The organism is Phyllobacterium sp. SL163 (assembly GCF_049896885.1).
Lineage (GTDB): Bacteria > Pseudomonadota > Alphaproteobacteria > Rhizobiales > Rhizobiaceae > Phyllobacterium > Phyllobacterium calauticae.
Genome location: NZ_JAFCVE010000003.1, coordinates 169,013 through 598,252, shown reverse-complemented (window position 1 = coordinate 598,252; position 429,240 = coordinate 169,013). Strand labels below are relative to the sequence as shown.

Annotated in this window: 431 protein-coding genes, 12 tRNA genes, 3 pseudogenes and 1 riboswitch (1 of these 447 running past the window's edge); of the genes and pseudogenes, 240 read left to right on the top strand and 206 right to left on the bottom strand. The window is 58.5% G+C overall.

Annotated elements, in window-relative coordinates; all coding sequences use genetic code 11:
* Positions 1-260 precede the first annotated feature (260 nt).
* A complete protein-coding gene (locus ACP7B1_RS09790) occupies positions 261-698 on the top strand; it encodes a VOC family protein (protein ID WP_346306582.1) in 438 nt (145 codons plus the stop codon).
* Here ACP7B1_RS09790 and ACP7B1_RS09785 read toward each other — a convergent pair.
* The 6 genes from ACP7B1_RS09785 to ACP7B1_RS09760 form a co-directional block, all read right to left on the bottom strand.
* Positions 691-1,143 carry a sigma factor gene (locus ACP7B1_RS09785; protein ID WP_426136889.1) on the bottom strand — a complete coding sequence of 151 codons (453 nt, stop codon included), beginning with the start codon at positions 1,141-1,143 and terminating at the stop codon, positions 691-693. The two genes, ACP7B1_RS09790 and ACP7B1_RS09785, sit on opposite strands and share 8 nt — an antisense overlap.
* Before the next feature lie 79 nt (positions 1,144-1,222).
* Positions 1,223-1,651, bottom strand: a complete 429-nt coding sequence (locus tag ACP7B1_RS09780) for a DoxX family protein (protein ID WP_346306588.1) — start codon at positions 1,649-1,651, stop codon at positions 1,223-1,225.
* 83 nt (positions 1,652-1,734) lie between these two features.
* The gene (locus ACP7B1_RS09775; RefSeq protein WP_346306583.1) at positions 1,735-2,538 is read right to left on the bottom strand and encodes a DNA-binding domain-containing protein; all 804 of its coding nucleotides are present in this window, start codon (positions 2,536-2,538) and stop codon (positions 1,735-1,737) included.
* On the bottom strand, positions 2,522-3,412 hold the full coding sequence (locus ACP7B1_RS09770; protein ID WP_346306584.1) for a DUF692 domain-containing protein: 891 nt from the start codon (positions 3,410-3,412) through the stop codon (positions 2,522-2,524). Before ACP7B1_RS09770 ends, ACP7B1_RS09775 begins: the two co-directional genes overlap by 17 nt.
* A gap of 64 nt (positions 3,413-3,476) precedes the next feature.
* Positions 3,477-3,821 carry a BufA1 family periplasmic bufferin-type metallophore gene (locus ACP7B1_RS09765; RefSeq protein WP_346306585.1) on the bottom strand — a complete coding sequence of 115 codons (345 nt, stop codon included), beginning with the start codon at positions 3,819-3,821 and terminating at the stop codon, positions 3,477-3,479.
* Positions 3,822-4,008: 187 nt separating this feature from the next.
* Positions 4,009-4,230, bottom strand: a complete 222-nt coding sequence (locus ACP7B1_RS09760) for a GDCCVxC domain-containing (seleno)protein (RefSeq protein ID WP_346306586.1) — start codon at positions 4,228-4,230, stop codon at positions 4,009-4,011.
* Positions 4,231-4,394: 164 nt separating this feature from the next.
* Here ACP7B1_RS09760 and ACP7B1_RS09755 point away from each other — a divergent pair, with 164 nt between their 5' ends.
* The 4 genes from ACP7B1_RS09755 (at position 4,395) to ACP7B1_RS09740 (ending at position 13,264) form a co-directional block, all read left to right on the top strand.
* Positions 4,395-4,796, top strand: a complete 402-nt coding sequence (locus ACP7B1_RS09755) for a helix-turn-helix domain-containing protein (protein WP_346306587.1) — start codon at positions 4,395-4,397, stop codon at positions 4,794-4,796.
* An 81-nt stretch (positions 4,797-4,877) separates the two neighbouring features.
* The gene (locus tag ACP7B1_RS09750) at positions 4,878-5,015 is read left to right on the top strand and encodes a Chromate resistance protein ChrB (RefSeq protein WP_426136888.1); all 138 of its coding nucleotides are present in this window, start codon (positions 4,878-4,880) and stop codon (positions 5,013-5,015) included.
* Between the two features lie 707 nt (positions 5,016-5,722).
* Entirely contained in the window at positions 5,723-9,223 is a 3,501-nt protein-coding gene (locus ACP7B1_RS09745; protein WP_426136887.1) for a hypothetical protein, read from the top strand.
* 12 nt (positions 9,224-9,235) lie between these two features.
* Positions 9,236-13,264 (top strand): hypothetical protein, encoded by a 4,029-nt coding sequence (locus tag ACP7B1_RS09740; protein WP_346306486.1) that lies wholly within the window; start codon positions 9,236-9,238, stop codon positions 13,262-13,264.
* A gap of 359 nt (positions 13,265-13,623) precedes the next feature.
* Here the strand turns inward: ACP7B1_RS09740 and ACP7B1_RS09735 are convergent, their stop codons facing one another.
* The 6 genes from ACP7B1_RS09735 to ACP7B1_RS09710 form a co-directional block, all read right to left on the bottom strand.
* On the bottom strand, positions 13,624-17,406 hold the full coding sequence (locus ACP7B1_RS09735; protein WP_346306485.1) for a vitamin B12-dependent ribonucleotide reductase: 3,783 nt from the start codon (positions 17,404-17,406) through the stop codon (positions 13,624-13,626).
* 597 nt (positions 17,407-18,003) lie between these two features.
* Positions 18,004-18,603 (bottom strand): tetratricopeptide repeat protein, encoded by a 600-nt coding sequence (locus ACP7B1_RS09730; RefSeq protein ID WP_346306484.1) that lies wholly within the window; start codon positions 18,601-18,603, stop codon positions 18,004-18,006.
* Between the two features lie 17 nt (positions 18,604-18,620).
* The gene (locus tag ACP7B1_RS09725) at positions 18,621-19,055 is read right to left on the bottom strand and encodes an NUDIX hydrolase (protein ID WP_346306488.1); all 435 of its coding nucleotides are present in this window, start codon (positions 19,053-19,055) and stop codon (positions 18,621-18,623) included.
* Positions 19,056-19,414: 359 nt separating this feature from the next.
* On the bottom strand, positions 19,415-19,912 hold the full coding sequence (gene gpt / locus ACP7B1_RS09720) for a xanthine phosphoribosyltransferase (RefSeq protein WP_346306483.1): 498 nt from the start codon (positions 19,910-19,912) through the stop codon (positions 19,415-19,417).
* A 162-nt stretch (positions 19,913-20,074) separates the two neighbouring features.
* Positions 20,075-20,917 (bottom strand): universal stress protein, encoded by an 843-nt coding sequence (locus ACP7B1_RS09715; RefSeq protein ID WP_223613102.1) that lies wholly within the window; start codon positions 20,915-20,917, stop codon positions 20,075-20,077.
* 126 nt (positions 20,918-21,043) lie between these two features.
* Positions 21,044-21,793: a competence/damage-inducible protein A gene (locus tag ACP7B1_RS09710; RefSeq protein ID WP_346306482.1), complete on the bottom strand. Its 750-nt coding sequence runs from the start codon at positions 21,791-21,793 to the stop codon at positions 21,044-21,046.
* A gap of 174 nt (positions 21,794-21,967) precedes the next feature.
* Here ACP7B1_RS09710 and wrbA point away from each other — a divergent pair, with 174 nt between their 5' ends.
* A complete protein-coding gene (gene wrbA, locus ACP7B1_RS09705; protein ID WP_223613104.1) occupies positions 21,968-22,567 on the top strand; it encodes an NAD(P)H:quinone oxidoreductase type IV in 600 nt (199 codons plus the stop codon).
* 5 nt (positions 22,568-22,572) lie between these two features.
* Here wrbA and map (ACP7B1_RS09700) read toward each other — a convergent pair whose 3' ends face one another.
* The 3 genes from map (ACP7B1_RS09700) to ACP7B1_RS09690 all read right to left on the bottom strand — a co-directional run bounded on the left by map (ACP7B1_RS09700) (position 22,573) and on the right by ACP7B1_RS09690 (position 23,768).
* Positions 22,573-23,367 (bottom strand): type I methionyl aminopeptidase, encoded by a 795-nt coding sequence (gene map, locus ACP7B1_RS09700; RefSeq protein WP_346306481.1) that lies wholly within the window; start codon positions 23,365-23,367, stop codon positions 22,573-22,575.
* Positions 23,364-23,576 carry a ParD-like family protein gene (locus tag ACP7B1_RS09695; RefSeq protein WP_346306480.1) on the bottom strand — a complete coding sequence of 71 codons (213 nt, stop codon included), beginning with the start codon at positions 23,574-23,576 and terminating at the stop codon, positions 23,364-23,366. Before ACP7B1_RS09695 ends, map (ACP7B1_RS09700) begins: the two co-directional genes overlap by 4 nt.
* Before the next feature lie 106 nt (positions 23,577-23,682).
* Positions 23,683-23,768: transfer RNA gene (locus ACP7B1_RS09690), tRNA-Leu, on the bottom strand.
* A 639-nt stretch (positions 23,769-24,407) separates the two neighbouring features.
* On the opposite strand from ACP7B1_RS09690, the gene ACP7B1_RS09685 reads away from it, so the two are divergent.
* The 6 genes from ACP7B1_RS09685 (at position 24,408) to ACP7B1_RS09660 (ending at position 30,541) form a co-directional block, all read left to right on the top strand.
* Positions 24,408-25,904, top strand: coding sequence for an ArnT family glycosyltransferase (locus ACP7B1_RS09685; protein ID WP_346305042.1), 1,497 nt, complete (start codon positions 24,408-24,410; stop codon positions 25,902-25,904).
* A gap of 151 nt (positions 25,905-26,055) precedes the next feature.
* The gene (gene ade / locus ACP7B1_RS09680; protein ID WP_346305043.1) at positions 26,056-27,870 is read left to right on the top strand and encodes an adenine deaminase; all 1,815 of its coding nucleotides are present in this window, start codon (positions 26,056-26,058) and stop codon (positions 27,868-27,870) included.
* The gene (ilvA, locus tag ACP7B1_RS09675) at positions 27,867-29,126 is read left to right on the top strand and encodes a threonine ammonia-lyase IlvA (protein WP_426136886.1); all 1,260 of its coding nucleotides are present in this window, start codon (positions 27,867-27,869) and stop codon (positions 29,124-29,126) included. Before ade ends, ilvA begins: the two co-directional genes overlap by 4 nt.
* Positions 29,127-29,204: 78 nt before the next feature.
* Positions 29,205-29,450 carry a hypothetical protein gene (locus ACP7B1_RS09670; RefSeq protein ID WP_223613110.1) on the top strand — a complete coding sequence of 82 codons (246 nt, stop codon included), beginning with the start codon at positions 29,205-29,207 and terminating at the stop codon, positions 29,448-29,450.
* A gap of 9 nt (positions 29,451-29,459) precedes the next feature.
* Positions 29,460-30,008 (top strand): DUF1697 domain-containing protein, encoded by a 549-nt coding sequence (locus ACP7B1_RS09665; protein WP_346308446.1) that lies wholly within the window; start codon positions 29,460-29,462, stop codon positions 30,006-30,008.
* Positions 30,005-30,541, top strand: a complete 537-nt coding sequence (locus ACP7B1_RS09660) for a DUF1697 domain-containing protein (RefSeq protein ID WP_346308447.1) — start codon at positions 30,005-30,007, stop codon at positions 30,539-30,541. Before ACP7B1_RS09665 ends, ACP7B1_RS09660 begins: the two co-directional genes overlap by 4 nt.
* Here ACP7B1_RS09660 and ACP7B1_RS09655 read toward each other — a convergent pair.
* Positions 30,509-31,933 (bottom strand): PLP-dependent aminotransferase family protein, encoded by a 1,425-nt coding sequence (locus ACP7B1_RS09655; protein ID WP_403175575.1) that lies wholly within the window; start codon positions 31,931-31,933, stop codon positions 30,509-30,511. The genes ACP7B1_RS09660 and ACP7B1_RS09655 overlap by 33 nt on opposite strands.
* Positions 31,934-32,085: 152 nt before the next feature.
* Between ACP7B1_RS09655 and ACP7B1_RS09650 the strand changes: the two genes are divergently transcribed.
* The 10 genes from ACP7B1_RS09650 (at position 32,086) to ACP7B1_RS09605 (ending at position 40,639) form a co-directional block, all read left to right on the top strand.
* Positions 32,086-32,949, top strand: a complete 864-nt coding sequence (locus ACP7B1_RS09650) for a DMT family transporter (protein WP_346308449.1) — start codon at positions 32,086-32,088, stop codon at positions 32,947-32,949.
* Positions 32,950-33,019: 70 nt separating this feature from the next.
* Positions 33,020-33,298, top strand: coding sequence for a type II toxin-antitoxin system RelE/ParE family toxin (locus ACP7B1_RS09645; RefSeq protein WP_223613115.1), 279 nt, complete (start codon positions 33,020-33,022; stop codon positions 33,296-33,298).
* 13 nt (positions 33,299-33,311) lie between these two features.
* Positions 33,312-33,602, top strand: coding sequence for a HigA family addiction module antitoxin (locus ACP7B1_RS09640; protein ID WP_223613116.1), 291 nt, complete (start codon positions 33,312-33,314; stop codon positions 33,600-33,602).
* A 141-nt stretch (positions 33,603-33,743) separates the two neighbouring features.
* Positions 33,744-34,940: an HPP family protein gene (locus tag ACP7B1_RS09635; RefSeq protein WP_426136896.1), complete on the top strand. Its 1,197-nt coding sequence runs from the start codon at positions 33,744-33,746 to the stop codon at positions 34,938-34,940.
* Positions 34,941-35,273: 333 nt separating this feature from the next.
* Complete coding sequence (locus tag ACP7B1_RS09630) at positions 35,274-36,608, top strand: DEAD/DEAH box helicase (protein ID WP_223613487.1); 1,335 nt, start codon at positions 35,274-35,276, stop codon at positions 36,606-36,608.
* Positions 36,609-36,798: 190 nt separating this feature from the next.
* Positions 36,799-37,833 (top strand): cysteine synthase A, encoded by a 1,035-nt coding sequence (locus tag ACP7B1_RS09625; protein WP_346308451.1) that lies wholly within the window; start codon positions 36,799-36,801, stop codon positions 37,831-37,833.
* A complete protein-coding gene (locus ACP7B1_RS09620; protein WP_346308452.1) occupies positions 37,833-38,579 on the top strand; it encodes an alanyl-tRNA editing protein in 747 nt (248 codons plus the stop codon). Before ACP7B1_RS09625 ends, ACP7B1_RS09620 begins: the two co-directional genes overlap by 1 nt.
* A 2-nt stretch (positions 38,580-38,581) precedes the next feature.
* Positions 38,582-39,439: a 3-mercaptopyruvate sulfurtransferase gene (gene sseA, locus ACP7B1_RS09615; RefSeq protein ID WP_346308453.1), complete on the top strand. Its 858-nt coding sequence runs from the start codon at positions 38,582-38,584 to the stop codon at positions 39,437-39,439.
* Entirely contained in the window at positions 39,436-39,972 is a 537-nt protein-coding gene (locus ACP7B1_RS09610; RefSeq protein WP_223613121.1) for a GNAT family N-acetyltransferase, read from the top strand. The genes sseA and ACP7B1_RS09610 overlap by 4 nt, the downstream gene beginning before the upstream one ends.
* Positions 39,973-40,081: 109 nt before the next feature.
* Complete coding sequence (locus ACP7B1_RS09605) at positions 40,082-40,639, top strand: OmpA family protein (protein WP_346308454.1); 558 nt, start codon at positions 40,082-40,084, stop codon at positions 40,637-40,639.
* Positions 40,640-40,726: 87 nt separating this feature from the next.
* On the opposite strand, the gene ACP7B1_RS09600 is transcribed toward ACP7B1_RS09605, so the two are convergent.
* The gene (locus ACP7B1_RS09600) at positions 40,727-41,626 is read right to left on the bottom strand and encodes an AraC family transcriptional regulator (protein WP_346308455.1); all 900 of its coding nucleotides are present in this window, start codon (positions 41,624-41,626) and stop codon (positions 40,727-40,729) included.
* Between the two features lie 150 nt (positions 41,627-41,776).
* Here ACP7B1_RS09600 and ACP7B1_RS09595 point away from each other — a divergent pair, with 150 nt between their 5' ends.
* The gene (locus tag ACP7B1_RS09595) at positions 41,777-42,625 is read left to right on the top strand and encodes an SDR family NAD(P)-dependent oxidoreductase (RefSeq protein ID WP_346308456.1); all 849 of its coding nucleotides are present in this window, start codon (positions 41,777-41,779) and stop codon (positions 42,623-42,625) included.
* Positions 42,626-42,701: 76 nt separating this feature from the next.
* Positions 42,702-43,193, top strand: a complete 492-nt coding sequence (locus ACP7B1_RS09590; protein WP_346308457.1) for a DUF1203 domain-containing protein — start codon at positions 42,702-42,704, stop codon at positions 43,191-43,193.
* A 59-nt stretch (positions 43,194-43,252) separates the two neighbouring features.
* Here ACP7B1_RS09590 and ald read toward each other — a convergent pair whose 3' ends face one another.
* Positions 43,253-44,368: an alanine dehydrogenase gene (ald, locus tag ACP7B1_RS09585; protein ID WP_223613123.1), complete on the bottom strand. Its 1,116-nt coding sequence runs from the start codon at positions 44,366-44,368 to the stop codon at positions 43,253-43,255.
* 156 nt (positions 44,369-44,524) lie between these two features.
* On the opposite strand from ald, the gene ACP7B1_RS09580 reads away from it, so the two are divergent.
* Positions 44,525-45,013: an Lrp/AsnC family transcriptional regulator gene (locus ACP7B1_RS09580; RefSeq protein WP_346308459.1), complete on the top strand. Its 489-nt coding sequence runs from the start codon at positions 44,525-44,527 to the stop codon at positions 45,011-45,013.
* 95 nt (positions 45,014-45,108) lie between these two features.
* Positions 45,109-47,085: a bifunctional 2',3'-cyclic-nucleotide 2'-phosphodiesterase/3'-nucleotidase gene (locus ACP7B1_RS09575; RefSeq protein ID WP_346308460.1), complete on the top strand. Its 1,977-nt coding sequence runs from the start codon at positions 45,109-45,111 to the stop codon at positions 47,083-47,085.
* On the opposite strand, the gene ACP7B1_RS09570 is transcribed toward ACP7B1_RS09575, so the two are convergent.
* Together ACP7B1_RS09570 and ACP7B1_RS09565 are read right to left on the bottom strand one after the other, a co-directional pair.
* A complete protein-coding gene (locus ACP7B1_RS09570) occupies positions 47,075-47,437 on the bottom strand; it encodes an MmcQ/YjbR family DNA-binding protein (RefSeq protein ID WP_223613126.1) in 363 nt (120 codons plus the stop codon). The genes ACP7B1_RS09575 and ACP7B1_RS09570 overlap by 11 nt on opposite strands.
* Complete coding sequence (locus ACP7B1_RS09565; protein WP_403175516.1) at positions 47,434-48,696, bottom strand: class I SAM-dependent methyltransferase; 1,263 nt, start codon at positions 48,694-48,696, stop codon at positions 47,434-47,436. The genes ACP7B1_RS09570 and ACP7B1_RS09565 overlap by 4 nt, the downstream gene beginning before the upstream one ends.
* Positions 48,697-49,347: 651 nt before the next feature.
* Here ACP7B1_RS09565 and ACP7B1_RS09560 point away from each other — a divergent pair.
* The 4 genes from ACP7B1_RS09560 to ACP7B1_RS09545 all read left to right on the top strand — a co-directional run bounded on the left by ACP7B1_RS09560 (position 49,348) and on the right by ACP7B1_RS09545 (position 53,961).
* Positions 49,348-49,854, top strand: coding sequence for a spore coat U domain-containing protein (locus ACP7B1_RS09560; protein WP_346308462.1), 507 nt, complete (start codon positions 49,348-49,350; stop codon positions 49,852-49,854).
* Between the two features lie 24 nt (positions 49,855-49,878).
* Positions 49,879-50,598 (top strand): molecular chaperone, encoded by a 720-nt coding sequence (locus ACP7B1_RS09555; RefSeq protein WP_346308463.1) that lies wholly within the window; start codon positions 49,879-49,881, stop codon positions 50,596-50,598.
* A gap of 73 nt (positions 50,599-50,671) precedes the next feature.
* Positions 50,672-52,996 carry a fimbria/pilus outer membrane usher protein gene (locus ACP7B1_RS09550; RefSeq protein WP_346308464.1) on the top strand — a complete coding sequence of 775 codons (2,325 nt, stop codon included), beginning with the start codon at positions 50,672-50,674 and terminating at the stop codon, positions 52,994-52,996.
* Positions 52,993-53,961, top strand: coding sequence for a spore coat protein U domain-containing protein (locus tag ACP7B1_RS09545; protein WP_346308465.1), 969 nt, complete (start codon positions 52,993-52,995; stop codon positions 53,959-53,961). The genes ACP7B1_RS09550 and ACP7B1_RS09545 overlap by 4 nt, the downstream gene beginning before the upstream one ends.
* Positions 53,962-54,322: 361 nt before the next feature.
* On the opposite strand, the gene ACP7B1_RS09540 is transcribed toward ACP7B1_RS09545, so the two are convergent.
* Positions 54,323-55,813 carry an NAD(P)H-hydrate dehydratase gene (locus tag ACP7B1_RS09540; RefSeq protein WP_346308466.1) on the bottom strand — a complete coding sequence of 497 codons (1,491 nt, stop codon included), beginning with the start codon at positions 55,811-55,813 and terminating at the stop codon, positions 54,323-54,325.
* A gap of 189 nt (positions 55,814-56,002) precedes the next feature.
* On the opposite strand from ACP7B1_RS09540, the gene ACP7B1_RS09535 reads away from it, so the two are divergent.
* On the top strand, positions 56,003-56,251 hold the full coding sequence (locus tag ACP7B1_RS09535) for a DUF2171 domain-containing protein (RefSeq protein ID WP_426136885.1): 249 nt from the start codon (positions 56,003-56,005) through the stop codon (positions 56,249-56,251).
* Between the two features lie 33 nt (positions 56,252-56,284).
* Here ACP7B1_RS09535 and ACP7B1_RS09530 read toward each other — a convergent pair whose 3' ends face one another.
* Together ACP7B1_RS09530 and ACP7B1_RS09525 are read right to left on the bottom strand one after the other, a co-directional pair.
* On the bottom strand, positions 56,285-56,590 hold the full coding sequence (locus tag ACP7B1_RS09530) for a DUF6665 family protein (RefSeq protein ID WP_346308467.1): 306 nt from the start codon (positions 56,588-56,590) through the stop codon (positions 56,285-56,287).
* Between the two features lie 63 nt (positions 56,591-56,653).
* Positions 56,654-56,908, bottom strand: a complete 255-nt coding sequence (locus tag ACP7B1_RS09525; RefSeq protein WP_346308468.1) for a hypothetical protein — start codon at positions 56,906-56,908, stop codon at positions 56,654-56,656.
* A 198-nt stretch (positions 56,909-57,106) separates the two neighbouring features.
* Between ACP7B1_RS09525 and bla the strand changes: the two genes are divergently transcribed.
* The gene (gene bla / locus ACP7B1_RS09520; protein ID WP_346308469.1) at positions 57,107-58,105 is read left to right on the top strand and encodes a class A beta-lactamase; all 999 of its coding nucleotides are present in this window, start codon (positions 57,107-57,109) and stop codon (positions 58,103-58,105) included.
* A 19-nt stretch (positions 58,106-58,124) separates the two neighbouring features.
* Here bla and ACP7B1_RS09515 read toward each other — a convergent pair whose 3' ends face one another.
* The gene (locus tag ACP7B1_RS09515; protein ID WP_346308470.1) at positions 58,125-59,003 is read right to left on the bottom strand and encodes a LysR substrate-binding domain-containing protein; all 879 of its coding nucleotides are present in this window, start codon (positions 59,001-59,003) and stop codon (positions 58,125-58,127) included.
* 115 nt (positions 59,004-59,118) lie between these two features.
* On the opposite strand from ACP7B1_RS09515, the gene ACP7B1_RS09510 reads away from it, so the two are divergent.
* Positions 59,119-59,319, top strand: a complete 201-nt coding sequence (locus ACP7B1_RS09510; protein ID WP_346308471.1) for a hypothetical protein — start codon at positions 59,119-59,121, stop codon at positions 59,317-59,319.
* Between the two features lie 118 nt (positions 59,320-59,437).
* Positions 59,438-59,698, top strand: a complete 261-nt coding sequence (locus ACP7B1_RS09505; protein ID WP_346308472.1) for a DUF982 domain-containing protein — start codon at positions 59,438-59,440, stop codon at positions 59,696-59,698.
* A gap of 246 nt (positions 59,699-59,944) precedes the next feature.
* Here the strand turns inward: ACP7B1_RS09505 and ACP7B1_RS09500 are convergent, their stop codons facing one another.
* Positions 59,945-60,562: a LysE family transporter gene (locus tag ACP7B1_RS09500; protein ID WP_346308473.1), complete on the bottom strand. Its 618-nt coding sequence runs from the start codon at positions 60,560-60,562 to the stop codon at positions 59,945-59,947.
* A 154-nt stretch (positions 60,563-60,716) separates the two neighbouring features.
* Positions 60,717-60,791, bottom strand: a tRNA-Asn gene (locus ACP7B1_RS09495).
* Positions 60,792-61,035: 244 nt separating this feature from the next.
* On the opposite strand from ACP7B1_RS09495, the gene ACP7B1_RS09490 reads away from it, so the two are divergent.
* The gene (locus ACP7B1_RS09490; protein ID WP_223613489.1) at positions 61,036-61,281 is read left to right on the top strand and encodes a hypothetical protein; all 246 of its coding nucleotides are present in this window, start codon (positions 61,036-61,038) and stop codon (positions 61,279-61,281) included.
* Positions 61,282-61,318: 37 nt separating this feature from the next.
* Here the strand turns inward: ACP7B1_RS09490 and ACP7B1_RS09485 are convergent, their stop codons facing one another.
* Positions 61,319-62,215: a LysR family transcriptional regulator gene (locus tag ACP7B1_RS09485; protein ID WP_223613140.1), complete on the bottom strand. Its 897-nt coding sequence runs from the start codon at positions 62,213-62,215 to the stop codon at positions 61,319-61,321.
* Between the two features lie 117 nt (positions 62,216-62,332).
* Between ACP7B1_RS09485 and ACP7B1_RS09480 the strand changes: the two genes are divergently transcribed.
* Positions 62,333-63,082, top strand: a complete 750-nt coding sequence (locus ACP7B1_RS09480; protein WP_426136884.1) for a GNAT family N-acetyltransferase — start codon at positions 62,333-62,335, stop codon at positions 63,080-63,082.
* Between the two features lie 191 nt (positions 63,083-63,273).
* Here ACP7B1_RS09480 and ACP7B1_RS09475 read toward each other — a convergent pair.
* Positions 63,274-63,347 (bottom strand) — tRNA-Cys (locus ACP7B1_RS09475).
* A gap of 171 nt (positions 63,348-63,518) precedes the next feature.
* Positions 63,519-64,064, bottom strand: coding sequence for a hypothetical protein (locus ACP7B1_RS09470; protein WP_346308475.1), 546 nt, complete (start codon positions 64,062-64,064; stop codon positions 63,519-63,521).
* A 116-nt stretch (positions 64,065-64,180) separates the two neighbouring features.
* Between ACP7B1_RS09470 and ACP7B1_RS09465 the strand changes: the two genes are divergently transcribed.
* The 4 genes from ACP7B1_RS09465 to ACP7B1_RS09450 all read left to right on the top strand — a co-directional run bounded on the left by ACP7B1_RS09465 (position 64,181) and on the right by ACP7B1_RS09450 (position 66,275).
* Positions 64,181-64,252: transfer RNA gene (locus ACP7B1_RS09465), tRNA-Gln, on the top strand.
* Positions 64,253-64,305: 53 nt separating this feature from the next.
* Positions 64,306-65,289, top strand: coding sequence for an Ldh family oxidoreductase (locus ACP7B1_RS09460; RefSeq protein ID WP_346308476.1), 984 nt, complete (start codon positions 64,306-64,308; stop codon positions 65,287-65,289).
* 159 nt (positions 65,290-65,448) lie between these two features.
* Positions 65,449-65,787 carry an ArsR/SmtB family transcription factor gene (locus tag ACP7B1_RS09455; protein WP_403177653.1) on the top strand — a complete coding sequence of 113 codons (339 nt, stop codon included), beginning with the start codon at positions 65,449-65,451 and terminating at the stop codon, positions 65,785-65,787.
* A complete protein-coding gene (locus ACP7B1_RS09450; RefSeq protein WP_346308478.1) occupies positions 65,784-66,275 on the top strand; it encodes an SRPBCC family protein in 492 nt (163 codons plus the stop codon). The genes ACP7B1_RS09455 and ACP7B1_RS09450 overlap by 4 nt, the downstream gene beginning before the upstream one ends.
* Before the next feature lie 99 nt (positions 66,276-66,374).
* Here ACP7B1_RS09450 and ACP7B1_RS09445 read toward each other — a convergent pair whose 3' ends face one another.
* From ACP7B1_RS09445 to ACP7B1_RS09430, 4 genes are all read right to left on the bottom strand, one after another.
* The gene (locus ACP7B1_RS09445) at positions 66,375-67,124 is read right to left on the bottom strand and encodes an SDR family oxidoreductase (protein WP_346308479.1); all 750 of its coding nucleotides are present in this window, start codon (positions 67,122-67,124) and stop codon (positions 66,375-66,377) included.
* A 498-nt stretch (positions 67,125-67,622) separates the two neighbouring features.
* The gene (locus tag ACP7B1_RS09440) at positions 67,623-67,784 is read right to left on the bottom strand and encodes a hypothetical protein (protein ID WP_223613144.1); all 162 of its coding nucleotides are present in this window, start codon (positions 67,782-67,784) and stop codon (positions 67,623-67,625) included.
* A gap of 223 nt (positions 67,785-68,007) precedes the next feature.
* Positions 68,008-68,439, bottom strand: coding sequence for a hypothetical protein (locus ACP7B1_RS09435; protein WP_346308480.1), 432 nt, complete (start codon positions 68,437-68,439; stop codon positions 68,008-68,010).
* A 43-nt stretch (positions 68,440-68,482) separates the two neighbouring features.
* Entirely contained in the window at positions 68,483-69,034 is a 552-nt protein-coding gene (locus tag ACP7B1_RS09430; protein WP_223613146.1) for a GGDEF domain-containing protein, read from the bottom strand.
* Between the two features lie 572 nt (positions 69,035-69,606).
* On the opposite strand from ACP7B1_RS09430, the gene ACP7B1_RS09425 reads away from it, so the two are divergent.
* The 3 genes from ACP7B1_RS09425 (at position 69,607) to ACP7B1_RS09415 (ending at position 72,865) form a co-directional block, all read left to right on the top strand.
* Positions 69,607-70,281 carry a protein-L-isoaspartate O-methyltransferase gene (locus ACP7B1_RS09425; protein ID WP_346308481.1) on the top strand — a complete coding sequence of 225 codons (675 nt, stop codon included), beginning with the start codon at positions 69,607-69,609 and terminating at the stop codon, positions 70,279-70,281.
* A gap of 160 nt (positions 70,282-70,441) precedes the next feature.
* Positions 70,442-71,821 (top strand): TolC family outer membrane protein, encoded by a 1,380-nt coding sequence (locus ACP7B1_RS09420; protein WP_346308482.1) that lies wholly within the window; start codon positions 70,442-70,444, stop codon positions 71,819-71,821.
* Positions 71,822-72,037: 216 nt separating this feature from the next.
* Entirely contained in the window at positions 72,038-72,865 is an 828-nt protein-coding gene (locus tag ACP7B1_RS09415; RefSeq protein WP_346308483.1) for a DUF2497 domain-containing protein, read from the top strand.
* Between the two features lie 14 nt (positions 72,866-72,879).
* Here the strand turns inward: ACP7B1_RS09415 and ACP7B1_RS09410 are convergent, their stop codons facing one another.
* Positions 72,880-73,221, bottom strand: coding sequence for a hypothetical protein (locus tag ACP7B1_RS09410; protein ID WP_346308484.1), 342 nt, complete (start codon positions 73,219-73,221; stop codon positions 72,880-72,882).
* A gap of 168 nt (positions 73,222-73,389) precedes the next feature.
* Between ACP7B1_RS09410 and ACP7B1_RS09405 the strand changes: the two genes are divergently transcribed.
* The 3 genes from ACP7B1_RS09405 (at position 73,390) to ACP7B1_RS09395 (ending at position 79,247) form a co-directional block, all read left to right on the top strand.
* Positions 73,390-76,176 carry a valine--tRNA ligase gene (locus tag ACP7B1_RS09405; RefSeq protein WP_223613151.1) on the top strand — a complete coding sequence of 929 codons (2,787 nt, stop codon included), beginning with the start codon at positions 73,390-73,392 and terminating at the stop codon, positions 76,174-76,176.
* Between the two features lie 397 nt (positions 76,177-76,573).
* On the top strand, positions 76,574-77,842 hold the full coding sequence (locus ACP7B1_RS09400; RefSeq protein ID WP_288194487.1) for an OmpP1/FadL family transporter: 1,269 nt from the start codon (positions 76,574-76,576) through the stop codon (positions 77,840-77,842).
* A 610-nt stretch (positions 77,843-78,452) separates the two neighbouring features.
* Positions 78,453-79,247, top strand: a complete 795-nt coding sequence (locus ACP7B1_RS09395; RefSeq protein WP_223613154.1) for a tetratricopeptide repeat protein — start codon at positions 78,453-78,455, stop codon at positions 79,245-79,247.
* A 48-nt stretch (positions 79,248-79,295) separates the two neighbouring features.
* Here ACP7B1_RS09395 and xth read toward each other — a convergent pair whose 3' ends face one another.
* The gene (gene xth / locus ACP7B1_RS09390) at positions 79,296-80,075 is read right to left on the bottom strand and encodes an exodeoxyribonuclease III (RefSeq protein WP_346308485.1); all 780 of its coding nucleotides are present in this window, start codon (positions 80,073-80,075) and stop codon (positions 79,296-79,298) included.
* A gap of 51 nt (positions 80,076-80,126) precedes the next feature.
* Positions 80,127-80,462, bottom strand: a complete 336-nt coding sequence (erpA, locus tag ACP7B1_RS09385) for an iron-sulfur cluster insertion protein ErpA (protein ID WP_162800193.1) — start codon at positions 80,460-80,462, stop codon at positions 80,127-80,129.
* Positions 80,463-80,621: 159 nt separating this feature from the next.
* Between erpA and ACP7B1_RS09380 the strand changes: the two genes are divergently transcribed.
* The 13 genes from ACP7B1_RS09380 (at position 80,622) to ACP7B1_RS09320 (ending at position 95,276) form a co-directional block, all read left to right on the top strand.
* Positions 80,622-81,830, top strand: coding sequence for a deoxyguanosinetriphosphate triphosphohydrolase (locus ACP7B1_RS09380; protein WP_346308486.1), 1,209 nt, complete (start codon positions 80,622-80,624; stop codon positions 81,828-81,830).
* A 63-nt stretch (positions 81,831-81,893) separates the two neighbouring features.
* The gene (argS, locus tag ACP7B1_RS09375) at positions 81,894-83,651 is read left to right on the top strand and encodes an arginine--tRNA ligase (protein ID WP_346308487.1); all 1,758 of its coding nucleotides are present in this window, start codon (positions 81,894-81,896) and stop codon (positions 83,649-83,651) included.
* A 168-nt stretch (positions 83,652-83,819) separates the two neighbouring features.
* Entirely contained in the window at positions 83,820-86,357 is a 2,538-nt protein-coding gene (locus tag ACP7B1_RS09370) for an SPOR domain-containing protein (RefSeq protein WP_426136883.1), read from the top strand.
* 75 nt (positions 86,358-86,432) lie between these two features.
* The gene (nagZ, locus tag ACP7B1_RS09365; RefSeq protein ID WP_346307359.1) at positions 86,433-87,452 is read left to right on the top strand and encodes a beta-N-acetylhexosaminidase; all 1,020 of its coding nucleotides are present in this window, start codon (positions 86,433-86,435) and stop codon (positions 87,450-87,452) included.
* 58 nt (positions 87,453-87,510) lie between these two features.
* A complete protein-coding gene (locus ACP7B1_RS09360; protein WP_223613491.1) occupies positions 87,511-88,341 on the top strand; it encodes a segregation and condensation protein A in 831 nt (276 codons plus the stop codon).
* Positions 88,334-89,065, top strand: a complete 732-nt coding sequence (gene scpB, locus ACP7B1_RS09355) for an SMC-Scp complex subunit ScpB (RefSeq protein ID WP_346307358.1) — start codon at positions 88,334-88,336, stop codon at positions 89,063-89,065. The genes ACP7B1_RS09360 and scpB overlap by 8 nt, the downstream gene beginning before the upstream one ends.
* A gap of 190 nt (positions 89,066-89,255) precedes the next feature.
* Positions 89,256-89,477 carry a twin-arginine translocase TatA/TatE family subunit gene (locus ACP7B1_RS09350; protein ID WP_223613161.1) on the top strand — a complete coding sequence of 74 codons (222 nt, stop codon included), beginning with the start codon at positions 89,256-89,258 and terminating at the stop codon, positions 89,475-89,477.
* A 64-nt stretch (positions 89,478-89,541) separates the two neighbouring features.
* Positions 89,542-90,192 (top strand): Sec-independent protein translocase protein TatB, encoded by a 651-nt coding sequence (gene tatB, locus ACP7B1_RS09345; RefSeq protein ID WP_346307357.1) that lies wholly within the window; start codon positions 89,542-89,544, stop codon positions 90,190-90,192.
* A complete protein-coding gene (gene tatC, locus ACP7B1_RS09340; protein ID WP_105732590.1) occupies positions 90,189-91,019 on the top strand; it encodes a twin-arginine translocase subunit TatC in 831 nt (276 codons plus the stop codon). Before tatB ends, tatC begins: the two co-directional genes overlap by 4 nt.
* Positions 91,020-91,088: 69 nt before the next feature.
* Positions 91,089-92,372 (top strand): serine--tRNA ligase, encoded by a 1,284-nt coding sequence (gene serS / locus ACP7B1_RS09335; RefSeq protein WP_223613163.1) that lies wholly within the window; start codon positions 91,089-91,091, stop codon positions 92,370-92,372.
* 9 nt (positions 92,373-92,381) lie between these two features.
* Positions 92,382-93,140, top strand: coding sequence for a 5'/3'-nucleotidase SurE (gene surE, locus ACP7B1_RS09330; RefSeq protein WP_223613164.1), 759 nt, complete (start codon positions 92,382-92,384; stop codon positions 93,138-93,140).
* A complete protein-coding gene (locus ACP7B1_RS09325) occupies positions 93,137-93,790 on the top strand; it encodes a protein-L-isoaspartate(D-aspartate) O-methyltransferase (protein ID WP_223613165.1) in 654 nt (217 codons plus the stop codon). The genes surE and ACP7B1_RS09325 overlap by 4 nt, the downstream gene beginning before the upstream one ends.
* Before the next feature lie 145 nt (positions 93,791-93,935).
* The gene (locus ACP7B1_RS09320) at positions 93,936-95,276 is read left to right on the top strand and encodes a peptidoglycan DD-metalloendopeptidase family protein (RefSeq protein ID WP_346307356.1); all 1,341 of its coding nucleotides are present in this window, start codon (positions 93,936-93,938) and stop codon (positions 95,274-95,276) included.
* A 56-nt stretch (positions 95,277-95,332) separates the two neighbouring features.
* Here ACP7B1_RS09320 and ACP7B1_RS09315 read toward each other — a convergent pair whose 3' ends face one another.
* The gene (locus tag ACP7B1_RS09315; RefSeq protein WP_346307355.1) at positions 95,333-96,196 is read right to left on the bottom strand and encodes an ATP-binding protein; all 864 of its coding nucleotides are present in this window, start codon (positions 96,194-96,196) and stop codon (positions 95,333-95,335) included.
* Between the two features lie 163 nt (positions 96,197-96,359).
* On the opposite strand from ACP7B1_RS09315, the gene yajC reads away from it, so the two are divergent.
* The 4 genes from yajC to ACP7B1_RS09295 are packed head-to-tail and all read left to right on the top strand — an operon-like array spanning position 96,360 to position 100,274.
* The gene (gene yajC / locus ACP7B1_RS09310) at positions 96,360-96,698 is read left to right on the top strand and encodes a preprotein translocase subunit YajC (RefSeq protein WP_346307354.1); all 339 of its coding nucleotides are present in this window, start codon (positions 96,360-96,362) and stop codon (positions 96,696-96,698) included.
* A 56-nt stretch (positions 96,699-96,754) separates the two neighbouring features.
* Complete coding sequence (gene secD / locus ACP7B1_RS09305) at positions 96,755-99,016, top strand: protein translocase subunit SecD (protein WP_346307353.1); 2,262 nt, start codon at positions 96,755-96,757, stop codon at positions 99,014-99,016.
* 4 nt (positions 99,017-99,020) lie between these two features.
* The gene (locus ACP7B1_RS09300) at positions 99,021-99,410 is read left to right on the top strand and encodes an Mth938-like domain-containing protein (RefSeq protein ID WP_223613492.1); all 390 of its coding nucleotides are present in this window, start codon (positions 99,021-99,023) and stop codon (positions 99,408-99,410) included.
* Positions 99,411-99,437: 27 nt separating this feature from the next.
* Positions 99,438-100,274 carry a phytoene/squalene synthase family protein gene (locus ACP7B1_RS09295; RefSeq protein ID WP_346307352.1) on the top strand — a complete coding sequence of 279 codons (837 nt, stop codon included), beginning with the start codon at positions 99,438-99,440 and terminating at the stop codon, positions 100,272-100,274.
* A 134-nt stretch (positions 100,275-100,408) separates the two neighbouring features.
* Here ACP7B1_RS09295 and trmFO read toward each other — a convergent pair whose 3' ends face one another.
* The 3 genes from trmFO to ACP7B1_RS09280 form a co-directional block, all read right to left on the bottom strand.
* Positions 100,409-101,818 (bottom strand): methylenetetrahydrofolate--tRNA-(uracil(54)-C(5))-methyltransferase (FADH(2)-oxidizing) TrmFO, encoded by a 1,410-nt coding sequence (trmFO, locus tag ACP7B1_RS09290; protein WP_426136882.1) that lies wholly within the window; start codon positions 101,816-101,818, stop codon positions 100,409-100,411.
* 81 nt (positions 101,819-101,899) lie between these two features.
* Positions 101,900-102,844: an aldo/keto reductase gene (locus ACP7B1_RS09285; protein ID WP_346308276.1), complete on the bottom strand. Its 945-nt coding sequence runs from the start codon at positions 102,842-102,844 to the stop codon at positions 101,900-101,902.
* Positions 102,845-103,141: 297 nt separating this feature from the next.
* Positions 103,142-103,288, bottom strand: a complete 147-nt coding sequence (locus ACP7B1_RS09280; RefSeq protein ID WP_091878374.1) for a DUF1127 domain-containing protein — start codon at positions 103,286-103,288, stop codon at positions 103,142-103,144.
* 269 nt (positions 103,289-103,557) lie between these two features.
* On the opposite strand from ACP7B1_RS09280, the gene ACP7B1_RS09275 reads away from it, so the two are divergent.
* Positions 103,558-104,670: a DUF2157 domain-containing protein gene (locus tag ACP7B1_RS09275; protein ID WP_346308277.1), complete on the top strand. Its 1,113-nt coding sequence runs from the start codon at positions 103,558-103,560 to the stop codon at positions 104,668-104,670.
* Positions 104,667-105,224, top strand: a complete 558-nt coding sequence (locus tag ACP7B1_RS09270; protein WP_346308278.1) for a GDYXXLXY domain-containing protein — start codon at positions 104,667-104,669, stop codon at positions 105,222-105,224. Before ACP7B1_RS09275 ends, ACP7B1_RS09270 begins: the two co-directional genes overlap by 4 nt.
* A 62-nt stretch (positions 105,225-105,286) precedes the next feature.
* Here ACP7B1_RS09270 and ACP7B1_RS09265 read toward each other — a convergent pair.
* The 4 genes from ACP7B1_RS09265 to ACP7B1_RS09250 form a co-directional block, all read right to left on the bottom strand.
* Positions 105,287-105,369, bottom strand: a tRNA-Leu gene (locus ACP7B1_RS09265).
* An 89-nt stretch (positions 105,370-105,458) separates the two neighbouring features.
* Complete coding sequence (locus tag ACP7B1_RS09260; protein ID WP_346308279.1) at positions 105,459-107,540, bottom strand: prolyl oligopeptidase family serine peptidase; 2,082 nt, start codon at positions 107,538-107,540, stop codon at positions 105,459-105,461.
* 142 nt (positions 107,541-107,682) lie between these two features.
* On the bottom strand, positions 107,683-110,856 hold the full coding sequence (locus ACP7B1_RS09255; RefSeq protein ID WP_403175244.1) for an efflux RND transporter permease subunit: 3,174 nt from the start codon (positions 110,854-110,856) through the stop codon (positions 107,683-107,685).
* Positions 110,853-111,959 carry an efflux RND transporter periplasmic adaptor subunit gene (locus tag ACP7B1_RS09250; protein WP_346308287.1) on the bottom strand — a complete coding sequence of 369 codons (1,107 nt, stop codon included), beginning with the start codon at positions 111,957-111,959 and terminating at the stop codon, positions 110,853-110,855. Before ACP7B1_RS09250 ends, ACP7B1_RS09255 begins: the two co-directional genes overlap by 4 nt.
* A gap of 696 nt (positions 111,960-112,655) precedes the next feature.
* On the opposite strand from ACP7B1_RS09250, the gene tig reads away from it, so the two are divergent.
* Positions 112,656-114,080 carry a trigger factor gene (gene tig, locus ACP7B1_RS09245; RefSeq protein WP_223613177.1) on the top strand — a complete coding sequence of 475 codons (1,425 nt, stop codon included), beginning with the start codon at positions 112,656-112,658 and terminating at the stop codon, positions 114,078-114,080.
* Positions 114,081-114,150: 70 nt separating this feature from the next.
* On the opposite strand, the gene ACP7B1_RS09240 is transcribed toward tig, so the two are convergent.
* From ACP7B1_RS09240 to phaC, 9 genes are all read right to left on the bottom strand, one after another.
* Complete coding sequence (locus ACP7B1_RS09240) at positions 114,151-114,867, bottom strand: 3-keto-5-aminohexanoate cleavage protein (RefSeq protein WP_346308281.1); 717 nt, start codon at positions 114,865-114,867, stop codon at positions 114,151-114,153.
* A gap of 80 nt (positions 114,868-114,947) precedes the next feature.
* A complete protein-coding gene (locus tag ACP7B1_RS09235) occupies positions 114,948-115,781 on the bottom strand; it encodes an AraC family transcriptional regulator (protein ID WP_346308282.1) in 834 nt (277 codons plus the stop codon).
* Between the two features lie 84 nt (positions 115,782-115,865).
* Positions 115,866-116,657: a RadC family protein gene (gene radC, locus ACP7B1_RS09230; protein ID WP_426136881.1), complete on the bottom strand. Its 792-nt coding sequence runs from the start codon at positions 116,655-116,657 to the stop codon at positions 115,866-115,868.
* A 14-nt stretch (positions 116,658-116,671) separates the two neighbouring features.
* The gene (map, locus tag ACP7B1_RS09225; protein WP_223613182.1) at positions 116,672-117,502 is read right to left on the bottom strand and encodes a type I methionyl aminopeptidase; all 831 of its coding nucleotides are present in this window, start codon (positions 117,500-117,502) and stop codon (positions 116,672-116,674) included.
* 18 nt (positions 117,503-117,520) lie between these two features.
* Positions 117,521-118,222: a DNA/RNA nuclease SfsA gene (gene sfsA / locus ACP7B1_RS09220; protein ID WP_346308283.1), complete on the bottom strand. Its 702-nt coding sequence runs from the start codon at positions 118,220-118,222 to the stop codon at positions 117,521-117,523.
* Positions 118,223-118,278: 56 nt separating this feature from the next.
* Positions 118,279-118,401, bottom strand: a complete 123-nt coding sequence (locus ACP7B1_RS09215; protein ID WP_346308284.1) for a hypothetical protein — start codon at positions 118,399-118,401, stop codon at positions 118,279-118,281.
* A gap of 685 nt (positions 118,402-119,086) precedes the next feature.
* Positions 119,087-119,161: transfer RNA gene (locus ACP7B1_RS09210), tRNA-Glu, on the bottom strand.
* Between the two features lie 145 nt (positions 119,162-119,306).
* Positions 119,307-120,533: a YcbK family protein gene (locus ACP7B1_RS09205; RefSeq protein WP_346308285.1), complete on the bottom strand. Its 1,227-nt coding sequence runs from the start codon at positions 120,531-120,533 to the stop codon at positions 119,307-119,309.
* Positions 120,534-120,855: 322 nt separating this feature from the next.
* Positions 120,856-122,676: a class I poly(R)-hydroxyalkanoic acid synthase gene (gene phaC, locus ACP7B1_RS09200; protein ID WP_346308286.1), complete on the bottom strand. Its 1,821-nt coding sequence runs from the start codon at positions 122,674-122,676 to the stop codon at positions 120,856-120,858.
* A 249-nt stretch (positions 122,677-122,925) separates the two neighbouring features.
* Between phaC and ACP7B1_RS09195 the strand changes: the two genes are divergently transcribed.
* From ACP7B1_RS09195 to ACP7B1_RS09165, 7 genes are all read left to right on the top strand, one after another.
* Positions 122,926-123,270: a hypothetical protein gene (locus tag ACP7B1_RS09195; RefSeq protein WP_288191648.1), complete on the top strand. Its 345-nt coding sequence runs from the start codon at positions 122,926-122,928 to the stop codon at positions 123,268-123,270.
* A 186-nt stretch (positions 123,271-123,456) separates the two neighbouring features.
* Positions 123,457-124,674, top strand: coding sequence for an LL-diaminopimelate aminotransferase (locus tag ACP7B1_RS09190; protein WP_105732616.1), 1,218 nt, complete (start codon positions 123,457-123,459; stop codon positions 124,672-124,674).
* Between the two features lie 74 nt (positions 124,675-124,748).
* A complete protein-coding gene (locus tag ACP7B1_RS09185) occupies positions 124,749-126,065 on the top strand; it encodes a homoserine dehydrogenase (protein WP_223613188.1) in 1,317 nt (438 codons plus the stop codon).
* Between the two features lie 214 nt (positions 126,066-126,279).
* Positions 126,280-127,269, top strand: coding sequence for a class II fructose-bisphosphatase (gene glpX / locus ACP7B1_RS09180; RefSeq protein WP_346306000.1), 990 nt, complete (start codon positions 126,280-126,282; stop codon positions 127,267-127,269).
* A 151-nt stretch (positions 127,270-127,420) separates the two neighbouring features.
* The gene (locus tag ACP7B1_RS09175) at positions 127,421-128,062 is read left to right on the top strand and encodes a hypothetical protein (protein WP_346305999.1); all 642 of its coding nucleotides are present in this window, start codon (positions 127,421-127,423) and stop codon (positions 128,060-128,062) included.
* Positions 128,063-128,133: 71 nt separating this feature from the next.
* The gene (recJ, locus tag ACP7B1_RS09170; protein WP_346305998.1) at positions 128,134-129,924 is read left to right on the top strand and encodes a single-stranded-DNA-specific exonuclease RecJ; all 1,791 of its coding nucleotides are present in this window, start codon (positions 128,134-128,136) and stop codon (positions 129,922-129,924) included.
* A gap of 98 nt (positions 129,925-130,022) precedes the next feature.
* Complete coding sequence (locus ACP7B1_RS09165; RefSeq protein WP_346305997.1) at positions 130,023-131,267, top strand: type VI secretion protein ImpB; 1,245 nt, start codon at positions 130,023-130,025, stop codon at positions 131,265-131,267.
* Between the two features lie 75 nt (positions 131,268-131,342).
* Here ACP7B1_RS09165 and ACP7B1_RS09160 read toward each other — a convergent pair whose 3' ends face one another.
* From ACP7B1_RS09160 to ACP7B1_RS09135, 6 genes are all read right to left on the bottom strand, one after another.
* On the bottom strand, positions 131,343-131,600 hold the full coding sequence (locus tag ACP7B1_RS09160) for a YjhX family toxin (protein ID WP_346305996.1): 258 nt from the start codon (positions 131,598-131,600) through the stop codon (positions 131,343-131,345).
* A gap of 211 nt (positions 131,601-131,811) precedes the next feature.
* Positions 131,812-132,435 carry an ATP-dependent Clp protease proteolytic subunit gene (locus ACP7B1_RS09155; RefSeq protein ID WP_346305995.1) on the bottom strand — a complete coding sequence of 208 codons (624 nt, stop codon included), beginning with the start codon at positions 132,433-132,435 and terminating at the stop codon, positions 131,812-131,814.
* 36 nt (positions 132,436-132,471) lie between these two features.
* Positions 132,472-132,852, bottom strand: coding sequence for an SRPBCC family protein (locus tag ACP7B1_RS09150; protein WP_346305994.1), 381 nt, complete (start codon positions 132,850-132,852; stop codon positions 132,472-132,474).
* Entirely contained in the window at positions 132,849-133,163 is a 315-nt protein-coding gene (locus tag ACP7B1_RS09145) for an ArsR/SmtB family transcription factor (protein ID WP_105732628.1), read from the bottom strand. Before ACP7B1_RS09145 ends, ACP7B1_RS09150 begins: the two co-directional genes overlap by 4 nt.
* A gap of 136 nt (positions 133,164-133,299) precedes the next feature.
* Positions 133,300-133,785 carry a DUF1772 domain-containing protein gene (locus ACP7B1_RS09140; protein WP_346305993.1) on the bottom strand — a complete coding sequence of 162 codons (486 nt, stop codon included), beginning with the start codon at positions 133,783-133,785 and terminating at the stop codon, positions 133,300-133,302.
* Position 133,786: 1 nt separating this feature from the next.
* Complete coding sequence (locus ACP7B1_RS09135) at positions 133,787-134,647, bottom strand: NAD(P)H-binding protein (RefSeq protein ID WP_346305992.1); 861 nt, start codon at positions 134,645-134,647, stop codon at positions 133,787-133,789.
* Between the two features lie 107 nt (positions 134,648-134,754).
* Between ACP7B1_RS09135 and ACP7B1_RS09130 the strand changes: the two genes are divergently transcribed.
* Positions 134,755-135,402, top strand: coding sequence for a TetR/AcrR family transcriptional regulator (locus tag ACP7B1_RS09130; protein WP_346305991.1), 648 nt, complete (start codon positions 134,755-134,757; stop codon positions 135,400-135,402).
* 667 nt (positions 135,403-136,069) lie between these two features.
* Here ACP7B1_RS09130 and ACP7B1_RS09125 read toward each other — a convergent pair.
* Positions 136,070-136,705, bottom strand: a complete 636-nt coding sequence (locus ACP7B1_RS09125; protein ID WP_346306272.1) for a cysteine hydrolase — start codon at positions 136,703-136,705, stop codon at positions 136,070-136,072.
* Between the two features lie 201 nt (positions 136,706-136,906).
* Here ACP7B1_RS09125 and gatB point away from each other — a divergent pair, with 201 nt between their 5' ends.
* The 5 genes from gatB (at position 136,907) to ACP7B1_RS09100 (ending at position 140,398) form a co-directional block, all read left to right on the top strand.
* Positions 136,907-138,409 carry an Asp-tRNA(Asn)/Glu-tRNA(Gln) amidotransferase subunit GatB gene (gene gatB / locus ACP7B1_RS09120; protein WP_346306273.1) on the top strand — a complete coding sequence of 501 codons (1,503 nt, stop codon included), beginning with the start codon at positions 136,907-136,909 and terminating at the stop codon, positions 138,407-138,409.
* Between the two features lie 3 nt (positions 138,410-138,412).
* A complete protein-coding gene (locus ACP7B1_RS09115; RefSeq protein ID WP_346306274.1) occupies positions 138,413-138,922 on the top strand; it encodes a GNAT family N-acetyltransferase in 510 nt (169 codons plus the stop codon).
* Positions 138,919-139,407: a GNAT family N-acetyltransferase gene (locus tag ACP7B1_RS09110; RefSeq protein WP_346306275.1), complete on the top strand. Its 489-nt coding sequence runs from the start codon at positions 138,919-138,921 to the stop codon at positions 139,405-139,407. The genes ACP7B1_RS09115 and ACP7B1_RS09110 overlap by 4 nt, the downstream gene beginning before the upstream one ends.
* Before the next feature lie 70 nt (positions 139,408-139,477).
* On the top strand, positions 139,478-139,876 hold the full coding sequence (locus ACP7B1_RS09105; protein ID WP_223613204.1) for an NADH:ubiquinone oxidoreductase subunit NDUFA12: 399 nt from the start codon (positions 139,478-139,480) through the stop codon (positions 139,874-139,876).
* 147 nt (positions 139,877-140,023) lie between these two features.
* Positions 140,024-140,398, top strand: coding sequence for a DUF2155 domain-containing protein (locus tag ACP7B1_RS09100; protein WP_346306276.1), 375 nt, complete (start codon positions 140,024-140,026; stop codon positions 140,396-140,398).
* Between the two features lie 220 nt (positions 140,399-140,618).
* Here ACP7B1_RS09100 and ACP7B1_RS09095 read toward each other — a convergent pair whose 3' ends face one another.
* From ACP7B1_RS09095 to ACP7B1_RS09060, 8 genes are all read right to left on the bottom strand, one after another.
* Complete coding sequence (locus ACP7B1_RS09095; protein WP_346306232.1) at positions 140,619-141,026, bottom strand: VOC family protein; 408 nt, start codon at positions 141,024-141,026, stop codon at positions 140,619-140,621.
* 159 nt (positions 141,027-141,185) lie between these two features.
* The gene (gene aat, locus ACP7B1_RS09090) at positions 141,186-141,800 is read right to left on the bottom strand and encodes a leucyl/phenylalanyl-tRNA--protein transferase (RefSeq protein ID WP_426136880.1); all 615 of its coding nucleotides are present in this window, start codon (positions 141,798-141,800) and stop codon (positions 141,186-141,188) included.
* Complete coding sequence (gene accC / locus ACP7B1_RS09085) at positions 141,797-143,161, bottom strand: acetyl-CoA carboxylase biotin carboxylase subunit (RefSeq protein ID WP_403175109.1); 1,365 nt, start codon at positions 143,159-143,161, stop codon at positions 141,797-141,799. The genes aat and accC overlap by 4 nt, the downstream gene beginning before the upstream one ends.
* A gap of 12 nt (positions 143,162-143,173) precedes the next feature.
* Positions 143,174-143,650 carry an acetyl-CoA carboxylase biotin carboxyl carrier protein gene (accB, locus tag ACP7B1_RS09080; protein ID WP_346306235.1) on the bottom strand — a complete coding sequence of 159 codons (477 nt, stop codon included), beginning with the start codon at positions 143,648-143,650 and terminating at the stop codon, positions 143,174-143,176.
* A 38-nt stretch (positions 143,651-143,688) separates the two neighbouring features.
* Positions 143,689-144,132, bottom strand: a complete 444-nt coding sequence (gene aroQ, locus ACP7B1_RS09075; protein ID WP_105732638.1) for a type II 3-dehydroquinate dehydratase — start codon at positions 144,130-144,132, stop codon at positions 143,689-143,691.
* A gap of 239 nt (positions 144,133-144,371) precedes the next feature.
* Entirely contained in the window at positions 144,372-145,160 is a 789-nt protein-coding gene (locus ACP7B1_RS09070) for a DsbA family protein (protein WP_223613208.1), read from the bottom strand.
* A gap of 52 nt (positions 145,161-145,212) precedes the next feature.
* Positions 145,213-146,607, bottom strand: a complete 1,395-nt coding sequence (locus ACP7B1_RS09065; RefSeq protein ID WP_403177643.1) for a M48 family metalloprotease — start codon at positions 146,605-146,607, stop codon at positions 145,213-145,215.
* Positions 146,608-146,792: 185 nt separating this feature from the next.
* Positions 146,793-149,720 (bottom strand): Rne/Rng family ribonuclease, encoded by a 2,928-nt coding sequence (locus ACP7B1_RS09060; protein WP_426136879.1) that lies wholly within the window; start codon positions 149,718-149,720, stop codon positions 146,793-146,795.
* 767 nt (positions 149,721-150,487) lie between these two features.
* On the opposite strand from ACP7B1_RS09060, the gene ACP7B1_RS09055 reads away from it, so the two are divergent.
* The 3 genes from ACP7B1_RS09055 to prfB all read left to right on the top strand — a co-directional run bounded on the left by ACP7B1_RS09055 (position 150,488) and on the right by prfB (position 155,747).
* Entirely contained in the window at positions 150,488-151,756 is a 1,269-nt protein-coding gene (locus ACP7B1_RS09055) for an N-acetylmuramoyl-L-alanine amidase (protein ID WP_346308018.1), read from the top strand.
* 289 nt (positions 151,757-152,045) lie between these two features.
* Positions 152,046-154,505, top strand: a complete 2,460-nt coding sequence (locus ACP7B1_RS09050) for a penicillin-binding protein 1A (RefSeq protein WP_403175088.1) — start codon at positions 152,046-152,048, stop codon at positions 154,503-154,505.
* A 113-nt stretch (positions 154,506-154,618) separates the two neighbouring features.
* Positions 154,619-155,747 (top strand): peptide chain release factor 2 gene (prfB, locus tag ACP7B1_RS09045; RefSeq protein ID WP_346308020.1). Its coding sequence is split into 2 segments (ribosomal slippage): positions 154,619-154,687 and positions 154,689-155,747, totalling 1,128 coding nucleotides; the frame shifts between segments, so codons are not numbered across the junction.
* Positions 155,748-155,837: 90 nt separating this feature from the next.
* Here the strand turns inward: prfB and ACP7B1_RS09040 are convergent.
* Positions 155,838-157,130 (bottom strand): M23 family metallopeptidase, encoded by a 1,293-nt coding sequence (locus tag ACP7B1_RS09040; protein WP_346308021.1) that lies wholly within the window; start codon positions 157,128-157,130, stop codon positions 155,838-155,840.
* A 106-nt stretch (positions 157,131-157,236) separates the two neighbouring features.
* On the bottom strand, positions 157,237-157,704 hold the full coding sequence (gene bcp, locus ACP7B1_RS09035; RefSeq protein ID WP_346308022.1) for a thioredoxin-dependent thiol peroxidase: 468 nt from the start codon (positions 157,702-157,704) through the stop codon (positions 157,237-157,239).
* Positions 157,705-157,912: 208 nt separating this feature from the next.
* On the opposite strand from bcp, the gene ACP7B1_RS09030 reads away from it, so the two are divergent.
* Positions 157,913-161,251 carry a DUF3971 domain-containing protein gene (locus tag ACP7B1_RS09030; protein ID WP_346308023.1) on the top strand — a complete coding sequence of 1,113 codons (3,339 nt, stop codon included), beginning with the start codon at positions 157,913-157,915 and terminating at the stop codon, positions 161,249-161,251.
* 163 nt (positions 161,252-161,414) lie between these two features.
* Here the strand turns inward: ACP7B1_RS09030 and tyrS are convergent, their stop codons facing one another.
* Positions 161,415-162,668, bottom strand: a complete 1,254-nt coding sequence (gene tyrS, locus ACP7B1_RS09025) for a tyrosine--tRNA ligase (RefSeq protein WP_346306705.1) — start codon at positions 162,666-162,668, stop codon at positions 161,415-161,417.
* Between the two features lie 109 nt (positions 162,669-162,777).
* Here tyrS and ACP7B1_RS09020 point away from each other — a divergent pair, with 109 nt between their 5' ends.
* The gene (locus ACP7B1_RS09020) at positions 162,778-163,956 is read left to right on the top strand and encodes an anhydro-N-acetylmuramic acid kinase (RefSeq protein ID WP_346306706.1); all 1,179 of its coding nucleotides are present in this window, start codon (positions 162,778-162,780) and stop codon (positions 163,954-163,956) included.
* Positions 163,957-164,073: 117 nt separating this feature from the next.
* Here ACP7B1_RS09020 and ACP7B1_RS09015 read toward each other — a convergent pair whose 3' ends face one another.
* The gene (locus ACP7B1_RS09015) at positions 164,074-164,817 is read right to left on the bottom strand and encodes an alpha/beta hydrolase (RefSeq protein WP_342588452.1); all 744 of its coding nucleotides are present in this window, start codon (positions 164,815-164,817) and stop codon (positions 164,074-164,076) included.
* Positions 164,818-164,955: 138 nt separating this feature from the next.
* Here ACP7B1_RS09015 and ACP7B1_RS09010 point away from each other — a divergent pair, with 138 nt between their 5' ends.
* The 7 genes from ACP7B1_RS09010 to ACP7B1_RS08980 all read left to right on the top strand — a co-directional run bounded on the left by ACP7B1_RS09010 (position 164,956) and on the right by ACP7B1_RS08980 (position 172,093).
* Entirely contained in the window at positions 164,956-166,131 is a 1,176-nt protein-coding gene (locus ACP7B1_RS09010; RefSeq protein WP_346305107.1) for a cysteine desulfurase family protein, read from the top strand.
* A 168-nt stretch (positions 166,132-166,299) separates the two neighbouring features.
* The gene (gene sufB, locus ACP7B1_RS09005) at positions 166,300-167,829 is read left to right on the top strand and encodes a Fe-S cluster assembly protein SufB (protein ID WP_223613223.1); all 1,530 of its coding nucleotides are present in this window, start codon (positions 166,300-166,302) and stop codon (positions 167,827-167,829) included.
* A gap of 93 nt (positions 167,830-167,922) precedes the next feature.
* Positions 167,923-168,678 (top strand): Fe-S cluster assembly ATPase SufC, encoded by a 756-nt coding sequence (gene sufC / locus ACP7B1_RS09000; RefSeq protein WP_105732651.1) that lies wholly within the window; start codon positions 167,923-167,925, stop codon positions 168,676-168,678.
* Between the two features lie 11 nt (positions 168,679-168,689).
* Positions 168,690-169,961, top strand: coding sequence for a Fe-S cluster assembly protein SufD (gene sufD, locus ACP7B1_RS08995; protein WP_346305006.1), 1,272 nt, complete (start codon positions 168,690-168,692; stop codon positions 169,959-169,961).
* A gap of 78 nt (positions 169,962-170,039) precedes the next feature.
* On the top strand, positions 170,040-171,281 hold the full coding sequence (locus tag ACP7B1_RS08990; protein WP_223613226.1) for a cysteine desulfurase: 1,242 nt from the start codon (positions 170,040-170,042) through the stop codon (positions 171,279-171,281).
* Positions 171,281-171,694, top strand: coding sequence for an SUF system Fe-S cluster assembly protein (locus ACP7B1_RS08985; protein WP_403175039.1), 414 nt, complete (start codon positions 171,281-171,283; stop codon positions 171,692-171,694). The genes ACP7B1_RS08990 and ACP7B1_RS08985 overlap by 1 nt, the downstream gene beginning before the upstream one ends.
* Positions 171,695-171,838: 144 nt before the next feature.
* Entirely contained in the window at positions 171,839-172,093 is a 255-nt protein-coding gene (locus ACP7B1_RS08980; protein ID WP_346305008.1) for a hypothetical protein, read from the top strand.
* Between the two features lie 7 nt (positions 172,094-172,100).
* Here the strand turns inward: ACP7B1_RS08980 and ACP7B1_RS08975 are convergent, their stop codons facing one another.
* A complete protein-coding gene (locus ACP7B1_RS08975; protein ID WP_346305009.1) occupies positions 172,101-172,709 on the bottom strand; it encodes a hypothetical protein in 609 nt (202 codons plus the stop codon).
* Positions 172,710-172,834: 125 nt separating this feature from the next.
* On the opposite strand from ACP7B1_RS08975, the gene sufA reads away from it, so the two are divergent.
* Both sufA and ACP7B1_RS08965 read left to right on the top strand, forming a co-directional pair.
* Positions 172,835-173,209 (top strand): Fe-S cluster assembly scaffold SufA, encoded by a 375-nt coding sequence (gene sufA / locus ACP7B1_RS08970; RefSeq protein WP_346305010.1) that lies wholly within the window; start codon positions 172,835-172,837, stop codon positions 173,207-173,209.
* A gap of 79 nt (positions 173,210-173,288) precedes the next feature.
* Positions 173,289-173,612, top strand: coding sequence for a TfoX/Sxy family protein (locus tag ACP7B1_RS08965; RefSeq protein ID WP_346305011.1), 324 nt, complete (start codon positions 173,289-173,291; stop codon positions 173,610-173,612).
* 36 nt (positions 173,613-173,648) lie between these two features.
* On the opposite strand, the gene ACP7B1_RS08960 is transcribed toward ACP7B1_RS08965, so the two are convergent.
* From ACP7B1_RS08960 to ACP7B1_RS08950, 3 genes are all read right to left on the bottom strand, one after another.
* Positions 173,649-174,050, bottom strand: coding sequence for an NUDIX domain-containing protein (locus ACP7B1_RS08960; RefSeq protein ID WP_346305012.1), 402 nt, complete (start codon positions 174,048-174,050; stop codon positions 173,649-173,651).
* Positions 174,051-174,061: 11 nt separating this feature from the next.
* A complete protein-coding gene (locus tag ACP7B1_RS08955) occupies positions 174,062-175,591 on the bottom strand; it encodes a DEAD/DEAH box helicase (RefSeq protein ID WP_346305013.1) in 1,530 nt (509 codons plus the stop codon).
* A gap of 189 nt (positions 175,592-175,780) precedes the next feature.
* A complete protein-coding gene (locus tag ACP7B1_RS08950; protein ID WP_346305014.1) occupies positions 175,781-176,554 on the bottom strand; it encodes an NAD kinase in 774 nt (257 codons plus the stop codon).
* 155 nt (positions 176,555-176,709) lie between these two features.
* On the opposite strand from ACP7B1_RS08950, the gene ACP7B1_RS08945 reads away from it, so the two are divergent.
* Positions 176,710-176,785, top strand: a tRNA-Thr gene (locus ACP7B1_RS08945).
* Positions 176,786-176,907: 122 nt separating this feature from the next.
* Here ACP7B1_RS08945 and ACP7B1_RS08940 read toward each other — a convergent pair.
* The 3 genes from ACP7B1_RS08940 to ACP7B1_RS08930 form a co-directional block, all read right to left on the bottom strand.
* Complete coding sequence (locus ACP7B1_RS08940) at positions 176,908-177,294, bottom strand: YkvA family protein (protein ID WP_346305015.1); 387 nt, start codon at positions 177,292-177,294, stop codon at positions 176,908-176,910.
* A 79-nt stretch (positions 177,295-177,373) separates the two neighbouring features.
* On the bottom strand, positions 177,374-177,580 hold the full coding sequence (locus ACP7B1_RS08935; protein ID WP_346305016.1) for a hypothetical protein: 207 nt from the start codon (positions 177,578-177,580) through the stop codon (positions 177,374-177,376).
* Positions 177,581-177,811: 231 nt separating this feature from the next.
* Entirely contained in the window at positions 177,812-179,074 is a 1,263-nt protein-coding gene (locus ACP7B1_RS08930) for an Nramp family divalent metal transporter (RefSeq protein ID WP_346305017.1), read from the bottom strand.
* Between the two features lie 205 nt (positions 179,075-179,279).
* On the opposite strand from ACP7B1_RS08930, the pseudogene ACP7B1_RS08925 reads away from it, so the two are divergent.
* Positions 179,280-180,092 (top strand): annotated as a pseudogene (locus tag ACP7B1_RS08925) (class I SAM-dependent methyltransferase).
* 284 nt (positions 180,093-180,376) lie between these two features.
* Here ACP7B1_RS08925 and ACP7B1_RS08920 read toward each other — a convergent pair.
* Complete coding sequence (locus ACP7B1_RS08920; RefSeq protein ID WP_426136878.1) at positions 180,377-180,871, bottom strand: class I SAM-dependent methyltransferase; 495 nt, start codon at positions 180,869-180,871, stop codon at positions 180,377-180,379.
* A 234-nt stretch (positions 180,872-181,105) separates the two neighbouring features.
* Positions 181,106-181,612, bottom strand: coding sequence for a cytochrome b (locus ACP7B1_RS08915; protein WP_426136877.1), 507 nt, complete (start codon positions 181,610-181,612; stop codon positions 181,106-181,108).
* 262 nt (positions 181,613-181,874) lie between these two features.
* On the opposite strand from ACP7B1_RS08915, the gene ACP7B1_RS08910 reads away from it, so the two are divergent.
* Entirely contained in the window at positions 181,875-182,396 is a 522-nt protein-coding gene (locus ACP7B1_RS08910; protein WP_346306735.1) for a cupin domain-containing protein, read from the top strand.
* 273 nt (positions 182,397-182,669) lie between these two features.
* Positions 182,670-183,773, top strand: coding sequence for an ABC transporter substrate-binding protein (locus ACP7B1_RS08905; protein WP_403174972.1), 1,104 nt, complete (start codon positions 182,670-182,672; stop codon positions 183,771-183,773).
* A 97-nt stretch (positions 183,774-183,870) separates the two neighbouring features.
* Here ACP7B1_RS08905 and ACP7B1_RS08900 read toward each other — a convergent pair whose 3' ends face one another.
* The gene (locus ACP7B1_RS08900; protein WP_346306733.1) at positions 183,871-184,446 is read right to left on the bottom strand and encodes a transglycosylase SLT domain-containing protein; all 576 of its coding nucleotides are present in this window, start codon (positions 184,444-184,446) and stop codon (positions 183,871-183,873) included.
* A 288-nt stretch (positions 184,447-184,734) separates the two neighbouring features.
* Between ACP7B1_RS08900 and ACP7B1_RS08895 the strand changes: the two genes are divergently transcribed.
* Positions 184,735-185,739 carry an alpha/beta hydrolase gene (locus ACP7B1_RS08895; protein ID WP_346306732.1) on the top strand — a complete coding sequence of 335 codons (1,005 nt, stop codon included), beginning with the start codon at positions 184,735-184,737 and terminating at the stop codon, positions 185,737-185,739.
* A 377-nt stretch (positions 185,740-186,116) separates the two neighbouring features.
* A complete protein-coding gene (locus tag ACP7B1_RS08890; RefSeq protein ID WP_346306731.1) occupies positions 186,117-187,091 on the top strand; it encodes a sterol desaturase family protein in 975 nt (324 codons plus the stop codon).
* A 16-nt stretch (positions 187,092-187,107) separates the two neighbouring features.
* Here the strand turns inward: ACP7B1_RS08890 and ACP7B1_RS08885 are convergent, their stop codons facing one another.
* The 3 genes from ACP7B1_RS08885 to rlmB form a co-directional block, all read right to left on the bottom strand.
* Positions 187,108-187,701 (bottom strand): YceI family protein, encoded by a 594-nt coding sequence (locus ACP7B1_RS08885; RefSeq protein ID WP_346306730.1) that lies wholly within the window; start codon positions 187,699-187,701, stop codon positions 187,108-187,110.
* Positions 187,698-188,312 carry a cytochrome b gene (locus tag ACP7B1_RS08880; protein ID WP_346306729.1) on the bottom strand — a complete coding sequence of 205 codons (615 nt, stop codon included), beginning with the start codon at positions 188,310-188,312 and terminating at the stop codon, positions 187,698-187,700. The genes ACP7B1_RS08885 and ACP7B1_RS08880 overlap by 4 nt, the downstream gene beginning before the upstream one ends.
* A 114-nt stretch (positions 188,313-188,426) precedes the next feature.
* The gene (rlmB, locus tag ACP7B1_RS08875) at positions 188,427-189,290 is read right to left on the bottom strand and encodes a 23S rRNA (guanosine(2251)-2'-O)-methyltransferase RlmB (RefSeq protein WP_346306728.1); all 864 of its coding nucleotides are present in this window, start codon (positions 189,288-189,290) and stop codon (positions 188,427-188,429) included.
* Positions 189,291-189,550: 260 nt separating this feature from the next.
* Here rlmB and ACP7B1_RS08870 point away from each other — a divergent pair.
* The 3 genes from ACP7B1_RS08870 to tuf (ACP7B1_RS08860) all read left to right on the top strand — a co-directional run bounded on the left by ACP7B1_RS08870 (position 189,551) and on the right by tuf (ACP7B1_RS08860) (position 191,246).
* Positions 189,551-189,635, top strand: a tRNA-Tyr gene (locus ACP7B1_RS08870).
* A 122-nt stretch (positions 189,636-189,757) separates the two neighbouring features.
* Positions 189,758-189,831: transfer RNA gene (locus ACP7B1_RS08865), tRNA-Gly, on the top strand.
* A 239-nt stretch (positions 189,832-190,070) separates the two neighbouring features.
* Positions 190,071-191,246, top strand: a complete 1,176-nt coding sequence (gene tuf, locus ACP7B1_RS08860; protein WP_105732669.1) for an elongation factor Tu — start codon at positions 190,071-190,073, stop codon at positions 191,244-191,246.
* Between the two features lie 171 nt (positions 191,247-191,417).
* Here tuf (ACP7B1_RS08860) and ACP7B1_RS08855 read toward each other — a convergent pair whose 3' ends face one another.
* On the bottom strand, positions 191,418-191,945 hold the full coding sequence (locus ACP7B1_RS08855; RefSeq protein WP_346306323.1) for an STM3941 family protein: 528 nt from the start codon (positions 191,943-191,945) through the stop codon (positions 191,418-191,420).
* 340 nt (positions 191,946-192,285) lie between these two features.
* Between ACP7B1_RS08855 and ACP7B1_RS08850 the strand changes: the two genes are divergently transcribed.
* The 11 genes from ACP7B1_RS08850 to rpoC all read left to right on the top strand — a co-directional run bounded on the left by ACP7B1_RS08850 (position 192,286) and on the right by rpoC (position 207,054).
* A complete protein-coding gene (locus ACP7B1_RS08850; RefSeq protein ID WP_346306322.1) occupies positions 192,286-193,233 on the top strand; it encodes a hypothetical protein in 948 nt (315 codons plus the stop codon).
* Positions 193,234-193,307: 74 nt separating this feature from the next.
* Positions 193,308-194,594: a hypothetical protein gene (locus tag ACP7B1_RS08845; protein WP_346306321.1), complete on the top strand. Its 1,287-nt coding sequence runs from the start codon at positions 193,308-193,310 to the stop codon at positions 194,592-194,594.
* A 144-nt stretch (positions 194,595-194,738) separates the two neighbouring features.
* Positions 194,739-194,814 (top strand) — tRNA-Trp (locus tag ACP7B1_RS08840).
* A 225-nt stretch (positions 194,815-195,039) separates the two neighbouring features.
* Positions 195,040-195,240, top strand: coding sequence for a preprotein translocase subunit SecE (secE, locus tag ACP7B1_RS08835; protein ID WP_091886799.1), 201 nt, complete (start codon positions 195,040-195,042; stop codon positions 195,238-195,240).
* 23 nt (positions 195,241-195,263) lie between these two features.
* Entirely contained in the window at positions 195,264-195,794 is a 531-nt protein-coding gene (gene nusG / locus ACP7B1_RS08830; protein ID WP_223613252.1) for a transcription termination/antitermination protein NusG, read from the top strand.
* Between the two features lie 138 nt (positions 195,795-195,932).
* Positions 195,933-196,361 carry a 50S ribosomal protein L11 gene (gene rplK / locus ACP7B1_RS08825; RefSeq protein ID WP_105732673.1) on the top strand — a complete coding sequence of 143 codons (429 nt, stop codon included), beginning with the start codon at positions 195,933-195,935 and terminating at the stop codon, positions 196,359-196,361.
* Between the two features lie 4 nt (positions 196,362-196,365).
* Positions 196,366-197,064: a 50S ribosomal protein L1 gene (rplA, locus tag ACP7B1_RS08820; protein WP_182552812.1), complete on the top strand. Its 699-nt coding sequence runs from the start codon at positions 196,366-196,368 to the stop codon at positions 197,062-197,064.
* A 348-nt stretch (positions 197,065-197,412) separates the two neighbouring features.
* Positions 197,413-197,931, top strand: coding sequence for a 50S ribosomal protein L10 (gene rplJ / locus ACP7B1_RS08815; protein WP_105732675.1), 519 nt, complete (start codon positions 197,413-197,415; stop codon positions 197,929-197,931).
* A 47-nt stretch (positions 197,932-197,978) separates the two neighbouring features.
* Positions 197,979-198,356, top strand: coding sequence for a 50S ribosomal protein L7/L12 (gene rplL, locus ACP7B1_RS08810; protein ID WP_105732676.1), 378 nt, complete (start codon positions 197,979-197,981; stop codon positions 198,354-198,356).
* A gap of 194 nt (positions 198,357-198,550) precedes the next feature.
* Complete coding sequence (rpoB, locus tag ACP7B1_RS08805) at positions 198,551-202,702, top strand: DNA-directed RNA polymerase subunit beta (RefSeq protein ID WP_223613255.1); 4,152 nt, start codon at positions 198,551-198,553, stop codon at positions 202,700-202,702.
* A 143-nt stretch (positions 202,703-202,845) separates the two neighbouring features.
* The gene (rpoC, locus tag ACP7B1_RS08800) at positions 202,846-207,054 is read left to right on the top strand and encodes a DNA-directed RNA polymerase subunit beta' (RefSeq protein ID WP_346306319.1); all 4,209 of its coding nucleotides are present in this window, start codon (positions 202,846-202,848) and stop codon (positions 207,052-207,054) included.
* Between the two features lie 59 nt (positions 207,055-207,113).
* Here rpoC and ACP7B1_RS08795 read toward each other — a convergent pair whose 3' ends face one another.
* Positions 207,114-207,914, bottom strand: a complete 801-nt coding sequence (locus ACP7B1_RS08795; RefSeq protein WP_346306318.1) for a CPBP family intramembrane glutamic endopeptidase — start codon at positions 207,912-207,914, stop codon at positions 207,114-207,116.
* A gap of 157 nt (positions 207,915-208,071) precedes the next feature.
* Positions 208,072-208,353: a hypothetical protein gene (locus tag ACP7B1_RS08790; protein ID WP_346306317.1), complete on the bottom strand. Its 282-nt coding sequence runs from the start codon at positions 208,351-208,353 to the stop codon at positions 208,072-208,074.
* A gap of 473 nt (positions 208,354-208,826) precedes the next feature.
* Here ACP7B1_RS08790 and rpsL point away from each other — a divergent pair, with 473 nt between their 5' ends.
* The 35 genes from rpsL to ACP7B1_RS08615 all read left to right on the top strand — a co-directional run bounded on the left by rpsL (position 208,827) and on the right by ACP7B1_RS08615 (position 231,323).
* Positions 208,827-209,198, top strand: coding sequence for a 30S ribosomal protein S12 (gene rpsL / locus ACP7B1_RS08785; protein WP_008121760.1), 372 nt, complete (start codon positions 208,827-208,829; stop codon positions 209,196-209,198).
* A 60-nt stretch (positions 209,199-209,258) separates the two neighbouring features.
* Positions 209,259-209,729, top strand: coding sequence for a 30S ribosomal protein S7 (gene rpsG, locus ACP7B1_RS08780; protein ID WP_105732683.1), 471 nt, complete (start codon positions 209,259-209,261; stop codon positions 209,727-209,729).
* A gap of 33 nt (positions 209,730-209,762) precedes the next feature.
* On the top strand, positions 209,763-211,850 hold the full coding sequence (fusA, locus tag ACP7B1_RS08775; protein WP_403174869.1) for an elongation factor G: 2,088 nt from the start codon (positions 209,763-209,765) through the stop codon (positions 211,848-211,850).
* A 65-nt stretch (positions 211,851-211,915) separates the two neighbouring features.
* A complete protein-coding gene (gene tuf / locus ACP7B1_RS08770; RefSeq protein WP_105732669.1) occupies positions 211,916-213,091 on the top strand; it encodes an elongation factor Tu in 1,176 nt (391 codons plus the stop codon).
* Positions 213,092-213,153: 62 nt separating this feature from the next.
* Positions 213,154-213,462 carry a 30S ribosomal protein S10 gene (gene rpsJ / locus ACP7B1_RS08765; protein WP_008124902.1) on the top strand — a complete coding sequence of 103 codons (309 nt, stop codon included), beginning with the start codon at positions 213,154-213,156 and terminating at the stop codon, positions 213,460-213,462.
* A gap of 25 nt (positions 213,463-213,487) precedes the next feature.
* Positions 213,488-214,225 (top strand): 50S ribosomal protein L3, encoded by a 738-nt coding sequence (rplC, locus tag ACP7B1_RS08760; protein WP_105732685.1) that lies wholly within the window; start codon positions 213,488-213,490, stop codon positions 214,223-214,225.
* On the top strand, positions 214,225-214,845 hold the full coding sequence (rplD, locus tag ACP7B1_RS08755) for a 50S ribosomal protein L4 (RefSeq protein WP_223613264.1): 621 nt from the start codon (positions 214,225-214,227) through the stop codon (positions 214,843-214,845). The genes rplC and rplD overlap by 1 nt, the downstream gene beginning before the upstream one ends.
* Complete coding sequence (locus ACP7B1_RS08750; protein WP_223613265.1) at positions 214,842-215,135, top strand: 50S ribosomal protein L23; 294 nt, start codon at positions 214,842-214,844, stop codon at positions 215,133-215,135. Before rplD ends, ACP7B1_RS08750 begins: the two co-directional genes overlap by 4 nt.
* A 20-nt stretch (positions 215,136-215,155) precedes the next feature.
* Positions 215,156-215,989, top strand: a complete 834-nt coding sequence (gene rplB, locus ACP7B1_RS08745) for a 50S ribosomal protein L2 (protein ID WP_112526650.1) — start codon at positions 215,156-215,158, stop codon at positions 215,987-215,989.
* 15 nt (positions 215,990-216,004) lie between these two features.
* The gene (gene rpsS, locus ACP7B1_RS08740; protein WP_008124912.1) at positions 216,005-216,283 is read left to right on the top strand and encodes a 30S ribosomal protein S19; all 279 of its coding nucleotides are present in this window, start codon (positions 216,005-216,007) and stop codon (positions 216,281-216,283) included.
* A 2-nt stretch (positions 216,284-216,285) separates the two neighbouring features.
* On the top strand, positions 216,286-216,675 hold the full coding sequence (gene rplV, locus ACP7B1_RS08735; RefSeq protein ID WP_008124914.1) for a 50S ribosomal protein L22: 390 nt from the start codon (positions 216,286-216,288) through the stop codon (positions 216,673-216,675).
* Positions 216,675-217,382 (top strand): 30S ribosomal protein S3, encoded by a 708-nt coding sequence (gene rpsC / locus ACP7B1_RS08730; RefSeq protein WP_105732689.1) that lies wholly within the window; start codon positions 216,675-216,677, stop codon positions 217,380-217,382. Before rplV ends, rpsC begins: the two co-directional genes overlap by 1 nt.
* A 41-nt stretch (positions 217,383-217,423) precedes the next feature.
* Positions 217,424-217,837: a 50S ribosomal protein L16 gene (gene rplP, locus ACP7B1_RS08725; protein ID WP_091877000.1), complete on the top strand. Its 414-nt coding sequence runs from the start codon at positions 217,424-217,426 to the stop codon at positions 217,835-217,837.
* Positions 217,838-217,848: 11 nt separating this feature from the next.
* Positions 217,849-218,049, top strand: coding sequence for a 50S ribosomal protein L29 (gene rpmC, locus ACP7B1_RS08720; protein ID WP_105732690.1), 201 nt, complete (start codon positions 217,849-217,851; stop codon positions 218,047-218,049).
* Between the two features lie 11 nt (positions 218,050-218,060).
* Positions 218,061-218,303, top strand: a complete 243-nt coding sequence (gene rpsQ / locus ACP7B1_RS08715) for a 30S ribosomal protein S17 (RefSeq protein WP_099999158.1) — start codon at positions 218,061-218,063, stop codon at positions 218,301-218,303.
* A gap of 85 nt (positions 218,304-218,388) precedes the next feature.
* Positions 218,389-218,757, top strand: a complete 369-nt coding sequence (gene rplN, locus ACP7B1_RS08710) for a 50S ribosomal protein L14 (RefSeq protein ID WP_008124924.1) — start codon at positions 218,389-218,391, stop codon at positions 218,755-218,757.
* 11 nt (positions 218,758-218,768) lie between these two features.
* Complete coding sequence (rplX, locus tag ACP7B1_RS08705; protein WP_105732691.1) at positions 218,769-219,083, top strand: 50S ribosomal protein L24; 315 nt, start codon at positions 218,769-218,771, stop codon at positions 219,081-219,083.
* Positions 219,076-219,639, top strand: a complete 564-nt coding sequence (gene rplE, locus ACP7B1_RS08700; RefSeq protein WP_223613267.1) for a 50S ribosomal protein L5 — start codon at positions 219,076-219,078, stop codon at positions 219,637-219,639. Before rplX ends, rplE begins: the two co-directional genes overlap by 8 nt.
* Before the next feature lie 25 nt (positions 219,640-219,664).
* Positions 219,665-219,970, top strand: coding sequence for a 30S ribosomal protein S14 (gene rpsN, locus ACP7B1_RS08695; RefSeq protein ID WP_223613268.1), 306 nt, complete (start codon positions 219,665-219,667; stop codon positions 219,968-219,970).
* 12 nt (positions 219,971-219,982) lie between these two features.
* A complete protein-coding gene (gene rpsH / locus ACP7B1_RS08690; RefSeq protein ID WP_091876988.1) occupies positions 219,983-220,381 on the top strand; it encodes a 30S ribosomal protein S8 in 399 nt (132 codons plus the stop codon).
* A gap of 25 nt (positions 220,382-220,406) precedes the next feature.
* Entirely contained in the window at positions 220,407-220,940 is a 534-nt protein-coding gene (gene rplF / locus ACP7B1_RS08685; protein ID WP_105732694.1) for a 50S ribosomal protein L6, read from the top strand.
* A gap of 12 nt (positions 220,941-220,952) precedes the next feature.
* Positions 220,953-221,315 carry a 50S ribosomal protein L18 gene (gene rplR / locus ACP7B1_RS08680; RefSeq protein ID WP_105732695.1) on the top strand — a complete coding sequence of 121 codons (363 nt, stop codon included), beginning with the start codon at positions 220,953-220,955 and terminating at the stop codon, positions 221,313-221,315.
* Positions 221,316-221,416: 101 nt separating this feature from the next.
* The gene (rpsE, locus tag ACP7B1_RS08675; protein WP_105732696.1) at positions 221,417-221,980 is read left to right on the top strand and encodes a 30S ribosomal protein S5; all 564 of its coding nucleotides are present in this window, start codon (positions 221,417-221,419) and stop codon (positions 221,978-221,980) included.
* A 66-nt stretch (positions 221,981-222,046) separates the two neighbouring features.
* Positions 222,047-222,247: a 50S ribosomal protein L30 gene (rpmD, locus tag ACP7B1_RS08670; protein ID WP_105732697.1), complete on the top strand. Its 201-nt coding sequence runs from the start codon at positions 222,047-222,049 to the stop codon at positions 222,245-222,247.
* 20 nt (positions 222,248-222,267) lie between these two features.
* On the top strand, positions 222,268-222,744 hold the full coding sequence (gene rplO, locus ACP7B1_RS08665) for a 50S ribosomal protein L15 (protein ID WP_105732698.1): 477 nt from the start codon (positions 222,268-222,270) through the stop codon (positions 222,742-222,744).
* Positions 222,745-222,961: 217 nt separating this feature from the next.
* A complete protein-coding gene (gene secY / locus ACP7B1_RS08660; protein ID WP_223613270.1) occupies positions 222,962-224,302 on the top strand; it encodes a preprotein translocase subunit SecY in 1,341 nt (446 codons plus the stop codon).
* Positions 224,299-224,949: an adenylate kinase gene (locus ACP7B1_RS08655; RefSeq protein WP_223613271.1), complete on the top strand. Its 651-nt coding sequence runs from the start codon at positions 224,299-224,301 to the stop codon at positions 224,947-224,949. Before secY ends, ACP7B1_RS08655 begins: the two co-directional genes overlap by 4 nt.
* A gap of 211 nt (positions 224,950-225,160) precedes the next feature.
* A complete protein-coding gene (gene rpsM / locus ACP7B1_RS08650; protein WP_008124949.1) occupies positions 225,161-225,529 on the top strand; it encodes a 30S ribosomal protein S13 in 369 nt (122 codons plus the stop codon).
* Positions 225,530-225,659: 130 nt separating this feature from the next.
* Complete coding sequence (gene rpsK, locus ACP7B1_RS08645; RefSeq protein WP_008124952.1) at positions 225,660-226,049, top strand: 30S ribosomal protein S11; 390 nt, start codon at positions 225,660-225,662, stop codon at positions 226,047-226,049.
* Between the two features lie 109 nt (positions 226,050-226,158).
* Positions 226,159-227,172, top strand: coding sequence for a DNA-directed RNA polymerase subunit alpha (locus ACP7B1_RS08640; RefSeq protein ID WP_112526662.1), 1,014 nt, complete (start codon positions 226,159-226,161; stop codon positions 227,170-227,172).
* Positions 227,173-227,239: 67 nt separating this feature from the next.
* Positions 227,240-227,668 (top strand): 50S ribosomal protein L17, encoded by a 429-nt coding sequence (gene rplQ, locus ACP7B1_RS08635; protein WP_223613272.1) that lies wholly within the window; start codon positions 227,240-227,242, stop codon positions 227,666-227,668.
* A 136-nt stretch (positions 227,669-227,804) separates the two neighbouring features.
* Positions 227,805-228,047 (top strand): type II toxin-antitoxin system prevent-host-death family antitoxin, encoded by a 243-nt coding sequence (locus ACP7B1_RS08630; RefSeq protein WP_346306204.1) that lies wholly within the window; start codon positions 227,805-227,807, stop codon positions 228,045-228,047.
* Positions 228,047-228,469: a type II toxin-antitoxin system VapC family toxin gene (locus ACP7B1_RS08625; RefSeq protein WP_346306203.1), complete on the top strand. Its 423-nt coding sequence runs from the start codon at positions 228,047-228,049 to the stop codon at positions 228,467-228,469. The genes ACP7B1_RS08630 and ACP7B1_RS08625 overlap by 1 nt, the downstream gene beginning before the upstream one ends.
* A 98-nt stretch (positions 228,470-228,567) precedes the next feature.
* On the top strand, positions 228,568-229,995 hold the full coding sequence (locus ACP7B1_RS08620) for a DegQ family serine endoprotease (protein WP_374042635.1): 1,428 nt from the start codon (positions 228,568-228,570) through the stop codon (positions 229,993-229,995).
* Between the two features lie 17 nt (positions 229,996-230,012).
* Complete coding sequence (locus ACP7B1_RS08615) at positions 230,013-231,323, top strand: replication-associated recombination protein A (RefSeq protein WP_426136876.1); 1,311 nt, start codon at positions 230,013-230,015, stop codon at positions 231,321-231,323.
* 91 nt (positions 231,324-231,414) lie between these two features.
* On the opposite strand, the gene ACP7B1_RS08610 is transcribed toward ACP7B1_RS08615, so the two are convergent.
* Entirely contained in the window at positions 231,415-233,193 is a 1,779-nt protein-coding gene (locus tag ACP7B1_RS08610) for a glucan ABC transporter ATP-binding protein/ permease (protein ID WP_223613274.1), read from the bottom strand.
* 205 nt (positions 233,194-233,398) lie between these two features.
* Between ACP7B1_RS08610 and crcB the strand changes: the two genes are divergently transcribed.
* The 3 genes from crcB to ACP7B1_RS08595 are packed head-to-tail and all read left to right on the top strand — an operon-like array spanning position 233,399 to position 235,632.
* The gene (gene crcB, locus ACP7B1_RS08605; protein ID WP_346306200.1) at positions 233,399-233,776 is read left to right on the top strand and encodes a fluoride efflux transporter CrcB; all 378 of its coding nucleotides are present in this window, start codon (positions 233,399-233,401) and stop codon (positions 233,774-233,776) included.
* Positions 233,777-233,812: 36 nt separating this feature from the next.
* Positions 233,813-234,802, top strand: a complete 990-nt coding sequence (locus ACP7B1_RS08600; RefSeq protein WP_403174733.1) for an RluA family pseudouridine synthase — start codon at positions 233,813-233,815, stop codon at positions 234,800-234,802.
* Positions 234,803-234,837: 35 nt separating this feature from the next.
* Positions 234,838-235,632: an ATP12 family chaperone protein gene (locus ACP7B1_RS08595; protein WP_346306198.1), complete on the top strand. Its 795-nt coding sequence runs from the start codon at positions 234,838-234,840 to the stop codon at positions 235,630-235,632.
* Positions 235,633-236,087: 455 nt separating this feature from the next.
* Here ACP7B1_RS08595 and glnA read toward each other — a convergent pair whose 3' ends face one another.
* The 4 genes from glnA to uvrA form a co-directional block, all read right to left on the bottom strand.
* The gene (gene glnA, locus ACP7B1_RS08590; RefSeq protein WP_223613278.1) at positions 236,088-237,497 is read right to left on the bottom strand and encodes a type I glutamate--ammonia ligase; all 1,410 of its coding nucleotides are present in this window, start codon (positions 237,495-237,497) and stop codon (positions 236,088-236,090) included.
* Positions 237,498-237,570: 73 nt separating this feature from the next.
* On the bottom strand, positions 237,571-237,909 hold the full coding sequence (locus tag ACP7B1_RS08585; RefSeq protein ID WP_008123000.1) for a P-II family nitrogen regulator: 339 nt from the start codon (positions 237,907-237,909) through the stop codon (positions 237,571-237,573).
* Positions 237,910-238,167: 258 nt separating this feature from the next.
* Complete coding sequence (locus ACP7B1_RS08580; protein ID WP_346306197.1) at positions 238,168-238,968, bottom strand: DUF72 domain-containing protein; 801 nt, start codon at positions 238,966-238,968, stop codon at positions 238,168-238,170.
* A gap of 78 nt (positions 238,969-239,046) precedes the next feature.
* On the bottom strand, positions 239,047-241,968 hold the full coding sequence (uvrA, locus tag ACP7B1_RS08575; protein WP_403174707.1) for an excinuclease ABC subunit UvrA: 2,922 nt from the start codon (positions 241,966-241,968) through the stop codon (positions 239,047-239,049).
* Between the two features lie 435 nt (positions 241,969-242,403).
* Between uvrA and ACP7B1_RS08570 the strand changes: the two genes are divergently transcribed.
* Entirely contained in the window at positions 242,404-242,931 is a 528-nt protein-coding gene (locus tag ACP7B1_RS08570; protein WP_223613281.1) for a single-stranded DNA-binding protein, read from the top strand.
* Positions 242,932-242,962: 31 nt separating this feature from the next.
* Positions 242,963-243,400 (top strand): YqaA family protein, encoded by a 438-nt coding sequence (locus ACP7B1_RS08565; protein ID WP_403174697.1) that lies wholly within the window; start codon positions 242,963-242,965, stop codon positions 243,398-243,400.
* Between the two features lie 8 nt (positions 243,401-243,408).
* On the opposite strand, the gene ACP7B1_RS08560 is transcribed toward ACP7B1_RS08565, so the two are convergent.
* Entirely contained in the window at positions 243,409-243,816 is a 408-nt protein-coding gene (locus ACP7B1_RS08560; RefSeq protein ID WP_403174693.1) for a DUF2000 family protein, read from the bottom strand.
* Positions 243,817-243,835: 19 nt separating this feature from the next.
* Here ACP7B1_RS08560 and ACP7B1_RS08555 point away from each other — a divergent pair, with 19 nt between their 5' ends.
* Positions 243,836-244,729: an AraC family transcriptional regulator gene (locus tag ACP7B1_RS08555; RefSeq protein WP_426136875.1), complete on the top strand. Its 894-nt coding sequence runs from the start codon at positions 243,836-243,838 to the stop codon at positions 244,727-244,729.
* Positions 244,730-244,781: 52 nt separating this feature from the next.
* Entirely contained in the window at positions 244,782-246,077 is a 1,296-nt protein-coding gene (locus tag ACP7B1_RS08550) for an NAD(P)/FAD-dependent oxidoreductase (protein WP_346305526.1), read from the top strand.
* Between the two features lies 1 nt (position 246,078).
* On the opposite strand, the gene ACP7B1_RS08545 is transcribed toward ACP7B1_RS08550, so the two are convergent.
* Positions 246,079-246,708, bottom strand: coding sequence for a MarC family protein (locus tag ACP7B1_RS08545; RefSeq protein WP_223613286.1), 630 nt, complete (start codon positions 246,706-246,708; stop codon positions 246,079-246,081).
* Positions 246,709-246,937: 229 nt separating this feature from the next.
* On the opposite strand from ACP7B1_RS08545, the gene gyrA reads away from it, so the two are divergent.
* Complete coding sequence (gyrA, locus tag ACP7B1_RS08540; RefSeq protein ID WP_426136874.1) at positions 246,938-249,745, top strand: DNA gyrase subunit A; 2,808 nt, start codon at positions 246,938-246,940, stop codon at positions 249,743-249,745.
* Here gyrA and ACP7B1_RS08535 read toward each other — a convergent pair.
* On the bottom strand, positions 249,742-249,897 hold the full coding sequence (locus tag ACP7B1_RS08535; protein WP_346305528.1) for a hypothetical protein: 156 nt from the start codon (positions 249,895-249,897) through the stop codon (positions 249,742-249,744). The two genes, gyrA and ACP7B1_RS08535, sit on opposite strands and share 4 nt — an antisense overlap.
* 197 nt (positions 249,898-250,094) lie before the next feature.
* Here ACP7B1_RS08535 and coaD point away from each other — a divergent pair, with 197 nt between their 5' ends.
* The 5 genes from coaD to tgt are packed head-to-tail and all read left to right on the top strand — an operon-like array spanning position 250,095 to position 253,968.
* On the top strand, positions 250,095-250,586 hold the full coding sequence (gene coaD, locus ACP7B1_RS08530; protein ID WP_288191578.1) for a pantetheine-phosphate adenylyltransferase: 492 nt from the start codon (positions 250,095-250,097) through the stop codon (positions 250,584-250,586).
* A 38-nt stretch (positions 250,587-250,624) separates the two neighbouring features.
* Complete coding sequence (locus tag ACP7B1_RS08525; RefSeq protein WP_223613290.1) at positions 250,625-251,209, top strand: peptidylprolyl isomerase; 585 nt, start codon at positions 250,625-250,627, stop codon at positions 251,207-251,209.
* Between the two features lie 22 nt (positions 251,210-251,231).
* The gene (locus tag ACP7B1_RS08520) at positions 251,232-251,741 is read left to right on the top strand and encodes a peptidylprolyl isomerase (protein ID WP_199537961.1); all 510 of its coding nucleotides are present in this window, start codon (positions 251,232-251,234) and stop codon (positions 251,739-251,741) included.
* Between the two features lie 17 nt (positions 251,742-251,758).
* On the top strand, positions 251,759-252,838 hold the full coding sequence (gene queA, locus ACP7B1_RS08515; RefSeq protein ID WP_346305529.1) for a tRNA preQ1(34) S-adenosylmethionine ribosyltransferase-isomerase QueA: 1,080 nt from the start codon (positions 251,759-251,761) through the stop codon (positions 252,836-252,838).
* On the top strand, positions 252,835-253,968 hold the full coding sequence (gene tgt / locus ACP7B1_RS08510) for a tRNA guanosine(34) transglycosylase Tgt (protein ID WP_346305530.1): 1,134 nt from the start codon (positions 252,835-252,837) through the stop codon (positions 253,966-253,968). The genes queA and tgt overlap by 4 nt, the downstream gene beginning before the upstream one ends.
* Here tgt and ACP7B1_RS08505 read toward each other — a convergent pair whose 3' ends face one another.
* Positions 253,969-254,547, bottom strand: a complete 579-nt coding sequence (locus ACP7B1_RS08505; RefSeq protein ID WP_346305531.1) for a TetR/AcrR family transcriptional regulator — start codon at positions 254,545-254,547, stop codon at positions 253,969-253,971. It abuts the gene before it with no gap.
* Between the two features lie 173 nt (positions 254,548-254,720).
* Between ACP7B1_RS08505 and ACP7B1_RS08500 the strand changes: the two genes are divergently transcribed.
* Both ACP7B1_RS08500 and ACP7B1_RS08495 read left to right on the top strand, forming a co-directional pair.
* A complete protein-coding gene (locus ACP7B1_RS08500; protein ID WP_426136873.1) occupies positions 254,721-255,944 on the top strand; it encodes an efflux RND transporter periplasmic adaptor subunit in 1,224 nt (407 codons plus the stop codon).
* Entirely contained in the window at positions 255,941-259,024 is a 3,084-nt protein-coding gene (locus ACP7B1_RS08495) for an efflux RND transporter permease subunit (RefSeq protein ID WP_403174647.1), read from the top strand. The genes ACP7B1_RS08500 and ACP7B1_RS08495 overlap by 4 nt, the downstream gene beginning before the upstream one ends.
* Positions 259,025-259,102: 78 nt before the next feature.
* Here ACP7B1_RS08495 and ACP7B1_RS08490 read toward each other — a convergent pair whose 3' ends face one another.
* From ACP7B1_RS08490 to ACP7B1_RS08480, 3 genes are all read right to left on the bottom strand, one after another.
* Positions 259,103-259,357, bottom strand: coding sequence for a GlsB/YeaQ/YmgE family stress response membrane protein (locus ACP7B1_RS08490; RefSeq protein WP_346305113.1), 255 nt, complete (start codon positions 259,355-259,357; stop codon positions 259,103-259,105).
* A gap of 347 nt (positions 259,358-259,704) precedes the next feature.
* The gene (locus tag ACP7B1_RS08485) at positions 259,705-259,932 is read right to left on the bottom strand and encodes a hypothetical protein (protein WP_346305114.1); all 228 of its coding nucleotides are present in this window, start codon (positions 259,930-259,932) and stop codon (positions 259,705-259,707) included.
* 42 nt (positions 259,933-259,974) lie between these two features.
* Positions 259,975-260,268, bottom strand: a complete 294-nt coding sequence (locus ACP7B1_RS08480) for a hypothetical protein (protein ID WP_346305115.1) — start codon at positions 260,266-260,268, stop codon at positions 259,975-259,977.
* Positions 260,269-260,681: 413 nt separating this feature from the next.
* Between ACP7B1_RS08480 and ACP7B1_RS08475 the strand changes: the two genes are divergently transcribed.
* On the top strand, positions 260,682-261,398 hold the full coding sequence (locus ACP7B1_RS08475; protein WP_346305116.1) for a response regulator transcription factor: 717 nt from the start codon (positions 260,682-260,684) through the stop codon (positions 261,396-261,398).
* Positions 261,395-262,807: a HAMP domain-containing sensor histidine kinase gene (locus tag ACP7B1_RS08470; protein WP_346305117.1), complete on the top strand. Its 1,413-nt coding sequence runs from the start codon at positions 261,395-261,397 to the stop codon at positions 262,805-262,807. Before ACP7B1_RS08475 ends, ACP7B1_RS08470 begins: the two co-directional genes overlap by 4 nt.
* 3 nt (positions 262,808-262,810) lie before the next feature.
* Here the strand turns inward: ACP7B1_RS08470 and ACP7B1_RS08465 are convergent, their stop codons facing one another.
* Positions 262,811-263,350 carry a TetR/AcrR family transcriptional regulator gene (locus tag ACP7B1_RS08465; RefSeq protein WP_288191571.1) on the bottom strand — a complete coding sequence of 180 codons (540 nt, stop codon included), beginning with the start codon at positions 263,348-263,350 and terminating at the stop codon, positions 262,811-262,813.
* A gap of 119 nt (positions 263,351-263,469) precedes the next feature.
* Between ACP7B1_RS08465 and ACP7B1_RS08460 the strand changes: the two genes are divergently transcribed.
* The gene (locus tag ACP7B1_RS08460) at positions 263,470-264,951 is read left to right on the top strand and encodes an MFS transporter (RefSeq protein ID WP_346305118.1); all 1,482 of its coding nucleotides are present in this window, start codon (positions 263,470-263,472) and stop codon (positions 264,949-264,951) included.
* Positions 264,952-264,960: 9 nt separating this feature from the next.
* On the opposite strand, the gene ACP7B1_RS08455 is transcribed toward ACP7B1_RS08460, so the two are convergent.
* The 3 genes from ACP7B1_RS08455 to ACP7B1_RS08445 form a co-directional block, all read right to left on the bottom strand.
* Positions 264,961-265,338, bottom strand: a complete 378-nt coding sequence (locus ACP7B1_RS08455) for a nuclear transport factor 2 family protein (protein ID WP_346305119.1) — start codon at positions 265,336-265,338, stop codon at positions 264,961-264,963.
* Between the two features lie 80 nt (positions 265,339-265,418).
* Positions 265,419-266,207 carry an SDR family oxidoreductase gene (locus ACP7B1_RS08450; RefSeq protein ID WP_346305120.1) on the bottom strand — a complete coding sequence of 263 codons (789 nt, stop codon included), beginning with the start codon at positions 266,205-266,207 and terminating at the stop codon, positions 265,419-265,421.
* Positions 266,208-266,233: 26 nt separating this feature from the next.
* Positions 266,234-266,698, bottom strand: a complete 465-nt coding sequence (locus ACP7B1_RS08445; protein ID WP_346305121.1) for a RidA family protein — start codon at positions 266,696-266,698, stop codon at positions 266,234-266,236.
* 90 nt (positions 266,699-266,788) lie between these two features.
* On the opposite strand from ACP7B1_RS08445, the gene ACP7B1_RS08440 reads away from it, so the two are divergent.
* Complete coding sequence (locus ACP7B1_RS08440) at positions 266,789-267,640, top strand: LysR family transcriptional regulator (protein ID WP_346305122.1); 852 nt, start codon at positions 266,789-266,791, stop codon at positions 267,638-267,640.
* Positions 267,641-267,675: 35 nt separating this feature from the next.
* Here the strand turns inward: ACP7B1_RS08440 and ACP7B1_RS08435 are convergent, their stop codons facing one another.
* The 4 genes from ACP7B1_RS08435 to ACP7B1_RS08420 all read right to left on the bottom strand — a co-directional run bounded on the left by ACP7B1_RS08435 (position 267,676) and on the right by ACP7B1_RS08420 (position 269,738).
* The gene (locus ACP7B1_RS08435; RefSeq protein WP_223613306.1) at positions 267,676-268,167 is read right to left on the bottom strand and encodes a histidine kinase; all 492 of its coding nucleotides are present in this window, start codon (positions 268,165-268,167) and stop codon (positions 267,676-267,678) included.
* 236 nt (positions 268,168-268,403) lie between these two features.
* Positions 268,404-268,865: a GNAT family N-acetyltransferase gene (locus ACP7B1_RS08430; RefSeq protein ID WP_223613307.1), complete on the bottom strand. Its 462-nt coding sequence runs from the start codon at positions 268,863-268,865 to the stop codon at positions 268,404-268,406.
* Positions 268,866-269,044: 179 nt separating this feature from the next.
* The gene (locus ACP7B1_RS08425; protein WP_223613308.1) at positions 269,045-269,515 is read right to left on the bottom strand and encodes a hypothetical protein; all 471 of its coding nucleotides are present in this window, start codon (positions 269,513-269,515) and stop codon (positions 269,045-269,047) included.
* A 147-nt stretch (positions 269,516-269,662) separates the two neighbouring features.
* Positions 269,663-269,738 (bottom strand) — tRNA-Lys (locus ACP7B1_RS08420).
* A 291-nt stretch (positions 269,739-270,029) separates the two neighbouring features.
* Between ACP7B1_RS08420 and ACP7B1_RS08415 the strand changes: the two genes are divergently transcribed.
* The 3 genes from ACP7B1_RS08415 to glmS all read left to right on the top strand — a co-directional run bounded on the left by ACP7B1_RS08415 (position 270,030) and on the right by glmS (position 274,164).
* Positions 270,030-270,776: a cytochrome c biogenesis CcdA family protein gene (locus ACP7B1_RS08415; RefSeq protein WP_403174586.1), complete on the top strand. Its 747-nt coding sequence runs from the start codon at positions 270,030-270,032 to the stop codon at positions 270,774-270,776.
* Between the two features lie 93 nt (positions 270,777-270,869).
* On the top strand, positions 270,870-272,234 hold the full coding sequence (glmU, locus tag ACP7B1_RS08410; protein WP_346305534.1) for a bifunctional UDP-N-acetylglucosamine diphosphorylase/glucosamine-1-phosphate N-acetyltransferase GlmU: 1,365 nt from the start codon (positions 270,870-270,872) through the stop codon (positions 272,232-272,234).
* A gap of 106 nt (positions 272,235-272,340) precedes the next feature.
* The gene (gene glmS, locus ACP7B1_RS08405) at positions 272,341-274,164 is read left to right on the top strand and encodes a glutamine--fructose-6-phosphate transaminase (isomerizing) (RefSeq protein WP_223613310.1); all 1,824 of its coding nucleotides are present in this window, start codon (positions 272,341-272,343) and stop codon (positions 274,162-274,164) included.
* Position 274,165: 1 nt separating this feature from the next.
* Here the strand turns inward: glmS and recG are convergent, their stop codons facing one another.
* Positions 274,166-276,274, bottom strand: a complete 2,109-nt coding sequence (gene recG, locus ACP7B1_RS08400) for an ATP-dependent DNA helicase RecG (RefSeq protein ID WP_426136872.1) — start codon at positions 276,272-276,274, stop codon at positions 274,166-274,168.
* A 130-nt stretch (positions 276,275-276,404) separates the two neighbouring features.
* On the opposite strand from recG, the gene ACP7B1_RS08395 reads away from it, so the two are divergent.
* Both ACP7B1_RS08395 and mfd read left to right on the top strand, forming a co-directional pair.
* Positions 276,405-276,692 (top strand): succinate dehydrogenase assembly factor 2, encoded by a 288-nt coding sequence (locus ACP7B1_RS08395; protein ID WP_346307017.1) that lies wholly within the window; start codon positions 276,405-276,407, stop codon positions 276,690-276,692.
* A 6-nt stretch (positions 276,693-276,698) separates the two neighbouring features.
* Positions 276,699-280,196 carry a transcription-repair coupling factor gene (gene mfd, locus ACP7B1_RS08390; protein ID WP_346307018.1) on the top strand — a complete coding sequence of 1,166 codons (3,498 nt, stop codon included), beginning with the start codon at positions 276,699-276,701 and terminating at the stop codon, positions 280,194-280,196.
* A 26-nt stretch (positions 280,197-280,222) separates the two neighbouring features.
* Here mfd and ACP7B1_RS08385 read toward each other — a convergent pair whose 3' ends face one another.
* Positions 280,223-280,888 carry a DsbA family oxidoreductase gene (locus ACP7B1_RS08385; protein WP_105733124.1) on the bottom strand — a complete coding sequence of 222 codons (666 nt, stop codon included), beginning with the start codon at positions 280,886-280,888 and terminating at the stop codon, positions 280,223-280,225.
* Positions 280,889-280,898: 10 nt separating this feature from the next.
* Complete coding sequence (locus ACP7B1_RS08380; RefSeq protein WP_346307047.1) at positions 280,899-282,677, bottom strand: extracellular solute-binding protein; 1,779 nt, start codon at positions 282,675-282,677, stop codon at positions 280,899-280,901.
* A gap of 595 nt (positions 282,678-283,272) precedes the next feature.
* On the opposite strand from ACP7B1_RS08380, the gene ACP7B1_RS08375 reads away from it, so the two are divergent.
* Positions 283,273-283,893 (top strand): invasion associated locus B family protein, encoded by a 621-nt coding sequence (locus tag ACP7B1_RS08375; RefSeq protein WP_223613314.1) that lies wholly within the window; start codon positions 283,273-283,275, stop codon positions 283,891-283,893.
* 58 nt (positions 283,894-283,951) lie between these two features.
* Here the strand turns inward: ACP7B1_RS08375 and hspQ are convergent, their stop codons facing one another.
* The gene (hspQ, locus tag ACP7B1_RS08370; protein ID WP_346307019.1) at positions 283,952-284,290 is read right to left on the bottom strand and encodes a heat shock protein HspQ; all 339 of its coding nucleotides are present in this window, start codon (positions 284,288-284,290) and stop codon (positions 283,952-283,954) included.
* A 103-nt stretch (positions 284,291-284,393) separates the two neighbouring features.
* Here hspQ and ACP7B1_RS08365 point away from each other — a divergent pair, with 103 nt between their 5' ends.
* From ACP7B1_RS08365 to ACP7B1_RS08355, 3 genes are all read left to right on the top strand, one after another.
* Positions 284,394-285,338 (top strand): AEC family transporter, encoded by a 945-nt coding sequence (locus tag ACP7B1_RS08365; protein ID WP_346307020.1) that lies wholly within the window; start codon positions 284,394-284,396, stop codon positions 285,336-285,338.
* 58 nt (positions 285,339-285,396) lie between these two features.
* Positions 285,397-286,038, top strand: coding sequence for a class I SAM-dependent methyltransferase (locus ACP7B1_RS08360; protein WP_346307021.1), 642 nt, complete (start codon positions 285,397-285,399; stop codon positions 286,036-286,038).
* Positions 286,039-286,379: 341 nt separating this feature from the next.
* The gene (locus tag ACP7B1_RS08355) at positions 286,380-287,726 is read left to right on the top strand and encodes an Nramp family divalent metal transporter (RefSeq protein WP_346307022.1); all 1,347 of its coding nucleotides are present in this window, start codon (positions 286,380-286,382) and stop codon (positions 287,724-287,726) included.
* On the opposite strand, the gene ACP7B1_RS08350 is transcribed toward ACP7B1_RS08355, so the two are convergent.
* On the bottom strand, positions 287,723-288,922 hold the full coding sequence (locus ACP7B1_RS08350; RefSeq protein WP_346307023.1) for a UbiH/UbiF family hydroxylase: 1,200 nt from the start codon (positions 288,920-288,922) through the stop codon (positions 287,723-287,725). The genes ACP7B1_RS08355 and ACP7B1_RS08350 overlap by 4 nt on opposite strands.
* A gap of 162 nt (positions 288,923-289,084) precedes the next feature.
* On the opposite strand from ACP7B1_RS08350, the gene pcsA reads away from it, so the two are divergent.
* The 6 genes from pcsA to ACP7B1_RS08320 all read left to right on the top strand — a co-directional run bounded on the left by pcsA (position 289,085) and on the right by ACP7B1_RS08320 (position 295,675).
* Positions 289,085-289,837, top strand: a complete 753-nt coding sequence (pcsA, locus tag ACP7B1_RS08345) for a phosphatidylcholine synthase (RefSeq protein ID WP_223613318.1) — start codon at positions 289,085-289,087, stop codon at positions 289,835-289,837.
* The gene (locus ACP7B1_RS08340; RefSeq protein ID WP_346307048.1) at positions 289,837-290,814 is read left to right on the top strand and encodes a quinone oxidoreductase; all 978 of its coding nucleotides are present in this window, start codon (positions 289,837-289,839) and stop codon (positions 290,812-290,814) included. Before pcsA ends, ACP7B1_RS08340 begins: the two co-directional genes overlap by 1 nt.
* Positions 290,815-290,954: 140 nt before the next feature.
* Positions 290,955-292,538, top strand: coding sequence for an ABC transporter ATP-binding protein (locus ACP7B1_RS08335; RefSeq protein WP_346307024.1), 1,584 nt, complete (start codon positions 290,955-290,957; stop codon positions 292,536-292,538).
* Positions 292,538-293,629 carry an ABC transporter permease gene (locus ACP7B1_RS08330; protein ID WP_346307025.1) on the top strand — a complete coding sequence of 364 codons (1,092 nt, stop codon included), beginning with the start codon at positions 292,538-292,540 and terminating at the stop codon, positions 293,627-293,629. The genes ACP7B1_RS08335 and ACP7B1_RS08330 overlap by 1 nt, the downstream gene beginning before the upstream one ends.
* A gap of 1 nt (position 293,630) precedes the next feature.
* A complete protein-coding gene (locus ACP7B1_RS08325) occupies positions 293,631-294,551 on the top strand; it encodes an ABC transporter permease (RefSeq protein WP_223613321.1) in 921 nt (306 codons plus the stop codon).
* Between the two features lie 56 nt (positions 294,552-294,607).
* Entirely contained in the window at positions 294,608-295,675 is a 1,068-nt protein-coding gene (locus tag ACP7B1_RS08320; protein ID WP_288191553.1) for a BMP family ABC transporter substrate-binding protein, read from the top strand.
* A gap of 66 nt (positions 295,676-295,741) precedes the next feature.
* Here the strand turns inward: ACP7B1_RS08320 and bfr are convergent, their stop codons facing one another.
* The 12 genes from bfr to ACP7B1_RS08260 all read right to left on the bottom strand — a co-directional run bounded on the left by bfr (position 295,742) and on the right by ACP7B1_RS08260 (position 301,799).
* Positions 295,742-296,227 (bottom strand): bacterioferritin, encoded by a 486-nt coding sequence (gene bfr, locus ACP7B1_RS08315; RefSeq protein ID WP_346307026.1) that lies wholly within the window; start codon positions 296,225-296,227, stop codon positions 295,742-295,744.
* Positions 296,193-296,504 (bottom strand): (2Fe-2S)-binding protein, encoded by a 312-nt coding sequence (locus ACP7B1_RS08310; RefSeq protein ID WP_223613323.1) that lies wholly within the window; start codon positions 296,502-296,504, stop codon positions 296,193-296,195. The genes bfr and ACP7B1_RS08310 overlap by 35 nt, the downstream gene beginning before the upstream one ends.
* A 423-nt stretch (positions 296,505-296,927) precedes the next feature.
* Positions 296,928-297,242 carry an antibiotic biosynthesis monooxygenase family protein gene (locus ACP7B1_RS08305; RefSeq protein WP_288191552.1) on the bottom strand — a complete coding sequence of 105 codons (315 nt, stop codon included), beginning with the start codon at positions 297,240-297,242 and terminating at the stop codon, positions 296,928-296,930.
* Between the two features lie 69 nt (positions 297,243-297,311).
* Entirely contained in the window at positions 297,312-297,773 is a 462-nt protein-coding gene (gene rirA / locus ACP7B1_RS08300) for an iron-responsive transcriptional regulator RirA (protein ID WP_223613325.1), read from the bottom strand.
* Between the two features lie 143 nt (positions 297,774-297,916).
* Positions 297,917-298,162, bottom strand: a complete 246-nt coding sequence (locus ACP7B1_RS08295; RefSeq protein WP_105732755.1) for a hypothetical protein — start codon at positions 298,160-298,162, stop codon at positions 297,917-297,919.
* Positions 298,163-298,474: 312 nt separating this feature from the next.
* Positions 298,475-298,783, bottom strand: a complete 309-nt coding sequence (locus tag ACP7B1_RS08290; protein WP_346307028.1) for a hypothetical protein — start codon at positions 298,781-298,783, stop codon at positions 298,475-298,477.
* Positions 298,784-298,875: 92 nt separating this feature from the next.
* On the bottom strand, positions 298,876-299,115 hold the full coding sequence (locus ACP7B1_RS08285; RefSeq protein ID WP_346307029.1) for a hypothetical protein: 240 nt from the start codon (positions 299,113-299,115) through the stop codon (positions 298,876-298,878).
* 105 nt (positions 299,116-299,220) lie between these two features.
* Entirely contained in the window at positions 299,221-299,583 is a 363-nt protein-coding gene (locus ACP7B1_RS08280; RefSeq protein ID WP_346307030.1) for a putative quinol monooxygenase, read from the bottom strand.
* A 134-nt stretch (positions 299,584-299,717) separates the two neighbouring features.
* Positions 299,718-299,900: a hypothetical protein gene (locus tag ACP7B1_RS08275; protein ID WP_223613329.1), complete on the bottom strand. Its 183-nt coding sequence runs from the start codon at positions 299,898-299,900 to the stop codon at positions 299,718-299,720.
* A gap of 203 nt (positions 299,901-300,103) precedes the next feature.
* Positions 300,104-300,262 (bottom strand): hypothetical protein, encoded by a 159-nt coding sequence (locus tag ACP7B1_RS08270; RefSeq protein ID WP_223613330.1) that lies wholly within the window; start codon positions 300,260-300,262, stop codon positions 300,104-300,106.
* 193 nt (positions 300,263-300,455) lie between these two features.
* The gene (locus ACP7B1_RS08265) at positions 300,456-301,538 is read right to left on the bottom strand and encodes an alkene reductase (protein WP_346307031.1); all 1,083 of its coding nucleotides are present in this window, start codon (positions 301,536-301,538) and stop codon (positions 300,456-300,458) included.
* Positions 301,539-301,610: 72 nt separating this feature from the next.
* Entirely contained in the window at positions 301,611-301,799 is a 189-nt protein-coding gene (locus ACP7B1_RS08260) for a hypothetical protein (RefSeq protein WP_346307032.1), read from the bottom strand.
* A gap of 507 nt (positions 301,800-302,306) precedes the next feature.
* On the opposite strand from ACP7B1_RS08260, the gene ACP7B1_RS08255 reads away from it, so the two are divergent.
* Positions 302,307-302,771: a flavin reductase family protein gene (locus tag ACP7B1_RS08255; RefSeq protein ID WP_403177599.1), complete on the top strand. Its 465-nt coding sequence runs from the start codon at positions 302,307-302,309 to the stop codon at positions 302,769-302,771.
* 4 nt (positions 302,772-302,775) lie between these two features.
* On the opposite strand, the gene ACP7B1_RS08250 is transcribed toward ACP7B1_RS08255, so the two are convergent.
* From ACP7B1_RS08250 to ACP7B1_RS08200, 11 genes are all read right to left on the bottom strand, one after another.
* A complete protein-coding gene (locus tag ACP7B1_RS08250) occupies positions 302,776-303,021 on the bottom strand; it encodes a hypothetical protein (protein WP_223613335.1) in 246 nt (81 codons plus the stop codon).
* Between the two features lie 81 nt (positions 303,022-303,102).
* Entirely contained in the window at positions 303,103-303,519 is a 417-nt protein-coding gene (locus tag ACP7B1_RS08245) for an EamA family transporter (RefSeq protein WP_346307033.1), read from the bottom strand.
* Positions 303,516-304,694, bottom strand: a complete 1,179-nt coding sequence (locus ACP7B1_RS08240) for a GNAT family N-acetyltransferase (RefSeq protein ID WP_346307034.1) — start codon at positions 304,692-304,694, stop codon at positions 303,516-303,518. Before ACP7B1_RS08240 ends, ACP7B1_RS08245 begins: the two co-directional genes overlap by 4 nt.
* A complete protein-coding gene (locus ACP7B1_RS08235) occupies positions 304,675-305,493 on the bottom strand; it encodes an alpha/beta hydrolase (protein WP_223613338.1) in 819 nt (272 codons plus the stop codon). Before ACP7B1_RS08235 ends, ACP7B1_RS08240 begins: the two co-directional genes overlap by 20 nt.
* Complete coding sequence (locus ACP7B1_RS08230; RefSeq protein ID WP_346307035.1) at positions 305,480-306,355, bottom strand: fatty acid desaturase family protein; 876 nt, start codon at positions 306,353-306,355, stop codon at positions 305,480-305,482. The genes ACP7B1_RS08235 and ACP7B1_RS08230 overlap by 14 nt, the downstream gene beginning before the upstream one ends.
* Positions 306,352-306,705, bottom strand: coding sequence for an EamA family transporter (locus tag ACP7B1_RS08225; protein WP_346307036.1), 354 nt, complete (start codon positions 306,703-306,705; stop codon positions 306,352-306,354). The genes ACP7B1_RS08230 and ACP7B1_RS08225 overlap by 4 nt, the downstream gene beginning before the upstream one ends.
* On the bottom strand, positions 306,702-307,655 hold the full coding sequence (locus ACP7B1_RS08220) for an arginase family protein (protein ID WP_346307037.1): 954 nt from the start codon (positions 307,653-307,655) through the stop codon (positions 306,702-306,704). The genes ACP7B1_RS08225 and ACP7B1_RS08220 overlap by 4 nt, the downstream gene beginning before the upstream one ends.
* 4 nt (positions 307,656-307,659) lie before the next feature.
* The gene (locus tag ACP7B1_RS08215) at positions 307,660-309,081 is read right to left on the bottom strand and encodes an aspartate aminotransferase family protein (RefSeq protein ID WP_346307038.1); all 1,422 of its coding nucleotides are present in this window, start codon (positions 309,079-309,081) and stop codon (positions 307,660-307,662) included.
* Between the two features lie 23 nt (positions 309,082-309,104).
* Positions 309,105-309,788 carry an MtnX-like HAD-IB family phosphatase gene (locus ACP7B1_RS08210; protein WP_223613344.1) on the bottom strand — a complete coding sequence of 228 codons (684 nt, stop codon included), beginning with the start codon at positions 309,786-309,788 and terminating at the stop codon, positions 309,105-309,107.
* Between the two features lie 123 nt (positions 309,789-309,911).
* Positions 309,912-311,288 (bottom strand): sensor histidine kinase, encoded by a 1,377-nt coding sequence (locus tag ACP7B1_RS08205; protein WP_346307039.1) that lies wholly within the window; start codon positions 311,286-311,288, stop codon positions 309,912-309,914.
* The gene (locus ACP7B1_RS08200; protein ID WP_346307040.1) at positions 311,285-311,941 is read right to left on the bottom strand and encodes a response regulator transcription factor; all 657 of its coding nucleotides are present in this window, start codon (positions 311,939-311,941) and stop codon (positions 311,285-311,287) included. The genes ACP7B1_RS08205 and ACP7B1_RS08200 overlap by 4 nt, the downstream gene beginning before the upstream one ends.
* Before the next feature lie 294 nt (positions 311,942-312,235).
* Here ACP7B1_RS08200 and ACP7B1_RS08195 point away from each other — a divergent pair, with 294 nt between their 5' ends.
* Positions 312,236-312,610, top strand: coding sequence for a COG4315 family predicted lipoprotein (locus tag ACP7B1_RS08195; RefSeq protein ID WP_346307041.1), 375 nt, complete (start codon positions 312,236-312,238; stop codon positions 312,608-312,610).
* An 83-nt stretch (positions 312,611-312,693) separates the two neighbouring features.
* Here the strand turns inward: ACP7B1_RS08195 and ACP7B1_RS08190 are convergent, their stop codons facing one another.
* Positions 312,694-313,707, bottom strand: coding sequence for a Tim44 domain-containing protein (locus tag ACP7B1_RS08190; RefSeq protein WP_426136871.1), 1,014 nt, complete (start codon positions 313,705-313,707; stop codon positions 312,694-312,696).
* Between the two features lie 221 nt (positions 313,708-313,928).
* Between ACP7B1_RS08190 and ACP7B1_RS08185 the strand changes: the two genes are divergently transcribed.
* The 7 genes from ACP7B1_RS08185 to ACP7B1_RS08155 all read left to right on the top strand — a co-directional run bounded on the left by ACP7B1_RS08185 (position 313,929) and on the right by ACP7B1_RS08155 (position 319,163).
* On the top strand, positions 313,929-314,492 hold the full coding sequence (locus ACP7B1_RS08185) for a tetratricopeptide repeat protein (protein WP_346307043.1): 564 nt from the start codon (positions 313,929-313,931) through the stop codon (positions 314,490-314,492).
* Between the two features lie 63 nt (positions 314,493-314,555).
* On the top strand, positions 314,556-315,167 hold the full coding sequence (locus ACP7B1_RS08180; protein WP_346307044.1) for an RNA polymerase sigma factor: 612 nt from the start codon (positions 314,556-314,558) through the stop codon (positions 315,165-315,167).
* Complete coding sequence (locus ACP7B1_RS08175) at positions 315,164-315,967, top strand: anti-sigma factor (protein WP_346307045.1); 804 nt, start codon at positions 315,164-315,166, stop codon at positions 315,965-315,967. The genes ACP7B1_RS08180 and ACP7B1_RS08175 overlap by 4 nt, the downstream gene beginning before the upstream one ends.
* Before the next feature lie 137 nt (positions 315,968-316,104).
* The gene (locus ACP7B1_RS08170; RefSeq protein ID WP_346307046.1) at positions 316,105-317,358 is read left to right on the top strand and encodes a cyclopropane-fatty-acyl-phospholipid synthase family protein; all 1,254 of its coding nucleotides are present in this window, start codon (positions 316,105-316,107) and stop codon (positions 317,356-317,358) included.
* 132 nt (positions 317,359-317,490) lie between these two features.
* Positions 317,491-318,468: a GAF domain-containing protein gene (locus ACP7B1_RS08165; RefSeq protein ID WP_426136870.1), complete on the top strand. Its 978-nt coding sequence runs from the start codon at positions 317,491-317,493 to the stop codon at positions 318,466-318,468.
* A 153-nt stretch (positions 318,469-318,621) separates the two neighbouring features.
* Positions 318,622-318,849, top strand: coding sequence for a hypothetical protein (locus tag ACP7B1_RS08160; RefSeq protein WP_346306370.1), 228 nt, complete (start codon positions 318,622-318,624; stop codon positions 318,847-318,849).
* A 224-nt stretch (positions 318,850-319,073) separates the two neighbouring features.
* Positions 319,074-319,163 (top strand) — tRNA-Ser (locus tag ACP7B1_RS08155).
* 12 nt (positions 319,164-319,175) lie between these two features.
* On the opposite strand, the gene ACP7B1_RS08150 is transcribed toward ACP7B1_RS08155, so the two are convergent.
* Entirely contained in the window at positions 319,176-319,766 is a 591-nt protein-coding gene (locus ACP7B1_RS08150; RefSeq protein WP_346306369.1) for a response regulator transcription factor, read from the bottom strand.
* A 266-nt stretch (positions 319,767-320,032) separates the two neighbouring features.
* Here ACP7B1_RS08150 and ACP7B1_RS08145 point away from each other — a divergent pair, with 266 nt between their 5' ends.
* Positions 320,033-321,685, top strand: a complete 1,653-nt coding sequence (locus ACP7B1_RS08145; protein ID WP_346306368.1) for a sensor histidine kinase — start codon at positions 320,033-320,035, stop codon at positions 321,683-321,685.
* On the opposite strand, the gene ACP7B1_RS08140 is transcribed toward ACP7B1_RS08145, so the two are convergent.
* Positions 321,627-322,427 (bottom strand): endonuclease/exonuclease/phosphatase family protein, encoded by an 801-nt coding sequence (locus tag ACP7B1_RS08140; RefSeq protein WP_346306367.1) that lies wholly within the window; start codon positions 322,425-322,427, stop codon positions 321,627-321,629. The genes ACP7B1_RS08145 and ACP7B1_RS08140 overlap by 59 nt on opposite strands.
* 142 nt (positions 322,428-322,569) lie before the next feature.
* On the opposite strand from ACP7B1_RS08140, the gene ACP7B1_RS08135 reads away from it, so the two are divergent.
* Positions 322,570-323,109, top strand: a complete 540-nt coding sequence (locus tag ACP7B1_RS08135) for a GNAT family N-acetyltransferase (RefSeq protein WP_346306366.1) — start codon at positions 322,570-322,572, stop codon at positions 323,107-323,109.
* On the opposite strand, the gene ACP7B1_RS08130 is transcribed toward ACP7B1_RS08135, so the two are convergent.
* The 3 genes from ACP7B1_RS08130 to ACP7B1_RS08120 form a co-directional block, all read right to left on the bottom strand.
* Positions 323,106-324,323, bottom strand: a complete 1,218-nt coding sequence (locus ACP7B1_RS08130) for an MFS transporter (RefSeq protein WP_346306365.1) — start codon at positions 324,321-324,323, stop codon at positions 323,106-323,108. The two genes, ACP7B1_RS08135 and ACP7B1_RS08130, sit on opposite strands and share 4 nt — an antisense overlap.
* Positions 324,324-324,400: 77 nt before the next feature.
* Positions 324,401-325,030 (bottom strand): DUF5074 domain-containing protein, encoded by a 630-nt coding sequence (locus tag ACP7B1_RS08125; RefSeq protein ID WP_346306364.1) that lies wholly within the window; start codon positions 325,028-325,030, stop codon positions 324,401-324,403.
* Positions 325,031-325,074: 44 nt separating this feature from the next.
* The gene (locus ACP7B1_RS08120; protein WP_346306363.1) at positions 325,075-326,295 is read right to left on the bottom strand and encodes a helix-turn-helix domain-containing protein; all 1,221 of its coding nucleotides are present in this window, start codon (positions 326,293-326,295) and stop codon (positions 325,075-325,077) included.
* A gap of 407 nt (positions 326,296-326,702) precedes the next feature.
* On the opposite strand from ACP7B1_RS08120, the gene ACP7B1_RS08115 reads away from it, so the two are divergent.
* A complete protein-coding gene (locus tag ACP7B1_RS08115) occupies positions 326,703-326,897 on the top strand; it encodes a hypothetical protein (protein WP_346306362.1) in 195 nt (64 codons plus the stop codon).
* Positions 326,898-326,972: 75 nt separating this feature from the next.
* On the opposite strand, the gene ACP7B1_RS08110 is transcribed toward ACP7B1_RS08115, so the two are convergent.
* The 6 genes from ACP7B1_RS08110 to ACP7B1_RS08085 all read right to left on the bottom strand — a co-directional run bounded on the left by ACP7B1_RS08110 (position 326,973) and on the right by ACP7B1_RS08085 (position 331,223).
* Positions 326,973-327,257 (bottom strand): hypothetical protein, encoded by a 285-nt coding sequence (locus ACP7B1_RS08110; protein WP_403174400.1) that lies wholly within the window; start codon positions 327,255-327,257, stop codon positions 326,973-326,975.
* A gap of 65 nt (positions 327,258-327,322) precedes the next feature.
* Positions 327,323-327,613 (bottom strand): hypothetical protein, encoded by a 291-nt coding sequence (locus ACP7B1_RS08105; RefSeq protein WP_346306360.1) that lies wholly within the window; start codon positions 327,611-327,613, stop codon positions 327,323-327,325.
* Positions 327,614-327,743: 130 nt separating this feature from the next.
* Entirely contained in the window at positions 327,744-328,511 is a 768-nt protein-coding gene (locus tag ACP7B1_RS08100; protein WP_346306359.1) for a TylF/MycF/NovP-related O-methyltransferase, read from the bottom strand.
* A complete protein-coding gene (locus tag ACP7B1_RS08095; protein ID WP_346306358.1) occupies positions 328,508-329,806 on the bottom strand; it encodes a sensor histidine kinase in 1,299 nt (432 codons plus the stop codon). The genes ACP7B1_RS08100 and ACP7B1_RS08095 overlap by 4 nt, the downstream gene beginning before the upstream one ends.
* Before the next feature lie 72 nt (positions 329,807-329,878).
* Positions 329,879-330,427 carry a hypothetical protein gene (locus ACP7B1_RS08090; RefSeq protein ID WP_346306357.1) on the bottom strand — a complete coding sequence of 183 codons (549 nt, stop codon included), beginning with the start codon at positions 330,425-330,427 and terminating at the stop codon, positions 329,879-329,881.
* 10 nt (positions 330,428-330,437) lie between these two features.
* A complete protein-coding gene (locus ACP7B1_RS08085) occupies positions 330,438-331,223 on the bottom strand; it encodes a response regulator (RefSeq protein ID WP_346306356.1) in 786 nt (261 codons plus the stop codon).
* 539 nt (positions 331,224-331,762) lie between these two features.
* Between ACP7B1_RS08085 and ACP7B1_RS08080 the strand changes: the two genes are divergently transcribed.
* From ACP7B1_RS08080 to mazG, 12 genes and pseudogenes are all read left to right on the top strand, one after another.
* Positions 331,763-331,897, top strand: a complete 135-nt coding sequence (locus tag ACP7B1_RS08080) for a hypothetical protein (RefSeq protein WP_346306355.1) — start codon at positions 331,763-331,765, stop codon at positions 331,895-331,897.
* A 286-nt stretch (positions 331,898-332,183) separates the two neighbouring features.
* Positions 332,184-332,858, top strand: a pseudogene (locus ACP7B1_RS08075) (septal ring lytic transglycosylase RlpA family protein); the annotation flags it as partial.
* 562 nt (positions 332,859-333,420) lie between these two features.
* On the top strand, positions 333,421-334,650 hold the full coding sequence (locus tag ACP7B1_RS08070) for a D-alanyl-D-alanine carboxypeptidase family protein (RefSeq protein ID WP_426136869.1): 1,230 nt from the start codon (positions 333,421-333,423) through the stop codon (positions 334,648-334,650).
* A gap of 89 nt (positions 334,651-334,739) precedes the next feature.
* Positions 334,740-335,414, top strand: a complete 675-nt coding sequence (gene tmk / locus ACP7B1_RS08065) for a dTMP kinase (protein ID WP_346306352.1) — start codon at positions 334,740-334,742, stop codon at positions 335,412-335,414.
* Positions 335,411-336,469 carry a DNA polymerase III subunit delta' gene (locus tag ACP7B1_RS08060; RefSeq protein WP_426136868.1) on the top strand — a complete coding sequence of 353 codons (1,059 nt, stop codon included), beginning with the start codon at positions 335,411-335,413 and terminating at the stop codon, positions 336,467-336,469. Before tmk ends, ACP7B1_RS08060 begins: the two co-directional genes overlap by 4 nt.
* 148 nt (positions 336,470-336,617) lie before the next feature.
* The gene (gene metG, locus ACP7B1_RS08055) at positions 336,618-338,168 is read left to right on the top strand and encodes a methionine--tRNA ligase (protein WP_346306350.1); all 1,551 of its coding nucleotides are present in this window, start codon (positions 336,618-336,620) and stop codon (positions 338,166-338,168) included.
* 21 nt (positions 338,169-338,189) lie between these two features.
* Entirely contained in the window at positions 338,190-338,978 is a 789-nt protein-coding gene (locus ACP7B1_RS08050) for a TatD family hydrolase (RefSeq protein WP_346306349.1), read from the top strand.
* On the top strand, positions 338,971-339,780 hold the full coding sequence (locus ACP7B1_RS08045; RefSeq protein ID WP_346306348.1) for an MBL fold metallo-hydrolase: 810 nt from the start codon (positions 338,971-338,973) through the stop codon (positions 339,778-339,780). Before ACP7B1_RS08050 ends, ACP7B1_RS08045 begins: the two co-directional genes overlap by 8 nt.
* Positions 339,777-340,247: a YbaK/EbsC family protein gene (locus tag ACP7B1_RS08040; RefSeq protein WP_346306347.1), complete on the top strand. Its 471-nt coding sequence runs from the start codon at positions 339,777-339,779 to the stop codon at positions 340,245-340,247. The genes ACP7B1_RS08045 and ACP7B1_RS08040 overlap by 4 nt, the downstream gene beginning before the upstream one ends.
* A gap of 216 nt (positions 340,248-340,463) precedes the next feature.
* Positions 340,464-341,486 carry a hypothetical protein gene (locus ACP7B1_RS08035; RefSeq protein ID WP_346306346.1) on the top strand — a complete coding sequence of 341 codons (1,023 nt, stop codon included), beginning with the start codon at positions 340,464-340,466 and terminating at the stop codon, positions 341,484-341,486.
* A gap of 38 nt (positions 341,487-341,524) precedes the next feature.
* The gene (locus ACP7B1_RS08030) at positions 341,525-341,761 is read left to right on the top strand and encodes a hypothetical protein (protein ID WP_346306345.1); all 237 of its coding nucleotides are present in this window, start codon (positions 341,525-341,527) and stop codon (positions 341,759-341,761) included.
* Positions 341,762-341,837: 76 nt separating this feature from the next.
* Positions 341,838-342,659 (top strand): nucleoside triphosphate pyrophosphohydrolase, encoded by an 822-nt coding sequence (mazG, locus tag ACP7B1_RS08025; protein WP_426136867.1) that lies wholly within the window; start codon positions 341,838-341,840, stop codon positions 342,657-342,659.
* 6 nt (positions 342,660-342,665) lie between these two features.
* Here mazG and hflX read toward each other — a convergent pair whose 3' ends face one another.
* From hflX to ACP7B1_RS07975, 10 genes are all read right to left on the bottom strand, one after another.
* Entirely contained in the window at positions 342,666-344,075 is a 1,410-nt protein-coding gene (hflX, locus tag ACP7B1_RS08020; RefSeq protein ID WP_346308289.1) for a GTPase HflX, read from the bottom strand.
* 8 nt (positions 344,076-344,083) lie between these two features.
* The gene (hfq, locus tag ACP7B1_RS08015; RefSeq protein WP_091885912.1) at positions 344,084-344,329 is read right to left on the bottom strand and encodes an RNA chaperone Hfq; all 246 of its coding nucleotides are present in this window, start codon (positions 344,327-344,329) and stop codon (positions 344,084-344,086) included.
* A gap of 119 nt (positions 344,330-344,448) precedes the next feature.
* The gene (locus ACP7B1_RS08010; protein WP_346308290.1) at positions 344,449-345,315 is read right to left on the bottom strand and encodes a D-amino-acid transaminase; all 867 of its coding nucleotides are present in this window, start codon (positions 345,313-345,315) and stop codon (positions 344,449-344,451) included.
* 12 nt (positions 345,316-345,327) lie between these two features.
* On the bottom strand, positions 345,328-346,431 hold the full coding sequence (locus tag ACP7B1_RS08005) for a lactonase family protein (RefSeq protein WP_346308291.1): 1,104 nt from the start codon (positions 346,429-346,431) through the stop codon (positions 345,328-345,330).
* An 8-nt stretch (positions 346,432-346,439) separates the two neighbouring features.
* Positions 346,440-347,204, bottom strand: coding sequence for an MBL fold metallo-hydrolase (locus ACP7B1_RS08000; RefSeq protein ID WP_346308292.1), 765 nt, complete (start codon positions 347,202-347,204; stop codon positions 346,440-346,442).
* Between the two features lie 21 nt (positions 347,205-347,225).
* Positions 347,226-348,602, bottom strand: coding sequence for a Trk system potassium transporter TrkA (gene trkA / locus ACP7B1_RS07995; RefSeq protein WP_346308293.1), 1,377 nt, complete (start codon positions 348,600-348,602; stop codon positions 347,226-347,228).
* On the bottom strand, positions 348,602-349,006 hold the full coding sequence (locus ACP7B1_RS07990) for a RidA family protein (RefSeq protein ID WP_346308294.1): 405 nt from the start codon (positions 349,004-349,006) through the stop codon (positions 348,602-348,604). The genes trkA and ACP7B1_RS07990 overlap by 1 nt, the downstream gene beginning before the upstream one ends.
* Positions 349,007-349,142: 136 nt before the next feature.
* Complete coding sequence (locus ACP7B1_RS07985) at positions 349,143-350,504, bottom strand: sigma-54-dependent transcriptional regulator (RefSeq protein ID WP_223614954.1); 1,362 nt, start codon at positions 350,502-350,504, stop codon at positions 349,143-349,145.
* Positions 350,494-352,770 (bottom strand): PAS domain-containing sensor histidine kinase, encoded by a 2,277-nt coding sequence (locus ACP7B1_RS07980; protein WP_346308295.1) that lies wholly within the window; start codon positions 352,768-352,770, stop codon positions 350,494-350,496. Before ACP7B1_RS07980 ends, ACP7B1_RS07985 begins: the two co-directional genes overlap by 11 nt.
* Before the next feature lie 194 nt (positions 352,771-352,964).
* Positions 352,965-353,864 (bottom strand): LysR family transcriptional regulator, encoded by a 900-nt coding sequence (locus ACP7B1_RS07975; RefSeq protein ID WP_346308296.1) that lies wholly within the window; start codon positions 353,862-353,864, stop codon positions 352,965-352,967.
* Between the two features lie 110 nt (positions 353,865-353,974).
* Here ACP7B1_RS07975 and ACP7B1_RS07970 point away from each other — a divergent pair, with 110 nt between their 5' ends.
* From ACP7B1_RS07970 to ACP7B1_RS07955, 4 genes are read left to right on the top strand one after another with little or no spacing between them, the layout of a single operon-like run.
* Entirely contained in the window at positions 353,975-355,057 is a 1,083-nt protein-coding gene (locus ACP7B1_RS07970) for a 4-oxalomesaconate tautomerase (RefSeq protein WP_426136866.1), read from the top strand.
* A 47-nt stretch (positions 355,058-355,104) separates the two neighbouring features.
* Entirely contained in the window at positions 355,105-356,106 is a 1,002-nt protein-coding gene (locus ACP7B1_RS07965) for an ABC transporter substrate-binding protein (RefSeq protein ID WP_346308298.1), read from the top strand.
* 11 nt (positions 356,107-356,117) lie between these two features.
* Complete coding sequence (locus tag ACP7B1_RS07960; protein ID WP_346308299.1) at positions 356,118-356,948, top strand: ABC transporter ATP-binding protein; 831 nt, start codon at positions 356,118-356,120, stop codon at positions 356,946-356,948.
* Complete coding sequence (locus tag ACP7B1_RS07955) at positions 356,932-357,708, top strand: ABC transporter permease (protein WP_346308300.1); 777 nt, start codon at positions 356,932-356,934, stop codon at positions 357,706-357,708. The genes ACP7B1_RS07960 and ACP7B1_RS07955 overlap by 17 nt, the downstream gene beginning before the upstream one ends.
* Positions 357,709-357,770: 62 nt before the next feature.
* On the opposite strand, the gene ACP7B1_RS07950 is transcribed toward ACP7B1_RS07955, so the two are convergent.
* On the bottom strand, positions 357,771-358,136 hold the full coding sequence (locus ACP7B1_RS07950; RefSeq protein ID WP_426136865.1) for a nuclear transport factor 2 family protein: 366 nt from the start codon (positions 358,134-358,136) through the stop codon (positions 357,771-357,773).
* Between the two features lie 204 nt (positions 358,137-358,340).
* On the opposite strand from ACP7B1_RS07950, the gene ACP7B1_RS07945 reads away from it, so the two are divergent.
* The gene (locus ACP7B1_RS07945) at positions 358,341-359,045 is read left to right on the top strand and encodes a hypothetical protein (protein WP_374042735.1); all 705 of its coding nucleotides are present in this window, start codon (positions 358,341-358,343) and stop codon (positions 359,043-359,045) included.
* Positions 359,046-359,065: 20 nt separating this feature from the next.
* Positions 359,066-359,539 (top strand): DUF2127 domain-containing protein, encoded by a 474-nt coding sequence (locus ACP7B1_RS07940; RefSeq protein WP_346308301.1) that lies wholly within the window; start codon positions 359,066-359,068, stop codon positions 359,537-359,539.
* A 36-nt stretch (positions 359,540-359,575) separates the two neighbouring features.
* On the opposite strand, the gene ACP7B1_RS07935 is transcribed toward ACP7B1_RS07940, so the two are convergent.
* From ACP7B1_RS07935 to ACP7B1_RS07910, 6 genes and pseudogenes are all read right to left on the bottom strand, one after another.
* Entirely contained in the window at positions 359,576-359,929 is a 354-nt protein-coding gene (locus tag ACP7B1_RS07935) for a DUF1428 domain-containing protein (RefSeq protein WP_346308302.1), read from the bottom strand.
* 83 nt (positions 359,930-360,012) lie between these two features.
* On the bottom strand, positions 360,013-360,474 hold the full coding sequence (locus tag ACP7B1_RS07930; protein WP_346308303.1) for an SRPBCC family protein: 462 nt from the start codon (positions 360,472-360,474) through the stop codon (positions 360,013-360,015).
* Positions 360,467-360,784, bottom strand: a complete 318-nt coding sequence (locus tag ACP7B1_RS07925) for an ArsR/SmtB family transcription factor (RefSeq protein WP_288193807.1) — start codon at positions 360,782-360,784, stop codon at positions 360,467-360,469. The genes ACP7B1_RS07930 and ACP7B1_RS07925 overlap by 8 nt, the downstream gene beginning before the upstream one ends.
* Positions 360,785-360,962: 178 nt before the next feature.
* A complete protein-coding gene (locus tag ACP7B1_RS07920; RefSeq protein ID WP_346308306.1) occupies positions 360,963-361,892 on the bottom strand; it encodes a substrate-binding domain-containing protein in 930 nt (309 codons plus the stop codon).
* Between the two features lie 67 nt (positions 361,893-361,959).
* Entirely contained in the window at positions 361,960-363,285 is a 1,326-nt protein-coding gene (locus tag ACP7B1_RS07915; RefSeq protein WP_426136864.1) for an ABC transporter permease, read from the bottom strand.
* A pseudogene (locus ACP7B1_RS07910) lies at positions 363,282-364,810 on the bottom strand (sugar ABC transporter ATP-binding protein). Before ACP7B1_RS07910 ends, ACP7B1_RS07915 begins: the two are co-directional and overlap by 4 nt.
* A gap of 163 nt (positions 364,811-364,973) precedes the next feature.
* Between ACP7B1_RS07910 and ACP7B1_RS07905 the strand changes: the two are divergent.
* Positions 364,974-365,678 carry a GntR family transcriptional regulator gene (locus tag ACP7B1_RS07905; protein WP_346306170.1) on the top strand — a complete coding sequence of 235 codons (705 nt, stop codon included), beginning with the start codon at positions 364,974-364,976 and terminating at the stop codon, positions 365,676-365,678.
* A 21-nt stretch (positions 365,679-365,699) separates the two neighbouring features.
* Here ACP7B1_RS07905 and ACP7B1_RS07900 read toward each other — a convergent pair whose 3' ends face one another.
* Positions 365,700-366,275 carry a DUF1349 domain-containing protein gene (locus ACP7B1_RS07900; protein ID WP_346306171.1) on the bottom strand — a complete coding sequence of 192 codons (576 nt, stop codon included), beginning with the start codon at positions 366,273-366,275 and terminating at the stop codon, positions 365,700-365,702.
* Positions 366,276-367,009: 734 nt separating this feature from the next.
* Here ACP7B1_RS07900 and ACP7B1_RS07895 point away from each other — a divergent pair.
* From ACP7B1_RS07895 to ACP7B1_RS07875, 5 genes are all read left to right on the top strand, one after another.
* Positions 367,010-367,489: a hypothetical protein gene (locus ACP7B1_RS07895; protein ID WP_346306172.1), complete on the top strand. Its 480-nt coding sequence runs from the start codon at positions 367,010-367,012 to the stop codon at positions 367,487-367,489.
* A gap of 219 nt (positions 367,490-367,708) precedes the next feature.
* Positions 367,709-368,095 (top strand): hypothetical protein, encoded by a 387-nt coding sequence (locus tag ACP7B1_RS07890; RefSeq protein ID WP_346306173.1) that lies wholly within the window; start codon positions 367,709-367,711, stop codon positions 368,093-368,095.
* A 49-nt stretch (positions 368,096-368,144) separates the two neighbouring features.
* Entirely contained in the window at positions 368,145-368,627 is a 483-nt protein-coding gene (locus ACP7B1_RS07885) for a hypothetical protein (RefSeq protein ID WP_346306174.1), read from the top strand.
* A gap of 115 nt (positions 368,628-368,742) precedes the next feature.
* Complete coding sequence (locus tag ACP7B1_RS07880; RefSeq protein WP_346306175.1) at positions 368,743-369,942, top strand: HlyD family secretion protein; 1,200 nt, start codon at positions 368,743-368,745, stop codon at positions 369,940-369,942.
* Entirely contained in the window at positions 369,923-372,040 is a 2,118-nt protein-coding gene (locus ACP7B1_RS07875) for a peptidase domain-containing ABC transporter (protein ID WP_346306176.1), read from the top strand. The genes ACP7B1_RS07880 and ACP7B1_RS07875 overlap by 20 nt, the downstream gene beginning before the upstream one ends.
* A gap of 24 nt (positions 372,041-372,064) precedes the next feature.
* Here ACP7B1_RS07875 and ACP7B1_RS07870 read toward each other — a convergent pair whose 3' ends face one another.
* Positions 372,065-372,358, bottom strand: a complete 294-nt coding sequence (locus ACP7B1_RS07870) for a hypothetical protein (protein ID WP_426136863.1) — start codon at positions 372,356-372,358, stop codon at positions 372,065-372,067.
* A gap of 285 nt (positions 372,359-372,643) precedes the next feature.
* Here ACP7B1_RS07870 and ACP7B1_RS07865 point away from each other — a divergent pair, with 285 nt between their 5' ends.
* From ACP7B1_RS07865 to ACP7B1_RS07850, 4 genes are all read left to right on the top strand, one after another.
* Entirely contained in the window at positions 372,644-373,654 is a 1,011-nt protein-coding gene (locus ACP7B1_RS07865) for an iron ABC transporter substrate-binding protein (protein WP_346306178.1), read from the top strand.
* Positions 373,655-373,864: 210 nt separating this feature from the next.
* On the top strand, positions 373,865-375,406 hold the full coding sequence (locus ACP7B1_RS07860) for an ABC transporter permease (RefSeq protein ID WP_426136862.1): 1,542 nt from the start codon (positions 373,865-373,867) through the stop codon (positions 375,404-375,406).
* Positions 375,403-376,485: an ABC transporter ATP-binding protein gene (locus ACP7B1_RS07855; protein WP_346306179.1), complete on the top strand. Its 1,083-nt coding sequence runs from the start codon at positions 375,403-375,405 to the stop codon at positions 376,483-376,485. Before ACP7B1_RS07860 ends, ACP7B1_RS07855 begins: the two co-directional genes overlap by 4 nt.
* A 67-nt stretch (positions 376,486-376,552) precedes the next feature.
* Positions 376,553-377,065, top strand: a complete 513-nt coding sequence (locus ACP7B1_RS07850) for a DUF1993 domain-containing protein (protein WP_346306180.1) — start codon at positions 376,553-376,555, stop codon at positions 377,063-377,065.
* A gap of 27 nt (positions 377,066-377,092) precedes the next feature.
* Here ACP7B1_RS07850 and ACP7B1_RS07845 read toward each other — a convergent pair whose 3' ends face one another.
* Positions 377,093-377,455, bottom strand: a complete 363-nt coding sequence (locus ACP7B1_RS07845; RefSeq protein WP_346306182.1) for a DUF6481 family protein — start codon at positions 377,453-377,455, stop codon at positions 377,093-377,095.
* A gap of 305 nt (positions 377,456-377,760) precedes the next feature.
* Between ACP7B1_RS07845 and ACP7B1_RS07840 the strand changes: the two genes are divergently transcribed.
* Positions 377,761-378,087 carry a hypothetical protein gene (locus ACP7B1_RS07840; protein ID WP_426136861.1) on the top strand — a complete coding sequence of 109 codons (327 nt, stop codon included), beginning with the start codon at positions 377,761-377,763 and terminating at the stop codon, positions 378,085-378,087.
* A gap of 12 nt (positions 378,088-378,099) precedes the next feature.
* On the opposite strand, the gene ACP7B1_RS07835 is transcribed toward ACP7B1_RS07840, so the two are convergent.
* The 9 genes from ACP7B1_RS07835 to ACP7B1_RS07795 form a co-directional block, all read right to left on the bottom strand.
* On the bottom strand, positions 378,100-379,035 hold the full coding sequence (locus ACP7B1_RS07835; RefSeq protein ID WP_346307402.1) for a helix-turn-helix domain-containing GNAT family N-acetyltransferase: 936 nt from the start codon (positions 379,033-379,035) through the stop codon (positions 378,100-378,102).
* Between the two features lie 126 nt (positions 379,036-379,161).
* On the bottom strand, positions 379,162-379,368 hold the full coding sequence (locus tag ACP7B1_RS07830; protein ID WP_223614977.1) for a TOBE domain-containing protein: 207 nt from the start codon (positions 379,366-379,368) through the stop codon (positions 379,162-379,164).
* A 109-nt stretch (positions 379,369-379,477) separates the two neighbouring features.
* On the bottom strand, positions 379,478-380,353 hold the full coding sequence (locus tag ACP7B1_RS07825; RefSeq protein WP_346307401.1) for an aldo/keto reductase: 876 nt from the start codon (positions 380,351-380,353) through the stop codon (positions 379,478-379,480).
* Positions 380,354-380,572: 219 nt separating this feature from the next.
* The gene (locus ACP7B1_RS07820) at positions 380,573-381,826 is read right to left on the bottom strand and encodes a hypothetical protein (RefSeq protein ID WP_346307400.1); all 1,254 of its coding nucleotides are present in this window, start codon (positions 381,824-381,826) and stop codon (positions 380,573-380,575) included.
* Between the two features lie 112 nt (positions 381,827-381,938).
* Entirely contained in the window at positions 381,939-382,346 is a 408-nt protein-coding gene (locus ACP7B1_RS07815) for a hypothetical protein (RefSeq protein ID WP_346307399.1), read from the bottom strand.
* 197 nt (positions 382,347-382,543) lie between these two features.
* Positions 382,544-383,284 carry an NAD(P)-dependent oxidoreductase gene (locus tag ACP7B1_RS07810; RefSeq protein WP_346307398.1) on the bottom strand — a complete coding sequence of 247 codons (741 nt, stop codon included), beginning with the start codon at positions 383,282-383,284 and terminating at the stop codon, positions 382,544-382,546.
* 92 nt (positions 383,285-383,376) lie between these two features.
* On the bottom strand, positions 383,377-384,261 hold the full coding sequence (gene copD, locus ACP7B1_RS07805; protein WP_346307397.1) for a copper homeostasis membrane protein CopD: 885 nt from the start codon (positions 384,259-384,261) through the stop codon (positions 383,377-383,379).
* Positions 384,261-384,632 (bottom strand): copper homeostasis periplasmic binding protein CopC, encoded by a 372-nt coding sequence (gene copC / locus ACP7B1_RS07800; protein ID WP_346307396.1) that lies wholly within the window; start codon positions 384,630-384,632, stop codon positions 384,261-384,263. The genes copD and copC overlap by 1 nt, the downstream gene beginning before the upstream one ends.
* A gap of 86 nt (positions 384,633-384,718) precedes the next feature.
* A complete protein-coding gene (locus tag ACP7B1_RS07795) occupies positions 384,719-385,315 on the bottom strand; it encodes a histidine phosphatase family protein (protein WP_346307395.1) in 597 nt (198 codons plus the stop codon).
* 47 nt (positions 385,316-385,362) lie between these two features.
* Positions 385,363-385,513: riboswitch (cobalamin riboswitch) on the top strand.
* 32 nt (positions 385,514-385,545) lie between these two features.
* Between ACP7B1_RS07795 and ACP7B1_RS07790 the strand changes: the two genes are divergently transcribed.
* The 6 genes from ACP7B1_RS07790 (at position 385,546) to ACP7B1_RS07765 (ending at position 389,372) form a co-directional block, all read left to right on the top strand.
* Positions 385,546-385,755: a CbtB domain-containing protein gene (locus tag ACP7B1_RS07790; RefSeq protein WP_130269314.1), complete on the top strand. Its 210-nt coding sequence runs from the start codon at positions 385,546-385,548 to the stop codon at positions 385,753-385,755.
* Between the two features lie 12 nt (positions 385,756-385,767).
* On the top strand, positions 385,768-386,508 hold the full coding sequence (locus tag ACP7B1_RS07785) for a CbtA family protein (protein WP_346305499.1): 741 nt from the start codon (positions 385,768-385,770) through the stop codon (positions 386,506-386,508).
* Between the two features lie 64 nt (positions 386,509-386,572).
* Positions 386,573-387,223: a hypothetical protein gene (locus ACP7B1_RS07780; RefSeq protein WP_346305500.1), complete on the top strand. Its 651-nt coding sequence runs from the start codon at positions 386,573-386,575 to the stop codon at positions 387,221-387,223.
* Positions 387,224-387,388: 165 nt separating this feature from the next.
* Positions 387,389-387,739 carry a DMT family protein gene (locus tag ACP7B1_RS07775; protein ID WP_105733139.1) on the top strand — a complete coding sequence of 117 codons (351 nt, stop codon included), beginning with the start codon at positions 387,389-387,391 and terminating at the stop codon, positions 387,737-387,739.
* A 425-nt stretch (positions 387,740-388,164) separates the two neighbouring features.
* Positions 388,165-389,007, top strand: a complete 843-nt coding sequence (locus ACP7B1_RS07770) for a lipid II-degrading bacteriocin (RefSeq protein ID WP_346305501.1) — start codon at positions 388,165-388,167, stop codon at positions 389,005-389,007.
* Positions 389,007-389,372: a hypothetical protein gene (locus tag ACP7B1_RS07765; protein ID WP_346305502.1), complete on the top strand. Its 366-nt coding sequence runs from the start codon at positions 389,007-389,009 to the stop codon at positions 389,370-389,372. Before ACP7B1_RS07770 ends, ACP7B1_RS07765 begins: the two co-directional genes overlap by 1 nt.
* Before the next feature lie 104 nt (positions 389,373-389,476).
* Here the strand turns inward: ACP7B1_RS07765 and ntrC are convergent, their stop codons facing one another.
* Genes ntrC through dusB form a run of 3 tightly spaced genes read right to left on the bottom strand, consistent with a single transcriptional unit; the run spans position 389,477 to position 393,098 of the window.
* On the bottom strand, positions 389,477-390,943 hold the full coding sequence (gene ntrC, locus ACP7B1_RS07760) for a nitrogen regulation protein NR(I) (protein ID WP_426136860.1): 1,467 nt from the start codon (positions 390,941-390,943) through the stop codon (positions 389,477-389,479).
* 2 nt (positions 390,944-390,945) lie between these two features.
* On the bottom strand, positions 390,946-392,103 hold the full coding sequence (locus ACP7B1_RS07755; protein ID WP_223614991.1) for a two-component system sensor histidine kinase NtrB: 1,158 nt from the start codon (positions 392,101-392,103) through the stop codon (positions 390,946-390,948).
* Positions 392,100-393,098, bottom strand: coding sequence for a tRNA dihydrouridine synthase DusB (gene dusB / locus ACP7B1_RS07750; RefSeq protein ID WP_346305426.1), 999 nt, complete (start codon positions 393,096-393,098; stop codon positions 392,100-392,102). Before dusB ends, ACP7B1_RS07755 begins: the two co-directional genes overlap by 4 nt.
* Before the next feature lie 192 nt (positions 393,099-393,290).
* Between dusB and ACP7B1_RS07745 the strand changes: the two genes are divergently transcribed.
* Positions 393,291-394,484 (top strand): bifunctional 2-C-methyl-D-erythritol 4-phosphate cytidylyltransferase/2-C-methyl-D-erythritol 2,4-cyclodiphosphate synthase, encoded by a 1,194-nt coding sequence (locus ACP7B1_RS07745; RefSeq protein WP_346305429.1) that lies wholly within the window; start codon positions 393,291-393,293, stop codon positions 394,482-394,484.
* Positions 394,481-394,972, top strand: a complete 492-nt coding sequence (locus ACP7B1_RS07740) for a CinA family protein (RefSeq protein WP_426136859.1) — start codon at positions 394,481-394,483, stop codon at positions 394,970-394,972. The genes ACP7B1_RS07745 and ACP7B1_RS07740 overlap by 4 nt, the downstream gene beginning before the upstream one ends.
* Before the next feature lie 2 nt (positions 394,973-394,974).
* Here the strand turns inward: ACP7B1_RS07740 and ACP7B1_RS07735 are convergent, their stop codons facing one another.
* Complete coding sequence (locus tag ACP7B1_RS07735; protein ID WP_346305425.1) at positions 394,975-395,403, bottom strand: GNAT family N-acetyltransferase; 429 nt, start codon at positions 395,401-395,403, stop codon at positions 394,975-394,977.
* A gap of 299 nt (positions 395,404-395,702) precedes the next feature.
* Here ACP7B1_RS07735 and ACP7B1_RS07730 point away from each other — a divergent pair, with 299 nt between their 5' ends.
* Positions 395,703-396,431, top strand: coding sequence for a class I SAM-dependent methyltransferase (locus ACP7B1_RS07730; protein ID WP_346305424.1), 729 nt, complete (start codon positions 395,703-395,705; stop codon positions 396,429-396,431).
* Positions 396,432-396,786: 355 nt separating this feature from the next.
* The gene (locus tag ACP7B1_RS07725) at positions 396,787-397,416 is read left to right on the top strand and encodes a DUF1062 domain-containing protein (protein WP_346305423.1); all 630 of its coding nucleotides are present in this window, start codon (positions 396,787-396,789) and stop codon (positions 397,414-397,416) included.
* 77 nt (positions 397,417-397,493) lie between these two features.
* On the opposite strand, the gene ACP7B1_RS07720 is transcribed toward ACP7B1_RS07725, so the two are convergent.
* The 17 genes from ACP7B1_RS07720 to tpiA form a co-directional block, all read right to left on the bottom strand.
* Positions 397,494-397,952, bottom strand: a complete 459-nt coding sequence (locus ACP7B1_RS07720) for a type II toxin-antitoxin system RatA family toxin (protein WP_346305422.1) — start codon at positions 397,950-397,952, stop codon at positions 397,494-397,496.
* Positions 397,953-397,956: 4 nt separating this feature from the next.
* Complete coding sequence (gene lipA, locus ACP7B1_RS07715; protein WP_130269307.1) at positions 397,957-398,922, bottom strand: lipoyl synthase; 966 nt, start codon at positions 398,920-398,922, stop codon at positions 397,957-397,959.
* Between the two features lie 14 nt (positions 398,923-398,936).
* Positions 398,937-399,215, bottom strand: a complete 279-nt coding sequence (locus tag ACP7B1_RS07710) for a GlsB/YeaQ/YmgE family stress response membrane protein (protein WP_223614997.1) — start codon at positions 399,213-399,215, stop codon at positions 398,937-398,939.
* 15 nt (positions 399,216-399,230) lie between these two features.
* The gene (locus ACP7B1_RS07705) at positions 399,231-399,494 is read right to left on the bottom strand and encodes a hypothetical protein (protein WP_403174018.1); all 264 of its coding nucleotides are present in this window, start codon (positions 399,492-399,494) and stop codon (positions 399,231-399,233) included.
* Positions 399,495-399,516: 22 nt separating this feature from the next.
* Positions 399,517-400,962 (bottom strand): dihydrolipoyl dehydrogenase, encoded by a 1,446-nt coding sequence (lpdA, locus tag ACP7B1_RS07700; protein WP_346305421.1) that lies wholly within the window; start codon positions 400,960-400,962, stop codon positions 399,517-399,519.
* Positions 400,963-400,985: 23 nt separating this feature from the next.
* Positions 400,986-401,624, bottom strand: coding sequence for an SGNH/GDSL hydrolase family protein (locus ACP7B1_RS07695; protein WP_346305420.1), 639 nt, complete (start codon positions 401,622-401,624; stop codon positions 400,986-400,988).
* Between the two features lie 8 nt (positions 401,625-401,632).
* Complete coding sequence (locus ACP7B1_RS07690) at positions 401,633-402,946, bottom strand: pyruvate dehydrogenase complex dihydrolipoamide acetyltransferase (protein ID WP_426136895.1); 1,314 nt, start codon at positions 402,944-402,946, stop codon at positions 401,633-401,635.
* Positions 402,947-402,980: 34 nt separating this feature from the next.
* Positions 402,981-404,369 (bottom strand): pyruvate dehydrogenase complex E1 component subunit beta, encoded by a 1,389-nt coding sequence (locus ACP7B1_RS07685; RefSeq protein WP_346305419.1) that lies wholly within the window; start codon positions 404,367-404,369, stop codon positions 402,981-402,983.
* Between the two features lie 13 nt (positions 404,370-404,382).
* The gene (gene pdhA / locus ACP7B1_RS07680) at positions 404,383-405,414 is read right to left on the bottom strand and encodes a pyruvate dehydrogenase (acetyl-transferring) E1 component subunit alpha (protein WP_346305418.1); all 1,032 of its coding nucleotides are present in this window, start codon (positions 405,412-405,414) and stop codon (positions 404,383-404,385) included.
* Positions 405,415-405,542: 128 nt separating this feature from the next.
* Positions 405,543-405,875 (bottom strand): FtsB family cell division protein, encoded by a 333-nt coding sequence (locus ACP7B1_RS07675; protein ID WP_223615003.1) that lies wholly within the window; start codon positions 405,873-405,875, stop codon positions 405,543-405,545.
* Between the two features lie 182 nt (positions 405,876-406,057).
* Complete coding sequence (gene eno, locus ACP7B1_RS07670) at positions 406,058-407,335, bottom strand: phosphopyruvate hydratase (protein WP_346305417.1); 1,278 nt, start codon at positions 407,333-407,335, stop codon at positions 406,058-406,060.
* Positions 407,336-407,477: 142 nt separating this feature from the next.
* The gene (gene kdsA / locus ACP7B1_RS07665) at positions 407,478-408,311 is read right to left on the bottom strand and encodes a 3-deoxy-8-phosphooctulonate synthase (RefSeq protein ID WP_426136894.1); all 834 of its coding nucleotides are present in this window, start codon (positions 408,309-408,311) and stop codon (positions 407,478-407,480) included.
* Positions 408,308-409,204 (bottom strand): VOC family protein, encoded by an 897-nt coding sequence (locus ACP7B1_RS07660; RefSeq protein WP_346306803.1) that lies wholly within the window; start codon positions 409,202-409,204, stop codon positions 408,308-408,310. The genes kdsA and ACP7B1_RS07660 overlap by 4 nt, the downstream gene beginning before the upstream one ends.
* Before the next feature lie 55 nt (positions 409,205-409,259).
* Positions 409,260-410,888 (bottom strand): CTP synthase, encoded by a 1,629-nt coding sequence (locus tag ACP7B1_RS07655; RefSeq protein WP_346306804.1) that lies wholly within the window; start codon positions 410,886-410,888, stop codon positions 409,260-409,262.
* Between the two features lie 145 nt (positions 410,889-411,033).
* On the bottom strand, positions 411,034-411,714 hold the full coding sequence (locus tag ACP7B1_RS07650) for a L,D-transpeptidase (RefSeq protein ID WP_346306805.1): 681 nt from the start codon (positions 411,712-411,714) through the stop codon (positions 411,034-411,036).
* Between the two features lie 208 nt (positions 411,715-411,922).
* Complete coding sequence (secG, locus tag ACP7B1_RS07645) at positions 411,923-412,393, bottom strand: preprotein translocase subunit SecG (RefSeq protein ID WP_346306806.1); 471 nt, start codon at positions 412,391-412,393, stop codon at positions 411,923-411,925.
* Between the two features lie 112 nt (positions 412,394-412,505).
* Positions 412,506-413,270: a triose-phosphate isomerase gene (gene tpiA / locus ACP7B1_RS07640; protein WP_346306807.1), complete on the bottom strand. Its 765-nt coding sequence runs from the start codon at positions 413,268-413,270 to the stop codon at positions 412,506-412,508.
* A gap of 154 nt (positions 413,271-413,424) precedes the next feature.
* Between tpiA and ACP7B1_RS07635 the strand changes: the two genes are divergently transcribed.
* From ACP7B1_RS07635 to glp, 5 genes are read left to right on the top strand one after another with little or no spacing between them, the layout of a single operon-like run.
* A complete protein-coding gene (locus tag ACP7B1_RS07635) occupies positions 413,425-415,317 on the top strand; it encodes a SurA N-terminal domain-containing protein (RefSeq protein ID WP_346306808.1) in 1,893 nt (630 codons plus the stop codon).
* A gap of 18 nt (positions 415,318-415,335) precedes the next feature.
* Positions 415,336-416,355, top strand: coding sequence for an anthranilate phosphoribosyltransferase (trpD, locus tag ACP7B1_RS07630; protein ID WP_426136858.1), 1,020 nt, complete (start codon positions 415,336-415,338; stop codon positions 416,353-416,355).
* A gap of 2 nt (positions 416,356-416,357) precedes the next feature.
* A complete protein-coding gene (trpC, locus tag ACP7B1_RS07625) occupies positions 416,358-417,176 on the top strand; it encodes an indole-3-glycerol phosphate synthase TrpC (protein WP_346306810.1) in 819 nt (272 codons plus the stop codon).
* On the top strand, positions 417,173-417,673 hold the full coding sequence (gene moaC, locus ACP7B1_RS07620; protein ID WP_346306811.1) for a cyclic pyranopterin monophosphate synthase MoaC: 501 nt from the start codon (positions 417,173-417,175) through the stop codon (positions 417,671-417,673). The genes trpC and moaC overlap by 4 nt, the downstream gene beginning before the upstream one ends.
* 3 nt (positions 417,674-417,676) lie before the next feature.
* Complete coding sequence (glp, locus tag ACP7B1_RS07615; protein WP_346306812.1) at positions 417,677-418,885, top strand: molybdopterin-binding protein; 1,209 nt, start codon at positions 417,677-417,679, stop codon at positions 418,883-418,885.
* A 91-nt stretch (positions 418,886-418,976) separates the two neighbouring features.
* On the opposite strand, the gene ACP7B1_RS07610 is transcribed toward glp, so the two are convergent.
* The 6 genes from ACP7B1_RS07610 to ACP7B1_RS07585 all read right to left on the bottom strand — a co-directional run bounded on the left by ACP7B1_RS07610 (position 418,977) and on the right by ACP7B1_RS07585 (position 425,135).
* Positions 418,977-420,026, bottom strand: coding sequence for a Gfo/Idh/MocA family protein (locus tag ACP7B1_RS07610; RefSeq protein WP_105732872.1), 1,050 nt, complete (start codon positions 420,024-420,026; stop codon positions 418,977-418,979).
* A gap of 107 nt (positions 420,027-420,133) precedes the next feature.
* Positions 420,134-420,916 (bottom strand): ThuA domain-containing protein, encoded by a 783-nt coding sequence (locus ACP7B1_RS07605; protein ID WP_346306813.1) that lies wholly within the window; start codon positions 420,914-420,916, stop codon positions 420,134-420,136.
* A 46-nt stretch (positions 420,917-420,962) separates the two neighbouring features.
* A complete protein-coding gene (locus tag ACP7B1_RS07600; RefSeq protein ID WP_346306814.1) occupies positions 420,963-421,973 on the bottom strand; it encodes a sn-glycerol-3-phosphate ABC transporter ATP-binding protein UgpC in 1,011 nt (336 codons plus the stop codon).
* A 5-nt stretch (positions 421,974-421,978) separates the two neighbouring features.
* Positions 421,979-422,809: a carbohydrate ABC transporter permease gene (locus ACP7B1_RS07595; RefSeq protein ID WP_223615017.1), complete on the bottom strand. Its 831-nt coding sequence runs from the start codon at positions 422,807-422,809 to the stop codon at positions 421,979-421,981.
* Entirely contained in the window at positions 422,809-423,756 is a 948-nt protein-coding gene (locus ACP7B1_RS07590) for a carbohydrate ABC transporter permease (protein ID WP_346306815.1), read from the bottom strand. The genes ACP7B1_RS07595 and ACP7B1_RS07590 overlap by 1 nt, the downstream gene beginning before the upstream one ends.
* Positions 423,757-423,872: 116 nt before the next feature.
* Positions 423,873-425,135, bottom strand: a complete 1,263-nt coding sequence (locus tag ACP7B1_RS07585) for an ABC transporter substrate-binding protein (protein ID WP_223615019.1) — start codon at positions 425,133-425,135, stop codon at positions 423,873-423,875.
* A 420-nt stretch (positions 425,136-425,555) separates the two neighbouring features.
* On the opposite strand from ACP7B1_RS07585, the gene ACP7B1_RS07580 reads away from it, so the two are divergent.
* The gene (locus ACP7B1_RS07580) at positions 425,556-426,584 is read left to right on the top strand and encodes a substrate-binding domain-containing protein (protein WP_223615020.1); all 1,029 of its coding nucleotides are present in this window, start codon (positions 425,556-425,558) and stop codon (positions 426,582-426,584) included.
* 4 nt (positions 426,585-426,588) lie between these two features.
* On the opposite strand, the gene ACP7B1_RS07575 is transcribed toward ACP7B1_RS07580, so the two are convergent.
* Positions 426,589-427,431 (bottom strand): GNAT family N-acetyltransferase, encoded by an 843-nt coding sequence (locus tag ACP7B1_RS07575; RefSeq protein WP_346306816.1) that lies wholly within the window; start codon positions 427,429-427,431, stop codon positions 426,589-426,591.
* A gap of 188 nt (positions 427,432-427,619) precedes the next feature.
* Between ACP7B1_RS07575 and lexA the strand changes: the two genes are divergently transcribed.
* The gene (gene lexA, locus ACP7B1_RS07570) at positions 427,620-428,339 is read left to right on the top strand and encodes a transcriptional repressor LexA (protein ID WP_105733144.1); all 720 of its coding nucleotides are present in this window, start codon (positions 427,620-427,622) and stop codon (positions 428,337-428,339) included.
* Here the strand turns inward: lexA and ACP7B1_RS07565 are convergent.
* On the bottom strand, positions 428,333-429,240 hold the 3' end of the coding sequence (locus ACP7B1_RS07565; RefSeq protein WP_346306817.1) for a ComEC/Rec2 family competence protein. Its footprint extends 1,414 nt past the window's final position; 908 of the gene's 2,322 nt are visible here — the last part of the coding sequence; the start codon falls outside the window, past its right edge; its stop codon occupies positions 428,333-428,335. The genes lexA and ACP7B1_RS07565 overlap by 7 nt on opposite strands.

Here is a 429,240-nt window from a genome sequence, read left to right as displayed (position 1 = left end):
CTGCCATATTTTGAAATCTGGGACCGCTGTTGCTGCCAAGCGGATCGGAATTGGGGGTGACGATCGGGGTCCGTTGCAGATACAAGAAGACAAAGCGAGGGGAAATCCAATCCAAATGCTGAATTCTGATCGTTCCTGTTGATTTCCACGCGGAACTGAGCCGTGCTGGATGCACGAGGTATGTTTCCGCATGAGCCACTGAGCCAGCATAACCCGGTGTGCGCTTGCAAAAGGGGTGCAGTTATCAGTAGATTGGGTGCATGGCACTCAAACGAATGGACAACATAGGAATCGTCGTCGAAGACCTTGAAGAGGCGATTGATTTCTTTCGCGAGCTTGGCCTCGACCTCGAAGGTCGGGCCACGATTGAAGGAGAATGGGCCGGACGTGTCACTGGACTGGGCGATCAGCGGGTCGAGATTGCCATGATGTGTACACCGGACGGCCACAGCCGCCTTGAGCTCTCCCGCTTCCTCACGCCGCCCGTCGTCGCGGATCACCGCAATGCTCCGGTCAACGTTCTAGGCTACCTCCGCGTCATGTTCACCGTGGACGATATCGACGACACGCTTGAAAGGCTCCGCAAGCGCGGCGCGCAGCTTGTAGGCGAAGTCGTCCAGTACAAAGACGCGTATCGGCTCTGCTACATCCGCGGGCCTGAAGGACTTCTCATCGGACTTGCTCAAGAACTCAACTGAGCGAGCGCGTTGCAATTGTGCACGCCAACCATGCCATCACACGAACATTGGCCTTTACGCGGCCCTGACGCCTGAGCCGATCGATAAAACGGCGATTGGCGATCGCGACCAGCCACGGTCCAAATGGCCGTCCGGGATCATAAGTGTGGCGAATGGAATGCACCGTGAGCAAAACATCCTGAACGGCGTCTTCAATGTCGCTTTGATCGCGATGTCGCCGGGCCGCAAGTGAGCGAAGATACGGTGTTATTGCCTCCAACAGCCGAAGATAGGCAGATGCGTCACCATCCTGGGCGCGCGCCATGAGGATCGTCCAATCGAGGTCCGGGATACTCGGCTCAGCGTGGCTGAAATCATGCATTCCGTTATCGCTGTTTCCTACATCGTGCTGTCGTCCGGCGACGATTTTCAATGGCTGAAAGTGGCTGCGCGGTTCCTCGGTCATCGCTGCGCTCCGCATGAAGACGCAACCATTGGAGTGGAACCAATGTGGTTGTCGGGGCTTCGCAGGCGGCGAGGAGACATTAACCGGCACCTCGCACTTTCCCTGCGTGATTGAACCTGTCGAGCAGATGATCGAGCGAAATCTTGCCCGGTCCAAGAGCAATGAGGGCGATCGCCAGGGCTGCCCATGGCAGATGGAAGGTTGCCCAGCCATCCGGTACAACGAGTTGGATCACGGCTGTCATCATCAGGAGGCAGAGGGCGCTGAATCGCGTTGCCAGGCCAAGCACAAGCAGGATCGGGAATGTGATCTCGGCGATCGCGACCAGATGTGCGATCAAGACCGGCGCTGGAAAACCATAGAGACCGCCGAAAATATGAAGTTGGAACTCTTCCTCGAAGAGATAGAGCGTACTTGGTGAAAGCGAAAGAAAGCCGTCCCATCGGGTAAGGCCGGACCGGAAGAAGGGCACGGCGAGCGCGATGCGAAGCATCGGCGGTGCTGTCATCAATGCTACCTGGACGAGCCGCCTGGTGATATTCCGGACGGTCCGCCCGATATCGAAACCGTGGAAGGACGTGCTGACCCCGGTCATGATCGTCCTGCCAGTTTTTGCAATGTCGTGTTGGTCGAGGGGCTGTAGCCGATAAAGACGCCGGTCCTCATAAGTTCTTCCAGGTTGACCGTCAGATCAAAGCCGTGGTCGGCAGCCATTGCGATCTTCAGCGCAGCCAGCACCGACATCCCATCAGCAAGTGCTTGCAGGAAGTCCAAGCCGCCGCTTGCCAGCAACCGGACTTCGACCTCGGCCGCCGGTCGAACGATGAGTACATCCTCACCAAGCGCAAAGTCGACAGGCGCTGGAACTCCGCCGGCAATGTTCATCCGCCAGATCGTAAAGGCCGGGAATTGCGAGCGGACCAAATGCACCGAAGGATGGGGAAGGAGACAGATTTCTGGAAGAGCCTCAGGTGCTATAGCCGCCAGAACCAAAGGATCGAGAGGCGGGGCTTCGGCTGCGTGATATGCCTGCGTCCAGAAATACTCGATGCGGGCGACGTCGCTTAGATAGGGAAGCGTCGCTGCTGGGGCAAAATCCCCTATAAAATCCGGGAAACTGGCGCCATAGTCGAGAAGGATTGGCGAGCCTGGCGGCTCGGCAACCACGTAAGTGCGCGCCATCGCCTGAAAGAATGCCTGACCAACGATGCGGCAAATGGCTGGGAATGTTGCCTGTAAAGTTTCGACCAGACCAGCCACGACATTGTTGCGATAGACCGCAAACCGCCGCGCACTGGGCTCGCCGTCTGGCCCGACAAGGCCGAACGGGGCTGGCCGCTCGGGATCGAGCAACGCGGCCGTGAATTCCTGTTGCCGTTCAGCCAGCCGCAGCATGGTAAAATCCCGTTGGCAGCCCGGCGAACATGATTGCCTCGGCGCGCTCAGCCTCTGCCTTGAGCATGGTCCATGCTGGAATATCCGCGTCCCATTCGATCAGCGTGGGTAAAGGACCGACACGTGTCACCGTATGTTCGAAAAGGCCCCAGACGATCTCGTCGACGGGACGGTCATGGGTATCGATGAGAAGCGGCCGCCCTTTGTCGTCAGCCTCCTTCGCATAGCCTGCCAGATGGATTTCCTGCACATGGGCGAGGGGATAGGCATTGATATAGGCGATGGGGTCCCATTCCTGATTGGTCGACGCGACGTGCACGTTGTTGACATCAAGGAGGAGACCGCAGCCTGTTCGCCGGACAATCTCGGCAATGAAGTCGATCTCGGAATAGGTGCTTTCGGCGAAAGCGAGATAGGTCGACGGGTTCTCCAGCAACATTTGTTGCTGAAGGTTCTCTTGAACCTCATCAATGTGTTCGCAAACGCGGGTGAGTGCCTCGAACGTGTAAGGCACCGGCAGCAGATCGCTCATAAAACCTGCATCGTGCGATGACCATGCCAGATGTTCAGAGAACAGCCCGGGTTGGTAACGTTGAATCAGCTCCCTAACGCGTTTGAGGTGATCTTGATCAAGTGGCCGGTCTGCCCCGATCGACAAACCGACGCCGTGGAGGGACAGTGGATAGCGTTCGCGGATGGCCGAGAGATAGCGGTGCGGTGGACCGCCTGCGCCCATATAGTTTTCCGCATGGACTTCGAAAAAGCCAATATCTGGAGCGGTCTCAACGATTGAGCGGTAATGCTCGGGTTTGAGCCCGACGCCGGCACGCGGCGGAATCAAAGCTTGAGTGGCGGACGGCAACTGATTGTACATGGTGACCTCGTCAGAACCGATTGCCCGGACGAGCGGTGCAAATGCCCGTCCGGTTCAGCCTGTTTCAAACTTTCGGGGTGAGACTTCCCGTGCCCTTCGGTGTATGCATGGTTGTGCACGTACCCTTGGGCTCAAGCTTGAAAGCATTTCCTTGATAGTCGATCGTGCTCGTTCCAGCGCAGGTGGTGCCAGCACCGGCGTAGCAGTCATTATGACCCTTGAGGGCCACACCAAAACATTTTTCCATCTTGCCGGATTTGACTTCTTTTGCGGTCATGTCACGCATCTTCATCATGTCAGCCTTGCTCATTGGCCTCATCTCCTCCGCGCTTGCAGATGTGACGGCAAACGAACCGAGGGCCGCAGCGAACGCGCCGGCGACCAGAGCGGATAGCATGCGATTGGACATTTCTGTTCCTCCGATTATGGGTTGGCGGTGGACGATGTGCTTTTGCCCAGCGGGGCCATCGCGGCTCGTCTGATAGGAAGTTCGCGCGGCGGGCAAAAAGGTTACTGCCAAATCAAACAAACAGTCTTTTTATCAATGTTCGATATCGGGCGCTCTCAGCCGGTGCCAACACGATCAACAGCATTCCTCATATGCGAAGTGGCGTGTTTTGTGCCCTGCGTGTCTCTTGAATCGGCGGGCACGGCACATCACCGTAGGAGCAGAAGACGCAGCAATCGCCCTCGTTAGGTTTGAGCAGCGTTCCACAGCCCGCGCATTCGTAGAAGTATTGGCAAGCATCAGCGGGCATTGTCTCGGATGCTCGATGTCCACAAAGCGGGCAGGTAAGGGTCGAGATGACGTGTGTCATGGTGATTGTCCTAGCTTGAGTAATCGGATGCGCCAGTCTTGGATCATACCGAGCTTCTCACTCCCTCCCTGAAGCAGGTAAGCGCCAGTCATGGCTGCTTTCCTTGCAAGATAGGTGTATTCTGAACCCTGTAGCCACTACAGGCTCAAGAGGAAACAGAGGCCATGCGTGATCTGACGATCGGCAAAATCGCACGAGCAACAGGCGTCCATCTGGAAACGGTCCGTTATTACGAGCGTATCGGCCTGATGCCTGAGCCTGTACGGACGGCCGGTGGCTATCGCAGCTATGGTTCCGAGCATGTGCGGCGGCTGTCATTCATCCGACGAGCACGTGAACTCGGCTTTGGGATCAAAGATATCAAGGCACTTCTTGCCCTGGTGCAGCCGAGCGAGGTGTCCTGCGCCACAGTCAAAACACTGACCTCGGCCCATCTTGATGATGTGCGAGCCAAGATTTCCGATCTCCGCAGACTGGAAAGCATCCTCGCCCGAACGGTCGATCAATGTGCGGGCGGCGTGTCTCCGACTTGCCCCGTTTTGGACATGCTTAATCACACAAACTAGATGCCGATTATGTGCGCGTATTATCAGGACAAGTTTGGCAAGCAATAAGAGCGCGGTTAATACAATTGCTCCCAATCTGCTTTGCCTTACGCTGCATTTGACAAGTTCACCTATGCCGAACTTGAAGAAAACGACGATGACCTTGAGAAGCTTCGCACCTTGGTTGGCAAGATAAAGGCGCTCGGCTTTTACCAATCCCATAGGGGGCGGACGCGATGAACAAGCGCAATGAGTGCGAAGCTCGGCTCGAATCCTTCGCCCAACAGGGGGGTGCCGTGCAGGATGAGAACAAGCCTACCTCTGGATACCAATCGTAATAATGCACACCGGGGAAATTGCCAGTCACCCGCCCGGTCAGGATCTTCCTGGTGTACCGTGGCGGGTTGACTGCGTCTTTTAGCGACGTTGAAGAAGGTCTCAGGTTATAAGATTCATTAATCTGAGCTTCATTTTTAGGGCTCTCAACCCTTGGGCAACCCGTTTTCTCAGGAAATGGGTTTTCCGCTAAGCCTTTGACTTTGCTGGTGCGGGAACGGAACTCTGGCTCCTAAAGCCAGAACCTTGGGTCTCCCACCAACTAGATCCTTATTTTATGATTATCGACCCAACCCGGAAGCAGAGGCTGGCTGCAGCATAAAAGGTTTATATAAACACCGTCAGTGAGGGGTAGTATTCAGTGAATAGACGGTGACCAACGTGATGCGCGCGACGACCGATCGATTGTTTCACTGCGTTCAGAAGTAAAACTTGGCGCCCGGTCAATCCTTCTATGTTTGGTCAATTAACTCTATGCGCCGTGGCATGTATTGACGTTTGACTATTCCGCAAATGGCTTAGCCAATATTTCTTAGCGTTTTCTGTATGGATAACTTGAAGAAAAGAGCGCATGTTTACGCCGGCAGAACCTCCAAGGGGGGAGAGTTTCAATGGCTAATCAAATCAGAACAGTAAAACTGGTGGAGAGCAATTCTTGGTTGCTTGGTGCTCGTGAATTGAACCCCATCCTCGCTGGGTTTATTCCGGGATTGATTGATCCAGTGCCAATTCAATTGCGTTTTTGGCGGGCGGATGATCTCGTTATATTGACGCTCAAGCTTTATAATCTTGCAATTACAAGCGCAGCAGGCGGACGTAGAATTGCGCCGCTTGATGGCAAAAAGCCTGCTTTTCTCGCCGTGTGCCATCAACCGCAAGCATTTGCGGAAGAAGTATTTGCGGATGTATCGCTTGATGAGACACCAAGCGCGCTCGCACCGAATGATCTGCCAGCGGCGCTCCGGTTGGCAGGACGGAGCCGGGTTGTCTATCAATTCCCGAGCGGAACCAGCGACTGGGATGCCTCGGCTGCCGGATTTCTCGATGCCATGACGTCCTGGCCGCTTGCACGCGTGCCGCTCAGCCCGCCGCGTCTCTCCTTTCTGTCTCCATCGTACCGGGACGTGCTCTCTTCATTGGCTGCAATAAGTCGAACTGCTCCCATCATGCAGGCAAAACCCGATTTTGCCATCAATATCGCGCGCACGGTGCGTCGTGCCGCTCAGAACGCTGAGGCTCTTACAACGCAATCTGTACGCGAGGCGGCGCTGCAGGTCGGTGCTGTTGTCGAGAGCCTGCTATCCGGCCGGGGTATCCGTGCATCCGACGTTCAACAGGCACAGCATGCGGCGGAGTTGCAACTCGTGGATGCTTTCGCAGAACGTTTTGCGGGTTCGAACGATGTCGGTTCCCTGGTCGGAGTCATTCCCGGGCTATTGCTTCTCTTCTATCCCAGGCAGCCCGCTTACAATCAGACGGCGCTCGAAATTCCCTATCGGCTGTTGTTGTCGCCGATAGAGGATGATGTTGGCTTCTCTCATGCGCAAAGTCCCGTTGTCAGGGGCGAGAAAAACCGGCGTGTCGAACTGTGGCACAGCCGGCTTGGCGTGACCCAGGGGGCAAAGCGCGTTGATGCGACGGAAGCCCCCATTTCAATCTCTGCGATCTGGAGCCCTGATTTCCCGAACCCTTCTGCTAGCGAGCCGCCTTTTCAGATGTCGCTCTCGGGAGGTGATCGCGCAGACCTTGTTCGGCTGACGGCCGACGAAACAGCTTTGTTGCCCATTTCGAGAAAACCTTATCAACCCATTCCTGCTTCTGCCCATCGCTTGATGCTCACGTCGCTTGGCGGATGGCTGGATGTGGACGGAACCTGGATGACGCGGCCTGTCGGACCGAACGGGTTGCCGCTTTCGCTCATCAAGTGGGTGCACCATGCTGCGATGGGGCGCGACTATGCCGTCGAAGTCCTGCGCGTGGGAATGCTGATGCCGCTTGGGCATCGTGCTTCGGTGTTGAAGATTACCGAGCGCAGATTTCAAACGGGCCCTGACGGTGGCCGTATCGCCGTGCTTCGCCAGAGACTGCGCATTCTGTTGATCGAATCCGTTCGGGCATATCCCCTGCCGGGGCAGCCTCACGCTGGACGGGATTTCCCATTCACGTCTGTTGAAATCCTCACCAAACAGACTCCGAATCTCGCGCCCCCTTCGGACCAGGAGGATTTTTGGCCCCAGATTGTGGTCGCTCCCGGGAAACAAGAGGATTTCCGTTTTACAATCAAGGCGGTGGATCTGGGAGGGAACGTTGCCCGCTTTGATCTACCGCTTCACTTCGTTTCCGAAGCCAAGCCAACTGCTGGCGCAGCAGGTCAATACAATGGCCCCGACCAAGCGGTTCCCGGCCGGACGTCGGCCGATCTGCAGAAACAATTGTTGCAACTGGCACCTGGTCCCGGGGCGGTTACTTTTCCGATTGATGAACTGCATTTCCGCGTGAAAGACGTGCCCGGCTGGAAAGGTGGCAACGGTCCACGTTGCTATCCCCTGATTGCGACCGTGCGTCTTCAGTCCACCGAAATCGCGCAAATGACCGGCGGTGAAGGGCTTGGAAACTTCGAGTATGCCGATCACTATCTGGGTGCAGGATTTGGCGGCTCCAATGCCGGGAAACTGTTCCTTGCAGCCAAAGACATGTCGTTGGTTGCAGATCTTGGCGGCGGCGGAAGATCGGACAAATCCGGTGGCTTCGTCCAGCCGACCTTCGGGGTTGTCGGCCTGTCCCAGGAGTTTGGACATGTCGGAGGCACAGCGACGGGAGACTCCGCGACATTTGCCGGCGGCAGTTTTCAGCCGGACAAATGGTTTCCCTCAGCCAAAATCTTTGGCGGCATCGATCTGAAGGATCTGCTCGTGCCGCTGGTCATGAGTGAGGCCAGCCATATTCCACAACTCAAAACAACACGCACGAAGGAACAGGTTGAAACCAGCTTCGAGCACCATGTCGCAACGCTTCCCGACAAGGTCCTTGTCTTGAAGATGAATCAACGCGGCACATCCACCTTTGACGTCAAGGCGGCCACGATAACCTATCTGCAAGTCGCAAAACCCAAACCTGCGGCAGATCAGGTGGGTTCGGGGCCAGGCAGTTACGCCCGCGACGCCGGGTTGAAGGACCCCGAGGCCTCCGTTGAAGCCAAGCTCACATGGTTCAAGTTCGACTTTTTCGGAGCGATCATCGTCAGCTTCGATTCGTTCAGCTTCAAGGCGGGCACCGCGAAGGGAATGGAACCTGATCCCAAGCTGGCTGGTACCGATCCAATCATGTTCGGCGGCCCGCTCGCTTTTCTTGAAACGCTGCGCCGATCCGCGTTTGGCGGTTCCTCATCCGGAGGTGGAGGCGGTGGTGGTGGTGGCGGCGGTGGCGGTGGAAGCGGCTCTTCCAAACCCGGTTTTGGTTTTAAACCAATCATAAAGCTTGAGAATGGCGGCTTGACGGTTGGCGGCAAATTTGGTGTTCCGAGCGTCGTACTGGGTGTTTTCACACTCAAGAACATCATGATTTTTGCGGCGATTCAGTTGCCGTTCGACGGCCGTCCGCTCGTTTTCAAATTCGGTTTTGCCGAAAGGCAGAATCCGTTTCAGTTGACGGTCGCTCTTTTTGGCGGCGGCGGTTTTGTCATGCTCGGGATGACCTCCAAAGGTATTCAGGAAATCGAGGCTGCACTGGAATTTGGCGCTTTTGCTGAACTTGATTTCGGCATTGCCTCCGGTGGCATCTATGTGAAAGGCGGTTTGTACTTCCACTGGAACGAGCCCGATCGGCTTACGGTGTTCAAGGGCTATGTTGAAATGGGCGGAGAGGTGCAGGCCTTGGGCCTTATCTCCGTGTCGATCATCCTCAACTTGTCCCTTGGATATTACAAGCAAGGCACCACGTCCGTGGTCAAGGGACAGGCCGTTTTGACCGTCGAAGTTGATATTGCATTCTTTTCCGTCAGTGCGAGCGTCGTTGTTGAACGCAGTTTTGCGGGCTCAGAATCGGATCCGCGTTTCATAGACTTCGTACCTACCCCTGCTGTTTGGCACGATTATGCCAACGCTTTTGCCTGAGGAGGTCCCAAAATGGTCGATCGCACACAACAGTTGATCTGGACGGCGCTTCCAAACGGCACCACGGCGGATCGCAAGAGCCTGCGCCTGTCCGTGCTCGTATCTCCCCGCCTTGTGACGACAGCAACGCCCGGAGAACCATTGAAGCTGTTTCCTGATTTTCTGGATTGGGCCGCGCGGGTTGCGGCCGCAAAACTCGCTGTACGATTTAACGGCAACATTACCGATGCCGTCTTCGAGACGTTGCCGGACGTCAATGTGCAGCGACGCCTGTTTGATGAGAAGACATTCGTTCGTGCTCATCAGTTTGAGGACCGTCAGAATACGAGCGTTTTAACGTCACCTGCCGTGGCGCTCGCAAAGGATATTGCCGAGATTTATGGCACGATGGCCGTGAAATGCGAAGATGAACTCCCCTCGCGTCTTTCATGGTTCGGGCTGCTTGAAGGTATAGGGGGTAAAGGTGAACCGCGCGCGGCCGACGTTTTCAGGCTATTGCGGTCTCGCCGCCGCGAGCGAACCCCGGCGAACCGATCTCCACTGAACGGTACGCGGTCGGGGCGCTTTGCCTTGGCCAACGCGTATAACACGCCACTATCCGGACTGCGGACAGACACGAGATTGAAGGCCGGACCAGACGATCCCCGCGAGGACGTTTCTTGGCAGACCCATGATTTGGTTCCTCTGCCAGACCCTCGTGCTTTCCGGGAGGATATTGATTTCCACCGTATCGTCTCCCTTCTGTCGCATCATCCCAGGCTTCTGCGCGCGAGCGGTTTTCGGCTTGATCTCTTGCTGCCGCGCGATGTTTTCCCAAGGGATGTCGACGACCAGCTGGAGCTGATTGTCGATTGGAAAAAAACCAATTCGGTCAGCACATTGCCCGACATCTTTCCCGCCACGCGTACAATCTTGCACGATGACCGTTTCAGGCCAGCGCCGCGTCCTGCGGGCACCCCCATGGTCAGTGACGGATACGTGTTGCTTGGGGACAGCAGCCTTGTTGAAGTGGATGTCAATGGATCGGCGCTCAAGGTTCGGCAGTTCGCCATCAACATCGCCAATACTGATCGGCGCGAACTGGAGATTGGCAACCAGTCACTCGACGGCCGGGATCCGGTCGCACCCGAGCCCGACAGGGCCGGCGCACCGGCACTGCGGTCAGGCGGTGTTGTTCTTGCGAGTGATGGAACGGGCTATGCGCTTGAGGAGGCTTTCGATCGGTCCGCCAAAATACAGAGCCAGCTTGCGACCAACCAACCCATTGTGCTGTTTCAGGAAGATTTGTTGCGTGGCGTACGGGCCGACGTATCGACGGGAGGAGGGGCTTGGCGCTCACTCTGCCGGCGCGTCAGCACCTATCGCTTTCTCGTTGACAACTCCACATTGCAGGTTGCCGATGAGGAGGGAAATGTGCGCTTGGCCGCATCGGGATCTGCAGACGGTTCGGAGCCTGATCTGTTGAAGGTCGATGCGGCGATACTTAGCTGGGATGGTTGGAGCCTGACAGCGCCGCGTCCTGGCCGTGCAATTGATCCTGCCGATAAGGTTGGTGATCCGGAAAGCCTTGTGCCGCCCGGCTTGCCGTTGGAGGTTGACCATGTTGCCACGGCAAGGTCTTTGCCGTCATTACGGTTCGGTCAAAGCTATCAGGTCAGGATGCGTACTGTCGATCTTGCCGGCAATGCGCGCCCGCTGGACGAGAATGCAACGAGATTGACCGGTGTCGAAACTCCGCCAACGGTTTATTATAGGTTCGAGCCGGTCGAGGCTCCGAACTTTGCGTTGGTTGGCGCACCGGATCTGCTTCCACCGTTACACGGAGAGAGCCTTCAGGTTGCGGCGATCAGAACCTTCAATGTGACAGAGGGCGACAATACGGTACCAACCGCCGACGTGGCCTCCCGCCATGTTGTGCCGCCGTCGGGCTCTCAACGCATGGCAGAGTTGCATGGCATGCTGGATACGGGTGGCCGGTTGGATCCGGTATCATACAATCTTCTTGTCGCTCGCGATGGCGAGCTTGCTACTCTTGCCGCAGATGCGAGCGAGCAAAGATTCCCCGTCGCCGAAGCGGTGTTTACGCTGCCGTTTCTGCCGGACCCGCTGTCCCGTGTCTGCCGCGTGCGCATCGCGGGCTATGGTGACGGCAGCACGGAAACGTTGGAGGTTCCCTTTTATTCGCCTGGATCGGCTTGGCCGGATGCCAGCTCTTTTCGGATAGCGATCGGCGAGGGGCCCCGTGGTTCAAATTTTGATCCTGCCCAGCGGATATTGTTCGTCCCGTTGGAGAAAGGCGAACATGTGCGCGTGCGCCTCAGCCATGCACTCGAACGCAAGGATCTTGCTCTGCTGGGTATTTATCAGTGGGGAATCGAGCGCGCAAAGCCTGATCAACAGCTGGCATTGGAAGAGCGCGCGGTTGAAGGGCGACACTGGATGTTAACGCCGTGGCGCGATCTGGACCTCGTTCATGCCGTCCAGAAACCGCTTGTGCGCCCCGCGATAGAGTCTCTGGTGATCGGTCGGGCAATTGGCAAGACGGCGTGTGCCATTGGATTTGCAACGCCCGTTGACAGCCTCAGCACGGAGAAGCTGGATCTTTCCGGTCACTGGCTTGATCCGGTCGATGACGTGACAGAGCCATTGCCGCGTTGGCATGTCGGTGGTGGCCATGCCGCTGAACTCAAGCTTGCACGGCTGGAGGCACCCGGCAGGTCACCTCCAGGGCACCGCGTTTTTCTGAAAGATGAAGTTGCGCACACTTTCCCCGACACACGTTATCGCCGTGTCGGGTACACCCTTGCTGCAACAACACGCTTTGCACAGTTCATGCCGGAAGCGCTTCGCGAACCAACGCATGCCGCCGATCTGATCGTAACGTCCGACGAAGTGATCGGTTTCGTACCGAACAGTGCGCCACCGCCAGCCCCCGATATTGTCTATGTTATCCCGACTTTTGGCTGGACCCGGGCAACCGAGGGCAATGAGCAACGCAGTTACCGGGATGGCGGCGGATTGCGCGTCTATTTGAGGCGGCCCTGGCTGGTAACCGGTGCAATGGAGATGCTTGGTGTGATCTTGCCTCCCGCAGGAATGGCTGCAGCGGAGGTTGATACGAAACTTGGAGGTTTTGTGACGCGTTGGGGCGGTGATCCAACTGCCGAAAACAACAGCTTGGCAGATGGATCACCAGCTCGCAGCCGGTTTCCGGCAGCGGTTTATCAAGGCCCGATCGCACCGGATCGTCTTGATCCGATATTTCCGAAATCGGAGGGTGAACTGCCAGCCGCACAACTCCCGGTCACACAACTGCCTATGCCGGGCACCCCGACAGACGTACGCGTGGAGGTTGCTCCGCATTTGGTGGGTTTTGACGCGGAGCGTCAACTTTGGTTCGCCGACATCGTCCTTGATCCCGGGCTCAGCTACATGCCTTTCATTCGGCTGGCGCTCGCACGGTATCAACCGATCTCTGCTCCCGGGGCGCATCTGTCGCCATCCGCCATTGCAGAGATCGTCCAGCTTACCAATGATCGTTTGGCAACCCTGGTTCGCAAGGATCCGCTCCATTATCGCGTTGGATTGTTCGGAATTCCCTTTGTCGGCATCTTTCAGAAGTTCGGCGTGCGACGCCGGCAGGCTCGTTCTCAAATCGAGGTTCTTGTCGAACGCCTGGAAAAAGCTGGAGACGAAGATTTCGGTTGGGAGCCGCTGCAAGGCGCTCAGGTGGTCAAGGTGTCTCAGCGCCAGCGCACTAAGGTCGTGAGCCGCAAGCTCACGGCGTCTGCTGAAACCCTGCGTCAGCAGAGGGATTTTCTGCAGTTGACAGCAAGCGGCAACCTGTTGTCGGGACTCCTCATGCCGGAGATCGCAAGCTATGACGTCATTCTGCCCCGCGCTGCAAAAGATGGCGAACGCTTCCGGCTTGTGATTGCCGAGCGCGAACCACGTCCCACCGATCAAGACGAGGCAATTGGTGACAATGGAGCGCGCGAATATCGGATCGTCTATCTCGAGATGTTCGCACTTCGGACCTAATTCCCGGATGCTAGGCGAAAACGGCAGTTGAACAGACGCAGTACGGATTTGACAGGACGAGAAGAGGACGGGGCGGGAGACCAGCCAAAGTTGGCGCAATCGCCGACAGTCAGCAAGCAATGTCATTGCGAGCAATTGGACGTTCGGAAACATTCAGCAGTGTGTTTGCATTTCTCTTAGTTCGGACAACTGCCGATTCAGACCACGTTCTGAACTTCGGTTTTGGGTTCCCCAACCCTTGGGAAACCCGTTTTCTCCGGAAATATTCTTTCCGCTAAGCCTTTGACTTCGTTGGTAGGAGAACGCAACATTGGGTCCTAAATACAGAACTTTGAGTCTCCCACCACCAACCAGCTGGTTTAGCTGCAGCCGGACGTGCTTCCGCATGTATCGCACTTCAGGCAGGTGCCGTTGCGCACCATGGTGAAGTTTGAGCATTCCGAGCAGCTGTCGCCGGTATAGCCCTGCATCATCGACTTGATGCGGCGGTCGGACATCACCTTCTTTGCTTCGGCCTTGGCTTCTTCCGCCGCGGCTTCGGCGCTGGCATCCCCAAACAGGGCGGAGGCAGCGGATGTGTCTTCTTCCAGCTGGTCCTTGGCGCGTTCCTCATAGTCACGCTTGAAGCCCGTGGCCTCGTCCTGCGCCTGGGCAATGACCGGCTTGGTCGCGATGGCAACCGCGGAGCGGGTCGCAAGGGCCGTGACGTTCGACGCCATGACGGCCTTCGGTGCACCCGAGCCGAAACCCTTGGGATCGGGCGCGCCGGGGCTGACCATCTTCAGGACGGCGCCGCGGGTCAGACCCTTGGACACCGGCTCGGTCTTGCCTTCGGAAATGCCGCGGCCAAGCGACGTGTTGGAGAAGTCGGACTGATCGACATGGGCAAGATCGTGGCGGTCGAGATAGGAGACAGCCAGCTCACGGAACACATAGTCGAGGATCGACGTGGCGTTCTTGATCGCGTCATTGCCCTGAACCATGCCGGCCGGTTCGAACTTGGTGAAGGTGAATGCCTCCACATATTCTTCCAGCGGCACGCCATATTGCAGGCCGAGCGAGATGGCGATGGCAAAATTGTTCATCATCGCCCGGAAGGCAGCGCCTTCCTTGTGCATGTCGATGAAGATCTCGCCGAGACGGCCATCATCGAACTCACCGGTGCGCAGATAGACCTTGTGGCCGCCGACGACGGCTTTCTGGGTGTAACCCTTGCGGCGGTTCGGCAGTTTCTCGCGGTCGTGGATATATTTCTCGACGATGCGCTCGACGATCTTTTCGGTGACCTGCACCGCGCGGGCGGCGGCAGGCGCCTCGATCAGCGCCTCGATGGCATCGTCCTCGTCGTCATCCACGTCGGCGAGCAGCGAGGAGTTCAGCGGCTGCGACAGTTTCGAACTATCGCGATAGAGCGCATTGGCCTTCAGCGCCAGTTTCCATGACAGCATGTAGGCGGACTTGCAGTCGTCCACGGTCGCTTCATTGGCCATGTTGATCGTCTTGGAGATCGCGCCGGAGATGAAGGGCTGGGCGGCGGCCATCATGCGGATGTGGCTGTCCACCGAGAGATAGCGCTTGCCGATCTTGCCGCACGGATTGGCGCAATCGAAAACCGGATAATGCTCTTCCTTCAGGAAGGGCGCGCCTTCCAGTGTCATCGCACCGCAGATGTGGATGTTGGCGGCTTCGATTTCCTTCTTGGAGAAGCCGAGTGCCGGCAGCATCTCGAAGGAGAAATCGTTGAGCTGTTCATCGGTGAAACCAAGAACCTTCTTGGCGAAGTCTTCGCCGACCGTCCATTTGTTGACTGCAAACTTGATGTCGAAGGCCGACTTCAACGCCGTGTTCAGCGTGGCGATGATCTCGTCCGTAAAGCCCTTGGCCTTCAGTGAACCCGGGTTGATGGCGGGTGCCTGGTTGAGATTGCCGTGACCGACGGCATAGGCTTCGATTTCAGCAATCTGGCTTTCGGAATAACCGAGCGTGCGCAAGGCTTCCGGCACGGCGCGGTTGATGATCTTGAAGTAACCGCCACCGGCGAGCTTCTTGAACTTGACCAGAGCGAAATCCGGCTCGATGCCCGTGGTATCGCAGTCCATGACGAGACCGATCGTGCCGGTCGGCGCGATGACGGTGGCCTGCGCATTGCGGTAGCCATGCTTTTCGCCGAGTTCCAGCGCCTTGTCCCAGGCCGAACGGGCATGGGCGATCAGGTCCTGGTCCGGGCAGTCGGAAGCAATCAGCGCAACCGGGTTGACGGCGAGGCCCTCATAACCCTGGGTTTCGCCATGGGCAGCGCGGCGATGGTTGCGGATGACGCGCAGCATGTTGGCGGCGTTCGGCGCATAGCCGTTGAAAGCACCCAGCTCCTTGGCCATTTCGGCCGAGGTCGCATAGGAAATGCCGGTCATGATGGCGGTGAGGGCACCGCCAATGGCGCGGCCTTCGGCGCTGTCATAGGGGATGCCCGAGGTCATCAGCAGGCCGCCGATATTGGCGTAGCCGAGACCGAGCGTGCGATATTCATAGGAGAGGCGGGCGATTTCCTTGGACGGAAACTGCGCCATCATCACGGAGATTTCGAGGACGATAGTCCACAGGCGGGCCGTGTGCTCATAACCCGTCACGTCGAACTTGCCGTCCTTGCCGCGATAGGTGAGGAGGTTGATCGATGCGAGGTTGCAGGCCGTGTCGTCGAGGAACATGTATTCCGAGCACGGATTGGAGGCGCGGATCGGGCCGGCCGCCGGGCAGGTGTGCCAGTCGTTCATCGTGGTGTTGAAATGCAGGCCCGGATCGGCGGACGCCCAGGCGGCGTAACCGATCTTTTCCCAGAGGTCGCGGGCTTTCAGGGTTTTCATGACCTTGCCGTCCTTGCGGGCGGTCAGGCTCCAGTCGCCATCGTTTTCGACGGCGCGCAGGAATTCATCCTTGAGCGACACGGAATTGTTGGAATTCTGGCCGGCAACGGTGAGATAGGCTTCCGAATCCCAGTCGGTATCGTAGGTCTTGAAATCGATATCCGTGTAGCCCTGCTTGGCGAACTGGATAACCCGGTAAATGTAGTTTTCCGGAACCTGGTTCTTCTTGGCCGCCTTGATCTCGCGCTTCAGCGCCGGGTTTTTGGCGGGTTCGTAGCAATCGCCATTGTCGGCCTCGCAATTCACGCAGGCCTTCATGATGGCAGCCAGATGCTGCTTGACGATCTTGGAACCGGTGACGAGGGCGGCAACCTTCTGCTCTTCCTTCACCTTCCAGTCGATATATTCCTCGATATCGGGGTGATCAACATCAACCACCACCATCTTGGCGGCGCGGCGGGTCGTGCCGCCTGACTTGATGGCGCCGGCAGCGCGGTCACCGATCTTGAGGAAGGACATCAGGCCGGAGGAGCGTCCGCCGCCGGAAAGCTTTTCGCCTTCGCCGCGCAGGAACGAGAAATTGGAGCCGGTGCCGGAGCCGTACTTGAACAGGCGGGCTTCGCGAACCCACAGGTCCATGATGCCGCCTTCATTGACCAGATCGTCGGCGACGGACTGGATGAAGCAGGCATGCGGCTGCGGATGTTCATAGGACGATTTTGACTTCGTCAGCTTGCCGGTATCCGGGTCCACGTAATAGTGGCCCTGGCCGGGGCCGTCGATGCCATAGGCCCAATGCAGGCCTGTGTTGAACCATTGCGGGGAATTGGGGGCGACGCGCTGGGTGGCGAGCATGTAGGCGAGCTCATCGCGGAAGGCGAGGGCGTCTTTTTCCGAATCGAAATACTTGCCCTTCCAGCCCCAGTAGGTCCAGGTACCGGCAAGGCGATCGAAAACCTGACGCGCATCCATTTCCGAGCCATAGCGTGCGTCGGCCGGCAGCGCTGCCAAAGCTTCCTCATCGGCAACCGAACGCCACAGCCATGAAGGGACGGAATTTTCCTCAACCTTCTTCAGCTTCGCCGGTACGCCTGCCTTACGGAAATATTTCTGCGCGAGAATGTCAGCCGCAACCTGACTGAACTGGGCCGGCACATCGATATTCTCCAGACGGAACACAACAGAGCCGTCGGGATTCTTGATCTCGCTCGTCGCTACGCGGAATTCGATGTCCGCATAGGCTGATTGATTCTCTTTGGTAAAACGCCGTTCGATCCGCATCTGCTTCGTCCTTGTCTCTATATATAGTGTTCGTTGGGCGCCATGTGAAGAGCTGCGCGCATCAAGAACACAAACCCGCCCTATCCGGATTCAGTCCCTGAATCCGGTGCTGTCGCCGCGACCTGTCCTCGATGCGGTTTTCACCGCTTCAGTCCTGGGCCCGGCGGCCCTTTTTTGACGCCTGTTTTGTGACTCGCCCCAAATGAGAATGTCACATTATCTGGTGTTAAACGTACCTGTAAACACTAAATATTGTGTTAAGACACCATTTACCCAACAAATATTTCTCTGTGCACTATGGTATTCTTCCGGCTGCAGACACAGGTCGCCACCGGCTTGCGCCATAGGGTGCAAGCTGTGAAAAACACTGCATAAACTGGGAAAAAGACCGGTCACATTACTCCCCGGTCACGCCACAAACGCAACGACTGCCCTATAAAAAGTGACTCGGGCTCGAGCGTCAAGAATTAGTTTTTTACATATTTGTGACCGCAACATCTTGTGTGTCACATATGTGGATAACGGGGAGAACTTTCGCTTGTTTTTCCGGTAGCTGGCTACGGATGGAAACGTGGCGCCAATGGCGCCCAACACAACCTATTGTGGGTTCTTGTCCTTCAGGCGCTCATATTCGAGGGCGTCGCGCGTGGCATTTTCCGTATCGCCCTTGGCGTTGTAGGCAATGGCACGGTTGTAAAAGGCGGTGGGATAGTCCGGTTTGAGGCGGATAACGGCGGTATAACCGGCAATCGCCGCGTCGAGATCGCCTTTCTTTTGAGAGGCATAGGCTTTGCCATACAGGCTGTCGATGTCTTCGGGGGTCAGTTTGAGCGCCGTGTCGTAGTCCTCGATCGCCTGATCGTAATTGCCTTGGTCGTGCCTGGCGTAGCCCCGGCTGTACCAGGCATCCTTGAAGTCCGGCTTCAGGATGATGGCATGGGAATAATCGGCAACCGCAAGATTGAGCTTCTGGACATCCAGATAGGCGTTGCCCCTGTCATAATAGGCCTTGGCGCGCAGCTTATCCGGCGCGCTGTCAATCCAGTTGTTGCAGTTGCTGATTCGCTCTTCCGGCGATGACGATGCGGTCTCGTCGATGCAGCCATGCTCGATCTTCTGCAATTGCGTATTGTCGAGAGCGAGGGCGGGGCTGGAAAGGATGGCGATGATGGCGAGCGAAAGATTGACGCGGATCATATCGCTCGTCCCGAACATCAGCGTGAGGTGACGAGCGCCGGATCAAAACTCGCAATGAGGGCCTTCAGTTCCGGTTCTTCGACCCGGCGGGCGCATTCTTCGACGCTGACCCATTCGAGGCGGCGTTCGCCGCGTTCGGGCCAGTTCTTTTCCTGATGGGAAAAATGCATGGGAAAGACATCGACGACGAAATCGCCGCATTCGCCTTCCGACATATCGTGCTTTTCATAGCGGTAAACGCCGATGGAGAAGGGGGCGATATCACCGCGCGCACCGGCTTCCTCATAGGCCTCGGTCTTGGCCGAATGGGCGAAGGTCTTGCCAACCTGCGGCCAGCCCTTGGGCAGCACCCATCGCCCCGTGCCGCGACTGGTGATCAGAAGAATCTCTGTCTGGTGTTTTTTGACCCGGTAAACGAGAGCGGCAACCTGGCGGATTCTGCCGTCCGGCATTTCAATCCGCTTTTCCGTCACGATCTCGTTGGCGTAATTTAAGTTCAATGCTCCGCTCTTTTTTTGCGATTTGTTTCAATGATTGTGAACCGATTCTTGCAAATCGCAATCACTCTCAGGCTACTGTTCCTAGCTTATATGCGACTTGTGTCGATTTTTTGAACAGCAGTGCAAAAAAACCACAGCGGATCCCGCAGAGGCAATATCACTTCGAAGGCAGGGAATCCATTCTACGGAAGAATGAGAGGCAGCCGGAATGAACGGCGCTGATCAGGATATGCCGTGGCCCCCAGCGAGGTCATGGTTCCATTCGTGTTTGGGCGGAGGCGGTTCGGGCAACCCCCGCAGGAAATGGCTGGTTAGCCCCGGTGTCCCTTGGTGATCGGTTCCTGATAGGTCAGGCCCATATCCCAGGGGAAATAGATCCAGGTGTCCTGTGAGACTTCCGTGACGAACGTATCGATCAGCGGGCGGCCCTTCGGCTTGGCGTAGACCGTGGCAAAATGCGCCTTGGGCATCATGGCGCGCACGACCGCAGCGGTTTTTCCCGTATCGGTCAGGTCGTCGATGACGAGAATGCCCTCGCCACCATCTTGCAGAAGGCGCGGATCGACGTCCTTCAGCACCTTGAGTTCGCCCTGTTCCTCATAGTCGTGGTAGGAGGCGATGCAGACGGTCTCGATCATGCGGATGCCGAGTTCGCGGCAGATGATCGCCGCCGGCACGAGGCCGCCGCGGGTGATGGCGACCATGGCGCGCCATTCGCGCTGCATGCCCGCGACACGCCAGGCAAGGGCACGGGCATCCCGATGGAACTGGTCCCAGGACACCGGAAAAGCTTTTTCGGGAAGAGACATGGCGCACTCCATCAAGAAAACACGAAACAGGCGGAGCTAATAATCCGCTAGGGAATGCGTCTCGCAATAGCTGGAAATGCCTGCCCATGGCAAGCTGCTTGCGCAGCCTGTCCTTTGCAAGGGGGCAGAAACATGTGATTTACGGCTTTATCCGCTCAATCGTCAGCGTGACATCAGCGTCAGGCAGGGCATGTCCGATATGAACGAGCTCGTCACACCGCCGAATACCCATTCCTTGAGGCGCGACTGGCTATAGGCACCCATGACGATCAGATCCACCTTGTCGTCGGCAATCTTGCGGCGCAGGATCTTGTCGGCGGCCTCGCCATTGGATTCAATCGTGAAAGGATTGACGTTGACGCCGTGGCGGCGCAGGGCGTCCGAGAGCGGGGTGCCCGGAATATCCATGTTCGGGTCGGTGGTTTTCTTCGGATCGATCCAGACGACATCCGTGCGCTCGGCCTTGATCAGGAAGGGCAGGGAATCGAACGCTGCCCGCGAAGCCTCGCGCTTGCCATTGAAGGCAACGAGCACGCGGTTGATTTTCGTCGGGAGTTCGATCTTGTAGGGGACAAACAGCACGGGACGCCCGCTTTCCATGACAAGCGGGTCGGTGACATCGTTGACGCTGTCCGGATCATCCGGGTCCGGTTGCCCGGCCACGATGATATCCGCACGCAGGGCGCTTTGGGTGACACCGGCCGACGGGCTGCTGCTTTCCGAGCGGACAATGCGGAACTCGTGGGAAATCCTGCCCTTGCCCATTTCCTTGTTGAACAGCGCAGAGATCGCCTCCGAATTTTCCTTGTGGCGCTGTTCGTGCGCCTCGAACAGGGTCGTATCGGCAAAACCGGTGGGATCTGCGTAAACGATGGGAGAGGGGATCGTGTAAAGGCCGATGATGTGGGTTCGTTCGCTTGAAGAGGCGATCAGCTTTGCCGCGCCCATAACCCTTGGCGCCTCGCGCTCGCTGCGGATAAAAGCGATGATCGTGCGAAATGCCATGCGGGCCTCCATCGGTTGACAGGTCGATCTTGCTATTCAGAGCATTATACGCTCCGAACGCAAGACCGGCGCGTGTGATTTTATCGCAGGTGCGAACCGGAACGTTGGCCGCGGGCCTATGGTTCCTCAGATTTGCTTGGCCGATGCGAGGTGTTCCACCATGGCCCGTACGGCCTGTTCTGCAGCGGCAAGCTTGTCCTCGTCACGGGCGCGGACGACCAATTCCGTTGAAAACCTGTTGTTTTCGTACTTCGGATAGGAGCCGATGATCGTATCGGGGTGCGCCGCCTGGATATCGCGCAGCGGTATGGCAATCGTGCCTTCGCCGAACGGGCAATTGACCGAACGGGAAAGCAGCTGCTTGCCGACCCTTAGCGTGGGAATCACATTGTCGAGCATCGCCTGAAAAATCGAGGGAACACCCGCCATCACGTAGACATTGCCGATGTTGAACCCGGGCGCGGTCGAGACGGGATTGTCGATATGCACGGAACCGCGCGGCATGCGCGCCATGCGCTGGCGGCTTTCGGTGAACTCCATGCCGCGCGCCGCGTAATTGTCGCCCAACAGCTGCATGGCCTTGGCGTCATGCTCGCAAGGCACGCCAAATGCCTTTGAAACGGCGTCCGCCGTAATGTCGTCGTGGGTCGGGCCGATGCCGCCTGAGGTGAAGACATAATCATGGGCGCCGCGCAGGGCATTCAACGCATCGACAATGCGGTCTTCCTCATCCGGAACAATCCGCACTTCCTTCAGATCGATGCCGACCGCCGTCAGAATATCGGCGAGATGGCCAATGTTCTTGTCCTTGGTCCGGCCGGACAGCAACTCGTCGCCAATGGCAAGCATGGCAGCGCTCACGACTTCATTCGTCATCTGGATTCTCCTATCGCGGGGGCGACCGTAATGGGCGCAAACAGCTGCCGCAAGCCATTTCAAATGGTGAACAGTTTGTCGCGACAATGTCTGTTTTAACGAACAGCGAAAAGCTTAACCTATGGGACATGGCGGCATTTTCCCGTCCAACCGATGTCAACGATGGAGACGATCATGGCCAAGGTGTTGGTGCTTTATTACTCAAGCTGGGGACATATGGAGCAGATGGCCTATGCTGCTGCGGACGGCGCACGGGAAGCCGGCGCCGAGGTCACTGTCCGGCGCGTGCCGGAACTGGTTCCGCTCGATGTGGCGAAGGCCTATCACTACAAGCTCGACCAGAAGGCAGAGATTGCCACGGTGGACGAGCTTGAAACCTATGACGCGATCATTGTCGGCGTATCCTCGCGCTTTGGCTCGATGTCGGCGCAGATGAAGAATTTTTTCGACCAGACCGGCGGTCTCTGGGTCAAGGGCGCGCTGATCAACAAGGTCGGCTCGGTCATGGCGTCTTCAGCCACCCAGCATGGCGGCCAGGAACTGGCGCTGGTTTCCACCCAGTGGCAGATGCAGCACCATGGCATGATCATCGTACCGCTCTCCTATGCCTATCAGGCGCAGATGGGCAATGACGTCGTGCGCGGCGGTGCGCCCTATGGCATGACCACGACGGCCGATGGCGATGGTTCGCGGCAGCCTTCGGCGCAGGAACTGGAAGGCGCAAAATTCCAGGGCAAGCGCGTTGCCGAGATCACGATCAAGCTGCACGGCTGATTGAATCAGCCAGCTGGCGCAAGCCGCCTGAGCGGTCCTGCCGTCAATTCGTCAGGACGCAGCGTCAGCACGGACACACCGGAGGCTGTAACGGCAACGGTGTGTTCAAACTGTGCGGAAAGTGACCCGTCCCTCGTCACGACAGTCCAGCCGTCAGCTTGTGTTTTTACGGTCCGGCGGCCCTGATTGAGCATCGGTTCGATGGTGAAAACCATGCCCTCACGCAGGGTGAGGCCGGTTCCCGGCTTTCCGAAGTGCAGGATCTGCGGTTCCTCATGCATCTCCCGGCCGATGCCGTGACCGCAATATTCACGCACCACGGAATAGCCATTGCGCTTGGCGTGGCGTTCGATTGCCCAGCCGATGTCGCCAAGCCGCGCACCCGGTCGAACGGCGTGGATGCCCATCCACATGGCTTCGTAAGCGGTGTGGACCAGCCGTCTGGCGGCCGGATTGACGTTGCCAACGAGATAGGTCTTGCTGGAATCTGCAATATAGCCGTTCTTCTCAAGCGTGATGTCGAAATTGACGATGTCGCCGTCCCGAAGCACCTCCGATTGGGACGGGACGCCATGGCAGACCACATCGTTCACCGAAGAATTCAGCACAAAACCATAGCCGTACTGGCCTTTGCTCGCAGGGCGGGCCTGAAGATCATGGACGATGAAACGCTCGGCCATTTCATTGATCTGAAGTGTCGACATGCCGATAAGCGAGGTTTGATCCAGCAGCCCGAACACGGACGCCAGCAGCCGGCCGGATTCGGCCAGCAATGCCAGTTCCTGGGGCTGCTTCGTCATGCTTCACTCGCGGCCAGCGGTTGCGCGGAAACGCCGGCGGAACTGAGCTCGCGCTCGATGATCGCGGTGAAACTGAGCGTCGGATTGGTCTCGCAGAGCATGCCGACTTTAATCCAATAGGCGGCCTGCGCATTGATTGAGCGGTACGATACTTTGCTCGCCCTGCGCAGTTGATCGTGCAGATCGTCGTCTATGCTCACAATGCCCACGGGTATCTCCATATATGAACCATATATGGATCGTATATAGTATGGATATGAAAAGGCCAAGGGTAACGTTGCACAGCAGCATGATGAAACGTGCGGGGACGAGAAATGGTGCGGACGGCGGGGGTCGAACCCGCATGACCTATGGCCGAGGGATTTTAAGTCCCTTGCGTCTACCAGTTTCGCCACGTCCGCGCGCCTATGCTTTTCAACGGTTCGGACGATTCCGTCAACAGCCGTTTGCCGGAAAATCGGGGCTCGATCACGTTCCCACGCCCATGGTCCAATGACCGGGCCCCGAAAGCCGGAAGCAACCGGCATGACAGAGACGGATAAAGGGCACGGAAATTTAGTTGAAAGTTCAGATTAATTTTTGGCGCTATTGTCTTCACAAGAAAGCGCAAAAGGAAAGGGCGGGATACTGACCGATCCCGCCCCTTCACCCCACCCCAGGAATTGTTCTTGTTTTGGTGAGGCTTGAATATTCGTGTGAGATTTGCTGTTCAGATGCCGCCGTCAATCTTGCATTCCAAGCGCACCAAGTACTCAGCGCTCTGTCGTTTCACCACTCACAGGCTGCCGACCGCATTAATCGTAGACGTTATGCTCGATCTCTCCCTGAACATTGCAACTACAGTTAGAGACATTAGCCACTTGCATTGACTTGAAAAGGGACGCTGCTGTCCCTTTTTGCAATATGCCCGTTGCGCCAGCCCAAATGTGCGCAAAGCATTTCATGCGACGGGATGTGCGGCCGATCATCGACTGCACGTATTGGTGGATTTCCACATCCAGTTGGACTAGAAGCGGCTTATCCAAAAGTATGAGAGAACAATGTCCGCTATTCCGCTTCAATCTCCATTGCGCAGTGTCAGACAGCTGGCGTCGGAGAATCCGGGGCTGCTGTTTGTTCTGCTATATTTCGCCTTTCAGGTGGTGTTCCTGACGATTATTTCCAACGGCGCCGGTGTCGACGATGCCGAGCAGCTGGCCTATGTCGGCGCGCTGCAATGGGGCTATGGCGGTTCGCAGCCGCCGCTTTATACCTGGATAAACAGTGTGGCGGGGGATATCCTCGGCATCCGCATGTCGACCGTCTTCCTGGTGAAGTTCGGCATGCTGGCGAGCCTCTTTGTCAGCGTTTATGCCGGCGCCCGGCTGCTGGGAATGCGCAAAGCCGTCGCGGCGGCCGGCATGGTCGGCGTGTTTCTTCTACCGCAGATCGCCTGGGAGTCGCAGCGAACCCTGACGCACTCCGTCGGCGCGACCACCGGTTGCGCCTGGGCATTCCTCGCCTTCGCCTGGCACATGAAATCGCGCTCCTGGCTGTCTGCCGCCTTGCTGGGGCTGGGCATCGCGGCCGGACTCCTCGGAAAATTCAATGCGGGCTTTTTCCTCGTCGGCTTGATCCTGGCCGGGTTTTCCGTTCCGGCCTACCGGGCCGTTCTTCTGTCATCCAAGTCCATTCTGACACTCGTTGCCTTTTTCGCCGCCGTCACCCCGACTGCCCTTTGGGCGCTCTCCCACATGGACAACCTCCTGGCGCGCTCGCACAAGTTCCAGATCAATGAAGGCGGGCAGTTCATTGTCAGCCGGTTGCATGGCGAATGGAAACTGTTCCTCAATGGCATCCTCTTCTCCGGTGTCGCGCTGGTATTCTTTGCCGTCGCCTGGTGGCGGAGCCGGGCGCAGCAGGTCACGCCGAAGGCAGATTTGAGCGACGGCGAAACCTTTCTCGGCCGTGTTCTGTTTTTCGCCCTGGCGGCGGTCTTTGTCGGCGTGCTCGTGAGCGGTGCCGCCGAGGTGAAGGATCGCTGGCTGCAACCGGTGCTTTTCCTGTCGCCGCTCTATCTGGCAATGCTGCTCGGCCGTTACATCGCGTCGGATCTGCCGCTGAAGCGCTTCGCCATTGTCGGTGCGCTGTGCGGACTTGCCGTCATTCCGATACTGGCCGTTAATATCCTCTATGCCTATGAGGGCGGCGCTCCGTCCATCGGCCAGCTCGACTATGGCAAGCTCTACGCGGCGACGCGGGCCGACGGACATTATGTGACTGTGGTTTCGGACGGTCCGCAATTGCCGGGCAATCTGCGTCTTTACGATCAGTCCTTGAGCCCGATCCATTGGGAAATGCCCAATGCGGCGGCCCGTATCCGTTTTCCCGCGCTGTTTGTCTGGTTCGGCGAAGCTCCGAACCCGGTGGTGCAGGGGCTGATGCAAGGCGCCGGCATGACCAACCCGCCCACGGACATCAAGCACATAACGCTCGGTTACAAATACTATCCCGATCAGACCAAGGTTGTGAGCTACGTGATTGTTCCGGCGCGTTGACAAGCGGACGGATAGGCATGCCCCCTTATCGTCTGACGCCGTGCGGCGATTGCCCCAAGATTTCAGGTTTTTTTCAACGATTGCGCTGGAATCACGGTTGCAGGCGTCTTTTTCGTATATGGATTATATTCATAATGAGTGAGGTGATGAGATGAGCAGACAGGCGAGAACCAGCAACAAGCCGCAGGCATGGACAGAAGCAGCGCCCTTGCTGGTGGATGTCGCCATGGGCCGCAGTCATGCCGATCTTGTCGTGCGCAACGGCCGCCTTGTCAGCGTGTATTCCGGCGAGATTATTGCAGGCATCGATATCGCTGTTGCTGCCGGACGGTTTGCCTTTGTCGGTCATGGCGCGGAACATTGCATCGGGCCCAAAACCAAGGTGATCGATGCGGGCGGCCGCTACCTCGTGCCGGGCCTGTGCGATGCGCATATGCATGTGGAAAGCGGGATGGTCACCGTCACCGAATTCACACGCGCCGTCATCCCGCATGGCACGACCTCCATGTTCATCGATCCGCATGAAATCGCCAATGTGCTTGGTCTGGAGGGCGTCCGGCTGATGCATGACGAGGCGCTGGCCATGCCGATCAACGTGCATGTGCAGATGCCGAGCTGTGTCCCGTCGGCGCCGGGTCTTGAGAATGCCGGCGCTGCCATCAGCCCGGCCGATGTGGCGGAAGCCATGACCTGGCCGAACATTGTCGGGCTCGGCGAGGTGATGAATTTCCCCGGTGTCGCCAACAATGATGCGACCATGCGCGGCGGTATCGATGCGACGGTCAAGGCCGGCAAGACCGTGGGCGGGCATTTTGCCTCGCCGGAACTTGGCCGTGCCTTCCATGGCTATGTGGCAGGCGGGCCGGAGGACGATCACGAGGGCACGCGCATGGAAGATGCGATTGCCCGCGTGCGCCAGGGCATGCGCGCCATGCTGCGCCTCGGTTCGGCATGGTACGATGTCGCCAGCCAGATCAAGGCGGTGACGGAGCAGGGGATCGACCCGCGCAATTTCATCCTGTGCACCGACGACAGCCATTCCGGCACGCTGGTCAATGACGGTCACATGGACCGGGTGGTTCGCCACGCCATTGCGCAAGGCCTGAAGCCGGTGACGGCGATCCAGATGGCGACACTCAACACCGCCCAGCATTTCCGGATGGAGCGCGAGATCGGGTCCATTACCCCCGGCCGCCTTGCCGATTTCCTGATTGTTTCGGATCTCGCCAATCTGACCATCGACCGGGTCTATGGCCGCGGCGTGCTCCTGGCGGAAAAGGGCAAGCTTGCCGCCGACATTCCGGCCTACGACTATCCGGCCTTTGCCAAGAATACGATCAAGCTCGGCAAGAAACTCAATGCCAGGGATTTCGACATCAAGGCGCCGAAACCCGGTAAGCAGGTGACGGCGCGGGTGATCGGCGTCATCGAGAATCAGGCGCCGACGAAGGCGCTGGAGGCGGAACTGCCGGTATCCGACGGTATCGTGCAGATGGACCGGCGCAATGATGTGTGCCAGATCGCTCTGGTGGAGCGGCATCGTGGCACCGGAGCCGTGGTCAACGGCTTTGTCTCCGGCTTCGGTTATACGCTGGATTGCGCCATGGCGTCGACAGTTGCCCATGACAGCCATCACATGATCGTTGTCGGCACCAACAAGGATGACATGGCGAAAGCCGCCAACCGCCTCGGCGAAGTCGGTGGTGGCGTGGTACTGTTCTCCAAGGGACGCGAGCTGGCGCTGGTCGAAATGCCGATTGCCGGACTGATGTCGGACCAGCGGGCGGAAGTCGTTGCAGCCAAGGCGGACAAGCTGGTGAATGCCATGCGCGCCATGGGATGCAGTCTGAACAACGCTTATATGCAGCACTCGCTGCTGGCGTTGGTGGTCATTCCCGAATTGCGTATTTCCGATGTCGGCATTATCGATGTCAGAACATTCGAGAAGGTTGACCTGTTCCTATGACTGCATTCGTCAAGGCTGTGGACCGCGCGACGGAAAAAATGCGCGCGCTGTTCCCGGAAACGCCGTTGCAACTCAATCATTATCTTTCGCAAAAATATGGCGCGCAGATCTGGCTGAAACGCGAGGATCTGTCGCCGGTGCGTTCCTACAAGATTCGCGGTGCCTTCAATTTCATTGCGCATTACTTGAACGAGCACAAAACGGAAGATGTGACCTTTGTGTGCGCATCGGCCGGCAATCACGCGCAGGGTTTCGCCTTCATCTGCCGCCATTTCGGCAAGCATGGCGTGGTTTTCATGCCGGTGACAACCCCGCAGCAGAAGATCGACAAGACCCGGACATTCGGCGGCGAGTTCATCGAAATCCGCCTCGTTGGCGACATTTTCGACCAGTGCTACGCGGCGGCGCAGGATTTTGCCGCCGACAACAATGCGGTCATGGTGCCGCCTTTCGACCATACGGATATCATCACCGGGCAGGCGACCGTCGCGCACGAGATCGCAGCGCAGCTTCCCGACAAGCGCAAGCCGGACCTGATCATCCTGCCGGTGGGTGGCGGCGGACTTTCTGCCGGTGTGACGCGCTATCTCACCGATCTTGGCTGGGAAACCCGGTTCCGTTTTGTCGAGCCTGCCGGTGCGCCCAGTCTCAAGCGCAGTCTGGAAGCGGGAAAACGCGTCAAGCTCGATACGGTCGACAACTTTGTCGACGGCGCTGCCGTTGCGGAGATCGGCCGGGAAAACTTCAAGCTTCTCAAGGAGTTCACCGCGGACTCTGTGATGTTGATTCCGGAAAACCGCTTGAGTTCGACCATCATCGAAATGCTGAACATCGAAGGCATCGTTGTTGAACCCGCCGGGGCTCTCGCCATCGATGCGCTTAAGGATTTCAGGAAGAGCGACCTGAAGGGCAAGCGCATCATCCTTGTCATCTCAGGCAGCAATTTCGATTTCGAACGCCTGCCGGAACTGAAGGAACGTTCGCTGCGCTATGAGGGATTGAAGAAGTATTTCATCTTCCGTTTCCCGCAGCGTCCGGGCGCACTGCGGTCATTCCTCGATCTGCTCGGTCCGGAGGATGATGTGGCGCGCTTCGAATATCTCAAGAAATCGGCCCGCAATTTCGGTTCGGTGCTGATCGGTATCGAAACCAAGAACAAGGCGAACTTCGACGCCTTGTTCAAGCGCTTTGACGAAGCGGGCTGGGCCTATCAGGACATCACCGAGAACGAAACGATCGCCGGTTTGATTATTTAAGCTACTTATAGTTGCAGTTCGTTTTATCGAATGTCAGACTATTCACTGGGGCGATAATCCAATGGGGCATATTTTCAAATGACTGATATTCAACAGAAGCCAACATCGCATTGGCGCATCATTCTTGCTTTTATTCTTGATTTCATCACCGCCTTTGCCGTCCTCGGCTATGTCGTGGCGAGTTTTCTGGGTGGAAAGACCGAAAACGGCTTTTCTCTCAATGGATGGCCGGCGCTGGTCTTTTTCGCATTGATGATTGCCTATTTCGTTGTGGGAAAACGGGTCGGCGGGACGCTGTGGAAGCGCATTCTCGGCGTCAGGTAATGAGGCTGTATGGGGCGCAGAACGACCTACATCATTCTGTTTCGCGGCGTCGGCGGTGCAACATCGCTGCCGGTGCAGCCGTTGAAGGCCGCACTTCTCGCCGACGGTTTCGAGAAGGTGGCCACCTACATCAATACCGGTAACGTCGTTCTGGTTTCAGATCGGACACCGAAGCAGATTATCGCAAGAGTCGCGGCTATCGCGTTGGAAAAGTTTGCTTTTTCCAAATCCATCATGATCGTCAGCAAGACTGCATGGAAGAAGCTGATTGCGGGCAATCCGTTTCCTGACGGCGAAGGCAACAAACTGCACGCCTATGTTCTGGAGAAGCATCCCGACCGGGAGGCCGTGGAAGCCCTGGAGCGGAAAAACACCGGGCCGGAGCAGTTCGCCATCGATGGCATTGTGCTCTATTATTACCCGCCGCAGGGTGCCCCGGAATCGAAACTTTTCAGCAAGATCGAGACGACGCTCAAAGTCGCCGCGACAGCACGCAACTGGAACACGGTGCTGAAACTCGGGCAACTGGCGGAACAAATCGACAGGGGCGCAGAATGACGAAATATGTGGTGCTGTTCAGGGGAATCAATGTCGGTGGCAATAAGATCGTCAAAATGGAGACCTTGCGGACCGTCCTGGCCGTGGCGGGATTTGGCGATGTCAAAACCTACGTGCAGAGCGGCAATGTGATTTTATCGTCGGATCAGACTGCGCGTCGCGTCGCTGAGATCATCGGGGAAATCTTTCCGCGCACCTTTGGCTTTCCGTCGCGTGCAACGATCCGCACTGTGGACGAGTGGAACGCGATGGTGAGCAAGAACGCCTATCCGGGAGCGCTCGACAACCCGAAGAACCTGCATGCGGTGATTATGGACGATGATCCGACGGATGCGGCGCTGGTGGAGCTCGCCAGCCGGGCCGCTGCAACCGAGGAATTCACCGTGCGCAACAGGGTCCTCTATCTCTACACGCCCGATGGCTTCGGCAGGTCGAAAATGGCCGAGGCGCTCGACAAGGTGCTGAAAGTACCGCTCACGGCGCGCAATTGGAGGACGGTTCTAACGCTGCAGAGCATGCTCGCGGCCATTTAGCGCTGTTTCCAGCACACGCAGGATGCGCGGATCTGCGCATTGGGCGACGTTGAAGCGCATGTAATTGTTGGCCGACTGCGTCTGGCTGAACACGTTGCCGGGCGCAAAAACGATCTTTTCCCTCAGGCCTGCCTGAGCAATTTTTCCGGCGTCGATGCCTTCCGGCAGTTTGCACCAGAGAAACATGCCGCCGCGCGGTTCGATCCATGGCATCACGCCAAGCGCTTTGAGTTTGACGCTGGTTTCACCCATGCTGTGGGCGAGGCGAGCCCGCAGATGGTCCATATGCTTGCGGTAGGTGCCATCCTTCAGCATCAGCAGAACGAGTTCCGATGACAGGCGTCCGCCGCCGAAGGAGGTGGCAATGCGCAGGTCGACCAGGCCGTCGATCCAGTCGCGGCGGGCGGCAATGAAGCCGCAGCGCACGGAGGCCGACAGGGATTTGGAAAAGCTGCCCATGTGAATAACGCGCTCCAGCCCGTCGAAGGCGGCAAGACGCGGCGCTGGTTCATGTTCGAAATCGGCAAAAATATCGTCCTCGACGATGGTGAGGTCGTGCTGTTCCGCCAGTTTGAGCAGGCGGTGGGCGATGACGGGTGACAGTACCGCGCCGGTCGGATTGTGCAGGGCCGAGTTGGTGATGTAGAGGCGCGGGCGATGTTCCGCCAAGGCCTCGGCAAACCGCTCGAGGTCAGGTCCATGCGGCGTATAGGGAACGCTGACGATCTTGACCCGGTGTGCCCGCAGCAGGGCATGGAAATTGAAATAGCAGGGGTCGTCAACAATGACCGCGTCACCCGGTCCGACGAGGGAGCGGCATAGGAGATCGATGGCCTGCGTGCCGGATTCGGTGATCATGATCTGGTCCGGGGCCGCCTCGATCCCATGTTCGGCCATGCGCCGCGACAGAAGCTGGCGCAGCGGCTTCAATCCCAGGGGTGTCGCATAGTCGGTCAACAGGGCGTCATCGGCGCGCGCCAGTGTCCGCAGCGCGCGGCGTACGCCAGCCTCCGGCATCCACGACGCCGGCAGCCAGCCGCATCCGGGTTTGGGCATGCCGTCATCGGCATCCAGCGACAGGCGTGAAACCCACAAGGGATCGATGGCGTGATCAAGCCGCGGGCCGATCTCCGCCAGGGACAGCGGCGGCATATGCCCGGCGACATAGAAGCCGGAGCCGCGGCGCGACTGGATCGTGCCTTCTGCCGCAAGCCGGTCATAGGCTTCGACGATGGTGGATTTCGACACCTGCATGGTTGCGGCAAAGCTGCGGATCGAGGGCAGGCGCGCGCCGGGGCCGAGCGTGCGTGCGGCAATCCGCTGACGAATGGCCTGCATCACTTGCTCGACAAGCGTCGCGTCACGTCCGGCAATTTCGGTTTTCTCATCCATCTGTACCGCTCAACATACCATGACAGTTTTTCTGTATTGTACTGTACCGTCTCTGGAAAATCCATGGCCGCGAGCCGATACCCCAGAGCAATTTTGTCTGACCGGCACCACGCTGTCTGGACAAGATGCTCCGGGCAAAACGAGGTGTACTGATGGACAAGATGACGAGCGGCTGGATCAACGGATTCGTCGGAATGGTGATTTTCAGCGGTTCGCTGCCCGCCACGCGCGTGGCGGTCGCCGATTTCGATCCGGTGTTCCTGACGGTCGCCCGTGCCACGATCGCCGCTTTGCTCGGGCTGGCCATGCTGCTGGCGTTTCGCGAGAAGCGCCCGGCCAGGGCGGACCTCATGTCGTTGCTGGTGGTGGCGCTCGGTGTCGTCGTCGGCTTTCCCCTGTTGACGGCATTGGCCCTGCGCCATGTCACTTCAGCCCATTCCATCGTGTTCATCGGTCTTCTGCCATTGTCGACGGCGATCTTCGGCGTGCTGCGCGGCGGCGAACGTCCGCGCCCGGTTTTCTGGGTTTTTTCCTGTCTCGGCAGTTTGTGTGTTGTCGGTTTTGCAGTTTATCAGGGGGGCTCTGCCTCGCTGACCGGCGATCTCCTGATGTTCGCGGCCATCATTGTCTGCGGCCTTGGCTATGCGGAAGGCGCACGGCTGTCGCGCAGGCTCGGCGGCTGGCAGGTCATTTCCTGGGCCCTTGTCGTGTCATTGCCCCTGATGCTGCCGCTGACACTCTACATCATGCCGCATGACTGGAGCGTGATCGGGCAGGGCGCCTGGCTTGGCCTCGCCTATGTCTCGCTGTTTTCCATGCTGATCGGCTTCATCTTCTGGTATCGCGGTCTGGCGCAGGGCGGCATCGCCGCCGTGGGGCAGCTGCAGCTGCTGCAGCCCTTCTTCGGGCTGGTTCTGGCAGCAACGCTGCTGCACGAGACCGTGGGCTGGTCGATGATCCTGGTGACGATGGCCGTCATCCTGTGTGTCGCCGGCGCAAAGCATTTCGCCCGGTAAACGCTGGGGTGAAGCGCAGGATTTCAACCGATCTCCTTGCAAAGTGTATCGTTACAGTTTACAAAAACCTATGATCTTGCGCTTTCGACATAAGGGACTGGAAACTTTCTACCGCACAGGATCGACGCGAGGTATACAACCGGCCCATGCGCCAAAGTTGTTGCGTGTTCTGTACGCTCTCGAAAACGCTGTTCGCCCGGAAGAATTGAACTTGCCTGCTTACCGGTTGCACCCGCTAAAGGGCGCATTGAAAGGCCACTGGTCGATTTGGATCAATGGCAATTGGCGCGTGACATTCCGTTTTGATGGAAACGACGTGGAACTCGTGGATTATCTGGACTACCACTGAGAGGATGCTGCAAATGATCAAGACACCACCTCATCCCGGCGAATTGCTCCGCGAAGATGTCTTGGCACCACTCGGTATGAACGTTACCGAGGCGGCGAGCCGGCTTGCCATTTCGCGCGTTACGCTTTCGCGCATTCTGAACGGAAAGGCTGGAATAAGCCCGGATCTTGCTGTTCGGCTGGAGCGGGCGGGTGTCAGTACAGCGCGCTTTTGGCTGACACTGCAGACCAGCTATGAACTCGCCAAGGCTCTGCAGCACGAGCAGCCTCCCGTCAAAGCCATTCAGGTGCCGGACGCTGCTTGACGGAAATCAGGCCCTGTCCAAAGTCTCACGCCAGCCAGTCGTGGTCATTTTTTCTGGTTTTTCGCGGTTTTCAAGAAAACCATTCTTTGCCAGCGCGCGTGTCAGGCGGTATGCGCTGAAGCGCAACGTCGAGAACACATGATGAAAGCAGTCCTGTCCAATCTGAAGCGATTCCTGCCCGCACTGGCGCCGGTCAGCACAATGGAACGCCTGCGCGCCTGTTTCGGCGCTCTGCTGGGCGTCTTTGTCACCGGTGTCGTCAGCGAGCAGGCGCTGGGCGCGACAACGGCTGTGCCGCTGCTGATCGCGCCGATGGGCGCTTCGGCGGTTCTGCTGTTTGCCGTTCCCTCCAGCCCGCTGGCCCAACCCTGGTCAATCATCGTTGGCAATACCATCGCGGCGCTGATCGGCGTGACTTGCGCACTGTGGATTCCTGATCTCGTCATCGCCTCGGCGGTTGGCGTGTCCCTGGCAATCCTCGCCATGATCGCCACCCGTTCGCTGCATCCGCCAAGCGGAGCTGTCGCCCTGACGGCCGTCCTCGGCGGTCCGGTCGTGCACAATCTCGGTTATGGCTTTGTGCTGTGGCCGGTCGGGCTCAACTCGCTGCTGCTGCTGATTGCAGCCCTGGCCTATAACAATCTGACCGGCCGCCGCTATCCGCACATCGTGCCCGTTCCGGCCGCCAATGTGCACAAGACGGCCGATCCGCTGCCGACGCGCCGCATCGGTTTTACCCCCGCAGACCTCGATACCGTGCTGCGGCAGTATGACGAAGTGCTCAACATCAGCCCGGATGATCTCGATGCCATCCTGCACAAGACCGAGATGCAGGCCTATCACAGGCGTTTTGGCGAGGTACATTGCGCGCAGATCATGTCCACCGACCTTGCCACGGTGAAAGCCGACACGCCATTGCATCTCGCCTGGGCCCTGCTGATCAAGCATCGCATCAAGGCATTGCCTGTCGTGAATGCCCACCGCAACATCATCGGCATCGTCACCCAGACCGACTTCATGGAAAATGCCAACTGGGATCGGGATGGCGATCTGCATATCGGTCTGGCACGCCGCCTGCGCCGCGCCGTCAAGCTGGATCGCCTGAAGCACCGCACGGTTGCCGATATCATGACGAGCGAGGTGCAGTTCGTCCGTCCGCAAACACTGGTGACGGACCTCGTGCCGGCCATGGCGGACCGGGGGCTGCATCATTTGCCTGTTGCCGACGACAATGACAGGCTTGTCGGCATGGTCACCCAGTCCGATCTCATTGCCGCGCTCTATAGCGGCAGCCTGACTGCGGGGCGGCCGGACGAGCCGCTGACTTTGGCCGGATGAACCGTTTCACCAAAAAGCGCTATTTTGCGGCGCACAATAAAATCGTTTGCTTTTTTGTCCAAGAAGGCCCATATGCCGGTCAGGCGCTTGGACCGGACACTCCGGTCTTCCGATTGCGGACTTCGTGGCGTCTAAGACCTGCTGGCACACTGTCACAGGCACGGCTGCGCAAGTCGCATGGAACCGAACGGTTCCCGGCGTCTCGTCGTTCATCCCGAATATGTTACATGCAGGTTGCGCCCTGTGATGTGTTTATGGCCCGTGATTCCCATCGCGTCTGGCCAATGAAAGAAGATTGAATTGGAAAATATTGAAAACACCGGCTTTGCCGCCATGGGTCTGAATGCCATCCTGCTGAAAGCAGTCGAGGCAGCTGGAATGGCTACTCCCAAGCCCATCCAGCAACAGGCTATCCCGGCACAGCTCGCCGGTCAGGACATTCTCGGCATCGCCCAGACGGGCTCCGGCAAGACGGCGGCGTTCAGCCTGCCGATCCTGCAGAAGATCCTGACCATCGGCGACAAGCGCAAGGGCAAGACCGCCCGTGCGCTTATCCTCGCACCCACCCGTGAACTTGCCGTGCAGATCGAAGAAACGGTCCGCAAGCTCTCCAAGGGCGCGCATATTTCGACCGCGCTTGTGCTCGGCGGCGTGTCGCGCGTGGCGCAGATCAACAAGATGCAGGGCGGCGTTGACGTTCTCATCGCCACACCCGGCCGCCTGACTGATCTGGTGCGCGACAACCGCATTGACCTGTCGGAAACACGCTGGCTTGTGCTCGATGAAGCCGACCGCATGCTCGACATGGGCTTCATCAATGATGTGAAGCGCATTGCCAAGGGCACGCACAAGGACCGTCAGACCGCGCTGTTCTCCGCAACCATGCCGAAGGAAGTCGCAACGCTGGCTGAAAGCCTGCTGCGCAATCCGATCCGTGTGGAAGTGGCGCCGCAGGGCACCACCGCTGCCGAGATCAAGCAGGTCGTGCACATGATCCCGACCAAGCAGAAGAAGCAGGTCCTGTCGGCCATGCTGAAGGACGAAACGCTGTCTTCGGTCATCGTCTTCACCCGTACCAAGCATGGTGCCGATGCCGTCACCCGTGTTCTGGAGAAGGACGGTTATGACGTGGCTGCCATTCACGGCAACAAGTCGCAGAACGCCCGCCAGCGCGCCCTCAACGGTTTCAAGGACGGTTCGGTTCGTGTTCTGGTTGCCACCGACATTGCCGCGCGCGGCATCGATGTCGTCGGCATCAGCCACGTGATCAATTTCGACCTGCCGGACGAGCCGGAAAGCTATGTGCACCGTATCGGCCGCACCGGCCGCAACGGCGCGTCGGGCAATGCGATCACCCTTTATGATCCGGCTGAAGAAGCGTCCAAGTTCAAGGCCGTCGAGCGCGTCACGCGCATGCGTCTGCCGCTTGCCGATTCGCCGATTGATCTGTCGAGCCTGCCGGCACGTGTTGCCAGCAATGATCAGCGTCCGGCACGCCGCGAAGGCGGCAATGGCGCACCGGCCAAGAAGCCGCATCGCGGTCAGGCACCCGGCAAGCCACGCGAACCGCGCGGCGAAAAGGTGTGGAGCAATGATGGCGGCGCTCCAGCGCAGAAACGCCCGATGCGCCGCAACAAGCGCAAGAGCTTCGGCGCCAAGGCAGCCTAAACCTCGCGACAAAGAATCAATCAGGCCGCCGGTACGATGTACCGGCGGCCTTTTTGTTGGCATCGGCTTGCCGTGATACGGCAATGCCGGGAAATAAAGACCTGCATTTGCATGACTTTCTGCCATTCGGTGCTTGAATGGTGTGCTGCGGGCAAATAGGTTCAGGCCAAGCAGAATGAGGACTTGGCCCATGTTGAATTCAGTGATCGACGCCATCGGCAACACGCCGCTTATCCGCCTGAGCAAGGCATCGGCTTTGACCGAGTGCGATATTTACGGCAAAGCCGAATTTCTGAACCCGGGACAGTCGGTCAAGGACAGGGCGGCGCTCTATATCATCCGCGATGCGGAAAATCGCGGCCTGCTGCGTCCGGGCGGCGTCATCGTCGAGGGCACGGCGGGCAATACGGGCATCGGCCTGACCATGGTCGCCAAGACCCTGGGCTACCGCACGGTCATCGTTATCCCTGAGACACAAAGCCAGGAAAAGAAGGACGCCCTGCGGCTGCTTGGGGCTGAACTGGTCGAGGTTCCCGCTGTCCCTTACAGGAACCCCGACAATTATGTGAAAGTCTCCGGCCGCCTTGCCGAACAGATGGCAAAGACCGAGCCGAATGGTGCGGTCTGGGCCAACCAGTTCGACAATGTTGCCAATCGTTTGGCGCATGTGGAAACGACCGCGCCGGAAATCTGGCGCGATACCAATGGCAAGGTCGACGGCTTCATCTGCGCCGTTGGTTCCGGCGGAACCCTCGCGGGAACGGCAGCCGGGCTCAAGGCGCGCAACAAAGACATCAAGATCGGTCTTGCCGATCCGCTGGGGGCAGCGCTTTATTCCTACTACACGACAGGTGAATTCAAGGCTGAGGGGAGCTCGATCACGGAAGGTATCGGGCAGGGCCGCGTGACGGCCAATCTGGAAGGGTTTACCCCTGACTTTTCCTATCAGATACCCGATGCGGACGCGCTGGATGTGGTGTTTGATCTGGTGACGGAAGAGGGGCTGTGCCTGGGCGGTTCGTCCGGAATCAATATTGCCGGTGCTATCCGCCTGGCGCGCGACCTTGGTCCGGGCCACACCATCGTCACGATCCTTTGCGACTACGGCAATCGCTACCAGTCAAAAATGTTCAATCCTGAATTCCTGCGTTCCAAAGATCTGCCGGTACCGCGCTGGATGGAAGCGAAGACGAATATCTCTGTTCCGTTTGAAGGCAATCACTGATGGCATACGACACGACGATACTCTTCCGCGACGATTCCTATCTGAAGGAAATCGAGGCGACTGTCCTCGCCATCAATGAACGCGGCGGCATACTCACGGACCAGACGATTTTCTATGCAACCTCCGGCGGGCAGCCCGGCGATACCGGCGTATTCGTGCGGGCCGACGGCAGCACGATTGCCATTGCCGCGACAGTGACGGGCGAAAGCAAGGAAGAAATCATCCACGTGCCGGCGCCGGAGCAGCCGGTGCCTGCCATCGGCGAAAAGCTCGTCCTGCGTATCGATTGGGACCGGCGTTACAAGCTCATGCGCATGCACGCCGCCTGCCATCTGCTCAGCGTTGTCTGCCCGTTTCCGATCACCGGCGCTTCTGTTGCCGAGGATGACAGCCGGGTTGACTTCGACCTGCCGGATGCCGGTGTGACCAAGGAAGACGTGACGGAAAAGCTGATGGAACTGGTCAATGCCAACCATCCGATTTTTACACGCTGGATTACCGATGAAGAGCTTGCGGCCAATCCGGGCCTGATCAAGTCGAAGAACGTGCGCCCGCCGACGGGCACCGGGCGCATCCGCCTTGTCTGCATCGGCAAGGATGCATCCATCGATTCGCAGCCTTGCGGCGGAACGCATGTGGCAACAACAGGCGAAGTCGGCGTGATCCATATCGGAAAAATAGAAAAGAAGGGCAAGGAAAACCGGCGGTTCCGTATCCGCTTCGGTGCCTCGCCGGAAGGAGAATGACCGTGGCTGACAAGAGCGCTTTTGTGGTTTCACCCGACTGGTTGCAGGAGCGGTTAGGCCGGCCGGGCCTGAGCATTCTCGATGCGTCGTGGTATTTCCCGTTTCTCAACCGCGACGCGGAGGGCGAATACAAGTCCGCGCATATTCCCGGCGCGGTGTTCTTCGATCATGAAAAACTGTCGGATCCGGAATCGTCCCTGCCACACACGTTGCCGAAGCCGGAAGCTTTCGCGGCGGCGGTCAGCAGCATGGGCATCACCAACAGCGATACGATCGTCGTCTATGACGGGCCCGGCATGAACACGTCACCGCGCGTCTGGTGGATGCTGCGCGTCATGGGCGCAAAGAATGTTTTTGTCCTGGATGGCGGCTTCGATAACTGGAAGAAGGATGGCCGGCCAGTCACCAGCGGCGTCACAAAGATCGCGCCATCGGCTTTCATCGCGGATTTTCAGGCGGACAAGGTGGCGAGTTTTGCCGACATGCGCACAATCGTCGATACGGGATCACGCCAGATTGCCGATGCGCGGGCAGCAGGCCGCTTTGTCGGCACGGACCCGGAGCCGCGCGCGGGGCTTCGCTCCGGCCATATGCCGGGTGCGCGCAACGTGCCGTCCTCGACATTGGCGGACAAGGGGTATCTGAAGGATATCGCCGGTCTGCGGCAGGTTCTGGATGATGCGGGCGTCGATCTTTCCCGTCCCATTGTCACCAGTTGCGGCTCAGGCATCACGGCCGCCGTGATCACGCTGGCGCTTGAATCCCTCGGGCACAAGGACAATATCCTCTACGACGGATCGTGGAGCGAGTGGGGTGCACACAAGGATACGCCGGTTGCAACCGGTGAAGCAGAGCGATGACCGAGGCCGCAAAGCCCAAAATACTGAAGACGCGCGTGACCCTGCTGGAAATGACCAACCGGCCGGTTTATTCCATTCCGACGCCTGCCAGTTTCAAACTGGCGATCATGTCGGCCAAGCGGATATCGCTGCCGTTTTATCGCTTTCTCTACGAGCAGGTCGGCAAACCGCATCACTGGTTTGTGCACCGGAACCTCAGCGATGAAGCGTTGGCTGCCGCCATTCACCGGGATTCGGTTGAAATCCATGTGCTTTATGTGGACGGTTCGCCTGCCGGCTTTTTTGAGCTCGTGCTCAATCAGGAGCCGGGTGTGGCGGAAATCCTTTATTTCGGCCTTGTGCCGGAGTTTCAAGGGCGGGGTCTTGCAAAATTCTTCCTGAGCGAAGCCATCGTCACGGCGTGGATGAGCAGCCCGGAAAAGGTCATCATCGAGACCAACACCCTCGACAGTCCGCGCGCCCTGCAAATGTATCAGCGCATGGGGTTCAATCCCGTCGGCTTCGCCGACGCGGAAATCGAGGCCTGGCTGTAACGTTGAATTTCAGCATGATCCGTTCATGCACGCTTCATTTTTACTGCGCTATCTCTCCTTCGATAATTGATGCAGTGCAAACTGCCGGTCTGGAAAGGAGAATACACCCATGATCAATCGCCGTGGCCTGCTGCTCGGTCTTGCCGCCGCAACCGTTGCCGCGCCCGCATTGGCGCAATCACGCCAGATGCCGAGCGCTGCCGAAATCGAGCGGCGGCTGGAAGCTGCCCCGCGCATGCGCGTGCCGGAAGAGCGCCGCGTGACGGTGCGCGAGTTCAAGCGCCGACCGGAACTGCGCCGCTATGCGCCGTCCATCGACATCCAGTCGATCAATTTTGCCTTTGGCTCTGCGGTCATTCCCCGTTCGGAGCGTGACAAGGTGGAACGTATTGCCGATGGTCTGCAACGGGTGCTGCGCCGCCGGCGCGGCGAAGTTTTCCTCATCGAGGGCCATACGGATGCCGTGGGCTCGTACGAATCCAATCAGATCCTGTCCGAGCAGCGGGCCGAATCCCTGAAGCGCGATCTGGTGCGTTACTTCGGCATTCCGCCACGCGCGCTTGAAACGGTGGGGTATGGCGAGGAATATCTTCTGGTTCAAACGGAATATGAGGACTGGCGCAATCGCCGGGTCACCATCCGCCGCGTGACTGATTTCATTCGCTGAGTTGCCGGAGAAACCGAGTTCTTCGACGCCTGCACGTTCAAAATCACAGGTGTGCAATAGTCGGCATAGGCGGGTTTTCGCACCCGCCTATGCCAGACCGGTCTCGGGGGGAGAGACGGATCGTAACCGCGTGGTGTCCTTACCCGGCGGCACCCCGAACAGCCGGCGGTACTCCCGGCTGAACTGCGACGGGCTGTCATAGCCGACAGCGAAGCCGATGGAGGCAACGTCGCGTGATTCCGCCACCAGCCAGGCGCGGGCCTGCTGCAGGCGGATCTGCTTTTGATACTGCAGCGGGCTCATGGCCGTGATTGCCCGGAAATGCCGGTGAAAGGACGAGACGCTCATCCCGGCGATCCCTGCGAGGTCTTCTATGTGGAAAATCTCGGCATAGTGGGTCCGTATCCAGCGGATGGCCCGGTTGATCTGGGAAAGGCGGCTGTCGGCAAGGCCGATCTGACGCACGCTGCTGCCCTGTTCTCCGGTGAGAAGACGCCAGAGAATTTCCCGTTCCAGCATCGGCCAGAGAACAGCGAGATCGCCGGGCCTGTCAAGCAGCCGCAACAGCCGCGCAACCGGATCAATGATCTCGGGCGGTGCTGCACTGACTGCAAGCCCCTGGGCCGCGCTGCCAGTGTGATTGCCAGCCGACGTTTCAAGCAGAAGTGAGGCGATCACTGCCGGATCGAGGCTTAACCGGAAGGCGAGATACGGCTCTTCATGGCTTGCCTTGATGACATGGCCGGCAATAGGCAGTCCAAGCGAGACAACAAGATATTGGCCAGCACCATATTCAAACACTCTGTTGCCCACCATCGTCCGCTTTGCTCCTTGCGCGACCAAGGCAAAGGCCGGCTCATAAAAGCCGTTGATGGGTTCAGTTGGAACGCTGGAACTGAGCAGACGGATGCCGGGAAGCGGCATGGCCTGGCCATCCCGACCGATATGGCGAGCGATGAGGGCACTGATTTCGGCAAGCGGCTCCATGCTCCATTCAAGCAATGCGCAGGCGCTGATGCAAGCGTGCGACGCACGATCCACTCTGGATTGAGAGGATCGTGCAAGAACATGCGCGCATTGATCTACCGGGTTTTGGCGGCGGCATGATTCCATCGGATGCAATCAATGGAGACCAAAATGCAGAAAACATGGTTTATCACAGGTGCCACGCGCGGTTTGGGTGTCGAGATCGCCAAGGCGGCGATACGGGCGGGAGACCGCGTGGTTGCAACAGGCCGAAGGAAAAGCGCGGTCATCGAGGCGCTCGGACCGGAGAGCGAACAGATGCTGCCGGTTGAACTGGATGTCACAAAAGCTGGTCAGGCGCACAGCGCCGTACAGGCAGCACTCGCAGGCTTCGGATCGATTGACGTGCTTGTCAACAATGCGGGATACGGCCAGCTCGGTTTTTTCGAGGAAAACACCGCTGAAACGGTGAACACGCAGTTTGCGACAAACGTGCACGGGGTGTTCAATGTCATCTGGGCCGTGCTGCCGGTGATGCGTGCCGCCCGCAAGGGCCATATCTTCAATATTTCCTCGATCGCGGGGCTGCGTGGCGGCGAGTTTGGCTCGCTCTACAGTGCAAGCAAGTTTGCCCTTGAAGGCTTCTCGGAATCACTGGCGCTTGAAATTGCGCCGTTCGGGCTGTTTGTGACCATCGTCGAACCGGGGCCCTTCCGCACCGATTTCCTCACCGGCGATTCGCTGCGCATCGGCGATGCCAATGCGATTGCCGATTATGACGACCGGCGGGCCAGCCAGCGGGCAACCTTCGAAAGCCGCAATGGTTCGCAGCCGGGTGACCCGGCCAAGCTTGCCGACGCCATGGTGCTTCTGACCAATGAAGCCAAGCCGCCACTGCGGTTTGCCGCTGGCGCAATGGCAGTCAACGCAGCCGCCGTGAAGTTTGCCAGCCTGCAGGCGGAACTGGAACTCTGGCGGCACTTGTCCTTGAACACCGATGGGCCCGATGGCAGCTGGTGAGCGCTGAGACCGGCAGGAATCGGGTGGTTCGCTTGCCAGTTTGGGTGTTTGCTTCGGGTCAACGAAGGAGGTTCCCATGAGCACGATCCGCTTTATTGCAATGCCGACGACACTGGCCCGCCACTATCAGGCGGGCGGTGCGGATGCGAACGGCCAGACGCCGGAGACGCATGTTTCCGATGGCGATGGCACACCGTGCCGACACTGCCTGCAGAATGTGAAAGCCGGCGACAAATATCTCATCCTGTCGCACCGGCCGTTCCCCGCACCGCAACCCTATGCGGAAACGGGGCCGATCTTCCTGCATGCGGAAGCATGCGAACGCTATGCGGAGACAGCGGATATGCCCGATATGTTCCGCAAGACCAGCGACTATATCCTGCGCGGTTATTCCCGTCAGGACCGGATTGTCTATGGCACCGGCGGCGTGATCCCCACCGATACTATTCCCGCGCGGGCGGAAGAACTGCTGCAGCGCGATGACGTGGCCTATGTGCACATGCGGTCGGCAAGGAACAATTGCTTCCAGTGCCGCATCGAGATGCACGAAGCCGACTGGGTTGTCTGAATACTGCTCATGAAAAAGCCCGGGCAAAACCCGGGCTTTTCTTTTGTGCGATGCCAGCTTCAGGCGGCGAGAACGGCCTTGGCTTCCACCATTTCGAGGCCAAGCGCTTCGGCGACGGCCTGATTGGTGATGCGGCCCTTGTGAACGTTCAGACCGTTGCGCAGATGCGGATTGTCCACCAATGCCTTGACGCCGCGGTCCGCCAGCTGCAGGCCATATTGCAGCGTGGCGTTGTTCAGCGCATGCGCCGAGGTGACCGGAACAGCGCCCGGCATATTGGCCACGCAATAGTGGATGATGCCGTCGACTTCGTAGGTCGGCTCGGAATGCGTCGTGGCGTGGGATGTTTCGAAGCAGCCACCCTGATCGATGGCGACATCGACGATCACGGCGCCCTTTTTCATGCCGGACAGCATTTCGCGGGTGACCAGCTTGGGGGCCGCCGCGCCGGGGATGAGGACCGCGCCCACCACGATATCGGCGGAGAACACTTCTTCGTCGAGCGCCTCGATGGTGGAATAACGGGTGTGGATGCGGCCATGGAACAGGTCGTCGAGCTGGCGCAGGCGCGGGATCGAGCGGTCGAGAATGGTCACGTCGGCGCCGAGACCGGCAGCCATCTGCGCCGCATTGATGCCGACAACACCGCCGCCGATGATGGTGACCTTGCCGGGCAGAACGCCGGGCACGCCGCCGAGCAGCACGCCGCGTCCGCCATTGGCCTTCTGCAGCGCGGTGGCGCCCGCCTGAATGGCAAGACGTCCGGCCACTTCCGACATGGGCGCGAGCAGCGGCAGGCCGCCGCGATCATCCGTGACGGTTTCATAGGCGATGGCCGTGACGCCGGAAGCCAGCAGGCCTTTGGTCTGTTCGGGATCGGGGGCGAGGTGCAGATAGGTGTAGAGGAGCTGGCCTTCGCGCAGCTGCGCCCATTCGGACGGCTGGGGCTCCTTCACTTTCACAATCATGTCCGATTGCTGAAAGACTTCTTCGGCGGTTTTGACGATCTTGGCGCCTGCCGCCTGATAGGCTCCGTCGTCGGCGCCTATTCCTGCTCCAGCTCCGGACTGGATAATGACCGTATGGCCGTGGGCGATGTATTCGCGTACGGCCCCCGGAGTGAGACCGACGCGATATTCATGGTTTTTGATTTCTTTCGGGCAGCCTACACGCATTTACGCCTCCTCTAAAGTCTGTTCAAAGTTCCCGTTTGTGCGGTGCGTATGACATCATGAATCGCTTCGCATGTCCTTGCTAAGCAATATCGACGGCATGCAATTTTTCGAATATTCTTGCGCCAAACTGGTTCTTTGTCGAAGAAAGATCGAACAATGTCGCTGGACAGGATTGATATCGCTATCCTTGATTGCCTGCAAAAGGATGGCCGCATGTCGAATGCAACCCTGGCGGAAAAGGTCGGGCTGTCACAGTCCGCCTGTTCACGCCGCTTGGATATTCTGGAGAAGACGGGTGTCATCCGTGGCTACCATGCGCGTCTCTCCAACAAGATGCTCGGTCACCCGGTTACGGTGATCGTCAATATATCCCTCTCGGGCCAGGCCGACAAACAATTGCGCGAATTCGAGACGGCCGTGCGCCGCTGCCCCAATGTGCTGGTCTGCTACCTCATGTCGGGCGAGTATGACTATCTCCTGCGCATTGCGGCCAAGGATCTCGAGGATTACGAACGCATCCACAAGGTCTGGCTTTCGGCGATGCCGCACGTCACCAAGATCAATTCATCCTTTGCCTTGCGCGAAGTGGCGGACCGCACCGGTCTCGGTGTCGAGACCGCGCTCATTGAAATCGCCGGAAGCTGATTGCTGACCGCGAAAGGCCGTGACAAACTCATCATAATTCGGTGATCCTCGCCGGCTAAAAAGCCGCTCATCATCCCTTGCCCTGGAGCCTCGTCATGCAAGAATCGTCATCCGCTCTCACCCGCCGTTCCTTCCTGGCAAGCACGGCTGCAGCCGGGGCCGTGGTAATTCTCCACCCGTTTTCGGCCATGGCAGCGGCTTCGCAGGCGCATCTGCGCATCGTGGCGACCACCGATCTGCATGTGAATGTCTATCCCTATGACTACTACGCCGACAAGGCGAACGACACGATGGGGCTCGCCCGCACGGCATCGATCATCGCAAAAATCCGCGCCGAATCGACCAATTCGATTGTCGTGGACAATGGTGATTTTCTGCAGGGCAATCCGATGGGCGATTACATCGCCTACGAGAAGGGCATGAAGGCCGGTGACGTCCATCCGATCATCAAGGCGATGAATACCATCGGCTACGAAGTGGGAACGCTCGGCAATCACGAGTTCAACTATGGTCTCGAGTATATGGACAATGTTCTGGCTGGTGCCGGATATCCCTATGTCTGCGCCAATCTGGTCAAGGGCGAGTTGGCGGCAACGCCAACCGACGATCCGCTCTACATGAAGCCTTACCTGATCAAGCAGTACGAGATTGCCGACGGCACCGGGCAGAAACTGCCTGTGAAGGTCGGGTTTATCGGCTTTGTTCCGCCGCAGATCACGCTGTGGGATGCGCAGAACCTCAAGGGCAAGGTTGTGACGCGCGATATCGTCGAGGCCGCCAAAGCCTGGGTGCCGAAGATGAAAGCTGAAGGTGCCGATATCATCGTTGCGCTGTCGCATTCCGGCATTGCGGCGGGGCAGAGCAGCGGCATGGAAAATGCCTCGCTCTATGTGGCGGGTGTTGACGGCATCGATGCCGTCGTCACCGGGCACCAGCATCTGGTTTTCCCTGATCCGAAGGACTTTGCCGGTATTGAAGGCGTCGACGTCAAGAAGGGGACGCTGCAGGGCAAGCCCGCTGTCATGGCCGGTTTCTGGGGCTCGCATATGGGGCTGATCGATCTTCTGCTCGAGCGCGACGGCGACAAATGGAAAGTTGCCGATTTCACCACCGAGGCGCGCCCGATCTACGAGCGTGTTGAAAAGGCGGTCAAACCGCTGGTCGAAAGCCGTCCGGACGTTCTGGAAGCCGCGAAAGCCGACCATGAGGCAACGCTCGCCTATGTCCGCCGCCCGGTTGGCAAGACGTCCGCACCGCTTTATTCCTATTTCGCGCTGGTCGCCGATGATCCGTCAGTGCAGATCGTCTCCAATGCGCAGACCTGGTACATCAAGGACATGCTGAAGGACACGCAGTGGAAGGATTGGCCGGTGCTGTCCGCAGCCGCACCCTTCAAGGCGGGCGGCCGCGGCGGGGCCGACTATTATACGGATGTGCCAGCCGGCGATATCGCCATCAAGAATGTTTCCGATCTCTACCTCTACCCCAACACGGTGCGTGCGGTTGCCATCACGGGGGCGGATGTGAAGGAATGGCTGGAAATGTCATCCGGCATTTTCAAGACCATCGAGCCGGGCAAGCCGGACCAGCCGCTGATCGACACCAGTTTCCCCTCCTACAATTTCGACGTCATCGACGGCGTGTCCTATCAGATCGATCTGTCGCAACCGGCGAAATACGGCGCGAAGGGTGAACTCGCGAATGCGCAGAGCAACCGCATCGTCAACTTGACCTTTGATGGAAAACCGATTGATCCGACGCAGAAATTTGTCGTGGTGACGAATAACTACCGGGCAGGCGGTGGCGGCAATTTCCCCGGCATCAACGAGAGCAAGGTCATCTTCGTTGCGCCTGACACCAATCGCGACGTGATCGTGCGCTACATCATCGACCAGAAAACCATCAACCCGTCGGCTGATGATAACTGGAAATTTGCTCCGGTAAAGGGTGCCTCAGTGGTGTTCGAATCCGGTCCGAAGGGCAAGAATTTCCTTGCCGATGTGAAAGCCGTGAAAATCGAGGACGCGGGCGACGGGGAAAACGGTTTCACCCGCTACCGCATCACGCTGTAGATTCGACGAGCCTTTTGAGCTTGGCTGGCGCTTTTGCCAGCCAGGCGAGCCGGATGCGGTGCGCAAGTTCCGCATCGGAAATGGTATCGAGATGGATCAGAATATAGGGCCAGCCCTTGTAGTGATCGGTCTCGAAATAGATGTTCGGCGCGCTTTCCATCAGGAGCGGCTTTTCCTCCAGCGGACAATGGATGGCGAATGTGTCCACATCCCGGAGCCGCCCCAGGAACGCATTCCTGGCTTTCAGCGACGGTGTGCCGTGGTGGGTGCCCTGGGTCAGTTCCGGCAGGTGCAACGCATCCGCCAGCGCCCAGATGCGCTCGAAAATTTCATTGAGCGAGATCTCTGTCATGATCTGTAAAACACCTGTCGTACGTCGATATATTCCGATCTGAAACCCGCTTCGCAATAGAAGAGGTAAAACTCCCATAGCTTTTTGAAGCGGACGTCGAAGCCAAGATGCTTGAGTTTGTCCCATGAGTCCCAGAAGCGCGCGCGCCATTCGGCCAGCGTGCGGGCATAATCCTGCGGAAAGATGGTCTCGCGATAAAGGTTGAGGCCGAAATCCTTGCCAAGCGTCTTCAAACGGGCCGGTGTCGGCAGCATGCCGCCGGGAAATACATAGCGCTGGATGAAATCGGGACGCTTGCGATAACGTTCGAACGAGTTCTCGTTGATCGTGATGATCTGCATGCCGGCACTGCCGCCGGGGGCGAGGCATTCCTTGACCTTGCCGAAAAAGACCGGCCAGTATTTCTCGCCGACGGCCTCGAACATTTCGATCGAGGCGATATGATCGTATTGGCCTGTTTCGTCGCGGTAGTCCTGGAACTTAATTTCAACCCTGTCGGAAAGTCCGGCCTTGCGCATCCGTTCCGTCGCAAAATCGAACTGTTCGCGGCTGATGGTCAGACCGGTGACACGGGCGCCGATCTCGCGCGCCGCAAATTCGGCAAAACCACCCCAGCCGCAGCCGATCTCGAGCACGCTGCTGTCCCTGGTGATGCCGATATTGCGGGCAAGTGCGCGATATTTCGCGGTCTGCCCGCTTTCAAGGTCATTGGCGCCTTCGGCAAACAATGCGGAGGAATAGGTCATCGTCGGGTCCAGCCATTCGCGATAGAAGGCGTTGCCGAGATCATAGTGCGCAGAGATATTCTTGCGCGAGCGCGAGCGCGTATTCTCGTTCAGCCAGTGACGCAATCTCTGCACGGTGTTGGCGAACCAGTTCGCTCCGCCGGCAATGTGTTCGCCGATCTGCTGGTTGATGACAAACAGCTCAAGGAACGTGGTGACATCAGGGCTTTCCCAGTCGCCGTCCATATAGGATTCCGCCACGCCGATCGTCCCGGCCGAAAAGGCCCGGCGCGGCAAATTCCAGTTGTGCAGCACCAATGCCGCATCGGGACCGGAGCCTTTGCCGCCCACCTTGAACACCCGTTGGTCGGGGGTGGTGATGGTCAGCGTGCCGCGGGGGAGATGCGCTGCGGCTCTCAGAGCGGCCTGAACCTTCAAAGGCAGGCCCTTCAGCGCTGCGCCGACATTTTCGGGCGTCAGCCATTTCAGCTGTGCCAGAGAATCGGATGACGTGGGTATTCCTTGCTGTGCCATGTCGCGGTCTTTCATGCTTCCGGCGCAATCTTTGCCGCCAAAAAACAAATGTTCAAGAGCAATTCATCACGATGCAGTATAGCGCTGTAATTGGGCGGCGAAACGGAAGTTTGCGCCGATGCACCGCATCGCCGGGGATGGATCATTTCAGCCGGTGAACTGCGACAGCAGCAGAACACGTGTGCTCATCTGGACCACCAAAAGTAAATTTCCGAGTAGTTTTGATTCTCTCGATTTCACCGTCAAGACAATCATTTCGCGATGCGCGAACGCAATGATGAGGCGGGAAATGAAAATATCATGACGCTTATGTTGCGGAATATATCATGTACATTTGTTGCTTGCTGTATTCATAAGAAATTACTTCGATAGTAAAATAAAATGCAATAGATGGAAATATGTAAATTTATCAATGAATAAACCTAATCTTTTGATGTAACGTAAATTCACGCTTTCTTGGAAGCAATGTGTCGCTTTTTGCGTGATAGTACAAATTGCGACAGATGTTGCGAAAGATGAGCAATATTGCTGACTGTTCGATAAGTTCTTTTAAAGATGTAATACTTAAGTATTATGGGGCGGAGAGCTACTGAGTCATTTGTAGAGAATCGGAGGTGCTTGCCAGCGGCAAGCAAACCTTGAGGAGGATGAATGAGTTTCGGATATTCGGTGCGCAAGTTCACGACAGTTGGGCTGGCCGCTTTGCTTGGCCTTTCCAGTCCGGCATTGGCCGCCACGGCAACCGGAAGTTTCACGGTCCAGATCACCATTCAGGCATCCTGTGTCCTGGTGAGCACCGCGACGCTCACCTTCACCGCCGTGGGCGTGATCGCGGCAAATGACGATGCGTCCACCACGCTTTCCGTTCAGTGCACCAACACGACGCCCTACAATATCGGGTTGAACGCCGGAACGGGGACCGGTGCAACGGTCGCTTCGCGCAAGATGACCGGGACCGGCGGCGCGCTGGTGAACTATACGCTCTATTCCGATAACAACAGAACCACCGTGTGGGGGCAGACCATCGGTACCGATACGGTTTCAGCCTCGGGTAGCGGCGCGGCGCAATCCTATACGGTTTATGGGCGGGTTCCCGTCCAGACAACACCGGCGCCCGGCGCCTACACCGATACGATCACGGTGACGGTCACTTACTGAGAATAACATACGGAGGTGGACAGGATGCGATCCATGCTTAAAGGCATTGGAGCGGTGGGGCTCTTTATGCTGCTTTACGGTAACGCCACAGCAACTTCGCTGCGGGTGGCCCCGACTAATCTGGAAATGATAGCGCCGGGAAGCGCAGCCGTGCTGACGCTGACGAACGAGGCAAAGCGGCCGATCAACGTGCAAATCCGAGTCTTTCGCTGGACGCAGACAAACGGTGTCGAGCAGCTCGAACCCACCAACGATGTGGTTGTCAGTCCGCCATCGACGGCTTTGTCCGCCAACAAGGATTATCTCGTTCGGGTTATCCGGGTCAGTAAAAAGCCGGTCACGCGGGAAGAAAGTTACCGGGTCATCGTGGATGAATTGCCCGATCCTGCCCGCCGCAAGTCCGGCACGGTCACTCTGGTCGTGCGCTATTCCATTCCCGTGTTCTTCAAGGGACCCGATGCTTCCGCGCCCAAGGTGGCCTGGACAATCAAGCGCTCCGGCAACGGGCTTGTCCTTGCCGCTCGCAACAATGGCGATACGCGATTGCGCCTCTCTGAGCTGCAATTGCTCCAAAACGGCCGTGAAATCGCGACGAGGAAGGGGTTGGTTGGTTATGTCCTGGGCGGCGCTTCCATGGAATGGCCGGTTGGCAGCGGTAAGTCCGTGTCATCCGGTGCTGTTTCCATGAAGGCGCAAAGCGATTCTGGACCGCTTGATGTCAACGTTGCGGTCAGCGGCCGCTAGTCTTGTTGTGGCACTCTGCATAGGCCCGTGTATTCTTACCTCTGGACGGGCACAGGAAACCAATGCGCAAGACGTGGGGCAGACCGCGCCACAGCCCGGTATCTCCCAGGATCTCTATCTCGAGGTCTTCATCAATGACGAGCCGACCGGTTTGGTCGGCGCCTTCCACCAGCTGGAGGATGGAGGCCTTGCGGTAAGCCCGCAGGAACTGACGGATGTGGGGCTGAAGCCGGTCGCCAAAGCGAAGGCCGCGGATGGCTCGATCCGGGTAGATCGGCTGCCGAATGTCCAATATCGCGTCGATGCGGAAAATCAGCGGCTTTACATCACCACCGACGACAATGCGCGCGCGGCCAAAGTGGTTGATCTCAATCCAAAATCCGACGAGGACCGCCCCAAGCCGCAATCCAGTTACGGCGCAGTCCTGAATTACTCGCTCTTTGCCAGCAGTGATAATCTGTTCAAGGGCAATACAAGGCCGTTTCAGGGCATTTCCGGTGGTTTCGATGCCCGCTTTTTCAGCCCGTTCGGTACGCTGACGCAATCCTTCACATCAAGTGCGAGCGATACGGATTTTCAGGGGTTCAAGCGTCTCAACACGACCTACACCTACTCCGACGCGGAGCGGCTGATCACCTACCGGGCGGGTGATTTCATTTCCGGCGGTCTGCAGTGGACGCGGCCGGTCTATCTGGGCGGCCTGCAGGTGCAGCGCAATTTCCACCTGCGTTCGGATCTGGTCACCATCCCCATACCGGTCATATCCGGGTCTGCCGCGGTTCCCTCGACGCTCGAGGTCTACACCCAGAACGTCAAGACCTATAGCGGTACGGTTCCGTCGGGTCCGTTTCAGGTGACGAATTTTCCGGTGTTTACCGGCGCGGGACAGGCGCAGGTGGTGGTGCGTGATACGCTTGGCCGCGAGACAAAGACCACCTTGCCGTTCTATTCATCCAATTTGCTGCTGCAGAAGGGACTGCTGGATTTTTCTGCCGAAGTGGGTTTTCCGCGGCGGGATTTCGGTACGGCATCCAACGATTATGCCGACGATGCGATGGGATTTGCCACGGCGCGATACGGTGTCGCCGATTGGCTGACGCTCGAAGGGCATTTTGAAGGCGGTGTCGATCTGCTCAACGGTGGCGTTGGCGTGGCGTTTCCCATCGGCGGCTATGGTGTCAGTTCGCTGGCTGTTGCCGGCAGCAGCCATGACGGCGACACGGGCTTCCTTGTCAACGGCTCAGTGGAACTCAGCTATCGCCGTTACATCGTTTTCGCCCGGATGCAGCAGGCTTTCGGCAATTATGACGATGTTGCCTCGGTTTCCGCCGATCCGCGGCAACTGGCGGTTTTCGATCCGACGGGCGTTACGATTTTCAGCCCGCGTGTTCCGCGCTCGCTGGCCCAGGTAACCGTGTCGGCACCGGGCCCGTTCGAGCGTTCCAATCTCAATCTGTCCTTCACGCAGATTGAATCGGCCAATGGCGATCGGAACCGTATCGTCGGAGCCTCGTATACCCAGTCGATTTTCAAGAACAGTTCATTCTATGCGACGGCCTTTACCGATCTGGAAAACAGCGACAGCTTTGGCGTCTTTGCCGGACTGACGATCCCCTTCGACAACAACATCACGGTTTCAACCGGCATCGAGCAGACGGCGGATGGTGTCTCCGGCGTTGTCGATGTCGCAAAGTCGGAGCAGCTTGAAGAGGGCAGCTACGGCTGGCGGTTGAGGACCCGGGAAGGCAACAATCCTGACCGGTTGGCCTCCGCGAGCTACCGCGGACGCTATGCACGAGTGCAGGGGGATGTCGAACAGTTCGATGGCAATACCCGCGCGAGCGTCCAGATTGACGGTGCACTTGCCGCGGCAGCCGGCGGCGTATTCGCCACGAACCGCATCAACGATGCCTTTGCCGTGGTCGATGTCGGCGCACCGGATGTCGAGGTCCTGTCGGAAAACCGGCCGGTCGGCAAGACCAATCGCAGTGGCAAAATCCTGGTGCCGGACCTGAATTCCTATGAGCCCAACACGGTTGCCATCGACCCCAAAAATCTGCCTGTCGATGCCAGCATAGGATCGACACGTAACATCATTGTGCCCGCCGACCGCAGCGGCGTTGTGGTGGATTTCCATGTCAGCAAGACATCGGCTTCGGCCGTGGTTGATCTGGTCGATAGCGGCGGCAAGCCGCTGGAGGCGGGGCTGCGCGGGCATCTGGACGGCTCGCCGGATGAATTTGTCATCGGTTATGACGGTGAAGCCTTTATCGACAAGCTGCGGGCCCAGAACAGCATCAGCGTCGATCTTCTGGATGGACGCAGTTGCAAGGCGCAGTTCTCGTACCGGCCACAGCCGGGAACGCAGGTCAAGATAGGCAAAGTGGTGTGCTCATGAAAAACTGGCTGGTCTGCTTCATCTGGCTCGTCGGATCTGCGCTCTTGCCAGGCACCGCTTGGGGGCAAAGCTGCTCCTTCTCTGTTCCCAGCATGGTTTTTTCCGGAAGCACCATTCCGGGAAGCGCAATCAACAGCATGACATCCGTGACGGCGAATTGCTCTGGCCTGCTTTCCCTTGGCCAGAAAGTGCTGATTTGCCCGAACCTCAATGAAGGCAGCGGCGGCGCAACGGCAAGCGCGCGCATCATGGTGAATGGTGCGAATTCGCTTAATTACCAGCTGTATCAGGATGCCGCCCGCTCCATCGTCTGGGGCTCGGCAACGTGGCCCTATGCGGCGCGGCCGCCCGGGTTTCTCGTCGCCTTCACGACGATTCTCGGTCCCATACTTGGCAGCGGCTCGACAACGATCACGCTGTACGGGCAGGTGCTGGCCAATCAGGCAACGGCGCCGGCCGGACCTTACACCTCAACCTTCACCGGAGCAAACGCGACGTTCAATTACCGCTATGATGATGGCAACGGCTGCACCACGGCTTCGGGCGCAACAGCGTCTCCTCCAACCTTCACGGTGCAGATTACGCTCGCCAATGACTGCGCCGTGACAGCGCAGAATATCGACTTTGGTCCCAATGGATTGTTGAATGCGAATATCGATCAGAAGGGCAAGGTGAGCGTAACCTGCACGCCAACAGTGCCGTACTCGATTTCGCTCAGCCTCGGCAACACGGGAACAAGCCCGACGGCCCGCAAGATGGTCAATGGCGCGCAATCGATTACCTATGGTCTCTACCAGGATTCAAATCGAACTGTGCCGTGGGGAAATACAATACCGACCAATACGGTTGCGGGCACGGGCAATGGAATGGTGCAGGGCATCGATGTCTATGGCCGGGTCCCGCCGCAAGCCACACCGTCGCCGGGTACTTACAGCGATACGATCATTGTGACGGTTACGTATTAGATCGCAGCCATCGCAGTATTTGATGGGATCGCGGAAAAGAAAAGGGGTTTTGAAAAAGCAAAAGGCCGGGAGCTACCCGACCTTCCTAAACTTGCCTCAACACCAGTGCCAGTACATCCGTGGTCAAAAATGGAAACAAGCTATTCGCTACACGAGAAGCAATACCCTGACATTGCGACAGAATAATGACGCCCGTAAATTAAGGAAGCGCGTACGCAGTACAAATCGCGCTTGAACTCAAGGTGCCCCATCAAGGTAAAGACAGGGTTAATTCAAATCGGAAATTTAAAAGACCTGGCGAACGGTCCGCGTGCCGGTAACGCAAGCGCTCAAGAGTGTCTCATGCGCAGGCGGCTTGCCGTCAGATGCGATGCAATCGTCCGATCACTTTTGCCGCAGCTGCAGGAAGATCCTCGGCAATCAGGCCGAAACCAAGGTCGTTGGCTGCCGCCGCGTGGACATGGACCGCCGCGCAGGCTGCCTCGAAGGGCGGCATGCCTTGTGCCATCAGACCCGCCGTTACGCCCGAAAGGACGTCACCCGATCCGGCGGTTGCCAAAAGCGGGGTGCCATTGCTGTTGATTGCGGCCCGGCCGTCCGGCGCGGCGATCACGGTGTCGGCACCCTTGTAGACGATGACCGCATGGGCCTGCCTGGCGGCGGCGCGGGCGCGTTCGAGCTTTGACGGTGTATTCTCGTCGCCGATACCGGGGAACAGCCTCCTGAACTCTCCTTCGTGCGGCGTCAGCACAAGCCGGGTTTCCGGGGTGCCATGCGCCGAGGCGAAAAGCGCCGCGCTGTTGTCTTCAAATGAGGTGATCGCGTCGGCATCCAGTACAAGATGGAGCTCCTCCTTGAGCAGCAGGAGCGCAATGTCCCGTGTGCGCACGCCTATGCCAAAGCCGGGGCCGAGCACCATGGCCGACGGTTTGCGTTTGCTCAGGAATGCGCGCAGCTCGCGGTCGGTTTCGCAGCGGCTCAGCATGATCGACGTCAGATGTGCCGCATTGACGGCAAGGGATTCCGCCGGGGAGAGCAGGGTAACGGCACCCGCGCCACTGCGCGCGGCTGCCAGCGCGGAAAGCCGGGACGCGCCTGTCGCCGTCGCACCCCCGGAAAACACGGCGACGTGGCCGCGCGTGTATTTGTGCGTTTCCACGCCGGGCGATGGTAGCAGCGCGCGCCAATGATCCGGCGTGTTCTCGAAACAGGCGGGTTTGATCATCGAAAGAACGTCGTCATGGATGCCGATATCGGCGACGACAATCCGGCCGCACAGGCCGCGTCCCGGATAAAGCAGATGGGCCGGTTTCTTGCGAAAGAACGTGATGGTGCAATCGGCCTCGAATACCGCGCCAAGGGCCATGCCCGTCGCCCCGTCAAGGCCGGAAGGCACGTCGATGGCGATGCGGGTGACCACAGCCGTGTTGCTCCGTTCGACAGCGGCGGCGACATTGCCGGTCAAGGGCTTGTTCAATCCTGCCCCGAACAATGCGTCGATGACGACGCTGCCGGCCCCCGGTTTGAAGCCGGAAAGTGCGGCCGGTTCGATGCGGCAATCGCGCCGGGCGATTGCCGCATCGGAATGGGCGCGCGGCTTGTCGTCACTCCACACGTGAACATTGCCGCCGCTTTCAGCCAGAAGGCTGGCAACGACATAGCCATCGCCACCATTGTTGCCCGGACCGCACAGAACGTGAAACGCCGGTGCATCGCCGTGGTGGTCCAGTACGTGGCGTGCGACAGCATAACCTGCCCGCAGCATCAGCCGGTATCCGTCGATCGATCCCCCGGCGATGGTCAACCGATCGGCCTCGCCCATTTCCGCCGGGGTGAGAATTTCATCAGTCATGTCGAACAATGCTTTCCCGATATGCGCTTTTCCGCGAAATGGTAGGGGCCCGCCGGGCGGGACACAAGCGGCAATTCCCGTGCTTGCCGGGATGCGGTGACGAGCGGGGCGCTGATCGACAATTCTTGCCCGCCGATGCATCCAAAGCCTGTTTCATGCGTTTCTGCTTGGCAAACATTGGAGAAGATCATGCCAGCAACACGCATCAAGGAACATATGGAAGTTATCGGCGCCGATGGTGTTCATGTCGGAACAGTCGATCACGTGGACGGTGCCCGTATCAAGCTGACGAAAAAGGACAGCGGCGAGGGCTCTCATAGGGGCCATCATCATTATATCTCGACAGCGCTCGTTGCCGAGGTCGAGGGCAACAGGGTGCGGCTGTCGGCGAATGCCGATGTGGCCGTCATGTTTGAGGAAGAATCCTCAGGCAAGTAGGAAACCCGCCGTATCCGGCGATGTTTTCAGGGATCAGCTCGCGCCGAGCCGTATCAGCACGGCGCGCGGAATATTGTAATCCAAGATAGCCGCATCGTGATTCCTCAAGCCGCACAGTTCACGCTGGATAAAGTAGGCGTGAACGGCCCGTGCCGCTGCCCTTAACCGCATATCCCGTTCCGGTATGGCGGCAGAGGCCAGTTGTGCCAATGTCTGTTCGACTTTCTCACCAGCCCGGCCGAGCGATGCCGCCATTTCCCCCATGATTTCATAATCAAGGGCGCTGGGCGCACTGTCCCCAAAGTGGGATGTCAGGTTTTGCGGCGGGCGAAGCGACATGGCAGAACATCGGGTTTGCTTGCATATCCCGGAATTTCAGCACAGGAAGCCGGTGCAAACAAGTCATTTGGCGGTCTGTGCTGACCGCAGCAGATACTTGCCTTGGCTATAGGCGGCGATCCCAGCGGAAGCAGTCGCGCCGACAAGGACGTCATAAAAGGTCTGGGGTATGCTTGCTGGCTGCAACCACGTGAAAATGAGCCAGCTGATCCAGAACGGGTCGATGCGCAGATAATCGTGGCCCACCCATATCCACATGGCCGCCGCGACAAGACAGGCACCCAATGCCACCAGACCATATCCCAACACTGCCCGCATGCTGTTCCCCGATGCCGCCGCCATTGATGTTAAGCGCGCCACTGCTGGTCGTGCAAGGATGATCCTTGTCTTATCGGTAAGGTGACAGCAACGCTGGTGTAATCTTCATTCGGTATGAGGGAAGCATGCATGGCCATTCCAAGGGAGCGTTTTGGGCACTATCCTTTTGTGAAGAGCGCCCAACAGGGATATCTGATCATGAAATCAGCTGGTTTTCTCGTCGCCTTTGTCTGTCTGTTCGGCATGCCGGCCGTGTCGCATGCGGGTGCGATTGCCGATCCGGTCGCACTCAAGCAACGCCTGGAAGCGCTGGTCCAGGGCAAGGATGGGCGTGTCGGCATTTGCGCGCAGGACCAGGGCGGCACGATGGTCTGTGTCCGGGGCGAGGAGCGATTCTCATTGCAAAGCGTCGTCAAGCTGATCGTCGGAGCTGCGGTTTTCGACGCTGCGGATCGGGGGCTTGCAGACCTCAAGGCACCGATTGTTGTCAAACCGGAAAATCTGAGCTTATCCGTACAGCCCCTCGCCAAGATCGTGGAACGGGAGGGCGTCTTTCAAACCAATGCCGACGACCTTGTCCGCCGCGCCATTGTCGACAGCGACAGTGCGGCGGTGGATATCCTGATCGAACGGCTTGGCGGTCCGGCCAAGGTCGATCAGTTTGCCGAGGGAAAAGGCATATTGGGCATCCGGATTGATCGTGACGAACGGCATCTGCAGACCGAAACCGTCGGCCTGCGCTGGAAGCCGGATTATGTGGATGCGAAAGTGCTGCAAAAGGCCATGAAGGCGGTTCCCGAGGCCGAGCGGGATGCGGCATTCGAGGCTTATCAGAAAGATCCGCGCGACACGGCAACGCCGCGGGCGATGACCGCATTTCTTGCCGCCCTGATGAATGGCAAACTCCTCGCCACGGGGTCGACACTGCGGCTTCTGGCCATCATGGGCGAGACGGTGACATTTCCCGACCGGTTGCGCGCCGGGACAGGCGAAGGATGGTCCGTTGCCCACAAGACCGGTACGAGCCGGACATGGAAAGGCGTCAATGCCGCAACGAACGATGTGGGGATTTTGACCGCGCCCGACGGCGGAAAAATCGCCGTCGCCGTGTTTGTCGCCGATTCCCGCGAAACGCCGACCCAGCGCTCCGCCATCATCGCAGGGGCGGCGCAGGCCGTGACGGAAGCTTATCGCTGACGCATGGTAGAAACCGAGATCAGGCGCTCGCCTGTTCCAGTATCCAGTCGCGGAACAAGCGCAGTTTCGGTGAAAGCTGCCGGCCTTCGGGATAAACGAGATGATAGTCCCATCCGGTCGAGGCGCAGGTGTCGAACAGTTGAACAAGCCTGCCTGAATCGATTTCCGTCTTGAATATCCCCACTGAAACCAGCGCAACGCCGCCACCCGAAAGCGCGAGATTGGCGATGATCTGCTGCGTATCGATACCGAAGCCGGGTTTGGTCATGACCAACGGCCCTTCCACGCCCGCCTGGCGGAACCAGACCTGCCACCAGTCGTCGTCCGGCGTGATCAGGTGGTAGTTGAGCAGATCGGCAGGCTTTTGCGGGCGGCCGTATTTTTCAAGGTATGCTGGACTGGCAAGCGGCGTGAAGCCGCCGGGAAGCAGCAGATGCGACTTCAGGCCGGGCCAATGCCCGATACCCATCCGCACACCGCAATCGATCCCTTCGGCGGCAAAATCCACCAGACGCGACGTGATGTCGAACCGCACGGAAATATCGGGAAACCGGGTCTGGAAGTCGACAATGCGCGGGGTCAGCCAGTTGCTGGCAAAGGTGTGTATGACAGAGACGACCAGGACGGAGTTTTGTTCTTCGCGGATCGCGCGGAACGTTTCGCCCAGTTCAGCCAAAGAACGGCGGATAACCGGCGCGACCAGTTCGCCCTTGCCGGTCAATGAGACCCCGCGGGCGTGCCGGTGAAACAACGGCGCGCCGGCAAATTCCTCCAGCAGTTTGATCTGATAGCTCACTGCCGACTGGGTCATGTTCAGTTCCTCCGCAGCCTTGGTGAAGTTTTGCAAACGGGCAACGGAGTCGAAAACGCGGATGGCTGGCAGCGGCAGGGAGGACATGATTTATCCATTAATTGGGTTGATGGCTCTCACCGTATTTTACGTTGGTTCTCCTATAAATAAACAACTATTTATCCAGACATAGAAATGAGATTGATGACTTTAGGAGTCTGAAATGACCGAAGTGCGATATTTGGGCCTGAACCTGTCACGCGTGCCGCCCGAGCGGAAAAAGCAGGAAGCCGGACCCATCGGCCGGCTGGCCGACCTTAACGAACATCTGCTTTGCGATATCGATCTGAGCCCCGCCATGCGCGCACAACTGAAGCAGCCGGACAGAGACCACCGCTGGCTGGACTTCCGTCAGCCGGTCTAGCCTCCCAGGATTGCCCGCACATGGTCGTGATCGGGCGCAGCGAATGCTGCGCCATCGCAATTTTGCCACAGGCGCTTTTCAGATTGGAACCAGTCTGAATGATCGGCGTTTCTAGGCCATGAAAGATGCTCAGTTCAAACCGGTGACTGTCGAGTCACTTCATTCCTTCAAGCTGCGGAACATCGGTTCGGTCGCGGAAGCGGCTGAGTTTTTGTCCAGCGACTGGCCGGGGGAGCGGGGAAGAATTTACCTGCTCGCCCGGATGGCCTGCAATGAGGCGATGGAAGGCCATGCTTCGCCTGCCATGGCCCGCTCGGTTTTCGTCCAGGCAACCATGGACGCTGATATCTATGTGGAGAACACCACCTGGGTGCGTTAGCCCGGGGTTTTCCGGATTGCCGCCCTCAGCGCACGGAGCAGAGGGCATGCCTTGTTGTTTCAGTCAAATCGCGGAAACAGGAAGCAGGCCAGCCACGTGGCAATGACGCATAAAGTGGTGATTGCAAAAACAGACATGATGTCATCTCCAAGCCGTGTGACTAACATGGAGATTTCGAACTTTCAATTCAACTAAAGTACAGAAGTTCAGCTCAATGGCTTTGCTTCATCGCCTGCCGTGCTCCGCTCAGCGGTCGGACAGGGCCAGCTTCAGGCCGAAGCCAATGAAGATTGCCCCGGCAAAGGCATCGATCGCACGCCGTGCCCGTTGATAAGCACCCGCGACCGTGCGGTGGCTGAGCGCTGCAACCAGCCCCGCATACCAGATGGTCGATATGGTCACCATCACCACGACGGCCGCAGCGCCGTGGGTCCAAGGCGTGCCCGGCGCCATGGTGGCGGCAAACAGGCTGGCGACAAACAACGCTGATTTCGGATTGGCAAGGTTCGTGGCAAGCCCGAGGCGCCACGCGCCCAGCGGTGTCAGCCTGACCTTGCTTGCGGGGATGGTCATGTCGCCCGCCGGCTGGCGCAACTGCCACAGCAGCCGCAGACCCAGCCAGAGCAGATAGATGCCGCCCGCTATCTTCAGGCCGATATAGGCAATCGGAGCGGCCATGAACAATGACCCGACGCCAAGCCAGCCGGCAAGGCCCCAGCACAGGGTGCCCGTGAGGGTGCCTGCCGCCGCCGAGATGGCGATCTTGCGCGAACCGGTGAGGGTGCAACGCACGATCAGGAAGAAATTCGGCCCCGGAGTCAGCGCAGCAATGGTCCAGATGGCGGCAACGGTGAGCAGGAACATGATGTCTCCACGGGGATGTTTGGCTTGGCTATTCATAGCACTGATTGGCTTCCGGCCGTAAGAGCATTGGCAGCGCTGGCGCACGATGACCACAGGCGGGAAGGCAGAAAAGCAAAAGGCTCAGCAGCGTCTGCTGCTAAGCCTTTGAGGTGACTGGCTCCCCGGGCCGGATTCGAACCAGCGACCAACCGGTTAACAGCCGGTTGCTCTACCACTGAGCTACCGGGGAAGAGCTACTCAGTCATCAGCGAAGTGGCCTATAGCAAAAGGGTTTCGCTTTTGCAAAGGACCATTTCGTTTTTTTTCATCTAATGTGCACAACAAATGATGACATGCCGCTATTGCATTCCTACATCCGGGGTCTGTTGAACACGGAAAGGACGAGCAACCGCGTGACCGAACGCCCCGAAAACGCCAGTAATCATGGGCCTAATGCTGCCCACGAGCATTCCGCCGCGCCAAAGCGCCGGCATATGCGCATCTTTGGCCGCCATGTGCCCATTCCACAATCGGTGGCAATGCGTCGCACGCTCGGCGGCGCGCTCATTGCCGGGGGAACACTCGGTTTTCTGCCGATTCTGGGTTTTTGGATGATTCCGCTGGGGCTTGTGGTGCTGTCGCATGATTCTGCGCTGGTCCGGCGCAAGCGCCGGCAGCTGGAAGTGAAGTTTGGCCGTCGTTGGAAAGGCAGCCGGGCTGCGGCGAACAGCAAAGCCTGATTCGCCTGGAACCGGCACGCCCCTGCAATGCTGTCCCTTAGAGGCGACGGCGTGTCCCGGCTTCGGTGATGGCGGCGATCAGTGCGCGCAGACCGCGCGTGACTGTCTTGTCCTGGCGAATGATCAGCGCGAGTTCCCGGTGCAGGTGCGGCATCAGCGGGCGCACGGTAAAAGGCCGCCGCTGTTCCGGGTCACGCACCGACATGGCGGGCAAGATGGCCCATCCCAGTCCTGCGCGCACCAGTTCCTTGATGGCCTCGACGCTGCCCAGCGACATGACCGGCTGCAGGCTTACACCACTTTGTTCGAACCAGCGGTCGATGATCCGCCGGGTATTGCCTGACGGTTCAAACAGAATCAGCGGATTTTTTGACAGTTCCGCCGCCGTCACCTCCGGCGGCATGACCACGCCGGCGGGGGCGACGGCAACGAATTCGTCGCGCAGAATCGATTTTATTTCCAGCATCCGGCCGGAGGCGGGCATCGTCACCAGCGCAATGTCGAGCACATTGTCCTCTACCGCCTTGACCATGTCCGGCGTGTTGCCGGTGCTGACGGTGATATCCAGCGACGGAAACCCTTGCCGCAGGCTGCGGAGGAGCGGCGGGAGCAGATAGATGCAGGCCGTGGCTCCTGTTCCCAGCCGCACCCGCCCGATGGTCTCGGTCGTGTATCTGGCCATCGCATCCAGGGCGCCCGAAACCTCCCTGTTGATACGCCCCGCATGGGCAAGAAGTTCGGTACCGGCGGCGGTGGGGGTGGCTTTGCGGCCGATTCGTTCGATCAGGCGGACGCCAAGCCGCTTTTCCAGCTGGCGCACCTGCAGGCTCACGGCCGGCTGGCTGATGTTCAGCCGGTCGGCGGCCGCGGAAAAGCTGCCAAGCTCGATGACTTCGACGAAGGTGGCCAGTTGATCAAGGCTGAGGGAAGACACAAAGCTTTCCTTATAGTTCGTATAGGCGTTCAAAGCTTCTTTTATATCTCCTCAGATGCAAAATGCCACCGGGTTCCTTGACAAACAGGGGCAGAAACCAGGCGCAGGAGACAGCGTGTGAGCATTCGAGCAGGCAGAATCCGCACATTGTTGCATCGGGTGGACTGCTATCTCACGGCCGCGCCACAATCGCGCCGCCATCAGCTCGAGGCGCTGCGGGAGCTCGAACCCCACTTATTGCGGGATATCGGCTTGACGCCGACCGATGTCCGGCGCGGAAAACCGGAGAATCATTCATTGGATAATCAATTGCTTGTAGAAAAGACCTCGCCTCTTGATTCCGCCTCCGTGCATGTGCGCGCTGCGGAAGACCGCGATATGGTGCCGACACAGGCCATCTACGCCCATCACGTGCTCAATGGCATCGCTTCCTTTGAACTGGAGGTGCCTGCGGTGGGCGAGATGGCGGCGCGCAGGGCGGGCGTGCTCGCCGCGGGGCTGCCGTATCTGGTGGCCGAGGCGAACGGACAGATCGTGGGCTACTGCTATGCAACGCTCTACCGGCCACGCCCTGCCTACCGCTTCACGGTGGAAGATTCGGTTTATATCGCCAACGGCATGGCCGGCCGCGGGATCGGGTCGCTGCTGCTTGGCGAGCTGATCCGGCGGTGCGAGGCGGGCAATTGGCGGCAGATGGTGGCCATCATCGGCAACAGCGGCAATACGGGGTCGCTGAAGCTGCACGAGCGGCTTGGTTTCGAGCCGGTCGGCACGCTGCGCTCCGCCGGCTTCAAGTTCGGCCAATGGGTCGATACGGTGCTGATGCAAAGGCAGCTGGGGCAGGGTGACGGGACTTTCCCGGCTTAGAAGGGGCGTTGTCGATGCGGGTGCCGATGAACCGTATTGGGGCTTGATCGAACTTGCTTATGCCCGATACGCCTGTCCCACCAGCGCACCGCCCGCACCTGTGCACGGCAAATTTCCAGTCGGATCACGCAACCGGCCGTGCGCCATCCGCTGACGCATTGACGTCGGGATATACAGTTTGAAGGATAATTTGGAGGCCTCGCCCGGAATCGAACCGGGGTGCAAGGATTTGCAGTCCTCTGCGTAACCACTCCGCCACGAGGCCTCGTCACTGGAGACAATACACAAGACACAAGCCTGTGAATCTCCGGTGCCGTTGTCTATGAGACGAAGTCAGCGGCGTCAAGTCATTCCAGACAAAATCCTTCCGCTACCGCCATATGGCCGCGATCAGCCAAAACGGCAATGCTGCCGCCGCATGCCCGGCCACGCCAGATCAATCGCTATTGGTATGGGGGCGGTTCAGCCTTTCGAGAGTGGTCTTGAATGGTATGGAAAAGGATAGGTGTTCTATAGTGGTGTCTGGCCGATAGAACGCACCGACCTGTACGCCACCCTTGAACCAGTAATCCCAATCGATTTCGTCGTCGTCCTGTTCCGTGTGATACGGAACTCCGAATTCGCGCAGTGCATCGGAACGGTTGCGAAGGGGACCGCGGGTGAAGGGAACAGGGCCATTATAGGCCTTTCGATCCTTCTTGGCTTTGTCATAGGCAAAGACACCCGACAGAACCGCCTTTCCTTCATCCTCTGGTGTTCCATAGGTCTCTTTGTAATCGGTGTGAAATTGGAAGGCGAGTTCGATGCCGAGGGGCTTGAGTTCAAGATGCCCGACACCGTGCCCACGCTGCACGCGGCCCTGCATCTGGGCAACATCAAACTCGGCAGATAAGAGAAGACTGGAGAGCCCAGCGCTTTGTTCGGTATGTCCAAGAAACGGCAAAATTTCACTCACGTTCATCGCGTCAAGGGTTCCTGCCATCTGTTCCCCCGACTGGATCACAGATTATGGTCAAGTTCAATTATACATGCGCTCAGAACACAGCGCTTCGACTGCTTTACAGGTAAGGGTTCACACAGTACCAATTGGTCATAATCCCGCCTCGTCTAATGGCAGGACACCGCCCTTTGAAGGCGGGAATCGTGGCTCGAGCCCATGAGCGCGAACCATCATATGGGTGGATTTCAAGCCGGTAATTCGAATCCAGCGGAGAGGAAGCCAATTGGAAACAACGATTGACGATGCGAAAGCGCTTGCCCGGCGGGCCTGTATTTCCGTAGGGGCAAGCAGTGCAAACGCAAATGCACTTGCAGATGCAACCGTTGCCGCTGAATGCAACGGACGCAGCGCCGTGGGGTTTCGGCATCTTCTGGATTATCTGGCCGCATATTCGGAGGGGCGCATCAACGGCAATGCCGAACCGGAGGTTGTATTTCCAGCACCTGCACTTATTCGCGTTGATGCCGCGGGGGGAATAGCGCATCTTGGATTTGATCTTGTGATCGATGAATTGGTCACGCGGTCGCGTACATTTGGGCTCGCGGCGCTCGCCCTGCACAACAGCTATACAACAGGTGAGCTGGGATATTATGTCAGGCGTCTTGCGGATGCCGGATTGGTCGCATTCGCGGCAACGAACAGTCCTGCCCTGATGGCATCGGGAAAGAGCCGTGAGGCCGTGTTTGGCACCAATCCCCTTGCTTTTGCCGCGCCAAGTGAGGATTCGCGTCCGCTGGTGATTGATCAAGCTTCCAGCGCCACAGCTTTCGTCACTATAAGGCAACTTGCCGAACAGGGAGAACAGATACCTGAGGGATGGGCTATAGACGCCGAAGGCAGTTCCACGACAGATGCCGGTGAAGCGATGCGGGGCGCACTCCTTGCCTTTGGCGGCACGCGAGGTGCGAATATTGCACTGATGGTTGAAACGCTTGCCGCAGGATTGACTGGTTCCAATTGGTCTCTTGATGCACCATCCTTTTCGCAAGGCGCTCTTTCGCCAGGGGTAGGGTTGTTTGTTTTTGCCATACAACCCAATTTGCTTGCTCCAGATTTCCCGGCACGTCTTGCCGCCCAGCTGGACCGGCTGCACAGCAAAGGCATTCATATTCCGGGTCGCGCGCCTGTCCTGCCATCGATTGATCTGCCGGTTGATCTGCTCAACGCTTTGGAGGCCTTTAGCCTTCGTTCGCTCGCCCGGGATTGAATGCCTGCGGAAACGGTCCGCTGTCGTCGGGCAATACTAAGGGATTGACCTAAGTTTTTATCCGACCTATAACCCGTTTCCATTCAGATGGACACGGTGCTTTCAAAGGAGGGGGCCATGATACCACAGACCGGCGGCGGCATGCCGCCACGCCAGCCCATGCCCGATCCGGCCGTCGTGGATCATATTTTCCGCGCGCTGTCCGACGCGACGCGGCGCGATGTGCTCGAACGGCTCACCGTCCGCCCCGCTTCGGTATCCGAGCTCGCTGCGCCCTATGGCATGGCGCTGCCGTCCTTCGTCGAGCACCTGAAAGTGCTGGAAGGAAGTGGCCTGGTACGGTCACACAAGACCGGACGCGTCCGGACCTACGAACTCGAAGCGGAACGGCTCAAGCTTGCCGAAGACTGGCTTGGGCGCCAGCGCGCGCTGTGGAAACGCCGCCTCGATCAACTGGACAGCTATCTCATGAAACTCAAGGAGGAGGAATCCAAATGAAGCTACCCGACATCACAATCAATCCCAAACTCGATCTCGTGCTTGAACGCGACCTCGACGTCCCGGTAGAGCTTGTATGGCGCGCCTGGACGACGCCGGAGCATCTGCGCCAGTGGTTCGCGCCAAAACCGTGGACGATCACGGCCTGTGACATTGACCTGCGGCCCGGCGGGACAGTCAATTTCACGATGCGCTCGCCCGATGGCCAGGAGTATCCCAATACCCATTGCTATCTCGAAGTGAAACCGCACGAACGCCTGGTCATCACCGACGCGCTGATCGGTGGTTACCGGCCGTCAGCCAATCCGTTTTTCACAGCCACGCTGGATCTGGCGCGCAACGGAAACGGCACGCTCTACCGTGCGATCGCCATTCATGGCGATGAATCCAACCGCAAGAAGCATGAAGAGATGGGTTTTCACGAAGGCTGGGGCACCGTGGTCAGCCAGATGGTGGAATACATCAAGGCCGGACGCATGCACTCCTGAGGGAGTTTTGACCTTATCGGCGTTCACAGGGCCGCGAGCAGTGCGCGGCCCGGCTTTCGTGAGATGCCGGGCCTCTCGTTTCAATGTCCTGCAGCTGCTTTAAGACGGGTTCATTGCGGCAAAAGTCTCCTCGTAGCGGCCCTCCCGCTCCGCCGAGCGCCGGGCACGGTCGCGTTCGACCAGAACTTCGCCTCTCGGATGGTTTTCCGCCTCCAGCAATTGCATGACCTCGGCTACATAGGCGGCAACCGGCATGGCGCGGGGATCGGATGCCTGTCGGTCGCCGGTCAATTCCGTCTGAACATAAGGCGGTGCCAGCTCAAGCACACAGACCGGAATATTACGGAGTTGGTGACGCAGCGACTGCAGCCACGAGTGCAGGAAGGCTTTGCTGGCGCAATAGGTTGGAAAGTCGGCGCGGGGAATGAAGGCGAGGTTTGAACTGGTCGCGAGGATCGTTGCGCCGGGCCGGGCTTTAAGCAACTGCAGGAACGCCGCCGTCACGCGCAGCACGCCCATGATGTTCGTCTCGACGATCGACTGAGCGGCGGATATGTCCCAGTCATCCGTCGTCATGTCCTCCGGCCGCGAGATGCCGGCATTCGCGATGAGCATGTTAAGCGCGGGAAAGCGTGTGCGAACCTCGCTGACAAGATGAGCCAACGAGTCCGGATCACTGAGATCCAGCGGGAGTCCCACCAGACCCGGCCGGGCGGCTGTAATCTCTTCAAGCAGGGATAGGCGCCGTCCCGTGATGATGACGCGGTTGCCGCGGTCGTGGAACGCTTCAGCCAGTGCGCGTCCGATGCCGCTGGTGCCGCCGGTGATGAGGATCGTATTGCCGGTCATTTGCATATCATGTTGCTCCTTGGTTTCAATCCGGACGTGAGGCCGACGGTTTGACCGTGTCCCGGCCTCTGTCTCGAGGTGTTGGCGCCAATGGGAGAAAGGGTTTTGCCGAACGGCTCCCCGTTGCGCGGACCGCACGACATTGCGCCGCAGCATGCCCGATGCCGGGAACACTGCTGGAGCCGTCGAACGGCCGGAAATGGGAGGTGGGAAAACAATGTCATACCACAAGCGCCTCTTGGATCGCGAACTCCCTGCTGGGATCCTCTCGACAAAGGACGCGTTGGATGACGGTAACGCCTACGACAGCTGGCTGCGCGCGCAACTGTAATTTGCCAACTAGGCCCGTGTATCGTGCTTGTCAAGACGCTGCTGGACGCCTGGCATGCGGATGCCCGCTCGCGGATAGCACATTGCGGCATCTGGCCCGTATGCCGGCAAAGCAAAACCCGCACGGCCGTTGCTACAGGCCATGCGGGTTCGAATCAACAGACGGGATTATTGAGGGAAGGCGCCGGGAACCAGATCTGCGGGGCGGCTGGACGCAGCGATCGGTTGGGATTCGCTTGCGGATTTGTTCTTGGCCAAAGCCTCGCGAAGCAGCTGCCATTCGCGCTCGTGGCGCTGGTAGACTTCCTGTGGAACGGTCTTGATCGTCATTCTCTCATGCTCCGAATTGAATTGCCGGACGTGATAACGATCCAAATAGGCAAGAGTTCCGCAGTTCAAATCAACAATTGCGACGGTCTATTACAAAATTAGCGGAGATGACGGAGATTTTAATTTCAATTTTCAACAAGTGATGTGACGCCATTTGCACTCCACTGCGAAATGGCCAGTAAAATCGATTTAAAGTATTGTTACTGCTCCGCTTATTTCAGTTTTAATCATCTGATGAGAGCGCATTGCGGATATTTTCCGCCTCTGAATCTTTGAACGCCGGGAATATATCGTTGCCGATCAGCCTGTGGATTTCGCGCAGATACGGGCGCGCAGTCGCGGTCTGGCCGAGGGCGAGATAAGACCGTGCAATGGAAAGCGATGCCAACGGTTGTCCGTGGCCGAGGCACCATTGACGGGCAATTTCGGATGTTGCGATGCTTTCATCATATTGATCGACGTCGAAGAGCGCGGCGCCATAGCCGCTTTTGATCCAGAAGTTGATATCTGTCCCTTGCAGATGCTCGTCCGCGATGCGCGAAGCCTTTTCCCAGTGTTTGACCGCGTGCAGATGGTCGCCGGCTGCGCCAAGACGAATGCCTTCATTGGCCTGATCGAAAGCTTCCCGTTCCCTTGGGTGCATGGAGTGGGTCATTGCTGGAGCACCCCTCTGAAAGCTGCCGGGCCGGTGCGCACAACTAACTGGAGCGGCGTTCGGAATAGCGGCGATAGACGCCTCTGCCGGCGTTCTTGGCGATGTAGAGCGCCGCATCGCCACACCAGAGCAGGCTCTCCGGCGTCTGCCCGTCACGCGGGGCCAGAGCCGCGCCGATCGTTGCGGTTATCCGGATCGGTGCATCGCCGCCCAAATCATAGGGCTGCGAGATCGATCCGATGATCCGGTCGGCAACGCGGGCAGTTTCTTCAGACGTTACCTGGACCAGCACAATTGCAAACTCGTCGCCGCCAAGACGATACACAACATCGTTCTTGCGCAGGCAGGACTGAAGCCGGTCAGCAACCAGTTTTAGAAGATTATCGCCTTCACTGCGGCCATGTTGTTCATTGATGATCTTGAAGTTGTCAATATCGATGCAGAGAATGGCAAATTCAATGCGATCAACGAAGTCACTTTCGCCGTACGATGCGCAAAGACTATCAAGATGTTCTTCGAGCGCATCCCTGTCGGCCAGTCCGGTGAGTTCGTCGTGACTGACGGGGAAATCGCCTAGTCCTTTGAAATCAATCATTTGCGCATAATTCCTATCGCCGCTTACCGATTCCTTCTGCCTGCTTGTGACAATGGCAGGTGCTTGCTGTCAGTTCAATAACAGAATTGGGTGCATGCGTGGGCGGAAAACAATGGCAAGGTAAATAAAAGGGACTTTACTTTCGCTACTTTACCACGAATTTTCGATCAATTCGACACCTCTTTCTCGCGCTGCAATAGGACACCCTCTTTCAATGCCGCGCGGGGTCTGTCCTGCGGTTGCCGGGCCTTTGCCACGGGTATCCGTCGCTGCGAATCTCATGTCCGCCGCGGTGAAAGAATCGCTTGATAACAGGCTGTTGCCGGTGATTTGCCCCTGAAATAATGCGACAAGAGTTGCACAAAGATTACGCTGCGCGAGAAAGATGCGATATTTGCGTGCAAATGGCGCGTGTGTTGCCTCGCCACGGCAGACATTGATTGACGGTGGCTTAATTTTTTGCCACATCCTGTCCTAAATTATTGCTTCTGCTGAAATCATCCGGCAGGAGCCAGTTACGCGCTTGCAAGCGCTCTGTGTTGCAAGTGCCTTGCCAGGAAAGCTTGTGGACCATGACGCTGAACTTTGAAGATCTTCGCATCAAGATGGTCGACAATCAGTTGCGTACGACTGATGTGACCGACAAACCGTTGCTTCAGGCCTTCCTCGATGTTCCCCGCGAAAAATTCGTGCCAAGCGTCCGTCAGCCACTCGCCTATATCGACGAGGATGTCCTGATGTTGAGTGCAACCGCGCAATCAGGTGCGCGTTACCTGATGCAGCCTTCGCCTTTCGCCAAGCTTGTGCAATTGGCCAATGTCCAGCCCGAGGATGTGGTTCTCGATGTCGGTTGCGCCACCGGATACTCGGCCGGGGTGCTTTCGCGCATCGCCGGATCGGTGATCGCGATTGAAAACGACCAGGCGCTTGCCGAGCAGGCGACTGCCACATTGGCGCAGCTTGGTTATGATAATGTGGTGGTGGTTAGCACGCCGCTGCAAAAAGGGTATGCTGCGGAAGCGCCCTATGATGTGATTCTGTTTGAGGGTGGCATTGATCATGTTCCTGGTCCATTGTTTGACCAGCTGAAGGATGGGGGACGCCTCGTTGCCGTTGAAGGCGCGGGCAATTCCGGTCAGGCCATGATTTATGTCAAGAATGATGGGGTAGTATCGGGCCGTCCTGCTTTCAACTCTGCCGTGAAGCCGCTTCCCGGTTTTGAGAGGGTGCCTGAGTTCGAGTTTTGAGTGTCGCACATGAGACAAAAGTGCAACGGTTGACCACTTTGTTCGCATATCGAAAAATGTGCCGGTGGGTCATCTTGCAAATTGAAAGCGAATGAACGACATGTGGTCGAACCAATCGGTTCGGTCTGGGGTTTCCAAGTTTTAGAGAATGAAGGGGTTTATGGTGTTCATACCGGGTAAGCGAGTACTCACCGCAGCGCTGCTGTCGGCGACGGTCTTGACCTCTGCGCCTTCAATGGCAGAAACGATCTTTGGCGCGATGTCCAAGGCGTATGACAACAATTCGACCCTCAATGCTGATCGCGCCGGTGTGCGGGTGACGGATGAGGGCGTTGCGGTCGCCAAATCCGGCTATCGCCCGACAGTTTCGGCGACAGCCGGTTTGACGGCGACGTCACGCCGAATTGATGGGGGCAACACCAGCAACTCGAATGTCGGTACATTCGGCATCTCCCTCAATCAGACGCTGTTTGACGGTTTCCAGACCAAGAACAACGTCGCGTCGGCCAAGACCCAGGTTCTGGCCGCCCGTGAAAACCTGCGCAACAACACACAGAATCTGCTGTTCAGCGCTGCACAGGCCTACATGGATGTGTACATGTTCCGGCAGATTGTGGTTCTGCGTCAGAAGAACCTGGAGTTTCTTGACGAGCAGCTGCGCGCTGCCCGTGCGCGTTTCGATGTCGGTGAAGGCACCCGCACGGACGTTGCCCAGGCCGAAGCACAGAAGGCCTCGGCCGTCGCCACGTTGAACGTCGCCCGTTCAGACGTCAAAACCGCTGAAGCCACCTATATCCAGATTGTCGGTGCAGCACCGACTGGGCTGAAGCCAGCAAGCATTGCCTCAAAACACCTGCCGAAATCGATGGACTCCGCCTTTGCCATTGCAGCAAAGGATCATCCGGGAATTCTCGCAACGCAGTACGCTCTTGACGCTGCGGGCTATTCGGTGAAGTCGAATGAAGGCGCCTTGCTGCCGCAGATCGGCCTGAGCGGCGGTGTGACCCGCACGGATGTGTTTTCGGGCAATGACTCGTCGCAGAACGACGGAACGGCAGCATCGGCCGGCATTACACTGACCATTCCGATCTACAGCGGCGGCCGTACGCCGGCGCTTGTCCGTCAGGCCAAGGAAACCGCCGCGCAGCGCCGGATCGAAGTGGATGTGACCCGCGACAGCGTGCGTCAGGCGATTGCCAAGGCATGGTCGCAGCTGGAAGCCGCCAAGGCATCCATTGTTGCGCAGAAAGCCGTGATCTCGGCGGCCCAGCTCGCCTTGAACGGCGTTATCGAGGAACGCAAGGTTGGTCAGCGCACCACGCTCGATGTCTTGAACCAGCAGGCTCAGGTTTTGTCCGGGCAGATTGCCTTGGCTCAGGCTGAACATGACAGCGTTGTCACAAGCTACGCCGTTCTGCTTGCAGTCGGCCGCCTGCTGCCGGAACAGATCGGCCTGCAGGTCGCCCAGTATAAGCCGGAAGAGCATTACGACGCCGTCAAGGACAAGTGGTTCGGATTGCGCACGCCGGACGGCCGTTAGGCCCCGAACCTGTTCTTGGAACTATTTCCATGCCGCCGGTGTCATCACGCCGGCGGCATTTTCACGAGCGGATGGCCGGTTGCGTGCCGTTCCAGAAAAGTCTGTGGGTTAGGCCGTATTCTCCGCCGCAGGGATTCTCAAAGACCATGTAAGCCTCTACACTGAATGCAGATTCGTTGCTCGGCAGCGAAACAAGATGTAGTAGGCGAGAGTATCATGGCACAATCCTCCAGCGTGGCGCGTGAACCTTCTATGGAAGAGATTCTCGCCTCGATCCGTCGTATCATTGAAGAGAGTGATACAACGCGGACAGAGGCTGGTGTGCCGATGCCGGTCAATTCCGATGTTCCAGTTCCTGCCAGCGCAGTCCAGACGCCGCTTCACGCCTATGATGCAAGCGAGGAGGAGGCGGAATTGCCGCCGCGCGAAGGCATTGCCGTTTCGCATCCGCTGCCGCACGCCTATGAGGCGCCATTGGGCAGGCCGTTCTCGCCGCTGCAGTCCAAGCTTGTCGAGCGCGAAGTGGTCGTAATGCCGCCGGAGCCTCAGCCGGAAGTATTGAGGGCCCCGCTTGCCCCCGAGCCCGTCATTGACGAACCGGCGGATTATGCCGTGCCGGAGCCCGAGGCTTTTGTCGCGCCGGAACCTTTGATTGAAATTCAAACGCCCGTTGTCCCCGTGCCGCCGCAGATACCGGTTGTCGAACGGGAGGCTCAGGCCGAAGCACCGGATCAGGCGCTGGAAGTTGAGCCGGTTGCACCGGCACCTGAAGCATCCGAGGCTGCCATCGGCGACGAGGTTTCGCTTGATCTCGAGCGTGCGCTGGAGCCGATCCTGTCGGAAGCGACGGAACGTCAGGTCAGCGCAGCATTTGGCGATCTTTCTTTTGCTGTTCAGCACGAGCAGCGCCGGTCCTTCGATGATATCGCACAGGAAATCATGCGGCCCTTGCTGCAGGACTGGCTCGACAACAATCTTCCCAATCTGGTCGAGCGGCTGGTGCGCGAGGAAATCGAGCGCGTGGCGCGGGGCGCCAAGCGCTGATTTCATTCCAGCGGCTATCTGCCCTGAATCACCTTGAACGCACCCGGCGTAAGGTTGCCATTGCTCACGGAATTGACGTCAGCACGGGTGAGCTTGCCGCTGACAATGCCTTGAACCAGTCGTTTGCACAGGATCGTTGGCATGCTCGAAACGCTCAGTCCTGATACGACGGCTATGTTCTGGCGACTTTTCATCGGCATGTTGCCGAACATATTGGAGCAGTGTCCTATTTCGGCTTTTTGCCTCTCGGGTTTTGCCAGGAGGCCTTGTACTTCCTTATACCGGCCTTCAGATACCCCGCAGCCAGCCAGAATTGTCACAGCAGTGCATGCTGCGATGAGCTTGTAAAATTTCATGCTTTCCCCCTGAATAGTCGGCGATGTGCGACAGTTCATTCGGTAGCGTCCCGATCCTCTAAGTCAAGATTGCATCGTCGACATTCGGCAAGTCATCATTGACTTATGTCCAGCCATTCGGTTTACACCGTAGCTAACCTTTTTCCGCAAAAATGACGGACTATTCGCATGCTTGAGAAGACCTATGATGCCGCGGCCATAGAGCCGAAGATCGCAGAACGCTGGGATGACGCTGGCGCATTCAAGGCCGGAGCCGGTTCGAAGCCCGGCGCGGATCCCTTCGCCATCGTCATTCCGCCGCCGAACGTGACCGGCTCGCTGCACATGGGCCACGCGCTGAACAACACGATTCAGGACATTCTCGTGCGCTTCGAGCGTATGCGCGGCAAGAACGTGCTGTGGCAGCCGGGCATGGACCATGCGGGCATTGCGACGCAGATGGTTGTCGAGCGCCAGTTGATGGAACGCCAGCAGCCGGGCCGCCGCGCCATGGGCCGCGAGAAGTTCGTGGAGCGGGTGTGGGAATGGAAATCCGAGTCCGGCGGCATCATTGCCGGCCAGTTGAAGCGTCTGGGCGCGTCCTGTGACTGGTCGCGCGAACGCTTCACCATGGACGAGGGGTTGTCGAAGGCAGTTCTGGAAGTTTTCGTGACGCTCTACAAGCAGGGGCTGATCTACAAGGACAAGCGGCTGGTCAATTGGGACCCGAAGCTGCTGACCGCAATTTCGGACATTGAAGTCGAGCAGCGCGAAATCAAGGGCCATCTCTGGCATTTCCGCTATCCGCTCGAGAACGTGGCTTTCGATCCGGAAAACCCGCACACCTACATCGTTGTTGCGACCACCCGGCCGGAAACCATGCTGGGCGATACCGGCGTTGCCGTTAATCCGGCCGATGAGCGCTATCATGCCGTTCTCGATAATAATGTCCTGCTACCGCTGGTTGGCCGCCTCATCCCGATCGTTGCGGATGATTACGCTGATCCGGAAGCCGGGTCCGGCGCGGTCAAGATCACACCCGCCCACGACTTCAACGACGCGGAAGTCGGCAAGCGCAACGATCTGCGGCAGATCAATATTCTCAATACAGATGCCTCGATCTTCTTGAAGGATAACAACGACTTCCTCGAAGGATTGGAGAAATCGAGTCATCTCGATCAGCTGATTCATGCACTCGATGGCAAGGATCGCTTTGCGGCGCGCAAGCTGATTGTCGCGATGATGGAAGAGGGCGGCTATCTCGAAAAGATAGAAGATCACACGCATATGGTCCCGCATGGCGACCGCGGTGACGTGCCGATCGAGCCTTATCTCACGGACCAGTGGTATGTGAACGCGGCGGAACTCGCCAAACCAGCCATTGCCAGCGTGCGCGAAGGCCGCACCAATTTTGTGCCGAAGAACTGGGAAAAGACCTATTTCGAGTGGATGGAAAACATCCAGCCCTGGACGATCTCGCGCCAGCTCTGGTGGGGACACCAGATTCCGGCGTGGTATGGTCCGGATGGCCAGGTCTTTGTTGAAAAGACTGAGGAAGAAGCGCTCAGCGCCGCGATTCAGCATTATCTGGCGCATGAGGGGCCGATGAAGGCCCATGTGCAGAACCTGCTCGAAGACCTGAAACCCGGCGATATTCTCACGCGCGACGAAGACGTGCTCGACACCTGGTTCTCGTCGGCGCTGTGGCCGTTCTCGACGCTGGGCTGGCCGGACAAGACACCGGAGCTTGCCACCTATTATCAGACCGATGTGCTGGTCACCGGTTTTGACATCATCTTCTTCTGGGTCGCCCGCATGATGATGATGGGCCTGCATTTCATGAATGAGGAGCCGTTCCACACGGTCTATGTCCACGCGCTGGTGCGCGACAAGAACGGCGCCAAGATGTCGAAGTCGAAAGGCAACGTCATTGATCCGCTGGATCTGATCGACGAATATGGCGCCGATGCCCTGCGGTTCACGCTTGCCATCATGGCGGCACAGGGCCGTGACGTGAAGCTCGATCCAAGCCGCATTGCCGGATATCGCAATTTCGGGACAAAACTCTGGAATTCGACACGTTTCGCCGAGATGAACGGCGTTGCGCGCAATCCGGCTTTCCGGCCGCAGGACGCAAAGCTCACGGTCAACCGCTGGATATTGACGGAGCTGACCAATGCGGTGCGCGACGTCACCGACGGTATCACGAGCTATCGCTTCAATGAAGCCGCCGGCGCGGCATACCGGTTCGTCTGGAACCAGTTCTGCGACTGGTACATTGAATTGCTGAAGCCGGTGTTCAATGGCGAGGATGCGGAAGCCAAGGCGGAAGCACAGGCCTGCGCTGCCTATGTCCTCGATGAAATCTACAAGCTGCTGCATCCGTTCATGCCGTTCATGACGGAAGAGCTCTGGGCGCATACGGCCGGTGAGGGGCAGATGCGCGATACCTTGCTCTGCCATGCTGGCTGGCCGGAGCCGGATTTCCTCGACGGGGAAGCCGCCGCGGATATCAACTGGCTGATCGATCTGGTAACGGGCATCCGTTCGGTCCGGGCGGAAATGAATGTCCCTGCCTCTGCCACGGCACCGCTGGTGGTCGTCGGAGCGCGTGACGTGACCAAGGAGCGATTGGTGCGCCATGAAGCGTCGATCAAATGGCGCGCACGTGTCGAAACGATCGAGCTCGCCGATGAAGCCCCCAAGGGCTCGGCGCAGTTTGTTATCGGTGAGGCGACGGCATGCCTGCCGCTTGGCAGCCTGATTGACGTGAAGGCGGAAGTTGCCCGCCTTGGCAAGGAAGCCGGGAAAATCAACGAGGAAATCGACAAGATCGGCAAGAAACTTGGCAATGAAAAATTTGTTGCCAATGCGAAGCCGGAAATTGTCGAGGCGGAGCGCGAGCGGCTGGTCGAGCTGCAGGCATCCATCGAAAAGATTACAACGGCTATACGCCGTGTCAGCGAAGCCGGCTGATCAAACTAATCCTTTTGGGCTAATTGATTCTCAATTTGATTGAATTATTCTGTGCTCCCCTTGAATGACGGGGGAGCACACCCCATTTTCGACAGTCCTTCGCCCCAATTCGGTCATTTTTGGCCGCCGTTGCATTTGAGCAACATTGCCGTTTTTTCGCTGAAAATCAGCTGTTTCCGGCCTCAGGCAAGGGTCTGCCGCCGAAAAAATCAGGGAATCCCTGGCGAAAAATCACGAAATTTCGATGTTTTGAAAATTTGTGCTTCGGCCCTGTTCACAAGCCCTCTCGCAAACAAGTTGCACGATTCGCCCGCTTTGTTACCTATTACGTACTGGTAACAATTTTGCTGGACTTTGATCGCGGGTTCAGAGGTTTTCAGGTCTCGGGGAGGACTTAATGACTAAGACTATTTCCACAATCATCGGCAGCGCGCTTCTTTTGACAAGTGTTGCTACTGCTGCACAGGCGGGGGGCCTTGAACGCGGCGGTTACAACTGGGACCTTCTTTTCAGCGAAGAGCGTTTTGTGACCGAAGGTGGCGTGATTTACGTTATGCCTGATCGCAAGATCAAGAATGCCAAGGACACCAATCCTCTCGATGGAAATGAGAACTTCAAGAAGTCCTCGACGAGCGAGACACCTGATTATTCCGTCTACAAATTTGGCGCGAAGGTTGGCATCACGCCTGATCTGGACTGCCTGGGCTCCTACAGCCAGCCTTGGGGTGTTCATACGAAGCCAGGTTCCAATTGGGCTGGCGACAACCAGAACATTGAAACCAAGATTTCATCGGATGACTGGGGCCTGACGTGCTCCTACAAGTTCCACGTTACGGACAAGGGCTCGCTGCGTTTCATCGGTGGCGTTTCCTATCAGGAACTCGAAGGCTTCAAGACACGCATGGTCAACGGCTTTGTTCCGTTGCTGACACACGGTGCGCTCGATGGCACCGGCAGGCTGAACCTGAGCGCGGACGGCGTCGGCTGGCGCGTTGGTGCCGCTTATGAAATCCCAGAAATCGCTTTCCGTGCCAGCCTTATGTACAATGCGGCTGTTGACCTCGGCGAAATCGGCGGCACGCTCGACCTGACCCAGCTGCCTAAAACGCCGACGAACCCGCTTTCCGGCCGGATCACGGATGTTTATGGCACTGCCGAAATGCCACAGTCCGTCGAATTCAAGCTTCAGACCGGTATTGCGCCGAACTGGCTGGCCTATGGCTCGGTCAAGTGGGTCGACTGGAGCGTCCTCGACGTTATCGCCTTCTGCCCTACCGCAACCAAGGGCAAGGTTGCCTGCGGAGCATCGTCTCCGGTTCGCGCAACCTCGCTTGACCTGATGTTCCAGGACGGCTGGACGGTTACAGGCGGTGTTGGTCACAAGTTCAACGATCAGTGGAGCGGTCAGCTGCAGGTCAGCTGGGACAAGGGCACGACAACCGGCCTGACTACGCAGACAGACACCTACCTCCTGTCCGGTGGTCTCGCATACTCGCCGAACAAGAATGTTGAACTTCGTCTGGGCGGCGCTATCGGCATCCTCAAGTCCGGATCCTACGGCCCGACGAAGTGCACAGGCAACCAGCCTTGTGGTGTGGATGCTTCCTATGACTTCGGCAACGATCTCGTCACTGCCGTATCGCTTTCCGGCAAGATGAAATTCTGATCCGACCAGGATCGAACAGAAAAGCCCGGTATTCGTACCGGGCTTTTTCAGTATTTGGACGTTGGTTTATTGTGCACTGCAATGCCGGCAATCCGAAAGTAAGAGTTTCTCCATTACGTTTTGTGACGATTCAGCAACACTTCTGAGCGATGATTTGCAAGGCGGAGGCAAGGGGCAATTTTGCCCATTTTGCGCCACAAACCCGGAGCACCTCGATAGGGCGGCGACCGATAAGTGGTTGAAGAAATGTCGTGCAATGGTGCCGATGTTCCGCCCGGGGCAATGATGGACGCAAAACCGATCTTACTGGCTTACACCAACAGCCTTTATGCGATGTCGGAACTGACGCGCTGCCCCGACGATTCCATTTTTGCAGGCACATCCCATTCCCTGATATCTGGCCGTACTATTGCCGGAAAGCGGTCAAACGATCGCTGGAATGATGCGTCACATTCATCGTCAAGAACATCCGCAGCGCAAATGATATGCGCTCAAAAAGGGGTGGCAGGCGGCGTTTTCGCCGGTGTCGCCGTCAATCGTGTCCTGACAGGGGGTGCCAGGCGCAGCAAGGCTGCGACGCATCCCGTCGGGGCAAAGGAAGTGTATTGCCATGCTCATTGTTGATCGCTTCGCCGCTCCGTTTTTCGGGATCGGGCTTGCTTTGAGTGTCATGACGCTGCCCTGTCACGCGTTCGACACCAGCAATGAGATGAATGAGGATTCCAGCCCTTTCGCCCTCTTCAAGTTCGGATTTTCCGCCTACAAGAAGGGCGACAAGGATGAAGCCGTCAAGGCGTTGAGGTTTGCCGCGGAAAAGGGCCATCAGGGCGCCAACTGGAAGCTCGGCCGCATGTATGCGGAAGGCGACGGCGTCAAGGAAGACGACTACGAAGCCTACAAGATGTTCGAGCAGGTCGTGCACGAGGGCGCCGAACAGGGCACCCAGAACGAGAGTTATGTTGCCGATGCGCTCGTGGCCCTTGCCGGTTATGTGAAGCGCGGCATCCCGAACTCCCCGATCAAGTCCAATCCGAGCGCCGCGCGCGATCTCTACCTGCAGGCCGCCTCGAATTTCGGCGACTCCGATGCACAGTTCGAACTCGGCAAGATGCTGATGAAGGGTGAGGGCGGCCAGCCGAATCCCAATCAGGCGGCCCGATGGTTCCGTCTGTCGGCCCAGAAGGGCCATGCCGGTGCGCAGGCCATGCTGGGCAATCTGCTGTTCCAGGCCGGAAAGACCGTGCGCGGGCTGGCCATGATGACCGCCGCATTCGAGCGGGCATCCAAACAGGATCGCGTCTGGATCGGCGATATTCAGGAACAGGCATTTTCCATCGCCAATGAGGCCGACCGCCGGACGGCCATCGTGCTTGCCGAAGACATCATCAAAACCGGCGATTTCTGATCGGGAAGAGCCAGCCTGAGCTGACCCGACAGGGCCTTCCGCCGCAAATCATGCCAAGGCGATTGCCACAGGCACGTGATCCGACGGCTTTTCCCAGGCGCGGACATGTTTTTCGATGCTGGCGGAGGTGAGACGGTTGGCGGCCTCCGGCGACAGCATCAGATAGTCGATGCGGATGCCATTGTTCTTCTGCCAGGCGCCAGCCTGATAATCCCAGAATGTGTATATCCCCGCCTCATCCGTGACGGCACGGGTCGCGTCGGTGAAACCGAGATTTTCCAGCCGGCGCAATGCCTGGCGCGATTCCGGCTGGAACAGCGCGTCATTCAGCCATGCTTCGGGGTGTTTGGCGTCCTTTGGCTGAGCAATGACATTGTAGTCGCCCGCCAGAACAAGCGGTTCTTCCAGAGCAAGCCGGTCTTCCGCCCAGCGTTCCAGACGCTCCATCCAGCGCAGCTTGTAGGGGAATTTTTCCGTATCGATGGGATTGCCGTTGGGCAGATACAGCGAAACAACCCGGATGGCGCCGGTTTCCGTCGAAAATACCGCTTCGATGAAGCGCGACTGCTCGTCGGTATCCTCGCCGGGCAGGCCGCGGATTACTTCGTCCGGGCTCTTCTTCGACAGGATGGCAACGCCATTGAAGCCTTTCTGGCCGTGGGTTTCGACGTGATAGCCGAGGGCTTCGATCTCGGCCCGTGGAAACTGCTCGTCGACAGACTTGATTTCCTGCAGGCAGACGATGTCCGGATTGGATTCCCGCAGCCACGCTGTCAGAACTTCGATCCGCGCTTTCACACCATTGATGTTCCAGGTGACAATTTTCATGGGAAACAACGACTTTGCTGAGTTTTGATTGCGCGAAATCTGAAACGCCGGTCAGACGGAAAAACTGGTTCCGCAGCCGCAGGACGAGGTGGCGTTGGGATTGCGGATCTGGAAAGACTGTCCCATCAGGTCATCGACAAAGTCGATTTCCGAACCGCCGATATAGGGCAGGGATATCGAATCGATCAGCACCTTTGCGCCGAGTTTCTCGATGACGATGTCATCGGCGTCCTGCGCATCGACCAGATCATATTTGTAGGAAAAGCCCGAGCAGCCGCCGCCTTCGACGGAAATGCGCAGGGCGGTCTTCTCGGGATCGGACTTCAGAATTGCCGAAATGCGCTTGGCAGCAGCATCGGATACGGAAACATTCATTGCATCGCTCATTTCTTCACGCTCCAAATGCGAACCAGTTCGCAGCGCTCCGGCTTAAGTTGACATTGCCATGTCACACCTTGCCATTCATCATACACCATAGCTAAGAATTGGCGACCGCGAAGTCAACGACCGGCGCGGCCGCAAAGTGGGAAGGCATTCAATTCAATCATGTCGATGCAGGGAATTGGCTTCGGATACAGGGAGAGGGCGCCCTATGCCTGCGATCCGCAACGCAGTCGCGGTCGCCTCGTGCCGGAAAACGAGAGTCCGACGCGCACGGTTTTCCAGCGTGATCGCGACCGCATCATCCATTCCACCGCCTTTCGGCGCCTGAAGCACAAGACACAGGTGTTCATCGCCCATGAGGGGGATCACTACCGCACCCGGCTGACCCACACGATCGAAGTGGCGCAGATTGCGAGGGCATTGGCACGGTCGATGCGGCTCGATGAAGATCTGGCCGAGGCAATTGCCCTGGTGCATGACTTCGGTCACACGCCGTTCGGCCATACGGGCGAAGATGCGCTCAACGAAAAAATGAAGGCGTTTGGCGGGTTCGACCACAATGCCCAGTCATTGCGGATCGTGACCAGCCTTGAAAGGCGCTATGCGGAGTTCGACGGACTGAACCTGACCTGGGAGACGCTTGAAGGACTGGTGAAGCACAATGGTCCGCTGACGGGAGCGGATGGCCAGGGACTGAAGCACCCCGTGCCGGCCGCCATTGTCGAGTATAACAGCCAATATGACCTCGAACTCAACCGTTATGCCTCGCTGGAGGCGCAGTGCGCAGCAATTGCCGATGATATCGCCTACAACGCGCATGATATAGACGATGGCCTGCGTTCCGGGCTGCTGTCGCTGGAGGCATTGGAGGAGGTTCCGCTGACGGGCGACATCCTGCGCGCGGTGCGGCAGAAATATCCCGTTCTCGATGATGTCCGTACATCGCACGAAATCGTGCGGCGGCAGATCACCATCATGGTCGAAGACGTTATCCGCACGGCTCAAACCAATATCGAAGCGCTGCAACCGCAATGCGTGGACGATATTCACAATGCCGGACGCATGCTGATCGGGTTTTCCGCTGCCATGCGGGACAAGGAAAAACTGCTGAAATCATTCCTTTACAAGAATCTCTATTTCCACGAGAGCGTCATCCGCATCAGAAAGTCCGCCGATCAGATCGTGCGCGATTTGTTCGATGCCTATATGGCCGACGAGCAAACCATGCCGGAAGGCTGGCGTGAGGGGGCGAAACACGACGGTTTAGCGCCGCGCGCACGGCTTGTGGCGGATTTCCTGGCGGGCATGACCGACACTTATGCTGTGCGCGAGCATCGCCGCTTGTTTGACCATACGCCCGAATTGGCTTAAGCGAAGGGCCAATCGCGGTCACACGACCGCACCAACGTGAAAAACCCGATCGAGTATAACGTCATGAACATCTTCGCCGATTTCGATGCGCGGATTAAAAAAGCCCTGCAAGCGCTTGAATTGAAAACCATTGATGGCGCCGATGTGGATCTGTCCCGCGTTGGCGTGGAGCCGCCGCGCGATCCGAGCCACGGTGATATCGCAACGAATGCAGCGATGGTTCTGTCGAAAGCCGTTGGCCAAAACCCGCGCGAACTGGCGATAAAGATCGGCGACGCGCTGAAAAATGACCCGGATGTCGGCTCTGTTGACGTTGCCGGACCGGGTTTTATCAACCTGCGCTTGAAGGATACGTACTGGCACGGGCAGCTGGCGGGCATGCTGGGCGCCGGTCTCGACTATGGCCGGTCGAAGCTGGGCTATGGCCATAGGGTCAATGTCGAGTTCGTTTCAGCCAATCCGACCGGGCCGATGCATGTGGGGCATTGCCGGGGCGCCGTTGTCGGCGATGCCCTGGCCAATCTTCTATCCTTTGCCGGTTATGATGTGACCAAGGAATATTACATCAACGATGCGGGTGCGCAGATCGATGTGCTCGCCAACTCGGTGATGCTGCGTTACCGCGAAGCGCTGGGTGAGCATATCGGCGAGATTCCGGCTGGCCTTTATCCCGGCGACTATCTTGTTCCGGTCGGGCAGGCGCTTGCCGCCGATTACGGCACGAAACTTCTGGCAATGCCGGAAGAAGAAGCGACCGCGATCATCAAGGATCGGACCATCGATGCCATGATGGTGATGATCCGCGACGATCTTGCGTCGCTCAACGTGCATCACGATGTGTTTTTCTCCGAGCGGACGCTGCATGCGGACAATGCCAAGCAGATCAGGTCGGCGATCAACGACCTGACGCTGAAGGGACATGTGTACAAAGGCAAGCTGCCGCCGCCCAAGGGCCAGCTGCCGGAGGACTGGGAAGATCGCGAGCAGACCCTGTTCCGTTCGACCGATGTGGGTGACGATATCGACCGGCCTTTGGTGAAGTCCGACGGACAGTTCACCTATTTTGCCGCCGACGTTGCCTATTTCAAGGACAAGTACGACCGGCACTTCGATGAGATGATCTATGTGCTCGGGGCCGATCATGGTGGGTACGTCAAGCGGCTTGAATCGCTGGCACGCGCTGTTTCCGGCGGTACGGCCAAACTGACGGTTCTCATCTGCCAGCTCGTCAAACTCTATCGCAATGGCGAGCCGGTGCGCATGTCGAAACGCTCGGGCGAATTCGTTACCCTGCGCGATGTGGTGGAAGAAGTCGGGCGTGATCCCGTCCGGTTCATGATGCTGTACCGGAAGAATGACGCGCCGCTGGATTTCGACTTCGCCAAGGTCACCGAACATTCCAAGGACAATCCGGTTTTCTACGTTCAATATGCTTCGGCCCGGTGCCATTCCGTGTTCCGGCAGGCGATCGAACAGCTTGGGCTGGGCGAAGAATCACTGGCGGCCAGTGCCCAGCACTTCGGTTTGCTGACGGACGAAAGCGAAATTGCGCTCATCCGCAAGCTCGCCGAATACCCGCGTTTGATTGAAACGGCGGCCGTCCATCAGGAGCCGCACCGCCTTGCTTTCTACCTTTATGACCTGGCAAGTTCGCTGCACGCGCAGTGGAATAAGGGAACCGAAAACGCGGACTTACGTTTTATTAAGGTTAACGATCCAAACTTGTCCCAAGCCAGGCTAGGGCTGGTGCAGGTTGTTTCTAAGGTTTTGGCGTCCGGATTGTCTATCATTGGTGCGGACGCCCCAACCGAAATGCGCTGAAAGGCGCGGAAATCCTGTCAACTTTTGCCCACATTGCGCTGGTATGGCCAATGCGTGACGTCTTTTGACGTCCATAGTTGAGAGTACAGGATTAACGCCATGGCGGACAACTATCTTCAGCGTTCTCACCGGCAGGATGATTCGCGATTCGGTAATGACGACCCTCTGATGGAGCTTTCCCGTATCATGGGAACGCCTGTCGAAGAGGAACAAACGGCAACCGGATCGGGCGAGGATCTTGCTATGGATCTGGAGCGCGAGCTCATGGGCGATTTTGAGGAGCATCCTCAGCGTGCCGCCCCGGCGGCAGCCTCGGAGCCCGTGCACAGTCATGCTGAGCCGGATCGGTTTGCTCACTTCGATATTCAGGACGCGGTGGAACGGGAATTGATGTCGAATGCGGATTATGCGCATGCCGCAGCCGAGCCCGTCGCGATCTATGAGGAACCCGACTACGCCGATTACGAGCCGGACGCCGTTTATGCCGACGGTGAAACGGGCGAGGGGCGCGATGGGCACGAGCCCGTCAGCTTTGTACCCGAACCGGCGCAGCCGGAACGCGCTGTCGTTGCGGCGCCGTCCTTAAGCCTTGAAGATGAACTTGAGACGCTTCTTGCCGGTGCGGCGAAGCCTGTGGTTCAGCGCTCGGCAAACGCTTCCTGGGGGTATGGTTCGCAAGCGCCGGTCATCGGCCGTACGGAAGCTGCTCCCATTATCAGCCGCGCGACCTCCTATGCGCCGTCCGTCACCCAGGCGGTTGCCGAGGCGAAGCCGGCCTATGCGCCGGAACCTGCGGCCTATCAGGCCGCGCCTGTCCCGGCTTCGGCTGCCTACGCGCCGGTTCCGGTGCACGAAGAGGCGGCAGCGGTTCAAGGCGATCCGCTTGAGGATTTTGATACGGAAGAACTGATGGCTGCCTTCGACGATTTCGAAGTGCCGCTGGATGTGGAAGACGAAGCTGTTCCGGCGCACGCGCTTGAAGCAGAGCTGCCCCGTTACCAGAGCCCCGTGCATTCCTATGCGGCCGTTCGCGAGCCGGAGCTTGCTCCCGTTGCGCCGTTGGCTGCTGCAGAAACCCACCATCTGCCGGAGCCGCAGGATTTGAGCGGCTATGCGGATGAGCTGGATCGTGCGGCCTCGTCAATCTCCTCTGCGCCCGATGTTCACACCGTGGCGGTCACCGAGAACCGGGTCGAGTACACGGAGTCGCTCGATCTGCCTGAAGTGCACTACGAAGACGATGTTCCGCAGCACAATGGCCTGGGCGAGCTTGAAACCGAATTTGCCGAAGTCTTCGGCTCGATCGAGGCGGATGATACCCGTGCGGCCTATACGGCGCCGCAGGAGGAGCCGCAGCAGCCGGCGCCGGCCGCCAAGGACGAATACGCCGATATTTTTGCCGACGTTTTCGGCAATGAGGCTGAGCAGGGGCATTATACCCCGGCAAACTATGCGGCTGCCGGAGCCGGTGTCGCCGCAGCGGCGGCTGTCGGAGTAGCTGCTGCCAGCGCGCATCAGTCCCGTCCGGTTGCCAGCAGCTACAGCAACGGTCCTGAAGACGACATGGATTTTGGCTACGATCCAAAACGCGACGATGTCGGCATGGCTGCAACGACCTATGCCCAGCCGATGAGCCGCAAACGCAGCTTCGTTGTGCCGGGTGCCGTAGCGGCAGCCGTTCTACTCGCCGTTTCCGGTGCCGTTGCCTATAAATGGACCAGCGGATCGGGTGGCGCGCCTGTGGTGATCATGGCCGACAAAGCCCCGATCAAGGTTCAGCCAGAAAGCACGGCGAACACGACAGCACCTGTCCAGGACAAGATCGTTTATGAAAAGGGTGCGACGGCGGATACATCGCCGCCAAAGCAGCAGCAGCTTGTCACGACCCAGGAAAAACCGGTCGATCTGACTGCCGATACGGATGAGGATATTGCCGGAACCAAGGCCGAGGAGAGGGTCGATCCCGCCGCGGCGAACATGGCTTCGAGCGAGGAGCAGGCCCAGCCGAACGGCGCCATCGCACCGCGCAAGGTTCAGACCATGGTGGTGAAGCCCGATGGTACCATGGTCGCCGCCATTCCGCAGGCTGCCGATCCCGTCGCTTCGGGTCCTGCCGCCGCGCCCATGGCGCGTCCGGCACCGGCGGCTCCGGCACCGGTCAGCGCGATGCCCGACGGCAACGATCAGATCGGCTCGCTTGCGGCGGCCAGCAATCCTGCAACGCCAAAACCGGCCGTTGAGCCCCTGGTTGCCAAGCCGCAGGCTCCGGCAACCGGCAAGCTGCCTGCCAAGGCGGTCGAAACCAAGAAGATCACGGCAGAGACGGTTGCCTCCGTTGCGCCGAAGAATGTCCCGATTGTCGACTCCCGTCCGGCCGATCAGCCTTTGAACGTTGTTGATCGCGTCGCGCCGCAAAAGCCGGCCGGTCAGCCGCAGCAGCAGGTTGCTTCTGCCGTGGCGCCGGGCACCTATCTGATCCAGGTTGCTTCGCAGCCGACGGCGGAAGGCGCGCAGAAGACCTATGCTTCGCTCGCCCAGCGCTATCCCGGCGTGATCGCCGGTCGCGGTGTCGATATCAAGCAGGCCGAGATTGCCGGCAAGGGTACATTCTACCGTGTTCGTATCCCGGCCGGTACAAAGGACGCTGCCGTCAATCTGTGCACCAAGTTCAAGTCGGCGGGCGGCAGCTGCTTCGTGACGCAGTAAGCCCGCCACATAACCAGACAAAGGCGGCCAATGGCCGCCTTTTCCTTTTTTGCATCACCGCAGTAGACTTTACCCATGAGCGAATCAAAAGCATGGATTGCCGGCACGTCCGGTCTGAAACTGACCCCCGACGAAATCGCGTTCTTCCGCGATGAACGCCCGTGGGGTTTTATCTTGTTTGCCCGCAATGTCAGCGAAGCGGCACAGGTCGAGGATCTGACCGCGCATCTGCGCGATCTGGTGCGGCGTGATGAAGCCCCTGTGCTGATCGATCAGGAAGGCGGGCGGGTGCAGCGTCTGCGGCCGCCGCTGGCGCCCAATTATCCCGCCGGATCGGCGCTGGGTGCCCTGTTCAAGCAGGACGAAGAGGCGGGATTGCGCGCGGCCTGGCTGCTTTCGCGCCTTCACGCGTTTGATCTCATGAAACTCGGCGTCAATGTCGATTGTCTTCCGGTTCTCGATGTTCCGGTTGAGGGCGCCAACGAGGTCATCGGCAGCCGTGCCTACGGCAAGCATCCGGAAATCGTCACGGCAATGGGCAGGGCTGCGGCGGAAGGCCTTCTGGCGGGCGGCATGCTGCCTGTGATGAAGCACATTCCCGGCCATGGCCGCGCATTTGCCGACACCCATCACGAATTGCCAACCGTGACAACGCCGCTCGACGAATTGGCGGAACACGACTTTGCCCCGTTCCGGGCTCTGGCGCATCTGCCCATGGCGATGAGCGCCCATGTCATCTTCTCGGCCATCGACCCGAAGCAACCGGCGACAACATCCGGCAAGGTTGTGGAAGAGATCATTCGCGGCCATATCGGCTTTGACGGGCTGCTGATGAGCGACGACGTGTCGATGAACGCACTTTCTGGGGATTATTTTGACCGGACCAAAGCAATCTTTGCGGCGGGCCTCGATATCGTGCTTCACTGCCACGGCATTATGGAACAGATGACGGCGGTTGCTTCCTGCACACCCGAGCTGAACGGCAAGGCGCTGGAGCGGGCACAGCGGGCAATCCAATATGCGAGAAAGCCGGATGCTTCGGATGAAGCGGAAATCCGGGAAGAATTCCAACGTTTCTTCGAAGCGGTGGCATAGAAGCGAGAGAGAGTTGACGGCGACGGAACAGAAAACGAATGGCAAGACCGCGGCACCCATGGAGGCGCTGTGGGAAAGTGCATCCGATCGTGGTGTCAGCGAGCCGTCGCTTCTGATCGACATCAAGGGTTTTGAAGGCCCGCTCGATCTGCTTCTGCATCTGGCGCGCAACCAGCGGGTCGATCTGGCCCGCATTTCCGTGCTTGCCCTTGTCGAGCAGTATCTGATCTTCATCCGCCAGGCCCAAGCGCTGCGGCTGGAGCTTGCCGCCGACTATCTGGTCATGGCGGCCTGGCTGACCTACCTCAAGTCCAAGCTGCTGATCCCGAAGACCCCCGGCGATGAGGGCGAGAGCGGCGAGGAGCTGGCGGCGACGCTGCAATTCCGCTTGAAGCGGCTGGAAGCCATGCGCGATGCGGCCACGAAGCTGGTCAACCGCAATCGCCTTGGCCGCGATGTCTTTGCCCGCGGCATGCCCGAAGCCGTCATTGTCGATCAGACCAATATCTATTCGGCAACGCTGTACGAACTCCTGACCGCCTATGCCTCGCAACGGCAGAAGCAGGCGATTTCCCACGTGCAGATCGCGCGCCGCAGTGTCTGGTCACTGAAGGAAGCACGTACCATTCTCATGCGTCTTGTCGGTGAGATGAAGGATTGGACCGCATTGGATCAATACCTCCTCGATTTCATCGCGTCGCCCAGCGAGCGTGCCACCGTGCTGGCCAGCTCCTTTGCCGCCAGCCTTGAAATGGTGCGGGAAGGGCATATGGAAATCCAGCAGACCGGTGCGTTCAAGCCGATTTTCCTGCGGGACCGTCCGCCGAGGCCGGCCGAAAAGACGGATCAGCCGCCGCTGACAACGATGAGGGACGTGGTCAATGGCTGAAACCGGTCCTCTGCATATCCAGCCCGATAACGATGAAAGCGACAGCCGCGAGGCGGACTGGAAATCGACGATCTCCGTATCCGATGCCTTGCGCATGGCCGAGGCTATCCTGTTTGCCTCAGCCGAGCCGGTAACGGTGCGGGCGCTGGAAGAGCGGCTGCCGTCCGGGATCGACGTTCCGGCGCTGCTTGGCGAGTTGCAGTCGGTATATTCCAAGCGCGGCATCAATCTCCTGCAGGTTGGCGGCGCATGGGCCTTCCGCACAGCAGCCGATCTTGCCTTCCTGATGAACCGCGAGGCGGTGCAGCAGAAGAAGCTTTCGCGCGCCGCACTCGAAGTGCTCGCCGTGATTGCGTATCACCAGCCGGTGACGCGGGCGGAGCTTGAAGATATTCGCGGCGTGGAGACGTCAAAGGGCACGCTGGATGTGCTGATGGAGACGGGCTGGATCAAGTTCCGCGGGCGCCGGCGCACGCCGGGGCGGCCGATCACCTATGGCACGACATCCTCGTTCCTCGATCATTTCGGCCTGCAGGAAGTGCGCGATCTGCCGGGGATCGACGAATTGCGCGGCGCCGGACTGTTGTCCGCGCGCATGCCTGCCAATTTCGCCATTCCCATCCCGGTCAATGATCCCGATGAATTGACCGAAGACGAAGATCCGTTGACCGATATCGATCTGGAAGAACTTGGACTTTTGACGCCGCGTGTAGAACACGATTGAATTTTTATTTGCCATATTTGTGCGCAATGGTGGCGCAGACGATGCCGGTTCGGAAAATTCGTGCTGAAGATTTCAATTCGCACTTGCGCCGAACTTACATGAATGTGAAACAACAATATGCACTTGTGTTTGAAAAGCACGGGGAAAAGGCATAGATGAGCTCAAACTGTTGAGCGAATGCGAGGGTAAAATGGGTAGTTTTTCAATCTGGCACTGGCTGATCGTATTGGCGATCGTGCTTCTGGTTTTTGGTCGCGGCAAGATTCCCGAACTGATGGGCGACGTTGCCAAGGGTATCAAGAACTTCAAGAGCGGCATGGCCGATGATGATGCGGCTGACAATTCCAAGACGATCGATAATCAGCCGAACCAGCCGGTGAATTCCGTCAAGGAAAAGACAACGAAGTCCTGAGTGGCTTGATTTAGTTTTTTCCTGCGCGGGGCTTTGCTGTCTCGCTGCGGCCGGAGCATGATGAATGTTTGATGTTGGTTGGTCGGAAATCCTGGTGATCGTGATCGTTGTGATCGTGGTGGTCGGGCCAAAAGATTTGCCGAAAATGCTGCGCGCCTTTGGCAAGGCGACGGCCAAATTTCGCGCGACTGCGGGTGAATTCCGGCGTCAATTCGATGAAGCTCTCAAAGAGGCGGAGCTCGATGACGTGCGCGATATCATCAACGATGCCAAAAGCCTCGATCCGCGCAACGATATCCGCAAGGTTTTCGATCCCGTCCGCACGATTGGCGAGGAAATCCGCTCAAGCCTGAAGGATGGCGGTACGGCCGGCAAAGACAACATTGCCGTACCCGATCCTTCCGCTCCCGGCGCGACGCAGCTGCAGCCGCAGACGATGGAGCCCGTCGCTCCGCTGATGACGGCCACAGCGCCAAAGAAAACCCGCCGGGCCGGCAAGCCCAAGGCTGCGGCTGAGACACCGGCTTCCGCCGCTGTATCCGACAAGGCTGCGCCAGCCAAGGCAAGGGCCAAGGCCGCTGCGCCTGCCAAAGTTGCGGCCAAGCCATCTGCCGCCAAAACACCGGCAGAAACGCCTGCACAGACTGCACCAGCAAAAAGAACGGCCAAGCCGCGCGCCAAGGCCAAAGCTGGCGATACGGGGACAAAATCTTGAGCAAGACCGACGACGACATTGATAAGAGCTCGGCCCCGCTGATCGAACACCTCATCGAATTGCGCCGCCGGCTGATCTGGGCATTGGTGGCGTTTTTCGTGGCTTTCCTGATCTGCTTCCATTTTGGCCGGCAGTTGTTCAACGTTCTGGTCATCCCGTATCAGTGGGCCGTGTCCTGGGCCGGCTTTGATCCGGCAAAGGCGCAATTGATCTATACGGCGCCGCAGGAGTTTTTCTTCACGCAGGTCAAGATCGCCATGTTCGGCGGCATTGTTCTGGCCTTTCCCGTCATTGCCTCGCAGATTTACAAGTTTGTCGCGCCGGGTCTGTACAAGAATGAACGGATGGCATTTCTGCCGTTCCTGATCGCGTCGCCGGTGCTGTTCCTGATGGGCGGCGCACTGGTGTTCTTCTTTTTCACCCCGATGGTGATGTGGTTCTTCCTGGCCATGCAGCAGACAGGCGGTGCTGGCGAAGTGCAGATTTCGCTTCTGCCCAAGGTTTCAGAATATCTGAGCCTGATCATGACGCTGATTTTCGCGTTTGGCCTGGTGTTCCAGTTGCCGGTGGTCACGTCGCTGCTCGCGCGGGTTGGGCTTGTCAGCTATGAAGGCCTGCGCTCGAAGCGCAAATACGCCATCGTCATTGCCTTTATCGTCGCGGCGGTGATCACGCCGCCCGACCCCCTCAGCCAAATCGGTCTTGCACTCCCGACGATCCTTCTCTACGAGGTTTCCATCTGGATGGCGCGTCTGATCGAGAAAAAGCGTGAGGCAGCTGAAGCCGAAGCACAATCAGGGTCCAGCGATAGCGATATCTCGTCCTGACGCAGCTCCAGCTTTCGCCGGACAATCACGTCCTCAATCCAACGAACACTTCAAGACGGCTTTATTACCATGCTCGACATCAAATGGATCCGCGAGAATCCTCAGGCGCTTGACGCAGCTTTGGCGAAACGGAGCGTCGAGCCGCAGTCGTCCCGCCTGATCGAGCTGGACGAGAAGCGTCGTCAGCATATTGCCAAGCTGCAGGACGCGCAGGAACGCCGCAACGCCGCCTCCAAGGAGATCGGCAAGGCCATGGGCGCCAAGGACCAGGCCACCGCCGACCGTCTGAAGGCCGAAGTCGCCGAAATCAAGGTCTTCCTGCAGAGTGCTGAAGAAGAAGAGCGCCAGCTCGACCGTGCGTTGAACGATGCGCTGGCCGTGCTTCCCAATCTTCCCCTCGACAGTGTCCCGGTCGGCAAGGACGAGGGCGGCAACGTCGAGACGCGCCGCGTCGGTCATCTCAAGAACTTCTCCTTTGAACCCAAGGAGCATTTCGAGATCGGCGAAAACCTTGGCTACATGGATTTCGAGCGTGCAGCGAAGCTGTCCGGCAGCCGATTTACCGTCCTGAAGAGCCAGCTGGCGCGGCTGGAGCGTGCACTTGGCCAGTTCATGATCGATCTGCACACGACCGAGCATGGCTATACCGAGGTCAATCCGCCGCTTCTGGTCAATGCGGACGTGCTTTATGGCACCGGCCAGCTGCCGAAGTTCGAAGAGGATCTCTTCAAGACAACCGATGGCCGCTATCTCATTCCAACGGCCGAGGTGCCGCTGACCAATCTCGTGCGCGAAGAAATCCTCGACATTCGCGATCTGCCGATCCGGATGACGGCGCTGACAGCCTGCTTCCGTTCCGAGGCCGGTTCGGCCGGCCGCGACACGCGCGGCATGCTGCGTCAGCACCAGTTCATGAAGGTCGAGCTGGTGTCGGTCACCGATGCCGAGAGCTCCATTGCCGAGCACGAGCGCATGACCGCCTGCGCCGAGGAAGTGCTGAAGCGCCTCGACCTGTCGTTCCGCACGATGACGCTGTGCACGGGCGACATGGGCTTTGGCGCGCAGAAGACCTATGATCTGGAAGTCTGGCTTCCCGGCCAGAAGGCCTATCGCGAAATCTCCAGCTGCTCCGTCTGCGGTGATTTCCAGGCACGCCGCATGAATGCGCGCTACCGGCCGGAAGGGGAGAAATCGACGCGTTTCGTCCACACGCTCAACGGTTCCGGTACCGCAGTCGGGCGTGCACTGATTGCCGTTGTCGAAAATTATCAGAACGAGGACGGCAGTGTCACAGTTCCTGAAGCACTTGTGCCTTACATGGGTGGACTGAAACGAATCGAAAAAGCTGCATAGGAGAGGGCGATGCGCATTCTGCTGACCAACGATGATGGTATTCATGCGGAAGGTCTGGCTGTTCTGGAACGTATCGCCCGCCAGCTTTCCGACGATGTCTGGGTGATCGCGCCCGAAACCGACCAAAGCGGTCTGGCCCATTCGCTGACGCTGTCCACACCGCTGCGCCTGCGCGAGATCGATGACCGGCACTACGCCGTTCGCGGTACGCCGACGGACTGCGTGATCATGGGCGTCAAGCATCTGATGCCCGAGCCGCCCGACCTGATCCTGTCGGGTGTCAATTCCGGCTCGAATACCGCCGATGATGTCACCTATTCCGGCACCGTTGCCGCGGCCATCGAAGGCACGCTCCTTGGCATCAACTCCATTGCCCTGTCGCAGGAATACAATCTCGATGGCGGGACACGCGTCCTGCCATGGGACATCGTCGAACAGCGCGCACCGGCACTCCTGAAGAAGCTTCTGGCTGTCACGCTGGCCAAGGGCGTGCTTCTCAATGTGAATTTTCCGAGCTGCAGCGGCGGGGAACTGGCCGGGGTCCGCGTCACGGCGCAGGGCAAGCTTTCCCATGGATTGACGATTGAAGAGCGGCAGGATGGACGCGGCCTGCCATATTACTGGCTGCGCTACGGCCGCGGCAAGGATGAGCCGGCGGAAAACAGCGATGTTGCCGCCATCCGCAAAAACTACATCTCCGTGACGCCGCTTCAACTCGATCTGACCGCGCACGAGATGCGCCAGACCCTGGAGGATGCGTTCGCATGAAGCCTGCGCTTTCAGAACGGGAAGGCTTTGCCGCCTTCGTCCTGCGGATGCGGTCTTTGGGAATGACGGACCAGCGGCTCATGACGGCTTTTGAGGCGACATCCCGCATGGCCTTTGTTTCCGGCAATCTGGGAACGCTGGCCTATGGCGACCGGATGCTGCCGATCGAATGCGGTGAGTTCATGGAAGGGCTGGACCTGCAGGCGCGCCTGATCAAGGCCCTCGATCTTGAGCCGGCCCACCGCGTTCTGGAAATCGGCACGGGCACCGGGTTTACCGCTGCCATCATGGCTCGGCTGGCCGGCCGGGTCCTGTCCATCGAGCGCTATCGTACTCTGGTTGAGCTTGCGCAGCAGCGCCACCAGACATTGAAGATCGAAAATATCTTCATCAAACATGCCGATGGCAAACTTGGCCTGACCCATGACGGGCCGTTTGACCGCATTGTCGTCTGGGCGGCTTTTGAAAGCATGCCGCGCCAGTTCGTCGAGCTTCTGTCGTCCAATGGCGTCATGATTGCGCCGATCGGTCCGGTTGACGGCAAGCAGGTGGTGTCGCGCCTGTCGAAGATCGGGAGCCGTTTCGAGCGCGAGGATATGATGCCCGCGCGCTTTTTGCCGCTGCTTGACGGTGTTGCCACAGCCCTTTGACACGGACGTTCTGCCGCAGCGCAGGCGCAACCCTTTACGGGTTTGGTGAATCTTTTACAAATTTTCTGCTCGTTTTAACGGTCGGGTAACATTAACGCGGTTTAATAGCTCCATATTCTTGTATTGAGTACGGGCGGGATAAGCGATGCGTTTGAGTGTACTAGACAAAGCGTCACGGCGGCTGGCACTGAATGCCAGCATTCTCATGATTGCCGGTTTGGCTGCAGGCTGCAGCTCCGGAGTATCGCGCTTTACCAGTGCTGACTTCAGCTCCGGCTATAGCGACAACCAGCGTGCAATCATTCAACCGCAAAATGCGGGTGCAACGGGTTACACGCCACCAGTCGATGCACGCTATACGGCGTCGGTGAACCGCAATGCGGTTCCAGCGGCGGGCGGTGTCCAGCGCGGTGCCTTGCCGCCGGTCGGTGCGGTCAGCGCCTCGACACTGCCGCCGGTCTCCTCGCAGCCGGCGCGTCAGCTCGCCAACACCGCGCCCGTCCGCCAGCAGGTGGCATCGGTCCAGCCCATGGGCAATGTGCAGGCTCCGCCGCTTGCCGCGCCAGCCGGAACGCTGAAGACACCGGATGGCCGCGAAGCGCGCATGCCGACCAAGCCGGCGACACCGGGACAGGCTTCCGCCAACACGGCAGCCATTCTTCCGCAGGCCCCGCAGGTCAAGGACCGGAACGGCGCGGCAACGACGACGGCAAACAATACGACGCCACCCAGCCATTCCGGCTCCTATACGGTTCAGGGCGGCGACACGCTGCATGCCATTGCCCGCAAGACGGGCACCAATGTCGAGGCCATCAAGCAGGCCAACAACATGAAAGAGGGCACCGTTCGGGTCGGCCAGTCGCTGGTCATTCCGGCATCGAGTTCCTCCCTGGCGCAGAATGTCGCCAACAACATGAAGTCGAAGGGTTCCGTCGATCAGGTGAAGACCGCCGCGACGCCGCCAGTCGAACAGCCAAAGGTTGTTGCAAGCACGGCGCCGAACGCCGCGATTGCTGCGCCGCAGGCTGACAGCCAGGCAAAGCCTTACACGCCGCCGCAGGCGAGCGAAAAGGTGATCGACGACGCGGAGAAGGATGTTGCATCAGCACCATCCGCCACCGGTGCGTCGCAGATGCGTTGGCCAGTTCGCGGCCGCGTTGTCGCCAATTACGGCAAGGGCAATGACGGTATCGACATTTCGGTTCCCGAAGGCACGCCGATCAAAGCTGCTGAAAACGGCGTGGTCATCTACTCCGGCGATGGCCTCAAGGAGTTCGGCAACACCGTTCTCGTGCGCCACGACAATGGTCTGGTCACGGTTTACGGCAATGCGAGCAAGCTGAACGTGCAGCGCGGCCAGAAGGTGAAGCGCGGTGAGGAACTTGGCCGGTCGGGCATGACAGGCAATGCGACATCGCCAAAGCTGCACTTCGAAGTGCGCAAGAACTCGACCCCCGTCGATCCGTCGAAATATCTCGAATCCTGATCAGCTCAGGTTTGAATCAGAAGGCCCGCGCAGCGATGCGCGGGCCTTTTCGTTTGTCAGAGCTTCTTGCCGAGCCGTCCGGCCAGGTCCTGCGTGAACTGCCATGCGACGCGGCCGGAGCGCGAACCGCGGGTGGTCGACCATTCCAGCGCTTCCGCATGCAGCTGCTCCTTCTGCATCGGCAGATCGAAATGCGCGGCATAGCCGTCGATCATCGAGAGATAATCGTCCTGGCTGCATTTGTGGAAACCCAGCCACAGGCCAAAGCGATCCGACAGGGACACTTTTTCCTCAACGGCTTCGGACGGATTGATGGCCGTCGAGCGCTCGTTCTCGATCATGTCGCGTGGCAACAGATGCCGGCGGTTCGAAGTAGCGTAGAAGATGACGTTGTCCGGACGGCCTTCGACGCCGCCTTCCAGCGCGGCCTTCAATGACTTGTAGGATGTATCGTCGTGGTCGAAGGAAAGATCGTCGCAGAACAGGATGAAACGATATTTCGTGTCCTTGATGGCCGCCATCAGGGAGGGGAGGCTGTCGATGTCCTCACGATGGATCTCGACCAGCTTGAGCGTACCGGTATCGTCGGGCGCGGCCATGTTGACGGAGGCATGCACGGCCTTCACCAGGGATGACTTGCCCATGCCGCGCGCGCCCCACAGAAGCACGTTGTTGGCCTGCAATCCGTCGGCAAAGCGCTTGGTGTTGTCGAAGAGGATATCGCGGACGCGATCGACCCCGCGAATGAGTGAAATATCGACCCGGTTGACCTTTCTGACGGGGTCGAAGGCAAGCTTGTCCGGGTTCCAGACAAAGCAATCCGCCGTGTCGAGATCGACGGGTTGCGGTTTTGGCGGTGCCATGCGCTCCAGCACTGCAATCAGACGGTCAAGTTTTTCTGTCAGCAATTCCTCGGACATTCTTATCAAGCCTTTGTTTTTTCTGCGTTCAAGCCACTATCATGTTGATGGGAAATCGAAAAGCGCGCTACGGGATTTTGCACGGTTGCTTTTCCCATTCCAAACATTGTATTGCGCAGGCTCTATAAACTTTCAAACACGTATTACTCTGGAGATTGTCTCTATGTTCGTAACTCCCGCATATGCACAGACAACAGGTATCGGTGGTGCGCCGGAAATGCTGATGAGCATCCTGCCATTCATCCTGATTTTCGTGATCATGTACTTCCTGATCATCCGTCCGCAGCGCACGCAGATGAAGAAGCGCGAAGAGCAGCTCAAGAACATCCGTCGCGGTGACACGATCATCACCGGCGGTTTCGTTGCCAAGGTAACGAAGGTGTTCGAAGACAGCGGTGAACTCGAGGTCGAAATCGGCGAGGGCGTCAAGGCCCGCGTCATCCGCGCACTGGTGTCCGACGTGCGCATCAAAGGTGAACCGGTTGCCGATAACAAGAAATAAGTCATAGTGACAGGGCGGCATCAGGCCGCCCTGTTGATTCTTGAGGTCGGGATTGCATGCTCTATTTTAGCCGCTGGAAGACACTTCTCATCTGGGCCGTTGTTCTGGTCGGCGTGATCCTGGCTCTGCCAAACCTCTTTACCCCCATCCAGTTGGCGAACCTGCCGAACTGGCTGCCGAAGAAGCAGCTCGCCCTCGGACTGGATCTGGAAGGCGGCTCGCGCATCCGGCTGCAGGTCGACAAGGACAAGCTGGCGCAGACCGGCGCGGCCATCGAGGTGATGAACCGCCGTCTCAGCGAGCTCGGCTACACCAATCCCAATGTGGAAAGCCAGCGAAGCGGGCGTGTACTGGTCGAGGTTTCGGGTCTGTATGACTCGCAGCTGCTCAAGGATATTCTGAGCCTGACCGGCCAGCTGAGCTTCCGCATGATCGATACGTCCGTGCCGGTGCAGCAGGCGATTGACGGCACGCCGCCGGAAGGCGCCGATGTTGTCTATTCCTTTGACGATCCGCCCGTGGCCTACCTCGTCAAGAAGGAGGCCATCGTCACCAACCAGAATTTTGTGGGGGCGCAGGCGGGTGTCGATACGGCCACCCAGCAGCCCGTCATCACCTTCAAGCTGGACAGCGCGGGCGCGGAACGGTTCTCCCGGGCGACCAGGGAAAACATCGGAAAGTCCTTTGCCATCGTGCTTGACGATCAGGTGCTGTCGGCACCGGTGATCAGCGAAGCCATTCCCGGCGATACGGGCCAGATCACCGGCAATTTCGACCTGTCCGGCGCCAGCAACCTTGCCATCGTCATGCGTGCCGGCGCACTGCCTGCACCTGTTACCGTGATTGAAGAACGTTCTGTCGGTACCGACCTTGGCGCTGCTGCCGTGTCTGCAGGCAAGATCGCTGCGCTCATCGGCGCCGGTCTCGTCATCCTGTTCATGCTGCTGACCTATGGCCTGCTGGGCGTGATTGCGAGCATCGCGCTTGTTGTCAACATCGTCCTGATCCTGGCGGTTCTGACCATATTCGGCGTACCGCTGAGCCTTGCCGGCGTTGCCGGTATCGTCCTGACCATCGGCATGGCGGTGGACTCCAACGTTCTGATCTACGAGCGCATTCGCGAAGACCGGCGCGCCGGCTTTTCGGTCATCCAGGCCATCGATTCCGGATTTGCCCGCGCGCAGGCGACGATCGTCGATGCCAATGTGACGACGCTGATCGCCGCGCTCGTCCTGTTCATCCTGGGTACCGGGCCCGTGCATGGTTTTGCGGTCACGGTAACCATCGGTATTGTCACCACGCTGTTCACCACCTTCACGCTGACACGCTGGATGGTGTCCGCCTGGGTGCAGTGGTCGAAGCCCAAGGAAGTGCCGCGTGCACCGCTGAAGCTCATTCCTAACAACACCAGGATTCCGTTCATGCGGCTGCGCGGGCTGACGCTGGGTTTCTCCGCGCTGTCGAGTGTTGCCGTCATCGTGCTGTTCCTTGTCGTCGGCATGAATTTCGGCATCGACTTCAAGGGCGGAACCATGGTGGAGATCGCCTCCAATGAAGGGCCCATCGATCTGGACGATGTCTATAGCCGGTTGGATGACCTGAACATCGGCGATGTGAAGATCGAGCCGTTCAAATCGGACAGCCGGGCGCTGATTACGGTCGGCAGCCAGCGCGAAGGCGAAAACGCCGAGCAGACCGTCGGTGTCAAAATCCGCGGCGAGCTTGATCAGGATTATGAATTCCGCCGGGTGGATGTCATTGGTCCGACCGTATCGGGCGAGCTTGCCAAGGCCGGCGGACTGGCGGTCGCGCTCTCTCTGGTGGCGATCTTCGCCTATGTCTGGTTCCGCTTCGAATGGCATTTTGCGCTCGGTGCGATCATCGCGACCATCCATGACGTGGTGCTGCTGCTCGGTATGTTCATTGTCTTCCAGATGGAGTTCAATCTGTGGAGCATTGCGGCACTTCTGGCCATTGTCGGTTATTCGCTCAACGATACGGTGGTGATTTACGACCGCGTCCGGGAAAACCTGCGGCGGCATGGCAACAGCGTTTCGCTGTCGGCGGTTCTCGATGCCTCGATCAACCAGACATTGTCGCGCACCATCCTGACATCGCTGGCCACCTTCCTCGCGCTGGTCGTGCTCTATGCCTATGGCGGCGATGATGTGCGCTCCTTTGCGCTGACCATCGCGGTCGGCATTGTCGTTGCGACCTATTCGTCGATCTTCGTTGCCGGACCCTTGCTGATGCTGTTCGGGCTCAAGGGGCGCGATGTGATCGATGATGCTCATCCCGCCAGGCAGAGCGGGGCATAACGCCGTGGCCAAGGGGATAGAAATCCGCGACGCGCATTTTCCGGGCCGTGCACCCATCGACGCCTATGGCAATGGCGGGTTCCGGTTTGCCGACATGTCGCATCGCGGATCGATCCTGTGCCTGCCATCGGGTATCCATGGCTGGGCGCCGAAGATCGAGACCGCGCTGACGGCGGAGGATCTGGCGCTTGTGCTCGAGCAGGCGGCCGATATCGAGATTCTGCTGGTGGGAACGGGGACCGAATTGCGCCGTCTGCCGCAGGCCCTGCGTGACGTACTGCGCGAGCACCGCATTTCCTCCGATCCCATGAGCACCGGCGCGGCCGTGCGCACCTATAATGTTCTGCTGGCGGAAGACCGTGCCGTCGCTGCGGCACTGATTGCAGTGGATTAAACCGGCGGTTCTCTGTATCTCAGCCCCATGAACGCGAACCAGACCCACTGCCTGCAATTGCTGCGCGATGCCGATCCCGACCGCTACCTCTCGGTGCTTTATGCGCCGGAGGACAAACGGGGTGCTTTGGCCGCCCTTTACGCCTTCAATGTCGAGATCGCTCGCATCCGTGACCTGATCCACGATCCGCTGCCGGGCGAGGTACGTCTGCAGTGGTGGCGTGACCTGATCAACGGCACGGAGCATGGCGAGGCCGTCGGCAATCCGGTAGCGGCGGCGCTGCTGGAGGCGATCAAGGCCCATAATCTGCCGCGCGCCGCCTTCGGCAATTACTGCGAAGCCCGCATTTTCGATCTCTATGACGATCCCATGCCCAGCCGCAACGATCTTGAGGGCTATTGCGGCGAGACGGCCTCGGCCTTGATCCAGCTTGCCTCGCTTGTGCTTGATGCGGAAAAGGCGCCGGCCCATGCGGATATGGCGGGCCATGCGGGGGTTGCCCAGGCCATTACCGGCCTTCTGCGTCTCCTGCCGCTGCACCGCCGGCGCGGACAGGTCTATATCCCGGCCGACATACTGGCAGCGGTCGGCAGCAGCGCCGAGACAGTGCTTGAGGGCGCCGACAAGGACGCGGTCAAGCGCGCCATCGATGCGATGACGGCGCTGGCGGAAGATCATCTCGGGAAATATGAAGCCGGCGCAAAATCGCTCCCCGCCGCTTTGCGTCCGGCCTATCTGCCGGTAAGCTTGACAGGAACCTACCTGAAGGGGATCAGGGCCAGTGGCGCTGCCGCAGCCGATGAAACAGCGGTGGTTTCACCGTTGAAGCGCCAGTGGGTGATGCTCAGGGCGTCGATGCGCTAGCCTTGGACGGCATTAGCCTTGTGCGTGGTTCGACAAGCTCACCATGAGGGAATCCAGTGCACTGCAAAATGCAACATCCCTCACGGTGAGCTTGTCGAACCACGCACACCATGGAATGCAACAAGCTGTGCTCGTTACTCCGCAGCCTCGGCCACCGCAGGCAGGCCGAGCCAAGTGCGGCAATCGGCAAGCGCACGCGCGCTCATGGCGCGTTTCTTGGCGTTGGTCTTTTCCTTGCCGCGCAACCGCTTGCCTTCCGACTTTGGTGCTTCAATCGGCGGGAACAGGCCGAAATTGACATTCATGGGCTGGAAGGAGCGCTTGCCGGGTTCTTCATCGCTGACGATGTGACCGCCGGTGATGTGTCCGAGCAGCGCGCCAAAGGCCGTGGTGAGCGGCGGCGGTGTCAAAGTATGTCCGAGACGCTCGGCGGCGGCGAAACGTCCCGCAAGCAGACCGATGGCTGCCGATTCCACATAGCCTTCACAACCGGTGATCTGCCCGGCAAAGCGCAGGCCCGGGCGGGATTTCAGCTGCAACGTCGGGTCGAGCAGGATGGGCGAATTCAGGTATGTATTGCGGTGCAGGCCGCCCAGCCGCGCGAACTCCGCATTCTCGAGGCCGGGAATCATCCGGAAAATCTCCGTCTGCGCGCCGTATTTCAGTTTCGTCTGGAAACCGACCATGTTGTAGAGCGTGCCGAGCGCATTGTCCTGCCGCAGCTGCACGACGGCATAGGCCTTGACCGTGGGATTGTGCTCATTGGTCAGCCCCATCGGCTTCATCGGGCCGTGACGCAGGGTTTCGACGCCGCGTTCGGCCATGACTTCGATGGGCAGGCAGCCGTCGAAATAGGGCGTGCCTTCCCACTGCTTGAATTCCGTCTTGTCGCCGGCAATCAGCGCCTGCACGAAAGCCTCATACTGCTCCTTGGTCATGGGGCAGTTGATGTAGTCCTTGCCGGTGCCGCCGGGGCCAACCTTGTCGTAGCGCGACTGGAACCAGCAGGTGTTCATGTCGATGCTGTCGAAATGCACGATGGGTGCAATGGCATCGAAAAAGGCGAGGGCATCGGCGCCGGTCTGCCTGCCGATGGCTTCGGCCAGCGACGGTGCCGTCAACGGCCCCGTGGCGATGATGACCTTGTCCCAGTCTGCCGGGGGCAGGCCGGTGATCTCTTCGCGCTCGATGGTGATCAGCGGGTGGGCTTCCAGCCTGGCCGTCACAGCCTGGGCAAAACCGTCGCGGTCCACGGCAAGGGCGCCGCCTGCGGGAACCTGATGGGAATCGGCCGAGGCCATGATCAGCGAATTGGCGAGGCGCATTTCCGCATGCAGCACGCCGACGGCGTTGGTTTGCGCATCGTCGGAGCGGAAGGAATTGGAGCAGACGAGCTCGGCGAGATCCTGCGTCTTGTGCGCGTCCGTGCCGCGAACGGGACGCATCTCGTGCAGGATGACGGGAATGCCTGCTTCGGCGAGTTGCCATGCAGCTTCGGAACCGGCGAGACCGCCGCCAATGATATGTACGGGTGTGTTTGACATAGCACCCCAATAAACCGTTTGGCGTCCGGCTTCAATGGTGCAAACGCCGCTGCGGATCATCCGCAGCGGCTCGCCGGTGTGTCAGGCGCTGGCTTTGTCGAGTTCGGCGATGTCTGTCTTGTCGAGCGTCAGGGATGCCGCCTTGATCAGGCTTTCCAGCTGTTGCAGCGATGTGGCGCTGGCGATGGGGGCGGTGACGCCCTGGCGGGCGATAATCCAGGCCAGCGCAACCTCGGCCTGCTTGGCGCCATGCTTGGCCGCAACCGCGTCCAGCGCTTCCAGAATGCGGTAGCCGCGCGCATTGAGATAGGCTTTGACACCGCCGCCGCGCTGGCTCTGTCCAAGATCGGCTTCGCTGCGGTATTTGCCGGAGAGAAACCCGCGCGCGAGGCTGAAATAGGTGATGACGCCGATATCTTCGGCCATACACAGGTCGCGCAGCGCGCCGTCATAGCCGGCGCGGTCATAGAGATTGTATTCCGGCTGGAGCACGTCATAGCGCGGCAGGCCATCCGCCTTGGCGGTGTCGAGCGCTGCGCGCAGCTGCTTCGCATCGTAATTGGATGCGCCGATGGATTTGACCTTGCCGGCTTTCAGCAGCTTGTCATAGGCGGCAAGCGATTCCGCGTGGGGTGTGGCCGGATCCGGCCAATGGGAGAGGTAGAGGTCGATGGCGTCCACCTGCAGACGTTTCAGCGATGCTTCGACGGCCTCGGCGATATTGGCGGCCCTGAGATTCTTGCCTTTGCCCATGTCGCCGCCGACCTTGGTGATGATGATCATCCTGTCACGCATACCGCGGGATTTCATCCACTCGCCGATGATGGTTTCCGATTCACCGCCGCTGTTTCCCGGAACCCAGCTTGAATAGACATTGGCCGTATCGACCGTGTTGAGGCCGGCATCGGCAAAGCGGTCAAGCAGGTCAAAGGAGGTTTTCTTGTCAGCGGTCCAGCCGAAGACATTGCCGCCGAAAACCAGCGGAGCAATCGACAAGCCTGTGCGGCCAAGAGGGCGTTTTTGCATGGTAAGTCTCCCGGGGAGGATGTGAAGGGGGACTCAGACTGTAGAACTCCAGGGTGCATGTTTCCAGCCCGGCTTTGACCCGAATGGTCGCAGGCATGGATCGCAATGGGAGTCGATTTGAAAAGGGAGGCGGTGAGCAGATGTCTCGAACCGCATACCCCCGAAACAACAACACCCACCGCGGGAGGAGGTGCGGTGGGTGCCGTTTTGTAAAGACCGGCTGGGAGGAGGAGTGCCGGCCTTTGATCGCGGGGGCTCTGGGAGGAGGATGAACCCCGGCGATATTCTGTTATGCGATTAGCGTACTGCGGACTTCTTGGCGACGAACGGGATGTCCGAGCGGGAGATGCCCAGGTCGTTCAGTTCGCGGGTCGACAGACGGTTCAGCTCGGAAACCGTGTCACGATAACGGCGCCAGTTGCTGTAGGAGCGGATAAGGTTCATTTCATTCACCATTCGGTTCAGTTGTTTCGTTGATCACTCTTGATCGTTGACCTGAAGATAGTGGATGCCTTGGCGAATGTGCAGAGCCAAGTTTGCAGATCAGCTATGCATATGCTGCATTGCATCATTAATCGATTTTAATTGCTGCGTCGCACAAATGTCATCTTCATGACCTTTAGCCCGAATCCGGCTGCAATTGCGTTTTCAATGTGGCTGGCCTTATCAGGGGCGGAGCCCTAATCTTACAGCTCGAGTCGGGAGCAGAATGCATGATAGTCGGTTTTACCCTGCGCAAGCACATTGCACGGTGGCAGCGTGACGGGTTGATCGATGACGCCACGGCGGACCGCCTGCGCGCCGATATCGCCGGGCAGGCCCCGGGTTTCGGGCTGGGGAATGTCCTGGCCATACTGGGCGTCATTCTTCTCGGCGCGGCGCTGCTGTCGCTGATTGCCGCCAATTGGGAAGCCATGCCGCGCCTTGTTCGCGTCGGCTTGATCTTTGCCGTGCTCTGGTGCGGTTATCTCGGCGGCGCATGGCGGGCGAACAAGGGCGACAGGATTTTCAGTGAGGCGCTCTATCTCCTGGGCGCCATCGCCTTTGGTGCCGGGATCGCACTGGTCGGCCAGATGTATCATCTGTCGGGTGACGTGGCGTCCGCGGCGCTGCTCTGGGCGGGCGGGACGGTTGTCGCCGCGCTGCTGCTGCGGTCATCGACCCTTGCTGCCACCAGCATCGTGATTGCCGGTTTCTATCTCGTTGCCAGTCTGGAACCGGAAACGGCATCGCGCTTGTCCTATATCTGGATCATCCCGGTCTTCGCGGTGATTGCGTCGGGCCTGATCTGGTATACGGGCGCGCAGGTGGCCCGGCATTTCCTCGTGGTTCTTGCGCTGCTCTTTGTCTGTATCGTTCACTTCGACCGGGATGTCGGCGTCGTGCTATGGATGGCGCTGATTGTCGGGCTCGGCCTGTTTCTGCTGGACGCTTTATATCCGGACGTCCTGGACCGAGCGACCGGATGGAGCATCAGTCTCGGCGCCTACGGATTTCTGGCGGTGCAGATGGTGCTGCTGATTTTCCAGTTCAACGACCACATCTTTGCCCAGACTCGCGATGTCATGACGGGTATTGTCATCCTTGCCGTGGCTATCGCCGGTCTAGCTTTGTCGGGGCACCGCAATCTTGCCATACGGTGGAGCGCCTATGGGCTGTTTTCGCTGGAGGTTCTCTATATCGCGTTCGAGACCATCGGCACGATGATCGGTACCGCTGGCTTCTTCCTGACCGTCGGCGTGCTCGTCCTGCTGCTTGCGGTGTTCGTTATCCGGATGGAACGCCGTCTTCACATGAAGAGTCTGGTGAAGGGTGCAGCATCATGAAAACAAAGTATTTTTTGCTGCCGGCTTTGATCGTTGCGCTTCTGCAGTCGGGCGCGCTTTATGCCATGATAGAAAAGCACGCGATGATTTTGCGCCACGGCACAATGATCACGCTGGCCACGCAGCCGGTTGATCCGCGCGACCTGTTGCGCGGCGAATATGTGCGGCTTGGCTATGGGATTTCGTCCGTCGAAGCCGACAAGGTGAGCGGCACGAAGCCGGATACCACAGGTCTTGCCGACATCTATGTCACGCTGAAAGAGGGCGCGGATGGCCGGTGGGGTTTCACCGGGGCCTCCTGGCAGAAACGCCGGGATCTGGCGGCTGGCGAAGTCCAGATGCATGGCCAGACGCTGACGGGCGCCATGGGCATCTTTGCGGTGCAGTACGGCATCGAACGCTATTATCTCCCCGAAGGATGGGGCCGTGCGGTGGAGAAGGTGCAGAGTGAGCGCGGGGTCGACGCGGTGATTGCCGTCTCCAGCGCCGGCGAAGCTCAGATTCGTTCGCTCAAGTACAATGGACGCCTGCTTTACCAGGAACCGGCCTACTGAACAGCCGTCATCGCGCAGCTTTGAAAAAGCCCGTCAACTTATTGAAATATGTGTAGAAAGAGTGGTGCGGATAGAGGGACTCGAACCCCCACGGTCTCCCGCCAGAACCTAAATCTGGTGCGTCTACCAATTTCGCCATATCCGCAGATGAGGGCCGTATCCGGCCCTCAAGCGCCGGTCTCTATATCACCCTCTTCTCAGGGGTCAAAGGAAAAAGCCGCCGCTTGAACAGGTTTACGCCGGCGTCCAGCCGATCGCATCCCGCAGGAAGGCGTAGCCCAGCGCAATGAAGCTGGCGCGCTCCCTGTTGTCCTTGCCGTATCCGTGTCCGCCCGCCTCGGGCTCATAGAACGAAGCGGTGTAGCCGAGTTCCTGCAGCTTTGCCGCCATCTTGCGGGCGTGTCCGGGGTGCACGCGGTCATCTCTGCGGGTTGTGGCAATGAGGATCGGCGGATAGGGCCGGCCGGGCATAGCCGCGTGATAGGCCGACATTTCCTTCAGAAAAGCCCAATCCTCCGGCTTGTCCGGGTCTCCATATTCGTCGACCCAGCTCGCCCCGGCGAGAAGCTTGTTGTAGCGGCGCATGTCGATCAGCGGAATGGTGCAGAACAGGGCGCCGAAGCGTTCGGGATAACGCGTCAGCATGTTGGAAATCAGCAGGCCGCCATTGGAACCGCCTTCCGCCGCGATACGGCCCGGCCGGGTGACGCCGCGCTGCACCAGATCGGCGGCAATGGCAGCAAAATCATCATGCGAGAGCTTTTTGCCTGCCCGGCGCCCGGCGTCATGCCATGCGGTGCCGAATTCGCCGCCGCCGCGCAGATTGGCGACCACGCTTGTGCCGCCGCGCTCGAGCCACAACTTGCCAACGGACGCGCTGTAATAGGGCTCCATCGACACGCCAAATCCGCCGTAACCGGTCATGTGCACCGGTGCATCGCCAGTTTCACCCTTGGGTCCGATCTGCGTATAGGGGATCGACTCGCCATCGCTGGAGATCGCCTCATGCCGCGTGACGACGAGCCCGGTCGCATCGAAGACCGCAGGGCTTTGTTTGAGCAGCGTGGGGGCAGCCAGTGTGTTGGGCTCGGCGATGTCGAGAAGCAGCACCTGCGCCGGGGTTATCGGGTCCTGCGCGGCGACGAGCAGTTCGCCATTGGCGTGGATGTCCTCGACATCCAGCGACCAGATATGAACGATGCCCTCGGTTGGCACGACCGAAATGGGCTTTTTTGCCCATTTGCCAAGTGCAGGCTCGAAAATCTCGAAGCGTGGCGCGAGATTGTCGAGATAGGAGACGACCAGCTTCTTGTCGTTCCAGAAAAACCCCTGCAGGGCGCGGCGCGGACCCGGTTCGAACAGAACCTGAAAATCACGCTCTCCGGCAAGAAATGCCTGGAGCGAAATGCCGAGCAGCGTGTCTGCCGGGTAGGTGACGCCGGCGACTGTCCAGTCTTCTCTCGGCTTGACCGTCAGCCACTGGTCGTAGGAATTCCACCAGGCCGTTGCGGGCACGTCCACGCGCTGCCCGGGGCCACTGCGATCGCCTAGCCATCCGGCGGTTTCAAAGAAGGAATGCTGCTCGACAAACCAGAGGCGCTCGCTGCCGCTGCTGTGGTCAATGTCGACACCGGCGGCCATGGAATCCGCGGCGCATTCGAAAATCACCGGTGCAGCCAGCGGATCGGTCCCGCGTCGCCACAGGCGGACGGTGCGCGCATAGCCGGATTGCGTGGCCATGCCCTCGCCAAGGGCGCTCGATATCAGCACCGTATCGCGGTCGAGCCAGCCGAGGCCACCCTTCGCTTCGGGAAGGTTGAAGCCGTTTTCGATGAACCGCAGCGTGTCCAGGTCGAACTCGCGGTTGACCACCGCATCGCTGCCGCCGCGCGACAGGGAAAGAATGGCCCGTTGCCGCTTCTCCGGTTCGATCTGCGCGCCTGCCCAGATCCAGTCGTCATTTTCGGCTGCGGCCAAGGCATCGATATCGAGCAGAAGTTCCCATTCCGGCTCGGGCGTCTTGTAGGATGTCATGGTGGTCCGGCGCCACAGGCCGCGCCGGTTCTTCTCATCCTGCCAGAGGTTGTAGAGATAATCGCCGCGCCGTCCGACCATCGGGATCTTGTCCGGCCGGTTCAAAATGGCGGTCAGGACGTCGCGGTCATGCTCGAACTGCCGGCCGCCGAAGCGCTGCATGGTTGCGGCGGATTGCTTCTCCACCCATGCAAGCGGCTTTGCGCCGTCGATCTCTTCGAGCCAGATGCGCGGATCGTCATCGGGAGCATCGATGGTCGGGCGAATATCCTGATTGGTCATGAGCGTCACTTTCCCTTGGAATCTGCCGCGCAGTTTCTTGAAAGCGCGGTGTTTTGCAATGCCTCACACCATCAAATTCGGCATCCATGAAAAATCGCGCCGGTGATAAGCCGGCGCGATCCTTGTGTCGGGCGTTTCAAGCCTAGTGGGCCGGGGCTTCTTCCGCCGGCTTTTCAACCGGTGCCTTCTTGCGTCCGAATGAACGGAGCGCGACGTAGAACACCGGCGTCAGGAACAGGCCGAAGAAGGTCACGCCAAGCATGCCGGAGAACACAGCCGTGCCGAGTGACTGGCGCATTTCCGCGCCGGGGCCCTGGGCAATCATCAGCGGCACGACACCGAAGATGAAGGCAAAGGCGGTCATCAGGATCGGGCGCAGCCGCAGACGGCTGGCTTCGATGGCGGCTTCGACAGGCGTTGCGCCTTCCGCCTGATGCTGGCGGGCGAATTCCACGATCAGGATCGCGTTCTTCGCCGCCAGGCCGATCAGGACGACAAGGCCGATCTGCGTCAGGATGTTGTTGTCCATCCCGCGCAGGAACACGCCGATCAGCGCTGCCAGAACCGCCAGCGGCACGATCAGGATGATCGCCAGCGGCAGCACCCAGCTTTCATACTGTGCAGCAAGGGCGAGGAAGACGAACACCACCGACAGTCCGAAGATCAGGATCGCCGTGTTTCCGGTCTGCCGTTCCTGAAGCGCCAGTTCCGTCCATTGGAACGTCGTTCCGCTGGGCAGTGTCTTGGTGGCAAGGGCCTCCATCTTGTCGAGCGCCGTACCGGTGGAAACCCCGGGCGCGGCGTTGCCCTGCAGTGGCACCGATACATACATGTTGTATCGCTGCACCAGCGAGGGGCCGTTGGTGTCCTTGATATTGATCAGCGTGCCCAACGGAACCAGCGCACCCGTTGCCGAGCGTACTTTCAGGGCAAGGATGTCGGTTCGATCGAGCCGGTATTGCTGGTCGGCCTGTGCCCGCACCTGATAGACGCGGCCGAAGGCATTGAAGTCATTGACATAGGAGGTGCCAAGGTTGGTTGAAAGCGCCTCGAAAATGTTTGGAATGGGCACGTTCAATGCCTGTGCCTTGTCACGGTCCACTTCCAGGAAGTATTGCGGGCTGTTGGCGGAGAACGTGGTGTAGACGCCGGTCAGGCCGGGGGTCTGGTTGGCTTCACCCATCATCTGATAGGCCAATCCCAGGACGCGGCGCATATCGGAGCTGTCGCGGTCGAGGAGCTGCATCTTGAAGCCGCCGGCATTGCCGACACCGCGGATCGGCGGCGGCGGCACGGCGATGATGAAGGCCTCCTGGATGCTCTGCAGGCTGCCATAGACCTGGCCGATGATGGAATTGGCCGTTTGTCCGTTCTTGATCCGCTCTGCGAACGGCTGGAACGGAACGAACACCACGCCGGAATTCGACGCATTGGTGAAGGTTGCACCGTTGAACCCGGCAAAGGCAATGGCGTTGCGCACGCCCGGAATGCCCTTGATGATCTTCGATGCCTTTTCGATCACCGCATCCGTGCGGGCGAGCGAAGCACCGTCGGGCAACTGGACGACGACGATGGCATAGCCCTGATCCATCGGCGGCACAAAACCGCGCGGGATCGTGACCGCCATGAACCAGGTGGCGACCAGCAGCCCTGCGAACACCAGCAGGGAGGCGAGGAGACCGATGGTCGATCCGACGAGATGCCGGACGATCCAGGAATAGCCGTTCGCCATCTTGTCGAAGCCGGTGTTGAAGCCATTGGCCAAGGCCCGGCCAGCCCGCGCCAGAGGGTTTTTGGAGACCGCATGGTCATGTGGGCGCAACACAATTGCCGCCAGCGCAGGAGAGAGCGTCAGCGAGTTGATGGCCGAAATGGCTGTTGCCGCCGAGATGGTCACGGCGAACTGGATGTAGAACTGGCCCGATATGCCGGGAATGAACGCTGTTGGGGCAAACACCGCGATCAGCACCAGTGAAATGGCGATAACGGCGGTTCCCACCTCGTCCATGGTCGTGTGCGAGGCCTGTTTCGGGCTCATGCCCGCCGCAAGGTTTCGCTCGACGTTCTCCACCACCACGATGGCGTCGTCCACCACAATACCGATGGCGAGGACCAGGCCGAACAGGGTGAGCATGTTCAGCGAGAAGCCGAAGGCCGAGAGGATGGCGAAGGTGCCGATCAATGAAACCGGGATGGCCACGATCGGGATGATTGCCGTCCGCCAGGATTGCAGGAAGACGAGAACGACCAGCGCCACGAGAATCACGGCTTCGAAGATCGTCTTGTAAACGTCGGAGATCGATTCCGCGATGAACTCCGTCGGATCATAGACGATGTCGTATTTCAGGCCCGGAGGGAAATCCTTGGAGAGTTCCTCCATGGTGGACCGGATGGACGCGGCGGCAGCAAGGGCATTGGTGCCCGGACGGCTGAAGATACCCAGCGCAACGGCGGGACTGCCGTCGAGATAACTGTTGGTTACATAATCCTTGGCGCCGAGTTCGATGCGGGCGACGTCCTGCAACTGTACCAGACGGCCATCGCCGCTTGTTTTGACGATGACATAACGGAATTGCCGCGCATCGCTGAACCGGCCCTGCATGGTGACCGTGTACTGGAAGGCGCTTGTGCCCGGTGTGGGCGGCCCGCCAATGGCACCGCCATTGACCTGCACGTTCTGGTCGCGCAGTGCCTGAACCACATCAGCCGATGTCATGGAGTATGCGGCGAGTTTCTGCGGATCGAGCCAGATGCGCATGGAATACTGCCGCTCGCCGAAGATGGTGACTTCGCCGACGCCGTCGAGCCGTAAGAGCACGTCGCGGATGCGGGTATTGGCGTAGTTTGAGGCATAGAGCTGGTCGTAACGGTTGTCGGGCGAAAGCACGTGCACGACCATCATCAGGTCGGGCGAACTTTTCGTCGTGGTGATGCCGTTGCGCTGCACGTCCTGCGGCAATTGCGGTACGGCAATGGCGACGCGGTTCTGTACCAGAACCTGTGCCTTGTCGAGATCGGTGCCGAGCTTGAAGGTGATGGTCAGCGCCATCGAACCATCGGCGGTCGAGTAGGAAGACATGTAGAGCATGTCCTCGACGCCGTTGATCTGCTGTTCGATGGGGGTGGCGACCGTGTTGGCAATGGTTTCAGCATCGGCGCCGGGATAGGCGGTGCGCACGACAATGGTTGGCGGCGCGATTTCCGGATACTGGGCGACGGGGAGCTGGGTGTAGGCGATCCCGCCGACGATCAGCAGCACAATCGACAGGACGGATGCGAAGATCGGCCTGTCGATGAAAAAATGCGCAAATCTCATTGGCCCGCCTCCGCAGCCTTCACCTCCGGCGGAAGCTGGACAACGTCGGCCTTGACCTTGATACCGGGGCGAATCCGCATCAGGCCGTTGACCACGATGGTCTCGTCGCCGGTCAGGCCGCTGCGGATCACCCGATAACCGTAGAGTTTGGGGCCGAGACGCACGGGCTTGGTCGTGACCGAGTTGTCCGCATTGAGGACATAGACAACCCGCTCGTTCTGATCGGAGCCAACCGCTTCGTCGGGCACGAGAATGCCCTTATAGGTGTTGGAGGCGGCCACTTCGACCCGGCCGAACAGCCCGGGCTGCAGCACGAAATCCGGATTGTTGAAGCGGGCACGCACCCGCATCGTTCCGGTGGCATCATCGAGCCGGTTCTCGGCAAAATCCAGCTTGCCCTTGAACGGCGGCTGGTTGGAATCGGTCAGCCGCACCGTCACTTCGAGGCCGCCTCCGCCTTCCTGCAGATTGCTGCCGTTTTCGCGGGCGGTCTTGGCATAGGACAGGAGGTTGCGCTCATCCACGTCGAAATAGAAATCGATCGGATCGAGCGAAACGATGGTTGTCAGGATGGTGTTGTTGGCATTGACGAGATTGCCGACGGAAATGAGCCTGCGGTCGATGCGGCCATCCTGCGGCGCCGTGATCTGCGTGTAGTTCAGATTGAGCTGGGCAGCGTCAACAGCGGCCTGTGCGCCAACGACGTTGGCTTGACCGGCGAGATAGGCGCGGCGCTGATCATCCAGCGTCGACACGGACAGCGTGCCGCTGCCGGTCAGCGACTGGGTGCGCTTGAACTGGGCTTCCGCATAGGTTTCCGTTGTTTTGGCCACCTCCAGCGCGGACTGGGCCTGCGCCAGAGCGGATATGTAGGGGCGCTGGTCGATGGTAAAGAGCGGATCGCCCTTCTTGACCAACGAGCCGTCCTTGAAATGCACCGTATCGAGATAGCCATCGATGCGCGAGCGCACCGAGACCTGGTCGACCGCTTCGAAGCGGCCGATGAACTCATCGCTGTCGATCACGTCGCGGACGACAGGCTTGGCTGCCGTGACGGTTGGAGGCGGGGGTGCATTCTGCGCCAGTGCCGGAGAGGCTGCCATGAGCGCGATTGCAAAGCCGATTTTGAAGGTAGAGAGAGAATTCCGTGACAAGGGCAGGCCTCCATGACGATCAGACTTCCAGGCGTCTCGGGGATGCCTGGGCATCGCCGTCAGCGCTGGTGATTCATCGTACGGCTACGGGTCAGGTGATGCGCTGACCAGAACAGCTGGAATGCTGGCGCCGCAGACAAACAAGTCAATTTCTCAGATTGTATCGATTTAGTATTTAGTTTCGATAGGGACCAGCGCAAGGGCAGTTCCAAATTCCGTTGAGGCATATTTCCAGTTGGCTATCGATGGTCCCCACGCCGGGAAGATTTGCACAGTTGCACATTGTTGTCATCAGGCAAATATTTCACGTGTTGTTGCGATCATGAAAGTGCCTGACTTGCCGTGCAGAAGTTTGCCCGACCCTGAGGCTGTGCCATTGATTTTTGTACGCAGTGCAAGTAAATGGAGCCACCAATCGGTAAGGGTGCAATTTCTTGCGCGGCTCTGTGACAGGTTCTGTGATATGAATTGTGTCACAAAAAATGAGCTGAAAGAGAAATAAAGCAATAAAATCAACGTGGATGGTGAGGGCATGGCTCGCCCCATCTGCACCAGAAGCCACGATGGCAGACAGTTTTTCTCCCGCAATTTGGCTCACAGGCCGGCGACGGCGGGACAAATGTTAAAAAAAGTGAAGGTTTGGACATGCAGGTTACTGAAACGCTCAATGAAGGGCTGAAGCGCGAGATCAAGGTCGTCGTTCCGGCCAAGGATCTGGAAGCAAAGCTTTCCGAACGCCTCCAAGGTGCCAGCGCCAAGGCGCGCATCAATGGCTTCCGCCCCGGCAAAGTGCCGCTCAATCACCTGCGCAAGATGTACGGCAAGTCGTTCATGGCTGAAGTCGTCAACGAGATCCTCAGCGATTCCTCGCGCACGATCCTTGCGGAGCGCAACGAAAAGTCGGCGACCCAGCCGGAAGTTGCGATGACGGAAGACGAGAAGGAAGCGGACAAGGTTCTGAACGGCGAAGCCGATTTCGAATTCACGCTGAACTACGAAGTCCTGCCGGTTATCGAACTCAAGGACGCTTCCAAGATCAGCGTCACGCGCGAAGTGGTCGATGTGACCGACGCGGAAGTTGAAGAGCAGGTCAAGCGCGTTGCCAGCTCCGCCCAGACGTTCGAGCCCAAGAAGGGCAAGGCTGAATCCGGCGACCGCGTCACCATGGACTATCTCGGCAAGATCGACGGCGTGCCGTTCGATGGCGGCGCCGATACCGATGCGACCCTGATCCTCGGCTCCGGCCAGTTCATTCCCGGCTTCGAAGATCAGCTGATCGGCACCAAGGCTGGCGACGAGAAGCAGATCAAGGTTACCTTCCCGGCTGAATACGGTGCAGCGCACCTCGCCGGCAAGGATGCGACCTTCGACATCACCGTCAAGGAAATCGGCAAGCCCGGCGAACTCGAAATCAACGACGAAACCGCGAAGAAGCTCGGCATCGAGAGCGCCGACCGTCTGCGTCAGGTTATCCGCGAGCAGATCGAAAGCCAGTACGGCTCGTTCACCCGCCAGAAGGTCAAGCGCCAGATTCTCGACGCGCTCGACGGCGAGTACAAGTTCGAATCGCCGGAACGCCTGATCAATGCCGAGTTCAACAACATCTGGGCACAGATCGGCCAGGACCTCGCACAGGCCGGCAAGACATTCGAAGACGAAGAGACCACGGAAGAAGAAGCACGCGAAGAATATCGCAAGCTGGCTGAACGCCGCGTTCGTCTTGGCCTCGTTCTCTCCGAAATCGGCAACAAGGCCGGCATCGAAGTGACCGAAGAGGAACTGCAGCGCGCCGTTTACGATCAGGTTCGCCAGTATCCGGGCCAGGAACAGCAGATCTATGAATTCTTCCGCAAGACTCCGGAAGCGATCAACAATCTGCGCGCTCCGATCTTCGAAGAAAAGGTTGTCGATCACCTTCTCACCTCGATCAACGTCACCGACAAGAAGGTGACGAAGGAAGAGCTGATGGCTGAAGACGAGTCGGATGAAAAGTCCGGCGAAGCCAAGAAGCCTGCCAAGAAGGCAGCGCCGAAGAAAGCCGCCAAGAAGAAGACCGAAGACGAAGCATAAGCTTTTGTCTCTCTGATTGAAAAGGCCGCTTTCGAGCGGCCTTTTTCATTTCTGGTGCGCGGTAACGATCTCAGCAAGACACCAGGTCGAGCGCGGCGCGGATCAGATCGGCATTGCCCGCAGCCATTTGTCCCGACGGCAGGAGATTGCCGTCTTCCAGGCCGATACGGCTGTCAAAGCCCTTGGCCATGGCTTCGCTGTAGATGGGCCAGACACTGGCTTCATCGCCATGCATGAGGATAGGCACTGTATTGCCTGCCTTGCGCAGAACCGCCTGAATACCATCGGCGGCCCGCAATCCCTCGTCGATGTCCTGCTCGTTGATTTCGATCAGCACGCGCAAGCATTTTGCCGCATCCTTCAGGCCGACAAAGCGCTGCGCATCGCTGACGGACCAGAGCCCCGCTTCGACGCCGATACCCCTGCCGAGAACGTGCGCCATCACATCCTCAGCGTCCGCTTCGATCAGATTGATCGAAACGTAGTCGGGCAGGGTCGTCCAGCGGTGAATGGGTTCCTGCCGCGAAAGGCCGCCGGGAGGGATGCGCCAATGGGTGGAAAGGCCGACGGGAATGCCCGGCACGGCCGAACGAACAGTCTGCAGGGTCTCGGTAACATAATCCGGCTCCAGCGTTTCCATTCCATCCGGTCCGCGCGGGTGGATATGCAGCTCGCGGGCGCCAGCCGCCACGGCAAGCGCCGCGTCCCTGGCAATTTCCGAGGCTGTAAAGGGGAGCGCAGGGTGAAAATCCCGCATGCGCCCGCCATTCAGGCATGCCTGCAACATGGTGGTGTCTCCGCTATGACGGCTCCATCATAGCGGATTTCCTGCTGACAGCACCCCGTCAGTATGGATTCGATGCCGGTTCAGGCCTTGATCGGAATCCATATCTCCATTCCGCCATTGCCGGTCCGCGGGTCGAATTCCGGACCATAACGTTCGAAATTGGGTGCATCGGCCAGGGCATGGCCGGATTCCGGCAGCCATTTGCCCCAGATGGTCATGATCGTGCTGCGAATGGTCGAAATATGGTCGCGATGCGAAAACACCAGATAGGTCTGTGCTGGAATGCGCAGCCGAGCGAACTCCTGCGGGATGTCGGAGAAATCGGCAACCTCGGCACCGGCGATGTAATCGAAATTCTGGGCGTCATCGCTGTTGCAGCAGACGCCGTAGGCCACATTGCCGATCTGGCCGTTGATATGGCCGAAATAGGGGGTGAAACGCTGCCATTGCGCGGGAATGCCGCTGCTGGTTTGGCAGGTGTATCGTTCGCCTATGCCGGCCACCAGCATTGGTTTGCCGTTCGCGATGCGCGGCTCTTCGATATCGGTGATAAACTTTTCGTCCATTTTCATCGGCTCCACCAATGGGATGTTACGGGTATGGCGCTGTGCGCGGACCTGTTCGGGCGTCAGGCCGAACTGATCGCGGAACGCCCGCGTGAATGCCTCATGGGAGCTGTAGCCGGCATCGAGCGCGACGCTGAGAATATCCGGAGCGCCGTCGCACAGGGATTTTGCTGCCTCGGTCAACCGGCGGCCACGGATGTGACTGCTGACCGAGCGGCCGGCAAAGATGCCGAAGGCGCGGGACATGTGAAACCGTGACAGGCCCGCCACATCGGCGATATCGTCGAGGGTGATCTCCTCGGCGAAATGACCCTCCACATACCAGATCGCTTTCTCAACCGAATTCATGCAACTCTCCATTGGGGCACGGCATACCAATACACATTGTCGGCGGCATGCATTTGATCGCGGTTGCGGTTCGGCCCTCCAGGGTTAGAAGAGTTTCATGCCCTTCAGGCTCGCATGGCCGTTCTTGCCGATGATGATGTGGTCGTGAACGATGATTCCCATCTGTCCGCCGATGCCGGCAATGGTTTTTGTCATCTCGACATCCGCCTTGGATGGCGTCGGGTCGCCCGAGGGATGGTTGTGGACGAGAATGAGAGCGCTCGCGGACAGTTGCAGGGCCCGGGCAATCACCTCGCGCGGGTAGACCGGCGTATGATCGACGGTGCCGACCTGCTGCACCTCGTCGGCGATCAGCATGTTTTTCTTGTCGAGAAAGAGGATGCGCAACTGCTCGCGCGGCTCGTGCGCCATGGCCGCGGTGCAGTAGTCGATCAGTTTGTTCCATGAGCCAAGCATGGTGCGTTCACCAATGCCGCTGCGCATGGCCCTGTGGGCAAGGGCGGCGATGAATTTGAGATCAAAGGCAACGGTCGGGCCGCAGCCCTTTACCTCCTGCAGGAGATGTTCCGGCGCGCCCAGGACTTCCGCCAGACTGCCGAAGCGGGCCAGAAGCGCCTTGGCCAGTGGCTTGGTGTCGCCTTGCCTTATGGGTCGGTACAGCAGCATTTCCAGCATTTCATAGTCGGCAAAGCCCTGGTGGCCGACTTTCTGGAAACGCTCCTTCATCCGCTCGCGGTGGCCGGTGTAATGCGGTTCCGCGGCTTGGCTGGCAGCGTTGGCTGTATCGGCGGTTTTCTCAACACCAGGTTGTTTCTGCAGCGATTTTGGTGAGGGCTCTTTGAGGAAGAAAGTCTTGGGTGGCTCGTCTTCGCTCATGGGCCCCTGCGTTCCTAATCGAGTTTCAAACCCGGAGCGAACAGGCCTGCGGGTGAAAGGGTGAAGACTTCGCAACCGTCCTTGGTGACGCCGACCGTATGTTCATACTGCGCTGTCAGCGAACGGTCGCGGGTGACGGCTGTCCAGCCATCGGCGAGGACTTTTACATGCGGGCGGCCGAGATTGATCATCGGCTCGATGGTGAAGATCATGCCCTCGCGCAGTTCAACGCCCTCATTGGGTGTGCCGTAGTGCAGAATGTTCGGTGCGTCGTGGAAAAGCTGGCCGACGCCGTGGCCGCAGAAGTCGCGAACGACGGAGCAGCGCTCCGCTTCGGCATAGTTCTGGATGGCGGCGCCGATGGCGCCGGTCCGGGCGCCGGGGCGAACGGCCGCAATGCCGCGCATCAGGCTTTCATGCGTCACTTCCATCAGGCGTTCGGCGGCGCGCTTGATCTCGCCCACGGGATACATGCGGCTGGAATCGCCGTGCCAGCCATCGAGTATGTAGGTGACATCGATATTGACGATATCGCCTTCGCGCAGCGGCTTGTCGTCAGGGATACCATGGCAGACGACGTGATTGATCGACGTGCAGGACGATTTCGTGTAGCCGCGATAGTTGAGGGTTGCGGGCAGGGCACCGTGATCGGCGCCGAATTCGAAGACAAAGCGGTCGATGGTATTGGTGGTCACACCCGGTTCAACCAGACCGGCGAGCTCATCCAGGCAACGTGCCGTGAGTTGGCAGGCCTTGCGCATGGCGGCGAAACCTTCGGGGCCGTGAAGCCTGATCTGTCCGGTGTTCTTCAGGGGCGCTGTCTGCGCATCGAGATAGGTGACCATGGTGCTTTCCGCTTGGCGTCAATCAATAATGGGTATCGCAGTTGTTGCAGCAATGCCCGAAGGCGTGATGTGGCATCTTATTGCGTAAGCTTCAACCCCGCGGCGCATTGCCCGCTCGAACGCCCTTGCGTAAACCGGGTCTAGGTCGCCGCAGATTCGCAAGCGGTCGCAGTCGTCGCGCTGGATCACGTAAAGCATGACACCACGGTGACCATTCTCAACCATGTTGCCAAGCTCGTCCAGATGTTTTGCGCCGCGGGCGGTCGGAGAATCGGGAAATTCCGCCAGATTTGCCGTGCGGGAGAAGTGCACGTTCTTCACTTCGACATAGGCCGTCGGCCGTTCCGGATCGGTCAGCAAAATGTCGATGCGGGAATTTACGCCATATTTCTGCTCGCGCTTGAGCGCGCCATACCCGCCGAGGGCGGGCAGAAGCCCCGCCACAATGGCTTCCTCGGCGATCCGGTTGGGCAGGCCCGTATTGATGCCGACCAGCGTGCCCTGCGCTTCGACGATCTGCAGCGTATGGGCATATTTGCGCTTGCCGTCATCGGACAAGGACAGCCAGACACGGATGCCGGGATCGGTCAGCCCGAGCATGGAGCCGGTATTGGGTACGGAACTGGTGATCGGGCTGCCATCATCGAGGATGATATCGGCAAGAAAGCGCTTGTAACGCTGGACCAGTCGGCCGGTGACGAGAGGGGCAGGGAAAATCATCCGCGAGATCTACCCGACCGGGGAAGGCCGGACAATCGCTAATCGCGCCTGAAACGTCAGGACAGGCCCTGAACCGTCCTGATCACATCGGCCAGGGACAGATTGGCCATGAGCATGGCAGCCGTCGCAGCAAGGCCGGCCAGCAAGAACGTCACTGTTATCTTCGTTTGTCTGCTCATGAATATGTTTTCCTGCATGGTGACATAGGATGGGAAAAACATGCTTAGATTGTGGCCCGTCTGTGCCTATTCGCAGGCGCTGAACCGGGACCGAAGGCGGTGGGTAGGTCAGGCCGCAGACAAAAAAGGCCTGCCTTGGGAAAGGCAGGCAAATTTGCTCTGGGGTGGGAGAATTCGGGTTGGTTTGGAGGTTAAACCGAACCCTACTGCCGGAGATCGGAATCTCAGCAGTGATTGATGATAAGTCAGGTCAGGTATGGAGCCTCATAACTTTCTTTAACAGCCGGTGACAAAGCTTGAACATGCAGGTCTGTTCTCATCGTCCGCCCTGTCTCATCCTGTATACGCCTGCCCACGGCGGGTGAAACGCATAGGAGGAGACATGATGAACTGTAAGTTTTTCGTACCCGTTCTAGCGGTCGCTGCGTTCACATTGGCAGCTTGCGACAACAAGCCATCTGAGGGCGGCAGCAAGCCGCCTGCGACCACCCAGGAGCCCGCAAAACCCGGCGCAGCTCCAACCACTCCGGCACCGGAACCGGCAAAGCCGGCCCCTGCCAACTAGCTGCAAGGACCAAAGACAGCGCGGCCGGCTCTTGCGGGGGCTGGCCGTTTTGCATGAACGGATGAAGCGCAGGCTTATGAGCCGGCTTCTGCAATATACTGATTTTACGGGGAGAAAGCCTGGTACGCCCAAGGGGAATCGAACCCCTGTTTGCGCCGTGAAAGGGCGCCGTCCTAACCGCTAGACGATGGGCGCCTGCAGGTAAGCGGCTTATAGTGAAACAGTTTTTCGACTGCAACCCCATATTTCATTCTTTTTTGGGAAAAGTGAAAATTCTTCGCGGGACTGTGCACAAATGCCGTGCGCATGGGCGGCCGCGAACGGCCGCAATTAATCCGGATCAGCCGCGACGGCTGCCGCAGCGCCAGTTCCAGTCGCGAGTCGGGCCAATATCGACGTGAACTGATTCGGTATAGCAATAGGTGCCAACGCCGCCGCGACCCGGCATTGTCCGGGCAAAATTCGCCAGATCCCATTTGGAAACGCCGGGAACCTGGATATCCGCCGCCGCGCAGGACATGTGAAGCGAGGCCTTGGCGCCGTTCACGAGCCGGTTGTAAGGCGGGCTGCGATAGCCTGACGTTACGATCACCGATTTGCCGAAGCGGCGTTCGATTGTTTTCAGCATGCCGACCAGTTGCGGTTTCAGGCAGGCGACATCCACGCTTTCGCGCTGAACCTTGAGCCCATTGGGGGCCAGCCGGGCCAGTCCGGCCGCCGAAGCCAGAATCACCGGCGCGGCGGCTGATTCGTCGTCGTCCTGATAGAGACTGTCGCGCTGCATGATCTGGATGCCGCCATTGGGGCGCACGCCGGGCAGGGACGACAGATGTTCGGTCGGTCGGTAGTTCGATGGCGACGGCAATCCGGCGGCGCTGGCCACCTGTACCGGCGCATTGCCGCTGATGGCCTTGAGCTGTGCCTGCGCCTTGGGCTGAATGACGGCCACCTGACGTTTCGACGCGGCAGCACCGGCATTGTTGGCAAAGAGGCGCACCAGCAAGCCATTGTCCCTGTCGGGTGCCGGTGCATGTGCAGCCGGTTTGGCTTCGGGAACGGTGATTGTCTGCCCGGCACCGGCTGATGCAACCTGTGCCGCCTTGGCTTCCGCGTCCGCCTTGGTTGGCTTTGCGCCGGTTTCCGGAGCGGCATGCGATTCGGCTGCTTGCGGTTGCTCGACCGTTTCCGGCGCGGCGCTTCCGAACAGCGATGTCTTTACCGGCGGCTTTACCACCGCGGGCGCGAAGGCTGTAACGTGCTGCCCTGTTTCCACAGTCGCTTTGGCTGCGGCCTCAGCGGCGGCTGCCTCCTTCGGTGATTGCGGATGGGCGGCAACCGTTTTGCCCTGTTCCGCCGACGCGGCGGCCTGGTTGGCTGCTTTGGCGGCGTTTGTCTCGGCGCCGCCAGCAAGGGCCAGTGCTTCGGGTGATGATTTTTCCGATCCGGCCGCCGGAATCGCATTCGCATTGGCGCTGGCTGTGGCGGTGCTTGTGGTGGCTGAGGCGACGTTGAGGACGGAGCCGGCAGTCGGTGCCGATCCTGTCGACGTGCAGGAGGCTGTCGCCATCGCAAAAATCGTTACGAAGCAAATAGCGGTGCTCGCCCGGAAGGCTGCTACTGAGGCTGACAGCTTGTTCAACGATTCCCCCGTCTCGTCTTTTCCGGCTCTTGCAATGGTTCAGTCCAATCCGCTTTGAGATGAGCAGGATGCTCGCGAAGTTTAGTTGAAGTGCAAAAACACCGGCAGAGAGAGCGCAAAGTTAACGATTTTTAAACGTCTCCACAAGCTCCGGGCTATAGCCAGAATGAGGCGAAAACGTGATTGGCCACCTTCCTGCCATGGTTTTCACGACCAGGATAGGCTCAAAAGCCAGCAAAACAGCGAATTTTCACACGCGGATGCGCACGTAGGTTCCCGGCGCCTCGCCGAGAATTTCCGAACCATTTTCACCGGGCTGGCGTGCGGGAACGCGCACGTCGTCCTGCGATTCGATCCATTTCTGCCAATGATTCCACCAGGAGCCGGGATGTTCCGACGTGTTGGTGAGCCATTCGTCGAACGCGCCGACGGGCGAACCGCCGGTCCAATACTGGTACTTGTTCTTGGCGGGCGGATTGACCACGCCGGCGATATGGCCGGAGCCGGCCAGGACATAGGTGACGTCGCCGCCGAAATATTTGCAGCCGGTGAAAACCGACAGTGCCGGCGCAATATGGTCTTCCTTGGCGGCGAGATTGTAGATGGGGATTTTGACATCGCCCAGTGACAGGTTTTGCCCGGCGAGCTTCATCATCCCGCGCACCAGATTGTTGTCGAGATAGCAGTTGCGCAGGTAGTAGGAGTGGTTGGCCGCACTCATCCGCGTGGCATCCGCATTCCAGTAGAGAAGGTCGAATGGGACGGGATCGCGACCGCGCATGTAATTGTTGACGACATAGGGCCAGATCAGGTCGCCGGAACGCAGCATGTTGAAGGCCGTCGCCATGCGCGTGCCGTCCAGATAGCCTTCGGCGGACATGGCGGCTTCCAGGGCGCGAATCTGATCCTCGTCGACGAAAACCTTGAGATCGCCCGCATAGGTGAAATCGACCTGCGTGGTGAAAAGGGTCGCGCTCCTGATCCTGTTTTCGCCTTCCTGGGCAAAAAGGGCGAGGGCGGCGCTCAGAAGCGTTCCGCCGACGCAATAGCCGATGGCGTTGACCGCTTTTTCGCCCGTTGCACTCTCGATGGTGTCGAGGCCGAAGCGCAGGCCCTCATTGATGTAGGCGGTCCAGTCCTTCATGGCGTGCCGGTGGTCTGGATTGACCCAGGAAATCACGAACACGGTGTGTCCCTGGTCGATGGCCCATTTGATGAAGGATTTTTCTGCGTTCAGATCGAGGATGTAGAATTTGTTGATCCACGGCGGGCAGATCAGCAGCGGGCGTTTCAGCACATCCGGCGTCGCGGGTTCATACTGGATGATTTCTGCGACATCGCTGCGCGCGATCACCTTGCCGGGGGTGGTCGCGACATTTTCACCGAGGGCGAACTTGGTCATATCCGATTGCCGCAGGCGCAGGTCGCCGCCGCCGGCAACGATGTCTTCCGCCAGCATCTTCATGCCCTTGACCAGGTTCTCGCCATTGCTGGCGACTGTTTCCTTGTAGAGTTCCGGATTGGTCAGCAGGAAGTTGCTGGGCGATATCGCCGTGGTCAGCTGCTTGACGTAGAACGCCGCCTTGTGGCGCGTGTGATCGTCGAGGCCTTCGGCATGGGTGACCAGTTCGCCGGCCCAGTTTGCCGTGACGAGATAGGCCTGCTTGAGGAAGTCGAAGAAAGCGTTCCTGCCCCAGTCCTCGTCGGCGAAGCGCTTGTCGCCCTTGTCGGGCTTGACGACGTCATCGACCTGTTCACCGCTCATGCGGCGGATGGAATTGGACCAGATGGCCATATAGCTGGCGAACAGCTTGGTCTGCGCCTCCAGCGCGCGCCCCGGTTCGGACAGCCAGTATTCGGAAACACGCGAGAGGGTTTTCACCACATCGGTGACGGGATCGGCGATCGTGTCGCGCTTCAAGCCCTTTTCACGCGGCTCGACCCAAGCGGAGGCGGCCTTGCCGGCCTGTTCGATCATATGGGCGACATTGCGCGCGAAAGCTTCCGGATCCTTGATGACATATTTGTCGAGGTTCGGCGTTTTTGCACTCTTGTCGCCCGGATTATCCATATATTCGTTCCCTCCCGCCGATCCTCCCGATCAGCATACTAGACATGATACCACAAGTCAGAGCAACGGACATTCAATTGCGGTCATTGTGCAGGAAAGATCACGGCCTTGTCACCATCTTCGCAGATTGTATTTCCATGGGAGAAACGGAATTGAACCCATTTGAATGTCGGTTGCTCTAATGCTATCCCTCTAACGTGCATTTCATATCACTATGATGAATATCGATTCCGGCAGTCAGGACAAACAATGAATATCTCGGTCAAAACCATCATCCGCTTCTCGGTTGGCGCCGTTCTGATTGCCGGTTTGAGCGCCTGCGCGAACATGCCGCCCGAGCCCATGTCGAATTCGCCCCTGACCGGTCCTGTCAACACCGGCACTTTTCCGGTTTTCACGCCCGATCCGAAGGGCGAGACCGCACAGCTGACGCCGCAGCAGAAGGACGATCTGCAGAAGAAGCTGGTGGCGGCCAAAGGCGGGCAGGGCAATGCCACCGCCGATCCGGCAGCCGTTGCCCGGCGCCAGGCCGAGATGAAGAAGCTGGTCCAGCAGCAGCAGGACGATTTGAAGGCTATTGAAAGCGGGCAATAACCCATTGCCGGCAAGGTCATGAAGACACCACGAATGGGTGTCTTGCTCAGGAGAATCCCGGGCTGGATGGCATGACGGCGATTGACCCGGCGCGCGACGCGCGGTGTCAATGATCGCTCGACCGCCGTACAGTTTGGGTGTATAGCGCACCCGCACATTGAACCCATTTTTACCGGACCCAAACCTATGGAAGAATTTCATAAAGTTCGCCGCCTGCCACCTTACGTTTTTGAACAGGTCAATCGCCTGAAGGCGAGCGCGCGAGCGGCCGGTGCGGACATTATCGATCTGGGTATGGGCAATCCCGACCTGCCGACGCCGCAGGGCATTGTCGACAAGCTGTGCGAGGCCGTCCAGGACCCGCGCACCCACCGCTATTCCTCCTCGAAAGGCATTCCCGGTCTGCGCCGTGCCCAGGCCGCCTATTACGAGCGGCGTTTCGGCGTGAAGCTCAATCCCGACACGCAGGTCGTGGCGACCCTTGGCTCCAAGGAAGGTTTTGCCAACATGGCGCAGGCGATCACCGCGCCCGGCGATGTCGTGCTGTGCCCAGATCCGACCTATCCGATCCACGCGTTCGGCTTCATCATGTCCGGCGGCGTCATCCGTTCGATCCCGGCCATGCCCGATGACCAGTTCATTCCGGCGCTGGAACGCGGTATCCGCCATTCCATTCCGAAGCCGCTGGCACTGATCCTCAACTACCCCTCCAATCCGACCGCCCACGTGGCATCGCTGGATTTCTACAAGGATGTGGTTGCCTTCGCCCGCAAGAATGAAATCATCATTCTGTCGGATCTGGCCTATTCCGAGATTTATTTCGACGACGCGCCGCCTCCGTCCGTCCTGCAGGTGCCGGGCGCGATCGATGTTGCCGTGGAGTTTACCTCCATGTCGAAGACATTCTCGATGCCGGGCTGGCGCATGGGCTTTGCCGTCGGCAATGAACGTCTGATCTCGGCGCTCACCCGGGTCAAGTCCTATCTCGATTATGGCGCGTTCACGCCGATTCAGGTTGCCGCTGCCGCTGCCTTGAATGGCGATGGTTCCGACATTGCGGAAGTGCGTGCGGTCTACAAGCATCGCCGTGATGTCCTGGTCGACAGTTTCGCCCGCGCCGGATGGGATATTCCGTCACCGGCGGCGACGATGTTTGCCTGGGCGCCGATCCCGGAAAAGTTCCGTAGCCTCGGTTCGCTGGAGTTCTCCAAGCTGCTGATCGAGCATGCGGATGTCGCCGTGGCGCCCGGCATCGGCTTCGGCGAGCATGGCGATGACTATATCCGCATCGCGCTGGTCGAGAACGAACATCGCATTCGTCAGGCAGCCCGCAACCTCAAGCGGTTCCTTGCAACGGCGGATGAAAAGCTGCACAACGTCATTCCGTTGAACGCGCGCCGCTGAGCGGCATGCCGACATCGGAATTCGCGGCGCCGTCGGGCGCCGCTTCAGGCTAAAACACTTCAGGGAAATGAACGATGAGTGATGCGCTGCGCGTGGGAATCGCCGGACTGGGCACTGTTGGTGCCTCGGTTCTGAAAATTTTGCGGGACAAGGGCGAGATGCTCACCCGTCAGTGCGGCAAGGAAATCATCGTCACCGCCGTGTCCGCCCGTGATGCCAAGCGGGATCGCGGCGTGGACTTCTCGTCGGCCACATGGTTCGACGATCCGGTTGCCTTGGCCAAGTCGAACAATATCGACGTGTTCATCGAACTGATCGGCGGCGACGAGGGTCCGGCGCGCGCTGCTGTCGAGGCGGCGCTGAAATCCGGCCGTCATGTGGTCACCGCCAACAAGGCGCTTCTTGCCAAGCATGGCGTGTCTCTTGCCAAAATTGCCGAGGAGAAGGGCGTCCTGCTCAACTTCGAAGCGGCGGTGGCTGGCGGCATTCCCGTCATCAAGGCTTTGCGCGAGTCCCTGACCGGCAACACCGTGTCGCGCGTCTACGGCATCATGAATGGCACCTGCAACTACATCCTGACGCGGATGTGGGACGAGGGCATTTCCTTCGAGGATTGCCTCGCCGATGCCCAGCGTCTCGGCTATGCGGAAGCCGATCCGACATTCGATATCGAGGGCAACGACACCGCGCACAAGCTGGCGATCCTGACCAGCCTTGCTTTCGGCACGCAGATTGCCGCCGATGACATTTATCTCGAAGGGATCAGCAATATCTCGCTGGCCGATATCAAGGCCGCCGATGAACTCGGCTACCGCATCAAGCTGCTTGGCGTTGCGTTGAAGACAGACAGCGGCATCGAACAGCGCGTGCATCCGACCATGGTGCCGGTCGAATCGGTGATTGCGCAGGTGCATGGCGTAACCAACGCGGTTGCGATCGAGACCGATCTTCTCGGCGAATTGCTGTTGTCGGGTCCGGGCGCCGGTGGTGCCGCCACGGCATCTGCCGTTATCGGTGATCTCGCCGACATCGCCAAGAGCCGTCCGGGCTTCCAGCACGGCCCCGTCTTCGGCACGCCGGCAAAATCGCTGGCGCCCTACAAACGTGCCAAAATGCGCTCGCACGAGGGCGGATACTTTATTCGTCTGACCGTGCATGACCGTGCCGGCGTTTTTGCGGCGATTGCCAAGCGCATGGCCGACAATGACATTTCGCTGGAATCCATCGTCCAGCGCCAGAGTGCGGAAAGCCACCCGGATGCCACCAAGACAGTCATCCTCGTCACGCACGAAACCACCGAGGCGGCTGTCAAGAAGGCGCTTGAGGGTATCGTGAAGGATGGCCATTCCACGGACAAGCCGCAGATGATCCGCATCGAACGCGCCGGCTGATACAGCCGGCCCATGACCGTTTGTAAAAGGCTTGTATTGCTTCGTGAACGGCCGCTACCCCGTTTAATCGATTAGCTTTTTCGGTGAAGGCACTTTCCTGCCGGCGGGGTCTTGCCGCTGCTCTGCGACTTTGACAAAAGGTTTGCACAGCAATGCTAGGAAGTACCCTGTTGATCCGCAAAAGGGTAATTCCCACACGAACGCAGGATAGATTATGCCGAAAACTTCTGACCAGACTTCGATGGGCCTCGACCGTATTTTGACCCTTGAGCTCGTCCGCGTGACCGAGCGTGCCGCCGTGGCCGCTGCCCGTCTGCGCGGGCGCGGCGATGAAATGGCTGCCGATCAGGCTGCCGTGGATGCCATGCGTCAGGAACTCAATCGTCTTCCCATCAGCGGTACCGTGGTGATCGGCGAGGGCGAGCGCGACGAAGCGCCGATGCTCTACATCGGTGAAGAAGTCGGCACGCGCACGGGCCCCGAGGTCGATATCGCGCTCGATCCGCTTGAAGGCACCACCATCTGCGCCAAGAACCTGCCCAACTCACTCGCCGTGATCGCGATTGCCGAAAAGGGCAATCTGCTTTACGCGCCCGACGTCTACATGGAAAAGATTGCCGTCGGACCGGGCTATCCCGCCGGAATCATCCAGCTCGATGCGCCTGCGGCGGAGAACATCGCTGCGGTGGCCAAGGCCAAGGGCGTTCCGGTCAGTGAGATCACCGCCTGCATCATGGACCGCCCGCGCCATGCGCGGCTGATCGAGGAAGTGCGCGCAACGGGCGCCTCCATCCGCCTCATCGGTGATGGCGACGTCGCCGGGGTGATCCACACGACCGATCCCGATGAAACCGGCATCGATATCTACATCGGCATCGGCGGTGCGCCGGAAGGCGTTCTTGCCGCGGCGGCTCTGCGCTGCATCGGTGGCCAGATGCAGGGCCGCTTGCAGCTCAACAGCGACGACAAGATTGCGCGTGCCGCCAAGATGGGCATCAGCGATCCGAAGAAGATCTACACCATGGAAGAAATGGCCAAGGGCGACGTGCTGTTTGCGGCCACGGGTGTCACTGACGGCAATATGCTGTCCGGCGTGAAATTCGCCCGCGACTATATCCAGACCCACACGATCGTCATGCGTTCGCATTCGCAGACCGTGCGCGAGATCAAGGCAAAACACCAGGACATGACAAAATTCCAGTAAGAACCGGTATTTGAAACACTTTTTGCCCTGCAGTTCCTTCGGGCTGCAGGGCATTTTGTTAACTGCGTTGATGGCTCAATAGGAAATGCCCTATTGAGGCCATGCTTTTTGAGGTATTTTCAGAGCGGGAGTTCAGATCGGTGGAACAGCCATGAATATCCGAACGAAAATAACCGGTTGCCTTGTATCAACGCTCGTTCTTCTGGGCCCGCTGAACGGTGCTTTTGCGCAGGACCCTTACCTTGATCTCATTCAAGGCTATCGCTCCAATTCGATTGCCGACCGGTTTCCGCAGATGGTCGGACCCTTTACCCTCGTCAAACACAGCGTCAATCCGCAGGATTTCAGCGTGACGGCCGAATATGAAGCCGTTGACGCCCGGGCAACGGTGACGATGGCTGGCGTTAGGGCCAGCAACAAGGATGCCGCCTATCCGATCAAGGACGGTCCCGACGATCCTGTTGTGCGCGATCTCTTCGAAAAGGCCACGCAGTACCATTCGACCCAGCCCGGCGAAATCGCGGTGCAGACAACGCTGCCCTACGGCGCTGGCCGGGCAATGCCGTGCGTCACCGCGGATGCGGCGCAGGAGAAGCACGCCTTCCTGGTCTGCGTGATCGGCATGCATAGCCGCTATCTGCTGATCCAGCCCGTTGCCAATTACGCCAAGGGCAGCAAGGATGCGGCCGAGCGCAGCCTTGCCGATTTCGCGACCTCGATTGCCACGACGATGTATGATCTGGGGGCACCGGCGGTCAATGGTCAGGCCGCACCCGCGACAGCCCCGCAGTAATTGCTGGTTTGTGCACCGGATTGATCGTTCGAAGCATTGCATTCGGCGCGGCCGGATGATTGAACCCTTGCATGGCACCAGAACGGCTTTTCCTCGGCATTGAACATTCTGCAACCGGTCTGAAATGGGTTGACCGGCTGGGACCGCGTGAAGCCAATATTGCGCTCGCCATGGCGCAGAACCATGGTTTTCCCGATCTCGTCACCCGCGTTCTCGCCGGGCGCGGCGTCGGGGTGGACGATGCGCCCGCTTTCATGGACCCGACCATCAAGGGCCTGATGCCCGATCCCGCATCGCTGACCGATATGGAAAAAGCGGCCGGTCGTATCGCGCAGGCCATCGGCAAACACGAGAAGGTGGCGATTTTCGGCGATTACGACGTGGACGGCGCCTGTTCGTCGGCCATTCTCTCGTGCTTTCTCAGCCATTACGGCGTTGCCAACCATATCTATATCCCCGACCGGATTTTCGAGGGGTACGGGCCCAATCCGCAGGCCATGCGCGAACTGGCGCAAAATGGCGCTTCCCTGATCGTGACGGTGGATTGCGGCACCAACAGTGCGGCGGCCATCGAGGCTGCGCGCGAAGCGGGTGCCGACGTGGTTGTCCTCGACCATCATCAGGTCGGCGGCGAACTGCCGGCTGCCGCCACGGCGGTGGTCAATCCCAACCGCGAGGACGATTTGTCCGGGCAGGGCCATCTTTGCGCGGCAGGAGTGGTGTTCCTCACCCTGGTGCAGGTTCTGCGCACCTTGCGCGCGCAGCGCATTGCCACGGGAACACTGGCGCCGGACCTGTTGTCGATGCTCGATCTGGTGGCGCTTGCCACCGTGTGCGATGTGGTGCCGCTGAAGGAGCTGAACCGCGCCTTCGTGGTCAAGGGCCTGCTCGTCGCGCGGGCACAGCAGAATGCCGGGCTGGCCGCCCTGGCGCGGGTTTCGCGCATCGGCGAACCGCTCAGCGCCTTTCATTTCGGCTATCTCATCGGTCCGCGCATCAATGCGGGCGGGCGCATCGGCGATGCCGGGCTTGGCGCGCGGCTGCTGACGCTGGACGATCCGAACGAGGCGGCGCGGATTGCCGCCGAGCTTGACCGGCTCAACACCGAGCGGCAGGCGATGGAAACCGTGATGCTGGAGCAGGCGGAAGCCGAAGCCATGCTGGAAATGTCGAGCGGTGGCGGACCCGCCGTTCTGGTGACGGCCAGCGACGACTGGCACCCGGGCATTGTCGGCCTGATCGCAGCGCGGCTGAAGGAACGGGCCCGGCGGCCGGTCTTTGCCATCGCCTTCAATGTCAACGGCACCGGCAGCGGGTCCGGCCGTTCGATCAGCGGGTTTGATCTGGGGAAACTGGTGCGCAGTGCCGTGGATGCCGGGCTGCTGGTCAAAGGCGGCGGCCATGCCATGGCGGCCGGTATCACGGTGGAGCGCGGCAAGATGGGCGCGCTGCGGGCCTTTTTCGAGGAGCAGGCGGCCGAAATGGTCGGGCAACTGCGCGAGAACCAGTCATTGGCCATTGACGGTGCGCTCAGCGCATCCGGCGCAACGGTGCCGCTCTACGAGACCATGGAACGGGCCGGGCCGTTTGGTTCCGGCCATCCGCAGCCGGTGCTGGTGCTGCCGCACCACCGGCTTGTCGATGCCCGCACCGTCGGGACGAACCATGTCAAGGCGACACTGGCGGGCGCCGACGGCAAGCGTATCAACGCGATTGCCTTTCGCGCAACAGGCGGGCCGCTGGGCGATTTCCTATTCGGCAATCTCGGCCAGTCCATGCATGTGGCGGGTAATCTGGCCCTGAACCACTGGAACGGCTCGACAACCACCCAGTTCCGCATCATGGATGCCGCGCGGGCCTGACCGTGTGTCAGCAGGGATAACGGCATTTCCTGATTCAGTTTGCATTGAACGGTTGCATGTTCTATTTTTGTTCTCATTCTGCAGCGAGAACAGAACCCATGCGTAAACCGACCCATCTGGAAAAGCTCTATCTGGATTTCGACAGCTTTTTTGCCAGCGCCGAGCAGCAGCTCGATCCGGCGCTGCGCAACCGGCCCATCGCGGTGGTGCCGCTGGATTCGCCGCATACAAGCGTCATTGCCGCCAGCCGCGAGGCAAAACCCTTCGGCATCAAAACGGGCACCTCTGTGCGCGATGCCCGTGCGCTCTGCCCGGATATCGTGTTTCTCGAAGCGCGGCCCGACGTCTATGTGAAGATGCACAACCGGATTCTGTCGACCATCGAGACCTGCGTGCCGATTGCCGCCGTGCGCTCGATTGACGAGGTGGCGTGCACGCTGCTGGCCTCCGAGGCCAGGGACCCGCAGGGGTTGGCGGCGCGCATCAAGCGGGCGCTGCACGAGGAAATGGGCGCGGTGCTGACCTGTTCGATCGGCGTTTCCCTCAACGAGCTTCTTGCCAAGATCGCCGCCGAAATGGACAAGCCCGATGGCTGTGTCGTGCTCGGCCATGACGACCTGCCGGGACGGCTGTTCGACCTCCGGTTGAAGGATTTGCCCGGTATCTCCAAGGGGATGGAACAGCGCTTGGGGCAGTCCGGCGTGAACGATGTGCAGGGCCTCTGGGCGCTGGCGCCCAAACATGCCCGCGCGATCTGGAACAGTGTCGAGGGCGAGCGTTTCGTCTCGGCGCTGCATGGCTATGCCGTGGAAAAGCTGGAGACCGTCAAGCGCATGTTCGGTCACGGCCGCAATCTGCCACCGGATTGGCGGGCGCCGGACAGGGTGCTGCAATGCGCGCGGCTGCTGTGCCTCAGCGCCGCGCGGCGTTTGCGCCGGTCGCATTACCGTGCCGGCGCGCTCAGTTATACCGTCGGGACACGCTGGGATAGCCGCGTGACGGTGGAAGGCCAGTTCCGCCCGGCAAGGGATGATCACAGTTTTCTCAATTGTCTCAATGATTTGCATGAGAAATTGATCAAGGCAGGTGAAATGAAGAAGGTCAATTCGGTCACCGTCGTGCTGCATGATCTTTCCGGAGAGACGGAAGCAAGCCTTGATCTGTTCGACACGCGGGGGATGACCGAGCAGCGCGGCCAATGGGAACGCGTTTCGGACCTGCTCGACAGGGTGCGGGTGCGCCATGGTTCCAAGGCGCTCAATCTCGGGCTGACGACCGGACCCGGCAATTACATCGGCTCCAAGATCGCTTTCGGGCGGATTCCGGAACCGGAAGATTTTTGAAGATTTAACGTGATGATATTTCCTGCCTTGCGGGAATGACCAGCGGCACCTGACGGTGCCGCTGATCGGTTTGTTTTACCGGTTGTCCAGCTCCGAGCGCACCAGTTGCAGGCCGCGCCGGGTTACCCGGTAAGGGCCGCCGCCGGAGGAGGCGATGGCCTTTTTCTGTTTGAGCTTGCGGAAGAGCCTGAGGTCGCAGGCCGTGTAGCGGGCACCATCGCGGGTCAGGCAGACGATATCCGTGATGGCCTTGCGCTCATCTTTTTCAAGCAAGATTTTGCCGCCCTGGGCGAGCAGGTGAAGTATGCGCTGTTCGTCGCGCGAAATGTCCATTGATCCAAGTCCTGGGAAAACGGGCAAAAGCCCATAAGAACACGTCCGCTGCCAAAGAACTTTGGCGCGGGGCTCCTGTTTTCACGCCCCAACCTTCAAAGAAGCTGGGGCTTTAGAGGGACTCAGACTGATTAGACATAAACACTCCATCGGTGTGGACGAGCCGTATAAAAGAAGAAAACGGCGATGTCAAAGTCGATGTGGCCCGTCGTCAGCTGCTGGGAAGCTGCAAGGGGCTGCCGTCGCGTTTGCTGATGATCGTATCGACGAGGCCCCAGTCGAGGCCTTCCTGCGCGGTCATGAAATGGTCGCGGTCGAGGGTTCTCTCGACCTCTTCCACCGTGCGGCCGCAATGCTGGGCATAGAGCCGGGTCATGCGCTGCTTGACCACCGCCATTTCCTGCGCCTGAATGAAAATATCCGAGGCCTGTCCCTGAAACCCGCCGAGCGGCTGGTGCACATGCAGGCTCGAATTGGGCAGGGCGGCGCGGTGGCCAGGTTCGCCCGCCATCAGCAGGAATGAACCCATGGAGCGCGCCGTGCCCATGCACAGCGTGGCGACCGGGCAGGTGATGAACTGCATGGTGTCATAGATGGCAAGGCCCGAGGTGATGACCCCGCCGGGCGAGTTGATATACATGGAGATGGGTTTCTTCGGGTTTTCGGATTCGAGAAACAGCAGCTGCGCGCAGATCAGCGCTGCCATGCCGTCTTCCACCTGACCGTTCAGGAAGACGATGCGCTCCCGGAGCAGGCGCGAATAAATATCGAACGACCGTTCACCGCGGCTGGATTGTTCCACGACCATAGGGACGAGCTGCATCATGTCGCGCATGGCGAACACTCCTTCATCAGTTGTATTTCTGTGTGTTTAAGCGGCGAGGCGCATGGCGGTCGGCGGCGCATTGCCATTGGCAGCGGTGCGGCCCTGCGGCATCACTGCGATCACAGGCTCATGCACGATGCTGAAAATCGTGCCGCCGGAGCCATTGGGGTTGAGCCGGAAGGTGACGATGCTGTCAGCCACGGCATCATCCTCTTCGCGCATGGAATAGCGGACGAAACGTTCCGTATCGGCTTCGATGACCTCAAGGGAGATACGCGGTGGCTCCTGCGGCGCCTGCGGATCGGGCAGCAGCCAGCGGGCAACGAATTCCGGTACGGTCAGCGCGCGCCAGACTTTTGAAGGCGCGGCATCCAGATCATATTCATAACGCAGTGCGGTATCGGCTTGCGCTGTTTCGCTGGTCATTGATCCATTTCCTTCAAAAGCTGTTTCAACTCATCGACGCGCTGCGGCCAGAAGGCACGGTAGCGGTGGAGCCATTGGTGCAGTTGCGCCAGGCCGTCGGGATTGACCCGGTAATGAACGTGGCGGCCCGACTTCTGCTCCGCGACAAGGCCGGCGGAGCGCAGGACGGCGAGATGCTGCGACATGGCGGGCTGCGACAGGGAAAACCCCTCGCGCAGCTCGGTCGCATTCTTCTCGCCATCGGCCAGCCGTTCGAACACGGCGCGGCGGGTGGGGTCGGCAAGGGCCTTGAATATATCGACTTCAGACATGCCAATACATAAGCATAGACTTATGTGATCCGCAAGCGTGATTTTTGCAGGCGCCGGAAATGAAAACCCGGCCGTGGGGACGGCCGGGTTCGATTGTCCGGGCAGAGCGGATAAGCGTTTCAGCTTACCGGATGCTTCATGCCTGCGACTGCTGGGCGAAAGCGAAGATGAAGGCGGCGAGGGCGGCGAAATTCGCCACTGTCCGCACATGGTTCCACGGCAGCCAGTCATTCAGATAGGTCGTCCATGCACTCGCGCCTTCGGCGCTTGTCGGGCTGATTGCAGCCAGCGTGTCATTCAGCGGCACGTTGAACACCATGGTGACGATGATGGTGCCGACAAGGAAAAGCACACTGCCGGCCAGCAGGGCCAGCGACCCGGATTCACCCCAGCGCATGACACTGACCACGCCGAGGACGACACAGATCGCCGCGGTGCCGAAAAAGGCCAGGGAAAATGAGAAATTGAGGATCGTCACATTGATCGAATTCATCGCGGCGATACCCTGTTCGGCCGGCAGTTTGGCCAGCGCGGTCATGACGAAGCTTGAAAAGGCGAAGAACAACCCTGCCATCAGGCCGCTTCCCAGGGCGGCCAAAAGGGTGAGAATGGGTAGCCACATGTTACTGTCCCTCCGAAATATCCGACCAGATGCCGGTCGCTGCTGTTTCCTGAACGTAGTGCGAGAAGTCACGCGGGGCGCGGCCCAGCGCCCGTTGCACGCCATCGGCGAGATATTCGTTGCGCCCGTCAAGCACCTGGGTGAAGAGCTCGTTGAGCAGGTCGACGATTTCAGGCGGAAGCTGTTCCTGCGCCAACCCGTGCGAGAACTGTTCCGGCGTGATCGTCACATAGCGAATATCGCGTTTGACGGCGCTGGCGATTTCTTCCGTCGCTTGCGCAAAAGTCAAGAGACGCGGCCCCGTGACCTCATAAAGCTCACCGATATGGCGATCGTCGGTCAGCGCTGCCGCTACCACATCGGCAATATCGTTCGCATCGATGAACGGCTCGCCCACATCGCCGACCGGCAGGGCGAGTTCGCCGGCAAGGATGGAGGCCAGCATGACGTTTTCGCTGAAATTCTGGGCGAACCAGCTGGCGCGGACGATGGTCCAGTCGGCACCGGACTGCTGAAAAGCCTTTTCGGCACGCTGGGCTTCGTGTTCGCCGCGCCCCGACAGGAGCACGAGCCGTTTGACGCCATTGTCCACGGCAAGCCGCGCGAATGCCTCGACGGTCTCTGTTGCGCCGGGAATGGCAATGTCCGGGTAATAGGTGATGTAGGCGGCTTTGACGCCGTTGAGCGCGGGAAGCCAGGTATTGCGGTCTTCCCAGTCAAAGGCCGGGTTGCCGCTGCGCGAACCGATGCGCACGGGCAGGTTCCGCGCCCTGAGCCGTTCCGCCACACGGCGTCCGGTCTTGCCCGTACCGCCGACGATGAGAATGGGTTTTGCTGTCGACATGCTGTTGCTGCTGGTCATGGTGATCTTCCTTGTGTAAACATGAGTAATCCTCACATTTGCAATATGTGATAAATCCTCATATTCTGCGAGTCAAGCGGAATTTGAGAACCTTGGAGATCCTGCCCATGAACGAGATTGCGTCTGTTGTGCCTGCCTCCGGCGACAGGGAAGCCACCATGCCGCGCAAGGAACCGACGCAGCGGCGCAGCAGGGAGAGGGTGGAACGCATCCTGTCCTGTGCCTCGACGCTCATCGCCACGGGCGGCAGCGACGCCATGCGCATGAGCGATGTGGCGCAGATGGCGGAGATATCGATCGGATCGCTCTACCAGTATTTTCCGGACAAGGGATCGATCATCCGGACGCTGGCGGAAAGGTACAATGCACTGGGGCGTGAATGCATTGCAGACGCGCTGCAAAACGTCAGTGATATGAAAGACTTGCAGTCATCTTTTGCGGAACTGATCGATACCTATCACGCGATGTTTCTGGCCGAACCCGTCATGCGCGACATCTGGTCGGGAACGCAGGCGGACAAGGCGCTGCGCGATATCGATCTGCATGACAGCCGCCTGAATGGCGCCGTGCTTGCCGCGGCGCGTTTGCGCATCAACCCGGCGGCGGACAGGGCGACGCTGGAGAGTTCCAGCTTCCTGATCATGCATCTGGGTCAAGCCACCATGCACCTGGCGATTTCCGTCGAGCGCGGGGAAGGCGATGCGCTGGTCGAAACGTTCAAGCGGATGGTGCTGCGGGAGATGCTGGCGGGTTAGAAAAGGCATTCATGCGCCAAGCCTTTTGTGTGATTTTCACCCCCCTCTGTCCTGCCGGACATCTCCCCCACAAGGGGGGAGATCAGCTGTCACAACCGTTTCAGCTAATCTTCAACATTGAAAATAACGCAAAAGCGTTCATGCCGATGTGATCTCCCCCCTTGTGGGGGAGATGTCCGGCAGGACAGAGGGGGGTGGGAACAGCCAAGCTGTTGTTTTATAAGAAATTCACCACCAACTTATCCACGTTCTCCCGTCCGCGCTTATTCTTCTCGTGTCCTTTCCGGCGGGAATGCTTCCGGAAACCTTCGAAAGTCGGGAAAGGATCGGCGCTTCGGCCCTGCAGGGAGGAAACCTGTTGGATCGGGGAGGTTTGGCTCGATGGATGCGCATTGAGCAAAACCCTCAAAAACGTCGGGGCGGGTGGTCCCCAGGATCGCAAGCATAGCATACCAGAATACCCAAGACCCGCGTTCCAGGGACCGCCCGTCTTTCCCACCTTTCAACAGCCAGACGCAATTGCGGGCGTGGCAACGGAGAAGAGCGTTGCAGAACAATCATGCGTGGTTCGACAAGCTCACCATGAGGGAATCCAGTGCTCTGCAAAATGCAGCCTCCCTCATGGTGAGCTTGTCGAACCACGCACCACGCACTTGTACCCCTTGGTCTATCGAACCGCAGCAGAGAGTTCCTCGACCGTGCACAGCATCGCGTCACCCATATAGGCCAGGTTGGCCATTGACCGCTCCGCCGCTTCCGCGTGGCCGCCGCCGCAGGCATCGGTCAGGACGACGGGAATGAAGCCAAGATCGGCGCCGTGACGAACCGTCGGATCAATGCCGATTTCCGTGGCGATGCCGCAGATGATGAAACTTTTGAGACCGCAGTCGCGCATGGCGATGGCCAGCGGCGTGCCTTCGAACGCCGAGAAGGTGATCTTGTCGAGAATGGCTTCGTCGTCGCGAACGTCGAGTTCCGGCGCAAGCGCAAAACCGGGGCTGTCGCGCAGGAACCACGGTTCGACATCGCTGGCGGATGATTGACGCTGCCACGCCATCATCTGCCTGTATTGAAACACGCCAGCCATTTTCTTCGGCAGGGACATATGGCGCATGAAGAAGATGCGGATACCGGCGGAACGCGCGATCTCGAGGGTTTGCAGCACCTTTTCCAGAATGGCGCCGCCGTCCTGCATCTGCCGCAATATGCCGACCTGCATGTCATAGACGACCAGCGCCGTTGTCTCGGGCCTGACCGTTTCGGCAAGGGTTTCGGGGATGGCAAGGCCATGAATGTTCTGCATCGGTGTCCTCCGAATGTGTCGGGCGATCCTCTCCCGATCACCGCTGACTGGAATCGAGCCTAGCATTGCTGCGCCGGAAAAACAGGCCGAAGCGGCGCATTTCCGCAATCGCGCGGCTTCGGGATGGAGAAACACTTGCCTCAAGGGGCTGTTTCGACTAGCCAGTAGACAGACAAATTTAGCCAGGAATGACAGCCCAGCATGACTCTCGTTGATACCCGTACGCCCGAACCCAAGCGTTTCATTTCCGGTGCCACAGGCGACTGGGAAATTGTCGTTGGCATGGAAGTGCATGCGCAGGTCACATCCAATTCGAAGCTGTTCTCCGGCGCTTCCACGACATTCGGTGCCGAACCCAACGAAAATGTATCGCTGGTCGATGCCGCCATGCCCGGCATGCTGCCGGTCATCAACGAATGGTGCGTGCGCCAGGCGATTCGGACCGGTCTTGGCCTGAAGGCCCAGATCAACCTGAAATCGGTTTTCGACCGGAAGAACTATTTTTATCCGGATCTGCCGCAGGGTTACCAGATTTCGCAGTTCAAGCAGCCCATCGTCGGCGAAGGCACGATGCTCATTTCGGTCGGTCCCGACAATAAGGGCCAGTTCGAGGATATCGAGATCGGCATCGAGCGTCTGCATCTGGAACAGGATGCGGGCAAATCCCTGCATGACCAGAACCCGACCATGTCCTATGTGGACCTCAACCGGTCCGGCGTGGCGCTGATGGAAATCGTCTCCAAGCCGGACATGCGCTCGGCCGACGAAGCCAAGGCGTACCTGACCAAGATGCGCACCATCGTGCGCTATCTCGGCACCTGCGACGGCAACATGGACGAAGGCTCCATGCGTGCTGACGTCAACGTCTCCGTGCGCCGCCCGGGCGGCGAGTTCGGAACGCGGTGCGAGATCAAGAACGTCAATTCCATCCGCTTTGTCGGCCAGGCGATCGACTATGAAGCCCGCCGTCAGATCGCCATTCTGGAGGATGGCGGATCGATCGATCAGGAAACACGCCTGTTCGACCCGGTGAAGGGCGAGACGCGCTCCATGCGCTCCAAGGAAGAAGCGCATGACTATCGCTATTTCCCGGATCCTGACCTTCTGCCCCTCGAATTCGCGCAGTCCTATGTCGACGAGCTGCGGGCCGACCTTCCGGAGCTGCCGGACGACAAGAAGGCGCGGCTTGTGTCCGTGCTCGGCCTTTCCGTCTACGACGCCTCCATTCTGGTGACAGAAAAGGCGATTGCCGATTATTTCGAAGCGGTGGCTGAAGGCCGCGACGGCAAGCTTGCCGCCAACTGGGTGATCAACGATCTGCTCGGCGCGCTGAACAAGGCCGGCAAGGGCATCGAGGAATCGCCCGTGTCGCCGGATCAGCTCGGCGGCATCATCGATCTGATCAGGGAAGGCACAATTTCCGGCAAGATCGCCAAGGACCTGTTCGAGCTTGTCTGGAACGAAGGCGGCGATCCGCGCGCGCTGGTCGAAGAACGCGGCATGAAGCAGGTAACCGATACCGGCGCGATTGAAAAAGCCGTGGATGATGTCATTGCCGCGAATCCTGATAAGGTCGAGCAGGCGAAGGCAAAGCCCACCATGGCCGGCTGGTTTGTCGGTCAGGTGATGAAGTCCACTGGTGGCAAGGCAAATCCGCAGGCTGTCAGCGATCTGGTCAAGGCAAAACTCGGGATTGTCGATTAAAGCATGTGGATTCGAAGCGCGACGAAGGACGATCTGGCAACTGTCCGTGAATTGCTCGTAGAGACTTGGCACGCCACCTATGACGATGTCTACGGCGTCGAAAAGGTCAATGCGGTCACCAATCGCTACCACTCGCTGGATGCCTTGAAAAAGCAGCTGGCAAAGCCCTATTCCGAGTTCATTCTTGCCGATGACGGCGCCGACCTCTACGGCATGGCCTATGCCTCGCAGAGGGATCACAAGCTGGCGCTGCTCAATCAGCTCTATGTGCACCCGGAAAAGCAGAGCAACGGCGTCGGTTCGCTGCTTTTGGCGGAAGTGGAAAGCGCTTTCCCTGGCGTGTTCATGCTGCAGCTTGAAGTGATCGAATCGAACCAGAAGGCCCGCCGCTTCTATGAAAGCCGGGGCTTTGATCTGACCGGCGCGCGGACGGACAATTGGGGGGAAGCCAATTCCGGCATTTCCGTGCTGGTCATGGAAAAATCCCTGTCAGGCTATGAGCTTGCACCGTGACCTCTGCCGCTGAGCCCGTTTTTCGCCGCGCCGAGCGCGCGGACTTGCCGGCGCTGATTGCGATTTTCGCCGAGGATGTGCTCGGCGGCCATGGCGACACGACGGATCCCGAATTTTTCCCGCGCTATGCGCGCGCCTTCGATGCGATCGAAGCCAGCAATTGCGACGAGCTGATTGTCGGCGTGCTGGGTGGTGAAGTGGTTGCCACGGCGCAGGTGACGTTCACCACGACATTGCCCAGCCGCGGCACCACCAACATGACCATCGGCGCGGTGCAGACGCGCAGCGACCTGCGCGGCAAGGGGATCGGCGCCAAGCTGATCCAGCATTGCGTTGCGCTGGGCAAGGCGCGCGGCGTGGGGCTGATCCAGCTGATGTCGAACGCCAAGCGCGTGGATGCGCATCGGTTCTATGAAAGGCTGGGGTTCAAGAAGAGCCACGCCGGTTTCAAAATGCTCGTGGAAGCTGTGCCAGCGGCAACTTGACCCTTGCTATCCCCCGGCGATACGGCCATAACCCGAAGAGTTGAACGACATAGTTCGAAGCAGGATTGCAATGAAGACCTTCCTTTTACAGTTTTTCACCTGGTGGAACAGTCAGACGATCGGTACGCGCGTCTTTACCTGGCGCAAGGGTACGAAAGTCGGTGAGGATGAGTTCGGCAATGTCTATTATGAAGGCACGCAGGACTCCGAAGGCCGCACGCGCCGCTGGGTGATCTACAAGGGCTATGCGGAAGCGTCGGCCATTCCTGCAGGCTGGCACGGCTGGATCCATCATCGCGCCGAAACGCCGCCATCGCGTGAAACCTACAAGGCGCATGCCTGGGAAAAGACCCACCAGCCGAACCTGACCGGTTCTGCCGCTGCCTACCGTCCGAAGGGCTCCATTGCCCATGGCGACAATCGTCCCGCGGTGACGGGCGATTATGATGCGTGGACACCGGGATCCTGAGCGGATTTTCTTCTGCCACAATTGGCGATTATCGACGGGCTGGTATGAACCTGTCCCGTCAGCCTGAACACAGCCGGAATTGAAATGATCCGTCCCAACTTGTCCTTTCTGTTCCAGAACAAAGCCCGTCTTCTCGCAGCCGGTTTGATGGCTGCCGGCCTTTGCGCACCGGCGCATGCCGCCGACGACAAGATTTCCAATCCGATCGCTGTTTTTTCCGGGCTCGACAAGATCACCGGACGAATCACCTCGTTTGACGTCTATATCGACGAGACGGTTCAGTTCGGCGCGCTGCAGCTGACGCCGCGCGTTTGCTACACGCGTCCGGATACGGAAACACCGAAAACCGATACCTTTGTCGAAGTGGATGAAATCACCCTCGACCGCAAGATCCGCAAGATTTTCTCGGGCTGGATGTTTGCCGACAGCCCCGGTCTCAATGCCGTCGAGCATCCCGTGTATGACGTCTGGCTCAAAGGCTGCAAGCAGTCCTCGGACGTTCCCGCGCCAGCCAAAAGCTGATTGTTTCCCGTTGCGTAAACGTCCCTGCGTGGTTCGACAAGCTCACCATGAGGGATGCTGAGGATTGCAGGGAGCCATATTCTGCGACGTTTGTGCATAATCTTGCACCAAGCCACCTTCCTCATGGTGAGCTTGTCGAACCACGCACCACCCAAAGAGGCAGCTGCGAGCAGACATCGATCCCGGCACTTGAGCACCGGGATCAACTGCCCAAACCAGTTTACATCGGTTTGGCGTGGTTGATGATCCAGGGTGTGCCGAAACGGTCCACCAGCATGCCGAAGCGTATCGCCCAGGAGGTTTCGCCGATAGGCATGGTGACGTTGCCGCCCTCGCTCAATGCGCCGTAGATCCTGTCGGCTTCTTCCGGGGAGTCGAGATTAAGGGCAACCTGCATACCCTGCATTTTCTGGAAGTAGGGTGGCGGTGAATCTGAACCCATCAACGAATTGTCGCCGACAGTCATATGGACATGCATGATCAGATGTTCCGACCCGGGCATCTGGGCACCTTCCGGCATATCGCCGAAACGGCCCATGAACTGGATCTTGCCGTTCAGGACCTTCTCGTAGAATTTGAATGCTTCTTCGCATTGTCCGTCAAAATTCAGATAGGCATTGATTTTCATAACAGTTCTCCTCGCATGGATTGGGTCTTCCCGTCCAAGGACGTATGGAGAGATCACAACCCGACACTGTTCATCAGAAAAATATTCGGCCGGTCTGCTCCCATCGACAGTTGCGGCCAAGGGCACAATACTACAGATTCATCCGAGGACTATGACGTTTCAAAACTCTGCTGACTGCGCCAGGGCATTGTCGAGCATCTTCTGGTATTGCCGGCGGGGAACTTCAACAGCCCCGAAGCTTTCCAGATGGGTTGTGGTGAACTGGGTGTCGAGCAGGGTAAAGCCCTTTTCGATCAAATGGCTGACCAGATGGACGAGGCAGACTTTCGATGCATCGCGCTGACGCGAGAACATGCTTTCGCCGAAAAATGCCGATCCCAGCGAGATGCCGTAGAGACCGCCGACAAGCCCATCCTCCTGCCACGCTTCGACCGTATGGCAGTGGCCGAGGGCAAACAGCTTGCCATAGGCTTCGCGGATGGGCTGGTTGATCCAGGTACGGGCACGCTCGCCGCTGCCGCTGGCGCAGCCGTCGATCACGCCGGCAAAGTCCGTATCGAAACGGATATCGAAGCGCCCCTGGCGGATGGTTTTGCGCAGGCTGTGCGAAACGTGAAAATTCTCGAAAGGGATGATGCCGCGCCGTTCCGGACGAACCCAGAAGATTTCCGGGTTGTCAGCCTCTTCGGCCATGGGAAAGACCCCGGTTGCATAGGCGCGCAGCAACAACTCGGGGTCTATTTTGAAGTTCTCTGCCGGGTCCTTGCCCGTCATGCCTCTTCTTCGGCAATAGCGGTATCGCCGGCCAGATATTTTTCGAGCCAATGGATATCGTAGTCGCCGTTGGCGATATCAGGATTGTTGATCAGGTCCTGAAACAGCGGCAGGGTCGTCTTGATGCCATCCACCACGAATTCATCCAGCGCCCGGCGCAGACGCATGAGGCATTCCACGCGGTTGCGGCCATGCACGATCAGCTTGCCGATGAGGCTGTCGTAATAGGGCGGAATCTTGTAGCCGGTGTAGACGCCGGAATCGACACGGATGCCGAGGCCGCCCGGTGTGTGGTAATGGGTGATCTTGCCGGGCGAGGGTGCAAAGGTGCGGGGATCTTCCGCATTGATGCGGCACTCGATGGCATGGCCATGGAAGCGGATGTCGTCCTGGGTGACGGAGAGACCGCCGCCGGATGCAACACGGATCTGTTCATGCACGAGATCGATGCCGGTGATGGCTTCGGTGACCGGATGCTCCACCTGCAGGCGGGTGTTCATCTCGATGAAATAGAACTCGCCGTTTTCGTAGAGGAACTCGATCGTACCGGCGCCGCGATAACCCATATCGGCCATGGCGTTGGCGCAGATCATGCCGATGCGGTCGCGCGCATCCGCATTCAGAGCGGGGGAATTGGCCTCTTCCCAGACCTTCTGGTGCCGGCGCTGCAACGAGCAGTCGCGTTCGCCCAGATGCACGGCCTTGCCCATGCCATCGCCCATCACCTGAACTTCGATGTGACGCGGCTTCTGCAGGTATTTTTCGATGTAGACGGCATCGTCGCCAAAGGCTGCGCCGGCTTCGGAGCGGGCGGTCGACAGGGCGATGGACAATTCGTCTTCGCTCAGCGCCACCTTCATGCCGCGTCCGCCACCACCGGCCGACGCCTTGATGATCACGGGATAGCCGATTTCGGCGGCGATGCGCGCGGCTTCCTTGTCATCGGTCACGCCGCCATCGGAGCCGGGCACCACGGGGATGCCCAGGCGCTTTGCGGTGCGCTTGGCTTCGATCTTGTCACCCATGATGCGGATATGCGCCGCGGTGGGGCCAATGAAGGTGATGCCGTGCGCTTCGAGGATTTCCGCAAACTTGGCGTTCTCGGACAGGAAGCCGTAGCCGGGATGGATGGCATCGGCGCCGGTGATTTCGCAGGCGGCAACGATCTGGTGAATATTCAGATAGCTTTCGCGCGAAGGGGGCGGTCCAATGCAGACGCTTTCGTCCGCCAGGCGGACATGCATGGCGTCGGCGTCGGCGGTCGAATGGACCGCGACAGTCTGAATGCCGAGCTCCTTGCAGGCGCGCAAGACGCGCAGGGCAATTTCGCCGCGGTTGGCTATGAGAATTTTCTGAAACATCACGCTCTCGATTTATTCGATCACAACTAGCAATTCGCCGTATTCGACCGGCTGGCTGTCCTCGATGAGAATGGCCGTGACGGTTCCGGCGCGCGGCGATGGAATCTGGTTCATCGTCTTCATGGCCTCGATGATCATCAGCGTCTGGCCTTCCTTGACCTTCGAACCGACTTCGATGAAAGCGCGGGCGCCCGGCGCCGGGGAGAGGTAGGCCGTGCCGACCATCGGCGAGGGAACCGCATTCTTTGACGGATCACCGGCGGGCTTGGCGGCATCGGCTGGCGCCGCGGATGCGGCTGGGGCAGCGATGGCGGCGGGAGCCTGCGCATAGACGGCCTGCGGTGCCGCAGCCTGCATCGTGATCTGCCGCGATACGCGGATACGCAGGTCGCCCTGTTCGATCTCGATATCGGTAAGATCCGTCTCGTTCAGAATTTCTGCGAGATCGCGGATCATGACCTTGTCGATCCCGTTGTTTCTGCTAGCCATGCTTTTTCAAGCCCCTTATTTCTGTTCGGCAGCCCTTGTTATTGCGGTGCCGCTGCTTTGACGAGTGCGCGCAAGCCCATCACATAGCCATCCACTCCGAAGCCACATATCACCCCTTTGGCCAAAGGGGAAACGTAGGAGTGATGGCGGAATGACTCGCGCGCGTGAATATTGGACAGATGAACTTCCACCAGCGTGACGGCAGCCGCGCGGATGGCATCATGCAATGCGATTGATGTATGCGTATAGGCAGCCGGATTGATCAGGACAGCGGCGTTTTTTTCGCCTGCCTCCTGAATCCAGGAGACCAGATCACCCTCATGATTGGACTGGCGGAATTCGATCCCGGCGCCCAGCTTTTCCGCCTCGGCGCGGCAGAGAGCCTCGATATCGCTCAATGTGGAAGCGCCATAGATTCCCGGCTCACGCTTTCCCAGCATGTTCAGGTTCGGGCCATTGAGGACAAAGATCAGCTGTTTCATACCATACCGGACATAGTGACGGGTTTCGGAACCCGATGACGGGTCCCATATAGAGCAATGGATAGCCAAATGGAACTAGTTCTCTTTTCCGGATGGCGAAGCAATCCACAAGGAAGGTAGCAGGTCCGATGTTTCTCCACCGGACGAAACTGCCTGACAAAGCGGGTGTTCGCCAGCCGAAAAATCACGCGATTGCCTGTCCGCAAATGGTTTCTGCAGTCATTGGCATGAATGCAGCGCTATTTGTTGCGAATATGGCTGATTTTTTCCGCCAGTGCATCGGCACCAAGGGCACCCGGAACCACCTCGTTGCCGATGATGTAGGACGGCGTGCCATTGATGTTCAGGGCGTTGGCGAGGTCGTAGTTCTGCTGGAAGGCCTGGGCGATATCAGGTGACTTCATCTTTTCGCGGATCGCTTTCTCGTTTCCGCCGAGCTTGACCGCAATCTGCATCGCCGCGTCTTCCGTGGCGCGGCCGTCACGGCCGAGGAGGTCGCGGTGGAATTCCAGATATTTTTCCGGCATCAAGGCCTTGAACGCCTTGGCGACAATGTGGGCCTTGGTGGAGTCAGGTCCCAGAATCGGGAATTCCTTCATCACGAAGCGCAGCTTCGGGTCGCTCTTGAGCAGGGCGTCCATGTCGGGCAGGGCGCGCTTGCAGTAGCCGCAATTGTAGTCGAAGAACTCAACGACGGTGACATCGCCCTTTGGATTGCCGAAGACGGCATCGAGCGATGAGTTGAACAGCTTGTCGTGGTTCTGGCTGATGACCTGACCCTGCGCCTGCTGCTGCGAGGCTTCCTGCTTGGCGCTGAGTGCCGCCTGGGCTTCAAGCAGCACTTCCGGGTTCTTGATCAGGTAATCCTTGATAATGGCTTCAACTTCGGCGCGGTTGACGGTGGAGGACATGGCAGGCTGCGGCGTTGCAGCCGTGCTGGTCTGTGCCATGACAGCCTGTTGGCTGAAACCGAGTGCGGCCAGGACCGCGAGGCCTGCGGATGCACTTACCAGAGCGACTTTTTTCATAACGTCATGTCCTTGTTTGTATCGGTGTTGGCAAAAAGCAGGATGATCATGCTCAATTGCGCTTGGAATTGATGATGTCCTGGGCGCGAACCCAGTCTGGCGATCCCTTTGCAAGGGCGCGCTGGGCCCGGATGGCGAAGATCTGTGCGTCCTGGATCTTGCCGGAATAGTACTTTTCCTCAGCTGCGGCGAGGTCCGAACGCGGTCCATCGCCAAGCTGGCCATAGGCCTGCGCCAGATAGCCGTAGCCGTCGGGGAATTCGCGGTCCCGGTCGATGCCGGCCTGAATTTCCTTGATCGAGGCCTTCAGGTTGGCGGGCGTGCCGCTCAGCATCAGCGCGCGGCCATAGGCCATGCGGATCAGGCCCGATTTGCGCGGATCAAGCGTGCTGGCCTTCTGGTAGGCCGCCGCCGCCTCCATCACCTTGTTCTGCTTCAGGAGGATTTCGCCGCGCATTTCGTGAAAATAGGGATTCTTCGGCTGCTCGCGGATGAGCGCATCGATCTTTCCGAGTGCTTCCTGCGACGAGCCGTTGAGGTAGGTGGCGATGGCATTGCCGTAGCGGGCGCCGATATTGTTCGGGTCCTTGCGGAAGTTCTGCAGCACGCTGGCGCCGCCGCCGGTATAGGCGGCGATCTTGCCTCGCATCAGATCGTGGCGCTGTTGCAGAGCAGGACTGTCCGTCTTGTCGAAATAGGGGCTGGCGCGGGCGAGCGTTTCCAGATTGGCAATGCGCTCGCGCGGCATGGGATGGCTGATGCGGTAGGGATCGGTGCGTGTGCCGCTGAGCGACAGGGCATTGGAGAAACGCTCGAATGTCGTCAGCATGCCCTTCGCCGATTGCCCGGTATTGGCAAGATAGGTGATTGCCGAGCGATCTGCTGCCATTTCTTCCGTGCGCTGATAGCTGAGCAGGCTGCGCATGGCCATCTCTGTACCGCCCATGGCCACGCCTGTCCCTGCCTGCGCCATGCCGCCCTGCTTGGTCGCGGCCCCTGCAACGGCGGCACCAAGGCCAACCAGCCCGGCAACAACCGCCATGGTCTTGGCGTGCGCCATCTGCTCGCGCAACTGGAACTGGTGCCCGCCCGCCAGGTGCCCGGTTTCATGGGCCAGCACCCCGATGATCTCATTGGGTGTTTCGGCCTGCAGCAGCGCCCCGGTGTTGATGAAAATACGCCGGCCATCCACAAACGCGTTGAAACTGCTGTTGTTGACGAGAACGATGCGGATGGCGCGTTTGCCCAGACCCGCCGTGTTGATGATCGGCGTGGCGTAGTCGGTTACAAGCGCTTCGATTTCGGCATCGCGGACGATGGGAACGTTGGACTGTGCCGCAGCGATGCTCGTCTGGACCAGGCTGACAGCGCCCGCAACGAGAGCCGCGACCGTGCTGCGCGCCATGGCAGTCAACGATTGACGGGAAATGATCTGTCGAACTGTCATCATGGCTTATTCGTATCGAAGTCGGTCTTTGAAGGAAAGAGAAGCAAACCGTGTTCTCTTTTTTGTGAGATGGCGGATTATTCCGGCAAATCTGAGGCCCGGCTTAAGGATAGCGCGGGCCTTGATAAAGAAGAACCGGCAAAGATGCCGGTTCTCCAGTTCAGTTATCCACGCGTTTCTGGCTCTCAGAAGAAACCCTTCTTCTGCCACCAGCCGCGCTTCGGCGATGCTTCGCCGTCCTTCTTGTCCTTGGGAGAGGTGGACGTGACGACTGGCGTGCTGTTTTCCACCTTTGCCGGTTCTGCCTTTGCGGGGGCAGCGGGCTCCGGCTGGATTTCCGCCGGAGCGGCAGCTGGCGCCTCCGCCTCGACTGCTGGTGCAGGCTCGGCAACCGTTTCCTCGGCAACCGCCTTCTTGGCGGTCTTGCGCGGTGCGCGTTTCGGCTTGGCTGGAGCCTCGGCTTCGGCTTCCACGGGCGCAGCCTCTGCTGTGGCTTCTGCGACCGGCTCGGCTCCCGCCTTGGCGCGCGGCTTGCGGCGGGAAGGCTTCTTGACCGGTGCCTCGTCGGCAACCGCCGGTTCCGCTTCAACCACGATGTCTGCAACGACAACCGTCTCTTCAACCGCAGTCGCCTTGGTTTCAACGGTCGCTGGTTTGCTGAAATCCGGCAGAGGGATGGTCACGAACACCGGTTCCGCATCGGGCACGGATTTGGCAGCGATCTCCTGATCATCGCCATCTTCCGGACGACGGTTCTTGCGTCCGCCGCGACGGCCGCGCCGGCGCTTCTTGCGGCGTTCGTTCTCTTCCTCGCGGGCTTTGGTTGCAGCTGCATCCTCGCCTTCGACGGCCGGAACATCCGCATCATCACCATCGGTGTCACCGCGCACGGCCTGGCCGGGCTCGCCGGCTGCCGCGTCCTGGCGGTCACGACCGCCGCGCCGCCGCCGCTTGCGCCGGCGTTTGCGCGATGATTCGTCCTGATCGCCCGTGCGGGCGGTTTCACCGGGCTGTGCTTCGCTGTCGGCGTCTTCGTCGATCTCCTCGATCACCGGATCGGTCTCGTCGAAGTCGTCGACAATGCCAAGGGCCGGCGTTTCCGTCAGCGGAACAATCGGGCCAAGCGCAATGGAACCCTTGTCGATGGCGAAATGCTGCGCACCCACGCTCTCATCGGCCTCGATGCTGATCGTCAGGCCAAAACGGGCTTCCAGATCGGCAAGGTTCTGACGCTTGTGGTTGAGCACATAGAGCGCCGTTGCAACCGTGGTGCGAACGATGATGTTGTTCTGCGAATGACGCAGCAGATATTCCTCGATCGAACGCATGACATGCAGCGCGATGGAGGAGGCGGAGCGCACATGGCCGGTGCCGCCGCAATGCGAGCAGATCTGCGTGGTGCTTTCCAGCACGCTGGCGCGGATGCGCTGGCGCGACATTTCAAGCAGGCCGAAGTGGGAAATGCGGCCGACCTGGATGCGGGCGCGATCGTCCTTCAGGCAATCCTTCAGGCGCTTTTCCACCGCACGGTTGTTGCGGTTTTCTTCCATGTCGATGAAGTCGATGACGATCAGACCGGCAAGATCGCGCAACCGCAGCTGGCGCGCGACTTCATCTGCCGCTTCAAGATTCGTCTGCAAGGCCGTATCTTCAATCGAATGTTCGCGTGTCGACCGTCCGGAGTTGACGTCAATCGCCACCAGAGCTTCCGTCTGGTTGATGATGATGTAGCCACCGGATTTCAACGTCACCTGCGGCTGCAGCATGCGGTCGAGCTGCGCTTCGATGCCGTTGCGCGCAAAGATCGGCGTCAGTTCGCGATAGGGCTGTACCACCTTGGCATGGCTCGGCATGAGCATGCGCATGAAGTCCTTGGCCTCGCGGTAACCGTTTTCACCGGCGACGAGCACTTCCGTGATGTCCTTGTTGTAGAGATCGCGGATGGAGCGCTTGATCAGGCTGCCTTCCTCATAGACGAGGGTCGGCGCGCTGGAGGCGAGGGTGAGGCTGCGGACATTTTCCCACAGGCGCATCAGATATTCGTAGTCGCGCTTCACTTCCGGCTTGGTGCGCATCGCACCGGCCGTGCGCAGGATCACACCCATGCCCTTGGGCACTTCGAGGTCCTTGACGATATCCTTCAGGCGCTTGCGGTCCTGGATGCTGGTGATCTTGCGCGAAATGCCGCCGCCACGGGCGGTGTTCGGCATCAGGACGGAATAACGGCCGGCGAGCGAGAGATACGTGGTCAGGGCCGCGCCCTTGTTGCCGCGTTCTTCCTTGACAACCTGAACCAGCAGGATCTGCCGGCGCTTGATCACGTCCTGGATGTTGTACTGGCGGCGCTGGAAGCGCTGATGCGTGGGAACTTCTTCCATGGCATCTTCGGCACCGATGGAATCGACTTCGTCGAGCTCGTCATGCGGCTCTTCCTTGTCGTCCTGCGACCGGCGCTTCGACCGGCGCGGCTGGTGGTCGCCGTCGTCAGCCCTTTCAGCGGCATCCGTGGCAGCGTCAGCCGCATCGTTGGTGTCAACGACAACGGCTTCCGAAATGACATCGGCGTCGATGGCGGCGGCAAGTGTCTGCCCGCCATTGTTTTCGGAAGAGGGGTTTTCATCCGATGCAGCCTGCTCCGATGATTCGTGGCTGTCGCCAGCTTCATCGGTGGCAGCATTCTCGTCATCCGCCGAATCGAGCTTGACCGATTCGTCGCCCTGGCGCGTACCGCGACGGCTGCGGCGGCGATTGCGCTGTCCGCGATCGTTGCGATCACGAGTGCGTTGCTCGCCGGCTGCTTCCTCGTGGTCTTCGTCCTGGCTGGCTGCCTCGGCTTCCGCGTCGATCAGGGCCTGACGATCCGCCATCGGAATCTGATAGTAGTCAGGATGGATTTCGCTGAACGCGAGAAAGCCATGGCGATTGCCGCCATATTCAACGAAAGCTGCCTGAAGCGATGGTTCTACACGTGTGACACGCGCGAGATAGATATTGCCTTTGATCTGTTTCTTGTGTTCCGACTCAAAGTCAAATTCTTCAATCCGGTTGCCGCGAACCACGACAACGCGCGTTTCCTCCTGGTGGGAGGCGTCGATTAGCATTTTGTCCGACATTATGATTCTTCTCCCCGGCTGAAACGCTCAAAACGCGGGACAACCGGGACGCCCAAAGGGGTGCCGGAGCCGCGGTTTCACATTTGCCGGATATATTAAGGTTCGCAGAAACAGACAGACACGGCATCACGCGGTGTTGCTTTTCAGCACCCGCGGCTTTCAAGCCGGTAATAGTCACGCCTGTGTCAAACATTTCTGTTCCTGACGAAACGACCTCTACGAATGGCATGCTCTGAAGCATTGCCGACCCGTTACTGCGCCGTGCGTCTTTTCGGACGCACAGAGGCGCAGTAACAACTAAGATTGCGCATAATCCTTATCCAAAAATCGAAAATGATCTTTGGGGTTATGCGGTAACACCCTCGAAAGGGCTGGCTCGACGCGCCTTGTCTGCGCCATCTGCCGTTCACACAAAGCGCAGCCGACATTCCCTGTCTGCTCACGCCAAATTCTTTTCCGGTTACCACAGCGATGCTTCGCTTCTGCCACTCCGTGTCTTTGCCTTCAGTGTCAGCCGGCCAATTGCCGTGACATAGCGAGCATGATTCCGGATGGCGGAAAGTAACCCACCTTTGCTTTTAGGAGGTGTGTCGCGTTATGACAAGGCCTTCTTCATAATCGTGTCATCGCTATGGCACAGAAGTGGCGGTCACGATAACTGCGGGATAACGGGGATAGGCGGTTAATAAGATTAAATTAACCACGACGAGTTACCTATCATTCACATATAATGTGGCTCCGTCTGATACGAAATAGCACCAGAGGGGATGATTGCCCGGCACGCGCCGGCGTCCATCTGCAATGACATGAATGTGATCTGCCGGTTTTTGGTAACAGTCTTTCTAGTCTCGGTTGCTGTCGCGCAATCCGGCCAGGGCGCGTTTGCGGCCGATGAACTGGCGGCACTGACCTATCAGGCGGCTGGCGACGAACTGCGCACCCGCGTCGTGATCAATTTCGACCATGAGCCAGAGGTGTCGACGCTGCTGCTCGGCGAGCCGCATCGCCTGGTGATCGATTTGCCGAAAGCCGTCTTTGCCTTTGACAAGAAATCGCTGGAGCCGCGCGGACTGATCTACAATGTGCGCTACGGGATGATCAGCGATGCCCGTTCGCGGCTGATCTTTACCATGAAGGGCCCGTTCAGTGTCGAACGCGTCGACGTGCTCAAGAATGACAACAGTCCCGGCTATCGCCTTGTTGCCGATCTTGTCGCCTCGTCGGACCGGCAGTTTGCCGATGCCATCAAAAACCAGAATGCACCCACCGCATCCACGCAGGTCGGCCCCAAGGGCGACCGTGTCGCCAGTGCGGCGCCGATGGAAGTCAGCAAGGCGCCCAAGCCGTTCACCGTTGTCGTGGATGCGGGGCATGGCGGCATAGACAGCGGTGCGGAAAGCACCGGCGGCATCATGGAAAAAGATGTCACCCTGATGTTCGCACGCGAGCTGCGCGATCAGTTGAGCAAGATTCCCGGCCTGCGGATCGAGATGACGCGTGACAGCGACGAATTCCTGCGCCTGCCGGAACGCGTGCGCATTGCCCGGCAATATGAGGCAGATCTGTTTATCTCGGTGCACGCCGATACGATCAACCAGCGCAACATTCGCGGCGCGACGGTCTACACGGTTTCCGACAAGGCGTCCGATGCCGCATCGCGCGCCATGGCCGACCGCGAAAACAAGGCCGATGCGGTTGCCGGTGTTGCCTTTGACAATGAGACGCCGGAAATTGCCGATATTCTCATGGATCTGACCCGGCGCGAGACGCATACATTCTCGCTCAGTTTCGCCAAGGGCGTGGTGCGGGCGCTCAAAGGCGATGTGAACATGATCAACAATCCGCACCGTTTCGCCGGGTTTCAGGTGTTGCGAGCGCCCGATGTGCCGTCCGTGCTGGTTGAAATCGGCTATTTGTCCAATGATGAAGACGCAAAACTGATGCTCGACCCGGCATGGCGGACCCATGTGGCGGAACGGCTTGCTGCAGCCGTTGGCGAATTTTCAGGAAAAAAGACAGCGGGCGCATCGAATTGACAGTTTCCGACAGCGTTTATGCAACGATTGACCATCAGACAGTTCGCGGAGCCTAATATACTTGTCTGTGCGTTGCCGAAACTCCACAATTGGTATTTAAATTGTGCGCAGAACCGGGTTGTCCTTGCCTTTGTCACATTTGTCGCTCAATTGCGTCACTGAATTTGCCGGGCGTTGTGTATTCCGGTTGGAGTACCGGGAAACTGCTTCCCGGAGTGCGATTTGCATTGACCAAGATCGTGCATCGATTATCGACATGCCAAATGGATGAAACGGGTTCCGGATACAAATGATACGCTTGATCGGATATTTTTTCGGAATCGGGACCGTCGTCGCGCTGCTGGCCGCGGGCGGTGCAGCGCTCTATGTGGTCAAAGTATCCAAAGACCTGCCCGATTATGAAGTTCTGGCCAAGTACGAGCCGCCTGTCATGACGCGCATTCACGCGTCCGATGGAGCGCTGATGGCTGAATTCGCCAGGCAGCGCCGCCTCTATCTGCCGATCCAGGCCATTCCGGACCGGGTGAAGGCCGCCTTCGTATCGGCGGAAGACAAGAACTTCTATCAGCATCCGGGTATCGACATCAGCGGTCTTGCCCGCGCCGTTATCGTCAACGTGCAGAATTGGGGCTCGCGCCGCCCGGTTGGTGCGTCCACCATCACCCAGCAGGTGGCAAAGAACTTCCTCCTGTCGTCCGACCAGACGATGGGCCGCAAGGTGAAGGAAGCCATCCTGTCCTTCCGCATCGAGCAGGCCTATTCCAAGGACCGCATTCTCGAACTTTACCTCAACGAAATTTTCTTCGGTCTCAATTCCTATGGTATCGCCGGTGCAGCGCTGACCTATTACAACAAGTCGGTCAATGAGCTTACCATCGCCGAGGCGGCCTATCTGGCCGCGCTGCCCAAAGGACCGTCTAACTATCATCCGTTCCGCCAGACGGAGCGGGCGCTCGAACGCCGCAACTGGGTGATCGACCGCATGGCCGAGAACGGCTACATCACGACGGACGAAGCCAAGACGGCCAAGGCCGAACCGCTCGGTGTTACGCCGCGCCATACCGGCAACTACCTGTTCGCGTCGGAATATTTCACGGAAGAAGTCCGTCGCCAGATCATCGGCAAGTACGGTGAAAACGCGCTCTATGAGGGCGGGTTGTCCGTGCGCACCACCCTTGACCCCAAGATGCAGGTGCAGGCCCGCGCCGCCCTGCAGCACGGGCTGTTCAAGTATGACGAAGCCAAGGGTTACCGCGGCCCGTACAAGACGATTTCCACCATCGGCGACTGGGGTATCCCTCTGGCCGAGATCAAGGCGTTTTCCGATGTTCCGGACTGGCAGCTCGCGGTCATTCTCGAGGTGACGCCGACACAGGCCGTCATCGGCCTGCAGCCCGAGCGCAATGATGCCAACAGCCTGGTTACCGCGCGCAAGAAGGGCACGATTGCCGCTGCCGATATCAAATGGGCCATGAACCTCTACAAGGATGGCAGGCGCACATCGGTGAAATCACTCGAGGGTGTGTTCAAGCCTGGTGACGTGGTGTTCGTGCAGAAGAAGGAAGGCAGCGACACGGCCTTCGATCTGCACCAGGTGCCGGGAATCGAAGGCGCGATGGTTGCCATGGACCCGCATACCGGCCGCGTGCTCGCGATGGTCGGCGGCTTCTCCTTCGCCGAATCGGAATTCAACCGCGCCACGCAGGCCATGCGCCAGCCGGGCTCCTCCTTCAAGCCGTTCGTCTATTCGGCAGCGCTGGACAATGGCTACACCCCGGCATCGGTGGTGCTGGATGGCCCGATCTCGATCGACCAGGGCGGCAGCCTTGGCATTTGGGCACCGAAGAATTATGGCGGCAAGTTTGCCGGCCCGTCCACCCTGCGCTACGGCATCGAGCAGTCGCGCAACCTGATGACGGTGCGTCTGGCGCAGGACATGGGCATGAAGCTCGTTGCCGAATATGCCGAACGGTTCGGCATCTATGACAAGATGCTGCCGGTTCTGGCCATGGCGCTCGGGTCGGGCGAAACCACGGTCATGCGCATGGTGACGGGCTATTCGATCATCGCCAATGGCGGACGCAAGATCACGCCATCGATCATCGACCGCGTGCAGGACCGTTACGGCAAGACCATCTTCAAGCACGATGAACGCAAATGCGACAACTGCTCTGCCGAGGACTGGAAGAACCAGCCGGAGCCGGAGCTGGTCGACGACCGCGATCAGGTGCTCGATCCGATGACCGCCTATCAGATCACGTCGATGATGGAAGGCGTCATCCAGCGCGGTACGGCAACCATCCTGAAGAGCCTCAACCGTCCGATCGCCGGCAAGACCGGTACGACGAACGACGAGAAGGACGCCTGGTTCATCGGCTTCACGCCGGACCTCGTTGTCGGCCTCTATCTCGGCTACGACACGCCCACGCCCATGGGCCATGGCGGCACCGGCGGTGGCCTTGCGACCCCGGTCTTCAAGGATTTCATGGATGCTGCCATGAAGGGCCAGCGTTCGGTTGACTTCCGTGTGCCGGAAGGCATGACCGTTGTGGCGATTGATCGCAAGACCGGCATGCGCGCCACCGAAGGCCAGCCGAATGTGATCATGGAAGCCTTCAAGCCGGGCACCGGCCCTGCGGACAGCTATTCCGTCATTGGCGCGAATTCCTTCTCCGAGGGCGCGCCCATGGAGGTGCAGTCTCCGAACGTCAACAGGGTCATTCAGGGCGGCGGCGGCGGACTTTTCTGACCGATCGAGCCGGTGAATTTTCGTAAAGTCTGAAGACTTTACATCGCGCGGACCAGTGAATATGGTCCGCCGCAATTCGAAAACAATGAAAAAGCAGAAGGAACGGACAGCCAATGCGCGCTGAAATCGAGACGCTGGTCGACGAGATCAAGCAGGCCATAAGCCTGCTGAGGAGGCATCTTTGACTGGGATACGTCAATCAAACGCCTTGGCTATCTGAACCAGCTTGCCGAAGATCCCGCGCTGTGGAATGACGCGCAGGAAGCCCAGAAGCTCATGCGCGAGCGCCAGCAGCTGGAAGACGGTATCAACTCCATCCGCACGCTCAGCCAGTCGCTCGAAGACAATATCGAGCTGATCGCCATGGGCGACGAAGAGGGCGACAAGTCCATCGTCACCGAGGCGGAAGAAGCCATTCGCGCCATCAAGGTGGAAGTGGACAAGCGCCAGATCGATACGCTGCTGTCGGGCGAAGCCGATGCCAATGACACCTATGTCGAAGTGCATTCGGGGGCAGGCGGCACGGAAAGCCAGGACTGGGCGTCGATGCTGCTGCGCATGTACACGCGCTGGGCCGACCGCAAGGGCATGAAGGTCGAGCTGCTCGAAATCCATGACGGCGAAGAGGCGGGCATCAAGTCGGCCACCATCCTGATCAAGGGCCACAATGCCTATGGTCTGATGAAGACCGAATCGGGCGTGCACCGGCTGGTGCGCATCTCGCCGTATGATTCCAATGCGCGGCGGCATACATCCTTCTCCAGCATCTGGGTCTATCCCGTCGTCGATGACAATATCGAGATCGCGGTGACGGAATCGGACGTACGCATCGATACCTATCGCGCATCGGGTGCCGGCGGCCAGCACGTCAACACGACGGACTCGGCGGTGCGCATCACGCATATCGCAACCGGTATCGTCGTGCAGTGCCAGGCGGAACGCTCGCAGCACAAGAACCGTGCCACGGCATGGTCGATGCTGCGCGCGCGGCTCTACGAAGCGGAACTGGAAAAGCGCGAGCAGGCGGCCGATGCCATCTCCGCTTCCAAGACCGATATCGGCTGGGGCCACCAGATCCGCTCCTACGTCCTGCAGCCCTATCAGCTGGTCAAGGATTTGCGCACCGGCGTCGAAAGCACCAGCCCGCAGGATGTGCTCGACGGCGACGTCGACATGTTCATGGAAGCAGCTCTCGCGCACCGTGTGCACGGCAGCGATGTGGAAGTGCAGGATATCGCTTAAGTCCTGGCGTATTGTCTGAACAAAAATCCCCGGCTGGAGATGTCCTGCCGGGGATTTTTTATGATGATCCGAGCTCCAGCGTCCAGGAGCTTAAAGTTCGGCGGCGACCTCGCGACCGATGGTCAGGAAACCTGCAGGATTGACGGCGCTGCCGTTCCGGCGCACCTCGTAGTGGAGATGCGGGCCAGTCGAGCGCCCGGTGCTGCCGACCTTGCCGACGACGTCGCCGATCTTGATCTTTTGGCCGGGGGTGACGAGGATCTGGCTCATATGGCCGTAGCGCGTGGAGAGGCCGTTGCCGTGGTCGACCTCCACCATATTGCCGTAACCGCCATTGTAGCCCGCTTCGGTGACCGTGCCGTTGGCCGTGGCGCGCACCGACGAGCCGCTCATGGCGCGAAAGTCGATGCCGGAGTGAAACGCCATCGAGCCGATGATCGGGTCCTTGCGCACGCCGAACGTGCTGGAAACCGGCATGCCGGGAACGGGATTGGAGATCGGGATGGATTTGGCAAGAGCCTTGGCGCCTTCCAGCCGTTCGAGCGCCTGATCAAGATCGTTCAGCTTGGCGTCAAACGGGGCAATGCTGCCGGCGGGAATGAACGGGCCGCCCGTATCCGACTTTTCATCCAGAACGGGTTTCACTCCGGTTGCGGCAAGCGCTTCCATGATCTTGTCGGCATTCTCGTAGGCTGTATTGGACAGCGCCTGCATCTGGGCGATCTGTTTGGTCTCGATATCCGTCAGCGATGTATTGACCGATTTCAGCAGCAGTTCGGCCTTGTCGACACTCTTGCGCGGCTTGTCATCGCGCGGTGCCGGTTTGCGTGTCGCGCTGGTCGGACCGGTGATGATCGGATCGATGCCATAGAAAGCGTCATCATCGTTCGATTTGACGATATCCTGGCCGTTGCTGTCCATCGGCGCATTGCTGTCCGCCTCGGGCGGAATGGCAGCGCCGGCATGTTCTGCCCGCTGCAGCATGGGGGCAAGCTTGGCATGGCGCTCGCTCAGGGATTTCTGCCGCTGGATGAGTTCGGCGACCTTGCCTTCCATCGCCTGCTGGTCGAGCAGCTGGCGGCTGGTGACCTGATCGAGCTGGGTACGCAGGCTGGCGATACGGTCTTCGTAGGCCTGCTGCAGCCGCGCCTGACGGGCGACGCTGCCATTGATCAGGTCATCGCGGAAAACCAGATAGGAGGTGGCGATCAGGTAGGTGCCGGCCAGTGCAAAGGCCAGTGTGCCGCCAAGAATAGCGGCCCAGGGGCGCAGGGTGAAATGACGGATCGTTTCGCCCCGCGCGATGATGATCGTGTGGGGTTCCTGCTGGTTGCTGAAGATGGGGGAGTGTTTTGCCTTCTTCATGGCCGCTTCGCTCGTCATTTTGCAGCTTCAATTTATAGAAGGCATTACACCTCGTTATGGTTAACAAATCCTGACGGAGCGCCGATTTTCCATCAATTTCAGGTAGAAAGCGGTTGAGTTCGGTCTAGAGAGCCCTGGTTGCTTCGAGAACTTCGGCCGCGTGATTGGGAACCTTCACCTTGTTCCATATTTTCGCGATCCTGCCGTTCGAATCGATCAGGAAGGTGGTGCGTTCAACGCCCATATATTTGCGGCCATACATGCTTTTTTCGGCCCAGACGCCATAGGCTTCCAGAATCGTTTTTTCTTCATCGGCGACCAGATCCACCTTGAGATCGTACTTCGTCTTGAACTTGTCGTGCTTCTTGGTCGGATCGGGCGACATGCCGATGACCTTGGCTCCAAGCTTGTCGAATTCCGGCTTCAGCCCGGAAAACTCGATGGCTTCCTGGGTGCAGCCGCTCGTATCGTCCTTGGGATAGAAATAGAGAACGACAGGTTTCCCGCGCAATTCAGCCAGGGAAAGCGTTCCGCCGCCATCGCGGGGAAGGGTGAAATCCGGGGCAGAACTGCCGATATCGAGCGTTGTCATAGGAAAGCCTTTCTTTCATCATTGAATGCGCGCCTCAGTTAGGCAACTATAAGAGAGGCACGGGAATCGTCTACGGTTTCCCACATGATTCCTCAATTGGCTTGGGAATTTGACAGAGAAACCGAAAAGAGTCCGTTTTACAAAGCGGGACTTTCTAAAATTTCATCATTACCCCTCTGCGGTCGAGCAAGGCGAGGTGCCCGTGGCCATGCCCGCGCGCCGCTCGCGGTTTCGTTTCGCCTGCGGGGCTCTCGCGTCATTCCTGATTCTCCTTGTGGTTCTGGCCGGCATCGCTTTTGTCGTCCTGCGGGTGGGTATCGGCGGCGAGGCCCTGACGCAGCGTGCCCAGACCGCGCTCAAATCCGTTGTCGGTCCCGATACAGACGCGACGATCCAGTCGGCGCAAATTTCCCTCGACCAGCGCAAGCACGTCGCGCTTGAGGCGCGCAACGTCAATATTTCGGACGTCAAGCGCGGGGTGGAGATCAAGAATATCCGTTCCGTGCGCATTGGTCTCGCCACCCTGCCGCTGCTGCAAGGCGACGTCAAAGTGCAGAGCCTCGAACTCACCGGCGCGCAGATCACGGTTGGCGCCAGCCAGGAGCCGTTCGACTTCATGTCGATCGTGCCGCAGGATGATCGCGGCCTCGTCAACCTCGACGGTGTGTCCCAACTCATTTTCACCGGATTGCAAAATGCCGTTTCGCTGCTGGATCAGCGGGAAACCCGTGACATCACGGTTGCCGATACACGCTTTGATTTCACCGTTGCGGGCCGGCCGGAAAACCTGCGCATCATCCATCTGGAACTGACGGAAACCGGCGGCCCCGTTGCCATCAAGGGCACCGTGGAATGGCGCGGAAAGGTCATCGACGTTGCGGCACAGGTCAAGCGCGCGGCCCTTGGCGCCAGGATCGATTCATTCTCGTTGGCGATCAGCAAGATTCCGCTGATCGGCAAACAGGGCGAAGCACCTGTTGCCGATGCCGATGGCATCAAGCCGGATACGTCCTATCTCGCCTATAACAATGAAGCTGAAATCCGGCTGGACGGCGTTGCGGGGGCGGACACCATACCCATGCGGATCTCGGGGTCGCTCAATGTCAGCGAAGGACCGGTGAGCATCGGCAATGTGGAGGATATGGGTGCCGGTGCCCAGATCAATTTCGAGCATGTTTTCGGTACGGAAAAGGTCGAGATTACGCCGTCAGCCATCCATTTCGGCGGTTTCAAAGGGGTTGTCGAGGGGGCGGTCGGACCCGAACCGCTGCCGGAGGACGCGACGGCTGTCGCTGCCGTTGCCAATCCCGGCTATCGTTTTGAACTGATCACGCAGGAAGCCGTTTCCGCTCCAGCGGATTCGAGCGAGCCGCCGCTCGCCTTCAATGCCCGCATTGCCGGCCGGTTTGCGCCTGATGAGGCCAAGCTGGACATTTCCGAGATTGCCGTGCGGGCCGATGGCGAAAGCGAACTTTACGGGCAGGGCAGTGTGGTGTTCGGCAAGGGTTCACCAGCCATGACATTGGCGCTGCGCATACCGAAAATGCCCACCGCACAGGTCAAACAGCTCTGGCCGATCTGGGTGGCGACCGGCGCGCGCCGCTGGGTGCTCGACAATCTGTTCGGCGGCGATGTCAGGGACAGCCGGGTGGACGTGATGTTTGCCGCCGGCCGTTTCGACGGTCCGGGCAAGCCGCCACCGCTGACGGCGGACGAAGTGCAGGTCGATTTCAACGTGCAGAACACGCGTTTCGATATTGTCGGCGATCTGCCGCCCATTCGCGATGCCGATGGTGCAATCAGCGTGCGCGGCGCCTATACCACGATCAAATTGCTGAAGGGCTCGGCGTTTACGCCCGGCAACCGGGAAGCGCATATTGTGGACGGCACGCTGATCATCCCGTGGGGCCCGCAGCGTCCGGTGCTGTCGGAGCTTGATCTGAATATTGCCGGCGACGCTTCGGCCATCGCCGAGATCGCCGGTTTCAAACCGATCAATGCGGTGAAAGGCGTGCCCTTTGCACCCGCTGATATCAGCGGCGATGTGAAAACCCATGTCCTCGTGACGTTCCCCGTCACTCGCCATGCGCCGGAGGGAAGCCTGCAATGGTCGGCGGAGATCGCCCTGAATGGCGTGAACCTTGCCAAAAAGGTCGATGGCCAGACCATAACCAATGCCAACGGCACACTGAACGTCAACGACACCGAGGCGAATATCGATGTCAAAGCGCAGCTGAATGGCGTGCCGGCCGATATCACCATGTTCGAACCGCTCGGCAGCAATCCGGCCAAGCGCAAACAATCGGTTTCCCTGCAGCTGGACGACAAGACGCGCAACACGCTGTTCCCAAGTCTCGATCCGTTCATATCCGGCCCGATCAGCATCAACATCGACAAGTCGGCGGATGGTTCGCAGGTCGCTGTCGCGGATTTGTCCAAGGCCGAGGTCAAGCTGGCGCAGCTTGGCTGGACCAAGGGCGCAGGCGTGAAGGCCACCGCCAAGTTCAGCCTGCAGCAGGATGCGGACAATATCAGTGTGCGCAATCTCGATATCGCCGGAGACACGTTCCGGCTGCGCGGGGACATCTCCGTGGTCAAGGGCGATCTGGTATCTGCGGATTTCAGCCAGGTCAGCCTCAACCGGACGGATGACATCGCCGTCAAAATATCGCGCACCGGCTATGGCTACCGGGCCGACGTGAAGGGGAAATCCTTCGATGCGCGTTCGCTGCTGAACCAGGTGACCGACAAGAAGCAGGCGGGCGACAGCAATGACAAGAAGCGCATTCTGGTCAATGCCGATATCGATGATGTCCAGGGCTTCTATTCCGAAAGTTTCGGCAATGTCTCGCTGTCCTATGAGGGTGTCGGTTCGCATGTCTCGGGCCTTGCCTTCAACGCCGTGACCAAATCCGGCCAGAAGGTGATTGCCACGGACAGTTCGGAAAGCGGTGCCCGTTCCGTCAGCCTGCAGTCGAAAGACGCGGGTGCGGTCCTGCGTTTCACCGGCTTTTATGACAAGATGCAGGGCGGCAGCATTCTAGTCGCACTGGATTCGAAGGGCGACGGTCCCTTGCGCGGGCAGATCGATGCGCGCGACTTCACCCTTGTCAACGAGCCCAGGCTGGCCAGTCTCGTGTCATCCTCGCCGAATGGCACGAGCCTCAACGATGCGGTGAAAAAGGACATCGATGTGTCGGTGGTGACCTTCGAGCGCGGCTTTTCGCAAATCGAAAAAGGCAAGAACTACATCAATCTTGCCAATGGCGTGGTCCGCGGTTCGACCATCGGCACCACCTTCCAGGGCGTGCTCAGCGATCCCCAGGGCAACATGGCGCTGACGGGCACCTTCATGCCTGCCTATGGCATCAACCGCATTTTCGGCGAATTGCCCGTCCTCGGCCTTCTGCTTGGCAATGGACGGGATCGCGGCCTGATCGGCATCACCTACAAGTTGCAGGGGCCGATCAAGCAACCGCAGATCATCGTCAATCCGATTTCGGTGATCGCACCGGGCATTTTCCGCTCGATCTTCGAGTTTCAGTGAGAAGCGCTAAGCAATACCATTGTGCGTGGTTCGACAAGCTCACCATGAGGGATGGAGTCGGCTGCAGGGAGCTGAGTTCTGCAACGTTTGTGGTGATCTTGCACCAAACCACCTCCCTCATGGTGAGCTTGTCGAACCACGCACAACGCTGAAGCCGAAAGGCTTACATCGGGCGAACGAGAATGTGCTTCTTCTTGCCCAGCGACAGCTTGACGATGCCGTCGCCTGTCACGTCAGCGGTCGAAACCTGCGCCTTTTCATCGGAAACGCTGGCGTCGTTCACCCGGACCGCGCCGCCCTGGATGTGACGGCGGGCCTCGCCATTCGAACCGGCCAGGCCGGCCTTGACCAGCAGCGTCAGAATGCCGATGCCGCCCTCGAGCTCGCCTGTGGCGATGTCGATGGATGGCAGGTTGGCAGCCAGCGCGCCTTCCTCGAAGGTCGTGCGTGCGGTTTCTGCGGCCATGGTGGCGGCTTCACGGCCATGAACGATGGCGGTGGCTTCGGTCGCGAGGATTTTCTTCGCCTCGTTGATTTCCGAACCGCCAAGCGCTTCCAGCCGGGCAATTTCATCGAGCGGCAGGCGCGTGAAGATTTTCAGGAAGCGGCCGACATCGGCATCTTCCGTGTTGCGCCAGTACTGCCAGAAATCATAGGGGCTGAAGACATCTTCGTTGAGCCAGACCGCGCCGGTGGCGGATTTGCCCATCTTGGCGCCGGAGCTGGTGGTCAAAAGCGGCGTCGTCAGGGCGTAGAGCTGCGGCGTTCCCATGCGGTGACCGAGATCGACGCCGTTGATGATGTTGCCCCACTGGTCCGAACCACCCATCTGCAGAACGCAGCCATGGCGGCGGTTGAGTTCGACGAAATCGTAACCCTGCATGATCATGTAGTTGAATTCGAGGAAGGAGAGGGACTGCTCCCGGTCCAGGCGCAGCTTGACGCTGTCGAATGACAGCATGCGGTTGACGGAGAAGTGGCGGCCGACCTCGCGCAGGAACTCGACATAGCCGAGCCCCATCAGCCAATCGGCATTGTTGACGAGGAAAGCATCGGTCGGACCGTCGCCAAAACGCAGGATGCGGGCGAAAATCCGCTTGATGCCTTCGATGTTCGTGTTGATGGCTTCGGGTGTCAGCAGCTTGCGCTGTTCGTCGCGGAAAGAGGGGTCGCCCACCATCGAGGTGCCGCCGCCCATCAGCGCAATCGGCCGGTGGCCGGTTTCCTGCAGCCAGTACAGCATGGTCGCTGATATGAGGTTGCCGATGTGCAGGCTCGTCGCCGTCGCATCATAGCCGACATAGGCTGTCACTGTCTCCTTGGCGAAAAGCGCATCCAGACCGGCCTCGTCGGAGACCTGATGGATGAAGCCGCGCGTGGAAAGCGTGTGCAGAAAGTCGGATTTGAAGGCAGACATGAGTTTTTCCTGAAACTTTACGTAGGGAAGCGTCCGGCATGAAGAACGTGCCGAACAAGACGTGGCCGTTTAACATCATTCGGGGCCGAATCACAAGAAAGGGTGTGACGTGACAGCGACAAGGCGGGCAATTGGCCTGATGAGCGGAACATCCATGGATGGAATCGACATCGCGCTCATCGAAACCGACGGCAGAAACGCGGTGCAGCGCGGACCTTCGGGCTTCGTTGCCTATGACCCGGCATTCCGGCGGCAGATCGAGGCTGGGCTCGAGGATGCCAAATCCATCCGCAAGCGCGATCAGCGCCCCGGCGGTCTCGCCGCCATCGAGCAGGAATTGACGCGGCGGCACGGCGATGCGGTGCTCGGCTTCCTCTCGGATTATAAGTTAAGCACCGATACCATTGATATCATTGGTTTTCATGGCCAAACGGTATTGCATCGTCCGCAGGAACGGCTGACCGTCCAGCTGGGTGACGGGCAATTGCTGGCCGATATGACAGGCATTCCCGTTGTCCATGACATGCGCGCCAATGACATGGTGCATGGCGGGCAAGGGGCACCGCTGGTGCCGGTCTATCATCAGGCACTCGCGGCAAGGGTTCCGATCGAGCTTGGCAGGGGCAAGCCGGTCGTCTTCGTCAATATTGGCGGTATTTCCAATGTCACGACCGTTTCGGCGACGGGGGATCCCGTCGCCTTCGATACCGGGCCCGGCAACACGCTGATCGACCAGTGGGTCGCCGACAGAGCGGGAATCGCCTATGATGCGGGCGGTATGATTGCCAGCGAGGGTCAGGTGCTGGCCGGCGCCGTGGCGCGCTACATGGCCAAACCGTTTTTCGCGCTGAAGCCGCCGAAATCGCTCGACCGCAATGATTTCACGCTTGAGGAACTTGGCAATCCGGAACTGGCCGATGGCGCCCGGACGCTCGCCAGGGTGACCGCCGATGCCATTCTCCAAGCCGGCGCCTATGCGCCGGAACAACCGGCACTCTGGGTGATCTGCGGCGGCGGGCGCAAGAATGCGACCGTCATGGCCGATCTTGCGGAGGGCGCGGCCAAATCGGGTGCTGCTGTGATTGCTGCCGAGGAATTGGGCTTGAACGGCGATTCCATGGAGGCGGAGGCCTGGGCCTATCTCGCCGTGCGGGCCCTCGATGGCCTGCCGCTGACATTTCCAACCACAACGGGTTGCGATGCGGCCGTGTCGGGCGGGGTGGTGGTGAAGCCTAACCCGCAGGAGGCTGGCAGGAACATTGTGCGTGGTTCGACAAGCTCACCATGAGGGATATGGAGAGTTGCAGAAAGCGATTTCTGCAACCTCTGAGACTATCATCGCAGACCATGCCTCTCCTCATGGTGAGCTTGTCGAACCACGCACAATTCCAGTGCAGCGCGTTTTTTAGCGCAGGCGCTTCGGCTTGGCTTCGACCAGTTCGCCGTTCAGGCGGCGGTCGAGATATTCGGAGCATTCGCCGATGACTTCATCGGTCATGCCGGTGAAGAAGTGATTGGCGCCGACCATCGTCTTCTGCGTGATGGTGATGCCCTTCTGGGTCTTCAGCTTGTCGACCAGTCCCTGCACATCCTTGGCCGGTGCCACCTTGTCCTGATCGCCGTGAATGATCAGGCCGGATGAGGGGCAGGGTGCGAGGAACGAGAAATCATAGGTATTCGGCTGTGGCGCGACCGAGATGAACCCTTCGATTTCCGGACGGCGCATCAGGAGCTGCATGCCGATCCAGGCGCCGAAGGAATAGCCGGCGACCCAGCAGGTCTTGGAATCCGGATGCAGCGACTGCACCCAGTCAAGCGCGCCGGCCGCGTCGGACAATTCACCCGAGCCATGGTCGAATTCGCCCTGGCTGCGGCCAATGCCACGGAAGTTGAACCGCAATGTCGTGAAGCCGCGCTGCTGGAACATGTAGAACAGATCGTAGACGATCTTGTTGTTCATGGTGCCGCCAAACTGCGGATGCGGGTGCAGGACAATCGCTATCGGTGCATTTTTTTCCATCGAAGGCTGATAACGGCCCTCAAGACGCCCCGCAGGTCCATTGAAAATTACTTCAGGCATGTGTACTCCACTCTTCGCCACAGGGCGTCTGTCGATCAGCCGGACTTGACGGCGATCAACAGCACCCATAAAACCAGTTTAGAACCGTTCAAAACTGGTGTAGGATTTTGTCTCGAAGCGGCTTCATAGGCCGGTCCGAGGTTGAATTTCAAGAAAATTGCGCTTTTTGTCGGCGCTGAGTTCAAAAGAACAGGAATCACGACAGGTATGGCCCAAAAACGCGCCTATCTCGACTACAACGCCAGTGCGCCGCTTCTTGCGGCTGCGCGCGATGCTGTTGTCGATGCTTTGGCGCAAACGGGCAATCCATCGTCTGTTCATCAGGAAGGCCGTGCTGCAAAAGCCATTCTCGAACGCGCCCGCCGCGACGTGGCTGCTCTTGTGAATGCCAAACCTGATCATGTGTTCTTTACATCGGGTGCCACGGAGGCTGCTTCAACCCTGCTGACACCACATTATATGATGGGACGGGCGCCTGTACGCCTGTCGCGGCTTTATGTCAGCGCCAGCGAGCACCCTTGCGTGCTGGCGGGCGGGCAGTTTGCCGCCGACCAGATCGATACGGTCCCGGTGGATCGCAACGGACTGCTCGACCTTGAGCGGCTGCGTGCGCTGCTGGCCGCTCACGATAAGGGCGAAGGTCTGCCGCTGGTCGCCGTACAGGCCGCCAACAATGAGACCGGCGTCTTGCAGCCCATCGATGAAATCGGTAGGCTTGTCAAAGCGTTCGGCGGCTTTTTTGTCGTCGATGCGGTGCAGGCGGCTGGGCGGATTCCTCTTGATATTGCAATATCTTGCGCTGATTACCTCATTCTCTCGTCGCACAAGATCGGCGGTCCGAAGGGCGTAGGCGCCATTATTGCGGTGTCCGATCTGGTCATGCCGAAGGCGCTGGTGCGCGGCGGCGGACAGGAAAAGGGCCACCGTGCCGGAACGGAAGCCTTGCCGGTCATTGCGGGTTTCGGCGCTGCGGCGCGGGTTGCCCGCGAGCAGCTTGTGGCGGGCGGCTGGGGGCTTGCCAACCGGCAGCGGATCGAGGACGGCATCCGGGCGATTGCACCCGATGCGGTGATTTACGGCGACGCTATCGAACGGCTCGCCAATACGACCTTCTTCAGCCTGACAGATATGAAGGCGGAAACCGTGCAAATCGCTTTCGATCTGGCGGGAATTGCGCTATCGGCAGGCTCTGCCTGTTCTTCGGGAAAAGTCGGGCCAAGCCATGTGCTTGCGGCCATGGGATTTGGCGATGGAACCGGGGGCCTGCGGGTCTCCACAACGCCGGAAACCACGCAGGACGAAATTGCGCTTTTCCTTGAGGCGCTGACAAAAATTGTCGCGCGGCGGGACCGGACGAAGCCGGTTTCTGCCGATGCGGCGTGAATTATCGCAGATATCGACAATAAATAGTCGATAAATGCAAAAGAATCCGGTGAATACCGGTGTTAAATCGTGCGATTGCACACTACATTGAGGCAAATATTCAAGACGACACACGCCTTGACGTTTGCAACTGCGGGACCTTGAATCCCGCGAGGATGGAGAACGCCAATGCCTGCCGTGCAGGAAACTATTGATCAGGTCCGCACCCTGGACGTGGACCAGTACAAGTATGGCTTTGAGACCCTTATCGAAATGGATAAGGCGCCAAAGGGCCTCAGCGAAGACATTATCCGCTTTATTTCGGCCAAGAAGAATGAGCCGGAATGGATGCTGGAATGGCGTCTGAAAGCCTATGAACGCTGGCTGACGATGGAAGAGCCCACATGGGCGCGGGTGAACTACCCGAAAATCGATTTCCAGGACATGGTCTATTATGCCGGGCCGAAGAATCAGACCGGACCGACATCGCTTGCCGAGGTCGATCCCGAGCTGCTGCGCACCTATGAGAAGCTGGGAATTCCGCTGAAAGAGCAGGAAATCCTTGCGGGCGTGCGCAAGATGGGCGAACCGAGCCCTTCGGACGAAGACGAAGAAGCCAGCGACAATGTCTACAAGTCCGGCCGCGTGGCGGTGGATGCGGTGTTCGACAGCGTGTCTGTCGTCACCACCTTCAAGGCGGAACTCGCCAAGGCCGGTGTCATTTTCTGCTCGATCTCCGAAGCGATCCGTGAACATCCGGAACTGGTCAAGAAGTACCTGGCGTCCGTGGTGCCGGTTTCCGACAATTTCTATGCGACGCTGAATTCGGCTGTCTTCACGGACGGCTCCTTCGTCTACGTGCCGAAGGGTGTCCGCTGCCCGATGGAACTGTCGACCTATTTCCGCATCAACGAGCGGGATACCGGTCAGTTCGAGCGTACGCTGATCATTGCCGAAGAGGGCGCCTATGTGTCCTATCTCGAAGGCTGCACCGCGCCGCAGCGCGACGAAAACCAGCTGCACGCGGCTGTCGTGGAACTGATTGCCCTCGACGATGCCGAGATCAAGTACTCGACCGTGCAGAACTGGTTCCCCGGCGATGCGGAAGGCAAGGGTGGCATCTATAATTTCGTCACCAAGCGTGGCGATTGCCGCGGCGTCAATTCCAAGATCTCCTGGACGCAGGTCGAAACGGGTTCGGCGATCACGTGGAAGTACCCGTCGGTGATCCTGCGCGGTGACAATTCACGCGGCGAATTCTATTCCATCGCCGTGTCGAATGGTCATCAGCAGATCGACAGCGGCACCAAGATGCTGCACCTCGGCAAGAACACGTCGAGCCGCATCATCTCCAAGGGTATTTCGGCCGGCAAGTCGAACAACACCTATCGCGGCCAGGTTTCGGCGCACCGCAAGGCGGAGAATGCCCGCAACTTCACCCAGTGCGACTCGCTGCTGATCGGCAATGATTGCGGTGCGCATACGGTGCCTTACATCGAGGCGAAGAACGCCACGGCGCAGTTCGAGCACGAAGCCACCACCTCCAAGATTTCCGAAGATGCGCTGTTCTACGTGATGCAGCGCGGCATTCCGGAAGAGGAGGCGATTGCGCTGATCGTCAACGGCTTCGTCAAGGAAGTCATTCAGGAACTGCCGATGGAATTTGCGGTCGAAGCGCAGAAACTGATCGGCATCAGCCTTGAAGGCTCAGTCGGATAGCCATGGGACGGCCATCATCGGCCCGTCACTCGCCAAACAAGATTATTGTTGGGATCGCCGAGGCTGATCCCGAGGAATTCAAAGGGTAATAGAATGCTGGAAATCAGAAACCTTCATGCGAAGATCGCAGATACGGACACAGAAATCATTCGCGGCCTGAACCTCACGGTCAAGGCGGGCGAAGTGGCGGCCATCATGGGACCGAACGGTTCGGGCAAGTCGACGCTGTCCTATATTCTTGCGGGCCGCGAAGATTACGAAGTCACGTCGGGCGACATTCTTTACAACGGCGAATCCATTCTGGAACTCGACCCGTCGGAACGCGCCGCCAAGGGCATTTTCCTGGCGTTCCAGTATCCGATGGAGATACCCGGTGTCGCCACGATGGAATTTTTGAAAGTGGCGATGAACTCGCAGCGCAAGGCGCGCGGCGAAGAACCGTTGAAAATCCCGGAATTCATCGCCCGGGTGAAGACGGCTGCCGCCTCGCTCGACATGGATATCGCCATGCTGAAGCGTCCGCTCAATGTCGGTTTCTCCGGCGGTGAGAAGAAGCGTGCGGAAATCCTGCAGATGAAGCTGCTGGAGCCGAAGCTTTGCGTGCTGGATGAAACAGATTCGGGCCTCGACATCGATGCGCTGAAGATCGTTTCCGATGGCGTGAATGCACTGCGTTCGCCTGACCGTGCCGTGATCGTCATCACCCACTATCAGCGCCTGCTCGACTATATCGTTCCGGACAGCGTGCACGTTCTCTACAAGGGACAGGTCATCAAGTCAGGCGACAAGAACCTTGCCCTCCATCTCGAAGAGAACGGCTACGCCGATATCATCGGCGAGGCAGCCTGAGGAGCGACGTCATGAATGTTCATACAGGACGCCAGCCGACAACCGCAGAAGCGGCGCTGGTCGACTCCTTCATCGACCGGATGGGCGAACTGCCCGGCGATGCGGAAATCGTCAGCGCGCGTGACAATGCCATCGAGGCATTGAAGACGCAGGGCCTGCCGTCACGCCGCGTCGAGGCCTGGCACTATACCGATCTGCGCACCCTTTTGCGCAGTGTCGCCGCCTATGATGGCACGGCGGGCACCAATGCCTTGCCGGCAGTCATTCCGGGATCGGCGGTTGCAACAGTTTCCAATGGTGTGGCGCTGACATCGCCGCGGGTCGCCGGTGTCGAATTCGCCAAGTACAGCGACAGACTGGCTGACGGATCGGTGATCCGCGATCTCGCCATTCGTGGCGGAGACGATGCGATCGGCCAGATCAATGCAGCCTACGTGACCGACGGCTGGGCCGTCTCCATTGCCGATGGCCTCGAACTGGACGCGCCGCTGGAACTGCAGAATGCGCAGGCCCGCGGGCAGGGCCATGTGCGCTTTGCCGTCAAATTCGGCAATGGCAGCAAGGCCACCGTGATCGAACGCCAGACAGGCGGCGTGGGCGAGGGTTTTTCGACCAGCGTCAGCAATGTCACCGTTGCCGATGATGCGGAGATCGTCTGGATCATCTTGCGCGAGCAGGGTGTCGACGCAACGCAGCTTGCCCAGTTCACCGCGACCATCGGCACCAATGCCAAGCTGACGCTCTATATCGTCAATGCGGGTGGCAAGCTGGTGCGCCAGGAAGTGCATGTGCTGTCGAAGGGCGAAGGCTCCGACTTCCAGTTGCGCGGCGTCAACCTGCTCGGCGGTGACAGCCACACGGACGTGACGATGACGCTCGGCCACCTCGTCGAGAATACCACGTCAGTGCAGATCATCCGCAATGTGGTGACGGACCGTGCGCGCGGCGTTTTCCAGGGACAGATCAAGGTCAACAAGATCGCCCAGAAGACCGATGCGCGCATGGCCTGCAACACGCTGTTGTTGTCGGATGACGGCGAATTCGATGCCAAGCCGGAGCTGGAAATCTTTGCCGACGACGTGGCCTGCGGCCATGGGGCGACGGTGACCGAGATCGACGGAAACCACCTGTTCTATCTGCAGGCGCGCGGTATCCCGGAAAGCGAGGCACGCGGCCTGCTGATCAAGGCATTCGTGGCTGAGATCGTCGAAGAACTGGAAAGCGAACCACTGGTCGAGGCTCTGGAAGCCATTCTCGACAAGTGGCTGGCGGTGCATGTCTGATCGTTTGCCTGCCGGCTGGTCCGGCGGGCACTATTTCAGGTGAAACACCCGACTGAAACGCAGGAAAGCGCGGGCAACATGGATACGAAGATCATTCGAAGCGGTTATGATGTCGAGGCGATCCGCCGCGATTTCCCCATCCTGTCGCGCGAAGTCTACGGCAAACCACTGGTTTATCTCGACAACGGTGCCTCCGCGCAGAAACCGCAGGCGGTGATCGACGCGATCACCCATACCTATTCGAACGAATATGCCAATGTGCATCGCGGCCTGCATTTCCTGTCGAACGCGGCCACCGATGCCTATGAAAAGGCCCGCGAAAACGTTCGCCGCTTTCTGAACGCCGGTTCGGTCGACGAGATCGTCTTCACCAAATCGGCGACCGAGGCGATCAATACGGTTGCCTATGGCTATGGCATGCCGCATATCGGCGAGGGCGACGAGATCGTCCTGTCGATCATGGAGCACCATTCCAACATCGTTCCCTGGCATTTCATCCGCGAACGGCAGGGCGCAAAGCTGGTCTGGGTCCCGGTCGACGAGCAGGGCGCGTTCCATATCGAGGAATTCGAGGCGCGGCTGACGGAACGCACCAAGCTGGTGGCCATTACCCATATGTCGAATGTGCTCGGCACCGTGACGCCGATCAAGGACATCGTCCGCATTGCCCATGCGCGCGGCATTCCGGTGCTTGTCGACGGCAGCCAGGGCGCCGTGCATCTGCCGGTTGACGTGCAGGATCTCGGCTGTGACTGGTACATTTTCACCGGGCACAAGATCTATGGTCCATCCGGTATCGGTGTTCTCTACGGCCGCAAGGAAAAGCTGGAAGCCATGCGCCCATTCCAGGGCGGCGGCGAGATGATCGAAGAGGTGACGGAGGATATCGTTACCTATAATCACCCGCCGCACCGTTTCGAGGCGGGTACGCCGCCGATCGCCCAGGCCATCGGTCTTGGTGCCGCCATCGAATATGTCGAGAAGATCGGCCGCGCCGCCATTCTCGCGCATGAGGAAGATTTGCGCGATTACGCGCATGAACGGCTGCGTGAGATCAATTCGCTGCGCATTTTTGGCGATGCCAAGGGCAAGGGCGCCATCATCTCCTTCGAGCTCGAAGGCATCCATGCCCACGACGTCTCCATGGTGATTGACCGGGCGGGTGTCGCCGTGCGCGCGGGCACACATTGTGCCCAGCCGCTCTTGAAACGGTTCGGCGTAACGTCCACATGCCGTGCATCGTTTGCGATGTATAATACGAGAGACGAGATCGATGTTCTCGCCGATGCGCTGGAAAAGGCGCGGAAATTCTTTGGGTGATGCCGATGACCGACAAAGTCGAAACGCTGGAAAAAGACGAGACGCTGAAGCCGGATGCTTCCGCCGTGAGCGGCGCGGTTTCCGCTTCCGCCATTCCAGCCGATGAACTCGCCCGCATGACCGATGATATCATCGGCGCGCTGAAGACGGTCTATGATCCGGAAATTCCGGCGGATATCTATGAGCTTGGCCTCGTCTACAAGATCGACATCGAAGACGACCGCTCCGTGAAGATCGAGATGACCCTGACGGCACCCGGCTGCCCGGTTGCCGGGGAAATGCCCGGCTGGGTACAGGATGCGGTCAGCTCGGTCGAGGGCGTCAGCTTTGTCGACGTGACGATGACCTTCGATCCGCCCTGGACGCCCGACCGCATGTCGGAAGAGGCGCAGGTCGCCGTCGGCTGGTACTGATCCGTTCCGGGTGCATTGCGCTTTCGGCTGATATCTTCTCCTAATGTCTAATTGTCAGGTACGTCGCGGCTCGTCACTGTGGGGTGTCCCATGCCGTAGTGCGTGGGCCACCGATTAACGGAACAGCCCCTCAGGAGGTCCGCGATGAGTGCTTTCTGGATCGTGCGCCTCGGTATGGCAGGCGTGATCTTCTTTGCGCTCAAAGCCGCGTGGCATTGGCAGGCATCGACCGTCGTTTTGACGCGCGCGGATATTGCCGGGCTGCTTGACGCCCGGTCGGCCATGGGTGTCGTTGCCGAGTCTGCGCTGGAACAGGCGCGGCAGAACGCGCGGGGTTCCAGGGCCGCCGCCTGGGCGTGCTTGCTGGCCGCCATTGTCGGCATCGCCAGCTGGTTTTGAAGCGCCCTCAGGGCGCTTCGCAGCCTTCCGGAACGCTTTGATCCAGCGGCTTTTCGAATTTCTGCAACGTGCCGTCGAGAATGGACAAGGGAACAAAGGGAACGCCCTGGATGGCGGCATTTGCCAGCCGGAGGCGGTAGCAACCGTTGTAGACGGTGTGTTTCCCGTCCTTCTGCGTCGATTCGATCGCCAGTGGCAGGCTCCAATAGGTGGAACCAGCCGCGCCCTCGCTTTCGGATTTGCCAAGGCGCAATTCCACCGAGACGGTGTTCTCGTACCCGGCCTGGAACTGCGGAAACGGCTGGCTATGGCCTTCCTCGGCATAGTAGCTGTAGGCGCGCGCATATTCCTGGCGGTTGATGGCATTGTAATAGGATTTGACCAGTTGCTCCGGCGTGCTGCGGTCGTCGAGATAGTCCGGTACGGACTGATTGGGCGCTTCAGCCGATTCCTTGGGGGCAGGTGCTTCCGGGGCGGCCTCGGCGGGCGCCGCCGCTACGGGCTTCGTACCAGTTTCCTGCTTCGGCTCGGGCTTCTTGGTCTCCTGAGCAAGTGCAGGCGTCAGGTTCAGCGCCATACCGGCAAGGCTGGTGAGAATGAGATGGCGGTAATTCATGATTTCTGCCTTCTGCGTGCGGGTTTTTGGGACGGGACGAGTTTGAACACTTGCGGTGACGGTTGTGTAACACTAACTATGGTACAGACGGATCATTACACGATCCGAACCAAGAGAGATGAGAAATGGGTCGTTTTTCTGTCATGACGTTGACTGACGCTGCCGCTGCCCGCGTAAGCGAGATCGTGGCGGCGCGCGAGAATGCGCTCGGCATTCGCGTCGGCATCAAGAAGGGCGGCTGCGCCGGTATGGAATATACCATCGACCTCGTCACCGAGGCCAAGCCAGGCGATGATATCGTTGAAAAGGACGGCTCCAGGGTCTTCGTTGCGCCGGAGGCGGTGCTGTATCTCCTGGGAACGCAGATGGACTTCGAAGTCACGACCCTGCGCACGGGCTTTGTCTTCAACAACCCCAACCAGACGTCCGCCTGCGGCTGCGGTGAGTCGGTTGAACTGACACCGGCCAAGCCGGAAGCCCTGGCACCTGCCGCTTCCTGATTTTTCAGAATTCGCTATCCGGGACGGACGGAACGCTTTTTGGGCGTGACGTCTTCCCGTGTGCCTGCAATAATCGGGCATGGACAATGATGCGATTCACGATCTGTTTTCCGGGCTGGGGCCTGTCACCATCAAACGCATGTTTGGCGGCAAGGGCATCTATCACAATGGCCTGATCATTGCGCTTGAGGTGGCCGACGAAATCCTGCTCAAGGCCGATGCGATTTCCGCGCCCGACTTCGAAGCGGCGGGCTGCCGGCGCTGGAATTATGAAGGCAAGTCTAAGATCGTCAACATGCCGTACTGGTCCGTTCCCGCCGACGCGTTCGATGATCCCGACGTTATGACCGAATGGGCGCGCAGGGCCTATGAGGCCTCGCTGCGCGTGGCACGGCAGGCATAGCGCGCAGAACCGCGCTGGCGGGCTTCCACGGCCCTGTCAGGCCATCTGACGGATCAGGTCCAGGGCATGAACGGTGGGGAGTGTCAGTCTGTCCGGCAGCTTATCGAGTGGAAACCAGTCGATACCGCCGTGTTTGTCCGGTTCAAGCAGCTGTATTTCGCCGGAAAAGCTTTCCGCTTGAAACAGAACGCCGAACCAATGCTGCTTTTCATCATGAAAAAGCTGCTCGCTGAGGCCCAGCAACTTGATGTCGCCGGCTTCCAGCCCGGTTTCCTCAAGCGCCTCGCGCCGGATCGCCTGCTCAGCGGTTTCCAGGAAATCGATCTTGCCGCCGGGAATGCCCCAGGCGCCGGTCTCCGGGCTTTTCTTGCGCTGTAGCAAGAGGATGTGGCCGTCTCTTATGAAAACGATTCCGCATCCGACGCCCGGCGCATTCACGGTTGGAGCCCTTAAATCTTTGTATCGATCAGCATGAAGGCAGGAATGTCATCGCCAAAGCCGACCGGCGACGGTTCATTGTCGCCCCGATCGCGGCGGTATTCGCGCTCACGTTCGCGCCGTGGTTGTTCCTGCTGAGCGGCAGGGCGGGCGCGGCGCTGTTCATTGTCAGCCTTGATTGCTGCCTTTTGCGGCTTCTCGGCCGTCTTCTTGACGGGCGCTTCGGCGACAACCGGCTGTTCGCCGATTTCCTTGGCGCGCTCGGCAGCGGCAATGATGTCGATTTCCGACTGCGGGCGTTCGCGCTCGCGGCCCTCATTGCGCGGCTTGCGCTTGCTTTCGCTCTTGCCGCGGGCATTGCGGCCACGGCGCGGCGCTTCGTCGGTTTCTTCCGAAACGGGCAGGGTGGTGAGATCGCCGTCATACCAGTTGATGTCTTCGCCGATCAGTTTTTCGATGGAGGCGAGATGTTTGACATCGGATGGCGTGACCAGCGTGAAAGCCTTGCCCGAGCGTCCGGCGCGGCCCGTGCGGCCAATGCGGTGGACGTAATCTTCCGAATGGATCGGCACGTCGAAATTGAAGACGTGGCTGACATCGGGAATATCGAGGCCGCGGGCAGCCACATCGGAGGCAACGAGGATCTTGAGCTTGCCGTCCTTGAAATTGGCCAGCATCGTCGTGCGGGCGCGCTGATCCATATCGCCGTGCAGGGCACCGGCGTCGAATTCATGCTTGACCAGCGAACGGAACAGTTCCGAAACATCCTTCTTGCGGTTGCAGAAGATGATTGCGTTCTTCAGGCCATCCTCTTCGGCGCGGATCAGATCGCGCAGCTTGGCGCGCTTTTCCCAATCCTTCTTGCCCGATTTGACCAGCTGCTGCTCGACGGTCTTGGCCGTCGTCGCCGCCTTGGCGACTTCAACACGCACCGGCGCGTGCAGGAACTGTTCAGTCAGCTTGGTGATCTCAGGCGGCATGGTGGCCGAGAAGAACAGCGTCTGGCGGGTGAATGGGATCAGTTTGCAGATGCGCTCGATATCGGGGATGAAGCCCATGTCGAGCATGCGGTCGGCTTCGTCGATGACGAGAATGTCGACGCCGGTCAGGAGCAGTTTGCCGCGCTCGAAATGATCGAGCAGGCGGCCGGGCGTGGCGATCAGAACGTCGGCACCGCGTTCGAGCTTGCGCAGCTGGTCGTCAAACGAAACGCCGCCGATCAGCAGTGCAACGTTGAGGCGATGGTTCTTGCCGTATTTGACGAAGTTTTCCTCGACCTGCGCCGCGAGTTCGCGTGTCGGCTCCAGAATGAGCGTGCGCGGCATGCGGGCACGGGCGCGGCCCTGTTCCAGCAGCGTCAGCATCGGCAGCACGAAGGAGGCTGTCTTGCCGGTCCCTGTCTGGGCAATGCCGAGCACGTCCTTGCGCTGCAGCGCATGCGGGATGGCGCCTGCCTGGATCGGAGTGGGGATTGTGTATCCTGCTGCTTCGACAGCGTCGAGCACTTTCGGCGAAAGGCCCAGATCAGCGAACGTGGTCAATGGAGGTTTAACTTTCTATCTGCAGTCGATGCCGCACATGTCCGTCATTTTTGCCAATGGAATGGGTGCTTTGTATTGCACATTGTCTTGCAGGAATGGCGTTAGGGCTCATGCCAGCAAAAGTCAACTCTCGCGTCCCGTGAGATTTAAGAGTCTGTTACAATTGTGCATCACTTTAATCTAATGTTGTCAATAAAGGAACTGTTCTTTGAGAATTCGTTCATTCCACGAATGGTTCTTGTCGAACAGGATGGTTGCACGCAGTTGCGAGGCTTCTTCGATGGTGACCGAAAGAACCGACTTCACTTCCGTGTGATCGGCGACCGCATTGACCGGCCGCTTCTCCGGTTCGAGGATATCAAGCCGCACCGTGACCTTGTTCGACAGGAGCGCACCGCGCCAGCGGCGCGGGCGGAAGGGTGAGACCGGGGTGAGGGCCAGCAGACGGGCATCGAGCGGCAGGATCGGCCCTTGCGCCGAGAGATTGTAGGCGGTTGAACCAGCGGGTGTTGCCACCATCACGCCATCGCAGATCAGTTCCTCCAGGCGAACCTGGTCGTCGACGGTTATCCTGATCTTCGCGGCCTGATAGGACTGGCGCAGCAGATAGACATCGTTGAGCGCAAAGGAGGTCACGGTGCCTTCCTCCAGCGATTCCGCCACCATCTTGAGCGGGCGGATGGTTTCGGCCTGCGCCGCCTCCACACGTTCCTTCAGGCCGGTCTCGCTGTACTCGTTCATGAGAAACCCGACGGAGCCGCGATTCATGCCATAGGTCATCTTGCCCTGGTTCATGTGGTTCTGCAGCGTCTGGAGCATGAAGCCATCGCCGCCGAGCGCAATGATGACGTCGGCATCCTTGGGGGCCGTCTGCCCGTAGACATGGACGAGAGACGCCATGGCCTCGTCGGATTCCGGTGTTCCGGAGGAAAGAAAAGCAAAGGTTTCAATATTCCGGGTCATGGCTGCCTGCGTGTCCGAGCATGTCGAGGATGTATCGCCTAGCACGGCGCGCTTGATCTGGCAAAATGCGGCGCAGGCAAAAAAACCGGAAAAAATGCGCCAAGTGCTGTTTTTTCATTTTACATCAGGATCGTTTGTGCTAATCGGACGCCGCTGCCCTTATAGCTCAGTTGGTAGAGCATCTGATTTGTAATCAGAGGGTCGGGAGTTCGAGTCTCTCTGGGGGCACCACCTGTTTTCTCTTCATTTTCAAGTGGTTGTTTGTCCAGCATCTTTTTCAAGGTGCGGGGCCGGGATGTGAAGCATGGGTCAAAGACGGCGTTCCAGCCACCTTCCGATCCGCGCCATAAGCCTTATCCCCACCAATGGCTGTATGCGAACGCTCCAAGAGCCAGCGTAGCCAGAGCCCAAACCAGCAGAATGAATGCGAGACCCGCCTTGCTCGTGGGGCGATCGGATCGCTCGTCGGCGGCGTGGCGGAATTCCTGCATCAACGGCACCGGTATGAGCTTTATCGCCAGCAGGATACCGGCAGGGACAATCAAGAGATCATCCAGATATCCCACAACCGGGATGAAGTCGGGGATGAGATCAATCGGCGATAGGGCATAGGCCGCCACGAACCCTGCAATGACCTTTGCCAGCGTTGGTGTTCGCGGATCGCGCGCCGCGATCCAAAGCGCCACGACATCGCGCTTTATCCGCCGCGCCCATTGTTTGATATCTGTTGTCCAAGCCATCAGAGCAATTAGCAACGAATTTCAGTCCATGGCTAGTCTATTCGGGCCATTCGCGGCATGGCCCGCGCAGAAGCGCAGATCATCGGATGGTGGTTCGACGCTTCGCGCTGCGATGCAATGCGGCAGCGACCAAACTGGGATCAAGTGAAACGTTGATCACCGTATCGCAATGCGGGCAGACAAACATCCCGCCGCGCAAATGCTTCGTGCCATCCACCAGATCAACCTGTTGAACAGTGATGGACGTCAGTTCACGCGCACACTTTGGGCATTTCCCGCTCGTCATTCGTTCTTCCCGTCTTTGGACGGATTTTGACACAACTCTGGCAAAAGCAAACCTATCCGATGAGGTGAAGACCTACATCGTTCAGGCACTGCCGGACAATGCCGGATCCAGTCTGGCGCCTAAGTGGAAAAGTACGTCTGAAGAGACCCTTGTGGCCTTGTTTCCTTCAGGGGTATCTGAAAGTTTCGCAACAAAGACTGTTTAGCCGGGAAAGCTGTCGTCGATGCGTGCTTACAGGAGTGACGTCACGATCATGCCAATCACGGCAGCAGCCATAACGGCCGTGGCCAGCCAGCCGATCCAGCACAGCGGACCCTTTACGGTGTTCTTCTTCATGATGTCGGTTCTGGCGGTCATCAACATCATCATCACCATGACCGGGACGGATACGATGCCATTGATGACGGCACTCCAGAACAATGCCTTGATGGGGTCGATGGGTGAAAAATCAACGAGAATGCCAATGAGTGTCGCCGCGGCAATGGTTGCGTAAAACGCCTTTGCTTCCTTCGGCTTGCGCGCAAGGCCGATCGGCCATTTGCGGGCTTCACCCAGGGCATAGGCCGCCGATCCCGCCAGGACAGGAATGGCAAGCAGGCCGGTTCCGATGATGCCCAGCGCAAAGATTGTGAAGGCAAACTGGCCGGCAATCGGTTTGAGTGCCTCTGCGGCCTGCGCAGATGTCTGTATGTCTGTCTTTCCGGTTACGTGCAGCGTTGCTGCCGTCGTCACCATGATGGCCAGGGCGACCAGGCTCGAGAAGCCCATGCCGACATAGGTATCCCAGCGAATGCGTTGGATGGCAGCCTTCGACTGTTCCGGTGCATCAACGAGCGGCTGGCGGGACGCGCTCTCCCTTTCGTCTTCCACCTCCTGCGAGGCCTGCCAGAAGAAAAGATAGGGGCTGATGGTTGTGCCCAGAATGGCCACGACCGTCGTCCAGAATGCCGTGTCTGCCGAAAAGGTGGGAATAAAGAACCCGCGCGCCAGCTCTGCGTAGGGGATTTTCACGACCATAACCGTCCCGAAATAGGCGAACAACGAAAATGTCAGCCATTTCAACACGGAGACATAGCGGGTGTACTGCAGGAATATCTGCAGGCAGGCGCTAAAAATCGCAAACAGAACCACATAAAGCGCGACCTTGCCGCCGATGAGCAATCCGATCGCATCGCCCATAGCCCCGAGATCGGCGCCGATGTTGATCGTATTGGCGATGAAGAGCAGGGCGACGATCGCCGGCAAAATCCAGGGGGGATAATATGTCCGCAGATTTGTCGCGATACCATGGCCCGTCGTGCGTCCTATCCGGGCGCTGATTTCCTGAATGGCTGCCATCAGCGGATAGCTGAACAGCATGGTCCATGTTATCGCAAATCCGAATTGCGCGCCGGCCTGAGAATAAGTGGCGATACCGCTGGGATCGTCATCCGCCGCACCGGTAATAAGGCCCGGTCCCAATACGCTCAGAAGCTTTGGTTTCGATGTTGCCACGGCTGGATCCTTTGCCGGATCCCTGGTTTTCTTCAACGCGATATTCTCCCGAAATGGCCGCTTCAACGGCACACAGCAACGGGCAGAACAGGTATTGGTTCCTTGACGGGAACGACGCATGGCCGCTGATGGCATCAGCGGCTCAACCGATGTATAGTTCTGATAGTTGGCCATCGGAGCCTGAGGCGCGACGGGATCATCACCTATGCCTGCCATGGACAAGCTGTTCGCGGGATCCATCCCCGAGATTTACGACACCTGTCTGGTGCCTCTGATCTTTCAGGCCTATGCAACTGACCTGGCGCGGCGGGCCGCAGGCGCGGCGCCTGCCCACGTTCTGGAAACGGCGGCGGGAACCGGCGTCGTCACGCGTGCACTGGCCCCGCTGCTCGATCCGAGAGCCAGTTACATCGTCAGCGATCTCAACCAGCCTATGCTCGACAGAGCTGCCATCCGGCAGGGAGCGGACGGGCGCATCACCTGGCGACAGGCGGACGCGCTTAGCCTGCCCTTCGAGCAGGACAGTTTCGATGCGGTTGTCTGTCAGTTTGGCGCGATGTTCTTCCCCGACAGGGTCTGCGGCTATCGGGAGGCGCTTCGCGTCCTCAAACCTGGCGGCCGCTTTCTCTTCAACGTGTGGGATCGCATCGAGAAAAACGACTTTGCCCGCATCGTCACGGATGCTGCATCCGCCATTTTCCCCAGCGATCCACCCCGGTTCCTCGCCCGAACGCCGCACGGCTATCACGATGTGGAGCTGATCAAAGCAGAACTACGCATGGCGGGCTTCACGGCCATCGAAATCATGACGCTCTAACACCGAAGCGATGCGCCAAGCGCGCGCAGCGCGGCGATTGCCTACTGCCAGGGCACGCCATTGCGCAACGAAATCGAAGCCCGCGACCCGAAGGCGCTGCAAACCGTTACCGACCGTGCCGCCGAAGCGATTGCGAAGCAGTACGGCGATGGCCCGGTTTCCGGAAAAATTCAGGCGCATATCGTTGTTGCACGGGCCTAGCGGATCGATATCCAGCATTTGCCGCAGCTTTTCGTCACTGGCGCGTCACGCCGGATTTGCTTTTGTCGGTCCTGGAGTGGACAGACATGATTGTCTCAAGAACTGAAGAATAAGGGATCATGCCCCGGTCCACTGTCGCGAATGTGGTGCATTGATCTGACGATGAAGCAAAGTGCTGGAAAAGCGCATGCTGGAATAAACTAGAGCCCTCGTGTGTCTCCAGACGCGAGGGCTTTTATCTTTCTGGGTCGGGGTGCCGGCAAACACCGTTGATTCCGGTTGAACTAGATCGGGGTGCCGATCTGCGGAGCAAATTTTTCTCCGGTATGACCCTTCTCAAAGACCGCGCAGCTATCATAAAAATGCATCGAAAGCGTCCCCTTTGAAAAGTCGCTTTCCGGAATCGCTCCGCGTGTATGTTCGGCGTTCAATTCGTCGATCATGTCCTTGCAATGCTCGATGAACGATCCGGGCCGCTTGTATCCGCCGGAATATTCTTCCCAATAGGCGGTGTGCAGATCCTCGACGAAATAGACGCCGTCCCTCGCCATGCGCGGATAGAGGAATTGAAACGTTGCCGACAGGTGCTCCATGACATGGCTTCCGTCGTCGAGCACCACATCAGGTGCGCCAAACTCCGCCAGAACGGAAGCCAGGAAACCGGTGTCCGACTGATCCCCGATCCTGATGTGGATCTGGTCTTCCTCGAAGTTTGCACATTCGGCCCTGACATCGATGCCGACAATCGTCGCAAGAGGGCCCAGATACTGCTTCCACATCTGCAGTGACCCGCCTTCGCCACAACCGATTTCAAGAAATATTACGGGACGATTGATGTATCTGGAAAAGTGCCGTTCATAGCTGGGGAAATAGTGTTTCCATTTATGAATGATGCGGCCCTGATTATTCAGGAACAATGGCCAAAGTGACATGTCAAACCCCGTCGTTCTGATAGGGAACAGGTATTTTATGATCCCTGAAATAGCAAGGTTCGCGTGATCCGTCCTGGCGGATCACGGCAGCATTCTCTGCATCACCTCATCCCCGCGGATGAAGTGGTGCCAAAGTGCGGCCAGGGCATGAATGCCGGCCAGGATGAGTATTCCGTTGGCGCAAAGGCTGTGCAGCTCCCTGATCGATCGCGCGGTTTCCCTGTTGGGGACAAATGGCGCCGGAATGGTGAAGAGGCCGAAGAAGCTCAAGGCGTCGCCTCTGAACCAGGTGAGCAATATGCCAAGGACGGGAATAGCGATCAGCAAGGCATAGAGCAAAAGATGCCCGACCTTTGCCAACGGACGCTCAAGGCCGGTCATCGAAGGCGGAAGGTCCGGGGCGCCGCGCGCAACGCGCAAAGCCAACCGCCAGAACACGAGTGCGGCGAGCAGCAAGCCGAATGAGATATGCAGCCACCACGCCAGGGCCCTGTTTGGATCACCTCTTGGAAAGAGATCGTTGCCATAGGTCAGCGCATAAATCAGCAGGACCAGAACGAACAGCGACCAGTGCAGGGTCTTCTGCATCGGTGAATATCCATTGACCGCCATGGAAGGCACTCCACTTTATAATCATTCTAATATTTGCACATTGGCGTGAAACGCGGCGCGGCGGCAACGGTTTTTTTCTTAACGATTCGTAAGGTTCCGGACTGTGGTTTCCCGGCGAGGTGCATGCGCGTCCTCCCATCGCCGGACGGCTTGAAACCGGATCACCGGTCCCATACCATTCCGGTTGGATTCGTGAACACACGACCGTTTGCGCCGTTTGTTCCATCGGGAGTTTGACATGACAACGAAAGACCGGCCGTCCTATATTGCGCATTGGTCCGAGATCGAAGGGACTGATGAAAACCACTACAAGGGTGATGACGAACTGCTCGCCATCAACGCGGCTTTCGGTCGGCATTTCGGGCTCGGCAGGATCGGCATTCATCACCAGCGCCTCTTGCCGGGGCGGCGGACATCTTTCCCGCATGCCGAGAGCGCGGAAGAGGAGTTCGTCTACGTTATCGAGGGCACGCCCGATGTCTGGCTGGACGGCGAACTCTGCCGGTTGAAGGCGGGCGATGCGGTCGGCTTTCCGGCGGGCACCGGAATTGCCCATAGTTTTCTCAACAATACCGAGGAGGAAGTCCGTCTTCTCGTGGTTGGTGAAACACCGAAACCGGAGAATCTGATCTATTATCCGCGCCATCCCGAGCGGAAGGCATTGCGTTCGGACTGGTGGGACAATCCGCCCGAGCGCCCGCTGGGCGACCACGACGGCATGACGGACAAAGTCCGTATTTGGAAAGCGCGGAACGTGTAGACGGGCTTCCCGACTGCGGGAAGAAGAGAACGCAAAGCAGGTTCCTGCAGAAGTACTTGCAGATGATGGGGATTTCCGGAAAAACGCGTGAAATCCGCAGTCGGCATGCGCCGGGAAAGCCGCTATATTGTTCCGATAAACCGGGCCAGATTTTTCATACTAAATGAGCATTGGCGGGACGTGGCATTTCATTTTTACTTATAGTACGGTTCGCTCGTCCTTGCGGACCATTGAAGAAAAATGAGGGGAAAAACCATGTCTTTGAAGAGAATAATGCAGGCAGCGTTACTGAGCGTTGCTTTGGGCGCTCCAGTCGCCTTGGCCGATGATCTGAAGATCGCGGTCGCAGGCCCGATGACCGGCCAGCTTGCCAATATCGGTGACCAGTTCAAGCAGGGCGCACAGGCCGCAGCCGCCGCGATCAACGAAAAGGGCGGCATCAAGGGACGGCAGATCAAACTGGTGTTCGAAGATGACGTCTGCGATCCGAAGCAGGCCGTTTCGATTGCCAACCGTATTGTCGGCGAAGGGATCAAGTTCGTCGATGGTCATGCATGCTCGGGTTCCAGCATCCCCGCGTCCGCGGTTTATGCCGAAGCTGGCGTGCTGATGATGACACCGGCGTCGTCCAACCCCGACCTGACCGATGCCGCAGCGAAAAAGGGCTGGTCGACGATCATGCGCCTCTATACGCGCGACGATGGCCAGGGTGAATTTGTCGGTCCGTGGATCGCCAAGACATACAAGGGCAAACGCGTCGTGATCCTGCATGACAAGGGCGCCTATGGTAAGGGCCTCGCCGACGCGGTGAAAGCCAAGATGAACGAGAGCGGGCTGAAGGAAGTGCTGTATGACGGCATCAACGCCGGCGACAAGGACTATTCTGCGCTCATCACCAAGCTGAAGGAAGCAAAGGCTGATTTCGTCTATTTCGGCGGTTATCATCCCGAAGCGGGCCTCATCCTGCGTCAGGCGGCCGACCAGAACTTCAAGTTCCAGCTGATGATGGGCGATGCGATTGCCTCGCCGGAATTCTGGGCGGTGGCAGGTCCGGCAGGCGAGGGTGTGATGTTCACATTCCCGGCTAATCCGCAGGCCCGGCCGGAGGCGAAGGCGGCTGTTGAGAAGATCAAGGCCAGCGGCTTCACGCCGGATGGTTTCACGCTGTTCTCCTACGCGGTTGTTGAAGCTTTCGCACAGGGCATCGATCGTGCCGGCAGCGATGATCCGGCCAAGGTTGCCGCGGCGCTCAAGGATGGAAAGCCGGTCAATACAGTCATTGGGCCTGTGGTTTTCGATGAGAAGGGCGATATCAAGGATGCCAAATATGACATCAATATCTGGCACAATGGTGCTTACTCGGCGATGAAGCCGTAAGACAGCAAGGGGCAGGCGGCCGTTTTGTCCACCTGTACCGACCGAAATGAAAACGGGCGCCTCGGGCGCCCGTTTTTCTTGGCTTACAAGACGTGTTCTACAGTCCGCAGCTCTGCATCTGTGCGGCGTACCGGCTTGCCATGGCGGCCGTGCGCCGCGCCGCCCGGTCGACGCCCGGCCTGTTGCGCCAGGTTCCGCGCGCATATTCGTTGGGACCGGCGTAATAGGCGGCGTAGAGATTGTAGGCGTCGTTGAGCGGGATGCCGTTCTTCTTGTTGCTTTGCGCGTGATACCAGCCGACGAAATACACCGCATCGGCAAAACTGGTGCGGCCGCTGCCATAACGTCCGGTGCTGCGCTGGAATTCCGCCCAGGTGCCGTCGAGTGCCTGCGAGTAGCCGTAGGCGGTGGAGGGGCGCGTCCAGGGAATGAAGCCGAGCAATTTGGTGCGTGGCGGCCTTGCCCGGGCCTGAAAGCCGGATTCGGTGTTGATCGTGGCCATGAGAATGGGAACCGGCACGCCATATTGGGCTTCCGCGCCCTTGGCGTAGGAATACCAATTGTTGAAAAAGCCGTCCTTTTGATCGAATACGGCGCAAACATTGCTGGTCTGGGTGGGCGCCGAGGCGCAGCCTGCCAGCAACAACAAGGGTATCATCATGATGCGGCGCATGGGCAAGTCCTTTGTCTTGCCCAACCAACTAGTCCTCAATTCCTAATGGAATCTTACCAAATGGCCTCGGGGGCCGATCACATTCGATCAAATTTGATGTGACAATTTATTGTTTCTTAAACGCTGCCTGCCGCCGCGCGAACAAGGACGGCACGGGGCCGAGCCGGCGCCAGGGTGTATCCCGGCGAGAAAGAGACTTGCCTTCGTGCCGCAGCGGGATCAGGTTTGGCCCGGCGAATCCGTTTCGTGCAATGGAGGTCGCCGGTCACCATTCCAGAGGTTTTCCCCATGCGTGCCACCCATCATCCCGCCGGAACCGTGCATCGACTGGTCATCGACGGAGTTTCCCTTCGCAACAATCTGCTGGGCGATCCAACCGCTCGCGTGGTCGATGTCTATGTGCCCGCCGGGCATGACGGCACCGGTCTGCCGCTGCTTGTCGATCTCGTGGGGTTCACCGCCGGCGGTCCCGCGCACACCAACTGGAAGGGCTTTGGCGAGAACGTTCCGGAACGGCTGGACCGTCTGATTGGTTCGGGCGCCATGCCTCCGGTGGTCGTCGCCTTCCCGGATTGCTTTACCCGGCTCGGCGGCAACCAGTACATAAACAGCGCGGCGATGGGCAATTGGGAGGATTTTCTCATCGACGAGATGCTGCCTGCGGTTGAAGGCCGGTTCCGCTGCGGCGGTAACGGCAGGCGCGGGGTTTTCGGCAAGAGTTCAGGCGGCTATGGCACGCATGTGCATGCCATGCGACGGCCCGATATCTGGTCTGCGGCGGCAAGCCATTCCGGCGATGCGGGCTTTGAACAGCTTTATCTGCCGGAATTTCCCGGCGTGCTGCGGGCGCTTGCCGAACATGACCTCTCGATTGAAGCATGGATGACGGCTTTCGAGGCGAAACCGAAAAAGAGCGACAGCGATACGCTGGTCATCATGATTTTGGCCCAGGCGGCAACCTTCGATCCGGACCCGCAGGCCTTCCTGGGGCTGCGGCTGCCCGTCGATCTGGAAACCTGCGAACTGATCGAGGAGCGCTGGGCGAATTGGCTGGCCTGGGATCCGGCGCGGCTGGCGGAAACGCATGGGCACAATCTGGCGAAACTGAAAGCGGTTTATTTCGATTGCGGCACGAAGGACCAGTACAACATTCTCTACGGGTCGCGCCGCGTGCATCGGACGCTTGACCGGCTTGGCGTCGTTCACCGCTATGACGAGTTCGACGATAATCATTCGGCTGTCGATTATCGCATGGATGTCAGCCTGCCTTTTCTTGCCAAGGCCTTGAGCTGAGGCATCCGGCGACCCAGATAGGGTAGGCCCGACCGGGCAACCAGCATGGAGAGCAGGCATCCCGGTCAGGCCTTTGTGCTGGAGGGCAGCGCCAAGGCAACGCGGCCACGGGACGAAAGTTCCGGTTGGCAATCGGACAAATGGGGTTTTATGCAATGTTCTTGCAATCTAATGTGGTGACAACCCGATTGCGGCAGCAACCCGGTTTGATCTGCTGATCAGAATTTGACCGATGCCTTGCAACCTGCTTTTCAGATGAAGCGGCATCCTGCGGGCGCCAGAAATTGAGCCGATGAAAAACGACGTGAACCCATTATGACTGCGACAAACATCGAATACAGGTTGATAGCAATGATTCATGCCGGGGGGATAATCCTATGCTGATCCCCAGGAATTCATGGCTCTACGCAGCACTTTCCTATTCATTGTGGCCCTTGTTCTATTGCGTCGGTCTCATTGGAACCTATGCGGCGTTTCAGACGCAAGCGCCGCTTCTGTGGTTCAATGTGGTGTATTTTTCGGTGGTGGCGCTCATTGCCGTCTTCGAACGGATCATGCCGTATGAGGAAACCTGGCTGAAACGCGACGGCGAAACCTTCAATGACATCGCCCATACGTTGCTGACAAAGGGCGCTGTGCAGATTGCCGCGGCCATTGGCGCATCGTTTCCCATGCTTGTGGCCATCGTCGCCCAGCCGGTGCTCAGCACGTCGGCACATATCTGGCCGAGCGCGTGGCCCTTGGCGATCCAGGTCGTCCTCGGCCTGATCATCGCCGAATTCGGGCTCTATATCGCGCACCGGCTGGCCCATGAAAAACTGGCACTCTGGCGGTTTCACGCCTTGCATCACAGTGTCGAGCGTTTGTGGGTGGTCAACACGGGCCGCTTCCATGTGATCGATTCGCTGTTCAAGATCGCGCTCAGCCAGATACCGCTCTACCTGCTCGGCGCACCGCTGCCGGTGTTCCTGTGGATCAGCGCCGTGACCGCGTTTACCGGGCTTTTGACCCATTGCAATGTCGACGTGCGCACCGGACCGCTTGACTGGATTCTCAGCACGCCACGGTTGCATCGCTGGCACCACTCCAAGGAATTGTCGGAAGGCAACACCAATTACGGGGAGAATCTGGTGCTGTGGGATCAGATTCTGGGGACCTATTTCAATCCGCCACGGCCATCGCCTGTCGATATCGGCATCAGCGGCAAGGTGGCCAAGAGCTTTCTTGGCCAGCTGGCGCAACCCTTTTCGTCCAAGGGGGTCCGGCAGATTCTCGGTTATGCCCCGAAGAAGAGCGATGAGGCCGGAGCGTCATCGGTCGCGGCGAAAGTACCCGTCGGCGACAAGGATTGAGGCAGCAATCGCGCATTCAACCGCGCTGGCCGTGGATGGTCATGTTGAACTGCACGACATTCGAATAGATCGGCGTGCCGACATCCATGCCGTATCTGGAGCGCATCACCTTGCCTTCGACATGAAAGACGATGGCGTTGCGGTCATGGGTGGCAAGGCTGGCCTGGAAACTGGCCGGGCTGCTCTTGCCGCGGGCGGTCAATATTCCGTCGATTGTCGCGGTGTTGGGGCTGGTCTGGGTGATATGCGTTGACTTGAAGGTGACGGTTGGAAAGTTCTGCGCGTCGAACACCGCGTCGGAACGCAGGAAATTTTCGATCCGCGACTGGCCGGTGTTGACGCTTTCGGGAAACAGCGTGAACTCAATGCTCGATCGGCTGATATCGCCATTGTTCAGGGAAAACACGCCCGAGAACTTCTTGAAGTCGCCCGATATGCCCCCGCCGCCGATTTGTTCGACGACGAAGCCGATGCGGGACGATGCATCGATCTTGTAACGGCCTGCCACATCGGCGAGCGTGTCGGCATTTGCCTGTGCAGGCGCTATGGCGAGCAGAAGTGGTATGACGGCCTTGAGAACGGCGCTGATGCAAGCCCGGGCGATTTTCATGATCGAGTATCCTTGTTTGCAATGCGCAGGGGATCGGCACGCGGCCGAACGGAAGCCAGGCGGCGCGCGCCGAGCATGCGCAGGAGGACAATGTCCTTTTTCCAGAAGTGATGGTGCAGGGCTGCCAGAATGTGCGCGGCTGCAACAATGGCGGAGAGATAGGCAAGCCAGGCGTGACTTGCTGTCCAGAATGCTTCGGCCTGATCCGAGATTGTCAGAGGCAAGGGCGGTATCACCAGCAGATTGAAGGCATAGGTCGGTATCTGCAAAGGCGAACTGGAGGCGAGCGCCCATCCGGTCAACGGAATGACAAAGAGGGCGACGTAGAGGAACGCGTGCGCCACATGCGCCGCGGCCCGCTCGATCCGGCTCATGCTGTCGGGCGCACGCGGTCGCGGATTTGCCATCCGCCAGAGAAGCCGCACGCCCGAGAGCAGCAGAATGAGAAAGCCCAGGGATTTGTGCCACTGGAAAAGGCTGAACTGCAAGGCATAATTGCCGGTGCGGACCATCAGATAGCCCAGCAGAATCTGTCCAAGAAAAATGGCGGCAATGATCCAATGGAAGAGGATCGTCACCACGCCATAGGATTCCGCATCATTTCGCAGCATCGGTACACTCCATCGCACAAGCAGCCCCTTCGGGAGGGGCTACCCTGATGTGGAATGAACACCGCAGCGGTGAAGATTATTCGGCCCGCCGATTCTTTTGTTCGGCGGCGCGGATTATCCGGCTTTTGTGCTCAGAAACCGCTGCGCCGCATACAGCGAGATGGCTGCGGCATTCGAAACATTGAGCGATTTGATCGCGCCGGGCATGTCGAGACGGGCGAGGTGGGTTACCGTCTCACGGGTCTTCTGCCGCAATCCCTTGCCTTCGGCGCCCAGAACCAGCGCGATGCGGTCATGCGCCATGGTTTTTTCGAGTTCAAGCGGGCCTTCCGAATCAAGACCGATGGTGGCAAAGCCGAGCTCGTGCAGTTCGTGGATGGCGTCGGCGAGGTTGCGCACCTCGATATGCGGAATGAGTTCAAGCGCGCCCGATGCGGCCTTGGCCAGGACGCCCGATTCCTGCGGGCTGTGGCGGGCGGTGGTCACGATGGCACCGGCACCGAAGGCAACAGCGGACCGCATGATTGCGCCGACATTGTGCGGATCGGTGACCTGGTCGAGAATCAGCAGGAGCTGGCTGTCTTTCAAAGCCTTCAGCGACTGGGTCTTCAGCGGCTTGACTTCGATCATGACGCCCTGATGCACGGCTTCGGAGCCGGTTTCCCGATCAATCGCGCGCGGATCGACAATATCGACATCGAAGGGCAGGGCGGACGAATCAGCGATCTCCAGCCGGTCGAGGGCATTCTTCGTCACCAGCATGCGCTTGATCTGGCGCTGGGGGTTGTCCAGCGCGGCGCGCACCGTATGCAGGCCATACAGGCGCACGAGCCCTTCGGGCGCCTGTGTGCCTTCCGCAGCGGGCCTAGTCGCGCGCTGGGCCTGCGGCGGCCCTCCGGCCTTCTTGTCGCGAAACTGGCGGCGCAGCGTGGCGTAGTGGGAATCTTTGGGTGTACGGGATGGTTTTTCTTCGCTCATGCCGCAACCTATAACCCTTCATGCCGCCCGGCGATATATGCTTCTTGGCGAAAATGCAGATGCTCCCGCTTTGATCGCCGCGGCCGTGCCGGCGAACGGCCCGGGACAATGATTTTCACAGGACCCGTCATTTTCTTCCGCAGACTGTTGACACCACGAAAGCTAGTCGGCATAAGGCCACCCGCAAGCCGCCGCTGGAAAACAAATCCGGCAGCTGGTTTTGCAGAGTGCCTGATGGCGCGGTTCTATCGGTAGTGACCGGAGGAGTGCCCGAGTGGTTAAAGGGGACGGACTGTAAATCCGTTAGCTTGGCTTACGTTGGTTCGAATCCAACCTCCTCCACCACTGCCGGAACCGAGCGCCTGATGCACAAGCCAAAACCGGAACTGGTTTTGGTATGGCTTGTGCGCCGTTTAAAATGTTACGGTGGTTCCAGTGCGTTTTGCATGCACGGCACTGTAATATGTGCGGGTATAGCTCAGTGGTAGAGCAGCAGCCTTCCAAGCTGAATATGCGGGTTCGATTCCCGCTACCCGCTCCAGATTTGCAAGAGCACCGCGTGCACGCGTGAGCGCGCAGAGGTGCTCTTCGATTTTTGTCTTGAGCATTGCACGCCGCTCATGTGTCCCCATATGAACGAGCATGAACAAGACGAAACCAATCCGATCCGGTTGATCAGACCGGGCGGGCGACTGAGCTGACGGACGGCTTGCTGTCTCGTCTGAGCTACAAACATGGTACCGGCCCTAGACCGGTTGTGATGACGAGAGAACGACAGCTATGGCTAAGAGCAAGTTTGAACGTAACAAGCCGCACGTCAACATCGGCACGATTGGTCACGTTGACCATGGCAAGACATCGTTGACGGCAGCGATTACGAAGTATTTCGGAGAGTTCAAGGCGTACGACCAGATCGACGCGGCACCGGAAGAAAAGGCGCGCGGCATCACCATTTCGACGGCGCACGTCGAGTACGAGACGGCAGCGCGCCACTACGCGCACGTCGATTGCCCCGGCCACGCCGACTATGTGAAGAACATGATCACCGGTGCGGCGCAGATGGACGGCGCGATCCTGGTTGTATCGGCAGCCGACGGCCCGATGCCGCAGACGCGCGAGCACATCCTGCTGGCCCGTCAGGTTGGCGTTCCGGCGATCGTGGTTTTCCTGAACAAGGTCGACCAGGTTGACGATGCCGAGCTTCTGGAACTGGTTGAACTGGAAGTGCGCGAGCTTCTGTCGAAGTACGACTTCCCGGGCGACGATGTGCCGATCGTCAAGGGTTCGGCGCTGGCCGCACTGGAAGATTCCAACAAGGAAATCGGCGAAGACGCGGTGCGCGCGCTGATGGCGGAAGTCGACAAGTACATCCCGACGCCGGAGCGTCCGGTTGACCAGCCGTTCCTGATGCCGATCGAAGACGTGTTCTCGATCTCGGGTCGTGGTACGGTTGTGACGGGCCGCGTTGAACGCGGTATCGTCAAGGTTGGTGAAGAAGTTGAAATCATCGGCATCAAGCCGACGACGAAGACGACGGTGACCGGCGTTGAAATGTTCCGCAAGCTGCTCGACCAGGGCCAGGCCGGCGACAACATCGGCGCGCTGATCCGCGGCGTTGGCCGTGAAGACGTCGAGCGCGGCCAGATCCTTGCCAAGCCAGGTTCGGTCAAGCCGCACACGAAGTTCAAGGCAGAAGCCTACATCCTGACGAAGGACGAAGGTGGCCGTCATACGCCATTCTTCTCCAACTACCGTCCGCAGTTCTACTTCCGCACGACCGACGTGACGGGTGTGGTGACGCTGCCGGAAGGCACGGAAATGGTCATGCCCGGCGACAACATCTCGGTTGATGTGACGCTGATCGTGCCGATCGCAATGGAAGAGAAGCTGCGCTTCGCTATCCGTGAAGGTGGCCGCACGGTTGGCGCAGGGATTGTTGCTTCGATCATCGAGTGATCGAAGCAATCCCGTTGCGACCAACCGCACTAAAAGTTGCGAGGCAAAGCCTCGCGGCAGGTGCAGGCATCGTCGCTTCGATCATCGAGTAATTGTCGCAAGACAAGTTGAATACGGAAAAGGCGGCCAGTGGCCGCCTTTTTTGTTTGCCTGCAGTATTGCCTGATGAAATCAGACGGATTTCGGTTTGCCGTAGGTGCGATGGTAAGCGGCAACGAGTTCGAACAGGCGATCGAAGTCGATCGACAGGACCCGGCCATCGATGTAGATGCCCTTCGGCATGCGGAACAGCGATGCCCGGACGATCCTCGATTTGATGCCCCGGCCGAGCTGATCCACCTGATGGGGATCGATACCCAGCACGATTGTCTGTTCGCGGTTGTCATTCCATGACGCCACGTCGTTGATGTTCTTCCAGGGAATGGTCTCGTCGGCCAGGCGCCTGTCGCACAGGCCTTCCGGCGAGATGGTGATCGCATCGCGGGTCTTGAGCAGCCGCCAGACCAGGCGGCCCGTCAGAAGCGGGAAAACCACGGAACCGGCACAGGCGATGTACTCGATCAGGTTTTCCGGCTCACTGCCGAGCAATTCATAGATAACGACCCCGATTGAATAGAATGACAGCATGCTCGTCATGGCAATATGCTGCAATGGTTTCGAGAACGAGGATTTGATTTTGATCGTTTGGCGCGCGTCCATTTTGATCTCTTTCGCCAATCCCCGTGACCGCCGGTCGATGCCGGCCCGGTCGCGGGAAGGGACAGGTTAAATTCACGAAAATGTGATGACGTAAATGGATGACGTGAGCATGACAATCCTATGACGCGTCAATTCACACTTTATTGCAATTGTATACTTATCGAGAGCTTGCGCTTCAACACGCTGCTGCCGTGGGCAATGCGCCCCTGCGGCGAAAGGGCAGGTGCTTTCTGTTTACCCTTCCGAACCCTTCGGCTATCCTTGCGACAACAGAGCATATTCGGCTCCAAGGATACCGCAGCGATCCGGCAGCGGGCAATTGGTAGTTATCGGGATTGACATGTTTGGTTATCGTTTGGCCGGATGCAGCGTTCTTTCAGGCATGGCTGCCTGTGTTCTCCTGGCATTGTTGCTCCAACTGGCGCTTGTCGCGCCCGTTCTGGCGGGAAAGAAGCAGGCCGGCGCACCCGTCCTGCAGTCCATGCGCTTTGCCATTGTCCGCAGCGCGGTGCCCAGTTGCGAGCCCGCCTGTCCGGAATGGATATGGGCCTCCGGCACCATATTGGACGACACGCCGGCCAAGCTGCGCAAAATTCTGAAGGTCATGGGCAAACGGCGCCTGCCGATCATCATGGAATCGAATGGCGGCAACGTGGACGCCGCCATGCAGGTTGGCCGCATGATCCGTAAACGTGGCCTCGACATTGCCATTGGCAGGACCCGCTTTGAAGGATGCAGCCCCGACCAGAAGTGCAAGCCCGACCGTTATGCCGATGGGGCCTATGCCGGGTTTCCCTATCCGGCGGGCGCCTATTGCCTCTCCGCCTGTCCCTATATTTTTGCAGCGGGCGAAAGGCGTCTTGTCGGCCCCTGGGCCCTGATCGGCGTACACCAGATCACGCAAGTCTATACCCAGACGCGCGTCACCTATGAGACGCGCTACCGGATGGTGAACGGCAAGAAGAAGATACTTGATACCAAGATCGTCGGGCGCAAGCCTGCCGGCTCCTATGAACGCACCGATCTGAGCAAGGGATATCGCCAGAAACTGCTCGCCTATTTCACCGGCATGGGCATCAATCCGGCCATCGTCGACCGGATGCTCTCCATTCCAGCCAAGGATATCTCGGTTCTGACGCAGGATGAACTGGATGCGTTCAAGCTCGTGTCGGGAACGGGGGATGTCAGCGACCTTGCGGCCACGCGCATCTGTGAGCAAGAGCCCAAGGCGGTAAACTGTGTTGAACTCAAATCTGCCGGTTCCAAGATTGTTTCGAGAATGGACTGATATTTCTGACACCCCATTGATAGCGAAGCCGTTCCGCTTATAGATGGGCAGGGGAATGGCTTGTGGGGAAGAGCATGGCGTTGACGAAAGTTGCGTTCGATGATTGCCGGTTGCGCTGCCACGATGGCTTTTCCCGCTTATTGATTGTTCTTAGCCTTGCTTTTGCTCTGTTTGCAGGTTTGACAACGGCGCTGCTTGCTGCGGATGCCGAACGGCCCGCATTGCCCGGCCCGGGCTCGACCAGCCAGCCATATGTTCCACCACCGCTCGGCCTTGCCTCGGGACCGGCAACAACAGTGCAACCGATCCTGCGCGATGCTGACCTAACCGGCCCGTCCTATGCCCCTCCGGGGCAATCCGCGCCCAGCACCGGCCCCTTCTGCGATATGTCATGCCCGGCCTGGACGCCGGATCGCGCATCCATTTGCAATCCGACGAAGAATTGTGTGGCGGGTGTGCCCGCCTATGCTCCGCTTTTTTCGCCGCAAGCGGGAAATATCCCCAGACCAGACCCGATCCAACCACGACCAGACACGTATCAGTCGAATCTTCTCGTGGCTGATAGTCCTATGGTGTTTGCGATTGTGCGCGCCGACGTGGAGGTTTGCAGACCGAATTGCCCGGAATGGATCGCGGCTACGGGGACGATCAAGCCGGATACGCCGGCAAAGCTGCGGAAAATCCTGAACCAGGCCGGCAAGCGGCGGCTGCCGCTTGTGATCGACTCGAGGGGAGGTGCCGTGAATGCCGCCATCGAGATGGGGCGGATCATCCGCAAGCGCGGCCTGGACGTTGCCATCGGCAAGACGATGTATTTGGGATGCACGCCAGGCCCGAAGAGCTGCAAACCCGATTTTGCCGATGGGGCTTATGCCGGTTATGCTTTTCCGGGCGGTGGGATTTGTCTGTCCGCCTGTCCGTTTTTTGCCGCGGGCGGCTTAAAGCGATTGGCCGGATATGAGGCGCGGGTCGGGATTCACCAGATCACCACCACGGTCACAAATCTCATGATTACCTATCAGACGCGCTACAGGATCGTGAACGGCAAAAAGAAAATCATTGATCGAAAAGTTGTCAGCCGGAAACCTACCGGGACGTATGAAACCACGGAGGTGCGTAAAGGCTATCGCAAGCAACTCGTTGCCTATTTCGTGGAAATGGGCGTCAAACCCAGCATCGTCGACCGGATGCTTGCCGTTTCCGCCAGCGATATCTACATATTGCAGTATAATGAGTTGTCGGACTTCAAATTTGCGACGGACGAGGGTGATTCTCGTGCATTCACTGCCGGCAGGATTTGCAACCGTGATCCAAAGCCCGGCAACTGTGTGGAACTGAAGCCTGTTCCACCGAAAGCCTGAGAAAAGGCAGCGGCTTTCATCTCTGCCGGCGCGGGAAAACCGTCAAATCTGCGCGTCACGCGACGAATTTCTCATAAAGCGGCGCGCGGCGGGAATAGGGGCTTGAAAAGCGCGGCGCTTTGTGGAATGTACGCCCCGGACTGTAGGGGAGTAGCTCAGTTGGTAGAGCGGCGGTCTCCAAAACCGTAGGTCGCAGGTTCGAATCCTGTCTCCCCTGCCACTCATAGTCTGCCCGCACACGATTGGATGGTGTGCTGACAGATGTTTGGAAAGAAACGAAACCGGGGACTTGTGTTTTACCGGAATCGGTTCTATGTAACATCAACAGACACGCGGTGCGTGGAGCTGAACGATCAGCTTTACGGGCCGTAATGGTGTGAACAAAGCGTGTTGTTACCATGACAACATATTGAGTTTACAACAACATGACACGCACGAGCGGTAAATGGCATCCAAGACAAACCCGATAAGTTTTTTTCAGCAAGTGCGCGCGGAAACGGCAAAGGTCACCTGGCCTTCACGCCGTGAGACGCTCATTTCCACCGCTATGGTGATGGTGATGGCGTTTTTTGCTGCGATTTTCTTCTTCGCAGCTGATCAGTTGATGGCCTTCGGGATTGATCTCGTTCTCGGTCTTGGTCGTTAACGCAGGCTGACAAGGAAATTTGAATGACCGCGCGCTGGTATATCGTTCACGCCTATTCGAACTTTGAAAAGAAGGTCGCCGAGTCGATCGAAGAAAAGGCGAGGCAGAAGGGTCTGTCGCATCTTTTCGAGAAGATCCTCGTGCCGACTGAAAAGGTGGTTGAAGTGCGCCGCGGCCGCAAGGTTGATGCTGAGCGCAAGTTCTTCCCGGGTTATGTCCTTGTTCGTGCCGATCTGACGGATGATGCGTATCATCTGATTAAGAACACGCCGAAAGTGACGGGGTTCCTTGGTTCGGACAACAAGCCGGTTGCGATTTCCGACAAGGAAGCTGATCGGATCCTGATGCAGGTTCAGGAGGGTGTCGAGCGTCCGAAGGCTTCGATCTCGTTCGAGATCGGCGAAAGCGTTCGTGTTGCCGACGGTCCGTTTGCTTCGTTCAACGGTGTCGTTCAGGAAGTCGACGAAGAGCGTTCGCGCCTCAAGGTGGAAGTTTCGATTTTCGGCCGCGCTACGCCGGTCGATCTGGAATTTGGCCAGGTCGAAAAGATCTGATCAATCGGCCGCCCGACGGGTGGCCAGCCACGTCAGTGGCGAATGGTGGGAGGTGAGGTGACCTTTAGCCGGGTCTTCAATCCGTACCACCAAACTGCAACCGCCGGTTTTCCGGCATAATGATAAGGCAGAGAAGTTATGGCTAAGAAAATTGCAGGCCAGCTCAAGCTGCAGGTTTCGGCAGGATCGGCAACACCGTCTCCTCCCATCGGACCGGCACTTGGTCAGCGTGGCATCAACATCATGGAATTCTGCAAGGCTTTCAATGCGGCCACGCAGGAACTGGAAAAGGGTTCGCCCATTCCGGTCGTGATCACATACTATCAGGACAAGTCCTTCACTTTTGTGATGAAGACGCCGCCGGTGTCTTACTTCCTCAAGAAGGCTGCAAACCTGAAGTCCGGTTCCAAGGAACCAGGCAAGGTGGTTGCTGGCAAGATCTCGCGCGACAAGGTCCGTGAAATCGCGCAGGCGAAGATGAAAGACCTGAACGCAGCGGATGTTGAATCCGCCATGCGCATGGTCGAAGGTTCTGCCCGTTCGATGGGCCTGGAAGTGGTGGGCTGAGACGATGGCAAAAGTATCAAAGCGTGTAGCCAAGGTTCGTGAAGGCGTCGACCGCGAGAAGCTCTATGATCTGACTTCGGCTGTTGCCATGGTCAAGGAACGTGCCATTGCCAAGTTCGACGAGACGATCGAAGTATCGATGAACCTCGGCGTTGATCCCCGCCATGCGGATCAGATGGTTCGCGGCGTTGTCAATCTGCCAAACGGCACAGGCCGTACGGTTCGCGTTGCCGTTTTCGCTCGCGGCGACAAGGCTGAAGAAGCCAAGAAGGCCGGTGCTGACATTGTTGGCGCGGAAGATCTGTTCGAGATCGTCAATGGCGGCAAGATCGATTTCGATCGCTGCATTGCCACTCCGGACATGATGCCGCTCGTCGGTCGTCTCGGTAAGGTTCTCGGCCCGCGCGGCATGATGCCGAACCCGAAGGTCGGCACCGTAACGACGGATGTTACGGCGGCGGTCAAGGCTTCCAAGGGCGGCGCTGTCGAGTTCCGCGTCGAGAAGGCTGGTATCGTTCACGCCGGCGTCGGCAAGGCATCGTTCGATGTCAAGGCGCTGGAAGAAAACATCAAGGCATTCACCGATGCCGTCACCAAGGCAAAGCCGGCAGGCGCCAAGGGTGAATATGTCAAGCGCGTCGCGATTTCTTCGACGATGGGCGTTGGCGTCAAGGTTGATCCGTCGACTGTACGCCCTGCGTAACAGCTGATGTGAAAACTCGGGCCTAACGGCTTGAGTTCTAAAGAATTCCAGGCCTTTCGGGGCCTGGATAACCGGATGAAAGTCCGGTTATCCTGTCCGAGATTGCAGGTGGCTCGCCTTAATTGTCATGAGCCTGCATGAGACGTGGAACAGCTTTGTTAGGGTGGAAAAATCCACCGAGACAAGGTTCGAACCGTAGTTGCCTTTCGCTTGCAGCCGGATTTCCGGCGAAGCAGGGGGGACAGGATCCTCAAGTGTTGTTTGGTTTCGGTTTTCGGATTGAAGCCTTGCAACAAAAGGCAACCCGGCAGGGACGCACCGTGCGTTTCTGCCAAATGGAGAGAGACAGTGGAAAAAGCGGAAAAGCGCGAATTTGTCACTTGGCTGAACGGCGTCTTCAAGGACTCCGGTTCAGTTGTCGTGGCCCACTATACCGGTCTCACCGTTGCGCAGCTGAGCGATCTTCGCTCCAAGATGCGTGATGCTGGTGGCACCGTTAAAGTCGCGAAGAACCGCCTTGCCAAGATCGCTCTTCAGGGCACGGAATCGGAAGGCATTTCTGACCTGTTCACAGGTCAGACACTTGTTGCCTATTCGAATGATCCGATTACGGCACCAAAGATCGCCATCGAATTTGCCAAGGGTAACGAGAAGCTCGTCATCCTCGGTGGCTCGATGGGAGCAACAACTCTCGACGCTGATGGCGTGAAGGCTCTTGCCGCACTGCCATCACTCGACGAGTTGCGTGCAAAGCTGGTTGGTATGATCCAGACACCAGCAACGCGCATCGCTCAGATCGTAAACGCACCGGCAGGTCAGCTTGCCCGCGTTTTCGGCGCCTATGCCCGGAAGGACGAAGCGGCATAAGGCCGTTCTCGCTGTCAATATATCGAACCTTGTAAAGGAAAACCAAAATGACTGATCTCGCAAAGATCGTAGACGACCTGTCCAACCTGACTGTTCTGGAAGCTGCTGAACTTTCCAAGCTTCTTGAAGAGAAGTGGGGCGTTTCTGCTGCTGCTCCTGTTGCTGTTGCTGCTGCCGCTGGCGGCGGTGCAGCTGCTGCAGCCGTTGAAGAAAAGACTGAATTCGACGTCGTTCTGACCGATGCCGGCGCTAACAAGATCAACGTGATCAAGGAAGTCCGCGCAATCACCGGTCTCGGCCTCAAGGAAGCCAAGGACCTCGTTGAAGCTGCTCCCAAGCCAGTCAAGGAAGCTGCTACCAAGGACGAAGCTGACAAGATCAAGGCACAGCTCGAAGCAGCTGGCGCCAAGGTTGAACTCAAGTAAGTCCAACATTTTTGGCGGGCAGGGCGACAAGCCCTGTCCGCTGATCTGCCCTTTTTGGGCAACCCGGTACTGAACCCTTTTCCTGACGGCAATTCCGATGCTTTCAGGAAACGGGTTTTGTCCCGTTCACGGGGCCGCAAAAGCGGTTTTAAGAAACATGCCAGTTTCCGCTGGCGCAAAGACGAGGAGCGACGATGGCTCAGACCCATACTTTTAACGGTCGTAGGCGCGTACGCAAGTTTTTCGGTAAGATCCCTGAAGTCGCAGAGATGCCGAACCTCATCGAGGTTCAGAAGGCTTCCTACGATCAGTTCCTCATGGTTGAGGAGCCGAAAGGCGGGCGTCTTGATGAAGGTCTGCAGGCTGTGTTCAAGTCTGTGTTCCCGATCCAGGATTTCTCCGGCGCTTCCATGCTTGAATTCGTCAAGTATGAATTTGAAGCTCCAAAATTCGACGTTGACGAATGCCGTCAGCGCGATCTGACCTATGCTGCACCGCTGAAAGTCACGCTGCGCCTGATCGTGTTCGATATTGACGAGGATACGGGCGCCAAGTCGATCAAGGACATCAAGGAACAGGACGTTTACATGGGCGACATGCCGCTCATGACCGATAACGGCACGTTCATCGTCAACGGTACCGAGCGCGTCATCGTTTCGCAGATGCACCGTTCGCCGGGCGTTTTCTTCGATCACGACAAGGGCAAGACCCATTCGTCGGGCAAGCTGCTGTTTGCTGCGCGCGTCATTCCTTACCGCGGTTCCTGGCTTGACATCGAGTTCGATGCCAAGGACGTGGTCTATGCGCGTATCGACCGCCGCCGCAAGATTCCTGCGACATCGCTTTTGATGGCGCTGGGCATGGACAGCGAAGAAATCCTGTCGACGTTCTACAATTCGCTGATGTTCAGCCGTGACGGCGACACCTGGCGCATTCCGTTCTCCGTCGATCGTTTCCGCGGTTTCAAGGCGACAACCGACGTTATCGATGCCGATACCGGTGAAGTCATTCTCGAGTCCGGCAAGAAGCTGACAGCCCGCGCTGCCAAGCAGCTTGCTGAAAAGGGCCTGAAGTTCATCAAGGCAACGGAAGACGACCTGTTCGGCATGTATCTTGCCGAAGACATCGTCAACATGGAAACCGGTGAAGTCTATCTCGAAGCCGGTGATGAGCTGGACGAGAAGACCCTCAAGGTTCTGCTCGACACGGGTGTAGCAGAGATCAACGTTCTCGATATCGACCATGTCAATATCGGACCGTATATCCGCAACACGCTGGCCGTCGACAAGAACGAGAGCCGTCAGGACGCCCTGTTCGACATCTACCGCGTCATGCGTCCCGGTGAGCCGCCGACAATCGACTCGGCTGAAGCCATGTTCAAGTCGCTGTTCTTCGATAGCGAGCGTTATGATCTCTCGGCTGTCGGCCGCGTGAAGATGAACATGCGTCTGGACCTGAATGCGGAAGACACTGTCCGCATCCTGCGCAAGGAAGATATCCTTGCTGTGGTCAAGATGCTGGTCGATCTGCGCGACGGTCGCGGCGAAATCGACGACATCGACAATCTCGGCAACCGCCGCGTGCGTTCGGTCGGCGAATTGATGGAAAACCAGTACCGCGTTGGCCTGCTCCGCATGGAGCGCGCCATCAAGGAACGCATGTCGTCCATCGAAATCGACACCGTGATGCCGCAGGACCTGATCAATGCGAAGCCGGCAGCCGCTGCTGTTCGCGAATTCTTCGGTTCTTCGCAGCTGTCGCAGTTCATGGATCAGACCAACCCGCTTTCGGAAATCACCCACAAGCGCCGTCTTTCGGCACTTGGACCTGGTGGTCTGACCCGCGAGCGTGCCGGCTTCGAAGTCCGCGACGTGCATCCGACGCATTACGGTCGTATCTGCCCGATTGAAACGCCGGAAGGCCCGAACATCGGTCTGATCAACTCGCTCGCAACCTTTGCCCGGGTCAACAAGTACGGCTTCATCGAAAGCCCGTACCGCCGGATCGTTGACGGCAAGGTGACGGACGACGTCGTCTATCTCTCGGCGATGGAAGAAGCCAAGTATCACGTGGCGCAGGCCAATGTGGAACTCGACGCTTCCGGCGCCTTCACGGACGAATTCGTTGTCTGCCGTCATGCGGGTGAAGTTCTGATGGCTCCGCGTGAAAACGTGGATCTGATGGACGTGTCGCCGAAGCAGCTCGTATCGGTTGCCGCAGCGCTCATTCCGTTCCTGGAAAACGACGACGCCAACCGCGCTCTGATGGGCTCGAACATGCAGCGTCAGGCCGTACCTCTGGTTCGCGCCGAGGCACCGTTCGTCGGTACCGGCATGGAGCCGATCGTTGCCCGTGACTCCGGCGCCGCCATCGGTGCACGCCGCACAGGTATCGTCGATCAGGTCGATGCAACGCGTATTGTTATCCGTGCGACGGAAGATCTCGTACCGGGCAAATCAGGCGTCGATATCTACCGCCTGATGAAGTTCCAGCGTTCGAACCAGAACACCTGCATCAATCAGCGTCCGCTGGTTCGTGTTGGCGACCGGATCGAAAAGGGCGACATCATTGCCGACGGTCCTTCGACGGACCTGGGCGATCTGGCGCTCGGCCGCAACGTGCTTGTCGCGTTCATGCCCTGGAATGGCTACAACTACGAAGATTCCATCCTTCTGTCTGAAAAGATCGTTTCGGATGACGTCTTCACCTCGATCCATATCGAGGAATTCGAAGTCATGGCCCGCGATACGAAGCTTGGACCGGAAGAAATCACGCGCGACATTCCGAACGTTTCGGAAGAAGCCCTGAAGAACCTGGACGAAGCCGGTATCGTTTACATCGGTGCGGAAGTTCAGCCTGGCGACATTCTCGTCGGCAAGATCACGCCGAAGGGCGAAAGCCCGATGACGCCGGAAGAGAAGCTTCTGCGCGCCATCTTCGGTGAAAAGGCTTCCGATGTCCGTGACACCTCGATGCGCATGCCGCCCGGGACTTACGGTACTGTTGTGGAAGTTCGCGTTTTCAACCGCCACGGCGTTGAAAAGGACGAACGTGCCATGGCGATCGAACGCGAGGAAATCGAGCGTTTGGCCAAGGACCGCGACGACGAACAGGCTATTCTTGACCGCAACGTCTATGGCCGTCTGGCTGACGTTCTCAATGGCAAGCCTGCCGTTGCCGGACCGAAGTCGTTCAAGAAGGGCACTGTTGTCACGACGGAAGTCATGGGTGAACACCCGCGTTCCCAGTGGTGGCAGTTCGCTGTCGAGGACGAGAAGCTTCAGGGCGAAATCGAAGCTCTGCGCAACCAGTACGATGACTCCAAGAAGCTGCTCGAACAGCGCTTCATGGACAAGGTCGAAAAGGTACAGCGCGGCGACGAGATGCCTCCAGGCGTCATGAAGATGGTCAAGGTCTTTGTTGCTGTGAAGCGCAAGATCCAGCCAGGCGACAAGATGGCCGGCCGTCACGGCAACAAGGGTGTTGTCTCGCGTATTGCCGCCGTTGAAGATATGCCGTTCCTCGAAGACGGAACGCATGTCGACATCGTGCTCAATCCGCTTGGCGTGCCAAGCCGCATGAACGTTGGCCAGATTCTGGAAACGCATCTGGGCTGGGCCTGCGCCGGAATGGGCAAGAAGATCGGTGATCTGATCGAAGCCTACAAGGCGCAGTATGCAGCCAGTGGACAGGGCGATATCCAGCCGCTGCGGGCGACGATCGAGTCGATCATCCCCGACAACGACCGGAACGAGCCAGTCCGCAACTATGACGACGAGAGCATCGTGCGTCTTGGTGAGCAGATGAAGCGCGGCGTGTCGATTGCAACGCCGGTGTTTGACGGTGCGCATGAGCCAGACATCAACGTGATGCTGGAGCAGGCGGGTCTGAAGGCTTCCGGTCAGTCGACGCTCTATGACGGACGTACGGGTGAAACTTTCGATCGTCAGGTGACTGTCGGCTACATTTACATGCTGAAGCTGCACCACCTGGTCGACGACAAGATCCACGCCCGTTCGATCGGACCATACTCACTCGTCACGCAGCAGCCCCTGGGCGGCAAGGCCCAGTTCGGCGGTCAGCGTTTCGGTGAAATGGAGGTCTGGGCCCTGGAAGCATACGGTGCGGCCTACACGCTGCAGGAAATGCTCACGGTCAAGTCCGATGACGTCGCCGGCCGTACCAAGGTCTACGAAGCGATCGTCCGCGGTGACGATACGTTCGAGGCCGGTATTCCGGAGAGCTTCAACGTTCTCGTCAAGGAAATGCGTTCGCTCGGTCTCAATGTCGAGCTGGACGATACACGCCAGCAAGAGCAGCAGGCTTTGCCTGACGCGGCAGAGTAAAAAAGTTAGGGTGCGCGGTTTGCCGCGCACCCGACCATTTTGTTTCGAGCCGCTGCAGAAGCGGCATTTGATCTAGATGGACCCGCGACGGCGGATCATTCCATCGCAAGCAGAGGGCAATTTTTGCCCCATGGAGAAACGGCATGAACCAAGAGGTCATGAATCTTTTCAATCCTCAGGTGCCTGTACAGGCATTCGATTCCATCCGGATTTCGATTGCCAGCCCTGAGAAGATTCTGTCCTGGTCATACGGTGAGATCAAGAAGCCGGAGACGATCAACTACCGCACATTCAAGCCTGAGCGGGATGGTCTCTTCTGTGCTCGGATCTTCGGGCCGATCAAGGACTATGAATGCTTGTGCGGCAAGTACAAGCGTATGAAATACAAGGGCATCATCTGCGAAAAGTGCGGCGTGGAAGTAACGCTGTCGCGCGTTCGCCGTGAGCGCATGGGCCATATCGAACTCGCAGCCCCGGTTGCGCACATCTGGTTCCTGAAGTCTCTGCCAAGCCGTATCGGCACTTTGCTCGACATGACCCTCAAGGGCATCGAGCGCGTTCTCTATTTCGAGAACTACATCGTGACCGAGCCCGGCCTGACATCCCTGAAAGAGCATCAGCTGCTTTCAGAGGAAGAATACATGATCGCTGTCGATGAGTTCGGTGAAGATTCCTTCACGGCACTGATCGGCGCGGAAGCTATCCATGAGCTTCTGGCTTCCATGGATCTGGAGAAGATTGCCGGCGATCTGCGTGAAGAGCTGGCGACAACGACTTCGGATCTGAAGCAGAAGAAGCTGATGAAGCGTCTGAAGATCGTCGAAAACTTCCTGGAATCGGGTAACCGTCCGGAATGGATGATCATGAAGATCGTTCCGGTCATTCCGCCGGACCTGCGCCCGCTTGTTCCGCTGGATGGCGGCCGCTTTGCGACGTCCGATCTCAACGACCTCTATCGTCGTGTGATCAACCGCAACAACCGTCTGAAGCGCCTGATCGAACTGCGCGCACCTGGCATCATCATCCGCAACGAGAAGCGCATGCTTCAGGAATCGGTTGATGCACTGTTCGACAACGGCCGTCGCGGCCGCGTCATCACGGGTGCCAACAAGCGTCCGCTGAAGTCGCTGTCCGACATGCTCAAGGGCAAGCAGGGCCGCTTCCGTCAGAACCTGCTCGGCAAGCGCGTAGACTATTCCGGCCGTTCGGTCATCGTGACCGGTCCGGAACTGAAGCTGCACCAGTGCGGTCTGCCGAAGAAGATGGCGCTCGAACTGTTCAAGCCCTTCATCTATGCCCGTCTCGACGCCAAGGGTTACTCCTCGACCGTCAAGCAGGCGAAGAAGCTGGTTGAAAAGGAAAAGCCGGAAGTCTGGGACATCCTTGACGAAGTCATCCGCGAGCATCCGGTTCTCCTGAACCGTGCGCCGACGCTGCACCGTCTTGGCATCCAGGCATTCGAACCCACCCTGATCGAAGGCAAGGCAATCCAGCTGCATCCGCTCGTCTGTACCGCTTTCAACGCGGACTTCGACGGTGACCAGATGGCTGTTCACGTTCCGCTTTCTCTGGAAGCGCAGCTTGAAGCCCGCGTTCTGATGATGTCGACGAACAACATCCTGCACCCTGCAAACGGTCTGCCGGTTATCGTTCCGTCGCAGGACATGGTTCTGGGCCTGTACTATCTGTCGATCGTGGCGGCCAAAGAGCCGGGCGAAGGCATGGCCTTTGCCGATATGGGCGAGCTTCACCATGCTATCGGCAGCGGTGCTGTCACCCTTCACACCAAGATCAAGGGCCGCTTCAAGAGCATTGATGCGGACGGCAAGCCGACATCGAAGATCTACGAGACCACGCCTGGTCGCATGATCATCGGTGAGCTGCTGCCGAAGCACCACAATGTGCCTTTCGACATCTGCAACCAGGAAATGACCAAGAAGAACATCTCCAAGATGATCGACACGGTCTATCGCCATTGCGGACAGAAAGAGACGGTCATTTTCTGCGATCGTATCATGCAGCTCGGCTTCTCCCATGCCTGCCGTGCCGGTATTTCCTTCGGCAAGGACGACATGGTCATTCCGGAAACCAAGGCGAAGCTCGTTGCCGAGACCGAAGCTTTGGCGACCGAATACGAACAGCAGTACAATGACGGCCTGATCACTCAGGGCGAGAAGTACAACAAGGTCGTCGACGCCTGGGGCAAGTGCACCGAGAAGGTCGCCGACGAAATGATGGCCCGCATTAAGGCTGTCGAGTTCGATCCTGTCACTGGCCGCCAGAAGCAGATGAACTCGATCTACATGATGTCGCACTCGGGTGCTCGTGGTTCGCCGAACCAGATGCGCCAGCTGGGCGGCATGCGCGGACTGATGGCCAAGCCTTCGGGCGAAATCATCGAAACGCCGATCATTTCGAACTTCAAGGAAGGCCTGACCGTGAACGAGTACTTCAACTCGACCCACGGTGCCCGTAAGGGTCTTGCTGATACCGCCTTGAAGACGGCCAACTCCGGTTACCTGACACGCCGTCTCGTCGACGTCGCGCAGGATTGCATCGTTATCTCGGTGGATTGCGGCACGACAACGGGCCTCACCATGCAGCCGATCGTTGATGCCGGTCAGGTCGTTGCGACCATTGGCCAGCGTGTTCTCGGCCGTACGGCGCTCGAAGACATCCTGCATCCGCTGACGGGAGACGTTCTGGTTACCGGCGGCAACATCATTGACGAGTTCGATATCGATGCCATCGAAAAGGCGGGCGTCCAGTCCATCCGCATCCGTTCGGCTCTCACCTGTGAGACCCGTGGCGGCATCTGCGCCAAGTGCTACGGCCGCGATCTGGCCCGTGGTACGCCGGTCAATCAGGGTGAAGCTGTCGGCGTTATCGCCGCTCAGTCGATCGGTGAGCCTGGCACGCAGCTGACGATGCGTACGTTCCACCTTGGTGGTACGGCGCAGGTTGTGGATCAGTCGTTCCTCGAAGCCAGCTATGAAGGCACGGTGCAGATCCGTAACCGCAATGTGGTGCGCAACTCCGATGGCCATCTGGTTGTCATGGGCCGTAACATGGCTGTTGTCATTCTTGATGCGACAGGCAAGGAACGGGCGACACACCGCGTCACCTACGGTTCGCGCATCTATGTCGATGATGGCGATACGGTTAAGCGCGGCCAGCGTGTTGCCGAGTGGGATCCTTATACCCGCCCGGTCATGACGGAAGTCGAAGGTCATGTCGAATTCGAAGACATGGTCGACGGTCTCTCCGTTTCGGAAACGACGGACGAGTCCACCGGTATCACCAAGCGCGTGGTCATCGACTGGCGTTCGACACCGCGCGGTTCGGACCTGAAGCCTTGCATCGTTGTCAAGGACAAGGCCGGCAAGGTTCTGAAACTGGCAAAGGGCGGCGATGCTCGCTTCCAGCTGTCGGTTGAATCGATCCTGTCGGTTGAGCCCGGCTCGCACGTGAAGGCGGGTGACGTTCTTGCCCGTATCCCGATGGAAAGCGCCAAGACCAAGGACATCACCGGTGGTCTGCCGCGCGTTGCGGAACTGTTCGAAGCACGCCGTCCAAAGGACCATGCGATCATCGCCGAAATCGATGGTACGGTTCGTTTTGGCCGCGACTACAAGAACAAGCGCCGCATCGTCATCGAACCGAACGACGAGACGCTCGAGCCTGTTGAGTATCTGATCCCCAAGGGCAAGCCTTTCCATCTTCAGGATGGCGATGCGATCGAAAAGGGCGATTACATCCTCGACGGCAACCCGGCACCGCATGACATTCTGGCCATCAAGGGCGTGGAAGCACTCGCTTCATATCTCGTCAATGAAATCCAGGAAGTCTATCGTCTGCAGGGCGTTCTGATCAACGACAAGCACATCGAAGTGATTGTCCGCCAGATGCTGCAGAAGGTCGAAATCACCGAATCCGGTGACACTGGCTTCATCGCCGGTGACCATGTCGACCGGATCGAGCTGGATGAGATCAACGAACGTCTCGAGGAAGATGGCAAGAAGCCAGGTTACGGTACTCCGGTTCTCCTGGGTATCACCAAGGCTTCGCTGCAGACGCCGTCCTTCATCTCGGCTGCGTCCTTCCAGGAAACGACACGCGTCCTCACGGAAGCTGCCGTTGCCGGCAAGATGGATGCGCTGCAGGGCCTGAAGGAAAACGTCATCGTTGGCCGTCTGATCCCGGCTGGTACGGGTGGAACGGTCAAGCAGATCCGCCGCATTGCCGGTGCCCGCGACGAGCTGATCATCGACGAGCGCCGCAAGGAAAGCGGAGCCGGTGCTGCCAAGGTCGACGCCATGCTGACCGACATGACAGGCACCCCGGCCGAATAAGCCGGTTGCACACGACGACATTGAAAAGGCCGCCTTTCGGGGCGGCCTTTTTGTTTGGGCTAGAAGAATATGTCGAAACCGAGTGCCTGCAGGCTGAGCTCGATGCCCCTGTGATTGCCCGCATACCAGAGAAACAGCAGCGTCTGCAGCGGAATGCAATTGATGACGGCGTGCAGAAGAATGGGCCAGAAAATCGCACCGCTTTTCAGTCTCAGCCATCCCGCGCAAAAGGCGGCGGGAAGGGTGGCAACGAAGCTGAAAACACCCGTCTCGGCTGATATGTGCATGAACGAAAAGGCCAGACCCGTCGCGATCACGACGGCGGTACTGGAAAACCCCAATGTCAGGCCGCGTGAGAAGAGCAGCCCGCGAAAGCCGAGTTCTTCGGTTATGGGTACCGCGAGACTTTTGACAATCAGCAGCATCCAAAGGGCATTCCACGGCGGAACAGATCCCATATGGAAACCGAGATGGAATATGGCGTCGAGCGCAACGTAGATGGCACTCGGCATCAAGGGGACGATCAGGATGATCGGCAGAAACGACCAGTGAAATTTTCCGAATTTGAGAAGGTCCCGCACGCGGAAGCCGAAAACGGGAAACAGGCGCGATAAAACGCCTGCCGTCATCAATGCTTCCACTATCGCGTTGAGAAAGCCGAACATCGTCATGTATTGTGGGCTTTCGCCGTGAAGCGCGTAAACCCAGGTGTCATAGTCGATGAGCCTGACAACATGGAAAAGCAGATCCACGGTCATATAGGCAACCGACTTTGCCAGGGGGATGATGCCGATGATCACGAAAAGCGTGAGAAACCAGGCGGTCCTGCGGGATGCATTGCCTGATCGGGATTGTTGCACATCGATGCCCCCCGCAAGACCTCGTGATCCGCGAAACCTATCGATCCGACCCGCTGGCCTGCCAAAACCGGCGCAAAATTACGCTACTGACGCGCCCGAGGCTATACTCCTTTATTCCTAGGGCGGCGGCATAAAGGTTGAATGAGGGCGCAAGGCGCTATTGGTCAAACTCGATCAGCGCGGCCTGGCCGGTGAGGGCGGTCTTCCAGGCGGAGAGGTGCGGTTCTTCCTCCGGTTCGCTTGTCAGCGTGCCGATCTCCAAGAGTTCAGCCTCTTCATAGCCTTCATTGGCCAGAATCTGCAGGGCGGTTTCAACCAGCCCGTCGGCATCGTCGTTCATCAGGAGAACATGCACCTGCAGCGGCTCTTCCTCGCCTTTCTTCCAGACGTCGGCAACGATGAGATGGACCGGCTTTGAGTCGGCAGGGGCAGTGGACATGTTAATGATTCCCGAATCTGTGTGTTACAAGCCATAAGACTAGCCAAAATGGCCGCAGGCGTCTCGCCAGTGCCACAAATCTCTGTGCACGGTGCGAAAGATTGCTTGAATTCGTGCTCTTTAGGCGAAACAATCTTACCATCAGGCCGCAAAGCGCCCCAAAACGCTCCAAACCTTAATAAAATTTGGTGTTCAGGCTTGACGTGGAGCAGGGGACAAAGTATCAGCAGCACATCTGAGCCGATGTGAGATTGGCTGTTTCGGAGCGACACGCTCTGGAGTTCATCTCAAACAGGGTTCGTTTTACGATCGAAATGCAATTTGCCGCTCGCATGAAGCTCTTAAGGCTTCCTCTGCTTTTATTCGGGCAACCACCCTCGCGGTGGTTTAGTTGCCCGAATTCGTGCATGAGCATGGCGCTGAAACGGCCCTGACGGGCGAAGATACGAGATTTGTGAAAGAGGGAAGGTTGAATGCCTACCGTAAACCAGTTGATCCGCAAGCCGCGCACTGCGCCGGTAAAGCGCAATAAAGTTCCTGCCTTGCAGGAAAACCCGCAGAAGCGCGGCGTTTGCACCCGCGTCTATACGACGACCCCGAAGAAGCCGAACTCGGCTCTGCGTAAGGTTGCCAAGGTGCGTTTGACGAATGGCTTCGAAGTTATCGGATACATTCCGGGTGAAGGCCACAACCTTCAGGAGCACTCTGTCGTGATGATCCGCGGCGGTCGTGTCAAGGATTTGCCGGGCGTTCGTTACCACATCATCCGTGGTGTTCTCGATACGCAGGGCGTCAAGAACCGTAAGCAGCGCCGTTCCAAGTACGGTGCAAAGCGTCCGAAGTAAGATTTTCCGGGACTTTGGCCACCAGGTAGGTCAACCCGATGCAGATAAGAGACAAAAAGTATGTCCAGACGCCATAGTGCAGAAAAGCGTGAGATCAACCCGGATCCAAAGTTCGGCGATCTCGTTCTGACGAAGTTCATGAATGCAGTCATGCATCATGGCAAGAAGTCGATCGCTGAGCGTATCGTTTACGGTGCGCTTGAGTCGGTTGAAGCCAAGAGCAAGCAGGAGCCGGTTGCCCTGTTCCATCAGGCCCTCGACAATGTTGCGCCGCACGTTGAAGTGCGCTCGCGCCGTGTTGGTGGTGCAACATACCAGGTTCCGGTCGATGTTCGTCCAGAGCGTCGTCAGGCTCTTGCCATCCGTTGGCTGATCAATGCTGCTCGCGGTCGCAATGAGACCACGATGATTGATCGCCTGTCCGGTGAACTCCTGGATGCGGCAAACAACCGTGGCTCGGCTGTGAAGAAGCGTGAAGACACGCATCGCATGGCAGAAGCCAACCGCGCATTCTCGCATTACCGCTGGTAATCGTCGAAACCCTATTCTTGAAGGCACCATATCATGGCCCGCGAATATAAAATCGAAGACTACCGTAATTTCGGTATTATGGCGCACATCGACGCCGGCAAGACCACGACCACCGAGCGTATTCTTTATTACACCGGCAAGTCGCACAAAATCGGTGAAGTCCATGATGGCGCTGCAACCATGGATTGGATGGAGCAGGAGCAGGAGCGTGGCATCACGATCACGTCCGCTGCAACCACCACCTACTGGACAGGCCGCGATGGCAAGAAGCGTCGCTTCAACATCATCGACACGCCAGGTCACGTCGACTTCACGATTGAAGTCGAGCGCTCGCTGCGCGTTCTCGACGGTGCGATCGCGCTGCTCGATGCCAATGCCGGCGTGGAGCCGCAGACGGAAACCGTTTGGCGTCAGGCTGAGAAGTATCATGTTCCGCGCATGATCTTCGTCAACAAGATGGACAAGACCGGCGCCGATTTCGATCGCTGCGTTGAAATGGTCAAGACCCGTCTTGGTGCCAAGGCTGTTGTCATGCAGCTGCCGATCGGTGCAGAGACAGAATTCAAGGGCGTCGTCGATCTGATCGAAATGAAGGCTCTGGTCTGGCGCGATGAGCAGCTGGGTGCGCAGTGGGATGTCGTTGAGATCCCTGCTGATCTGCAAGCCAAGGCTGAAGAATACCGCGAAAAGCTGATCGAAGCTGCCGTTGAAGTCGATGAAGCTGCGATGGAAGCGTATCTGGAAGGCAACATGCCTGACAATGACGCTCTGCGCGCTCTGATCCGCACCGGCACCTGCCGTGTTGAATTCCATCCGGTATTCTGCGGTTCGGCCTTCAAGAACAAGGGCGTACAGCCTCTGCTTGATGGTGTTGTTGAATACCTGCCTTCGCCGGTTGACGTTCCTTCGATCAAGGGTATCGACCCGAAGACCGATGGCGAGACAACCCGCAAGTCTTCGGATGAAGAGCCTCTGTCGATGCTCGCATTCAAGATCATGAACGATCCGTTCGTTGGTTCGCTGACTTTCTGCCGCATCTATTCCGGCAAGCTGACCAAGGGTGTTTCGCTCGACAACACAGTCAAGAACAAGCGCGAACGTATCGGCCGTATGCTGCAGATGCATTCCAACTCGCGTGAAGACATTGAAGAAGCGTTTGCCGGCGACATCGTTGCTCTGGCAGGCCTGAAAGAAACAACGACAGGTGACACGCTCTGCGATCCGCTGAAGCCAGTTATCCTGGAACGCATGGAATTCCCCGATCCGGTTATCGAAATCGCGATCGAGCCGAAGACCAAGGCCGACCAGGAAAAGATGGGCATTGCGCTGAACCGTCTTGCTGCTGAAGATCCTTCATTCCGCGTCAAGTCGGATGAAGAGTCGGGTCAGACAATCATCGCCGGCATGGGCGAACTTCATCTCGACATTCTCGTTGACCGTATGCGTCGCGAGTTCAAGGTCGAGGCGAATGTTGGTCAGCCGCAGGTTGCCTACCGCGAATCGATCACACGCAAGAAGGAACAGGACTACACCCACAAGAAGCAGTCGGGTGGTTCGGGTCAGTTCGCTCGCGTCAAGATCATCTTCGAACCCCACGATGGCGACGATTTCATCTTCGAATCGAAGATCGTCGGCGGCTCTGTACCGAAGGAATACATTCCGGGCGTTCAGAAGGGTATTGAAAGCGTCATGGGTGCGGGTCCGCTCGCAGGCTTCCCGATGCTCGGCGTGAAAGCCACGCTGATCGACGGCGCCTACCATGATGTCGACTCGTCGGTTCTGGCATTCGAAATCGCAGGCCGTGCGGCATTCCGCGAAGCTGCCCGCGAAGCTGGTGCCCAGCTGCTCGAGCCGATCATGAAGGTCGAAGTTGTAACGCCTGAAGATTATGTCGGTGACGTAATCGGCGATCTGAATTCACGTCGTGGTCAGATTTCGGGTACCGAAGCCCGTGGCATTGCTACGGTCGTCAATGCAAACGTGCCGCTGGCCAACATGTTTGGTTATGTGAACACGCTGCGTTCGATGAGCCAGGGTCGTGCACAGTACACGATGCAGTTTGATCACTACGAACCTGTTCCGACAGCAGTCGCACAGGAAATTCAGAAGAAGTTTGCGTAACCCTGACGGTTGCGCGTGACAGTTGAGTTAAGCCTGAGCAGGCGAACATATAACGGAGAGCTCAGATGGCTAAGAGCAAGTTTGAACGTAACAAGCCGCACGTCAACATCGGCACGATTGGTCACGTTGACCATGGCAAGACATCGTTGACGGCAGCGATTACGAAGTATTTCGGAGAGTTCAAGGCGTACGACCAGATCGACGCGGCACCGGAAGAAAAGGCGCGCGGCATCACCATTTCGACGGCGCACGTCGAGTACGAGACGGCAGCGCGCCACTACGCGCACGTCGATTGCCCCGGCCACGCCGACTATGTGAAGAACATGATCACCGGTGCGGCGCAGATGGACGGCGCGATCCTGGTTGTATCGGCAGCCGACGGCCCGATGCCGCAGACGCGCGAGCACATCCTGCTGGCCCGTCAGGTTGGCGTTCCGGCGATCGTGGTTTTCCTGAACAAGGTCGACCAGGTTGACGATGCCGAGCTTCTGGAACTGGTTGAACTGGAAGTGCGCGAGCTTCTGTCGAAGTACGACTTCCCGGGCGACGATGTGCCGATCGTCAAGGGTTCGGCGCTGGCCGCACTGGAAGATTCCAACAAGGAAATCGGCGAAGACGCGGTGCGCGCGCTGATGGCGGAAGTCGACAAGTACATCCCGACGCCGGAGCGTCCGGTTGACCAGCCGTTCCTGATGCCGATCGAAGACGTGTTCTCGATCTCGGGTCGTGGTACGGTTGTGACGGGCCGCGTTGAACGCGGTATCGTCAAGGTTGGTGAAGAAGTTGAAATCATCGGCATCAAGCCGACGACGAAGACGACGGTGACCGGCGTTGAAATGTTCCGCAAGCTGCTCGACCAGGGCCAGGCCGGCGACAACATCGGCGCGCTGATCCGCGGCGTTGGCCGTGAAGACGTCGAGCGCGGCCAGATCCTTGCCAAGCCAGGTTCGGTCAAGCCGCACACGAAGTTCAAGGCAGAAGCCTACATCCTGACGAAGGACGAAGGTGGCCGTCATACGCCATTCTTCTCCAACTACCGTCCGCAGTTCTACTTCCGCACGACCGACGTGACGGGTGTGGTGACGCTGCCGGAAGGCACGGAAATGGTCATGCCCGGCGACAACATCTCGGTTGATGTGACGCTGATCGTGCCGATCGCAATGGAAGAGAAGCTGCGCTTCGCTATCCGTGAAGGTGGCCGCACCGTCGGTGCAGGCATCGTCGCTTCGATCATTGAGTAATATTAAGGTTTTATGCAGAGGCGCCTGCTATAGGCGTCTCCGCTAAACAAGGAAAAGATGAAATGAACGGTCAAAACATCCGCATTCGCCTCAAGGCGTTTGATCATCGGATCCTTGACGATTCGACGCGGGAAATCGTGTCGACTGCCAAGCGTACCGGTGCCAATGTGCGCGGACCGATCCCGCTTCCTACACGGATCGAGAAGTTCACAGTAAACCGCTCGCCGCACATCGACAAGAAGAGCCGCGAACAGTTCGAGATGCGCACTCATAAGCGTCTTCTCGATATCGTAGACCCAACCCCGCAGACAGTAGACGCGCTGATGAAGCTCGATCTTTCCGCTGGTGTTGATGTCGAGATCAAGCTGTAAGGCTTGAGGACGGAAGGACGAACCGATGCGTTCAGGTGTAATTGCACAGAAGCTGGGCATGACTCGCGTCTACAATGACGCAGGCGAGCATGTACCTGTGACAGTTCTTCGTATGGAGAATTGCCATGTCGTGGCTCAGCGTACAGTCGAGAAGAATGGCTACACAGCTGTTCAGCTCGGTGTTGGACTGGCCAAAGTAAAGAATACAACGCAGGCATTGCGCGGTCATTTCGCGAAGGCCTCCGTTGAGCCAAAGGCGAAAGTGGCTGAGTTCCGCGTTTCTGCCGACAACCTCTTGGATGTCGGTGTTGAGATCACGGCCGAGCATTTCGTTGCTGGTCAGAAGGTTGATGTGACGGGTACGTCGATCGGTAAAGGTTTTGCCGGTTCGATGAAGCGCCACAACTTCGGTGGTCACCGCGCCACACACGGTAACTCGGTAACACACCGCGCTCACGGTTCGACCGGTCAGCGTCAGGACCCGGGTAAAGTGTTCAAGGGCAAGAAGATGGCCGGTCACATGGGTCAGACCCGCGTGACGACCCAGAACATCGAAGTCGTTTCGACGGATCTGGATCGTGGTCTTATTCTCGTTCGTGGTGCTGTTCCTGGCTCCAAGGGTGCATGGATCCTGGTACGCGATGCCGTCAAGGTAGCGCTGCCGGCAACTGCCCCCAAGCCAGCTGGTGTTCGCCAGGCCGCAAACGCCGCAGCAGCTGTGTCTGATGCAGAAGTAGCTCAGACGACTGAGGGAGCCGTATAATGGATCTCACAATTACAACACTTGAAGGCAAAGACGCCGGCAAGGTGAAGCTCTCGGAAGAGATTTTCGGCCTTGAGCCACGCGACGACATCCTTCAGCGCATGGTCCGTTACCAGCTCGCCCGCAAGCAGCAGGGAACACACAAGGCAAAGGGTCGTTCGGAAATCGCACGCACCGGCGCCAAGATGTACAAGCAGAAGGGTACGGGCCGCGCCCGTCACCATTCGGCACGTGCTCCGCAGTTCCGCGGCGGTGGTAAGGCGCATGGTCCGGTTGTTCACAGCCACGAACATGACCTGCCGAAGAAGGTTCGCGCTCTCGCGCTCCGTCATGCCCTGTCTGCCAAGGTAAAGGCTTCCGAGCTCATCATCATCGATGAGCTGGCCGCTACCGACGCCAAGACAAAGGTACTTGTTTCGCAGTTCGCCAAGCTGGGCTTCGAAAATGCGCTTCTCATCGGCGGTGCCGAGATTGATGCGAATTTCCGTCGCGCTGCTTCGAACATCCCGAACATCGATGTTCTGCCAATTCAGGGCATCAATGTTTATGACATCCTGCGTCGCGGCAAGCTCGTGCTTTCCAAGGCTGCAGTTGAAGCTCTCGAGGAGCGTTTCAAATGACCGATCTTCGCCATTACGACGTGATCGTCAGCCCGGTTATCACCGAAAAGTCGACCCTGGTTTCCGAACATAACCAGGTCGTCTTCAACGTGGCCCGCAAGGCAACGAAGCCGGAAATCAAGGCCGCAGTCGAAGCGCTGTTTCGCGTGAAGGTAACTGCAGTCAATACAGCTGTGCGCAAAGGCAAGGTGAAGCGGTTCCGCGGCATCGTCGGGCGCCAGAGTGATGTCAAGAAAGCTATCGTGACGCTTGCCGAAGGGCAGTCGATCGATGTTTCGACTGGTCTCTGAGGGGCCGTGGAGTAAAGACAATGGCACTCAAACATTATAATCCAACCACACCAAGCCAGCGTCAGCTGGTCATCGTGGACCGCTCGGAGCTCTACAAGGGCAAGCCTGTCAAGGCTCTGACCGAAGGTCTTCATTCAAAGGGTGGTCGTAACAACTCCGGTCGCGTGACTGCACGCTACCAGGGTGGTGGTCACAAGCGCACATACCGCTTTGTAGATTTCAAGCGCCGCAAGCATGACGTGGCTGCCAAGGTTGAACGCCTTGAATACGATCCGAACCGGACCGCATTCATTGCTCTCATCCGCTACGAAGACGGTGAGCTGAGCTACATCCTGGCTCCGCAGCGTCTGGCTGTCGGCGACAGCGTTATCGCTGGCGCACAGACGGACGTGAAGCCAGGCAATGCGATGCCATTGTCGTCGATCCCGGTCGGCACCATCATCCACAATGTGGAGATGAAGCCAGGCAAGGGCGGTCAGATCGCCCGTTCCGCCGGTACCTATGCGCAGCTCGTCGGCCGCGACCAGGGCATGGCAATCCTTCGCCTGAATTCGGGTGAACAGCGCCTCGTCCACGGTTCGTGCTTCGCCACGGTCGGTGCAGTATCCAATCCTGACCATGGCAATATCAGCCTTGGTAAGGCCGGCCGCAGCCGTTGGCTTGGCAAGCGCCCGCACGTTCGCGGTGTTGCCATGAACCCGGTTGATCACCCGCACGGTGGTGGTGAAGGTCGTACGTCAGGTGGTCGTCATCCTGTTTCTCCGTGGGGCAAACCCACGAAGGGCAAGAAGACGCGCTCCAACAAGTCGACGGACAAGTTCATCGCTCGTTCGCGTCATCAGCGCAAGAAGTAAGAGAGGTAGTCTGAAATGGCTCGTTCAGTTTGGAAAGGCCCGTTCATCGATGGCTATCTTCTCAAGAAGGCTGAGAAGGTACGTGAGGGCGGTCGCAGTGAAGTTATCAAGATCTGGAGCCGTCGCTCCACGATCCTGCCACAGTTCGTCGGTCTGACCTTCGGTGTGTACAACGGTAACAAGCATGTGCCGGTTTCGGTCAACGAAGAGATGATCGGACACAAGTTTGGTGAATTCGCTCCGACGCGTACCTATTACGGTCACGGCGCGGACAAGAAAGCGAAGAGGAAATAAAGATGGGCAAGGCTAAGGCTCCGCGCCAGCTTAAGGACAACGAGGCGAAAGCCGTTGCCCGTACGCTCCGTATCAGCCCTCAGAAGCTAAATCTGGTGGCTGCTTTGATCCGTGGCAAGAAGGTTAACGCCGCTCTTGCCGATCTGGAATTTTCGCGCAAGCGGATTGCAGGGACGGTGAAAAAGACTCTCGAATCAGCTATCGCCAACGCAGAGAACAACCATGACCTGGATGTTGATGCTCTGGTTGTTGCTGAAGCCTACGTTGGCAAGTCAATCGTGATGAAGCGTTTCCACGTTCGTGGTCGCGGTCGTGCAAGCCGGATCGAGAAGCCATTCTCGCATCTGACGATCGTTGTCCGCGAAGCTGAGGAAAAAGGGGAGGCCGCATAATGGGCCAGAAGATTAATCCGGTTGGCTTCCGCCTTGGCATCAACCGGACCTGGGACTCGCGTTGGTACGCGAACACAGGTGAATACGGCAAGCTGCTGCATGAAGACCTGAAGATCCGCAAGTATCTGATGGACGAGCTGAAGCAGGCTGCCATTTCCAAGGTGGTGATCGAGCGTCCGCACAAGAAGTGCCGCGTGACGATCCATGCTGCCCGTCCGGGTCTGATCATCGGCAAGAAGGGCGCCGATATCGAGAAGCTGCGCCGCAAGCTGTCAGAAATGACAAACGCGGAAACAGCGCTCAATATCGTTGAAGTCCGCAAGCCGGAAACAGATGCAGTCCTGGTTGCGCAGTCCATCGCTCAGCAGCTGGAACGCCGTGTTGCATTCCGCCGTGCCATGAAGCGTGCCGTTCAGTCGGCCATGCGTCTTGGTGCAGAAGGCATTCGTATCAATTGCTCGGGTCGTCTCGGCGGCGCGGAAATTGCGCGTATGGAATGGTACCGCGAAGGCCGCGTGCCTTTGCATACACTTCGTGCCGATATCGACTACGGAACTGCTGAAGCACACACCGCCTACGGCATCTGCGGCGTCAAGGTCTGGGTATTCAAGGGCGAGATCCTTGAGCATGACCCAATGGCCTCCGAACGTCGCGCTGTTGAAGGTGATGGTCATCAGGGTCAGAACCGTCGCCGCGAAAACGCTTAAAATAGCGTCTTTCCGGAAAGAGAATTTTGGAGTAGAGAACAATGCTGCAGCCTAAGCGCACAAAGTTCCGCAAGCAGTTCAAGGGCCGTATCCACGGCGCGTCGAAAGGCGGCACGGATCTTAATTTTGGTGCTTTCGGCCTGAAGGCCCTCGAGCCGAACCGCGTTACCGCGCGTGAGATCGAAGCCGCTCGCCGTGCAATTACCCGTCACATGAAACGTGCCGGCCGTGTGTGGATTCGGATTTTCCCGGATGTGCCCGTAACATCGAAGCCTACCGAAGTCCGCATGGGTAAAGGTAAGGGTTCCGTGGACTACTGGGCATCTCGTGTAGCACCAGGCCGCGTCATGTTTGAACTCGACGGCGTTCCGGAAGATGTGGCTCGTGAGGCTCTTCGCCTTGGTGCTGCCAAGCTTTCGGTCAAGACGCGCTTTATTCAGCGCATCGCAGAATAAGGGTGGATGCTATGAAATCCGCAGAAGTCCGGGCCTTGAGCCTCGATCAGTTGAATGAAGAGTTGGCTACGCTAAAGAAAGAGCAGTTCAACCTGCGCTTCCAGAAGGCGACTGGCCAGTTGGAAAAAACCGCACGTGTCCGGCAGATCCGCCGTGATATCGCGCGCATCAAGACAGTCGCCCGCCAGAAAGCGGTCGAGAGCAAGGCTTAAGGAAGAAAACCATGCCTAAACGCATTCTGCAGGGCGTTGTCGTCAGCGACAAAAACGACAAGACCGTCGTGGTCAAGGTCGAGCGGCGCTATTCGCACCCGCTCCTCCAGAAGACTGTGCGCCAGTCCAAGAAGTACAAGGCGCACGACGAGAATAACCAGTTCAAGGTCGGCGACGCCGTTTCCATCCAGGAATCGAAGCCGATTTCCAAAGACAAGCGTTGGGTTGTCGTTACAGACGCCCCAGCAAGTTAATATTAATTATCTGTATGTAAGTACGCAACAATCGCGAGGGGCAAGGAAAGCCCAGTCCGGTTGAACAAGAAGAAGGCGGCTAGTCATGATTCAGATGCAAACAAACCTCGACGTCGCGGATAATTCCGGCGCACGTCGTGTCATGTGCATCAAGGTGCTGGGCGGCTCGAAGCGGAAATATGCTTCGGTCGGCGACATTATTGTCGTTTCGATCAAGGAAGCAATTCCGCGCGGCCGTGTTAAAAAAGGTGACGTGATGAAGGCGGTGGTTGTTCGTACCGCCAAGGATATCCGTCGCGCGGATGGGAGCGTTATTCGTTTCGACAAGAACGCCGCCGTCCTGATCGACAACAAGAAAGAGCCTATCGGCACGCGTATCTTCGGACCGGTTCCGCGCGAACTCCGCGCAAAGAGCCATATGAAGATCATCTCGCTGGCTCCAGAAGTACTCTAAAGGAGCAGACGATGCAGAAGATCCGTAAAGGCGACCGCGTTGTCGTTCTTGCTGGTAAGGACAAGGGCCGTACCGGCGAAGTAATCAAAGTTTTGCCGAAGGACGAGCAGGCGCTCGTTCGCGGCGTTAATGTTGTCAAGCGTCACCAGAAGCAGACACAGACCCAGGAAGCCGGCATCATTTCGAAAGAAGCGCCGCTCCATCTGTCGAACCTCGCGATCGCCGACCCCAAGGATGGCAAGCCGACCCGCGTTGGCTTCAAGGTTCTTGAAGACGGCAAGAAGGTACGTGTAGCAAAGCGCTCAGGAGACCTGATCGATGGCTAATACCAGTGCAAAGATCGAACCACGCTTGAAGAAGCAGTACCTGGAAGTGGTACGTAAAGACCTTCTCGAGCAGTTCAAATATGACAACGAGATGCAGATTCCCCGCATCACCAAAGTTGTTCTCAACATGGGCGTTGGTGAGGCTACGGCTGATTCCAAGAAGCCAACTGTCGCAGCTGAAGATCTGGCATTGATTGCTGGTCAGAAGCCGGTTATTACCCGGGCGCGTAATTCGATCGCTACCTTCAAGGTACGTGAGAATATGCCGATCGGCACGAAGGTTACCCTTCGTAAAGAGCGCATGTATGAATTCCTGGATCGCCTGATCACGATCGCGCTGCCGCGCGTTCGAGATTTCCGTGGTCTGAACCCGAAGAGCTTTGACGGTCGTGGCAACTTCGCCATGGGCATCAAGGAACACATCGTGTTCCCGGAGATCAACTACGATAAGGTTGATCAGATCTGGGGCATGGACATCATCGTTTGCACGACTGCAAAGACGGATGATGAAGCCCGCGCTCTCCTGCGCGCCTTCAACTTCCCCTTCCGGCAGTAACGGCAAGCGTAGCGAGGTATTTGAAATGGCAAAGACTAGCGCAGTCGAAAAGAACAAGCGCCGTGGTTTGCTCGTCAAGCAGTATGCTGCAAAGCGTGCCCGTTTGAAGGCAATCGTGATGAACCAGTCGCTTCCGCTGGATGAGCGCTTCCGCGCGACAATCCAGCTGGCAGAACTGCCACGGAATTCGACCAAGGTTCGCATTCGCAATCGTTGCGAAGTATCCGGTCGTCCACGCGGTTATTACCGCAAACTGAAAATGTCGCGTATCGCATTGCGCCAGCTGGGTTCGCTCGGCCAGGTGCCCGGCGTCGTGAAGTCGAGCTGGTAAGGGAGAAGACGGATGTCTATGACAGATCCTCTCGGCGATATGCTGACACGTATCCGCAACGCCATCATGCGCAAAAAGGGCAAGGTTTCCACACCTGCCTCCAAGCTGCGCGCACGCGTTCTGGATGTTCTGCAGTCTGAAGGTTATATCCGCGGATACAGCCAGGTAGATTTTGAAAACGGCAAGTCCGAGATCGAAATCGAACTGAAGTATTTTGAGAACGTACCTGTAATCCGTGAGATTACCCGTATTTCGAAGCCTGGCCGTCGCGTTTACGTTTCGGTCAAGTCGATTCCGCAGGTTGCTAACGGTCTTGGTATTTCGATCCTGTCGACGCCGAAGGGCGTGATGGCAGACCACGAGGCACGTGAACAGAATGTCGGCGGCGAATTGCTCTGCCGTATATTCTAACCGCTGGCTTGAAAAGGTTTGAAAAATGTCTCGTATCGGTAAAAAACCAGTGGCAGTCCCGCCAGGCGTAACAGCCAGCGTTGACGGCCAGACCATTAAGGCCAAGGGCCCCAAAGGTGAACTGAGCTTTGTCGCCAACGACGAAGTTCTGGTCAAGTTCGAAGATAATGCCGTTCGCGTTGATCCGCGTGACAGCAGCAAGACCGCCCGGTCGAAGTGGGGCATGAGCCGCACGATGATCGTCAACATCTTCACAGGTGTTAAGGACGGTTTTGAAAAGCGCCTTGAGATCAACGGCGTTGGTTATCGTGCGGCCATGCAGGGCAAGAACCTGCAGCTGTCGCTCGGTTTCAGCCACGAAGTGATCTATGACGTACCAGCTGGCATCACAGTTGCTGTACCGAAGCCGACGGAAATCGTCGTCACGGGCATCGACAAGCAGCAGGTCGGCCAGGTCGCCGCTGAGATCCGCGAATATCGTGGTCCAGAACCCTACAAGGGCAAGGGCGTTAAATATGCGGGCGAGAAGATCGTTCGCAAAGAAGGTAAGAAGAAGTAAGGAATTCGTGTCATGGCATCGCCGAAAGAAATTATTCAGCGTCGCGCTGCGCGTGTTCGCCGCCAGCTCAAGGCGGTTGCCGGTGACCGTCCGCGGCTCAGCGTCCACCGTTCTTCAAAGAATATCTATGCGCAGATCATCGATGATGCGCGTGGACATACAATTGCATCCGCATCGACACTTGATCTTGACCTGAAGGGTCAGCTCAAGACCGGTGCAGACCAGGGTGCAGCAGCACTCGTCGGCAAGCTCGTTGCAGAGCGTGCTGTCAAGGCTGGCATCAAGGAAGTTGTCTTCGATCGTGGCGCCTACATTTACCACGGCCGTGTAAAGGCACTTGCTGAAGCTGCTCGCGAAGCTGGTCTCAGCTTCTAAAGCAAGACATCCGAAATCCGGAACTGCAGGAGCTTGTCTCCTGCAAGCCGGATTTCGTTACTATCATTCGTGCTACCGGAAAAGAAAAAGGAATTAGGAGCATGGCACAGGAAAAACGGAACCGCGAGGATCGCGGCCGCAACGAAGAGCGCGATAGCGAATTCGTTGACAAGCTTGTTCACATCAACCGCGTCGCCAAGGTCGTCAAGGGCGGCCGGCGTTTTGGTTTCGCAGCTCTCGTCGTCGTTGGCGACCAGAAGGGTCGCGTTGGTTTCGGTCATGGCAAGGCGCGCGAAGTGCCGGAAGCCATCCGCAAGGCAACCGAATCCGCCAAGCGCGAAATGATTTTCGTACCACTGCGTTCGGGCCGTACCCTTCACCACGATGTTGAAGGCCGTCATGGCGCCGGCAAGGTTCTGCTTCGCGCAGCCACAGCTGGTACAGGTATCATCGCCGGCGGTCCAATGCGCGCTGTCTTCGAGACACTGGGCGTACAGGACGTTGTTGCCAAGTCGCTTGGCTCGTCGAACCCATACAACATGGTTCGTGCGACATTCGATGCCTTGAAGCACCAGATGCACCCCAAGGACATCGCTGCCCAGCGCGGTATCAAGTACTCCACACTGCAGGCTCGTCGCCGCGACGTGGTCGGTTCGGAAGAATAGGCCAGAAGCTGGCGCAGCAGGGCAGGGATCTCGGTCCCGCTAGCTGTAGACTAAAGGATATAAGTCATGGTTGAGAAGAAGAAGGGTAAGACGGTTACGGTCGAACAGATCGGCAGCCCTATCCGCCGTCCGGCAGAACAGCGCGCAACGCTGATCGGCCTGGGCCTCAATAAGATGCATCGTCGCCGGGTTCTGGAAGATACGCCTTCCGTCCGTGGCATGATTGCGAAAGTTCAGCATCTCGTCCGCGTTGTGGACGAGGCTTAAGAACTCCGGAGATTGATCAAATGAAACTCAATGATCTGAGTGAAAACCCAGGCGCCACCAAAGCGCGCAAGCGCGTTGGCCGTGGTATCGGCTCCGGCTCCGGCAAGACTGCCGGTCGCGGTGTGAAGGGCCAGAAGTCGCGTTCCGGCGTTGCCATCAACGGCTTCGAAGGCGGCCAGATGCCGGTTTACCGTCGCTTGCCAAAGCGCGGCTTTACCAACATCTTCATGAAGAACTTCAATGAAGTATCCGTTGGCCGTATCCAGACTGCCATCGATGCCAAGAAGCTCGATGCCAAGGTTGCGATCACGATTGAAACCCTGAAGGCTGCCGGTGTTATCCGCCGCGCCAAGGACGGCGTTCGTCTGCTTTCCGGCGGTGATATCACAACAGCGGTAACGATCGAAGTTGCCGGTGCCTCCAAGGCCGCGATCGAAAAGATCGAAAAGGCTGGCGGTTCGGTCAAGCTTCCTGCTGTTGCAGCGGCTGCAGAATAATTCTATTGAATGAGCGGCGGCCCTCCGGGTCGCCGCTTGTATCTTGTCTTCCCCGATCATATTTACCAAATCAATCCGCATCATTCTTTTGGTAAATATGATGGGTAAATCTTAGTGTTGATGCATTCCCTGCACGTTTTGGGAAAGCACGGCGCAGTAACGGCACATATCTGGGTAGGACCGTCAGTGCCTGACGGGCGCAGACCGGAGACTACTTATGGCATCAGCCGCTGAACAGCTCGCCTCCAATCTTAATTTCTCTGCTTTTTCCAAAGCTGAAGAGCTTAAAAAGCGCATCTGGTTTACACTTGGGGCATTGCTGGTTTACCGGCTTGGCACCTATATCCCGCTTCCGGGTATCAATCTCGGCGCCTATGCCCAGGCCTTCAATCATCAGGCGCAGGGCATCCTCGGCATGTTCAACATGTTCGCCGGCGGTGCCGTGGCCCGTATGGCGATTTTTGCCCTGGGCATCATGCCCTATATCTCCGCATCGATCATTGTTCAGTTGATGACCTCGGTCATCCCGGCTCTGGAACAGCTGAAGAAGGACGGAGAGCAGGGCCGCAAGGTCATCAATCAGTATACGCGCTATGGCACGGTGCTTCTGGCAACGGTTCAGGCCTATGCGATTGCCGTCGGCCTGCAGGGAAGTCAGGGTATCGTGACCAATCCCGGACCGTTCTTCCTGTTTTCCACCGTTATCACGCTCGTCGGCGGAACCATGTTCCTGATGTGGCTGGGCGAACAGATCACGGCGCGCGGTATCGGCAATGGTATTTCGCTGATCATCTTCTCCGGTATTGTCGCCAACCTGCCGCAGGCCATTTCCGGCACGCTGGAACTCGGCCGTACCGGTGCCCTGTCGACCCCGGTTATTCTGGCGATCATCATCCTGACCATCGCCGTCATCGGTATCATTGTCTTCGTCGAACGCGCACAGCGCCGCCTGCTGATCCAGTATCCGAAGCGCCAGGTCGGCAACCGCATGTTCCAGGGCGATACGTCGCACCTGCCGCTGAAGCTCAATACAGCGGGTGTTATTCCTCCGATCTTCGCATCCTCGCTGCTGCTGTTGCCTGCGACCATTGCCGGCTTCGCCAAGAGTGAAGGTCTTCCCGGCTGGGCGACGACGATCCTTTCCTCGCTTGGCCATGGCCAGCCGCTCTATATGGCGTCCTATGCCGCGATGATCGTGTTCTTTGCCTTCTTCTACACGGCGCTCGTCTTCAATCCGAAGGACACCGCCGATCAGCTGAAGAAGCATTCCGGCTTTATTCCCGGCATTCGCCCCGGCGAACGCACAGCCGAATATATCGACTACGTTCTGACCCGCATTACAGTTCTTGGCGCAGCCTATCTCGTGTTGATCTGCATGCTGCCAGAGTTCCTGATTTCCTGGGCTGGCGTTCCTTTCTATCTCGGCGGTACATCGCTGCTGATTGTCGTGAGCGTTACGCTCGATACGGTTGCACAGATCCAGGGTCACCTGATCGCGCATCAATATGAGGGGCTTATCAAGAAGTCTAAGCTCCGTGGAGGGAAGCGGAACAGATGAGATTAATACTTCTCGGACCACCGGGGGCAGGTAAGGGAACTCAGTCTCAGCGCTTGGTAGAAAAACTAGGGATACCGCAGCTCTCCACCGGGGACATGTTGCGGGACGCAGTCAAAGCCGGAACCGATGTCGGTTTGCGCGCCAAGGCTGTGATGGATGCCGGCAAGCTGGTATCCGACGAAATCGTCAATGCGATCGTTTCAGAGCGCATTGATCAGCCCGATGCAGCCAATGGCTTCATTCTCGATGGTTATCCGCGGACACTCGTCCAGGCGGATGCGGTCGAGGATATGTTGTCGGACAAGGGATTTGAGCTGGATTGCGTCATCGAGCTCGAGGTCGACGACAATGTGCTCGTCGAGCGGATCTCGGGTCGATACACCTGTGCCAAGTGCGGCACCGGTTATCACGACACCAACAAGCAGCCCAAGGTACCGGGCGTGTGCGACAAATGCGGTTCGACGGAATTCAAGCGGCGTCCCGATGACAATGCTGAAACGGTCCGCACGCGGCTTGAGGCTTACTATAAGCAGACTTCGCCCCTGATCGGCTATTACTACGCCAAGGGCAAGTTGAAGAAGGTCGATGGCATGGCGGACTTCGAAGAAGTCACCAAATCGATCGAAAAGATTTTGGCGGAACTTTAGTTTCCGACAAAAATGTACGGGAGGAGTTGACTTTTCGGAGCGATTCCTTCAAAGACGGCGGAAATTCGCTTGGATATGAAGCGATCGGCGCCGATCCGGTAAAGCAGGTTCGGGGCTGATCGTTTGTGTTTGTCCCGGATATCATTTTCATCCCGTCATCTGGCCGGTCGCGTTGACTGCCCAGCTCTGCCGGTTAACAAGGAGAACAGACGTGGCTCGTATTGCTGGCGTCAACATCCCGACGAACAAGCGCGTTGTTATCGCGCTTCAGTACATTCACGGGATTGGTCAAAAGTTTGCACAGGAAATCGTCGAGAAAGTCGGCATTCCTGCGGAGCGTCGTGTCAATCAGTTGACCGATGCCGAAGTCTTGCAGATTCGTGAAACGATCGACCGCGATTACCACGTTGAGGGTGATCTGCGTCGTGAAGTTTCGATGAACATCAAGCGTCTGATGGATCTGGGCTGCTACCGCGGTCTGCGTCATCGCCGCTCCCTGCCGGTTCGCGGCCAGCGTACGCATACCAATGCGCGTACCCGCAAGGGTCCTGCCAAGGCAATCGCCGGCAAGAAGAAGTAAGATCACGCCGGCGCGGTTCGCTGCGCCGGTTCTGCTATTGCAGAGACAAGTGCTGGTTTCGCACTTTAACTGAAACCATGGTGGAGCCTCTGGAAATACGGGGGCGTCGAGATCAACTGAAAGGACTACTATGGCCAAGGAAGCCACACGCGTTCGCCGCCGCGAGCGTAAAAATATTTCGTCGGGCGTTGCCCACGTTAATTCGACATTCAACAACACGATGATCACCATCACGGATGCGCAGGGCAATGCGATTGCCTGGTCCTCCGCCGGTGCGCAGGGTTTCAAGGGTTCGCGTAAATCCACGCCTTTCGCTGCACAGATGGCTGCTGAAGATTGTGCCAAGAAGGCACAGGAACATGGCATGCGTTCGCTCGAAGTTGAAGTTTGCGGACCGGGCTCCGGCCGTGAATCGGCTCTGCGCGCGCTCCAGGCTGCTGGTTTCACGATCACGTCGATCCGCGATGTGACCCCGATCCCGCACAATGGCTGCCGCCCGCGCAAGCGTCGCCGCGTCTAATCTGTTTCGACAAGATTTGGCCGCATGAGCTGACATTCAGCTCCTCTGCGGTTTCCACGCTTCATTGCCACGATTGGATGGTGGCAAGGCAAGGATAGGGAAAAACTAGATGATCCAGAAAAACTGGCAAGAACTGATCAAGCCGAACAAGGTCGAGTTTCAGACCTCCGGCTCGAAGACAAAGGCAACGGTCGTCGCCGAGCCGCTTGAACGCGGCTTCGGCTTGACGCTCGGCAATGCTCTGCGCCGTGTGCTTCTGTCTTCGCTGCGCGGCGCTGCCGTGACTGCCGTACAGATCGATGGCGTTCTGCATGAATTCTCGTCGATCCCCGGCGTTCGTGAAGATGTGACGGACATCGTCCTGAACATCAAGGAAATCGCGATCCACATGGAAAGCGATGGTCCCAAGCGCATGGTCGTCCGCAAGGAAGGCCCAGGCGTTGTGACGGCTGGCGACATTCAGACGGTTGGCGATATCGAAATCCTCAATCCGGAACACGTTATCTGCACGCTGGACGAAGGCGCTGAAATCCGCATGGAATTCACCGTCAACACCGGCAAGGGCTACGTTCCGGCTGACCGCAACCGTGCAGAAGATGCGCCAATCGGCCTGATCCCGGTTGACAGCCTCTACTCACCGGTTCGCAAAGTATCGTACAAGATCGAAAACACCCGCGAGGGACAGGTTCTCGATTATGACAAGCTGATCCTTTCCATCGAGACCGATGGTTCGATCTCCGGCGAAGATGCCGTTGCCTATGCAGCACGCATCCTGCAGGACCAGCTGGCGATCTTCGTCAACTTTGACGAGCCGCAGAAGGAAGTACAGCAGGAACAGGTCACTGAACTTGCGTTCAATCCGGCTCTGCTCAAGAAGGTCGACGAACTCGAACTTTCCGTACGCTCGGCAAACTGCCTGAAGAATGATAACATCGTCTATATCGGCGATCTTATTCAGAAGACAGAAGCAGAAATGCTGCGCACACCGAACTTTGGTCGCAAGTCGCTGAACGAAATCAAGGAAGTTCTGGCTTCCATGGGTCTCCATCTCGGTATGGAAGTCCCATCCTGGCCGCCAGAAAACATTGAAGACCTCGCGAAGCGTTACGAAGACCAGTATTAATCCGGGCTCTGCCCGACAACCAAGCCCGGGCAATGAGCCCGAACTGAGAAATTGAAGGAGAAGGCTCATGCGCCACGGTAATTCAGGCCGCAAGCTTAACCGGACTGCCAGCCATCGTAAGGCGATGTTTGCCAATATGGCTGCATCATTGATTGAGCATGAGCAGATCGTTACAACGCTGCCCAAGGCCAAGGAAATTCGTCCCATCGTTGAAAAGCTTGTCACGCTCGGCAAGCGCGGTGATCTGCACGCGCGTCGTCAGGCCATTTCGGCGATCCGCGATGCCAAGCTCGTAGCAAAGCTGTTTGACACGCTTGCTCCGCGCTACGGTCAGCGCAACGGCGGTTACATCCGCATCATGAAGGCAGGCTTCCGCACCGGTGACAATGCACCGCTCGCCGTTGTCGAATTCGTTGATCGCGATGTCAGCGCCAAGGGTTCCAAGGATCTGGCCCGTGTTGCTGCCGAACAGGCAAACGAAGCCGAAGCCGCATAATCCAGCGCTTCCGCATCGATGATTTTGGGATAGGGGCCTTTGCGGGCCCCTTTTCTGTTTTTGCTCGACTTTCGCGCCGTTGAAACTGGACTGTATTGACGCTATATATGACTAGTTAAATGGTCAGGAGAGCCGGATGGGTACAGTCAATCTTGTTGACGCGAAAGCACATCTCAGTGAATTGATCGATGAGGTCGAAGCGGGAGAGACCGTGCAGATTTTGCGCCGGGGCAAACTGGTAGCCCAACTGGTGCCAGCCGGCGCGCCGCGCAAGCCGATCGATATAGCGGCATTGCGACAGCTTACGGAAAATATGCCGGAACAGCCGGTCTCCGGCGGCGACTTTGTTCGCGCGATGCGTGATCAAGACCGCTATTGATGCTTTACCTCGATACATCCGTTCTCGTCGCTGCGCTGACATCAGAAAGCCAGACAGCGCGCGTGCTTGACTGGCTTGCAAGCCAGCACAACGAAAAAATGGCTGTGAGTGATTGGACAATCACCGAGTTCTCGTCAGCCTTGTCGCTCAAGGTAAGCACCCAGCAACTGCACGTGCAGCATCGCAACGCTTCTCTTGCCGCCTTTCATCGTCTTGTGAGCGAATCCTTTGAAACACTGCCTATCACGGGATTGATGTTTCGGTCGGCTGCTCAGATGGCAGATCGCCATGTGTCGGGGATAAGAGCGGGTGATGCGCTCCATCTGGCGGTTGCTATTCATCACGGCGCCACCATCTATACCCTGGACCGCAAATTTGCTGAAGCGGGCGAGAATATGGGCGCAATGACGAAGCTGCTTTGAATGTCTCAAATTTGCTTTGTTTCATGGCTGGTATCCGCGTTGAAATTCAGCACATTGGATTAACACGTTTTACTGATTCATCAGTTCGGGAGATCGACATGAGTTGTTCCAAAATCGCGCAATCGGCCCGGGCGCTGCTCGTCACCTCCGCACTCGTTTCCGCCATGATCGTGCCGGTGCATGCGCAGACGGCGGCCGATACGGCAAAGCAGGTTCCGGCATCACGTGTGGATACACAATTGTCGTTTGCGCCGCTCGTCAAGCAGACTGCCGGAGCGGTCGTCAACGTCTATGCGGCGCGGGAAGTGCAGCAGCGTTCGCCCTTTGCCGGCGATCCGTTTTTCGAGCAATTCTTCGGCGGCCAGTTCAATGGCCCGCCGCGCATCCAGTCATCGCTCGGTTCGGGCGTTATCGTCGACGCCTCGGGCATCGTGGTCACCAACAACCACGTCATTCGCGATGCGGAAACGGTCAAGATTGCCCTCTCGGATGGCCGCGAGTTTGAATCGCGCATTCTCCTGAAGGATGAATCGACGGATCTCGCCATCCTCAAGATCGAGGCCGGAGAGCAATTGCCGATCCTGCAGCTGGCGGATTCGGACAAGGTTGAAGTGGGTGATCTGGTTCTTGCCATCGGCAATCCCTTTGGCGTGGGCCAGACCGTCACCAGCGGCATCGTCTCGGCGCAGGCGCGTACCCGGGTGGGGATTTCGGATTTCGATTTCTTCATCCAGACGGATGCGGCGATCAATCCCGGCAATTCCGGCGGCGCGCTCATCGGCATGGACGGCAAGCTTGTCGGCATCAACACGGCGATCTTTTCCCGCTCCGGCGGTTCGGTGGGGATCGGCTTCGCCATCCCGTCGAACATGGTACGGGCCGTGGTTGAAACGGCAAAGCAGGGCGGCGACAAGTTCGAGCGCCCCTATATCGGCGCGACCTTCCAGAACGTGACGTCCGATGTGGCCGAAGGGCTGGGCATGAAGCAGCCTTATGGCGCGCTTGTCACGAACGTTGCCAAGGATGGACCGGCTGAGAAAGGCGGACTGCAGGTTGGCGACGTGATTCTGGCGGTTGATGATTTCCGCATCGAGAATTTCGATGGCCTGGGCTACCGCCTGTCGACCGCCGGGATCGGCAAGACTGTCAAGCTCAATGTCTTGAGCCGGTCGAAGGAGAAGGTGATTTCCCTCGTTCTGGAAAAGCCACGGCCGGACGATCCCGCCAACAAGACGGTGATCCAGGGCAAAAACCCGCTTTCCGGCGCGCAGGTCATCACACTCACGCCCAGCAGCGCGACAAGACTGCACCTGTCGGCGGAAACGACCGGCGTTGCGGTGGAAAAGATTTTTGCCAATACGCCGGCCGCGCGGATCGGCTTGCAACCCGGCGATATCGTGCGCAAGGTCAATGGTCGTGATATTGCGACCGCCGCCGATCTGGCGACAGTGATGGCAACCAAGCCGGTCCTGTGGCGCTTTGAGTTCGAGCGGGATGGCGCAATCATCCGGCAGATCATTCGATAAATGAGGCAGATGGGGCAATGACGGATCTGTTTGCAGCAAAGGAGGATCCGGCTTCGGACCGGAGCAGGCCGCTTGCTGACCGTTTGCGTCCGCGCTCGCTTGGCGAAGTCACCGGCCAGGAGCACCTGACCGGACCGGAAGGCGCGCTGACGCGCATGATCGAATCCGGCTCACTGGGATCGATGATTTTCTGGGGACCGCCCGGAACGGGTAAAACCACCGTGGCGCGGTTGCTTGCGGGTGAGACCAATCTTGCCTTCGAACAGATATCGGCCATTTTTTCCGGTGTTGCCGACCTGAAGAAGGTTTTTGACATGGCCCGCGCCCGCAAAATGTCGGGCCGCCAGACTCTGTTGTTCGTCGACGAGATTCACCGCTTCAACCGCGCCCAGCAGGATTCGTTTCTGCCTGTCATGGAAGACGGGACGATTGTGCTCGTGGGAGCCACCACCGAAAACCCGTCCTTCGAACTCAACGCCGCTCTCTTGTCACGTGCGCGCGTCCTTGTGTTTCATCCGCACGACGAAGCCAGCCTGATGGCGCTGATGCAGCGCGCCGAGGAACATGAAGGCAAACCGCTGCCTCTGGACGACGAGGCGCGGGCGAGCCTGGTGCGCATGGCGGACGGCGATGGCCGGGCGATCCTGACACTGGCCGAGGAAGTCTGGCGCGCGGCCCGCACCGGCGAAATCTTCAATGTCGAGCGGGTCCAGCAGATCGTGCAGCGCCGCGCCCCCGTCTATGACAAGGGGCAGGACGGGCATTACAATCTGATCTCTGCCCTGCACAAATCCGTGCGCGGGTCCGATCCGGATGCAGCGCTGTATTATCTCTGCCGCATGTTCGATGCGGGAGAAGACCCGCTGTTTATCGGCAGGCGTCTGGTGCGGATGGCGAGTGAGGATATCGGGCTCGCCGATCCGCAGGCTCTGGTCATCTGCAATGCGGCCAAGGATGCCTATGACTATCTCGGTTCACCCGAGGGTGAACTCGCCCTGGCGCAGGCCTGCGTCTATCTGGCGACGGCTCCCAAATCGAACGCGGTCTATACGGCGTTTGCTGCGGCCATGCGCACGGCCAAGGAAAACGGCTCGCTTGTGCCGCCCAAGCATATTCTGAATGCGCCGACCAAGCTGATGAAGGGCGAGGGCTACGGCAAGGGGTATGCTTACGACCACGACCAGCCGGATGCATTTTCCGGGCAGAACTATTTTCCCGACGCGCTTGGCCGCCAGACCTTTTACAATCCGCCCGAGCGCGGCTTCGAACGCGAAATCCGCAAACGGATCGAATACTGGAACCGGCTGAGGGTCGAGCGCGGCGAATAGGCCGCGCCTGACGTCGGCACGTCCGACTGGAATCAAGAAAAAGGCCGCTTCAAATGAAGCGGCCCTTTTATCGGGTTGATCATCTCCAGGCTTACGCGGCTTCCGGCGGCTTGCGCGGGAAGGGCGTGACGTTTGCCGTGTCGTCGTCCAGCTTCAGGCCACCGGCCTTGAGCAGCGCCGTGAAGCGGCCGTTCTGGTGTGCCAGCTCGTCAAAGCTGCCGGACTCGACAATCTCGCCGTGATCCATGAAGAGCACGATGTCAGCGTCGCGAACCGTCGACAGGCGGTGGGCGATGATGAAAGTCGTGCGGTTCTGGCACAGCTTGTCGACGGCCGCCTTGACGCGTGCCTCGGTTTCGACGTCAAGCGCACTGGTTGCCTCGTCGAGAACGAGGATCGGTGCGTCTTTCAGGATGGCGCGGGCAATGGCAACACGCTGGCGTTCACCGCCGGAAAGCTGCGAACCGCGTTCACCAACCATCGTGTCGAAACCGGCTGACTTCGACAGGATGAAGTCGCTGGCATCGGCTGCTGCTGCCGCCGCCGCAACATCCTCGTCCGAAGCCTTCGGACGGCCGACGCGGATGTTTTCCTCGATGCTGCGGTTGAACATGCCTGCATCCTGAAACACCGTGGCGATTGCATTGCGCAACGAGCGGCGGCTGATGGTGCGGGTATCGATGCCATCGACAAGCACACGGCCTTCCTTGGGATCGTAGACGCGCTGCAGAACGTTGATCAGCGTGGTCTTGCCGGCGCCTGTCGGACCGACGATGGCAACCGTCTGGCCGGCTTTCGCCTTGAACGATACATTCTTCAGGCCCTGTGTGGACTTGGCAAATTCGAACGACACGTTCTGGAATTCGACTTCGCCGCTGATGTTGTCGAGGTCATGTACGGCCTTCGGTTCGGCCTGATAGGCGGCGGAATCTTCCATTTCGTAGAAGTCTTCCAGCTTGGCGCGGGCAGCAAAGATCTGGTTCACAAAGGCGCTGAGCTGGTCAAGACGGCCGATGAGCAGGGCGGCGAAGCCGGTGAAGGCAACAACCTGGCCGACATTCATCTGGTTGTGCATGACGAAATAGGAGCCGAGGAACAGGATGACGACCATCGAAATGATGGAGGCCATACGGTTGATACCGGCAGCGAGCGCCCACCAGTTGAGAACTGGATACTGCGAGTCCAGCAACTGTTTTGTATAGGACTGCAAGGCACGGGTTTCTTCGTCGATGCGGTTATAGCTCTGCAGGACGGAGATATTGCCCATGGAGTCGGTCACATGGCTGAATGCCTTGATATGATGACGCTCAACCTGAGCCTGACCGTCCTTGGTCTTGGCTGTGACAACACGGCTGACGATGACATAGATGACGCCAAGCACGGCCAGAACCGAAGCGAGGCGCCAATCCTGGGCCAAAGCCAGCGGAACAAGTCCGACCAGAGCAACGGTAGTGGCAAGGTGCGTGCGCATGAATTCAAGCCAGAGGCTGAACAGTGTTTCAATCGCGCGCAGAAGGGTGTGCATGGCATTGGATGTGCCCCGCTGATGATGCCAGGCGAGCGGCATGCTGATCACGCGGTTGTACGATTCCGTCAGCACCGACAGTTTGCGGCGATGCGCAAGCCGGTCCGCTTCGCGCGAAACCAGAACGTTGGCAACGATATGGAACAAACCAACACCGGCCAGCTGGCTCAGAGGCGGCCATATGGCTGTCTTGGTCGAGATGGCCTGAATGACGCGGCCCACAAGTACGGGCTCAAACAGCATGGTCAGGGCCAACGCAACGTTGACCAGGCAGATAAACGTGGTTGCACGCTTTTCCGCCCCAAGATATTGGAGAGATTTCCAATAGATCTGTATCAATGACACTTTGCCACTCCGCTCGTTATGCCCGCTTCTGCGCACATTCCTCAATTTTTGACTCTGCATGAGGTGCTTGTGCGCTGCAATATTCAATGCTCTAAAGTTGTGTCAGTTCCGCGTCTGTTCAAGGAACATTTTTCTACGTTTGTTAACGTCCCGTGATGAGTCAAATATTTGACTTCATAGAATAAACTGCCGGAGGTGAGGCAAAGTGAACGCAATATTACTGGTTGCATCAGGCGGAGCTATCGGTTCGGTTGCCCGATATCTCGTCGGCGTGCTGATGACCCGGATTTTTGGCATGGCTTTTCCCTGGGGAACGCTGACCGTGAACGTGGCCGGCGGATTGCTGATGGGCCTGTTCATTGAGCTCTTGGCCCGGCGTTTCAACGGTTCCACCGAGCTGCGCCTGTTTGTTGCGGTTGGCATTATGGGAGGCTTCACCACCTTTTCCTCGTTCTCGCTCGACGTTGCGCTGCTGTGGAACCGCGGAGAAGCACTTTTCACGCTGATTTATGTGCTTGCGAGCGTCATCTTGAGCATTGGGGCGTTGTTTTTCGGATTATGGCTCGCAAGAGCGGTCGCTTAGTGCTAAGCGCATGCCTGATTAGACAAGGTATGACTTATGGCAGTGGTAGAGCAGAAGACAGTTGACACCGGCGAAGCGGAAATGCGCCTCGACCGATGGTTCAAGGTACATTATCCGGGATTGGGTTTCGGACACCTGCAGAAATTGCTGCGGTCCGGGCAGATTCGGGTGGATGGCTCACGCGCCAAGTCCGATACGCGCCTGCAGGCTGGCCAGACCGTGCGCATTCCGCCCTTGCAGGTGGACGCCAAGGCCGAAGGCCAGCACCTGACCGGCAAGAGCATTCGCGGCCGGGAAGATGGTGACGTCCTCTCCCAGATGCTGCTCTACGAAGATCCCAAGGTTTTCGTGTTCAACAAGCCGGCTGGACTGGCAGTGCAGGGCGGTTCCGGCGTCAATCGCCACGTGGACGACATGCTCGAAGCCTGGCGCAACAAGAAGGGCGAAAAACCCCGGCTTGTGCACCGGCTTGACCGCGATACATCAGGCGTTCTCGTGGTTGCGCGCACGCGCGGTGCCGCGCAGGCTTTGACCGCGGCGTTCCGCGAGCGCGAGACCAAGAAAACCTACTGGGCACTGGTCAAGGGTATTCCACGCAAGCGCGAGGACAAGATCACCACCTGGCTGGTCAAGGAAACAACGCCCGATGGCGACCGGATGCGTGTTGCCCAGCACGGGGAGCCCGACTCCGATCATGCGGTTTCCTATTACCGGGTCATCGAATCCGCCGGGCAGGTGCTGACCTGGCTGGAAATGGAGCCCTATACCGGCCGTACGCATCAGTTGCGCGTCCATGCCGCCCATATCGGCTGCCCGATCATCGGCGATCCCAAATATTTCGAGGCCGACACGAACTGGTCTTTCCCCGGCGGCATTCAGAACCGCCTGCACCTGCACGCGCGCCGCATCCGCATTCCCAATCCGTCGGGCGGGATCATCGATGTCACGGCACCGCTGCCACCGCATATGGTGCAGACGTGGAACCTTCTGGGTCTCGACGAAAGCGACGGCGACGAAGAGAATTAGAACAGGCTGACCGGTAACGCATACGGACGATGACGATGAACAATGACCTTTTCAATATGGACATGCCGCAAGGTCCGTCGGATACGGATCCGGTGCGCCGGGCGCAGGTCCAGTCGAATCTGCCGTTTCCCAAACGGTTCTACAATGCGGTAGCGGTTGTTGAGCGGAATGGTCAGTTTGCCGTTGAACTGGATGGCAAGCGCGTCAAGACGCCGGCGCGGCAGGATCTGTTGCTGCCAAACCGCGCTTTGGCGCAGATGATTGCCGATGAATTCGCCGCGCAGGACAAGGATATCGTCCCGGCGCGCATGCCTGCCACTCGTCTTGCCAATACGGCGATCGATGGGATCGTCAGCGATCCCCAGGTCGTGCTTGAGGACGTGCTGCGTTTCGCCTCTTCGGATATGCTGTGCTACCGCGCGGGTTCGCCTGAACGGCTGGTCAAGCGCCAGACGGACCTCTGGGATCCCATTATCGATTGGGCTGCCTCCGATCTTGGCGCACGTTTCGTCCTCGCCGAGGGCGTCATGCATGTGGAACAGCCGCGCGAGACGCTTGCCGCGCTCGGCGTGCATCTCGGACAGTTCAGGGATGCCTTTACCGTTGCCGCCCTGCACACGATCACGACTCTGACCGGATCGGCTATTCTGGCGCTTGCCGTGGCAAAGGGCCGTATTACCGGCGACGAAGCCTGGATGCTGGCGCATGTCGACGAAGACTGGACCATCGAGCAGTGGGGCGAAGATGCGGAAGCGTCAGCCCGGCGGGCTTTGCGTGAGCGCGAGATGGTTGCCGCCGTGAAGGTGCTTCAGGCGATCGCGGCGTCATAGCGCGGACTGGGTCTGAAGCACGTCTTTGCTACCATATATCTAGTCAGGATATTGCTGTATCGCATTGATTCAACTGTACGTTTATTGCCTTCACCAAAACCGAGCGCAATAATTTCAATACAGAGTTTCAAGGGCGAAGCAGGATGCGCTGTGCCAGCAGCGCGTCGGAAAGATGGGCCTTCCGACCATGGCAATGGCCTTGCCTTTGAACTTGGAGGTGAAGCGATGCGGTTCAAACCGCTTGTTATCACCCTGGAAATGAAAAGAACCCGGACAGGCTGGCAAGTCTTGCTCCGGGTTCGATTCATCATCTAGGAAGAGGGAGGCGGGCGAAAGCTCGCCTCTCACTCCAAGGCAAATATATCATTCTTCCGCGAATTTTAAAGACCATACCTTGGTCTAATGAAAAACCCCGGGGCAAGCCCGGGGTTTCTTGTATCGACAGACCGGTCCGGTCAGACCGAGTAGTACATGTCGTATTCGACGGGATGCGGGGTCATTTCGTAGCGCATCACTTCGGCCATCTTCAGTTCGATGAAGCTGTCGATCTGGTCATCGTCGAACACGCCGCCGGCCTTGAGGAAGCCGCGATCCTTGTCGAGGCTCTGGAGCGCTTCACGCAGCGAACCGCAGACGGTCGGGATCTTCTTGAGTTCCTTGGCAGGAAGATCATAGAGATCCTTGTCCATCGGCTGGCCGGGATGGATCTTGTTCTTGATGCCGTCGAGACCGGCCATCAGCATCGCGGCAAAGCCGAGATAGGGGTTGGCTGTCGGATCCGGGAAGCGGATTTCAACGCGCTTCGACTTCGGCGAGGAGCCGAACGGAATACGGCAGGACGCCGAACGGTTGCGGGCGGAGTAAGCCAGCAGAACCGGAGCTTCGTAACCTGGGACCAGACGCTTGTAGGAGTTGGTCGACGGGTTGGTGAAGGCGTTGATTGCCTTGGCATGCTTGATGATGCCGCCGATGAAGAACAGGCAGTTTTCCGACAGACCGGCATATTCATTGCCGGCGAAGGTTGGCTTGCCATCCTTCCAGATCGACATATGCACGTGCATGCCCGAGCCGTTGTCGCCGAAAATCGGCTTCGGCATGAAGGTGGCTGTCTTGCCATAGGCATTGGCAACCTGATGCACGACGTACTTGTAGATCAGCATCTTGTCGGCGTTGCGGGTGAGGGCATCGAACTTGATGCCCAGCTCGTGCTGTGCCGCCGCCACTTCGTGGTGATGCTTTTCAACGCGAACGCCCATTTCGGTCAGAACCGTGAGCATTTCCGAGCGCATGTCCTGGCAGGAATCGACCGGAGGAACCGGGAAATAACCGCCCTTGACGCGCGGGCGGTGGCCAAGGTTGCCGGTTTCGTAGTCGGTATCATCGTTGGACGGCAGTTCGGTGGAGTCGAGCTTGAAGCCTGTGTTGTATGGGTCGGCCTTGTACTTCACGTCGTCGAAGACGAAGAATTCAGCTTCCGGGCCAACGAAGATGGTGTCGCCAACGCCTTCCGCCTTCATATAGGCTTCGGCTTTCTTGGCGGTGCCGCGCGGGTCGCGGTTGTAGGCTTCGCCGGAGATCGGGTCGAGAATGTCGCAGAGGATGACCATGGTCGACTGCGCGAAGAACGGGTCCATGTGCACCGTGTCGGTGTCAGGCATGAGAACCATGTCGGATTCGTTGATGGCCTTCCAGCCGGCAATGGAGGAACCATCGAACATGACGCCATCGGCAAACATGTCTTCATCGACTTCGGCAACGTCCATCGTCACGTGCTGCAGCTTGCCCTTCGGATCCGTGAAGCGAAGGTCAAGGAATTTTACATCATTGTCTTTGATCTGTTTGAGAATGTCTTTTGCGGTCGTCATGTCAATTTTCCTTGTTCAGCGACGATGATAGCGGATGGGCCGGTGCGGGAGCACCGGCAATGGGATAGCAGGACTAGATGGCGTCGATACCGGATTCACCGGTACGGATGCGCACGACTTCCTCGATGTTGGAAACGAATATCTTTCCATCGCCGATACGGCCGGTCTGTGCGGCCTTGCGGATCGCCTCGATGGCTGCTTCGACAGACTCGTCGCCCAGAACGATCTCGACTTTCACCTTTGGCAGGAAGTCGACGACATATTCAGCGCCGCGATACAGTTCCGTATGGCCTTTCTGGCGGCCAAAACCCTTGGCTTCCGTCACGGTAATGCCCTGAAGCCCCACTTCCTGCAGTGCCTCTTTCACCTCATCCAGCTTGAATGGTTTGATGATGGCTTCAATTTTCTTCATCAGAGAATAAACTCCCTATGTATGGCGAGCGGACCTCTTGCCCGCTTGCACAACAAAAAGCAGGAAGCATGCCAAGTCGACCCCTAAAGCGAATTTATTCGAGGAATGGGATTTTACCGATGACAGAGCGGGGAGTTTTCTGAACTCCCTGCCATTTAGCCATGGCAACAAACATTCAGAAAAAGTCAGCTCTGATTAAATTATAATCAATCTGCCTATTTTTTATGCTGCATGACCTTCGACTTGACCTGACTCTCGTCAGAGACGGTCCTTCAGCGCTTGGGCTGCCTGCGGCGCGCGCACTTTGCCCTCATGGATGAAATAGGCAAAAACATCGCGCGGCTGCTTGTCCGGTTTGACCAAGGGAGCGGCTAGGGGCAGGTCATCCGGCGCATCGCCCTTTGCCCAAAGTTTAACCCGCTCTGCCCACTGATCGAGCTGCTTGGCGGGATAGGCGGTCTCGACGGCATCGTCGCCCTTCTGCAGGCGGGCATAAACGAAATCGGCGGTCACATCGGCAATCTCGGGGTAATCGAAATGATGGGCATAGACCACGGCGACATTCTTCTGGCGCAGGAGCGCGATGAAATCGGGATCGATAAACGAGGGATGGCGCACCTCGACCGCGTGACGCAGCGCAATACCGCCTTCCTTCTCCGGCAGGAGATCAAGGAAGGCGCCAAAATCTTCGGCATCGAACTTCTTGGTTGGGGCAAACTGCCAGAGCAGCGGCCCCAGCCGGTCGGCAAGTTCGGCGATGCCGGACTTGATGAAACGTTCCATCGACTCGCCGGCCTCCGCCAGAACGCGGCGATTGGTGACGAACCGGTTGCCCTTGACCGAAAAAATAAAACCGTTCGGCACCGAGCTTGCCCATTTGGCAAAGGTTTCCGGCTTCTGGGTGCCGTAATAGGTGCTGTTGATCTCGATCGTGCTCAGGTGCTGCCCGGCATATTCGAGCTCCTTGGCCTTCGACAGGCCCTTGGGATAGAATGTGCCGCGCCAGGGTTCGAAAATCCAGCCGCCGATACCTGTTCTGATCGTTCCGCCTGCGGTCATGATGGTGTCCTCCCGTCAATCCGTATTCATTCAAGCCGGCCCATAAACAAAACCCGCCGTTTCCGGCGGGTTTGTCTGTCATTCCGCCGCCGCCTGGGCGCGATTGCCGGGTCGCCGTTGCAGCAGTTCCTTCAGGAACCTGCCGGTATAGGAACGCGGCTCGGCCACGATATCCTCGGGACGCCCGACGGCAACGATCTCGCCGCCGCCATCGCCGCCTTCGGGGCCAAGATCGATGACCCAATCCGCCGTCTTGATGACTTCGAGATTGTGCTCGATCACCACCACGGTATTGCCCTGGTCAACGAGCTCATGCAGCACTTCAAGAAGCTTGGCCACATCATGGAAATGCAAGCCGGTTGTCGGCTCGTCAAGGATATAGAGCGTGCGTCCGGTTGCCTTGCGCGACAATTCCTTGGCGAGCTTGATGCGCTGGGCTTCGCCGCCGGACAGCGTATTGGCCTGCTGGCCGACATGGATGTAGCCAAGGCCGACCTTTGCCAGCGTCTGCAATTTGTCGCGCACGGCGGGAACGGCCGCGAAGAACTCCGCACCTTCCTCGACCGTCATATCAAGCACATCGGCGATGGATTTGCCCTTGAACAGCACTTCCAGCGTTTCGCGGTTGTAGCGCTTGCCGTGACACACGTCACAGGTGACGTAGACGTCGGGCAGGAAGTGCATCTCGATCTTGATCACGCCATCGCCCTGGCAGGCCTCGCAGCGGCCGCCCTTGACGTTGAACGAGAACCGGCCCGGCTGATAGCCGCGCGCCTTGGCCTCGGGCAGACCGGCAAACCAGTCGCGGATCGGGGTGAAGGCGCCGGTATAGGTGGCCGGGTTGGAGCGCGGCGTGCGGCCAATCGGCGACTGGTCGATATCGATGACCTTGTCGAGGAATTCCAGGCCGTCGATCCGGTCGTGGTCTGCCGGTTGCTCGCGCGACCCCATGATGCGGCGCGAGGCCGACTTGAACAGGGTTTCGATCAGGAAGGTGGATTTGCCGCCGCCGGAAACACCGGTCACGGCCGTAAAGGTGCCAAGCGGAATTTCCGCCGACACATTCTTCAGGTTGTTGCCGCGCGCGCCGACAATCTTGATGCGTTTCTTGTTCAACTTGCGCCGCTCGGACGGCACGGCCACCTCGATCGCGCCGGACAGATATTTGCCGGTCAGCGACTTCGGGCTTGCCATGATATCGGCTGGCGTTCCGGAAGCGATGATTTCACCGCCATGAATACCGGCAGCCGGTCCGATATCGACGACATAGTCGGCAGTGAGGATCGCGTCCTCATCGTGTTCCACCACGATCACGGTGTTGCCGAGATCGCGCAGGTGCCGCAGGGTCTTGAGAAGCTGCTCGTTGTCGCGCTGATGCAGGCCGATGGACGGCTCATCCAGAACGTAGAGCACGCCGGTCAACCCGGAGCCGATCTGCGACGCCAGCCGGATGCGCTGGCTCTCGCCGCCCGACAGCGTGCCGGAATTGCGCGACAGGGCGAGGTAATCCAAGCCGACATCGTTCAAAAAGCGCAGGCGCTCGCGGATTTCCTTGAGGATGCGTGCCGCGATTTCCGTCTGCTTGTCATTGAAACTCTTGTCGATGTCACTGAACCAGGCATCCGCATGGCGGATCGACTTTTCCGTGATCTGGCCGATATGCAGGCCGCCGATCTTCACCGCCAGCGCTTCCGGCTTCAGGCGATAGCCGCCGCAGGCCGGGCAGGGCGTGCCGGACATGAAGCGCTCGATTTCCTCGCGCGACCAGGCCGAATCCGTTTCCTTCCAGCGGCGCTCCAGATTGGGAATGACGCCTTCGAACGGTTTCGTTGTCTTGTAGGAGCGCAGCCCGTCATCGTAGGAAAAATGTACCTCGCGGCTGCCGGTGCCGTAAAGAATGGCCTTTTGCGCGTCTTCGTTGATGTCGCGCCAGCGGTCGCCCAGCTTGAAGCCGTAGCTGCTGCCCAGGGCGTCCAATGTCTGGTTGTAATAGGGCGAGCTCGACTTCGACCAAGGGGCAATGGCGCCATTCTTCAGCGTCAGGCTTTCATCCGGCACGATCAGGTTGGGATCGATGGCCTTCTGGGTGCCGAGACCATCGCAGGTCGGACAGGCGCCGAACGGATTGTTGAACGAGAACAGGCGCGGTTCGATTTCGGCAATGGTGAAGCCGGAAACCGGGCAGGCAAACTTTTCCGAGAACATCAAACGCTCGTGCGTTTCGTTCTTGGATTTGTTGGCGGATTCCCCGGATGTCTCGTCGGCGGGCAACGGCTTGTCGGCGAATTCCGCCAGGGCAATGCCGTCGGCAAGCTTGAGCGCGGTTTCAAGGCTGTCCGCCAGACGTGCGGAGATGTCCGGGCGGACGACAACGCGGTCGACGACCACATCGATGTCGTGCTTGTATTTCTTGTCGAGGGCCGGAACGTCGGCGATCTCGTAGAATATCCCGTCGACTTTCACGCGCTGGAAGCCGCGCTTCTGCAGATCGGCCAGTTCCTTGCGGTATTCGCCTTTGCGGCCGCGCACGATGGGAGCGAGAATGAACAGGCGGGTGCCTTCATCCTGCGCCAGAACACGGTCCACCATCTGGCTGACGGTCTGACTTTCAATCGGCAGGCCGGTTGCCGGCGAATAGGGGATGCCGACGCGCGCATAGAGCAGGCGCAGATAGTCGTAGATTTCCGTGACGGTGCCGACGGTGGAGCGCGGGTTGCGGCTTGTCGTCTTCTGCTCGATGGAAATGGCCGGAGACAGGCCATCGATCTGGTCGACATCGGGCTTCTGCATCATCTCCAGAAACTGCCGGGCATAGGCCGACAGGCTCTCGACATAACGCCGCTGGCCTTCCGCATAGATGGTATCGAAGGCAAGCGAAGATTTGCCCGATCCCGACAGGCCGGTCATGACAATCAGCTTGTCGCGCGGCAGATCGAGGTCGATGTTCTTCAAATTGTGTTCGCGGGCACCACGAATGGATATAAATTTCTGATCGCTCATGACTGTCACGCCGTTATGGGGGAGGAACTGGCTCGCTGGCCGGAGTCTTTCCCTTATTTAGAAAGTCTCCAGCAGATTGCGAGGCCGCACCTGGGTTGGAATCACCATAGCCATGTTGACATCCATAGAGCAAGTGATAGAACAAAAAAAGAACAAATATTGCGGGCGAGGTAAAACCGGCGTAAAATCTGGGAGTTCCGTGCCTGACAAGCCAGACAGGCACGGGATAAGGGCATTGAACGGATAAGTGCGCGTGCAAGCCTACTGACAGATTTGTCAGGAGAGTGTCAGTTGCCACTGAATTGTCAGGAGGCTGGCGGCATTGGTGGTCGAAGCGAGCAGTATTTTGTGGATAGAGCCAGACAGTTGCCCGCGCAATGAGCGGCTTCTGTATGATGGCGCCAAATCGAAAAGCTAATTTTGTGGAGTATTTTTATGGCTGGCAGTGTCAACAAGGTAATTTTGGTCGGTAATCTTGGCGCTGATCCGGAAGTCCGGCGTCTTGGTTCAGGCGATCCGGTGGTCAATCTGCGCATTGCCACCTCGGAAAGCTGGCGCGACAAGAACAGCGGCGAGCGCAAGGAAAAGACCGAATGGCACAGCGTCGTCATTTTCAACGACAATCTGGCCAAGGTGGCTGAACAGTATCTCAAGAAGGGCATGAAGGTTTATCTGGAAGGCGCGCTGCAGACCCGCAAGTGGCAGGACCAGACGGGCAATGACCGTTATTCGACGGAAATCGTCCTGCAGAAGTTCCGCGGTGAATTGCAGATGCTCGATTCACGCGGCGAGGGTGCCGGTTCTGGCGGCGGCCGCTCGTTCGACAATTCGAGCCGGGGCCAGGTCTCCGACAATGGCGATTATGGTTCGGATTTCGGCCGTTCCAGCGCTTCGCCGTCCAGCGGTGGCGGCAATGCAGGTGGCAACTTCTCGCGCGATCTCGACGACGAGATCCCGTTCTGAGCCTGTTCTGTAAGCCATTGCCGGTTTGATCATGCTTGTTGATTTGGGCGTGTATGCCGGATTGTTCGCGGCCGCTTTTGCGGCCGCAACCATTTTGCCGATGCAGTCGGAGGCGCTGCTTGCCGGACTGCTGCTCTCGCATTCCTATCCGGCAATCGCATTGATCGCTGTTGCCAGCGTGGGCAACGTCCTTGGCTCGGTGGTCAATTGGCTGCTTGGGCGCGGGATCGATCAGTTCCGCCACAGCAAATGGTTCCCGGCCAGCGAGGCGCAGCTCGACCGTGCCACAGGCTGGTACCAGCGCTATGGCAAGTGGACCCTGCTGTTGAGCTGGGCACCCGTGATCGGCGATCCGCTGACGCTGATTGCCGGGGTGTTGCGCGAGCCGCTCTGGAGTTTTGTGCTCTTGGTCTCTATTGCCAAGACTGTGCGGTATCTCGTTGTATTCGCGCTCGTATCCGGCTGGTAGCGCCGGTGTTACGGGTGCATCCTGGCGCCCTTGGTGATCTTGTCGACGATCTTCTTCTCCGCGTGCAGCGCAATGCCGACAACCCTCGCATCATCCGGTGCAAACCGGGCAAACACGGCGCGATTGGCCTGATCATATCCGGTTGAAAACATCTCCTCGATATACAGGCAGGATTTGACCTCGCGTTCGAGCGAGCGGCGGTGGATGGCCGACAGGGTTGCCTGATCCGCCGTGAGCACGATCATCGGCTGGATGGGCAAGGGATGATAATGATGGCCGGCCCGATCCATATAGGGGTCGCCGATCAATCCGGGGGACTGGGCGACAACGCCGCTTGCCAGGAATGACGAGACGTTGAGTTTCTGCCATGTCGCAAGATCGTCACGCACGACAATTGTAATTTTCGTATCAAACACCAAATCTAGGTCTCCATTCATGGATCGAGTCTGCCGGATGCCGGGTGAAAATCTAAAAGAGGAAGTGCTGCGCGGTCTTGGACGTTTGTGCGAGCGTCCGGCGCACGATGCCATCCTGTCGGCGCCATCCAATCCGGGTGTCGAGCGCATGGAAGCGCGTTTCACCGGCGATGCCTTCGAACCGCACCGGCACGATACCTATGCCATCGGCGTGACGCTGCACGGCGTCCAGACATTCCGCTATCGCGGGGAAAAGCGGCAAAGCCTTCCCGGCAACATCATGGTTCTGCATCCCGATGAGGTGCATGATGGCGGGGCAGGCACCGATGACGGCTTGCGTTACCGGATGATCTATCTCGAGCCGGCGCTGGCCATCGAGGCCCTTGGCACCGATCATGGCACGCTGCCTTTCGTGCGGGAGCCGGTCTTTTCCGATGCGCCGCTGGTCTCGGCCATATCCGCCGCGTTCGGCAATCCCGATGCGGAAATGGATGAACTGCTGGTGGATGACATCGTATCGCGGCTGACGCTGGGATTGGCGCGCCATGCAAAGCAGCCGTTGAAACCGATGGGCAGGCCCGCGGTGCGGCAGGCGGGCATGGCCCGCGACTATCTTGCGGACAATGCCCTGCGGCTGGTGCGCTCGCGCGAGCTGGAGGCCGTCAGCGGCCTTGACCGTTATGCGCTGTCACGGCACTTCCGCGCCCTCTATGCCACGAGCCCGCACCGCTTCCTGCTGATGCGCCGCCTGCAGCGCGCGAAGGATCTGATGAAACTGGGCGTGCCGCTGGCGGAAATCGCGGTGGAAACCGGATTTACCGACCAGAGCCATCTCAACCGGCAGTTCAAGAAAGCCTATGGCATCACGCCCGGACGGTGGGCCGCGCTGACCACAGCGAGCCGGCAGCTTTGACCTTTGCGTCAATCATGGTAGGTGATCAGCACATGTGCTCAAGGAGCCTGCCATGACAGACACCATGACATCATCGAACGCTTTGCACCGGGTGGTTATCGTCGGTGCCGGATTCGGCGGGCTGGAAGCCGCCAATTCCCTGCGCAATGCGGATGTCGCCGTCACTGTGGTCGACCAGCGCAATCACCATCTTTTCCAGCCGCTGCTCTATCAGGTCGCCACGTCGACGCTGGCGACCTCGGAAATTGCCTGGCCTATCCGGCATCTCCTGCGCAAATACAGCAATATCAAGACATTGCTTGGAACTGTTGAAAGCGTGGATACAGCTGCGCGAACCATTTCGACCGCCGATGGCGAGGTCATTCCCTATGACACGCTGGTGCTGGCGACAGGAGCCCGCCATGCCTATTTCGGTCATGACGACTGGGAGCCGTTTGCGCCGGGTTTGAAGACGCTTGAAGATGCCACGACGATCCGCAGGCGTATTCTGACCGCCTTTGAAAAGGCCGAACGCGAGCCCGATCCGGCGCGCCGGACGGCATTGCTGACCTTCGTCATCATCGGCGCCGGGCCGACGGGTGTGGAAATCGCCGGAACCATTGCCGATCTGGCGAGGGATACGTTGCAAGGTGAATTCCGGGTGATTGACCCCGCCACGGCGCGGGTGATCCTGATCGAAGGCGGGGAGCGCGTGCTTGGCGCCTTCGCGCCTGACCTTTCCGCCTATGCGCAGCGGGCGCTCGAAAAGCTCGGCGTGCAGGTGCATCTGGGCAATCCGGTGACAAGCTGCACGGCGGATGGCGTGGAATATGCCGGACAATTTGTCGGCGCGGCGACGATCATCTGGGCCGCGGGTGTCCAGGCCTCTCCGGCGGCAAAATGGCTCGACGTGGCGGCGGACCGGGCAGGGCGTGTTGCCGTCAACGATGATCTGACCGCTCCGGGGCATCCGGATATCTTTGTCATCGGCGATACGGCAACGGTCAAGAATGGCGGCAAGGGCATGGTTCCCGGCATTGCGCCAGCTGCCAAGCAACAAGGAATCCATGTGGCAAAAACCATCAGGGCGCGATTGGCCGGCGATGCCGCGCCAAAGCCTTTCCGCTATCGCCATGCGGGCGATCTTGCAACGATCGGCAAGCGCGCGGCGGTGACGGATTTCGGCTGGATCAAGCTCAAGGGCTATGTCGCCTGGTGGCTATGGGGACTTGCCCATATCTACTTCCTCATCGGCGTGCGCAACCGTCTTGCCGTGGCGATGAGCTGGCTATGGATTTCCGTCAGCGGCACGCGCAGCGCCCGCCTGATCACGCAGAAGGACGCGGCGGAGGAAGATCACCTGAAATGATTCATGTCGTGATGAAGGTCTTGATGCCGTCCGCCACGAATTGCACCGCCAATGCCGCCAGGATGACCCCCAGAAGGCGTGTCAGGATCGAGCGGCCTGTTTCACCCAGAAAGCGGTCGACGCGCTCAGCGAGGAAAAATACGACATAGGATGCGGCGATGCAGATCAGGATGATGCCGATCAGCGCCAGCCGCGATGTCGGCTCGGACAAGGTGCCGGCCAGCAGGATGGTCGCGGAGATGGCGCCGGGACCGGCGATCAGCGGAATGGCGAGCGGAAAGGCGGCGATGTTACGGATATGATCCTTGGTGATGGCAACGGTGGCGCTCTTCTCGTGCCGCTCCTGGCGTTTTTCGAAAATCATCTCGAAGGCGATCCAGAACAACAGCAGGCCGCCGGCAATGCGGAAGGCGCCGATGGTGATGCCGAACAGCGCCAGGATCTGTGCGCCCGCTACGGCGAAGATCGTCAGCACGACAAAGGCGGTGATGCTGGCGCGTAGGGCAACCTGGCCGCGCTCTTTGCGATTCATGCCCCTGGTCAGCGCCAGAAACAGCGGCGCCAGTCCCGGTGGATCGATCGTCACCATGAGGGTAACGAGCGCATTGAGCAGGGTGTCATAAAGCGCCACGATTTTGCTTTTCTTCTCTGATTGAAGCTGAGCGAGAATAGCGGATTCGGGGTTAAGCGTCGATAAAGTTGGGATTTTGCAACCAAGTTTTTCACCGATTGAAATGAACTGTTGTATCCTATTGAAAACAAAGGGTTTTCTGCTGTGTATTGCGGTGCCTCCGGTTGGCTTTTGCCTTGAAAAGCCGCTATAAGATGAAGATTGATTCTATACGAAAGATGAGTGCCTCGTGTCTGAACTAACCCCACCATCCGGCCCAGAAGACGATAAACCAGGCGGAAATTTCGGCATTGAGCCAATTTCCATTATCGAGGAGATGCAAAGCTCCTATCTCTCCTATGCCATGAGCGTGATTGTCAGCCGCGCACTGCCCGACGTGCGTGATGGTCTGAAGCCTGTGCACCGACGCATCCTGCATGCGATGAACGAAATGGGCCTGTCCTGGAACAGATCCTACCGTAAGTCCGCCGGTGTGGTCGGTGAGGTCATGGGTAAATACCATCCCCACGGCGACGCCTCGATCTACGACGCTTTGGTGCGCATGGCGCAGGACTGGTCGCTGCGCGATCCGCTGGTCGACGGGCAGGGCAATTTCGGCTCCATCGACGGCGACTCCCCGGCGGCGATGCGTTACACCGAGTGCCGTCTCGAAAAAGTGACGGAATCCCTTCTTGAAGATATCGACAAGGAAACGGTCGATTTCCAGGACAATTATGACGGCCGTGAGCAGGAGCCGGTGGTTCTTCCTGCCCGTTTTCCCAATCTGCTGGTCAATGGCTCCGGCGGCATCGCCGTGGGTATGGCGACCAATGTTCCGCCGCACAATCTGGCCGAGGTCATCAATGGCTGCATTGCCCTGATCGACAATCCGGCCATCGATCTGGCGGAACTGATGGAAATCATTCCGGGTCCGGATTTCCCGACGGGCGGCATTATTCTCGGCCGTTCCGGCATTCATTCCGCCTACAGCACCGGCCGCGGCTCGATCCTGATGCGCGGCAAGGTCGCCATCGAAGCGATGCGCGGCGACCGCGAAGCCATCATCATCACCGAAGTGCCCTATCAGGTGAACAAGGCGACGATGATCGAAAAGATGGCCGATCTCGTGCGTGAAAAGCGCATCGAGGGCATTTCGGACATCCGCGACGAGTCCGACCGCGACGGTTACCGCGTGGTCGTCGAGCTGAAGCGCGATGCCGTCGCCGATGTCATCGTCAACCAGCTCTATCGCTTTACCCCGCTGCAATCCTCGTTCGGCGCCAATATGGTGGCGCTCAATGGCGGCAAGCCGGGCCTGTTGAACCTGATGGACATTCTGCGCGCCTTTGTCGCCTTCCGCGAGGAAGTCGTCAGCCGCCGCACGAAATTCCTGCTGCGCAAGGCGCGTGACCGCGCGCATGTGTTGGTTGGTCTGGCGATTGCCGTTGCCAATATCGACGAGATCATCGCGCTGATCCGCCAGGCGCCCGATCCGGCAACGGCGCGCGATCAGTTGATGGAACGCCGCTGGCCGGCCAACGACGTGGCACCACTGATCACGCTGATTGCCGATCCGCGCCACACGCTCAATGACGACAACACCTACAATCTGTCGGAAGAGCAGGCACGCGCCATTCTCGATCTGCGCCTGCAGCGCCTGACCGCCCTCGGACGCGATGAAATCGCCGATGAACTCAACAGGATCGGCGTTGAAATCAAGGATTATCTGGAAATCCTCGCATCGCGCCTGCGCATCATGACCATCGTCAAGGACGAACTTGCCGCCATCCGCGACGAGTTCGGCACGCCCCGCCGCACGGAACTGACCGATGGCGGCGCTGATATGGACGACGAGGACCTGATCGCCCGGGAAGACATGGTCGTGACCGTCAGCCATGCGGGTTACATCAAGCGCGTGCCATTGACGACCTATCGCGCACAGCGCCGCGGCGGCAAGGGCCGGTCCGGCGTGACCATGAAGGACGAGGATTTCGTCACACGGCTGTTCGTGGCCAACACCCACACGCCGATGCTGTTCTTCTCATCCCGCGGCATTGTTTATAAGGAAAAGGTCTGGCGCCTGCCGATCGGCACGCCGCAGTCCCGCGGCAAGGCGCTGATCAACATGCTGCCGCTGGAACAGGGCGAGCGCATCACAACAATCATGCCTCTGCCCGAAGACGAGGCAAGCTGGACCAATCTCGACGTCATGTTTGCCACGACGCGCGGCACCGTGCGCCGTAACAAGCTCTCTGACTTCGTTCAGGTCAATCGCAACGGCAAGATTGCGATGAAGCTGGAAGAAGAGGGCGATGAAATCCTCGGCGTGGATACCTGTGATGAGTTCGACGATGTGCTTCTGACCGCTGCCGGTGGCCAGTGCATCCGTTTCCCCGTCACTGACGTACGCGTTTTTGCCGGCCGTAACTCCATCGGTGTTCGCGGTATCACGCTGGCCAAGGGCGATACGCTCATCTCGATGGCAATTCTTGCCCATGTGGATGCAAGCCCGGCTGAACGCTCCGCTTATCTGAAGCAGGCAGCGGCTGACCGGCGTGCACAGGGTGCAGATGACGTTGAAGAAGTGGCACTGGTGGGCGAAGAAGCCACGGATGTGGCTGATCTCAATGCCGAGCGTTATGCGGAACTGCGCGACCGCGAGCAGACGGTCCTGACCGTCAGCGAATATGGTTACGGCAAACGCTCGTCATCCTACGAATTCCGTGTCTCGGGACGCGGCGGCAAGGGTATTCGCGCCACCGATACATCCAAGACGGACGAAATCGGCAAGCTTGTGTCCCTGTTCCCGGTCGAGGCCTCGGATCAGATCCTGCTGGTTTCGGATGGCGGACAGCTCATCCGCGTGCCGGTCAATGGCATTCGCATCGCCGGACGCTCCACAAAGGGCGTTACGATCTTCAATACAGCCGATGGCGAGAGGGTTGTGTCGGTCGAGCGGATTTCGGAAACCGACAGTGATGACGAAGAGCTCGAGGCAGTCATTCCTGCCGAAGGCGAAGCCGAGACAGCAGGGGAAAGCGGTTCTGACGAGAGTTAGAACCGCAGTCGGTCGTTCTGACCGTTCATGGGATAAACACCGAAGCGGGATGTCTTAACTTTGGCTTCCCGCTTTTTGTTTTCTTCCAGCATCATGACGACGGCGGAAACCATCATCGCGATCATCATGCCTACGCTCAGAAGTACAAACATTCATTTATCCCTTCAATCTTCAGCTTTCCTGTGACTAACAACGCAATAGGGGCCGAAAGGTTTCATTTTCTGCGTTCTTTATAGTTGGCGGGAACTGAATGCTTGCTGATGCGCCCGTTCATCTTCCGTTCATTTATCATGAAGGCAGGACTGTTCCCGGCCATTGAAAGCGCCGGATAAAACGGCTAGGAGACGGTATGACAATCGCAATTTACGCCGGATCCTTCGACCCGATCACCAATGGACACATGGATGTCCTGCAGGGCTCGTTGCGCCTTGCTGACAAGGTGTTCGTGGCCATTGGCATTCATCCGGGCAAGGCGCCGCTGTTTTCCTTCGACGAGCGCGTGGACCTGATCAAACGGGTTGCTGCGGATGTTTTCGGCAAGGACAGCCAGCGGCTCGAGGTGGTGTCCTTCGATGGTCTGCTGATTGATGCCGCCCGCAAACACGGCGCTTCCCTGATGGTGCGTGGCCTGCGGGACGGCACGGATCTCGATTACGAGATGCAGATGGCCGGTATGAACGGCACCATGGCGCCGGAGCTGCAAACCGTGTTCCTGCCGGCTGATCCTTCGGTCCGCACGATTACTGCCACATTGGTCCGCCAGATTGCGGCCATGGGCGGCGACGTCCGGCATTTTGCTCCCGCTCTTGTCGCCGAGGCGCTCAGGGCCAAATTCAAATAGGGCTTTCTTCTCATCCCCATCCGTTGGAGACTTTCTGTATGTCCGTATTTCGCACTGCGCTTCTTGTGGCAGCCGTTTCTTCCCTGTCTTTTGCTGCTTTGACCCCAAGCTGGGCCGATGACCAGAACACCATGACGATCAAGCTGAAGGACGGCGACGTCAAGATCGAGCTGCGTCCCGACCTTGCGCCGAAACATGTCGAGCAGATCAAGGCGCTGGCCAAGGAAGGTGCCTACAACAATGTCGTGTTCCACCGCGTCATTCCCGGCTTCATGGCCCAGACCGGTGACGTGCAGTATGGCAATACCGAAAAGGGCTACAATCAGGCTGCCGCTGGAACCGGCGGCTCGAAGCGTCCGGACCTGCCTGCCGAGTTCTCGAAGGAACCCTTCGTGCGCGGCACCGTCGGCATGGCACGTTCGTCCAACCCGAATTCGGCCAATTCGCAGTTCTTCATCATGTTCGACAAGGGCGCATTCCTGAACGGCCAGTATACGGTCGTCGGCAAGGTGACGAGCGGCATGGAAGCGGTCGACAAGATCAAAAAAGGCAATGAAGCGCAGAATGGCGCCGTTGAAAATCCGGACAAGATGATCAAGGTCACTGTCGGTCCGGCAAAATAATCTAACAAAGGAGATGCCGGAAATGGCTTACAAAGATCCAGAAAACACGATCCTGCTCGAAACCACCAAGGGCAATGTCGTCATCGAACTTTACCCCGATCTCGCACCTGGCCATGTCGAGCGCATCAAGGAACTGGCACGCGAAGGCGCCTATGACGGTGTCGTCTTCCACCGCGTCATCGATGGTTTCATGGCGCAGACCGGCGACGTGAAGTTCGGCAAGAAGGGCGGTTCGTCCTTCAATCCGTCGCGTGCGGGCATGGGCGGTTCGGAAAAGCCGGACCTGAAGGCAGAGTTCTCCAACGCCAATCACGGCCGCGGCGCTTGCTCGATGGCCCGTTCGCAGAACCCGAATTCGGCCAATTCCCAGTTCTTCATCTGCTTCGACGATGCGGGCTTCCTCAATCGCCAGTACACGGTTTGGGGCCAGGTCATCGAAGGCATGGACAATGTCGACAAGATCAAGCGCGGCGAGCCCGTGCAGGATCCGGATTCGATCGTTTCCATGCGCGTTGCCGCAGACGCCGAATAAGATCGCATTGACAGACCATGCGTGTTGATCTTTTCGATTTTGATCTGCCGGAAGAAAACATCGCATTGAGACCTGCAGAGCCGCGCGATTCAGCGCGGCTTTTGCTTGTGAAAGCGGACAGTTCCGGATTTGACGACAGTACCGTTCGCAATCTCGGCGATTTTCTGCGCCCTGGCGATGCTCTTGTTTTCAATGATACCAAAGTGATACCCGCACAGCTTGAAGGGTTTCGCGAGCGCGAGGGTGTAAAGGCTCAGATCAGTGCGACGCTGCATATGCGGGCGGGACCGGATCGCTGGAAAGCCTTCCTGCGCCCGGCAAAACGCATCAAGCAGGGCGAGCGGATCGACTTCGGTCACGGCAACAATGCCTGCCTGCTCGGGTCGTTGCAGGCCACTGTCGCCGAAAAGGGTGACGCGGGCGAAGTCTTGCTGGTGTTTGATTTCAGCGGCGCCGATCTTGATCAGGCCATTGCCGCGGTCGGGCATATCCCGCTGCCGCCCTATATAGCCTCCAAGCGGGCGGAAGATGGCCGCGACAAGGAGGATTACCAGACCGTCTATGCCCGCGAGGAAGGTGCCGTTGCCGCACCCACGGCGGGACTGCATTTTACCCCTGATTTGCTGGACGATCTGAAAAAGCGCGGCATCGAAGAGCACTTCGTCACGCTTCATGTGGGCGCGGGCACGTTCCTGCCTGTCAAGGCGGACGATACGGCAGACCACAAGATGCATGCGGAAATCGGCCATGTGGACCAGAAGACGGCGGATGCACTCAACGCCGTGAAGGCGCGGGGCGGCCGCATTGTCAGCGTCGGCACGACCTCGCTGCGTCTGTTGGAAAGCGCGACGGGCGAAGACGGCGTTATCCGGGCATGGTCTGGCCCGACGGATATTTTCATCACGCCGGGTTACCGGTTCCGGGCGGTTGACCTGCTGATGACCAATTTCCACCTGCCGAAATCGACACTGTTCATGCTGGTGTCAGCCTTCAGCGGCTTCGAGCGCATGCATGCGGCCTATGCCCATGCGATCAAAAATCACTACCGCTTCTATTCCTATGGCGATGCAAGCCTGTTATGGCGATCCGCATCATGACAGAAAATTTTGAATTCAAACTGATCGCAACCGATGGCAAGGCCCGGCGCGGTGAAATCACCATGCCGCGCGGCACTGTCCGCACGCCCGCCTTCATGCCGGTCGGCACGGCGGGCACGGTCAAGGCCATGTATATGGATCAGGTTGCCGAGCTTGGCGCCGATATCATTCTCGGCAACACCTATCACCTGATGCTGCGCCCGAGCGCTGAACGGATTGCAAAACTCGGCGGACTGCACGATTTTGCCCGCTGGCCTGGGCCGATCCTGACGGATTCCGGCGGTTTCCAGGTCATGTCGCTGGCGCAACTGCGCAAGCTCGACGAAAAGGGCGTGACTTTCCGCTCGCATATCGACGGGCGTGCCCATGAGATGAGCCCGGAACGCTCGATTGAAATCCAGGGGCTGCTCGACTCCGATATCCAGATGCAGCTGGATGAATGCGTTGCCCTGCCTTCAACACCGAAAGATATCCAGCGCGCCATGGAATTGTCGCTGCGCTGGGCGGAACGCTGCAAGACGGCGTTCGGCAACCAGCCGGGGAAAGCCATGTTCGGAATCGTGCAGGGCGGCGATGTGCCGGATCTGCGCATCCGCTCGGCGCAGGCTTTGAAGGCGATGGATCTGAAGGGATATGCCGTCGGCGGTCTCGCGGTCGGCGAACCGCAGGAGGTCATGCTCGACATGCTGGATGTGACCTGTCCCGAGCTTCCGGAGGAAAAGCCGCGCTATCTGATGGGTGTGGGCACGCCCGACGACATCCTGAAATCCGTAGCGCGCGGCATCGACATGTTCGATTGCGTGATGCCGACACGGGCGGGCCGGCATGGCCTGGCCTTTACCCGCCGCGGCAAGGTCAATCTGCGCAATGCGCGCCATGCGGATGATCCGCGTCCGCTCGATGAGGAATCCTCATGCCCGGCCGCGCGCGATTACAGCCGCGCCTATCTGCATCATCTGGTCAAATCGGGTGAAGCGCTGGGCGGCATGCTGCTGACATGGAACAATCTGGCCTATTACCAGCAGCATATGCAGGGTATCCGCGATGCCATCGAAGCAAAGCGCTTTGATGCTTTCAGCGCGGAAACCCAGGCCGCATGGGCCGAGGGCGACATCAAGCCCTATGCCTGATCAGCCATTTGCGGGCTGGGACGGCTTGTCGGGATCGCACGGCGCGAAGAGCTGACGCAGGCCGTCAATGGCCGCGATCTGGTCTTCGTGGGTGAGGGTGTCCATATCCAGCAGTTTCAAACTGCGCAAACCCTCGATGGTCAGGAACGCGATGAGGGCCATGGTCGGGTCCTCCGAGTTCTCCTTCATGCGGTCCAGCAATTGCTTGTTGTAGCGGCGGATCGGATCAATGAAGCTTGGATCATTGGCAATGGCTGCCAGAATGCCTGAAGGCTCAGGCTCATTGAGCACAAATTCAGCGCGATAGACCTCGATGCAGGCCTGAACCACACTGTTCACCTTGTGGTTGCGGCGTGCTTCCTGCATGCGCAACGATTCGTCGAATTCAGCGACGTGGTGTTCGACCAGCGCTTCCAGAAGCTTGGCTTTGGTCGGGAAGGTGTAGAGCAGGCCGCCCTTCGACAGCCCGGCGCGCCGTGCGACGGCATCAAGGGAGAGATGGACCGGACCAACCTCCATGGCAATTTCCGCAGCAGCCTGCAGAATCTTATCTTTGGTGGTGAGAGTGGCCGCCCGCATTCCGTTCCTTTTTCTACAACTTTGCGTCCATAAGGGATTCCGCTTCTATTGACTTTACCGTCCGGACGGTACAGTAAAGTGCGCGTGGCAATCAAGTCCACATCACGTTATTCTCATTTGACAGGCTAGCAACAAACTTTGCTGGCCATTGTTTTGTTGCGGAGCGGTTCCTGATGATTAAGCGCTACATTCTACCCGTGATCATTCTCATTTTGGTCGTGGTGCTTGCCGGAGGGCTGGTCTGGTTCAACTTTTTCCGCGATGGAATGATCAAGCAGTTCTTCGCGACCATGCAGCAGCCGGCGCAATCCGTCTCGACCTATACGGTCGAGCCCGCCGTCTGGACGCCGAATATCGAAGCCATCGGTACTGTCAGCGCCATCCAGGGTGTCGAGCTGGCCGTGGAAGTTGCGGGTATCGTCAAGGACATCCCGTTCACAGCCAACGATATCGTCGAGAAGGGCGCACCGCTGCTGCAGTTGGATGATGCCATCGAAAAGGCCGATATCGTCGCCGCCAAGGCGCAGGATGTGCTGAACGACCAGACATTGGCGCGTGCCCGCACGCTGAATACACGCGGTGTCGGCGCGGAATCCAATGTGGATACGGCGCAGGCCGCATCGCTGGCCAAGAAGGCTGAAATTGCCAAGCTGGAAGCTGTCATGGAGCAGAAGCTGCTCAAGGCACCGTTCAAGGGTACGGTCGGTATTCCGCGCATCGAGCTTGGCCAGTATCTGTCGCCGGGCACGGTCGTCGTGTCGCTGCAGGACCTGTCCACCATGCGTGTGGATTTCACCGTCAACGAACAGAATCTCAATCTGATCAAGATCGGCCAGCTTATCAAGCTCAGCCTTTCGGATGCCGATCAGCCCTATGAAGGCCAGATCACGGCGATCGAACCGCGTATTGATCCGTCGACGCGTCTGGTGTCGGTGCGTGCGAAAGTCGATAATCCCGAAGGCAAGTTGCGGCCCGGCCAGTTCGCGCAGGTTCGTGTCGAGCTTCCCAAGGAAGAAGGCGTATTCACCTTGCCGCAGACGGCGCTCGTCTCCAGCCTTTACGGCGACTACATCTATGTCGTTCGCCCGGCACCCGATGCAGCCAAGCCGGCAGATGCGGCAAAGCCAGCAGCGGATGCGGCCAAGCCTGCCGATGCGGCGAAGCCCGCTGCCGCCGGTGCGACTGCAGAGAAGAAAGAGCCCAAGCTTGTCGTTGCACAGGTTTTCGTCAAGCCCGGCCGCCGTTCCGGCCTTCTGGTTGAAGTCACCAAGGGTCTGAACAAAGGCGACATCGTTGTAACGGCCGGTCAGAACCGCCTTAACGCCGGTTCGGTGGTCACAATCGCCAATGACGTGAACCCAGCAAATACAACCGATTCAGGACTGCCCAAGAAATGAATTTTTCAGAAGTTTTCATTCGCCGCCCCGTTCTATCGACGGTTGTCGCTTTGATGATCATTCTGCTTGGCGCGCAGGGTTTGACGAATCTTTCGATTCGCCAATACCCGAAGGTCGAGGAAACGGCCATCACCGTTACAACGGCCTATGCTGGGGCAAGTGCCGATCTTATTCAGGGATTCATCTCTGCGCCCATCGCCAATGCGGTGACCACGACGGAAAACATCGACTACGTGACGTCATCGTCGTCCCCGTCGTCGAGCACAGTCACCGTTCACATGAAGCTTGGCTCCAATCCTGATGCGGCTTTGACCGAGGTCATTTCCAAGGTCAACCAGGTGCGCGGCAATCTGCCCAAGGAGGCGGACGACCCTGTCATCACCAAGGGCACAGGGCAGAATTTTGCGACGATGTATCTCGCCGTGCAGAACCCGAACATGACGAGCGAGCAGATCACCGAATATCTGCAACGCGTCATCCAGCCGCGCATGTCGACCATTCAGGGTGTTGCCAACGCGCAGATCCTGGGCGGTCAGGTTTTCTCGATGCGCGTCTGGATCGACCCGGTCAAGATGGCGGCGCATACCACGACGGCTTCGGAAGTATTGGCTGCCATCAATCAGTCCAACTTCCTGTCGGCGCCGGGCAAGGTGCAGAACCTGTACACGGCTTCGCCGATCACGCTGAAGACCACATTGCAGACGCCAGAGGCATTCGGTGCCCTGCCGATCAAATCCGACGCCAAGAGCATTGTGCGGTTGCGCGATATTGCGCGGATCGAGCTTGGCGCGGTGAGCACGGATACGCGCGTGACCTTCAACGGCTCGAGCGGTACGTTTATCGGCATTTTCCCGACACCTTCGGCGAACCCGCTGGATATGACGGCGGCCGTGCGCAAGGAATTGCCGGCGATCCAGGCAACTCTGCCCGATGGCATGACCATGATCATGCTTTACGATTCGACGGAACAGATCAGTTCGTCGGTCGATGAAGTGTACAAGACCATCGGTGAAGCCGTGCTCATCGTTGTTCTGGTGATCCTTCTCTTCCTTGGTTCGTTCCGCTCCGTCATCATTCCGGTCGTCACGATTCCGATTTCGCTGGTCGGCGTGTGCTTCTTCCTGTTCCTGCTGGGCTATTCGATCAACCTTCTCTCCCTGCTGGCGATGGTTCTGGCCATCGGTCTCGTCGTGGACGACGCGATCGTTGTTCTGGAAAACATCCATCGCCACATCGAAGAGGGGCTGAAGCCGCTCGATGCCTCGCTCAAGGGCATGAAGGAAATCACCGGGCCGATCATCGCGATGACGATCACGCTTGCTGCCGTGTTCGCACCGCTCGGTTTTACCGCCGGTCTTACCGGGGCGCTGTTCCGCGAGTTCGCCTTTACGCTCGCCGGTGCGGTTATCATTTCCGGTGTCGCGGCTTTGACGGTTTCGCCGATGATGTGCGCGCTGCTGCTGAAACCCGGCAATCACAGCCGTTTCCAGCGCATCGTGGACAGAAGCTTCGGCTGGCTTGAAGGTGTCTATGAACGGCGCGTTGCCGGGTCGTTGGCCTTCCGGCCGGTGACATTGCTGATCGTTATCATTCTGGTGGCTTTGACAGGATTTCTGTTTACCAAAACGGCATCCGAACTGGCACCGGAAGAAGATGGCGGCTTCCTCGTTTCGCTGGTCAATGCCCCGCAATATGCAACGACCGACTATACGCTGCTCTATGCCAACCAGATCGATGCGCTGACGAAGGATCTGCCGGAGCTCAAGGCCCGCTTCAACATTGCCGGCCTTGGCACGACGAATTCCGCTTTCGCCATCTGGGTCTTCAAGGATTGGTCACAGCGCACCAAGTCGCAGAAGCAGCTTCAGCAGGAACTGCAGAAGATGATTGCTCCGGTGGCGGGTGCGCAGGCCTATATCTTTGCCCTGCCGACCCTTCCGGGCAGCGGCGGCGGCTTGCCGATCTCCGTGGTTCTTCAATCAACCGGTCCGTCGGACAAGGTGTTTGAAATCGCCGAAGAGGTAAAGCGGCAGGCTCAGGCGTCCGGCAAGTTCATTGTCGTGCAGAATTCTCTGTCCTTCAATGCACCGCAGACGACGGTAACGATCGATCGTGACCGTGCGGCGGCTCTTGGCGTGCCGGTGAGTGACATCGGCCAGACGCTTGGATTGTTGGTCGGTGGCGGCAAGATTGCCAAGTTCGACCGCGATTCCAACAGCTATGACATCATTCCGCAGGTGCCGCAGGATTTCAGATCGAATCCTGAAAACCTCGGCCAGTATTTTGTCAAAAGCGCCTCGGGTGACATGGTACCATTGTCGGCCGTGGTCAAAATCGTGCAGAATGCGGCACCGGCAGCCATCGAGCAGTTCAACCAGTTGAACTCCGCAACGATCAGTGCCTTGCCGATGCCGGGCGTCTCCACAGGTGAAGGCCTGCAGACGGTCATCAATACGGCACGTCCTCTGATGCCGGATGGGTTCTTCCTCGATTACATCGGCCAGTCGCGTCTGGAAATCACCCAGGGCAACACGATCCTCATTGCCTTCATTCTGGCGGTTGTCGTGATTTACCTGGTGCTTGCGGCGCAGTTCGAAAGCTTCCGCGATCCGTTCATCATCATGATGTCGGTGCCCTTGTCGATCTTCGGTGCGATTGTTCCGCTGAACATGGGGCTGGGAACGCTGAACATCTACACGCAGGTGGGGCTGATTACACTGGTCGGGCTGATTACCAAACACGGTATTCTCATGGTGGAATTTGCCAACCAGCAGCGGGAACTGCATGGGATATCGCGGCATGATGCGATCATTCTGGCCGCCAAGACCCGTCTTCGCCCGATCCTGATGACGACGGCCGCCATGGCGCTCGGCGTTATCCCGCTGATCACGGCGACCGGTGCGGGTGCGGCAGCCCGTTACTCCATCGGCCTGGTGATTTTCTCCGGCATTCTGGTCGGCACGATCTTCACGCTCTTCGTGGTGCCGATGTTCTACACCTTCATTTCGCACAGGGATCACGCGGCTGAGCCAACTGCGGCGCCTGAGCCGAACGGGGATGCGCAATTCGGCCGTACCTGACCGGTTGAACGCCGCACAACAAAAAGCCTCCGAACCTTGCCGGTTCGGAGGCTTTGTCGTTTCAAATAGCTGGTATCGTCAGGCTCGCTTAACGGCGCGAAGAATGATGAGGAGGATGACGGCGCCGATTGTCGCCGAAATAATGGCGCCCAGAATTCCGGCACCCAGCGATATGCCCAGACGCGGCAGGAGATATCCCGCTATGAATGCGCCGATAACGCCGATGATCAGATCGCCGATGAGGCCAAAGCCGCCCCCACTGACAAGCTGACTCGCCAGCCACCCAGCGATCAGTCCCACTAACAGGAAAATAAGAAGTGATTCTCCACCCATAGTCGTCTCTCCACATGCCGGTTGCGTTACGATGGTCCTGCAGACCGTGGATGCCGCTCTTCATGGGCGATCCGGGATCGGCCGTAGAATCATCACAAGGATTTTACGATGGGAAATCTGTTTTGGATAATAAAACTTGTATGGATGGCGATCAAACACCGCAATATATAGTGCATTGAAGCAATCTGACGGGCGGCCAAGGCACTATCACCCGGAAATCATTGCGCTTCTTGCGGTTTCAGCAAAATTTGGGAAGAAGCGGAGAAACGCTTGAAAAAGCTATGCCGGCTATGGTTTCCCACGACCGGCATAGTTGCAGGCAATTCAAGAATTGCGGGCCAGGAAGATTACATTTTCTTGGCTGGGGCCTTCTTGGCAGCGGCCTTCTTGTGGGTCTTGTGCTTGTGGGTCTTCTTAACAACGTGCTTCTTTGCAGTGTGCTTGGTAGCAGTTGGTGCTGCTGCGGCTGCCGGTGCGGCAGCGGTGGCTGCGTTGGCGCTGGAAGCTGTCAGAACCGGAGCCGAAACAGCGAGAGCAACAGCAAGGCCGAGAGCTGTGTAGAGGGACTTTTTCATAGGTCAGTTTCCTTTTGGTATGGGCTCATGGGACACAGTCGATCAGTCATCAATCGGCTGCACACCGAGCAGTTTCAACGCTTGTGCGAACGTTCTGATGCCTTGTGCCTGCTTGTTGCTTGCACAAAACCTTGTTGCCCTGCGTTGAAGTGCTCTCGCCTTGGCTGCCCGTTTTGCCTCGGCGTGTTCGGTGATGGCTTGTTGCGTTTGCAGCTGAAGTTTGCCGCAAAGCTCGGAACGGGTCAGCGTTTCATCGGCCATCGACAGGTCGACTGGCGCAGCGGCATACAGCGCGCCGGTCAGAATGAGTGTCGATATGGTCAGGACGTTGCGCATAAAACCCTTTGGCGTTCGAAGTGTTGTCCTGTTCAGTGATTGCGAACAGGTCCGGTGTGCCTGTTATCGGGCATGACTATTGCGCGCGTTTTTCCGCTCTGTAGTGTTTTGTTTCTGGATTGTTTCTGAAAGCGGGAAGCGGCGGTAAATCGCCGGGAAGTGATGAGTGGCGGCTGGTCAATGCGGATTTCGGCCTTTATCTTGTTGCCGGATAATCAAAGCTAGTGGTCCGATTCTGACATTTGCATCCTGTTGATACAGGCCGTTCAGGCAAATGTCAGAATCAGAGGACCACTAGAAAGTCTATGATTCTAGTGGAACTTTGAATTTGACATTCGCATGTTCCGCGTGATGTCAAATGGGATGCGAATGTCAAATTCGTTCCACTAGGCCTGACACGTTGAAAGATTCGCATGAAATCTGAGCCGCATATCCTGATTGTCGACGATGACGATGCCATTCGCGATTTGCTGCACGAGTTTTTGAAAAAGCGCGGCATGCGTGTCTCCGTCGCCAGGGACAGTGAAGAGATGCAGGCCATCTTTTCGCGCACACCCGTCGACCTGCTCATTCTCGACGTGATGCTGCCGGGCAAGAGCGGCATGGAGATCTGCCGGGATATCCGCATGCACTCACGCGTGCCGATCATCATGCTGACGGCCATCACGGAAACCACGGACCGCGTCGTCGGGCTGGAGATGGGGGCGGATGACTATGTGTCGAAACCGTTCGATCCGCGCGAGCTGCTGGCACGGGTGAGGGCGGTTCTGCGCCGTCTGGACGGCCCGGGCCCGGACCGGCGGATCGAGCCGCAGGTTTACAAATTTGCCGGATGGACGATGGATTGTTCGCGCCGCCGGCTGGTGTCGCCCGACAATGTGCGGGTGGAACTGACCAGCGGAGAATTCAATCTGCTGGAAACGCTGGTCAAGAGTGCACAGCGCATGCTCAGCCGCGATCAGTTGATGGAGCTTGCGGGGAGCAACGTCGCTTACGGGTATGATCGCAGCATCGATATTCTGATCAGCCGTCTGCGCCGCAAGATGGAAGACGATCCGCGGTCGCCGAAACTGATCCTGACCATTCGCGGCGGCGGTTATCAGTTCGTGCCGGAAGTCGTGGCGGAATGAAGCGGTTTCTGCCCCAGTCCCTGCCAAGCTGGATCCTGCTGATCCTGATTGCCGGACTGATCACCACGCAGATCGCCACGCTGTCCATCGTCTCGCGTGACCGCAGCGAAGGCAACAACATCCTTGAGCTGTTTCGCCTGAGTGAGCGGGCGTACACGCTGGTCAAGCTGCTTTACGCCGCGCCGCCCCCGGAGCGCACCCGGCTTGCCGGTGCCATGTCGAATGCGTCCAGTCCGCTCTATATGTCGGATGATCCGGCCGTGACATCGGCGATTGCATCCGATGACAATCTGGCCGAGCTTGAAGACGTGCTTGTCGCGCGGTTTTCAGCCTTTGGCGTGACGGATGCGCGGGTTCGCCGCGAATCGCCCAACGCCACGCCCGAAACCGATACGGATTCCAGCACGCCCGGTGCGGATGTCGGCGTTGTCGAAAAGCAGCTGTCGGCGCTCGCGCAGGATTTCAGCAAGAGCGGCGGCCTGATCGCATCCATCGAATTCAGCGACGGCCAATGGCTGAACTTCGTGACGCCGGTTTCGCCCATCGATCCGATCCTCACCGTGCAGACGCTGCCATTGTTCGGCGCCGTCGCGGCCATTGTCATCATCCTGTCGATCTGGGCCATGCGCCGGCTGACGGCGCCGTATCGTGCATTGGAAAGCGCGGTCAAGCGCATCGGCGAGGATGTCAAAATTCCGCCTTTGCCGGAATTCGGCAGCACCGAGTACAAATCGGCGGCGCGGGCCGTCAATGCCATGCAGGCGCAACTGCGCGAATATGTGGCCGACCGTGAACAATTGGCGGCGGCGCTTGCCCATGATTTGCGCACGCCGTTGACCCGCATCCGCCTGCGGCTTGAATTGCTGCGCAAATCCCAGCTGCGCCAGTCGCTGATGCAGGATCTCAACGATATCGAGGCGATTTCCCGTTCGGTCATCGACTTCGCCACCTATGAAGTGGTCGATGAAGAACAGGAAAAGATCGATTTCTGGTCTCTGGTCGACTCAATTGTCGATAATTATCCGCAAGTGACGTTTGAAAAGAAAGGCATCGGCTCGCGCAAGCTCATCTGCACCGGGCGGCCGATCGCTTTGCGCCGGTGTGTCACCAATCTGATCGATAATGCGGTGGCCTATGGCGAACGCGCCGATGTCAGCCTGAAGCTGGCCGGCAATGAGATTGTCCTGGTTATCAAGGATCACGGTCCCGGTATTCCGCAGGCCAAGCTGGATGAGGTGTTCCAGCCATTCCGGCGGGTGGAGGGGTCGCGCAACCGGCAAACGGGCGGGTTTGGTCTTGGCCTGACCATCGCCCGCAATATTGCCCGGCGCAGCGGCGGCGACATCAAGCTTGAAAACGATCCGGAGGGTGGATTGCGGGCGGAGCTGACAATTCCTCTGGCATCCTGACGTCTATTCCCCGGTCAGCACAAAGGACTGGATATCGTCAAAGACGGCGTTCCAGTCGCGGTCACCGATCTCCATGAAGCCGAAGAAGCGCAGCATGAAAATGCCTTCCGTGGCGATAAAGGCGATGCGCGCGCGGCGGCCCGCTTCGGTTGACAGGTCGAAATCCGCCATTCTGGTTTTGTACCAGGCGCGGGTGCTGGCAAGGTGCTCCGGTGTCTGGATCAGGGACGACATCAGGCTTGCCGCCTTGGCGTTGGAGCTTTCGTCGCCTTTGCGCGTGGCTTCCAGATGGGCGCGGATCGGCGAAACCGGGGTTCCCTGGGTGAGTTGTACGACTTCCGCATCATAGGCTTCACCCCAGCGTTCCAGCATCGCATCGATAAGGGCGCCCTTGGTGCCGAAGCAATATTGCACGCCGCCCTTGGTGATCCCGGCCGCTTTCGCCACCGCATCGATGGTGAGCGCCGCAGCGCCCACCTTGCTCACCACGGCTTCCGCCGCATCGAGAACCTTGCCCCGATCAATCGTGCGTTTCCGGCCCAAAACAGTCTTCCTCTTCCATTTCAATACGAACGTATTTATATATGCCACGATGCAGCGATACCCAATCAATGCATGACCGCAAATATAACGGGAGCGGCAAATGCTCCAATGGTGAAAAAATGCTACCCCAAAACCGCTGGCTGGTCCTTGCGATCGTCTCCAGCGCGCTGTTCCTCGTCGTCATCGACATGACAGTTCTCTACACGGCTCTGCCGCGTCTGACCCATGATCTTCATGCTTCGGCCTCGGCCAAGCTGTGGATCGTCAACGCCTATCCGCTGGTTGTCGCCGGCCTTCTGCCCGGTGCCGGCGCGCTTGGCGACCGGATCGGCAACAAGAAATTGTTTGCCGGCGGTCTCGTCGTGTTCGGCCTTGCCTCGCTGGCAGCCGCATTTTCCCCGACAAGCGGGGTGCTCATCGCTTCGCGCGCCTTGCTGGCGGTTGGCGCGGCCATGATGATGCCGGCCACGCTTTCCATCGTCCGGCAGACCTTTGCCGACGAGCGGGAGCGCGCCTTTGCCATTGGCATCTGGGCGGCGATTGCATCGGGTGGCGCGGCCGTCGGCCCCGTGCTGGGCGGTGTCCTGCTCGAATATTTCTGGTGGGGCTCGGTTTTCCTGATCAACGTTCCTATCGTCGTCGTGGCGCTGGTTTTCACGCTGTGGATCATCCCGAACCGCGCGGGCGATACGACGCGCCCCTGGGATCTCGTGGCGTCCGCGCAGATCATGGTCGGGCTTGTCGGCGTGACCTATGCGATCAAGGAATTCGGCAAGCAAACACCGGTTTATGCCGCGGCACTGGTTGCTGCGATGATCGGCATCGTCTTCCTGTGGCTGTTTGTCCGGCGGCAGGGACGCTCGGCGCAACCGATGATCGATTTCAGATTGTTCCGGAACCGGAGATTCTCGTCGGGTGTCGCGACCGCCTTCATCGCTTCTCTCACGCTCGTGGGCATGGAGCTGGTGCTGAGCCAGCGATTTCAGCTGGTCATGGGCCTGTCGCCGCTCGAAGCAGGGCTTTTGATCCTGCCGGTGCCGCTCGCTGCCTTCGCAGCAGGTCCGCTGGCGGGCCTGGCGCTGCCGCGCCTTGGCTCGGAACCCATCATGTGGGCCAGTCTTGCAGCCGCTGGGCTCGGCGTGGCCAGCCTGCTCTACGTCCATGACGCAAGACCGCTCGTGCAGATCGCCAGCCTTGCCGTTCTCGGTTTTGGCTTCGGTGCGGCCATGACGGCGGCCTCAAGCGCCATCATGCTCAACACGCCGGAAGACAGCGCCGGTACGGTGGCGTCGATTGAGGAAGTGTCCTATGAACTCGGCGGTGCCATGGGTGTCGCCTTGCTCGGCAGTCTCATGTCGACGATCTACAGCATCAGCCTGACGCTGCCTGACAGCATGAATGCGCCGGTGATGGTCTATGACAGCCTCGATGAGGCGTTGATCTATGCAAAGGGACTCGCACCGGACGTCGCACCCGCCCTGGTCGGCTTTGCCCGGGATGCGTTCGAAAGTGCGTTCACCTCGGTCATTCTCGTGGCTTCCGCCACGCTGATCCTCACGGCAACGGCAATCAAGCTGGCAACACGGGCAGGCAGAAGCTGATTTGCAGCGTTATGGCTGGACCACGGCCCACGCCGACGCGGTGTCATAGAAGAAACGTTCTTCGATGATGCGGTCACCCTGCCAGCGCTGCAGCGCGAGTTCTTCGAGACGCCGGGTCACGCCATCCTTGGATGTCGCGTCGAATATCCACTGAATGACGACGGTGTCGCCATCGATCAGGACGGCGTGGGCCGGGTGTGTATACATCCGGTCCAGCCGGTCGAGCGCGTTCTGTTCGTGCTTTTCAAGCAGCTCGCGGCCGCGGCGCGGTTCTTTGCCGGGCTCCTGCATGGAGGCATTTTCATGATAGAAATCGGTGATTGCTTTCACATGATCACCGCTGACGACAGTTGCAACAAAAGCATCGACGCGGCTGCGTCCCGGCATGGGGCTGTTCCTTCGATTGGATGATTTTTGCGATGGCCGGCCCATGATACAGGTCCGGCTGCGCATAAACAAAGCTTGATTCAGATGATCGCGTGCGACAAGCCGCCATCCACCGGTATTGCCGCCCCGGTGACGTAGGAAGCCTTTTCACTGGCGAGAAAGGCAGCCACGGCGCCGAACTCATCCGCCGTTCCATAGCGGCCGACAGGCACATCCGCCCGGCTCTCTGCGGCAATGACGGCGACGTCAACACCCTGTGCTTCGGCATCCATGCGATCCAGCATGTCGGTGCGTGCCGTGGCGAGGCGTCCCGCGAGCAGCAGATTGACCGTTATCCCATCGGCAGCCACTTCGCCCGCAAGGCTCTTTGCCCAGCCGGCAACGGCAGCGCGCAACGCGTTGGATGCGGTCAGGCCGGCAATCGGCTCCCGGACGCTGGTGGATGACACCACGAGGATGCGGCCCCATTGCCGCTCCCGCATCCCCGGCAGAAAATGCGCGGCGATACGCACGCCGGACAGGAACATGGCTTCGAACTGGGTGCGCCATTGGACAATATTCAGCGACGCCGCCGGAAACGGCGGCGGCCCGCCGCCATTCAGCAGCAGGATGTCGATGCCGCCCATCGCCTCATCAACACGGTCAAGCATGGCGGCCAAAGCCACCGGATCGGCAAGATCGGCGTTGAGGGCGAAGGAGCGGGGCGAATGCACGCGCAGCGCGCTTATCGTGGCGTTCAACGCCGCATCGTTCCGTCCGGCGATGGCGACAACCACGCCGTTTTCGGCCAGAGCGCTGGCGACGCCGCGGCCAAGCCCCTTATTGCCGCCGAGCACAAGCGCCCGTTTTCCTTCCAGTCCAAGGTTCATGGTAGAGTTCTCACTTTTTCAATGGGTTAGCGGACATGGATGATGGCATCGACTTCGACCGGAACATTCAGGGGCAGGCCCGCCATGCCAATCGCCGCGCGGGCATGCTTGCCCTTGTCTCCGAGTACCTTAAGCAACAGTTCGGATGCGCCGTTGCCGACGGTTGAATAATCGCTGAACCCGGCGACGGCGTTTACATAAACCGTGATTTTAGCCACCTGGACAACCCGGCTCAGGTCTCCATCCAATTCCCTGCTCAACCAGAATAGGATGTTGGCAGCGCACATCGCAGCCGCCTGTTTTGCCTCTTCGAGACTGATCGTTTCGCCGACTTTGCCGGTGTAGGCGATGTCTTCTCCCACCTCGGGTATCTGGCCGGAGATATAGACGACATTGTCGATGCGGATCGCCGGTGCGAACGGAAAATCGGCCGGTGCGATATCCGGCCAGGTCAGGCCGGCCTGTTCAAAACGGTCACGGAAACTCGTCAAGGCAATCTCCTTCTGCTGGGGAGCATTCCTTGCCATGCTTGGTAGAGATAATGTATCTTGATATTGCTTATATCGATATAAGGTTTTTTGATGGACATGAATCTTGATCCGCACCTGTTGCGAGCGCTGCTCGTGGTTGCCGAAACGGGTACCGTCAGCGGTGCGGCGGAGAAACTGGCGCGTACCCAGGCAGCGGTCAGCATGCAGCTCAAGCGGCTGGAGGCGGATCTCGGCACGCAGCTTCTCAAGCGTTCGTCACGCGGTGTGTCACTGACCGATTCAGGTGAAATTCTCGTCGCTTACGCCCGCAAGCTCATTGCGCTTGGCCAAGATGCGCGTCAGCAGATCGAGGGACGCCAGCTGGTCGGGCGGGTGAGGCTCGGGCTGATTGAAGATCTTGTCGTTACACGGTTGCCCATTCTGCTGGCGGAATTTCGCAAGAGATTTCCGCAAGTGGAACTTGATCTCGTCACGGCGCACAGCGGCGAACTCAGCCAAAGTCTCCAGTCGGGCAAGCTGGATATTGTTGTTGCCGATCCATCGCGCTTTTCGTTTGCGCCGTTTTTTCACTGGTCGCGGCAACTGGTCTGGAGCGGCAGCCGTTTGATCGATGTCGGTGAGGGCGATCCCATCCCCCTCATCGTCTTCGAAGGCTCCTGCACCTGGCAGGACAAGACAACAGTGGCGTTCGCCAGTGCCGGGGTCGCATGGTCCGTGGCGTGCCGGGTCTCGAGCTATGGTGCGCTCATCGGCGCGTTGCGTGCCGGACTTGGCTATAGTCTCATGTTGCCGGAAAGCCTGCCGCCCGACTGCGAAACCATTGACAGCGGCCGCAATCTGCCGGCGGCGCCAAGTGCCGATTTCGGACTGTTTGTCGGCAAGGACCCATCCAACATCGTGCGGGAACTCGGGGTGTTTTTGCGGGAAAAACTGGTGTCCTGACTCCCGCAGTCAGGACACTCCCGTCTTGGGATATGTTATTTCGCGGCCGGCTTGAGCGAACCGATGATTGCCAGGAGTTCGGGGGCGTGTTTTTCCTGTGTGCCCTTGGAACCCCAATAGGTGATGACAAGGAGCTTGTCCGGTGTGGGCGCGGCAAATGACAATCCGATGTTCACGGCGCCTTCCTTGTCCGTGCCGCTCCAGTCCAGATTGGTCATGTCCATTCCGTTGATCTGGTCCGTTGAGGTCTTCTTGGTGGAGTCATCGATCTTCACGCCGTTTTCCGTCAGAAAATCGATGGCATCACTGATCACCTTGTCGGATGTTTTGGCATCGGCCACATCGACGGAGAGATAGATGGCCGAATCATCGGATGTGGCGTCGATCCCACCTTCGGTTTCCTTGGGTCCCCAGCTATTCGGGATGGTGATCGACGCAACCGGCGCCTCGCTCGGAAATGTGAGGGTCGCGGCGGGCGCTGCAGCAGGCGCCAGTGCGATCATGGTCGCCAGCAAAATTTTCTTCATATGAATTCCCCTTGGGTTGTAACGCAGAGCATTGCGAATTGCGGACTATTCCCAATTCGCTTTTTTCTTTCAGGTTTTCTAGGTATATTAGAAGTATATCTGCGGATTATTGCATATATATGAACAATAACAATGGTAATTCCTGGTAATTTTCACCAAGAACAAAAAATTTATTTCTGCGTATGTTAAATATCACCCCTGAGATTGAATATTGATCTTCAGAAGAAGCGGAGCGTTCAAAACATCTTTCGATAAACTACAAAGCCGGAATGGTCCGCCACTTTGTTGTAGAGTTCCATGGCGGTGTGATTGGTCTCGTGGGTGAGCCAATAAACACGAGGGGACCCTGCAAGCTGCGCCCGTTCGTAAACGCCGTTGATCAGGGCTCTGCCGACGCCCTTTCCCCGTGCCGCCTCGTTGGTGAACAGGTCTTGCAGATAGCAGTTTGGTGCAATCGAAATGGTGCTGCGGTGAAAGATGTAGTGCGTCAGCCCCAGGAGCTGTCCGCCGCTCTCCGCAACAAGGGCATTGACCGGCTCATAGGCATCGAAGAATCGCTCCCACGTTGTGCGGGTGATGTCCGCCGCCAGCGCTGTCGGGCCCGACCGTCCGTAAAACGCATTGTAACCATCCCAAAGTGGCAGCCACTGGTCATAATCCTGACGGGTAACGGGGCGAACGAGAAGATCGTTGGTCATGTGTTCATCCTGCATTCTCGGGGAAAGTGTGGGGGCGGTCGGCTGGAAGGAAGCTAAAACACGAAACGGCCCGGGGACAATGGGTATTTCAGATATTTTTGGTGTTGCCGGCGCGCGGGGCAGGCACGCGTACCGGCGATGGTTTTATTGATCTTGGCCAGAACAGCCTGCTCTCGCCCTCATATATTCTGACGCCGCTTGATCGTCATCAGGCGTTCGTAGAGTTTCAGACGTTTTGGCCGCCTCCTGCGGATCGACAGGAGGGAGCCGGACAGGAGAGCCGGCTGCAGGCAGACGGAATTGAGATGGATGAGCTTTTCACCGCGAATCGTCCAGGTGTGGAGAAATGGTACCGTCGCATCGCCTTCATGCATCTTGAGATGAACGAGTGCGTGTACTTCGTCATCCTGGCAATTCAGGGTTTCATAGACGACGGATGTCGGTTCGAGGTAGAGCGAATACTGGCGCACGCATGTGCTCAGATAGTGTTCCGGGCCGGTGTAAACGCCGCCCCATGGCACGCTGTCGCCGATGCGGGCCACGAAATCGCTGTCAAGCAAGGGGGCCATGGATTGCGGCCCGTCGCTGCGTGTTTTTTCGTAGACGAGCCGGATCAGGGCTCTGTTCTTGTCCTTGATGTTTCCGTTCATTTTTTGTTTTGGTCCCCACGGCACCGCTTGTTGACGGTTCCGGCCCAATCTTACTGCGGTCTGATCGACGGGTATAGGCCCACGACTGTCCCTGTCGGGCGCTTGGACGGCCGATTGGCGATTGGCAGATGTGAATGGTTGAGCTGATGGTGAGCGCGCGGGGGTTCGAACCCCGGACCTACTGATTAAAAGTCAGTTGCTCTACCGGCTGAGCTACGCGCTCCCACGCAGGGAAGGCGCTTGCGCTACCCCTTGGGAATTGCGGCGGAACATAGGGATGACATCGGCATTGGTCAACAGCTATTCTGCACTGTTTTTGCAAGATTAAGCCCTGCTTTTGCCCTGTCCACGGTTTTTCCGGGCATCGGAGGCATTTTACGCGGGGTTAGCGCTGCCGGTGGCGACAATCACAGCGCATCCGTGTGCCGAACTGGCGAAAAGGTGATTGGAATTTGTAGGGGATTCGGCCTATGGCAGCTTCCATCAGAATTGAAATGCCAAACGAGGAGCGCATATGGCGCTTGATGTATCCTATCTGACCGCTGCCGGTGCCGGTGCGCTGTCGTTCTTATCTCCCTGTGTATTGCCGCTGGTGCCGCCTTATCTCTGCTACATGGCCGGCGTGACGGTGGAGGATTTCCGTTCCGATCAGCCTGCTGCCCGCGTTTCACCGGTGCGGCAGGCGCTGTTGCTTTCATCCTTCTGTTTCGTTCTCGGGTTTTCGACTGTTTTCGTGCTGCTGGGGGCGGGCGCCTCGACGATTGGCGGGCTGCTGCGCATGTGGCAGCAGGAGATCGCCATTGCCGCCGGTGTCGTCATCATCCTGATGGGGCTGAATTTCCTTGGCGTGTTCCGCCTTGCCTTCCTGTCGCGCGAAGCGCGGTTCCAGACCAGGGGCAAGCCGGCAAACCCGCTGGCAGCCTATGTCATGGGACTGGCCTTCGCCTTCGGCTGGACGCCCTGCATCGGGCCGGTTCTCGGGCCAATCCTCGCCCTTGCGGGCGGCCGCGATACGGTTTCCGATGGGGCACTGCTGCTTGCCATCTATTCGCTGGGCCTCGGCATTCCCTTTATCATTGCCGCCCTGTTTTCCGGCTACTTCATGCGGTTCCTCACGCGCTTCCGCATGCATCTCGGCAAGGTGGAAAAGGTGATGGGCGGGCTGCTGGTCATCACCGGCGTGTTGTTCCTGACCGGCGGATTGCAGACATTCTCTTTCTGGCTGCTTGAAACATTTCCCATCCTTGGCCAACTCGGCTAAAGAAGCGGAACTTGTTCATGCATTGGCAACCGGGATTATGCCACGATCGGGCGTAAAACTGTGTCGAGCCAAAACGGATCCGGAATTCTGACAATGACATCACGTACCTGCCTCTCGGTCATTCTTGCCGCCGGTGAGGGCACGCGCATGAAATCAGCGCTGCCGAAAGTGCTTCATCCGATCGCCGGTCTGCCCATCGTAGCGCATGTGGCAAAGGCGGTTCACAGCGCCGGGGGCAGCGATATCGCCCTGGTTGTCGGCCGCGGCGCCGATGCGGTGCGTGACGCGGTGCAATCGGTGGTTTCCCATGTCACGGTGCACGAACAGACTGAACGGCTCGGCACCGCCCACGCGGTTCTCGCTGCCCGCGATGCGATCGCGCGCGGCTATGACGATATCCTTGTGGTGTTCGGCGATACGCCCCTCATTGAAACTGCCGCCTTGGATCGGGCACGGGCCAAATTGGCCAGGGGTGCCGATGTCGTTGTCATGGGCTTCCGGCCGGACAATCCGGCGGGGTATGGCCGGCTGATCGAAAAGGGCGGCAAGCTGATCGCCATCCGCGAAGACAAGGATGCCAGCGAAGACGAGAAAAAAATCGGTTTCTGCAATGGCGGCCTGATGGCCTTGCACGGCGACAGTGCCCTGCAGCTCCTGGACAAGGTCACCAATGCCAATGCCAAGGGCGAATATTATCTGACGGACGTGGTTGAAATCGGCAATGCACTGGGAAAATCCGTCGTTGCCATCGATATTGCCGTCGACAATGTCATCGGCATCAACACCCGCGTCGAGCTGGCGGAAGCCGAAGCCATCTGGCAGAACCGCAAGCGGCGGGCAATGATGCTCGCTGGCGTTAGTATGCAGGCGCCGGAGACCGTGTTTTTTGCCCACGACACGTTGATTGAAGCCGATGCGGTGCTGGAACCGCATATTGTCTTCGGTTTGGGGGTGTCGGTTGCGACAGGCGCCGTCATTCACGCCTTTTCCCATCTGGAACGGGCGAAGGTGGGGCCGGGTGCCAATGTCGGCCCGTTCGCCCGGCTGCGTCCGGGCGCCGATCTTGCTGCCAATGCCAAGGTTGGAAATTTCGTCGAGGTCAAGAACACCAGGATCGGCGTCGGCGCAAAGGTCAGCCATTTGACCTATCTCGGTGATGCCACGGTCGGTGCCGATGCCAATATTGGTGCCGGAACGATCACCTGCAATTATGACGGCTACAACAAGGCTTTGACGGAGATCGGGGTCGGTGCTTTTATCGGCTCCAATACGTCGCTGGTTGCGCCGGTTTCGGTGGGCGACAATGCCTATGTCGCTTCGGGCAGCGTGATTACGCAGAATGTCCCGGCGGATGCGCTGGCGTTCGGCCGGGCGCATCAGGTCAACAAGGAAGGCCGGGCGGTTCAGCTGCGCGCAGGCTATGCCGCGCAGAAAAAGGCCAAGAAGGCCGCGGAATAACGCATTGGCAGTTCATGCCAGACATTGAAACGGAATTTGACTTCCTGCCGGTACGGATTCCCTCTAGGCAGGTTGAAATCGAGACCCTGAGCCATCGGAGCTTTTTATGTGCGGTATTGTAGGAATTATCGGACGCGAGCAGGTTGCGCCTTTACTGGTGGACGCGTTGAAACGCTTGGAATATCGCGGCTATGATTCCGCCGGTGTTGCAACGCTGGACGAGGGTGTCCTCGACCGGCGGCGCGCCGAAGGCAAGCTCGTCAATCTCGATACGCTGCTGAAGGACCAGCCGCTTTCCGGAACCATCGGCATCGGCCACACCCGCTGGGCCACGCATGGCGCGCCGACGGTGCGCAATGCGCACCCGCATACCACGCCGCGTCTTGCGGTCATTCACAACGGCATTATCGAGAATTTTGCCGAACTGCGCAGCATGCTGGAAAAAGACGGCTACGTCTTCGAGACCGAAACCGATACGGAGACGGTCGCGCACCTGGTGACACGTGCGCTGGATCGCGGTCTTGCTCCGGTTGAAGCCGTTCGCCAGACTTTGCCGCAGCTGCGCGGTGCCTTTGCCATTGCCATTATGTTCAAGGGCGAAGACGACCTGCTGATCGCGGCCCGCAACGGTCCGCCGCTTGCGGTCGGTTATGGCGACGGCGAGATGTATCTGGGCTCGGATGCCATTGCGCTTGCCCCGTTCACCGACCGCCTGTCCTATCTGGAGGACGGCGACTGGGCCGTGCTGACGCGCAAGGGTGTGGTGATCTATGACGAGGCCGGCGCAACCGTGCAGCGCCGCATCGAAAAATCAGCCGGTACGGCGTTCCTCGTCAGCAAAGGCAATCACCGGCACTTCATGGAAAAGGAAATCCATGAACAGCCCGAAGTCATCTCCCATACGCTGGCCAATTATCTCGATTTTTCCAAGGGCATTATCCGCAGCGATGCGGCACCCGTCGATTTTGCCAGGGTCGACCGGATTGCAGCCTCCGCCTGCGGAACGGCTTACTATGCCGGACTGATCGGCAAATACTGGTTTGAGCAGATCGCTCGGCTTCCCGTCGATATCGATGTGGCCTCGGAATTCCGCTATCGTGAAATGCCCTTGTCCAAGGACAGCCTTGCGCTGTTTGTCTCCCAGTCCGGCGAAACCGCCGATACGCTGGCGTCGCTGCGCTACTGCAAGCAGCAGGGATTGACCATCAGTTCTGTGGTCAATGTGCGGGAATCGACCATGGCGCGCGAGTCGGACACCATTTTCCCGACCTTGGCCGGTCCGGAAGTCGGCGTTGCCTCCACCAAGGCGTTCACCTGCCAGTTGTCGGTACTCGCGTCGCTTGCGGTTATTGCCGGCAAGATGCGCGGGACCATTTCGGAAGAAGACGAGCGCCGTCTGGTGCATGAACTCTCCGAAATTCCGCGCTATGCGACACAGGCCCTGAAGCTCGAGCAGCAGATGGAGGCGATCAGCCGCGATCTCTCGCAGGTGAAGCATGCGCTTTATCTCGGCCGTGGCACGAGTTTCCCGCTGGCGCTGGAAGGCGCGCTGAAGTTGAAGGAAATTTCCTATATTCATGCGGAGGGGTATGCCGCGGGCGAGTTGAAACATGGCCCGATCGCGCTGATCGATGAATCCATGCCGGTCATCGTCATTGCCCCCTATGATCACTGGTTTGAAAAGACCGTATCGAACATGCAGGAAGTGGCGGCGCGCGGCGGCAAGATCATCCTGATCACCGATGAGCGCGGCGCGGCGGCAAGCACGCTGAAAACCATGCATACGGTCATTCTGCCGGATATGCCCGAAATCATCACGCCGATCATCTATGCGCTGCCGATCCAGATGCTGGCTTACTACACGGCGGTGTTCATGGGAACGGACGTGGATCAGCCGCGCAATCTGGCAAAATCGGTCACGGTGGAATAGTTCATCCGGCGCGAAGCAGCCGGACGGCTTCATCGCGCTCGAAGAGATAGAGCAGGACGCGCAAGGCTTCACCGCGCGCGCTCTGCAGTTCCGGATCACGCCCGAGAATATAGCGCGCATCCTTTCTGGCGATTTCGAGAAGCTCCTGATGCGCCTCGATGCTGGCGAGGCGAAAGCCCGGCGTGCCGGATTGGCGGGTGCCCAGCAATTCGCCTTCGCCGCGCAGCTTCAGGTCTTCCTCGGCAATGCGGAAACCGTCTTCCGTCTCGCGCATGATTTCCAGGCGCGCCCGGGCCACTTCGCCGAGCGGGCCCTTGTAGAGCAGCAGGCAGGTCGATGGCTTGTCACCGCGCCCGACACGCCCGCGCAGCTGATGCAGCTGGGCAAGACCGAACCGCTCGGCATGCTCGATCACGATGATTGTTGCATCGGGCACATCCACGCCCACTTCGATGACTGTGGTTGCAATCAGCAGGCGTGTCTCGCCATTCTTGAAGGCCAGCATGGCGGCGTCTTTTTCTGGCCCGGTCATGCGGCCATGGACAAGGCCGATCTGATTGCCCAGCAAGGGCTGCAGCGACTGGAAACGCTCTTCGGCTGAAACCAGGTCGACCAGCTCCGATTCCTCGACCAGCGGGCAGATCCAGTAGATTTTCTGCCCGTCGGCGATGGCGCGGCGCATGCGGTCGACCAATTCGCTCAAGCGCTCCATCGGCAGGATGGCAGTGGTAATTGGTCGGCGCCCGGCGGGTTTTTCTGTCAGTTTCGACACATCCATATCGCCGAAAGCGGTCAGAACCAGCGTGCGCGGAATGGGCGTCGCTGTCATGACCAGCATATCCGGTGCAGATCCTTTGGATTGAAGCAGCAATCGTTGGTGGACACCGAACCGATGTTGTTCATCAATGATTACAAAGACAAGGTCGTGGTAGTTCACCTTTTCCTGAAAGAGCGCATGCGTGCCGATGACGATGTGGATAGCGCCAGAACGCAGGCCGTCAAGAATGTCTTCACGCTCGCGGCCCTTTTCCCGGCCGGTCAACAGGGCTGTCCGCAGGCCCGCCTTGGCCGCAAGCGGCGCAATGGTGGCATAGTGCTGCCGGGCCAGAACTTCCGTGGGCACCATCAGCGCGGATTGTCCGCCGGATTCGGCGGCGTGCGCCATGGCCAGAAGGCCGACGATGGTTTTACCGGATCCCACGTCACCCTGCAGCAGTCTGAGCATCCGTTCCGGCTGGCGCAGATCGGCGATAATTTCCTTGATCGCCTGCTGCTGGCTGCCCGTCAGATCATAGGGCAAGGCCGCGATGACTCTGGCTTTCAGGCTGCCGTCGCCCTCCAGCTTGCGGCCGGACAGCCGGCGGGTTTTCAGGCGCACGAGCGCGAGAGCCAGCTGACCTGCCAGAAACTCGTCATAGGCAAGCCGCTGGCGCGCGGGATGATCCAGCGCGATATCGGAAGGGTCCTGCGGCCGATGAATCGTTTCAAGCGCCTGCCGGTGCGCGGGAAACGCGTGTTTTGCCAGCACGGGCGCTTCGATCCACTCAGGCATTTCCGGTGTGCGTGCCAGCGCTTCGTGTATGCCGCGTGCAAGGACCTTGGGCGACAGGCCCGCCGTCAGCGGATAAACCGGTTCGACCAGCGGCAACGACGCTGCATCGGCGATGCTGGCGATATGGTCGGGGTGAACCATGGTCGGACGGCCGTTGAACCATTCCATGCGGCCGGAGACGATGACGGTTTCACCCACGGGCAGAGCGTTTTCAAGCCACGCCTTTTTGGCATGAAAGAAAACAAGCCCTATTTCTCCCGTATCGTCATGGGCAAAAACCCGGTGCGGCACGTTGCTTCGCCCGCTTGGTGCCGGCTGATGGCGGTCGACACGCAGTTCCAGCGTGACGATGGCGCCTTCCGGTGCATGGGCGATGCCGGGACGATTGCGCCGGTCGATGACACTGTTGGGCGGCAGGTAGACCAGATTGCCGACGCGCGGTTCGGTTCCGGGTGGCTGCGTTCCCAGCAGCGTGGCAAGCAGATCAGTCACTTTCGGCCCGATGCCGGGCAGCGAGCGAACGGAAGCAAAAAGGGGATCGAGCAGTGAAGGACGCATTCCCTAGGTTTAACGTCTTCAAAGCGTGTTGCAAGGCTGACAGCGGCGCCAATGCGCGCTATACCCAGCCGCAATCCTTTGGCTTCCCGCCCATCGAAGCCTTTTCACGATATTTCAAGGGAGACTGTCCATGACCGGAAGCAGTCGTTCAACAGTTGATCTGCCGCCAAGACAGCGCAAAATCCTCTTCCGTTCCTGGCATCGCGGCATGCGCGAGATGGATCTGATTCTCGGGCAGTTTGCCGATGCGCACATCGAAAGCCTGACGGAGGCGGAACTCGACCAGTATGAAGCGCTGATGGAAGCGCTCGACCGCGACCTGCTGAAATGGGTTACCGGGGAAGCCGAGGTTCCCGAAGAATTCGATACGCCGATCTTTCACAGGATTCTGGCTTCCCGCAACGCTATGAAATTCTGATTCGACATGAATGCCTTTTCCAAACTCGGACTGAAACCGGATATCAACGGACACGTCGTCATTGATGGTGTGGTCGACGGATATGAAGCATTTGCGCTTGCCAAGGTGGTCGCCGAGGCGGGAGCGGGCGGTCCCGTGCTGTTCATCGCCAGCGATGGTCAGCGCGTTGCCGACATCGAACAGGTGCTGGGCTTCGTTCAGCCCGATCTGCCGGTGCTGCAACTGCCCGCCTGGGACTGCCTGCCCTATGACCGCGTGTCACCCGGTTCGGACACGGCGGCGCGGCGCCTGGCGGCGCTGGCCGGCCTTGCGGCGCTGCGCGATCAGAAACACCCCGGCGTTATCCTTGCGACTGCCAATGCGGTGCTGCAAAAGCTGCCACCGCGTAAAGTCCTGGCCGAACAGCTCTTTCTCGCGAAGCCCGGCAACAGAATTGACATGAGCGCGCTTGTTCAACGTCTTGAAAACAATGGGTTTGAGCGCGTTTCAACAGTTCGGGATGTGGGCGAGTATGCCGTGCGCGGCGGCATTCTCGACCTGTTCGTGCCCGGCGCCGAAGAGCCGCTGCGGCTTGATTTCTTCGGGGACACGCTGGAATCCATCCGCACATTCGATGCCGCATCACAGCGCACATCCAGCCAGAAAACCGAATTCTCCATGCAGCCGATGAGCGAAATCACGCTCTCGCCGGAGACGATCAGCCGGTTCCGCTCGCACTATGTGCAGAAATTCGGGGCGCCGTCGCGCGATGACGCGCTGTATCAGGCGATATCGGAAGGCCGCCGCTTTGCCGGCATGGAGCACTGGCTGCCGCTGTTCTACGAGCGCATGGAAACCGTCTTCGACCATGCGGGCCGCATGCCCGTCATCTTCGACCATCTGGCGCATGAGGCGATGGCTGAACGCCACAAGATGGTGGTCGATCACTATGAGGCGCGCAAGAAGCAGTCGGATGGCACGGAACCGGGCGAGGCGGTGCCCTACAAGCCCGTCGAGCCGGGCTCGCTCTACCTGACACCGGCGGAGGTGGAAGCTGCGGCGGTGGCCTCGGGCATGCGGGTCGACTTCTCGCCGTTCGATGCGCCGTTCGCGACCGGCCGCTCCGTCATTCACGCCGGCGCGCATCGCGGGCGTACCTTTGTCGAGGAACGCACGGCCAAGGACGCCAATGTGTTTGACAGTGTGGTCAAGCATATCGCCGATGAGCGGGCCGCCGGCAAAAAAGTGCTGCTGGCCGCATGGAGTGAGGGTTCGCGTGACCGGCTCATCCAGGTTCTGAACGAGCACGGGCTGGAAAAGATCGAACTGGTCGAAGACCTGCGCACGGTCAAGGCGCTGGCGCGCGACAAGATCACGGCGGGCATCCTGTCGCTGGAAACCGGTTTCGACGCGGGCGATCTCGTTGTCGTCGCCGAACAGGATATTCTGGGCGACCGGCTCATTCGCCGTTCCAAGCGCCGCAAGCGCGATCAGGATTTCATCAGCGAAGTGGCGGCGCTGAATGCCGGCGATATTGTCGTGCACGTCGACCATGGTATCGGCCGATTTGTCGGCCTGCGGACGATCACGGCGGCCGGTGCGCCGCATGATTGCCTGGAAATCCACTATGCGGGCGATGACCGTCTGTTCCTTCCGGTTGAAAACATCGAACTCCTGTCCCGGTTCGGCTCGGAGAGCTCGACGGCGGTGCTCGACAAGCTGGGCGGTGGGGCCTGGCAGGCGCGCAAGGCCAAGCTGAAGAAACGCCTGCTGGAGATTGCCGGTCATCTCATCCGCATCGCCGCCGAGCGGCAGATGCGCGGCGCGCCCGTGCTTACGCCGCCCGATGGGCTTTATGGCGAGTTTGCCGCGCGTTTCCCCTATGAGGAGACGGAAGATCAGGACCGGGCCATTGAGGCCGTCATCGATGATCTTTCGCTTGGCAAGCCGATGGACCGGCTGATTTGCGGCGATGTGGGCTTCGGCAAGACGGAAGTTGCCCTGCGTGCCGCCTTCGTCGCGGCGCTCAACGGGGTTCAGGTGGCCGTGGTCGTGCCAACCACGCTGTTGTCGCGCCAGCATTACAAGACCTTTTCAACGCGCTTCCAGGGATTGCCGGTCAATGTGGCGCAGGCGTCGCGGCTGGTGGGCGCCAAGGAACTGGCCGAGAACAAGAAGGGTATTGCCGAAGGACAGGTCGATATTGTGGTCGGCACCCATGCCTTGCTCGGGCAGGGCATCAAGTTCAAGAATCTCGGTCTTCTGATCATCGATGAAGAGCAGCATTTCGGCGTCAAGCACAAGGAACGGCTGAAGGATCTCAAATCCGACGTCCACGTGCTGACCCTGTCGGCAACGCCGATCCCGCGCACATTGCAGCTGGCGCTGACCGGCGTTCGCGAATTGTCGCTCATCACCACGCCACCGGTCGACCGCATGGCCGTACGCACGTTCGTCTCACCATTCGATCCGCTGGTTATCCGCGAAACATTGCTGCGCGAGCGTTATCGCGGCGGTCAGAGCTTCTATGTCTGCCCGCGCATTTCGGACCTCAACGAGATCAAGGAATTTCTGGATTCGCAGGTGCCGGAGCTGAAAGTTGCCGTCGCGCACGGGCAGATGCCGCCCGGTGAGCTCGATGACATCATGAATGCCTTCTATGACGGGCAGTATGATGTGCTGTTGTCGACGACAATCGTGGAATCGGGCCTCGATATTCCGACGGCCAACACGCTGATCATCCACCGCGCCGACATGTTCGGTCTTGCCCAGCTCTACCAGTTGCGCGGCCGTGTCGGCCGGTCGAAGCAGCGCGCTTTTGCCCTGTTCACGCTGCCCGCCAACAAGATGCTGACGCAGATGGCCGACCGGCGGCTGAAAGTGCTGCAATCGCTCGATACGCTCGGCGCCGGTTTCCAGCTGGCGAGCCACGACATGGATATTCGCGGTGCGGGCAATCTGCTCGGCGAAGAACAGTCCGGCCATATCAAGGAAGTCGGCTTCGAACTCTACCAGCAGATGCTGGAAGAGGCGGTCGCGGAGATCAAGGGCACGGGCGAGGTCGAGGATGGTCACTGGTCGCCGCAGATTGCGGTCGGTACGGCGGTGATGATTCCGGAAACCTACGTGCCGGACCTGCAATTGCGGCTGGGGCTGTATCGCCGTCTCGCCGATCTGGAGGAACTGCAGGATATTGACGGCTTTGGCGCCGAGCTGATCGACCGGTTCGGACCCTTGCCGGATGAAGTGCAGCATCTTCTCAAGATTGTCTACATCAAGGCGCTGTGCCGCCGTGCCAATGTCGACAAGCTCGATGCCGGGCCGAAGGGCATCGTCATCCAGTTCCGCAACAAGACGTTCAGCAATCCGGCGGCATTGGTGAAGATGATCGGCGAGCAGGGCTCGATGGCGAAAATCCGCCCGGACCAGAGCATCGTGTTCGTACGCGATTGGCCAACGGCGGAAAAGCGCCTGAATGGCGCGGCCGTCGTGATGACCCAGCTGGCGAAACTGGCCGCAGCGTAGCGGCCAGCCTCCACCGGCGCTTCATATCAGGTCGGGCGGGGTTCGAAACCGTCGGCTGTCTGGCGGATGGCATCGGCCAGCGCGTCGGCGGACTGTGCGCCCATGACTGCATATTTCTGATCCAGGATGAAGCAGGGCACACCGCGCACGCCGATCTGGTTGGCGGTGTCGATTTCCTGGCGCACGCCGACGCTGTCCGCATCGGTCGGCAGCAGGCTGGCGACGATGGCGCTGTCCATGCCACCTTCTTCAGCCGCCTCGATCAGCACCTGATGATCGCCGATGTTCTTTCCCTGTTCAAAATAATAGGAAAAGAGAATGCCGACGATCTTGTCCTGGATATCGGGACCGGCCTGCGAGGCCCAGCGGATCAGGCGATGCGCGTCCAGTGTATTGGGGGCAATCTCGATGGCCTCGAAGTCGAACTCGATGCCTTCTTCCTTGCCGAGCTCGATCAATTGCTGATGCACTTCAAAAATCCGGTCCGAGCTGCCGAATTTCTCAGTCATGTAGCGGTTGCGGTCCTTGCCCTGTTTCGGAAGCGTCGGGTCCAGCTGAAACGGACGCCAGTTGACCGTCACGTCCAGATCGGGATTGAGGGCGAGGGCGCTTTCCAGCCGCTTGCGGCCGACAAAGCACCAGGGGCAGACAACATCCGACACAACGTCGATGGTAAATTTCTTTTCGGTCATGATGTTCAACCTATCGTTTGTCAGACCACCACGTCTGAAGCTGGTAGCCGTTGAGAGATGTCTTGTCCGGGTGTTGCAGATGCGCCCAATAGGCAATCCATTGCTCGGGCTGGTAGTAAATTGGCACCATATAATGGCCGGAGATCAGCACTCTGTCGAGGGCGCGCACGATGCTGACAAATTCCGCCTGGCCGTGGACGGCAAGCATCTTGTCAATCAGCGCGTCGACAACCGGGTCGGCAACGCCGGCATAGTTGAAGCTGCCCTCGATGTTCTTCGATTGGCTGCCCCAGCGGGCATATTGTTCATATCCCGGCGAGAGGGACCCGGAATAGGCGCCAAGAATCACATCATAATCAAAGGTTTGCAGGCGTTTCTGATACTGCGCGTCATCGACCGTGCGGATCGTGACTGCGATACCCAGGCGCTCCAGTGTGCGCTTGTAGGCGATACCCAGCCGTTCCTCGGCCACGGAACGGGTCAAAATTTCGAAACTCAGCGGATTGCCGTTCGGGTCGAGCATCTGCTCGTCCTTGATCGCGTAACCGCGACTGACCAGCAGATCGTAGGCGCGTTTCATTTCCTTGCGGTCGCGGCCCGAGCCGTCCGTCGTGGCCGGCGTGTAGGTGCCATCCATGACTTCGGGAAGAACCGCGTCGGGGTACGGGGCAAGAATGGCGCGTTCGGTTGCATCGGCGGGCTTTCCGAGCGCCGACAATTCCGAGCCCTGCCAATAGCTGGCCAGGCGCTGATAGCGTCCGGCATAGAGGTTGCGGTTGGTCCACTCGAAATCGAACATCAGGGCGAGCGCCTCGCGGACATATCTGTCCTTGAACTCGTCGCGGCGGGTATTGAAGACAAACCCATAGACATTGGCGGGCGAATGGGTCTCAAACGTCTTTTTGACGACGCGCCCGTCATTGAAGGCGGGAAAGCCGTAGGAAGAAGCCCACTTGTTGGGGTCACCTTCCATGAACACGTCAAAAACACCCTTCTTGAATGCTTCGAACTGCGCCTGCAGATTGCGGAAATATTCGACCGTGATCACGTCGTAATTGTTGAAGCCGCGCCGGCTCGGCAAATCCGCCGCCCAGTAATTGGGATCGCGCTTGAAGACGATACGCTGCCCCGGCTGCACCTGCGACACCACATAGGGCCCGCTGCCAACCGGGATGGCAAGCGGCGACCGGTCAAAATTGTCAGCATCGATGGCATGCTTCGGCAAAACCGGCATCAGCGCGAGAATGAGGGGGAATTCCCGGTTGGCCTGATCATTGAACGTGATGCGCACGCCGTGCTCGCCGACCTGTTCGATCTTCGAGATCAGTTTCGTCCGCGTGTTGAAGGGCGGGCGCCCTTTCTCCGTCAGGAGATTGAAGGTGAAGATCACGTCATCCGGCGTGACGGGCTGGCCATCGGACCATTTGGCTTTCGGATTCAGCGTGAATTCAACGAATGTGCGTTCCTCGTTGGTCTCCACCTTTTCCGCCAGCAAGCCATACATGGTGAACGGCTCGTCGGCGCTGCGCTGCATCAGCGTTTCGTAGACCAGATTTCCAAATTCGGCATCGCCGAACGTGCCACGCGCATAGGTGCGCATGCTCTTGATCAGAAAGGGATTGAGACTGTCGAATGTGCCGACCACGCCATAGGTTATCGAGCCACCCTTGGGCGCATCGGGATTCACATAGGGGAAATAGGGGTAATCAGCGGGCAGGGCAGGCTCGCCGCGCATGGCGATTCCATGTTTTGGCTCGGCAAGAACCGCGCTTGTCATCGAACAAGTCATGGTCAGCAGGGCCAGAATCTGGAAACTTTTCTTCAGCATTGTCTCAACCTTATGGTCCCTTTGGCGGGATTTTCCTTTGATTCGCCCACGAGATTACCATCTCATGACGATTCTGCGGCCAAAGGGGTAATCATCTTCCTGAAATGACAACAGAGCTAGGGTCAAGACCCATTAATCTGGTCGAAATGGACCACATCCTGCGGACGCCGAAACGGCTGCAAGCTGCTGTGTCGAGCCGCTTGGCCCGGGGGAAAGACCCCGCCCTTCGCGTCTCTCAGAGCATGGTCCCGAAAAGTTGTTCGACTTTTCGGGCAAGACCATGCTCCAAATATCGACTTGCGCATGCGCCTTTCGGCCCGGCCTGAGGCCGGACCGGAACATGCGCGGCATCTTCTTGCCGTTTCAGGCGCCATTTCGATCATGTTAATGGGTCTTGACCCTAAAAGTAGTCTGGATTTGCATTAACATGCAGTGTAACACGGCGTTCGAGACGAAGGGTCACTCTGTTGCCTCATTTGGTAACCAATCCAGAGAAAGCAATTCTAAGTGATCAAGTTACACTTCGGATAAGTGCGCTGAAAGGAACCAGTTGACCATGTCCAACCCGAAGACATTCGCTGCAACCGCATCCATCGCGGGTGCAATTGCATTACTCGCCGCCGCGGCAGTACCAGCATCAGCCCAGCAGCAGAGAACGCCGCAGGGTTGGTTCAAGGTTTGCTCCAAGCAGGAAGAAAACGACATCTGCAACACGCAGAACATCGTGACCGCCGATAGCGGCCAGCTTCTGACTGCCGTCAACCTCATCGAAATCAAGGGCAAGGTCAATCGCAAGATTTTCCAGGTTTCCGTGCCGACCGGCCGTCTGATCGGTCCAGGCGTTGGACTGCAGATCAATGGCGGCAAGACCCAGAAGATCGATTTCGCCATCTGCTTCCCGGATCGCTGCATTTCGGAAGTCGCCATGTCGGATGAACTCGTCGCTGCCTTCAAGAAGGGCAATCAGCTGACGCTGACTTCGGTCAACTTCCAGAACAAGCCAAATCCGATCACCGTTGCGCTGACTGGTTTCAGCCAGGCGTTTGACGGCCCCGGCCTGCAGCAGTCGGAAATCGAAGATCGCCAGAAGACGCTTCAGGAAGAAGTCCAGAAGCGCCAGAAGGAATTCGAAGACAAGATGAAGGCCGAGCAGGCGAAGGCCAAGGCCGGAAACTGATCGAACCATCGACACGGAAAAGGGACGCTTTGGCGTCCCTTTTTTATTGTGGGGTTTCTCAGTTGATATGCGGACTTTTGACCCGGTAGACACCGTTTAGCGGCTTGTCGAACATGTCCTTGATCTGCGGATGCCGCAGGGGAACGCCGGATGTATCGGCGACAAGGTTCTGCTCGGAGACATAGGCCACATACTCGCTGTCGGCGTTCTCGGCAAAGAGATGGTAAAAGGGCTGGTCGCGGCTTGGCCGGATATCTTCGGGAATGGCTTGATACCATTCTTCGGTGTTGTTGAATTCAGGATCGACATCGAAAATTACGCCGCGAAAAGCGAATATCCGGTGGCTTACAACCTGCCCGATCTGAAATTTTGCGTGGCGTATTTGTTTCATCATCATCATTCATTATAGATATCAGAGACATACCTGTCTCCATCAAATCGTGCGAGCATCGATGGCGTCCTGCCATTTCCGGTCGCGTTCCCAACAGTCAAAGCTCGTCATGCTCAGCGTTTTCAATCTCGTTCTCCCATTTTTCGGCCTGATCTTTCTGGGATTCCTGGTTGCCCGCATCAGTCGTCAGCCGTTGGAAGCGTTGGGATGGATGAACGTTTTCATTGTCTATGTGGCGTTGCCGGCACTGTTTTTCCAGATCCTTTCAAAGACACCTGTCGCTGAGCTGACTCAGTGGGCCTTTATTATCGGCTGCACCGCATCAACACTTTGTGTTTTTCTGGTGATGTTCGGCTTTGCTTTTTTCAGAACGCGCAAAATAGACGAAAGCACCATTCAGGGCCTCGCCGCCGCCTATGGCAATATCGGTTATATGGGGCCGGGATTGGCCATCATGGCTTTCGGCGCACCCGCTGCCGTACCGGTTGCCCTGATCTTCTGTTTTGACAACACGCTGCATTTTGTCATGGCGCCCCTCATGATGGCGTTGTCCGGCAAAGACAAGCGCCGCCCGCATGAACTGGCGGTCAGTGTGCTCAAGAAGATCTTCCTGCACCCCTTCATCATCGCAACCATTCTGGGCGTCGCCGCCGCTGTCACCGGGTTCGAACCGCCTGCGTCCATCGACAAGCTCATTGATCTGCTGGCCAAGGCCGCCGCACCCTGTGCGCTCTTTGCCATGGGCGTCACCCTTGCCTTGCGCCCCCTGAAGCGGGTGCCGCCGGAACTCTATCTGATTGTCCCGATCAAGCTGGTTTTCCAGCCATTGCTTATCTACGGCATCCTTCACCTTGCTGGCGATTTCCCGCCGGTCTGGGTGTACACCGCCATGCTGCTGGCGGCGCTCCCGACGGCAACCAATGTTTTTGTCATTGCCCAGCAATATGGGGTCTGGGTCGAACGGGCTTCGAGCAGCATCCTGGCAACCACGCTGTTTTCAGTCGTGACCCTGACCCTGTGGCTTTACGTGATGACGCACGGCCTCATTCCCTGATAAGGAACTGCAGTCACCCGGCGAACGGTCGGGCCGTGGCCGTGTTGCCGGAGCGCTTTTGACCATAGATCGTGCGGAATTCATTCAGGCGCATATGCCTGTCATGGCTGTCCCGGCAGTTCCGGAAATTGTGCTCCACAGCGCCACGCCGGCGAGCGGATTGCGCCGCCTTATCGCCTCCGATGCCAATCCCGATCCCGAACCGCCATACTGGGCTTATCATTGGGCGGGTGGTGCAGTGCTCGCCCGTTATTTTCTCGATCACCCGGAGGTCGTGAAGGGGCAGCGCGTGCTGGATCTTGGATCGGGTTCAGGGATTGTTGGCATAGCGGCGGCAAAGGCAGGTGCGATCCATGTGACCGCCGCTGAAACAGACGGGAATGCCATTGCTGCGCAACAGCTCAATGCCGATCTCAACGGTGTCTGCTTATCGTCGATGCATGCGGATCTGACGGCTGGCCCGGTGATGGTTGTCGATCTGGTTGCTGTTGGCGATCTGTTTTACGCGCCCGACCTCGCGCAGCGTGTTCTGCTTTTCCTCGATCGCTGTCTTCTGGCGGGCGCCAAGGTTCTTATCGGCGATCCCGGCCGGGCACATCTTCCGCGCGAGCGGCTCCAGCTCATTGCGGAATATGCGGTGCCGGATTTCGGGCAAGTGACGGACGCAAAAGTGAATGCCGGTGTTTTTGAACTGATCTGAGGCGATGCCTGTAGGTTTTGTCTGCCGCAGCGCCTGTGTTTTCCAGACAATGCAGGCATGACCTTTGTGCGTGGTTCGACAAGCTCACCATGAGGGAGGTGGAGAGCTGCACGCCAATCGCGAACGTTGCAGAACACGGCTCCCTGCAATCCTCGCTTTCCCTCATGGTGAGCTTGTCGAACCACGCACAAAACGTGCTGCAGGCTTTTCGAGCGTTCCCGGACATGATGGCGTCTTTCCTTCCCAATGTGGGCTGTTTCGTCGCAGGAAGACGGCCCTTGTGGGCAAAGGCTTTCTGTGTACTATTGCGAATGATTTGCAATTGCGATTAGAGGTATTTCATGGATTCCTTGCGGCAGGCAGCCGATACGGACGAAGGCTGGCGGCGCGAACGGGGTGATGCATCGCTTTCGGATGTGCATCGCTCGGTTGCTGTCAGGACAGCGGGACCGGGTTGGCGCAGGGCCGCAGCCTTTGTGGGACCGGGCTATCTGGTTGCCGTGGGCTACATGGATCCGGGAAACTGGGCGACATCGCTCGCCGGCGGTTCGAAGTTCGGCTACACGCTGCTTGTCGTCGCGCTGGTCTCCAACATCATGGCCGTGGTCCTGCAGGCGCTTTGCGCGCGTCTGGCAATCGGATCGGGCAGGGACCTGGCGCAGGCCTGCCGCGATGCCTTTCCACGGCCGGTTGCCTATACGCTCTGGTTCATGGCGGAGCTTGCCATCATTGCCACGGACATTGCCGAAGTCATCGGCACCGCGATCGGTCTCAACCTGATTTTCGGCATCCCGCTTGAACTCGGCGTTCTCATCACCGCGCTCGACGTTTTCCTGATCCTCTATCTGCAAAAGCTTGGCTTCCGCTGGGTGGAAGCGCTGATCATCACGCTGCTGGGCGTGATTGCGCTGTGCTTCGGCATCCAGATTTTCCTCGCGGATCCCGATTGGGCCGCCGTGATCAAGGGATTTGCCCCGACAACGGAAATCGTCACCAACCCGGAAATGCTCTATCTCGCGCTTGGCATTCTCGGCGCGACGGTGATGCCGCACAATCTCTATCTGCACTCCGGCATCATCCAGACGCGCGACTACGGCCACACCACGCCGGAAAAGCGTCAGGCGCTGAAGTATGCCACGTGGGACTCCACCATTGCGCTGACCTTTGCCCTGGTCATCAACGCGGCGATCCTGATCCTTGCCGCCGCGACCTTCAACAAGACGGGGCGGACCGAAGTGGCGGAACTCGGCGAGGCGCATTCACTGCTTGCGCCGCTCCTCGGCTGGGGTTTCGCCCCGACCCTGTTCGGTATCGCCTTGCTGTGCTGCGGCATCAACTCGACGGTGACGGCGACGCTGGCCGGACAGATCGTGATGGAAGGCTTTTTGAAAATCAGGCTGGCGCCCTGGCTGCGCCGGTTGATCACCCGTGCCATTGCCATTGTTCCAGCGGGGGCGGTGACCGTCTGGTACGGCGACAGCGGAACGGCCAAGCTTTTGATCCTGACACAGGTCGTGCTCAGTCTTCAGCTGTCCTTCGCCGTGTTCCCGCTGGTTATCTTCACCGCCAGCAAGACCAAAATGGGTGTGCTGGTCTCGCCGAAATGGCTCACGGTGCTTGCCATGATCATTGCGGTGGTGATTGCCGTGCTGAACATCAAGCTGCTGCTGGACTTTGTTCTCGTTTAGGCGCGCTTTCCTTCCCGGCGCGGCCAGCGAAAGCCGCTGCCGGGGCGCAGACCCTCACGCATGAGAAAACTTCGCAGCGGCGAGAAGGTACGGAGCAGTTCCAGGCCGCCGCTGCGCACCATCTGCACGGGCAGGAAATCCGACAGCAATGACCGGTTCAGCGCGTCGACCGCGCCGGTGCGGGCGATGATATCGGGGCTGCGCTTGCGGTTATAGGCTGAAACAACCGGCGTGGCGCCAAGATCGCTGCCATCGGACGGCAGGGTATCAAGCAGTGTTTCCACATCCCGGACGCCGAGATTGAGTCCCTGCGCGCCGATGGGCGGAAACACATGCGCCGATTCGCCCGCCAGAAACACGCGGTTGCGGGCAAAGGCGTTGGGGACAAGGCCGGACAGCGGCCAGGCCTGTGCTTCGACATCGATGGTGACGGCGCCGAGCATGGACTGCATGCGTTCCTCGACGCGGACCGCCAGCTGTTCCGCATTCAGGTCCAGAAGTTCCGCCGCATGGGCGGGTGTCGTCACCCAGACGAGGCTTGACCGTGTCCCCGCAAGCGGCACCTGCGTGAACGGGCCATGCTCCGTGTGAAATTCCGTTGAAATATCATGATGATCGCGCGTGTGGCTGAAGCTGAGCACCACCGCAGTCTGGTTGTACTGCCAGGTGCGCGCGGAGATGCCCGCTGCTTCCCGGGCCAGGGACGAGCGGCCATCGGCGGCAATAACGATGTTGGCGGTGAACACCGAACCATCACTGGCTTCGACCGCCATGGCATTGTCCACCAGATGATAGTGGGTTGCCGACGCGGCGACATGGCGGACCGGCGATTGCTTCAGCGCATTGCTGAGCGTTTTGGTGAGCGCGGCATTGGGGATGTTGTAGCCAAAGGCGTCTTCGTCGATCTCGGAGGCTTCGAACGTCACCACAGGGCTTCTGACCAGCCGGTTGGTGCCATCGAGAATGCGCATGGATCCGATGGGCGCAGCATGTGGCGCAATGCTATCCCAGAGACCGATACGCTGGAGAAAACGGATGGCGGGCATCATCAGAGCCGTCGTGCGCTTGTCTGTGCCGGTGGGGATAACGCCGAGACTGACGACGTTTTCAAGGTGCTGACCAAGGGCAATGGCGGCAATCAGGCCGACATGACCGGTTCCTGCAACAACAATGGGATCCGTTCGGGTGCTGGTCATCATCTGTCTCCGCTTCCAAGCCGTTTTGGCTTTCAACAGTTTATATCAGGAACATTGCTTGCGCTTTGGGTCGTTTTCAAGAAAAGCTGCTCGCAAATCGTTTGTCCTTGGTAACATATAGCGACAAGCGGATCAGTATCATGCAGCAGATTGGCGCGGACCGTGAAAAAACCAACTTTGCCCCGGGGCGTTAAACCCAAAAAAGTGACGGCACCACAAGCCAAGGCCTTCTCGGTGCATTTGCTGACCGCCTCCGGTTCCTTCCTGGCGTTCCTCTCGGTGGTTGCGGCCAGCGAAGGAAGCTGGACGGCCATGTTCTGGTGGCTGGGGCTGGCGTTGTTCGTTGACGGTATCGATGGGCCGATCGCGCGCAAGCTCGAAGTCAAATATGTGCTGCCCAACTGGTCGGGCGAGTTGCTCGACAACATCATCGACTACATGACCTATGTGCTCATCCCGGCCTTCGCGCTGTATCAGCGCGGCTTCATGGGTGAAGGCCTGTCCTTTCTGGCGGCGGCAATCATCGTCGTATCCAGTGCGATCTACTATGCCGATACGGGCATGAAGACGAAGGAAAACTTCTTCAAGGGCTTTCCGGTCGTCTGGAACATGCTGGTGTTCACCCTGTTCATCGTCAAGCCCGGCGAATGGGTGGCATTTGCCATTGTCCTCGGTGCCGCCATCGTTTCGTTCCTGCCGATCTATTTCCTGCACCCGGTGCGCGTGCAGCGCCTGCGGCCGCTGAATCTCACGATTTTCTTCCTGTGGTGCGCTTTCGGCGTGCTTTCGCTGTACCAGCATCTGGATTCGCCCCTCTGGGTGCGGGTCGGTATTTCGGTCACAGGTATCTACCTGTTCCTCATCGGGGCGGTGATGCAGGCATTTCCCAATCTTGGACGGACGGAGAAGGCATGATGGTCAAGGCAATTCGTATTCATCAGACGGGTGGTCCTGAAGCGCTGGTCTATGAAGATGTTACCGTCGGTGAGCCAGGCCCCGGCGAAGTGCGTATGCGCAATGAGGCCATCGGTCTGAATTTCATCGATGTCTATTTCCGCACCGGCCTCTATCCGTCGCCCGGCGGTCTGCCGCTCATTCCGGGCAATGAGGGCGCGGGCGTCGTGCTCAGCGTCGGTCCTGGTGTTACCGATGTGAAGCCGGGTGACCGCGTCGCCTATGTCAATCCGATCGGCGCCTATGCGGAGGAACGCATCATGCCGGCCGACCGGCTCGTCAAGGTCCCGGACTCCATTTCCTTCCAGCAGGCCGGTTCGATGATGCTGAAGGGCATGACGGCCTATTACCTCCTGCGGGAAACCTTTCCGGTCAAGAAAGGCGACACGATCCTGTTTCATGCGGCTGCCGGCGGTGTCGGGCTGATAGCCGGCCAATGGGCCAAGCATCTCGGCGCGACCGTCATCGGCACTGCCGGTTCGGACGAGAAGGTAAAACTCGCGCTCGAGAACGGTTTCGACCATGTCATCAACTATCGCACCGAGAACTTTGTCGAACGGGTGAAGGAAATTACCGGCGGAAGGGGTGTCGACGTGGTCTACGATTCCGTCGGCAAGGATACATTCGACGGGTCGCTGGACTGTCTGCGTCCGCGCGGCATGCTCGTCTGCTTTGGCCAGTCATCCGGTCCGGTTGCGCCATTCGATCTCGGCATCCTGTCGCGCAAGGGCTCCCTCTACCTGACGCGGCCGACATTGTTCGTCTATGTCGCGGCGCGGGCTGCGCTTGAAAATGCAGCGCGTGCGCTTTTTGACCAGGTGGAAAGCGGTGTGGTGCGCATCGATATCGGTCAGACCTATGCCCTCAAGGACGCGGCGACGGCGCATCGCGATCTTGAAGCGCGCAAAACGACCGGGACTACGGTGCTTATTCCTTAAGCCGCTGAAAATGATGCTCGAATAATGTGCGCAAAAGGCCGCAACCTCTGGTTTTGCACTTCCCAAATCGATGCTGCCCGACATAGGATCGGAAATGGTTAGGGGCACCTCAGAATAATCGTCCTGGGCCGTGGGGAACTATGACAAGCATAAGCGATAAGAACGGGGCTGGGCATCCACTTCTGGAAGCAACCGGGCTCACCAAAATTTTCGGCTCTCTGAAAGCCTGCGACGGGATCGACCTGACAATCGGCACCGGAGAAATTCACGCCCTCCTAGGGGAAAACGGCGCTGGCAAATCCACGCTGGTCAAAATGCTGTTCGGCGCGCTGCAGCCGACTTCAGGTGAGATCGGCTGGAAGGGCAAAGCGGTTGCGGTCGCCAATCCGGCAATGGCAAGATCGCTCGGCATCGGCATGGTTTTCCAGCACTTTTCGCTTTTCGATGCCTTGACTGCCGCCGAGAACATCGCGCTGTCGCTCGACGAGAAAACCGACCTCAACACCATCGCCGCAAAGGCGCGGGACATCGGCCGGACCTATGGTCTGCCGGTTGATCCCGATGCGCTGGTCGGCGATCTCTCCGTTGGCGAGCGCCAGCGTATCGAGATTATCCGCTGCCTGCTGCAAAATCCCGACCTGATCATTCTCGACGAACCGACATCGGTGCTGACGCCGCAGGAAGCCGACCTGTTGTTTGTCACGCTGGAGCGGTTGAAATCGGAGGGAAAATCGATCCTCTATATCAGCCACAGGCTGGAAGAGGTGCGGCGGCTGTGCGACCGGGCCACGGTGCTGCGCCACGGCAAGGTTGTCGGCCAGTGCGATCCGCGCCAGGAAACCGCAAGTTCTCTGGCGCGCATGATGGTTGGCAGCGACATCCACGTCATCGAACGCCGCCCGAACGCGGCGCCAGCAACCCAATCGGCACTGATTGAAGTCAACGGCCTGTCGCAGAAGCCGCGCGGCCCGTTTTCCGTGCCGCTGCATGATATCCGGCTGGCCGTCAATCCGGGTGAAATTCTTGGCATTGCCGGTGTCGCCGGCAACGGACAGGGCGAACTGTTCGAAGCCATATCCGGCGAAGTGCTGCAGGAACGGCCGGACATTGTCCGTATTCGCGGCAGGGACACCGGACGATCCGGTATCTCCGCGCGGCGCAGGCTGGGCGCGGCCTTTGTGCCGGAGGAGCGTCTTGGGCATGGTGCGGTTCCCAATATGTCGCTGACCGACAATCTGCTGTTGTCGCGCTACGCCACCGATGGAAAAGTCTTCCTCGGCGGCGGCCTGTTGCGGCTGCTGCAGCAATCCAGCCTTGCCGTTGCGGCAAAGCGGATCGTCGCACAGATGGATGTTCGTAAAAGTGCGGAAAACCCAGATGCATCAGCGCTTTCCGGCGGAAACCTCCAGAAGTTTCTGATCGGGCGCGAGCTGGACCGCAATCCATCGGTTCTGGTGGTCAACCAGCCGACCTGGGGCGTCGACGCCGGCGCGGCCGCCCATATCCGGCAGGCGCTCGTCGATCTTGCGCGCAGCGGTTCCGCCGTGATCGTGATCAGCCAGGATCTCGATGAACTCTTTGAAATCTCCGACCGGATTGCCGCCATGGTGCATGGGCGCCTGTCGCAATCGGTCCCGATTGAAGCGATGAACATGGAACGTGTCGGTTTGATGATGGGCGGTGCCGATACCGCGTCGGCCCATGCAAGTGCAGGGGCGGCCTGATGCGTGTCGAATTGGTCAGACGTCCGCAACATTCAGCGCTGTTCAGTGCGCTGTCGCCGTTCATCGCCCTGTTCCTCACGCTGATTGCCGGCGCCATCCTGTTTGCGCTGCTTGGCAAGAACCCGGTTTCGGCGCTCTATTCCTATTTCATCGAGCCGCTGACCGAGATCTGGTCGTGGCATGAGCTGCTGGTGAAGGCAGCGCCGCTGATCCTGATCGCCGTGGGGCTCTCCGTCTGCTTCCTTTCCAACAACTGGAATATCGGTGCCGAGGGGCAATTGATTATGGGCGGGATCGCCGGATCGATCCTGCCGGTGGTTTTTCCGGATTTTCAGGGCTGGTATGTCCTGCCGATGATGCTGCTGCTGGGCATGGCGGGCGGGATGGCCTATGCGACCATCCCGGCATTCCTCAAGGTGCGGTTCAACACCAACGAGATTCTGACGAGCCTGATGCTGGTCTATGTGGCGCAGCTGTTCCTCGACTGGATCGTGCGCGGCCCTTGGCGCAACCCGCAGGGTTTCAACTTCCCCGAAACGGTGCAGTTCAATTCCAGTGCCATCCTTCCCGAGATATGGGCTTCTTCAGGCCGGGCGCATTGGGGATTTGTTCTGGCGATTGTCGCCGCACTCCTTGTCTGGTTCATGCTGGCGCGCACGCTGAACGGCTTTGAAATCAAGGTGCTGGGGCGCAGCGCGCGGGCAGGGCGTTTTGCCGGTTTCAGCGCCGGGCGCCTGACATTCTTCGCGTTCCTCGTCTCCGGGGCGCTGGCGGGGCTTGCCGGGATTGCCGAGGTTTCCGGTGCAGTCGGCCAATTGCGCACGACGATCTCGCCCGGCTACGGCTTCACCGCCATCATCGTTGCCTTCCTTGGCCGTCTCAATCCGCTTGGCATTGTCGCCGCAGGGCTGGTTCTGGCGCTGTCCTATCTGGGCGGTGAAGCGGCGCAGGTTTCACTCGGCATTTCCGAGAAATCGGCGCGCATCTTCCAGGGCATCATCCTGTTCTTCGTGCTGGCGAGCGACACGCTCATCTATTACCGCATCCGCTTCGTCACCCGGCACAGCGACGCCGCAGCAAAGGGGGCATGACATGGGTATGTTCGAAGCCATTCTCCTGACGGTTGCCACGGCCGCAACGCCCTTGCTGATCGCTGCCATGGGCGAACTTGTCGTGGAACGCTCCGGCGTACTCAATCTCGGCGTCGAAGGCATGATGATCATGGGTGCTGTTGCCGGCTTCGGCGTTGCGCAGCTCACCGGATCGGCGTGGCTCGGCATGTTCGCAGCCATTCTGGCCGGGGCTGCCTTTTCGCTGCTGTTCGGTTTCCTGACGCTGACGCTGGTGACCAATCAGGTGGCAACGGGCCTGGCTTTGACGCTGCTCGGGCTGGGCGCTTCCGCCATGATCGGCGAGAGTTTTGTCGGGCTGCCCGGCGTGCGGATGCAATCCCTGAATATTCCGGTGCTGACGGATTTACCGGTCGTCGGGAAATTCCTGTTCGGACAGGATCCGATTTTCTATATGTCGATCCTTCTGACCATCGGCGTCACATGGTTCCTGTTCCGCACCCGTGCCGGACTGACATTGCGCGCCGTCGGTGACAATCATACCTCGGCGCATGCGCTTGGCGTGCGGGTTATTCGGGTGCGTTATCTCGCCGTGATGTTCGGGGGTGCTTGCGCCGGGCTCGCCGGTGCGCAACTATCGCTCGTCTATGTGCCGCAATGGGTGGAAAACATGACGTCGGGCCGGGGATGGATCGCGCTTGCACTGGTGGTGTTCGCCTCGTGGCGGCCATGGCGGATTCTTGCGGGCGCCTACCTCTTCGGCGCTGTCACCATCGGCCAGCTGCACGCCCAGGCGCTTGGCATCGGCATACCCTCACAGTTCATGTCGTCGCTGCCTTATCTGGCAACGATTATCGTGCTTGTTCTGATTTCGCGGAACAAGCGGCTGACCCTGATGAATACGCCGACATCCCTCGGCAAACCCTTCGTGCCCGACCGCTGAGCAGCCGGGCGAGAATAAAAGACAAGGCTTTTGGTTTAACAGAGAGGTGAACACGAATGAAAAAACTGCTTATGGCGCTGTCCATGGCTGCCAGCTTTGCCGTTGCGGGCGCGGCCCATGCCGAAGACAAACTGAAGGTCGGCTTCATCTATATCGGACCGCCCGGTGATTTCGGCTGGACCTACCAGCACGATCAGGGCCGCAAGGAAATGGAAAAGGCGCTTGGCGACAAGGTCGAGACAACCTTCCTCGAAAGCGTGCCTGAAGGCGCCGATGCCGAGCGCTCCATCGAGCGTCTGGCGCGTGCCGGCAACAAGCTGATCTTCACGACCTCATTCGGCTACATGGATGCGACGATCAAGGTTGCGCAGAAGTTCCCGAATGTGAAGTTCGAACACGCGACCGGCTACAAGACTGCCGACAATGTTGCCGTGTACAATTCGCGCTTCTATGAAGGCCGCTACGTACAGGGCGTGATTGCCGCCAAGCTGTCCAAGGTTGGCGTTGCCGGTTATATCGGTTCATTCCCGATCCCCGAAGTGGTGCAGGGCATCAACTCCTTCATGCTGGGTGCGCAGTCGGTCAACCCGAACTTCAAGGTCAAGGTGATCTGGGCCAATGCCTGGTTCGATCCGGGCAAGGAAGCCGATGCCGCCAAGGCTCTGGTCGACCAGGGCGTCGATATCATCACCCAGCATACGGATTCGACCGCGCCGATGCAGGTTGCGGCGGAACGCAAGATCAAGGCATTCGGCCAGGCTTCCGACATGATCAAGTTCGGCCCGGAAACCCAGTTGACCGCCATCGTCGACAATTGGGGCCCTTACTACATCGAACGGGCCAAGGCCGTGATCGATGGCACATGGAAGACCCACAATGTTTTCCACGGCATGCATGAAAACCTCGTGGTCATGGCGCCCTACACCAACATGCCTGACGATGTGAAGAAGCTGGCCGAGGAAACCCAGGCCAAGATCACATCCGGTGCGTTGAAGCCCTTCACCGGTCCGGTCAAGAAGCAGGACGGCTCCGAATGGCTGAAGGCTGGTGAAACCGCCGACGACAAGACCATTCTCGGCATGAACTTCTACGTTGCCGGCGTGGACGACAAGCTGCCGAAATAAGGTTTGCCGCGATACAAAAGGAAAGGGCGCCCATGGGCGCCCTTTTTTGTGAATGCGATGGGCCGCTTATTCGGCGGAGTCGGCTGGCGCCGCATTGAGCTGACCATAATTCTCGACGCCGATGCGCTTGAGAAGGTCGAGCTGGGTCTCGAGGAAATCGATGTGGCCTTCCTCGTCCTTCAGAAGCTCGTCAAAGAGTTCCTTGGTGACGTAGTCGCCCACTTCCGCGCAGATCTCACGCGACTTCTTGTACGACTTCACAGCGTCATATTCGCCGGCCAGATCGGCTTCCAGAACTTCCTTGATGTTCTGGCCGATGCGCAGGGCGCCGATGGACTGCAGGTTTGGATGGCCTTCGAGGAAGATGATGCGCTCGATGATCTTGTCAGCGTGCTGCATTTCCTCGATGGATTCGGCGCGCTCCTTCTTGGCGAGCAGCTTGTAACCCCAATCGTCCAGCAGGCGATAATGCAACCAATACTGGTTGACCGCTCCCAATTCGAGGAAAAGTGCCTCGTTAAGCCGCTCGATGACCTTTTTGTCGCCTTTCATGCCGTGAACTCCCGTATTCGTGACGCAATGCCCGCACACGATCGATAAACGAGACAGCATCAGAATCGTTTGAACCGTGGCGGAGGTGATATTCTTCCGTCACCTTTATGATGGTTTCAACGACGTTTGGGAAGCAGCCACAGCAGCGGCCACGCTTCTGCATGGCATGGTAGACTTTTGCCGGGACAATCAGTTGCCACGGGTCAGCATCGAGAAGTTCAGTGATAGTATTCTCGATTTCTTTCTGGGTGATGATATTGCAATGACATACAAGCATGTTGTCTAAGCGCCACATTCATAAGAATAAATACCCGAAAATCCTGACAGTTTTACAATGTCAGAACTTCTCCTAGTGACAGGACGGGTGGCGCTTTGCAGAAATTGGCCCGGAAACATTGTTCCGCAACCTGGAAATACTTTCGAACCAGACAAGGGTTCCTCCAATCGCAAGGGTTCAAGGCCCTAACATTAAAGGTCATGCGTTATTCGCAATACTGATCCTATAAGACTGGTTTGTCCGAATTCTGTCAAATGCCGGCCGCTGAATATGCCGTGATATCAATAGCTTGGAATAATTCTAAACTGGGAAAATAACATAACCAATTCAATCATATTTCGTCGATTTTGCCGTCCTGACCGGCAAAAAGCATCGCCGGCTACGCATGTGTCAAAACGTCTCATTTGTCGCAAAAAGACTAAATCAGGCGCCCTCGACCACGGAAAACCCCTCGAATTGCGGGTGTCCGATGTAACTCGGCTTGGTATCGCCCGCATTGCGATGCGCAGCACGAAAATGTTCGGACTGAGTCCATGCGGTGAAATCCGCCTGGGTCCGCCACACGGTGTGTGATGCATAGAGGGTGTAATTCTCTTCCTCGTTCCGGGCGCCGCGCAGCAGGTGGAATTCGACAAAGCCGGGCACCGAGGACAGCCGGGAGTCGCGTGACTTCCACACGGTTTCAAACGCGTCTTCGGAGCCCGACTGAACCTTGAAACGATTCATGGCGATATACATGGCGCAACTCCATTCATACGGATTGTGATTGGCGACCGATCCCGGGGCCGGTCACCCAAGAGAATTCTGTCAGCTCGCCGTGGCGAGGCGGGGTGCCAGATTGTCGATGCCGAGGAGGGCGCGCACGTCTCTCGTCTTGACGATATCATCGATGGAATACTGGGCGAGCACCTCGAAGAAGGCATTCAATGCCTTGCGCAAGGCGGCATTCAAACCGCAGCTGTCAATCAAGGGGCATTCCGCGGCATCGTTCTCAAAGCACTCTGCCATGGCAAAGTTTTCTTCGGTCACGCGCACCACGTCGAAAAGGGTGATGTCCTTGGCAGGCTTGCCGAGTTTCACGCCGCCATTGCGACCGCGTACGGTTTCAATGAAACCGTTTTCAACGAGCGGCTGCAGGATTTTAAACAGGAAAAGTTCCGAGACTGTGTAGGCGTGCGCAATTTCGGCGATCCGGCTCAGATTGCCATCATTGGCGGCACAATACATCAGAATACGAATGGCATAATTGGTCTGTCTGGTCAGTCGCATGGGAATATCTCTCTCAACCCGAAATCAGGTCATGCTATGGGAACGAGACGCTACTTTAGAATTATTCTTGATAAAGTAAATAATAATATGAACCTAAGTTTCATATTTTCCAATGGTGCATTGGAAGGCCGGGTCAGGCGTGATCAGCGAACCAGAACGACGATCGATGCCGTAATGAAAGCAGCAGCCACAAGCAGCAGGAAACCATAGACACGCGGCTTGTCAAACAGAACGGCAAATCCGGCGGCCCAGACAACAATGGCAGCGGCCAATGCGTAGAGAAATCCGGCTTTATGGACCCATGCGATATGGACGGCCATCAGGCCGCCAATGATAAGGGCACCGAATACGACCATCAAAGCCAGTGCGTATTTCTCGAAATTGTCCATTCAGGCAGCTCGCTCTCAACACCCCATCCTGGAATCGAAGGGGCTCAGTCTCAATGTAAAACCTCATCCAACCCGATCAAGGCTGTATTCCTGTCTTTCATAGATGTTCCGTCCCACGGGTGCAACAGATGACACACTAAAGTCTCGCCATAAGGGTGCGGCTGATGCAAAAAGACAATAAAAAAGGCCGGGAATTCCCGACCTTTCCGAATTCGGCTCGACACCAGTGCCAGTACATCCGTGGTCAAAGACGGAGCCGAATTTCTGCAGCTGATGTAGGTGGCCGCATTGCCCATTTCAAGGGCAGGGCATTTACCGGCGATAAGCGCTCAAACCGGCGAGCAGACCGATCCCGGCAATTGCTGAGATAACAGCAACCGTGATCAGGGGATTTTCCTTGGCCTTGTCTGCCACGACCTGTGCTTCATCACCGACGAACCGCGCGGCTTTGCGGCCATGCCGCCTGACCGAACGGTAGGTCGCGTTCGCCTGGTCGAGCAGATCATAACCCTGGTCGGACAGGGATTGGGTTATCCCTGAAAGCTCCTTGCGCAATGCGGCGATCTGGCTTTCCAGATCCTCTTCGGCTGCGTCACGGGCTTTGGATATATTCGTTGCCATTCCGGAATTCCTTTCATCGATACAGGGGAATAACGGTGGCGGCAGCATTTGGTTCCAGAAAGCCCGCTCGGCAGACAGACAGGCGCGGCCCGTCAGTTCCAGCAGCCGTGCGATTGTCCATTGAGATTATGGGAATCGATGTCTATTCCGGCCGAGAAATCATTGCGGGCGAGGTAGACGGCTGTTTCCGGCTTGATGCGGATCTTGTTCCAGCCGGCACAACTGGTTGGACCGGACGCTTTCGATGTCTCATCCATCCAGCGCATGGCACCGCAATTGCTGATGGTCAAAAGACAGGGCAAAAGCATGGCCAGTGCCAGTTTGTTTTTCACAGGAAACCTTCTTGTAGCCGCGGCAGGGACAGAGAATGAAAAAGTGCTGGAATTGTTCATCGCATATTTCGATGCCCGACGACATTCGACGTTAGGCATAGCTCCTCAATCGTCATTGCTGGCATTCAGTTCCATGGTGGTCATGCCGTCGGCCGGCTTGGGGCTCAGCGACTTGGCCAGGATCAGCCGGCTGGATTTGAGCAATGGTGCATTGGCGGCACGCACTTTCGCCATGCGCGGATTGTTTTCGTGGGCGGTAACCGCCGCTTCATTGGCATAGAGTTCGTTGACCATGACCTTGTTGGCAATGGGGGTGCCGTCCCGCGCAATGGGTTTGATGACCTCGAACCGCAGGCAGCCCGGTTCCTCATCCAGTGTTTTGCGCGCATGCTCGCGAATGAGCGTGGTGAATTCCTCTTCGCGACCTTCATGGGTCTCGAATTCTACGATAATTGTCAGTTCGGTCATGAAACTTCGCCTCCCGCGTTCATTCTGCCGTTCTATCAGCGGCCTCCTGACAAATCCAGACAGAAGCATAGCCAAGGCATTGTAAAGTCTGGATTTGGACGGGATGGATGGGCGGAATGGCGGAAGGCCGCCTGCTATCGCCGCACGGTGGCGAAGACCAGGAGAATGGCACCGATCACGATTGTGACGAGACCAATATACAGCCAGCGCGTCTGGCCGACCATGAAACTGCCGCCGAGGATGCTCAGGCCCTGCAACGCCCAGACGGTGCCCATGATGATCAGAAGCAACGCGACAATCGTCAGAACGATTTTCATAGCGGTCATCCTTACAAGCAAAACCCCTGCCTAAACGGAAGGGGTTTCACGGGTTGAGGCTTGATTTGGCTCTAACAAACTGGACTCTGGATAAAAATATCACGCATCGTTTCAGTGCGGCGCAGGCTCAAGGTACCGCTACACTCAACTTGGCAAAAGTTTAACATAGCCAGCTTTCATTTCAAAGAAAGAATGGCCGGAGCTCAGTTCACTTTTGCTTTCAGGCTGGCGATCTCTTCCTCCATTTGCCGGATGCGCTCCTCCAAGGCATTGATTGCCTTGAAGACGGCAATCCCCATGCTCTTGAAATCACCGCGATGGATCGCAGTCTCGATGGCTTGCTTGGCGCTATCAATGGACATTGCTTCCTCCGTTTCGATTGTGTGAACCGCAATGCTAAAGAAAAAAGCCCAATCCTCAAGGGGTATGAGGATTGGGCTGTGTTGGCTTGTGGGGGAAAGCCAAGACTGGTTGGGGTTACCAGTACCCACACAATGCTTCAGCGAAGGATTGGTTCCACACGGAGTGAAAATATTCTGGTTCCTGCTGACGCTTTCAATCGTCAACAAGTTCAAGGCTCGGATAATCCGTATAGCCGTTGGCGTCGGTGGTATAGAATGTCGATTTGTCGGCCGCATTGAGTGTGGCATCGGTACGCCAGCGCTGCGGAAGATCCGGATTGGCGATGTAGGCTTCGCCAATGGCAACCAGATCGGCGCCGCCATTGGCCAGCACGGCTTCCGCGTGTTCGCGCCTGTAGCCGCCTGCAACAATCAGCGGACCTTGAAATGCTGCCCGGATGGCAGGCGCAGCATCGGCTTGTCCATCGGGCACAACAGCCGGTGCCACAATGTGCAGATAAGCAAGGCCAAGAGGCTGGAGCAGGGCGGCTATCCCAGAAAAATGCGCAACGGGATCGCTGTCGCTCATGCCCTGAAAGGGATTGGTCGGCGAAAGTCGAACGCCGATGCGGCCCGCCGGCCAAAACGCCTTCGCCGCCTCGATGATTTCACGCAGGAAGCGGAAGCGGTTTTCCACCGAACCGCCATAGCCGTCGGTGCGGACATTGCTGCCATCGCGCAGAAACTGATCGACGAGATAGCCATTGGCACCGTGAATTTCGATGCCGTCAAACCCGGCATTTTTTGCACGCGCCGCCGCATCGGCGAATTCACCGACAATCCCGGCGATGTCATCGAGAGAGAGCGCCTGCGGCTCGACATAGGGTTCGGGACCGTTTGCCGTATAGATTTTTCCGGCAGCCGCCAGGGCTGAAGGACCGACGGGCCAACGGCCATCCCGCAATTGCGAGGGAAGGGCGGCTCTGCCCATATGCGACAGCTGGACAAAAATCCGCCCGCCCGCTGCGTGCACGGCGTCTGTTACCAGGCGCCAGCCGGCTTGCTGCGCGTCGTTGTAAAGGCCCGGGCGGGTTGGCACCTCGACGCTGCTGTGCGGATCGATTTCCGTCGACTCCGTGATGACAAGCCCGGCGCTGGCGCGCTGCGCATAATAAAGCGCATTGAGGCTGCCGGGTATTTTCCCGTGCAGCGCGCGGTGGCGCGTCATCGGGGCCATGACGATCCGGCTTGGCAGTGTGAGATCACCGATTGTCAGCGAAGAGAACAGGGAAGCCATGGGATCGTCCGCTCATCTGGATCATGCGGGAAGGTATGGGAATAATCGCCTGAACGGCATCCCGATCTTGGATCATGCAGGCAGGAGATTAAACAACGCGGCCAGATGGAATGCAAAGGCAACGGCGAAAATCACCGCGACAGTCATGCGGTCTCTGTTTTTGAAGAGGCGCCGGAATGCCTGAGCTGGCGCAACGCGGGTGGTCGTGTAGTCAGTGGACGCCATCAGATTCGTTCTCTCCATGCGGGTGCTGCCAATCATCGGGCATTCGATAGACGATTAACACGATAGAGATTACTATTTTGATGGCCTCCTGGGTATGATTTTGTCTCAAAATGCCAATGACTGGAAATAAGTTCTCCTCTCAGTCTGTTTTCGTCATTCGCGGACAAAATGGCATTGCTGCCTCCGCAGTGGCTTGGCGCTGATTCCGGGGACTCACGTCTGAGCCATTCCGGCGCGCGTAGCACCATCAATCTCCATCTCTCCGGTCGTCATTGCAGACGTTTTGGATTTGGTTTCTCGAAATAGCCAAAAAACGCAAAACAAAATTGCCGAATGGTCGCAGGTTGAGCAAAGCACAATCTGGTTTGTCGCTATACCTATGTGCTGCAATGCAGGGGTGCGTGGCCGTCCGATCGAACGACCGCCTGCCAGAGTGATCCCCAGGATGATCCAATGAATGAGGAAAAAATGTCCGTCTTTCAGACCGGGGCGCGTGCCGCCCAGCATGAATTGACCGTGGAAGCTGACTTGTTCAAGGATTCCATGCGCCATCTTGCGGGCGCCGTGAGCGTTGTCACCGTCGGACGCGGCAACGACCGCACGGGGTTTACCGCCACGTCTGTTTCATCCCTAGCCATTGACCCGCCCTCGGTGATTGTCAGTCTCAACCGGGATTCGTCGTCCTGGCCGGTCCTGCAGCGCCATGGCAGTTTCTGCGTGAATGTTCTGGCGCATGACCAGCGGCACGTGGCTGACAGCTTTGCGGGACGTGGCGGGCGCAAGGGGATAGACCGCTATCTGGACGCGGAGTGGCAGGAGCTGGCCACGGGAACCTTGGCGCTGAAGAATGCCCTGACAGTGCTTGACTGCGAGCTCGACGATGCCATCGAGCGGCATTCGCACGGCATTCTCATCGGCCGGGTGCGCGCTGTCACGTTACGCCGGAATGCTGAACCACTGCTCTACTGGCACGGCGCATACCGGCACATCACACAGCCGGTCGAGTGATCAGTCAGGTGACAATGGCGGCAATCGAGCAGCCCACGAGGACAATCGTGGCCAGGAGAATCAAGCCATACAGTTTGGGCTGATTGAAAACGACGGCAAAGCCCAGAAAAAACCCGGTGCAGGACGCACCGAGTGCAAACAGAAATGCCGGCTGGTCATTGCTTGTGATCGAAAACGCCATCAATCCGGCAAGAACCAGCACGCCAAATGCAATGAAGATCCAGGTTGCAAAAGTTTCGTAGCGATCCATAGGTCCTGACCTTCGCGGTGCATGCGGTCTTGTCATGGCAGATTACATCGAAATATGGACACGCAGTCAAACATCATCCGCCTAACGCAATTTATGGGGTATAGCGCCGGAGAGTGACGGTTCCGTGTCCTTTCGCTCCCCCGATGCTGTTCCAATCAGCCAAACCCCGATCAGAATCAGTGTGCTGCCGATAATCTGCAGCGGCGTGATGTCCTCCTGGAAGATCAGCCAGCTGGTCGCCAGGATCATCACATAGCTGATACCGGTCAGGGGAAATGCCTTGCTCAGGTCGAGCTGGGCCAGCGCTTGCAGCCAGAAAACGAAGCAGATGACTTCGGCGGCAATGGCTGCGAGCATCCAGGGCGAGGTGGCGGCGTGGATCAGCCAGGCCATATTAAAGCCAAGCCCGGTCATCTGTTCCGCCGCAAGCTTGATGAAAACCTGAAACAGGGTGTTGAAGAGGGGAATGGCAAACCAGACGAGATTGATCGGCTTCATGCGCTGTCCTTCAGCGTTTCATCCGCAGCGAAGAGCGGCGAAGCCAGCCGCAATGCCCATTGAACGACCGGATTGCGGTGCTTGAAATACATGGTGTTGCGCGTGAGCAGGCTGCCGAGACGAATCTTGTTCTCGTAATAGGCCTGCCCGCTCTGATACCGGGTCATCCCATGTTCCAGGCAATGGCGCAGATTGGTGAACCAGCTCAGGTAGTACAGGTTGTAGGCGCGGCCTTCGGCGCTGTTCATGCAGAAGAACTTGTCGATCAGCGTGTTGCCGTCATGCACGAGCAGATTGGCGGCCAGGAGCTGGTCGCCGGCGTAGTAGAAGGTGCAGAATGACCGTCCCTGCATGCGGCGCAGGACGCCGTCGAAATAATCTGCGGTCAGTTCTTCAAACTGCCATTCGCTGCGGTTGCGGGTGTCGTGGTAGAGCGCCATGACCTGCGGCAGCATCGTTCCGAAGTCGGATCGGTTTTCAATCCGGATCTTTTCGAATGACTTCATCTTCCGGCGCATATCCTTGCGGGTGCCGGAGGAAAGACGCGACATATAGGTTTCGATGGAGTCGAAATTGATGTCGAGCCAGGCCGTCGGCAACCCCGGAATGCCGGCGAAGGCACGATCAGAAAAAACCGGCGCAAAGGCCTCGGTGGTTGGCTCCGGTACGTCCTTGATCCCGATCAGTGAACAGCCATTCGCCTTGGCGTAGTGCTCAAATCCAGACAATACCAGCGAAAACAGCTCGGCCTTGCGCTGTTCCGGCAGATCGGGATGAAAGCCCGTGACGCCGTTCTCGGTGCATGGAGAGCCCAGACAGGCGAGCTTCAGTGTGAGGAAGCGCGAATAGGTTTGCCGTATGCGGCGCAGAAACTGGCGCAGGCGGCCTTCTTCCAATGTCGTATCCAGCTGATAATCGGTCAGGAACGCCGGCATGGCCGCCAGCAGCCGCCCGTTCTCGACGACCGTGACATAGCGGAAGGCAAAACCGGCGATGCCGGCTTCCTCGATGGCCAGCAGGCAGTCATAATCCTCGACTTCCCCGGCAAAGCACATGTTCCATGCTTCGTGGCCGATATCGCGGATGGAATCGAACACGCGCGCCTGCGCCACCGCCGGGATTGCCGGCGATGCGGCCGTCTGCGGCAGGAACTGATCATGCATAGGCTGGTGCATTGTTTGCCTCGAAGAATTCGGCCGTATAGTCACCGACCTTTTGACGCTGCCGGTCCACGTGGATCATATGGTAGCTGTCTTCGATCCATTTCAACTGATGCGGCCCGCCAATATGGCGGCTGATGTAGCGCGCATGTTTCGGGCTGCTCAGATCGTCTTCCGTCGCATGCAGGATCAGTGTGGGCGTTTGCATCTGCGGCAGGTTCTTCTTCAGCTCCTTGCCGAGACGGTACATCTCGACAATGCCCTTACCGGGGAATTTGTCGATGACGCCTTCCGCTTCCATGCTTTCCATCATGCGGCGGATGCGTTCATCCTTGATGCCCAGCGCCGATGTTTCGCTGAAATTCAGCCGGGCAACAGAGGGGATGTATGACAGGAGTTCGATGAACGGCGACAGCAGCCAGTAATAGTGCGGCACGTTCCAGCCGTCATAGTGGAAGCAGGGCGAATAGATCGCCACAGCCTTGATGCTGTTCGGTTTGCGGTGTGCGGCCATCATCGACAATTTGCCGCCGATGCAGATGCCGGCCGCAAATGTTTCATTGTTGTAGGGCGCGAATTTTTCCGTCGCTTCCTCGACGCTGTGCAGCCAATCCTGCCAGCGCGTTTGCGTCAGGGTTGCCATGTCAACGCCGTGCCCCGCCAGAAGCGGAGCATAGACGCTGTATCCCTTGCGATTCAGCTGTCGCGCCAGCATTTTCATTTCTGCCGGGGCACCCGTCAGTCCATGAACAAGCAATACACCTTTGCCATTCGAGCCTTCGAGGAAATAGCTCAATCCATCAGACATCTGCATCGATCATATCCGGGTTTCTGTTTTCCTTGGCCATGAAGCCCAGCGCATGGCAGGTGCTGATGACGTGGACGCCAGCCTTGTCCTGGTCTTCCTTGATCTTCTCGTGGAAGGTGCGCAGTTCGGTCCAATGGGTCTTCGGACGATAGTGGTGCTCGGCATGGTAGCCGTTGCCGAACCACAGCCAGTTGTAGAAGCGGTTATGGCTGCTGACGCCCCAGGCGATGGGTTCTTCCGGGTCGCCGTTGAGGTGTTCGTAATAGCCGTTGAGCGAGGAGAGACAATTCCCCAGATAGTAGAAGGGAACGAAGAACAGCATTGCCTTCCAGTCATAAAGGAAGCCGATCGCTGCCAGCCCCAGAAATGCATAGAGTTCGAAACGGCCCCACTTGGCGTCAAACGGGCGGTTCTTGCCGATGGCCTTGTGAATATCGCCGAGGCTGTCGCGGAAGAAGCTCAGGAACGTATAGCTCCATACATTTTCCGGCTCGCCATTCTTGCCGTGGCGATAAATCGACAGCCAGTCGATGGTTTCACCCTTTTCGTTCGGACGGTCGCTGTTGCCCGAGTGATGGCGCATGTGAATCCAATGATAATAGGTCTGCGAGAAACCGATCGTGATCGATTCGAGCAGGCTGAAGGCATAATTCATCGCACGCGGCTTGAAGTAGGGCGTGTGGATGAAGTTGTGCGAAATGCTGTTGATGTTCCACGAGATCGATACTGCATAGAACCCGCCGAGAACGAGCGACAGCCACAGAGGGCGGCTTTCGAAGCCGACAACCAGATAGATATTGAAGAGAAGGTGAGCGATGGCTGCCAGAACAGGCGCTATATCCCACCTTGTATGAGCGAAGAGTTTCATAATCCTGTTGCTCCTACACAAGCCACGCCGGCTGTGATGAACAGCACACCGGCTGCGTGGCGAAGGTTGATTTGTTCTTTGAATATCCATGCTCCGGCGAGCACGATGACGACATAGCTCAAGGCCATGAGCGGGAAGGCAATCGACAGCGGCACGTGTTCGAGCACGATCGTCCAGCCGACGAGTTCGAGAGCCCAGAAAAAGACGCCGAGCCAGGTCATGGGTTTGAGCAAAGCTGCGGACAGTGTTTCGTTGTCAGCGGAATGCTTGAAGCAGACTTCCCGTGCGGTCTCTGTCAGCACACAGAACGCGATCAGGGCCAGCATGGCAGGGGTGAGGGTGCCGGTCATCCCATGGCCTCCGACAGGACTTCCAGCAATGCATGGTTCGCAGCACTGTTGATATTGGTTGTGAGCACCGGGTCGGGCGTCGTGTGCGGCTGGTCAATGAAGATTTCCGCACGCTTGGTGAAGCGCGTCCACAAGTTGCCGGCATAGGACGGCGTCGAATAGTCACCGGTCACGTCCGCACCGATAATCCGGTGGCGCTTGCTGATCTCGGTTATGAGAGACAGCACATAGGGCAGACGCATGTGTCCCTGGTCCCAATTGGTGATGGCATCATCGTGCACCAGCACATCCTTGTCGATGGTGAGGTACACGGCCTCGGTCTTGATGCGCGACAACAGCTGACCGATGAAATTGTCTTCACCGATCTCCGAGATTGTCTTCCAGCTCAAGACACCGTTTTTCTGCTCATAGCTGGCACCGCTGCCATAGTTCTTGTGCACCCGGCTTGGCGCATGGCTATAGGGATAAAGTTCCAGTTGTCCCTGCTGCAGCAGGGACAGGTTGGCGCCCTTGCGTTCGGGATTGGTCAGATCGTCGCTGCAGACACCGATTGTCACAATCTTTTCGAGGCCGGGATGCTGCAGGGCGCGGTTTATCCACGAGCCGCAATGCATGCCGTTGCCGAAATGCACCCAGTCCGGATGATTGTCGAAGTGAATGAGCGTTGCCGGGCCAGGATTGTTTTCAAGGGCGGCCGCGACCAGCAGGGCGCTGACATGGTGGAAATCGCCCGATCCCATGAAACACAGATGCGGTTGCTTCTGATCGCCAACCATTTGCCGGGAAAGACAGCCGTCGAGGGCATCGATGGCCGTCTGGTGGCCCCACAGACGAACCATCAGGCCGTGGTCTTCCGCGTGGATCTGGCGCGCGCCGGTTCGCATACAGGCGCGCACGAAGTCGGGTTGCAACTCCAGCGCATCATCAAGGTGAAGAAGGAGGAGTTGCATCCGATTATCTCTTGGCGGCGCGTGTGAAAAGCTGATCGAGCAGGGTGAGCGCCAGGTCGATTTCCTCACGGGTAATCAGCAGGTTTGGTGCCAAGGTGATGACGTTCTTGTAGTAGCCGCCAACATCGAGCACGAGACCGTACTTCTTGTTGCCGACGACCAGATCGCCCTTCATGCCTTCATCGGCCATCCAGTCGAGCGCTGCCTTGTCGGGCGTGAAGCCGTCTTCCTTGCAGATCTCGACACGCAGCGCGAGGCCGAGGCCGTCCACGTCGCCGATGGTGGGATGACGCTTCTGCAGCTCTTTCAGACCATCGAGGAAATAGGCACCCTTTTCCATGACGGCTGCGCCGAAGTCTTCTTCTTCGAGCATTTTCATGGTTTCGAGGGCAACAGCGGTACCCATCGGGTTGCTGGCGAAGGTCGAATGGGTGGAGCCGGGCGGGAAAATGCCGGGATTGATCATCTCTTCCTTGGCCCACACACCGGACAGCGGGTTGAGGCCGTTGGTGATTGCCTTGCCGAACACGAGTGCATCGGGTGTCACGCCGAAATGCTCGATCGACCACAGCTTGCCTGTGCGGTAGACGCCCATCTGGATTTCGTCGACCACGAGCAGAATGCCATGATCATCAAGGACCTTCTTGAGTTCCTTGAAGAAGTTCATCGGCGGAATGACATAGCCGCCGGTGCCCTGGATCGGCTCGACATAGAAGGCGGCGTATTCGGCCTTGCCGGTCTTCGGATCCCACACGCCGTTATATTCGCTTTCGAACAGGCGGGCGAACTTCTGAACGCAATAATGACCATACTCTTCCTTGCTCATGCCCTTGGGGCCGCGGAAGTGGTAGGGGAATTCGATGAACTGGGCGCGGTCGCCGAAATGACCGTAGCGGCGGCGATAGCGATAGCTCGAGGTGATCGCGGATGCACCGAGCGTGCGGCCGTGATAACCACCCTCGAAGGCGAACATCAGGCTCTTGCCGCCGGTATAGTTGCGCACCAGCTTGAGTGAGTCTTCAACGGCCTGCGAACCGCCGACGTTGAAATGAACACGGCCCTTGGCACCGAACTTGCGCTCGGCATCCTTGGCGATCATGGCTGCCAGTTCAACCTTTTCGCGATGCAGGTACTGCGAGGCAACCTGGGGAAGCGTATCCAGCTGGCGATGCGCCGCGGCGTTCAGGCGCGGATTGCGGTAGCCGAAATTGACCGCCGAATACCACATCTGCAGGTCGAGGAACGGGGTGTCCTTGGCGTCGTAGACGTAGGAGCCTTCGCACCGGTCGAAGAACATCGGATGATCGGTATAGTGAACCGTATCGCCATGCGAGCAATATTCCTGCTCAAGGGCGCGAAGTTCGGCTTCGGAGATCTGCTTGGGGGCAGCATTGTCATTCTGCTCGATGGCAAGGTTGGTTTTCATGAAGATTCTCTTCTGTTGCATTTTTACGCCGTGGCGTAACGGGGAGCGCTCTCGTGATGGCGGTTGAAGCCGGGGAGCGCATTCTTCAGGCTCTGGGTAAGATCGGAAAAGTTCTCGTAGCCGACAAACGGAATGGCTTGTTCCGTGCAGAACTCGGCCAGCTTGTCCTTGGCGAAGACCAGTTCCGGCTTGTCGGAGACGCAGAAATCGGAGCGGCCGTCGCCGATATAGACCCGCGTATCGAAGGCCTCGACGGAACGGCATTTGCAGACACCGGCGGCTGACGAACAATCGATATCGCTGTACGGTGAACTGAGTTCATAGCGGGTGTGACCATTCACACCGGAGATCGTCAGCTTGTTGGCGATGACCGGTAGATAATCGAGCTTGTGCCGGGCAAGGATGCGTTTGATGAAATAGTCGACACCGTCGCTGATGATCGTGACCGGAATGCCCTGGGCCCAGCAGAAGTCGATAAAGGCAGGGAAGGTCGGATCAATGGCGATGTCATCAAGCGCGCTGTCCAGTTCCTGATGCGTTGCTTCGATCAGGGCAATCTGGCGTGCCATGCATTCAGCGGAACCAATGAGGCCCTGCTTCCATTGCTGTTCGATATCCTCCCAGGCAGGGCTGGCTAATCGTTCCAGAATGAAATCGGTAGCGTCCTCAAGCGAAATGGTGCCATCAAAATCACAAAATACATGCATGCAGACACTCCTCGTGCGAACGTGAGGAGCTTCTAGCATCGATGGATGATCGCTAAATTATGCGAAGATGATGCCAAACTGAAATCGATGGAGGGCGGACAGAGCAGTCGTGTGGAAGCGAAATTATGCTTTTGGTAGAAGCACTTCTACGAGAAGACCCTTTCCGGAAGCTGGGGATTTCAATGCAATCGTGCCGGACAGGCGCTTGACGATATCGGCAACGATCGTCAGGCCCAGCCCGGTTCCCTCGATCTGCGGCGTATCAATGCGATAGAATCGCTGGAATACGGCCTCCCGGTGGTGTTCGGCGATACCCGGCCCGCTGTCTGAAATGGACAGGCGCCAGTAGTTGTTGGCGGCGGTGATTGCCACGCGTATCTTGCCGGTAGCGGGCGTATATTTCACCGCATTTTCGATGAGATTGCTGATCATGAGACGAAGCAGAGGCTCATCGGCCCGCACCAGCGCCTTCTCGTCCCCGTCAAGCGACATGTCCAGCTGCTTTGCCGTTATCAGATTTCCCATTTCGGCAACAATGGATGCCACACTGCTGTACAGCGGTACGGCCTGCAATTGCATGGGCTGATGACCGACGCGGGCGGCACGCAGCAACTGCTCGATCAGATAGGTGGCCCTTTCATTGCTGATGATAAGGTCGGCGATGATGGCCTGCCGCTCCTTCTCGTTGTCAGCCTGGGCCAGCATTTGCAGCAGAAGCTTCAATGCCGCCTGCGGCGTGCGCAACTGATGGGCTGCATGATCGGCAAAGCGCCGCTCCGCCTTGAGCGAATCATCGAGATCCTCGAGCAATTGGTTGATCGAGCGGCCGAGCGGTGACAGATCCCTTGGCAGCGTATCGACCGGAATGGCCGAAAGGTCATCCGGAGAGCGGCTGCGGATCTGTTGCACCAGCATGCGGATGGTGCTGAGGCCGCTGTTGATGCCAAACCATATCAACAGTGCGATCAACGGGATGAGGATCAGCAGAGGGAAGATAAGGTTGAGCAGGATGTTCGACACCAGAGTCTGGCGCATGGCGACCTTTTCCGCCACCTCGATCACAACATGCGTTTCGGGGATCGGCAGGGAGTAAATCCGCCAAAGTTCGCTGTCATAGGGAACATTGGTGAAGCCAGCGCGCTGCAAGGGGATTTCAGCCGGAAATGTCGATCCGGAGAAAAGGACGATCTTGTTGTCCTTCCATGCCCGGAACATATGCGCGTCGGCATAGTCATCCGCGTCCTCGTTCAGCGCAAGCTGGTTGCCCATGTTGAAATCGATATCGGCGATCTGCTTGGGCGGGACGTCTCCCGTTTCATCAAACTGATTATGAAGAAGCATCCACAGGACATTGGCATCATTGATTAATTGTGCGTCGTAGACATTGTTGATTTCACGCGTGGCGCTGTTGAATGCAAAACCGCCGATGATCGCCATGGTGATGAGGATCGTCGGCGTAACGCGAAAGAACAGATTGCGGGTAAGGGTAGGCCTGCTCATGCGTCCACCATATAGCCCACACCCCGGATGGACTTGATGAAATCGCTGCCGAGTTTCTTGCGCAGATTATAGATCGTGACTTCGGTTGTATTGCTTTCGACCGCACTCTCGGCGCTGTACAGCGCATACTCGATATCGCTTTTTGTGACATATTTGCCGGCGCGTTCCATCAGGAGCTTCAGCAGCTGGAACTCCTTGGCGGTCATCATCACCTGGTTTGAAGCCTTGCGCACGACCTTGGCTGCGGGATCGACTTCGACATCGGCGCATCTCAGGATCGTGTCGACACGCCCCTCGCTGCGGCGAACCAGGGCGCGCAAGCGGGCGAGCAGTTCATCGAGATCGAAAGGCTTCACCAGATAATCGTCGGCGCCGCTGTCGAGGCCTTCCACTTTGTGCAGCGGGGTATCGCGGGCGGTCAAAAGCAGAATGGGAACAAGATTCTTGTCGCGCCGGGTCGCCCTGAGCACTTCAAGTCCGCTCATCCTGGGCAAGTTGACGTCAAGAACGACAACAGCAAAGCTCGAATCCTGCATGGCTGCGAGCCCGGTTTCACCGTCCTGCATCCAGTCGACACCATAGGCATGCTTTTCCAGCGCCTTCTTCAACGAGGAGCCGAGCATCGTGTCATCTTCAATAAGCAGCAATCGCATTGTTCAGATCATTGTTTGAATGCTGGAAAACAGCATTTGGGGCAGTAACGGGTGGCAGATAGGCCGGAATCTCGGTTTTTTGCAGGCGACCGGGTTCCAGCCTACATTGGATTGAAACAATCATTACGCTGTTTTCGCTTCGTTACCAATCGTCTCAATTGTTGTTCGCAGGTTCTTCTCTTGTGCCTCAATTCGGATCAGAATGGGTCGCACCGTCATGAACCGCGACGTACATTCGCGTAAAATGGGTATTGCTGGCGTGTCGCCGGTCAAACCAATGAGGGAGTGAAATCGATGAAAACACTGCTGATAGCAATGAGTCTTCTGGCTGCCACGACCCTGACAGCATTTGCCGCTGAGCCGGCAAAGATGGTTGAAACAAAAGCTGGAAAGGTGCTCGCCACCGAAAAAGGCATGACGCTCTATACGTTCGACAAGGATGCCAAGGGCAAATCCAATTGCGATGCGGACTGCCTGAAAAAATGGCCGGCTTTCCACGCCGATGCCAAAGCGAAGGCGGCAGGCAAGTGGTCGCTCGTCAAAGCTGCCGATGGCAAGGATATGTGGGCTTACGATGGAAAGCCGCTCTACACCTTTGCCAAGGATGCAAAAGAAGGCGAAACCGGCGGTGACGGCGTCGGCAGCGTCTGGCACGTCGTCAAGCAGTAAACGCGGCAACGATCCCGGAGAATCAACAACGGCGCAGAAGCTTTGCTCCTGCGCCGTTGTTCAAATCAATAGGGGTGACCGGATCAAGCCGCTTGAATGGCCGACAGCTTCCATTCCGAGCCATCCTTGCGCACAAAGGTCCACACCTCCGTGGTTTCGGTCGGCCTGGTGTTGTCGCCATCGACAAGGCGGCCCGTTGTGCGGTCGAGCATCGCATCGATGCTGGAATAGTGCATTGCCAGCGTGGCGTAATCGGCATTGTTCTCGTGCCACGATTCAGCGATATCGCCCTGGAGCAGCTTGACGTTGGAAACGCTGTTGCGCACGCCTTTGGTTGCATTCTCCCCGAGTTCTTCTGCCAGATAGGACATGGCTTCCGGCGTGGTGAGGGACCGTAGTTCGGCATAGTTTTCCGTCCCGTAGGCGGTCTGCACCTTGGTCAGAAGCTGCTCGAACTGATTGAGATCCGACTGCGTCAGGCTGAGTTCATCGGTCGATGCGGAGGCTTGTGCCGGCCTCGCGTTCTGGGAAGGCTGGGAAGAACCGGAACCCATCGCCGCTCCAACGGTCGGAATACGGAATGAGGGGGATGCGGACCGGTCAGCCTGCCGGCCAAAACCCTGGCCGGATACCGGACCCGAAGCGGCAAGAGGCGACTGCCGGCGCTGGGCGAAAAACCGCATGGCCAGCATGATCGCGCCAATCACCAGGCCGATCTGCAGCAGCATGCCGAGGAAACCGAAGCCGCCGCCGAAACCGTGACCGAGCAGCGTACCGATCAAACCGCCGACGAGCAGGCCGCCCAGCATGGAACCGCCAAAACCACTGAAGAAACCGGGGCGCGGCGCGGCTGCCTGCGGCTGCATGGCCGAGGGCTGATTCGTTTGCGGGCGCGGGGTCATTGTCCGTTCAATCGGCGCGGCAGGCGAGGGTGCTGTCCGGGTGGCTGCGGGCGCATCGAACGTGCGCGTGCCGCGGCTGCCAAATCCGCCGCTCGCCCGCCTTGCGTCGGCGATATCAAATGCACTCAGCGTGACAGCCAAGGCCAGAACGAGCAACACAACGATGCGAATGATGCGGGAAGCAGTACCAGACATAAATTTCTCCTGTTACGCACCAGCCAATTTTCAGCGCGCCACCCGCATATAGAAAGCGGTGCCGGCAATTTTAAGTGCCGACCAGGATAAAACGGACAATTCTGGGTGGATTTTTTGGTTTCCGACTATTGGATTTTAAAGAATATTTCCCGGCGTGCCGAATAAAGCGGATATCCCGCGTGTTCTCCCATCGCAGTCCCTTTGCTTCAGGAGAAAACGTGATGTTCAACATAGGAAAATTCCCGTCCGTTGGCCGGATTTATCCGGTCGTCCTGCTCGGCGCATGCCTTGCAGGTGCAGTCATTTCCGGTCCTGTATATGCGGCTGGAGGCGGTGGCGGCGATTCGAACGCGACGCCGACCTGCCCGAAGGGCGAAGTCTGGAGCTCGAAAGCGCAAAAATGCGTCAAGCAGCAGGGCAGCCTGCTTCCGGATTCCGATCTGACGAATTATGCCTTCGCACTGGCAGAGGCCGGCCGTTATGAAGAAGCGCTTGGCGTCCTCGATACGCTGAAGAATCCCAATACCGCCGTCGCCCTGAATTACCGTGGTTATGCCACCCGCAAGCTGGGCCGCACGGATGAAGGGATCGGCTATTACATGAAATCCGTTGAGCTCGATCCCCAATACGCCAAAGTGCGCGAATATCTCGGCGAAGCCTATGTCATCAAAGGTCATCTTGATCTTGCAAAGGATCAGCTGGCCAAGATCAGAGGTATTTGCGGAACCGGTTGCGAGGAATATCGCGATCTGGCGGAAGCCATCGAGAATCCGTCCAAGCTGTAGGGAAGTGAGCGCCGCGAACCAGCGAACCGGCGAGCAATCATGACAATTCAAAGCGGATTCATCATGCCTGTCGCATATCCAACGGTTCCTGCTTATAGTCAGTCAAAGCGTAGCAAGGAGTCATCGGACCGTGTTGCCCGGTCCGATGCGGAGGCGACCATCGCAAACGAGCAGGAAATCCGGACGGGACTTTCCCAACACCTTACGCGGCTTTGGCGCTATGCGGTGGTGCTGTCTCACCAGCGCGATGTGGCCGACGATCTGGTGCAGGCAACCTGTGTGCGGGCGTTGGAGCGGGCAAACCAGTTTGCGCATGGCACGCGGCTTGATCGCTGGCTGTTTTCCATTCTTCATTCCATCTGGCTCAACGAAGTCCGGTCGCGCCGCGTGCGGATGGGGCAGGGCTTTGTCGATGCCGATGAAACCCTGATTTTCGACGGGGCGAGGGACACCGAGACGCATATCTTTGCCAATCAGGTTCTGCGCCAGGTTCAGGCTCTGCCGGAGGCGCAAAGGACCGTGGTCTTCCTCGCCTATGTCGAGGAGCTTTCCTATCGCGAGGTGGCCGAACTCCTGGATATTCCCATCGGTACGGTCATGAGCCGGCTGGCAGCTGCGCGCGCGAAGCTTGCAGCATCCGCCGGTCAGGGCAGGCAGGAGGGGAGCGCGCAATGACCGACCCCAACCACAACACCATGAAAAACGATGAAATGCTGGTGGCCTATCTCGACGGCGAACTTGATCCGCATACACGCCGGCAGGTCGAAGGTCTGATCGAGAGCGACGAGGCCGTTGCCGACCGTCTGCATTTTCTCGCCTCGAGCAACTTGCCCTTCAAGAATGCCTTTGATCCGCTGCTTGACAAGGCACCGGCAGAAAAACTGCAATCCATGCTGGCCGGCATTTCGCCGCCCGAGCCGGTCAGGCCACAGGTCAACGGCTGGAATCGGCGGAGTTTCCTGGCAGCGGCAATCGGCTTCATCGCCGTCGGTGTGGCGGTCGACCGGACTTTCCTCGGCCTCCGGTCCAGTCTGCGCGGCGATCAGGACGGCAGTGACTGGCGCGCGGTCGTCGCGCAATACATGTCGCTCTATACCCGGGAGACATTGGGCAATGGACCCGTGGACGTTGCGGTACAGTCGGCGCAATTGCGGGATGTCGGGTCGCAACTTGGCCTTTCGCTGACGCCTGATCGCGTGCAGCTGCCGGGCGCCGTATTGAAGCGGGCTCAGATTCTGGCCTATGAGGGCAGGGCCCTGGGACAGATTACCTATCTGGACGCGGCACAGGCGCCGATGGCACTGTGTATTGTCCAGTCCTCCAAGGGAGCAAGGGCCGCGGATATCGAACGGCGCCACGGGATGAATGTCGTGTACTGGTCCAGCGATACCCACGCGTTCATGCTGATCGGGCACGAATCACCGGATGCCATCAAGACAATGAGCGACAGGCTGCTTCAAAGCCTGGCCGTATAGCGCCGCTCCCCTGTGAGAGCGCGTTCCGGAGACGGCACTGAAACCGTTTCCATTTCATTTTGGCTTCAGGTTCGCGTAATCCTGTGATCATCGGCACATGCTACGAGCCGAAAACCTTTCGTCTCAGGAGTGTCTGAATGCCTCTTTCGCCCGTGGACCGGATTCTTCGCTTCGCTTTCTCCCGCATCGTCACCCGGGGTTCATTGACAATCCTGACAGCAAGCGGCGCCCGCCTGATCTTCGGCGACGGCAGCGGCGATCCGGTGATTGTTCGTTTCACCGACAAGCGCGCCCAATGGGCCTTTCTCATGGACGCCGATATGCAGCTGGGCGAGCTGTTCATGGACGAACGCTTTATCGTCGAGCAGGGGACGATCTACGATTTTCTCTGCCTGGTGCTGCGCGAGGCGCAAAATGAAACGCATCCGCTGCCGACACGCGTGATTGATGCTTTACGCGCACGCTTCCGGGGTTTCCGTCATCGTAACCTGCCAGTGCGGTCAAAGCGCAATGTTGCCCATCACTATGATTTGGACGGCCGGTTGTATGGCCTGTTTCTGGATGCCGACCGCCAGTATTCCTGTGCCTATTTCGAACATCCGGAGCAAAGCCTGGAAGATGCGCAGCTGGCCAAGAAACGGCATCTGGCCGCCAAGCTTCTGCTGCGCCCCGACAGCAGGGTTCTTGATATCGGCTGCGGCTGGGGCGGATTGGCGCTGCATCTGGCCGCTGAAGCGCCCGCAGGCAACGTGCTGGGCGTCACGCTTTCGGAGGAACAGCTCGAATTTGCCAGAAATCGGCCCGGAACAAAGAGCCAGCCCGATCGGGTCAATTTCGCCCTGCAGGATTACCGCAGCCTGAACGGAACATTTGACCGGATTGTTTCGGTGGGCATGTTCGAACATGTCGGCGTCGCATCCTACGGCCAGTTTTTCCGCAAATGCGCTGAGCTTCTGGACGAAAACGGTGTCATGGTGCTGCATACGATCGGTTGTTCGGCCGTGCCGGGATTCACAACGCCGTGGCTCGACAAGTATATTTTCCCCGGCGGCTACATACCGTCCATGTCCGAGATATTGCCCGAAATCGAAAAAGCCGGATTGATGGTCACGGATATTGAAATTCTGCGGCTGCACTATGCGTCGACATTGGCCGCCTGGCGCGAACGGTTCATGGCTCATTGGCAGGATGCGGCGCAGCTCTATGATGAGCGTTTCTGCCGGATGTGGGAGTTCTATCTCGCGGCGGCGGAGTCGGCGTTCCGCTATGAGGACCTGGTGATTTTCCAGTTCCAGCTCGCGAAGAAAAACGACGTCGTTCCCCTGACACGCAATTACATTCGCGAGCACGAGCAAAGCAAAGCCAAAATCCTGCAGGCGGCGAACGCCTGACGGGGCAGGTACCGTGTCGTTTGCCCGCATTGTAGCTGGAGAGGTCGTTCTGTAATAGGTGACCGCGTGGGCTTGACCGTGGTCGTCACTCAACAATAGTCTGGACCACACTACTCGGCCTCGGAGGGGACCATGGTAACGCTCCAGAGCGGTTTGCACGCTGAATATATTGAATCAGCGCTTTCGTCGGGCAGCGCTGCTGCACAATCGGCACTTATCGCGTCATGGCGGCGGTCGATGCGTCTCTATGGCCTCAATCCTGTTGAAGGAAAGGGGCCGAACGTGTTGACCGAACATGAGCTCAACCAGGCGCGGGAACGGCTCGGCTCCCTCATCATGACGGCCCAGACCAGTCTCGACCGGCTTTATGCCGCCGTTGGCGGTGCAGGGTGCTGCATTCTGCTGGCCGACAAGGACAGCATCCCGGTTGACCGGCGCGGCTGCGTGGCGGACGACGAAGCCTTTTACCGGATGGGTCTGTGGACCGGCGCCGTGTGGAGCGAGGAATCCGAGGGAACCAACGGCATCGGTACGGCCATTGCCGAGCAACGGGCTTTGACCATCCATCGCGACCAGCATTTCCGCAGCAGAAACACGGCCTTATCCTGCACGGTTGCACCCATCTTCGATCATCGCGGCCGTCTGGCCGCCGTTATCGATGTATCCTCCGCGCGCCATGACCTGACCGACGATTTCGTCAAGCTGATATCGATAGCCGTAACTGACGCTGCCAGGCGCGTGGAGGCGGAAAATTTCCGGCTTGCGTTCCCGAAGGCCCGCATTGTCCTGGCGCCGCCCGGTGACAACTGGATGAGTGAACGGGCTTTGAACGCGCTGATCGCCGTCGACGAGGATGACCTCGTGATCGGCGCATCGCGCTCGGCGCGCCAGCTGCTCGGTCTGACCGACGACTCGCTCGCTTCTCCGTTGCCGGCGGCTGATCTGTTGGGACAACACCAGTCGGCGGCGCGCGATTTCGCCATGGCCGAACGCGGTGCGATTCAAAGGGCGCTGGCCCGGAGCGGCGGCAACGTATCCGCTGCCGCGGCCGATATGGGTATCAGCCGGGCGACCCTGCACCGCAAGCTGAAGCGCCTCGGCCTTTCCTGAACGGCAGTTGATTTTTTTGCCTTGATTTGTCGCAAAACTGCGACAGATCGAGTTTGCACATAAGCGGACGGGGCTGACACACTATAAATATTGAGTAACTCTTCCCGTAACGCCGCAAGAGCCGGTTCGAAACAGGTGGAGAGAAACAACCAGGTGGATTTCAAACGCTGCCTGACCCGATTCCAGGAATGCCTTGGCATAGGCCTGGAACAAAACCCGATCATCGCAACGGGAACACTTATTATTCCGTGTCATGCCGTTTCCAGTGAAAACCTGCAACGCGATGCGGGCTTACAGGTTTTCCGATCATTTTCGTTGATGGGTCTGGCGGTGCACGGCGATCCGGCAAATAGCAGAATTTCCCCAAAAGCGAGCTCCTGACCAGGGCTTGCTTCGTCGGTGGCGCTGACCTTCATCCAGCGCCGCCGACGGCCTTTCGCAGCAACGGCAAAATCACCCGCACCGATATGCGTTGCAATGAAAGTGCAACACTGCCCGGGAGCCGGTTGACGCAGCAATGCGAATGGCTATAAAGGCCTCCGACCAGCTTGAGTACAGGCAGCGGGATAACCGGCCCGCAGCGATGGAATACCGAGTGCGGTTAAGGAGGGGTGGCCGAGCGGTTTAAGGCACCGGTCTTGAAAACCGGCGTAGGTGAGAGCCTACCGTGGGTTCGAATCCCACCCCCTCCGCCATATCCATTGCCATTATCCACCCATCGTCATGCGAACAAATTCGACAACGGACGTCGTGCCAAGTTTTGTCGAGATGTTCACGCGGTGGGCGTCGACAGTCCGGGGCGATATGCCGAGGGCACTGGCGATGCCCTTCGTGTCGAAGCCGCGGCAGATCATGTTGAGGATCTCGCTTTCGCGCGGCGTCAGTGTCGCAAGCAAGGCCTCGTCCTGTTGCCGCTCGAGCGCGGTGTCGAGCAATCGTTCCATCGTATGGATGGTTGCAAACAGGGTATCGGCGTCAACGGGCTTGGAGAGAAAGTCCATCACACCGACCTGAAAGGCTGCGCGGCAGGCCGCAACATCTCCGTGTCCGGTCAAAATGACCAACGGCCAGCGTATTCCCCGTGCAACGAGCTGTTGATGCAGCTCAAGGCCATTCACCTGCGGCATTTTCAGATCCACCAGTAGGAATCCCGGCTTGTTCCGATCGACTTTTTCCAGGAAAGCGTTGGCGTCAACGAAGGTCAGGACGGCCATGTCGCTGGCCCGAAAGAGCAGCGACAGACCTTCTCTTACCGTATCGTCATCATCGATCAGATAGATGGGGTAGCGCGATGTCATACGATCAATCCTGCCTCTCGGATTTGAATTCGGAATATCGCTCGTCCTTGTTGCGCGGGTAAACAGGATTGCCTGGCCAGTCTGGAAGACGCGCATGGTTAAGTTCTATTCACATAGCATTTTCTGTCACCGTAAAGAACGGCGGATTGCGCGCTTTGCACCGGTATGCCGGGGCATCATATCCGACCTGATAATATGCTATGATTCCATGATCCTGGACCTGTCAGGTGAATATAGCGGATTGGACAGCCACATTTGGTGCAATGATGATGAAATCAATCCCGATCAGGACGTTTCTCTTTCAATGGATTGCGATTGAAATTGTGATCCTGATTGTCGTTGCTGCGATATCCCTGACCAATCTGCGGAACGATTTTGCCGAAGACCGGTCGCGATTGGCAATTGAACTGACAAATCAATATTCGCAGAGGCGTGCAAGTGTCACGCTGCTGGAACTTGTACTGCAATTGCCCGACGGCGACACGGAGCCCTCTTTTATCCATGTGGCCACGGGCATTGTGAAGGCCTACGCTTTTTTGGATAGAATCCAGCTTTATGAGATGAGACCCGGTCAGTCCGAACTGACCGAATGGATCACTGTTCCTTCCGCGACCAGCAAGCCGGGAGAAGCGGATTTGCCAGCAATCATGCGTGCCGTGGCGCTCCAGCCGGAAGGGGAAACGGTTGCCTATGCGATGCCTCACTTAGCCGAGCATGTTTTGTTTGCGACAAAAGCAATGAATGGCCGCACACCTGCAGCCATTGTGGTGATCTATGATGTGGCAAAGGCGATTCAATCGATCGCTTTGCCGGAGGCAATAGAACTTCAGGTTCGCCTTGGGGACAGACCGGTTTATGTGCGAAACCCTCATACGCACGGACTTTTTACCGGCTACATGCCCTGGTTGACAGCAGATCTGACGCGAACTCCCCTTCGTCCAAACGATGATTCCCAGGCTCATATTCATTTCGACAAGCATGTTGCATTTGGTGACGTGTTTGATTGGCGGATGATCGTCCCCTTGTCGATTTTTGGCTTCGCTGCGCTTTACGCATTTCATTTGCTGAGGCGTCAGCGCGCGGCATTGGCAGACGCGCAAGCGGCGGAGCAGCGCGCGCTTCGGCAAATGGAATCGCTTCGGCATGAAAACCGCTTGTTCCAGGCCTCGCGCGTCAACGCTGTCGGCGAATTGGCATCAGGCATCGCCCACGAACTCGCACAGCCCCTTACCGCTTTGCTCAGCCAGAGCCAGGCGGGGCTCATTCTCATGGAGAAGGGGGAAGCCGGAAAGAGGGACGGCAGCCTCAAGCAGGCGCTCGCCGCCAATGTTCGCGAGGCTCAACGTGCCGGCAAAATCCTCCACAGAATGCGCGATTACATTGTCGGGAATGATATTCAACCAATGTTGCAGGAGCTCAACCCGTTCATCGTGAACATGGTCGAACTGCTGCGGGTGAAACTCAGGGAACAGAGTATCGAGGTTTCGATGGATTTTGCCACTCCCTCGCCAAAATCGGTTGTGGGTGCCATTGAGCTCGAACAGGTCATTCACAATCTTCTCCGGAATGCTGTCGATGCCTTGTCCGAATGCATGCATGACCGCAAGAGGATCACCATCAGGACGTTCAGTCAGGATACGGTCAATATCATCGAAATTGCTGATAACGGCCCGGGACTATCCGACGAAGTCCTGAAAAACCTGTTCCGTCCGTTCTTCACGACCAAGGAGAACGGCATGGGCCTCGGTCTTTCGCTGTGCGCGCGGTTGCTTGACCGGTCGGGCGGTACGCTTCATGCCCGCAATGACAACGGAGCGGTGTTCTGGATTGTGCTGCCTGGGGAAGGAATGACATCGCCGCTCATATCTCAAGGATCAACGGAAGGTGGTCTGACACTTCCGGTTCCGTCACCACCGTGAATTCCCGAACCTCGACATTCTGGTTCACCAGCATGTAATCGGCAAACCGTCCCTGCTTGCGATAATGCGAACTGCGGGTTCCGTTGAACCCTCCGGCCGTAACGAGATCCGTCAGCCCTATCTCGGCGAGCACGGCAAAGGTCTCGCTTTCGGGTTCGACGTTGAAATCGCCGCACACGATCAGCGGGTCACCCGGCGCGGCAATCCGGGACGCCAGTTGCTTCAGCCTGCGGGCCTGTGCCAGCCGTTCGGGTGTATCCATCTTCCCGTTGACATCGCGCAGCCCGTGCATATGGGCGATGGCGACCATCCGGTCGCGCGCATAGTCGTAAACCCGGATTGCATGCGCGGACCGCGACCTCGGATGATCGCCATAGCCGTGCGGCGAAAACCCCTTGTGCACGAAGTCCTGTGCCTGCGCCGTAACCGGCAGGGAGTTGCGCACAAACGTCGCGAGCCCCCATTGCGATGGCACCGGCTGATCGCCGTTCCACAATACGCCCTGGGCTGCCGGACAGAACATGGCCGTATGGTTGGCAAGTGCGGCCGCAACATCGCGGAAAAAATTCGCGCGCTGGGGCAGGACATCATCCCCGTCGCGATACAAGAGCCAATCTTCGCTAGTCTCGGGACTGTGGACCACCTCCTGCAGGCATAGAATATCCGGCTGATCCGTTTGGAGATAGGATATCAACGGTTCGTGCAGCTTGCCGCCCCAGCCATTGAGGCTCATGATTCGCATGCGCTACATCTCCAGAGGACTCATTTGAAGCGGGGACAGGTTAGGATACTGCTCCCAATAAGCAAACCTTGGCCGGGAGCCGACCCACTGGAAAGACGATCAGCGCCATCGGCAACAGGAATCGCAAAATATTAAACTTGTGATGGTTGATAAAACCCGGATTCGGATGCTTTCGTCTTTGACGTTTCCGTTGTTGTTGAAAAGGCCAATCATGCATACGCGCGCCATCATTGCCACTGATCTTGATTTGATATGCAAGCACCGGGAGAGAATGTTTCTTGAGGCTGGTCGGGCTCAGGATGTTTTGACACTCATGGCAGCACCCTTCCGGCAATGGCTTGCGGTACGTTTGACCGCCGGGTCCTATTTCGGTTTCGTCGCCGAGGAAGATGGTTGCCCGGTTGGTGCCGTGGGGCTGATGGAAATCGATTGGCCTCCGCACCCCGCCCATCCGATGGACTCCCGACGCGGCTATGTCCTCAATGTCTTCGTGGAGCCTGAATACCGGGGCCGGGGAATTGCTCGCCGATTGATGAAAGAAGCGGAGAGCGCGTTTCTGGCGCGGGGGATCACCTATGCCATCCTGCATGCGACGGTTGCCGGACGGCCGATTTACGAAGAGGATGGCTGGATGCCAACCACCGAAATGGCCAAGGCTTTGTCGGCAACGGGTGCCAATTAACGCTGAAACCCGGGAACAGGCTGGGCTTGCGGAAACGGCCTGAATGTCAGGGCGATCAGGAATGCGCCGATACCGATAGCCCAGGCTCCGATATAGAGCCATTCGTAGCTGGCGAATGTGTCGTAGATCAAACCGCCGGCCAACGGACCCGTGGCCATGCCCAAGCTGGCGGCCATGGCCGTTCCGCCGATGATGGTCCCCATCATGCGCATCGGGAAATTCTCGCGCGCCAGTACAGCATAGAGCGGCATGACGCCGGCATAGATGAAGCCGAATAGTGCGGCCACCGCATAAAACCCGGCAAGTTCCCGCACGAAGACATAGGCCAGCGCCCCGAACGCCTGGAGCAGCAGCCCGCCGACCAGCACGCGCTTGGCGCCCAAGCGATCACCGAGGACACCGAAGACAACCCGGCCGCCAAGGCCTGCCAGCCCTTCCAGGCTGTAGATCGTAACCGCTGCGATCAACGGGATTCCGCAGCTAACCGCGTAGCTCACGGTGTGGAAAATGGGGCCGGAGTGGGTGGCGCAGCAAAAGAAATTGGTCAGCAGCAGGATGATGAACTGAGGAGACCGGATGGCTTGCCCGATCGACATGGATGACTGCGGCTCTGCGTCCTGCAGCGCCATGGTATTTCCCATGTCGGCGGCCGGCGGGCGGCGCACCAGGAGGGCGGCGGGAATCATCACGGCAGCAGCAACCGCAGCGATGATCAGCATAGATGTCCGCCAGCCATGGATCGAAACAAGCCATGCCGCCAGCGGCGACATGGTCATCGGCGCCATGCCCATACCCGCGGAAACAAGAGATACGGCAAGGCTGCGCTGGGTGTCGAACCAGCCGGTGACGCATGCCATCATTGGCGCGAAGATCGCGGCAGTCGCGGCGCCGACAAACAGGCCGAAGACCAGTTGAAATTCGACAAGCGACGTGGCCCGGCTGGCCAGCGCCAGACTTGCGGTCAGCAGCACCGATCCCGTCAGCACCACGGGACGCGCGCCGAAGCGGTCAGACAGGTTCCCCCACAGCATGCTAGCCGATGCCATGGCGATGAACCCGATCGTCATGGCGCCGGACACGCCGGTGACGGACCAGCCCGTGTCCCGGGCAATGGGCTGGAGGAAAACCGGGAGGGAAAACATGGCGCCGATGGCCATGCAGCCCAGCAAGCCGCCGGCTGCAACGATTACCCAGCGATACGAAGCATTGCTCATTGCTCTCTCCATTTTACTGGCTGTTGCCGAAAACCCTTGCCATGCGGGCTGTGCAAACCGTTGTTCACCCCGCCGTGTTATCTGGGCCGCGCGACAACGCGCACTTTACCGCTTTTGCCGCCGCCACAGAAAAACTGATCGCCGCCGTCGGACTCGAGTCCGGACACGCCGGTGCCTGCGGGCATGTCGAGAATGGTCAGGACATTGCCGGTCGCGGGATCGATGCGCCTGACATCACTTTGATCCTGTTCCCAGGTGCCGTGCCAGAGTTCGCCGTCAACCCAGGTCACCCCGGTGACCATGCGCTTGGACTCGATGGTGCGCAGAATAGCGCCTGTCTGCGGATCGATCTGGTGGATTTTCCGGCCCTGGTGCTGCCCGACCCAAAGCGTCCCTTCTGCCCATGCAAGCCCTGAATCACCGCCGCCGCCGGGCGCCGGGATTGTCGAGAGCACACGGCCTGTCTCCGGGTCGACCTTCTGGATGCGATCTTCGGCAATCTGGAAGATATATTGGCCATCGAAAGCGGTTCCGGCGTGCGCGGCGATGTCCAAGGAGCGCAAGACGGTCCCACTCGCCGGATCAAGGGCATTCAGCCGTTCTCCCGATGCAAACCAGACATTCCGGCCATCGAAGGTAACCCCGGCCACCTGGTCAGTGCCGGGAAACGGGCCATATTCGCGGAGAATTTTGGCAGATTGTTTCATGATTTCATCCTTGTCACCTGACTGCTGAATATTTCCTCTTGACCCTAATCACTTGGCAGGAGATCGGGGAGTAACAAGATTGTCGGGAAACCCGGCACGGGCGGGCTGATCCAGCGGCGGGCGCGTCCGCGACCAAACGATTGCACCTTGCCCGCTTCCGCAAGTAGCAGAAGGGCACGCTGGACGGTCCGGGAACTGGCCCCCAGGGCAATGGCCAGAGCGGAACTTGACCATGACTCGCCATCGGCAAGAAAGGCGAGAACCGCGCCATGCGCTTCCTCCATGGGCGGGGCAAGGACAACGGCGCCGCTGGCGTCGAGCGGTGTCATGCAAAAGCCCCGCGCCGTTGCGGACACATCGGCCAACATGCGCAGTTCCTCGCGCAACCGGCCGACTTCGACCCGCAGACGGGCGCGATGCGATTCATCGGCATGCTTTGCCCCGAATGCACGGGCGAGGAGCGCGGCTCTTGGCACGTCGCCAGGCGCGGCTTCGGCCAACGCGCGGGCCAGCGCGAACAAAACCGGGCGCGTGGCAAGCGATATCACCCGGTCCCCGACCCGAACGACATGCCGGCACGCGTCGACGACCAGCACTCCGGATGCGAGCAGCGTTTCGATCTGCTCCAGCAAGAGGGGACGTTCCTCGCCGCGCTGGATCAGACGGGCAGCGGGTGTTTTCAGGATATGGGAGGCTTGCTCAACCTCCGCGATAAGGGCGGGGATCTTTGCTTCGGTCGCGGCATTCTCGGCCCGCCGGAGTGCCTCGCGCGCTGCAGACGTGTTCAGGCGCCGGATGGCAATTCCGGCAGCCACCAGGGCGAGCGCCGCTCTCGACGTTGCCGGCAGCGGCGCGGGATCAAGCTTGGCGAGGGCGCGCTCGGCCGCGTCGACATGACCGACCAGAAGCAGCCGCCGAATATCCACGGTCCGTGCATGGGCGGCATTGACGTGATCGCCATGGGCTTCGAGTGTTGCCCGTGCCATGTCCAGTGCTTTCACACGCCATCCCAGATCGCGCGAGACGAGGGCAATTTCCGCTTCGGCAACGATGCACCGCGCGCGGGCTTTTTCCTCCTTTGCGCCGAATGCCCGCGCCGCGCTCTGCAGCAAGGTCCTGGCGCGCGGGAATTCGCCAAGTTGCGCCATGGCGATGCCGCGCAGTGCAAGAGCGGGTGCGTCGTCACGTAGCGCCACCCGTTTCAATGCGCCGAGAGTATCACCTGTCGCAAGGGCGTGCGCTGCGGCGTTGATCAGCGAGTCCATCGGATGGCCGTCACACTTGTTACTCCGATCGTTCGATCAGCGAGTCGTAATCCATCTCACGGACAATAACCAGTATTGCAACCTTGACCGACGAAGGGGGCGCTGTGCGAAATCCTGCGCTTCTTTGCGCAGCATTTGAACAGGAGGGCGGGTGAGGCTCGGTTGGGGCATTGACGGGGGAAGAATATCACCGAGCCTCCCATTGCCTCATGGAGAGTAGCAACAGGGATATCATGAGCACCGGAGTTGGGCTTTTTCATGAAGCGCCAGCGCTTGCGCCCGCGGGCTAGATCGCTTGTACAAACACAATGCGAAGCATTCATTTGTTCAGATGATATTAATCTGCAGGTAGCATCTTTGTGCCGGCGTTAAGCTGGGAATGACGTCGTTTGCGGGCAGGGGGCTCTGTGGATCAGGAAGGCGAGAATACAAAAATAGATTACCAACCCTATGTGATGTCGGTTTGGCCGGTTCTATTTGCATTCGTGGCGGTTTCGATGATGGTGCTGTTTCTCGGCAGAATGGGGGCCGATTTCAGAAATGCCGGCGATCACAATCTCACCCCCCAGACGCATATCGGTGACGACACCGACAGCCGGTGACACAATCCGGCTGTTCGATGATGAAAACCGGCGCAGCCGGCTTGCGGTCTTCCGCGTTGAATGGAGCTGCCTGACTTAGCCTGTTGTATCGCTCACGCATTTCTTGACGAAACTGTTTTTTGCGGCGCCGGCAAGCTTCTTGGCGGCGGCCTGCGTATCGCAGGTTGTTGCCGCATCTGCCGCGCATTTCTTCGTGAAATTGGTCAAAGCAGCGCCGGAAAGCTTTTTGGCCTCGGCCTGGCTTTTACAGGTGCCGTCCGCCACGGCCGGACTTGCTGCCAACACCAGAAGTGCGATCGCTATAAGTGCACGCATATTCATCTCTCCATTGCTGTTCCAGGAATAATAGGTTTGCCCCAATGGGATGTTACGTCAAATGTAACTGAATGACCTTCGTGTGTCTTTCTGAGACAACCGAAGGTCATTCAGCTTCGTTTCCGGTCTTTACCCGCGAGTATCTTGAGGAAGCGGTGAATTGTGCGCCGATTCGGCCGTTCGCTCAGCCTGCTGAAGCGCCGATGCAGAAACTCATCGATTTCCCGCACGGAGACACTGGCAAGATCCGTCCCGTAGCGGGCCTTCAATGCTTCTTCGATCATGTCCAGGTCCCTCGTGGTCGGATTGTAACCGGAGGTACTTATGGCAAGAGGAAGCGATTGGTGAATGAGGTATCTTGCAAGTTTATTGAGTTCTGGATCACGGTCCAATTTACTCATTTTTTCTCCCCCGTGCTCTTCGGCACTATGGGGGAGAGAATACGCTTCGACAGCCCCGCAAGCAACAACGCTGAACCAAAATATTCGTTAAATAAATACGTCGAATTTTTACTTCATATCGCGGTTATTACTAACAGGCGGCCACGGAGAAGACGTAACCGTGATAGTCGTTGTCGATAAGCAGATTCAGCTTGATCTGGGGGTTTCTCGCCAGCCACTCCCTGCATGCTCTTTGCTGGCCGAATTCCGAGAGATTCCTGAAACAACGCCAATCATCGAACAGCATGACAGACCCGACCGTCAAACGGGAGGTGAGGTAATCCAGCACAGGCACTGTGGACTCGTAGAGATCACAATCGATCCATGCGAAAGCAACGGTCTGGATAGGCGAAGACTGTGCATGTCCTGGTTGCAGCGTCTGGTCGTACCAGCCCTTGATGGTCGTAACGCGCGCCAGATCAACATTGCGCAGCTTGAGATTTTCCTTGAACTGCGCCTCGTTGCACGAGAACTGGCCTTCGAAGAAGCCGCCGCTATAGCCGCCGGACTCGTCGATCCCCTTCTTTGGTTGCGGCAAGCCCTCGAACGAATCCAGGGCGACAAAGCGCATCTCCGGATTTTCCCGCCCTATCACGTTGCACGCATAGGCAAAGGTCTCGCCCTGATAGACGCCAAATTCGAGATAATCTCCCTTGATTTGCGCGCCCCTGAAGTAATCGGTAACCTTGTCGATGACGTCCCATCTGAACCTGTTCGGTGCAAGGAGACGCGTTTGCAGATGCTCGACCTGTTGGGCAAGAGCGACATTCGTTTGCTCATACCGATCCAGCCGGTCCTGCAGTTCGGCGATCACTTGGTCTAGTCCGTAGCTTCGTTCCTGTTGCGGCAAACTGGTCATGCGTGGTTCCACTTTATAACTGGGAGATTCGATAGCGGGCAGGCAAGTGTAACAGTCGTACCATTGCCTTTTGATGATTGAATCGCAAGAGAGCCACCCATTGTCTGAATAAGACGCGCACAACCTGTCAAGCCCAGTCCGCTATGGCCGCGCGACTCGCCCTTCGTCGAGAAGAACGGTGTCGTGGCCTTCTTGATCTGTTCCCGGGACATGCCGACGCCGGAATCCTCGATGGCGACGATCAGGTCTTTTCCAATCGGCCAGCGTCTGGCGATATTCACCTTGATCACAATGTGCGGGTGCGGCTCATCCTCGACGGCGTCCTTGGCGTTGCGCAAAAGCTCGTGAAGCATGAGATGGAATTGCCCCTGCGGTACAAGCAGCTGCATTGCTTTCACATCGGCGCGCACAATGGGAATGGTCGATCCATCGGGACGCGTGATCTGATCAAGGATCGTTCCCAGCGTAACGATCGGCGTATTGTCCTGATCAAATTTGGGATAGGCGATCCGGGCCAGCCAATCGGTGACAACCGACAGATCAGTGATCCGCTTGCGGGCCATGTCGAGCAGTTTTGGATCGGGGTTTTCCTCGGGCGAAAGCGTCTCGTGCATCCACATGGACAGTCCGTTGATTCGCGTGAAGGTCATGTGGGAGAAGAGCAGCGCGAACTGGCGGACCTGATTGTTGTACAGTGCCTTGCTTCTGTAGGCGACCATGGCGAACAGAACGACCATGATCGCGGTTGCAAACACGAAGGCGTACAGGAAATTGTCGTAGAGCGCTTTTTGCTCGAGATCGGCGGTGCGTTTCTGGGTGTTTCCGAGGTTGCCCGTCGTCGTCAAGACAATGGCCGGCCAGAAGTCTTCAAACCTGGCCACAATCAGACTGTAGTCTGGATCGGCCAGCGCAAGCTGCGGCATCAGCTCGTTGTTTATGTAATCGAGCAGTGTCTTGATCAGATCGATATCCACTTTGGGCATGATCTTCTCGGTATAGGGCAAAGCGATCAGCGTCTTGGCATTGATGGCGAGATAGGTGCTTTCAGACAGGATTTTGGCGCGATACTCCTGGGATTTGGTGAGCGCAGCCAGCCGGGCCCATCCCATGATGCTGACCATTTTTTCGCGCGCTTGGGTCGATCGCCACTGAACCTCGTTGACTTCCCCGATGATGTCATAGGCCTGACTGCGATACTTGTCCGTTTGCAGAAATGAGGCCAGGCCGATCAGCACAAAGAGACCAAAGGAAATGGCAAGGATGTACGTACCGTTTGCGCGGAGTATCTGTCTCACCTATCCACCACGTGTCTGAAATCAATCCCATTCATCGTTTAAGCGTCACGCGGCTTGATGCGCGATCAAAAATTATTGCTCAAATTGCAGCTCGGTGAGAAACCAGATCCATCTTGAGTGATCTCCCGGGTCATAGGCCTTGGGCATGCTGTCAAAAGGCCAGACAATGTAGAATGGCCCAAAATCGTCGGCCTCAAGCGGGCGGAATTCGCCCTCATGGCATTTTCCTGCCTTGGCTTCGACGTCATTGCAGGCGATCTGTGAGGCAACGATCGGATTGTAACGTTTGATTTCGTCCATATCGATTCTGGCGGAATAATCATTGGGCGCTATGCCCTTTATGACCTTCGCATTGGCCAATCCGTTCTTCGCCAATATCTCGATCAGCGAAAAACCGCGATAGGTGCGCTGTACGTCGTTGGTCCAAGGCGTCTTGGTTTGAATCTCCCGATAGGAAAATGATTTTGCCAGATCGTCCTCTTTGTAGGAGGCGATGGGTTTTCCGCTCTGGCGTTCGATCTGGAGAACATGCGGGTCGACTATGCCGGCGGAAGCGGCAGGAACCGCGCATAAGAGCACAAGGCCCAAGAAGCAGGCACGCCAACCGTTGTGTATTTCCACGGCCTTTTCCTCAATCGGTTGCAGGATCATCATTGTCGGCAGTGATTTTGCGGCCATGCGCCAGGACTTTGCTTCGCGCCCGTTTGTATTTCTGCTCGGCCATCTCGGCACTTTTCATCTTAAAGTGCTTTGCCATAAGCACAAACAGTTCATTGCGTTTCATGCCCTTCGGGCGGTCTTCCACCCATTGGAGGCATTCTTCCTCTGACAATGACAGGAACGGATAATAATAGCCCGGAAAAGCATCGCTGATCGTCTCGCTCCCCCGATGCACGACAAATTCAGAACGGGTCATGAGTTCAAGAATGCTGGCGAGGGTGGGAGCATTGAGCCGATTTTTGCCCAGATATCCCTTCGCGCCGAGGTTTCTGCATGTTTCAGCCTCATCGGTCGAATACCGGCCGGTGATGACCAGATGAACGGCTGCGGGAGTGGAATTGATGATGGACTCGATGATTTTCAGGCGCACATCGCGGGATTCCATCTCGCTTCCATAGTCTGGAAGCCCCGGATCGATGATGATCAGGTCAAATTCATCCGCCTCGATAGCCATCTGCGCCGCATGGAAGGTCTCGGCGGTCGCCACGTGCTGGCCAGATGTCTTGAAGTGCCGCTTCAGCGAATCCGCATAAAAATAATCATCCTCGATGATCAGAACTTTGGAAATTTTTACATTCGCGTGGTCCATGCGTGGGGTTTTAACAGGCTCGTCTCGCGAAAAATAGGTATCATCGCGGCACCTACCGCATGCGGACAATTCACGCATGATAACAGGCAAGAATGCGTAAGGTGCCATGGTAATGCATTGGTTTTTCCTAAGACAATGGCGCCACTGCAACGATCCACCAATAGTGAAACTCGTTCTGCTTGCTATCGTTCCACGTGCACCACCGGTCGTTTTCCTGTTCAAACTCACTGTGATCATAGCGCTCGATCAGCGAGCTGATAGTAAGCTTGCAATCTTCAATTGTTTCAAATTGTAGGGGAAGGGGTTCGTCCCATAAAACATCACCAAGCGTGTTTCGCACACCGTGCTTGATTATATACATACTTGAAGACCCCCGAAATTCTTTGAGATATACTTAGTTGTATGAAGCCGGAATACAACCGGGCCGCGAAAAGAAAGCACCGCGCAGTTGTTTCGCTGCTGCATATCGCGTTCGGCGTGTCCCGGCATGCTTTGAAGGTCCGTCGCCAGCGAGGCTGGGCGCCTTGATTGGAACTTTCATCGGCAATCCGAGTTGAAGAACGCTGGCGAAACCCCGTTGGCAGGGCTCGGCCTGGAGGACGTGTGCAGCTTCTGACAAGCCGGGCCCACAGGAGGATGCAAGGAGAATGATCGACGATTTTGATGATGATGACGAAGAGGTCTGGCCAAGCCACAGCTCGAATGTCTGGTATATCGCCATATTCGTCGGGGGCGTGGCCGCCGCAGCGCTTCTGACCTATGTCTTCGGCGGCTGGCTCTAACGACGCCTGCGCCGAACGCGCTTCACGTCTCCGCATCACATCTTTCCTTTGCGGATGGGGCGCCCGTTAACCAAAGTTAGCCATGACAGGCAATGTCTCCCTGTTCTGTTAAGGTGCTGTCAACCTATCGGTGCGAGTTATAATTCTGGTGCAATACTCCATGATGGGTTCTGGGGCTGCACCAGGTTCTGTTCGGTATCGTTGCGTAAAAAGTGTGGGGACGGCATCCAGCCGGTAGTTTGCATTGTCAAAAGCCAAAGCTTTTCGAATTGCGGGAGTTGTTGCGATGGGCGCCCTGATGGCAGCCTGCGCGTCACCCACGGCAAAGGTTGCTAAACGAAGCCACGGCAAGGAATATTTCGCTGAATCGGAGTATGGCGTCAAAGCCAGCCCGCGCGTCGTCACGGATTTTCGCAACATGCCGCGCGGCGGCGGGCGCAACCAGATCGGCAGGCCCTATCAGGTTCGCGGCAAGTGGTATTATCCCAGGGAAGAGCTGGGCTACAAGCGTCAGGGGCGGGCATCCTGGTACGGCTCGGCCTTTCATGGCCGCCTCACTGCCAATGGCGAAGTGTACGACATGAACCACCTGTCGGCGGCGCACCCGACCATGCCGCTGCCGAGCTATGCGCGCGTGACCAATCTCGCCAATGGCAGTTCCGTGATCGTGCGCGTCAACGACCGCGGACCGTATCACAGCGATCGCGTGATCGATCTGTCGCAAAAGGCTGCGACGATGCTGGACTATCAGCATACGGGTACGGCCGACGTGAAGGTGGAATATGTGGGCCGCGCGCCGCTCGAAGGGCGCGATGACGGCTTTTTGCTCGCGTCGTATCGTGCGCCCGGCACGCGTGATCGTCTGATGCAGCCGGATTCAGGCACCATGATTGCCATGAATGGACCGACGCCCACCCAGCGCAATGCCCTTTCCATTCCCGGCATGCGGCAGCCGAAGGTGCAGGGCGTTCAGGTTGCGAGCCTGAATGTGGCGCCGGTATCGTTCAATGATCAGGCGGTCAGTCTTGGCGCGCCCGCGCAGCCGCAGATGAATGCCGCCATGGGGGCGATGCCGTTCGGCTATGATATACAGCCGGTTCTGCCGCTTGTTGGTCCCTATATCGACGACAAGCCGGCGATCCTGCTCGGATCGCTGAAGGGCGGCCCACGGCGCGCATCGCCATTCGTCAGTTCCTATGCCAGCGAGCGTGTGGCAAGTGCCAATGCCACAGCGGTGGCGATGAACAGTCTGATATCGCCGAAGGCCATTTCCGACGCGTGGAAGAATGAAAACAAGCTGCGTGAATCCGCAGCGGCACCGGCGGGTGAATATGTCGATGTCGGCCTTTTTGCCGACAGGTCCGAAGCGGGCCGTGTCATGAGCGCTCTCGCGCCATTGGGCAAGGTCGATCTGTCCGAGGTCAACAGCCCGGATGGCCCGCGCATCGCTCTGATTGCACGGACCAGCGCGGGAAAGAATACCGATGCCTTGCTGCAGGCTGCCTGGAAAGCGGGAGCAGGTGATGCGTTTGTCGTACGCGATGACGGAAACTGATTTCCCACTTCAAAGAACATTGCCGTTACAGCCATTCCGTAAGCTTGCCGCCAGTCTTGCCGTCGTGCTGCTTGCCGCGTCGCCGGTCCACGCGCAGGAAGCATTGTTCGATACCAAGGCCAAGCAGGCCCTGATGCTTGAAGACCAGACAGGCACCATTCTCTACGCCAAAACACCCGATACGCTGATCGAACCAGCCGCGCTGGCCAAGCTGATGACCATGGAACTGGTCTTTCATGCGCTCAAGACCGGCCAGATCAAGATCGACACCCAGTATACCGTCAGCGAAAATGCCTGGCGCAGGGGCGGGGCGCCGTCCGGCGGCTCCACCATGTTTGCCAAGCTCAAGTCGTCGATCAGCGTCGGCGACCTCATCCAGGGCGTTATCGTGCAGTCAGCCAATGACGGTTGCATCATCCTGGCCGAGGGCATTGCCGGGTCGGAACAAAAATTCGCCGAGATGATGAACGCACGGGCGAAGGAAATCGGCCTGAAGAATTCGACGTTCCGCAATTCGACCGGCTTGCCCGATCCGGAGCAAAAGGTGTCGCTGACGGACCTTGTCACGCTGGCCCGCTACATCAAGCACGAATATCCGGAATATTATCGCACCTATGCGCAGGAGAGCTTCACCTGGAACAATATTTTCCAGCGCAACCGCAATCCCTTGCTGAAGCTGGATATCGGCGCTGACGGCATGGGAACCGGCTATACCGAGCAATCCGGCTATGGTCTTGTCGGTTCGGCCGAACATAATGGGCGCCGTTACATCGCCGCCCTGAGCGGTCTGGCGACAGACAAGGAGCGGGCGGAAGAAGCGAAGAAAATCTTTGAATGGGCCTACAGCGCCTTCGAGGAAGTCAATATCTTTGCCGAAGGCGAGACCATCGCGGAAGCCAGCGTGTTTGGCGGTGTCAAATCCAGCGTCCCGCTCAAGGCACACGAAAAGATCAGCCTTCTCGTCCCGACGGCCAACAAGGATCGCCTCAAGGCCCATGTCGTGTATAAGGGCCCGCTGCTGGCTCCGGTCAAGGCGGACGAGCAGGTCGGCGTGCTGTGGATCTGGATCGGCGATGCCTTGGCGCAGGAAACGCCGGTTTACACGGGCGAAGCCGTTGAACCCGGTGATCTGCAGAAGCGCACGCTCGATGCGGTCCTGGAACTCACCACCGGCTGGACACGCCGCCTGAAGCTTTAGGATTTTCCCGGCTCGACCTTTTCAGTCCCGCCCGTTAGAACCTCGTCTAGAGATCAAAAGCGACTCTTTATCGAAAGACGGCTGACGGCGTGCAACAAGGACTGTTCATTACCTTTGAGGGCGGCGAGGGCGCTGGCAAATCCACCCAGATCACCCGACTGGCAGCGCATATGCGTGCAGCCGGCGATGATGTGGTGGTGACCCGCGAGCCGGGCGGCTCACCCGGTGCCGAGGCTGTGCGGCATGTCATCCTGAGCGGCGCTGCCGAATCCTTCGGTCCCGCCATGGAAGCGATGCTGTTTGCCGCCGCGCGCAATGATCACGTCGAGCAGGTCATGCGCCCCGCGCTCAACACGGGCAGCATGGTGCTCTGCGACCGCTATATCGACTCCAGCCGGGTTTATCAGGGGGTCACCGGCGATCTCGATGCCGGTCTGATGCGCGCCATTGAAAGGGCAGCCGTCAACGGACTGATGCCTGATCTGACCATCATTCTCGATCTGCCGGCGGAAATCGGGCTGCAGCGCGCAAATGCGCGCCGCGGAACAGGCACCGCCGATCGCTTCGAAAAGGAAACCATCGAAATGCACCGCAAGCGCCGGGACGCCTATCTGGCCATCGCCAAGGCTGAACCGGGGCGGTGCAAAGTGGTGCCTGCGGACCGGCCGGTTGACGATATCGCGGCGGATATTGCCCGCCTCGTCGATCGCCTGAAGGCGCGGCGTGCGATAAAGGAAAAGGCCAAAGCGGGGGCGGCACAATGAGCGATACGCTTCCCGACGTGCCCGCCACGCATGACACCATTGACGGTATTCCCGCCCCGTCGGCCAATCCCGCATTGTTCGGTCACCCGTCCATCCGTTCATTTCTGGCCCAGGCCTATCAATCCGGCCACATGCATCATGCACTTCTGCTCGAGGGACCGCAGGGCGTGGGCAAGACCACGCTGGCCTTTCACCTCGCCGGACACATGCTCAAGCATCCGGTGCAGCGCGAGGCGCCGCTGGAACTGGCTTTGCCCGATTTTTCCGTCGCGCCCTACCGGCAGATTGCCACGGGGACACATCTGGCCGTGCTGCATATCAGCCGCCCGCTCGATGCCAAGACCGGAAAATTCAAGACCGGGATCACGGTGGACGAGATTCGCCGGGTGACGCATTTTCTCAACCGGACGGCGCATGACGGTGCGTGGCGCATTGTTATCGTCGACCCGGCAGATGACATGAATCGCAATGCAGCCAATGCGTTACTGAAGACTCTTGAAGAACCACCGCAGCGAACGCTGTTCATTTTGATCTCGCATTCTTCCGGGCGCTTGCTGCCAACGATCCGCTCGCGCTGCCAGTCCATCCGTTTTGAGGGGCTGGAGCGCAGCGACCTGTTGTCGGCGCTGGCAACCATCGGCCTTGGTGCGGAGCAGATGCCGGATACCGAGGCACTGGTGACCCACGCGGACGGCAGCGTGCGCAAGGCGGCACTCCTTGTGGCGTTTGGCGGATTGGAGATATCGCAGACCATCGATGCGATACTGACAAAGCCGGTATTCGACGTTCCCAAGGCGCAGGCGCTTGGAACCGCCTTGTCGGGGCGCGATTCGGAAATTCAGTTTGACCTTTTCCTTGAGGACATTTTTTCGCGGATCGCGACGAAGGCGAGGGAGGCTGCGGAGAAGGGTGCCGTGGCCGAGGCCAATCACTGGTCGACACTGTGGCAGGACATGCAGGGCGAAGCCCGTGACGCCGATGCCTTCAACCTTGACCGCAAACAGTCCGTTCTTATCTTTCTTGACAGGATGCACCGCGCCCTGCGTGCTTCTTGATCTGCCACCCGGTCACATCACATGAATGCGGAATAGTATTTCAATTGAATTCATGTGTTTACGACCGGTATAGCAATCAGGCCGGACATGGGTTATGTCAGCCTGACGCCTTCCCAAGATGCCAATTCCGAAGCAAATCAGGTTACGTATGAGCCGCGAAACATTTTACATCACCACAGCCATTTCCTATCCGAATGGCAGCCCGCATATCGGTCATGCGTACGAGCTGATCGCGACGGATGCGATTGCCCGTTTCAACCGCCATGACGGCAAGGATGTGTTTTTCCTCAGCGGCACGGATGAACATGGCATCAAGATGCTTCAAACCGCACGCAGGGAAGGCATTACGCCGCGTGAGCTTGCCGACAGAAATGCCAAGCTTTTCCGTGACATGGGCCATCTCCTGAATGCGTCCTATGACGACTTCATCCGCACCACCGAGGAGCGGCATTACGCGTCATCGCAGGCGATCTGGAAAAAAATGGTCGAAGCCGGGGATATCTACAAGGATTCCTATGCCGGCTGGTACTCCGTGCGCGATGAAGCCTATTACCAGGAAGACGAGACGGAAGTGCGTGCCGATGGTGTGCGCTACGGCCCGCAGGGCTCGCCCGTCGAATGGCTGGAAGAGGAAAGCTATTTCTTCCGGCTGTCCGCTTATCAGGATCGCCTGCTCAAGCTTTATGCCGACAATCCGGGCTTTATCGGGCCGGACGAGCGCCGCAACGAGGTCATCTCCTTCGTCAAATCCGGGCTGAAGGACCTGTCCGTATCGCGCACGACCTTCGACTGGGGTATTCCGGTTCCCGGCGACGAGAAACACGTCATGTATGTCTGGGTCGACGCGCTGACCAACTACATCACGGCAGCCGGTTATCCCGATGAGAAGGCCGAGCGCTGGCGCTATTGGCCCGCCGACGTGCATATCATCGGCAAGGATATCATTCGCTTCCACGCCGTCTATTGGCCGGCCTTCCTGCTGTCCGCAGGGATCGAACTGCCAAAGCGCGTCTTCGGCCACGGCTTCGTGTTCAACCGCGGCGAGAAAATGTCGAAATCGGTCGGCAATGTGATTGATCCGTTCTCCCTGGTCGAACATTACGGCCTGGATCAGGTACGTTACTTCCTGCTGCGCGAAGTGCCTTTCGGTCAGGACGGCAATTACAGCCATGAGGCGATCGTCAACCGCACCAATGCGGATCTTGCCAACGATCTCGGCAATCTGGCGCAGCGCTCGCTGTCGATGATCAACAAGAACTGCGAAGCCAAGGTTCCGCAGCCCGGCGCATTGACCGATGTCGACAAGGCCATCCTTGACCAGGCGGTGGCAGCGCTGGAGACAGCCCGCAAGGCCGTCGGCACGCAGGCCATGCATCTGGCGCTTGGGGCGATCTTTGCCGTGGTGGCGGAAGCCAACCGGTATTTTGCCTCGCAAGAGCCATGGGCACTGAAGAAGACCGATCCCGCACGGATGGAAACCGTTCTCTACGTGACGGCGGAAGTGATCCGGCGCGTCGGCATTCTCTGCCTGCCGTTCATACCGGGATCGGCAGCCAAACTGCTCGATATCTTGGCCGTGCCTGCGGACAAGCGTAACTTCACCGATCTTCTCGGCGGCAGCGAACTGGTGCCCGGCGCCGATTTGCCCGCGCCGCAGCCGATCTTCCCGCGCTATGTCGAGGCAGACAAAGGCGCCTGATCAGGAACCCGGATCTTTTTCATGCTTGTCGATAGCCATTGCCATCTGGATTTTCCGGATTTTGCCGAAGAACGTGACGCCATTGTCCAGCGCGCGCTGGATCTTGGTGTTGTGCGGCTGGTCACCATCTGCACGCGCGTTCGCAAGTTGGACGGCATTATCGGCATCGCCGAACGCTATGACAGCGTCTTTGCCTCGGTCGGGACGCACCCGAACAATGCGCATGAGGAACTCGACGTCACCGCCGATGACCTGATCAAGCTGGCCGAACACCCGAAGGTGGTGGCAATCGGTGAAGCCGGGCTCGACTATCACTATGATTATGCGCCGCCGGAAGCACAGCAGCAGGGTTTTCGCACCCATATCGCCGCGGCACGCGCGACCGGTCTGCCGCTGGTCATTCACGCGCGCAGTGCCGATGAGGACATGATTGCGATCCTGCGCGAGGAATCAGGGAAGGGGGCCTTCCCCTTCATCCTGCATTGCTTCTCCTCTGGTGCCGAACTGGCGCGGGTTGGTGTCGAGCTTGGCGGTTACATCTCGTTTTCCGGTATTCTGACATTCAAGAATTCGCCGGAAATCCGCGAGATCGCCAGAAATGTGCCGCGCGACCGGCTGCTGGTTGAGACAGATGCGCCTTATCTCGCACCCATGCCGCATCGCGGCAAGCGCAACGAGCCGAGCTTTGTCACCCATACGGCTGCCGTGCTGGCGGACACCATCGGTGCCAGCGTCGAGGAAATCGGCACTTTGACCACCGACAATGTATTCCGCCTGTTCACCAAGATGCCAAGGCCCGCCGATGCCTGATCGCCTGCGCTTTACCATTCTGGGCTGCGGCTCGTCTCCGGGCGTGCCGCGCATCAATGGTGATTGGGGCAATTGCGATCCGGACAATCCGAAAAACCGCCGACGCCGAGCGTCCATGCTGGTGGAACGCATTGCCGCGCATGGCGGCGTGACCACCGTCGTCATCGATACGGGGCCGGATTTCCGCTCGCAGATGATCGATTTCGGCTCCGGACGGCTTGATGCCGTTGTCTATACCCACGCGCATGCGGACCATATTCACGGCCTCGATGATCTCCGGACCTTTGTCATCGACCGGCGCGATCTGGTAGACATCTATGCCGATCAGGCGACCCAGCGCAGGCTCGTCGAAGGCTTCGGTTATTGTTTCAAGACGCCGGAAGGTTCGAGCTATCCGCCGATCCTGCGGCCACATGAGATCGTGCATCACGAGGCTTTTGAGGTTGACGGCGCGGGCGGTGCGATCCGCTTTCTGCCACTGCCGCAGGTGCACGGCGATATCCTGTCGCTGGGCTTCCGCATCGGCGATGTGGGCTATTGTTCCGATGTCAGCGCGTTTCCGGAAACAACAGCGGCCCAGCTGCACGGGCTCGATATACTCATCATCGACGCGTTGCAGTACCGTTCGCACCCAAGCCATTTTTCTCTCGATGAATCAATGGAGTGGATCGGAAAGCTGAAGCCGCGTCGAGCCATTCTGACCCATATGCATGTGCCACTGGATTATGGAACTGTCCTGCGCGATACGCCAGACCATGTCGAACCGGCCTTTGACGGCCTGTCCTTTGAGGTTGAAGCATGAGCAAGAGCGTTGAACGTGTCCGTCAGGCAGCCCATGCTGCAGGCCTTGAAATCGAAATCCGCCAGATGGCCGATTCAACCCATACGGCGGAAGATGCGGCTGTTCAATGTGGTGTTACGGTCGCGCAGATCGTCAAGTCGCTGATTTTTCAGGGCACCGATACGCAGCAGCTTTATCTGTTTCTGGTTTCCGGACCGCGCCAGCTTGATCTTGCCAAGGCTGCGCGGCTGACCGGAGAAACGCTGCACCGGGCTGATCCAAAGCACATCCGCAAGGAGACGGGCTTTGCCATTGGCGGCGTATCGCCATTGGGGCATCTGATCGATATCAAGGCCTATGCGGATGAGACACTGATGCAGTTCGACGTCGTCTGGGCTGCAGCAGGCGGCACGAACTTTGTTTTCCCGGCAGAACCGCAGGCTTTGATGACGGCCGCGAAGGCTGAAATAGCCGATATTACGGGCTGATCGAGCCATTCCGACCTGCCTTTTGGTTCCATAATCTATCTTATGCGATCTTTATATTGCTGTAGGTACATTCTATTTTCAACTGCGAAGGCCCCCTTTCTCGTATGAACCGACGGGCCTCTCCTTCATCGCTCGCCAAACCATATCTCCACCGCTAAGCTTATCGTCGAGTCGCACACGTGCCCTGAACTTGTAGATACAAGAAGGATGACCACCGTGGATTTGAAAACTGTACGCGCGCTGAAAAACGAAATCGCAGAACAGATCATTCGACCGCTTGTCACTGAAATCCGCGCCGAGCGCCGCATTGTCCGCTCCACCGCAATACGGCGTCTGACCGGCGTCGAAGGCGGTATCGCGCTTGGCATTGCCGCCGGCGACGGAAAGAACGATTACCGGCTCGCCGTCCGCGTCCAGCGCCGTGCGCTCGAAACAAATGCTTATCTGCGCCAGCAGATCGAGGAAGCAGCCCGCAACAAGGCCGACATCACCTATATCGGCACCGTGTTCAAAGGCAGCGCTCTGGCAGCGCCGGCTGTCTTGCCCTGGCATCAGCTGCGTCAGAGGCCGCTGCTGATCGGCGCGTCGGTCGGGCATTATTCGATTACGGCGGGCACGCTTGGCGGCTTTGCGCAGCACATGGCGAGCGGCAAGGCGGTCATTCTGAGCAACAATCATGTGCTGGCCAATGAAAACAAGGCCAAGATCGGCGATGCGATCCTGCAGCCCGCCGCCTATGACGGCGGCAGGAAAAGCAAGGACAAGGTCGGCGAACTGCTGGCTTTCGAGCCGGTCGTATCAGGCGCAAACAATCTGGTCGACGCAGCCATCGCGTCGATCGATGCGGATATCGACTTCGACGCGGTGACCCTGATGGGTGCGGGAAAATTGAAGGGCCTGCGCAAGACCCCGCTTCGTCCCGGCGACAAGGTGTTCAAGATCGGCAGGACAACCGGCGTGACGCAAGGTGTTGTCACGGCAATCGAAGTCGATGACGTGGTGGTCAGCTATGAATTCGGCGATATCGGTTTTGACAGCCAGATCGAGATCCAGACCACAGGCAGCGGTCCGTTCAGCTCGGGCGGCGACAGCGGATCGGTGATCATGGACGAAAAGGGCTATGCCTGCGCCCTGCTGTTCGCCGGCAGCGACCAGGGTGGCACCAACGGCAAGGGTGTCACCTTCGCCAACGACCTTTCCATCGTGCTGGAGAAATTGGGGCTGACAATGCCGGTTTGACCCTAGCGGGAGTGGCCGGGATGCACTAAATTAAAGCCATGAGCACCTCCATCGAACAGGCGCGGCTTGCCAAGCCGAAAGCCAGGGAACTGGCCGGATCATGCGGCACCGTCATTGGTGTCGGCCTGATCCGCATCGGTGACTCCTATGCCATCAAGGTCAATCTGCGCGATCAGCTCCCCGAAACGGCCGAGCTTCCGGAAACGGTGGACGGCGTCAGGGTGGTATATGATGTGATCGGGCCCATATCGCTGCAGGCGGCCGGGAAACGCTGACTGATCCTGTGGACAAGCCACCGGCATGTCAGCTCGGTCATATCAGCCGCCCTGCTCCTGTCTTAGTATATTTCGTATGAAACCATCACGCGACATCACCCGCCTCCTTGAGATCATGCAGGCCCTGCGCACGCCGGTGACCGGCTGTCCGTGGGATCTTGAGCAGGATTTCAAATCCATTGCCCCCTATACGCTCGAGGAAGCCTTCGAGGTGATCGATGCCATCGAGCGCGATGATATCGACGATCTGCGCGAAGAATTGGGCGATCTGCTCCTGCAGGTGGTGTTTCACGCGCGGATGGCGGAAGAGATGCAGGCATTCGATTTCGGTGACGTGGTCCAGGCGATCACCCACAAGATGATCCGCCGCCATCCACATGTCTTCGGTGAAGAGGCCGCCCGTGGTGCCGGCATGGCCAAGGGCATGTGGGACAAGATCAAGGCCGAGGAAAAGGCGGAGCGGCGCGAGCGCCGTGCTGCGCTCAATCTCGGCGCCGTGGAGTCGACCGGCTTCCTCGACGACATTCCGCACGGCTTTCCTGCCCTGATGCGCGCACTCAAACTGCAGCAGAAGGCGGCCAAGGTTGGCTTTGACTGGTCGGAAGCCGCGCCCATTCTCGACAAGATCGAGGAAGAAATCGGCGAGTTGAAACAGGCCATTGCCAATGGCGACCGGGAAAACACGGAAGAAGAATATGGCGACCTGCTGTTTGCCATGGTCAATCTCGGCCGCCATTTGAAGCTTGAACCGGAAAGCGCCCTGCGCGGCACCAATGAAAAGTTCCGGTCACGCTTCCACTATATCGAGCGAAAGCTGAACGAGCAGAAACAGACGCTCGATGCGGCGACACTCGATGAAATGGAAGCACTCTGGCAGGAAGCCAAAACCGCGAAGTAACACCGTTTACCCGTTGTTCCGCCGCAATAATTTCTCGTCCAGATTGGCATGCGATGCCACAGTCATATCCATGGTGAGGGATACCGAGCCGTCATCCAGATCTTTGCGCTTCACATTGCTGGAATGCTGATAGATCCAGTCCATCAGCCGCATCTGGTCCGGGCGCAGGGTGATTTTGACATGCTTCAGCTTGCCGGCAATGCGGTTCTCGATTTCCTTCAGCAGGGCGTCGACGCCCTCGCCCGTGATCGCCGACACCGGAATCGGATGTTCGTCGCCCTTCACCGCTGCGCTGAGACGCTGCGCCGACTCGCGGCCCGCATCGTCAAGCCTGTCGATCTTGTTCCACACCTCGAGAATGCGCTTCGTATCGCCGCGCTCGATGCCGAGGCTGGTCATGATCGCGTGGACATCTTCGGACTGTGCTGCTGTATCCGGATCGGAGATATCGCGGATGTGCAGGATGAGATCGGCCTCAACCACTTCTTCCAGCGTCGCCCGGAAAGCGGCAACGAGGTGCGTGGGCAGATTGGAGATGAAACCCACCGTATCGGAAAGGATGATCGTCTCGCCGTGCTCCAGCCGGATACGGCGCAAGGTGGGGTCAAGCGTGGCAAACAGCATGTCTTCGGCCACAACCCCTGCTCCGGTCAGCCGGTTGAACAGTGTTGATTTGCCCGCATTGGTATAGCCGACGAGCGCCACGACCGGATGCGGCACCTTCTTGCGCTTGCTGCGGTGCAGGGTGCGGGTGCGCACCACCGTTTCCAGCTCGCGCTTGATGCGCAGGATCTTTTCCTGCAGTGCGCGCCTGTCGGCCTCGATCTGTGTTTCACCGGGACCGCCGAGGAAGCCGCCGCCGCCGCGCTGGCGTTCAAGGTGGGTCCAGCTGCGCACCAGCCGTCCCTTCTGATAGGTGAGGTGCGCAAGTTCCACCTGCAGGGCGCCCTCTTTCGTCTGGGCGCGCCGTCCGAAAATCTCAAGGATGAGCCCGGTCCTGTCGAGAACCTTGGCGTTCCATGCCTTTTCGAGATTGCGCTGCTGTACCGGTGTCAGGGAATGATCGACGATCACCAGCTCCGCATGGGAAGCCTCGATGAGCTCATGAATCGTTTCAACCTTGCCCGTCCCCAGCAAGGTCGCCGGGCGCGGCGCCGAAACCTGCACGATATCCGAATGGACAATGTCCAGATCGATGGCGCGGGCCAAGCCTTCGGCCTCTTCCAGCCGCGCATCGTCGCTGCGCTGGAATTCGGGCTGGTGCTTCATGCGGCCATGGTCATCGGCCTTGCCATCGGAAAAGCGCGTCGGCAAAACCGGTACAATGACGATTGCGCGCGTGGCTTCTCTGGCGGTCTCACCATTATCGGTTGATCCGCCAGGGTTTTGCGCGTTACGCCTTGTTTCTTTGGTCAAATGTTATCTCAGTCGCTGTCTTCGGCCTCAGCTTCGAACATTTGCACAGGCTGGCTCGGCATGATGGTCGAGATGGCATGTTTGTAGACGAGCTGAGAATGGCCGTCGCGGCGCAACAGGACGCAGAAATTGTCGAACGAGGTGACAATACCGGTCAGTTTGACGCCATTGATGAGGAAAATTGTCAGAGAAATCTTCTGTTTTCTGACTGAATTCAGAAATAGGTCCTGAAGATTCTGCGATCGTTCAGCCATTGTTTTTGTCCTTTTATGCGATCAGCAAACGTGTCTCATACAAATTTCGGCAACGGGAGCAGAAAGCCTACTCCTGCAGGAGGTGAAAAATGGTTTCTGTTAGTCCCCTCATACTCCGGTTAACAGGATGGCGTTTTTTCCGCAATGTCAAAAAACGCTTCCCGTAACGAAAGTGCGATCGTTCCCGGGTGCCCATTTGCCACCGATTCGCCGTCAATCGCAACGATTGGCATCACAACAGTGGTGGCTGCGGTCATGAAAACTTCGCGCGCCCGCTTGGCTTCCTCGACAGAAAAGCCGCGTTCCTCGATCGTCAATCCCAGCTTTTTGGCCACATCGAAGATGGTTGTGCGGGTAATACCGCGCAAAATGCCGGTTTCCGCCTGTCTGGTCACCAGAACGCCGTCCATGGTGACAATCCACGCATTTGTTGCCGCGCCTTCCCTAACGGTGCCATCCGGATCGATGAACCAGGCTTCCTGAGCGCCCTGCTCCTTGGCCTGCTGGCGCGCCATAACATTTGGTAAAAGGCCGATAGATTTGATGTCCACCCGGTCCCAGCGGTTTTCCGGCACCGTGATGACCTTCACACCCTTTGCCGCCCGGGCAGCGAACATGACGGGATCCGTGCGCTTGGCGGTGATGACGATGGAAGGCGGCGTATCGGCCGCGGGAAAGACGTGGTCGCGCTTGGCGACACCGCGTGTCACCTGCAGATAGACCATGCCATTGTACACACGGTTGCGCCGGACCACCTCGGCGATCACGCTCTGCAGCGCCTTCCGGTTCATCGGCCAGCCGATCCGCAGCTCCGAAAGCGAGCGGTCGAGGCGGTTGAGATGGCGCGTCATGTCCATGATGTTGCCGCGGGCAACCTCGCAGACTTCATAAACGCCATCGGCAAACTGGTAGCCGCGGTCTTCAATGTGAACACCGGCATTGGCATGGGGAATGTACTGGCCGTTGACATAGGCGATACGGGACATCGGTAGAGCCTCCTATTCGAACTGGCCGAAGACCATGCGCATGGGCGTTGGCAGGTCCGCACGCTTGCCGGTATCTTCCAGCGCACCCGTTTCGATATCGCGTTTGAACACGGCGATGCCCCCGCCTTTCTGATTGGCAACGAGCATGAACTTGCCTGTGGGATTGATGACGAAGTTGCGTGGGCCAAGGCCCTGCGACGGTGTCCAGCCGATCAGCGCAAGGCTGCCGTCGGCGGCGATGGCATAGCTGACGATGCTGTTGTGCCCACGGTTGGAGCCATAAAGGAACCGGCCGTCGGCACTGACGGCGATCTCTGCGCAGGTATTGGTCGCGGTGAAGTCCGCAGGGATGGACGGAAGCGTCTGGCCAAGCGTCAACTCGGTGGTTTCGGCATTATAATGCAGAACTGAAACAGTGCTGTTCAATTCATTGATAACATAAGCAATCTTCCCATTCGGATGGAATGTCATATGGCGTGGTCCGGCACCATCGGGCAAGGTCGTGAACGGCGTTGCTGCCAGCTCCAGTTTCCCGCCCTTCGACGGCAGCTTATAGGCCATGATCCGGTCCAGGCCGAGATCGCAGACAAACACCGTCCGATTATCCGGGCTGACGACGGCGCAGTGACCATGCTGCCGCTTGTCCGTCGGCAGGATCGCATTCTTGCCCTCATGAATAGCAGCGGCAAAGGCCGGTTCCAGCCCGCCGTCGGCGCGGATGGCGAAAGCAGCCACGGCATTGCCGGGGCGTTCGCCCAGCGCGGCAACGGTATAGTTGGAGGCAAAGATCGTCTCGCCCGACAGATCGAACCCGAGATGGCAGGTGGTGTTGCCAAGGGTCGGCTGCATGTTGATATAGGACAAGGCTCCCGAGGCCGGATCGATATCGAAGGCGACAGCCATCCCCTCGTTCCATTCGGGGATTTCCACTGCCGCGTAAAGACGCCGGCGCTTTTCGTCGATGGCGATATAACCGGGATTGTCGATTGCGAGGTATTCGCTGACGAGCGTGAGATCACCGGTATTGTCGTCAAAGCGGAAGACGCTGATGCCCTTTCCGGCATTGGGCAGAGCGTTGCGATTCAGGTTGCCGACAAAAGCATAGGTCTTTGGCATGGTTGGTCTCATGGGTTGGGGGCTGTGAGATGGAGGGTTTCTCCATCGGAAGGGATGATCAGCTTGTGGAAATCGATAGCCGCTGCCTGCGCATGGGCCTTCAGATCGTCGCGGGTGACCGTTGCATGGTCAAGGGCTTCCATATGCGTCGCGATGACTTTTGTCTTCGGGGGTGAAATGCGGCAGACCTCGATGGTCTGCTCCGCATCCATGACGATGAGAACACCGTCCCATTTGGCACCGCAGGAATGGGTGACGATGATATCGGGCTGTGTCGCTTCGATTGTTTCGCGCACCGGCGGATAGAGGATGGTATCACCTGCCCAATAGATCGAGGGTTCGCCATCCGCCTCGATGGTAAAACCGATGACATTGCCCATCAGTTGAAGCACGGCCCCGGTGCCGTGATTGCCGTCGCGGCGTGTCAGGCGGATATTCTTCCACGTCAGATCCCCGGTCAATGGCGTGACCTCGGTGAAACCGAAGGAGCGGATTTTCTCTTCATCGCCCGGCTGGCAGATCAGCGGCAGATGCTTGGGGACAAGTTCCTGAGCCACGGGGTCGAAATGATCCGCATGCAGATGCGAGACGAGTACAAGCTCGACGCCATCAAGGATCTCGTCGGTTGAAACCTGCAGATCCGTCATGGGATTCGGCGAACGGTCGGTAAAGGACGGGCGGCTGTGTTTGGGAGCGAAAAATGGATCGATCAGGACGGTTGAACCGGCATAATCAAGTTTCAGCGTGGCATTGCGGAGAAGTTGCAGTTTCATGTCGGTGCGTCTTTCTGCTGATCAGAAGAATTCGAGGCTGACGCGGAACATCTGCTCGACCTGTTTGACCGCTTCGGCCGTGGCAAAGATGACCACCCGGTCCTGCGGTTTGATGCGGGCCGAACCGTCGGGGCGGATGACTTCGCCATTGCGGTAGATCGCGCCGATCCGCAGTCCGTCCGGCAGGTCTAGGTCGCGCAGCGGGGCGCCGACAAGCGGCGAGGTTTCAAGCGCCTCAGCCTCGATAATCTCCGCCCGGCCCTTCTGGACGCTGTGTACGGCCCGGATACGGCCCCGCCGCACATGTTGCAGCACACGCGAAATGGTGACGCTGCGCGGGCTGATATGGGCATCGATGCCGAGGGATTTGCTGAGGTCGAGATAGTCCGGATTGTTGATGAGCACGAGGCTGGATTTGCAGCCGAGGCGTTTGGCCATGACGCCGGCGAGCATGTTGACCTGATCGTCATTGGTGAGCGCGACCAGAAGGTCCGCATCCTGGATTTCCGCTTCCAGCAGTAGTTTCTGATCCAGCGCACTGCCATGCAGCACCATGGAACGCCGAAGCCCGTCTGCGATGGCATTGGCGCGGGTCAAATTGGGTTCGATCAGCTTGACCTTGGTCTTGGGCTGCTTGGCTTCAATCGTCTGGGCGACGTAGAGCCCGACATTGCCGCCGCCGGCAATGACGATGCGTGTTGCCTCGGGCTCCTCGTGACCGAACAGCGCCAGCGTGCGGCGCACCTGTGACTTGGTTGTCGCGACATAGGCGATGTCACCGGCCAAGAGGTGATCGGCGGAGCGCGGAATGAGCAACGTGTCATTGCGGATGATGGCCATCACGGTCGACGGCAGATCGGGAAAGAGATTGCTCAATTGAATGAGCGGCGTGTTGATGACCGGACAGTCTTCCAGGCATTCGATCGCCATCACCACGATAGTCTCGTCGGCAAAGCGGACGACATCGCTCACGCCGGGCAAGGCGATGCGGCGCAGTACCATCTCACCCACTTCAAGCTCGGGCGAAATGATGACGTCGATCGGCATGTGATCGCGGGAAAACAGGTCCTGATAGTGCGGCTGCAGATAGGCCTGTGCGCGGATGCGGGCGATCTTGGTCGGCACGTTGAACAGCGCATGCGCCACTTCACAGGCGACGATGTTCACTTCGTCATAAAGCGTGGCTGCAATGATCATATCAGCCTGCTCGGCACCGGCCGCCGCCAGAACATCCGGGTGGGCGCCGTGACCGACAAAACCGCGCACATCCAGCGTATCGCGTATGACTTGAATGAGCTCGGCCGACGTGTCGATGACCGAAATATCGTTGTCTTCGGCAGCCAGCCGTTCGGCGATGCCATATCCAACCTGCCCTGCGCCGCAGATGATTACACGCATCAGCTGGTTTCGCCTTCGGCAATCACGGCCATGGCATCCACCTCGATGAGAACATCGGGATGGAACAGGGCGGCCACGCCAATGAGGCTGCTGGCCGGCGGGCACTCGGTGTTGACCCAGCGGTCACGAACGCCACGTATTTGCGGCAGCATCGCCTGGTCAAAATCCCGGATGTAATAGGTCAGGCGGACGATGCTGGCAAAATCCGTGCCTGCCGCCCTGAGCGTTGCCGCAATATTGGCAAATACCAGATCAAGCTGCGCTGCCACGTCTTTGCCGCCAATCTTGCCTTCCGAATCGAAAGGCACATGCCCTGACAGGACGAGCAGCTTGCCGCCTTCAATCAGCATGGCTTGAGACAGACCCGGAATGGATGGACCGGGCGGATTGACAGGGCGAAACATTCCTCACTCCCATGATGAAGGCCGATGCCGCAGGGCAAAGGCCGCCGACTTTCCCGTAAAAGCTGGAGAGTCGCAACCGAATACTGTCGGCTACCAACGTATTCCCCCGAAGCCCCCCCGAGATTGCGTGAAGCGGTTAGACCCCCAACGATTTCAGCTTCCGGTGCAGGGCCGAACGCTCCATGCCGACAAACTCCGCCGTGCGGGAAATATTGCCGCCGAACCGGTTGATCTGCGCGATGAGATATTCCTTCTCGAAGCGCTCACGCGCCTCGCGCAGCGGCAGAGCCATGATGTGCTGGTCGGATTCGGTTGGAGCCTTCGGCAGCGTGTCGCCGATTTCCGCAGGCAGCAGATCGGCGGTGATAACGGCTTCCGGATCATCGCCGCGCGCCAGGATAATCAGGCGCTCGATATTGTTGCGCAGCTGGCGGATATTGCCCGGCCAGGAATGGGACTGCAGCACGGCCATCGCATCCGGGCCGATCTTGCGCGGCTTGATACCCGCCTGCTCGGCAATCTGCGTCATGAAGAATTCGACAAGCGCAGGAATGTCATCGCGCCGGTCCGCCAAGGGCGGAACAATCACGGGAACCACTGCCAGCCGGTGGAACAGGTCTTCGCGGAACCGGCCTTCCGCAATCATCGCTTCGAGGTTCTGCGCGGTCGAGGAGATGATCCGTACATCGACCTTGATGCGCTTGGTGCCGCCTACCCGTTCAAACTGCTGATCGACGAGCACGCGCAGGATCTTGTTCTGCGTTTCGCGCGGCATATCGGCAATTTCATTGAGATAGAGAATGCCGCCATGGGCTTCTTCCAACGCCCCCACCTTGCGCTCGCCGCCATCGGATTCCGTGCCGAAAAGCTCGACTTCCATGCGTTCCGGCGTGATGGTCGCCGCGTTCAGGTTGACGAATGGTCCCTTGGAACGGGTCGACAGGGCGTGGATGGCCCGTGCCGTGAGTTCCTTGCCGGCGCCGGACGGACCGGTAATCATGATGCGGCTGTTGGTCGGCGCGACACGCTCGATGGTCTGGCGCAGGTGGTTCATCGACAGCGACGTGCCGAGCAGTTCGGAGCTTTCCGTCGAGCGCTTGCGCAGGTCGGAAACTTCGCGCCGCAGCTTGGATGTTTCGAGTGCCCGTTCGGCGATAAGAATCAGACGGTCAGCCTTGAACGGCTTCTCGATGAAATCATAGGCGCCGCGTCGGATGGCCGAAACTGCGGTTTCAATGTTGCCGTGACCGGAAATCATGACCACGGGAATATCGGGATGGCGGCTCTTGATCTCGTCCAACAGGGCAAGACCATCGAGGCGGCTGCCCTGCATCCAGATGTCCAGAAAGATCAGGCGGGGAATGCGATCATCGATCGCCGCCAATGCGCTGTCCGCGTCCGAGGCTACACGGGTTTCGTGCCCCTCGTCGCTCAATATTCCTGCAACAAGCTCGCGGATGTCGACTTCATCGTCGACGACAAGAATGTCAGATGCCATTTGAATTCACCTGTTTCGCCGATGGATCGGAATTGTCGGCTGTCTGTGTATTGGTATGGGTCGTGGGAAAAACCATGCGGATCATTGCACCCCGCCCGCCGTGGAAGTCCGCGGGGGCATCGTGCAGTTCAATTTGACCGTCATGTTCTTCAACGATCTTTTTGACAATTGCGAGGCCAAGGCCCGTGCCTTTCTCGCGCGTCGTCATGTAGGGTTCAAGCAAACGCTGCCGGTGTTCACGCGGCAAGCCTTTGCCATTGTCCGAAATTTCGACAATCAGAGCGTCTCCCTCCTGCCTCGACCGGATACGGATATGTCCGTCACCCAGTCCATCTTTCACAACGGATTCAATTGCTTCTGCAGCATTTTTGATAACGTTTCCGAACGCCTGCCCGATAAGCCTGCCGTCGAATTGCCCGATGAGCGGCACGTTGCCGAAATCCCGCTCAAAGCGGATGTCGCTGCGGCTGACTTCGACGAGGAACGAGGCTTCGCGCAAGGCTTCGCGCAAATCCATCGCCTTGATTTCCGGTTTGGGCATGCGCGCAAAGGATGAAAACTCGTCGACCATGCGCCCGATGTCACCCACCTGCCGGATGATGGTTTCCGTGCACTGGTCGAAAACTTCGCGATCTTCGGTGATCACCTTGCCGTAACGCCGGCGGATGCGTTCCGCCGACAGCTGGATGGGCGTGAGCGGATTTTTGATTTCGTGGGCGATGCGCCGCGCGACATCGGCCCAGGCGGACGAACGCTGCGCCTCCACCAGATCGGTGATGTCATCGACGGTGACCACATAGGAGTGGTCAGCGGATTCCGCGTCCTCCACTGTAATCTGGACATTGAACGTCCGGGCGCTGCCGCGCCGCGACATCGATACCTGTTCGCGGTAAACCGACCGGCCCGTGGCATGGGCAACCTCGAACACCAGCCCGATTTCCGGGACGAGCGCCGTCAGATTCTTGCCGACGGTCGTGACTGGGTCCAGATCGAACATCGCTTCGGCGGAACGGTTCATGATGCCGATTGCCCCATCGGCATCCACGCTGATGACCCCTGCCGTCACGCCGGAGAGCACCGCTTCGGAAAAACGGCGGCGTTCGTCGATCTGGTCCTTGGCGGCAACGAGGTCGCGGCGCTGCGTTCCCAGTTGGCGCACCATGGTGTTGAAAGTCTGGGAGAGCGACCCGACATCGCCGTCGGAACGGCGCACCGGCACCGCAACATCCAGATTGCCGGTTGCAACATCATCCGCTGCACCGATCAGCAGCCGGATGGGGCGCACAAGCCGGTCCGCCACCGCAATGCCGGTCCAGATGGCCGACAGAAGCAAAGTCAGCGTCAGGCCGAAATAGAGCAGAGCAAACAGAATCTGTGTGTCCACACCATTGGCAACCGGTTTACCCGCATCGAGATTGTTGCCCTCGATGGCGCGCATGGAGTTGAGAATGTCACCGTCGACCGGGCGGACCGTGTAGAGGAACATATCCGGTATCTGCTGGAGTTTGACGACGGCGCTGAGCAGATTGGTCCGTTCCGGCGGGATGAGCACCGGCTTGCCGTCCTGTGCCGTATTGAGAATGGATTTCGCGACCGGCGGAATTGAAAAATTCGTGCGTATGTCAGCGCGAACGGAGGTGTCACCGTTGGAGCGGATGATGAATGCACCGATCAGGCCGCGGCCAAGCGCCTGCTGGGTCAGGAAGCGCGTGAAGCTCGTGCGGTCCAGATTGTACAGCGAGCGTTGTGTGTCGACATCGCTGACCATTTCAAGCGTCGTGCCCTGCAGGTTGCGCGCACTTTCCTGAATGTAGGAATTGGCAAGGCTGATCGACGAGTTGACGATCGTCGTGGTCCGCATTTCGAACCAGCGATCGAGCCCGAGATCGAGCGTGACCGATGCAACGATGGCCACCAGCATGGCCGGCACCGCAGCGACAAGCGAAAACAGCACGACGAGGCGCACATGCAGGCGGGATGCGGCCTTCCCCCGGTTCCGGGCCTGGCTGATGCGATAGACTTCGCGGCCAATCAGCACGATCAAGGCGAGAATCAGCAGCGCATTGAGACCGGTCAGGACAAAAGTGAGGTTGCTCTCGGGCTGAACCGGGGTCATTCCCGTGAGGATGAAAAACGTTACGCCCGTCGTCAAAAGCGCCAAAACAACCGTGACAACGCCGATACGGGAGTAAAAGCGCTGCGTGTTGCCGCCAGCGGCAGCCGTGAGCGAGTTTCCCAACTGATTGACCGAATTTGATAAGAGCATTGCTTACATCATCCCAACCAAGTTGCACTCATGCAACACATTGTGGCGGAAATGCAACGCCCTCTCGTCGAAACCTGTGCAGAATTGCTTCAACACCGCACGTTTGGCACGGCTCATCCTTTCGGGTTGACCCGGTCAATGGCCAGCGTATTGCGGATCACAGCTTCCCTTGAAGAAGCAGTTTTCACGCCGCCCTAACCTTCCGACCAAGTGCCAATCAGCATGTTGAGAAAGCGCTCGGCAGCGGGTGACAATGTTCCTCCCCGCCGCCGGACAACCCCGATGGTCCGCGAAATTTCCGGATTTCGGATCGGCCGAGTGACGAGAAACGGGTGCTCCTCCTGCGGCGTTGCCAGCTTGGGCAGCACGGAAATCCCCAGTCCCGCCTCGACGAGGCCGAGCGACGTTGACAGGTGCGTCACCTCGTAGAACCAGCGCAATTTCAGGTTGGATTTCGCCAATGCCGCGTCGAGCAGTGTCCGGTTGCCGCTGGAGCGGTGCACGGTAATCAGCGGATAGGGCGTCAGGTCTTCCCATCCGAGTTCGCTTTTGGCGGCAAGCGGGTGATCCTTGCGCGCCGCAAGCACGAACGGGTCCTCGATCAGCCGGTCGAAAATCAGATCGGGGTCGGCAGCGCCCATGATGTTGATGCCGAATTCCACCTCGCCGCGGGCAACAGCCAAAAGCCCGTCGGTGGCGGGAAGGTCAAGGATGCGGAAGCGGATGTGCGGGTATTCGGCATTGAACTGCTTGATCACTGTCGGCAGAAAATAGAAGGCGGCGGTGGGCAGGCACGCGATGGTGACGAGCCCGCTGCGCTGGGCGCCGATATCCCGCACGGCAAAGAGCGAGCCGTCAAATTCCTCCAGCATGCGCTGAACGAGCGGAATGAGTTCGCTTCCCACCGCCGTGGCCGAGACATGGCGCGTGGTCCGCTCCAGAAGCGGCGCTCCGATGGTTGCCTCCAGCTTCTGGATGCGCCGGCTCAACGCCGGTTGCGAGAGATTCAAGACTTCCGCCGCCCGGTGAAAACTTTCCAGCTCCACCACCGAGAGAAAAGCCCGCAGATCCAGTATCTCACAATTAATGCTCATATCACATCAATCCTCGAAAACTTTGCATTTCACATATCAATCACCTTACCGCAAAATGCAAGAAACCGACAGATTGTTCTGTTGAACGCATGAATAAAGAGCGCTGCGCCATGAATGACCTCCTTCGCATACCTTGCGTCCTCATGAGAGGCGGTACGTCCAAGGGACCGTTTTTTCTGGCATCGGATCTTCCCTCCGATCCGCAGCAGCGCGACCAGATCCTGCTGTCGGTGATGGGGTCCGGTCATCCCCTGCAGATCGACGGTATCGGCGGCGGCAACCCGGTCACCAGCAAGGTTGCCATCGTTGGCCCGTCCACGGTCACGGGTGCCGATGTCGACTATCTCTTTGCCCAGGTACGGATCGATCAGCAGATGGTCGACACATCCCCCAATTGCGGCAACATGCTTGCTGCCGTTGGCCCGTTTGCCATCGAAGCCGGTTTGATCACAACGACAGGACCGGTAACGCGGGTGCGGATACACAATGTCAACACCGGCAAGCTGATTGAGGCGGAGGTGCCGACGCCCGACGGCCGCGTGGCCTATCTCGGCGATGCATCGATTGACGGGGTGCCGGGGCACGCCGCGCCGATTGCCCTGACATTCATGGACGCTGCCGGAGCACGAACCGGCAAGCTGTTTCCAACGGGCCATCCCCGCGAGATCATCGACGGCATCGATGTCACCTGCATCGATTGCGCCATGCCGATGATGATACTCGAGGCCGCAGCCATCGGAGCAACAGGCTATGAGAGCGCTGTCGAACTCAACGCGGACCGTGCCCTCCTCGAGCGGCTGGAAAGGCTGCGGCTGCAGGCGGGCCAGCGCATGGGCATGGGCGACGTGCGGATGCAGGTCACGCCCAAACCCGTCCTCATCTCAAAACCGAAAGCCGGCGGTGATCTGAATGTGCGCTATTTCATGCCGCACCAGTGCCATCCCTCCCTCGCCACGACGGGAGCCGTTGGCATTGCCACGGCCTGCATCAGCGATGCCACGGTCGCATCACGCCTGATCGGAGGACGCAAGCTTCCGGTCAATCTTGTTCTCGAACATCCGAGCGGCCGTCTGGAAGTCAAGCTGGAATCCCGCAATGGCACAACGGTCGCCGGCATATTGCGTACCGCCCGCCGTCTGTTTGAGGGGCAAGTCTTTGCCAAACCTGTAGCGCAAATGGTTTGCGCAGCATAATTGAACGCGGTTGCCGGGAGGGCATCGCACATCTGGGAGGAAATACCATGCATAAACTCATGCTCGCTCTGGCGGCGACGGTGGCATTCGCAGGATCCGCGTTTGCCGAACCTGTCCGCATCAGCGTCGGCTCTTACAATCTCAACAACCTGCCATTTCCGGTCGCTTCGGGCCTCGGCCTTTATGAAAAGGAAGGGCTTGATGTCACCGTCGAGAATTTTGCCTCGGGCGGTTCGAAAACGCTGCAGGCGCTCGTCGCCGGTTCGACCGACATAGCGGTCGGCTTCTACGATCACACGATCCAGATGCAGGCGCAGAAGAAGAACGTTGTTGGCATTGTGCTGCTGGCGCGCAATTCGGGGCTGGTGCTTGCAGGCGGCAAGAACAGCACATTCGATCCGGCAAAGCCCGAAACCATCAAGGGCGCCAAGATCGGCATTACCGCCCCCGGCTCCTCGTCGGATTTCTTCGTTCGCTACTATCTGCAGCGCCACCAGCTTTCGGCGGATGACGTTTCGCTCATCGGCGTCGGTTCCGGCTCGGCAGCCGTCGCCGCTCTCGAACAGGGAAAGGTCGACCTCCTGGTGAACTACGATCCGGCGGCGACCTTCATTGAAGCCAAGGGCGTCGGTAAAATCCTGATCGACGCGCGCAGCGACGACGGCGCCAAGGAGATCTACGGCGGCATCTATCCGACCTCGGTTCTCTACGCCACGCAGTCCTACATCGACAAGAATCCGGAGACGATCCAGAAGGTCGTCAATGCAACGGTCAAGGCCCTGGAATGGATGAACAAGAGCGCTCCGGAGGAAATCGTTCAAAAACTTCCCGAGGCCTTCATTTCCGGAGACAAGGAAACCTACATAAAGGCAGTGGCAAACGCCAAGCCCATCTTCTCGGTCGACGGCCGCTTCAACGAGGCCGAAGTCGAAACGCCGCTGGCAGTCCTGAAAAGCTTCAATGACAAGGTGGCGGCAACGGACATCGACCTGAAGAAGACCTACACCAACCATTTCGTCGACAAAGCGCCGCACGAAGGCACGAACTGAGGGAGAGAACCATGGCCTTGGCAATGGTAAAACCGGTTGCGGCCGCAACCGTTGAACAGCCGCGAAAAGCGATGGTGTCCATCGATTCCGTAACGATGTCATTCGGCACGTTCGTTGCGGTGGAGAACGTCAATCTGACGGTGGCCGATGGGGAGTTTCTTGCCATCGTCGGTCCCACCGGATGCGGCAAAAGCACGATATTGAATGCCATCGCCGGGCTGCTCAAGCCGTCCGGCGGCCGCGTCGCGATTGACGGCAATCCGGTTTCTGGCATCCAGAACGATATCGGCTACCTGTTCCAGCAGGATGCCCTGCTGCCCTGGAAAACCGCCATCGAGAATGTTGAACTCGGGCTGCTGTTCAAAGGCGTCGCAACGGCGGAACGCCGCGAGCGGTCGATGATGTGGCTGGCCAAGGTGGGCTTGAAGGGTTTTGAGCAGCGATATCCGCACCAGCTGTCCGGCGGCCAGCGCAAGCGTGTGCAGATGGCGCAGGCGCTGATTACCGGTCCGAAAGTCATTCTGATGGACGAGCCGTTTTCGGCGCTCGATATCCATACCCGGCATCTGATGCAGAATGAGCTCCTGCGCCTGTGGCAGGAGGAGCGCCGCGCCGTGGTGATGATCACCCATGACCTGGAGGAAGCGATCGCGCTCGGCGACCGGGTGGCGGTGCTTGCCGCCGGACCGCGCAGCCGGGTTATCGACAGCTTCGACGTGGACCTTGCAAGACCGCGCGACGTCGCTGAAATCAAACTGGATCCACGTTTTATGGATCTGTACCGCAATATCTGGGCGTCGCTGCGCGGCGAAGTGGAGAAGAGCTATGAACGTCGCGACTGAACGACTGATCCAACTGGGCCTGCTTGTGGCCATCCTCGGCGGCTGGCAGCTTGGCGTGTCGACCGGCGTCATCGACGTGTTCTTCTTTCCGGCACCCGTCGACATTTTCAACCAGATCGTCAACTGGGTCATCGATCCCAATTTTTATCGCCACGTCACGATCACGCTGACGGAAACCGTTCTGGGCTATGTCATCGGAACGGGATTGGGCGTTGCCGCCGGCGTCTGGCTCGGCCTCAGTCGCAGTGCCGCACGCATTCTCGACCCGTTCATCAAGGGCCTCAATGCCATTCCGCGCGTGGTGCTTGCGCCGATCTTCGTGCTGTGGCTCGGACTCGGGTTGTGGTCGAAGGTGGCGCTTGCCGTCACACTCGTGTTCTTCATCACGTTCTTCAATGCCATGCAGGGCGTGCGCGAAGTCAATCCGGTGGTTCTGGCCAATGCCCGTATTCTCGGTGCAAAGCGTTCAGAACTCCTGCGCCATGTCTACTTCCCTGCTGCCGCCAGCTGGATTCTGTCCTCCCTGCGCACCTCGGTCGGCTTCGCGGTCGTCGGCGCCATCATCGGTGAATATCTTGGCGCGTCGGCAGGCCTTGGCTATCTGATCGCGCAGGCGGAAGGCAATTTCGATGCAGTCGGCGTTTTTGCCGGTATCATCATCCTGGCCGTCTTTGTTCTCGTCATTGACCGCGTGCTCGACGTGGTGGAGAACCGGCTGATCAAATGGCGACCAAATACGGCTGAAGAGAAGACAGCCTGATCCCGTCAGGCTGCCTGGTGACAGCCATAAATGCGGTTTGCCGCGGTGCTTTCCGGGACTTCTCAGGAGGCATCGCGGTCTTGAACCGTCACGCGCAGAATTTTCCCGGCTGCATCGAACAGAATGACTTCCTCGCCGGAACGCCGGGACACTTCACCCGTCTGGCGGTGCGTTGCGACCAGACGCCAAACCGATCTGGCCGATTGGGGCGACAGCTCTTCGATCAGATCGTCCTCGGCAACCTGATCGGGATAGCTTGCAAAATAGACCTTGAATGCGTCCAGGATAGCCTCCTGCCCGGCAATCTCGCCGATACCGCTCGATGCATAGACGGCATCGATTGCGAAAAAGCCGGCAAGTGCCTCAAAGTCGAGGGCATTGATTGCAGCGTGGTAAAGGCGGGTTGTTTCAACGGGACTGAACAGCATGAGGGGGTCTTACTCCGGTTTGAGCCCTTGGACAGTGCACTATCCCTCGCATTTGTTCCAGAACCCCCGTGCCCGAAATCGCAGGCGTTTGACAGCTGCCGCCGCTTCAAGGACATAATTGTCCGTGAACTGTTTCGGTGCAGCAGTGGATGCAGCGGTCTTTCAGCAACGGGGTGAAAACAAGTGCAGACAGCTCACACGGATATCCGTCAGAAGCATATGGCGGTGCGGACCCATGCACTGGACTTCTGGATGGCGCGCGCCGCCGTCCTCGTCGTTGCCGGATTGCAGTTTCTGCTGGTGAATGATTTTTCGTGGGGGCCGCGCTGGCTCGCGCCGGTGATCGAGCTTTTGCTGCTGGCGCCGCTGTCCATGGCAACCGCATGGGTGCAGACGCGGGCAAGGCAGGCAACGACGGACGAGCATTTTCATCTGGTCGGGCGTTCGCGGCGCCTGATCCGCCGCGCCGCCCTCGGCCTGACAATCCTGATCACGTTCATGAACTTTGTCGCGCTGTATTTTCTTGTAAGAGCCCTTCTCGGCGGTCATGCAGGGTCGGCGCAGACGCTGCTGATCGATGCGGTCAACATATGGGTGACGAACGTCATCGCCTTCACCCTTTGGTACTGGAGCATCGACCGCGGCGGCCCGGCCAGCCGCGGGCTGACATCAAAAACTTATGGCGATTTCCAGTTCCCGCAAATGGTCATTCAGGATGAACGGCTGAAGGATTGGTCACCCGGCTTCATCGACTACCTCTTTCTGTCATTCACCAACGCGACGGCTTTCTCGCCGACCGACACGATGCCCCTGTCACCACGGGCAAAACTGCTCATGATGGCGGAAGCTTCGCTCTCCCTGCTGACCATCGCCCTTGTCGCAGCACGCGCCGTCAATATCCTGGCGTAGCGGCGAAACGGGAAGCCCTGATGAACGAGAAGCGCATTCACCGGATTTTCGAGATCAGCATCCTGTTGAAGGGCGCCCATGCACTCATCGAGTGTATCGGCGGTCTGATCCTGGTTTTTGTCAACACGGCCTCCATCCGGCTGATGGTGAACACGTTCACACAGACGAGACTCGTGGACGATCCCGATGATTATATCGCCACGCACCTCGCAAGGCTCGCCGGCGATTTCTCCGTCAGCAGCCAGCATTTCTACGCCTTTTATCTGCTGAGCCACGGCCTCATCAAAGCCCTGCTCGTCATTGCGCTGCTGCGCAACAAGCTGTGGGCCTATCCGCTGTCCCTCGTGGTTCTGGGGCTATTCATCGCCTATCAGCTTTATCGCTACTCCTACACGCAGAGTCCGGCGCTCATCGTGCTGACGGTTTTCGACCTGTTTGTCATGCTGCTCATCTGGCACGAGTATCGACTGGTTCAAAAGCACGTCGCGCGGTAGGTCACCCCGATTGCGCTGAAATCCCTTTTATGGGTGTCAGAGTTCCATAAACGACTCGAACCCGCCATAGATCATGCGCTTGCCATCGAAGGGCATCTCCCATTTATCGCTGGCAAGTCTGGGATCCGCCATGGCTTTCTTGTTGGTTTCGTCCCGCTGCTTTCGCGACGCATGAACAATCCACGAAAAGATGACGATTTCATCGTCCTTCGCCTGCACGGCGCGTGGAAACGAGGTGAGTTCGCCATAGGGAACGTCATCGCCAAGGCATTCTACATAGGCCAGCGCGCCATGTTCCTTCCAGACGTCACCAGCCACGCGCGCCATGGCCTTATAGGCATCGATCTTGTCCTTCGGTACGGCAAGCACAAATCCATCAACATAGGTCATCATACCCTCCTCATTCGGTTCAACAGCCCTAGGACGATTGAACGGGCCGACATTCTACATCGTTCCCGTTTTTATTCGGGCGCTTACATATCTTTCGGCCAATGGCGTGTCGCTTCAAGCGATTCACCTGTCTCAAGCAGGCTCTTGAGGCTTGAGAGAAGGCTGGGCCATCCGGTGGAAACCTGCTCGATCAGCTTGGATTCTGGCCGGTCCATCTCATGGACTACAGTCAGTTTCACCATATCGCCCATCGGATCAAGCTCATAGGTGAGGCGCGAAAATCCCTCCTGCTTCAATTCCGGCATGAATTCGTTGCGCCAGGATAGAACGAGGCGTTTGGGCGGATCGATTTCAACAACCTCTCCGGCATCGCCAACCCGCCCATCCGGAATCATGAGTTTCCACGAGGAACCGGGTTGCCAATCGCAATCCTGCCAGGTTCCCGCCCAATACTGCCGGGTAAATTCCGGATCGATCAGCGCGTGCCAGAGCTTTTCCGGCGTTGTGCGGATATAGGTCACGTACACAAATCTGGGTTTAGTCATGGCCGTCTTCCTCCAGGGTTTTCTTGAGTTCATCGAGGGTGCGCAGCGGACCCTGTTCATACTTGTGGATCCAGCGCGTGGAAATTTCATGGATCGGCACCGGGTTGAGGTAGTGCAGCTTTTCCCTGCCCCGCCAGACCGTCGCGATGAGATTGGCCTCTTCCAATATCGCAAGATGCTTGGTTACGGCCTGACGCGTCATGTCGATGCCCTCGCAGAGTTCGCCCAGCGTCTGGCCGTTCCTGGCAAAGAGATTGTCGAGCAATTGGCGCCGGCTCACATCGGCAAGGGCCCGGAATGTCGCGTCTATGGTCATATCTACATTATGCAACCTTTTAGTTGCATGTCAAATCATTACGCGATGCCGCTGGGTTGCGCACCCTGTGCAACAGCCATGCATCAAAACTTGAAGAATGAAATATCGACGAAATAACAATGGAGTAACTGCTCTTTCTAAAGCGGTTACTCCACTTCTTTGCTCTCAGTGGTCAAAGACCGTTCTTTTTGAGAATCTCCGGCGCATTCGCCTTGGTGATGGTTTCAGTGCCAAGAACGATCTTCTTTTCCACCTTTTCGCCCGCCAGAACTTTCAGCGCCTGGCGCAATCCCTCCGCTCCGGGTGTCGGGTAGAGGAACGTTGCGGCGAGCTCGCCCTTGTTGACCCACTGGACGCCTTCATTCGGCAGTCCGTCGACACCAAGGAACAGGATGTCCTTCTCGCGCCCCGCATCCTTGGCGGCGAGATAGGCACCATAGGCCATCGGATCATTGTGGCCGTAGACCAGCTTGATGTCCTCATGGTTGCGCAGAGCGGTTGCCATGATGTTGTAGGCCTGATCCTGCTTCCAGTCGCCGGACTGCTTGTCCAGGAGATAGGTGATGCCATTCTCCGCGTCGGTGTATTTGTGGAAACCGTTGCTGCGGTCATGGCTCGCCTGCGTGCCGAGGCCACCCCAGATTTCAACGACGGTGCCCTTGGCCTTGCCCTTGCCGCCGAGGAGTTCCACGGCATGTTGTCCCGCCGCTTCGCCGATCACCACATTGTCGCCGCCGATCCACTGGGTGAACTTGTCGGTATCGACGTTGCGGTCAAGCACGATCACCGGAATGCCGGCATCCATCGCTTTCTCCACGACACCGGTCAGGCCTGCCGATTCCTTGGGTGAAATCAGGATTGCGTCCACCTCCTGCCGGATGAAGTTTTCAACGTCCGCCACCTGCTTTTCCGTCTTGTCCTGGCCATCGGCGACAAGCAGCTCAACATTCGGATGGTTCTTGGCTTCGGCAACCAGATCCTTGTTGAACTGGACACGCCAGGGTTCAACGGTCGTGGTCTGGCTGAAGCCGATGACATACTTGTCCTTGGCCCATGCGCCCGGCATGTGGAGCGCCAGCGGCGCGATGAAGGCGGTTGCCATTGCCAGTCTGGCAAAATGTCTGCGTGTCAGTCTCATGCTATCCTCCCTGATAGTCCTTGTTGTTGGTTCAATCACCCTGCCCTTGCCGGTTTTCTGGCTTGCCGGGCACGGATTTCTTGGACGGCGTGGCTGTCATGAGCTGGGAGAGAAAAAACAGCCATCCGCTGGAGCGCCGCTCCTGCAGCAGCACCGCCACGATGATGATGATGCCCTTGAGCACCAGCTGCGTGTTGCTGTCGATATTGTTGAGCTGCAGGATATTGCTGAGAAAGCCGAAGATGAGGACGCCGACAAGGGTGCCAATCATCGAGCCGCGCCCGCCCATCAAGCTGGTGCCGCCGATCACCACGGCAGCAATGGCGTCGAGTTCGAGCCCCATGCCCGCATCGGGCTTTCCCTGCCTGTATTGCGCGACATAGAGAATGCCCGCCAGTGCGGCGAGATATCCCGATATGGCATAGACGCTGATCTTTACCCGCCAGACCGGCACGCCGGCGAGCCGCGCCGCCTCTTCATTGCCGCCGATGGCATAGATGTACCGTCCGAACTTGGTGTATTTCAGGATCACCCAGAACAGGAGAATGATGCCGGCGAAAATCAGACCCGGCACCGGAATCAGCCCGAAAATGAGCGCGCGCAGGAATTCGAAATTCGCCGTCGCGTTGCTGCCGGTATAGACCGGCCAGACCGCCGTATTCTGCCCCGCCGTCAGGCGGGCAATGCCCAGCCCCGCCACCATCATGGCAAGTGTCACAATGAACGGTTGCAGGCGACCGCCAACGATGACGAGGCCGTTGACCATGCCGAGCATGAAACCGACGGCCGGAACCACCACGAGCACCAGCAGCACGCCGGCCTTTGCATCCGTGCCGGAGGCGACCCACCAGGCGACAGCGGCCGCGGCGACCACAGCCACAAGGGCGATAATGCGGTTCAGGTGCGTCCGGTCATTTTCGGGCTCGCCAACGGCGCGGCCAGGTACCTTGGCAAGGAACAACCCCGCCCCCAGCACAACAAGGAATGCCAGCACGAAAATGGCGGGAACGCCGATGGTATAGGCCGCCGACCAGCCCTCATTGGTCAGAAGCATGGCGCAGACGACGGAACCCAGCGCAAGCACGGACCCGACCGACAGGTCAATTCCGGCAATGAGGATCACCAGCGTCATGCCCACGGCAGTAATGCCGGTAACCGAAATCTGCCGGAAAACATCGGACAGATTGCCATAGGACAGGAAAATATTGTGCCCCTTGGACGAGATCGGCGATGAAAAAATGCCGACCAGAAAGAGCAGCACCAATCCCCAGTAGAGCTTAGTTGCATTCAGCAGGCGCTTGATCCGGCTAAGATTGCCTTGGGATGACTGCATTGTCTGCTCGCTCGCTCGTGTCATGCCGCGTCCTTTGTCAGAGCCGTGCCCAGGGGTGTCGCCAGTTCCATCACCTGTTCTTCGGAAAACGCTGTGCTCTCAAGAATGCCCGCCGCCCTGCCCTCGCACATCACGAGGATGCGGCTGGAGAGCGCAAGAAGTTCCGGCAATTCGGAACTCACCATGATCACCGCCACGCCGGACAAAGCGAGTTTTTTCAGGAGCTCGTAGATTTCATCCTTGGCGCCGACGTCGATCCCCCGGGTCGGTTCATCCAAGAGGACGACGCTGGGCCGGGTTTCCAGCCATTTGCCCAGCACGATCTTTTGCTGGTTGCCGCCGCTCAGCTGATCGATCTTCTGGTCCGGGCCATCGCAGCGCACGTGCATCGCTTTGATGATCCGGCCCGCCACGGGGTCCTCGCGCCGGCGGCTGATCCAGCCGAACGGCGCGAGCCACGGCAAGGACGGCAGAACGGCATTGGCCCGGATGTCCGCATTCATGAGAAGACCCGTTCCCTTGCGGTCTTCGGTGAGGAAGGCAATGCCCTTCGCCACCGACCGGCGTGGGGTCAGGGACGCGGCGGCAAGGCTGGTGCCGTTGCGGGTGATCGTGCCGGAGCGTTCTCCAGTCGCCGCGCCAAAAATCAGTTCGAGCACTTCAGTGCGCCCGGAACCGAGCAGCCCGCCGATCCCGAGAATTTCGCCGGCGTGGAGATCGAAGCTCACATCCTCGACGACATTGTGCATGCTGCCGCGCGAATTCGGGCGGCGTAGGCGAGATTGCGCGCTTCAAGTACAATCGGCCTGCCCGATCTATCCGCCTTGGGTTCCGGTGCTGCCAGATCGCGCCCAACCATCATGCGGATGAGATCGCGCTCGCTCACATCCTGGGCCCGGCGCGTGGCGATGAAGCTGCCGTCGCGCAACACGGTGATCTTGTCGGCAAGCGAGAATATTTCATTCATCCGATGGGAAATGTAGATGATGGCAACGCCGTTACGGGCCAGTTCCCGCACAAAACTGGCCAGTCTCTGGGCTTCGGCCTCCGACAGCGCCGAGGTCGGCTCGTCCAGAACCAGCACGTCGGCATTCAGGGACAATGCGCGGGCAATCTCGACAAGCTGCTGCTCGCCGACGCGCAAATTCTCCACATCGGCACGCGGATCAATATCGATGCCGAAGCGGTCGAGCAGCTCTGCGCTCTTCGTCTCGATGCTCCTGCGATCAATGAACAGGCCCCCGATCAGCGGCTCGCGCCCGAGAAAAATATTCTCGGACACGCTGAGGCTTGGAATGAGGTTGAGTTCCTGGTGGATGATGGCGATGCCGTTATGCTCGGCTTCCCGCGGCGAGGCGAAGTCGACCGCCCGCCCCCGGACAAGCATGTCACCGCCGCTGCGACGATGCACGCCGCTGAGGATTTTCACCAGCGTCGACTTGCCCGCACCGTTCTCCCCCATGATGGCATGAATCTCGCCCGGATAGATGTCGAGATCGATACTTCGCAGGGCAACAATATGAGCGAATGACTTGCTGATGCCGCGCATCGAGACGATCGGCAGCTGACTATCCAAAATGTTCCTCCCAAAACATTCTTTCAAGTTAATATGTAACATGTTAGATGTTATTGTGCAGGAGTCAAATGCTTCATTCGGAGAAATGGAATTCAGCCTCCTGCCATGCAACAGGGCCTACCGGGGAGCTTTGGACGTGCAATTGGGGTCAGGCAGCAAGAGTTTCAGGGAACAGAAGGTCATTGCGGTCACACGCAAGGACCAGGTCTATTCCATCCTGCGTCAGGCCATCATTTCATCGCAGCTGGCGCCCGGCGAAGCCATCCGCAAGGAACTGGTGGCGCTGCAGCTCGGCGTATCACGCACGCCGGTCAGCGATGCCATCAACCGCCTCGCCGACGAAGGCCTGGTGGAGATTTACCCGCAAACCGGCACTTTCGTTGCCCGGCTGCGCCTCGACAAGATCGAGACAGCCCAATTCGTGCGCATTGCCCTGGAAACGGCGGCCATCCGGCGGGCGGCAGAACGCAGCTCGGCTGAGATCGTGCAGCGCCTGCGCGATAATCTCGACCGGCAGCGCAAGGCAGCGGACTCCAGGGATTTCGAAGGGTTTTACGCGCTCGACGAGGAATTGCACGACATGATCTGCGATGCGGCGGGTTTGGTTGGATTGCGCGAAATTGCCGCCAAGGAGCGCAGCCAGATCGACCGCGTGCGGCGGCTGCTCCTGCACTACGAAACGCGCATGGTCGAAACGCTGAAAGAGCACCAGGCTATTGTTGATGCCATTGCCGACAACAGCGTCGAGCGCGCGGCGGCGGCGATGGAAGAGCATATTTCGAAGATGGGCAAAATGCTGCTGCAGCTGCAGACCAAACGGCCGGAGCTGTTTGCCGATTAGCAAGCCGCCCCTCGCCGCGGCCTAGTCCGCATGCAGGTCACGCGGGATTGCCGGACCGACCTCGAGATCGCGGAATTCCGCCGCAAAGCCGCCGCGCTGCGGCGAACAGGCCATGATACCGACCGACGCATCGTCTTTGGGAAATGGCGCGAGCCGCGCCAGCTGCCACGGCGCATCATTGATGGCATACTGGACCCGCACCGCATCATCATGGCGGGTCAGCCGGATGTGCACCGCGTCGTCGACACGGGCGCTGTGCAGGGGAATGACGGACCAATCGGATACGCGCTTGGTCACGACAACGCTGAAATGCATGAGGCCGTCGGTATATTCGATGCCGGTCTTGATCCAGGTCCGGGCGTCGATCCGCAGCATCAGACCAGCCTGGTCATAGAGTTCCCGGTAATCGCCGCGCACTGTCACGCGGGCGCTGAAATCACCGCTGACCGGCGTCAGATAGGCATGGCCGTTGTCGCGCTCGAAACCATAGAAGGTGTGCTGCCAGAAATCGGTGTTCTCAGCCGTCGCAAGCGTGAGCAGACGGGCTTCGCCGTGATGGGACGGCGGCGCATTGAGCCAGTTGAACGCATCAGTCATCACTCTCTCCACACGCGAATCCGGCCTCAGACGGCAAATGCGATGTAGCAGATTGTGGCTGGTGCTGAAATCCATTGCGGCGATAGGTATGGTTACCAATTGGCACTGGTGGTGCACCGGAGCATGATAGCGAAAGGCCTTCATTCAGCGATCGCCTTGGCCGCGCAGGTTTTGGCCATGCCGTGGGGGTACGTCAGGCTATGCGGGTGTAACAGATGGAAAGGCAATCAAGGTATTTGCTCGGATTTACAAATATGGTTGAAAACGGCGGAGTGGGAGTGGTGATTTTATTGATAACCAGCCGTTCTCATTTCAAAAATGATCTTACGGACAACGCGTATGCCAATGCTTTCTCAATATAAAAAGAGCGGCTGCAACACACTTGTTTTTCTTGCACTAGCAGCAATCATAATATCGGACTCGACGTTTAGAAACCACCCGCACGTCCTATTGATACTAAAGTTACTATCAATTCCATCAATAATTATTGCGTTTTCATGCATAAAAGATTCAACTTTTACCAATTCTTATAAAGTAATATTGAAATCCATCGTAGGCTCAACTCTGTTTAGCCTACTGTACTGTGGAGACGATACAGATTTCATTTCAGCAACACTCGTGTTTTCCGGAGTTTTCGCCTGTTTTTTCATCGCGCAGCTAACGGCCAGACCAAAAGAATTGACTGACGAAAACCACAAATAACCGCACGCACGTGCCACCTTCAATCCCGAACCATGAGCACTGCTTTGGATTTGGCCCGGAATATTTCAACGACATTTATTTTGGCCGGGATTGAGGAGTTGATCAAGGCTTACCTCGTTGTCCTTTTTCGCGACACCAGGTTCCGCATACCGTCCTATTTCCTGTTTTTTGGTCTGGAGTGCGCTTTCAAGACGCCGGTGATTTATGATTACATGTTGGAACTTGGTGCCGGTCCGGTATTTGCTGTGCTTGGAACCTTGTCCGTCGTTGTCTCCTCAACCAGCTTTCACATTTTTACATCATTGGTTTATGCCAAAGCCAGATGGATTTATGCGGCAATTTTCTACTGCACAGTCATTCATTCCACCGTCAACACGACGATGGATTATTTGCCCGCTATTCCCCTCAAAATCTACGCGTTCATCTGGTGGCCATATACATCAGTCGCGATAATCATTCTCTTTGCCTACTTTTATTTCGAACGATGGATGAACGTTGCGCGCTGCGATTGAGCGCGGGCGGCTGTAAGTATAGCTACGGATTGGCGTCAGGGTTTCATGGAAGTATCATCCGTCCAATCAATAATACCCGGATAGAGGCCTTGCGGGCATTCCATGAATGAGCAGCCAAACAGTGTTTTCACGGCACTGCATTTTATGAACACAATAAATCCATCGAGTAGATTTCATATTTCAACATATTGATTTTATTATTTAAATATGGAGATTTTGATGCGTGAACTAACCGAGCATGAAATATCGTTCGTCGTTGGTGGAGGCGCTTTGGATCGCGACACCGGTTATTCCAAAGGCCAAACATCCAGTAACAGCAAAAGCTCAAGTGCTACGGGTAAAGGCATTGGCAAGGGGGCCGATGGCGGCTCCATCATGGACCATACCTATGAGGCATCGAGACTGCCGTCCAATAATCCGAAGGATAATCTCTTGAGTTATATTGGCCAGGCCATCAAAAGTGCGTTCAAAGGCGGCGGTACGCCAGATTTTGGTGCCTACAACGCGATGGGCGACTATACCGGCGGTAGTGGCGACGGCAATGGCCCCAACCAAGGCGGAAACAGGTGGTGGCGGCAAAGGTCAATACCGGTCCCGCTAGCCTGAATATCTTAAAGCGCGGCATGGCCGCGCTTACCCCTCTCAATCCTGAACCATGAGCAATGCTTTGGATTTGGCCCGGAATATTTCAACGACATTTATTTTGGCCGGGATTGAGGAGTTGATCAAGGCTTACCTCGTTGTCCTGTTCCGCGACACCAGGTTCCGCATACCGTCCTATTTCCTGTTTTTTGGCCTCGAATGTGTGTTCAAGACACCGGTGGTCTACGAGCACACTTTGGAACTTGGTGCCGGTCCGGTGTTTGCAGTGCTTGGAACCTTGTTCGTCGTTGTCTCCTCAACCAGCTTTCACATTTTTACATCATTGGTTTATGCCAAAGCCAGATGGATTTACGCGGCAATCTTCTACTGCACACTGGTGCATTTTGCGTCGAATTTTACTCTCTATCAGCTGCCGACCCTACCCCTATATTCTTATACGCTCGTGTTGTCCTTGCCATATACACTCGCCGAGGTGGTTCTTCTGTTTGGCTACTATTACTTTGAACGGCGCATCAACAGTGCCCCCCGCGAATGAGAGCGCAAATCTTGCGCTTTTTCGTCAGGAAGCCATTGACGGCCGCAAGCACAAATGGTTCGGCCGCCCGCAATTATTGCGACCGATATCCGCAACAGTGGCGACGGGGTGTGCGGTGGCTTCGGTCGCAATGATCGGCATGTTCGTGGCATTTGGCGAATACACGCGCAGGGTCCGCCTCACCGGCACGGTGCAGACCAGCGTCGGCGTCGTGCGTTTGATTGCTCCGCAAGCCGGACGGGTTGTCGAAACCTCAGCCAGCGAGGGGCAGCCCGTGCATAAAGGCGACCGCCTGTATGTATTGAGCACCGATAGTACGACCTCCGATGGAAACACCTATGCCGCCATCATCGGCCAGATCCGCCTGCAGCGAAACGAACTGCAGGTGGAGATTGCGCGCCGCGTTGAACTGGACAAGGAACAAAGGGACAATCTGCAAAAGCAGGCGGCTGCGCTCGAGCGGGAGATTGCCCAGGTTGCGGCACAGATATCCGTAACGGCCACCTATGCGGAAACCCTGAAGCAATTCGCCGACAGGCTGGAAGGCGTCGTTGAGAAAGGCATTGTTGCACAACGGGAATTCGAGGTGCGGCGGGAAAGTTACATGGGGCAGCGCGCACTGCTGGAAAACCTGCGCCGGGACACCATCCAGCTGCAGTCCAAATTGCAGGAGATCCGTTCCAAGCTCAGGGGCTTCGATCATGAGGCGGCATCCGCCATCGGCGGGTTGCGGCGACAAATATCGGCTCTTGATCAACAGAGCGCAGATATGGAGCGCAACCGGGAAATATTGGTGACGGCGCCACAGGATGGCACGGTGACAGCCGTGCTTGTCCAGTCGGGGCAGACGGTTGGCGCAGGCACACCGCTTTTGTCCATATTGCCGGCATCGGGACATCTGGAAATTCACTTTTTTGCCTCAAGCGCGGCAATCGGTTTTATCAGACAGGGATCGCCTGTGCTTCTGCGCTACGCGCCGTTTCCCTATCAGAAGTTCGGCCAGTATCCCGCGATCATTGCAGAGATTTCCCGCGTCGCGTTGCGCGCAACGGACGGCGAAGGCATTGCCGGCGGGCAAATCGCGGGAAAACAGCCGCCCAGCGGCTTTTATCGGGTTTCCGCCAAGCCGGAGCAGGACACCGTGCTTGCCTATGGCAAACGTGAACCATTGCAGGTCGGCATGGACGTCGAAGCCGATGTCTTTCTGGAAACCAGAAAGCTGTATGAATGGATATTGGAGCCGCTCTACAGCCTGAGCGGCGGCATTGGCGGCGGGCCGGGATCAAGCACAAGAAATGAATCCGGTGCTCAATAGGGTGTCATTCGGCTTCAGGCATCGCTTGCCGGTCATCCTGCAAACGGAAGTGGCCGAATGCGGCCTTGCCTGTCTCGCCATGATCTGCGGTTTTCACGGCAACCGAGTGGATATTGGCGTCCTTCGCCGCCGGCACGCGGCTTCCATCAAGGGCACGGCGCTGACGTCCTTGATGCGTATTGCGACAAAGCTCGGGTTTGCCAGCAGGGCCATTCGTCTCGATGTTGCAGATTTTGCCGATCTGCGCCTGCCCTGCATTCTGCATTGGGATTTCTCCCACTTTGTTGTCCTGGCGAAGACAACGGCAAAGGGGATCGTCGTCCACGACCCTGCGCTCGGGCGACGCTCTCTCACGTTCGGCCAGGCCTCGGCCCATTTCACCGGCGTCGCGCTGGAGTTGTTGCCGACCGGCGGCTTTGCGAAAAAAGTCGAAAGAGAACGCATTCGCCTGAGCGATCTGTTCCGCAATGTCGCCGGCCTCAAGCGCGCGCTGACCCAGCTTTTTCTGCTGTCGCTCTGCCTGGAGGTTTTTGCGCTCCTCAGCCCGGTGGGTTCGCAAATCATTATCGATCAGGTTGTCGTCTCGGCCGATCACGATCTGCTCATCACCATCGCGATTGGCCTATGCCTGTTCCTGCTGCTCCAGACGATGATCGGGATTGCACGCGGCTGGGCCGGACTTGTCTTGGGCACCAGTCTCAACCTGCAATGGACAACCGGACTGTTCGATCACCTGCTGCGCCTTCCCTTGTCCTATTTCGAAAAGCGTCATATCGGCGATGTCGTGTCGCGCTTTTCCTCGCTCGTTCCCATTCAGTCGGCGCTGACCACGGACATCGTTGCGGCTGTCCTCGATGTCACGGTTGTTGCGGGCTCGCTGAGCCTGATGCTGATCTATGGCGGCTGGCTGACATGGGTCGCTGTCGCCACGCTGGCGATCCAGACCCTCATTCGCGTCGTCTCCTACCCGGCCTATCGGGCAGCCAACGAGGCAGCCATCGTGCAGGGAGCCAAAGAGGATTCACACTTTCTGGAATCCATTCGGGGCATTGCCAGCCTCAAGGCGCTCGATCTGTTTGAACGACGGCGCGGAGCATGGCTTAACCTGATGGTCGAATCGATCAATGCGGACCTGCGCATCCGGAAACTCGATCTGGTTTTTGGTACGACAAGCGATCTCCTTGATGGTTTTGACCGCATCATCATGCTCTGGCTGGGAGCTTCGGCCGTCATGGACGGAGCCATGACCATCGGTATGCTCATTGCTTTCCTTGCCTACAAGGACCAGTTCACCGGGCGGGTGTCTGCGCTCATCGGTCTGGCCGTCCGGCTCAACATGCTCGGTATGCACGCCGAACGCCTTGCCGATATCGCCCTGGGCACCCCCGAGGAGGCAACCGGCGCCGTGTGGGGTGAGCGGGACATGTCGCGGTTGCAGGGCAGATTGGAAGTCAGGGATTTGACCTTTTGTTATAGTGATGGTGACCCGCCTGTTCTGACGAATATCAATCTCACCATCAATCCGGGAGAAATCATTGCTCTGACGGGTCCATCCGGCGCAGGCAAAACCACGCTCATGAAGCTCCTGGCGGGATTGCTGGTGATTCAGGATGGCCATTTGTCGATCGATGGACAGGATATCAACCGCCTCGGCGCATCTTACTATCGCAAAGCGGTTGCTTGTGTTCTGCAGGATGACCGGCTTTTCGCCGGTACGATCGCCGAAAATATTTCCGCTTTCGATCCGGAACACGATAGCGAGCGGGTATGCCAATGCGCACGACTTGCGGCCATCGACGACGAGATAAACCGTATGCCTATGGCCTACGAGACACTCGTCGGCGATATGGGCAGCGCACTGTCCGGCGGCCAAAGACAGCGGATTTTTCTGGCGCGCGCGCTTTACCGCCAGCCAAAAATCCTGTTTCTCGATGAGGCGACCAGCCATCTTGACGAAGACAATGAGAAAAAGATCAACGGCGCACTGGCCAGCCTTGCCATAACGCGAATTATTGTGGTGCACCGGCAATCAAGCATCGCTCTTGCGCATAGAACAATCAGAATTCAGAACGGCATAATCGAGGAAGCCATATCCTGAAGCGCGATCACAAGAGATACGCTCTCACGAATGCAGTATTTGCGGGCGTTCGTCGGCTGGCGTGAAGCGGAACGGCTTTTGAAAATGTCCTCTCTCCGCCAAGACGTTCAGTTCGCGATTTGCCGCCATGACGGCCAACTCATCCACATCGCGCACACCGCTTTCGTAGATCGCAATGACAATCCGGGCGAGCTGGTTGCAGCGAGCGTGGGTTTTCGGGCAGCGATCGAGCATTTTGGAAGCCCGGTCATGGGCCTGCTGCATGATGTCCCAATCCGTCGTGGAGTGAATGCGTTGGTCCCTGCTTGAAAAAGGCATGACACACTCCCTGGATATGACTGAAAGTTTTTCAATGCCGCACTGCCGTGCCTGAGGCACGCCAAAATCGCGGACAAAACGAGTAGATTCCTCTTTGCGCCGGAACGCAAATCACACCCGACAATGCGGGTGATAACTATTTTGTGATAGGCATTTTGGGTTATAAACGCCAACCATTTTTTGTTGACCAGACCGCTCATGTTTTGTATGGCTCACTTGTTCCGGGGTCCATTGCTGGCGCAACCGAAATTTGCTCTGCAAGCCATACAAATCAAAGAGGTTTTCATGAAAATCAACTTTCCGACTTTTGCAAGTGCCGCGGCGCTCGCTGTTGCCTTGATCGCCGCGCCGGCAATGGCGCAGAACGCCGATGGCATCGTTGTTTATAATGCGCAGCATGAAAGCCTGACCAAGGCGTGGGCCGACGGGTTCACCAAGGAAACCGGCATCAAGGTGACGATCCGCAACGGCAAGGACATGGAACTGGCCAACCAGATCGTGCAGGAAGGCGCTGCTTCCCCGGCTGACGCATTCCTGACGGAGAATTCCCCGGGAGTGGTTCTGGTCGACAATGCCAAGCTGTTCGCACCGCTCGACAAGGCAGTGCTCGATCAGGTGCCGGCCAATTACCGCCCGGAACATGGCCGCTGGACCGGCGTTGCCGCCCGTTCCACCGTGTTCGCCTATGACAAGAACAAGCTGACGGAAGACAAGCTGCCGAAGTCGCTGCTCGACCTTGCCGATGCAAGCTGGAAGGGCCGCTGGGGCGCCGCACCGGCTGGCGCGGATTTCCAGGCAATCGTCAGCGCGCTTCTGGAACTCAAGGGCGAGGAAACCACAGCCAAGTGGTTGAAGGCACTCAAGGAAAATGCGACCGCCTATAAGGGCAACAGCGTTGCCATGAAGGCCGTCAATGCCGGAGAAATCGAAGGCGCGGTGATTTATCACTATTACTATTTCGGCGATAAGGCCAAAACCGGCGAAAACACCAAGAACGTGTCCCTGCACTACTTCAAGCATGAGGATCCGGGCGCATTCGTCAGCATTTCCGGCGGCGGTGTTCTGGCTTCGAGCAAGCACAAGGAAGATGCCCAGGCGTTCCTGAAGTGGGTCACCGGCAAGGCTGGCCAGGCAATCTTGAAGGATGGGGATTCCTTCGAATATGCCGTTGGCAAGGATGCGGCATCCAATGCCGCTCTGGTGCCTCTGGCCGATCTGCAGGCGCCGAAGGTCGAACCTTCGAAGCTGAACAGCAAGAAGGTGACGGACCTGATGACGGCAGCGGGCCTGCTGTAACCACAATGCCGGTTAGCCGGCAATGAAATAACTCTGGACACCTCCTGCACAGACATTTGATCTTGCAGGGGGTGTTGTTCGATTCCCCTTCGGGTATGAAGGCCAATCTGGCCGCCGGCGGGTGTTCGTGCATATGAAAGCAAATGTGAATTGTTGTCTACCGGATCAATAAACGGCCAACGTCCCAATGCAGCTGCAGCGCAGCTGGCCTTGGTCCCGCATCATGCCGTGCGTCGCCTGCCGTTTTTATCCGTTTTCGGCCTCGCCGGGCTTGTTGCCCTGCTCAGCCTTCTGCCGCTCGGTTTCGTCATCTGGGTGACCATCCAGACCGGCTGGGATACGGTCGTCACCCTGGTGTTCCGCGCCCGCGTCGGTGAACTGCTGATCAATACGGTGCTGCTGGAAGTCTGGACAATCCCGCTTTCCATCGTTCTGGCGGTCAGCCTTGCCTGGCTGACCGAGCGCACCGACCTGCCCGGCGCCCGCCTGTGGGCGTGGCTCGCGGTTGCGCCGCTTGCCGTCCCGGCATTTGTCCACAGTTATGCCTGGATCAGCATGGCCCCCAGCCTGCATGGCCTGTTCGGCGGCGTGCTGGTTTCCGTTCTGGCTTATTTCCCGTTTCTCTATCTTCCGGTCGCGGCGCAGATGCGGCGCGTCGATCCGGCCATGGAAGATGTCGGCGCATCGCTTGGCCTCGGTCCGTGGCGGGTCTTCTTCCGGGTGCTCCTGCCGCAGCTGCGTTTTGCCATTTGCGGCGGCTCCCTGCTGATCGGCCTGCATCTTCTGGCGGAATACGGCCTTTTCGTCATGATCCGCTTCGATACCTTCGCGACAGCCATCGTTGACCAGTTCCAGTCGACCTTCAACGGTCCTGCCGCCAACATGCTGGCCGGTGTTCTGGTGCTGTGCTGCGCCGGTTTGCTGGCACTCGAAGCGTTGATCCGCGGCAATGAACGTTATGCGCGTGTCGGCTCGGGATCGGCGCGCCCGATCACAAAATACCGGCTGGGCTGGCTTGCCCTGCCCTGCCTGCTCATTCCGCTGGCAACCACGGCGCTGGCGCTGGGCGTTCCATTCGTCACCCTTGGCCGCTGGCTGATTGCCGGCGGCACGTCGGTGTGGAAGCTGAACGAAATCGGCACTGCCTTCGGGACAACACTGCTGCTGGCTGTTGCCGGGGCCTTGCTGGCCACCGTCGCAGCGACCCCCATGGCTTGGCTTTCGGTGCGGGCTCCCAGCCGCATGCAGCGGGCCCTCGAGGCCTGCCATTATTATGTCGGCTCCCTGCCCGGGGTCGTGGTCGCGCTGGCACTTGTGACCATCACGGTGCGTGTTGTCCTGCCGCTTTACCAGACCGCCGCGACGCTGCTGCTCGCCTACGGTCTGCTTTTCCTGCCGCGCGCCCTCGTCGGACTGCGGGCCAGCATCGCGCAGGCGCCTGTCGAACTGGAGCGGGCCGCCATGGCGCTTGGGCGCACGCCGGTGCAGGCGGTCACGCGCATTACCATGCGGCTGGCTGCGCCCGGCGCCGCCGCCAGCGTCGCATTGGTGGCGCTCGGCATTACCAATGAATTGACGGCCACGCTGATGCTTGCGCCCAATGGCACGCGAACATTGGCGACGGAATTCTGGTCGTTGACCAGCGAGATTGATTATGCGGCTGCCGCGCCCTATGCACTGATGATGGTGGTGCTGTCCCTGCCCCTCACGCTCCTGCTGCATGCCCAATCGAAACGGATTATTGGACGATGACCTTTCTCGACATTCGCGGTGTAACAAAACGATACGGTGTCACCACCGCCGTCGATGACGTCACGCTGTCAGTCGCAGCAGGCAGCCGTACGGCGGTTGTCGGACCATCGGGATCGGGCAAGACCACTCTGCTGCGCCTCATTGGCGGGTTTGAAGCCCCGGACAGCGGCCAGGTGACACTGAATGGCGATGTATTGGCCGAGGGTGCGGCGATCGTTCCGGCGCATCGCCGCAGTGTCGGGTTCGTGACGCAGGATGGCTCGCTTTTCCCGCACCTGACCGTCGCCGACAATATCGGCTTTGGCCTGGACAAGCGTAGTCCCGACCGCAGCCAGCGCATCCTTGCCCTCATGGATATGGTCGAGCTCGACCCCATCATGCTGAACCGCCGGCCGCATCAGCTTTCCGGTGGACAGCAGCAACGGGTCTCGCTTGCCCGGGCTTTGGCACGCCAGCCCAAACTGATGCTGCTGGACGAGCCGTTTTCCGCGCTCGACACCGGTCTGCGCGAAAACATGCGCAAGGCTGTTGCTGCGGTTCTGAAAAAAGCCGGCATTACCACCATTCTGGTCACCCACGATCAGGCGGAGGCCCTGTCCTTTGCCGATCAGGTCGCCGTGATGCGGCAGGGCAAACTGGTTCAGGCCGGACCGCCGCGCTCGCTCTATCTGAACCCGTCGGACCGCACGACGGCCTCGTTTCTTGGCGATGCAATTCTGCTGCCGGCGCAGATCGGCAACGGCTGGATCGATTGCGCGTTTGGCCGGTTGAAGGCGCAGACAGCCGAACGGCTGGGCACAGCGGAAATCATGCTGCGCCCCGAACAGCTGAAACTAGTCTCCGTCACCGAGAGCGACGCCGTGGCTGCCCCTGACGAGAATGCCGGTTATGGCAGGGTCGTTGACATCGAATTTGGCGGGGCGGTGTGCACAGTGACGCTTGCCATCATGGGAGACCACGGTTCTTGCAACGGCCAGAGGGCCGCGCCGGTGCAGATAAAGTGTTCCGCGGTCAATCTTCCTGCAACCGGGGATCATGTGCGCATTGAAGTCCTTGGCGAGCCGCATATATTTGCCTGATGCGGTTGCTGTTCCGGAATCGGAAAGCGCAACTGCTTAAACAAGCATGCTCCCGGAAGGAACACCCATGCCGCTTTCCATGTACCAGATTTCAGTCCCGGTCTTTATCCGCGGGTTTTCGATCGTTTCGGCGCTGATTGCCAAGGCCGAAGCCTATGCGCAGGAAAAGAAGATCGACCCTTCCGTGCTTGTCAGCGCGCGCCTGGCCCCCGACATGCTGCCCTTTTCGGGGCAGATCCAACGGGCCAGCGACACGTCCAAGGCGACCATTGCCCGCCTGACCGATGTCAAAGTGCCAAGCTTTCCCGACGATGAAGTGAGCTTTGCCGATCTGAAGGCGCGGATAGACAAGACCGTGGCCTTTCTGGAAGGCCTGGACACATCAGTGCTCGATGACAGCGAAGGCCGCGAGGTTACCCTGAGCTTTGGTCCGCACAAGGCGCATCTGGGCGGCCATGACTACATGCTGCAGTTCGCGCTGCCGAACTTCTTTTTCCACGTCACCACCGCCCATGACATCCTGCGGCACAATGGGGTTCCCATCGGCAAGCTGGATTATCTGGGCGCCTACAGCAACTAGGGTCAGAACCCTTGGAGTAAAAAGCCGTTAGCGCTGTCTTGCCTTGCGGGCAGCGTAGCGGCGATCGCGTTCCGCCTTGCGCTCGGCCTCATCGGCGATGACGCGGGCGATCCGGTTGCTTGACTCGGCCTGAAGCGCCTTTGCGGCGGCTTCTGCTGCCTCTGCCACGGCTGCCGCCTCGGCAAGCTTGCGGTCCCGCTCTTCCTGCTTTACGCGCTCGCGTTCTGCCTGCCGTGCCGCACGTGCCGCCGCAATGGCTTCCCGTTCTGCGCGTTTTGCCTGCACCTCCGGGTCGGTTGGCTTGGGTGCTTTTTCGAACTTTTTGAGAAGCAGTTGCTTGGCCTCGGCCGCCGCTTTGCGGCGATCAGCGAATTCATTGAGATGTTTCAAACCGGGGTAGTCCTTGTATGGGTCGTTTTGGATCTGCCGGAGGCGCGCCCGGCACCTGCCGTTCACGCTACAACGCACCGCATCGCGCGGCGCCGCAGATAGAGTTCCTGTAACCTACCCGGCGCGCCGTGACAATGAAAGCCCCGTCTAAAGACCAATTGAATTATCAAGATTTCCGGCTCATTGTAATATCTGGTGTCGATTGGCAAAAAGAACGTGAAAACCTTCGGGTCACGCACCATATCTCTGGAAACGATAAGGCGTCGCAATCTGGCACCACGGACGGACGCCCATGGGAGAGCAACATGGCTCACTTTGAATATCAATTGCATGCCTTTGATCTTGATAGCAAATTTGGTTTTGCCGACGGCAATATGTTTGGCGCGCTGCTGCGCGAAAAACTCGGCAAGCTGGCACCCAACAAGCGCGAGGTCTTGGTCGAATGCGTCAAACGCTTCCTGTTGCCGGCCATTCCGCGCCGGGTACAGACAATGATTGTTGCCAAGGGCCATAACCCGATCCGGCTGGTTGCCGGCGAAACCATCGACGATGTCGAAGATGTCACGGTGAGCATCCGCGAAAAGGATGTGCTGCAGATTGCCCGCGAGCTTCTGCGCCGCGTCAAGTCCTAGGGTCAGCACTCATTACGCCCGCAGATCAAGTGTCCACGTCTGGCCGACAAGGTCGTGCCCGAACGAATGGTGCCGTTCTTCCTCCATGAGCTTGAATCCCGCGTCCTGATAAATGCGCCGGGCCGAAAGCAGAAAGTCATTTGTCCAGAGGGTAAGCTTGTGATAGCCGACCGCCCGCGCCCGCTCGATGCAGGCGGCAACAAGCGCCGAGCCGATGCCCAATCCCCGCGCTGACGGTTCCACATAGAGCATACGCAATTTGCCGACCTGCGGGTCGTCCGTGCGCATGAGAAAGACCGACCCGGCAATTTCACCATTCCGGTCGGCAATCCACGCCTGCTCCCGTGCCGGATCGAAGTTTGCGATGAACCCGGACATGATGCCGGCGATCAGACCTTCAAACGTCCAATCCAGATTGTATTCCTTGTTGTAAAGATAGGCCTGCCTGTGAACGACCAGGCCAAGATCACCTGCCCTGGGAGCCCGCAAGATGTAGGCCGGAGCCGGGCTGACCGTTTCGGATCGATTGTCCAGTATGGAGCGGATCTCGCGCATGGATTGGGTCAAGCGGCTGACACGGGCTGTATCGAGCGGCGCAAGCACCGCATTGGCCCTGTCGATTGCGCTTCGGTCCAGCGCTGCGAAGGCAGCCTGCCCCTCCGGCGTCAGCGAGAGAATACGCAGCTTGGCATGATCGGTGCTGACCGTACTGCAGACAAGCTGGCGCGCTTTGAACCGCGCCAGTATCCGGCTGATCTGCGCGGTGTCCATATCGAGTATCCGCGAGAGGTCGGCAGCCGTTTTGACGGTGTCATTATTGGCAAGTTCATAGAGAATGCGCGCTTCGGGAAGCGAAAACGGACTGTCGGTCAGATGCTCATCCAAGAGGCCGATAATGTGGGTGTAGAAGCGATTGAACGTGCGTATTTCTGCGACCGGTTCCGACATCGGCCCATTCCTTTGCTGTTGACTGGCTTGAGTATTGACTCAGTCAACATTAAAAGGCAAGCGGTTGTCGGCACAAACGGAAAGTGCCCGCGAACGGGCACCTTCATTGCCGGCGTGACTGGTCAATCAGTCAACGGCGACCATGACGTCGGAAGCCTTGACGACGGCATAGGCACTGTCGCCAACCTTCAGCTGCAACTCGTCAACGGCTTCGTTGGTGATTGATGCCGTGACGATTGAACCGCCGACATCGATGCGGACATGGGCCGTCGTTGCCCCCTTTGTCACTTCGACAACTGTCCCTTTCAGCCGATTGCGTGCACTGATCTTCATGGCGTTTCTCCTGTTGTTTGCCGCACTTTAGACGGGCGAATGCTGTTTACAAGAAGCAAAAGAAAAAGGCCCGGAAAACCGGGCCTTTTCTGCGTTTTCCCAAGGAAATCTATCGTCCGGCGTGTGCCTTGCCTTCCCGGTCAAGCGCGCTGAATTCCTCATCTGAGAGGCTGATCCTCGCGGCATCGACGTTTTCCTCAAGGTGCCTGACCTTGGATGTTCCCGGTATGGGCAAAATGACCGGGCTGCGCTTGAGCACCCATGCCAGGGCGATCTGGCCCGGCGTCGCCTTGTGATGGGCAGCGATGGTGTCCAGCAACGAGCCTGGCTTTGCCAGATCTCCGGCAGCCAGCGGGAACCAGGGTATGAAGCCGATTCCGTTCTGCGTGCAGTAATCCACGACATCCTCGCTTGCGCGATCAACGAGATTGTAGCGGTTCTGCACGGTCGCCACCTTGAAGAATTTCGAAGCGGCCTTGATCTCTTCAACAGACACCTCGCTCAGTCCGGCGTGGCGGATCACACCCGCGTCGAGCAGCGATTTCACAGCGCCGAACTGCTCGTCACGCGGCACTTTCGAGTCGATCCGATGCAGTTGCCAGAGACCGATCTGATCAACACCAAGCTGGCGAAGGCTCTTATGCGCCTCATCGATCAGGTATTTCGGATCACCCTTCGGCGTCCAACGGTCCGGCCCCTCGCGCGTAAGGCCAGCCTTGGTGGCGACGAGAATATCGCCATAGGGATGAAGGGCTTCCTTGATCAGAAGTTCCGAAACATCCGGACCATAGGAATTTGCCGTATCGATGAAGTTCACGCCAAGGTCCGGCAGGCGCTGCAACGTGCGGATAGCTTCCGGCTTGTCGGCGGGCTCCCCCCAGATACCACGGCCAGTGATGCGCATGGCGCCAAAGCCAAGACGATTGATTTCGATATCGCCGCCAATTCTGAATGTACCGGATTGGGATGCAATGGATTGGGACATTGTCACAGTTCTTTCGTTTGAATTGGAGTATTCGATGAAAGTCGGGAACGTCTGTTGCGCATGGAACGCGCGCAAGATCGTGAACGCACGCCGCGGTGCGTCCTTGATACATATAGACCGCAACGGCACAAGTTTAAGGCTTGAAGAAGCGCCCGCCCTCATTACTCGTCACGAGATCGGCCAACGATTGCCATCGGCCGACACCCGAACGGCTTTATTCTAATTGAAATAGAAGGCGTAAGAGGCGAAATTTCCTTCGAAGATCGCCGTGATCTGGTTCCATTCGCCGCTGCTCATCGCCGGGCCGTCCTCAAGATACGGCACGGCAGCCGGACCGGTGAGCCAGAGGATGAAATCAAACGGCTTTGGATCGTCGAAAACCTTGGCCAGATTGACGCCTTTGTCAAAGCGCCAATGGGGAATGAGGATCTTGCCGTCAAGGGCCGCCTCGAATTGCGACAATACCGCGAGCCAGGCCTGGATGCGCTCCTGCGTGACATTGAAGGATGGCAGCACGCCGCTCTTCTGCTTCGGGCCGGGCAGCCATTCATGATCGTCGTCGGTTTCCTTGTCGATGAGAGCCCAGGTTTCCCGGTTGAGTGCAATGACCTTTTTCAGGTGAACACGCACATCGCTCCACATCGCCGTATCGGCAACCGGCCAGCGGATGGTGTGAATGAGGGTTATGAAATCGGCGATGTCATCGGCCTGTGCTTTGTTCACCCCGAACATCGTATATTCGTCCGCGCCTCTGCCGTTGACCGCCGACATGGTCGAGACAGCGCGGGGAAACACCACGCTGAAGCTGCTGTTCCAGCTTTCGGAAAAATCATGGGAAAGCCAAGCCTTGGCGACGGCCATCAGCAGATTGTCATAGCCTTGCAGCCATTTCGCATCGGCGGTGTCGAAGCCGACAATGAAAGGCAGGGGATCGCCGTTTTCATTGGTATCCGAAATGGCACGGCCGATATGGTCTTCCGGTCCAACCTTGCCATCGCCGTTCCAGTCAAACCGGGCAACGGAAAGATCGACCTTCAGCTTTGCCGGCTTGTCGCCAACGGAGGCAAGTGCCTTGTCGGCAGAATCGAGATCGGCAATGAACGTTGCGAGAATACCGCGGAACTGCTCATAGGTGATGGGTTCCGGATTGCCGTTTCTGGCGATTTGGCTGGCGCCCAGCCCCAGATACAATTCATAGCCATCCGATTTCGAACCAAATCCATGTTTGTAAAGCGATTGGGCCAGCTTTTCGAACGCGCGGGCGGTGCGCACAAGGCCCAGCCCCAGCTGCGCATCGGCATTGTTCGTCGCCTTCGTCGCCAAGGCCAGCAGTTGCTCGTCGGCCTCGCCGATACGGCCATTGGCGAGATATTTCTGGAACAGCTCGGTCGCGGCATTGTCTGCCCGCGCTGCTGCTGAAAAAGCGAAGCAGGCAAAACTTGCCGCCATGATCAGGGAAATGAGTTTTTTCACGCAGATTTTCCGTTGTTGATGACATCGAACAGCGGATTGATAGGCCGACGGAAAGCAAAAGTCTGTAAAATACAATCTTGCGGTGTGCTTATTCACCTATAGATTGCAACTTTCAGCGCGGCTGATCGTCATCCCTGGCAAAAAATGCCGTCTTTTCTGCCTCCGATTGCAGCATTTCCTGAGCCCGGTCAAGCGCGCGCATGGCAGCAAAAAGCACCTCCCGGTCATGCTGGTGCGCCTCGAACAGCGCAACAAAGGCCGGGTTGGTGATTTCATGCGGTTTTGGTGCAGCTTTGGCCCGGTTCAAGCTGTCATCGGCGGTGCGCCTGGCCTTCTCCACGTGATGTCTGGCCGCATCAACATCCGACAAGCTCTTGAAATACTGGCTCATTGTGCGCTTTACCGCTTTCGATGAACGCCCGGCTGCGCTGGAGAGGAAAGCCTGCCTGCTTTGCTCTTCCAACGTATTCTTGCCGGCGCGGCCGGCAGATTTGCTGTTCAGGTCGGACACGTTTTTCATGGGCCATTCTTTGACGATTGGCCACAGCATAGGGCATGGCATCCCAAGCTGAAACGAAAGCACGGTTAAAACTCCCGTCAAAACGGGCACCGGATTCCGGTTCTGCCACCTGTGCTAGAACCAGATTGCGCTTTGCCCGTCTCCCAACTCTGTGGGAGGCGTCTGTCGATTCGCCACGCGCCTGGTATCGCGAGGATCTACGGGCGGCCGTCAATGCGGAATGCGGCGTCCCAGCCGAGCGCATTGCGGGCTTTCCCGCTGCTGGCGACAATGTCTGTCTCGGTAACATTGTAGGCGCCGCTTGCACCGCGCTCGATAGCCCTGAGCGCCGCGCTGGCGGCCGCATCGACATGGACGCGCAAATCAGGATTGGCCGGCATATCGACACCGGTCCCCGGCCCGTAGAAAAAGCCGTAGCGCAGGACAATGCCCTCCATGCCCGGCTCGTTCAACACAGCCTGTTCCATGGCCGCGACACCGGCAACGGTCGTCGCGCGGGGTTCGTCCGCGTGCAGATCAAGCGGGTCCGTCTCGATGAACACACCGGTTTTCGGCGCGTAGGCCCAGGCGATGCTCTGCGCGATGATACGCCCGACACCCGCGGCTTTTGCCGCCTGTACGAGATTGGCGGTCCCCTCGCTGCGGATGCGGGCATTACGGCTGATGAAATCCTTCATCGCCGCTGGACTGACGCCATGCGGCAAATCCGTGAGCTGATGTATGATCACATCGGGCGCGGCCTCAGCCACAACGGATTTGAGTTTTTCGGCATCGAAGACATCGACAATGGCCGGCTCAACCCCGATCTGGCGCAAGGAAGCGGCCTTCTCGGCGCTTCGCGTGGTGCCGGTCACCACATATCCGGCCTCCACCAACAGCGGTGCGAGCCGCCTGCCAACGGCGCCGCTGGCGCCTGCGAGAAAGATATTCCTGATCACGTGTCTGTCTCCTGTCATTGCCTGCAATTGCTCTTGCGCCACCAAGACGAGACAGCCCAATCGAACGTGACATGGCCCTCACGTTTTTCGACCTAGACAGGTTCGAGCATGCCAAACCAGGCAACCAGCCCGAGCACGACAATGCCCAGTGCGATCTCCGTCAGGGTTCCGAGCCGTATGGCGCGCATGGAACCTGCCTCGCTGGTGCGCATCCGCGGAACGAAAACATACCGGTTGATCAGGGCCAGTCCGGTCAGCACCACAACCAGAGTGATCTTCAGCGCCAGCAAGGCCTGATAGGGGGATGTCCAATCAGCCGGCAGACGTCGAAGGACGAGCGTGGTATTGACCACGCCGGATGCAATCACCAGTGCGACGGCCGCATGACCGACCGACGAAAACCGCATCAGCGCCGTTTGCGCAGCCACACGCCATTCCGCCTGGCGCAACCGGCCAAGGATCAGCATAACCGGTATCAGCGCTCCGATCCACGCGCCGCCCGAGAGCACATGCACCATATCGTTGAAACGGTGGGCCGCGCCAATCCAGCTCTCCCGCATTGTGGCATGGCCGGAAAATGCCAGGCTTGCCAGAAGCAGTCCCGAAGCCATGGCAAGAGCGATGTGCGCGCGGCGTGGCGACAGAGCCAATGCGGGCAACAAAAGCAGGGCGGCGGCGACCTGTATCGCCCAGCCGCGGCCAACGCTTGTCTCAAACAGCACGTCCCGGATGGTTCCGAGATCGACGGCATCGCTCCAGCCCTGCCCGATCATTCCAGCCTGCAGCGGCAGCGCAGCAAAGATCGTTCCGATAGCCAGAAAGACCGCGATGACGCTCGCAGGACGCAGGCGCTCACCGATCTCCAGCGCCAGAGGTTTGGGCACAAGCAGTGCGAGATAGGCAAACGCGCCCCACAGGAACATCGTGGATGCATTGTGCACGAACCTGCACAGAACAAGCGTGGTCTCCAACCCCATCAGGGTTTGACGGTGAATGTATAGCTGCCCTTGGTCTTGTGACCGTCGGTGGAAAGTGCGGTCCAGTTCACGGTATATTCCCCCGACGCGAGGGGTGCCGACAGCGGAATGACCAGTGTCTTGTGGTCGTTGATCGACAGTTTGGCCTGTCCCGTCGATACGGTCGCCTTGCCCGGACCGGTGATCGTTGCGCCTGAAAATTTCAGGTTCAAACCCTCGGAAAACGTCAGATCGATCTCGACGGGCGAGACCTTCACGATGGCGTTTTCGGCCGGAACTGCCGATTCAAGATGGGCGTGCGCCAATACCTGCCCCAACAGGCCGGCATTGAGGACGGTTGCGACAGCAAAAATACGAATGAGCCGTGACATGAGAACTCCTGTGAGCGGGCGGATTTGACGGATCCGGAGAAAGGGTGTGACCGCGCGGCGAAAGCTAAGCCTGATTTTTGCCGGGATCATGGCAGAATCCCTGTTGGGCGCGGCGGCACGCAGGCGGCAGCGCGAAGCATCCACCGGCGGCCGTCGCTGCTCATTTCGGTACAGCTGCGCGGCTCGACATCGATGCGCCAAAATGCGGAATCCGGTGCCTGCAAGACGCTCAGAACAGCGGCGCGAATGACGGAAGCGTGCGTCACCACGATTGTGTGACCGCCATCATGCATATGCGCGCTCATCCAATCTGCAATCCTGACGAGAAAATCATGGATCGATTCGCCGCCATGCGGGGCCGAGGCGGGATTGTTCATCCAGTCCGTCACATCGTCGGGGTGGGCTTGGTGGACAGCGGCGAGCGTCCTCCCCGCCCATTTCCCGTAATCGATATCCGCCAACGCCGCATCGACAACGGATTCCAAACCCAGGGCATCGGCGGTTTGCCGGGCGCGCAGCGCCGGACTGGTCAAAACACGGTGCGCACGGCGCAAATGCCCGGCAATAGCCTGCAGGTTTTGGGCTTCCCCGGGTTCAAGCGCTTCGTCGGCGGGGAAAGCACCTGTGCGGACCGCCGGTGTGGCGCCATGGCAAACAAGGGTCAACCGCGTGGCTCTGGCCAAAATATCCCTCAAAACCCTCAGGAAAAAACCGGAAACAGCCCGCAGACCGTTCATTGACAGTCTGCGGCGCGCACAGATATAACCGTGCTGTTGCGAGTTTGGAAGCCGGTGAAATTCCGGAGCGGTCGCGCCACTGTAATTAATCAGTCCTTTTTCACTGATTGAAAGCCAGACCCTGGCCGCAACATCATTTATTCCGTTAGTGAACGCGTCATTCTGGGAGAAAATTCATGTCCGATATCGCTCTTACGCCGTCAGCAGGCGTCACGCCCATTCCTCTTGGCGAAGTCTTGCCGTGGGCCATTTTCGGCGGGCTGATTATGCTGCTCGCAATCTATTTCATTGGTGCGGAAGAAGGTGCGATGTCGCTCTTCTCGGGCATGTATGTGCACGAATTCGTTCATGACGGCCGCCATCTCCTCGGATTTCCCTGCCACTGAGGAAACAAAACAATGACAAGAGATCTTTTGATCCGCGGCATGATCGTAGGGGTCATCGCCGGGCTATTGGCGTTCGGGTTTGCCCGGGTGTTCGGCGAACCGCAGGTTGATCACGCCATTGCCTTCGAGGAAAAGATGAGCCAGGCGGCCGGCACAGCGGCTGAACCGGAGCTTGTCACGCGGGCGACACAGGCCGGCATCGGCCTGTTTACCGGCATTGTCGTCTACAGTGCCGCGCTTGGCGGATTGTTCTCTCTGGTCTTTGCCTTTGTGCATGGCCGGGTCAGTTCCCTCAGCCCGCGCAGTACGGCGGCCCTGCTGGCGCTCGCGGGTTTTGTGGCAATTGTTCTCGTTCCCTGCATCAAGTACCCGATGAATCCGCCTGCGGTTGGCAGCCCGGATACCATCGGGGCCAGAACGGAACTGTTCTTCGTCATGCTGGTGGTTTCGCTCGGTGCCCTTGCGGCGGCTGTGGGTCTGGCAAAGCGCCTTTATGCCCAGCACGGCGCATGGAACGCGATATTGATGGCCGGTGCCGCCTATGTCGTGTTCATTGCGCTGGTGCAATACTCGCTTCCCGCCATCAACGAAGTTCCCGAACAGTTCTCGCCGACCGTTCTCTGGAACTTCCGCGTCGCATCGCTGGGGATCCATGTGATCGTCTGGACCACGCTTGGTCTGCTCTTCGGCGCTTTGGCTGAACGGGTTCTGGCCGGACAGCGTCCGCGCTATCGCCTGCATGCGGCACGCTGAGCGCAGTCGCGCTATGCCTGAACGTCCTGCGGGCGTTCAGGCTTCCGCTGCCGATGGGACTGTCATGAGACCGCAACGCTTCGATATCCCTATGGGATGCCCGGCAGGCTGGTTCCTGGCTCTGGTCGCATGCCTGTTCATGCTGCAAACCGAAAGCGGATGGGCGCACCGCAGCAGCGCCGGTACCGATACGTCGGGCATTTCCATTCCAAGCCTGTCGCATGGTGAAATGGCGGTAATCGCTGACTACCGCAAGCCGATCCTCGATCTGGCGGCCCGCATGACCCGCACCGATGAGAAATTCCGGCGGCTGCTGAACTACACCAATATCCAATACAGCTATTGTCTCTGGGGCATGGTCCCCGGCAGTGTCACCGACGAGCAAAGCCCGTTCAATGCCTGTTCACACGCCTATCTTGCTGCGACGAAGGCTGTGCTTGTGTATATGCGTGACATGCCTGAACACCGGGACGCCGTCAGTGCCCTTGTCTCCGATCTCGATGCCACACTTGTGCGCAATGGCGGCTCTTTCGTTATGTGCCAGTATAGCGGCGATCCCTACAACACGGCTGATATCATCAGGCCGCGCTGGAGCGATGTGCCTGGACACCTGACCAGCCTGTTTTCCTTCCTGGGATTCGCGATACTGCTTGTTTCAGCGGTTTTTGCCGTCATCCATCTGACACGCCCGCCACGACAGCCTGTCAACACCTGATCAAGGCTATGGCCTTTAGGCCACACCGCGCATGTCTTGTCGCCAAACCCCGGATCGCCCTTTCCGCTGCGCGCGACTTGACGTAAGCCTGCTGACCGGATCGTTTTGACCGTTTGAACGTTACTGCATTCCCTGCCCCAAGACGCTTAGAGCCAAGGACACTTCATGCCCTCCTTTGATTATATCCGGCCCATCCTCCTGTTGCTCGGCTCAAATGTTTTCATGACATTTGCCTGGTACGGCCATCTTAAATTCGCGGACCGGCCGCTCTTTCTGGTCATCCTCATCAGCTGGATGATCGCCTTTGCCGAATACTGCCTTGCGGTACCGGCGAACCGCTATGGTCACGAGATCTATTCGGCCGCCCAGCTGAAGACCATCCAGGAAGTGATCACGCTTCTGGTCTTTGCCGGTTTTTCGGTGATGTATCTTGGTGAGAAAATCACCATCAACCACCTCGTCGGCTTCGCGATGATCTGCGGCGGCGCATTCTTCGTGTTCAAGGGTCCGCTTTAGGATCAAACGGCCGTGCACGTGCTCGATGGTGCAGACGGGAAGTATAGTTAGTCAGATAATTATAGGACCGACAGCGGGGAAAGACTACTTGCTATCTGCGGTGCGGCATCCGGTTTCGGCTATTTTCTGTAACTTCAAAGCATGGATAGGACCAATTTCAACCGGATTCACGGAAGCTCGCCGATCACCCCGCCCAGCATTCTTTGCCATGAAGGAAGTCATCAACAACGCGCCTCATTTATTTCTTGACTGTAATAATCATATTTATTAACAATGTGTGATATTTAGAATATTTAATACGCAGGATCCCATTCTCCCGGCCTGTTTCAAACGTAATGACGTCCCTTTTTCGTTTATCCCCGCATGGCTTGGCGAAGCGGATTTTCATTTTGATGCTTTTTTATTTTTACTAAGGAGATTTGAGCATGCCTGAAACGATAATCTTGAAACCAATCATTATTAAATCCTGGGAAGACAGTAATCCCGGCAATTCATTCACCGGTTGGGCGGGGAGTAGGTTATATAATCCGTATACGGAAATGGATCGATTGTGGGATCAATATCAGGAATATACGCAAAACGCATTCTGGAATTCTCTCAACAGTCTGCCCGGACTGAAATGGATTGTAAGCGGCCTGAACGCGCTCCTAGATGCGCCCGGCGATTTCATCACCTGGCTAAATGGTCTCTCATTTCTCGATAATGTCCTCGGCAAACAGAACACGCCTTTGGATCTTCTGAACGGAACGGACTCCGAACCAGAGAGCGCCAAGACCTATGACAGAAATGACACCACATTATCCGGAGGAATAGCGTCACCATTCAAGGCCATGGCGCATTATCTTCAAGGCCATGGAGAAGCATTGAGCGTCCCCTTAAATCAGATCGGTCTCAACCTTCGGCCGGATCAGGTGAAAATAAGAGAAATCAACCAGTTAAGTCAGTACACCAATGACTCAAACTTTATCGGAACGAAACACATTGTAGTTGAGAAATTTAATCATAACACAGCAGAAGATAATGCAATTGCAGCGGCGTACCTAGGGAACATCTCGTTGAAGCTAGAAGGGGACATGACTCGTCATCAAGACGGAACATGGAACTTCCAAGGTGAGGTTCGCGCCTATGATGATCATTATGATTTCAATCCAAGCGATCACCGTGGAATGATGCAGGAACTGTTCACAAGAACAGTAAATCTCCTGCCGGGCACGAACTATGACATATCAATGGCAGGTTCCATTCCCATCTCCTGGGAGGGGCACTAATGCGAAAACTATTGAAATGGGTCCTGGGCGTGACCGGGACCATCGTGGCGGTGGTGTTCTTGTTTGCCGTATTTGTCGTCTATGGCATCCCATTACTCAGGGACAGAACAACGCAATGCCCGGAGATGCAAACCGCAACAGTTAAGTACGGCATACTTTCTTACATCACTAAAATTGCAAAAAATGGCTTTCAGTACGATGATCTCGAACTGGATGAGGATTTTGGATACAATTCTGGCATCCGCGGCTGGGAAGTCACGGTTTACGTTAAAAGCGATGGCAAACGTATAGGACGATACTTCGCCACAATGGCCTGCGATGAAAGAGTAGAGCTTTCAGTTGATCAGACATTCAAGGCTGATTAAATGCAGAAACGGGATCGTACGAGCGTACGATCCCGTTTGTACAAAATAGCAAGCTCTGGGAAAACCAACATTTAAATCCGCCGTTCAATCAGCGAACTGATGAATCAACGGCCCAGATCGTTCTTGGTGTTCTTGTAGATGTTGACACCCAGTTCGCGGATTTTCTTGCGCAAAGTGTTGCGGTTGAGGCCGAGCAGTTCGGCTGCCTTGATCTGGTTGCCATGGGTGGCGGTCAGGCATGACAGGATGAGCGGGTATTCCACTTCCTCCAGCACGCGCTGGTAAAGCCCGACCGGCGGCAGATCATCGCCATAGGACAGGAAGTAGCGCTGCATGTTCAGCTCCACCGCCTGGGCAATGGTGATGTCCTCGTTGGACATCGACGCCGAGGATGGCTCCGCCGGCCGCAGGTCAGCCTTGAGTTCCGCCTCAATCACATCCGCATTGATTTCTTCCTGCGGATAAAGCGCGGCGAGACGGCGCACCAGGTTTTCCAGTTCGCGCACATTGCCGGCCCAGGGATAGCGGCGCATCAGGTCGAGACCATCGGCGGTGATGCGTTTTTCCGGCAGGCCGTCCTTTGCCGCCATCTTGAAGAAATGCCGGACAAGGTCGGGAATATCCTCGCCGCGCTCGCGCAACGGCGGCAGACGCAGCGGCACGACATTCAGGCGGTAATAGAGATCTTCGCGGAACATGCCCTGATTGATCAGCGTCCGCAGGTCTTTGTTTGTCGCGGCCACGATGCGCACATCGGTCTTGATCGGCGTGCGCCCGCCCACGGTCATGTATTCGCCCTGCTGGAGTACGCGCAGCAGGCGTGTCTGTGCTTCCATCGGCATATCGCCGATTTCATCGAGGAACAGCGTGCCGCCATCCGCCTGTTCGAAGCGGCCGCTCGACCGGTTCTGCGCACCAGTGAAAGCACCCCGTTCATGGCCGAACAGTTCGGATTCGATCAGGTCGCGCGGAATGGCAGCCATGTTGATGGCGACGAACGGCCCCTTGCGGCGACGGCCATATTCATGCAGTGCCCGCGCCACCAACTCCTTGCCCGTGCCGGATTCACCTGAAATCATCACGGTCAGGTCGGTTTGCATCATGCGGGCAAGAACCCGGTAGATATCCTGCATGGCGGGCGAGCGGCCCACCAGCGGCATGGTATCCGGCTGTTCGTCATTGGCCCATTTTTCCGGCTTCTTCTTCGGCTCCGCCAGGGCACGGCCGACAATGCTGACAAGCTCGGTCAGATCGAATGGCTTTGGCAGATATTCATAGGCCCCGGCCTCGGAAGCGCGGATTGCCGTCATGAAGGTATTCTGCGCGCTCATAACGATAACAGGCAGATCGGGGCGCGATTTCTTGATGCGTGGCAGAAGGTCGAAAGCGTTTTCATCGGGCATCACCACATCGGTGATGACAAGATCGCCGTCACCGGCGGAAATCCAGCGCCACAGGGTGGCTGCATTAGACGTGATGCGCACATCGTAGCCAGCACGCGACAGCGCCTGATTGAGGACTGTTCTGATTGCTGCGTCGTCATCCGCAACGAGAATGCTGCCCAAGCTCATGATCAGAATCCTGCCTTTTTCGATATAATCATTTCATCCGCATGGTCGTCGTCCGACGGATCGCTCTGCCATGCGGGCATCAGAATGCGGAATGTCGTCTTGCGCGGTACGGAATCGCATTCGATGACACCGCCGTGATCGCCAACGATTTTTGCAACGAGCGCCAGGCCGAGACCCGAACCGTTCGGTTTGGTCGTGATGAACGGATCGAACAGATGCGGCATGATATCCGGTGAAACACCGGAACCGGTATCCTGCACGCAGAATTCGAGTGGCAGGGAGACTCGGTTGCGGATGCCCGGAATCGACAGGCGGATACCGGGGCGGAAGGCGGTCGACAGCGTGATCTCGCCCGGCTCGCTCGTGCCGATGGATTCCGCCGCATTCTTCACGAGATTCAGAAACACCTGCACCAGCTGGTCGCGATTGGCAAAAACATAAGGCAGCGACGGGTCGTAATCTTCGTGGAACTTGATGTGGCTGGCAAAGCCGTTCTTGGCGATGGCTTTGACGTGATCCAGCACAACGTGGATGTTCACCGCCTCCCGTTCGATCGGGCGCTCGTCGGAAAACACTTCCATGCGGTCGACAAGCGAGACAATCCGGTCGGTCTCGTCGGTGATCAGCCGCGTCAGCGCGCGGTCATCATCGTTGAGACCGGTTTCCAATAGTTGTGCTGCCCCGCGAATACCTGACAGCGGGTTCTTGATTTCATGCGCCAGCATGGATGCAAGGCCCGTCACCGAGCGGGCAGCGCCGCGATGGGTCATCTGCCGGTCGAGCTTTTCCGCCATTGACCGCTCCTTGAACAGGATGACGATCGATCCCGGCGCTTCGCTGACCGGCGTGACATAGAGATCGACAATGCGGTCCTGCCCGAGGCGCGGCGACGAAACATCGACACGATATTCATTGACGGGCGACGGGCTTTCCCGCACCTGCTTGACCAGAGCCAGCAACGGGCTGCCGAATGGCAGCAGCATTTCCAGCGTGTTGCGGCTCAATATGCTGGCGCTGGAGCGGAAAAACGCTTCCGCATCGGAATTGGCATAGGAAATATGCCCGCTTTCATCGAGCATGATCACCGGATGGCGGATCGCATTAAGAACGATCCCGGCCAGTTTGTCGTCCATCGCAACATTGTCTGCCGATGTCATCATGCAACCTTCTTCATGTCATGTTCGTCCGGCCGCGCGAGTGCGGCATGCAGGCGCCCGGCAACCAGACGCGGATTGGTTTCGGTCATGATCGAAACGCGTTCAGCCGCGCTGATATCGACACCGTGCTTTTCCAGATACCAGCCGAGATGTTTGCGCGCATGGCGAATGCCGGTCGGCTCGCCGTAATGGGCCAGCATCGCTTCGTAATGGGCGACCGCATAATCGGCGATCAGACCTGTGTTCTGCCCGTTCTGCGCGCCATGAACGATCGTCCCGGGCAGCCAGGGCTGCCCATAGGAGCCACGTCCGACCATAACCGCATCGGCTCCCGACGCCTCGAGAATGCCATTGGCATCGTCGCGGTTCAACACATCGCCATTGGCAACAAGCGGGATGGAAACGGCCGCCTTGACGGCACGGATGGCGTGCCAATCCGCCTTGCCTTCATAGAACTGGCAGCGCGTGCGTCCGTGCACCGTCACCATCTGCACACCAGCCTGTTCGGCACGGGCGGCAAGTTCCGGCGCATTAATGGTTTCGTCATCCCAGCCCAGGCGCATTTTCAGCGTCACGGGAACCGTCACTGCACCGATGGTCGCCTCGATCAGCGTCAGGGCATGGTCGAGATCGCGCATCAGGGCCGAACCGGAAAAACCGCCGGTCACCTTCTTGGCCGGGCAGCCCATATTGATATCGATGATATGCGCGCCCTCGCCTTCGGCAATGCGCGCGGCTTCCGCCATCCACTTTGTTTCGCGTCCGGCGATCTGCACCACATGGGTGCCGAGACCGTCTCCACGCAGCCGCAGCAGGTTGCCGCGCTCGCGCGTGCACAGCTCGGCGCTGGCAACCATTTCGGAGACGACCATGCCTGCGCCGGCCTTCCACGCCAGCTGGCGGAACGGCAGGTCGGACACACCGGACATCGGCGCAAGGAACACCCGGTTACGCAGCGGCACGCCGCCTATCTCGAGTGGTTGATTCAGATCGATCACGTCACTATTGCCTGTTTCGTATGCAATTTTCCAATCGCCTATCCTTTAGACAGGAACACCGGACTAGGCAAGGCAAAGAGCACCTCGAATGGACGAGATTTCGTTTAAACCTCTGGTCTTTCGCCTCGGCAAGAGGTAACGCAGTCTGGAGTTACGGAGAGAAGTGTGGCGGCAGGTACAAACGACAAGCAGATGCGGGTGGCAGCCGTCATTGTGGCGGCTGGTCGCGGGGAACGCGCGGGCCAAAGCGTTGAAGGACCGAAGCAATACCGCAAGATCGGCGGTGAAGCGGTTCTGGCGCATACGCTGCGGGCCTTTCTCGGCTGCCCGTTCATCGGAGATGTCGTCGTTGTCATCCACAAGGAAGACGAATCCCTCTTCGCCCAGGCGGCTGGAGACTATGCGGCACGGGTCACATGCGTAACCGGCGGGCCGACGCGGCAGGAATCAACCCGGCTTGGCTTGCTCGCCCTGAAAGACCAGGCGCCGGACCACGTGCTCATCCATGACGGCGTGCGGCCGTTCATATCAGCCGACCTGCTCGAGCGGGTTATTTTCAACCTGACGCCGCATATTGGTGTCCTGCCGGTGCTTGCCGTTTCCGATACGCTGAAGGCTGCGGGCCATGATGCGATGGTCAGCGCCACCGTGCCGCGTGCCGGTCTTTATGCGGCGCAGACGCCGCAGGCCTTCCCCTATGGGCCGATCATGGCGGCGCATGATGCCGCGTTTGCCATCGGCCGTTCCGACTTCACCGATGATTCCGCCATTGCCGAGTGGCAGGGCCTGCCGGTGCGGATTGTCGAGGGATCGGCGGACAATACGAAACTCACCTGGGCAAAGGATATCGATATGGCTGATGACCGTCTGTCGCAAAGGCATGCCGCCTTCCCGGATGTACGCACGGGCAACGGCTATGACGTGCATTCTTTCGAGCCCGGCAATGGTGTGACGCTCGCCGGCGTCTTCATCGAACATGACCGCAAGCTCAATGGCCACTCCGATGCGGATGTCGCCTTGCATGCACTGACCGATGCTTTGCTGGCCACGCGCGGCGCGGGCGATATCGGCACGCATTTCCCGCCGTCCGACCCGCAATGGAAGGGTGCCGCCTCGCATATCTTCGTCGAGCATGCCGTGAAAATCGTCAAGGCGGCCGGCGGGCGCATCGCCAATGCCGATATCACCCTGATCTGCGAGGAACCGAAAGTCGGCCCGCACCGCGAGGCGATGACCGCCGCCCTGTCGAAAATGCTCGGGATTACGCCCGATCGTGTATCGGTCAAGGCGACGACCAATGAAAAAATGGGCTTTATCGGCCGCAAGGAAGGCATCGCCGCCATCGCCACGGCATCGGTGATCTATCCCGGAGGATTGCCGGAATGAGCGGACTGATCGCAGAGACAAAAGCCATCGCGGTTCTGGAAGCCTGCCGCGCCAGAGGCATTCTGCTGGCAACAGCCGAATCCTGCACCGGGGGGCTGATTGTGGCATCGCTCACCGACATCGGCGGATCATCCGATGTGGTGGATCGTGGCTTCATCACCTATTCCAACGAAGCCAAGCACGCGATGCTCGGCATTCCCATGGACGTGATCACTGCCCATGGCGCCGTATCGGAAGAAGTGGCGCTGGCCATGGCCGCGGGCGCATTGCAACACTCGCGCGCCGGCATTGCCGTGGCGGTGACGGGTGTTGCAGGTCCCGGCGGCGGATCGGCGGCCAAGCCGGTTGGTCTCGTCTGGTTCGGTGTCGCCCTCAAGGGACAGGCGCCGCAGGCTGTGCGGCATGTTTTTCCCGATCAGGGACGCGCGAGCATCCGGCAAAACGCCGTCGAAACGGCGCTCGATCTGGTGTTGAAGACGCTCGCCTGAACTCAGGTGCGCGACACCCGGAACGCCATGCCGATGGAATCCGGCGTCACCGGCTCGAAACCGAATTTTGCGTAGAGATGTTTGGCAGGGCCATCGGCGATGAGGCTGACATAGGCGCCATCAGGCGCTTCCGCCGCCACATGGTCCATCAACGCAGCCATGATCTTCTTGCCAAGCCCGCGCGCCTGATGGGCGGGATCAACCGCAATGTCCACGACCTGATAGAAACAGCCGCGATCCCCGACGATGCGGCCCATGCCGACTGCCTTGCCGTCCAGCGTCACCGTCACGCCGCAGACCGTGTTGGGAAGACCGATAAGAGCCGCCTCACGGCTCTTCGGACTCAAACCGGAAATCACCCGCAACCGGCAATAATCGTCAACGGATGGTGCTTCCCTGTGAAGCGTGTAATCGGGCTGAACGCCGCTCATCATTCTCTCCCAAGCTGGTTGCGCCGCAGTTCTAGCTGAATCGTCCCGCTGCGATCAATCATCCCAGACGCGGAAACTTGCCATTCTTGACATCATCACCGCCAGCATGGGATATCGGTTCCATGATCGAGAATGACGTTTTGATTGTTGCGCGGGTTGCCGGCATCCCAACAGGCGGGATGCAGGGACTTTGTGCACGCTGATCGAAAAGCGTAACGCGTCACCAGCAAACCCCGCCGGCAACGGACGGGGCTTTTTTATGGTGCGCGCCGTCCATCGGCATCAAGATGGAGAACACAATGACACAGAATATTTATGATACGCCGGCCTTCTTCGAGGGTTACAGCCAGTTGGGCCGCTCGGTGGGCGGACTTGCCAGTGCCGCGGAATGGCCTGCCCTGCAGGCGCTGATGCCAGACCTTCACGGCCTGCGCGCCGTGGATCTCGGTTGCGGCTTTGGCTGGTTTGCCCGCTGGGCGCGCGAGAACGGCGCCGCCGAGGTGCTGGGCCTCGATGTTTCGGAAAACATGCTGGCGCGGGCGCGATCAATGTCGACAGATGCGGCCATTCGTTATGACAGAGCCGATCTGGAGGTGCTTGACCTCCCCGAGGCAGCGTTTGACCTCGCCTACAGTTCACTCACCTTGCATTACATTGACAATCTGGCCGGGCTGTTCCGGACCGTTCACAAGGCACTCGTTCCCGGCGCGACATTCATCTTCTCGATGGAACATCCCATCTTTATGGCACCATCCCGTCCCGGCTGGTTCATCGATGCGGAAGGCCGCAAATCCTGGCCCGTCGACGGCTATCTGGTCGAGGGGCCGCGTGTGACCGACTGGCTGGCCAAAGGCGTCATCAAACAGCACCGGACAATCGGCACCATCCTCAATCTGCTGATGACAGCGGGTTTCACCATCTCCCACGTGGAAGAATGGAAGCCGACGAAAGAACAGATCATCGCGCGGCCCGAGCTTGCCGAGGAACTGGAGCGCCCGATGTTTCTGCTGGTTGCCGCACAGCGCTAAAGGCCACAAGACGCCGTTTGATCGGGAGAAATCCGGGGGCTTCCAATGGCGCCCGGATTTTGATACGGCTCAGCGCGGAAGAGTTTTTGACCCGCCTGGAGTCCCATTTTGCCATCGTAAAGACCGGTCTCGCCTGTATTACCCTGTGCTGCTGACAACGCGCGTTGCGTTCCGGCAGTGCTGACACATGTTCAGCGGGTGGCAGAGTTAGAGGCCGGTTGGCAATTCAAGCGTGTGCTTTGCGCAGACGCATCGGCCCAAAACTCTTCCCATTCCCGAACACGCCACACCGCGCTCAGTCCATGACTGTCTGACAGCCTTCTTGCTGAACTTCCAAAAGGAAGATCAAGACGGCATGTCCAATACTCTCTGTGTCCAATGGACCATTGTTCCACGAGCGGCTCCCCAGCCCCTCATTGCCTGCAGCCATTGCCGCTGCGAGCGGCCCTTCCAATCCAGCGGCAAGGCCCGGCTCAATGCCAATGGCCGCAAACTCGATGCCTGGCTCATCTACAAATGCACGGTCTGCGAAAACACGTGGAACCGCACGATTTTCGAGCGCAGGTATGTCCGGGATATCGACCTGCAAACCCTTGCAGCCCTTCAGACCAACGATCCGGAATGGCTCGAGCGTCTGGCTTTCAATCCAGTGGGATTGAAGGCAATGGAGGTCACGGAGTTCTCAGATGTTACCGTCCGGAAGAAGCTTCTATCTCAGGCGCTGGATGTAACGCATCTATCGATTGAACTCAGACTGCCACTGACAACGACCGTGCGCCTCGATCGGCTTCTGGCTTCGGAACTGGCTTTATCCCGCAGCCGGATACAGACACTCGAAAGCGGCGGCCTGCTGTCCACGGCGCCATCAGGTCGCAACATTCTGCGAAAAAGCGTTGGAGACGGTCTGGTCGTTCTCCTGGATATCTCCGATCAACCGGAGCGTGACAGGATTATCGATGCGGCTAGCAGACAGGTGAGCGCCTGAAACAAAACACCCCACGGCGGCGATTCCTGCGCTGTGGGGTGTTTTAGTTATCCGGCAAATGAAAATATGGCTTTGCCCTATGAATCGCGGCCGTAAATCTGGTCGGCGCGTTTTTCAAAGGCCTCGGTGAATTTCCGGAAGGCAATATCGAACATCGACCCCATCAAAAAACCGAGCGTGCGGCTTTTGAATTCATAGTCGATGTAGAATTTGACCTCGGAATGTTCCGGGTTTGCGGAGGGTACGAACTGCCATTTATTGTCGAGATAGCGGAACGGCCCGTCGACATATTTGGTCTCGATTATCTTCTCGTCCGGCTTGAGCAGGACCTGGCTGGTAAACGTCTCGCGGATCAGCTTGTAGCCCACGGTCATATCGGCAATGAGCAGCGTCTTGCCGTCCCGCTCCTTGCGTGAGCGCACCTTCAGGCTTTCGCACATCGGCAGGAACTGCGGATAGCTTTCCACATCCGCCACCAGATCGAACATCTGCTCGGCCCGATGCACCACGGGGCGTGTCGTATCGAATTTCGGCATTCAGTCAGCTTCGGTTGGCGTGCAGCGCCTCGCGTGCAGCCTTCAGCTTGGCGAAATCATCACCCGCATGGTGCGACGAGCGTGTCAGCGGGCTCGATGCAACCACCAGGAAGCCCTTGGTCTTGGCGATGGTCGCATAGGACTTGAATTCGTCTGGCGTGACGTAATTGAGAACCGGATGATGCTTGCGCGTCGGCTGCAGGTACTGGCCGATGGTCATGAAGTCGACATTGGCCGAACGCAGGTCGTCCATCAGCTGCAGCACTTCGTTGCGCTCTTCGCCGAGGCCGACCATGATGCCGGATTTGGTGAAGATGGTCGGATCGAGTTCCTTCACCCGCTGCAGCAGGCGGATGGAATGAAAATAACGGGCACCCGGACGCACCTTGAGATAGTTGGAAGGCACCGTTTCCAGATTGTGGTTGAACACGTCGGGGCGCGCGGCAACGACGATCTCGAGCGCACCGTCCTTGCGCAGGAAATCCGGCGTGAGGATTTCAACCGTTGTGCCGGGTGAAATCGCGCGGATCGCGTTGATGACGTCGGCAAAATGCTGGGCGCCGCCATCGGGAAGATCGTCACGGTCGACCGAGGTGATGACCACGTGGGTCAGGCCCATTTTCTTGACGGCCTTGCCGACATTTTCCGGCTCGTTCGGATCAAGCGCCGTCGGCAATCCCGTTGCGACATTGCAGAATGCGCAGGCACGGGTGCAGATCTCGCCCATGATCATGAAGGTGGCGTGCTTCTTGTCCCAGCACTCGCCGATATTCGGGCAACCGGCCTCTTCGCACACGGTCACGAGGCTGTGCGAGCGCACGATCTCGCGCGTTTCCGCATAGCCCTTGGAGACCGGCGCCTTGACGCGAATCCAGTCCGGCTTCTTCAGAATTTCCGTATCCGGACGATGCGCCTTTTCCGGATGCCGCAGGCGCCGCTTTTGATCGATCGTATCGAGAACCGTTACCATCAGGACTTCCTAGTTTAATTCGAGGATCTGGCTTTGCCAAAAATCCACAGAATGATAATTGCGCCCGCCGTCGCAACAATCAGATTTCCAAAAAAGCCGTAAAAGTTGAAATTCAACAATCCGGCCAGCGTGCCACCCACGAACGATCCGGCAATACCAACAAGAATATTGGTGAACAAGCCATGATTGCGGCTCATCGCCTTTTCCGCGATATATCCGGCGATGAAGCCGATGACCAGCATCCCGAAGAAACCGACACCGGGCATGCTCATGATACCGACTGGCTGATCCATCTTCCCTCGCTCGCCCTATCGTCCTGATGCAATCGCAATGGCACGAAACACCAGAGCCCATATAGCACCGAAAAGAAAACCACCCAACCCGCAGGCAAAAGTCACGACCCACACACCGGTCCAGCCGCCGATGGCCGTGCCATTGATGGATATGGTGTTGCCGGAAACCAGACTCAAGGCAGACGCAGCAAACCCCAGCCCAAAGCCGATCAGGGTCGACCATTTGAGGATTGCCCATGACAGGCGAATCCAGGGTTTGCTGTCCTTGATGGTGACCAACGGACCGGAATTCCTTTCGTTATCAGGCGTTCAGTGCACGTCCATAGGCATCCAGCACGCTTTCCTTCATCGTTTCCGACAGGGTCGGATGCGGGAAGATCGTGTGCATCAGTTCTTCTTCGGTCGTTTCGAGGTTCATCGCAACCACAAAACCCTGAATCAGTTCCGTCACCTCAGCACCGACGAGATGGGCGCCAAGGAGCTGGCCGGTCTTCTTGTCGAAGACGGTCTTGACCATGCCCTGGTCTTCACCCAGCGCAATCGCCTTGCCATTGGCGACGAACGGGAAACGGCCGACGCGGACGTCATAACCCTCAGCCTTTGCCTTGGCTTCGGTCAAACCAACGGAAGCGACCTGCGGGTTGCAATAGGTGCAGCCCGGAATCTTGGCCTTGTCCATCGGATGCACGTTCGGCAGTCCGGCAATCTTCTCGACGCAGATGACAGCCTCGTGCTCGGCCTTGTGCGCCAGCATGGGCGGCCCGGCAACGTCGCCGATGGCGTAGATGCCGGCAACATTGGTCTTGCCATAGCCGTCAATGACGATGCAGCCGCGATCGGTCTTGATGCCGAGTGCCTCAAGGCCGATGTTTTCGATATTACCCTGCACGCCGACAGCCGAAACCATACGGTCCGCGGTGATTTTTTCGACCTTGCCGTCTTTCTTTTCCACATGGGCGGTGATGGAATTGGCTGACTTCTCGACCTTGGTCACCTTGGCGTCGAGAATGATCTTCATGCCCTGCTTTTCAAACTGCTTCCGGGCAAAATTGGCAATCTCGGTGTCTTCAACCGGCATGACCTGCGGCATGACCTCGACGACGGTCACATCGACGCCCATCGTGCGGTAGAACGATGCGAATTCGATACCGATGGCACCGGAGCCCATGACAAGCAGCGATTTAGGCATGTCTTCCGGCTTCATCGCCTCGAAATAGGTCCAGATCAGCTTGCCATCAGGCTCGATACCCGGCAGCGCGCGCGGACGGGCACCGGTGGCGATGATGATATGCTTGGCCGTATAAGTGCCCTCGCCCAGGGTGTTCTTGGGCAGCGGCGCCTGCGGCTCGACCGGCTTCTTGGTGGTCTTGGACACGACGATCTCGCCGGGCTTGGTCAACTTGGCCTCGCCCCAGATGACATCGACCTTGTTCTTCTTCATCAGGAAGCCGACGCCGCCATTCATCCGCTCGGCAATGCCGCGCGAGCGTGCAACGATGGCCTTGAGGTCAGCAGTCACGCTGCCTTCGATCTTCAGGCCGTAATTCTTCGCGTGTTCGGCGTAATGAAAGATTTCTGCCGAGCGCAGCAGCGCCTTTGTCGGTATGCAGCCCCAGTTGGAGCAGATACCGGCGAGATGCTCGCGTTCCACGATGGCCGTCTTCAATCCCAGCTGCGCGGAACGGATAGCGGCGATATAGCCGCCCGGGCCGGAACCAATGATGATCACGTCGTAAGTATTGGCCAAGTCTCGGTCCTCCTAAGACTGAACTAAATATCGAGTATGCCTCGAACGATTGGTGCAATGGCCTTGCCGATTGCCCGTGTATTGTCTGCATCCAGATGCACGCCATCGACCGGCGATGTCTTCGCCACCGATCCCGCATCGAAAAACGCGCAATCGGCCTGCCGGGCGGCATCTTCATAAAAGGCGGCGAGCAGGCGGGACTGTTCGATGCCCTGCTCGAACACCAGCCGGAATTCCGGACCATCCGTCTCGCCCAGCGGCGGCGGCGACATGATCAGGATGTCAGGCGCTTTCGCATCAAGCTGGTAGGGTGCCGTACGGATGATCTCGATCAGCCGCTGCATGCCGCGCTTGGCGCCCTGCGCACTGCCGCAGATAAAGCTCTTCATGTCGTTGGTGCCGAGCATGACAATCACGAGGTCGAGCGGAAAATGCGTGCCAAGCGCGGTGGTCAGCGTCTTGGCAGCATTGCGTTCAAACCCCGAGAGATGGTCGTCGAAGGCGGTTGTCCGCCCGTTCAGGCCATCCGCGACAACATTCACGCTGCCGCCAAGCTCTGCCTGCAAAATCTGTGGCCAGCGATCGCCCAGCGCATGGCGCCCTGACCCGTCGGGAACGTACCCCCAGGTCAGTGAATCGCCATAGCAGAGCACCGTTTTCATTGGCGGCCTCAGACCAGCATGCCCATCGGGTTTTCGATGTGGCGCTTGAAGGCCTGAGCAAGCTCGGCACCCAAGGCTCCATCGACGGCGCGGTGATCGGTCGAGAGCGTCACGGACATGACCGTGGCGACCTTGATCTCACCCTTCTTGACGACGGCCCGCTCTTCACCCGCACCAATTGCCAGAATGGTGGCATGCGGCGGGTTGATGATGGCGGCGAAGTCCTTGACGCCGAACATGCCGAGGTTGGAAACCGCAGTCGTGCCGCCCTGGTATTCCTCGGGCTTCAGCTTGCGGTCGCGCGCGCGCTTGGCCAGGTCCTTCATCTCGTTGGAGATGGTGGACAAGGTCTTTTCCTCCGCCTTGCGGATGATCGGCGTGATCAGGCCGCCGGGGATCGACACGGCAACGCCCACGTCGGAATGCTTGTGCTTGACCATGTTGGCTTCGGTCCAGGACACATTGGCGTCCGGAACATCGCGCAGGGCCAGAGCCATCGCCTTGATGATCATGTCATTGACGGACAGCTTGTAGGCGGGAACATCGCCCTTTTCCGTCTTGCGCATCGGCGATGCCGCATTGATCTGGGCACGCAGTGCCAGCAGTGCGTCGAGTTCGCAATCGACCGTCAGATAGAAATGCGGAACGGTTGACTTGGCTTCCAGCAGACGCTTGGCAATCGTCTTGCGCATGCCGTCATGCGGCACGAGCTCGTAGGAGCCTTCCTCGAACAGTTTCAGCACCGTATCGTCCGACATGGGCTTGGGCGCCGCCGCCGGCGTGGCCGCTGCAGCTGCCGCAGGTGCCTTGGCACCGCCACCGGAGATTGCTGCCTCGACGTCTTTCTTGATGACGCGGCCATGCGGGCCGGAGCCCGTTACAGCGGAAAGATCGATACCGGCATCCTTGGCGATGCGGCGGGCCAGCGGTGACGAGAATGTCCGGTCGCCGGACTTTGCCGGAGCAGCAACAGCGGCGGCTGGTGCAGCCGGCGCTGGCGCCGTTTCCTTGGGTGCTTCCGCCTTGGCGGGCGCAGGTGCGGCTTCTGCTTTCGCGGGAGCTGCGTCGCCGCCCTTGGCAGCAGCGCCGACATCTTCGCCGTCCGCCGCCAGAATGGCGATCAGCGCGTTGACCTTGACGCCTTCCGTACCGGCGGGAACCACGATCTTGGCGACCGTGCCCTCGTCGACCGCTTCGACTTCCATCGTTGCCTTGTCGGTTTCGATCTCGGCAATCACATCGCCGGGACCAACCTTATCGCCTTCCTTGACAAGCCATTTGGCAAGATTGCCCTCTTCCATCGTGGGAGAAAGAGCCGGCATGGTGATATTGATCGGCATATCGATTTCCTCCCCTTTATGCTGTGTATGTCACAGCTTTGACGGCCTCGACGATTTCTTGAACGTTCGGCAATGCCAGCTTTTCCAGATTGGCGGCATAGGGCATCGGAACGTCCTTGCCGGCAATCGTCAGGATCGGCGCATCGAGATAATCGAAAGCCTGCTGCATGACGCGGGTGGCGATTTCCGTACCGACCGAGGACTGCGGATAGCCTTCCTCGATGGTGACGCAGCGACCGGTCTTCTTGACCGATTCGACAACCGTCGGAATGTCCATCGGGCGGATGGTGCGCAGATCGATGATTTCGGCATCGATGCCGAGCTTGGCCAGCTCTTCCGCCGCCTTGACCGTGTAGTTCATGCCGATGCCGAAGGAGACGAGCGTAACGTCCGTGCCCTTCTTGTGGATACGGGCCTTGCCGATCGGCAGGACGAAATCATCGAGCTTCGGCACATCGAAGGAGTGACCGTAGAGGATTTCGTTTTCGAGGAAGATGACCGGGTTCGGATCGCGGATCGCAGCCTTGAGCAGACCCTTCGCATCGGCAGCCGTGTAGGGCATGACGACCTTGAGGCCCGGAATATGGCTGTACCAAGCGGCATAGCACTGGGAGTGCTGGGCCGCGACGCGGGCAGCCGCACCGGAGGGACCACGGAACACCATCGGTGCGCCCATCTGGCCGCCCGACATATAGAGCGTCTTGGCCGCCGAATTGATGATCTGGTCAATCGCCTGCATGGCGAAGTTGAAGGTCATGAACTCCACGATCGGACGCAGGCCGGTCATGGCCGCGCCAACACCCACGCCGGCAAAGCCGTGTTCGGTGATCGGCGTATCGACAACACGGCGCGGGCCGAATTCGTCGAGCAGCCCCTGGGTGATCTTGTAGGCGCCCTGATATTCGGCGACTTCTTCACCCATGACGAAAACGTTGGGGTCACGGCGCATCTCTTCCGCCATGGCGTCGCGCAGTGCTTCGCGCACGGTGGTCGAGACCATTTCGGTTCCTGCCGGAATATCCGGATCGGCGGCAACTTCGGTCTTCGGCGCCGCCGGAACGGTCGCGGCCGGCTTCGCGGCTTCCGCTTCCTGCTGCGGGGCTTCTTGCGCCTTGACGGGCGCTTCAGCGGCTGCAGCCTTTGGCGCGCTATCGGCGCTTTCACCATCGCCCAGGAGAACGGCGATGACGGTGTTGACCTTCACGTTGTCGGTGCCTTCGGCAATAAGAATCTTGCCGATGGTGCCTTCATCGACCGCTTCCACTTCCATCGTCGCCTTGTCGGTTTCGATTTCCGCGAGAACGTCGCCGGAGGTGACCTTGTCACCTTCCTTTTTCAGCCATTTCGACAGTTTGCCCTCTTCCATGGTCGGCGAGAGCGCTGGCATCAGAATATCTACAGGCATGGTTGCGCCTCCCTTAGAGCAGAATGTCGGTATAGAGCTCGGATGCATCCGGCTCCGGATCGGACTGGGCGAAATCCGCTGCGTCGGCAACGATGTCGCGAACGTCCTTGTCGATCTTCTTCAGGTCGTCCTCGGTGGACCAGCCCTTGTCGATCAACCGGCTCTTCACCTGCTCGATGGGATCGTGTTCGGAGCGCATCTTCTGCACTTCGTCCTTGGAACGGTACTTGGCCGGATCCGACATGGAGTGACCGCGATACCGGTATGTCTGCATTTCCAGGATCATCGGGCCCTTGCCGGAGCGCGCCCATGCGGTGGCTTCTTCGCCAGCAGCCTGAACGGCGCGGACATCCATGCCGTCGACCTGAATACCGGGGATGTTGAAGGAAATGCCGCGACGGGAGAAATCGGTTTCGGCCGAAGCGCGGGAAACCGCCGTACCCATGGCGTAACGGTTGTTTTCGATGATGTAGATGACCGGCAGCTTCCAGAGCGCCGCCATGTTGAAGCTTTCGTAGACCTGGCCCTGGTTGGCCGCGCCATCACCGAAATAAGCCAGGGAGACATTGCCGTTGTCGCGGTAGCGATTGGCAAAGGCGAGGCCCGTACCGAGGGAGACCTGCGCACCGACGATGCCGTGACCGCCGTAAAAGTGCTTCTCTTTCGAGAACATGTGCATGGAGCCGCCCTTGCCCTTGGAAAGGCCGCCGCGGCGTCCGGTCAGTTCGGCCATGACGCCCCGGGCGCTCATGCCGCAGGCCAGCATGTGGCCGTGGTCGCGATAACCGGTGATGACCTGATCGCCTTCAACCAGTGTCGCCTGCATGCCGGTCACAACAGCTTCCTGACCGATATAGAGATGGCAGAAACCGCCAATGAAACCCATGCCGTAGAGCTGGCCGGCCTTTTCTTCGAAACGCCGGATCAGCAGCATTTCGCCATAGGCGTGGAGCTCCTGCTCCTTTGTGTACTCGATTGGTTTTGGTGCTTTGACAGCAGAGGTCTGCGCAGAACGCGCAGGGCTTTTTTTCGCCCTCGTAGCCATATCTCACTCCCTGTTATTTTGTCGGACGACAATAGCAGCAGGAGCAGAACTTACAATATGCAGAATTGAATAAGAGCTATGCAAATAAGACGTTCAAAATGCACGATAAAAAGTGAATTAACCGGAATTCAGTTAATAGTTAAATCGCCCGAGCCACGCATAATTGTGACTTCGTCCGGCCGCGATACATTCAACGCCTTGCGGGCCTGTTCATCTAACATGTCCCGCTCGATTGTTCCATCATGCATAAGTTGTACTTCCCGTTCAAGCTCCGTGCGCGACGCCTTAACCGCGTCGTACTGGGCGCGCAGCAGCCGGGTCTGATCCTGCAGCTTGATGGTGGAATAGAGACCGTATTCGCCGTGATAGGCATGGAAACCGAAATAGGCGAAAAACATCGAGGCAAGGATCGGCACGACAAGCCGTCCGCGATTGGTTTTCCGTCTCTGTTTTGTCCACATGGCAAATGACCCGAAGGGATGCGGAATCAGGTCACGATGGCCCGATTAGTCACCCGGCCATAAAACAATGTTTTGCTTAACAGCCGATTAAATTTGCCGCTCCGGCTGCTTGGGGGCCGCCCCACCAAAACAAAATGGCGGGCACAGGGCCCGCCATCTCAATTGTTCGAATGTAACGCGTATCAGAGGCTGCGGAAAATGCCACGGCCGGCATAGCGGGCCTGCGGTCCGAGTTCCTGCTCGATACGGATCAGCTGGTTGTACTTGGCGATCCGGTCAGAGCGGGAAAGCGAGCCGGTCTTGATCTGTCCGCAATTGGTGGCAACGGCGAGATCGGCAATCGTCGAGTCCTCGGTTTCACCGGAGCGGTGCGACATGACGGCGGTATAGCCAGCGCGATGCGCCGTATCGACCGCGTCAAAAGTTTCCGACAACGTGCCGATCTGGTTGACCTTGACGAGAATGGAATTGCCTACGCCCATCTTGATGCCATCGCGCAGACGCGCCGAATTGGTGACGAACAGATCGTCGCCGACGAGCTGGCACTTGTCGCCGATCAGATCGGTCAGGTATTTCCAGCCTTCCCAGTCATCTTCGGACATGCCGTCTTCGATGCTGATGATCGGGTAGTCAGCCGCCAGCTTGGCCAGATACTTTGCCTGGGTCTTCGGATCGCGGCTCTTCTTCTCGCCTTCATAGACGTAATTGCCATCCTTGAAGAATTCGGTTGCAGCGCAATCCAGACCGATGGCGATTTCTTCGCCCGGCTTGAAACCGGCTTTCTCAATGGACTCCATAATGAAGTCCAGTGCAGCCGGTGCCGTCTTCAGGTTCGGCGCAAAACCGCCCTCGTCGCCCACATTGGTGTTGTGGCCGGCATCCTTCAGGCGCTTCTTCAGCGTGTGGAACACTTCCGCACCGTAACGCACGGCTTCGGCCAGTGACGATGCGCCAACCGGCAGAATCATGAATTCCTGAAAATCGATGGGATTGTCGGCATGCGCGCCGCCGTTGATGATGTTCATCATCGGCACCGGCAGGACATGGGCGTTCGGTCCGCCGAGATAGCGGTAGAGCGGCAGGCCGGAGGATTCAGCGGCGGCCTTGGCAACGGCGAGCGATACGCCAAGAATGGAGTTGGCGCCAAGACGGCTCTTGTTCGGTGTGCCATCGAGATCGATCATGGTCTTGTCGATGTGAATCTGGTTCTCCGCGTCGAGACCGCCGATTGCATCGAACAGCTCGCCATTGACGGCATCGACAGCCTTCAGAACGCCCTTGCCGAGATAGCGTGTGCCGCCATCGCGCAATTCAACAGCTTCATGTGCACCCGTCGATGCGCCGGATGGGACCGCCGCGCGGCCGAGTGAGCCGTCTTCGAGAATGACATCGACCTCAACAGTCGGGTTCCCGCGACTATCCAGAATTTCACGGCCAATAATATCGACAATAGCAGTCATAAGGCTTTTCCTTCAATTTGCATTGGGCAGCATTCGCCACTGGAATAGCGAATGAAGATGACAAGGAAAATCCCCATGAGGACGATTTGTTGCTCAAAACAGAAAAAAGGCCGTCAGAGACGGCCTTTTCCTGAAAATCAGATCACGCCGACTTGGCGATCCGGTCGAACTCCAGCAGCTTTTCCAGAAGACGCGGCATCTGGTCGAGCGGCACCATGTTCGGGCCATCCGATGGCGCATTGTCCGGGTCTTGGTGCGTTTCGATGAACACGCCGGCCACGCCGACGGCAACGGCGGCACGCGCCAGCGTCTCGACAAATTCGCGCTGCCCACCGGTGGAACTGCCCTGCCCGCCCGGCTGCTGCACGGAATGAGTCGCATCGAAAATCACCGGCGCGCCGAAGCCCGCCATGATCGGCAGCGAACGCATGTCCGATACCAGCGTGTTGTAGCCGAAGGATGCGCCGCGCTCGGTCACCATCACATTCGGGTTGCCGCTTTCCGTGACCTTGGCAATGACGTTCTTCATATCCCAGGGCGCAAGGAACTGGCCCTTCTTGATGTTGACCACCTTGCCGGTCTTGGCAGCAGCGATCAGCAGATCGGTCTGGCGGCAGAGAAACGCCGGGATCTGCAGCACATCGACCACTTCGCCCAGAACCGCGCACTGCTCTTCCGTGTGAACGTCGGTCAGCGTCGGCAGTCCGAACTCCTTGCGGATATCGGCGAAAACCGGCAGCGAATTTTCAAGGCCGAAGCCGCGCTTGCCGGTCAGCGACGTCCGGTTGGCCTTGTCGAAGCTCGACTTGTAGACCAGTCCGATGCCGAGCTTGCCGGTCAGCTCCTTCAGCGCGCCCGCCATGTCGAAGGCATGCTGGCGGCTTTCCATCTGGCAAGGCCCGGCAATCAGCGAAAACTGCGCGGTATTGGAAAAGGCAACCGGGCCGGCGGAGACAGTGGAATTCAGGGACATCAGGCAGCCTCAAATACAATGGCAGCGCCCTGTCCCGGTGCCCTATGCACAATCAGGCGGGAGCCGCGCTTTTCGGTGGAGATATTGTTGTTGGTGAGCAGCGTTTCAACCGCAGCCAGATCGCGAACACCGACAACAAAGGCCTGCAGGCGCAAACCCCGCTCGTTTTCCGGCGCACCCAGACCGAGAAAGGATCGAAGACCGGCAGGCGTCAGCACGGTGATATTGGCATTGGCAGCACGGATATCCATGCCGAAGGAATGGGCGTTGACGTCGCGCTGGTTGACCAGTTCCTGCAAGGGATACTGGAAATCCGTCGGATTGACTTCCGACAGCACGATCTCACGCAACCCGATCGCGCCATTCCTGTGAGTCTGCAGGGCCGTGCGGTCGACTTTCGGTGCATTGACACGTTCGCAAGTGAAGAAAAACGCATCCGGCGCGCGCAGATCCGCGGCAAAGGCCAACCGGAAACTGGCCACACCTTCTGCTCCATCAGGTGTTTTGAAGGCTCTTGAAAAATCGAGTATTTCGCCAGCCGAAATGCCAGATCTCACAAACTCCTTGTGATCTGCCCCAGCATCCTGCGTTCCCATGACCAGGGCGGAAAAACCGTCCTGCCCGTTGCGGAAACGATAGGCCTGATCGCGCGCAACAAAAACATTGCCATTTCTGGCTTCGGTTTCACAGGTTTCGCGCTGGGCGATGGCAAGGGGTTCAAGATAGGTGTTATCCGAGAAGAAGACGCAGGCATTCTCCGTGCCAAACGGATGCTGCGCTGATGGCGCAACGGTAAAGCCGAGTGCTTCCAGACGCTGGCGCGCCGTATCGAGGTCCACAACAGGCAGAACCAGATGATCAACAGGTCGGGGCGTGCGCGGAGTTGCTATGGTCATGGGAAAAGGGTGTGCCTTAAAGAGCAATGCAATTCAAGCCACACCCCATATTGTTTCAAACGAGCCGGCTCTGGTCCATGGCCGCCTGAATGAACGAGGCGAACAGCGGATGCGGTTCGAATGGCCGTGACTTCAGTTCCGGATGGTACTGGACGCCGATGAACCATGGATGATCGGCATATTCGATGGTCTCCGGCAGAACACCGTCCGGCGACATCCCCGAGAACACCAGACCGCAATCTTCCAGACGGTCCTTGTAATCGATGTTCACCTCGTAACGGTGGCGATGCCGCTCGAATATATCGGTCGAGCCATAGATGTCGGCAATCCGCGTGCCGGATTTGAGCATGGCTTCATAGGCACCCAGACGCATGGTGCCGCCGAGATCGCCAGCCTGCGTGCGCTTCTCCAGCATATTGCCCTTGAGCCACTCGGTCATGAGACCGACGACCGGTTCATTCGTCGGACCGAATTCGCTGGACGATGCCTTCTCGACGCCTGCCAGCGAACGAGCGGCCTCGATGACCGCCATCTGCATGCCGAAGCAGATACCGAAATACGGGACCTTCTTCTCGCGGGCGAATTTTGCCGCCAGAATCTTGCCTTCCGAGCCGCGCTCGCCGAAGCCGCCCGGCACCAGGATGCCGTGTACCTTCTGCAGATAGGGCGTCGGATCTTCCTGTTCGAAAATTTCCGATTCGATCCAGTCGAGATTGACCTTCACCTTGTTGGCCATGCCGCCATGGTGCAGGGCTTCGATCAGCGATTTGTAGGCATCCTTGAGGCCGGTGTACTTGCCGACAACGGCAATCGTGACTTCGCCTTCCGGATTGTGGATACGCTTGCTGACCTCGTCCCAACGCTCCATGCGGGGCTTTGGTGCAGGATCGATTCCGAATGCCGCCAGAACTTCCGAATCGAGGCCTTCCCTGTGGTAGGCCATCGGAACGTCATAGATCGTATCGACGTCGAGCGCCTGGATGACCGCGGACGAGCGGACATTGCAGAACAGCGACAGCTTGCGGCGTTCCGATTCCGGAATCTCGCGATCCGCACGAATCAGCAGAATATCCGGTGCGATACCGATCGAGCGCAGTTCCTTGACGGAGTGCTGGGTCGGCTTGGTCTTCAGTTCGCCCGCTGCGGGGATATAGGGCATCAGGGTCAGGTGGATATAGACAGCGCTGCCGCGCGGCAGGTCGTTGCCGAGCTGGCGGATCGCCTCGAGGAACGGCATCGCTTCGATATCGCCGACTGTACCGCCGATTTCGCACAGCACGAAATCGTAATCCTCATTACCGTCGACGATGAAATTCTTGATCTCATCGGTGACGTGCGGAATCACCTGAACGGTCGCGCCGAGGTAGTCACCCCTGCGTTCCTTCTCGATGATGTTGCGGTAGATGCGTCCGGTGGTGATATTGTCCTGCTTGTTGGTAGGACGCCCCGTAAAGCGCTCGTAATGACCAAGATCGAGGTCAGTTTCAGCGCCATCGTCGGTCACAAAGACCTCGCCGTGCTGATACGGCGACATCGTGCCGGGGTCGACGTTGAGATAAGGATCAAGCTTGCGAATCCGTACACGGTATCCACGAGCCTGAAGGAGGGCTGCCAAAGCAGCTGCGGCGATGCCTTTTCCGAGGGAAGAAACCACGCCGCCAGTGATGAAAACATATCGGGCCATGGGCTTATCTCGTTAGTCCTTTGTGAGTGATTTGGCCACAAAAAAATCGGCATGAAAGCCGTTTTTCCCGTGCCAATATCTTTTTCAAACAAGCAAAACGGCCAGACGTTAGGTCTGGCCGTTTCAATTCAGCGACGAATAGTTCTTACAGTACAACCACTTCCGTGCCAACAGTGACGCGGTTGTAAAGATCGATCACGTGATCATTGACCATGCGGAAACAACCGTTCGAAGCGGAGCTGCCGATGGTCCAGGGCTGCACGGTACCGTGAATACGGATATAGGTATCCTTGTTGCCCTGTGAAAGGTAGAGAGCGCGCGCGCCGAGCGGATTGCCTGGACCACCGTCCATGCCGTTCTCATACTTGGCGTAATGATTTGGTTCGCGCTCGATCATTTCCTTGGTCGGGATCCAACGGGGCCATTCGCGCTTGGTGCGGATTTCGGCGGTACCCTTGAATTCGAGACCTTCCTTGCCGACGGCAATGCCATAGCGGCGTGCGGTCGTGGAGGACTCAACCAGATAAAGGAACTTCTGCTTCGGATCGATCACGATGGTGCCGGTCTTGTAACCGGTGAAGGAAACGTCCTGCGGCAGATACTTCGGATCGAGCGAATAGTTGCGCTTGGCCGCTGCCGCCGTTGCACGGGCTGGCTTGCGGGCCTGCGAAACCTTGGCTGGTTTTGCAGTGGAAGCGGTTGGCGTCGCGTCAACCTTTGCCGCATCGGCAGGCGTTGCGGCCGTATTGATGGTGGACTGAGCGAAAGCCGATCCGGACATGGCCAGAACAGAAATTCCGATGAGCAGAGAGCGACGTGAAATCATAGTGTTAGTTCCCGGATAATATGCACGCGCCATCAGCGGCACTTGCCAGGCCCCCAAGGCCAAACCTGACTATGGCGATATCTGAAGACTGTTTTCCACTCAATGCAAATCACCGTGAAGAACAGCCCAGACTGATTCTTCACCGCCAAGGGTTGCGGAAGCGCAACACATTTGCTGCGCATCCGCAAAGAATCAGTTTCAGCGGCGGTTACTGCGAATTGGGAACAGGGTTTGCGGGCTGTGCCGGCGCGGTCGGAGCAGCAGGCGCAGGCGCTGTTGATTCGGCCGGTGCTGGAGCCGCTGGTACGGCCGGTGCCGAAGCGTCAGATGCCGGCGGCGTCGTGGTCGCAGCACCCGGAAGCTGGTTGAGAATGCCGCCGCTGCCAGCTGGCTGTCCGCCGGTTGCGGGCTGTCCACCCGTCGTTGCCGGGATACGGTTGAGAATATCCGTCGGGCTTTCGGCGTAGCGCGACATGATGCCGAGCGCCAGGGACGTGATGAAAAAGCCTGTCGCAAGAATCGCCGTTGCCCGCGTAAGCACGTTGGCAGCGCCGCGTGCGCTCATGAAACCCGAGCCGCCACCGATCCCAAGACCGCCGCCTTCAGAGCGCTGCATGAGCACAACTCCAACGAGGGCAAGTACAATCAGAAGATGAATGACGATGACGACGGTTTGCATGGGGTATTTTCTGCTTTCTAGGTGTCGGACGCGGCTCTTTACACCGTATCTCTTAATAAACCAAGCCCGTCAGCGGACAGTTTTCTCGGCAATTCGGCGCTTTTGATGCTCGTCAGAGCGAATGGTACGCCTCACAGATGGCCAGGAAGTCCACCGCTTTCAAGCTCGCGCCGCCAACAAGTGCACCATCGACGTTCGCGATGCCCAGAAGCTCGACCGCATTGGAGGGTTTTACCGAGCCGCCATAGAGAATGCGCTGCCGCGCGCCTTCCGCGCCAAAACGCGCGGTCAGCGCCGCACGGATCGACGCGTGAACCTCACGGACATCATCGGCGGTCGGCGTCAATCCGGTCCCGATCGCCCATACGGGCTCGTAGGCGATAACCGTATTGGCAGCGGTGGCCCCATCGGGGATGGAACCGGCGAGCTGCGTTGCAATGATATCGAGCGTCGCTCCAGCCTTACGCTGTGCTTCGGTCTCGCCGATGCAGATGATCGCGACCAGTCCGGCGTCCCATGCGGCCACGGCCTTGGCATTGACCATCGCGTCGGTCTCGCCGTGATCCGTGCGCCGCTCGGAATGTCCGATAATGACATGCGATGCGCCGGCATCCTTCAACATGTTGGCGGAGATATCGCCCGTATGCGCACCGGACTTTTTCGCATGGCAATCCTCGCCGCCAATGGCAAGCGCCTCGCCTTCGACGGACTGGGCTGCCCGGAAAACCAGCGTGGCCGGCACGCAGATCAATGCGTCAATCTTCTCGCCAATGGCCGAATTCGGCCGGTTGACGATAATGCGCAGTTCATCCAGAGACTCTCCCGTCCCGTTCATTTTCCAGTTACCAGCAACGAGTGGACGGACATCAGGGGTCATTCGGCGTTCCTCAAGACGATAGATTTGATGATTTCTCGGTCATTTGATTGTCTGACTAGCAAATTCACTTGATAAAGCAATCGACACAAGCCCTTCATGACGCTATTCCCCTAAGCAATTCAATTTGAGCCTCATACTGTTACGGTGACTTTCTATGCTCGATTCCTTGCGCGACGTGGCCCAGACCTGGGTAGCCAAGCTGCTTCTTGCTCTTCTTGGCGTCAGTTTTGTTGGCTGGGGCGTTTCCAATACCATTCTCAGCGCCGTCGGCAATGGTTCGGCGATCAGCGCCGGAAGCTCGAAAGTCTCACCGGTCGAATATCGTCTGGCCTATGACCGCCAGCTTGCCGCCCTGCAGCAGCGTTTTGGCCAGCGCTTCACCCGTGAACAGGCCGATGCCATTGGCGTCAGCAATCAGGTGCAGGCGCAGCTTGTCGCCGGTGTCGTGCTCGACGAAGAAGCGCGGAAGATGTCGCTTGGCCTGTCCAAGGATCGCCTGGCACAGCTGGCCGCCGAAGATCCGGCGTTTCAGGGACCTGACGGCCGTTTCAATCCCGGCCAGTTTGATCTGGTGCTGCGCAATGCCGGCATGACCCCGCAAGGCTATCTCGACAGCCGCAGCAAGATCGCCCGCCGCCAGCAGATCGTCGAAGCCGTCGCCGACGGCATCACGGTGCCCGATACGCTGCTGAAGGCGGTCGCGACCTATAAAGGCGAATCCCGCACCATCGACTACGTCTCGATGCCGAAATCCTTCATCACCGACATCCCTGCCCCCAGCGATGCGGACCTGAAGACCTATTTCGACGCAAACAAGGAAGCCTACGCCGCGCCGCAGTACCGCAAGATCACCTACGTCAAGCTTGAACCCAAGGACATTGCCGACCAGGCATCGGTTTCGCCCGAGGAAATCAAGGCGGAATATGACAAGAACATTGCCCGCTATACCTCGCCGGAAACCCGCACCATTGAACAGCTGACCTTTGCCAATGCCGATGCAGCCAAGGCTGCCCATGACCGTCTGGCTGCAGGCACCTCGTTCGATGATGAAGTGAAGGCCGAAGGCAAGACAATGAATGACGTGCGTCTTGGTACGTTCCAGCGCAACGCCCTGCCCGACCAGACCATTGCCGATGCGATCTTCAAGCTTCAGGCCGGAAATGTCAGCGACGTGATCACCGGCGCGTTTGGCCCGGTCATCGTGCGGGCGACTGCTGCCGCACCGCAAGTCATCAAGCCGCTTTCCGAGGTGGAGAAGGACATTCGCGAGACGATCGCGCTTTCCCTCGCCGCATCGTCAGTCATGTCCGTGCACGACGCCTATGAGAATGCCCGGGCCGACGGCGCCACCATGGCCGATGCCGCCGCCAAACAGAACCTCAAGGTGGTCACCATCGATGCCGTCGACCAGTCGGGCCGCGGACCGGACGACAAGGAGATTCCGGGTATTCCGTTCGGTGAAAATCTTCTGGCCGCCGCCTTCCTTGCCGATCAGGGTTTTGACAATGAGCCGCTCAATATCGGTCCGAACAGTTTCCTCTGGTACGATGTCACTGGCATCACACCGGCACGCGACCGCACACTCGACGAAGTGAAGGCGCGGGTCACGGACAACTGGCGGACGGCCGAGCTTGAAAAGCGCCTCAATGAAAAGGCCGAGGAAGTGCGCAAGCGCGTTGCATCCGGCACATCGCTTGACGACATCGCGGCCGAATTCAAGTTCACCAAGGAAACCAAACGCGGCATCACGCGCCAATCAAAGGATACCGACCTCGGTGTCGGCGGCGTTGCCTCGGTGTTCGACGGGCCCAACGGTCTGGTCGGCGTTACGGAATCGGCGGCGGACCAGTCGAAGCTGATCTTCAAGGTGACGGAATCGATCGAACCGCTGAATGTGGGACCCGACTCGCTGACCAAGGCGGAGAAGGATTCCTTCACGTCGCGCCTGTCCGACGATCTGCTCGATCAGTTGGTCATGCAATTGCAGACCGTCTATCCCGTTACCATCAACAAGACCGTTATTAATCAGGCGCTTGCCCGCCAGTGATTGCAGTGAGACCCAGGAATGGCTGAACTGAAACGTTTCATCGGCATTGCGGCAGCGGGAAAAGCGCTTTCCCGCGAGGAAGCCGTGGAAGCCTTCGACATCATGATGTCGGGACAGGCAACCCCGGCGCAGATCGGCGCCCTGCTCATGGCCTTGCGGGTGCGCGGCGAGCAGGTTGACGAGATTGCCGGAGCGGTCTCGGCCATGCGCTCGAAAATGCTTCCCGTGAAAGCCGTACCCGGCGCCATCGATATCGTCGGCACCGGCGGGGACCAGTCGGGTTCCTACAACGTTTCAACCTGCGCCGCCTTTGTCGCGGCCGGCGCCGGCGTGCCGGTTGCCAAGCACGGCAATCGCGCCCTCTCCTCGCGCTCCGGCGCGGCTGATACGCTGGCGGCGCTCGGCATCAACATCGAAATCGGTCCCGATCTGATCTCCACCTGCATCGAGGAAGCCGGTATCGGCTTCATGTTCGCGCCGTCGCACCATCCGGCGATGAAGCATGTCGGCCCCGCCCGGGTCGAACTTGGCACCCGCACCATCTTCAATCTGCTGGGCCCGCTGACCAATCCCGCGGGCGTTACCCGCCAGCTCGTCGGCGTCTATGCGCCCGAATGGGTTGAACCCATCGCGCAGGTGCTGAAGAACCTTGGTTCGGAATCCGTATGGGTCGTGCATGGCGACGGTCTTGATGAAATCACCACGGCGGGCGTCACCAAAGTCGCTGCCCTTGAAAACGGTGTGATCCGCACCTTCGAGATCGAACCCGAAGCCTTTGGCCTGCGCCTTGTCGATCCCCAGGATCTGAAGGGCGGCACGGCGGAAGAAAACGCGGTCTCGCTGCTCTCCGTCCTTGACGGCGCGCATGGCGCCTATCGCGATATCACCCTGTTCAATGCGGGTGCCGGACTGGTTGTCGCTGGCGCCACCGGCGACCTGAAAACCGGCATCAGCATGGCGGCCCATTCCATCGACAGCGGTGCGGCGCGAAATGTGCTAAAGAAGCTGGTGCACGTATCCAACAGCAAGGCTGACTGACCATGGTTGATATTCTTCGCAAGATCGAAGCCTACAAGCGTGAAGAGATTGCTGCCGCCAAGACACGCCTGAGCGTCGATGACCTCAAGGCCCGGATCGGTGATCAGGACGCCCCACGTGGTTTTCTCAGCGCCTTGCAGCGGAAACGCGCCGCCAATACATTCGGCCTGATTGCCGAAATCAAGAAGGCGAGCCCCTCCAAAGGCCTGATTCGCCCGGATTTTGATCCGCCCGCGCTGGCGAAGGCCTATGAAGAGGGTGGCGCAGCCTGCCTATCCGTGCTGACCGATGCTCCGTCGTTTCAGGGTGCGCCGGAATTTCTGACTGCAGCCCGCGTCGCTGTCAGCCTGCCTGCCCTGCGCAAGGATTTTCTCTTCGACACCTACCAGGTGTTTGAGGCGCGCAGCTGGGGCGCCGATTGCATTCTGATCATCATGGCGAGCGTCGACGATGCACTGGCCGCAGCGCTCGAAGAAACGGCGATGGCGCTTGATATGGATGTCTTGGTCGAAGTGCATGACGAAGCGGAAATGGAACGGGCGCTGAAGCTCACCTCGCCGCTTCTTGGCATCAACAACCGCGATCTGCGCACGTTCCATGTGGATCTCGCCGTGTCCGAACGACTGGCCAGAATGGTGCCGGCGGACAAGCTGCTCGTCAGCGAAAGCGGCGTCTTCAGCCATGCGGATTGCCAGCGCCTCGCCAAATCGGGCATCGGCAGCTTCCTCGTCGGTGAAAGCCTGATGCGCCAGAGCGATGTGGCGGCAGCGACCCACGCGCTTCTGCATGGCACAGCGGACCAGCAGACAAGCGCCGCATGACAACCGCGCCGAAGCTGACCCATCTCGACAGCACCGGCGCGGCCCATATGGTCGATGTCGGCGGCAAGGCCGAGACTGAACGGGTTGCCGTGGCGGAAGGGTCCGTGCGGATGCTGGCGGAAACGCTTGAGCTGATCCTTTCCGGCAATGCCAAGAAGGGCGATGTCATCGGCACGGCCCGCATCGCCGGGATCATGGCCGCCAAGAAAACCCATGACCTCATTCCGCTATGCCATCCGCTGCTTCTGAGCAGGATCAGCGTCGATATCGATGCCGACAAGGCCCTGCCGGGTCTGCGGGTGCGTGCCACCGTCAAGCTGACGGGCAAAACCGGGGTCGAAATGGAAGCGCTCACCGCGGTTTCCATTGCATGCCTGACGATCTACGACATGGCAAAAGCCGCCGACAAGGGTATGATCATTCAGGATATTCGCCTGTTGCAGAAATCGGGCGGAAAATCCGGCGATTGGTCCGCGGAAACTTCAGACGGGAATTGAACGATGGCAGACCTCCTTCCGGTTGACGAAGCGCTGCGGCGCATCCTGGCCAATGTGGATCTGCTGGAACCGGAAACCGTTGCGCTCGGTGATGCGGGCGGACGCGTGCTCGCTGCCGACCTGCATGCCCGCCGCCAGCAACCGCCCTTTGCCGCCTCGGCGATGGATGGCTACGCCGTGCGCGCCGCCGATGTCGCCAGCGTGCCTGTCCGCCTGAAGCTGGTGGGTCAATCCGCTGCCGGGCATGCCTTCCAAGGCTCGGTCGATCCGGGCGAAGCTGTGCGCATCTTCACCGGCGCACCGGTGCCGGCGGGTGCCGATAGTGTGGTCATTCAGGAAAACACTTTGCCGCATGGCGATGAGGTGGAGATTGTCGAAACAATCGTCCTTGGCCGCAACATCCGCGCGGCCGGCCTCGATTTCAACAGCGGCGATGTCCTGCTTGCCGCCGGCCGGCAGCTTGATCCGGCGGCCCTTGCCCTCGCCGCATCCGCCGATCATCCGCATCTGTCCGTCGTGCGGCGTCCGCGCGTCGCGATACTGGCGACCGGCGATGAACTGGTCAGCCCCGGCGAAAGCTACCGGCCCGACCAGATCATTGCTTCCAACAGTTATGGTCTGGCTGAAATCGTACGCAATGCGGGCGGCATCGCCATCGATCTGGGCATTGCCGAAGACCGGCTCGAAGCGCTGAGCGACGCGCTGGATCGCGCTGTTGCAGCGCAGGCCGATATCCTGGTGACACTGGGCGGCGCCTCGGTTGGTGACCATGATCTGGTCCAGCCTGCCCTTGCCGCGCGCGGCATGGAACTCGATTTCTGGAAAATCGCCCTGCGTCCCGGCAAACCGCTGATGTTCGGCCATCTCCAGGGCATGCGCATTCTCGGCCTGCCCGGCAATCCCGTATCCAGCCTGATCTGTGCGCACATATTCCTGACGCCGCTTATCCGCACCTTCATGGGACTAGCGCACACGCCCGATCTGCGCGCTGCGGTTCTCGGAGCCGATATGCCGACCAATGACCAGAGGCAGGATTATGTCCGGGCGCGCATCGTCACCGGACCGGATGGCACGCTGACCGCGACGCCGTTTCCGCTGCAGGATTCATCCATGCTGAAATTCCTCGCCGACGCCAATGGCCTGATCATCCGCGAACCGCATGCGCCAGCCCTTGCCGCCGGTTCGCCCTGTACAATCCTGATGTTACGCTGATTTAAAAACCGGGCCTCTGGAGTCATGGGTCAGTCCACAACTCCAGAGCGGTATCGCCTGAGAGCAACCCAAGGCAATTCTTATACTCAAATCAGGCAGTTAACCGGTGCTCTCTACGGTCACTTTCCGTTATATTGGCAAGGTCTATTGCTTTTTGCAACCTAGACGCGTGCCGGAAAGATGGTTCGAGTGTTTTGCCCTGTTTGACCGCCTCGACAAACCGCTGATAGTTCGTCGCGACAGGCTCGACCTCGACCTCTTTCCACACCGCCGTTTCCACGTCATCGCCGAGGCAGACCAGCAGCTTGGAGCCGTCATGACGGTGCACGACTTCGAATGCACCCTTGTCGCCGTAGACACGCAGGCGCAGCTCATTGACATGGCCCGTGGCCCAGCGGCTTGAATGGACGACACCCAGCGCGCCATTGGTGAAGCTTACCGTCATGGTGAAACTGTCATTGGCGTCGAGTTCATATTCACCGATGCGATTGCCTTCCGCCTTGTCGAATGCCTTGAGGCGGCAGAACACCTCGTCGATTTCCGTATCGGTGCCATAGACGACGAAATCGAGAATATGCACGCCGACGTCGCCAAGCGTGCCGTTGGAGCCGTGCTTCTTTGACAAACGCCAGAGCCAGCGGCTTTCCGTCTGCCAGTCACCCCACATTTTCGAGACAAGCCAGCTTTGCAGGTACGATGCTTCCACGTGTCTGACCTTGCCGATCTGGCCGCTGGTGACCAGCTTGCGGGCCGCCTGCAGCTGCGCGACATTGCGATAGGTCAGGTTCACCATGCCGACGAGGCCCGCCGCCTCGATCTTGTCGGCCATTTCGGCGGCATCTTCATAATTGGCCGCAAGCGGCTTTTCGCAGAACACGTGCTTGCCCGCCGCGATGCACTGCAGGGTCGTGGCGTGGTGGATGCTGTCGGGCGTGACATTGGCCACCGCATCGAAATCGCCCCAGGCCAGCGCCTCCTCCAGCGAGGTGAATGCCCGCTCGATGCCATATTCCGCGCGGAATGCTTCCGCCCGGCCCGGATCGACATCCACCGCGCCCGCCAGTGTTACCCCTTCGATTTCAGCGAAATTCTTGGCATGGGAATTGGCCATACTGCCGGTACCCAAGATCAAAAGACGCATTGGTCCAGTCCTTCACATGAATGTGCCGCACGCTGCAACGCGGTGCCGGCATTGATACTGCGGATATGGGAAACGGCCGCGCGGGCCGTCCCCGATCGGATCGGTGTTTAGCGGAAACCTTCCTCGCCAGCTTCATGCAGGCTGCCGCCGCGCGCGGTGATGGGCTCGATGGCCTGTTCGACCGGCGTGTTCGGCGCCGTATTGAGTTCCGGATAGCGGTTGGGATTGTAGGCCCAGTTCACCGCATTGCGCAGGACAAGCCCGACCGTCGCATCGTGATAGGTTGGATAGGTTTCGTGGCCGGGACGGAAATAGAACACGTTGCCCGCGCCCTTGCGGTAGGTCAGGCCGGAACGGAACACCTCGCCGCCCTGGAACCACGAGACGAAGATGGTCTCGAGCGGTTCCGGCACGGAGAACGGCTCGCCATACATCTCTTCGTTTTCCAGCTCGAAATAGCGTGGCAGGCCCTTGGCGATGGGATGGCCGGGATTGACCACCCAGAGCCGCTCGCGCTCACCGGCTTCGCGCCAGTGCAGCGCACAGGGCGAGCCCATCAGGCGCTTGAAAATCTTGGAGAAATGCCCGGAGTGCAGGACGATGATGCCCATGCCTTCCCAGACGCGCTTGGCAACGCGCTCGACCACGTCGTCGGCGACATCGCCATGGGCGCGGTGCCCCCACCAGATCAGCACATCGGTTTCATCCAGTACCTTGTCGGTCAGGCCGTGTTCGGGTTCCTGCAGGGTGGCGGTCTTGACCGAGATATTGCTGTCGGACTTCAGAAGCTTGGCAATCTGGTTGTGCATGCCTTCAGGGTAGATTTCGGCGACGGTCTTGTTCAGCTGTTCATGAACATTTTCGCCCCAGACGAGCGTGCGGATGGTCATCTTTGTCTTCCTATTCATTGCATATGCGGTTGGGAGGATGCTCAGTTCAGTTTGACGCTGCCGGCCTGCCCGATTGATCGAAGCGGTGGACATTGTCGTTGATCGGCGAAATGTGGAGCAGTTCGCCGGGCTGCTGGCTTGCAGTCCCGTCCTGTCTGACGACAAGCGGGTCCTTCGCGCCAATATCGATGTAGAGATAGGTCTCGGAACCGAGGTTTTCGGACAGGATCAGCTTGCCGTTCCAGGTGCCGCCCTTGTCCTTGATTTCAAGATGCTCCGGCCGCACGCCGAGCGTGTGGGCGCGGTAGGTATCCGCGTGTTTCTCGGTGAGGAAATTCATCTTCGGCGACCCGATGAAACCGGCGACAAAGACCGATTGCGGCTTCTCATAAAGCTCCAGCGGCGTACCGACCTGCTCAACGATGCCGTCGCGCAGCACGCAGATCCGGTCTGCAAGCGTCATCGCCTCCACCTGATCGTGGGTGACGTAGATCATCGTGGTCTCGTGCATTTTTGCATGCAGTTTGGCGATCTCAAGCCGTGTCTGCACCCGCAGGGCCGCATCGAGATTGGACAGCGGTTCATCGAACAGGAAGACTTTCGGATCGCGCACGATGGCGCGGCCGATGGCCACGCGCTGGCGCTGGCCGCCGGAAAGCTGTTTCGGCAACCGGTCGAGATAGGCGGTGATCTGCAGCATGTCCGCCGCCTCGTTCACCCGCCGCTTGATTTCGTCTGTGCCGCCCTTGGCCAGTTTCAGGCCGAACGCCATATTGTCGAACACCGTCATGTGCGGATAAAGCGCATAGGACTGGAACACCATGGCAATGCCGCGCTGCGACGGCGTCAGGCTGTTGACCACCTTGTCGTCGAAGGCGAGCGTTCCGGCGGTGATATCCTCAAGCCCGGCGATCAACCGCAGCAACGTGGATTTTCCGCAGCCGGAAGGGCCGACGAACACCATGAATTCGCTCGGGCTGATTTCCAGATCGACCCCCTTGATGACGTCGAACGTACCGAAGGACTTGCGGACATTGTTGAGATGAATAGCTGTCATTTGAGTTACCCCTTGACGCCGCCGGCGGTGAGGCCGGAAATGATCTTGCGTTGGAAAATCAGGACGAGAACAACGAGCGGCACCGTCACGATGACGGATGCGGCCATGATCGTGCCCCACGGGATTTCATGCGCGCTGGCTCCGGACAAAAGCGCGATGGTGACAGGCACCGTGCGCACCTCCGTCGAAGACGTGAATGTGAGGGCAAACAGGAACTCGTTCCACGCCGCGATGAAGGCGAGCAGTCCGGTCGTTACCATCGCCGGCCACATCAGCGGCAGGAATACCTTTGTGATGATGACCCAGGGAGTGGCCCCATCGACGATGGCCGCCTCCTCGATTTCGACAGGCAGATCGCGCATGAAGGTGGTCAGCACCCACACGGTGAACGGCAGTGTGAAGATCGTGTAGGAAAAGACGAGGCTCCACAGCGTGTTGTAGAGGCCGAGAAAGCGCACGACCTCGAACAGGCCCGCCAGCACCGCGATCTGCGGGAACATCGAGACCGACAGGATGGTCAGCAGCAGTAGCGAGCGGCCGCGAAACCGCACACGGGCCAGCGCAAAGGATGCGGTGACGGCAATCAGCAGGGCCAGCAGCACCACCAGTGTCGACACGACAAGCGAATTGAGCAGATTGCGGGTGAAACTGCCGGCATTGATGACCGAGACGTAGTTTTCCAGCGAGAACGACGACGGAAAATACTCGACGGTGAACAGGTTGCTGCCGGTTTTGAAGCTGGTGATGATGGCGTAGTAGAACGGAAAGACCGCCAGCACGACAATCAGGGTAACGAGCGCATAAAACGCCGTGTTCTTGGTGAGATTCCAGATCATCAGCGGTCTCCTCCATCGAGGCGCACGCGGCCAAGCCAGATCGCCAGCACGGTCATCAGGGCGATCACCAGAAACAGCAGTGTCGACTGTGCCGAGCCATAGGCAAATTTGTCGAATTCGATGAGATTTTCCCGCGCCAGTACCGACATGGTCTTGGTCTGCGAGCTGTTGGGCGTCAGCACATAGATCAGGTCGAAAATGCGCATGGCATCGAGCAGGCGGAAAATGATGGCGACCATCAGTGCCGGCTTGATCAGCGGCAGCGTGATGCGGAAGAACTGGCGGATCGGATGCACGCCGTCGATATGCGCGGCTTCATAAATGTCCTTCGGCACCATCTGCAGGCCTGCCAGAATGAGCAGCGCCATGAAGGGCGTGGTCTTCCAGACATCGACGATCAGCACCGCCGTCATGGCCGTATCGGCACTCGCCGTCCAGGCAATGGGATGGCTGATGAAACCAAGGCGCATGAACAGATCGTTGAGAATGCCGAACTGGTCGTTCAGCATCCAGCCCCACAGGCGGGCCGACACGATAGTCGGGATCGCCCAGGGAATGAGGATGGCAGCGCGGACAATGCCCCTGCCCTTGAACTCGGCATTCAGAACAAGCGCGACGATCATGCCGAAAAAGGCTTCCAGCGCCACGGAGATGATGCTGAAGCGCACCGTGTTCCACACGGCGTTCCACCAGGTCGGATCGACCAGAAGTCCTGAAAAGATCGTGCGGCCGCTTTTCAGCTGGATCCACGACAGATAGTTCTTGAATCCCACCCATTTGGCCGCGCTCATATTGGTCAGCGAAGCATCGGTGAACGAGAAATAGATTGTCCGAAGCAAGGGCCAGCCGGCAACGATGGCCAGCGCGATGATCATCGGAATGAGAAACAGCTGCGCCGAGCGGGCGCGCTGCCGCAAAAGCTCTGAACGTGCGGTGGAAGGCGTCATGCTCGTATTCCTGCCCGTGTGGTTCCGGATGAAGCGAAAGCGTCAGGCAAACGGTGCGAACGGGGTTCGGGAGGTTGTGAACGCCATCCGCACCGTGCCCTTTTGCTGGCAGGGGTCTACCAGCTGTTTCCCTTGAGTTCGGTCAGCTTTGCTTCCAGAAGCTCAAGGTTTTCGGCAGCGGTGCCATTGCCCGATAATGTATCGTGGACCGCACTCCAGAACATGTTGGACACTTCATTGTATTTCACCTTCGTCGGCGCCGAGGGGCGCGGAACGGAATTTTCAAACACCGGCTTCCAGTTTGGAATCAGCGGCTGCGCGGCGGCGATATCCTTGTCGTCATAGAGCGCCTTGATGGTCGGCATGCTGGCCTGGGAAATCGCCCGCGCCTTCTGCTGTGCGGGCGAACCGAGGAACAGCGCCAGCTTGATCGCCTCTTCGGGCGCCTTCGAATATTTTGAAACCGCCAGGTTCCAGCCGCCAAGCGTTGCAGCGGAGTTTTGGCCATCCTTGCCGCTCGGCAGGGGCGCCACGTCGAACTTGCCCTTGATGGCGCTGCCATCGGCCCCGGCCAGCGCATAGGCATAGGGCCAGTTGCGCATGAAAACGGAATTGCCGGTCTGCCAGACGCCGCGTGCTTCTTCCTCCGTGTAGGCGAGCACGCCCTTGGGCGAGATGGTATCGACCCAGCCCTTGGCGCGGTCGATGGCCGCTGCCGCTTCCGGATTGTTGATCGAAATCGTGCCGTCCGCCTCGACAATCTGCCCGCCGCCCGAGGATTTTACCCATTCGAGCGCGTTGCAGGTCAGGCCCTCATAGGCATTGGCCTGGAAGACAAAGCCATAAATGCTCTTGTTGCCGGCCGCCCGCTCGCCGTCCTGGATTTCCTTGGCGGTTGCCGCCATCTCGTCCCAGGTTTTCGGCACCGGCTTCTTGTACTTTTCCAGCAGGTCCTTGCGGTAGTAGAGCGCCGGGGCGTCGGTGAACATCGGCAAGGCGACCAGCTTGCCGCCGACGGTCTGGCTTTCGATGATCGACGGTATGTGCTGGTCGATGACGTCCTTGGCGGCTTCCTTCAGGTCGAGGAACTGGTCGGCCAGCTGCGGCGCCCAGATCACGTCGGTACGGTAGACGTCGATGTCGGTATTGCCGGCGGCGAGCCACAGCCGGTACTGGCCGAAATTGTCGGAACTGTTGGCTGGCATGGCAACGATGGACACCTTGTTGCCGGTTTCCTTCTCGAACTGGTCAAGCTGCTTGCGCAGGAACTCGCGTCCATTGCCGGTGTCGCCGGATACAATCGCCAGATTGGCGGCAAAAGCCCCTGAAGCCAGCAAGGTCGTGGTCAAAAGGGTCGCAATGAATGATTTGGCTTTCATGATTTCCTCCCAAAAATCTGACAGAATCGGCTGCCGTACATCGCAACGATGCTTGGCCCCTCTTCAAAAACTCCTCCTGAAGCGCTTTGGAAATCATTTGAAACATCAAAATTCAAAGCGCTTTGAATGAAAAATGACAAAGGCTCTTTCACCTGTCAAGCCGCAAATTGGCGGCACAAGCCAGACATCAAGGTAAACCGCATGGAGAAATGAATTATTATATATATGTTACAGTGCATTATACGGTATTGCTGAGAACGTGAATTCCGGGCTGCCGCCCTGTTGAAACAGCACTGCGCCGCTCGCGGATCACAATATCGCGAGCAATTTACCAAAGCGCTTTGAATTTAGCCTCTGGTTATGTTTATTATTTGGAGTCATATCTGCATTGCCTGAACAGACCGTACTGGATTGCTTGCCATGAAACTCAAGGAACTGGCTGAACAACTGGGCCTCTCGCAAACGACCGTCAGTCGCGCCCTGAACGGCTATCCTGAAGTCAACAAGGCGACGCGCGAACGCGTCAGCCAGGCGGCTCTCAAATTCGGTTACAGCGCCAATGCCAATGCCCGGCGCCTTGCCATCGGCCGCATCGGCGCCATCGGCATCCTGATGCCGCGCGACCGCAGCGAACGTTTCGGTCCGCACACCAGCGAGTTCTTTTCCGGTCTGGCCGAGCAGCTGTCGCAGCACGAAATGGACCTGCTGATGAGCCCGAGCATCAACAATGACGAGCTTGCGGCCTACCGGCGGCTGATTTCCAGCAAGCGCGTGGACGGCATCATCGTCACCGGCCCCACCCTGATGGACGAGCGGGTTGCCATGCTGACGGAAGCGAAATTTCCCTTTGTGCTGCACGGGCGAACCAATATCGCCGCCCCGCATGCCTGGCTCGATATCGACAATGCCGGCGCCTTCCGGCAGGCGGCATCGCACCTGATCGATCTCGGCCACCGGCATATCGCGATGATCGACGGGCTGAAGGGCCACACCTTTTCCGAACACCGCGAAATGGGTTATCGCGAAGCATTGCTGGAGCGCGGCATTGCCGTCGATCCGCGCTTCATCGTGCATGAGCGTTTTTCCGACGAAACCGGTTTTCATGAGGCGCAGCGGCTTTTGTCCTATACGCCGCATCCGACCGCCATTCTCGCCGGCTCGATGATGACGGCGCTCGGCATTTTCCGCGCCATCCGTTCAAAAGGCTACGAACTCGGCAAGGAAGTTTCGGTGATCGCCCATGACGACGTGTTCCCCTATCTCAATGCCAGCAACATGGTCCCCGCCATGACCACCACCCGGTCGTCGATCCGCTCCGCCGGGTCGCGTATCGCCGAACTGCTGGTGCGCGTCCTTGACGGCGAGCCGGTCGAGAACATCCACGAGATATGGCCGGTCGAACTCATCCTGCGCCAATCGAGCGGTCCGCCCGTCGCCCCGCGCCGGTGAGTGCCTAGCCCAATTCGAAGGTTGTGATGCCAAAAATCCGGTCGAGCGGCAATTCGGGCGCCGGTCCGCGATACATGCGTGCGGTTTCGAACACCGGCGCCAGACCGTACCGGTCGCACAGGCGCCGCGCGGCCCCATTGGTCCCGGGAATATCCAGAAAGACCTGTGCATCCCCGGCCTTTGCTGCGAGCGATTGAAACAGCCGGTCGGCGATCTCTTCGGTTTCGGCAAACAAGGGACCGATTTTGCAACCCTCGCGGCATGCGCGCACGACGCCATACCCCGCGATTTTTCCGTCGGCAATGCAGGCCAGGCCGTGGCGCGAGCCGGACGGGCCGAGCCAGGCACGGATAAACGATTCCCGTGGTTCGGGATTGAATTGACGGTCATAGGCGGCGACGGCGCCGATCCATTGCGCATCGATGGCGACGATATCGTCGCTGACGGGTGCCCTGCAGCCGGGGGCGCCGCCATAGCGGTAATTCGCATGGGCATAGACAAACCCCGACTTCCGATAGTTTTCCTGCTGGGCAACGACACCATCAAGGCCGATGGTCTGTCCGGCAAATCCGCTCAGCACATCCTGCCAGAGCGACCAGCCGAAACCCAGCCCGCGCGATTGCGGACGCACCATGTAGAAGCCGAGAAAGCCGTAGTCTCTCGCATAGCGGACCAGCGAGACCGCTGCCGTCAGTTCATCATTGACCTCAAGCACGTGATAGCCTTTGGGGTCCGCGGCCCAGAATGCGTCCGCATCGTCCAAACCGGGGTTCCAGCCCTCGGCAGCTGCCCAGTCGATGATGGTGTCAAGGTCCTGGCGCTCGGCGATTCGGATGAAAGCTGTCATGATATTGTGATATCCAGTTGGAAACCGACGGAACAGTACCCTGAACGGGTGCATTTCTGCCCCCACATGCTTCGTAACCAAGCTTCCAGCATTGCCGCAACGGAATATTAAGCACTTGTAGAACAATGCTGGAACAGATAGTGTTTGTTCTGGTTTTGTTTTTCCGATTCCCTGCTAAAGGATCGCCGATGCTCACGCGTAAACAACATGAACTTCTTCTCTTCATTCATGAGCGTCTGAAGGAGACGGGCATTCCGCCATCCTTCGACGAAATGAAGGATGCGCTGGATCTGGCCTCCAAATCCGGCATTCACCGGCTGATCACTGCGCTGGAAGAGCGCGGCTTCATTCGCCGGCTTGCGAACAGGGCACGTGCGCTGGAAGTCCTGCGCCTGCCGGACTCCATCGCACCCGGCCTCAACAGCCAGAGAAAGTTCGAGCCGAGTGTCATCGAGGGCAGTCTCGGACGTAATGTTGCGCCGCCCAAACCGCAGCCGCGCGCCTCCAACGACATGGATATGCCTGCCAATGTCAGCATTCCGGTCATGGGCCGGATTGCCGCCGGTGTGCCGATTTCCGCGATCCAGAACCAGACCCACATGCTGAGCCTTCCGCCTGATATGATCGGCAGCGGTGAACATTATGCGCTTGAGGTCAAGGGCGACTCGATGATCGAAGCGGGCATTTTTGATGGCGATACCGTCGTCATCAAGCGCGGCGACACCGCAAGCCCAGGCGAAATCATCGTTGCGCTGGTCGATGATGAGGAAGCCACGCTCAAGCGGTTCCGCCGCAAGGGTGCCTCGATTGCCCTGGAAGCCGCCAACCCTGCCTATGAAACGCGGATTTTCGGACCGGACCGCGTGCGGGTGCAGGGCAAGCTCGTCGGCCTGATCCGCCGTTACTGATCGGCCGCCGCGTCCCGTTCGGCATTGTCCGGGATGCCTTCGATCGCGTGGGCCTTGCGTGAACGCTCCGGCCGGTTGCGCGCCGCATTGGAATGGATGCGGTACGTGTTCCAGGGTCGGTCGGGCGGACCGATCGCCCAGGTCAGGCGGGCCGACTGCCCCCTTTGCTCCATCGCTTCTACGGCTTTCGATAGATCCGTCACGTCACCCTGCCCTTGCCCGCCGGAACCGAACCGGATTTCCGCAGCACCGTTCAGGGCGAGATCGCGGCGCGTGATCACCATCGGGCCGGGAACGGGGCAACCGGTGTTCACACCGGCAAAGCCCAGCACGACGATGTTTCCCTCGCTGCAGGCGGGGTTCCTTTGCGCGGGATCATCCGTATAGGCGATGATGAGACCGCCCGGTTCGCGCGCCAGGCAGAGCTTTCCGGCGCATTCGAAGGCACCCTCCGCTGCCTCTTTGCCGATCCGCGCCGGTTTGACGATCTGTTCCAGCCCAAAACCCTGCCGCCAGTTGTTTAACGTGAAGGCGCCGCCCTGCGGGCGATTGATCATCAATGCCGCGCCATTGCGCACACCGGCCAGCCGGCCATCCTCCGACAGGACGATATCCGGCGGCGCTGTGCGTGCCATGATCAGGATGGCCGCAGCAAACAGCGGCAGGCTGCACAGACGCAACCACGACGTCGTGAGAAGCAGGATCACAAGTGCCACGCTCATCAGGATAAGGCTCGGCTGCGGCATCGGACCGAGATTACCCGAGGGCGAGAGTGCGGCAACGTGATGGGCGATGAACACCACCAGCTTGATGCCGCGTTCCATGACGGCGAACGGCAGGAAATCCAGATCGAACGGCATCAGCAACAGCGCCAATACGGCGAAGGGCATGACCAGCACCG

Bases quoted from the DNA above. Each gene is read 5' to 3' on its own strand.
- rplQ (WP_223613272.1), top strand. From the start codon at position 227,240: ATGCGCCACGGTAATTCAGGCCGCAAGCTTAACCGGACTGCCAGCCAT.
- ACP7B1_RS09060 (WP_426136879.1), bottom strand. From the start codon at position 149,720: ATGTCGGACAAAATGCTAATCGACGCCTCCCACCAGGAGGAAACGCGC.
- ACP7B1_RS08915 (WP_426136877.1), bottom strand. From the start codon at position 181,612: ATGCAGAAGACCCTGCACTGGTCGCTGTTCGTTCTGGTCCTGCTGATT.
- ACP7B1_RS09725 (WP_346306488.1), bottom strand. From the start codon at position 19,055: ATGCCGGACGGCAGAATCCGCCAGGTTGCCGCTCTCGTTTACCGGGTC.
- ACP7B1_RS08180 (WP_346307044.1), top strand. From the start codon at position 314,556: ATGCCTGTCGCATATCCAACGGTTCCTGCTTATAGTCAGTCAAAGCGT.
- ACP7B1_RS09575 (WP_346308460.1), top strand. From the start codon at position 45,109: ATGCAAGAATCGTCATCCGCTCTCACCCGCCGTTCCTTCCTGGCAAGC.
- ACP7B1_RS07955 (WP_346308300.1), top strand. From the start codon at position 356,932: ATGAACGTCGCGACTGAACGACTGATCCAACTGGGCCTGCTTGTGGCC.
- tyrS (WP_346306705.1), bottom strand. From the start codon at position 162,668: ATGTCTGCCTTCAAATCCGACTTTCTGCACACGCTTTCCACGCGCGGC.
- glnA (WP_223613278.1), bottom strand. From the start codon at position 237,497: ATGACGACCGCAAAAGACATTCTCAAACAGATCAAAGACAATGATGTA.
- ilvA (WP_426136886.1), top strand. From the start codon at position 27,867: ATGACTGCATTCGTCAAGGCTGTGGACCGCGCGACGGAAAAAATGCGC.
- ACP7B1_RS09320 (WP_346307356.1), top strand. From the start codon at position 93,936: ATGCGTTTGAGTGTACTAGACAAAGCGTCACGGCGGCTGGCACTGAAT.
- rplP (WP_091877000.1), top strand. From the start codon at position 217,424: ATGCTGCAGCCTAAGCGCACAAAGTTCCGCAAGCAGTTCAAGGGCCGT.
- rpsE (WP_105732696.1), top strand. From the start codon at position 221,417: ATGGCACAGGAAAAACGGAACCGCGAGGATCGCGGCCGCAACGAAGAG.
- secD (WP_346307353.1), top strand. From the start codon at position 96,755: ATGCTCTATTTTAGCCGCTGGAAGACACTTCTCATCTGGGCCGTTGTT.
- ACP7B1_RS07635 (WP_346306808.1), top strand. From the start codon at position 413,425: ATGCTCGATTCCTTGCGCGACGTGGCCCAGACCTGGGTAGCCAAGCTG.
- ACP7B1_RS08525 (WP_223613290.1), top strand. From the start codon at position 250,625: ATGTCCGTATTTCGCACTGCGCTTCTTGTGGCAGCCGTTTCTTCCCTG.
- ACP7B1_RS08100 (WP_346306359.1), bottom strand. From the start codon at position 328,511: ATGACCAGTTTGCCGCAACAGGAACGAAGCTACGGACTAGACCAAGTG.
- ACP7B1_RS08455 (WP_346305119.1), bottom strand. From the start codon at position 265,338: ATGCCGGGACGCAGCCGCGTCGATGCTTTTGTTGCAACTGTCGTCAGC.
- argS (WP_346308487.1), top strand. From the start codon at position 81,894: ATGAACATCTTCGCCGATTTCGATGCGCGGATTAAAAAAGCCCTGCAA.
- ACP7B1_RS08215 (WP_346307038.1), bottom strand. From the start codon at position 309,081: ATGAAAACCAACCTTGCCATCGAGCAGAATGACAATGCTGCCCCCAAG.
- ACP7B1_RS07740 (WP_426136859.1), top strand. From the start codon at position 394,481: ATGAGCGGACTGATCGCAGAGACAAAAGCCATCGCGGTTCTGGAAGCC.
- ACP7B1_RS08425 (WP_223613308.1), bottom strand. From the start codon at position 269,515: ATGAACGGAAACATCAAGGACAAGAACAGAGCCCTGATCCGGCTCGTC.
- ACP7B1_RS08145 (WP_346306368.1), top strand. From the start codon at position 320,033: ATGATGAAATCAATCCCGATCAGGACGTTTCTCTTTCAATGGATTGCG.
- glmU (WP_346305534.1), top strand. From the start codon at position 270,870: ATGACATCACGTACCTGCCTCTCGGTCATTCTTGCCGCCGGTGAGGGC.
- ACP7B1_RS09095 (WP_346306232.1), bottom strand. From the start codon at position 141,026: ATGAAAATCAATGCCTATCTGAATTTTGACGGACAATGCGAAGAAGCA.
- ACP7B1_RS09525 (WP_346308468.1), bottom strand. From the start codon at position 56,908: ATGCGGGCAGTGTTGGGATATGGTCTGGTGGCATTGGGTGCCTGTCTT.
- ACP7B1_RS08550 (WP_346305526.1), top strand. From the start codon at position 244,782: ATGACAGACACCATGACATCATCGAACGCTTTGCACCGGGTGGTTATC.
- rplF (WP_105732694.1), top strand. From the start codon at position 220,407: ATGTCTCGTATCGGTAAAAAACCAGTGGCAGTCCCGCCAGGCGTAACA.
- rplO (WP_105732698.1), top strand. From the start codon at position 222,268: ATGAAACTCAATGATCTGAGTGAAAACCCAGGCGCCACCAAAGCGCGC.
- ACP7B1_RS08125 (WP_346306364.1), bottom strand. From the start codon at position 325,030: ATGAAACAATCTGCCAAAATTCTCCGCGAATATGGCCCGTTTCCCGGC.
- ACP7B1_RS09250 (WP_346308287.1), bottom strand. From the start codon at position 111,959: ATGGCAGCCTCTCCGGCACTGGCGCAGAATGCACCCCCGCCTCCAACC.
- ACP7B1_RS09275 (WP_346308277.1), top strand. From the start codon at position 103,558: ATGATAGTCGGTTTTACCCTGCGCAAGCACATTGCACGGTGGCAGCGT.
- fusA (WP_403174869.1), top strand. From the start codon at position 209,763: ATGGCCCGCGAATATAAAATCGAAGACTACCGTAATTTCGGTATTATG.
- ACP7B1_RS07980 (WP_346308295.1), bottom strand. From the start codon at position 352,770: ATGCTCTTATCAAATTCGGTCAATCAGTTGGGAAACTCGCTCACGGCT.
- ACP7B1_RS07605 (WP_346306813.1), bottom strand. From the start codon at position 420,916: ATGACCATCCGCACGCTCGTCTGGGGCGAAAATGTTCATGAACAGCTG.
- glp (WP_346306812.1), top strand. From the start codon at position 417,677: ATGGCAGACCTCCTTCCGGTTGACGAAGCGCTGCGGCGCATCCTGGCC.
- ACP7B1_RS08460 (WP_346305118.1), top strand. From the start codon at position 263,470: ATGCTACCCCAAAACCGCTGGCTGGTCCTTGCGATCGTCTCCAGCGCG.
- ACP7B1_RS07970 (WP_426136866.1), top strand. From the start codon at position 353,975: ATGAATGACCTCCTTCGCATACCTTGCGTCCTCATGAGAGGCGGTACG.
- coaD (WP_288191578.1), top strand. From the start codon at position 250,095: ATGACAATCGCAATTTACGCCGGATCCTTCGACCCGATCACCAATGGA.
- ACP7B1_RS07595 (WP_223615017.1), bottom strand. From the start codon at position 422,809: ATGATCTGGAATCTCACCAAGAACACGGCGTTTTATGCGCTCGTTACC.
- ACP7B1_RS09600 (WP_346308455.1), bottom strand. From the start codon at position 41,626: ATGGAGCCGCTTGCCGAAATCAGTGCCCTCATCGCTCGCCATATCGGT.
- ACP7B1_RS09500 (WP_346308473.1), bottom strand. From the start codon at position 60,562: ATGTTCCTGCTCACCGTTGCCGCCATCTGGACCATTGCTGCGCTGACT.
- ACP7B1_RS09055 (WP_346308018.1), top strand. From the start codon at position 150,488: ATGATTGCCCGGCACGCGCCGGCGTCCATCTGCAATGACATGAATGTG.
- ACP7B1_RS09555 (WP_346308463.1), top strand. From the start codon at position 49,879: ATGCGATCCATGCTTAAAGGCATTGGAGCGGTGGGGCTCTTTATGCTG.
- ACP7B1_RS09050 (WP_403175088.1), top strand. From the start codon at position 152,046: ATGATACGCTTGATCGGATATTTTTTCGGAATCGGGACCGTCGTCGCG.
- ACP7B1_RS09535 (WP_426136885.1), top strand. From the start codon at position 56,003: ATGCCAGCAACACGCATCAAGGAACATATGGAAGTTATCGGCGCCGAT.
- ACP7B1_RS09295 (WP_346307352.1), top strand. From the start codon at position 99,438: ATGAACGCGAACCAGACCCACTGCCTGCAATTGCTGCGCGATGCCGAT.
- rpoB (WP_223613255.1), top strand. From the start codon at position 198,551: ATGGCTCAGACCCATACTTTTAACGGTCGTAGGCGCGTACGCAAGTTT.
- map (WP_346306481.1), bottom strand. From the start codon at position 23,367: ATGACGAAGCAGCCCCAGGAACTGGCATTGCTGGCCGAATCCGGCCGG.
- ACP7B1_RS09540 (WP_346308466.1), bottom strand. From the start codon at position 55,813: ATGACTGATGAAATTCTCACCCCGGCGGAAATGGGCGAGGCCGATCGG.
- trkA (WP_346308293.1), bottom strand. From the start codon at position 348,602: ATGCGTGTAATCATCTGCGGCGCAGGGCAGGTTGGATATGGCATCGCC.
- trpD (WP_426136858.1), top strand. From the start codon at position 415,336: ATGGCTGAACTGAAACGTTTCATCGGCATTGCGGCAGCGGGAAAAGCG.
- ACP7B1_RS09150 (WP_346305994.1), bottom strand. From the start codon at position 132,852: ATGACCAGCGAAACAGCGCAAGCCGATACCGCACTGCGTTATGAATAT.
- lexA (WP_105733144.1), top strand. From the start codon at position 427,620: ATGCTCACGCGTAAACAACATGAACTTCTTCTCTTCATTCATGAGCGT.
- ACP7B1_RS07790 (WP_130269314.1), top strand. From the start codon at position 385,546: ATGTCCGATATCGCTCTTACGCCGTCAGCAGGCGTCACGCCCATTCCT.
- ACP7B1_RS08430 (WP_223613307.1), bottom strand. From the start codon at position 268,865: ATGACCAACGATCTTCTCGTTCGCCCCGTTACCCGTCAGGATTATGAC.
- ACP7B1_RS08130 (WP_346306365.1), bottom strand. From the start codon at position 324,323: ATGAGCAATGCTTCGTATCGCTGGGTAATCGTTGCAGCCGGCGGCTTG.
- ACP7B1_RS08165 (WP_426136870.1), top strand. From the start codon at position 317,491: ATGGTAACGCTCCAGAGCGGTTTGCACGCTGAATATATTGAATCAGCG.
- ACP7B1_RS08885 (WP_346306730.1), bottom strand. From the start codon at position 187,701: ATGAAAATCGCCCGGGCTTGCATCAGCGCCGTTCTCAAGGCCGTCATA.
- ACP7B1_RS08220 (WP_346307037.1), bottom strand. From the start codon at position 307,655: ATGCAACTCCTCCTTCTTCACCTTGATGATGCGCTGGAGTTGCAACCC.
- ACP7B1_RS07650 (WP_346306805.1), bottom strand. From the start codon at position 411,714: ATGATTTCACGTCGCTCTCTGCTCATCGGAATTTCTGTTCTGGCCATG.
- ACP7B1_RS09730 (WP_346306484.1), bottom strand. From the start codon at position 18,603: ATGATCCGCGTCAATCTTTCGCTCGCCATCATCGCCATCCTTTCCAGC.
- ACP7B1_RS08150 (WP_346306369.1), bottom strand. From the start codon at position 319,766: ATGACATCGCGCTACCCCATCTATCTGATCGATGATGACGATACGGTA.
- yajC (WP_346307354.1), top strand. From the start codon at position 96,360: ATGTTCGTAACTCCCGCATATGCACAGACAACAGGTATCGGTGGTGCG.
- scpB (WP_346307358.1), top strand. From the start codon at position 88,334: ATGGCTGAAACCGGTCCTCTGCATATCCAGCCCGATAACGATGAAAGC.
- ACP7B1_RS08905 (WP_403174972.1), top strand. From the start codon at position 182,670: ATGCAGGCAGCGTTACTGAGCGTTGCTTTGGGCGCTCCAGTCGCCTTG.
- ACP7B1_RS08080 (WP_346306355.1), top strand. From the start codon at position 331,763: ATGATCGACGATTTTGATGATGATGACGAAGAGGTCTGGCCAAGCCAC.
- ACP7B1_RS09620 (WP_346308452.1), top strand. From the start codon at position 37,833: ATGGCATACGACACGACGATACTCTTCCGCGACGATTCCTATCTGAAG.
- ACP7B1_RS07580 (WP_223615020.1), top strand. From the start codon at position 425,556: ATGAAACTCAAGGAACTGGCTGAACAACTGGGCCTCTCGCAAACGACC.
- ACP7B1_RS08335 (WP_346307024.1), top strand. From the start codon at position 290,955: ATGACAAGCATAAGCGATAAGAACGGGGCTGGGCATCCACTTCTGGAA.
- ACP7B1_RS08340 (WP_346307048.1), top strand. From the start codon at position 289,837: ATGGTCAAGGCAATTCGTATTCATCAGACGGGTGGTCCTGAAGCGCTG.
- rplE (WP_223613267.1), top strand. From the start codon at position 219,076: ATGGCTAATACCAGTGCAAAGATCGAACCACGCTTGAAGAAGCAGTAC.
- rpsQ (WP_099999158.1), top strand. From the start codon at position 218,061: ATGCCTAAACGCATTCTGCAGGGCGTTGTCGTCAGCGACAAAAACGAC.
- ACP7B1_RS09425 (WP_346308481.1), top strand. From the start codon at position 69,607: ATGACGCTGAACTTTGAAGATCTTCGCATCAAGATGGTCGACAATCAG.
- ACP7B1_RS08880 (WP_346306729.1), bottom strand. From the start codon at position 188,312: ATGCTGCGAAATGATGCGGAATCCTATGGCGTGGTGACGATCCTCTTC.
- nagZ (WP_346307359.1), top strand. From the start codon at position 86,433: ATGAGCGAATCAAAAGCATGGATTGCCGGCACGTCCGGTCTGAAACTG.
- ACP7B1_RS09100 (WP_346306276.1), top strand. From the start codon at position 140,024: ATGGCTGCCGGCCTTTGCGCACCGGCGCATGCCGCCGACGACAAGATT.
- ACP7B1_RS08850 (WP_346306322.1), top strand. From the start codon at position 192,286: ATGTTTGGTTATCGTTTGGCCGGATGCAGCGTTCTTTCAGGCATGGCT.
- secG (WP_346306806.1), bottom strand. From the start codon at position 412,393: ATGCAAACCGTCGTCATCGTCATTCATCTTCTGATTGTACTTGCCCTC.
- ACP7B1_RS08485 (WP_346305114.1), bottom strand. From the start codon at position 259,932: ATGAAAAAGTCCCTCTACACAGCTCTCGGCCTTGCTGTTGCTCTCGCT.
- ACP7B1_RS08855 (WP_346306323.1), bottom strand. From the start codon at position 191,945: ATGGACGCGCGCCAAACGATCAAAATCAAATCCTCGTTCTCGAAACCA.
- ACP7B1_RS09065 (WP_403177643.1), bottom strand. From the start codon at position 146,607: ATGACAGTTCGACAGATCATTTCCCGTCAATCGTTGACTGCCATGGCG.
- ACP7B1_RS07915 (WP_426136864.1), bottom strand. From the start codon at position 363,285: ATGACACGAGCGAGCGAGCAGACAATGCAGTCATCCCAAGGCAATCTT.
- ACP7B1_RS09780 (WP_346306588.1), bottom strand. From the start codon at position 1,651: ATGACAGCACCGCCGATGCTTCGCATCGCGCTCGCCGTGCCCTTCTTC.
- sufB (WP_223613223.1), top strand. From the start codon at position 166,300: ATGCCTGCCGTGCAGGAAACTATTGATCAGGTCCGCACCCTGGACGTG.
- ACP7B1_RS08520 (WP_199537961.1), top strand. From the start codon at position 251,232: ATGGCTTACAAAGATCCAGAAAACACGATCCTGCTCGAAACCACCAAG.
- rpsL (WP_008121760.1), top strand. From the start codon at position 208,827: ATGCCTACCGTAAACCAGTTGATCCGCAAGCCGCGCACTGCGCCGGTA.
- ACP7B1_RS09445 (WP_346308479.1), bottom strand. From the start codon at position 67,124: ATGACCGGCAATACGATCCTCATCACCGGCGGCACCAGCGGCATCGGA.
- ACP7B1_RS09135 (WP_346305992.1), bottom strand. From the start codon at position 134,647: ATGACCAGCAGCAACAGCATGTCGACAGCAAAACCCATTCTCATCGTC.
- accC (WP_403175109.1), bottom strand. From the start codon at position 143,161: ATGTTTCAGAAAATTCTCATAGCCAACCGCGGCGAAATTGCCCTGCGC.
- ACP7B1_RS07870 (WP_426136863.1), bottom strand. From the start codon at position 372,358: ATGCCTTTTTCAAGCAGGGACCAACGCATTCACTCCACGACGGATTGG.
- rplK (WP_105732673.1), top strand. From the start codon at position 195,933: ATGGCTAAGAAAATTGCAGGCCAGCTCAAGCTGCAGGTTTCGGCAGGA.
- ACP7B1_RS08060 (WP_426136868.1), top strand. From the start codon at position 335,411: ATGAGCGATACGCTTCCCGACGTGCCCGCCACGCATGACACCATTGAC.
- ACP7B1_RS07825 (WP_346307401.1), bottom strand. From the start codon at position 380,353: ATGTCCCAATCCATTGCATCCCAATCCGGTACATTCAGAATTGGCGGC.
- ACP7B1_RS07850 (WP_346306180.1), top strand. From the start codon at position 376,553: ATGCCGCTTTCCATGTACCAGATTTCAGTCCCGGTCTTTATCCGCGGG.
- rpsC (WP_105732689.1), top strand. From the start codon at position 216,675: ATGGGCCAGAAGATTAATCCGGTTGGCTTCCGCCTTGGCATCAACCGG.
- ACP7B1_RS08625 (WP_346306203.1), top strand. From the start codon at position 228,047: ATGCTTTACCTCGATACATCCGTTCTCGTCGCTGCGCTGACATCAGAA.
- ACP7B1_RS09715 (WP_223613102.1), bottom strand. From the start codon at position 20,917: ATGGCATTTCGCACGATCATCGCTTTTATCCGCAGCGAGCGCGAGGCG.
- eno (WP_346305417.1), bottom strand. From the start codon at position 407,335: ATGACTGCTATTGTCGATATTATTGGCCGTGAAATTCTGGATAGTCGC.
- ACP7B1_RS09490 (WP_223613489.1), top strand. From the start codon at position 61,036: ATGCGCATCTTTGGCCGCCATGTGCCCATTCCACAATCGGTGGCAATG.
- accB (WP_346306235.1), bottom strand. From the start codon at position 143,650: ATGGCTAGCAGAAACAACGGGATCGACAAGGTCATGATCCGCGATCTC.
- sufC (WP_105732651.1), top strand. From the start codon at position 167,923: ATGCTGGAAATCAGAAACCTTCATGCGAAGATCGCAGATACGGACACA.
- mfd (WP_346307018.1), top strand. From the start codon at position 276,699: ATGAATGCCTTTTCCAAACTCGGACTGAAACCGGATATCAACGGACAC.
- ACP7B1_RS08595 (WP_346306198.1), top strand. From the start codon at position 234,838: ATGAACAATGACCTTTTCAATATGGACATGCCGCAAGGTCCGTCGGAT.
- ACP7B1_RS08495 (WP_403174647.1), top strand. From the start codon at position 255,941: ATGAATTTTTCAGAAGTTTTCATTCGCCGCCCCGTTCTATCGACGGTT.
- ACP7B1_RS07725 (WP_346305423.1), top strand. From the start codon at position 396,787: ATGTCCAATACTCTCTGTGTCCAATGGACCATTGTTCCACGAGCGGCT.
- ACP7B1_RS09765 (WP_346306585.1), bottom strand. From the start codon at position 3,821: ATGTCCAATCGCATGCTATCCGCTCTGGTCGCCGGCGCGTTCGCTGCG.
- rplD (WP_223613264.1), top strand. From the start codon at position 214,225: ATGGATCTCACAATTACAACACTTGAAGGCAAAGACGCCGGCAAGGTG.
- ACP7B1_RS08985 (WP_403175039.1), top strand. From the start codon at position 171,281: ATGCCGATGACCGACAAAGTCGAAACGCTGGAAAAAGACGAGACGCTG.
- ACP7B1_RS08265 (WP_346307031.1), bottom strand. From the start codon at position 301,538: ATGGCTTCCCTGTTCTCTTCGCTGACAATCGGTGATCTCACACTGCCA.
- queA (WP_346305529.1), top strand. From the start codon at position 251,759: ATGCGTGTTGATCTTTTCGATTTTGATCTGCCGGAAGAAAACATCGCA.
- ACP7B1_RS08030 (WP_346306345.1), top strand. From the start codon at position 341,525: ATGAGCACCTCCATCGAACAGGCGCGGCTTGCCAAGCCGAAAGCCAGG.
- ACP7B1_RS09125 (WP_346306272.1), bottom strand. From the start codon at position 136,705: ATGCAGAACATTCATGGCCTTGCCATCCCCGAAACCCTTGCCGAAACG.
- rplX (WP_105732691.1), top strand. From the start codon at position 218,769: ATGCAGAAGATCCGTAAAGGCGACCGCGTTGTCGTTCTTGCTGGTAAG.
- ACP7B1_RS09155 (WP_346305995.1), bottom strand. From the start codon at position 132,435: ATGCGCGACATGATGCAGCTCGTCCCTATGGTCGTGGAACAATCCAGC.
- mazG (WP_426136867.1), top strand. From the start codon at position 341,838: ATGAAACCATCACGCGACATCACCCGCCTCCTTGAGATCATGCAGGCC.
- ACP7B1_RS09515 (WP_346308470.1), bottom strand. From the start codon at position 59,003: ATGTCCTCCCTGCCGCTGCCAGCCATCCGCGTTTTCGACTCCGTTGCC.
- rirA (WP_223613325.1), bottom strand. From the start codon at position 297,773: ATGCGACTGACCAGACAGACCAATTATGCCATTCGTATTCTGATGTAT.
- ACP7B1_RS08355 (WP_346307022.1), top strand. From the start codon at position 286,380: ATGGATTCCTTGCGGCAGGCAGCCGATACGGACGAAGGCTGGCGGCGC.
- ACP7B1_RS08380 (WP_346307047.1), bottom strand. From the start codon at position 282,677: ATGACTTGTTCGATGACAAGCGCGGTTCTTGCCGAGCCAAAACATGGA.
- ACP7B1_RS09790 (WP_346306582.1), top strand. From the start codon at position 261: ATGGCACTCAAACGAATGGACAACATAGGAATCGTCGTCGAAGACCTT.
- ACP7B1_RS09395 (WP_223613154.1), top strand. From the start codon at position 78,453: ATGCTCATTGTTGATCGCTTCGCCGCTCCGTTTTTCGGGATCGGGCTT.
- ACP7B1_RS09400 (WP_288194487.1), top strand. From the start codon at position 76,574: ATGACTAAGACTATTTCCACAATCATCGGCAGCGCGCTTCTTTTGACA.
- tuf (WP_105732669.1), top strand. From the start codon at position 211,916: ATGGCTAAGAGCAAGTTTGAACGTAACAAGCCGCACGTCAACATCGGC.
- ACP7B1_RS08890 (WP_346306731.1), top strand. From the start codon at position 186,117: ATGCTGATCCCCAGGAATTCATGGCTCTACGCAGCACTTTCCTATTCA.
- gatB (WP_346306273.1), top strand. From the start codon at position 136,907: ATGACTCTCGTTGATACCCGTACGCCCGAACCCAAGCGTTTCATTTCC.
- ACP7B1_RS09030 (WP_346308023.1), top strand. From the start codon at position 157,913: ATGCCCGCGCGCCGCTCGCGGTTTCGTTTCGCCTGCGGGGCTCTCGCG.
- ACP7B1_RS09115 (WP_346306274.1), top strand. From the start codon at position 138,413: ATGTGGATTCGAAGCGCGACGAAGGACGATCTGGCAACTGTCCGTGAA.
- ACP7B1_RS09430 (WP_223613146.1), bottom strand. From the start codon at position 69,034: ATGATTGATTTCAAAGGACTAGGCGATTTCCCCGTCAGTCACGACGAA.
- ACP7B1_RS07985 (WP_223614954.1), bottom strand. From the start codon at position 350,504: ATGGCATCTGACATTCTTGTCGTCGACGATGAAGTCGACATCCGCGAG.
- ACP7B1_RS08655 (WP_223613271.1), top strand. From the start codon at position 224,299: ATGAGATTAATACTTCTCGGACCACCGGGGGCAGGTAAGGGAACTCAG.
- rplR (WP_105732695.1), top strand. From the start codon at position 220,953: ATGGCATCGCCGAAAGAAATTATTCAGCGTCGCGCTGCGCGTGTTCGC.
- ACP7B1_RS09185 (WP_223613188.1), top strand. From the start codon at position 124,749: ATGAGTGATGCGCTGCGCGTGGGAATCGCCGGACTGGGCACTGTTGGT.
- ACP7B1_RS07720 (WP_346305422.1), bottom strand. From the start codon at position 397,952: ATGCCGAAATTCGATACGACACGCCCCGTGGTGCATCGGGCCGAGCAG.
- ACP7B1_RS08190 (WP_426136871.1), bottom strand. From the start codon at position 313,707: ATGTCTGGTACTGCTTCCCGCATCATTCGCATCGTTGTGTTGCTCGTT.
- lipA (WP_130269307.1), bottom strand. From the start codon at position 398,922: ATGGTAACGGTTCTCGATACGATCGATCAAAAGCGGCGCCTGCGGCAT.
- ACP7B1_RS08490 (WP_346305113.1), bottom strand. From the start codon at position 259,357: ATGGGTGGAGAATCACTTCTTATTTTCCTGTTAGTGGGACTGATCGCT.
- ACP7B1_RS07690 (WP_426136895.1), bottom strand. From the start codon at position 402,946: ATGCCGGCTCTTTCTCCCACGATGGAAGAGGGCAATCTTGCCAAATGG.
- ACP7B1_RS09255 (WP_403175244.1), bottom strand. From the start codon at position 110,856: ATGAGATTTGCGCATTTTTTCATCGACAGGCCGATCTTCGCATCCGTC.
- ACP7B1_RS09315 (WP_346307355.1), bottom strand. From the start codon at position 96,196: ATGTCCGAGGAATTGCTGACAGAAAAACTTGACCGTCTGATTGCAGTG.
- ACP7B1_RS09565 (WP_403175516.1), bottom strand. From the start codon at position 48,696: ATGGCACAGCAAGGAATACCCACGTCATCCGATTCTCTGGCACAGCTG.
- ACP7B1_RS09770 (WP_346306584.1), bottom strand. From the start codon at position 3,412: ATGTACAATCAGTTGCCGTCCGCCACTCAAGCTTTGATTCCGCCGCGT.
- ACP7B1_RS09740 (WP_346306486.1), top strand. From the start codon at position 9,236: ATGGTCGATCGCACACAACAGTTGATCTGGACGGCGCTTCCAAACGGC.
- ACP7B1_RS07990 (WP_346308294.1), bottom strand. From the start codon at position 349,006: ATGTTTCGCCCTGTCAATCCGCCCGGTCCATCCATTCCGGGTCTGTCT.
- ACP7B1_RS09735 (WP_346306485.1), bottom strand. From the start codon at position 17,406: ATGCGGATCGAACGGCGTTTTACCAAAGAGAATCAATCAGCCTATGCG.
- ACP7B1_RS08085 (WP_346306356.1), bottom strand. From the start codon at position 331,223: ATGGCACCTTACGCATTCTTGCCTGTTATCATGCGTGAATTGTCCGCA.
- ACP7B1_RS07940 (WP_346308301.1), top strand. From the start codon at position 359,066: ATGAACGAGAAGCGCATTCACCGGATTTTCGAGATCAGCATCCTGTTG.
- ACP7B1_RS09530 (WP_346308467.1), bottom strand. From the start codon at position 56,590: ATGTCGCTTCGCCCGCCGCAAAACCTGACATCCCACTTTGGGGACAGT.
- trmFO (WP_426136882.1), bottom strand. From the start codon at position 101,818: ATGTCAAACACACCCGTACATATCATTGGCGGCGGTCTCGCCGGTTCC.
- ACP7B1_RS09270 (WP_346308278.1), top strand. From the start codon at position 104,667: ATGAAAACAAAGTATTTTTTGCTGCCGGCTTTGATCGTTGCGCTTCTG.
- ACP7B1_RS09755 (WP_346306587.1), top strand. From the start codon at position 4,395: ATGCGTGATCTGACGATCGGCAAAATCGCACGAGCAACAGGCGTCCAT.
- ACP7B1_RS08900 (WP_346306733.1), bottom strand. From the start codon at position 184,446: ATGCGCCGCATCATGATGATACCCTTGTTGTTGCTGGCAGGCTGCGCC.
- ACP7B1_RS08195 (WP_346307041.1), top strand. From the start codon at position 312,236: ATGAAAACACTGCTGATAGCAATGAGTCTTCTGGCTGCCACGACCCTG.
- ACP7B1_RS09145 (WP_105732628.1), bottom strand. From the start codon at position 133,163: ATGTCTGAAGTCGATATATTCAAGGCCCTTGCCGACCCCACCCGCCGC.
- ACP7B1_RS08535 (WP_346305528.1), bottom strand. From the start codon at position 249,897: ATGTTTGTACTTCTGAGCGTAGGCATGATGATCGCGATGATGGTTTCC.
- ACP7B1_RS07730 (WP_346305424.1), top strand. From the start codon at position 395,703: ATGACACAGAATATTTATGATACGCCGGCCTTCTTCGAGGGTTACAGC.
- ntrC (WP_426136860.1), bottom strand. From the start codon at position 390,943: ATGAGCTTGGGCAGCATTCTCGTTGCGGATGACGACGCAGCAATCAGA.
- ACP7B1_RS09605 (WP_346308454.1), top strand. From the start codon at position 40,082: ATGATCAATCGCCGTGGCCTGCTGCTCGGTCTTGCCGCCGCAACCGTT.
- ACP7B1_RS08600 (WP_403174733.1), top strand. From the start codon at position 233,813: ATGGCAGTGGTAGAGCAGAAGACAGTTGACACCGGCGAAGCGGAAATG.
- ACP7B1_RS09510 (WP_346308471.1), top strand. From the start codon at position 59,119: ATGACCGAAGTGCGATATTTGGGCCTGAACCTGTCACGCGTGCCGCCC.
- ACP7B1_RS07655 (WP_346306804.1), bottom strand. From the start codon at position 410,888: ATGGCCCGATATGTTTTCATCACTGGCGGCGTGGTTTCTTCCCTCGGA.
- ACP7B1_RS08450 (WP_346305120.1), bottom strand. From the start codon at position 266,207: ATGAACCTTGGACTGGAAGGAAAACGGGCGCTTGTGCTCGGCGGCAAT.
- ACP7B1_RS07895 (WP_346306172.1), top strand. From the start codon at position 367,010: ATGAGCACTGCTTTGGATTTGGCCCGGAATATTTCAACGACATTTATT.
- ACP7B1_RS07710 (WP_223614997.1), bottom strand. From the start codon at position 399,215: ATGGATCAGCCAGTCGGTATCATGAGCATGCCCGGTGTCGGTTTCTTC.
- ACP7B1_RS08210 (WP_223613344.1), bottom strand. From the start codon at position 309,788: ATGCATGTATTTTGTGATTTTGATGGCACCATTTCGCTTGAGGACGCT.
- ACP7B1_RS09070 (WP_223613208.1), bottom strand. From the start codon at position 145,160: ATGAAAAAAGTCGCTCTGGTAAGTGCATCCGCAGGCCTCGCGGTCCTG.
- ACP7B1_RS09260 (WP_346308279.1), bottom strand. From the start codon at position 107,540: ATGACCAATCAGGATATTCGCCCGACCATCGATGCTCCCGATGACGAT.
- ACP7B1_RS07935 (WP_346308302.1), bottom strand. From the start codon at position 359,929: ATGACCTATGTTGATGGATTTGTGCTTGCCGTACCGAAGGACAAGATC.
- ACP7B1_RS08790 (WP_346306317.1), bottom strand. From the start codon at position 208,353: ATGTCCACTGCCCCTGCCGACTCAAAGCCGGTCCATCTCATCGTTGCC.
- ACP7B1_RS08260 (WP_346307032.1), bottom strand. From the start codon at position 301,799: ATGATTGGCAGCACCCGCATGGAGAGAACGAATCTGATGGCGTCCACT.
- ACP7B1_RS09545 (WP_346308465.1), top strand. From the start codon at position 52,993: ATGAAAAACTGGCTGGTCTGCTTCATCTGGCTCGTCGGATCTGCGCTC.
- ACP7B1_RS07975 (WP_346308296.1), bottom strand. From the start codon at position 353,864: ATGAGCATTAATTGTGAGATACTGGATCTGCGGGCTTTTCTCTCGGTG.
- ACP7B1_RS08895 (WP_346306732.1), top strand. From the start codon at position 184,735: ATGCGTGCCACCCATCATCCCGCCGGAACCGTGCATCGACTGGTCATC.
- ACP7B1_RS09130 (WP_346305991.1), top strand. From the start codon at position 134,755: ATGAACGAGATTGCGTCTGTTGTGCCTGCCTCCGGCGACAGGGAAGCC.
- ACP7B1_RS07840 (WP_426136861.1), top strand. From the start codon at position 377,761: ATGGCTCACTTTGAATATCAATTGCATGCCTTTGATCTTGATAGCAAA.
- tgt (WP_346305530.1), top strand. From the start codon at position 252,835: ATGACAGAAAATTTTGAATTCAAACTGATCGCAACCGATGGCAAGGCC.
- ACP7B1_RS09360 (WP_223613491.1), top strand. From the start codon at position 87,511: ATGGAGGCGCTGTGGGAAAGTGCATCCGATCGTGGTGTCAGCGAGCCG.
- ACP7B1_RS08205 (WP_346307039.1), bottom strand. From the start codon at position 311,288: ATGAGCAGGCCTACCCTTACCCGCAATCTGTTCTTTCGCGTTACGCCG.
- ACP7B1_RS08435 (WP_223613306.1), bottom strand. From the start codon at position 268,167: ATGAAGAAAATTTTGCTGGCGACCATGATCGCACTGGCGCCTGCTGCA.
- ACP7B1_RS09560 (WP_346308462.1), top strand. From the start codon at position 49,348: ATGAGTTTCGGATATTCGGTGCGCAAGTTCACGACAGTTGGGCTGGCC.
- ACP7B1_RS08170 (WP_346307046.1), top strand. From the start codon at position 316,105: ATGCCTCTTTCGCCCGTGGACCGGATTCTTCGCTTCGCTTTCTCCCGC.
- rpmD (WP_105732697.1), top strand. From the start codon at position 222,047: ATGGTTGAGAAGAAGAAGGGTAAGACGGTTACGGTCGAACAGATCGGC.
- ACP7B1_RS08235 (WP_223613338.1), bottom strand. From the start codon at position 305,493: ATGCAGATGTCTGATGGATTGAGCTATTTCCTCGAAGGCTCGAATGGC.
- ACP7B1_RS08295 (WP_105732755.1), bottom strand. From the start codon at position 298,162: ATGGACAATTTCGAGAAATACGCACTGGCTTTGATGGTCGTATTCGGT.
- gpt (WP_346306483.1), bottom strand. From the start codon at position 19,912: ATGTCTCTTCCCGAAAAAGCTTTTCCGGTGTCCTGGGACCAGTTCCAT.
- rpsG (WP_105732683.1), top strand. From the start codon at position 209,259: ATGTCCAGACGCCATAGTGCAGAAAAGCGTGAGATCAACCCGGATCCA.
- aroQ (WP_105732638.1), bottom strand. From the start codon at position 144,132: ATGAAACAGCTGATCTTTGTCCTCAATGGCCCGAACCTGAACATGCTG.
- map (WP_223613182.1), bottom strand. From the start codon at position 117,502: ATGGTCACCTATCTCGATGCGCAGACAGCGCCCCTGAAGAACACCGGA.
- ACP7B1_RS09435 (WP_346308480.1), bottom strand. From the start codon at position 68,439: ATGACCCACTCCATGCACCCAAGGGAACGGGAAGCTTTCGATCAGGCC.
- ACP7B1_RS08750 (WP_223613265.1), top strand. From the start codon at position 214,842: ATGACCGATCTTCGCCATTACGACGTGATCGTCAGCCCGGTTATCACC.
- ACP7B1_RS09190 (WP_105732616.1), top strand. From the start codon at position 123,457: ATGGAAGAATTTCATAAAGTTCGCCGCCTGCCACCTTACGTTTTTGAA.
- ACP7B1_RS07830 (WP_223614977.1), bottom strand. From the start codon at position 379,368: ATGAAGATCAGTGCACGCAATCGGCTGAAAGGGACAGTTGTCGAAGTG.
- ACP7B1_RS09450 (WP_346308478.1), top strand. From the start codon at position 65,784: ATGAAGCTACCCGACATCACAATCAATCCCAAACTCGATCTCGTGCTT.
- ACP7B1_RS07965 (WP_346308298.1), top strand. From the start codon at position 355,105: ATGCATAAACTCATGCTCGCTCTGGCGGCGACGGTGGCATTCGCAGGA.
- ACP7B1_RS09380 (WP_346308486.1), top strand. From the start codon at position 80,622: ATGTCGATGCAGGGAATTGGCTTCGGATACAGGGAGAGGGCGCCCTAT.
- ACP7B1_RS09610 (WP_223613121.1), top strand. From the start codon at position 39,436: ATGACCGAGGCCGCAAAGCCCAAAATACTGAAGACGCGCGTGACCCTG.
- ACP7B1_RS09160 (WP_346305996.1), bottom strand. From the start codon at position 131,600: ATGGACATTTCGCGCGACGAACAGCGCATACTTCACCTGCTCGCCCAG.
- tig (WP_223613177.1), top strand. From the start codon at position 112,656: ATGCAGGTTACTGAAACGCTCAATGAAGGGCTGAAGCGCGAGATCAAG.
- ACP7B1_RS07930 (WP_346308303.1), bottom strand. From the start codon at position 360,474: ATGACTAAACCCAGATTTGTGTACGTGACCTATATCCGCACAACGCCG.
- ACP7B1_RS09665 (WP_346308446.1), top strand. From the start codon at position 29,460: ATGGGGCGCAGAACGACCTACATCATTCTGTTTCGCGGCGTCGGCGGT.
- rpsH (WP_091876988.1), top strand. From the start codon at position 219,983: ATGTCTATGACAGATCCTCTCGGCGATATGCTGACACGTATCCGCAAC.
- ACP7B1_RS07890 (WP_346306173.1), top strand. From the start codon at position 367,709: ATGCGTGAACTAACCGAGCATGAAATATCGTTCGTCGTTGGTGGAGGC.
- rplB (WP_112526650.1), top strand. From the start codon at position 215,156: ATGGCACTCAAACATTATAATCCAACCACACCAAGCCAGCGTCAGCTG.
- ACP7B1_RS08470 (WP_346305117.1), top strand. From the start codon at position 261,395: ATGAAGCGGTTTCTGCCCCAGTCCCTGCCAAGCTGGATCCTGCTGATC.
- ACP7B1_RS09140 (WP_346305993.1), bottom strand. From the start codon at position 133,785: ATGTGGCTACCCATTCTCACCCTTTTGGCCGCCCTGGGAAGCGGCCTG.
- ACP7B1_RS08255 (WP_403177599.1), top strand. From the start codon at position 302,307: ATGCGCCATCTTGCGGGCGCCGTGAGCGTTGTCACCGTCGGACGCGGC.
- ACP7B1_RS09195 (WP_288191648.1), top strand. From the start codon at position 122,926: ATGAATATCTCGGTCAAAACCATCATCCGCTTCTCGGTTGGCGCCGTT.
- ACP7B1_RS09410 (WP_346308484.1), bottom strand. From the start codon at position 73,221: ATGAAATTTTACAAGCTCATCGCAGCATGCACTGCTGTGACAATTCTG.
- ACP7B1_RS08010 (WP_346308290.1), bottom strand. From the start codon at position 345,315: ATGTCCCGTATCGCCTATGTCAACGGCCAGTACATTCCCCATGCCAAT.
- ACP7B1_RS09215 (WP_346308284.1), bottom strand. From the start codon at position 118,401: ATGAGCAGACAAACGAAGATAACAGTGACGTTCTTGCTGGCCGGCCTT.
- rplV (WP_008124914.1), top strand. From the start codon at position 216,286: ATGGGCAAGGCTAAGGCTCCGCGCCAGCTTAAGGACAACGAGGCGAAA.
- ACP7B1_RS09650 (WP_346308449.1), top strand. From the start codon at position 32,086: ATGGACAAGATGACGAGCGGCTGGATCAACGGATTCGTCGGAATGGTG.
- ACP7B1_RS08140 (WP_346306367.1), bottom strand. From the start codon at position 322,427: ATGCGAATCATGAGCCTCAATGGCTGGGGCGGCAAGCTGCACGAACCG.
- ACP7B1_RS08230 (WP_346307035.1), bottom strand. From the start codon at position 306,355: ATGAAACTCTTCGCTCATACAAGGTGGGATATAGCGCCTGTTCTGGCA.
- ACP7B1_RS07585 (WP_223615019.1), bottom strand. From the start codon at position 425,135: ATGAAAGCCAAATCATTCATTGCGACCCTTTTGACCACGACCTTGCTG.
- ACP7B1_RS09350 (WP_223613161.1), top strand. From the start codon at position 89,256: ATGGGTAGTTTTTCAATCTGGCACTGGCTGATCGTATTGGCGATCGTG.
- ACP7B1_RS08290 (WP_346307028.1), bottom strand. From the start codon at position 298,783: ATGGCAACGAATATATCCAAAGCCCGTGACGCAGCCGAAGAGGATCTG.
- ACP7B1_RS07855 (WP_346306179.1), top strand. From the start codon at position 375,403: ATGACCTTTCTCGACATTCGCGGTGTAACAAAACGATACGGTGTCACC.
- recG (WP_426136872.1), bottom strand. From the start codon at position 276,274: ATGCGTCCTTCACTGCTCGATCCCCTTTTTGCTTCCGTTCGCTCGCTG.
- ACP7B1_RS08950 (WP_346305014.1), bottom strand. From the start codon at position 176,554: ATGACCCGGAATATTGAAACCTTTGCTTTTCTTTCCTCCGGAACACCG.
- ACP7B1_RS09470 (WP_346308475.1), bottom strand. From the start codon at position 64,064: ATGGCAGGAACCCTTGACGCGATGAACGTGAGTGAAATTTTGCCGTTT.
- ACP7B1_RS09625 (WP_346308451.1), top strand. From the start codon at position 36,799: ATGTTGAATTCAGTGATCGACGCCATCGGCAACACGCCGCTTATCCGC.
- glmS (WP_223613310.1), top strand. From the start codon at position 272,341: ATGTGCGGTATTGTAGGAATTATCGGACGCGAGCAGGTTGCGCCTTTA.
- ACP7B1_RS07745 (WP_346305429.1), top strand. From the start codon at position 393,291: ATGCGGGTGGCAGCCGTCATTGTGGCGGCTGGTCGCGGGGAACGCGCG.
- ACP7B1_RS08175 (WP_346307045.1), top strand. From the start codon at position 315,164: ATGACCGACCCCAACCACAACACCATGAAAAACGATGAAATGCTGGTG.
- ACP7B1_RS08040 (WP_346306347.1), top strand. From the start codon at position 339,777: ATGAGCAAGAGCGTTGAACGTGTCCGTCAGGCAGCCCATGCTGCAGGC.
- phaC (WP_346308286.1), bottom strand. From the start codon at position 122,676: ATGGATAATCCGGGCGACAAGAGTGCAAAAACGCCGAACCTCGACAAA.
- ACP7B1_RS08580 (WP_346306197.1), bottom strand. From the start codon at position 238,968: ATGACCGCAGGCGGAACGATCAGAACAGGTATCGGCGGCTGGATTTTC.
- ACP7B1_RS09635 (WP_426136896.1), top strand. From the start codon at position 33,744: ATGAAAGCAGTCCTGTCCAATCTGAAGCGATTCCTGCCCGCACTGGCG.
- ACP7B1_RS08620 (WP_374042635.1), top strand. From the start codon at position 228,568: ATGAGTTGTTCCAAAATCGCGCAATCGGCCCGGGCGCTGCTCGTCACC.
- copC (WP_346307396.1), bottom strand. From the start codon at position 384,632: ATGTCACGGCTCATTCGTATTTTTGCTGTCGCAACCGTCCTCAATGCC.
- ACP7B1_RS08845 (WP_346306321.1), top strand. From the start codon at position 193,308: ATGGCGTTGACGAAAGTTGCGTTCGATGATTGCCGGTTGCGCTGCCAC.
- ACP7B1_RS07660 (WP_346306803.1), bottom strand. From the start codon at position 409,204: ATGACCATAGCAACTCCGCGCACGCCCCGACCTGTTGATCATCTGGTT.
- copD (WP_346307397.1), bottom strand. From the start codon at position 384,261: ATGGGGTTGGAGACCACGCTTGTTCTGTGCAGGTTCGTGCACAATGCA.
- ACP7B1_RS08920 (WP_426136878.1), bottom strand. From the start codon at position 180,871: ATGTGGAAGCAGTATCTGGGCCCTCTTGCGACGATTGTCGGCATCGAT.
- bcp (WP_346308022.1), bottom strand. From the start codon at position 157,704: ATGACAACGCTCGATATCGGCAGTTCTGCCCCGGATTTCACCCTTCCC.
- rplA (WP_182552812.1), top strand. From the start codon at position 196,366: ATGGCAAAAGTATCAAAGCGTGTAGCCAAGGTTCGTGAAGGCGTCGAC.
- ACP7B1_RS08305 (WP_288191552.1), bottom strand. From the start codon at position 297,242: ATGTATATCGCCATGAATCGTTTCAAGGTTCAGTCGGGCTCCGAAGAC.
- ACP7B1_RS08200 (WP_346307040.1), bottom strand. From the start codon at position 311,941: ATGCGATTGCTGCTTATTGAAGATGACACGATGCTCGGCTCCTCGTTG.
- rpsS (WP_008124912.1), top strand. From the start codon at position 216,005: ATGGCTCGTTCAGTTTGGAAAGGCCCGTTCATCGATGGCTATCTTCTC.
- ACP7B1_RS08565 (WP_403174697.1), top strand. From the start codon at position 242,963: ATGCTTGTTGATTTGGGCGTGTATGCCGGATTGTTCGCGGCCGCTTTT.
- ACP7B1_RS09785 (WP_426136889.1), bottom strand. From the start codon at position 1,143: ATGACCGAGGAACCGCGCAGCCACTTTCAGCCATTGAAAATCGTCGCC.
- bfr (WP_346307026.1), bottom strand. From the start codon at position 296,227: ATGAAAGGCGACAAAAAGGTCATCGAGCGGCTTAACGAGGCACTTTTC.
- ACP7B1_RS07685 (WP_346305419.1), bottom strand. From the start codon at position 404,369: ATGCCTGTAGATATTCTGATGCCAGCGCTCTCGCCGACCATGGAAGAG.
- trpC (WP_346306810.1), top strand. From the start codon at position 416,358: ATGGTTGATATTCTTCGCAAGATCGAAGCCTACAAGCGTGAAGAGATT.
- ACP7B1_RS09670 (WP_223613110.1), top strand. From the start codon at position 29,205: ATGACTGATATTCAACAGAAGCCAACATCGCATTGGCGCATCATTCTT.
- tuf (WP_105732669.1), top strand. From the start codon at position 190,071: ATGGCTAAGAGCAAGTTTGAACGTAACAAGCCGCACGTCAACATCGGC.
- ACP7B1_RS09105 (WP_223613204.1), top strand. From the start codon at position 139,478: ATGAAGACCTTCCTTTTACAGTTTTTCACCTGGTGGAACAGTCAGACG.
- tpiA (WP_346306807.1), bottom strand. From the start codon at position 413,270: ATGACCCCTGATGTCCGTCCACTCGTTGCTGGTAACTGGAAAATGAAC.
- ACP7B1_RS07785 (WP_346305499.1), top strand. From the start codon at position 385,768: ATGACAAGAGATCTTTTGATCCGCGGCATGATCGTAGGGGTCATCGCC.
- surE (WP_223613164.1), top strand. From the start codon at position 92,382: ATGCGCATTCTGCTGACCAACGATGATGGTATTCATGCGGAAGGTCTG.
- ACP7B1_RS09745 (WP_426136887.1), top strand. From the start codon at position 5,723: ATGGCTAATCAAATCAGAACAGTAAAACTGGTGGAGAGCAATTCTTGG.
- ACP7B1_RS08640 (WP_112526662.1), top strand. From the start codon at position 226,159: ATGATCCAGAAAAACTGGCAAGAACTGATCAAGCCGAACAAGGTCGAG.
- ACP7B1_RS07695 (WP_346305420.1), bottom strand. From the start codon at position 401,624: ATGAAAACGGTGCTCTGCTATGGCGATTCACTGACCTGGGGGTACGTT.
- rpsN (WP_223613268.1), top strand. From the start codon at position 219,665: ATGGCAAAGACTAGCGCAGTCGAAAAGAACAAGCGCCGTGGTTTGCTC.
- pdhA (WP_346305418.1), bottom strand. From the start codon at position 405,414: ATGGCTACGAGGGCGAAAAAAAGCCCTGCGCGTTCTGCGCAGACCTCT.
- ACP7B1_RS08245 (WP_346307033.1), bottom strand. From the start codon at position 303,519: ATGAAGCCGATCAATCTCGTCTGGTTTGCCATTCCCCTCTTCAACACC.
- sufA (WP_346305010.1), top strand. From the start codon at position 172,835: ATGGGTCGTTTTTCTGTCATGACGTTGACTGACGCTGCCGCTGCCCGC.
- ACP7B1_RS07735 (WP_346305425.1), bottom strand. From the start codon at position 395,403: ATGAGCGGCGTTCAGCCCGATTACACGCTTCACAGGGAAGCACCATCC.
- ACP7B1_RS09710 (WP_346306482.1), bottom strand. From the start codon at position 21,793: ATGACGAATGAAGTCGTGAGCGCTGCCATGCTTGCCATTGGCGACGAG.
- wrbA (WP_223613104.1), top strand. From the start codon at position 21,968: ATGGCCAAGGTGTTGGTGCTTTATTACTCAAGCTGGGGACATATGGAG.
- uvrA (WP_403174707.1), bottom strand. From the start codon at position 241,968: ATGAGCGATCAGAAATTTATATCCATTCGTGGTGCCCGCGAACACAAT.
- ACP7B1_RS08105 (WP_346306360.1), bottom strand. From the start codon at position 327,613: ATGAGTAAATTGGACCGTGATCCAGAACTCAATAAACTTGCAAGATAC.
- ACP7B1_RS09660 (WP_346308447.1), top strand. From the start codon at position 30,005: ATGACGAAATATGTGGTGCTGTTCAGGGGAATCAATGTCGGTGGCAAT.
- ACP7B1_RS08395 (WP_346307017.1), top strand. From the start codon at position 276,405: ATGACCGGAAGCAGTCGTTCAACAGTTGATCTGCCGCCAAGACAGCGC.
- ACP7B1_RS09175 (WP_346305999.1), top strand. From the start codon at position 127,421: ATGAATATCCGAACGAAAATAACCGGTTGCCTTGTATCAACGCTCGTT.
- ACP7B1_RS09595 (WP_346308456.1), top strand. From the start codon at position 41,777: ATGCAGAAAACATGGTTTATCACAGGTGCCACGCGCGGTTTGGGTGTC.
- ACP7B1_RS08185 (WP_346307043.1), top strand. From the start codon at position 313,929: ATGTTCAACATAGGAAAATTCCCGTCCGTTGGCCGGATTTATCCGGTC.
- ACP7B1_RS08350 (WP_346307023.1), bottom strand. From the start codon at position 288,922: ATGACCAGCACCCGAACGGATCCCATTGTTGTTGCAGGAACCGGTCAT.
- ACP7B1_RS07960 (WP_346308299.1), top strand. From the start codon at position 356,118: ATGGCCTTGGCAATGGTAAAACCGGTTGCGGCCGCAACCGTTGAACAG.
- ACP7B1_RS08270 (WP_223613330.1), bottom strand. From the start codon at position 300,262: ATGTCCATTGATAGCGCCAAGCAAGCCATCGAGACTGCGATCCATCGC.
- erpA (WP_162800193.1), bottom strand. From the start codon at position 80,462: ATGAGCGATGCAATGAATGTTTCCGTATCCGATGCTGCTGCCAAGCGC.
- ACP7B1_RS08275 (WP_223613329.1), bottom strand. From the start codon at position 299,900: ATGAAAATCGTTCTGACGATTGTCGCGTTGCTTCTGATCATCATGGGC.
- ACP7B1_RS08505 (WP_346305531.1), bottom strand. From the start codon at position 254,547: ATGCGGGCGGCCACTCTCACCACCAAAGATAAGATTCTGCAGGCTGCT.
- ACP7B1_RS08965 (WP_346305011.1), top strand. From the start codon at position 173,289: ATGGACAATGATGCGATTCACGATCTGTTTTCCGGGCTGGGGCCTGTC.
- metG (WP_346306350.1), top strand. From the start codon at position 336,618: ATGAGCCGCGAAACATTTTACATCACCACAGCCATTTCCTATCCGAAT.
- ACP7B1_RS08000 (WP_346308292.1), bottom strand. From the start codon at position 347,204: ATGAAACTGCAACTTCTCCGCAATGCCACGCTGAAACTTGATTATGCC.
- ACP7B1_RS08570 (WP_223613281.1), top strand. From the start codon at position 242,404: ATGGCTGGCAGTGTCAACAAGGTAATTTTGGTCGGTAATCTTGGCGCT.
- rplL (WP_105732676.1), top strand. From the start codon at position 197,979: ATGACTGATCTCGCAAAGATCGTAGACGACCTGTCCAACCTGACTGTT.
- ACP7B1_RS08310 (WP_223613323.1), bottom strand. From the start codon at position 296,504: ATGCTTGTATGTCATTGCAATATCATCACCCAGAAAGAAATCGAGAAT.
- ACP7B1_RS07835 (WP_346307402.1), bottom strand. From the start codon at position 379,035: ATGTCGGAACCGGTCGCAGAAATACGCACGTTCAATCGCTTCTACACC.
- secE (WP_091886799.1), top strand. From the start codon at position 195,040: ATGGCATCCAAGACAAACCCGATAAGTTTTTTTCAGCAAGTGCGCGCG.
- rpoC (WP_346306319.1), top strand. From the start codon at position 202,846: ATGAACCAAGAGGTCATGAATCTTTTCAATCCTCAGGTGCCTGTACAG.
- bla (WP_346308469.1), top strand. From the start codon at position 57,107: ATGAAATCAGCTGGTTTTCTCGTCGCCTTTGTCTGTCTGTTCGGCATG.
- ACP7B1_RS09645 (WP_223613115.1), top strand. From the start codon at position 33,020: ATGATCTTGCGCTTTCGACATAAGGGACTGGAAACTTTCTACCGCACA.
- rplN (WP_008124924.1), top strand. From the start codon at position 218,389: ATGATTCAGATGCAAACAAACCTCGACGTCGCGGATAATTCCGGCGCA.
- ACP7B1_RS08415 (WP_403174586.1), top strand. From the start codon at position 270,030: ATGGCGCTTGATGTATCCTATCTGACCGCTGCCGGTGCCGGTGCGCTG.
- rpsK (WP_008124952.1), top strand. From the start codon at position 225,660: ATGGCCAAGGAAGCCACACGCGTTCGCCGCCGCGAGCGTAAAAATATT.
- ACP7B1_RS07780 (WP_346305500.1), top strand. From the start codon at position 386,573: ATGAGACCGCAACGCTTCGATATCCCTATGGGATGCCCGGCAGGCTGG.
- ACP7B1_RS08325 (WP_223613321.1), top strand. From the start codon at position 293,631: ATGGGTATGTTCGAAGCCATTCTCCTGACGGTTGCCACGGCCGCAACG.
- recJ (WP_346305998.1), top strand. From the start codon at position 128,134: ATGGCACCAGAACGGCTTTTCCTCGGCATTGAACATTCTGCAACCGGT.
- ACP7B1_RS08990 (WP_223613226.1), top strand. From the start codon at position 170,040: ATGGATACGAAGATCATTCGAAGCGGTTATGATGTCGAGGCGATCCGC.
- ACP7B1_RS09580 (WP_346308459.1), top strand. From the start codon at position 44,525: ATGTCGCTGGACAGGATTGATATCGCTATCCTTGATTGCCTGCAAAAG.
- ACP7B1_RS08480 (WP_346305115.1), bottom strand. From the start codon at position 260,268: ATGCGCAACGTCCTGACCATATCGACACTCATTCTGACCGGCGCGCTG.
- ACP7B1_RS09415 (WP_346308483.1), top strand. From the start codon at position 72,038: ATGGCACAATCCTCCAGCGTGGCGCGTGAACCTTCTATGGAAGAGATT.
- ACP7B1_RS09010 (WP_346305107.1), top strand. From the start codon at position 164,956: ATGGCCCAAAAACGCGCCTATCTCGACTACAACGCCAGTGCGCCGCTT.
- ACP7B1_RS09590 (WP_346308457.1), top strand. From the start codon at position 42,702: ATGAGCACGATCCGCTTTATTGCAATGCCGACGACACTGGCCCGCCAC.
- ACP7B1_RS08225 (WP_346307036.1), bottom strand. From the start codon at position 306,705: ATGACCGGCACCCTCACCCCTGCCATGCTGGCCCTGATCGCGTTCTGT.
- serS (WP_223613163.1), top strand. From the start codon at position 91,089: ATGCTCGACATCAAATGGATCCGCGAGAATCCTCAGGCGCTTGACGCA.
- ACP7B1_RS07590 (WP_346306815.1), bottom strand. From the start codon at position 423,756: ATGACGCCTTCCACCGCACGTTCAGAGCTTTTGCGGCAGCGCGCCCGC.
- ACP7B1_RS09165 (WP_346305997.1), top strand. From the start codon at position 130,023: ATGCGTAAACCGACCCATCTGGAAAAGCTCTATCTGGATTTCGACAGC.
- aat (WP_426136880.1), bottom strand. From the start codon at position 141,800: ATGACGGGCAAGGACCCGGCAGAGAACTTCAAAATAGACCCCGAGTTG.
- ACP7B1_RS09630 (WP_223613487.1), top strand. From the start codon at position 35,274: ATGGGTCTGAATGCCATCCTGCTGAAAGCAGTCGAGGCAGCTGGAATG.
- tatB (WP_346307357.1), top strand. From the start codon at position 89,542: ATGTTTGATGTTGGTTGGTCGGAAATCCTGGTGATCGTGATCGTTGTG.
- ACP7B1_RS09205 (WP_346308285.1), bottom strand. From the start codon at position 120,533: ATGGCGACAGCCTCCTGCACGTCGACAGGATCGGCACCGACTGCCGGC.
- ACP7B1_RS09015 (WP_342588452.1), bottom strand. From the start codon at position 164,817: ATGGGTGCTGTTGATCGCCGTCAAGTCCGGCTGATCGACAGACGCCCT.
- ACP7B1_RS08070 (WP_426136869.1), top strand. From the start codon at position 333,421: ATGCGTTTGTCGTACGCGATGACGGAAACTGATTTCCCACTTCAAAGA.
- ACP7B1_RS08375 (WP_223613314.1), top strand. From the start codon at position 283,273: ATGTCCAACCCGAAGACATTCGCTGCAACCGCATCCATCGCGGGTGCA.
- ACP7B1_RS07755 (WP_223614991.1), bottom strand. From the start codon at position 392,103: ATGATGACATCGGCAGACAATGTTGCGATGGACGACAAACTGGCCGGG.
- ACP7B1_RS09325 (WP_223613165.1), top strand. From the start codon at position 93,137: ATGAAGCCTGCGCTTTCAGAACGGGAAGGCTTTGCCGCCTTCGTCCTG.
- sufD (WP_346305006.1), top strand. From the start codon at position 168,690: ATGAATGTTCATACAGGACGCCAGCCGACAACCGCAGAAGCGGCGCTG.
- ACP7B1_RS08320 (WP_288191553.1), top strand. From the start codon at position 294,608: ATGAAAAAACTGCTTATGGCGCTGTCCATGGCTGCCAGCTTTGCCGTT.
- ACP7B1_RS07575 (WP_346306816.1), bottom strand. From the start codon at position 427,431: ATGACAGCTTTCATCCGAATCGCCGAGCGCCAGGACCTTGACACCATC.
- ACP7B1_RS09570 (WP_223613126.1), bottom strand. From the start codon at position 47,437: ATGACAGAGATCTCGCTCAATGAAATTTTCGAGCGCATCTGGGCGCTG.
- ACP7B1_RS09775 (WP_346306583.1), bottom strand. From the start codon at position 2,538: ATGCTGCGGCTGGCTGAACGGCAACAGGAATTCACGGCCGCGTTGCTC.
- ACP7B1_RS09285 (WP_346308276.1), bottom strand. From the start codon at position 102,844: ATGCAAAAACGCCCTCTTGGCCGCACAGGCTTGTCGATTGCTCCGCTG.
- ACP7B1_RS08475 (WP_346305116.1), top strand. From the start codon at position 260,682: ATGAAATCTGAGCCGCATATCCTGATTGTCGACGATGACGATGCCATT.
- moaC (WP_346306811.1), top strand. From the start codon at position 417,173: ATGACAACCGCGCCGAAGCTGACCCATCTCGACAGCACCGGCGCGGCC.
- rlmB (WP_346306728.1), bottom strand. From the start codon at position 189,290: ATGAGCGAAGAAAAACCATCCCGTACACCCAAAGATTCCCACTACGCC.
- ACP7B1_RS09440 (WP_223613144.1), bottom strand. From the start codon at position 67,784: ATGACGATCAAGACCGTTCCACAGGAAGTCTACCAGCGCCACGAGCGC.
- ACP7B1_RS08240 (WP_346307034.1), bottom strand. From the start codon at position 304,694: ATGCACCAGCCTATGCATGATCAGTTCCTGCCGCAGACGGCCGCATCG.
- ACP7B1_RS09640 (WP_223613116.1), top strand. From the start codon at position 33,312: ATGATCAAGACACCACCTCATCCCGGCGAATTGCTCCGCGAAGATGTC.
- rpsJ (WP_008124902.1), top strand. From the start codon at position 213,154: ATGAACGGTCAAAACATCCGCATTCGCCTCAAGGCGTTTGATCATCGG.
- ACP7B1_RS07610 (WP_105732872.1), bottom strand. From the start codon at position 420,026: ATGCGTCTTTTGATCTTGGGTACCGGCAGTATGGCCAATTCCCATGCC.
- ACP7B1_RS07765 (WP_346305502.1), top strand. From the start codon at position 389,007: ATGCGAAAACTATTGAAATGGGTCCTGGGCGTGACCGGGACCATCGTG.
- ACP7B1_RS07675 (WP_223615003.1), bottom strand. From the start codon at position 405,875: ATGTGGACAAAACAGAGACGGAAAACCAATCGCGGACGGCTTGTCGTG.
- xth (WP_346308485.1), bottom strand. From the start codon at position 80,075: ATGAAAATTGTCACCTGGAACATCAATGGTGTGAAAGCGCGGATCGAA.
- ACP7B1_RS07885 (WP_346306174.1), top strand. From the start codon at position 368,145: ATGAGCAATGCTTTGGATTTGGCCCGGAATATTTCAACGACATTTATT.
- ACP7B1_RS07920 (WP_346308306.1), bottom strand. From the start codon at position 361,892: ATGGCAACCGCCTTCATCGCGCCGCTGGCGCTCCACATGCCGGGCGCA.
- ACP7B1_RS08045 (WP_346306348.1), top strand. From the start codon at position 338,971: ATGCCTGATCGCCTGCGCTTTACCATTCTGGGCTGCGGCTCGTCTCCG.
- ACP7B1_RS08365 (WP_346307020.1), top strand. From the start codon at position 284,394: ATGCTCAGCGTTTTCAATCTCGTTCTCCCATTTTTCGGCCTGATCTTT.
- ACP7B1_RS09240 (WP_346308281.1), bottom strand. From the start codon at position 114,867: ATGTTGCAGGCATGCCTGAATGGCGGGCGCATGCGGGATTTTCACCCT.
- ald (WP_223613123.1), bottom strand. From the start codon at position 44,368: ATGCGTGTAGGCTGCCCGAAAGAAATCAAAAACCATGAATATCGCGTC.
- ACP7B1_RS08280 (WP_346307030.1), bottom strand. From the start codon at position 299,583: ATGACCGAACTGACAATTATCGTAGAATTCGAGACCCATGAAGGTCGC.
- ACP7B1_RS08250 (WP_223613335.1), bottom strand. From the start codon at position 303,021: ATGGATCGCTACGAAACTTTTGCAACCTGGATCTTCATTGCATTTGGC.
- ACP7B1_RS09280 (WP_091878374.1), bottom strand. From the start codon at position 103,288: ATGAACCTTATCCGCTCCTACAGCAACTGGCGCCGTTATCGTGACACG.
- ade (WP_346305043.1), top strand. From the start codon at position 26,056: ATGAGCAGACAGGCGAGAACCAGCAACAAGCCGCAGGCATGGACAGAA.
- ACP7B1_RS08135 (WP_346306366.1), top strand. From the start codon at position 322,570: ATGGTTGATAAAACCCGGATTCGGATGCTTTCGTCTTTGACGTTTCCG.
- ACP7B1_RS07875 (WP_346306176.1), top strand. From the start codon at position 369,923: ATGAATCCGGTGCTCAATAGGGTGTCATTCGGCTTCAGGCATCGCTTG.
- ACP7B1_RS08975 (WP_346305009.1), bottom strand. From the start codon at position 172,709: ATGAATTACCGCCATCTCATTCTCACCAGCCTTGCCGGTATGGCGCTG.
- ACP7B1_RS09405 (WP_223613151.1), top strand. From the start codon at position 73,390: ATGCTTGAGAAGACCTATGATGCCGCGGCCATAGAGCCGAAGATCGCA.
- secY (WP_223613270.1), top strand. From the start codon at position 222,962: ATGGCATCAGCCGCTGAACAGCTCGCCTCCAATCTTAATTTCTCTGCT.
- ACP7B1_RS07900 (WP_346306171.1), bottom strand. From the start codon at position 366,275: ATGACTGATGCGTTCAACTGGCTCAATGCGCCGCCGTCCCATCACGGC.
- ACP7B1_RS09760 (WP_346306586.1), bottom strand. From the start codon at position 4,230: ATGACACACGTCATCTCGACCCTTACCTGCCCGCTTTGTGGACATCGA.
- ACP7B1_RS08005 (WP_346308291.1), bottom strand. From the start codon at position 346,431: ATGCCAAAGACCTATGCTTTTGTCGGCAACCTGAATCGCAACGCTCTG.
- ACP7B1_RS09235 (WP_346308282.1), bottom strand. From the start codon at position 115,781: ATGAATTCGGTTGAGAAAGCGATCTGGTATGTGGAGGGTCATTTCGCC.
- ACP7B1_RS08330 (WP_346307025.1), top strand. From the start codon at position 292,538: ATGCGTGTCGAATTGGTCAGACGTCCGCAACATTCAGCGCTGTTCAGT.
- ACP7B1_RS08615 (WP_426136876.1), top strand. From the start codon at position 230,013: ATGACGGATCTGTTTGCAGCAAAGGAGGATCCGGCTTCGGACCGGAGC.
- ACP7B1_RS09685 (WP_346305042.1), top strand. From the start codon at position 24,408: ATGTCCGCTATTCCGCTTCAATCTCCATTGCGCAGTGTCAGACAGCTG.
- ACP7B1_RS07815 (WP_346307399.1), bottom strand. From the start codon at position 382,346: ATGAAAAACGTGTCCGACCTGAACAGCAAATCTGCCGGCCGCGCCGGC.
- ACP7B1_RS09370 (WP_426136883.1), top strand. From the start codon at position 83,820: ATGGAGCTTTCCCGTATCATGGGAACGCCTGTCGAAGAGGAACAAACG.
- ACP7B1_RS07770 (WP_346305501.1), top strand. From the start codon at position 388,165: ATGCCTGAAACGATAATCTTGAAACCAATCATTATTAAATCCTGGGAA.
- ACP7B1_RS07865 (WP_346306178.1), top strand. From the start codon at position 372,644: ATGAAAATCAACTTTCCGACTTTTGCAAGTGCCGCGGCGCTCGCTGTT.
- ACP7B1_RS08935 (WP_346305016.1), bottom strand. From the start codon at position 177,580: ATGACGAGCGGGAAATGCCCAAAGTGTGCGCGTGAACTGACGTCCATC.
- rpmC (WP_105732690.1), top strand. From the start codon at position 217,849: ATGAAATCCGCAGAAGTCCGGGCCTTGAGCCTCGATCAGTTGAATGAA.
- ACP7B1_RS08585 (WP_008123000.1), bottom strand. From the start codon at position 237,909: ATGAAGAAAATTGAAGCCATCATCAAACCATTCAAGCTGGATGAGGTG.
- ACP7B1_RS07775 (WP_105733139.1), top strand. From the start codon at position 387,389: ATGCCCTCCTTTGATTATATCCGGCCCATCCTCCTGTTGCTCGGCTCA.
- hfq (WP_091885912.1), bottom strand. From the start codon at position 344,329: ATGGCTGAACGATCGCAGAATCTTCAGGACCTATTTCTGAATTCAGTC.
- ACP7B1_RS08555 (WP_426136875.1), top strand. From the start codon at position 243,836: ATGGATCGAGTCTGCCGGATGCCGGGTGAAAATCTAAAAGAGGAAGTG.
- ACP7B1_RS07950 (WP_426136865.1), bottom strand. From the start codon at position 358,136: ATGCTGTTCAGTCCCGTTGAAACAACCCGCCTTTACCACGCTGCAATC.
- ACP7B1_RS08050 (WP_346306349.1), top strand. From the start codon at position 338,190: ATGCTTGTCGATAGCCATTGCCATCTGGATTTTCCGGATTTTGCCGAA.
- radC (WP_426136881.1), bottom strand. From the start codon at position 116,657: ATGAGCGAAGACGAGCCACCCAAGACTTTCTTCCTCAAAGAGCCCTCA.
- ACP7B1_RS08385 (WP_105733124.1), bottom strand. From the start codon at position 280,888: ATGACCGAAAAGAAATTTACCATCGACGTTGTGTCGGATGTTGTCTGC.
- ACP7B1_RS08120 (WP_346306363.1), bottom strand. From the start codon at position 326,295: ATGGACTCGCTGATCAACGCCGCAGCGCACGCCCTTGCGACAGGTGAT.
- glpX (WP_346306000.1), top strand. From the start codon at position 126,280: ATGCCGAAAACTTCTGACCAGACTTCGATGGGCCTCGACCGTATTTTG.
- ACP7B1_RS08440 (WP_346305122.1), top strand. From the start codon at position 266,789: ATGGACATGAATCTTGATCCGCACCTGTTGCGAGCGCTGCTCGTGGTT.
- ACP7B1_RS08980 (WP_346305008.1), top strand. From the start codon at position 171,839: ATGAGTGCTTTCTGGATCGTGCGCCTCGGTATGGCAGGCGTGATCTTC.
- ACP7B1_RS09655 (WP_403175575.1), bottom strand. From the start codon at position 31,933: ATGGATGAGAAAACCGAAATTGCCGGACGTGACGCGACGCTTGTCGAG.
- ACP7B1_RS07600 (WP_346306814.1), bottom strand. From the start codon at position 421,973: ATGACAGCTATTCATCTCAACAATGTCCGCAAGTCCTTCGGTACGTTC.
- ACP7B1_RS08940 (WP_346305015.1), bottom strand. From the start codon at position 177,294: ATGGCTTGGACAACAGATATCAAACAATGGGCGCGGCGGATAAAGCGC.
- ACP7B1_RS08500 (WP_426136873.1), top strand. From the start codon at position 254,721: ATGATTAAGCGCTACATTCTACCCGTGATCATTCTCATTTTGGTCGTG.
- ACP7B1_RS09040 (WP_346308021.1), bottom strand. From the start codon at position 157,130: ATGACGAGCGAAGCGGCCATGAAGAAGGCAAAACACTCCCCCATCTTC.
- ACP7B1_RS09505 (WP_346308472.1), top strand. From the start codon at position 59,438: ATGAAAGATGCTCAGTTCAAACCGGTGACTGTCGAGTCACTTCATTCC.
- ACP7B1_RS09420 (WP_346308482.1), top strand. From the start codon at position 70,442: ATGGTGTTCATACCGGGTAAGCGAGTACTCACCGCAGCGCTGCTGTCG.
- ACP7B1_RS08630 (WP_346306204.1), top strand. From the start codon at position 227,805: ATGGGTACAGTCAATCTTGTTGACGCGAAAGCACATCTCAGTGAATTG.
- sfsA (WP_346308283.1), bottom strand. From the start codon at position 118,222: ATGATTTTCCCTGCCCCTCTCGTCACCGGCCGACTGGTCCAGCGTTAC.
- hspQ (WP_346307019.1), bottom strand. From the start codon at position 284,290: ATGATGATGAAACAAATACGCCACGCAAAATTTCAGATCGGGCAGGTT.
- nusG (WP_223613252.1), top strand. From the start codon at position 195,264: ATGACCGCGCGCTGGTATATCGTTCACGCCTATTCGAACTTTGAAAAG.
- ACP7B1_RS09455 (WP_403177653.1), top strand. From the start codon at position 65,449: ATGCCCGATCCGGCCGTCGTGGATCATATTTTCCGCGCGCTGTCCGAC.
- ACP7B1_RS08910 (WP_346306735.1), top strand. From the start codon at position 181,875: ATGACAACGAAAGACCGGCCGTCCTATATTGCGCATTGGTCCGAGATC.
- rplC (WP_105732685.1), top strand. From the start codon at position 213,488: ATGCGTTCAGGTGTAATTGCACAGAAGCTGGGCATGACTCGCGTCTAC.